The sequence below is a fragment of the Hymenobacter sp. BT18 genome (genome assembly GCF_012273015.1).
In the GTDB taxonomy this organism is placed as follows: Bacteria; Bacteroidota; Bacteroidia; order Cytophagales; family Hymenobacteraceae; genus Hymenobacter; species Hymenobacter lutimineralis.
Genome location: NZ_CP050954.1, coordinates 1,324,342 through 1,785,714 on the forward strand (window position 1 = coordinate 1,324,342; position 461,373 = coordinate 1,785,714).

Annotated in this window: 401 protein-coding genes, 1 tRNA gene, 1 pseudogene and 1 riboswitch (2 of these 404 cut by a window edge); of the genes and pseudogenes, 174 read left to right on the forward strand and 229 right to left on the reverse strand. The window is 58.9% G+C overall.

The window, feature by feature from the left end:
* On the forward strand, nt 1–335 hold the 3' portion of the coding sequence (locus tag HER32_RS05470; RefSeq protein ID WP_149071372.1) for an RDD family protein. Its footprint begins 100 nt before the window's first position; only the last 335 of its 435 coding nucleotides appear in the window; its start codon lies beyond the left edge, outside the window; it ends in the stop codon at nt 333–335.
* Between the two features lie 142 nt (nt 336–477).
* Nucleotides 478–1,197 carry an SDR family oxidoreductase gene (locus HER32_RS05475; protein ID WP_149071371.1) on the forward strand — a complete coding sequence of 240 codons (720 nt, stop codon included), beginning with the start codon at nt 478–480 and terminating at the stop codon, nt 1,195–1,197.
* 129 nt (nt 1,198–1,326) lie between these two features.
* Here the strand turns inward: HER32_RS05475 and HER32_RS05480 are convergent, their stop codons facing one another.
* Nucleotides 1,327–2,046, reverse strand: coding sequence for an RDD family protein (locus HER32_RS05480; RefSeq protein ID WP_168681092.1), 720 nt, complete (start codon nt 2,044–2,046; stop codon nt 1,327–1,329).
* A gap of 250 nt (nt 2,047–2,296) precedes the next feature.
* On the opposite strand from HER32_RS05480, the gene HER32_RS05485 reads away from it, so the two are divergent.
* The 10 genes from HER32_RS05485 (at nt 2,297) to HER32_RS05530 (ending at nt 16,990) form a co-directional block, all read left to right on the forward strand.
* A complete protein-coding gene (locus HER32_RS05485; protein WP_168681094.1) occupies nt 2,297–3,244 on the forward strand; it encodes a stage II sporulation protein M in 948 nt (315 codons plus the stop codon).
* Nucleotides 3,245–3,260: 16 nt separating this feature from the next.
* Entirely contained in the window at nt 3,261–4,181 is a 921-nt protein-coding gene (locus HER32_RS05490) for a hypothetical protein (protein ID WP_168681096.1), read from the forward strand.
* Nucleotides 4,182–4,193: 12 nt separating this feature from the next.
* Complete coding sequence (locus HER32_RS05495; protein ID WP_168681098.1) at nt 4,194–4,979, forward strand: DUF4129 domain-containing protein; 786 nt, start codon at nt 4,194–4,196, stop codon at nt 4,977–4,979.
* Nucleotides 4,980–4,990: 11 nt separating this feature from the next.
* Nucleotides 4,991–6,391: a DUF4350 domain-containing protein gene (locus HER32_RS05500; protein WP_168681100.1), complete on the forward strand. Its 1,401-nt coding sequence runs from the start codon at nt 4,991–4,993 to the stop codon at nt 6,389–6,391.
* 153 nt (nt 6,392–6,544) lie between these two features.
* Nucleotides 6,545–7,591 (forward strand): AAA family ATPase, encoded by a 1,047-nt coding sequence (locus HER32_RS05505; protein WP_232066396.1) that lies wholly within the window; start codon nt 6,545–6,547, stop codon nt 7,589–7,591.
* 54 nt (nt 7,592–7,645) lie between these two features.
* Nucleotides 7,646–9,010: a DUF58 domain-containing protein gene (locus HER32_RS05510; protein WP_168683223.1), complete on the forward strand. Its 1,365-nt coding sequence runs from the start codon at nt 7,646–7,648 to the stop codon at nt 9,008–9,010.
* 168 nt (nt 9,011–9,178) lie between these two features.
* Nucleotides 9,179–11,248, forward strand: coding sequence for a beta-N-acetylhexosaminidase (locus tag HER32_RS05515; RefSeq protein ID WP_168681102.1), 2,070 nt, complete (start codon nt 9,179–9,181; stop codon nt 11,246–11,248).
* Between the two features lie 579 nt (nt 11,249–11,827).
* Nucleotides 11,828–12,553, forward strand: a complete 726-nt coding sequence (locus HER32_RS05520) for a response regulator transcription factor (protein ID WP_168681104.1) — start codon at nt 11,828–11,830, stop codon at nt 12,551–12,553.
* A gap of 1,048 nt (nt 12,554–13,601) precedes the next feature.
* Nucleotides 13,602–14,759, forward strand: a complete 1,158-nt coding sequence (locus HER32_RS05525; RefSeq protein WP_168681106.1) for an HlyD family secretion protein — start codon at nt 13,602–13,604, stop codon at nt 14,757–14,759.
* Nucleotides 14,760–14,788: 29 nt separating this feature from the next.
* Nucleotides 14,789–16,990 carry a peptidase domain-containing ABC transporter gene (locus HER32_RS05530; RefSeq protein ID WP_168681108.1) on the forward strand — a complete coding sequence of 734 codons (2,202 nt, stop codon included), beginning with the start codon at nt 14,789–14,791 and terminating at the stop codon, nt 16,988–16,990.
* A gap of 166 nt (nt 16,991–17,156) precedes the next feature.
* Here the strand turns inward: HER32_RS05530 and HER32_RS05535 are convergent, their stop codons facing one another.
* From HER32_RS05535 to HER32_RS05620, 18 genes are all read right to left on the reverse strand, one after another.
* Nucleotides 17,157–20,840, reverse strand: coding sequence for a hypothetical protein (locus HER32_RS05535; RefSeq protein ID WP_168681110.1), 3,684 nt, complete (start codon nt 20,838–20,840; stop codon nt 17,157–17,159).
* 106 nt (nt 20,841–20,946) lie between these two features.
* The gene (locus HER32_RS05540; RefSeq protein WP_168681112.1) at nt 20,947–24,627 is read right to left on the reverse strand and encodes a sensor histidine kinase; all 3,681 of its coding nucleotides are present in this window, start codon (nt 24,625–24,627) and stop codon (nt 20,947–20,949) included.
* Between the two features lie 201 nt (nt 24,628–24,828).
* The gene (locus tag HER32_RS05545) at nt 24,829–25,029 is read right to left on the reverse strand and encodes a hypothetical protein (protein WP_232066397.1); all 201 of its coding nucleotides are present in this window, start codon (nt 25,027–25,029) and stop codon (nt 24,829–24,831) included.
* A 109-nt stretch (nt 25,030–25,138) separates the two neighbouring features.
* Nucleotides 25,139–25,696: a DUF420 domain-containing protein gene (locus HER32_RS05550; RefSeq protein WP_149071356.1), complete on the reverse strand. Its 558-nt coding sequence runs from the start codon at nt 25,694–25,696 to the stop codon at nt 25,139–25,141.
* Nucleotides 25,668–26,345 (reverse strand): SCO family protein, encoded by a 678-nt coding sequence (locus HER32_RS05555; protein WP_149071355.1) that lies wholly within the window; start codon nt 26,343–26,345, stop codon nt 25,668–25,670. Before HER32_RS05555 ends, HER32_RS05550 begins: the two co-directional genes overlap by 29 nt.
* Before the next feature lie 4 nt (nt 26,346–26,349).
* A complete protein-coding gene (locus HER32_RS05560; RefSeq protein ID WP_149071354.1) occupies nt 26,350–26,685 on the reverse strand; it encodes a cytochrome C oxidase subunit IV family protein in 336 nt (111 codons plus the stop codon).
* 110 nt (nt 26,686–26,795) lie between these two features.
* Nucleotides 26,796–27,566 carry a cytochrome c oxidase subunit 3 gene (locus tag HER32_RS05565; protein WP_149071353.1) on the reverse strand — a complete coding sequence of 257 codons (771 nt, stop codon included), beginning with the start codon at nt 27,564–27,566 and terminating at the stop codon, nt 26,796–26,798.
* 25 nt (nt 27,567–27,591) lie between these two features.
* Entirely contained in the window at nt 27,592–28,179 is a 588-nt protein-coding gene (locus tag HER32_RS05570) for a heme-copper oxidase subunit III (protein ID WP_149071352.1), read from the reverse strand.
* 94 nt (nt 28,180–28,273) lie between these two features.
* Nucleotides 28,274–29,125 (reverse strand): heme o synthase, encoded by an 852-nt coding sequence (gene cyoE / locus HER32_RS05575; protein WP_149071351.1) that lies wholly within the window; start codon nt 29,123–29,125, stop codon nt 28,274–28,276.
* Nucleotides 29,126–29,178: 53 nt separating this feature from the next.
* Entirely contained in the window at nt 29,179–30,303 is a 1,125-nt protein-coding gene (locus HER32_RS05580; RefSeq protein WP_232066398.1) for a COX15/CtaA family protein, read from the reverse strand.
* Nucleotides 30,304–30,408: 105 nt separating this feature from the next.
* Nucleotides 30,409–32,277 carry a cbb3-type cytochrome c oxidase subunit I gene (locus HER32_RS05585; protein ID WP_232066400.1) on the reverse strand — a complete coding sequence of 623 codons (1,869 nt, stop codon included), beginning with the start codon at nt 32,275–32,277 and terminating at the stop codon, nt 30,409–30,411.
* Nucleotides 32,278–32,301: 24 nt separating this feature from the next.
* Nucleotides 32,302–33,369 (reverse strand): cytochrome c oxidase subunit II, encoded by a 1,068-nt coding sequence (locus HER32_RS05590; protein WP_149071350.1) that lies wholly within the window; start codon nt 33,367–33,369, stop codon nt 32,302–32,304.
* 78 nt (nt 33,370–33,447) lie between these two features.
* On the reverse strand, nt 33,448–34,764 hold the full coding sequence (locus HER32_RS05595) for a quinol:cytochrome C oxidoreductase (protein WP_232066401.1): 1,317 nt from the start codon (nt 34,762–34,764) through the stop codon (nt 33,448–33,450).
* 3 nt (nt 34,765–34,767) lie between these two features.
* The gene (locus HER32_RS05600) at nt 34,768–35,520 is read right to left on the reverse strand and encodes a c-type cytochrome (RefSeq protein ID WP_168681114.1); all 753 of its coding nucleotides are present in this window, start codon (nt 35,518–35,520) and stop codon (nt 34,768–34,770) included.
* A complete protein-coding gene (locus HER32_RS05605) occupies nt 35,520–36,044 on the reverse strand; it encodes a DUF3341 domain-containing protein (protein ID WP_149071348.1) in 525 nt (174 codons plus the stop codon). The genes HER32_RS05600 and HER32_RS05605 overlap by 1 nt, the downstream gene beginning before the upstream one ends.
* A complete protein-coding gene (nrfD, locus tag HER32_RS05610) occupies nt 36,037–37,491 on the reverse strand; it encodes an NrfD/PsrC family molybdoenzyme membrane anchor subunit (protein ID WP_232066402.1) in 1,455 nt (484 codons plus the stop codon). The genes HER32_RS05605 and nrfD overlap by 8 nt, the downstream gene beginning before the upstream one ends.
* Before the next feature lie 78 nt (nt 37,492–37,569).
* Entirely contained in the window at nt 37,570–40,596 is a 3,027-nt protein-coding gene (locus HER32_RS05615; RefSeq protein ID WP_168681116.1) for a TAT-variant-translocated molybdopterin oxidoreductase, read from the reverse strand.
* Between the two features lie 147 nt (nt 40,597–40,743).
* Entirely contained in the window at nt 40,744–42,081 is a 1,338-nt protein-coding gene (locus HER32_RS05620; protein ID WP_168681118.1) for a cytochrome c3 family protein, read from the reverse strand.
* Nucleotides 42,082–42,462: 381 nt separating this feature from the next.
* On the opposite strand from HER32_RS05620, the gene rpsF reads away from it, so the two are divergent.
* From rpsF to HER32_RS05660, 8 genes are all read left to right on the forward strand, one after another.
* The gene (rpsF, locus tag HER32_RS05625; RefSeq protein WP_149071345.1) at nt 42,463–42,840 is read left to right on the forward strand and encodes a 30S ribosomal protein S6; all 378 of its coding nucleotides are present in this window, start codon (nt 42,463–42,465) and stop codon (nt 42,838–42,840) included.
* A gap of 4 nt (nt 42,841–42,844) precedes the next feature.
* Nucleotides 42,845–43,096, forward strand: coding sequence for a 30S ribosomal protein S18 (gene rpsR, locus HER32_RS05630; protein ID WP_149071344.1), 252 nt, complete (start codon nt 42,845–42,847; stop codon nt 43,094–43,096).
* Nucleotides 43,097–43,204: 108 nt separating this feature from the next.
* Nucleotides 43,205–43,648 (forward strand): 50S ribosomal protein L9, encoded by a 444-nt coding sequence (gene rplI, locus HER32_RS05635; RefSeq protein ID WP_149071343.1) that lies wholly within the window; start codon nt 43,205–43,207, stop codon nt 43,646–43,648.
* A gap of 258 nt (nt 43,649–43,906) precedes the next feature.
* A complete protein-coding gene (locus HER32_RS05640) occupies nt 43,907–46,291 on the forward strand; it encodes a GSCFA domain-containing protein (protein WP_168681120.1) in 2,385 nt (794 codons plus the stop codon).
* 73 nt (nt 46,292–46,364) lie between these two features.
* Nucleotides 46,365–48,398, forward strand: a complete 2,034-nt coding sequence (locus tag HER32_RS05645; RefSeq protein WP_168681122.1) for a thioredoxin domain-containing protein — start codon at nt 46,365–46,367, stop codon at nt 48,396–48,398.
* A 90-nt stretch (nt 48,399–48,488) separates the two neighbouring features.
* Nucleotides 48,489–51,032 carry a primosomal protein N' gene (gene priA, locus HER32_RS05650; protein ID WP_168681124.1) on the forward strand — a complete coding sequence of 848 codons (2,544 nt, stop codon included), beginning with the start codon at nt 48,489–48,491 and terminating at the stop codon, nt 51,030–51,032.
* 303 nt (nt 51,033–51,335) lie between these two features.
* On the forward strand, nt 51,336–51,908 hold the full coding sequence (locus tag HER32_RS20145) for a TM2 domain-containing protein (protein ID WP_197748876.1): 573 nt from the start codon (nt 51,336–51,338) through the stop codon (nt 51,906–51,908).
* A gap of 19 nt (nt 51,909–51,927) precedes the next feature.
* Nucleotides 51,928–52,218 (forward strand): DUF2752 domain-containing protein, encoded by a 291-nt coding sequence (locus HER32_RS05660; protein WP_149071339.1) that lies wholly within the window; start codon nt 51,928–51,930, stop codon nt 52,216–52,218.
* A gap of 268 nt (nt 52,219–52,486) precedes the next feature.
* Here HER32_RS05660 and HER32_RS20150 read toward each other — a convergent pair whose 3' ends face one another.
* Complete coding sequence (locus HER32_RS20150) at nt 52,487–53,059, reverse strand: hypothetical protein (protein WP_197748877.1); 573 nt, start codon at nt 53,057–53,059, stop codon at nt 52,487–52,489.
* A gap of 476 nt (nt 53,060–53,535) precedes the next feature.
* Here HER32_RS20150 and HER32_RS05670 point away from each other — a divergent pair, with 476 nt between their 5' ends.
* The 3 genes from HER32_RS05670 (at nt 53,536) to HER32_RS05680 (ending at nt 55,969) form a co-directional block, all read left to right on the forward strand.
* Nucleotides 53,536–54,306 (forward strand): class I SAM-dependent methyltransferase, encoded by a 771-nt coding sequence (locus tag HER32_RS05670; RefSeq protein WP_168681126.1) that lies wholly within the window; start codon nt 53,536–53,538, stop codon nt 54,304–54,306.
* A gap of 28 nt (nt 54,307–54,334) precedes the next feature.
* Nucleotides 54,335–55,558 carry an S-adenosylmethionine:tRNA ribosyltransferase-isomerase gene (locus tag HER32_RS05675; protein ID WP_168681128.1) on the forward strand — a complete coding sequence of 408 codons (1,224 nt, stop codon included), beginning with the start codon at nt 54,335–54,337 and terminating at the stop codon, nt 55,556–55,558.
* A gap of 78 nt (nt 55,559–55,636) precedes the next feature.
* Nucleotides 55,637–55,969, forward strand: a complete 333-nt coding sequence (locus HER32_RS05680; RefSeq protein ID WP_168681129.1) for a hypothetical protein — start codon at nt 55,637–55,639, stop codon at nt 55,967–55,969.
* A gap of 115 nt (nt 55,970–56,084) precedes the next feature.
* Here the strand turns inward: HER32_RS05680 and HER32_RS05685 are convergent, their stop codons facing one another.
* Together HER32_RS05685 and HER32_RS05690 are read right to left on the reverse strand one after the other, a co-directional pair.
* Nucleotides 56,085–58,652: a M14 family zinc carboxypeptidase gene (locus HER32_RS05685; RefSeq protein ID WP_232066403.1), complete on the reverse strand. Its 2,568-nt coding sequence runs from the start codon at nt 58,650–58,652 to the stop codon at nt 56,085–56,087.
* A gap of 162 nt (nt 58,653–58,814) precedes the next feature.
* A complete protein-coding gene (locus HER32_RS05690) occupies nt 58,815–59,072 on the reverse strand; it encodes a hypothetical protein (RefSeq protein WP_168681131.1) in 258 nt (85 codons plus the stop codon).
* A 168-nt stretch (nt 59,073–59,240) separates the two neighbouring features.
* Between HER32_RS05690 and HER32_RS05695 the strand changes: the two genes are divergently transcribed.
* Nucleotides 59,241–59,720, forward strand: a complete 480-nt coding sequence (locus HER32_RS05695; protein ID WP_168681133.1) for a hypothetical protein — start codon at nt 59,241–59,243, stop codon at nt 59,718–59,720.
* A gap of 99 nt (nt 59,721–59,819) precedes the next feature.
* Here the strand turns inward: HER32_RS05695 and HER32_RS05700 are convergent, their stop codons facing one another.
* Entirely contained in the window at nt 59,820–61,211 is a 1,392-nt protein-coding gene (locus HER32_RS05700; RefSeq protein WP_168681135.1) for a RagB/SusD family nutrient uptake outer membrane protein, read from the reverse strand.
* Between the two features lie 27 nt (nt 61,212–61,238).
* The gene (locus tag HER32_RS05705) at nt 61,239–64,280 is read right to left on the reverse strand and encodes a SusC/RagA family TonB-linked outer membrane protein (RefSeq protein WP_168681136.1); all 3,042 of its coding nucleotides are present in this window, start codon (nt 64,278–64,280) and stop codon (nt 61,239–61,241) included.
* A gap of 181 nt (nt 64,281–64,461) precedes the next feature.
* Here HER32_RS05705 and HER32_RS05710 point away from each other — a divergent pair, with 181 nt between their 5' ends.
* Entirely contained in the window at nt 64,462–65,646 is a 1,185-nt protein-coding gene (locus tag HER32_RS05710) for a ribonuclease D (RefSeq protein ID WP_168681138.1), read from the forward strand.
* A 164-nt stretch (nt 65,647–65,810) separates the two neighbouring features.
* Here HER32_RS05710 and aceA read toward each other — a convergent pair whose 3' ends face one another.
* Entirely contained in the window at nt 65,811–67,091 is a 1,281-nt protein-coding gene (aceA, locus tag HER32_RS05715) for an isocitrate lyase (protein WP_168681140.1), read from the reverse strand.
* A gap of 132 nt (nt 67,092–67,223) precedes the next feature.
* Entirely contained in the window at nt 67,224–68,855 is a 1,632-nt protein-coding gene (gene aceB / locus HER32_RS05720; protein ID WP_168681142.1) for a malate synthase A, read from the reverse strand.
* 206 nt (nt 68,856–69,061) lie between these two features.
* Here aceB and HER32_RS05725 point away from each other — a divergent pair, with 206 nt between their 5' ends.
* From HER32_RS05725 to HER32_RS05740, 4 genes are all read left to right on the forward strand, one after another.
* Nucleotides 69,062–70,546 (forward strand): helix-turn-helix domain-containing protein, encoded by a 1,485-nt coding sequence (locus HER32_RS05725; RefSeq protein ID WP_168681144.1) that lies wholly within the window; start codon nt 69,062–69,064, stop codon nt 70,544–70,546.
* A 136-nt stretch (nt 70,547–70,682) separates the two neighbouring features.
* Entirely contained in the window at nt 70,683–71,675 is a 993-nt protein-coding gene (gene mltG / locus HER32_RS05730) for an endolytic transglycosylase MltG (protein WP_168681146.1), read from the forward strand.
* A 95-nt stretch (nt 71,676–71,770) separates the two neighbouring features.
* Nucleotides 71,771–73,003 carry an OmpP1/FadL family transporter gene (locus tag HER32_RS05735; RefSeq protein ID WP_168681148.1) on the forward strand — a complete coding sequence of 411 codons (1,233 nt, stop codon included), beginning with the start codon at nt 71,771–71,773 and terminating at the stop codon, nt 73,001–73,003.
* 52 nt (nt 73,004–73,055) lie between these two features.
* Entirely contained in the window at nt 73,056–74,471 is a 1,416-nt protein-coding gene (locus HER32_RS05740; RefSeq protein ID WP_168681150.1) for a hypothetical protein, read from the forward strand.
* Nucleotides 74,472–74,535: 64 nt separating this feature from the next.
* On the opposite strand, the gene HER32_RS05745 is transcribed toward HER32_RS05740, so the two are convergent.
* Entirely contained in the window at nt 74,536–76,068 is a 1,533-nt protein-coding gene (locus HER32_RS05745; protein ID WP_168681152.1) for a hypothetical protein, read from the reverse strand.
* A gap of 56 nt (nt 76,069–76,124) precedes the next feature.
* Between HER32_RS05745 and dtd the strand changes: the two genes are divergently transcribed.
* Both dtd and HER32_RS05755 read left to right on the forward strand, forming a co-directional pair.
* Nucleotides 76,125–76,574 (forward strand): D-aminoacyl-tRNA deacylase, encoded by a 450-nt coding sequence (dtd, locus tag HER32_RS05750; RefSeq protein ID WP_149071322.1) that lies wholly within the window; start codon nt 76,125–76,127, stop codon nt 76,572–76,574.
* Between the two features lie 50 nt (nt 76,575–76,624).
* Nucleotides 76,625–76,951 (forward strand): nucleotide pyrophosphohydrolase, encoded by a 327-nt coding sequence (locus tag HER32_RS05755; RefSeq protein WP_149071321.1) that lies wholly within the window; start codon nt 76,625–76,627, stop codon nt 76,949–76,951.
* Between the two features lie 35 nt (nt 76,952–76,986).
* On the opposite strand, the gene HER32_RS05760 is transcribed toward HER32_RS05755, so the two are convergent.
* Nucleotides 76,987–77,718, reverse strand: coding sequence for a 2-phosphosulfolactate phosphatase (locus HER32_RS05760; RefSeq protein WP_149071320.1), 732 nt, complete (start codon nt 77,716–77,718; stop codon nt 76,987–76,989).
* Nucleotides 77,719–77,843: 125 nt separating this feature from the next.
* Nucleotides 77,844–78,950, reverse strand: coding sequence for a glycine cleavage system aminomethyltransferase GcvT (gcvT, locus tag HER32_RS05765; RefSeq protein WP_149071319.1), 1,107 nt, complete (start codon nt 78,948–78,950; stop codon nt 77,844–77,846).
* Nucleotides 78,951–79,129: 179 nt separating this feature from the next.
* Between gcvT and HER32_RS05770 the strand changes: the two genes are divergently transcribed.
* From HER32_RS05770 to HER32_RS05780, 3 genes are all read left to right on the forward strand, one after another.
* Nucleotides 79,130–79,495: a CZB domain-containing protein gene (locus HER32_RS05770; protein WP_168681155.1), complete on the forward strand. Its 366-nt coding sequence runs from the start codon at nt 79,130–79,132 to the stop codon at nt 79,493–79,495.
* A gap of 36 nt (nt 79,496–79,531) precedes the next feature.
* Nucleotides 79,532–81,064: a sensor histidine kinase gene (locus tag HER32_RS05775; RefSeq protein ID WP_149071317.1), complete on the forward strand. Its 1,533-nt coding sequence runs from the start codon at nt 79,532–79,534 to the stop codon at nt 81,062–81,064.
* Nucleotides 81,065–81,130: 66 nt separating this feature from the next.
* A complete protein-coding gene (locus HER32_RS05780) occupies nt 81,131–81,583 on the forward strand; it encodes a response regulator (protein WP_168681157.1) in 453 nt (150 codons plus the stop codon).
* A 44-nt stretch (nt 81,584–81,627) separates the two neighbouring features.
* On the opposite strand, the gene HER32_RS05785 is transcribed toward HER32_RS05780, so the two are convergent.
* Together HER32_RS05785 and HER32_RS05790 are read right to left on the reverse strand one after the other, a co-directional pair.
* Nucleotides 81,628–82,203 carry a ribonuclease HII gene (locus tag HER32_RS05785; RefSeq protein WP_168683229.1) on the reverse strand — a complete coding sequence of 192 codons (576 nt, stop codon included), beginning with the start codon at nt 82,201–82,203 and terminating at the stop codon, nt 81,628–81,630.
* 123 nt (nt 82,204–82,326) lie between these two features.
* Entirely contained in the window at nt 82,327–82,566 is a 240-nt protein-coding gene (locus HER32_RS05790; RefSeq protein WP_149071314.1) for a hypothetical protein, read from the reverse strand.
* 184 nt (nt 82,567–82,750) lie between these two features.
* Here HER32_RS05790 and HER32_RS05795 point away from each other — a divergent pair, with 184 nt between their 5' ends.
* From HER32_RS05795 to prfB, 8 genes are all read left to right on the forward strand, one after another.
* On the forward strand, nt 82,751–83,332 hold the full coding sequence (locus tag HER32_RS05795; protein ID WP_168681159.1) for an NUDIX domain-containing protein: 582 nt from the start codon (nt 82,751–82,753) through the stop codon (nt 83,330–83,332).
* An 80-nt stretch (nt 83,333–83,412) separates the two neighbouring features.
* Nucleotides 83,413–84,225, forward strand: coding sequence for a lysophospholipid acyltransferase family protein (locus HER32_RS05800; RefSeq protein WP_149071312.1), 813 nt, complete (start codon nt 83,413–83,415; stop codon nt 84,223–84,225).
* A 48-nt stretch (nt 84,226–84,273) separates the two neighbouring features.
* Nucleotides 84,274–84,561 (forward strand): Asp-tRNA(Asn)/Glu-tRNA(Gln) amidotransferase subunit GatC, encoded by a 288-nt coding sequence (gene gatC, locus HER32_RS05805; RefSeq protein ID WP_149071311.1) that lies wholly within the window; start codon nt 84,274–84,276, stop codon nt 84,559–84,561.
* A gap of 1 nt (nt 84,562) precedes the next feature.
* Nucleotides 84,563–87,586 (forward strand): tetratricopeptide repeat protein, encoded by a 3,024-nt coding sequence (locus HER32_RS05810; protein ID WP_168681161.1) that lies wholly within the window; start codon nt 84,563–84,565, stop codon nt 87,584–87,586.
* A gap of 11 nt (nt 87,587–87,597) precedes the next feature.
* Nucleotides 87,598–88,323, forward strand: a complete 726-nt coding sequence (locus HER32_RS05815; RefSeq protein ID WP_149071309.1) for an ABC transporter ATP-binding protein — start codon at nt 87,598–87,600, stop codon at nt 88,321–88,323.
* Nucleotides 88,324–88,378: 55 nt separating this feature from the next.
* Nucleotides 88,379–88,927 (forward strand): cob(I)yrinic acid a,c-diamide adenosyltransferase, encoded by a 549-nt coding sequence (locus tag HER32_RS05820; RefSeq protein WP_168681163.1) that lies wholly within the window; start codon nt 88,379–88,381, stop codon nt 88,925–88,927.
* A gap of 57 nt (nt 88,928–88,984) precedes the next feature.
* The gene (locus HER32_RS05825) at nt 88,985–90,049 is read left to right on the forward strand and encodes a branched-chain amino acid aminotransferase (RefSeq protein WP_168681165.1); all 1,065 of its coding nucleotides are present in this window, start codon (nt 88,985–88,987) and stop codon (nt 90,047–90,049) included.
* Nucleotides 90,050–90,154: 105 nt separating this feature from the next.
* Nucleotides 90,155–91,232, forward strand: a protein-coding gene (prfB, locus tag HER32_RS05830) for a peptide chain release factor 2 (protein ID WP_168681167.1) whose coding sequence is annotated in 2 segments (ribosomal slippage) — nt 90,155–90,214 and nt 90,216–91,232 — 1,077 coding nt in all. Because the reading frame shifts where the segments join, the coding sequence is not laid out codon by codon here.
* 221 nt (nt 91,233–91,453) lie between these two features.
* Here prfB and HER32_RS05835 read toward each other — a convergent pair.
* From HER32_RS05835 to lon, 12 genes and pseudogenes are all read right to left on the reverse strand, one after another.
* Nucleotides 91,454–92,617, reverse strand: a complete 1,164-nt coding sequence (locus HER32_RS05835) for a RagB/SusD family nutrient uptake outer membrane protein (protein WP_168681170.1) — start codon at nt 92,615–92,617, stop codon at nt 91,454–91,456.
* Nucleotides 92,618–92,863: 246 nt separating this feature from the next.
* Entirely contained in the window at nt 92,864–95,947 is a 3,084-nt protein-coding gene (locus tag HER32_RS05840) for a SusC/RagA family TonB-linked outer membrane protein (protein ID WP_232066404.1), read from the reverse strand.
* Between the two features lie 690 nt (nt 95,948–96,637).
* Nucleotides 96,638–96,823: a hypothetical protein gene (locus HER32_RS05845; RefSeq protein ID WP_168681172.1), complete on the reverse strand. Its 186-nt coding sequence runs from the start codon at nt 96,821–96,823 to the stop codon at nt 96,638–96,640.
* Nucleotides 96,824–96,928: 105 nt separating this feature from the next.
* Entirely contained in the window at nt 96,929–97,384 is a 456-nt protein-coding gene (locus HER32_RS05850; RefSeq protein WP_168681174.1) for a hypothetical protein, read from the reverse strand.
* Nucleotides 97,385–97,475: 91 nt separating this feature from the next.
* The gene (locus HER32_RS05855; RefSeq protein ID WP_168681176.1) at nt 97,476–98,135 is read right to left on the reverse strand and encodes an immunoglobulin-like domain-containing protein; all 660 of its coding nucleotides are present in this window, start codon (nt 98,133–98,135) and stop codon (nt 97,476–97,478) included.
* Between the two features lie 21 nt (nt 98,136–98,156).
* Entirely contained in the window at nt 98,157–99,614 is a 1,458-nt protein-coding gene (locus tag HER32_RS05860; protein WP_232066405.1) for a SusD/RagB family nutrient-binding outer membrane lipoprotein, read from the reverse strand.
* Between the two features lie 59 nt (nt 99,615–99,673).
* On the reverse strand, nt 99,674–102,820 hold the full coding sequence (locus HER32_RS05865) for a SusC/RagA family TonB-linked outer membrane protein (RefSeq protein ID WP_168681180.1): 3,147 nt from the start codon (nt 102,818–102,820) through the stop codon (nt 99,674–99,676).
* Nucleotides 102,821–104,166: 1,346 nt separating this feature from the next.
* Nucleotides 104,167–104,934: pseudogene (locus tag HER32_RS05875) on the reverse strand (IS5 family transposase); the annotation flags it as partial.
* Between the two features lie 2 nt (nt 104,935–104,936).
* Nucleotides 104,937–105,113, reverse strand: a complete 177-nt coding sequence (locus HER32_RS05880) for a hypothetical protein (protein ID WP_168681185.1) — start codon at nt 105,111–105,113, stop codon at nt 104,937–104,939.
* 563 nt (nt 105,114–105,676) lie between these two features.
* The gene (hslU, locus tag HER32_RS05885) at nt 105,677–107,086 is read right to left on the reverse strand and encodes an ATP-dependent protease ATPase subunit HslU (protein WP_168681187.1); all 1,410 of its coding nucleotides are present in this window, start codon (nt 107,084–107,086) and stop codon (nt 105,677–105,679) included.
* A 98-nt stretch (nt 107,087–107,184) separates the two neighbouring features.
* Complete coding sequence (gene porQ, locus HER32_RS05890; protein WP_168681189.1) at nt 107,185–108,252, reverse strand: type IX secretion system protein PorQ; 1,068 nt, start codon at nt 108,250–108,252, stop codon at nt 107,185–107,187.
* 147 nt (nt 108,253–108,399) lie between these two features.
* Nucleotides 108,400–110,904 (reverse strand): endopeptidase La, encoded by a 2,505-nt coding sequence (gene lon / locus HER32_RS05895; RefSeq protein ID WP_168681191.1) that lies wholly within the window; start codon nt 110,902–110,904, stop codon nt 108,400–108,402.
* Between the two features lie 258 nt (nt 110,905–111,162).
* On the opposite strand from lon, the gene HER32_RS05900 reads away from it, so the two are divergent.
* Nucleotides 111,163–113,166 carry an OmpA family protein gene (locus tag HER32_RS05900; protein ID WP_149071298.1) on the forward strand — a complete coding sequence of 668 codons (2,004 nt, stop codon included), beginning with the start codon at nt 111,163–111,165 and terminating at the stop codon, nt 113,164–113,166.
* Nucleotides 113,167–113,400: 234 nt separating this feature from the next.
* Here the strand turns inward: HER32_RS05900 and HER32_RS05905 are convergent, their stop codons facing one another.
* The 3 genes from HER32_RS05905 to HER32_RS05915 form a co-directional block, all read right to left on the reverse strand.
* Nucleotides 113,401–113,901, reverse strand: coding sequence for a DUF6702 family protein (locus tag HER32_RS05905; RefSeq protein ID WP_149071297.1), 501 nt, complete (start codon nt 113,899–113,901; stop codon nt 113,401–113,403).
* A gap of 132 nt (nt 113,902–114,033) precedes the next feature.
* A complete protein-coding gene (gene rseP / locus HER32_RS05910; protein WP_149071296.1) occupies nt 114,034–115,344 on the reverse strand; it encodes an RIP metalloprotease RseP in 1,311 nt (436 codons plus the stop codon).
* A 138-nt stretch (nt 115,345–115,482) separates the two neighbouring features.
* Nucleotides 115,483–116,649 carry a 1-deoxy-D-xylulose-5-phosphate reductoisomerase gene (locus HER32_RS05915; protein WP_168681193.1) on the reverse strand — a complete coding sequence of 389 codons (1,167 nt, stop codon included), beginning with the start codon at nt 116,647–116,649 and terminating at the stop codon, nt 115,483–115,485.
* A gap of 149 nt (nt 116,650–116,798) precedes the next feature.
* On the opposite strand from HER32_RS05915, the gene HER32_RS05920 reads away from it, so the two are divergent.
* On the forward strand, nt 116,799–117,290 hold the full coding sequence (locus tag HER32_RS05920) for a hypothetical protein (RefSeq protein ID WP_168681195.1): 492 nt from the start codon (nt 116,799–116,801) through the stop codon (nt 117,288–117,290).
* A 54-nt stretch (nt 117,291–117,344) separates the two neighbouring features.
* Here HER32_RS05920 and HER32_RS05925 read toward each other — a convergent pair whose 3' ends face one another.
* Genes HER32_RS05925 through HER32_RS05935 form a run of 3 tightly spaced genes read right to left on the reverse strand, consistent with a single transcriptional unit; the run spans nt 117,345 to nt 118,905 of the window.
* A complete protein-coding gene (locus tag HER32_RS05925; RefSeq protein WP_168681197.1) occupies nt 117,345–118,031 on the reverse strand; it encodes a hypothetical protein in 687 nt (228 codons plus the stop codon).
* 4 nt (nt 118,032–118,035) lie between these two features.
* On the reverse strand, nt 118,036–118,488 hold the full coding sequence (locus tag HER32_RS05930) for a 3-oxoacyl-ACP synthase (protein ID WP_168681199.1): 453 nt from the start codon (nt 118,486–118,488) through the stop codon (nt 118,036–118,038).
* A gap of 48 nt (nt 118,489–118,536) precedes the next feature.
* On the reverse strand, nt 118,537–118,905 hold the full coding sequence (locus HER32_RS05935) for a hypothetical protein (protein WP_168681201.1): 369 nt from the start codon (nt 118,903–118,905) through the stop codon (nt 118,537–118,539).
* Nucleotides 118,906–119,068: 163 nt separating this feature from the next.
* Between HER32_RS05935 and HER32_RS05940 the strand changes: the two genes are divergently transcribed.
* Nucleotides 119,069–121,243, forward strand: coding sequence for a response regulator (locus tag HER32_RS05940; protein WP_168681203.1), 2,175 nt, complete (start codon nt 119,069–119,071; stop codon nt 121,241–121,243).
* A gap of 16 nt (nt 121,244–121,259) precedes the next feature.
* Here HER32_RS05940 and HER32_RS05945 read toward each other — a convergent pair whose 3' ends face one another.
* Nucleotides 121,260–121,685: a LytR/AlgR family response regulator transcription factor gene (locus tag HER32_RS05945; RefSeq protein WP_168681205.1), complete on the reverse strand. Its 426-nt coding sequence runs from the start codon at nt 121,683–121,685 to the stop codon at nt 121,260–121,262.
* A 171-nt stretch (nt 121,686–121,856) separates the two neighbouring features.
* A complete protein-coding gene (locus tag HER32_RS05950) occupies nt 121,857–123,347 on the reverse strand; it encodes a GH3 auxin-responsive promoter family protein (RefSeq protein WP_168681207.1) in 1,491 nt (496 codons plus the stop codon).
* Nucleotides 123,348–123,520: 173 nt separating this feature from the next.
* Between HER32_RS05950 and HER32_RS05955 the strand changes: the two genes are divergently transcribed.
* Nucleotides 123,521–123,949, forward strand: a complete 429-nt coding sequence (locus HER32_RS05955; RefSeq protein WP_149071287.1) for an OsmC family peroxiredoxin — start codon at nt 123,521–123,523, stop codon at nt 123,947–123,949.
* 159 nt (nt 123,950–124,108) lie between these two features.
* Nucleotides 124,109–124,585, forward strand: a complete 477-nt coding sequence (locus HER32_RS05960; RefSeq protein WP_168681209.1) for a hypothetical protein — start codon at nt 124,109–124,111, stop codon at nt 124,583–124,585.
* 80 nt (nt 124,586–124,665) lie between these two features.
* Here HER32_RS05960 and dnaA read toward each other — a convergent pair whose 3' ends face one another.
* The 3 genes from dnaA to HER32_RS05975 form a co-directional block, all read right to left on the reverse strand.
* Entirely contained in the window at nt 124,666–126,156 is a 1,491-nt protein-coding gene (gene dnaA / locus HER32_RS05965) for a chromosomal replication initiator protein DnaA (protein ID WP_149071285.1), read from the reverse strand.
* 141 nt (nt 126,157–126,297) lie between these two features.
* On the reverse strand, nt 126,298–127,218 hold the full coding sequence (locus HER32_RS05970) for a bifunctional metallophosphatase/5'-nucleotidase (RefSeq protein ID WP_149071284.1): 921 nt from the start codon (nt 127,216–127,218) through the stop codon (nt 126,298–126,300).
* A gap of 157 nt (nt 127,219–127,375) precedes the next feature.
* A complete protein-coding gene (locus tag HER32_RS05975; protein ID WP_168681211.1) occupies nt 127,376–128,134 on the reverse strand; it encodes a 5'-nucleotidase C-terminal domain-containing protein in 759 nt (252 codons plus the stop codon).
* A 200-nt stretch (nt 128,135–128,334) separates the two neighbouring features.
* Here HER32_RS05975 and HER32_RS05980 point away from each other — a divergent pair, with 200 nt between their 5' ends.
* The 5 genes from HER32_RS05980 to HER32_RS06000 all read left to right on the forward strand — a co-directional run bounded on the left by HER32_RS05980 (nt 128,335) and on the right by HER32_RS06000 (nt 135,831).
* Entirely contained in the window at nt 128,335–130,143 is a 1,809-nt protein-coding gene (locus HER32_RS05980) for a methylmalonyl-CoA mutase family protein (protein WP_168681213.1), read from the forward strand.
* Nucleotides 130,144–130,314: 171 nt separating this feature from the next.
* The gene (gene scpA, locus HER32_RS05985) at nt 130,315–132,516 is read left to right on the forward strand and encodes a methylmalonyl-CoA mutase (RefSeq protein WP_168681215.1); all 2,202 of its coding nucleotides are present in this window, start codon (nt 130,315–130,317) and stop codon (nt 132,514–132,516) included.
* 27 nt (nt 132,517–132,543) lie between these two features.
* On the forward strand, nt 132,544–133,944 hold the full coding sequence (locus HER32_RS05990; protein ID WP_168681217.1) for a Fic family protein: 1,401 nt from the start codon (nt 132,544–132,546) through the stop codon (nt 133,942–133,944).
* 141 nt (nt 133,945–134,085) lie between these two features.
* Nucleotides 134,086–134,511, forward strand: coding sequence for a hypothetical protein (locus HER32_RS05995; protein ID WP_168681219.1), 426 nt, complete (start codon nt 134,086–134,088; stop codon nt 134,509–134,511).
* 177 nt (nt 134,512–134,688) lie between these two features.
* Complete coding sequence (locus HER32_RS06000) at nt 134,689–135,831, forward strand: acyltransferase family protein (RefSeq protein WP_168681221.1); 1,143 nt, start codon at nt 134,689–134,691, stop codon at nt 135,829–135,831.
* A gap of 167 nt (nt 135,832–135,998) precedes the next feature.
* Here HER32_RS06000 and nudK read toward each other — a convergent pair whose 3' ends face one another.
* A complete protein-coding gene (nudK, locus tag HER32_RS06005; protein ID WP_168681223.1) occupies nt 135,999–136,586 on the reverse strand; it encodes a GDP-mannose pyrophosphatase NudK in 588 nt (195 codons plus the stop codon).
* Nucleotides 136,587–136,757: 171 nt separating this feature from the next.
* Nucleotides 136,758–137,156 carry a DoxX family protein gene (locus HER32_RS06010; RefSeq protein ID WP_168681225.1) on the reverse strand — a complete coding sequence of 133 codons (399 nt, stop codon included), beginning with the start codon at nt 137,154–137,156 and terminating at the stop codon, nt 136,758–136,760.
* A gap of 241 nt (nt 137,157–137,397) precedes the next feature.
* On the opposite strand from HER32_RS06010, the gene HER32_RS06015 reads away from it, so the two are divergent.
* Nucleotides 137,398–138,576, forward strand: coding sequence for a P1 family peptidase (locus HER32_RS06015; RefSeq protein WP_168681227.1), 1,179 nt, complete (start codon nt 137,398–137,400; stop codon nt 138,574–138,576).
* 63 nt (nt 138,577–138,639) lie between these two features.
* Complete coding sequence (locus HER32_RS06020; protein ID WP_168681229.1) at nt 138,640–139,371, forward strand: metal-dependent hydrolase; 732 nt, start codon at nt 138,640–138,642, stop codon at nt 139,369–139,371.
* 62 nt (nt 139,372–139,433) lie between these two features.
* On the opposite strand, the gene HER32_RS06025 is transcribed toward HER32_RS06020, so the two are convergent.
* Complete coding sequence (locus tag HER32_RS06025; protein WP_149072925.1) at nt 139,434–139,922, reverse strand: ankyrin repeat domain-containing protein; 489 nt, start codon at nt 139,920–139,922, stop codon at nt 139,434–139,436.
* Nucleotides 139,923–140,330: 408 nt separating this feature from the next.
* Between HER32_RS06025 and HER32_RS06030 the strand changes: the two genes are divergently transcribed.
* Nucleotides 140,331–141,143, forward strand: a complete 813-nt coding sequence (locus tag HER32_RS06030; protein ID WP_168681231.1) for a M57 family metalloprotease — start codon at nt 140,331–140,333, stop codon at nt 141,141–141,143.
* Between the two features lie 84 nt (nt 141,144–141,227).
* Here the strand turns inward: HER32_RS06030 and HER32_RS06035 are convergent, their stop codons facing one another.
* The 3 genes from HER32_RS06035 to HER32_RS06045 all read right to left on the reverse strand — a co-directional run bounded on the left by HER32_RS06035 (nt 141,228) and on the right by HER32_RS06045 (nt 143,927).
* Nucleotides 141,228–142,142 (reverse strand): YitT family protein, encoded by a 915-nt coding sequence (locus tag HER32_RS06035; RefSeq protein WP_149072923.1) that lies wholly within the window; start codon nt 142,140–142,142, stop codon nt 141,228–141,230.
* A gap of 180 nt (nt 142,143–142,322) precedes the next feature.
* Nucleotides 142,323–142,682 (reverse strand): hypothetical protein, encoded by a 360-nt coding sequence (locus tag HER32_RS06040; RefSeq protein WP_168681233.1) that lies wholly within the window; start codon nt 142,680–142,682, stop codon nt 142,323–142,325.
* Nucleotides 142,683–142,772: 90 nt separating this feature from the next.
* The gene (locus HER32_RS06045) at nt 142,773–143,927 is read right to left on the reverse strand and encodes an NAD(P)/FAD-dependent oxidoreductase (RefSeq protein WP_168681235.1); all 1,155 of its coding nucleotides are present in this window, start codon (nt 143,925–143,927) and stop codon (nt 142,773–142,775) included.
* Nucleotides 143,928–144,161: 234 nt separating this feature from the next.
* On the opposite strand from HER32_RS06045, the gene HER32_RS06050 reads away from it, so the two are divergent.
* The 3 genes from HER32_RS06050 (at nt 144,162) to HER32_RS06060 (ending at nt 146,686) form a co-directional block, all read left to right on the forward strand.
* Entirely contained in the window at nt 144,162–144,896 is a 735-nt protein-coding gene (locus tag HER32_RS06050) for a murein L,D-transpeptidase family protein (RefSeq protein WP_197748878.1), read from the forward strand.
* A 55-nt stretch (nt 144,897–144,951) separates the two neighbouring features.
* Nucleotides 144,952–145,512 (forward strand): NUDIX hydrolase, encoded by a 561-nt coding sequence (locus tag HER32_RS06055; RefSeq protein WP_149072920.1) that lies wholly within the window; start codon nt 144,952–144,954, stop codon nt 145,510–145,512.
* Between the two features lie 88 nt (nt 145,513–145,600).
* Complete coding sequence (locus HER32_RS06060; protein WP_149072919.1) at nt 145,601–146,686, forward strand: WD40 repeat domain-containing protein; 1,086 nt, start codon at nt 145,601–145,603, stop codon at nt 146,684–146,686.
* Nucleotides 146,687–146,707: 21 nt separating this feature from the next.
* On the opposite strand, the gene HER32_RS06065 is transcribed toward HER32_RS06060, so the two are convergent.
* Nucleotides 146,708–148,111: a DUF5723 family protein gene (locus HER32_RS06065; RefSeq protein ID WP_168681237.1), complete on the reverse strand. Its 1,404-nt coding sequence runs from the start codon at nt 148,109–148,111 to the stop codon at nt 146,708–146,710.
* Nucleotides 148,112–148,218: 107 nt separating this feature from the next.
* Between HER32_RS06065 and meaB the strand changes: the two genes are divergently transcribed.
* A complete protein-coding gene (gene meaB / locus HER32_RS06070) occupies nt 148,219–149,193 on the forward strand; it encodes a methylmalonyl Co-A mutase-associated GTPase MeaB (protein ID WP_168681238.1) in 975 nt (324 codons plus the stop codon).
* Between the two features lie 56 nt (nt 149,194–149,249).
* Here meaB and HER32_RS06075 read toward each other — a convergent pair whose 3' ends face one another.
* From HER32_RS06075 to HER32_RS06105, 7 genes are all read right to left on the reverse strand, one after another.
* Complete coding sequence (locus HER32_RS06075; RefSeq protein ID WP_168681239.1) at nt 149,250–151,046, reverse strand: peptidase; 1,797 nt, start codon at nt 151,044–151,046, stop codon at nt 149,250–149,252.
* 78 nt (nt 151,047–151,124) lie between these two features.
* Nucleotides 151,125–153,659 carry a DUF5916 domain-containing protein gene (locus tag HER32_RS06080; protein WP_168681240.1) on the reverse strand — a complete coding sequence of 845 codons (2,535 nt, stop codon included), beginning with the start codon at nt 153,657–153,659 and terminating at the stop codon, nt 151,125–151,127.
* Nucleotides 153,660–153,838: 179 nt separating this feature from the next.
* The gene (locus HER32_RS06085; RefSeq protein ID WP_168681241.1) at nt 153,839–156,457 is read right to left on the reverse strand and encodes a M56 family metallopeptidase; all 2,619 of its coding nucleotides are present in this window, start codon (nt 156,455–156,457) and stop codon (nt 153,839–153,841) included.
* A complete protein-coding gene (locus HER32_RS06090; protein WP_149072913.1) occupies nt 156,454–156,852 on the reverse strand; it encodes a BlaI/MecI/CopY family transcriptional regulator in 399 nt (132 codons plus the stop codon). The genes HER32_RS06085 and HER32_RS06090 overlap by 4 nt, the downstream gene beginning before the upstream one ends.
* Before the next feature lie 158 nt (nt 156,853–157,010).
* Entirely contained in the window at nt 157,011–157,379 is a 369-nt protein-coding gene (gene folB / locus HER32_RS06095; protein ID WP_149072912.1) for a dihydroneopterin aldolase, read from the reverse strand.
* A 248-nt stretch (nt 157,380–157,627) separates the two neighbouring features.
* A complete protein-coding gene (locus HER32_RS06100; RefSeq protein ID WP_149072911.1) occupies nt 157,628–158,644 on the reverse strand; it encodes a DivIVA domain-containing protein in 1,017 nt (338 codons plus the stop codon).
* Between the two features lie 79 nt (nt 158,645–158,723).
* On the reverse strand, nt 158,724–159,665 hold the full coding sequence (locus HER32_RS06105) for a WD40 repeat domain-containing protein (RefSeq protein WP_168681242.1): 942 nt from the start codon (nt 159,663–159,665) through the stop codon (nt 158,724–158,726).
* 125 nt (nt 159,666–159,790) lie between these two features.
* On the opposite strand from HER32_RS06105, the gene HER32_RS06110 reads away from it, so the two are divergent.
* The gene (locus HER32_RS06110) at nt 159,791–160,459 is read left to right on the forward strand and encodes a 4'-phosphopantetheinyl transferase superfamily protein (protein ID WP_168681243.1); all 669 of its coding nucleotides are present in this window, start codon (nt 159,791–159,793) and stop codon (nt 160,457–160,459) included.
* A 10-nt stretch (nt 160,460–160,469) separates the two neighbouring features.
* A complete protein-coding gene (locus HER32_RS06115; RefSeq protein WP_168681244.1) occupies nt 160,470–161,078 on the forward strand; it encodes a redoxin domain-containing protein in 609 nt (202 codons plus the stop codon).
* Between the two features lie 109 nt (nt 161,079–161,187).
* Here the strand turns inward: HER32_RS06115 and HER32_RS06120 are convergent, their stop codons facing one another.
* Both HER32_RS06120 and HER32_RS06125 read right to left on the reverse strand, forming a co-directional pair.
* Nucleotides 161,188–162,069 carry a transglutaminase-like domain-containing protein gene (locus HER32_RS06120; RefSeq protein WP_168681245.1) on the reverse strand — a complete coding sequence of 294 codons (882 nt, stop codon included), beginning with the start codon at nt 162,067–162,069 and terminating at the stop codon, nt 161,188–161,190.
* A gap of 188 nt (nt 162,070–162,257) precedes the next feature.
* Nucleotides 162,258–162,710, reverse strand: a complete 453-nt coding sequence (locus HER32_RS06125; protein WP_168681246.1) for a GNAT family N-acetyltransferase — start codon at nt 162,708–162,710, stop codon at nt 162,258–162,260.
* Nucleotides 162,711–163,072: 362 nt separating this feature from the next.
* Between HER32_RS06125 and HER32_RS06130 the strand changes: the two genes are divergently transcribed.
* Nucleotides 163,073–163,480 carry a hypothetical protein gene (locus HER32_RS06130; RefSeq protein ID WP_168681247.1) on the forward strand — a complete coding sequence of 136 codons (408 nt, stop codon included), beginning with the start codon at nt 163,073–163,075 and terminating at the stop codon, nt 163,478–163,480.
* Between the two features lie 98 nt (nt 163,481–163,578).
* On the opposite strand, the gene HER32_RS06135 is transcribed toward HER32_RS06130, so the two are convergent.
* The 6 genes from HER32_RS06135 to HER32_RS06160 all read right to left on the reverse strand — a co-directional run bounded on the left by HER32_RS06135 (nt 163,579) and on the right by HER32_RS06160 (nt 169,262).
* A complete protein-coding gene (locus tag HER32_RS06135; RefSeq protein WP_168681248.1) occupies nt 163,579–164,439 on the reverse strand; it encodes a DUF5694 domain-containing protein in 861 nt (286 codons plus the stop codon).
* Nucleotides 164,440–164,576: 137 nt separating this feature from the next.
* Nucleotides 164,577–165,008 (reverse strand): DUF3592 domain-containing protein, encoded by a 432-nt coding sequence (locus tag HER32_RS06140; protein WP_168681249.1) that lies wholly within the window; start codon nt 165,006–165,008, stop codon nt 164,577–164,579.
* Nucleotides 165,009–165,043: 35 nt separating this feature from the next.
* Nucleotides 165,044–165,415 carry a hypothetical protein gene (locus HER32_RS06145; RefSeq protein ID WP_168681250.1) on the reverse strand — a complete coding sequence of 124 codons (372 nt, stop codon included), beginning with the start codon at nt 165,413–165,415 and terminating at the stop codon, nt 165,044–165,046.
* Nucleotides 165,416–165,616: 201 nt separating this feature from the next.
* A complete protein-coding gene (locus HER32_RS06150; protein ID WP_168681251.1) occupies nt 165,617–167,245 on the reverse strand; it encodes an acyl-CoA carboxylase subunit beta in 1,629 nt (542 codons plus the stop codon).
* A gap of 110 nt (nt 167,246–167,355) precedes the next feature.
* The gene (locus HER32_RS06155) at nt 167,356–168,381 is read right to left on the reverse strand and encodes an MlaD family protein (RefSeq protein ID WP_168681252.1); all 1,026 of its coding nucleotides are present in this window, start codon (nt 168,379–168,381) and stop codon (nt 167,356–167,358) included.
* Between the two features lie 71 nt (nt 168,382–168,452).
* Nucleotides 168,453–169,262: an N-acetylmuramoyl-L-alanine amidase gene (locus HER32_RS06160; RefSeq protein ID WP_373281631.1), complete on the reverse strand. Its 810-nt coding sequence runs from the start codon at nt 169,260–169,262 to the stop codon at nt 168,453–168,455.
* Nucleotides 169,263–169,337: 75 nt separating this feature from the next.
* Here HER32_RS06160 and HER32_RS06165 point away from each other — a divergent pair, with 75 nt between their 5' ends.
* The 8 genes from HER32_RS06165 (at nt 169,338) to rplS (ending at nt 177,626) form a co-directional block, all read left to right on the forward strand.
* The gene (locus HER32_RS06165; RefSeq protein ID WP_168681253.1) at nt 169,338–172,121 is read left to right on the forward strand and encodes a putative LPS assembly protein LptD; all 2,784 of its coding nucleotides are present in this window, start codon (nt 169,338–169,340) and stop codon (nt 172,119–172,121) included.
* 77 nt (nt 172,122–172,198) lie between these two features.
* The gene (gene panB / locus HER32_RS06170) at nt 172,199–173,014 is read left to right on the forward strand and encodes a 3-methyl-2-oxobutanoate hydroxymethyltransferase (protein ID WP_149072206.1); all 816 of its coding nucleotides are present in this window, start codon (nt 172,199–172,201) and stop codon (nt 173,012–173,014) included.
* 132 nt (nt 173,015–173,146) lie between these two features.
* On the forward strand, nt 173,147–173,854 hold the full coding sequence (locus HER32_RS06175; RefSeq protein ID WP_149072207.1) for an RluA family pseudouridine synthase: 708 nt from the start codon (nt 173,147–173,149) through the stop codon (nt 173,852–173,854).
* Between the two features lie 274 nt (nt 173,855–174,128).
* Entirely contained in the window at nt 174,129–174,884 is a 756-nt protein-coding gene (locus HER32_RS06180) for an acyl-CoA desaturase (protein WP_149072208.1), read from the forward strand.
* A 246-nt stretch (nt 174,885–175,130) separates the two neighbouring features.
* On the forward strand, nt 175,131–175,670 hold the full coding sequence (locus HER32_RS06185; protein ID WP_168681254.1) for a 30S ribosomal protein S16: 540 nt from the start codon (nt 175,131–175,133) through the stop codon (nt 175,668–175,670).
* Nucleotides 175,671–175,764: 94 nt separating this feature from the next.
* The gene (rimM, locus tag HER32_RS06190) at nt 175,765–176,352 is read left to right on the forward strand and encodes a ribosome maturation factor RimM (RefSeq protein ID WP_168681255.1); all 588 of its coding nucleotides are present in this window, start codon (nt 175,765–175,767) and stop codon (nt 176,350–176,352) included.
* Between the two features lie 30 nt (nt 176,353–176,382).
* Complete coding sequence (trmD, locus tag HER32_RS06195) at nt 176,383–177,060, forward strand: tRNA (guanosine(37)-N1)-methyltransferase TrmD (protein ID WP_168681256.1); 678 nt, start codon at nt 176,383–176,385, stop codon at nt 177,058–177,060.
* Nucleotides 177,061–177,245: 185 nt separating this feature from the next.
* Nucleotides 177,246–177,626, forward strand: a complete 381-nt coding sequence (gene rplS / locus HER32_RS06200) for a 50S ribosomal protein L19 (RefSeq protein WP_149072212.1) — start codon at nt 177,246–177,248, stop codon at nt 177,624–177,626.
* A 139-nt stretch (nt 177,627–177,765) separates the two neighbouring features.
* On the opposite strand, the gene HER32_RS06205 is transcribed toward rplS, so the two are convergent.
* The gene (locus tag HER32_RS06205; protein ID WP_168681257.1) at nt 177,766–178,134 is read right to left on the reverse strand and encodes a hypothetical protein; all 369 of its coding nucleotides are present in this window, start codon (nt 178,132–178,134) and stop codon (nt 177,766–177,768) included.
* 134 nt (nt 178,135–178,268) lie between these two features.
* Here HER32_RS06205 and HER32_RS06210 point away from each other — a divergent pair, with 134 nt between their 5' ends.
* Together HER32_RS06210 and HER32_RS06215 are read left to right on the forward strand one after the other, a co-directional pair.
* Nucleotides 178,269–181,256: a M1 family metallopeptidase gene (locus tag HER32_RS06210; protein WP_168681258.1), complete on the forward strand. Its 2,988-nt coding sequence runs from the start codon at nt 178,269–178,271 to the stop codon at nt 181,254–181,256.
* The gene (locus HER32_RS06215) at nt 181,237–181,845 is read left to right on the forward strand and encodes an inorganic diphosphatase (RefSeq protein ID WP_168681259.1); all 609 of its coding nucleotides are present in this window, start codon (nt 181,237–181,239) and stop codon (nt 181,843–181,845) included. The genes HER32_RS06210 and HER32_RS06215 overlap by 20 nt, the downstream gene beginning before the upstream one ends.
* Nucleotides 181,846–181,915: 70 nt before the next feature.
* On the opposite strand, the gene HER32_RS06220 is transcribed toward HER32_RS06215, so the two are convergent.
* Nucleotides 181,916–182,590, reverse strand: coding sequence for a hypothetical protein (locus tag HER32_RS06220; protein ID WP_168681260.1), 675 nt, complete (start codon nt 182,588–182,590; stop codon nt 181,916–181,918).
* A gap of 312 nt (nt 182,591–182,902) precedes the next feature.
* Between HER32_RS06220 and HER32_RS06225 the strand changes: the two genes are divergently transcribed.
* From HER32_RS06225 to HER32_RS06240, 4 genes are read left to right on the forward strand one after another with little or no spacing between them, the layout of a single operon-like run.
* Nucleotides 182,903–183,310: a 6-pyruvoyl trahydropterin synthase family protein gene (locus HER32_RS06225; protein ID WP_149072216.1), complete on the forward strand. Its 408-nt coding sequence runs from the start codon at nt 182,903–182,905 to the stop codon at nt 183,308–183,310.
* A complete protein-coding gene (folE, locus tag HER32_RS06230; protein ID WP_149072217.1) occupies nt 183,303–183,956 on the forward strand; it encodes a GTP cyclohydrolase I FolE in 654 nt (217 codons plus the stop codon). The genes HER32_RS06225 and folE overlap by 8 nt, the downstream gene beginning before the upstream one ends.
* Before the next feature lie 59 nt (nt 183,957–184,015).
* Nucleotides 184,016–184,954, forward strand: coding sequence for a TIGR01777 family oxidoreductase (locus tag HER32_RS06235; protein WP_168681261.1), 939 nt, complete (start codon nt 184,016–184,018; stop codon nt 184,952–184,954).
* Between the two features lie 11 nt (nt 184,955–184,965).
* The gene (locus tag HER32_RS06240; protein ID WP_168681262.1) at nt 184,966–186,177 is read left to right on the forward strand and encodes a hypothetical protein; all 1,212 of its coding nucleotides are present in this window, start codon (nt 184,966–184,968) and stop codon (nt 186,175–186,177) included.
* 1 nt (nt 186,178) lies between these two features.
* Here the strand turns inward: HER32_RS06240 and HER32_RS06245 are convergent, their stop codons facing one another.
* The 9 genes from HER32_RS06245 to HER32_RS06285 form a co-directional block, all read right to left on the reverse strand.
* Nucleotides 186,179–188,560 carry a transglycosylase domain-containing protein gene (locus tag HER32_RS06245; protein WP_232066407.1) on the reverse strand — a complete coding sequence of 794 codons (2,382 nt, stop codon included), beginning with the start codon at nt 188,558–188,560 and terminating at the stop codon, nt 186,179–186,181.
* Nucleotides 188,561–188,656: 96 nt separating this feature from the next.
* Nucleotides 188,657–189,040 (reverse strand): hypothetical protein, encoded by a 384-nt coding sequence (locus HER32_RS06250; RefSeq protein WP_168681263.1) that lies wholly within the window; start codon nt 189,038–189,040, stop codon nt 188,657–188,659.
* A gap of 69 nt (nt 189,041–189,109) precedes the next feature.
* Nucleotides 189,110–189,445 (reverse strand): hypothetical protein, encoded by a 336-nt coding sequence (locus HER32_RS06255; RefSeq protein ID WP_149072220.1) that lies wholly within the window; start codon nt 189,443–189,445, stop codon nt 189,110–189,112.
* Between the two features lie 39 nt (nt 189,446–189,484).
* Nucleotides 189,485–189,724 carry a hypothetical protein gene (locus HER32_RS06260; protein ID WP_168681264.1) on the reverse strand — a complete coding sequence of 80 codons (240 nt, stop codon included), beginning with the start codon at nt 189,722–189,724 and terminating at the stop codon, nt 189,485–189,487.
* 137 nt (nt 189,725–189,861) lie between these two features.
* Nucleotides 189,862–190,266 carry a hypothetical protein gene (locus tag HER32_RS06265; RefSeq protein ID WP_149072222.1) on the reverse strand — a complete coding sequence of 135 codons (405 nt, stop codon included), beginning with the start codon at nt 190,264–190,266 and terminating at the stop codon, nt 189,862–189,864.
* Nucleotides 190,267–190,296: 30 nt separating this feature from the next.
* The gene (locus HER32_RS06270; protein ID WP_168681265.1) at nt 190,297–190,521 is read right to left on the reverse strand and encodes a hypothetical protein; all 225 of its coding nucleotides are present in this window, start codon (nt 190,519–190,521) and stop codon (nt 190,297–190,299) included.
* 60 nt (nt 190,522–190,581) lie between these two features.
* A complete protein-coding gene (locus HER32_RS06275) occupies nt 190,582–192,186 on the reverse strand; it encodes a DUF4173 domain-containing protein (RefSeq protein ID WP_168681266.1) in 1,605 nt (534 codons plus the stop codon).
* Between the two features lie 65 nt (nt 192,187–192,251).
* The gene (locus tag HER32_RS06280; protein ID WP_149072225.1) at nt 192,252–192,551 is read right to left on the reverse strand and encodes a winged helix-turn-helix domain-containing protein; all 300 of its coding nucleotides are present in this window, start codon (nt 192,549–192,551) and stop codon (nt 192,252–192,254) included.
* A gap of 66 nt (nt 192,552–192,617) precedes the next feature.
* Entirely contained in the window at nt 192,618–193,256 is a 639-nt protein-coding gene (locus tag HER32_RS06285; protein ID WP_168681267.1) for a hypothetical protein, read from the reverse strand.
* A 229-nt stretch (nt 193,257–193,485) separates the two neighbouring features.
* Here HER32_RS06285 and HER32_RS06290 point away from each other — a divergent pair, with 229 nt between their 5' ends.
* The 3 genes from HER32_RS06290 (at nt 193,486) to HER32_RS06300 (ending at nt 195,888) form a co-directional block, all read left to right on the forward strand.
* Nucleotides 193,486–194,280 carry a class I SAM-dependent methyltransferase gene (locus HER32_RS06290; protein WP_149072227.1) on the forward strand — a complete coding sequence of 265 codons (795 nt, stop codon included), beginning with the start codon at nt 193,486–193,488 and terminating at the stop codon, nt 194,278–194,280.
* Nucleotides 194,281–194,336: 56 nt separating this feature from the next.
* The gene (locus HER32_RS06295; RefSeq protein ID WP_149072228.1) at nt 194,337–195,212 is read left to right on the forward strand and encodes a UbiA family prenyltransferase; all 876 of its coding nucleotides are present in this window, start codon (nt 194,337–194,339) and stop codon (nt 195,210–195,212) included.
* A gap of 70 nt (nt 195,213–195,282) precedes the next feature.
* A complete protein-coding gene (locus HER32_RS06300; protein WP_168681268.1) occupies nt 195,283–195,888 on the forward strand; it encodes a hypothetical protein in 606 nt (201 codons plus the stop codon).
* An 18-nt stretch (nt 195,889–195,906) separates the two neighbouring features.
* Here the strand turns inward: HER32_RS06300 and HER32_RS06305 are convergent, their stop codons facing one another.
* On the reverse strand, nt 195,907–196,566 hold the full coding sequence (locus HER32_RS06305; RefSeq protein ID WP_168681269.1) for a DsbA family protein: 660 nt from the start codon (nt 196,564–196,566) through the stop codon (nt 195,907–195,909).
* A gap of 383 nt (nt 196,567–196,949) precedes the next feature.
* On the opposite strand from HER32_RS06305, the gene HER32_RS06310 reads away from it, so the two are divergent.
* On the forward strand, nt 196,950–197,609 hold the full coding sequence (locus tag HER32_RS06310; RefSeq protein ID WP_168681270.1) for a hypothetical protein: 660 nt from the start codon (nt 196,950–196,952) through the stop codon (nt 197,607–197,609).
* Between the two features lie 79 nt (nt 197,610–197,688).
* Here the strand turns inward: HER32_RS06310 and rho are convergent, their stop codons facing one another.
* Nucleotides 197,689–199,728, reverse strand: coding sequence for a transcription termination factor Rho (gene rho, locus HER32_RS06315; RefSeq protein WP_168681271.1), 2,040 nt, complete (start codon nt 199,726–199,728; stop codon nt 197,689–197,691).
* Between the two features lie 423 nt (nt 199,729–200,151).
* Between rho and serS the strand changes: the two genes are divergently transcribed.
* On the forward strand, nt 200,152–201,426 hold the full coding sequence (serS, locus tag HER32_RS06320) for a serine--tRNA ligase (protein WP_149072233.1): 1,275 nt from the start codon (nt 200,152–200,154) through the stop codon (nt 201,424–201,426).
* Nucleotides 201,427–201,503: 77 nt separating this feature from the next.
* On the opposite strand, the gene HER32_RS06325 is transcribed toward serS, so the two are convergent.
* The 7 genes from HER32_RS06325 to HER32_RS06355 form a co-directional block, all read right to left on the reverse strand.
* On the reverse strand, nt 201,504–202,769 hold the full coding sequence (locus tag HER32_RS06325) for a hybrid sensor histidine kinase/response regulator (protein ID WP_168681272.1): 1,266 nt from the start codon (nt 202,767–202,769) through the stop codon (nt 201,504–201,506).
* A gap of 9 nt (nt 202,770–202,778) precedes the next feature.
* Entirely contained in the window at nt 202,779–203,198 is a 420-nt protein-coding gene (locus HER32_RS06330; RefSeq protein WP_197748879.1) for a response regulator, read from the reverse strand.
* Between the two features lie 24 nt (nt 203,199–203,222).
* The gene (locus HER32_RS06335) at nt 203,223–205,523 is read right to left on the reverse strand and encodes an ATP-binding protein (RefSeq protein ID WP_168681273.1); all 2,301 of its coding nucleotides are present in this window, start codon (nt 205,521–205,523) and stop codon (nt 203,223–203,225) included.
* On the reverse strand, nt 205,520–206,098 hold the full coding sequence (locus HER32_RS06340) for a biliverdin-producing heme oxygenase (protein ID WP_168681274.1): 579 nt from the start codon (nt 206,096–206,098) through the stop codon (nt 205,520–205,522). The genes HER32_RS06335 and HER32_RS06340 overlap by 4 nt, the downstream gene beginning before the upstream one ends.
* 196 nt (nt 206,099–206,294) lie before the next feature.
* Complete coding sequence (locus HER32_RS06345) at nt 206,295–206,747, reverse strand: OsmC family protein (protein ID WP_168681275.1); 453 nt, start codon at nt 206,745–206,747, stop codon at nt 206,295–206,297.
* Nucleotides 206,748–206,997: 250 nt separating this feature from the next.
* On the reverse strand, nt 206,998–208,005 hold the full coding sequence (locus HER32_RS06350; protein ID WP_168681276.1) for a glycosyltransferase family 9 protein: 1,008 nt from the start codon (nt 208,003–208,005) through the stop codon (nt 206,998–207,000).
* A 21-nt stretch (nt 208,006–208,026) separates the two neighbouring features.
* Nucleotides 208,027–209,802 carry a helix-hairpin-helix domain-containing protein gene (locus HER32_RS06355; RefSeq protein ID WP_232066409.1) on the reverse strand — a complete coding sequence of 592 codons (1,776 nt, stop codon included), beginning with the start codon at nt 209,800–209,802 and terminating at the stop codon, nt 208,027–208,029.
* Nucleotides 209,803–209,931: 129 nt separating this feature from the next.
* Between HER32_RS06355 and HER32_RS06360 the strand changes: the two genes are divergently transcribed.
* From HER32_RS06360 to HER32_RS06375, 4 genes are all read left to right on the forward strand, one after another.
* Nucleotides 209,932–210,330, forward strand: coding sequence for a hypothetical protein (locus HER32_RS06360; protein ID WP_149072241.1), 399 nt, complete (start codon nt 209,932–209,934; stop codon nt 210,328–210,330).
* Between the two features lie 528 nt (nt 210,331–210,858).
* A complete protein-coding gene (locus HER32_RS06365; RefSeq protein WP_168681277.1) occupies nt 210,859–211,266 on the forward strand; it encodes an EVE domain-containing protein in 408 nt (135 codons plus the stop codon).
* 587 nt (nt 211,267–211,853) lie between these two features.
* The gene (locus HER32_RS20400; protein ID WP_149072273.1) at nt 211,854–211,940 is read left to right on the forward strand and encodes a 4Fe-4S binding protein; all 87 of its coding nucleotides are present in this window, start codon (nt 211,854–211,856) and stop codon (nt 211,938–211,940) included.
* A 977-nt stretch (nt 211,941–212,917) separates the two neighbouring features.
* Nucleotides 212,918–213,481, forward strand: coding sequence for a DUF4252 domain-containing protein (locus tag HER32_RS06375; RefSeq protein WP_168681278.1), 564 nt, complete (start codon nt 212,918–212,920; stop codon nt 213,479–213,481).
* Nucleotides 213,482–213,851: 370 nt separating this feature from the next.
* Here the strand turns inward: HER32_RS06375 and HER32_RS20350 are convergent, their stop codons facing one another.
* From HER32_RS20350 to HER32_RS06390, 3 genes are all read right to left on the reverse strand, one after another.
* Entirely contained in the window at nt 213,852–215,333 is a 1,482-nt protein-coding gene (locus HER32_RS20350; RefSeq protein ID WP_168681279.1) for an OmpA family protein, read from the reverse strand.
* Nucleotides 215,334–215,630: 297 nt separating this feature from the next.
* Nucleotides 215,631–217,205 carry an OmpA family protein gene (locus tag HER32_RS20355; protein ID WP_168681280.1) on the reverse strand — a complete coding sequence of 525 codons (1,575 nt, stop codon included), beginning with the start codon at nt 217,203–217,205 and terminating at the stop codon, nt 215,631–215,633.
* A gap of 242 nt (nt 217,206–217,447) precedes the next feature.
* Nucleotides 217,448–218,746 carry an aminopeptidase P N-terminal domain-containing protein gene (locus HER32_RS06390; protein ID WP_149072246.1) on the reverse strand — a complete coding sequence of 433 codons (1,299 nt, stop codon included), beginning with the start codon at nt 218,744–218,746 and terminating at the stop codon, nt 217,448–217,450.
* 126 nt (nt 218,747–218,872) lie between these two features.
* Here HER32_RS06390 and HER32_RS06395 point away from each other — a divergent pair, with 126 nt between their 5' ends.
* The 7 genes from HER32_RS06395 (at nt 218,873) to HER32_RS06425 (ending at nt 228,866) form a co-directional block, all read left to right on the forward strand.
* Entirely contained in the window at nt 218,873–219,943 is a 1,071-nt protein-coding gene (locus tag HER32_RS06395) for a glycosyltransferase family 9 protein (RefSeq protein ID WP_168681281.1), read from the forward strand.
* A 211-nt stretch (nt 219,944–220,154) separates the two neighbouring features.
* The gene (locus HER32_RS06400; protein ID WP_168681282.1) at nt 220,155–221,387 is read left to right on the forward strand and encodes a M16 family metallopeptidase; all 1,233 of its coding nucleotides are present in this window, start codon (nt 220,155–220,157) and stop codon (nt 221,385–221,387) included.
* A 140-nt stretch (nt 221,388–221,527) separates the two neighbouring features.
* Nucleotides 221,528–221,974 carry a YDG/SRA domain-containing protein gene (locus tag HER32_RS06405; RefSeq protein WP_168681283.1) on the forward strand — a complete coding sequence of 149 codons (447 nt, stop codon included), beginning with the start codon at nt 221,528–221,530 and terminating at the stop codon, nt 221,972–221,974.
* Nucleotides 221,975–221,988: 14 nt separating this feature from the next.
* Nucleotides 221,989–222,633 (forward strand): O-methyltransferase, encoded by a 645-nt coding sequence (locus HER32_RS06410; RefSeq protein WP_168681284.1) that lies wholly within the window; start codon nt 221,989–221,991, stop codon nt 222,631–222,633.
* Between the two features lie 94 nt (nt 222,634–222,727).
* Nucleotides 222,728–225,664 carry a TonB-dependent receptor gene (locus HER32_RS06415; protein WP_168681285.1) on the forward strand — a complete coding sequence of 979 codons (2,937 nt, stop codon included), beginning with the start codon at nt 222,728–222,730 and terminating at the stop codon, nt 225,662–225,664.
* Nucleotides 225,665–225,826: 162 nt separating this feature from the next.
* Nucleotides 225,827–228,100 (forward strand): LysM peptidoglycan-binding domain-containing protein, encoded by a 2,274-nt coding sequence (locus HER32_RS06420; RefSeq protein WP_168681286.1) that lies wholly within the window; start codon nt 225,827–225,829, stop codon nt 228,098–228,100.
* Nucleotides 228,101–228,230: 130 nt separating this feature from the next.
* On the forward strand, nt 228,231–228,866 hold the full coding sequence (locus HER32_RS06425) for a LysM peptidoglycan-binding domain-containing protein (RefSeq protein ID WP_168681287.1): 636 nt from the start codon (nt 228,231–228,233) through the stop codon (nt 228,864–228,866).
* 88 nt (nt 228,867–228,954) lie between these two features.
* Here HER32_RS06425 and HER32_RS06430 read toward each other — a convergent pair whose 3' ends face one another.
* Entirely contained in the window at nt 228,955–229,146 is a 192-nt protein-coding gene (locus HER32_RS06430) for a PID-CTERM protein-sorting domain-containing protein (RefSeq protein ID WP_149072254.1), read from the reverse strand.
* A gap of 17 nt (nt 229,147–229,163) precedes the next feature.
* Entirely contained in the window at nt 229,164–232,031 is a 2,868-nt protein-coding gene (locus HER32_RS06435) for a LamG-like jellyroll fold domain-containing protein (RefSeq protein WP_168681288.1), read from the reverse strand.
* Nucleotides 232,032–232,322: 291 nt separating this feature from the next.
* Between HER32_RS06435 and dnaE the strand changes: the two genes are divergently transcribed.
* Nucleotides 232,323–236,009 (forward strand): DNA polymerase III subunit alpha, encoded by a 3,687-nt coding sequence (gene dnaE / locus HER32_RS06440; RefSeq protein ID WP_168681289.1) that lies wholly within the window; start codon nt 232,323–232,325, stop codon nt 236,007–236,009.
* Nucleotides 236,010–236,155: 146 nt separating this feature from the next.
* On the forward strand, nt 236,156–236,485 hold the full coding sequence (gene trxA / locus HER32_RS06445) for a thioredoxin (protein WP_135397675.1): 330 nt from the start codon (nt 236,156–236,158) through the stop codon (nt 236,483–236,485).
* Nucleotides 236,486–236,550: 65 nt separating this feature from the next.
* Here trxA and HER32_RS06450 read toward each other — a convergent pair whose 3' ends face one another.
* From HER32_RS06450 to HER32_RS06465, 4 genes are all read right to left on the reverse strand, one after another.
* Nucleotides 236,551–237,453, reverse strand: a complete 903-nt coding sequence (locus HER32_RS06450; protein WP_168681290.1) for an energy transducer TonB — start codon at nt 237,451–237,453, stop codon at nt 236,551–236,553.
* Nucleotides 237,454–237,857: 404 nt separating this feature from the next.
* The gene (locus HER32_RS06455; RefSeq protein ID WP_149072258.1) at nt 237,858–238,322 is read right to left on the reverse strand and encodes an Lrp/AsnC ligand binding domain-containing protein; all 465 of its coding nucleotides are present in this window, start codon (nt 238,320–238,322) and stop codon (nt 237,858–237,860) included.
* Between the two features lie 528 nt (nt 238,323–238,850).
* Nucleotides 238,851–239,978: an isoaspartyl peptidase/L-asparaginase family protein gene (locus HER32_RS06460; protein ID WP_168681291.1), complete on the reverse strand. Its 1,128-nt coding sequence runs from the start codon at nt 239,976–239,978 to the stop codon at nt 238,851–238,853.
* 102 nt (nt 239,979–240,080) lie between these two features.
* Entirely contained in the window at nt 240,081–242,267 is a 2,187-nt protein-coding gene (locus HER32_RS06465; RefSeq protein ID WP_168681292.1) for a protein-disulfide reductase DsbD family protein, read from the reverse strand.
* A 216-nt stretch (nt 242,268–242,483) separates the two neighbouring features.
* On the opposite strand from HER32_RS06465, the gene HER32_RS06470 reads away from it, so the two are divergent.
* Nucleotides 242,484–243,815, forward strand: coding sequence for a hemolysin family protein (locus HER32_RS06470; protein ID WP_149072261.1), 1,332 nt, complete (start codon nt 242,484–242,486; stop codon nt 243,813–243,815).
* Nucleotides 243,816–243,883: 68 nt separating this feature from the next.
* Here HER32_RS06470 and HER32_RS06475 read toward each other — a convergent pair whose 3' ends face one another.
* The 7 genes from HER32_RS06475 to HER32_RS06505 form a co-directional block, all read right to left on the reverse strand.
* Nucleotides 243,884–244,396 (reverse strand): gamma carbonic anhydrase family protein, encoded by a 513-nt coding sequence (locus HER32_RS06475; protein WP_168681293.1) that lies wholly within the window; start codon nt 244,394–244,396, stop codon nt 243,884–243,886.
* Nucleotides 244,397–244,509: 113 nt separating this feature from the next.
* Nucleotides 244,510–245,493, reverse strand: coding sequence for a radical SAM protein (locus HER32_RS06480; protein ID WP_168681294.1), 984 nt, complete (start codon nt 245,491–245,493; stop codon nt 244,510–244,512).
* A 254-nt stretch (nt 245,494–245,747) separates the two neighbouring features.
* Complete coding sequence (locus tag HER32_RS06485; RefSeq protein ID WP_168681295.1) at nt 245,748–246,506, reverse strand: endonuclease III domain-containing protein; 759 nt, start codon at nt 246,504–246,506, stop codon at nt 245,748–245,750.
* Between the two features lie 124 nt (nt 246,507–246,630).
* Nucleotides 246,631–247,338 carry an OmpA family protein gene (locus HER32_RS06490; protein WP_149072265.1) on the reverse strand — a complete coding sequence of 236 codons (708 nt, stop codon included), beginning with the start codon at nt 247,336–247,338 and terminating at the stop codon, nt 246,631–246,633.
* Nucleotides 247,339–247,632: 294 nt separating this feature from the next.
* Nucleotides 247,633–248,373 (reverse strand): OmpA family protein, encoded by a 741-nt coding sequence (locus HER32_RS06495; RefSeq protein ID WP_232066412.1) that lies wholly within the window; start codon nt 248,371–248,373, stop codon nt 247,633–247,635.
* Between the two features lie 251 nt (nt 248,374–248,624).
* Entirely contained in the window at nt 248,625–249,497 is an 873-nt protein-coding gene (gene accD, locus HER32_RS06500; protein ID WP_149072266.1) for an acetyl-CoA carboxylase, carboxyltransferase subunit beta, read from the reverse strand.
* Between the two features lie 163 nt (nt 249,498–249,660).
* The gene (locus tag HER32_RS06505; RefSeq protein WP_168681296.1) at nt 249,661–250,710 is read right to left on the reverse strand and encodes a class I fructose-bisphosphate aldolase; all 1,050 of its coding nucleotides are present in this window, start codon (nt 250,708–250,710) and stop codon (nt 249,661–249,663) included.
* 186 nt (nt 250,711–250,896) lie between these two features.
* Between HER32_RS06505 and HER32_RS06510 the strand changes: the two genes are divergently transcribed.
* Complete coding sequence (locus HER32_RS06510) at nt 250,897–251,910, forward strand: flagellar motor protein MotB (protein ID WP_232066413.1); 1,014 nt, start codon at nt 250,897–250,899, stop codon at nt 251,908–251,910.
* Nucleotides 251,911–252,012: 102 nt separating this feature from the next.
* Here HER32_RS06510 and HER32_RS06515 read toward each other — a convergent pair whose 3' ends face one another.
* Together HER32_RS06515 and HER32_RS06520 are read right to left on the reverse strand one after the other, a co-directional pair.
* A complete protein-coding gene (locus HER32_RS06515; protein ID WP_232066414.1) occupies nt 252,013–252,741 on the reverse strand; it encodes an SGNH/GDSL hydrolase family protein in 729 nt (242 codons plus the stop codon).
* Between the two features lie 95 nt (nt 252,742–252,836).
* The gene (locus tag HER32_RS06520) at nt 252,837–253,976 is read right to left on the reverse strand and encodes a cystathionine gamma-synthase (protein WP_149072268.1); all 1,140 of its coding nucleotides are present in this window, start codon (nt 253,974–253,976) and stop codon (nt 252,837–252,839) included.
* A gap of 228 nt (nt 253,977–254,204) precedes the next feature.
* Between HER32_RS06520 and HER32_RS06525 the strand changes: the two genes are divergently transcribed.
* From HER32_RS06525 to HER32_RS06540, 4 genes are all read left to right on the forward strand, one after another.
* Nucleotides 254,205–255,059, forward strand: a complete 855-nt coding sequence (locus HER32_RS06525) for a DUF2167 domain-containing protein (protein WP_168681297.1) — start codon at nt 254,205–254,207, stop codon at nt 255,057–255,059.
* Between the two features lie 109 nt (nt 255,060–255,168).
* On the forward strand, nt 255,169–255,894 hold the full coding sequence (locus tag HER32_RS06530; protein WP_168681298.1) for a TVP38/TMEM64 family protein: 726 nt from the start codon (nt 255,169–255,171) through the stop codon (nt 255,892–255,894).
* Nucleotides 255,895–256,020: 126 nt separating this feature from the next.
* Nucleotides 256,021–256,097: transfer RNA gene (locus HER32_RS06535), tRNA-Arg, on the forward strand.
* 119 nt (nt 256,098–256,216) lie between these two features.
* The gene (locus HER32_RS06540; protein WP_168681299.1) at nt 256,217–257,512 is read left to right on the forward strand and encodes a tyrosine-type recombinase/integrase; all 1,296 of its coding nucleotides are present in this window, start codon (nt 256,217–256,219) and stop codon (nt 257,510–257,512) included.
* 50 nt (nt 257,513–257,562) lie between these two features.
* Here HER32_RS06540 and HER32_RS06545 read toward each other — a convergent pair whose 3' ends face one another.
* Nucleotides 257,563–257,823 (reverse strand): hypothetical protein, encoded by a 261-nt coding sequence (locus HER32_RS06545; protein WP_168681300.1) that lies wholly within the window; start codon nt 257,821–257,823, stop codon nt 257,563–257,565.
* 167 nt (nt 257,824–257,990) lie between these two features.
* The gene (locus tag HER32_RS06550; protein ID WP_168681301.1) at nt 257,991–258,422 is read right to left on the reverse strand and encodes a hypothetical protein; all 432 of its coding nucleotides are present in this window, start codon (nt 258,420–258,422) and stop codon (nt 257,991–257,993) included.
* A 137-nt stretch (nt 258,423–258,559) separates the two neighbouring features.
* Between HER32_RS06550 and HER32_RS06555 the strand changes: the two genes are divergently transcribed.
* The gene (locus tag HER32_RS06555; protein WP_168681302.1) at nt 258,560–259,012 is read left to right on the forward strand and encodes a hypothetical protein; all 453 of its coding nucleotides are present in this window, start codon (nt 258,560–258,562) and stop codon (nt 259,010–259,012) included.
* A 29-nt stretch (nt 259,013–259,041) separates the two neighbouring features.
* On the opposite strand, the gene HER32_RS06560 is transcribed toward HER32_RS06555, so the two are convergent.
* The 50 genes from HER32_RS06560 to HER32_RS06805 form a co-directional block, all read right to left on the reverse strand.
* Nucleotides 259,042–259,626 carry a recombinase family protein gene (locus tag HER32_RS06560; protein ID WP_168681303.1) on the reverse strand — a complete coding sequence of 195 codons (585 nt, stop codon included), beginning with the start codon at nt 259,624–259,626 and terminating at the stop codon, nt 259,042–259,044.
* Nucleotides 259,623–260,378 (reverse strand): hypothetical protein, encoded by a 756-nt coding sequence (locus HER32_RS06565; RefSeq protein WP_168681304.1) that lies wholly within the window; start codon nt 260,376–260,378, stop codon nt 259,623–259,625. The genes HER32_RS06560 and HER32_RS06565 overlap by 4 nt, the downstream gene beginning before the upstream one ends.
* 72 nt (nt 260,379–260,450) lie before the next feature.
* Entirely contained in the window at nt 260,451–260,759 is a 309-nt protein-coding gene (locus HER32_RS06570) for a hypothetical protein (RefSeq protein ID WP_168681305.1), read from the reverse strand.
* A 112-nt stretch (nt 260,760–260,871) separates the two neighbouring features.
* On the reverse strand, nt 260,872–261,057 hold the full coding sequence (locus HER32_RS06575; protein ID WP_168681306.1) for a hypothetical protein: 186 nt from the start codon (nt 261,055–261,057) through the stop codon (nt 260,872–260,874).
* 497 nt (nt 261,058–261,554) lie between these two features.
* Nucleotides 261,555–264,707, reverse strand: a complete 3,153-nt coding sequence (locus HER32_RS06580) for a hypothetical protein (protein WP_168681307.1) — start codon at nt 264,705–264,707, stop codon at nt 261,555–261,557.
* 10 nt (nt 264,708–264,717) lie between these two features.
* Entirely contained in the window at nt 264,718–265,167 is a 450-nt protein-coding gene (locus HER32_RS06585; protein ID WP_168681308.1) for a hypothetical protein, read from the reverse strand.
* The gene (locus HER32_RS06590; protein ID WP_168681309.1) at nt 265,164–266,651 is read right to left on the reverse strand and encodes a hypothetical protein; all 1,488 of its coding nucleotides are present in this window, start codon (nt 266,649–266,651) and stop codon (nt 265,164–265,166) included. The genes HER32_RS06585 and HER32_RS06590 overlap by 4 nt, the downstream gene beginning before the upstream one ends.
* A complete protein-coding gene (locus tag HER32_RS06595; protein WP_168681310.1) occupies nt 266,648–268,831 on the reverse strand; it encodes a SprB repeat-containing protein in 2,184 nt (727 codons plus the stop codon). Before HER32_RS06595 ends, HER32_RS06590 begins: the two co-directional genes overlap by 4 nt.
* Nucleotides 268,832–269,368 (reverse strand): hypothetical protein, encoded by a 537-nt coding sequence (locus HER32_RS06600; RefSeq protein WP_168681311.1) that lies wholly within the window; start codon nt 269,366–269,368, stop codon nt 268,832–268,834.
* A 2-nt stretch (nt 269,369–269,370) separates the two neighbouring features.
* Nucleotides 269,371–270,165, reverse strand: coding sequence for a hypothetical protein (locus HER32_RS06605; RefSeq protein WP_168681312.1), 795 nt, complete (start codon nt 270,163–270,165; stop codon nt 269,371–269,373).
* Nucleotides 270,166–270,261: 96 nt separating this feature from the next.
* On the reverse strand, nt 270,262–270,495 hold the full coding sequence (locus tag HER32_RS06610; RefSeq protein WP_168681313.1) for a hypothetical protein: 234 nt from the start codon (nt 270,493–270,495) through the stop codon (nt 270,262–270,264).
* A gap of 1 nt (nt 270,496) precedes the next feature.
* Nucleotides 270,497–271,480, reverse strand: a complete 984-nt coding sequence (locus HER32_RS06615; RefSeq protein ID WP_168681314.1) for an amidoligase family protein — start codon at nt 271,478–271,480, stop codon at nt 270,497–270,499.
* Nucleotides 271,481–271,682: 202 nt separating this feature from the next.
* Nucleotides 271,683–271,964 carry a hypothetical protein gene (locus tag HER32_RS06620; protein WP_168681315.1) on the reverse strand — a complete coding sequence of 94 codons (282 nt, stop codon included), beginning with the start codon at nt 271,962–271,964 and terminating at the stop codon, nt 271,683–271,685.
* Nucleotides 271,965–271,966: 2 nt separating this feature from the next.
* Nucleotides 271,967–272,263, reverse strand: coding sequence for a hypothetical protein (locus tag HER32_RS06625; protein WP_168681316.1), 297 nt, complete (start codon nt 272,261–272,263; stop codon nt 271,967–271,969).
* A 354-nt stretch (nt 272,264–272,617) separates the two neighbouring features.
* On the reverse strand, nt 272,618–273,127 hold the full coding sequence (locus tag HER32_RS06630) for a DUF4468 domain-containing protein (protein ID WP_168681317.1): 510 nt from the start codon (nt 273,125–273,127) through the stop codon (nt 272,618–272,620).
* A gap of 90 nt (nt 273,128–273,217) precedes the next feature.
* Nucleotides 273,218–273,712, reverse strand: a complete 495-nt coding sequence (locus tag HER32_RS06635) for a hypothetical protein (protein WP_168681318.1) — start codon at nt 273,710–273,712, stop codon at nt 273,218–273,220.
* The gene (locus tag HER32_RS06640) at nt 273,709–273,930 is read right to left on the reverse strand and encodes a hypothetical protein (protein ID WP_168681319.1); all 222 of its coding nucleotides are present in this window, start codon (nt 273,928–273,930) and stop codon (nt 273,709–273,711) included. The genes HER32_RS06635 and HER32_RS06640 overlap by 4 nt, the downstream gene beginning before the upstream one ends.
* A gap of 33 nt (nt 273,931–273,963) precedes the next feature.
* Entirely contained in the window at nt 273,964–274,476 is a 513-nt protein-coding gene (locus HER32_RS06645; RefSeq protein ID WP_168681320.1) for a hypothetical protein, read from the reverse strand.
* Entirely contained in the window at nt 274,469–274,981 is a 513-nt protein-coding gene (locus HER32_RS06650) for a DUF5675 family protein (RefSeq protein WP_168681321.1), read from the reverse strand. Before HER32_RS06650 ends, HER32_RS06645 begins: the two co-directional genes overlap by 8 nt.
* 5 nt (nt 274,982–274,986) lie before the next feature.
* Entirely contained in the window at nt 274,987–275,550 is a 564-nt protein-coding gene (locus HER32_RS06655; RefSeq protein ID WP_168681322.1) for a bacteriophage holin, read from the reverse strand.
* The gene (locus HER32_RS06660; RefSeq protein ID WP_168681323.1) at nt 275,550–276,566 is read right to left on the reverse strand and encodes a DUF6712 family protein; all 1,017 of its coding nucleotides are present in this window, start codon (nt 276,564–276,566) and stop codon (nt 275,550–275,552) included. The genes HER32_RS06655 and HER32_RS06660 overlap by 1 nt, the downstream gene beginning before the upstream one ends.
* A gap of 3 nt (nt 276,567–276,569) precedes the next feature.
* Complete coding sequence (locus HER32_RS06665; RefSeq protein WP_168681324.1) at nt 276,570–277,961, reverse strand: hypothetical protein; 1,392 nt, start codon at nt 277,959–277,961, stop codon at nt 276,570–276,572.
* Nucleotides 277,961–278,296 (reverse strand): hypothetical protein, encoded by a 336-nt coding sequence (locus HER32_RS06670; protein ID WP_168681325.1) that lies wholly within the window; start codon nt 278,294–278,296, stop codon nt 277,961–277,963. The genes HER32_RS06665 and HER32_RS06670 overlap by 1 nt, the downstream gene beginning before the upstream one ends.
* Nucleotides 278,297–278,633: 337 nt before the next feature.
* Nucleotides 278,634–280,292: a hypothetical protein gene (locus HER32_RS06675; RefSeq protein WP_168681326.1), complete on the reverse strand. Its 1,659-nt coding sequence runs from the start codon at nt 280,290–280,292 to the stop codon at nt 278,634–278,636.
* Nucleotides 280,292–280,972, reverse strand: coding sequence for a hypothetical protein (locus HER32_RS06680; protein ID WP_168681327.1), 681 nt, complete (start codon nt 280,970–280,972; stop codon nt 280,292–280,294). The genes HER32_RS06675 and HER32_RS06680 overlap by 1 nt, the downstream gene beginning before the upstream one ends.
* Entirely contained in the window at nt 280,950–282,236 is a 1,287-nt protein-coding gene (locus tag HER32_RS06685; protein WP_168681328.1) for a DNA modification methylase, read from the reverse strand. Before HER32_RS06685 ends, HER32_RS06680 begins: the two co-directional genes overlap by 23 nt.
* Nucleotides 282,237–282,238: 2 nt before the next feature.
* Nucleotides 282,239–282,889 carry a hypothetical protein gene (locus HER32_RS06690; RefSeq protein WP_168681329.1) on the reverse strand — a complete coding sequence of 217 codons (651 nt, stop codon included), beginning with the start codon at nt 282,887–282,889 and terminating at the stop codon, nt 282,239–282,241.
* Nucleotides 282,890–282,975: 86 nt separating this feature from the next.
* Complete coding sequence (locus HER32_RS06695) at nt 282,976–283,188, reverse strand: hypothetical protein (protein ID WP_168681330.1); 213 nt, start codon at nt 283,186–283,188, stop codon at nt 282,976–282,978.
* A gap of 3 nt (nt 283,189–283,191) precedes the next feature.
* Complete coding sequence (locus HER32_RS06700; RefSeq protein ID WP_168681331.1) at nt 283,192–283,722, reverse strand: hypothetical protein; 531 nt, start codon at nt 283,720–283,722, stop codon at nt 283,192–283,194.
* A 51-nt stretch (nt 283,723–283,773) separates the two neighbouring features.
* Nucleotides 283,774–284,097, reverse strand: a complete 324-nt coding sequence (locus HER32_RS06705; RefSeq protein WP_168681332.1) for a hypothetical protein — start codon at nt 284,095–284,097, stop codon at nt 283,774–283,776.
* 93 nt (nt 284,098–284,190) lie between these two features.
* Nucleotides 284,191–285,189: a hypothetical protein gene (locus tag HER32_RS06710; protein ID WP_168681333.1), complete on the reverse strand. Its 999-nt coding sequence runs from the start codon at nt 285,187–285,189 to the stop codon at nt 284,191–284,193.
* A 65-nt stretch (nt 285,190–285,254) separates the two neighbouring features.
* Nucleotides 285,255–285,707, reverse strand: coding sequence for a hypothetical protein (locus HER32_RS06715; protein WP_168681334.1), 453 nt, complete (start codon nt 285,705–285,707; stop codon nt 285,255–285,257).
* Between the two features lie 31 nt (nt 285,708–285,738).
* Nucleotides 285,739–286,674: a S49 family peptidase gene (locus HER32_RS06720; protein WP_168681335.1), complete on the reverse strand. Its 936-nt coding sequence runs from the start codon at nt 286,672–286,674 to the stop codon at nt 285,739–285,741.
* A 112-nt stretch (nt 286,675–286,786) separates the two neighbouring features.
* Nucleotides 286,787–288,136, reverse strand: coding sequence for an SGNH/GDSL hydrolase family protein (locus HER32_RS06725; RefSeq protein ID WP_168681336.1), 1,350 nt, complete (start codon nt 288,134–288,136; stop codon nt 286,787–286,789).
* Nucleotides 288,136–288,963 carry a hypothetical protein gene (locus tag HER32_RS06730; protein WP_168681337.1) on the reverse strand — a complete coding sequence of 276 codons (828 nt, stop codon included), beginning with the start codon at nt 288,961–288,963 and terminating at the stop codon, nt 288,136–288,138. Before HER32_RS06730 ends, HER32_RS06725 begins: the two co-directional genes overlap by 1 nt.
* A gap of 11 nt (nt 288,964–288,974) precedes the next feature.
* Entirely contained in the window at nt 288,975–290,570 is a 1,596-nt protein-coding gene (locus HER32_RS06735; protein ID WP_168681338.1) for a fibronectin type III domain-containing protein, read from the reverse strand.
* Nucleotides 290,571–290,573: 3 nt separating this feature from the next.
* Entirely contained in the window at nt 290,574–291,455 is an 882-nt protein-coding gene (locus HER32_RS06740; protein WP_168681339.1) for a hypothetical protein, read from the reverse strand.
* A complete protein-coding gene (locus HER32_RS06745; RefSeq protein ID WP_168681340.1) occupies nt 291,455–292,129 on the reverse strand; it encodes a hypothetical protein in 675 nt (224 codons plus the stop codon). Before HER32_RS06745 ends, HER32_RS06740 begins: the two co-directional genes overlap by 1 nt.
* Nucleotides 292,119–292,763 (reverse strand): hypothetical protein, encoded by a 645-nt coding sequence (locus HER32_RS06750; protein ID WP_168681341.1) that lies wholly within the window; start codon nt 292,761–292,763, stop codon nt 292,119–292,121. The genes HER32_RS06745 and HER32_RS06750 overlap by 11 nt, the downstream gene beginning before the upstream one ends.
* A gap of 743 nt (nt 292,764–293,506) precedes the next feature.
* Complete coding sequence (gene dnaG, locus HER32_RS06755) at nt 293,507–297,037, reverse strand: DNA primase (protein WP_168681342.1); 3,531 nt, start codon at nt 297,035–297,037, stop codon at nt 293,507–293,509.
* 45 nt (nt 297,038–297,082) lie between these two features.
* Nucleotides 297,083–297,403 carry a hypothetical protein gene (locus tag HER32_RS06760; RefSeq protein WP_168681343.1) on the reverse strand — a complete coding sequence of 107 codons (321 nt, stop codon included), beginning with the start codon at nt 297,401–297,403 and terminating at the stop codon, nt 297,083–297,085.
* Nucleotides 297,403–298,431 (reverse strand): phosphoadenosine phosphosulfate reductase family protein, encoded by a 1,029-nt coding sequence (locus HER32_RS06765; protein ID WP_168681344.1) that lies wholly within the window; start codon nt 298,429–298,431, stop codon nt 297,403–297,405. The genes HER32_RS06760 and HER32_RS06765 overlap by 1 nt, the downstream gene beginning before the upstream one ends.
* On the reverse strand, nt 298,431–298,691 hold the full coding sequence (locus HER32_RS06770; protein ID WP_168681345.1) for a hypothetical protein: 261 nt from the start codon (nt 298,689–298,691) through the stop codon (nt 298,431–298,433). Before HER32_RS06770 ends, HER32_RS06765 begins: the two co-directional genes overlap by 1 nt.
* Nucleotides 298,692–298,819: 128 nt before the next feature.
* Nucleotides 298,820–298,996, reverse strand: a complete 177-nt coding sequence (locus tag HER32_RS06775; protein ID WP_168681346.1) for a hypothetical protein — start codon at nt 298,994–298,996, stop codon at nt 298,820–298,822.
* 11 nt (nt 298,997–299,007) lie between these two features.
* The gene (locus HER32_RS06780; protein WP_168681347.1) at nt 299,008–299,241 is read right to left on the reverse strand and encodes a hypothetical protein; all 234 of its coding nucleotides are present in this window, start codon (nt 299,239–299,241) and stop codon (nt 299,008–299,010) included.
* 3 nt (nt 299,242–299,244) lie between these two features.
* Nucleotides 299,245–299,460 (reverse strand): hypothetical protein, encoded by a 216-nt coding sequence (locus tag HER32_RS06785; protein WP_168681348.1) that lies wholly within the window; start codon nt 299,458–299,460, stop codon nt 299,245–299,247.
* 2 nt (nt 299,461–299,462) lie between these two features.
* Nucleotides 299,463–299,678 carry a hypothetical protein gene (locus tag HER32_RS06790; RefSeq protein WP_168681349.1) on the reverse strand — a complete coding sequence of 72 codons (216 nt, stop codon included), beginning with the start codon at nt 299,676–299,678 and terminating at the stop codon, nt 299,463–299,465.
* The gene (locus HER32_RS06795) at nt 299,675–300,007 is read right to left on the reverse strand and encodes a hypothetical protein (protein WP_168681350.1); all 333 of its coding nucleotides are present in this window, start codon (nt 300,005–300,007) and stop codon (nt 299,675–299,677) included. The genes HER32_RS06790 and HER32_RS06795 overlap by 4 nt, the downstream gene beginning before the upstream one ends.
* Nucleotides 300,008–300,036: 29 nt before the next feature.
* Nucleotides 300,037–300,261 carry a hypothetical protein gene (locus HER32_RS06800; protein ID WP_168681351.1) on the reverse strand — a complete coding sequence of 75 codons (225 nt, stop codon included), beginning with the start codon at nt 300,259–300,261 and terminating at the stop codon, nt 300,037–300,039.
* A gap of 190 nt (nt 300,262–300,451) precedes the next feature.
* Nucleotides 300,452–300,706, reverse strand: a complete 255-nt coding sequence (locus HER32_RS06805; RefSeq protein ID WP_168681352.1) for a hypothetical protein — start codon at nt 300,704–300,706, stop codon at nt 300,452–300,454.
* Between the two features lie 169 nt (nt 300,707–300,875).
* Between HER32_RS06805 and HER32_RS06810 the strand changes: the two genes are divergently transcribed.
* Nucleotides 300,876–301,226, forward strand: a complete 351-nt coding sequence (locus tag HER32_RS06810; RefSeq protein ID WP_168681353.1) for a hypothetical protein — start codon at nt 300,876–300,878, stop codon at nt 301,224–301,226.
* Nucleotides 301,226–301,462, forward strand: coding sequence for a hypothetical protein (locus tag HER32_RS06815; RefSeq protein ID WP_168681354.1), 237 nt, complete (start codon nt 301,226–301,228; stop codon nt 301,460–301,462). Before HER32_RS06810 ends, HER32_RS06815 begins: the two co-directional genes overlap by 1 nt.
* Before the next feature lie 114 nt (nt 301,463–301,576).
* Here the strand turns inward: HER32_RS06815 and HER32_RS06820 are convergent, their stop codons facing one another.
* From HER32_RS06820 to HER32_RS06840, 5 genes are all read right to left on the reverse strand, one after another.
* Complete coding sequence (locus HER32_RS06820; protein WP_168681355.1) at nt 301,577–302,077, reverse strand: GNAT family N-acetyltransferase; 501 nt, start codon at nt 302,075–302,077, stop codon at nt 301,577–301,579.
* An 8-nt stretch (nt 302,078–302,085) separates the two neighbouring features.
* On the reverse strand, nt 302,086–302,859 hold the full coding sequence (locus HER32_RS06825) for a metallophosphoesterase family protein (RefSeq protein WP_168681356.1): 774 nt from the start codon (nt 302,857–302,859) through the stop codon (nt 302,086–302,088).
* Between the two features lie 61 nt (nt 302,860–302,920).
* On the reverse strand, nt 302,921–303,382 hold the full coding sequence (locus tag HER32_RS06830) for a DUF6428 family protein (RefSeq protein WP_168681357.1): 462 nt from the start codon (nt 303,380–303,382) through the stop codon (nt 302,921–302,923).
* Between the two features lie 28 nt (nt 303,383–303,410).
* The gene (locus tag HER32_RS06835; RefSeq protein ID WP_149070843.1) at nt 303,411–303,761 is read right to left on the reverse strand and encodes an ArsR/SmtB family transcription factor; all 351 of its coding nucleotides are present in this window, start codon (nt 303,759–303,761) and stop codon (nt 303,411–303,413) included.
* A gap of 161 nt (nt 303,762–303,922) precedes the next feature.
* Nucleotides 303,923–304,318 carry a hypothetical protein gene (locus HER32_RS06840; protein ID WP_149070844.1) on the reverse strand — a complete coding sequence of 132 codons (396 nt, stop codon included), beginning with the start codon at nt 304,316–304,318 and terminating at the stop codon, nt 303,923–303,925.
* Nucleotides 304,319–304,559: 241 nt separating this feature from the next.
* Between HER32_RS06840 and HER32_RS06845 the strand changes: the two genes are divergently transcribed.
* Nucleotides 304,560–305,573, forward strand: coding sequence for an NAD(P)/FAD-dependent oxidoreductase (locus HER32_RS06845; RefSeq protein WP_149070845.1), 1,014 nt, complete (start codon nt 304,560–304,562; stop codon nt 305,571–305,573).
* 104 nt (nt 305,574–305,677) lie between these two features.
* On the forward strand, nt 305,678–306,004 hold the full coding sequence (locus HER32_RS06850; RefSeq protein WP_149070846.1) for a 2Fe-2S iron-sulfur cluster-binding protein: 327 nt from the start codon (nt 305,678–305,680) through the stop codon (nt 306,002–306,004).
* 145 nt (nt 306,005–306,149) lie between these two features.
* On the opposite strand, the gene HER32_RS06855 is transcribed toward HER32_RS06850, so the two are convergent.
* From HER32_RS06855 to HER32_RS06865, 3 genes are all read right to left on the reverse strand, one after another.
* Complete coding sequence (locus HER32_RS06855; RefSeq protein WP_168681358.1) at nt 306,150–306,617, reverse strand: hypothetical protein; 468 nt, start codon at nt 306,615–306,617, stop codon at nt 306,150–306,152.
* A 140-nt stretch (nt 306,618–306,757) separates the two neighbouring features.
* Complete coding sequence (locus tag HER32_RS06860; protein ID WP_168681359.1) at nt 306,758–312,994, reverse strand: alpha-2-macroglobulin family protein; 6,237 nt, start codon at nt 312,992–312,994, stop codon at nt 306,758–306,760.
* A gap of 215 nt (nt 312,995–313,209) precedes the next feature.
* Entirely contained in the window at nt 313,210–313,821 is a 612-nt protein-coding gene (locus tag HER32_RS06865; RefSeq protein WP_168681360.1) for a DinB family protein, read from the reverse strand.
* Nucleotides 313,822–314,108: 287 nt separating this feature from the next.
* Here HER32_RS06865 and HER32_RS06870 point away from each other — a divergent pair, with 287 nt between their 5' ends.
* Nucleotides 314,109–314,474 carry an Hpt domain-containing protein gene (locus tag HER32_RS06870; RefSeq protein WP_168681361.1) on the forward strand — a complete coding sequence of 122 codons (366 nt, stop codon included), beginning with the start codon at nt 314,109–314,111 and terminating at the stop codon, nt 314,472–314,474.
* Nucleotides 314,475–314,529: 55 nt separating this feature from the next.
* Nucleotides 314,530–315,249: a LytR/AlgR family response regulator transcription factor gene (locus HER32_RS06875; RefSeq protein ID WP_168681362.1), complete on the forward strand. Its 720-nt coding sequence runs from the start codon at nt 314,530–314,532 to the stop codon at nt 315,247–315,249.
* A gap of 23 nt (nt 315,250–315,272) precedes the next feature.
* Here the strand turns inward: HER32_RS06875 and HER32_RS06880 are convergent, their stop codons facing one another.
* Nucleotides 315,273–316,658 carry a hypothetical protein gene (locus HER32_RS06880; RefSeq protein ID WP_168681363.1) on the reverse strand — a complete coding sequence of 462 codons (1,386 nt, stop codon included), beginning with the start codon at nt 316,656–316,658 and terminating at the stop codon, nt 315,273–315,275.
* Nucleotides 316,659–317,369: 711 nt separating this feature from the next.
* On the opposite strand from HER32_RS06880, the gene HER32_RS06885 reads away from it, so the two are divergent.
* From HER32_RS06885 to HER32_RS06895, 3 genes are all read left to right on the forward strand, one after another.
* A complete protein-coding gene (locus tag HER32_RS06885; RefSeq protein WP_168681364.1) occupies nt 317,370–319,085 on the forward strand; it encodes an ABC transporter substrate-binding protein in 1,716 nt (571 codons plus the stop codon).
* 3 nt (nt 319,086–319,088) lie between these two features.
* Nucleotides 319,089–320,165 carry an ABC transporter permease gene (locus tag HER32_RS06890; RefSeq protein ID WP_149070855.1) on the forward strand — a complete coding sequence of 359 codons (1,077 nt, stop codon included), beginning with the start codon at nt 319,089–319,091 and terminating at the stop codon, nt 320,163–320,165.
* A gap of 151 nt (nt 320,166–320,316) precedes the next feature.
* Complete coding sequence (locus HER32_RS06895; protein ID WP_149070856.1) at nt 320,317–321,162, forward strand: ABC transporter permease; 846 nt, start codon at nt 320,317–320,319, stop codon at nt 321,160–321,162.
* A 546-nt stretch (nt 321,163–321,708) separates the two neighbouring features.
* Here the strand turns inward: HER32_RS06895 and HER32_RS06900 are convergent.
* The gene (locus tag HER32_RS06900; protein WP_168681365.1) at nt 321,709–323,757 is read right to left on the reverse strand and encodes an OmpA family protein; all 2,049 of its coding nucleotides are present in this window, start codon (nt 323,755–323,757) and stop codon (nt 321,709–321,711) included.
* Between the two features lie 13 nt (nt 323,758–323,770).
* A complete protein-coding gene (locus tag HER32_RS06905; protein WP_168681366.1) occupies nt 323,771–324,835 on the reverse strand; it encodes a tetratricopeptide repeat protein in 1,065 nt (354 codons plus the stop codon).
* Nucleotides 324,836–325,099: 264 nt separating this feature from the next.
* On the opposite strand from HER32_RS06905, the gene HER32_RS06910 reads away from it, so the two are divergent.
* Complete coding sequence (locus HER32_RS06910; protein WP_149070859.1) at nt 325,100–325,522, forward strand: BrxA/BrxB family bacilliredoxin; 423 nt, start codon at nt 325,100–325,102, stop codon at nt 325,520–325,522.
* Between the two features lie 91 nt (nt 325,523–325,613).
* Nucleotides 325,614–326,333, forward strand: a complete 720-nt coding sequence (locus HER32_RS06915) for a GNAT family N-acetyltransferase (RefSeq protein WP_168681367.1) — start codon at nt 325,614–325,616, stop codon at nt 326,331–326,333.
* Between the two features lie 86 nt (nt 326,334–326,419).
* Here the strand turns inward: HER32_RS06915 and recQ are convergent, their stop codons facing one another.
* The gene (gene recQ / locus HER32_RS06920; protein WP_168681368.1) at nt 326,420–328,621 is read right to left on the reverse strand and encodes a DNA helicase RecQ; all 2,202 of its coding nucleotides are present in this window, start codon (nt 328,619–328,621) and stop codon (nt 326,420–326,422) included.
* Between the two features lie 160 nt (nt 328,622–328,781).
* On the opposite strand from recQ, the gene HER32_RS06925 reads away from it, so the two are divergent.
* Together HER32_RS06925 and HER32_RS06930 are read left to right on the forward strand one after the other, a co-directional pair.
* Nucleotides 328,782–329,759 (forward strand): SIS domain-containing protein, encoded by a 978-nt coding sequence (locus HER32_RS06925; protein WP_168681369.1) that lies wholly within the window; start codon nt 328,782–328,784, stop codon nt 329,757–329,759.
* A 93-nt stretch (nt 329,760–329,852) separates the two neighbouring features.
* Nucleotides 329,853–330,938, forward strand: a complete 1,086-nt coding sequence (locus tag HER32_RS06930; protein WP_149070863.1) for a mannose-1-phosphate guanylyltransferase — start codon at nt 329,853–329,855, stop codon at nt 330,936–330,938.
* An 89-nt stretch (nt 330,939–331,027) separates the two neighbouring features.
* Here HER32_RS06930 and HER32_RS06935 read toward each other — a convergent pair whose 3' ends face one another.
* From HER32_RS06935 to HER32_RS06955, 5 genes are all read right to left on the reverse strand, one after another.
* The gene (locus tag HER32_RS06935; RefSeq protein ID WP_149070864.1) at nt 331,028–331,696 is read right to left on the reverse strand and encodes an outer membrane beta-barrel protein; all 669 of its coding nucleotides are present in this window, start codon (nt 331,694–331,696) and stop codon (nt 331,028–331,030) included.
* A 182-nt stretch (nt 331,697–331,878) separates the two neighbouring features.
* Nucleotides 331,879–332,847, reverse strand: coding sequence for a 23S rRNA (guanosine(2251)-2'-O)-methyltransferase RlmB (gene rlmB / locus HER32_RS06940; protein WP_149070865.1), 969 nt, complete (start codon nt 332,845–332,847; stop codon nt 331,879–331,881).
* A 214-nt stretch (nt 332,848–333,061) separates the two neighbouring features.
* Complete coding sequence (locus HER32_RS06945) at nt 333,062–336,055, reverse strand: DUF2723 domain-containing protein (RefSeq protein WP_168681370.1); 2,994 nt, start codon at nt 336,053–336,055, stop codon at nt 333,062–333,064.
* Between the two features lie 145 nt (nt 336,056–336,200).
* Nucleotides 336,201–336,815 (reverse strand): T9SS type A sorting domain-containing protein, encoded by a 615-nt coding sequence (locus HER32_RS06950; RefSeq protein WP_168681371.1) that lies wholly within the window; start codon nt 336,813–336,815, stop codon nt 336,201–336,203.
* Nucleotides 336,816–336,957: 142 nt separating this feature from the next.
* Nucleotides 336,958–337,746, reverse strand: a complete 789-nt coding sequence (locus tag HER32_RS06955; protein ID WP_168681372.1) for a biotin--[acetyl-CoA-carboxylase] ligase — start codon at nt 337,744–337,746, stop codon at nt 336,958–336,960.
* A 15-nt stretch (nt 337,747–337,761) separates the two neighbouring features.
* Between HER32_RS06955 and rsfS the strand changes: the two genes are divergently transcribed.
* The 6 genes from rsfS (at nt 337,762) to HER32_RS06985 (ending at nt 345,676) form a co-directional block, all read left to right on the forward strand.
* Nucleotides 337,762–338,148 carry a ribosome silencing factor gene (gene rsfS / locus HER32_RS06960; RefSeq protein WP_149070869.1) on the forward strand — a complete coding sequence of 129 codons (387 nt, stop codon included), beginning with the start codon at nt 337,762–337,764 and terminating at the stop codon, nt 338,146–338,148.
* A gap of 92 nt (nt 338,149–338,240) precedes the next feature.
* A complete protein-coding gene (ftsH, locus tag HER32_RS06965; RefSeq protein ID WP_168681373.1) occupies nt 338,241–340,355 on the forward strand; it encodes an ATP-dependent zinc metalloprotease FtsH in 2,115 nt (704 codons plus the stop codon).
* Between the two features lie 147 nt (nt 340,356–340,502).
* A complete protein-coding gene (locus HER32_RS06970) occupies nt 340,503–341,156 on the forward strand; it encodes a lactate utilization protein C (RefSeq protein ID WP_149070871.1) in 654 nt (217 codons plus the stop codon).
* On the forward strand, nt 341,131–341,913 hold the full coding sequence (locus tag HER32_RS06975; RefSeq protein WP_168681374.1) for a UDP-2,3-diacylglucosamine diphosphatase: 783 nt from the start codon (nt 341,131–341,133) through the stop codon (nt 341,911–341,913). Before HER32_RS06970 ends, HER32_RS06975 begins: the two co-directional genes overlap by 26 nt.
* Nucleotides 341,873–342,847, forward strand: a complete 975-nt coding sequence (locus tag HER32_RS06980) for a hypothetical protein (protein WP_168681375.1) — start codon at nt 341,873–341,875, stop codon at nt 342,845–342,847. Before HER32_RS06975 ends, HER32_RS06980 begins: the two co-directional genes overlap by 41 nt.
* A gap of 303 nt (nt 342,848–343,150) precedes the next feature.
* On the forward strand, nt 343,151–345,676 hold the full coding sequence (locus HER32_RS06985) for a S8 family peptidase (RefSeq protein WP_168681376.1): 2,526 nt from the start codon (nt 343,151–343,153) through the stop codon (nt 345,674–345,676).
* Between the two features lie 100 nt (nt 345,677–345,776).
* Here the strand turns inward: HER32_RS06985 and HER32_RS06990 are convergent, their stop codons facing one another.
* Together HER32_RS06990 and HER32_RS06995 are read right to left on the reverse strand one after the other, a co-directional pair.
* Nucleotides 345,777–346,502 carry a LytR/AlgR family response regulator transcription factor gene (locus HER32_RS06990; protein ID WP_168681377.1) on the reverse strand — a complete coding sequence of 242 codons (726 nt, stop codon included), beginning with the start codon at nt 346,500–346,502 and terminating at the stop codon, nt 345,777–345,779.
* Between the two features lie 92 nt (nt 346,503–346,594).
* The gene (locus tag HER32_RS06995; protein ID WP_168681378.1) at nt 346,595–347,638 is read right to left on the reverse strand and encodes a sensor histidine kinase; all 1,044 of its coding nucleotides are present in this window, start codon (nt 347,636–347,638) and stop codon (nt 346,595–346,597) included.
* Nucleotides 347,639–347,880: 242 nt separating this feature from the next.
* Here HER32_RS06995 and HER32_RS07000 point away from each other — a divergent pair, with 242 nt between their 5' ends.
* The gene (locus HER32_RS07000) at nt 347,881–350,295 is read left to right on the forward strand and encodes an outer membrane beta-barrel protein (RefSeq protein ID WP_168681379.1); all 2,415 of its coding nucleotides are present in this window, start codon (nt 347,881–347,883) and stop codon (nt 350,293–350,295) included.
* Nucleotides 350,296–350,338: 43 nt separating this feature from the next.
* Here HER32_RS07000 and HER32_RS07005 read toward each other — a convergent pair whose 3' ends face one another.
* Complete coding sequence (locus HER32_RS07005; protein WP_168681380.1) at nt 350,339–353,227, reverse strand: gliding motility-associated C-terminal domain-containing protein; 2,889 nt, start codon at nt 353,225–353,227, stop codon at nt 350,339–350,341.
* 993 nt (nt 353,228–354,220) lie between these two features.
* Here HER32_RS07005 and HER32_RS07010 point away from each other — a divergent pair.
* On the forward strand, nt 354,221–358,525 hold the full coding sequence (locus HER32_RS07010) for a T9SS type A sorting domain-containing protein (RefSeq protein ID WP_168681381.1): 4,305 nt from the start codon (nt 354,221–354,223) through the stop codon (nt 358,523–358,525).
* 355 nt (nt 358,526–358,880) lie between these two features.
* On the opposite strand, the gene HER32_RS07015 is transcribed toward HER32_RS07010, so the two are convergent.
* On the reverse strand, nt 358,881–359,678 hold the full coding sequence (locus tag HER32_RS07015) for a M57 family metalloprotease (protein WP_197748880.1): 798 nt from the start codon (nt 359,676–359,678) through the stop codon (nt 358,881–358,883).
* Between the two features lie 441 nt (nt 359,679–360,119).
* Between HER32_RS07015 and HER32_RS07020 the strand changes: the two genes are divergently transcribed.
* Nucleotides 360,120–361,469 (forward strand): stage 0 sporulation family protein, encoded by a 1,350-nt coding sequence (locus HER32_RS07020; protein ID WP_232066415.1) that lies wholly within the window; start codon nt 360,120–360,122, stop codon nt 361,467–361,469.
* A 5-nt stretch (nt 361,470–361,474) separates the two neighbouring features.
* The gene (locus HER32_RS07025; RefSeq protein ID WP_149070880.1) at nt 361,475–361,984 is read left to right on the forward strand and encodes a gliding motility lipoprotein GldH; all 510 of its coding nucleotides are present in this window, start codon (nt 361,475–361,477) and stop codon (nt 361,982–361,984) included.
* Nucleotides 361,985–362,116: 132 nt separating this feature from the next.
* On the opposite strand, the gene HER32_RS07030 is transcribed toward HER32_RS07025, so the two are convergent.
* The gene (locus tag HER32_RS07030) at nt 362,117–362,308 is read right to left on the reverse strand and encodes a cold-shock protein (RefSeq protein WP_149070881.1); all 192 of its coding nucleotides are present in this window, start codon (nt 362,306–362,308) and stop codon (nt 362,117–362,119) included.
* 360 nt (nt 362,309–362,668) lie between these two features.
* On the opposite strand from HER32_RS07030, the gene HER32_RS07035 reads away from it, so the two are divergent.
* A complete protein-coding gene (locus tag HER32_RS07035) occupies nt 362,669–364,099 on the forward strand; it encodes a hypothetical protein (RefSeq protein WP_168681383.1) in 1,431 nt (476 codons plus the stop codon).
* A gap of 117 nt (nt 364,100–364,216) precedes the next feature.
* Here HER32_RS07035 and HER32_RS07040 read toward each other — a convergent pair whose 3' ends face one another.
* The 4 genes from HER32_RS07040 to HER32_RS07055 all read right to left on the reverse strand — a co-directional run bounded on the left by HER32_RS07040 (nt 364,217) and on the right by HER32_RS07055 (nt 368,063).
* A complete protein-coding gene (locus HER32_RS07040) occupies nt 364,217–365,089 on the reverse strand; it encodes a hypothetical protein (RefSeq protein ID WP_168681384.1) in 873 nt (290 codons plus the stop codon).
* Nucleotides 365,090–365,268: 179 nt separating this feature from the next.
* A complete protein-coding gene (locus tag HER32_RS07045) occupies nt 365,269–366,282 on the reverse strand; it encodes a ComEA family DNA-binding protein (protein WP_168681385.1) in 1,014 nt (337 codons plus the stop codon).
* A gap of 191 nt (nt 366,283–366,473) precedes the next feature.
* Nucleotides 366,474–367,373 carry an SDR family oxidoreductase gene (locus HER32_RS07050; RefSeq protein WP_149070885.1) on the reverse strand — a complete coding sequence of 300 codons (900 nt, stop codon included), beginning with the start codon at nt 367,371–367,373 and terminating at the stop codon, nt 366,474–366,476.
* Nucleotides 367,374–367,424: 51 nt separating this feature from the next.
* Nucleotides 367,425–368,063: a peptidylprolyl isomerase gene (locus HER32_RS07055; protein ID WP_149070886.1), complete on the reverse strand. Its 639-nt coding sequence runs from the start codon at nt 368,061–368,063 to the stop codon at nt 367,425–367,427.
* A 138-nt stretch (nt 368,064–368,201) separates the two neighbouring features.
* Here HER32_RS07055 and HER32_RS07060 point away from each other — a divergent pair, with 138 nt between their 5' ends.
* Nucleotides 368,202–368,831 (forward strand): DUF2238 domain-containing protein, encoded by a 630-nt coding sequence (locus tag HER32_RS07060; RefSeq protein WP_168681386.1) that lies wholly within the window; start codon nt 368,202–368,204, stop codon nt 368,829–368,831.
* Between the two features lie 167 nt (nt 368,832–368,998).
* Here the strand turns inward: HER32_RS07060 and hemC are convergent, their stop codons facing one another.
* The 4 genes from hemC to HER32_RS07080 all read right to left on the reverse strand — a co-directional run bounded on the left by hemC (nt 368,999) and on the right by HER32_RS07080 (nt 373,037).
* Entirely contained in the window at nt 368,999–369,943 is a 945-nt protein-coding gene (hemC, locus tag HER32_RS07065) for a hydroxymethylbilane synthase (RefSeq protein WP_168681387.1), read from the reverse strand.
* 231 nt (nt 369,944–370,174) lie between these two features.
* Nucleotides 370,175–371,311 carry an ATP-binding protein gene (locus tag HER32_RS07070; RefSeq protein WP_168681388.1) on the reverse strand — a complete coding sequence of 379 codons (1,137 nt, stop codon included), beginning with the start codon at nt 371,309–371,311 and terminating at the stop codon, nt 370,175–370,177.
* Nucleotides 371,312–371,382: 71 nt separating this feature from the next.
* On the reverse strand, nt 371,383–372,621 hold the full coding sequence (locus HER32_RS07075) for a GlmU family protein (protein ID WP_168681389.1): 1,239 nt from the start codon (nt 372,619–372,621) through the stop codon (nt 371,383–371,385).
* Between the two features lie 170 nt (nt 372,622–372,791).
* On the reverse strand, nt 372,792–373,037 hold the full coding sequence (locus HER32_RS07080; protein WP_149070890.1) for a type B 50S ribosomal protein L31: 246 nt from the start codon (nt 373,035–373,037) through the stop codon (nt 372,792–372,794).
* A gap of 315 nt (nt 373,038–373,352) precedes the next feature.
* Between HER32_RS07080 and rdgB the strand changes: the two genes are divergently transcribed.
* From rdgB to HER32_RS07125, 9 genes are all read left to right on the forward strand, one after another.
* Nucleotides 373,353–373,946 (forward strand): RdgB/HAM1 family non-canonical purine NTP pyrophosphatase, encoded by a 594-nt coding sequence (gene rdgB, locus HER32_RS07085; RefSeq protein WP_168681390.1) that lies wholly within the window; start codon nt 373,353–373,355, stop codon nt 373,944–373,946.
* A 129-nt stretch (nt 373,947–374,075) separates the two neighbouring features.
* Nucleotides 374,076–374,702: a uridine kinase gene (locus HER32_RS07090; RefSeq protein ID WP_149070892.1), complete on the forward strand. Its 627-nt coding sequence runs from the start codon at nt 374,076–374,078 to the stop codon at nt 374,700–374,702.
* A 144-nt stretch (nt 374,703–374,846) separates the two neighbouring features.
* A complete protein-coding gene (locus tag HER32_RS07095; RefSeq protein ID WP_149070893.1) occupies nt 374,847–375,224 on the forward strand; it encodes a hypothetical protein in 378 nt (125 codons plus the stop codon).
* 107 nt (nt 375,225–375,331) lie between these two features.
* Nucleotides 375,332–378,313, forward strand: a complete 2,982-nt coding sequence (secDF, locus tag HER32_RS07100) for a protein translocase subunit SecDF (protein WP_168681391.1) — start codon at nt 375,332–375,334, stop codon at nt 378,311–378,313.
* A 172-nt stretch (nt 378,314–378,485) separates the two neighbouring features.
* Nucleotides 378,486–379,082, forward strand: a complete 597-nt coding sequence (locus HER32_RS07105) for an RNA polymerase sigma factor (RefSeq protein ID WP_232066416.1) — start codon at nt 378,486–378,488, stop codon at nt 379,080–379,082.
* A 925-nt stretch (nt 379,083–380,007) separates the two neighbouring features.
* Complete coding sequence (locus HER32_RS07110; protein ID WP_187632074.1) at nt 380,008–380,598, forward strand: outer membrane beta-barrel protein; 591 nt, start codon at nt 380,008–380,010, stop codon at nt 380,596–380,598.
* Nucleotides 380,599–380,640: 42 nt separating this feature from the next.
* Complete coding sequence (locus tag HER32_RS07115) at nt 380,641–381,006, forward strand: hypothetical protein (RefSeq protein ID WP_168681393.1); 366 nt, start codon at nt 380,641–380,643, stop codon at nt 381,004–381,006.
* Nucleotides 381,007–381,013: 7 nt separating this feature from the next.
* Entirely contained in the window at nt 381,014–381,571 is a 558-nt protein-coding gene (locus tag HER32_RS07120; RefSeq protein WP_168681394.1) for a YceI family protein, read from the forward strand.
* Between the two features lie 14 nt (nt 381,572–381,585).
* Nucleotides 381,586–382,476, forward strand: a complete 891-nt coding sequence (locus tag HER32_RS07125) for a DUF5777 family beta-barrel protein (protein ID WP_232066417.1) — start codon at nt 381,586–381,588, stop codon at nt 382,474–382,476.
* A gap of 103 nt (nt 382,477–382,579) precedes the next feature.
* Here the strand turns inward: HER32_RS07125 and HER32_RS07130 are convergent, their stop codons facing one another.
* On the reverse strand, nt 382,580–383,182 hold the full coding sequence (locus HER32_RS07130; RefSeq protein WP_168681395.1) for a NifU family protein: 603 nt from the start codon (nt 383,180–383,182) through the stop codon (nt 382,580–382,582).
* Between the two features lie 212 nt (nt 383,183–383,394).
* On the opposite strand from HER32_RS07130, the gene HER32_RS07135 reads away from it, so the two are divergent.
* Entirely contained in the window at nt 383,395–384,456 is a 1,062-nt protein-coding gene (locus HER32_RS07135) for an OmpA family protein (RefSeq protein WP_168681396.1), read from the forward strand.
* A 12-nt stretch (nt 384,457–384,468) separates the two neighbouring features.
* Here the strand turns inward: HER32_RS07135 and aroC are convergent, their stop codons facing one another.
* Together aroC and HER32_RS07145 are read right to left on the reverse strand one after the other, a co-directional pair.
* Nucleotides 384,469–385,548, reverse strand: coding sequence for a chorismate synthase (aroC, locus tag HER32_RS07140; RefSeq protein ID WP_168681397.1), 1,080 nt, complete (start codon nt 385,546–385,548; stop codon nt 384,469–384,471).
* 72 nt (nt 385,549–385,620) lie between these two features.
* Complete coding sequence (locus tag HER32_RS07145) at nt 385,621–387,114, reverse strand: BatD family protein (protein WP_168681398.1); 1,494 nt, start codon at nt 387,112–387,114, stop codon at nt 385,621–385,623.
* Between the two features lie 275 nt (nt 387,115–387,389).
* Between HER32_RS07145 and HER32_RS07150 the strand changes: the two genes are divergently transcribed.
* The 5 genes from HER32_RS07150 (at nt 387,390) to HER32_RS07170 (ending at nt 391,248) form a co-directional block, all read left to right on the forward strand.
* Nucleotides 387,390–388,100, forward strand: a complete 711-nt coding sequence (locus tag HER32_RS07150) for a ferritin-like domain-containing protein (RefSeq protein ID WP_168681399.1) — start codon at nt 387,390–387,392, stop codon at nt 388,098–388,100.
* Between the two features lie 29 nt (nt 388,101–388,129).
* Entirely contained in the window at nt 388,130–388,981 is an 852-nt protein-coding gene (locus tag HER32_RS07155) for a ferritin-like domain-containing protein (protein ID WP_168681400.1), read from the forward strand.
* Between the two features lie 222 nt (nt 388,982–389,203).
* Nucleotides 389,204–389,911, forward strand: coding sequence for a ferritin-like domain-containing protein (locus HER32_RS07160; RefSeq protein WP_168681401.1), 708 nt, complete (start codon nt 389,204–389,206; stop codon nt 389,909–389,911).
* A 16-nt stretch (nt 389,912–389,927) separates the two neighbouring features.
* On the forward strand, nt 389,928–390,830 hold the full coding sequence (locus HER32_RS07165; protein WP_168681402.1) for a ferritin-like domain-containing protein: 903 nt from the start codon (nt 389,928–389,930) through the stop codon (nt 390,828–390,830).
* Between the two features lie 223 nt (nt 390,831–391,053).
* On the forward strand, nt 391,054–391,248 hold the full coding sequence (locus HER32_RS07170; protein WP_149070906.1) for a hypothetical protein: 195 nt from the start codon (nt 391,054–391,056) through the stop codon (nt 391,246–391,248).
* On the opposite strand, the gene queG is transcribed toward HER32_RS07170, so the two are convergent.
* Together queG and ruvB are read right to left on the reverse strand one after the other, a co-directional pair.
* Entirely contained in the window at nt 391,245–392,210 is a 966-nt protein-coding gene (gene queG, locus HER32_RS07175) for a tRNA epoxyqueuosine(34) reductase QueG (protein WP_168681403.1), read from the reverse strand. The two genes, HER32_RS07170 and queG, sit on opposite strands and share 4 nt — an antisense overlap.
* 125 nt (nt 392,211–392,335) lie before the next feature.
* Nucleotides 392,336–393,385, reverse strand: a complete 1,050-nt coding sequence (gene ruvB / locus HER32_RS07180) for a Holliday junction branch migration DNA helicase RuvB (protein ID WP_149070908.1) — start codon at nt 393,383–393,385, stop codon at nt 392,336–392,338.
* A 183-nt stretch (nt 393,386–393,568) separates the two neighbouring features.
* On the opposite strand from ruvB, the gene HER32_RS07185 reads away from it, so the two are divergent.
* Entirely contained in the window at nt 393,569–394,531 is a 963-nt protein-coding gene (locus tag HER32_RS07185) for a hypothetical protein (protein WP_168681404.1), read from the forward strand.
* A 60-nt stretch (nt 394,532–394,591) separates the two neighbouring features.
* On the opposite strand, the gene HER32_RS07190 is transcribed toward HER32_RS07185, so the two are convergent.
* Entirely contained in the window at nt 394,592–394,936 is a 345-nt protein-coding gene (locus HER32_RS07190) for an HIRAN domain-containing protein (protein WP_168681405.1), read from the reverse strand.
* A 138-nt stretch (nt 394,937–395,074) separates the two neighbouring features.
* Here HER32_RS07190 and HER32_RS07195 point away from each other — a divergent pair, with 138 nt between their 5' ends.
* On the forward strand, nt 395,075–395,536 hold the full coding sequence (locus tag HER32_RS07195) for a DUF4268 domain-containing protein (RefSeq protein WP_149070911.1): 462 nt from the start codon (nt 395,075–395,077) through the stop codon (nt 395,534–395,536).
* A 244-nt stretch (nt 395,537–395,780) separates the two neighbouring features.
* Nucleotides 395,781–396,146: a hypothetical protein gene (locus tag HER32_RS07200; protein WP_149070912.1), complete on the forward strand. Its 366-nt coding sequence runs from the start codon at nt 395,781–395,783 to the stop codon at nt 396,144–396,146.
* 75 nt (nt 396,147–396,221) lie between these two features.
* Here HER32_RS07200 and HER32_RS07205 read toward each other — a convergent pair whose 3' ends face one another.
* Nucleotides 396,222–397,454, reverse strand: coding sequence for an acyl-CoA dehydrogenase family protein (locus HER32_RS07205; RefSeq protein ID WP_232066419.1), 1,233 nt, complete (start codon nt 397,452–397,454; stop codon nt 396,222–396,224).
* A gap of 177 nt (nt 397,455–397,631) precedes the next feature.
* Between HER32_RS07205 and HER32_RS07210 the strand changes: the two genes are divergently transcribed.
* Complete coding sequence (locus tag HER32_RS07210; protein ID WP_168681406.1) at nt 397,632–399,371, forward strand: APC family permease; 1,740 nt, start codon at nt 397,632–397,634, stop codon at nt 399,369–399,371.
* A 252-nt stretch (nt 399,372–399,623) separates the two neighbouring features.
* Here HER32_RS07210 and HER32_RS07215 read toward each other — a convergent pair whose 3' ends face one another.
* The gene (locus HER32_RS07215) at nt 399,624–402,089 is read right to left on the reverse strand and encodes a TonB-dependent receptor (RefSeq protein WP_168681407.1); all 2,466 of its coding nucleotides are present in this window, start codon (nt 402,087–402,089) and stop codon (nt 399,624–399,626) included.
* A 59-nt stretch (nt 402,090–402,148) separates the two neighbouring features.
* A riboswitch (TPP riboswitch) is annotated at nt 402,149–402,256 on the reverse strand.
* A 203-nt stretch (nt 402,257–402,459) separates the two neighbouring features.
* Here HER32_RS07215 and HER32_RS07220 point away from each other — a divergent pair.
* Nucleotides 402,460–402,705: a hypothetical protein gene (locus HER32_RS07220; RefSeq protein ID WP_149070915.1), complete on the forward strand. Its 246-nt coding sequence runs from the start codon at nt 402,460–402,462 to the stop codon at nt 402,703–402,705.
* A 102-nt stretch (nt 402,706–402,807) separates the two neighbouring features.
* On the opposite strand, the gene HER32_RS07225 is transcribed toward HER32_RS07220, so the two are convergent.
* The 4 genes from HER32_RS07225 to pnuC form a co-directional block, all read right to left on the reverse strand.
* Nucleotides 402,808–403,224: a GNAT family N-acetyltransferase gene (locus HER32_RS07225; protein WP_149070916.1), complete on the reverse strand. Its 417-nt coding sequence runs from the start codon at nt 403,222–403,224 to the stop codon at nt 402,808–402,810.
* A 20-nt stretch (nt 403,225–403,244) separates the two neighbouring features.
* Complete coding sequence (locus HER32_RS07230; RefSeq protein WP_168681408.1) at nt 403,245–404,117, reverse strand: aldose 1-epimerase family protein; 873 nt, start codon at nt 404,115–404,117, stop codon at nt 403,245–403,247.
* Nucleotides 404,118–404,132: 15 nt separating this feature from the next.
* On the reverse strand, nt 404,133–404,687 hold the full coding sequence (locus HER32_RS07235) for an AAA family ATPase (protein WP_168681409.1): 555 nt from the start codon (nt 404,685–404,687) through the stop codon (nt 404,133–404,135).
* Between the two features lie 77 nt (nt 404,688–404,764).
* A complete protein-coding gene (gene pnuC / locus HER32_RS07240) occupies nt 404,765–405,364 on the reverse strand; it encodes a nicotinamide riboside transporter PnuC (protein ID WP_168681410.1) in 600 nt (199 codons plus the stop codon).
* A gap of 141 nt (nt 405,365–405,505) precedes the next feature.
* Here pnuC and HER32_RS07245 point away from each other — a divergent pair, with 141 nt between their 5' ends.
* From HER32_RS07245 to HER32_RS07255, 3 genes are all read left to right on the forward strand, one after another.
* Nucleotides 405,506–405,829 (forward strand): rhodanese-like domain-containing protein, encoded by a 324-nt coding sequence (locus HER32_RS07245; protein ID WP_168681411.1) that lies wholly within the window; start codon nt 405,506–405,508, stop codon nt 405,827–405,829.
* 98 nt (nt 405,830–405,927) lie between these two features.
* Nucleotides 405,928–408,456 (forward strand): ATP-dependent helicase HrpB, encoded by a 2,529-nt coding sequence (gene hrpB / locus HER32_RS07250; protein ID WP_168681412.1) that lies wholly within the window; start codon nt 405,928–405,930, stop codon nt 408,454–408,456.
* 123 nt (nt 408,457–408,579) lie between these two features.
* The gene (locus tag HER32_RS07255) at nt 408,580–409,350 is read left to right on the forward strand and encodes a DUF2490 domain-containing protein (RefSeq protein ID WP_168681413.1); all 771 of its coding nucleotides are present in this window, start codon (nt 408,580–408,582) and stop codon (nt 409,348–409,350) included.
* 24 nt (nt 409,351–409,374) lie between these two features.
* On the opposite strand, the gene HER32_RS07260 is transcribed toward HER32_RS07255, so the two are convergent.
* Both HER32_RS07260 and HER32_RS07265 read right to left on the reverse strand, forming a co-directional pair.
* Nucleotides 409,375–410,214: an FRG domain-containing protein gene (locus HER32_RS07260; RefSeq protein WP_232066420.1), complete on the reverse strand. Its 840-nt coding sequence runs from the start codon at nt 410,212–410,214 to the stop codon at nt 409,375–409,377.
* Between the two features lie 228 nt (nt 410,215–410,442).
* Entirely contained in the window at nt 410,443–411,288 is an 846-nt protein-coding gene (locus tag HER32_RS07265; RefSeq protein ID WP_149070924.1) for an oxidoreductase, read from the reverse strand.
* A gap of 180 nt (nt 411,289–411,468) precedes the next feature.
* Here HER32_RS07265 and guaB point away from each other — a divergent pair, with 180 nt between their 5' ends.
* The 8 genes from guaB to HER32_RS07305 all read left to right on the forward strand — a co-directional run bounded on the left by guaB (nt 411,469) and on the right by HER32_RS07305 (nt 421,731).
* The gene (guaB, locus tag HER32_RS07270; protein ID WP_168681415.1) at nt 411,469–412,941 is read left to right on the forward strand and encodes an IMP dehydrogenase; all 1,473 of its coding nucleotides are present in this window, start codon (nt 411,469–411,471) and stop codon (nt 412,939–412,941) included.
* 272 nt (nt 412,942–413,213) lie between these two features.
* Entirely contained in the window at nt 413,214–415,223 is a 2,010-nt protein-coding gene (locus HER32_RS07275; protein WP_168681416.1) for a PP2C family protein-serine/threonine phosphatase, read from the forward strand.
* Between the two features lie 14 nt (nt 415,224–415,237).
* Nucleotides 415,238–415,567 (forward strand): STAS domain-containing protein, encoded by a 330-nt coding sequence (locus tag HER32_RS07280; RefSeq protein WP_149070927.1) that lies wholly within the window; start codon nt 415,238–415,240, stop codon nt 415,565–415,567.
* Between the two features lie 28 nt (nt 415,568–415,595).
* Nucleotides 415,596–416,006, forward strand: coding sequence for an ATP-binding protein (locus tag HER32_RS07285; RefSeq protein ID WP_168681417.1), 411 nt, complete (start codon nt 415,596–415,598; stop codon nt 416,004–416,006).
* A 159-nt stretch (nt 416,007–416,165) separates the two neighbouring features.
* Complete coding sequence (locus HER32_RS07290) at nt 416,166–418,457, forward strand: peptidylprolyl isomerase (RefSeq protein WP_168681418.1); 2,292 nt, start codon at nt 416,166–416,168, stop codon at nt 418,455–418,457.
* A gap of 293 nt (nt 418,458–418,750) precedes the next feature.
* Nucleotides 418,751–420,139, forward strand: a complete 1,389-nt coding sequence (locus HER32_RS07295; RefSeq protein WP_149070930.1) for a peptidylprolyl isomerase — start codon at nt 418,751–418,753, stop codon at nt 420,137–420,139.
* Nucleotides 420,140–420,259: 120 nt separating this feature from the next.
* Complete coding sequence (locus HER32_RS07300) at nt 420,260–421,225, forward strand: AAA family ATPase (protein WP_149070931.1); 966 nt, start codon at nt 420,260–420,262, stop codon at nt 421,223–421,225.
* Between the two features lie 65 nt (nt 421,226–421,290).
* Nucleotides 421,291–421,731, forward strand: a complete 441-nt coding sequence (locus tag HER32_RS07305; RefSeq protein WP_149070932.1) for a hypothetical protein — start codon at nt 421,291–421,293, stop codon at nt 421,729–421,731.
* Nucleotides 421,732–421,826: 95 nt separating this feature from the next.
* Here the strand turns inward: HER32_RS07305 and HER32_RS07310 are convergent, their stop codons facing one another.
* A complete protein-coding gene (locus tag HER32_RS07310; RefSeq protein ID WP_168681419.1) occupies nt 421,827–422,720 on the reverse strand; it encodes an SDR family NAD(P)-dependent oxidoreductase in 894 nt (297 codons plus the stop codon).
* Nucleotides 422,721–422,888: 168 nt separating this feature from the next.
* Between HER32_RS07310 and HER32_RS07315 the strand changes: the two genes are divergently transcribed.
* Entirely contained in the window at nt 422,889–423,485 is a 597-nt protein-coding gene (locus tag HER32_RS07315) for a GNAT family N-acetyltransferase (protein WP_149070934.1), read from the forward strand.
* On the opposite strand, the gene HER32_RS07320 is transcribed toward HER32_RS07315, so the two are convergent.
* Nucleotides 423,482–424,582: a hypothetical protein gene (locus tag HER32_RS07320; RefSeq protein ID WP_168681420.1), complete on the reverse strand. Its 1,101-nt coding sequence runs from the start codon at nt 424,580–424,582 to the stop codon at nt 423,482–423,484. The genes HER32_RS07315 and HER32_RS07320 overlap by 4 nt on opposite strands.
* Before the next feature lie 279 nt (nt 424,583–424,861).
* Between HER32_RS07320 and recA the strand changes: the two genes are divergently transcribed.
* The 5 genes from recA to HER32_RS07345 all read left to right on the forward strand — a co-directional run bounded on the left by recA (nt 424,862) and on the right by HER32_RS07345 (nt 429,837).
* Nucleotides 424,862–425,953: a recombinase RecA gene (recA, locus tag HER32_RS07325; protein ID WP_149070936.1), complete on the forward strand. Its 1,092-nt coding sequence runs from the start codon at nt 424,862–424,864 to the stop codon at nt 425,951–425,953.
* Between the two features lie 273 nt (nt 425,954–426,226).
* Nucleotides 426,227–427,051: a DUF3108 domain-containing protein gene (locus HER32_RS07330; protein ID WP_149070937.1), complete on the forward strand. Its 825-nt coding sequence runs from the start codon at nt 426,227–426,229 to the stop codon at nt 427,049–427,051.
* Nucleotides 427,052–427,190: 139 nt separating this feature from the next.
* Entirely contained in the window at nt 427,191–427,892 is a 702-nt protein-coding gene (locus HER32_RS07335; RefSeq protein WP_168681421.1) for a response regulator transcription factor, read from the forward strand.
* Nucleotides 427,893–427,991: 99 nt separating this feature from the next.
* Complete coding sequence (locus HER32_RS07340) at nt 427,992–429,086, forward strand: sensor histidine kinase (RefSeq protein WP_168681422.1); 1,095 nt, start codon at nt 427,992–427,994, stop codon at nt 429,084–429,086.
* A 37-nt stretch (nt 429,087–429,123) separates the two neighbouring features.
* Complete coding sequence (locus tag HER32_RS07345; RefSeq protein WP_168681423.1) at nt 429,124–429,837, forward strand: RluA family pseudouridine synthase; 714 nt, start codon at nt 429,124–429,126, stop codon at nt 429,835–429,837.
* A gap of 11 nt (nt 429,838–429,848) precedes the next feature.
* Here HER32_RS07345 and HER32_RS07350 read toward each other — a convergent pair whose 3' ends face one another.
* Nucleotides 429,849–431,291, reverse strand: a complete 1,443-nt coding sequence (locus HER32_RS07350; RefSeq protein WP_168681424.1) for a hypothetical protein — start codon at nt 431,289–431,291, stop codon at nt 429,849–429,851.
* 196 nt (nt 431,292–431,487) lie between these two features.
* On the opposite strand from HER32_RS07350, the gene rplM reads away from it, so the two are divergent.
* The 5 genes from rplM (at nt 431,488) to HER32_RS07375 (ending at nt 434,525) form a co-directional block, all read left to right on the forward strand.
* Nucleotides 431,488–431,940 carry a 50S ribosomal protein L13 gene (gene rplM / locus HER32_RS07355; protein WP_168681425.1) on the forward strand — a complete coding sequence of 151 codons (453 nt, stop codon included), beginning with the start codon at nt 431,488–431,490 and terminating at the stop codon, nt 431,938–431,940.
* A gap of 33 nt (nt 431,941–431,973) precedes the next feature.
* Nucleotides 431,974–432,360: a 30S ribosomal protein S9 gene (gene rpsI, locus HER32_RS07360; protein WP_149070943.1), complete on the forward strand. Its 387-nt coding sequence runs from the start codon at nt 431,974–431,976 to the stop codon at nt 432,358–432,360.
* A gap of 21 nt (nt 432,361–432,381) precedes the next feature.
* Nucleotides 432,382–433,149 carry a 30S ribosomal protein S2 gene (gene rpsB / locus HER32_RS07365; RefSeq protein WP_149070944.1) on the forward strand — a complete coding sequence of 256 codons (768 nt, stop codon included), beginning with the start codon at nt 432,382–432,384 and terminating at the stop codon, nt 433,147–433,149.
* Nucleotides 433,150–433,307: 158 nt separating this feature from the next.
* Nucleotides 433,308–434,144, forward strand: a complete 837-nt coding sequence (gene tsf, locus HER32_RS07370) for a translation elongation factor Ts (RefSeq protein WP_168681426.1) — start codon at nt 433,308–433,310, stop codon at nt 434,142–434,144.
* A 117-nt stretch (nt 434,145–434,261) separates the two neighbouring features.
* Nucleotides 434,262–434,525: a hypothetical protein gene (locus HER32_RS07375; protein ID WP_168681427.1), complete on the forward strand. Its 264-nt coding sequence runs from the start codon at nt 434,262–434,264 to the stop codon at nt 434,523–434,525.
* Between the two features lie 5 nt (nt 434,526–434,530).
* Here the strand turns inward: HER32_RS07375 and HER32_RS07380 are convergent, their stop codons facing one another.
* The 4 genes from HER32_RS07380 to HER32_RS07395 are packed head-to-tail and all read right to left on the reverse strand — an operon-like array spanning nt 434,531 to nt 437,705.
* Nucleotides 434,531–435,565 (reverse strand): DUF3089 domain-containing protein, encoded by a 1,035-nt coding sequence (locus HER32_RS07380; RefSeq protein WP_168681428.1) that lies wholly within the window; start codon nt 435,563–435,565, stop codon nt 434,531–434,533.
* Nucleotides 435,558–436,667: an SHOCT domain-containing protein gene (locus HER32_RS07385; protein ID WP_168681429.1), complete on the reverse strand. Its 1,110-nt coding sequence runs from the start codon at nt 436,665–436,667 to the stop codon at nt 435,558–435,560. The genes HER32_RS07380 and HER32_RS07385 overlap by 8 nt, the downstream gene beginning before the upstream one ends.
* A 14-nt stretch (nt 436,668–436,681) precedes the next feature.
* Nucleotides 436,682–437,407: a hypothetical protein gene (locus HER32_RS07390; protein WP_168681430.1), complete on the reverse strand. Its 726-nt coding sequence runs from the start codon at nt 437,405–437,407 to the stop codon at nt 436,682–436,684.
* A gap of 52 nt (nt 437,408–437,459) precedes the next feature.
* Nucleotides 437,460–437,705, reverse strand: a complete 246-nt coding sequence (locus tag HER32_RS07395; RefSeq protein WP_168681431.1) for a hypothetical protein — start codon at nt 437,703–437,705, stop codon at nt 437,460–437,462.
* A 138-nt stretch (nt 437,706–437,843) separates the two neighbouring features.
* Here HER32_RS07395 and HER32_RS07400 point away from each other — a divergent pair, with 138 nt between their 5' ends.
* Nucleotides 437,844–438,020 (forward strand): hypothetical protein, encoded by a 177-nt coding sequence (locus tag HER32_RS07400; protein ID WP_168681432.1) that lies wholly within the window; start codon nt 437,844–437,846, stop codon nt 438,018–438,020.
* An 89-nt stretch (nt 438,021–438,109) separates the two neighbouring features.
* Here the strand turns inward: HER32_RS07400 and HER32_RS07405 are convergent, their stop codons facing one another.
* Both HER32_RS07405 and HER32_RS07410 read right to left on the reverse strand, forming a co-directional pair.
* Nucleotides 438,110–439,132: a YeiH family protein gene (locus HER32_RS07405; RefSeq protein ID WP_232066421.1), complete on the reverse strand. Its 1,023-nt coding sequence runs from the start codon at nt 439,130–439,132 to the stop codon at nt 438,110–438,112.
* A gap of 92 nt (nt 439,133–439,224) precedes the next feature.
* Complete coding sequence (locus HER32_RS07410; RefSeq protein ID WP_168681433.1) at nt 439,225–440,139, reverse strand: LysR substrate-binding domain-containing protein; 915 nt, start codon at nt 440,137–440,139, stop codon at nt 439,225–439,227.
* A 109-nt stretch (nt 440,140–440,248) separates the two neighbouring features.
* On the opposite strand from HER32_RS07410, the gene HER32_RS07415 reads away from it, so the two are divergent.
* The 3 genes from HER32_RS07415 to HER32_RS07425 all read left to right on the forward strand — a co-directional run bounded on the left by HER32_RS07415 (nt 440,249) and on the right by HER32_RS07425 (nt 445,769).
* Complete coding sequence (locus HER32_RS07415) at nt 440,249–442,303, forward strand: prolyl oligopeptidase family serine peptidase (RefSeq protein WP_232066422.1); 2,055 nt, start codon at nt 440,249–440,251, stop codon at nt 442,301–442,303.
* A gap of 188 nt (nt 442,304–442,491) precedes the next feature.
* Entirely contained in the window at nt 442,492–443,046 is a 555-nt protein-coding gene (locus tag HER32_RS07420; RefSeq protein ID WP_149070954.1) for a DUF3575 domain-containing protein, read from the forward strand.
* Between the two features lie 167 nt (nt 443,047–443,213).
* On the forward strand, nt 443,214–445,769 hold the full coding sequence (locus HER32_RS07425; protein ID WP_168681434.1) for an alpha-amylase family glycosyl hydrolase: 2,556 nt from the start codon (nt 443,214–443,216) through the stop codon (nt 445,767–445,769).
* Between the two features lie 78 nt (nt 445,770–445,847).
* On the opposite strand, the gene HER32_RS07430 is transcribed toward HER32_RS07425, so the two are convergent.
* The 5 genes from HER32_RS07430 to HER32_RS07450 form a co-directional block, all read right to left on the reverse strand.
* Nucleotides 445,848–447,980, reverse strand: coding sequence for an FUSC family membrane protein (locus tag HER32_RS07430; protein ID WP_168681435.1), 2,133 nt, complete (start codon nt 447,978–447,980; stop codon nt 445,848–445,850).
* A gap of 86 nt (nt 447,981–448,066) precedes the next feature.
* Complete coding sequence (locus HER32_RS07435; RefSeq protein WP_168681436.1) at nt 448,067–448,432, reverse strand: hypothetical protein; 366 nt, start codon at nt 448,430–448,432, stop codon at nt 448,067–448,069.
* 309 nt (nt 448,433–448,741) lie between these two features.
* On the reverse strand, nt 448,742–449,710 hold the full coding sequence (locus HER32_RS07440; protein ID WP_149070958.1) for a bestrophin family protein: 969 nt from the start codon (nt 449,708–449,710) through the stop codon (nt 448,742–448,744).
* A 94-nt stretch (nt 449,711–449,804) separates the two neighbouring features.
* Entirely contained in the window at nt 449,805–451,634 is a 1,830-nt protein-coding gene (locus tag HER32_RS07445) for a MutS-related protein (protein ID WP_232066423.1), read from the reverse strand.
* Between the two features lie 78 nt (nt 451,635–451,712).
* A complete protein-coding gene (locus HER32_RS07450) occupies nt 451,713–452,147 on the reverse strand; it encodes a RidA family protein (RefSeq protein ID WP_168681437.1) in 435 nt (144 codons plus the stop codon).
* A gap of 114 nt (nt 452,148–452,261) precedes the next feature.
* On the opposite strand from HER32_RS07450, the gene HER32_RS07455 reads away from it, so the two are divergent.
* Both HER32_RS07455 and HER32_RS07460 read left to right on the forward strand, forming a co-directional pair.
* Nucleotides 452,262–453,083 (forward strand): energy transducer TonB, encoded by an 822-nt coding sequence (locus tag HER32_RS07455; protein ID WP_149070960.1) that lies wholly within the window; start codon nt 452,262–452,264, stop codon nt 453,081–453,083.
* 24 nt (nt 453,084–453,107) lie between these two features.
* Complete coding sequence (locus HER32_RS07460; protein ID WP_149070961.1) at nt 453,108–454,664, forward strand: DNA integrity scanning protein DisA nucleotide-binding domain protein; 1,557 nt, start codon at nt 453,108–453,110, stop codon at nt 454,662–454,664.
* A 21-nt stretch (nt 454,665–454,685) separates the two neighbouring features.
* Here the strand turns inward: HER32_RS07460 and HER32_RS07465 are convergent, their stop codons facing one another.
* The 5 genes from HER32_RS07465 to HER32_RS07485 form a co-directional block, all read right to left on the reverse strand.
* Nucleotides 454,686–455,771 (reverse strand): 3-oxoacyl-ACP synthase III family protein, encoded by a 1,086-nt coding sequence (locus HER32_RS07465; RefSeq protein ID WP_168681438.1) that lies wholly within the window; start codon nt 455,769–455,771, stop codon nt 454,686–454,688.
* Between the two features lie 166 nt (nt 455,772–455,937).
* Nucleotides 455,938–456,423 (reverse strand): PaaI family thioesterase, encoded by a 486-nt coding sequence (locus HER32_RS07470; protein WP_232066424.1) that lies wholly within the window; start codon nt 456,421–456,423, stop codon nt 455,938–455,940.
* A 105-nt stretch (nt 456,424–456,528) separates the two neighbouring features.
* Complete coding sequence (locus HER32_RS07475; RefSeq protein ID WP_168681439.1) at nt 456,529–458,520, reverse strand: DUF3857 domain-containing protein; 1,992 nt, start codon at nt 458,518–458,520, stop codon at nt 456,529–456,531.
* Between the two features lie 57 nt (nt 458,521–458,577).
* A complete protein-coding gene (locus HER32_RS07480; RefSeq protein ID WP_168681440.1) occupies nt 458,578–460,539 on the reverse strand; it encodes a DUF3857 domain-containing protein in 1,962 nt (653 codons plus the stop codon).
* On the reverse strand, nt 460,520–461,373 hold the 3' end of the coding sequence (locus HER32_RS07485; RefSeq protein WP_168681441.1) for a toxin-antitoxin system YwqK family antitoxin. It continues 2,467 nt past the right edge of the window; only the last 854 of its 3,321 coding nucleotides appear in the window; the start codon falls outside the window, past its right edge; the stop codon is at nt 460,520–460,522. The genes HER32_RS07480 and HER32_RS07485 overlap by 20 nt, the downstream gene beginning before the upstream one ends.

Below are 461,373 nucleotides of genomic sequence, written 5' to 3' on the forward strand. Positions count from 1 at the left end.
TGTTAGCTGCCCAGTTTGGCATCATCCTCGTGCTGGTAGGCAAGGAGTCCTGGTTAGATGACCTTGACAATCCCCTGCTGGATCGGTTGGTTACCGTCATTCTCTTGTTCTTTTACTACCTCTTCTTCGAAGCGCTGTTTGGGCGTACAGTTGGCAAGATGGTTACGGGCACTACCGTGGTAATGGAAGATGGCACCCGGCCTCCTTTCTCAGCTACGCTAAAGCGTACATTATGGCGCATTGTGCCTTTCGAACCGCTAAGCTTTTTGGGCTCAGCGCAGGGCTGGCACGATACCAAATCCGGTACTATGGTGGTGCGCATCCCGCGCAAATAGCAGCCTGCCAGGGGTAAGACAACTAAGAGCGCAGACTGGCTTCTCCAGCGGGCTTTTACCTAAACCAGTGACTTGGTTTGTGGGCCCCTTACTGGTTTTTAACTAAACTGCGGCTTCCAAACCTGACCTTACCAACCTCACCATGAAACGCGTCCTCATCACCGGAGCCAACCGCGGCCTGGGCCTGGAGCTGACCCGCCAGTACCTGGAGCGCGGCGACACCGTGTTTGCCGCCTGCCGTCAGCCCGCTTCCGCCACCGACCTGCACACCCTGCAAGGCGCCCATAGCGGGAGGCTCCATCTTATTGCGCTTGATGTTACGGACGAGGCCTCGATTGCGGCGGCCCGTAAAGCTGTGCGCACGGTTTCAGCCGGGCTGGATATTCTCATCAACAACGCGGGCATTTTGCCCGGCGCTGGCCCCGAAGACCCCGCTCCTCAGCGCCTGGGCCAGCTCACGGCCGATAATGCCCTGCAGGTGCTCCGCGTAAATGCCGTTGGCCCCCTACTGGTGGCTCAGGCCTTCCTCGATTTATTGAAGGCAGGCGACAAAGGCCGGATTGTGAGCTTGTCCTCGGGGCAGGGCTCCATCACCTGGAAAGCATCCGGCGAGCCATATCACTACTCAGCCAGCAAAGCTGCCCTCAACATGTACATGCGCGGCCTGGCCGCCGAAATCAGCCAGTATGGGTTGGTGTCGGTGCTGGTAGACCCCGGCTGGATCCGGACGGGCATGGGTGGCAACGCCGCCGGCCTCCCCCCCGCCGATTCGGCTCGGGGCATCATTCGCCTCACCGACCGCCTTTACATGGAAGAAAACGGCTCCTTCGTGACCTGGCAGAACCAGCCGGTGCCGTGGTAGCCCGCAACACCACTGGTAGTTTCTTTAGCTTGGGTTAAGGCGACAAAACCTCTGCAACGTACCTTCCTTCAACAGCAAGCCCCCGGCACCGCGTTGGTACCGGGGGCTTGCTGTTCATAAGCCGGTAAACTACGCCTGGGCCGCTAAGTGGGCGTGGTCGCGCAGAATAGTGCGCAGGAAAGCCTCATCGGGCAAGTCGGTTTGAATACCGGTGAGGGATTTTACTTTGTTGGCTACTTCGTTCAGCAACAGGTAATTTTCCCGCTCCAGGCCAGTATGCACCAGTTGCCGGATGGTGGCCACGTCGTGGTCGGCGAGCAGGCTGGCCTGGGGGAAGATGACCACGTAGCCGGGCTCGGTGAAGGTAGGCGCCAAGGCGCCGGCTCCCTGCCGGGGTTTGGTGCTGATAACGGACGTGCCGGCCGCTATGTCGCCCAGCCGCTGCCCGCGTCCGTTGGAAACAATGGTAATCACGGCAATAAGGCCACTGAATAAGCCGGTATCAATCAGGCGCAGCAGCCAGCGCAGCAGGTAGTCGCCAAACCGGGGCGGGGTGCCATCCAGCCGGATTACTTTGATGTGTCGGGCCTTTTTGCCCAGGCTTTGCCCGTTGAAAAACACTTCGCAGGCCAAATGGTAAAACACGAAGGGAATGCCCACGAGCAGGGCCACCATAACGGACAAAATCTGGTCCTGCACTCCCACCAGGGAAAAGAGCAGCACCCAGGCAAATAACCAGGCTATCAGGATCAGGTTGTCGATAATGGCGGCCAGGATCCGCTCGCCCACGCTAGCGACTTCGTATTCGACGGTTACGTTTTGGGTAGTCTGGATTCGTATGGTACTCATGAGCTGGTAACTGAGCCGCGGCGCCGGCCCGAGGAAATTAAGCGCCATAGGATGAAGGCCGGATCGGGAAAATTGCTAATCTTCGCGAAGTGCTGGCCTACCGCAAAATACGATACCGGCGTGGTTATTCAGCATAGTAGCGCACAGGGAAGCGGTAAGAAACACTTGGCCGCCTGCTCTTAGCTACCGGGCTTGTACTGCGTCAGCCTTTATTTTCTCGACTCCTCCATCTTTCTGCAGTATCCGGGTTATGCGTGAAGCGGTTTTTCTGCGACAGAACGAAGCCAAATGGCAGCAGTATGCCAACGTGCCCCCCGCGAGTCCCGATGATCTGGCGGCCCGCTTCGTGGAGCTAACCGATGATTTGGCCTACGCCCAGACGTTTTACCCCAACTCCCCCACGGCGCGCTACCTCAACGACCTGGCCGCCAAGCAGCACCAGGCCATCTATAAAAACAAAAGCGAATCGACGGGACGCTTTGCGAGCTTCTGGCGCACGGAGTTCCCGCTGCTGGTGGCCCGCCACCACACTACCCTGGCCTGGAGCCTGGTGCTGTTTCTCATCTTCACTGGCATCGGGGCCCTGTCGGCCGCCTACGACGAGTCGTTTGTGCGCGTGGTCCTGGGCGACGACTACGTAAACCGCACCCTGGCCAACATCGAACGGGGCGACCCGATGGCCGTGTACAAGGGCGACAGTGAAACGAGCATGTTCCTGGCCATTACCCTGAACAACATTTACGTGTCGCTGCTCACTTACGTGCTGGGGGTGCTGGGCGGCCTGGGCACGGTGTGGGCTCTGTTTCGGAATGGCGTTATGCTGGGCTCTTTTCAGTATTTCTTTTTCACCAAAGGGGTGTTGCTGCAGTCGGCGCTGACCATCTGGATACACGGCACGCTGGAAATTTCGGCTATTGTCTTGGCAGGTGGAGCGGGTTTGGTAATGGGACGCAGTCTGCTTTTTCCGGGGACCTATTCCCGGCAGGATTCTTTCCGCCAGGGCGCACGTGACGGCCTGAAGCTAGCCATTGGGCTGGTTCCCATTTTCATTGTGGCGGGCTTTCTGGAAAGCTTCGTCACGCGCCACACCGAAATGCCGCGGGCGCTGAGTTTGTTCATCATTGGCTCCTCCGCTGCTTTCATCGTGTGGTACTTCATTATTTATCCGCGCCAGCTCCAACGCCGGCAGGCCTCCTAACCTTGAATCATTTTGCATGCAGCCTACTTTTACCAAGGAAATTGAGTTCCGACAAGAGCGTGATTTTGGCGCCAAAGTCAACGCCACCTTTGCGTTTGTGGTGGCGCACGGCCGGCCGCTAGGCAAATGCATCCTGTACATCGTACTACCCGTGGCACTGCTGGCCGGCCTTGCCCAGGCTGTGGCGCAAAGTGAGCTGATCGGGGCGCTGGGGGCATCGTCCACCGCCGAGCGCGTCACCCAGCTTGAGCGCTACAGCACCATCAGCGGCGCCCAGTTTCTGGGGTTTATCGCCATGATGCTGGGCCATTGTGCACTGGCTGCCACCATTTATAGCTACGTACTGGTTCGGATAGCGCTGCCCGAGCACGAGCCGGTGACGCCGGCCCTGGTGTGGGAGCGGGTAAAGCCCTCCATTCTGCCCCTGCTGGGTTCGAGCATAGTGCTTGGCATTCTGAGCATGCTGGGTTTCCTGCTGTTCATCATCCCGGGCATCTACCTGGCCGTGGGCCTAAGTCTGGCTTGGGCGGTGCAGGTGCTGGAGAACCGGGGTATCGGCGAGCTGCTCAGCCGGAGCCTGATGTTGATTAAGGGTAAATGGTGGTCTACGTTTGGGCTGCTTCTGGTTATGTATTTTATTGTGGCTCTGCTCAGCCTTGTGCTTAAGATGCCGCAGTATCTGATATTGGCGGGCACTGCGTTGCATTGGAGCTGGGCTTCGTCGCCGGTGCTGGCGGGCGCTATGGCCTTGCTCAGTACCACGGCTAGCATGTTTCTGTCCACCTTTGTGCTGGTGGCCGTCATGTTTCAGTACTTCAACCTGGTGGAGCGCAAGGAAGGCGCCGGCCTATACACACTCGTCAACAGCATCGGCCAGGGGCCGGCGCCGGTGGTGCAAAATCACCAGCTACGCCCGGATGACGAAGGCGAATATTAAGTGGTGAGTGCCTTGCTAGTTCTCTCTGCGTTTGCACCTGCCGCCCGCCGCGCCATCTATTTGGTCCTCGTGGTTGTGGGCATTGGCCTGGCTTCCGGGGCTTCGGCGGACGCGGTGGCCTCTCCCGCTGCTGTTGCTCAACCGGCCCGCGCCTTAGGCCCATCCAAAGTGCAGTTTCGGCATCCCTCCAACAAAACCCTTCGGGAGTTCCGGACGCAGCGCGAATTCCGGTACGTAGAAGTGCGCAGTGAGCTTAGTGCCTGGGATATTTTCTGGATGCGTTTCTGGCGGTGGCTGGGCGAGTTGCTTTCTACGGACGCCGGCCGGCTAGTCTGGAAATACGGCATCTACACGCTGCTGGTCGTGGCCCTGATTTTTGTCGTGCTCAAGCTGTTGGACGTGGACGTCACGCGCGCCTTCGGCCGGGCCGCCCGCGTGGCCCCGCTGGCCTACGACGCCGACGTAGAAAACATTCACGCACTGAATTTCGCGGAGCAGATTGCCGCTGCCGAGGCCGCCGGGAACTACCGCCTGGCCGTGCGCCTGGGGTACCTGCACATTCTGAAGGACCTTACCGACCGGGGCCTGATTCGCTGGCAGCCCGAAAAAACCAACCACGACTACCTGTTTGAGTTGCCGGATGGGCCGCTGCCGGCCGCCTTCCAGGACCTCACGCGCCAGTTCGAGTACGTGTGGTACGGGGAGCACGAAGACCTTTCGGCTGAACAGTACGCCGCTACGCAAACCACTCGCCTGGCTTTTCAACGTCAGCTTTCCACTATCCGCCAGGCGGCCTGATGTTCCACGCCATGACAACATTTCGGTGGTATTTGGTAGGGCTGGCGGTGCTGTTTGGGCTTTACGTAGCCATTGACTACAACCGGCCCAAGCCCCTTGACTGGACCCCTACCTACCAGAACAAGGATAAGATTCCGTACGGAACGTACGTGCTGCACGCCGTGCTGCCGGATGTACTGGGTACTGCCAGCCGCGACATCCGCACGGTGCGCGTGCCCATCTACAACCAGATTGAGGGTGAAGACGAGCCGGACCCGAATACCGTAGAGGTTGACACCGACTCGGAGGACGAGCAATTGCCTACCGACTCCACCAGTCAGGATTCGGCGGCGACCAGCGCGGCGCCTGTCCCTGCTTTGGTTGATTCGGTGGATGTGGCCGATGCCGATTACGCCGCGGGGCTAGCCGAGGCTGGCTACGACAAGGCTACCTATCTATTCGTCAACGGGTCTTTCGAGCTCAGCCGCCTCGACTGCCGCTCCCTGCTGCGCCACGTGGCCCGCGGCAACGATGTATTCATTGCCGCCGAGCAGTTTGACCTGCACTTCGCCGATACGCTAGGCTTCACCACGGTATCGGCCCCAGGCAAACGGCGCAGAAAAGACGCTTCACTGGAAAGCTTAAAACTGGATTCCGTCCGGCTCCGCCTGACTGATAACGCCCTGGCCCACGCCGCCGGGGCCAGGGCCTTTGCGCTGCCAGCCCTAGGCAATTCCTACCGCATCGAGCTGGATAGTAGTGTGCAGGCTACTGCCTTAGCCGTAGACGCCAAGCAGCAGCCCGTGCTGGTGCGCCTGCCCCATGGCCGCGGCAACTTCTACCTTTGCTCTGTGCCCTTGGCCTTTACCAACTATTTTGTGCTGCGGCCTCGCACCGGCAATTTCTCTTTTGCCGCGCTTTCTTACCTGCCGGCCGGCCGCCCCACCTGGTGGGACGAGTACCAGAAGCAGGGCCGCGAGGGAGAACAGTCCCTGCTGCGCGTGCTGCTAGCCCATGATGCCTTGCGCTGGGCTACCTACCTTGCCTTATTTAGTGCGCTGCTGTTTATGCTGTTTGAAGCCAAACGGCGGCAGCGCGTCATTCCCATTCTGAAGCCCCTGCCCAATACCACGCTGCTTTTCACACGTACCGTAGCCGGCCTCTACCGCCAGGGCTCCAACCATCAGTTAATTGCCGAAAAGAAAATCGGGCTGTTTCTCGAGTACCTGCGCACCCGCTTTCACGAACCCAGCCTCGACTTGCAGGACGACGCTACCCGCGAGCGGCTGGTGCAGAAGTCGGGCGTTACCCGCGCTGAGTTGGACAGCCTGATCCGACGCATCAATTTTGCGCGCACCGCCCGTCAGCTTTCGGATACGGAACTGCTGGGCCTCAACAAAGCGCTAAACGACTTCCGAACTGCGGCCGGCTGAATTGCATTATTCTCAATAATAAGATTTATCTGTTTTTTCACTATTCCAATAACCAGTCCTACATACTTATAAACACCGATTTCTATTGAGTATATGTTTTTAAAGATTTAATTATTCCACTTGCCAAAACCAAGACTAGACTTCACCAAATAAATGGAAAATACTTCAGCTCCTCAGGATTCCTCTTCTCCCACCCTGGAAACGACCATCCCCTCAACTCCAGGTGCCGCCGATACCTTCGCCCCCCGCACCGACCTCAGCCAGCTGAGTAGGTACGCCGAGGCGATTCGCAGGGAGCTGGCGAAGGTGATTGTGGGCCAGCAGGCCCTGGCCGAACTACTGCTGACAGCTATTCTGGCAGACGGCCACGTCCTACTGGAAGGGGTACCAGGGGTGGCCAAAACCCTAACCGCCAAGCTGCTGGCCCGTACGCTGGCTGTACCTTTCAGCCGCCTCCAGTTCACGCCCGACCTAATGCCCTCCGATGTGCTGGGCACGGCCATTTTCCGGCCTGCGCAAGGCGACTTCGAATTCCGCCCGGGGCCTATTTTTGCCAGCGTAGTGCTTATCGACGAAATCAACCGCGCACCGGCCAAAACGCAGTCGGCGCTGTTTGAGGTGATGGAGGAGCGCCAGGTAACGCAGGATGGCACCCGCTACCCGGTGCCCGCGCCCTTTGTGGTGCTGGCTACGCAAAACCCCGTGGAGCAGGAAGGCACCTACCGCCTGCCCGAGGCCCAGCTCGACCGTTTCTTGTTTAAGCTCACGGTTGGCTACCCTACCGTGGAAGAAGAAGTAGCCATTCTGCAGGGCCACCACGCCGGCTTTGGCGGTACTCCCCTGCAGGCGGTTCAGGCCGTCATCACGGCGGAAGATTTGCGCCTGCTGCGGGAGCAGGTTCGTCGGCAGCACGTGGAGCCCAAGCTGCTGGAGTATATTGCCCGCCTCGTGGGCCAGACGCGCGCCCACAAAGGGCTGTACTTGGGTGCTTCGCCGCGCGCTTCCCTGGCTTTGCTGAACGGGGCCAAGGCCCTGGCCGCCCTGCGTGGCCGCGACTTCGTGACCCCAGAAGATGTGCAGTACCTGGCGCCCATGGTGCTGCGGCACCGCATTCAGCTCACGCCCGAGCGGGAAATGGAAGGGCAAACCGCCGATGACATTGTAAAGCAGATTCTGCAGCAGATCGAGGTACCTCGGTAAGTGTAAGCCGTCTTCTTGGCTTGGAATGCCCCTTCCCTACCTCCCACTCTGCTCATTGTTCCGGTGAAGTCTCTGTTTTTAACCCGCCGCTTCTTTCTGGCGGTGGCGGCCCTGATTATAGGATTGGTGGTGGCCTTTTTCCTGCCGGGCTGGTTGGTGCCGGTGCAGCTGGCCCTGGGGTTGCTGGCGGGCCTTGCCCTGCTGGACCTGGCCCTGCTTTACGCGCCCACCCGCACTGGTGCGGGCCAGGTGGAGGCGCGTCGGGTTTTGGGCAGCAAGCTGGCCAATGGCTCCGACAACGACATTCGCATCTACGTTGAAAACTACTACCGCTTTCCACTGAGTGCGGAAATCATCGACGAAATTCCGCATCAGTTTCAGCGGCGCGACGTGCTGTTTCGGGCTACGGTGAAAGGTGGCGAAACCCAGATAATTCATTATCAGCTGCGGCCATTAAAGCGCGGTGAGTACGAGTTTGGAGCCTTAAATGTGTTTGCAGCATCCCCACTTGGGCTAGTGCGGCGGCGGTTTCGGTTCGAGGCCGGCCGTATAGTGCCCGTCTATCCCTCCTTCCTGCAGATGCGGCAGTATGAGCTGCTGGCCATTCATAACCGACTTACGGAAGTGGGCGTGAAGCGCATCCGGCGGGTGGGCCAAAGCATGGAGTTTGAGCAAATCCGGCCGTACGTAGCCGGCGACGACCCGCGCAACATCAACTGGAAGGCCACGGCCCGCCGCACCACCACGCCCCAGGCCGCCGACGCCCTAGTGGTCAATCATTACCAGGATGAGCGCGCCCAGCAGGTGTTTTGTCTGATTGACAAGGGCCGGGTGATGCGCATGCCGTTCGAGGGGTTGAGCTTGCTGGATTATGCCATCAATGCCACCTTGGTCGTCAGCAACATTGCCCTGCTCAAGCACGATAAGGCCGGCCTGATTACGTTTTCGCACCAGCCGGGCGCGATGGTGCCGGCCGACCGGCGGGCTGGTACCCTCAGCCGGATTCTGGAAGTACTCTACCGTCAGAAAACAAAGTACCTGGAAACCGACTACGAGCGGCTGTACATCAGCGTCAAAAACAACGTCCGCCAGCGCAGCCTGCTTATTCTGTTTACCAATTTCGAAACGCTGAATGGCATGCAGCGGCAGCTTCCTTACCTGCGCCGCATGGCCAAAGACCATTTGCTCCTGGTCGTCTTCTTCGAGAACACGGAGCTGCGGGCTTTCCTCGACGCGCCCACCGCCTCCACCCAGGACGTGTACAACCAAACCATTGCGGAGAAATTCGCCCAGGAGAAGCGCCAGATTGTGCGCGAGCTGAACCGCTACGGTATCCATGCCCTGCTCACCGCCCCCCAGAACCTGACGGTGAACACCATCAATAAATACCTGGAGTTTAAGTCCCGGGGCTTGATTTAGCCGTCAGCTTCGGGGCAAGCTCGGTTCGGGTTCCAACGTACGTCCAGCTGCTGGATTTCACGCGTTCTGGCATTGTTATCGTAAGCACAGGGTTTGCAGGCTGACAAGTGGCGGCCTTGCGAAGGATTCGCGGTTTATCTTGCCGCTCCACCCACTGCTTCGTTGTGTATGATTCTGCGGTTTCCTTTTCTGCTCCTGTTGCTTGCGCTGCCGGCCCTGAGTGCCCGGGCGCAATCGGTAGCTCCCACGGCCACGCGCAACCTGTTGCCTGTTCCCACGGAAGTGCGCTGGGGCAAAAGCAGCCTGCCCTGGAAAGCCACCCTGCGGCCCCAGATGGAAGGCCCCGTTGATAGTATGGTGGCCGCGGCGGTGCTGCGCACCCTTAACCGCCTGCACCGCAACGGCGCTGCCGCCCCTCCCAATACGGCCTTGCCCCTGCAGATTCGCTACGGCCGCACCGGCCACGCCGAGGCCTTCGATGAAGAACGGTATAGCCTACGCGTGACGCCGATGGGGGTGACAATTGATGCTCCTACCACCCTCGGCGTGCTACGCGCCCTGGCCACGCTAGAGCAACTACCGGAGCCCCAGGGCCGCCACTCAGTTTTACCCGAGGTGGATATTACGGACCAGCCGCGCTTTCCGTGGCGGGGTTTGCTGATGGACGCGGCCCGGCACTTCATGCCGGTGGCCGTTATCAAGCGCAACCTGGACGCCATGGCTGCCGTGAAGCTGAATGTATTCCACTGGCACTTAGCCGACGATCAGGGTTTCCGCGTCGAGAGCAGCAAGCTGCCGAACCTGCATACTATTGGCGGGAGCGGCCAGTTTTACACCCAGGCGCAAGTGCGGGACGTGGTCCGCTACGCCCAGGCCCGGGGCATCAGGGTAATACCCGAGTTTGATGTACCGGGCCACGCTACTGCTTGGCTGGCGGCGTATCCGCAGCTGGCCTCCAACGACTCTATTTATGGGGTTTCGCCGCGCTGGGGCGTGCTGAACATTGCCATGGACCCTACCAAGGAGACTACGTACGCCCTGCTCGACACCCTGTTCGGAGAAATGACACCCCTCTTCCCCGACCCATACTTTCATATTGGCGGCGACGAGAACGACGGCCGGCAGTGGCGCCGCAACCCTACCATTGTGCAGTTCATGCGCGACCACAGCATGCTCAACGCCAAAGGCCAGCCCGACAAACACCAGCTGCAGACGTACTTCAACCGCCGGGTACTGAGCATGGTGCAGCGCTACGGGAAGAAGATGGTGGGCTGGGACGAAATTCTGGGTCCCGGCTTGCCCACCGATGCCGTCATTCAAAGCTGGCGGGGCAAGAAAGGCTTATACGATGCGGCCAAAGCCGGTCACCAGGCCCTGCTTTCCAATGGGTACTACATTGACTTGTATCTGACCGCAGCCAGCCACTACCTCCCCGACCCACTGCCCGCCGATGCTCCCCTGACCGAAGATGAGAAAAAGCGCATCCTCGGCGGCGAAGCCACCATGTGGGCCGAGTTTGCCGACAGCGTTATCGTCGATTCGCGCATCTGGCCCCGGGCCGCCGCCGTAGCGGAGCGACTGTGGTCGGCGCAGCGGGTGGCTGACGTGGCGGATATGTACCGTCGGCTACCGGCCGTTTCCCGGCAGCTGGAAACCCTGGGGCTGATGCACCGGCGGGCGCCCGAGCAGCTACTGCTGCAGCTGGCCGGCGGCCCCACCCAAATTGCACCCCTGCGCACCTTTGCGGAAGTGCTGGAGCCCGTGAAGGAGTACAAGCGGCACTTTCAGGGATTCAAGTACACCACGCAGACGCCCCTGAACCGCCTGGTAGATGCAGCGCCGGCAGAATCGGAAGTGGCGCGGCTGTTTTCCACACGGGTCGACAGTTTACTGGCCCTGCTGAAATCTGCCCGGGGCCAACTCCCCCGCACGCCTGCTGCGCGGCAGCTTGTCCAGCAGCTAAGCACCCAGCTGCGAACCTGGCAGCTGAATGACGTCCAGGTGCAGCCCATCTTGGCAGCAAACCCAACCCTGCGCGAATACACCGTGCTTTCCAGCCAGCTTAGCGCGGCTTCCACGCTGGGTCTGGCGCGTTTGGTTCAGCTGGAAAAAGGCGTAGCTCCCAGTCCCGAATGGTATGCTATAGCGGCCAAACAGCTAGAAGCGGCCAAGGCGCCAGCCGGGCAAGCCGAGCTGGCCGTGGTGCCGGCTTTGCGTCGGCTGGTGGGGGACCGGTAGGAACCTACTTCGCTTACTTCCTAGCGGCCCACCCGGCAGCGGCGTACAGCAGCACCGGGTGGGCTTAATTTTTGGATCGGCCCCTTGCATAGGCACTGCCAGACCAGCTCAGCTACAGAGTCGGGCGTTTAGTTTTTGGTGAGTAATGAATACCCTTTTCTACTACTAGCTACGCACCGGCAAGCACTGGCCTTTGGAATCTGGACTATATCTGGTAGTCATCAGATTCAGATCCTTACAAACAGTTGTTTACCTGCTGCTTATGTAACCTGTAGTGATTATTTAATAGCTCAATAAATGGAATTCATATAATCAACTTTCTATTTATTATAATTTTTTATAGTTTTTATCTACTATTCATGCAACTTGCCAGATGGGTATAGGCTCTTGTTTTAGCGCTTTCTCCCTTCCCGCGTTCTACTTCCCCGGCTTCACTACTGGCCGGGCCCACGCTCACTAGGCTAGTTCCCTGACAAAGGGTTTTCCAGCCTTTGCTCTGCTCTTTTCGCCCTATTGCACACCTCTCTGTCATGTTCATCTGCCCTTTCCCCACAACCACTGTTCACCCCCCTATCCCCCATGAAAAAAACCCGGATTGGCATTATTGAGGAACAAGCAGTAAGACAACCCAGCCTACAGTCACTGGTCCAGCATTCCGATAACATGGAAGTTATCTGCTCGGCCTCATCCGGAACCGACCTCCTTTCTCAGCTACAAACGGCCTCTCTCGCCAACCTCAGCTACTTTCACGCCCAGGAAAGCCCACTACCCCACCTCATCCTGTTTGGCCTGGACCGCCCCTGCCCCAACGAGCTGCAAGCCATTCGCACCATCCGGATTCTGTATCCCCAGATTCGCATAATCAGCATTGCCGTGCACATATCGGTGCAGCATACTATGGCTCTGCTGGCCGCCGGCGCGGGGGGATGCCTTCTGCGTGACGACTCGCCCCAGGAGCTACTGCACGTACTGCGCACAGCCGACAGCTATACGGGCATCTACGTCAGCCAGCGTATCTCGCAGCTGTTGTTGCAGGCAACTACCACGAACCCGATAACACACGGCCAAGCGGTTTCGACGGAGGAACAGCATCAGGTTCAGCAATTGAGTAGCCGGGAGCAACAGATTTTACACCTCGTTGCTGAAGGCAAAACAATGAAGCAAATAGCTGACGAATTATTTATCAGCCCAGCTACGGTGAATAACCACAAAGCTAATATTAGCGGCAAGCTTAACCTTTCCGGCAGAAATCAATTATTCAAGTTTGCTACTACTGTTCAGCATTTGCTCAAGAATTATAATTAACCATTCATATTATCTACTTCATATAAACAAATAACTATCGAAATTTCCGTACATTTTCAGCAATTCAAATCAATACGCACTGGCAGATTAGCCTTTATGCATACTACACATTAGTGTTTTTCAATCGAATAGTACAGGTTTCGGCTGCATATTCCCTATTAAGCATTTCAGTGGTTTTCACAACCTTTAGCAAAGGTAGTACTGCACTAGCTGTATCAGTGAAAATCAGTTAGACAACGAGAGCAGCACACAGCCCCAGCCCAAGGGATGGTGCCTAAGTCTGGGCGGCAACCAGCAGATAGTGGCTTAGTCGATGAGAAGGCGTGTTCAGTTGGCCTGAACACGCCTTCATTGTTTCTGGCTTCACTACTATGCTTCCCACAGGGCAACAGAGAGTCGTGTTTCGCCCCAAACGCACCTACTGCATCTAACTAAGTATAAATAGTATAAATCTACTATGCGTATTGAATACATCCTACCAACAACTGTGCCTCCGTACCATCTATTATTGTATTATAGGTAAACACCTAACCTACTATAATTATTACAGCAATACGCAAAATTTATTATTTATCAACAATGTTAATCATTAAAACAATTTAATATATAATACAAATTCAATGATAAACATACTGATGAAAAAATACACTATTTTTTAACATGAATAAAATTATATTAAAAATCTATTTTGAAAATCAAGTCTTCTTTTTAATTCCTAGACCTTCTGCATGGAAACACATACATTTTTTATTCATACTTCTGCCATCATCACAGGTGAAGATTCAACTGGTGTTGCTCTAGACTGTATACTGATGAATTGCTCCTCAGTTACTCCCAAATTGAAAATAGCATTTCCGATTTGGGCACCGAAGCGGCGCAAGTAAATTAATTATACGCTCCATACCATGGGTTTTCTACCATGGTATGGAAATAGTAGTAGGCAGCCCGCTCTGCTTAAGTAGTTGCTACGTGTGGCAGCCTCTCTCTTATTGACAGGAAGGGCCTTTTGCGGTCTTGTAAAACTGAAGCCTGACTTTCTTACTTGTTTATGTTGCATCCTACCAGCATCGTACCGGATACGATGGAAGCCTACCTGCCCCAGGTGTCGGTTCGTAGCCAGCTCATTTACAGCATTATTTTAACGTCCCTGCTGGTGCTGCTCTGTGCTTTGCCTATTGTGCACGTGGACGTATCGGTACAAAGCGCCGGAATTATTCGACCTGTAGGTGAGCGAAATGAAATCCGCCCCTTGGTAGCGGGCATTGTGGAGAAAATACGGGTACGCGAAAACCAGTCGGTGCAGGCCGGCGACACGCTGTTACAGCTCAAAACTGATGTCGTGGATACGCAGCTTCGCTCCCTGCGGCAGCAGATGGCCGAAAAAGATGCTTTTATTGCCGACATCAGCAAGCTAGTGCGGCTGCGCGAGACTACCGTCCTTCAGGCGCCGGCGCTTAGTTCGGCCCTATACGCCCAGCAGTATGCCCAGTTCCGCTTTCAGCAGCAGGACCGCTTGGCGCAGCGGCGCAAGCTGCAGAGCGAGCTGAACGTGAGCCGCACGCTGTACGCGGGGCGGGTTATCTCCCGCATCGAAAACCAGGACAAGGAATATGCTCTGCAGAAACTCCTAAACGAATCGAGGCTGCAGGTGGAGAACCAGCTAAGCCAGTGGCAGGCCGATCTGAACATGCACCGCGTGGCCCTAGCCGAGCTGCAAACCAAGGAAAAACAGGCGCTGCAGGAACGGCGGCTCTACACCCTGCTTGCGCCCGTACCCGGCGCCGTGCAGCAGCTAGCCGGCAAATATCCCGGCAGCTACGTGCAGGTCGGGGAGGCTCTGGGGCAAATCTCCCCCAACTCAGCGCTGATAGCGGAGTGCTACGTCACGCCCAAAGACATAGGCCAGCTGCGGCCCGGTATGAAGGCCCGCTTCCAGATTGACGCTTTCGACTACAACCAATGGGGCATGCTGGAAGGCAAAATTCTAGAGGTAGCGAAAGACTTTACCATGCTCAACGACCAGCCGGTGTTCAAAGTCACCTGCCAGCTTAACCAGGGGCACCTTTCCCTGCCCAATGGCTATCAGGGCCGCCTAAAAAAAGGCATGACGCTGCGGGGACGGTTTATGCTGGCCAAGCGCAGTCTGTGGCAGCTGCTCTACGATAAAGCGGATGACTGGATGAACCCTACCCAGTTCAACCGCTAGTTTCTCAGCCTGATCTTTCCGCCGTATTCATGAAAAAATCGACCCTCATCCGGCAGCGCGACATCACCGATTGCGGGGCCGCTTGCCTGGCTTCCGTAGCGGCGCACTATCACTTGCTGCTGCCAGTGGCGCGCATCCGCCAGTATGCCTCCACTGATCAAAAAGGCACCAACGTGCTGGGTATGATCAACGCGGCCGAAAAAATCGGCTTCCAGGCCAAAGGCGTAAAGGGCGGGCCCGACAGCTTGGAGAAAATCCCGAAGCCGGCCATTGCCCACGTGGTGGTGCAGGAGAAGCTGCACCACTACGTGGTCATCTACGCGGTGAGCCGCACCCACGTGACGGTGATGGACCCGGCCGACGGGCGGATGCACAAGCATACCCTGGAGGAGTTCACCAAGGAATGGAGCGGCGTACTTATGCTGCTACTGCCCGACACGTCCTTCAGGGCCGCCAACGAAAAAACGTCCTCCCTAAAGCGGTTCTGGCAGCTCATTCAGCCGCACCGGAGCGTGATGCTGCAAGCCCTGGTGGGCGCCGCTCTCTACACCATCCTGGGGCTTAGCATGTCCATCTATGTACAGAAAATAGTGGACAATGTGCTGGTAGAAGGCAACCACAACCTGCTAAACGTGATGAGCGTGGCCATGGTGGCCATCCTGCTGCTGCAATTGGTGGTAGGCACGGTTAAAAGCTTCTTCGTCCTGAAAACGGGGCAGCAGCTGGATGCTGGTCTGATTATGGGCTACTATAATCACCTGCTGCGCCTGCCCCAGACGTTCTTCGACACCATGCGCGTGGGGGAAATTATTTCGCGGGTAAACGACGCGGTGAAGATCCGGGCCTTTGTCAACGATGCAGCTATCAATGTGCTGGTAAACCTGTTCATCGTGGCCTTCTCTTTTGCCCTCATGTTCACTTATTACTGGAAGCTGGCGCTCATCATCATGACGATTATTCCACTCTACGCGGTGATTTATCTGATCATGAACCGCCTGAACCGCCGCTACCAGCGCCAGCTGATGGAAAGCGGCGCGGAACTGCAGTCGCAAATGGTGGAGTCGTTGGGGGCGATGAGCACGATCAAAGGCTTCGGCATGGAGGAGTTTGCCAGCGTGCGTACCGAAACACGCTTTGTGCAGCTCCTTCGCCTGGTTTACACCTCCGGCCGGCAGAGCATACTTGGAGGAGCCGCCTCGGAGTTCGTGTCGCAGGTTTTTAAGGTCATTCTGCTGTGGGTGGGCGCGTATTTTGTACTTGGCAACCAACTTACGCCCGGAGAGCTGCTGTCCTTTTACGCGTTAATTGGCTACTTCACGGGCCCGGCTACCAGCCTGATTGGCGCCAACAAAACGGTGCAGGATGCCCTGATTGCGGCCGACCGCCTGTTTGAAGTAATTGACTTAGAGCGCGAGTCACTGGAACACAAGACGGCGCTGACCAAAGAACTGGTGGGAGATATCCGGTTTTCCAACGTGGCTTTTAGCTACGGGACCCGCACAACGGTGTTTGAAAACCTGTCGCTGAGCATTCGCAAGGGTACCATCACGGGCATCGTAGGCGAAAGCGGCTCGGGCAAAACCACGCTGCTGGCGCTGCTGCAAGGCATCTACCCACTCAAGAGCGGTAGCATCGGCATCGGCGACCTGAACCTGCAGCACGTACACCCCGACAGCCTGCGCCGGGTGGTGAGCGTGGTGCCCCAGCAGGTGGATCTGTTCACGGGCAATATCATCGAAAACATAGCCGTGGGCGACTACTCCCCCGATATGGGCCGCCTCATCCGGATTTGCCAGCAGCTGGGTATGCTGGAGTTTATTGAGAAGCTGCCGGCCGGCTTTGGCACTCAGCTCGGGGAGCACGGCACCGGCCTCTCGGGCGGGCAGAAGCAACGTCTGGCTATTGCCCGCGCCCTCTACCGCGACCCGGAAATCCTAATTCTGGATGAAGCTACTTCGGCCCTGGATGGCAACTCTGAGCATTACGTGCAGCAGACTATTCAGCATCTGCGGGCGGCGGGCAAAACCGTAATTATCATCGCTCACCGGCTCAGCACCGTGATGGGTGCGGATAAGATTGTGGTATTGGCCGCCGGTAAACTGGTGGAAGAAGGCACCCACGCTGAGTTGATGCTGGCTGAGGGCCACTACCACCGGATGTGGCATCAGCTCCTGCCGCCCAGCCTGTACGCGGTGGCTCCCTCAGTTTCTTCTTCCCCAAGTCTCAACTAATTGGGCTGGAGCCTTCCGGACAGGTTGCTGCAGATACCAACTCCGAGCTCCTGGTACAACCAGCCAGGCATGGGCTCCCCCGTGCACCGGCTATGCTCCTAGTTACCCTGCTAGCGCATAGCCGGTGTTTTTTTCTGCACTACCCTGTGCAGGCGCCCCAGCTTGCCTAAAACAACACGGCTACCTGCATGCGGCCCGTGTGTACGGGACTCAAGCCGTTAGGCTTGCGCCCATCGTAGCTCAGCGTCAGGTTCAGGCCATTGCTGAGGCGCTGTTCCGCGTTTACATTCCAAGTGAGGTTGTTGCCGGGGCGCAAGGCATTCAGGATTTCCAGCCCTACCACGGAAGACAAATCCCCATCGAAGCCGACGCGCACCAGACGCGTAGCCGCCGTTACGGTGCGTTTCCCTACCTGGCTGACGCGGGTTTCCACCCCCAGCTCGTCGAATACGCCGCGGGCACCCTCATCGGGGCCGGCGAGGGTATTCTGCTTGCTGGTGTGCAGATAAACGCCCGTGAAGCGCAGCGTGTTGCTGGGCTGGTAGCTGATTTCGGGCGCAGCTTCGTACAGCAAAAGCCGAAAGTTACGGGGCGAGAGGTAGGTTGACTCGTTTTCGCGGATGGTGCGCGTGACCGTGAAGCGCCCCGTGAACGACTGGGCCAGGGTGCGCCGAACCAGCACGCTCTGGCTGGCCAGGTTGCGGATATCGGTACCCTGGGTGAGGAGCACTTTTTGCTGAGTTTGCTGCACGGTAACCTCGCCCCCAAAAATAGGATTGGACCGGTTGAAGTACAGCGTATTACGCAGCAGCTTATTCAGACTTAGCAGAAACAAGTCCTCGGTTTGAAAAGCGAAGGGGTTGAGGCGGGAACTGAGGCTCTTATCAGTAGTGCGCCGGTCGAGGCTGACGGTGGTGAGGGTGGAAAAGCGGGCGGCTACGCTGCGCCAGCCGGCTTGCTCCCGCCAACGGGCCGGGGCACTGGCCGTGAGGCGGTAGCTGAAGCGGTTGGAAAAAGCCAGAATGTAGTCATCGGTGGGCAGGAACACCTTGATGTGGGTGCGGAATTGTGCATCGGGAGTCTGGGCCTCAAAGAACTCTTCTTTGTCTTCGCGGCCGTTTTTGGGCTCGGCGTCGCCGCCGTAGTAGTGCGTACCCTGGCCGTTGGGTACGGGCAGAAAAGAATAATCCCGCTTCAGCTCCCGGTCCGAAGCCACGCTGTAGCTCAACTCCGAGCGCAGGGTATTCTGCAGCAGGGCCGCATTCCAGTCTATCTTGCCCAGCACGGTTTGTTGGCGGGCGCTGTCGCGGGCCGCCAGGTCGCGGTAGGTAGCCAGCACCGTGAGGTCCTGGGTTTTGCCCAGTCGGCTGCTGAAAGTCCCCTGCCAGGTTTGGGCCCGACCCCGGGTTTGCAGGCTGGTTAATTCACGGTTGGGGGTTTGGTCGCGCCGGTAGCTGTAGTCGAGCCGAAACTTGGTTTGAGCCGAGTCGCGACTTTGCAGAAACACGTTGTGCTCGTCGTAGTAGTTAGCCGAGGAAAGGGAGTCGCCGGAGGGCAGGGCCACCCGGTTCTTGTCGAAACGGTAGGCGTAGCCCGGGATAATGCGCCCCTGCGTGTAGCGGGCGGTGGCTTCGCCCCGGGCCCAGGTAGAGCGGCGCCGGCCGGCCTCCGAGTTCAGCAGAAACAGGGCCCCGCGTACTTCTACCTGCCCAAGCTGGCGGGCCCCTTCCAGCCAGTGCTGCACGCCGCTTACCTCCCCGGCCCGGAAACGGCGGCTTACCCGGTAGCTCAGCAGGTTGTTGGCATCCTTTAGGGCGCCCAGGGAAAAGTTGAAGATGTTGTCCTCGCGCGGAGTGCGCCGCGTGCCGTTGCCCAGCACGGTGCTGGTCGTGCTCCAGTTGCGGTCGAACTCAATATCCCGGTACCGGTCGATGGGGGCAAACAGGCGGCTGGTGTACTCGTAGTCGAGGGTGCTGCGCAGCTTGTAGCCTTGCAGAACAGGCAGCCGCAGGGGTTTATCTACCACCGCGTAGCCCACCCGAAACGCCCTGCCCTGGTCGCTCTGGGGCGAAAACCGATTCAAATCCAATTGGGAGGTAGCCACATCCACGAATACCGTGCTGGTCGAATCAAGCCGGTAGCTGGCGCTGCCCGCCAGCATCTGCTTCTGCAGGGGCGTGGGCAGAAGCCGGATGGGCTGGTAGCTGCCCTGGGGAATGCCGTTTACCGGGGCCACGTATTGAAACACGCGCCCGTTGGCATTCACGGCCGTGGGGCTCAGGATATAGTCACCTTGATTAGGGCCGATGTTGGTGAAGCGCACTGTGTAGACGCCGCGCGTGGAATCGGGCGGGTAGGTAAACACCGGCACCGGCTGGCCATTGGCGTCGATGATGACGTTGCGGTTGTACTGCACCTGCCGCCGGTCGTAGACGGCTGAGTCGGCACCGGGCGTGGTTGCCTGGCTGACGTTGTCGCCGGTGTTGCGCAGCAGCTCGCGCTGGGCCGGCGTCAGCTCCAGGTTGGGCGAGTTGTCGGGGTTGTCGGCCTCGCGGTAGTAGTTGGCGTGCACGCTCAGGCGGCTGGCCTGCTGGTAGTGGCTTACGTGGGTGAGGGAGCGGGCGTAGTTGAAGTCGGAATACTCGAAGTCGATACGGATGCGGGTATTGCGGGTAATCAGGTGCTGGGGCGAGAACGTGACTTCGGCTTGGTTGTAGTCGATGATGTAGTCGTTGTCAAAGCCCCGCGTCATCAGGCGCCCGTCCAGGTACACCCGTTCCGAGTTGGCCAGCACGATGATGAACTGCTCCCCATTGGGCCCGCGCAGGCGGTAAGGCCCCTGCACGTTCTCGATGGGCGTGATTTCGATGGAGGCAAACTTGCCCTTGGCTACCCCCGCCGCTACGGTGGTGGTAGCAAAGCGCCCTTTCCCCAGCACCGTGGTGGCCGTGGCACTGGTAGCTGGCGCGGCCTGGGCCGGAATGGTGCTGTTGCCCGAGTTGGTGAGGCCCACTCCTGCCCGCGCGGATGGGCGCCCAAAATTGGCTTCGATGGCGGCGCCCTGGATGTTCTTGTAGAAGCGCAGAAAGTAGTCGGGCTTGTTGCGAAGCACCACGTCGCCGGCCGTCAGGTTCCAGCGCGGGTGCGTTAGGGTCACGAAGATTCGGTCAAACTCCTGGAGCTGCTGGGTGTTGCCCTCCGGCTGAAACGGCACGCTTTGGTCGCTGATGGCCGCTGTGAGCTGAATTTGGTCGGTAAGCTGGCCTTCGAGCTGCAGGTTCAGGGCCGAGTTCACGAACACGTTCTGGGCGTTGCCGAAGGAAATTCCGCGCGCGAGGTTGCCCGTTTTGTTGATGCCGGGGGTAGCCAGGATTTGCTCTTTCACCGCAAAGTCTTCGTAGCCGAATGGCTTGCGCGGAAAGTTCACGCTGTCCATCAAACTAAGCGGCCGCCGGAAAACCGGCCCGGCCAGCCGCAGCGGCAGCACGCGGTAGCACACCAGGATGGAATCTTCGCCTCCGCCCGGCAGCTGAATATCCGGCTGGCCGGGCTCAAAGGCGGGCATACGCGTAGCCGCCCGCACGTAGCGGTAGCGGTTCGTGCGCGGGTCATAGGCCACCGCGCGGCCGTTTTCCGCCCCCACCGACGAAGGCACTACCGTGAGCGTGTCGCTGAGCTCAAAGAAGGTGGTATCGCGCGTGGCCGCCAGCCGCACCCACCGGCAGCGGCGCGACGAAGCCGGGCCGGCCTCCGCTGGCCGCTGCTGGGCCTGAGCCCCCGAAATAGCCACCCATCCGCACGCCAGCAGCAAACACAGGCGCAGGAATAGAGGCGAAATACGGCGGGTCATCCGGTAAAAATACAGGCCAATAGAAGTCTTTGCTGCACAACGCTAACCCGGCGGTATTTTGTGCCTTTATGCGCAGCATTGCGCCAAGTCACCCTCTGGCCCCGCGCTAGCCCGCCAGCGGCAGCTCGATGTAAAAGGTAGTGCCCTCCCCCTCCCGGGTTTCAAACCAGATGCTGCCGCCGGCGCTTTCGATACCCCGCCGGGCCACCGCCAGCCCAATGCCCGAGCCTTTTTCCTTGGTGGTGAAGTTGGGCACAAAGATTTTTTCCTGCACCTCGGCTGGAATTCCGGTGCCATTGTCCTCAATGGCAATGCGCACTTTGCCGGCGCCCACCCGTTCGATGCGCGCTTCCACCTCCGGCCGCTGGCCTTCCGGTACTGCTTGCAGCGCGTTGATCAGTAGATTATTGAACGTGCGCACCAGCAGGCTTTCATCGGCATACACGATGTAGCCATGCTCCTCGGCTTCGGGGGGCAGTTGTAGGCGCACCTGGCCATTGCCCTGGTGCAGCCCCACGCAACGGCGCAGCACGGCGGCCACATCCAGCCGCTCGGGGCGCATGGCGGGCAGATTAGTGAAGTTGCTGAACGAGGTGGCAATGTCAGTCAGCACATCAATCTGCGTGATGAGCGTCTGCGATACGCGGCCAATCAGCTCTGAGAGGTCGGCCCGGCCGTCCTGAATGGCCCGCTGCAGAAACTGCAGACTAAGCTTCATGGGCGTGAGCGGGTTTTTGATTTCGTGGGCCACCTGTCGGGCCATTTCGCGCCAGGCCGCTTCTTTTTCCTGGGCGGCCAGCTCCTGCTTGCTTTCTTCCAGCTTGCGCAGCATGGTGTTGTACTCGCGCACGAGCAGCCCAATCTCATCCGACGACTCGTAGGTGAGCATTTCATTTTGCCCCGTGAGCGTAGTGTGCTTGAGCTTTTCTGTAAGCAGCTTGAGCGGGGCGGTGAGGTAACGCGAGGCAATAAACGTCAGAATCAGGAACAGGATGAACATCACGGTGAAGATATTCAGGATGGTATCCACCAGCTCAATCAGCTTGGTATCCAGCTCTTTCTCGGAGTCGAAGAAGGGAATTCCCACGTAGCCCAATACTGCTCCGGCCCCGGGCGTGGCCGTGGCTACCCGCAACGGCAGGTATAAGGCATTAAACGAAAGCGTCCCGGCGCGTTCTGAGAGCAGAATTCGGGGTTGGCTGCGCTCGGCCAGCGCCTTCATGGCCTGCGGGTTCATGAGCGGACTTAGCAGGCCGCTCTCGAAGATGAGCGGCTGACTACTTACCAGCAGCTGGCCTTGGCTGTCGTACAGGTTGAGGTCGGTTTCGGTGAGACTGGCTACCGTGGTAGCCGTCTCGGCCAATTGCGTGCGGTTCACGGAGTCGGCCAGCAGGGCCCGGTTCTTCAGCAGATTATCCTGCACGGCTTTGCCACGGCGCTCATAAGTGCGCAGCAGGTCGCGCTTGTAAGAGGCCGTTACCTGGCTGGCCGTAGCCACGCTTACCACCAGCAGCGGAATCAGAATGCCCAGGTTCAGGAACAACTGAATCTTGGTGCTGAAGTTGGTGCGCAGCATGCGGGGGTATTTGCCCCGCACCACCATGTAGCCCACCACACACAAGAGCCAGAAGAAGGTGTGCAGCAGGAACAGAAACGAGAAGTTGGCCAGCCAGCTGCCAAAGGAGTACTTGGGCGTGGTTACTACCACTACCCGCTCCTGCGGGCCGCGTACGCCCAGGTGGTGCCGCCCCGCCACTACCAAGCCGGTCGTGTACAAGCGGGGGTCGTGGAGGGCTTGGTGCCGCAGGTTGTTGACGTAGTCAAAATCTCCCTCGCTGTACACTGGGCGGTCATGCTCAAAGCCGGCATAGCTCAACTCGGGACCAAGCCCAGGCTGGAAGAACTTTTCATCGACGAGCAACTCCGGCACCAGGCTATAGGTGGTGAGCTTTTTTAGGGCCAGCTCCAGCACAATGGTAGCCACCCCGCCCGACGCGGCCTGCACGGGCACAAATGTTACGTAGCGGCGGGAGCTGAACGTAGCGCCATCGTGTACCAAGTAGAGGTTTGACTGGTCGGTCTGCACGGCATTGCGCAGCAGGCGGCTTCGGGCGGCGGCTAAGGTTTCCACCCCGTTGGTCGCACCCGGCCGTTGCCCGGCCACATCAAAAAATAAGACGTTGGTTTCGTACTTATCGAAGTAGTCGCGCAAGTAGTACTTCTCAATCTTCTGCCGTACTACGTCCTGGTTGCCGAAGGGTCCCGTAATGCGCGCTTGGATAAATGGGTCAGCCGCCATTTGGCGCGTCCGCTCCGTGAGCAGAAATTCCCCCTGCAAGTCGTTGTCAACCAGGAGGTTGCTGGCCATCTTCTGCTTGTTCTGAATCAACTGCCGGTCGAAGTGCATGTACAGTGCCAGGGACCCAATGGCTGCACTTAGCCCTACCATCAGGAACACCAGCAGGTATAACTGGTAGGGCACCACCGCCGCCAGGGGCCGCAAGCCCGTGAGGCGCAGAATCAAAAAGAAAATAAGGGTGAGGCCCAGCAGAGTAATGTAGGGCATACTCAGCAACAGCCCCACCGGCGTAAATACCAGGGCACTGCCCGCCAGCAGCAGCACGGCTACCCCCTTAGTAGCGGGCCGGACAATAGCCACAAAGCACTGCGTCAGCAGATACAAGGCCAGCAGGTACCCGCCGGTATGCAGCACAATAGCCAGTAGCAGCAGCAGTTTGAAGGTAGATACCTGAATGCTCTGCGTGATATCGAGGTTGAGTTGGGAGTTGGTGAAGGTGCTGGCGTAAAACTGGTATAGCGTGATAAGCAATGCATAAAACGCCAGTACGGCCCCAGTGCCCACGGCCACGCGGGCGGCATCCCGGTGCAGGCGCCCAATGCGCCGCAGCACCCCGTACCGCCGAAACAGCCGCAGGCCATACACCGCCACGACCACCATCACCAAGGCGTTTAGCAACAAGTCGCCTAGCGAAGGGGAAATGGCCGAGGCGGCGTATACGCGCGGGTCGAACAAGGGCAACTCAATAAAGGAGAAAGGCAGCCCCCAGTACAGCAGCGCCGCCCGCAAAGCCACCAGGGGCAATACCACCGCCGCAGCCCCGCGCAAGCGTCTTTGCTGTGTAAACCAGCGCTGAGCCAGCAAAAGCCACCCCAGCAGGTACAGGACAATACCCAGCAGAAGCAGGCCCGCAGGCAGGAATTTGCCGGTTACGGGGTTGGCGTGCAGACTCTCCAGAGAAAACAAATACGTCCCCCTGGCCGAGTATATCCGCGGCAGAAGCCCGCTTGGATCGTTGGTTACGATGCGCAGGCTAAGGCCCCTGAACAGGGCCTGCGTAGCGCCCTCCCGCAGGTAGCGGTTGCTGATGCCATAGTATTTCTCCAGGGGCACGTAAGTTAGTAGCACGTAGGGGCCGGCCGGCTGGCGCAGGGCTAGATAGCGGCCAAACTTCATCTCTACTACCTTCTCCTGGAACGGCTGCAGCGCATTTTCTACCTCCGGCCGCATCATGTGGTCGGACCAGTAGCGCAGCTCCAGCTTTTCAAAAACGAAGGTCGGATAAGTCGCGCCCTGTAGCAACCGACTAAAGCTAGGCGGGTCTCGCTGCAGGTCGGCGGCCAGCTTAGCTCCCTCCTGCTCGGCGGTATGCTCGGCCGTGCGCACCAAGTTTTGCAGCTGCCGGGCCTCTGCCCGCAGCAGTACCGACGTGGCCAGCCCGTAGTGGTTGCTGATGTAGGCCGCCGCAAAGCAACCTGCAGCCAGCAAAAGCAGCAACCAGGGAAAAGTACGTTTGGGCAGCAAGGGCTAGAGAATACGAATGGAGCCCCGGCCCGGACGAGCCAGTAGGCTAATAGAAATGGGCTAGCATCAAAAATGCCGCCAATTGGCGGCATTTCCTACCGGGCAGGCCGGTGGCTAGTATCTAACTATGCTGGCTACGCAACCATACGCCTGCGGCCGCAAGGCTTAGCGCTGGGCCAGCTTCTTCTTTTTGTTGTTGCGGTACCACCAGAAGCCTACCGTGCCAATTAGCAGGTACGGAATGGTCATCAGGTACAGAATGCCTTTGTTCAGGCCAGAGGTATCATAGCCCTCCTTGTCCGTGCGGGAGGCTTCCACCTGGGTTTTGCACATGGTGCACTGGGCCTGTACCGAACGAGGAGCCACACTCCCAAGGCTCGTCAGCACTACCAGCCAAAAAACGAAAACTAGTACCTTTTTCATCTCTTTTCTAACACTCCCTGCGGAGTAAAGTTTCGCTAAAACGGCTTTTCTGCTAGGTGTAGTACGGTGAAATCATCAGGTACACAAGCACCCCCGTTACCGAGACGTACAACCACACGGGAAACGTCCAGCGGGCAATGCGCCGGTGCTTGGCAAACTGCTCGGTGAGGGCGTAGTACAGCGTGAACAGTACTAGGCCCACTGTAACGGCGGCCAGCACAATGTGCGTAAGCAGCACAAAGTAGTACACCCCGCGAATCAGGCCTTCCCCGCCAAACTTAGTAGAAGCTACCTGGGAGTGATAGGCCACGTAGGAAACCAGGAACAAGGAACCCAGCAGAAAAGCCAGGCCCATCATCAGCCGGTGGCGGGCGACATCCTTGCGCCGGATGAAGTAGTAGCCCACCACGAGGCAGACCGCGGTGAGCGAGTTCAGCCAGGCGTTTACCTTGGGCAGCATCTTCACTTCAAGACCCGGAATCCGAAAAATACCAGGGAAGAAATACAGTACGGCTACGGCCAAGGGAATGATGGCAGCCAAAGCACCCATCAGTATTTTGTACTTGGTAAAGCTGCCGGGGTTAACGGCGGGGTTCGTCGGTGAGGTCATACGAGTAAAGCATTACGCCAATTTCGGTGATGAGCCGCTCAATCTCCTTGGGGCTGCTGCCATCGTAGCGGCCCCGCACCTGGCCTGCCCGGTCTACCAGAAACAGCTGCTGGCTGTGCTGGAGCCCCGGAGCAACCCCTTGCGGCGCCGGTAAGCGAAACTCATCTGTTAGTAACCGATAAACCGCGGTTTTGTCACCCGTCAGGAACAGCCATTTTCCGCTGATGGCGCCATACTGCTCGGCATATTTTTCCAGAATAGCCGGGGTATCGTGGGCCGGGTCCAGCGTAACCGAGGTTAGCCGCACCCGGGGCTCGTGCCGGAACTTCTCCTGCACCCGCTGCAGCAGGCTGCTCACCTGCGGGCAGGCACCGGCGCAGGTAGTGTAAAAGAAGTTGACCACGTAAAGGCCCTTGGCGAAGTCCTGGCTACTCACGGGCCGGCCTGACTGCGACTGTACCGCAGGCCACACGATGCGGTGGAAAACAGTATCGCGCTGCCACTTCCCCCCTACCTGCGTCGAGTCGACGCGGTCGGGCAGGTAAGTTGGCAGCGCGTAACGGTTGGTTCCAAACGTTTTCAGGAAGAGAAACGCCAGCACCGGCACAAGCAGCATCAGGCCCAACAGGAGCGTTTGTTTGGGCCGCATGCGGTTAGCGGTTGAAAACGGCCTCGTTGATGTACGAGCCTTCCGTAATCAGGGCCACCAGCAGCCACACCAGCAGGGACATCGGAATCAGGATTGTCCAGATCAGGCCCTTAGTCTCATGCTTCAGGTGCATGAACTCCGCCACGATGAAGAAGGCCTTGAAAATGGTGAGGATAATGAAAATAGCGTTGCGGAGCGTGCCGGGGTCCATCAGAAATACGAACACGAATTCCAGCGCCGTAATGCCTACGAGCACGAAAAACGTTTTCCAGATCCAGCCGGTATTGGGCTTGGCAATTTCGGCAGGATTATGCGAGTCGAGGCCTACGTGATTAGCCATCTTGTTGAATGGTTGAGTGGTTAGAATTGCCAGCTGATTAATTGACTTACTGGTAGCAGGATTAGCCTTACGGCGGGCCCAACTACCAGCAGACCAGTAAGCAATTTACGTTATACGAGGTAGAAGAAGGTGAAGACGAACACCCACACCAAGTCTACAAAGTGCCAGTAAAGGCCAATTTTCTCCACCATTTCGTAGTGGCCGCGCTTCTCAAAGGTGCCGTTGGTGGTAGCAATGAAGGCCCACACCAGCAGGCAAACGCCCGAGAACACGTGCGTGCCGTGGAAACCAGTGATAAAGAAGAACAAGTCAGCAAACAGCACGGGGCCGTACTGGTTCATCGCCAGGTTAGCACCGTGGAAGATGGTGCCATCGGCCATGCGCGTACCCTCATCAGTGCCACCGATAAAGTGCGTCCATTCCCAGGCCTGGGAGCCCAGGAAAGTAGCCCCGAACAGAATCGTCCAAAGCAGCCACTTTTGCACATCATTCTTGTCCATGCGGTGGCCGGCTTCTACAGCCAATACCATCGTCACCGACGAGAAGATGAGAATCATCGTCATCAACGCTACGAAAGCCAGCGGCAGATCCATGCCGTGCAGGCCCGGGAAGGAGTTGAACACCTTATCAGGCACAGGCCAATACGCCGTGGAGAATTCAAAGGCTTTGCCCGAAGCAGCATCAAACGCCGCGTGGCGGTGACGGATCAGGCCGTAGGTGGTGAGGAAGGCAGCGAAGGTAAAGGCATCCGACAACAGGAAGAACCACATCATCAGCTTGCCGTAGCTTGCCTTGAATGGTTCATTGCCTCCGTCCCAAGGTCCGCTGCGGGGCGTGTCGAGCGTGGCAGCGTGCTGCGTTGCCGCTTGTGAAATGGCCATAGTGCGCGTAAAGAAGGTCGAAAAACTAGTGGTTCAAAAGTAGGAACAAATACAGGTACAACCAAAGCCCGCCCAGGAAGTGCCAGTAGATTGTGACGTTGCCGATGGACAGCATCTGACGCGAATGCACCTGATAGTTAAAGCTTTTCCGCAGCACTTTCAGCAGAAAAATCAGGCCCGTAATCAGGTGAAAAGCGTGCACGCCCATCAGCACATACAGGAAGGAGCCGGAGGGATTTGCATCAACGCCACCAAAGTGAATCTTGTTACGCACGAGTTCGGCCCATACCTGCCACTGCCCTACCAGGAAGGCCGTGCCCAGCACCAGCGTCAGCACTAAGCCCAGTTTTACCTGATTTAGCTCATCCTTGCGGGCCGCGAAGTAAGCCCACTGCACCGTGGCGCTGCTTAGCACAATCAGCACGGTATTGATGAGCATGCTGGCCGGCAGCTCAAATTCCAGCCAGTTGCCTTCTTCCCGGCGCACGATATAGGCGCTGGTGTAGGCAGCAAAAATCATGAAAATGCTGATAATCATCAGCCAGAGAACGAGCCGGGCCGGGTGCAGACCGGTGCCGGGTTCTTTGTCGGTTAAGGTTTCGGCAGGATGCATAAGGAGTTTTTTTTACGCGGTTTAAATCACCAGTTGCGTTGACTTCAGGCGGCCAAACCCAGTGGCTTCTGGCTGAAATAACAACACCAAAGCCTTAGATTTTGTCCATTACCAGGGCAATCTGCACGATGGGCAGGTACAGAAAAGAACCAAACATGATGCGCATTGCCGCCTTTTTGGTGCAGGTGCGCATCAGGTAAAATGTTTGCATCAGAAACAGCACGCCACAAACCGCGGCCACCATGGCGTAGGTAGTGCCCGTCATGCCAAAGTAGAGCGGCAATAGGCTCAGGGGAATCAGCACCAGCGTGTACGTCATGATCTGAATGGCCGTACGCATGTCCTTGCCACCCGGGGTGGGCAGCATCTTGAAGCCGGCTTTCTTGTAATCGTCGTCGAGCACCCAGGCTATGGCCCAGAAGTGCGGAAATTGCCACATAAACTGAATGCCAAACAGTACCCACCCTTCGATGCCCAGCACCCCGGTGGCCGCTACCCAGCCAATAAGCGGCGGCATGCCGCCCGGTATGGCCCCTACCGCTACGCAAATAGGAGAAATGGTCTTCAGCGGAGTGTAGATGAACCCGTAGAGGATCAGCGAAACCAGGGACAGTGCCGCGGCCAGGGGGTTAAAGAAGTACGTTAGCAGGCCCAGACCTAGGCCACCCACCAGCAGTACGAACACCCACGCTTCCGTTACCGACAACACGCCCAGCGGCAGCGGACGTTTAGCGGTGCGCTTCATCAGCCGGTCGAGGTCTATTTCGAAAATCTGGTTGATGGTATTTGCTGCGCCCGTAACCGCCAGCCCGCCTACCATCACCAGCAGCGCCCGGCTCCAGTTGAACTCCTGGGCGCCCAGCAGGTAGCCAATGGCGCTGGAAAACGCTACTGTCAGCGACAATCGAAACTTAAGCAGCTGAAAATACGCCCGGGCCTTCGTCATACGTGGTTATAACAACCCATCGGGGCAAATGCTTGCCAAACGGGGCCGCAAAGTTACGCAACAACGCCCGGACTAGCCTCTTGCCGCACCAACTTCGTAGCTCGGCGGTACGCCAGCCCCACCAGCACCTGTAATCCGAAGAGTACCGTAGCCAAAGTGAGGTGAATAGGCTGCACAGCGGCAGGTAGTGCCCAATAGGCTAGGGTAATCCCCGCCAGTATTTCCAGCCCCAGGACGCCGATAACGGCGACTGCCAAGGGCCGTAGCGCGCCAGTCGAGCCTACGTACAGGCGATACATCAGATACAGATTCAGCAGTAGCAGAATTGCCGAGTAAGAGCGGTGCACCCGAAAGGCTATGCCCAACTGTTCTACCCACTCGGCGCGGCCCAGATACTGCGCGGCGGCCGCAACCAAATCCACTTCCTCTCTTACTTGGGTACCGAGCACAATCTGGCCGAACGTGGCTCCAGCCGCAATCAGCAGCCCCCAGCCCAGGCCCGGGACAGAGTGCTCTACTACCCGGTTGCTATCCCGCTGGGAGCGGTCAACGGCGTACAGGAGCAGCGCTACAATGAGCAAGGCAAGGCCCATATGTATGGTCACCATAACGGGGAGCAAATTGGTAGATACCACCAGGGAGCCTAGCCATCCTTGCACGCCAGTAAGCAGAAAACAGGCAAATGCCAGCCAAAACACGGGCCTATCGTGGCGCCAGTAAGGCAGTGCCAACACTACCGTGAGAAAAATAAAAATTCCGATTAGCACACCGAGGAGTCGGTTCACGTACTCAATCCACGTTTTGGTGGGGTTGAAGTCTGTCTCAATATACTGCGTGGGATGCGCAAAGATTTCCCCAGCTACTTGCTTGAAACCCATACGCTCCAGCGTACGAGCCAGCCGCTGGTTTTTCGCCACCCGTTGGGCAGTATATATCTCCTTGTAATTGGCCGGTAGCTGGTTGATATGCGTTGGTGGTACCCAAGAGCCAAAGCACTTGGGCCAATCGGGGCAGCCCATGCCAGACCCCGTGCTTCGCACGACACCCCCTACCAGAATCAGCAGGTAGACGCTGACTACCGTCAGCAAACCAAAAAACCGGAAACGACGAACAAAAGCTGGAGTTTGCAGCATGACACGCAATACGCTGCTGCCCATCAGGACAGAATGAAAAAGCAAAAAGAAAGGGAAGCCTAGCCGAATAAACCGGAACCGGGCTCCCCTGCTGAGAAAGAAAGCGGGCCGCCGTAGATACAGCGGCCCGCTTTATGTTGGCCGGGTGGCCTACTCCATTTCTCGCTCGTAGGGCAGGTTAGATGACTGCGTTTGCGAGAAGGGCACGTTTTGCGGAATGAAATCCTCGGCGGCACCGGGCTTGCTGTAATCGTAAGGCCAGCGGTACACAGCGGGAATAGCCCCAGGCCAGTTGCCGTGACCCGGCTCGATGGGCGTGGTCCATTCCAGCGTGGTCGAGTTCCAGGGGTTCTGGCTAGCCCGACGGCCGCGGAAAATGCTGTAGAAGAAGTTGAAGATGAAGATGAACTGGGCAAAGAAGGCCAGAATAGCAGCCAACGAAATGAACTTGTTCAGGTCAGCAAACTGCGAGAACATGTCGAAGCCCGTCCAAGCGTAGTAACGGCGGGGGAAGCCGGCAATGCCTACGTAGTGCATCGGCAGGAACACCAGGTACACGCCGATAAAGGTCAGCCAGAAGTGTACGTAGCCCAGCTTCTCGTCCATCATGCGGCCGAACATCTTGGGGAACCAGTGGTAAACCCCAGCCCACAGGCCGAAGAACGCTGAGGAACCCATTACCAAGTGGAAGTGAGCTACCACGAAGTAGGTGTTGTGCATCTGGATATCTAAGGCAGCGTTGCCGAGGATAATACCCGTCAGACCACCCGAGATAAACAGCGACACAAAGCCAATGGAGAACAGCATGGCCGTAGTGAAGCGGATGTTACCGCGCCACAGCGTAGCCAGCCAGTTGAAGGTCTTCACGGCCGAAGGCACGGCAATAATCAGCGTCAGGAACATGAACACCGACCCCAGGAAGGGGTTCATCCCCGTCACGAACATGTGGTGAGCCCACACGATAAATGACAGCAACGAAATACCCAGCAGGGAACCAATCATAGCGCGGTAGCCGAAGATAGGCTTACGGGCGTTGGTGGCCAGGATTTCCGATACCATGCCCATAGCAGGCATAATTACGATGTACACCTCGGGGTGACCCAAGAACCAGAACAAGTGCTGGAACAGAACCGGCGAACCACCTACGTTGGGCAGCGCCTGCCCAGCAATGTAGATATCCGACAGGAAGAACGAGGTGCCGAACGAACGGTCAAAGATCAGCAGCAGCGCTGCCGAGAACAACACGGGGAATGAGAGCAGACCCAGGATAGCCGTCAGGAAAAACGCCCAGATGGTCAGCGGCAGCTTGCTCATGCTCATGCCACGGGTCCGCAGGTTGATGACCGTGGTGATGTAGTTTACACCGCCCAGCAGCTGCGACACGATGAACAGAGCCATCGATACCAGCCACAGCGTTTGGCCCATGCCCGAGCCAGGAATAGCCTGGGGCAGTGCCGAGAGTGGTGGGTAAATTGTCCAGCCGGCAGCGGCCGGCCCGGTTTCGATGAACAGGGAAATGAACATTACCACACTGGAGATAAAGAAGAACCAGTAGGAAAGCATGTTCATGAAACCCGAGGCCATGTCACGGGCCCCGATCTGCAACGGAATCAGGAAATTGGAGAACGTACCCGACAAACCAGCCGTCAGTACGAAGAACACCATGATGGTGCCGTGCATCGTTACCAGTGCCAGGTAGAACTCGGGGTTCAGCTTGCCAGCCTCAATCCACTTGCCGAGGAAGGGCGAAAGCCACTCAAACGTAGCCTCGGGCCAGCCCAGCTGCAAGCGGAACAAGCTCGACAGCGTACCGCCGAGGATAGCCCAGAAGATACCCGTAATCAGGAATTGCTTGGCAATAACCTTGTGGTCGGTGCTGAAAACGTATTTCTCCAGAAAGCTGAGCTCATGATGCTCGTGGTGGTCATCATGGTGCAGATGCTCGTCGTGCGCAATGCCAGGCTCGGTTGCCCCGATGCCCCCTTGCACGTTCGATTGGGTTGGAAGATTAGCAGCCATAGAAATGCGGGCGGTTAAAAGAGGTTACAGCGAAGCTTTGGCAGCGGGAACTACGGCCGCAGCGGCCGGCGCAGCTTCTGAAGTACCAAGAGGAGCTGCTTTTTGTTTGAAAGAAGCCAGCACATCCGGGTTCTGCGAAGAGAAAGACTGTTGCTTGGCATACCAAGCTTGGTAGTCGTCCGGCTCATCCACGATGATAGCCAGCTTCATAGCAAAGTGGCCGCGGCCGCAAATCTGATTGCAAGCCAATTCGTAGTTGAAAGCCGGGTTGCCGGTCTGAGCACGCATCTCATCCGTGGTCTTGGTAGGCGTAAACCAGAACTTGGTTGGCATACCGGGTACAGCATACATCTGCACGCGGAAGTGCGGCATGTAGACGGCGTGCAATACGTCGCGGGAGCGGATTTTCAGCAGTACGGGGTGGCCCTTGGGTACGTGAATTTCCCCAGCTACAAAGTCATCCAGGCCTTTCTGGTCACTCAGGTCAAACCCAAACTCATTAGTGGCATCAATCAACCGGTAGTTAACTACGCCCAGCGCCTGGTCGCGGCCGGGGTAGCGTACCAGCCAGTTGAACTGCTTACCCATGATTTCCAGTACAACGGAGTCCTTGGGAGCAGGCCCAGTGATGCGGCTCCACTCTTTCCAGCCCGCGAATACCAGACCGGCCATCACGATGGCGGGAATTACCGTCCAGATAACCTCAATCTTGTTGTTGTGGGGAAAGAAGAAAGCGCGGCGGCCATCCTGGTGCTGGTACTTGTAGGAATACACAAACAGGGCTATCTGCGTAATCACAAACACGATACCGATGATGATCATGGTCGTCCAGAACATCCGTTCCGTGGCATGACCGTGCACCGAGGCAATCGGGGGATTCATCTTGCTGTAGTTTTCGATAAACGACCACGCAAAGGCGGCGCCCCCGAACAACAGAAAGACCAGCATGAGAATGCCGTTGACGCGGTTGCTCATGCCGATTTCGCGCACGAAGCTACCCGAGAAGATGGAGGTGAGAATCTGGAGGCGGAACAGCAGGCCGAATACGACCAACAGCAACACCAGCACCAGAAGAATACCAAGAACTGTCATTGTGATGAAAGTTAAAGCTTGTAGATAGTAAGGAGTGGCTCGGAGAATAGGTTCCGGCCACTCCGCTTACTAACCAAATTAGGTGGTGTGGTGCAGGCTTTCGTCCATGAAGGGGTGGTTCACGGGTACCAGCGACGCCTGCGACAAGCGCTTCGTCATCAGAATCAGGAACAAGCCCAGGAACACCAGCGCCACGCCGATTTCAATAAGGTAACCGTTGTTCTCCTGTAATGTTGAGGGCATCAGCATCAGGTAGAAGTCAGACCAGTGCCCAATCAGGATAGCAATGCTCACAATCTTCATCATGATCATCTGACGCTTGGCATCCCGGGTCATTAGCACCAGGAAGGGGAAAACGAAGTTGATGACCAGGTTGAAGAAGAACAGCCAGGTATACTGACCATTAAAGCCGCCCAACCGCTGATTGAAGTAAATGGCTTCTTCGGGCAGGTTGGCGTACCAAATCAGCATGAACTGGGAGAACCATACGTAGGTCCAGAAAATGCTGAAGCCGAACATGAACTTGCCAAGGTCGTGCAGGTGGCTGGCTTGAACCCAGCGCAGATAGCCAGCTTGCTTGAGCAAGATGGTGGTCAGCGTAATGGCGGCAATACCCGATACCCACCATGAAGCGAATACATACCAGCCAAACATCGTAGAGAACCAGTGCACGTCAACCGACATAATCCAGTCCCAGGCCGCCATCGACGAGGTTACGGCGAACAGCACTAGGAACAGCGCCGATACATTGATGGTCCGGTGGAAGTACTCCGTTCCGCCGTTCAAGTCTTCTTCCAAAGACAGCTGGCGTAGTTTGTAAGTGAAGAATGCCCAGATGGCTACGTACAGCACCGTCCGGATCAGGTAAAACGGAATGTTCAGGAAGCCCGACTTGCCGGCAATGATTTCGTCGTAGTTGGCGTTGCCTTCGGTCATAATGCCGGGCATCGTCCAGTGGAAGATATCATGGTTGATAAGCCCCAGGCCGAAAATCACCAGCAACAGAATACCGCCGGGCAGTACCCAAGCGCCTAGTGCTTCCATGATGCGGCGCACGAGTACCGACCAGCCGGCGTAGGCCACCGATTGGATAGCCAAAAACACCGTGCCTACTACTGACACGCCGAGAAAGAACACATTGCTGTGCCACAGGCTCATGATCAGGCGCTTCAGCCAGATGGGGCTACCATGATGCTCAGCGGCTCCGTGAGCCGCAGCGGCGCCATGAGCGGCTTCAGCTCCTTCGTGGTGTCCACCGCCAAATACGGCCAGCAGCAGACCAGCAGCCAGCACCAGTACCCCGGCTACGATGATCCAAATAAACTTTTTACGGGCGCTCGGCGAAACCTCCAGGTATTCAGCCGTAACGCCGTCGTGATGCGTCAGAGTTGCCATAGGTTAGTTTGCCGTTCCGTTACGTGCTTTATCTCCACCTTGCCCGGGAGTTTCCGAGGCTTTGTCTGCTTGCGCTTCCTGTACCGGCGCCTGTAGTTGCGTATCGTTGGTCTGCGAAGAGTCGGCAATGGCTACACTAGCCGTCGAGGCACCGCGCGACTTCAATAGGTCAGCTACCCCGTCCGGGCCTTTGCCCAGTTGCAGGGCCCGCACGTACATGGCAATCTTCCAACGCTCCTCGGGGTTCACCTGCGAGCCGTGCGGCATCATGCGGTTACGGCCCCACTGAATCACGTGGTAGATGTGACCGTCGTTCATGGTCTTATAAGCGCCCGCCGAGTAGTTGGGTACCCCTTTGAACTTCACCCCTACCGGGCCTTGGCCGTCGCCCTGCTCACCGTGGCAATGCTGGCAATTCCGCAGGTAAAGCGTTTTGCCTTCTTCCAGGTTTTCTTTTGTGTAAGCGTAAGGGTTGCGCAGCACCTTTTCGGCGGTAGCCACGTCGTCCTTGCCAATGTGGTTGTAGTAGTCGGCTTTGCCGAGGGGCACTGTGCCCACCACTGGGGTGCGCTCATTGATGCCCATGGGGTTTACCGTGTTGGCATTCACTTGGCGCAACGGGTCGTACGGAATAGATTCGTACATCTCCGGAGCATATTCGATGCCGGGGTCGTCGGGGCGGTTGCAGGCGGTGGTGAACACCGATGCCAGCAGAACAGCCGACGCGTGCAGACTTAATTTCAGCGAATGCGTCATTAGAACTTGGACATTTCTTTTTCGTTCACCTCCGAAGCACCGTTGGCGCGCAGCAGCTGGGTTACGTTACCCAGATCCACACCTTCCTTCAGCTCAATAGCTACCACAAACTTGTCGTCGGTGGAGCGCACGTCCAGCACAGGAGTTTTCCAGCGTGGGTACAGCTTGCTGATGGCGTAGAAGGTAATAACCATGCCGTGGCAGCAGAAGAATACGGTCAGCTCAAAGGAAACCGGAATGAAGGCGGGCAGAGCAATGTGCGGCTTACCACCGATGATCATGGGCCAGTCAAACCCGAGGGTGTAGATCTGCAGCCAGAGCGCGAAGCACAAACCCGTCAGGCCATAGAAGAAGGCGGCGATGGGCAGGCGGGAACGTTCGATGCCGAGGGCATCATCCATACCGTGAATCGGGAACGGGGTAAAAACCTCATAGATTTTTACGCCCGCTTCCCGGACGTTTTCAACGGCGTGCAGCAGCACGTCTTCGTCGTCGAAGATGCCGAGGGCGAAGCGCTTAGTCATGCTTATCGTGGTTTACAGGAGCCGAAGCCGGAACCCCGTGGGTGGCAGGTTGATGAACAGCGTGGTGCGGGTCGTGCCCGGTATAGGTAGGACCATTATCCACCGTGTACTTGAGCACGGACTTGACCTCGGCCATGTTGATGACGGGGAAGAACTTGGCAAACAAGAGGAACAAGGTGAAGAACAGGCCCAGCGTGCCCACGTAGATGCCGATGTCAATCCAGCTCGGGGAGAACATGGCCCAGGAGGAGGGCAGGTAGTCGCGGTGCAGGGAGGTAACGATAATCACGAACCGCTCGAACCACATACCGATGTTGACGATGATGGACAGGATGAACGTGGCCGGGATGGAGTAGCGGATGCGCCGGATCCAGACCAGCTGCGGGGTAATCACGTTGCAGGTCATCATGCTCCAGTAGGCCCACCAGTAGGGGCCCGTGGCCCGGTTGATGAAGGCGTACTGCTCAAACTCCACCTGCGAGTACCAGGCAATGAAGAACTCGGTGATGTAGGCCACGCCCACGATCGAGCCGGTAATCATCATGATCTTGTTCATCAGGGCAATGTGCTCGAGGGTGATGTAATCCTCCAGCTTGAACACCACCCGGGTGATGAGCATCAGGGTGAGCACCATGGCAAAGCCCGAGAAGATAGCCCCGGCCACGAAGTAGGGCGGGAAAATGGTCGTGTGCCAGCCCGGTACAACCGAGGTAGCAAAGTCCATCGATACGATGGTGTGCACGGAGAGTACCAGCGGGGTCGAGACGCCGGCCAGGATCAGCGAGACGGTTTCGTAGCGCGACCAGTGCTTGGCCGAGCCTTTCCAGCCCATGCTCAGCAGCGAGTAGGCCACTTTGGCAATGGGGCCCTTGGCCCGGTCGCGGATGGTAGCAAAGTCCGGCACCAGGCCCGTGTACCAGAACACGAGCGACACGGTGAAGTAGGTGCTGATGGCAAACACGTCCCACAGCAGAGGCGAGTTGAAGTTAGCCCACAGAGAACCGAGTGTGTTTTGCAGCGGGAATACGTAGAAAGCCAACCACGGGCGGCCCATGTGCAATACCGGGAACATGGCCGCGCAGATTACGGCGAAGATGGTCATGGCCTCGGCGGCACGGTTGATGGAGGTGCGCCACTTCTGGCGGAAGAGCAGCAGCACAGCCGAGATAAGCGTGCCGGCGTGACCGATACCCACCCACCACACGAAGTTGGTGATGTCCCAGGCCCAGCCCACCGTTTTGTTCAGCCCCCACTCCCCGATGCCGTACCACAAGGTGCGATACACGGAGTAGAAGAAGATGCCGAGGAAAAAGAGTGCTACGGCCAGGGCAGCCATCCACCGAATATTCGGGGCGGCTTCTACCTGACGCGACACGTCTTGGGTGACGTCGTGGTACGTTTTCCCCCCGGTTACGAGCGGCTCCCGTACAGGCGATACGTGCTGCATATATTTAAGAGATTAGGGTGCTTGGGGACTCAGAGCACGAGCAGCTAAAGACGATTTAGCTGCTCGGCTCCATCATCATTACGCGTTGCGAACTTCTTCCGTGTTACGAATCTTGGTCAGGTACGTGATGTTGGGCTGCACGTTAATGGCATCCAGCACGTGGAAGGCCCGCTCGCCATCTTCGCGACGTAGCAGCTTCGAAATGCGGGTTTCCGGGTCGCGCATATCACCGAACACAATGGCTTGCGTGGGGCAAGACTGAGCACAGGCCGATACGATTTCACCATCCTGCGGGCGACGCTTCTGCTTTTTAGCTTCGAGCTTGCCGAGCTGAATACGCTGCACGCACATCGAGCACTTCTCCATCACCCCACGGGCCCGAACCGTCACATCCGGATTCAGCACCATGCGGCCGAGGTCGGTGAACATGTGGCCGTTTACGTTCTCAAACTTCTCGTTGCTGTAGTACGAGAACCAGTTGAAGCGACGCACCTTGTAGGGGCAGTTGTTGGCGCAATAGCGGGTACCTACGCAACGGTTGTAGGTCATCTGGTTGAGACCTTCCGTGCTGTGGGTAGTAGCCAGTACCGGGCACACCGTTTCGCAGGGAGCGTGGTTGCAGTGCTGGCACATCATGGGCTGGAAGATTACCGAGGGGTTCTCGGAGGGGTCTTCCATGGCCGCATACGTAGCCAGCTTGCCTTTTTCTTCGAAGTCCGACTTATGAGCATCGGAGCTGTAGTAGCGGTCAATGCGCATCCAGTGCATTTCGCGGCGGTTAATAACCTCCTGCTTGCCTACTACGGCCACGTTGTTTTCGGCCTGGCACCCAATCACGCATGAGCCGCAGCCAATGCACGAGTTTAGGTCGATGGCCATGCCCCAGTGGTGGTTCTTGTACTCGTAGTCCTGCCACAGCGACACTTTGCCGGGCATTACTTTGCCTTCCGGCGTAACCAGCTTTTCGTATTCGGTTACTTCTTTGGGGTCTTTCTGGTATTGCTTCAGCGTCGCTTCCTGCACCACCGGCTTGCGGTCCATGATGGTGTGGTGCGTCTGCGTCTGGGCAATGGGCGACGTAGCACCGGTTTTTTCCAGCGTTACGTTTGCGCTGTAAACCACGGCGCCTTCCCGTACCGTGGCGAAGGGCAGCACGTTGGCGCCTACTTTATCACCTACTTTGCCGGCCATTTCGCGGCCATAACCCAGGGCGATGCTCACGGTGCCATTGGCTTGGCCGGGCTGAATCAGGACGGGCAGCTCAATGGATTTGCCATTGGCCGATACTTTCACCACGTCATTCTGCTCCCAGCCTTTTTCTTTGGCCATAGCGCGCGGAACGGCTACGTAGTTGCCCCAGGTAGCTTTCGACACCGGGTCGGGCAGCTCCTGCAGCCAGGGGTTATTGGCTTCCGAGCCGTTGCCAATGCCTACCTTCTCGTAGATGTACAGCTCAGTGCCGGAGCCTTTGGGCGCAGCAGCAATAGCCGAAGCGGCAGCAGCGGCGCTCATGGCCGGGGTAATCTGTGCGGCCGGGGCGGGCAGTGCCGTACCTGTAGCTACACCGTCATGGACGGCTTTGTCCCAGGCTTTCTGGAAGTCACCGCCTAGCACACCTTGCCACTGGCCACGCAGGTAGTTGTAATACGACTGTGGGTTACCAGCCCAGGTCAGCAGTGAATCCTGCGCCTGACGCGTGGCAAACAGCGGCGAAATAGCAGGCTGCGACAAGCTCAGGAAGCCGCGCTTGGGCTCAAAGTCATTCCACGATTCCAACCAGTGGTGGTCGGGCACGGCGTACTGGCAGAGGGAGCCGGTTTCGTCGCGACGGTCGTTCAGCGAAATGGTCAGCCCTACTTTGGGCAGAGCAGCAGCCAGCTGAGCGCCTTTCGGGTGGTTGAAGACCGGGTTGGCGTGGTAGAAAATCACGGCGCCTACCCGACCAGCAATGATGTCGTTGACCAAGCGGTCCATGCGGGCATCGTCGCCCTGGCGTACGTAGGAAGGAGCGGCTACATCAACGGCGGCTGAACCCAGCGCGGTGTTGATGGCGGCTACCAGCGTCTGCACGGCCGGGTCGTTGGAACCCGATACCACGAGGCCACGGCTGCCAGCAGCCTTCAGCTCGTTGGCAGCTTTGGTTAGCTGTTCGTTTTTGTACGAAGCACCAGCACCGCCGCCTACTACGGCGTTGTAGAGGGCCAGGGCTGCGCCGCCCAGCTCGGATGGCTTCAGCGGCACGCGTACGTCGGCATTGGAGCCGGTCAGTGAAAGCGCGGTTTCGAACTGGAAGTGACGCGACATGGTGCGCTTCTCGCTCGATACTTTGCGGTTCTTGATGTACTGCGCGGCAAACTCAACCGGCGAAATCCAGGTACCCAGGAAATCAGCCGCGAGGCTCACGATAACATCGGCTTTGCTGAAGTCGTAAGCCGGCAGTACGCCGTTGTTGGCGCGCAGCAGGCTGGAGGCCGAGTTCACGTCGTACATCACGTGCTCCGTGCCGGGGTAGCGCGAAGTAAACTCCGCAATTACTTTCTTGGTGCTGGGGCTGATAATGGTCGGCGACACAATGGCAATCCGGCCGGCACCTGCCAGCTTGGAGCGGATTTCCTGATCGACGCGGTCCTTGTCAGCCTTCTGGCCTTTAATGGAGAAGTGCTGGAGACGGGCGCCATCGTAGAGGCTCAGCACGGCCGCCTGGGCCCGGGCCGAAAGACCACCGCGCGTGATGGGCGACTCCGGGTTGCCTTCCAGCTTGATCGGACGACCTTCGCGGGTTTTCACCAGCACGCTGTTGTAGTCCTGCCCCGTGAAGTAGGTAGAGGCGTAGAAGTTGGCAATACCTGGGTCAACCTCTTCCGGCTTGTTCAGGTAAGGAATGGCCTTTTTTACGGGCGTTTCGCAACTGGCGAGGGTGGCGGCGGCAATGCCGAAGCCCATCAGCTTGAGGAAGTCGCGGCGCGGGGCAACCGTGGCGTCGGAAGAGCCATAGGTTTCCTTCATCGGCAGGAAGTCCGCAAACTCCGTGAGTGCATTCTTCACGAACTCCGGTGAGTTCTCCAGTTCCTCAACTCCCTTCCAGTACTTAGGCGACTCTTGCATTTGTTTAGGGGACTTAGGGGCTTGAAGACGAAGGGCTGGCGTAGCAGTGCCCGGTTTCGTCCCCAAGTTCAAGGCTTGTATTAGAGACTTGCTTAGTGGGTTATAACCGGAAGCTCACGTTGAATGGTGAGCTTCCGGCTGGTTAACCTAGTAGTGGCACTTCGAGCATTCCGTGCCACCATTCGACGACACCGTGAAGGGCACTGCGCCGTTCGCCTTGTCGTGGAGTTGCACCAGCTTGTCGTAGTAACCGTTGCCTTTCGTGTTCAGAGGCGTTTCGCGGTGGCAGTTGATGCACCAGCCCATGGTCAGGGCCGAGTACTGGTATACTACCTCCATGTTCTGGATGGGGCCGTGGCAGGTCTGGCACTCCAGGCCGCCCACTTGCGTGTGCTGGGAGTGGTTGAAGTAGGCCAGGTCGGGCAGGTTGTGAATACGCACCCACTGAATGGGCTGGTTCTTCTGGATAGCCCGGTAGATTTTCTTGATTTCCGGCGACTCCGTTTTGATCTGCGAGTGGCAGTTCATACAGATGTTAGCTGAAGGGATGTTGGCCGACTTGCTCTTGTATACCGAGGTGTGGCAGTAGGCGCAGTTGATCTGGTGCTCACCGGCGTGCAGCTTGTGCGAGAAGGCAATGGGCTGGGTAGGCTGGTAGCCCTGCTGCAGACCCACGGCCATTACGCCCTGCACCGACTCGTACAACACGGCCAGCACGAAGATGCCCACGGCCAAACCGCGTACTACTTTCGACTTATACAGCTGCGTCCAGTCCGTGCGCTGCTCCAGCATTTCCACGTCGCGGCCATCGAGGTCCTTGCGGCCCCGCAGCACGTCCTTCATGATGTTGGCAATGATAACGAGCGTTACCACCAGTACAATCAGCACTACTACTAATACGATGAGCAGGATGTCGACATACTTGGCGGCGCCGGCTTCCGTGCCGGGGGCTGCCGTCTCGCCACCTTCGCCAGGCTTGGCGGCTCCAACCGGTGTTCCGGCTGCTACAGCGGGTTTAGCGCTTTCGGCGTCGAGGTAAGAAACAATCGAGGTGATTTCAGCATCCGAGAGCTGGAAGCTGGGCATCTGCTGCTTCTGGTACTCGTTGAAGATCTTCACCGCGTATTCGTCGCCGCTGGCAACTACTTTGCTGGAGTTCTTGATCCATGGAATCAGCCAGGCCAGGGAACGGCGCTTGGAAATGTCCCGTAGAGCCGGGCCCACCACTTTCTCGTTCACGGCGTGGCACTGGGCGCAGTTGCCTTTGAAAAGGGCGTCGCCGGCAGCAATGGCGGCAGCGTCGCCGGTGGTGGCCCCAGCGGCAGCAGCGGGGGCAGCGGCGGCCGTAGCGCCGGGCGCTACTCCTTCCTTGCTCACGTCCGGGGCAGCGCCCACGTCCTGTGCCGAGGCACGGTCAAGGGCGGCAAACGACAGAAAGAGAGCCAGTAAGAAGTGCGGAAGGGTACGAAGTCGGATGCTAGTCATAGCACAATTTGACGGGAAAAAAGAAACGCGGGGGTGCTTCAAGGCCACAAATGTAGGTCGGGAAACCCAGAGAACAAACCCGCCCAGGCTAATTTTCGCCTTCGCGGACTTGTGTAGAATGCTTCTAAAAAGGCCGGTTCCAACTCCTTAATATATGTTCTGCACTCCACCGCTTCCGTGCGCTGGCTCCCCCAGCCTATGCGCTCAGCTGCGCCTCCAGAAAACAACACCGTTGAGCTACCGTTGTTTGCCAGCTGATTCACACTGGCTTAGTCGGCCGAAGCTGGAAAAGAAATGTTGTGTTACCGGGTTCTTTCCAACTGAAAAAGCGTATCTTTGCCGCCTCATTCAGTTTTTTAATCACATTTTCACCCCGTCGTAATGGAAGTAAGAAATTACGAGACGGTCTTCATTTTGACTCCCGTGCTGAACGAGAGCCAGGTGCAAGAGACGGTCGAGAAGTTCACCCAGGTGCTTAAGGAAAATAGCGCCGACATCATTCACCAGGAAAACTGGGGCCTCAAGAAACTGGCCTACCCGATTCAGAAGAAATCGACCGGTTATTACTTTCTCGTGGAGTTCACTGGCTCCGGCAACATCGTTGACAAGCTGGAAACGGCTTTCCGTCGCGACGAGCGGGTTATCCGCTTTCTCACGACGGTGCTCGACAAGCACGCCGTGGCTTACAGCCAGCGCCGTCGCAACGGCGAAATGAACCAGCAGAAGGCTAAACAACAATCGGAAGCCGTAGCCCAATAAGTATATGAGCCTCGCCAACGAAAGAATCCACAAGCAAGAGCAGCGCGTGAAGTACTGCCGCTTCAAGAAAGCCGGTATTAAGTACGTGGACTACAAAGACCCGAACTTCCTGCTCAAGTTCGTCAACGAGCAGGGCCGCATTCTGCCCCGCCGCATCACCGGTACCAGCCTGAAGTTTCAGCGCAAAGTAGCTCAGGCCGTGGCCAAAGCCCGTCACCTGGCTTTGATGCCCTACGTAACCGACTCGCTGAAATAGTAAAATTAGTATTGAGTAGTTGGTATTGAGTAGTGAGACCAATGCGAAGTTTCTTCGCTCCGTTCTTACTCAGCACTTACTCCTCACTACTGAATACTAAATAAAGACATGGAAGTAATCCTGAAAGACGACGTAAAGGGTCTGGGCTACAAGAATGACCTGGTGACGGTGAAAGCCGGCTTCGGCCGCAACTACCTGTTGCCCCAGGGTCTGGCTGTGCTGGCTGACAAGACCAACAAGAAAATCGTAGCCGAAAACGTACGCCAGGCCGCTCACAAAGCGGAGAAGGTAAAGGCAGATGCCCAAGCCGTGGCCGACAAAATCGGGGACGTAGTAACTGACCTGCCCGCCAAGGTGGGAGAAAGCGGCCGCATCTTCGGCCGGGTAACCACCCTGCAACTTGCCGACGCCCTGAAAGCGAAAGGCATCGAGGTAGACCGCAAGCGTCTGTCGTTCGACCAGGAGCCTACGGCTGTTGGCGAATACACCGCTACGCTGGACCTGCACCGCGAGGTGAAGCACAAAGTACGCTTCAACGTAGTATCGGAATAGGTACTGCTTCTGCTTAGAAAAAGCCCGTCTGTTAAATCAGACGGGCTTTTTTCTTGTCCATTAGCGGGCTGTTTACGTACCCTTACCGGTTAGCGCGGCATTCAGTGGCTGCCTGTTACCTTTGCACTCTATCTACTGTAGTTTCTCCTGGCCTGGTAGCGTTTGCTCGGCTGGTTGTGGGTGCCGCCGCTTGGCAGGCGCCGCATAAGGAGCAAGCTGCCGGTGGCCCGCACCGCTTTTCGGGTTGATGTATCCCTGATGTTCCGTACCGAACTCCCCCTTATACCCCATCCGCAGCAGCTGCCGCCTTCCGCGCGGGTGCTCACGATAGGCTCCTGCTTTGCCGACTCTATTGGCCGCCGCCTCACCGACTACAAAGTTGGGGCCCTGGTGAATCCGTTCGGCACCGTGTTCAACCCAATTACGGCCTGCCAACTCCTGCGTGCCGCCGCAGGCGAGGATATGGACTGGCAGCAGCACCTCGTGGAAGCCCGGGGCCGTTGGCAGAGCTACGACCTGCACGCTTCCGTAGGTGCCGACAACCCGGTGGCGTTGCTTCAGCAGATCCAAGGAAAAATGCACGAGGCCGGGGCCTTCCTGGCTCAGGCCGATGTGGTCGTCCTCACGCTGGGCACGGCCTTCGTCTACCGGCTAAAGGAAACGCAGGAGTTGGTGAGCAACTGCCACAAGATGCCCGCCGAGGGGTTCGAGAAGGAGCTGCTGACGCCCGATGAGATTATCAACGCCGTAGCCGAAACCCACGCCTACCTGCGTCGCATCAACCCCAAGCTGCGCTTTGTGCTGACAGTGAGCCCCGTGCGTCATCTTAAGGATACCTTGCCGCTGAATGCTGTGAGCAAGTCGGTGCTGCGCGTGGCCTGCCATTACCTGAGCGAACTGCTGCCCGATGTGTCGTATTTCCCGGCATATGAGCTTTTGGTGGACGACTTGCGCGACTACCGCTTCTACGCGGCGGATATGCTGCACCCCTCGTCGGTGGCCGAGGACTATATCTGGGAGAAGTTCACGCGCACCTACTTCGATCAGGCCTTCGGTCGCTTCAAAAAAGAATGGGAAAGCATCCGGCAGGCGTTGGCACACCGGCCTTTGTATGCGGCTGCGCCCGAACACCGCCAGTTTCTGGAGCAAACCCTCGAACGGCTGGAGCGCATCAGCGCGCAGGCCAGCGTGCAGACTGAGCTGGCCGTTGTGCGGCAGCGCCTGGCCGAACTGCCCCTCCCCCCTGCTCCGATTCAATTAGACTTAGAGCCCGAAGACGACGAGGAGCGCATCGATATTGGGGAGGGAACCTCAACCAATGAAGCCAAGACGCCGGCCGCACCCGAATGGGTCCAAGCCAGCCGCCAGCCGCTTGCACCGGCGGAAATTTCCGAGCAGGAAGAGGAAGACGGGGAAGAAGAAGCTGAGCAAGTTGACACGCTAGCCGAAGCCGTAGATGCCGTGCTGGAATCGGAGCAGCCCTTGATGAAGAAAAAGCGTCGGAGCCGGGGTGGAGCCAAGCGCAACAAGAAAAAGCACGCCGCCCGCTTGGCCGCCGAAGCCCTTACGGCCGCGGCAAGCGTGGAGGCTGAGGCCCCGGCTGACCTAGCGCCAGTTGCCGTCGAGCCCGCCGCCGAGCTTACTCAGGCATTGCCGCCCGCGCCGCCCACCGTAATTATTGCGCAGGAAGACGCGCCCCTGCAAACCGCGCTGGAACGCCGCAAACGCAATTCCCGCCGTTCGAAAAACCGTAAGCCGGCCCTACCCGACACGCTCTCGGCAGCTGTAACAGGGTTGGAAGAAGCAGCTGCGGCACCCGTTCAACCCCAAACTGAGCCCACCTCTCCCCTGCTGACGTCGGCCCCGGTTGAGGAGCCGGCCGTGTTTGCGCCAAGCGCCGAAAACCAACCAACTGCGGAGCCTGCGTCGCCAGAAGCTGAATCGGAGGAAGCCGGCAGTCGTCGGGAAGGCCGCACCGGCCGCTCGGCCAGCGAACGGCGAGCCGCCGCAGTACGCAAACCACACCGTCCTGCCGCGCGCTTCAAGCCCTTATATGCCGCGGACAATACGCCGATAGAAGCAGGTGAAACCACTGTACCAGCGGAAGCGTCGGCTCCTGCAACGGAACTTCCGCCGGTAGCGCCGCAGATGCCCAGCCTGCCGGCGCCTACCGTGGCCCCAGTAGCAGCTTCAGCTGAAGCGCGACCAGCCGTGTTACCTGCGGCGCCTTTAATTCCGGATACGGTCAATACAGGTTCCTCCGGCACGTTGAGCGAAACCGGCGTAGCCACGCGCAAACCCCGCCCTAGCCGGGCCAAGCAGCCGGTGTTGGCCGCAGAAGTCGTCCCCGAAGCTACTCCGGTAGCACCGCCCGACCCGGTCGTGGAGCCAGCAGCTGCGGCCGCACCATTGGTTCCTAAGCCCAAGCGCCCACGCCCGAAAAAGGCTACGCCGGCCCCTGAAGCAGCCGCTGCACCAGCCCCAGAAAGCAAGCCAGCCCCGAAACGGCGGGCGAAGGCTCCAGCGGCTCAGCTAGACCAAGCCCCTGCGCCCGAAGCGCCGGCCCCTGCCGATGTTCCTGCAACTCCGGCGCCCAAGCGCACTCGCCCGCCTCGCCGCAAGCCCGCCGGGCCGGAAGCGTAACCTGATAAAACACCCCAAGACAAAACCCGGCCCCCTGCGGCCGGGTTTTGTCTTTCCCATCTTGCCTTCGCCCATGTCTTCGCCCGCATCCTCCCCTTCTAACCGCCTTCTGCAGGAAACCAGCCCCTACCTGCTCCAGCATGCCCACAACCCGGTAGACTGGTATCCGTGGGGCCCGGAGGCCCTGGCGCGGGCAGTAGAGGAGCAAAAGCCCATCCTGGTGAGTATAGGCTACGCGGCCTGCCACTGGTGCCACGTGATGGAGCGCGAGTCTTTCGAGAATCCGCGGATTGCCGCCTTGATGAACGAGTACTTCATCTGCGTTAAAGTCGACCGGGAAGAGCGCCCGGATGTAGATCAGGTATACATGGAGGCCCTGCAGGCTATGGGCCTAGCCGGGGGTTGGCCGCTGAACGTGTTCCTGACTTCGGCCGCCAAGCCGTTCTACGGAGGCACCTACTTTTCTCCGGGCAACTGGACGCAGCTGCTGACCAGCATTGGGCAGGCGTATCAAAACGCCGACCGGGAGCAGCTGGATGCCTCGGCTGAACAGTTTGCCCGCGCCCTGCAGGTAAGCTTCCTGGAGAAACACCACGTTCCGGTGGCGGCGCAGGGCGTTACGGACGAAGACTTCAAATTGCTGGTGTATAACCTAGCCGAAAAGTTCGACCGGGAGCAAGGCGGGCTGAACCGGGCGCCCAAGTTTCCGATGCCCAGCATCTGGCGCTTTCTTTTGCGCACCCAGCAGCTTAGTGGGAGCCACGCCGTGCGCGAGCAGGTGCTGCTTACCCTGCGCCACATGGCCTGGGGCGGCATCTACGATCAGGTAAGCGGGGGCTTTGCGCGCTATTCGGTGGACGAAGCCTGGCTGGCTCCACACTTCGAGAAAATGCTCTACGACAATGGACAGCTCGTCAGTCTCTACGCCGAAGCCTACCAGGCAACCGGCGAGGAGCTATTCCGGGAGGTTGTGTATGCAACTGTAGCCTTTATAGAAAGGGAGCTGATGAGCCCGGAAGGCGGTTTTTACTCGGCGCTGGATGCGGACAGCGAAGGGGAGGAAGGTCGTTACTACGTTTTCACGAAAGAAGAGCTGGTAGCGGCTCTGGGCGACGAAGAGCCCCTGGCCTCAGCGTACTACCAATGCACCGCTGCGGGCAACTGGGAACACGGCCGCAACATCCTGCACCGCCACCTCTCGGATGCCGACTTTGCCCAAGCACACGAGCTGGCCCCCGGCGTGGTGGCCGAGTTGGTGCAGAGCTGGCAGCAGAAGCTGCGGGCATATCGGGAACGGCGGCCCCGCCCGGCCCTGGATGACAAAGTACTCACCGGCTGGAACGCCCTGATGCTGCAAGGGATGCTCGATGCCTACCGGGCCTTTGCCGAGCCTACCTTCCTGGCGCTGGCACTTCGCAATGCCGAGTTCATCCAGGCCAACCTGCGGAACGGGCCTGCCCTGTGGCGAAGCTATAAAGAAGGCCGCGCCACCGTTCCTGGCTTTCTAGAAGACTATGCTCTGACGATTCAGGCATATATCAGCTTATACGAGGCCACGTTCGTGGAAGCCTGGCTGCACGAGGCTGAGGTCCTGACCACTTATGCCCTGGACAACTTCTTTGACCCCACCGAGGAGCAGTTCTTCTACACCGACGCCGCCAGTGAACCACTGATTGCCCGCCGCAAAGAGCTGTTCGACAACGTAATGCCCAGCTCCAACGCGGTGATGGCGCACAACCTGCACCGGCTGGGGCTGCTGCTGGCTCAGCCACGCTACACCGAGCTGGCCGCCGCTATGCTGCGCCGGGTGCAGACGCTGGTCGTGCAGGAGCCCCAGCACCTTGCGCACTGGGCCTCCCTTTACGCTTCCTTTCTCCGGCCCACCGCCGAAATTGCTATTGTAGGCCCCGAGGCGCAGGCTTTCCGCCAAGAGCTTTGCCGACACTACTTACCCAACGTGGTGCTGGCAGGTAGTACCGAGCCCAGTTCTTTGCCCCTGCTGCAAAACCGCACCGCCATCAAGGAGCAGACAACAGTGTACGTGTGCTTCAACAGCACCTGCCAGCTGCCAGTACATAGTGTGGCGGAGGCCCTGAAGCAACTGTAGCCGGCCGGCGGCCAACGAATTCCGCTTGAGCCTCTACTTGGCGCGGCCTCGTGTGTTATCTTTACCTTTCGCTTCCAGCCAGATTTTCCTTTGAGCCTCACGTTTGACTTTGTGCAGCCGCAGCCCGAGCCGGCCACCGACCGCGTCACGCTGTTTGCGGACGTGATTTTGCCGCTGCCGCTGCCCAAGCTGTATACCTACCGCGTGCCCTACGAGCTGAACGACCAGGTAGTGGTAGGCGGTCGGGTCATTGTGCAGTTTGGGGCCAAGAAAACGCTGAGCTGCATTGTGGCGGCCGTGCACGAAAATCCGCCTAAAGAGTATCAGGCCAAATACATCCTGGAGTTTATCGATGATGCCCCGGTGGTGACGCAGCCCCAGCTGAAGCTCTTCCGCTGGATGGCCGACTACTACCTGTGCACCCTGGGCGAAGTTATCAACGCGGCCCTACCCTCGGCCCTCAAGCTTAGTTCTGAGAGCCGGGTGCAGCTACACCCGGCCTTTGTGCGCGACGAAAACCCCTACCCGCTCAGCGAGCAGGAGGAAAAGATTGTGGAGGCCCTGAGCACTGGCGAAGAAGGCAAGAGCCTCACCTTCACGGAGGTGGGCGAAATCCTGGGCATCACGTCCTTTCACAAGGTCATCAAGTCCCTGATGCAGAAGGACGTGGTCTTTCTGTTCGAGCATTTGCAGGACAAGTACTCACCCAAGGTGGTGAAGAAGGTGCGGCTGGCGCATCATTACGTGGCCGAATCGGCGGTGGAAGGCTTATTTGCGCAACTGGCCTCCCGCTCCAAGCAGCTGGATGTGCTCATGCGCTACCTGCAGAAGGTGCCCGTGTACCAGAACGAGCACCTCAACCACCAAGGCATTGAAAAAGCTTACCTGACTTCTGCCCCGCACCTTTCGCCCTCAGCGGTGAACACGCTCATCAAAAACGGCATTCTCGAGCAGTTCGACGTGATTGTGTCACGCTTCCCGCTGGATGATGCCGCCGAGGCCAACATGCACTTCACCCTGAGCGAGGCCCAGACGACGGCCCGCGACGACGTGATGCAGCAGTTTCAGGAAAAGGACATTGTGCTGCTGCACGGTGTAACGGGCGCCGGCAAAACCGAAATCTACATCGACCTTATCCGGCAGGCGCTGGACGGGGGCGGGCAGGTGCTGTACCTGCTGCCCGAAATTGCCCTCACCGCCCAGATTGTGACCCGCCTGATGCGCGTGTTCGGCTCCCGCCTGGGCGTGTACCACTCCAAGTTTTCCGACAACGAGCGGGTGGAAGTGTGGAACGGGGTGCTGTCGGGGCGGTTCCAGGTAGTAGTAGGCGTCCGCTCCTCGGTATTTCTGCCCTTCGACAACCTGGCGCTGATTATCGTGGACGAGGAGCACGAGAGCAGCTACAAGCAGTACGACCCGGCTCCGCGCTACAATGCCCGCGAAGTGGCGCTGATGATGGCCAACTTCCAGGGTGCCCGCACGCTGCTGGGCTCGGCCACGCCCGCCGTGGAGACGTACTACCAGACGCGCACCGGGCGCTACGGGCTGGTCTCCCTTACCAAGCGCTTCGGGGAGGCCGGGCTGCCGGAAATTGAGCTGGTGGATACGCGCAAGAGCCGGGAAGCGAAGAAGATGCACAACCACTTCACGCCCGAACTCATGCTGGAGATGGAGCGGAAGCTGGGCGCTAAGGAGCAGATTATCCTGTTTCAGAATCGCCGCGGCTACTCCCCTTTCATCAACTGTCTCGACTGCGGCTGGATACCCAAGTGCCAGAACTGCGCCGTGAGCCTCAGCTACCACAAGCACGCCCACGAGCTGCGCTGCCACTACTGCGGCTACCACGACCGGCTACCCGTAGAGTGCCCGGCCTGCGGCTCCCGCAACCTCAAGCCGGTGGGCTTCGGCACCGAAAAAATTGAGGATGACCTCAAAATCATGCTGCCCGAGGCCAACGTGCAGCGCATGGACCTGGATACCACCCGCGCTAAAAACTCCTACCAGCAAATCATTGCCGACTTTGAAAAGCAGGTAACCAACGTGTTGGTGGGCACCCAGATGGTCACCAAGGGCCTGGACTTTGCCAATGTGAGCTTGGTGGGCATCATCAACGCCGACTCCATTATCCATTATCCGGATTTCCGGGCGCACGAGCGGGCCTTCCAGATGTTTGTGCAGGTAAGCGGGCGAGCCGGACGCAAGGGCAAAAAGGGGAAGGTCATCATCCAAACCGGCGACCCGCAGCAGGTAATTTTCGACAAGGTTATCCGCAACGACTACCTGGAGTTCTACGAGTACGAGATTCTGCAGCGGCGCGAGCATGGTTACCCGCCGTTTATGCGCATCATCCGGCTCACGGTAAAGCACATGGACCAGCATCTGGCCGAGCGGGCCGCTATTCTGCTCACCAACGAGCTGGTAGACCGCCTGGGCCGCGAGGCGGTGCTAGGCCCCGAGGCCCCTTATATCTTCCGAATTCGCAACTTCTTCCTGCAGGAAATCACCATCAAGCTCAGCCGCGAGCATACCGTGCTTAAGCAGGCCAAAGCCGATATTCTGGCCGCCATCAACGCCGTGAAAGACCAGAAGGACTACAAGCAGGCCCGCTTCGTGGCCGACGTAGACCCGATGTAGAGTAGGGAAGCACCCGTAGCAGCACGAAAGCCAGACCATACGCAGACCGCCCATTCCGGCAACAGCCGGAATGGGCGGTCTGCGTATGGTCTGTTGTCAGCAAAAAACCGGTGAAAGCAATCCTATATGAGCATTATACACTATCAATCAACTAATTATAATCCTGATAATGATAGCACAATTAAAAAATGATGCCTTAAACGATAAAAAAAGAAAAAAGGATTTAATATTGTTGGTGTAGGCGCGAAATAGCCATATTCATTGTACCCTATTTTCTTTTTTCTTTTCCCTTTTCCTCATTCTATGAAAAACTTTAACTCTCTGCTATCAGCCGCTTTGCTGATGCTTTCCCTGGCCTCGTGCAGCAAAGAAAGCTACACGTTCCGCGCTCCGGCCTCGTCGCACAACACGGCCAGTGCTGCTACCGTGCAGACTACCGACGTAGCCCAGGAAGCTACTCCGGCCTTCACAGCGTCTACGGCACCGGCAGCTGCAGCCCCAGCAGTAGCCCGCAAAGCCGCCCGTACGTACTCGGCTCAGGTACAGGCTGAAAAAGTTACTATGGCTACCACAGCGGCTCCCACTCGGGCCGAGGTGAAAGAAGCCAAAGCCACTATCAAAGCGCTGCACAAGGCCAGCAAGAAAGCCCACGCCGCCGCGCCGCTGGCCGAAGGCAAAAGCCAGGCGGTAGCCCTGATCCTCGTTCTCTTGGTTGGAGGCTTGGGCATTCACCGCTTCTACCTGGGCTATACCGGCATTGGCATTGCCCAGCTCCTCACGCTCGGCGGCTGTGGCATCTGGGCGCTGATTGACCTCATTCGCATCATTACCGGTGACCTGAAGCCGAAAGGTGGAGATTACGCGAAGAAACTTTAAGCGGCTTCGGGCGCTGCTCATGATTGTAGGCTCGGGCATCATCTGGCTTACGCTGCTGGTGCTGCCTGGATCTTTCTTCGACCACGGTCAGTCCGTTTGCCTAAGCCAGCTTTTGCTGCACCAGGCCTGCCCGGCTTGCGGTATCACCCGCGCCTGCATGCACGCCCTGCACCTTAACTGGCAGCAAGCTTGGCACTACAACCGGTTAGTGGTAATAGTGCTGCCACTGCTGGCCTGGCTATGGGGCCAGGAAGTGTGGGTGAATATGCAGCGGCTGGGCTGGGTTCCGCCCCCGCGGTCCGAAGAGTAATCAAGCCGCCGAAACCGTTTTACCACAAAGCCCCACCTGCAGTGCAGGCGGGGCTTTTTCGTGTAATACTTACTATGCCTGGGCTAAAGTCAGGACGCCGGTTCCCATTATCGCGGTGCAAGGTTCCAATGCGCCCAAGAAGGTTCGTTGCGCAGCTCATATGGCCGGTGGGGCCTGGTTTACGGTCACTCGCCGAAGTGCCCCGATGAATGCAAAAAACCCCGGCTACCTATGTGGTAACCGGGGTTTTCTGGTAAAGCAGGCCGCTCTATATTTCGTCGAGCAGGTAAAGTACGATCAGGATCAGACCAATCAGGGCCAGAATACCGCCCAGCAGCACGATGATGCCGGAGCCGATAGCACTGCCGAGGATCTGAACCACCAAACCCAGGACGAGCAGAATCACGCCCTGGCGCAGCTTGCCCTGCAGCTTGTTGGATTCGGAAACGTCGCTGTGCTTCTTCGTGAAGACTTTCGAAGCTACTTTGTCGGCGTTCTTCAGGGCTTTCTTCACCAGCATTTTCTGCATCAAGGAAGGCTTGGCGGAAGTAGACGCGGTGGCTTTCTTGGCAGCAGCGGGAGCAGCAACGGCGGGAGCAGTTTTAGCAGCCGGGGCCACAGCGGCTACTTCGGCAGCGGGAGCAGTGGCTACCGGAGCTTCTGCCACGGCCGAAGCCGGGGTAGCGGCGGGCTTCGTAACGGCTACCCGCTCCGTGCCGTGGTACGACGACGTTTTGGGCAGCATGGCGTACTCAGCGCGGTTACAGCTGCTCAGGCCAGCTGAGATAAGTACCGTCAGAGCCAGCAGGCTCTGCTTCCAGGAGAGAAGGTGTTGTTTCATAGGAACAAGAAAATGGTTAAAGGAAAAGAAACGTAAGGGTTGATATAGACGAGGCCGAACCGCGCAGGGAATTAGCCATACTAGCTATGTTTACTGCAATGATAACTAATAAAACTCCTCCTGCAACAGCCCAGCTACGCGGGAAAGCCCCCCGCCCGGTCTCTCCTACTCCGCACTTACCGCCCACTCCTACACGCAGCTATGCCCACGGTGAAGCTAAGTAAGCAGGAGCCGGTGGTGAATAGGATCCTGACAGTCAGCCCTGAAAAGCAACGCAGCCACAAGCCCGGTAATTTCTGTACCTATGGAAATCGTAAGGGTCTAATGTCGGCAATGGCCTTCCCCTTAATTTGCATACTACCCGCCGCTTTCCGGCCGTTCTTTCGGCTCCAGTGCTTCGCGCCAGCCCACAGCCCAGCTTCGTTCGAACGCTTCCGGCCAGTTGCGCGTTGCTAAAGCAGCTTTGTTTCCCCAGCATGCAGCGAACTTCATTTCCCATTTCTGTCAGCCCGGTTTTTTGCGCGCTGGCCTTCTCTTTTCTCTTTTCCTGCACCCAGCCCGTCCTGGAAACCCGCACCACGGCCAGCCGGGCCGGGCTGCCGGACAGCCTCGGCTACGAGCTGCGCCCGGCTCAGGACCCCAATGGCATCGGCAAATATTTTCAGGGCCGTCAGATTGCGCACGTAATGGGCCATGATGGAGCCGGCTGGCTGGAGAGAACCGACCGGGACAAGGAAGAAGGCACCGATATCCTGCTGCGGGAGCTGCGCCTCAAATCCACTGATGTAGTGGCCGATCTGGGCGCCGGCACCGGCTACTTCACATTTCGCATCAGCCCGCTCGTGCCGCGGGGCAAGGTACTGGCCGTGGATATTCAGCCCGAAATGGTGGCGGTATTGAAGGAGACCAAAGCCCGCCGGAAGGCAACAAACGTGCAGCCAATTCTGGGCACGGTGCAGAACCCGAATCTGCCGGCCAATAGCGTAGACTTGGTGCTGATTGTGGATGCCTACCACGAGTTCGACCACCCCCGGGAAATCATGCAGGCAGTACAAGCTGCGCTCCGACCAGGCGGGCGCATAGCCTTGGTAGAGTATCGCGCTGAGGACCCCAACGTCGCCATTAAGCGCATTCATAAGATGAGCGTGGCCCAGGCCCGCCGGGAGCTGGAAGCCATCGGCTTGGAGTACGTTGAAAATATCCAGTCGCTGCCGCAACAGCACCTGCTTATTTTCCGGAAGAAGTAGGCCAGCGCCTGCCTTACCTTTGCGGGGTATGAACACCGACCCGCGCCAACTTTCCATCCAAGACTTCACGTATCATCTGCCGGCCGAGCGCATTGCGCCCGAGCCCCTGCCCCAGCGCGACCAGTCCCGACTCCTGGTTTACCGCCAGGGCACCATTACCGACCAGGTATTCCGCCAGCTTCCCCAGGAGCTGCCCTCCGATGCGCTGCTTATCTTCAACGACACCAAAGTGGTACGCGCCCGGCTCTTTGCCCAAAAGCCCACGGGTGGCCTGGTGGAGCTTTTTTGCCTGGAGCCGGTAGCTCCCCATCGGGCCATTGAGCCGGCTATGCAGCAAACCGGCGCCTGCGTGTGGAAATGTCTGGTTGGTAACGGCAAGCGGTGGAAATCCGGCCCCGTCACCCTCTCTTTCACTACGGCCGACAACCAGCCGGCCACCCTCACGGCGCAGCGCGGCGAGGTAGCCGATGGCTACTCGTTGGTACACTTTAGCTGGGAGCCGGCTAGCCTACCTTTTGCCGAAGTACTGCGCGCGGCCGGGCACCTGCCCCTGCCCCCCTACCTCAACCGCACCGATACAGCCGTGGATGCTGTACGCTACCAGACGGTGTACGCCGCCCAGGAAGGCGCCGTAGCAGCGCCCACCGCCGGCCTACACTTCTCCGATGAGGTGCTGGCCGAGTTAACTGACCGGGGCATTGCCTCGGGGCGCGTCACGCTGCACGTAGGCGCGGGCACCTTCCAGCCGGTGAAGGCCGGGCACATGGCGGATCATGCCATGCACGGGGAGCCCATCAGCGTATCGGCGACCTTGCTGCGGCAGCTGCTGGCGCACCTGCCCCGGCCCGTGCTGGCCGTGGGCACTACCAGCCTCAGAACCCTGGAAAGCCTGTACTGGCTGGGAGCTGCCCTGCTGCAGGACCCGACGACGCCCTCGTGGCACGTGAGCCAATGGCAACCCTACGAGCAGACTACTGCCCCGTCTACCACCGAAGCTCTCGAAGCCCTTTTGCAGCACCTGCAGGCTACCGGAGCCGATATCCTGCACGCTACCACCCAGCTGCTCATTGCTCCCGGTTACCACTTCCGGGTAGCCAATGGGCTCATCACCAACTTTCATCAGCCGGAAAGCACATTACTTCTCCTGGTAGCCGCTTTGATTGGTCCGCGCTGGCGCGACGTGTACGACCACGCACTGGCGCACGACTACCGGTTTCTGAGCTACGGCGACAGTTCCTTACTGCTTCCCTAAGGTCTATTTAGCTGGTTTGGCTATCCAATTTGGGAATGGAGCGTATAGAGGGCCATTCATCTCCATTAGACCTTTCTCATGAAAAGGATAGTATTGCTGCTGGCCTTTGCAGCGTTTTCCGGCTCTGCCTTCGCTCAGGAGGAAATCAAAACCCAAACCCAGAATCCAGCTACGGGTGCCCAATCGTCGACTGAGGTAGATGTGCGGAGCAACGGCACAGTAAAAGTGGAATCAGAAAGCCGCACGGGCCGGACCAAGGCTGGCCAGAAGGCTTACAACACCGGCCAGGACGTGAAGCAGGCCGGCCGGAAAACGGGCCGGGTAGCTAAAAAAGGGGCTCAAAAAACCGGCAAAGGCCTTAAAAAGGCTGGCAAAGCTGTAAAAAACACCGCCAAAGACGTGGTTGACTAGAGAGCTTAGCGTATATAGTTTTTCCGCACTAGGGTTGCAAAAACGCCCCGCTGATTTGTATCAGCGGGGCGTTCTGCTTTTGATGACTTACTACTAAGATCCTAACCCCTCAAACCTACTGCCCTACGAAGAACACGGCATTGCCGAAGAGCAGTTTCCCGCCTTGCCAGAAAGCCCGGAACAGGGGGTTGTCGCCGAAGTATACTACCTGGCCCCGGCCCAAATCCTGGGCACCCAGCACCACTGTGTCGTTGAGCTTGCGCCGGGCGCGGTTACCGGCGAAACCGGCGGCGTAGTTGTTCTTCTTCAGCACGCCTACGTTCCAAGCGCCTTCGCCCAGGAAGCGGTAGTTAAGCGTATCCCGGATGAGAGCGTAGTAGCTGGGGCCGTAGCCGAATGCTAAGGGGTGGGTGTTGTCCAGCTGTACCTGGTACACGCTGCCTTGTACCAGCTCCTGAATCTGGTCCCGCTCGGCATCAGCATAGCGGCGCAGGGCGCGGTAGGGGTCGTTTTTGCGGCCAGCAGCCGTGCTGTCGGCGGGCTTGGTTTTGAGGGCAAAGTCCTTTTTGCCGGCGAAGAAGGCCGCTCCCCCTTCCAAGGCAATAACTTTTCCGCCGCTGCGCACCCAGCTTTTCAGGTTGTCCAGCTGCCGGTCGGAGAAGGCATCGGCGTAGTAGCCGTCGGGCATAATCAGCACATCGAACTTGGACAGGGGCACAGAATTCAGGTAATCGGTGCCCAGCACGGTGATGGGGTAGCCAATCTGCTGCTCGAAGAAGTGCCACACCTCGCCAAAAGCGGTGGGCGACACACCCTCCCCAGCCAATACTGCTACTTTGGGCATGTTCACGAACCGCACGTAGCCGGAGCCTAAGTCGGCACCGCTGGTGGCAAAGCCCGAGGTTACGGCCTGCACCACTACCCCGGAAGAATCGGCCTGGGCCTGCACGAGCTGATCGAAACGCTTGCCGAGGCCTTCGTTGCCGCTGCGCGTGATGACGAGGGTACCCGACTGGTACTGCTGCCCCGCGGCTTCAAAAGGTCGCTGAGCGACCCGCACTTTCACTTTCTGCTGCAGCAGGCGGCTCAGGAAGCGTACATCCTGCAGGTTGTTCCAACGGGCTACGTAGGCGTAGGGGGTACCAGTAGCGGCAGTACCTTTTACGGTCGTGGTCGTGGGGGCTGAGCCCGAGTTGTCGAGGCGCTGAGCCACGGCGTAGGCCTTCAAGCCGAAGGCGTAAGGCAGGGCCCAGGCCGTGATATCGTACGTGAGTGAGTCTTCCAGAGCGGGCTTGGGCTCAAACAGCACCTTTACCAGCGTCGATTTGGGCTGGTACATGCTTACCACTACGTCACGGGCTTCTACCTGCACGTTTTCCGTTTTGCCGCTCAGGTAGTTGAAGCCGCGCGTTTTCAGCCGCTTGGGGGCGTAGCCGTAGCGAATCTGCTGCCGATCGAGGTACTGGGTCAGCGCTTTCAGCTGACCTGGGTCGCCGGAGCCGGCTACCACAAACGACTTGTACTCGCCCTGGGGCTTGGTACGGCCCCGCTCAAAGAATTGCTGGAACTCCTTGAGCAGGTCGTCATGCTTTTCCGACGTGGCCTGGATGGTGGCCAGGCTGGTAGCGTGGTGGTGCGAAATGCGCTGGGTGAGCGTGAGCGTGTCGCCATCGGACTTGGCGAAGCTGAGGCCCGCCCGGCCCGAGCCACCCTGCTCATAGGTCATCCCAATGGCGCCGTTGAAGGTCGGGTACGTGTCGCCATAGCTGGGGTAAAACAGGTCGAAGGTTTCGCGGGTGAAGTACAGCCAGTTATTCTGGTCGAACACCTTGCGGTTGTAGTCGCCGATGACATTCTGCATGGTGCGCTGCCAGGGCGTCACGTCGGCGTGGAAGGGCTTAGCCGCGGGCGAGAAGTAGTACGGGGCATCGGGGCCCATTTCGTGGAAATCGGCGTGTACCTGGGGCAGCCACTGGTTGTAGAGCGTGAGGCGCTGGCGGCTTTCCTGCTGCGTCTGCCAGGCCCAGTCGCGGTTCAGGTCGAAGTAGTAGTGGTTGTAGCGGCCACCGGGCCAGGGCTCATGGTGTTCCCAGGCGTAGGGCGAGGCATTGGCTTGGCGGTTGCTCACGCGGTTGTACCACTGCACGTACCGCTCGCGCCCATCGGGGTTCACGCAGGGGTCCACCATGACCACGGTGTTTTGCAGCCACTGCTGGGTTTGCTGGTTCTGGGGGTTGGCCAGGTCGTAGAGCACCTGCATCACCGCCTCCGACGACACCGATTCGTTGCCGTGCACGTTGTAGCTTAGCCACACAATGCCGGGCTGCTGGCGCTGGATAGCGCCGGACTGGAGCCCGGCCAAGCGCAGGTTGTTCTGCCGGATGGCATCGAGCCGGCTCAGGTTATCCGGAGAGGCTATCTGCACTACTTCCAAAGGGCGGTGCTCATACGTCTCGCCGTAGGGCTGGACCTTCATGCGCCCCCCGGAGTGCTGCACCACGTGGTCGACGTAGCGAAGCAGCTCGGCGTGGGGGGTGAAACGGCTGCCCAGGGAGTAACCCAGAAATTGCTCGGGCGTGAGCAGGGCATTGGCGGGGGCTGATTGGGCGCTGACGTGGGTAGCCGCTGCCAACAGCAGCAAACATAGCCAGCCCCGGAGGGTACGGAAATAAGAATGGGACACGGAAAAAAGTTGACGCAGCCCGACGGCTGCATGGGCGAAAAGCTTACGAAGCCAAAGAAAGCCTAAAGTAGCAGTAGCCCCGTAATTTTTGCCCACTACGCCCGGAAATTAGGCGGAATCCTGTCCTATTTAATTGCTTTCCGGGCGTAGTAGACAAAAAGGTCAGCTTTTTGTGTCGGCCGGCAGTGCGGCCGGGGCTTTTTCGCGCACCTGATAGAGTACACTTTCGGCTACGCCCCGCCCAAACAGGCTCACGCCCGCATTCAGTACGCCCAGAGCCAGCGTGCCGGCCCCCACCCAGGTGGCGGTGGGCGCTTGTTGTTCCTTCAGGTTACTGGCCCACTGCACCAGGCAAGTACCTAAACCAATTACCATCAACCCGGCTGGCGCAAACGTCAGCCATTTCGTTTTGTGCGTCATTGCGGCAAACTACTTACGTGAGACAAAACCAGTAGAGCGGCCTGAAATCAGTCCGGCCTCGCTGGCAGTATCTTCAATCGTACCTTTGCAGCCCGAGGTTACACTACGCAGGCAGATTATGCTGCCTTGCGCGTGTTTTTGCCTTGTTTCGCTTCAAGAATCCTGCTTATGAGTGCTCCTGCCTTCGAAAAACTTTTGCGTGAGGCCTTTCCCCTTCCGGCTGAGGCCGCGCAATACCTCACCCCTACCGAGCACCAGGCCTACGCGGCCCTGGAAAAGGCATCGAAGCCGGAGCTGGCGTTTCGCTTCGAGCGGGTGCGGCTGGTAGTGGCCATGGCCCTCATCAAGCTGCTGGCCGACCTGGGCGACCACGAAGAAAGCCGCCGGGTGCTGGCCGTGCTGCACCGCGCCGCCCAGGCTGGCTCCATCAGCGAAATCGACAAAACCATTCACCGCGACGCCCAAGCCTTCGAGCAACTCTACACCAACCTCTACGTGAACGACGAGGGCGAACAGGTGCTGCAGCTGTTTGAGCGCACCCTGGACGCCGACTCCCGCGAAGCCATGGACGATGTGCTGTTTGATGCCCTGGTGCTCCTGCCCCAACTCGATTTTAGCCATTACGACGAAGAAGAGGACGAAGCCTGATCCTGGTTTTTCTTGCCCCGCTAATTCCTAATTTACGGGACATGAAAAAAGCCGCCCCAAAACTGGAGCGGCTTTTTTGCGCCTTGTTGGCAAGACGGCTTAGTTGTAGCCCGGGTTTTGCGGCAGCGCATTGCCCAGCTGGATTTCGTAATCCGGGATAGGCAGCACCCGGTTTGGAGCCGTAGACGGGTTGCCGCCCAGGGTACGGCCCGTACGGCGAAAGTCGTGGATTCGGAAGCCTTCGAAGGCCAGCTCCAGTTCCCGCTCACGGAGAACATCCGCTAGCGTTACCGTACCCAGAGTAGAAGCCCCGGCCCGCTCCCGGATCAGGTTGATATCCTCGCGGGCAGCTGGCTCATTGTTAGCCCGAATATTGGCCTCGGCCCGAATCAGGTACATTTCGGCCAGACGGATAATCGGGATATTCTGTCCTGGGTCGTTCCATTTAAAGGAACGGCGGCCGGCGCGCACAGCGTCACCAACGTAGAGCAGGCTTTCCCCGATGTTCTCCCCGGAAATACCACGCATGTCGCTGGTTTCGTACTGGGCAACGAATACCGAGGACACATTCACGTCGGCGCGGCCGCGGAAGCCCGTGGTTTTACCGGAATAGAACGTAGCCAGACCGTCGTTGGTAGCTCCAGCGTTGTTTTGGTCGTTTTGCTGCACCTCAAACAGGGCCTCAGCCGAGCCCTTGCTAGTGAAGATATCAAGCACTGAGGGGTTTAGGGAAGCACCACTGCTGGCAATGACTTCGTCGGCCAAGGCACCAGCTTCAGCATACTGACCTAGCTGCAGATGTACCCGCGCCAAGAGGGCTTTGGCGTCATACTTATCAAAGCGACCCTCTGCGTTGCTTTCAGGCAGCAAGTCTTCCGCAGCCTCCATATCGGCCAGAATCTGCGTGTATACTTCCTGCACGGAGTTGCGGCCTACTTTCGCCGAGGCTTCATCCAAGGAGTTGATACCCTTCAATTGCAGCGGCACGCCCAGTGGGCTGGTGATGTCGGGTTGCCCGTAGAGGCGCACTAGCTCAAAGTACAGCAAACCGCGCATCAGGCGCATCTCGCCCTCATACTGGGCGCGGGTGTCGGCATCGGTGATGGTGCCCAGACCGCCCAGAATCAGGTTGTTGATGTTGATGAGCCGGTAAGCCTCGCGCCAAGTACGCAATGCGTCGGTGTTGAAATTCTCAATGTCAGCCAAGGCTAGCTCACGGTAGCTTTGGAAGGTGCCTTGCCAGCCTACGTAGCCTTCCGCGGCTAGCAGGTCTGGAATGAGCACTAGGTTGGTACCGTAGAGCCCGGGCGTATAGAGGCGAGAATAAGCGCCAACCACTGCCGTGCCAATGCCCTCGGGTGTACCGAGCGCCAAACCCGCGTCAATCGACTGCTGGGGCTGAATATCCAACTGCTTTTCGCAGGAGGTGCTCAGCAGTCCTGCAGCCAACAGTAGCGCCACCGTAGCGGCGCGAAATGTATATTTTTTCATGTGTTGAGCTCTGAAAACGCCGTCTGATTAAAAACCAAGGTTTACCCCAACCAGCCAGGTTTTGGCCAGTGGCGGCGTGTAAAAGTCGTGTCCCACGAGGTAGTTGGGCAGGCCATTGAAGGAGCTGTTTACCTCAGGGTCGTAGCCATCGTAGTTCGTGATGGTGAGCAGGTTCTGCCCCGTCACGTAGATACGGGCGTTGGAGAGGCGGGCTTTGCCAGCCCACTCTTTGGGCAGGTTGTAAGCCACCGTCAGGTTTTTGAAGCGGAAGAACGAGCCATCCTGGATCCAGCGGGAAGAAGCACGGCCACCGTTACCCTCCAAGAAGCGAGCCTGAGGCACATTCGTCACATCACCGGGTTTCTGCCAACGCTTCAGCTGATCGACTGTCTGGTTATCAAAGTAGTCGCCGTTTACCGACTGGAAGAAACCAGCCGTGTTGTACACGTCGTTGCCGTAGGTGAACTGGTTGAGCAAGCTCACTTCAAATCCTTTGAAAGCAAAAGTATTCGTCAGACCACCCGTAAAGTCGGGGTTCGGGTCGCCCAGCTTGCGGCGCTCTGCATCACCCGGCTGGTTGGTTTTGCTGCCATCCGCCGTGTAATAAAGTGCGTCGCCGTTAGCAGGGTCAACGCCTGCGTACTCAATACCCCAGAACACGCCGATTGGTTCTCCCTCACGCACGTTGCTTAGGTTACGGGAACCCGTGGTCAGAATCTGACCGTTCAGGTCCGATACTTCGTTACGGTTGAAGGTAATGTTGAAGTTCGTGGTCCATTTAAAGGCGTTGTCGATGTTGCGCGTATTCAGCGAGAATTCAACACCACGGTTCCGTAATTTACCCAGGTTTCGTGTAATTACCTGGTAACCACCCGTGAAGGGTAGCTGGTCATTGAGCAACAGGTCGGTAGTGTTTTTCTGGTAAACATCCACTTCCCCCGTAATGCGGTCATTTGCGAAGCCGAACTCCAACCCTAAGTCCGCCTGAGCGGTGTTTTCCCAGGTCAGTTGGTCGTTACCCAGTACTACACCAGGAACGATGCCCGGCTCCGAGCCATATTGGCTGCCGCTATAAAGCGTACGCGAGTCAAAGTTGCCGATTTCGGCGTTACCAGTCAGACCATAGCTGGCGCGCAGCTTCAAAAAGCTCACTACACTGTTTTCCTGCAGGAAGCTTTCTTCGCTGATCACCCAGCCAGCCGAAGCGGCCGGAAATACGCCCCAACGCTCTTCGCGGCCGAAGCGCGAGGACTGGTCACCGCGTATGCTAGCCGAGAAGAGGTAGCGGTTGGCGAAGGCGTAGTTTACGCGGCTGAGCAGCGACAGGAAGGAGTATCCCGTGCCGGAAGAACCGCTACCCGAGGTAAAGCGGGCGGCCGAAGCCAAGCGGCGGAATTGGTCACTAGGAAAACCCCGGCCTTCTACTGCCGACTGCGACTGATCGTAGCGCTGGAAAGTGAAGCCAGCTAGTACGTCAAACGTATGGTCCTCGCCAATAGTCTGGGCCCAAGTAGCCGTATTGTTGGTAGTGTAGTTTACAGCCTGTACTTGGTTGCTGTAGCCATAGCCATCAGGTGCGCCATCGTTGGAGAGGCGGCTGTAGTACAGCTCTTCTCGCAAACTCAAGAAGTCGCCACCAAGTTCCGAGCGCAGAGTCAGGTTTTTGATCGGCTGGAAACTCAGCGTAGCCGTACCGATGGAGCGGTAGTTACCGGAGCGGTTGGTACCCGTGTTAAGGGAAACTAAGGCATTTTCGTACAATGTACCCCGGTTGAATCCCGTTGGATCGGTAGGATCGTAGGCAGCCTGCAGTGGAGGCAGGGCGTTCATCTGAATGGGGTTGGTGAAGGCGTTGTCGTCTGGCACCCGGTCGTTCACCGAGCGTACCAGCGACAGGTTCAGACCTACTTTCAGCTTATCCGAAACATTGTGGTCGAAGTTAGTGCGCAACGAACCCCGCCGATACTGGTTACCGATAATAATACCCGTCTGGTCGCTGTAGTTGCCGCTGATGTAGAAACGGGTTTTGGCGTCGCCTCCGCTGATGTTGGCATCATACTGGGAAACTTTGCCTTTGCGGAAAGCCAACTCATTCCACTTCGTATCGAGATTGGAGTTGTAGTCGATGCCACCAAAATCACTGAAGGCTCTTGCCAGGTAGTCAGGGTCTGAACCGTCGTTAGGGCCATACTCTGCATTAATAGCGGAGCCCGGAATGAGCGAAGCATTGGTAATAGCCTCCCCGAAGAACTCCTTATATTGGTCGCGGTTCAAGAATTCCCGGATGCGAGTGGCGCGGCTGGTACCCACGTAATAGCCTACGTTCACCTTCGATTCGCCCTGACGACCTTTCTTGGTAGTCACCAGAATTACCCCATTGGAAGCGCGCGAACCATAGATGGCGGAAGCGGCTGCATCTTTTAGGATGGTGATGCTTTCAATGTCGTTGGGATTCAGATCAGCTAGGGGGTTGAGAGGTTCGGAGCTAGCTAGGCCTACGTCCTGAGAGGTAACCGGAATACCATCGATTACATACAAAGGCTGGTTGGAAGCCGTGATAGACGATGAGCCACGCACGCGAATGGTCACGCCCTGGCCCAGCTTACCGGAGCCTTGGTTGATTTGTACACCCGGCGTGCGGCCCTGAATGGCCTGCTCGAAGCTAACAGTGGGCACGTTTTCCACGTCTTTGCTGCTCAGCTGGGTTACTGAGCCGGTCAGGTCTCTTTTGGCCTGGGTGCCGTAGCCCACTACTACTGCTTCGTTGAGCAGGGTTTCATTGGTTTGCAGGCGTACGTTGATGGTGCCACCCGTGACAGGCAGCGTTTGGGACACGAAGCCAATAGAGCTGAAGATCAGCGAGGCGCCTTCCTGCACGTTGAGGGTGAAGTTGCCGCCAGCATCGGTGCTGGTGCCATTGGTGGTGCCGCGCTCCAGCACGGTTACGCCCGGCAAGCCGGCACCGTCGCCGGCACCGGTTACGCGGCCGCTCACGGCGCGTGTCTGAGCCCAGGCAGAGATGCCCAGCAACAGGTACAGCACCAGGGAGAGGAGTACTTTCTGTTTCATGTGTGTGACCTCCCGGTCGGTTTGAGTGAGTGAAAAAGGCCCAAATGCACGCCCCGCAAATGGGCCTCATTTGGCAATACTAAGAAATTATGGCAGATTCCGGTTGAGCCTCCTCAAGATATTGGGTTGGCTAACTAATATTTGGTAGATGCTGAAGACTGTCAAATTCCACGTTCTTTGCGTGAAATTTCCTGTAATGCCGGCTATCCACTACCTCACCACTCCTGCAGCCATTGCGCAGGCCGCCACGGCCTTGCAGGCTCGCCCACGCATCGGCGTCGACCTTGAGTTTGACGATATGCGCTACCGCTACGGTCGCAACCTGGCCCTCATCCAAGTGTTTGACGGTGAAAATGTTTACCTCATCGACCCGCTGCCGCTTACCAATCCTGCTCAGGAGCTGGAGCCCCTGTGGGAAGTGCTCCGCAACCCAGCCGTGGAAAAGGTATTTCACAGCTGTAAGTCCGATATTCTGCTGCTGGATGAACTCTACGGGGTACACGTGCGGCCCATTACGGATACCAGTGTGCAGTACACGCTGCTGGCCGAATCGGAAAACAATATTTCTTTGGGTCGACTGATTCAGACCGAGCTGGGCCTTGAAGTCGACAAAGGCGAGCAGAAGTCGAACTGGCTGAAGCGCCCTCTCACGGAAGCCCAGAAGCTCTACGCCGCCAACGACGTGCTGTACCTGTTTGAGCTGACTGACCGGCTGGCGGCCCGCCTGGAAAGCCTGGGGCGCAGCCACTGGGCCGAAGAGGAAAACAAAGCGCTGGAGGATGTACGCTACACCCGCGACGAGCGGCCCTACCTGCGTATTGCGGGTAAGTACCGCATTTTGCCCGCCGAGCTGCCCCTGTTCCGCGACTTGTACATGCTGCGGGACACCATAGCCCGGCAGCTCGACCGTCCGCCATACATGGTGTTTGCCAACGACCGGCTGGCCGAGCTGGTGCGCGACACCCCTCGTAGCTTGAACGACTGGAAAAATGCCCGGGGCCTGCACCCCGAACTCCGCCGCTCCCCTTACCTGGAGCAGCTCACGGCCTTGTCGCCCGAGAACTTTGTGGCTACCCCCGAGCCGGCAGTCACCGCCGAGAACCGTCGGTTCCCATTCCGACGCCGCCTCACCGGCGAAAAAGCCGCCCAGGCCGATGCCCGGGAGCAGTGGCTCAACCAAGTGAAAACGCACATCACCCAGGACGTAAACAGCTACGTAGCCAACCTGGTGCTTTCTAACCGCCTGATTGGGGACATCGTGGAGCAAGGCGCCGACACGGTACTGCGCCCCTGGCAAAAGACCATCCTGCAGGAAACCGCGCAACGCCACGGGCTTGACTTCGGCGTAGTCGCTCAGCCGATGTAAACCACGGATTCCGGCGGATTTTTCGGATTTCGCGGATTTTGGGGACGATGCGCTTTATCCGCTTGTCATCCGGAACGCACAAAAAGAAGAAGCCCCGCACTATGCGAGGCTTCTTCTATTCAATAGCAGACGATTTAAGCGCATCGTCCGCCGGAGTCCGTGGTTTAGAACTGAGCAGCCTCCGTACTGCCTACCAGGGCCCCGGTGCTGGCTCGGCCCGCTGATACCACATTCTGAACCTCGTCGAAGTAGCCGGTACCCACGAAGGCCTGGTGCTTCACGGCCTTGAAGCCTTGCTTCTGCAGGGCAAACTCCCGCTCCTGCAGCTCCGAGTAGCCGGCCATTCCCCGGTCACGGTAGGCCGCGGCCAGCTCAAACATGCTCGTGTTGAGAGCATGGAAGCCTGCCAGGGTGATGAATTGGAACTTATAGCCCATGGCAGCCAATTCTTCGCGGAACGTTTCCATTTGCTTTCGGCTGAGCTTAGCGGCCCAGTTGAAAGAGGGCGAGCAGTTGTAGGCCAGCAGCTTACCAGGGAATTTGGCGTGAATACCCTCGGCGAACTGCCGGGCCTGCGCCAAATCGGGGTGGGAAGTTTCCATCCAGATCAGGTCAGCGTAGGGCGCGTAAGCCAGACCACGGGCAATACCCGCTTCTACGCCGCAGCGCACCCGGAAAAACCCTTCCGACGTGCGCTCAGCCTCCTGCAGGATAAAGGGCAGGTCGCGGCTGTCCACGTCAGAAGTAATCAGGTCGGCAGCATCGGCGTCGGTGCGGGCCACTACCAGCGTGGGTACGCCCATCACATCGGCGGCCAGGCGCGCTGCTACCAGCTTGTTGATGGCTTCCTGGGTAGGCACCAGCACTTTGCCGCCCAGGTGGCCGCACTTCTTGGCCGAGGAAAGCTGATCTTCGAAGTGCACGCCCGCCGCGCCGGCTTCAATCATCATTTTCATCAGCTCAAAGGCATTCAGATTGCCCCCAAAGCCCGCTTCGGCATCGGCCACGATGGGCACCATCCAGTGCACGCTGCCTTCCCCGGACACGCTCTGGATCTGGTCGGCGCGCAGCAGGGCATTGTTGATGCGGCGCACTACGCTCGGCACGCTGTCAGCAGGGTACAAGCTCTGATCGGGGTAAATCTGGCCGGCGCCGTTGGCATCGGCTGCCACCTGCCAGCCGCTCAGGTAAATGGCGTTGAGGCCCGCCTGGACTTCCTGCACGGCCTGGTTGCCGGTGAGGGCGCCCAAACCCGCTACGTACTGCTCCGTGTGCAGCAGGTTCCACAAACGCTCGGCCCCCTGCCGGGCCAAGGAGTACTCAATCTGCACGGAGCCGCGCAGACGCAGCACGTCCTCGGCGGTATAGGGCCGGACAATTCCTTGCCAGCGCGGGTTAGAAGCCCATTCCTGGTTAATAGCGGCAATGTGTTCCTGCTTGTTCATGGTACTGGGAATTAAGGTTGAGAAAAGGAAGACGAGAGAAAAAGGCGCCTGCAGCTGGGCAAAGCGCGGCCAGGCTACCGGCAGGTAGCATTTTTTAAATCGATAAGAAAGTGCGTTTCCTTCCGGGGCGGGCTAGGCCAGCTTATCGTAGGCGGGCACCGTCAGAAACTCGGTGAACCGGGGCGGGCTCACCAGCTGATCAAACAGCTGAGCGGCTTCCAGGTAGCGGCCGTTGGTATAGCGCGCCTCTCCTACCAGTTCCCGGATCTTGGCCAGCTGGCCCGGCACCAGGGAGCGGTACAGCTCCAACGTAACGGGCCGACCGTCCTGCAGGGTCGTGTTGGGGGTATGAATCCACTGCCACACCTGGGCGCGGCTGATTTCGGCCGTAGCCGCATCCTCCATCAAATGGTAGATGGGCACGCAGCCATTGCCCTGCAGCCAGGATTCAATGTATTGCACCGCCACGTCGATGTTCAGTTTCAGGCCTTCCTCCGTGATAGAGCCGGTAGGGGCCTGGAGCAGGTCGGCGGCCGTCACGCGCAAATCTTCGCGCTTATTGCTGATTTGGTTAGGGCCGGGCATCAGCTCATTGAACACGTCCAGGGCAACGGGTACCAGGCCGGGGTGTGCTACCCAGGTGCCGTCGTGGCCGTTACGGGCTTCCCGCACTTTGTCCAGCCGCACTTTTTCCAGGGCGGCCTCGTTGGCTTCGGGGTTGTTCTTGATAGGAATCTGGGCGGCCATGCCCCCAATGGCGTGCACGCCGCGGCGGTGGCATGTTTGTACCACCAGCTGCGAGTAGGCCGCCATAAACGGTACGGCCATCGTCACCTCCGCCCGGTTGGGCAGCCGGAATTCCGGCTGGCAGCCCAGGCGCTTAATGTAGCTGAAGATGTAGTCCCAGCGGCCACAGTTGAGACCCGCGCTGTGCTCACGCAGCTCATACAGGATTTCGTTGAGCTCAAAAGCCGCGGGCAGGGTCTCAATCAGCACTGTGGCTTTGATGGTGCACTTAGCCATTTTCATCGACCACTGCGCAAACCCGAACACATCATTCCACAGCCGGGCTTCTAAGTGGCTTTCCAGCTTGGGCAAGTAGTAGTACGGGCCACTGCCCCGGGCGCAGAGCTCGTGGGCGTTGTGAAAGAAGTAAAGCCCGAAGTCGAACAGGGCCGCGCTGATGGGCTCCCCATCTACCAGCACGTGCTTTTCCTCCAGGTGCCAGCCGCGGGGCCGCACCATCAGGGTGGCTACCCGCTCGTTCAGGCGATACTCCTTGGCGGGGGTAGACAAGGAAATAGTGCCGCGCACGGCATCCCGCAAATTCAGCTGCCCTTGCACCACGTTTTCCCAGGTGGGCGAGTTTGAGTCTTCGAAATCAGCCATGAACACCTTCGCACCCGAGTTCAGGGCGTTGATAATCATTTTGCGCTCCACGGGACCGGTTATTTCCACGCGGCGGTCCTGCAAATCGGCGGGTACGGGGGCTACTTCCCAGGACTTTTCCCGGATCAGCCGGGTCTCGGGCAGGAAATCGGGGAGCTTGCCGGCAGCGAATTCACGTTGACGCTCCTCGCGCCGGGCCAGCAAATGCTGCCGGGTTGGGTCGAAGCGGCGGTGCAGCTCGGCCACAAAAGCCAAAGCAGAGGGCGTAAGGATATCGGCAAACTCGACCGAATATGCCCCCAGCACTTTCACTCGTTCGGGGGTCCGGTAAGTAGGTGGGGCCGCTACGGGCTGCATTTGGGCAAAAAACGTCATGGGTATCTGGTTGAAAGGGTGAACCATGTTGATACCCAAACATACTTAAGCGAATTTTATTAATCAAGCGAATATTCGCTAAAAGATGATAATCGCCAAAAAGTGATACTTTTGTCCCATTCTCTGTTTGTTCAGAGTCCCAGAAAATTCGCTTTTCTTGCACCCTCGCTGCCTGGGGTCTGTTCCCCTCCCATTCCCCCTTACCTATGCTTAGTCACGGACAAGTTGTTCGCTTAATTTTTGGTCTTAAACTGCGGGAGCTGCGTCAGGAACGCGGATTTACGCCGGCGGAGCTAGCGCGTGCCTGTGACGTATCGGTGTCGTACCTCAACGAAATCGAAAAGGGCAAAAAGTACCCGAAGGCGGATAAGATACTGAGTATGAGCAAAGTGCTGGGAGTTTCCTACGACCAGCTCACGTCCCTTACACTTAGCCGCCGCCTGGAGCCTATTTCCGAGCTGCTGCAGTCGGATGTACTGAAGGAGTTTCCGCTGGAGATGTTCGGGCTGGAGCCCATCCGCATCGTGGAGTTGATTGCCGATGCGCCGGCCAAGATGAATGCCTTCATCAGCACCCTGTTCGAAATAGCGCGCAACTATGAACTACGCCAGGAGAACTTTTTTCTGGCCGCGCTTCGCTCCTACCAGGAAATGCACGACAACTACTTTGAGGAGTTGGAACAGGACGTGCACACCTTCGCGGTAGAACGCAACCTCACTACAGCGCCCCCTTTCGACACAGCGCAGCTGGAGAAAGTCTTGTGTGAGGAGTATGGCTACACCGTAGACCGGACCACCCTCGGCGACTATGACTCGCTGGGCCGGCTACGCTCCGTGTACCAGCCCAAGCTCAAGCGCCTGCTGCTGCGGCCGGGCCTCACGCGGGCACAGGAGTCCTTCGTGCTGGCCCGGGAAGTGGCCTTCAACTACCTTGGCATGAAGGAGCGGCCCTACGTGAATGCCAATTTCCCGGTACGCTCCTTTGATGAGGTACTCAACAACTTCAAGGCTTCCTACTTTGCCGGGGCCCTGCTGATGGAGGAAGACAACCTGGTGCGCGACCTGCAGCAGTTCTTTGCCGCCGACCATTGGAACCCCAACAGCCTGCTGGATTTGCTGACGAAGTATGGCGTTTCGCCGGAGATGTTCATGCAGCGCCTGACCAACCTACTGCCCCGTCATTTTGGTTTGCAGAGCTTGTTTTTCCTGCGGTTCGACCAGGCTAAGGCGAATGCCGGCTACCTGCTGACCAAGGAGCTGCACCTTTCCCGCCTGCACAACCCCCACGGCAACGAGCTGCACGAGCACTACTGCCGCCGCTGGATTTCCCTGCGCCTTATCCACGAAAGCCGCCAGCAAGCCTTACGGCAAGCCCCGGCCTTCAGCATTGGGGCCCAACGCTCTTTGTATCCCAACAGCGACGAGTACCTGTGCCTGACGCTGGCCCGGGCGGGCAGCGTGGTAGAACCGGCCGTGAGCGTGACGGTGGGGCTGCTCTGCGATGATACCCTGCGCCACAAGGTGCGCTTCCTCGAAGACCCGGCCATTCCGCAGAAGCGGGTAAACGAAACCTGTGAGCGGTGCCAGATTCCGGATTGCGAAGTGCGCTCGGCTCCGCCCGTGGAAATTGAGCGGAAGGCCCGCCAGCAAGCCCTGCGGGACGCCATTTCGAACCTCGTAAACGCCGGCTAGCCCCTTAGCCAATCCTGCTTAGCCCAGCATCCCTCCTATCTTTGGGGAATGTTGGGCTAATTGCTTTGGTGTGCGTAGTAACGGTTCCCGTCGGCTTGGGCGGAGTTTGTGGGTTGGGGCAGTAGTGGTGGCGGTAATGGCACTTCTGGCTACCGCGGGTGCCTGGTGGCTGCTGTGGCGCCCCAACGTGGCCGCTTCTCCGGAAGGTCCAGCCTATCTGTACATCCGCACGGGCAGCTCATTCAGTACGGTACTGGCTACCCTCAGGCAACAGGAGCTACTCCAGGACCTCCGCTCGTTTGAGTGGCTGGCCCGGCGGCGCGAGTACCCCGAGCGGGTGCGCCCGGGCCGCTACCTGCTCACACCGGGGCTGGGCAACCAGGCCTTGCTGGACATGCTGTTGGCTGGACGACAAGATACCGTGCATTTTGAGCTTCAGGCCTTCAAATACAAGCCTCAGCTGGCCCGCCAATTCTCCCGCCAGCTCGAAGCTGACTCTGCCAGCCTGCGCCGGCTGCTAAACGACAATGACTACCTGCAAAAGCGCTACCACCTGGACACCACCACGGTGCTGACGCTTTTCTTGCCTGGCTCTTACCACCTGCTCTGGACCACCTCGGCCGCAGCGCTGCTGGATACGGCCGCGCGCGTGCATGGCCGTTTCTGGACTCCGCGCCGCCGGGCCCAGGCCGATTCGCTGGGCCTCACGCCAACGGAGGTGCACGTACTGGCCAGCATCGTGCAGCGCGAAACGGCCAAGAAAGAGGATAAGCCCATCATTGCTGGGGTGTACCTAAACCGTCTGCGGCGGGGCATGCGCCTGCAGGCCGACCCTACCCTGTTGTGGGCTATTGGCAACTTTGGCGTCAAGCGCGTGCTTAATAAAGACAAGCTCGTGGACTCGCCTTATAATACCTACAAACACAAAGGCCTGCCGCCGGGGCCCATCACCTCCGCCAACCGCCAAAGCCTAGATGCAGTACTCAAGCCGGCGGCGCACCAGTACGTGTTTTTCTGCGCCCGGCCCGATGGTAGTGGCTATTCGGATTTTGCCGAAACCTACGCCGAGCATAAGCGCAACGCCCGCCGCTACCAGCAGCACCTGGATAGCCTGCGCATTATGCGCTAGTGTTCAGGGAAGAAAGTCGATAGTTGTGGTGCCAGCAACGAAAAGGACCCGGCGCAATCAACTACCTTTGTGCCATTGTCCGCAAATCCGTCTGCATGAGGCTTCCTTACATTTCCGCTTTCTTTTGCTTGCTTACCTCGGCTGCGGTAGCCGGGGGCTTCGAAACTGGTCCGCAAGGAGCCCGGCTGCTAGGGCTGGGCGGCGCCGCCACGGCGCTGGCCTACCATCCGGCAGCGGCATTTTACAATCCCGGGGCGCTGGGGATGCGCGACTCGCTCCTGCGCATTAGCGTAGGAGGCATGGCTCAGGCCCGCCGCACGTCGTTTCTCTCCACCAACACGCGCCGCAAAACTTTCCAGGACATGACGCCGGTGCCCTCGGGCTACCTATTTGCCTCGCGCTACCTGGGCAAGGGCATTTCGGCTGGGCTGAGCGTGACTACCCCCTTCGCATATGATACCAGCTGGCCGCTCTCCTGGGAGGGCCGTAGCGTAGTGCAGCAGTCCAGCCTCTATACCGTGCAGGTGCAGCCCACGGTGGCCTACGCCATCAGCGAGAACTTTGGCGTGGGGGCCGGAGCCGTGTTCACGCACGGCCGGGTACGGCAGCTGCGCGCGTTAGGCCAGTTTGGGGCTTTCAATGCCGATGCTGAATACAAGGGCAGTGCCAACGCCCTGGGCTTCAATGTGGGTATCTACGGTCGCTCTTCCGAGGATTTGTCGTTTGGCATTAGCTACCGCTCGGGCATGCGCCTCCAGGTGAAGGATGGCACCGCCACTTTCCGCAACGTACCGGAAACCGACGCTGGCCGCTTTACCAGCAGCAACCAGATGGAAACCGACGTGTACCTGCCCGGAACGCTGTCGGTTGGCCTGGCGAACCGGATAACGCCGAAGCTCAACCTGCTGTTTGACTTTACCCTGACCAACTGGACGAAGACGGACTCCGTCACCTTCCGGTTTGCCAACAGCCAGGCTGCCCGGGCCTCCCAGCCCCGGCGCTACGAAGACGCTATGGCCTTTAAAATAGGCGCCGAATACCAGCTCGACCCCAAAACTGCCCTACGGGTGGGCGTGCTTTACGACGAAAGCCCATTGCGGGATGAATATGTAGCTCCCGACCTCCCCGATGGGAATAAGCTGGCGGGCTCCCTGGGTTGCTCTTTTGCCATGGCGCCTAAGGTCAACCTGGACCTGGCTTACCAGTTTGGGGTGCTGGCCACGCGCACGGCCCGCGACAACCAGGCCCAGGAGCAGACGGCCAACATCATTGGCACTTACCGCACGTTTGTGCACACGGCCGCCGTGGGGCTGTCGTATTCGTTCTAAATTCCTGACGGCCAGCGCCTGCCTCCGGTAGGCGGGGCATTTTCTTTTGTCTGTGAAACGTTCTTCCCTTTCTTTTTCACGCCTGTTGCTGGCACCCGTGCTGGCCTTCAGCGCCTGTGTCCCCGATCAGACGGAGCCCACGCCCAGCGCTGGTTCGCTGGATATGAGCCGTTACGTGGCCGTAGGAGGTTTGTATTCTGCCGGCTTCAGCAATGGCGGCGTTACGTCCTTAAGTCAGCGCTACTCTTATCCCAACATGCTGGCGTATCAGTTCTCGCTGGCGCAGCCGGGCATCTCCTTCGTGCAGCCCCTGGTAGAGGGCACCGCGGGCACCGGCTACCTCAAGCTGCAGAGCATTTCGGCGCTGGGCGTTCCAGTTACGGAGCAAGTACCGGCGGCGCGCACTACCATTCGGGCCAAGTATGGTATTGCCAACAGCTGCGGTACTACCGATACCACCTACCTGTATAGCCGGGCGCAGGGACTGAGCCTGCCCAATAACCTCTCCGTGCCGGGTTTGCGGCTCACGCAGATTGCCACACCCGGCCTGGGCCTGGAAGCCAACGCCGCAACCGGCGCGCCCTTCAACAGCTACTTTGAGCGGCTACTGCCCGCCAGCGACTCGCGCTCCTACCTGCAGGCCGTAAGTGAGAGCAAGGCCACCTTCTTCACCGCCATGGTGGGCTTGGAAGATTTGCTGCCCTACGCGCTGAAAGGTGGTGAGTGCACCCAGCGGCCAACCACCACGAGTAATGACCTCATCATTGCGAATCTGAGCGTGCTGCTCGATGCCCTCACGGCCAACAACCGACCGGGTGCCGTAGCTACCATTCCCAGTCTGAAGACTCTGCCCTACTTCCAGTTGGGAGCAGGCGACAAAGTGCAAAACCGCGCCCGCACTGCTACCGGCAACAGCCAGATCGTAGTGTACATCATTTCTTCCCTAACCAACGAAGCCCGGCCCATTACGAATGATGATATTGTTTTGCCAGCGTACCTGGAGCTGGTAGGCCAACCGGTAACGTACACCAACCCCGACGGTACCCAGGAAACCCTGCTATATGGCATGGATGCGCGGGCGCCTATCGCGCGGGCGCAAGTGCTGGACGCAACCGAATTCGGCCGGGTAGATCCGATTATCGGCAGGGTAAACGCCGCGCTGAAAACCCTAACCGACCCCAAGACCGGCAAATACAAAGTGGCTTTGGTTGATGTCAATCAACTGTTTATCAACGTGAGCGGCGTAAGTGGCGCAGGCGGCGTGAGCGGGGGCGTCAACATCAACGGGGTGGAATACTCCGGCGACCCGGTGCGGGGCAACTTCTTTTCCCTGGACCTCTACTCCCTTACACCGCGTGGCAACGGATTGGTGGCGAATGAGTTTTTACGCCAGATCAACAGCTACTACCGGGCTAATTTGCCCCTGTTGGATGTGAACACCCTCCCGACTACTTCGCTGCCGGATTAGCTAAAAAATACATTCCAAATCAGTATCACAGTCCGGGCCGCTCTACATGGAGCGGCCTGTTCTGTTAGTTGGCAGGTGCAAGCTGCATGATGGTTAGCTGGGCTGGTGCGGAGGCCGCCTGCTGCTGCCGCGCCAGGGTTTCGGCATAAGTAGCGCCCGTAAACTCGGAATGCTCCAGAAACAGCAGCGGGGAAGTCAGCATAGGCTCCGGGAAAGTAGTCAGCTTTAAGTTGTTTTCCAGCCCGGTAAATTCATCCACGCCCGTAACCAGCCGGTAGCCATCCAGCAGCACGTAGGTAATGCCGGCGCGGCGGGCCTCCTGCAGCTGCGCCAGCGTATGCACGTTGTAGACCTCAATGCCGGCCGGGCGTGCAAACGGCGCCACGCCCATTCCCACGGTGCTGGCCACACGCTGCACCTTGTGCTGGCGCAGCCAAGCTACTACCTGAGGGTAGGACGTGGGCGCGTAGCGGTAGATTTCCTGGGGTAAGCGGTAAAGGTTCCAGCCGGCGGCAGCCAGCAGCAGGCCCACGAGGATGGAGCCGCTCTGCCGTAGGCTCACGCGTTGCAGCCCCTGCTGGAGGGCCAGCACCCCAAGCACGGTAAACAACCCTTCGGCAAAGAGCAAGCCCCGGGGTGCTTTCAATAGCAGCGACATGCCGGCCAGAAACAGTCCCGCCCAGATGCTCAGATACCCGGCCGGCGTCCAAGGCCGGGTACGCACCCAGCTTCCCCAGGCAAACACCGGCGTAGCCAGCACGCCAAGCCACAACAGCGGGGAGCCAAACTCCCAGAGATAACGCGGGTAGTAGCCCAGATCAAGCCGAAAATTGCCGCTGCGGTGGGCCGCGTTAGCCACGGACGGGAACAGGATACCCGCGTAGGCAGCCTCCCAACGATACACCGGTAAACCGGCCATCAGCCAGCCTACCAGCCCCAGGAGTACGTACGGAGCACCCAACACAGCGGCTACCCGCAGCAGGTTGCCGCGCTGCCAGAGCAGGCCGTCTCGCTGCAACCCCTCAAACACGGCCAGGATTGGCAGCACCAGCAGAAACCGGTACTGAAAAAGCAGGCCGACGGCCAGCCACAGCGCTGCCCGAAGCAGCGTTTGACGGCTGGGTTGACCTAAGCGCTGGTAATAGGCCTGGAGCAGTCCCACAAAAGCCAGCAGTCCGGCAGAGCTGATGGTGAAGTCACGGCCAGAAAAGGTAAGCAGCAACGAGGTGCCTACTACTAACGCCAACACAGCTACCACCACGGAGGGCAAGGCAGCTACCCGCCCCACAAAGGCCGCCAGCCAGCCCACCGCCGCCACCGCCAGCAGGGCATTTAGGTACAGAAATACGTGAAAATCGGGGTGCAGGGCCGCCACGGGAGCATAGAGCAGGAAGAAGCCCGGGCTGGCGTGGTGAAACAGGTGCTGCCAGTTGCCACCGGCTATTTCCTGCACAATCTGCCAGTTACGCACCGAGTCGTAGTCAGGAAAGGCGGCAACGGAGAGGCCGTGCAGGCGGACGGCAGCCAGCAGCGCCAGAGCCGGCAGCAGCCAGGGCCAGGTTTTCGGCCAGAATTTGTCGTTTTTCGCGGCGGGCATGCAGGTAAAATCAGCCCACGAAGTACGACAAAAACCCACTACTCTGCCGTTTCCCTATGCGCACAGTTATTCAGCGGGTAAGCCACGCCCAGGTTACGGTGGCCGGACAGCTCACCGGCCAGATTGGCCCCGGCCTGCTGGTGCTGGCCGGGTTCAGTCCCGACGACGATGCACAGGCCCTGGGCTGGATGGCCCGCAAGCTGGTGCAGCTGCGCATCTTCTCCGATGAGGAAGGCAAGATGAACCGGTCGGTCCAGGATATTGATGGGCAGATTCTGGTGGTAAGTCAGTTTACCTTGCTGGCCGACGCCCGCAAAGGCAACCGCCCCAGCTACATTGGGGCCGCGCCCCCGCCCGTGGCTATTCCGCTCTACGAGCAGTTTGTGCGGGAAGTAGCGCAACTGCTGGGTAAGCCCGTGCCCACCGGGGAGTTTGGCGCCGATATGCAGGTGGAGCTCCTCAACGACGGCCCCGTGACCATAGTGCTGGATTCGCCCACTGCGTAAGCCCCGCCTTCACCCCACTTCCCCTTTTTCCTTCTCCTTTCCCAGCTTTTATGACCATCGACGAAGCCCAGCAAACCGTTGACCAGTGGATTCAGACAACCGGCGTCCGGTACTTCAATGAGCTAACCAACATGGCTATGCTCACGGAAGAAGTAGGCGAAGTAGCCCGCATTATTGCCCGCCAGTACGGGGAGCAGTCCTTCAAAGCCTCGGACCGCGACAAGGTGCTGGCCGATGAGCTAGCCGACGTGCTCTTTGTGGTGATTTGCCTGGCAAACCAAACCGGCGTGAACCTCACCGACGCGCTTCAGCGCAACCTGGCCAAAAAAACTCAGCGGGATGCCGACCGGCACCAGCAAAATGAAAAGCTGCGCTAAGCGCGGGTAAGCAGCTGCGCAACGTTTGGCCGCCGCTAGTGCATTACCTCGTTCACCAGTCGGTCGGTGCGCCACAGGGGCAGTGTGTGCGGGTAGGCATCCAGCTGCAGGCAGAAGACAAAGTCCTTGTTGGCCTCCAGGGAGTTGAGGCGCCGTACGTGGGATGACTGGAGCAGGTAAGCCGGTAAATCGGCCTCGGCCCGCTCCCACAGGTGCAGGGCAGCCAGGGTGGCGTCGGAGCTAGTTACGTCGAAGCCGCTAGCGGCCAGCCGCGCGGCCAACGCCCCACCGAATACGGTATCCTCCAGGCAAAACTGGCCTTTCCAGCCGGCACACACAACCAGCACATCTTTCTGCTGGGCTTCGGCAAACTCCACCACGGCCTGCAGGTTCAGGAATGCGCCCACCACCACCGCATCGGCCGCCAGGGAGCGGCGCAGGGCGTGGGTGCCATTGGTAGTACTAATGGCCACGGCCCGGCCTTTCACTTCTACCACGCCATCGAGGTAGCCAAAGGGGGAATTGCCCAAATCGAATCCGGCGGCGGCGCGGCCATCCCGCTCGGCGGCGGTAAGGCAGCCGTGCTGCTCCCCCAGGGCCCGGCACTCAGCCAGCTCCGCTACCGGAAACACATGGGTAACGCCATTGGCCAGAGCCGTAACAATACTGGACGTAGCCCGCAGGATATCTACTACTACCACTACTTTGCCAGGCAGGTGGTACAGAGCCAGCAGCTCCGGGGAAAAACAAAGGTCGACTTGGGGCATCAGGTACTAACAGTAAGCGGCAGGATAGGCCGGCCGCGAAACGCATACGGGATGAGCGGGTTTTTAAACGAAATGCCAGCCGCCAGCCCAAAGCCGACAGCTGGCACTCTATCACAACTTGTCCGTTATTCTTCCGTGCCTTTCACGAAGGGCAGCTTGGTGATGGTAGCCGGCAGGTTTTTGCCGCGCACTTGCACAAACACTTTGCTGCCGGGCGCACTCAGCTCCGTGGCTACGTAGCCCAGCCCAATGCCTTTGCTCAAACTCGGCGACTGAGTGCCGCTGGTCACCTCGCCTACCTTCTCGCCGGCTTCGTTCACCAGGTCATAATGCGCGCGCGGAATGCCGGGGCCGTCCATAAGGAAGCCCACCAGCTTGCGCTGCACGCCCTGCTCCTTTTGTTGCTTGAGGGCAGCACTGTGCACAAAGTCTTTCGTGAACTTGGTAATCCAGCCCAGCCCGCCTTCCAGGGGTGAGGTCGTATCGTTGATGTCGTTGCCGTAGAGGCAGAAGCCCATTTCCAGGCGCAGGGTGTCGCGGGCGCCCAGGCCAATGGGCTTGAGGCCGTAGGGCTGGCCAGCTTCCAGAATCTTGCTCCAGATAGCGTGGGCCGATTCGTTGGGAATGTACAGCTCGAAGCCGCCCGCGCCGGTATAGCCCGTGGCGGAGATAATCACGTTAGGCTGGCCGGCAAACGTACCCTGCACGAAGGAGTAGTACGGAATGCTTTTCAAATCTACGTCGGTGAGGCTCTGGAGTGCGTCGGCAGCCTTGGGGCCCTGCACGGCAAACAAGCTCAGCTGGTCCGATACGTTTTCCATATCGGCCTTAAACTCCTGGTTGTACTGCTGAATCCAGCTCCAGTCCTTGTCGATGTTCGAGGCATTGACCACCAGCATATAGTCTTCGTCGGCGAGCTTATACACCAGTAAGTCGTCGACGATGCCGCCCTGCTCGTTGGGCAGGCAGGAATACTGGGCTTTGCCATCGGTAAGCTTGCTGGCGTCGTTGCTGGTCACGCGCTGAATCAGGGCCAGGGCCTGCGGGCCGCGCACCCGGAACTCACCCATGTGCGACACATCGAAAATGCCCACGGCGCGGCGCACAGTGTGGTGCTCTTCGAGGTCGGAGGAGTAACGAACGGGCATGTTGTAGCCGGCAAAGGGCACCATTTTGGCGCCTAGTTGCTGGTGCACGTCGTTGAGAGCAACGGTTTTGAGGTCTTCAGCCATGAGCAAACGGGTGGTTGGGTGGAAATAGTGGGGCCGTTACCGCAACAACTCGGCTCCGGCAACAACGCGGCGAAATTAGCCAAAACCCTTGGGCCATCCGCGCACCGGCCCGGAACCTTATCTTTGCCGAGGAGCTTAGTACTGTTTTGGCCTCTCTCCGCCAGCTCCCTGCCATATACATGCTCGACGAAATAAAACAAGACTTTGAAAGTGCTTTGGTTAAGCACGTACTCTTTAAATCCAAGCTCCGCTCCTTTCTGCACGGTACCAAAACCGAGGAAAGCCCCATCCGCGACCCGGAGGTTTGCAGCCTGGGCCAGTGGATCCGGGGCACGGCCCTCACCAGATATGCCCACCTGCCCGAAGCTCATGAGCTGGACCGGCAGCACCAGCTGGTGCACCGTGTGGCCAATGAGCTGATGGACCTGCACCTGGCTGGGCACACCGAGCAGGCCTTGGCCGGATTTCCCACTATTCAGCACATCAGTGACCAGATTACCGTGCTTCTACAAACCATGCAGCAAAAGCTACGTAACGGCGCCTAACCTCGACACGCAGGTCATCCTTGGGCACTTAGCGGCATGAAGCCTACCCTCGCAACCAAAGTCTTTGCCGGTTTCCTGGCAATTTTTCTTCTGTTTACGGCCGTAGTGGCGGTAAACTACCAGCTTTCCCGTAAGGTGCTGCGCAACCTGGAGCGCGTAGAACGCTCCCAGCGCGTAACGTCCGACGCTACCTCGCTGCTGCGCAATATTATTGACATGGAGTCGGGGTTTCGGGGCTTTATGCTCATCGGCAACGAAACGATGCTGGTGCCCTATTACCAGGGGGAGCGGGAGCTGCTCTCGCGCTTTTCCCATCTCAAGAGCACGTTGAACCCGGCCGGGCGCCAGTACGCCCGCCTCCAGCGCATTCAGCGCCTCTACCAGCAATGGTCGGCTTACTCGCACCTGCTGATTGCGGAAAAGCGCGACGCCACCCGGCGCATTCCCAACCAAAGCGGCCTGGAGGGCATGGAGCACCGGGGGCTGATGGAAACCCTTTCGGGCAAGGAGCTGACTGATGAAATTCGTACGATGTTCCGCAGCTTTGACCGCGCCGAGCTGGCCGACCGCGACGAGCTACGCGAAAAGCTGGCCGCCAGCATCCGCGAAACCCGGGTGCTTTCTATTGTCATTACGCTACTAGCTATTGTTCTGGGGTTGCTATGGGCCTATTACGTCACCCGGCTCTTTGCCCGCCGCATCGGCAACATGGTGGCCCTGGCTACGCGCCTGGCCGGGGGCGACTATAAAACCCGCATCGACGACACCGCCCACGATGAGCTGAGCGAACTGGCTACTTCCCTCAACGTTATGTCGAACACCATCGACACCACCGTAAGCCAGCTGGAAAACCGCAACCAGGAGCTGGACCAGTTTGCCTACGTGGTGTCGCACGACCTGAAAGCGCCCCTGCGCGGCATCGAAAGCGCCTCACGCTGGATAGAGGAAGATATGAACCAGGACCTACCCGAACACATCCGGGAGTTTCTGCAGCTGATGCGCACCCGCGTACACCGCATGGAAAACCTGATTACCGGCATTCTGGACCTGGCGCGGGTGGGCCGCACCCGGCACGTGCAGGAGCGGGTGAGTGTGCGGGAGCTGCTCAACGAAACAGTGGACATGCTGAGTTTGCCGCCGGGCTTCCGCATTGAGCTGCCACCTTACCTGCCCACGTTGTTTACTTCGCGGGTGGAGCTGCAGCAAGTGTTTAGCAACCTGCTCAGCAATGCCCTCAAGTACCACCACCAGCCAGAAAAAGGGTGGGTCCGCATCGGCTGCACCGAGCACCGCGCCCACTATACCTTCACCATCGCCGACAACGGCCCAGGCATAGCCGCCGAATACCACGAACGAATCTTCGTCATTTTCCAGACGCTCACCGAGCGCGACACGCTGGAAAGCACCGGCGTAGGCCTGGCCATTGTCAAGAAGATCGTGGAGCGACAGGGCGGCACCATTCTGGTAGAATCGGCGGAGGGCAAGGGGGCGCGCTTTATTTTCACCTGGCCCAAGGTCAGGGAGATACGCCCCGAGGCTACCCCAGCCCCCACCGTAGCAGTGGCCTAAAGTATCCGGTACCCGTATAGGTTTTGTTCCCCCTCAACTCAACGTGCTGTCTTAGCCGTTTTTTGTATGTCTGACTCTGCTTCTGAACCTAGTATCCTGCTCGTCGAGGACGACCAGATGGATATCATGAATGTGCAGCGCGAGCTACGCAAGCACAACATCGACGTTCCCCTGCACATTGCCCGCAATGGCCGGGACGCCCTGCAGCTGCTGCGCGGCGAAAACGGGCAGCCCCCAATCGCCAAGCCCAGCGTAGTGATGCTGGACATCAACATGCCCCGCATGAACGGCCTGGAGCTGCTGGAAGCCTTGCGCTCCGACCCAGATTTTGTGGGCCTGAACGTGTTTATCATGACGACCTCCGACCTGGAAAATGACCGGCTCAAAGCCCGCGACCTGGCCGTGAGCGGCTACATCATCAAGCCCCTGAACTTCGATAAATTCGGGGAAGGCGGCTCGACGGTGGATGGCTTCAGTTTGTTCTTGGATTTGCTGCAGCTCAAAGACAAGCCGCACTAGCCACTGTGGCGTGGCCAGCTAAAGTCCCTACTGCTTTTATGGGGCTACAGCAGCCGGAACCCCATTCGGTGATGCTTGGTTGGGCCCAGCGCGCGGATAGCCGCGCGGTGCTGCGCCGTGGGGTAACCCGCGTTCTGCTCCCACTGATATCCTGGATATTCTGCTGCTAGGGCGTGCATACGCTCGTCGCGGAAAGTCTTGGCCAGTACGGAGGCCGCGGCAATACTCTGGAACTTACCATCGCCCCCAATATGGCAGGTATGCGGCAGGGTGCTATGGCGCTTAAACCGGTTGCCATCCACAATCAGATGCGTGGGCTGTACGGCCAGCGCATCAACAGCGCGGTGCATGGCCAGGTAGCTGGCCTGGGCAATGTTCAGCTCGGCAATTTCCGCTAAGGAGGCTTCGGCCACGGCCCATGCCACGGCTTCCCGGCAGATTTGCTCCCGGGCCCGGTCACGCCGCCGGGCTGTCATCTGCTTGGAGTCGTTGAGGTAAGCGCAGGAAAAATCGGGCGGCAGGATCACGGCCGCCGCAAACACAGGACCGGCCAGACAGCCTCGCCCGGCTTCGTCGAGGCCGGCTTCCAAGGGCTGGCCAGAGAAAGAGGAAAGCAGCATCACGCCCGCAAAGGTAAGCACCAAGACAAGCCAAAAGGCCTCCCCGGCAGCAGTGGCAACCGGAGAGGCCTTTTGTATGCTGCTCAGGGGCAGCCAAATTTATTGTTACGAGGGCCGCGCCGCCTAATGACGCCCGGCCGTGCTGCCCGCTTCGTCGGGGCCCGACTCGCCGCGGCGGTGGCCCTGCTTGTCGCGCGGGCCTTCGTCGAGGGCTTCGTCTTCGTCGGTGGTGATGTATTCGTTGGTTACCGGGCCCAGGCCGCCGGTATGCTGTGCCAGCTCACTTTCGGCTTGGGCATGCTTTAAGTTGAAGAGCGGGTCGCCGACTTCGGTAGCCGCTGGTTTCTTGGGTTGGTTAGCCATATACACTAGAAAAGCGGCCGGAATGTGAACGGCCGGTCTGGTATGGTACGGCAGGTTCCGGGCCCAGGTTGAGGCACCGTAGATCCGGCCCGATACCCTATTATTGCAGCAGCGGCAGTAGCTTGCCCGTTGGCGCTGCACAAGCCGTTCTGCCGGTCTGGCGTTTACCTCCTGCTGTCTTGCTATGTCAACCTCCCCTGCTCCCGACGAAACGCACAACCCCTGGCAAGTGCTGGGCTCGGAAATAAAGTACCAGAACCCCTGGATCCGGGTGCGCGAAGACCAGGTCATCAACCCGGCCGGCAACCCGGGCATTTACGGAGTGGTTTCCATGAAAAACAAGGCCTTGGGCATTATCCCGGTTGATGCGGAAGGCAACACCTGGCTGGTGGGCCAGTACCGCTACGCCCTGAACGAGTACTGCTGGGAAATACCCATGGGCGGCGGGCCCGTGGAACTGGACATTCTGGAGTCGGCGCAGCGGGAGCTGCGCGAGGAAACCGGGCTGCTGGCGGCGCGCTGGACCAATATTGCCCGGCTGCACACCTCCAACTCCGTGACCGACGAGGAAGGCTTCGTGTTTTTGGCGGAGGAGCTTACCCCCGGCCCTACCGAACACGAAGAAACCGAGCAGTTACACCTCTGGAAGCTGCCGCTGCGCGAAGCGGTAGAAATGGCCATGAACAACCGCATTACCGATGCCATCAGCGTGGCCGGGCTACTCAAGGCCGAGCGGTATTTGCAGCAGCGCGCAGCGGCCGGTTAGAAACTAAGGCATCTTCCTTTATTCTTCATCCAAGGAGTTGTTATTCTGCATTCATTTGCCAACCTGCTACCTTTGCCCATATGCGTCAAGTGCTTCGTTATATCGGACACCGCCTGTACACCAGCTGGAGCACCTTCTGGTTTGTGCTGCCTTTTGCGGTAACGTACCCGGCCCAGCTACTCCTGAGTAAGAAGCCGCAGGGCCACCGCCACCTGCACCGCATCAACCGTCTCTGGTCCATCTTTTCCCTGGGCATGTGGGGTGTGCCGGTTCGGGTGCAGGGGCGCCAGCCTCGCCCCACCGATCCGCCCTGCGTATATGTAGCCAATCACAGCTCCTACATCGATATTCTGCTCCTGTTCAAGGCCATTCCCGGGTTCCTGAACATCATGGGCAAGAGTGCCCTGGCTGAGGTGCCCGTGTGGGGGCCAATCTTTGGGCGCACCTACATTACCGTTAATCGGGAAAGCGCCGTGAGCCGGGGCCGCTCCATGGTGTATGCGCGCCAAAGCCTGGCGCAGGGCCGTTCCATCGTTATCTTTCCGGAGGGTACTATTTCCCGCAAACCGGGAGAGGAAATGATGCCGTTCAAAGACGGGGCCTTTCAGCTGGCTATTGCCGCCGGGGTGCCCATTGTGCCCATTACCATGCCCCTGAACCACCGGTTTATGCCCGACGTGGCCGGTACGCTACGGGTGCGCTATTCGCCTTTACAGGTGGTCTTTCACGAGCCGATTTCGACGCAGGGCCTCACCCAGGCCGATGCCCCCCGCCTTCGTCAGCAGGCCTATGAGGCTATTGCCAGTGCTTTCCTGCCGGAAGCAGCTGGTATTCCGGCCCCTTCTTTCTGGCCCATTTTTGCCCACCGGGCATCTCAGCCAGCCAGCCAATAACCCGGCTGATTCGTTTCTTTGTATTTCACTCCTGCTGTTTCTTCTGTTTTGAGCACCGACCTGACCACCCTTCGCCAATTGGCCCACCTTGCCCGCCTGGAGTTTGACCCAGCCAAAGAGCAGCAAATGCTCGGCGACCTGAATAAAATTCTGGACTGGGTCGACCAGCTGCGGCAGCTCGACACAACGGATGTGGAGCCCCTCGTTCACCTGTCGCACGAAATCAACGTGCTGCGCCCCGATGAGGCCCACAACAGCATCAGCCACGCCGATGGGCTGCGCAATGCCCCGCGCAAGGACTCCGATTACTTCCGCGTGCCCAAAGTGCTGGAATAGCTTGCGCCCACCTTCTCTGAATGCTGCCTCCCAGCCAGCGCGCTTTCCCCTGCCGTTGGCCGCGCTGGTGCTGCTGCTGGTACTGATAGGCCTTGCCGCTGGCTGGCAATACGTAGCCGGGCCCGAGGCCACCCTCCCGCTAGTCACAGAAACTCAACTGGCCCCGGTACCACTGGAGCTAGCCCAGGTGCCGGTAGGTACGGCCCGCCTGCCGGTAGCGGTAAACGGGTACGCCCTCACCGAAACGTATACCGTAGGAGGGCCCCTTATCCGCCCGGAAGCGGCGGCGGCCCTAGCCTTGGTACTGGGAGTTTGCCTAGTCTATGCCCTAACGTTCATCAGCTTTCTGCCCCGACTTAGTTTCGCCATTGGCATGTCGGCGGTGATTTTCCTGCTGATGTCGCTGAACCTTGATGCATTGGGGGTTTTTAATGACACGAAGCAGTACTTCTTACTACTCACGCTGGTACTGCTCGTGGGCTCGGCCTACGGGTTTCACGCATTTTTCCCCCAGGTTTCCAGCCCCCTGCGCCTGCTGTGGTTTGGGCTACTAGTAAGCGGGCTTAGCGCCTTCCTGCTCGTAGCCGGGGCAGATCCGGCTCCACTGGCAGCCCTGCATATAGCAAGCTATGCCACCCAAAGCGGTACCGTAGCCATAGCGCTGTGGGTGCTGTGGGCTGGCATTGAAAACATTCGGCTGCTACTCTGGCTGAACACTCAGGCCGAAAATCCGCAAAGCCGTTTTGGTTTATGGCCTTTTCTGCTGGCCAGCGGCCTGTATCTGACCGTGCTGGCGTTGTACTACTTCTCCAATGGAGACGTGGAGTTGCTGCCCGGCCTCCGCCTCGACCCGTACCTGCTGTTGCTGTTGGCTACGGCCGTTGGCGCGGCGGCTATGGCTCAGCGTCAGGCCACGCTTCGGGCCTGGGTGCCAGCAAAGGCTACTCCTTATCTTCTGGGCGTACTTGCGGCCTACGCCGGTGCTACGCTGGCCTATGCCTTTGCTACCCAGAACGACCCCATCATTGAAGCGGGCCGGTATTTTACCGCCACCACTTTCCTGGTGCTGGGCGTAGCGTTTCTGCTCTACATACTAGTGAACTTTGCGCCGCTTATCCGTCAGAAGCTGCGGGTGTACCGGGTGGTATTTGAGCCCCGTCGGCTGCCTTTTTACGTGGTATACCTGTTAGGTATTGGCTGCATTGGGGCTATTCTGCTCCGTAATAGGCTTGATTTGTATTACCGGGCCCAAGCCGGCTATTACAACCAGTTAGGCGACCTTACACGCTGGCAAAGTGAGCAGCAGCCTGCCGCCGATGCCCTGGCTCTACTGGCCGAGCGGTACTACGCCGAAAGTGACTGGATGGACCGTTTTAACCACAAAGCCAGCCTGGGCCGGGCCGCCTTGTACCGCAGCCGCACGCAAAGGCAAAACGAAATCAACGCCCTGCGCCGGGCTCTTAGCCGGGCTCCCTCGGAAAAGATTTCCCTACGGCTGGCTTCCCTATTCAACACACCCGCCGACTTTTTTGAGCGCCAGCGCACCCTCTGGGCCGGGCTGCGGGCCACTCCCGGCAGCGTGCCTCTCGCCAGTGAACTGGCCCAGCTCTACACTCGCTCGGCCCTTACCGATTCGGTACAATACTACCAGCAGCAAGCCCTGAAGGAAGAGCCAAAGAACGAGGTTCTCCGCAGCAACCAACTGGCTTTCCTGGTGCAACAGCAGCGCTGGGCCGAAGCCCGGCCATACTTACAAGAGCCGGCAAAGTCCGAGGCCTTCCGCAGCAATCAGCAGCTGGTAGCCCTGGTGCACCGCACTCAGTCAGCCCCGGCCCCGGCCTCCACAGACACAGCGCTAACGCCGGGATCTTTTGCTTTGCTCTACCACTCGGCTTTACTGCGGGTCCGGAACCGGGATACCACCCTGCTTCCTACCCTGCGCCGCTTGCCGCGCTATACCACCAACGCCCCATACGCTGAGCAACTGCTGTTTCTGCAGGCCCTGACGCAGCAATACGGGGGACGCCCGGCATCGGCCCAGAACACGCTTATTCCGCTGGCTACAGCGCAAAGCCCGAGTGCTGCCTACTATCAGCAATTGCAGGGCCTATGGCTGCTGGAACAAGGAGCGGCTCCGGCAGCGGCAGCCCGCCTGAGCCAGGCGGCAGAGCTGGACCCCAGAACGGGCCAGCTTGCCCGGGCTTATGCCCTGGCATTGGCCAGCCAGCCCGACTCAGCCCGACAAGTTGCGGCCCGGGCAGTTGCCGACCCCACTGTAGCCTTGCAGGCCCGGCGGCTGCTTACCACTCTGCGCTACACCCCGGCGGCCGCTATGCTGGCCCCCGACTCCAGCAAGGTAGATTACCTCGTTCTGCTAGGCCGAAGCTTACCGGGCGTGGCGCGGGCGGCTATTGCCACCAGTGTCCGCCAGCCCGCTTTGCGGCGGCAGGCGGCCTATGCGCAGGCGGTAGCAGCTTGGGCACAGAGTCAGGTGGCCGAGGTTGAGGAACTCGTAGCGGCGGCCGCTCCCCCCGTGAGCACGCGTAGCGCTGAGGCCTCTGCCTGGAATGTTCTGCGGGGGCATGTACTGGCCCAGCAGCAGGATCTGACGGAGCTGCGCCGATTCCTGAGCCAGGCCTATTTCCAGGGACTCGATGTTGGATATGCAACCTATTTCCGCGCGCTGGTAGCGGCTGGACCCACTCAGGCCGATGCGCTGTATCAGCAGGTAATCCGGGAAGCGCCGTACGTAGAGCAAGGCTTACTGGCTGCGGCCCGGTTTTACCAGCAGCGCCGACAGCCCCTGGCGGCTTACCAGGCCCTGTTGCGCGGCATTGAATATAACCCGGAGTCGATACCGTTGTTGAAAGGCTATATCTTGGCGGCGTTTGCAGCCGGGTTGCCTGACTACGCTCAAGAGCCTTTACGCAAGCTCCGTACATTGCTTTCCCCTCAGGAATACGCTATCTTTCACAGCCAGCCTGGGGTTGTGCGTCCGGCTCCCCTCGCCCCCTCCTGGAACTAACTTCACCGGTTATGCTGCCTCCCGTTATTGAAACCACTGACATTTCGAAGGTCTACCAGATGGGAGCCGAGCGTATTCATGCACTGCGGTCGGTGTCCATCACCATCCAGCGCGGCGAGTACGTGGCTTTTATGGGCCCGTCGGGTTCCGGCAAGTCTACCCTGATGAACATTGTTGGCTGCCTCGATACTCCCAGTGGGGGCCAGTACATCCTGAACGGGAAAGACGTCAGCCACATGACGGACAACCAGCTGGCCGATGTACGTAACAAAGAAATCGGCTTCGTTTTCCAGACCTTCAACCTGCTGCCCCGGGCTACGTCCCTCGACAACGTAGCCCTGCCGCTGATTTATGCGGGCTACGGCAAAGCCGACCGGCAGGAGAAAGCCATGCAGGCCCTGCGCAGCGTGGGCCTCGACACGCGGGCCAAGCACCGCCCCAACGAGCTGTCGGGCGGGCAGCGCCAGCGCGTAGCCATTGCCCGCGCCTTGGTCAACGACCCCAGCATCATCCTAGCTGATGAGCCCACCGGCAACCTCGACACCAAGACGAGTCATGAAATCATGGACTTGTTTGAGGCCCTGTATGCCAAGGGCAACACCATCATCATGGTAACGCACGAAGAGGACATTGCGCACTATGCTCACCGCATTGTGCGGCTGCGCGACGGGTTGGTGGAGTCCGATCAGCCTAACCTCAATGTAACTACTCACCACCTTTCCTACACGGAGCAGTAGCCCCATGCGGCCCGGCAGTGTGCACCACTGACGACGGCACGCGGTCTTTTCCCCTATGAAAATTTACACCAAAACCGGTGACAAGGGCCTTACCTCACTTATTGGAGGCACCCGGGTTTCGAAAGCCAGCCTGCGCATAGAATGCTATGGCACGGTCGATGAGCTTAACTCCTACATCGGCCTGGTGCGCGACCAGCCCGTGAATGCCGCCCGCCGCGACCTGCTCAAAGAAGTGCAGGACCGCCTGTTCACCATCGGCGCTACGTTGGCCTCCGACCCCGAAAAGTCCCGGATGAAGGTACCCGATTTGCATGCTCAGGACGTAACCCTGCTGGAAGAGCAGATGGACCGCATGAACGAACAGCTACCCGAGCTGCGGGCCTTTATTCTTCCCGGTGGTCATCAGGCCGTATCGTTTGCGCACGTGGCCCGGTGCGTGTGCCGCCGCGCCGAGCGACTGGTAGTTGCCCTGCAGGAGGATGTACCCGTGGCCGAACTCGTGCCCATCTATTTGAACCGCCTCTCCGATTATCTGTTTGTGCTCAGCAGGCTGATGACGGTAGAACTCGGTGCCGAAGAGGTTACCTGGCAACCGCGCACCTGATTGCGGCCACCCGCCTTTCCCACCCCACTCTTTTTGCATACCCAGTTTCTGTTTCCTATGCTCGACACCCTATCGATTCGGACGCAGCGCACGACGGCCTCCCGCCTGTCGCAGCTCGACCCTGAACACATTGAGTTTGGTAAAATTTTCGCCGACCACATGCTGGTGGTCGATTATCGTGATGGGGAATGGCAGGAGCCACAGATCCTACCCTACGGCGAAATGACGGTTAGCCCGGCTAACTCGGCTTTGCACTACGGTCAGGCCATTTTCGAAGGCATGAAGGCCTACAAAAACGCGGAAGGCGAAATTGCGCTTTTCCGGCCGCTCGACAACCTGCACCGCCTCAACGCTTCGGCCGAGCGGATGTGCATGCCACACGTGCCCGAGGAGGTGTTTATGCAGGGCCTGGCGCAGCTCATCCGCCTCGATGCTGACTGGGTACCCAATGCCCCCGGCAGTGCCCTATACATCCGCCCATTCATGTTTGCCACCGATGGGTTTATCGGCGTACGGCCCTCGGAGAGCTACCGATTCGTCATCTTCACCTGCCCGGTGGGCCTTTACTACAACAAACCCCTGCGGGTGCGCTTCGAGCAGAAATATGTGCGCTCGGCGGAAGGCGGGGCCGGGTTTGCCAAGAATGCCGGCAACTACGGCGCGGCCATGTATCCCACCCGCCTGGCCCAGGAAGAAGGCTACAACCAACTGATCTGGACGGATGCTTCCGAGCACCAGTACGTAGAAGAGTCCGGCACGATGAACGCCATTTTCGTGCTGGATGGCCGCCTCGTAACGCCCGCGCTCAGCACCTCGATTCTCGATGGCATCACGCGGCGCAGCATCCTGCAGCTGGCCCGCGACTGGGGCATGCCAGTTGAAGAGCGCAAGGTCTCCATCTTTGAATTGCTGGAAGCACACCGCGCGGGCAAGCTGGAGGAAGCCTTTGGCGTAGGAACGGCCGCTACCATTGCCCCCATGGCCACTATCGGCTACCAGGGCGAGGACTTTGAGCTACCCGTTGCTGGCCCCGACGCTTTTTCCAAGCGTGCTTCAGCGGCTTTACACGCCATCAGAATCGGGGAAGCCCCCGATGAGCACCACTGGATGGTGCGCATCTAAGAAAAGCCATTGCTTGCCAGAAACGCCCGTTATCGGTCTGCTGCCGGTAGCGGGCGTTTGTCTATCGTTACTTTTGCTAGTCTCATCACTCACACATTTTACTCCATGACCTACGAACAGGTGAAGGAATTGAAGGGCCGCGCCGAGGCCCTGAGGAGGTATCTTTGACTACGATGCCCGAAAAGAACAAGTCATTGAAGCCGAAGCGCGAACCACAGCGCCCGATTTCTGGGATAATTCCAAAGCCGCAGAAGCCGCGCTAAAGGAAATCAAAGCCCTGAAAACCTGGACCGATGATTTTGAAACGGTGCAGCAGGCAATAGCTGATACGGAGGTGTTGTTTGACTTCTATAAAGAAGGCGACGTTACCGACGTCGAAATGCAGGCCGACTTCGACGCCACTCAGCGTAAAGTCGAGCAGCTAGAGTTCAAGCGCATGCTGTCGGATGAGGAAGATCAGCTTTCTGCCATCATCGAAATCAACCCCGGAGCCGGGGGGACCGAAAGCCAGGACTGGGCCGAAATGCTGATGCGCATGTACATCATGTGGGCCGAAAAGCACGGTTTCGGGGTACGCCAGATCAGCTACCAGCCCGGCGAAGGCGCTGGTATTAAGTCGGCCTCGCTCGAAATCGACGGAGACTTTGCCTATGGCTACCTTAAAAGCGAGATTGGCGTGCACCGGCTTGTGCGCATCTCCCCTTTCGACAGCAGTGGCCGCCGCCACACCTCGTTTGCCTCCGTGTTTGCCTATCCCGTGATTGATGATACCATCAACATCGAAATCAACCCGGCCGACATTTCCTGGGATACATTTCGGGCGGGTGGAGCCGGGGGCCAGAACGTAAACAAGGTGGAAACGGCCGTGCGGCTCACGCACGCTCCCTCGGGTATTATCATTGCCGTGCAGATTGAGCGTAGCCAACTCATGAACAAAGAGCACGCACTGCGGATGCTAAAATCGAGGCTCTACCAGATAGAAATGGACAAGCGCCACGCCGAACGCGACAAAGTAGAAGCCACCAAAAAGCGCATCGACTTCGGCTCTCAGATCCGAAACTACGTGTTGCACCCGTACAAGCTCATCAAGGACCTACGCACCGGTATTGAGCGCACCGACGTGCAAAACGTGCTGGACGGCGACCTGGATGAGTATATCAAGGGGTTTCTGATGCAGAGTTAAAGCAAACTCAAGTTGCTGACTATTCACCATCTTGAAAATTAGTCAAACAGCCGCAGTTATACCCTGCGTTACGCCTTACCAACAAGGAGAGCCGATAGACCCAGGTAACGTAAGTGGCACCACTATTACAAAAGGGAACTGATCGTCTCATTCTTTCTCTTCACATAATAAAAAAAGGCTACGCGAATTCGCGTAGCCTTTTTTACTGGTTTCCAATCAACTTAGGGGTTGATACGGTCCCAAGCTTTTTCAGCGGCTGGCTTCTCCATTTTGGTGAATAGCGCGTAAGGGCTGCTGCTGTAGGCCAGCGTCTGACCGGGCGAAACAACTGGCTTCAAACGGCCGGTACGGCGCAGGTCAATGAAGTAATGACCTTCGTAGAATAGTGAGTAACGACGCTGCTTCAGGATTTCATCCATGGCTTTCTCCACGGAGCTGAAGGTTCCTTCGGGTAAAGCAGCCAACCCGCCTGCTTTCGTGCGGATTACGTTGATATCTGCCAAGGCGCCTGCCAAATCGTTGGTATTAGCCTTCGCCTCTGCCGAAATCAGAATGAGCTCTTCATTACGAATAATGTCAAGCGGGCTGGTGTTTGTGGCAAACACCCGGGCTTCGTAGTTACCAGTGAGGCCGCCAGTTACCCGGGGAGTGGTACGCAGACCAACCTTCGCCAAACGGGCATCACCAGCTTCGGCCTCAGACACGAAATTATCCGGTACTACTACCACGTTGGAACCGTTGCCGTTTGGCACCTGGAAATAAGGATTGCCTTGGTCACCAGCAATTGCTGGGTTAAATGTGATTTTGGGCCCAAGTGTCAGCAGGGCAGCCGGATCATAGAAAGAGGCAGCCAAAGCCTCTTTTGCGCCAGCGTAGTCTCCCTGGTACAGAGCAACACGTGCGGCCAAAGCGCGGTTGAATTTTTTGAACGTAGCGGGCGTGTTGAAGCCAGCATAGCCAGCTGACAGCGAGAAGCCGAACGCATCCCCCCCCTTATCAAGCTCGCTGGCTCCCAGATCCAGAAGCCCTCGGATGTTGGTCAACGCTTCAGCCGGCGCAACAAACTTCCCAGGCTTCAACGGATTATCCAAATCAATCCGGATACCGTTGTCGCCTTGTAGGTTAAGCATGAGCAGTTTGGCCAATGCTTCGTAGGTGTGGGTATAGCCCGCAACTCCCTGCTTTTGCACGTCCGTCAGCGCTTGGCTGTTGTTGGCCGACTCACGATACACCTGTGCAGCGCGGCGGGTTTGAGCCAGCGGAACGTAATAAGCGTTGTAATAGGCTGCATCATCCAGCGTAGCACGGGTGCCCTGCAGCTCGCCATACCAGCGCGACTCCGTAGCCGCCAGTACCGTTACTTCCCGCCCGAAGGTGCCTACCACCCAGTTGTAAGGGGCGTTGGTAGTATGTACCGTGCGGAGCGAAGCCTCCAGGCCCACGGCCAAGGCGTCCAACTGGGGCTTGGTAGCATTATTGAGTACCGAGCCCAAACCCGGGTTATTGGGATCTTGCACCGCCTCTACGTCGAAGAAGCCGCAAGAGGAAGTGCTAAGCAAGGCGACCAAAGCTGCCGCTGTTAGCTTCCGATTTAAATATTGCATGAAACAGATTTTCTGAGATGAGAGGAATTAAAAATCGATGCCCAGGTGGAAGAAAATCCGGCGGGTGCTCGGATAACCGGCAACGTCTACTTGAGCAAAGTTAGCGGTAGAACCGAAGTTCGACACTTCAGGGTCATAGCCTCTGTACTTGGTCCAGGTAATCAGGTTGTTACCCGATACACCGATCCGAATATTCTGTACATAGTCCTTGAACAGGCTCGTACGTATGCTGGAGGGTACGGAGTAGTAAAGCGACGCCTCACGCAGACGCACATAGCCGGCATTCTGGATGAACTCCCGGGCGCTCAGGCCCTGACGGTACTGGCCTTTGGTAAGGGGGTTTCCTTCATCGTCAATCTCGCCACTTGATTCGCTCCAGTCTTCCGACGTACCACCCTCATCTTTCAGCAGGGTGCTCAGGTTGCTGTTGTAGCCATCTTTCTTCCAGTGGAAGAGGAAAGACAGTTCGAAGTTCTTGGCAATGGTCAAGGAGTTCAGGAAAGACATCTGGAAGGTAGGCTGAGCCTCCTCATAGCGCGTCAGACCGCTGAAGTTGGTGCTGTTCGGATCGTTAGGCGTACCATACCACCGCGAGGGCGACTCACCCAGCGTGAAGATGTTGCGGCCAAACGTAGCGCCGAAGCCCGAACCCGTGTTAAAGGAAGGCACCAGCAGAGGGGAGTCGTCGAGACGGGTTACTTCCGTGCGGTTAAACCAGAACTGCGTGGTGCTGGTCCAGTTGAAGAACTCATTCCGTACGGGGTTCGCGTTCAGAGCCAGTTCAAGGCCGCGGTTGCGCAGGTCACCAATGTTGTAAGCCCGAATAGACGTCACGCCTGTGGCAGGAGCCAGCGTATAGGTGTTGATCAGGTCAAACACTTCTTTGTTGTATACGGAAGCTTCCAGGCCAATGCGGTTTTCCAGGAAGCCCATGTCGATACCAGCTTCCAGTTCCGAAGCACGCTCCGGCTTAATATCCGGATTGCCCAGTAGCGTGGAAGGATACAAGCCGGGGCGGCCGCCCGTAGAAATTGCGGTGAGCGGGGAGTATAAACCATTGAAGAAAGCCGGTCCACCGGTTTCACCATAGGCTACGCGTAACTTCATCAGGTTTACCGGCTCCAAGCTCCAGAAACCAAACTTGGCAAGGTTAACGGCCAAAGAGGCCTTGGGGAATGCATAATACTTCTTAGGGTCACCATTCCGGTTTGATTTATCAAAGCGGATACCGGCCGTCGCAATGATTTGGTCGCGGAAGTTGGCCTCCTGCTGGGCTACAAAACCCAAGTCAGCTTCTTCGCTGATGAACGTCTCCTGCGATGTAACAGTTCCCCGGTTCGGAGTATAGGGCGGGCCAGGTGAGAGGTTCACACCCTGGTTGTAGGTCAGGTTCTGCTTTTGGCTGAGGCGAACGGTACCGACCTGCGAGGTGAGGTTTACGGCATCACCAACTTTCCAATCGTAAATCAGGAAGCCTTGCAGGTTGGAGTTGAAGAACTGATTTTTGGCCACACGAGCTGCGCCTGGCAGGGCTACTGCCCGCTGCGACTGCATGTCGGAAGGCAAAGCCAACAGTGCATCACTGCTGGAGAAGTCTACCCCACCCTGGGCAGCAAAGCGCAGGGAAGAGCCTTCTTTGTCGATCAGCCGCACAGTCAGGCTACCCGTCTGAACGTAGCGGTTCGTAGTTTCTTCGTTGATAGCACGCTCAACAACGGCCAGCGGGTTGTCGCCAGTATAAGCAGACTCCGGGAATTCTCCCGCTGCGTTCGGGTGCAATTCTGCATAGCTTGGGATGTAAGCCAGGTTGTAGCCTAGGGCAATACCACGGTTGTCGTTACCAGTGTAACCGCGACGGTTCTCGGAGTTGATATAGTTAGCGCTAACGCCCAAGTCAATCCGCTGACCGAGTTTGTGGTCAATGTTAGCCCGAATGGAGTGGCGCTCAAAGCCGGTACGCTTTACAATACCTTCTTCATTCGAAGTAGAACCCGATACAAAGAACTTCGTTTTTTCGTTGCCACCGGAAACACTCAAACCAGTATTACGCAGGAAAGCCGTGTTGCCATAGATTTCCTTCTCGTAGTCATAGATTTTACCGCTTGCCTGCGCGGCAGCCAGTAGCTCTTTCTCCCGGGCAGCACGTGCACCTGAGTAGAATAAGTCAATTTTATCAGCCGTCCAGTCTTCTTTACCCAGCAGGTTCCACGCTTTGGCAAATCCCAAATCCTGGTTGAAGCTTACGCGGGTTTTGCCGGCGGCACCGCGCTTAGTTTTGATGATAACTACACCCGCGTTAGCGCGAGTACCATAGATAGCGGCGGCGCTAGGGCCCTTCAGAATCTCAATAGACTCGATATCGTTCGGGTTCAAGTCAGAAAGACGGTTAATGCCGTTGTCCTGCGTAGTACGGCCGGCAACGCTCGAGGCACCGGAGAAGGCAGCTCCGCCAGCACCATTGCCTACCTCGGCATTGACGGCATAAACACCGTCGATAATGTACAGCGGCTGCGAGGAGCCGTTGATGGTAGAAATACCACGCAACTGTACCGAAATACCACCACCGGGGGCACCGCTGGTTTGGGCAATGTTTGCGCCTACTACTTTGCCACTCATAGCAGCATCCACAGTAACGGGGCGAGTGCTGCCCGTCAGTTCTTTCGCGGATATAGTCGTAATAGCGTTTGCCAAGTTTGAGCGCTTAACGCTCGTGGCCAGACCGGTAACGACAACCTCATCCAGTTGACGGGTATCTACCGACAGTCCTATGTCTACCGTCGTAGAGTTACCGATGGGACGCTCAACGGTGCGGTAACCGATAAAGCTGAACGTCAGCGTAGTAGCTGTAGCGGGCACCGCAGAAATGGTGTATGAACCATCGGAATTGGTGGAGGCCCCTACAGTGGTACCTTTCACTAGAACGGTCACGCCTGGTAATCCTTGACCATTCGCGACATCTGTAACCCGGCCCGATATGCTCCTTTCTTGAGCCACTGCGTGCTGCAACAGCGCAGTGAATAGCAAGAAGCTTAACAGTGAGAAAAGTTTTTTCATCAGGTAGTTGTTTGTTTTGTGAGTAAAAGGGGTGAGTGAAAGAATGTTGTCGACCAAACGTAAGGATTTTTTTGGTTAATTCTTATACTCGAGCTTAGAGGATATTATTATCTAACTTTTTCTTTTTTATTTACAATTTTCAGCAATAAGACGATATTTGACAAGTCTATCAAGTCATGTAAAAGCCGCTGTAATAGTAAGACAAGGCACACGTTATTAGATATATACACCCTTATTTAACCCTTCTTATTGAACCTACCTGTAAAATAAAGGACGGTAGCGAACAGCAAGTGATTAGTATCTTGGTTAATGCTTCAGACAACTCTCATGTGCAAAAAGTGTAGCAGGACATCCCTGCGCAAGAGAACGGCAGCCTGAAAGGCCAGTCCAAGTACCAATGCAGCGGCTGCCACTATCAAGCTGTCTTTACGCCCACCGCCGTGCACAAAGCGGCCCAGTACGCGTAGGTGAAAAAGCTGCTAGCCGAGCGTGTTTAGCAATGGGCCATTATGCGCCTGACTGGTGTCTCACGCCCCACGATCGTCAAGCTAGAAAAAAGCACAGCCCAAGCTTCGCCCTTCTGCGCCCACGAGCCGGCCCCGGATGTTGGAACTAGATGAGCTGTGCAAGGGCAAGCGCGGCGCATCGTGGCCTAGGTACTCGGCACGCGGGGTACGGTCACCGCCGCCTCTCGCAGGCCCTGCCGTTGGCTTACTATACGGGCACCTAATCAGACGGATGGGAGGCCTACCGCGGCGTGTTACCTGAGCCGAGCACACGCTCAGTATAAAAGGCAGCAGGCAGACCAGTATCGTGGAGGTTGTTGACGGCTGGCTGCGGCAAAAGTGTGCCGTGCTCGTGCGCAAAACCAGTTCGTTGAGTCGCTTCCTGCCCATGCACCGCATCCGCACTCAACTTGTCATTGATGAACATAATCGGCGCGTTGAGGAAATGGACTAATCACCTGCTATTTTACAACCACCATATAAAAGGGCGATGCAGTTGCATCGCCCTTTTATAAAGAATAAATAAAAACTGTTAAGGAGTGCTACCTGCTGGTTTCAGCACTACAGCCCGGCTACCTGAATAAGTACAAGCATCAGAGAAATCTCCCCCAATTTCGAAGGTAAATTTAAGACTATCCCCTACTACTGTCCCTGTACCAGACGCCGTCAGGTTATACTCTGCCGTAGCAGTTTCATAAACGAAGGGCGTAGAAGGCAGAGTAATAGTATTGCCACTTACCGTCGCTTTCAATGGCGGAGCAATTCCGTAGACATGAGCAATCCAAACTTTGCCTGGATCATCTGTTGTGTTATATACAGAAACTGTATAATCACTTACAGCACCAGCACAGTTTTCTGCACCTAAGTAATCACCAGCAACTGCCGACAGGATGGTAACTTCGTCGTCGTCATCCTCGCAGGATACCAGCGTAGTAGAAATGCCAGTTAGCAGTAAACTAGCTAGAAAGGCGTATTTGATTTTTTTCATGTGGAAAGTAAAGGAATGACTGTTTAGAAATTATCAACTAAAGCAAATACTGAGAGTAATTCGCTTTAGTTGAGAAGTTCCTCTACTGATTTTACTGCTTTACAAAAGTGCGTAAAGCGGTTCCAAAGCTTGGGTTGATTACAACGTACTTGTATCCCACGATTTTTCCGTCTGCGAGAGTAGTAGATACGTTTTGAAAAGATACCTCCCCAATGTTAGGAACATTTTGCGTGGGAAACACCAACTGGGTTGGTGAGACTTGAGCGAGATATGATGGTTGAATAAAAGCCGAAGGCGGCAATACTCCACCAAAATTACTGTTCCGGTAAATACCCGGACCAATTTTTGTGATAGTCACAGGCGCGCCGTTTGTGCGAGCATAGCTTCCGCTGATATCTTCGTTAGCTACTGCAGGATCAACTACAGCTACCAAGCGAGAAGTAGAAGCTGTAAATCCATCAGAATTTTGCCCCGTGTAAGTAATAGTGTAGACACCTAGTGTATTTGTATCTACAGTACCAGTAACCTTCGTTTCAACCGTCTGGTCTCCAATTTTGGTCACTGCCCCAGGATCATTGAATGCTTGCCCCTTGAATACACTCAAAATGGGAGCATCAGTAAGTGCTATGGTAGGGTAGGTAGTGACCCGAGAGACGATATAAGGAGAAGCCTCTTCCTTATCGCAACTAGCCAACATTATGGTGGCAGCTAAAACTGAGATGCCTAAAAAACGGCTCAGATGATTATTCATGTGTTTAAGGCTGAAGCTTAATTAATTTCTTTTATCCCACCAAACCGGTACTTCAGCGCGCACCAAACCAGGATAGTTCGGGTTTCGTTGCGACTCCGACAATGGATAGAGGAAACGGTTTGCGATTACTCCATCAGGCAAGATGCTGCTTATTGAAGGCTCAATAAAAGAAGGATAACCCGTGCGACGAAGTTCGCTCCAAATCTCAAACCCTTGGGTACCGCCGAGTGCAACCCATTTTTGGGTAATGATCCTATCAATTTTACTCTCAAGATCAGATGTGTTGTCATAATCAACCATTTCACCTTCTAAGAATGCATTTACTTCTGCTGCATCAGTTACTCCAGCCTTATTGAAAGAAGCCGTAATTGCTTGCTCATACAAAGACTTAGCTGTAGCACCAGTAGCCAGACCGCGTGCAGCGGCTTCAGCTTGTAAAAACAAGCTTTCTACACCACTCATCAGGATAACAGGGGCATTTTTTGCAAAAATTCCCCCAGTTTGGTAGTTAGGCCGAGAAAAAGACGTCAATGCCGTAGTTGGAGCACCAACTATGCCGGCTAAACCCTGCTGAATACCACGGTGTGGAGAATTAGGATTTGGTGTTGCACCAGGGTGCTGAAAAAGATAGTCGATGCGCGGGTCCTGAGTTTCTACCAGATAGTCAATGATGGTCTGGCTAGCAGCAATATTATTAGCTGTAGTACCCGTAACATCTGTTTGGTAAAGAGGGTTTGAGCGGCTAGTAGTTCCTTCGAACTGTACGGAAGCATCCTCATCAGCTTCGAGAAATTCTGCGCCACTAGCGTACAATGCACGGATACCTGCTTCTGAAACTTCTGGGCGCGCGTAAATCTGCCGTATGTAAACTCGCAGTTTTAGCGTATTTGCAAAGCGACGCCACTTCTCCATATCCCCTTGGAAAACAAGGTCTTCGTCATGAACAATTTCATTGTCATCATTGATTTGAGCAACTGCGTCGTCAATCAATTTGATAATACCATCGTAAACTACAGGTCCCTCATCAAACTTAGGGCTTGTATTACCTAAGCCTTTCAGAGCATCAGTGAATGGCACCTTATCGAAGCCATCAGTCAGTACTTGAAATGTATATGCTTGCATGATCCCTGCCATAGCAGCATAGTTTACACTATCGCCTTTGGCACGATCCTTCACATATTTAAAATCATTTAGTGCACCAGCATACAAAGTTTGCCAAGGACCATCGTAACCAGATTCAGTTATTTGGTACTTATCAAGATTTTTATATTGGTTAGCAACCAAAGATTGTGAGAAGTGCTGGGCCCAAAAATTACCAGCTACTTGGAATTGGTTACCCATAATGTACGCCACCGTACCTTGTCCTGAGGGCGTAACAATATCTACCCCTACTGATTTAGGGTAATTGGGGTTTTCGTTCACATCCAAGAAGTCTTCGCAAGCTGTTAAGGCTACAGAGCCAAGCAGCAAAGACGACATGATGATTTTATGCAATTTGCTCATATTGGAGATTTTACTTTTTGAACTACAAAGCTACCTTAGAAGGTAACCTTCAAGTTAGCACCGAAGCTCCGAGTGGAAGGTGAACCCGTAAAATCAAACCCCTGCACGTTGCCGTTGCCGAAGTTATTAGATTCAGGGTCAACGTACGTGTTTTCCTTGGCCGTCCACAAGTATAGGTTACGACCCGTTACGCCTAAGGAAAGCGAACCGAAAGGAGTCTTGTTTAGCCATTTAGTGGGAATGCTATATGACAAGCTAGCCTCACGGAACTTCACGTAAGAGGCGTCGATAATAGCAGTACCAGTCGGAGCCTGTCCCCAATAGTCATAAACAGCTACTGGAGTTGTATTGGGAGCGTAAGAACCATCACCTAGTTGAACTACGCTATTAGGTACAACGAAAGGTTGACGGTTATTATACAGCGTCAACGGGTCGGTTCCTACAAACCACTGGATGTCGCGCGTACGAGAGTACATTTCGCCGCCTTGCTTGGTGTCAAACACTAACGACAGGTTAGCGCCTTTGAAAGAGAAGCTGGTGTTCAGACCAGCCAAGAAGTCAGGGTTGATGTTGCCACGAACTACCTGTTGGGCCGAGTTGATTGGCAGACCAGTTGCTTCTGCAACGATAATTTTACCATCAGGTGCATACTCATAATAGGTTGCTTCCAAGTCACCGTAGGGACGACCTTTGGTAGCAGTTAAGCTAGTACCACCCAAACCACCAATGATGATCTTGTTTGTTCCTTCGAACAGATCAACAACTTCGTTTTTGTTTTTAGTGAAGTTAACTGACACATCCCAGGTGAAGTCACCAACTTTTACAGGAGTAGCTCCTAACAACAATTCTATACCACGGTTACGTAACTCACCAGCGTTAATCACCCGAGAAGTGAAACCTGAAGCAGATGAAATCGGAACGGAGAAAATCTGGTTGGTTGAACGAGCATCGTAATACGTTGCATCAAACGTCAGGCGGTTATTAAAGAATCGGAATTCCGTACCGAATTCGAGTGACTTGGTAATTTCCGGCTTCAAATTTGGATTTCCAATTTGGTTCCCAACTTGGAAAGCAGGGATGCCATTGAGCGGGAACTGCAGGTCTTGACCAGGGAAGCCATCACCAGGATTCGTCGTTGTGAAAACAGAAGCCGTTTGATAAGGAGCAGCATCGTTACCAGCCTGTGCATACGCGGCCCGTAACTTACCATAGTTAAAGAACGCGTTATCCTGCATCCCTAGGGCCTCTGTGAATACAAAACCTGCGTTAACGCCGGGGTAGAAGAAGGAATTATTGCCTGTTGGCAGTGTAGAAGACCAGTCATTACGACCAGTAACGCCCAAGAACAGATAGTCGCGGAAAGACAAATCAGCCGTAGCGTATACACCCATTAGACGGCGCAGGAACCGGCCACCGTTTTCAGTGAAGCTATATAGGCCGCGGTTGTTATCAAAAGACTGAAAGTCATTTGAAATTACGTTCGTTGTCTCAAAGCCAATTGGGTTCAAGCGGCGCTGGTTTACGTTGTGGCCTGCCAGAACGTTCAAGTTCAGATCAGGGGTCAGGTCCTTATTATAAGAAGCAACAAGATCAGAGTTCAATTCCTGATAAGCATATTGTGCTTCCGCATACCGGCCAGTGCTGGAAGCACCCGAGTTCTGGCCTACAGGCTGGCGACGACCAGAGAACTGCTGACGACGGTCACTGTAGACGTCGGTACCCAAACGGTAAGTAACCTTAAACCGATCAGAGATATCATAACCCAGCTGAAAGTTACCGAAGATACGGTCCACTTCATTGCGGTAGAAGTCTGTATCTAAGATCTGCCATGGGTTTGTGGTATAAGCTCCGTAATATCCATTCAGCGTGTTAAACTTGTTGTTTAGGTCTTTAAGTTCCAGCAAGTTAATATCACGCGGAGTCTGGATGATTTGGTCATATACAGAAGCACCTTGGCCTGTTACGGCTAAGTCACCACCCGAACGAGTGTAAGTCAGGTTAGCACTAGACGTAATCTTATTCGTAAGCTTTGATTCGCCGCTAACTTTTACAGAAGTACGTTGATACTGCGTCGTGGGCGTAATGCCCTTCTGATTGGTATTGGACAGCGAAAGCAGGTAATTAGATTTCTCATTACCGCCACCAACGGATATTGAGTTGGTGTAGGTTTTACCTGTATCAAAAAAGTCTTTTACGTTGTCAGGCTGCGCCACATATGGCTTCACACGCTGCTGACCATCAATAACTTGACCCCAGATCCGAACTTGACCATCGAAGCGAGGGCCCCAGCTCCAGTTTTCTCGGGTATCAGGTTGATTAACGCTTGTTCCTTGACCGAACTCATTCTGAAAGTCTGGGAGTTTGAGAATGTTTTCCAGCGTGTACGACGTAGTATACGTTACCTCTGCTTTCTTACCACGCTTAGCAGCACCACGACCTGACTTTGTCGTAATAACGATGGCACCGTTAGCAGCACGAGTGCCATAAAGTGCGGTAGCTGCTGGGCCTTTGAGAATGTTAACAGACTCCACATCGTCGGGGTTAACGTCGTTAGCACGGTTACCGGCATCAACACCGTTATTAAGATTATCCCCTGAACCGAAAGCATCATTGCTGATTGGGATACCATCTACTACGTACAATGGTTGGTTGTTACCTAACAGCGATTTGTTGCCACGAATAACAACACGCGTTGAGCTACCTACTCCACCTGAAGCGTTGGAGATTTGCACACCAGCTACTTTACCTTGTAATGAGTTAAGAACACTTCGGTCACGTCCCTGAGTAACCTGCTCAGCTGATATGGTAGTGGTTGAATAGCCTAGTGCCTTTTTCTCACGCTCAACGCCGAGAGCAGTTACTACTACTTCGTTCAACTGCTTAGTATCAACTTCAAGCGCAACGTCAATAGTAGAGCTATTGCCGATAACTCGCTCAATGTTACGATAGCCTACAAAGCTGAACTGCAATGTAGTAGCAGTACTTGGAATGCTTAAACTATATGTTCCATCAGAGTTAGTGGAAGCACCCACAGTGGTGCCTTTTACAAGTACCGTTACCCCCGGCAAGCCCTGATTATTTTCCCTGTCGGTGACCCGACCGGAAACTGTTCGCTCCTGACCAACGGCTTGCTGCAACAAGACCGTAAGGAATAGGAAGCTCAGTAATAAGAGTTTTTTCATTACAGAAAAGTGTGGTGAGTGAAAAGAAATCGGGCAAAAAAAGTAAAATTGATTGCTACAAGTATACATACAAAGTAGCGTTAAACAAGCCTGTAGCTTGGACAATCATTGGATATTGTCTTCGAGAGTATGTAAAATATAAACAAACTGAACAATAATGATTATATCTATATAACAGTTTTTTATTGGCAGAATGCCTTTAGTGTTAGGCTGACCAATGATATACTGTGTAATACATCAAGACTCTATAGCTTAGGGTAATTTAACTAAGCCGGACATTTTTCGGATGTGATTTTATGGTGGGTCTCGAAGTGATTAAGAGTATGTTTGTGAATTAGGTAAGAGACAAATAAGAGCGAGTTAGTAAGTTGCAGGGAGAGTTCTTAGGCTCCTTCCGACTTATGGTTGACGGCTATTAACCCCTTACTGACTCGTAATGTCAAGTCATTGAGTGCTGCTGCCCATGTAACGGCGCCGACGCTCGTGTTTGCGCCACGTGTTCCACGCGCTGCCCTACGTGTGTCGCACAGGCTGCTAGTAGCGTGCGCTGCCCCCACAGTTTCCGCCCTGGATGGCAGTCTAATATATACTTCTACCGCCGGCAACGTCTGGGCCTGTGGCAGCAACTGAGTACAATGGTCAACGCTTTGGATCGGGTCGCGCACGACCGCCAGCCTATCCCGGCGCTGGCTTGACTGGACAGTCAGAGTGTCAAGTTGGCCCGCGCATCTATAAACACCGCAGCTTGAATGCATACAAGCTTATCAACGGCCGCAAACGCCATATCATAGTCGATTCGGACGGCGTATTTGAGCCGCTCATGTGCACGCGGCCCACGGCATGACAGCACCGGCGCGCTGGCCCTGCTGCTATAGCGCCCCTAGCAGGCACGGCGCCTACAGCTGGTGCTCATCAATGCGACCTATCGCGGGCGCTTTGCCCAGCACCTCCTTGACTTGGGCCTGACGCAACAGATCAGTACTTGGCCGCCCACGCAATGTAACTTCGTGCCGATGGCGCGGCGCTGGGTCACCGAGCGCACCTTCGCTTGGCTGGCCTGCTTTCGCCGCATCGTAAGAGATTACGAATTCACTCCCACTAGCCATGTCGCCTAGTTACTGATTGCAAACCTTACCATGTGCCTCAATCGAATGTAAATCCCCAAACACGCTCTAAGTGATTGATAGCGGAGGGCGAAGTAGCAGCTTTGTAGTGAGCAATGTAGTGGCTGAGTTAAAGTCGTGCTTCCTGCGGATTGGAGAAGCTGCCGCCGTCGAGCATTTTGGCCTTGAGCCGGCTCCAGAAGGACTCGCCCTGCGCGGCCCTGTGCTAGAGAGTGTGGACAGTCAGCGCATCCAATCGAGGGCAGCCAGCAGATGCGCCAGGGCCAAAAAGGAGGAAGCGGTTTTCTCGTAGCGGGTAGCGAAACCGCGCGCTTCTTTGAGGCGGCCGAAGAACCGTTCGGCTTTGTTGCGGTCGGCGTACAGGTTGGGGTCGTGGTGGCGCGGGTGTTTGCGCAGGGTTCTGGCCGGAATGACCGGCGTGGCCCCGCACGCGGCCACGGCGGCCAGCACCGCGTTGGTGTCGTACGCCCGGTCGGCCACCACCGCGCCGGGCGCTTGGGGCAGGCAGGCCAGCAGCCCGGGCAGTTGCGTGCAATCGGCTTGCTGGCCGGGCGTGAGCACCAGGCGCAGGCAGTTGCCCAGCGCGTCCACGACGGCGTGCACCTTCGTGGACAAGCCGCCGCGGCTGCGGCCTAGCGCTTCCGTCGCGGCGTCGCTTTTTTTTGCCCGGCCGCTGCTTTGTGCGCCTTGACCGTGGTCGAATCCACCAGCACCCAGGCGTAGTCCGGTTCCTGTACGGCACCGAACAAGGCCTGCCACACGCCCGCTTTGGCCCAGCGGCGGAAGCGCCGCGCTACCGTGTTCCACGGCCCGAACCGCTCGGGCAGGTCGCGCCAACTGCAGCCCGTGCGCACGCGGTACACCACTGCGTTGACGAATTGCCGGTTGTCGCGGCCCGTGCCCCCACTGGTGCCCGGCTGGCCCAACGTGTGTGGTTCGACCAATTTCCATTCTCGCTCGGTTAACTCGTGGCGGCGCAACATGCCGCAAAGCTAGCCCCACTGTCCACACTCTCTAGGTGAGTCGGCCCGGCAGAGCGCTTTGTTGACCAAGTCTTCGGGCATCATTTCGCGCACGTCCCAGCTGACGGCCTTGCGTGAGTAGGCATCTTGATAGCTGCCCAGGTAGAGCCAGCTGCCCTGCTTGGACAAGCAGGTGATGTTCTTCACCCAGCTTGATTAGGGGCAGTGGGGCGTGCTCCCAAGCAGGTGCTAGTTGCCCACGCCGCTGCCGCTAGCCGTATTCATTGCTCGGGGCAACCTACAGCACCGCACACAGTTCCCGTACTGATACACCATGGCGGTGCCGCTCAATGAAGCGGTAGCGGCTCACAACATCTCGCGGTTAAGTCTGCGCCTATCGCAGGCAACTGACCAAGGCTATTTTTAGGATATCTCATTCATGCTGCACCCGCTGCAACTCGGCGCACAAGGTCCACATCTCGAGGTCGCGTGCCAGTTCTTCACTGCCTAACTCTACGGCCACCTAATGCGCTTGTCGGCGATAGAACCAGCTGCTCGCTGATGTCTAGTTGCCGCATAACGACCCGAGCAGAGTGGTTTTCGCTAGCCAGACGTAAGGCTTCGGCCTTCAATGCGTCATCTTACTTGCGTCGTTTATCCGGCTTGTTTACGTGTAGAGTTGTTGCCATGATAAAAGAAGATTACACTCGTATTCTGTCGTGCATCATCAGACCACCTTAGCTATTGCTGACAGAGACATTTGCTAATGATCACAAAATATACTGACTCAAATCCCGGTTACGGATCATGCCTTGTAGGCGTTCATCTACCAGCTCGCGGGTGATGAGAATCCGGGCGTTGGGACCAATCCGGTCGGGCACATCAAACAGAATGTCATTTAGAAGGCGGCTCATCACGGTGTGCAAGCGGCGGGCACCGATGTTTTCCACATCGGTATTCACATCGAAGGCTATTTCAGCCAGACGCTCCAGGGCACTATCGTCGAAGCTGAGGGCTACTTCCTCAGCTTGGAGCAGGGCTTCGTATTGCTTGGTCAGCGCATTCTTGGGGTCTTTGAGGATGCGGTAGAAGTCATCCTTGGTGAGGCTTTGCAGCTCTACCCGGATAGGAAAACGCCCTTGCAGCTCCGGAATCAGGTCACTGGGCTTGGCCACGTGAAAGGCCCCGGCCGCAATGAATAGAATGTGGTCAGTGTTTATGACGCCGTATTTGGTGCTGACGGCCGAGCCTTCCACGATGGGTAGCAGGTCGCGCTGCACGCCTTCCCGGCTCACGTCGGGCCCGCCCCCGCCCTTACCGCTACGGCTGGCTACCTTATCAATTTCATCGATGAAGATGATGCCCGCATTTTCGGCCAGGCGGATAGCCTCGTCTTTTACTTCGTCCATGTCGATGAGTTTGGCAGCCTCTTCATCGAGCAGAATTTTGCGCGCCTCGGCAATGGTGACTTTGCGCTTGCGCGTTTTCTTGGGCAGCATAGAGCCCAGCATATCCTGCAGGCCAGCCATGGAGGCTTCGTCGATGCCCGCGGGGCCGCCTACAACTCCCAAGCCAGCGGTGGCGTTCTGCTGCACCTGGATTTCGATTTTTCGGTCGTCCAACTCCCCCGCACGAATTTTCTCCCGGAACCGTTCCCGCGTCCGCTCATTCAGTTCCTGATCTGAGTCGGGCATTACGGTGGGGTCGGTGGGGTTGCCAAAGCCGGGGGTGCGGTTTAAGCCTATTCCACTTACCGGGGGAATCAGCGCATCCAGGATAACGTCTTCCACAGCCTGGGCAGCCTGGGATTTAACGGCTTCCTTGCGGCGCTGCTTCACCATGTTTACCGACTGCTCTACCAGGTCGCGCACCATGCTTTCCACATCGCGGCCCACGTAGCCTACTTCCGTGAACTTGGAAGCTTCTACTTTGGTGAAGGGCGCATCGGCAATGCTGGCCAAACGGCGGGCAATTTCGGTTTTGCCAACGCCCGTGGAGCCGATCATGAGGATATTGTTGGGCACAATTTCGCGCTGCATATCCAGCGGAGCGTGGAGTCGGCGCCAACGGTTGCGCAAGGCAATGGCGACATGGCGCTTGGCATCGTGCTGACCGATGATGTACTTATCGAGTTCGGCCACAATCTGGACCGGGGTAAGAAAACTAGTGGCGTCGAGCATATAAGGGCAGAGAAAAACAGTCGAAAGGAAGAGTGTGGGCAACACCTAAGGGTTGCCCGGCGCTCGGGGCAGCCTACGAAAAAAACAGCCCGGACGGACTAAAGAGCAGGGTCCTTTTGAAAAATGGACGCGAGGCTCCGGGAGATGGTAAAGTAGTTGCTGGCCCCGCTGGCGTGGTAGTAGGCCCGAGTGTAATCGAGCTGGAACTGGCTGAGGCGGAACGTGAGGCCAAAACTCAGCCCGGCACCGGCCGAGCTGTTATCCAGGCGAAGCTCACGGCGGCGCAGGTGGTTGTAGCCGATGCGCACGTTGAAATTCTTACTCAGAATCAGTTCTCCACCCACCACAAAGTGCCGCGCAATTTTGTCGCCCACTGACTTTTTAGGCTTTTTTTCCTCGTTGTTTTCATCCAGGGTACCGCGCTGGGTAGAGTCGAGGTATACAATATCGAACTGCTGCAGGTTGTGCGCGGTGATGGACATGCGCAGGGGCATGTGCTCGGGCTTGATGGAAGCTCCAATCTGCACATCCAAGGGCATAGGTTCCCGGTCGGAGCCGGTGTAAGGCTTGAACTGGTACCCCAGGTTCTTCACCACCAGTCCCACGGTAAAGTCCTTCTCCGGGTGTTTGAATAGCCCGCCGGCATCGAGCAAGGCCCCCAGCGCATGATTGCCAGCAATGCCCGACACGGCCAGCTTGGCCGTGCCCGCCATAGTAAACGGGCCCGTAGTGACGGACTTGGTAACGCCCAGGGCGTACTCATTCACTGAGAACTCGCCCAGTGGATTGCCGGCGGCGTCAAACTGGTCAAACCGACCGTAGTTCAAATACGTCAGACCAAAGCCCAGCCGCCCCAGCCGGTCGGAATTGTGCACGTAGGTGGCGGTGCTCTGCTTGATGTCCGACAGATAGTCGATGTACGTGAGGGAGAGGCGACCATCCATCTGCTCGTTCAGCAGGGCGGGGTTACCGTAGAGCATGGTCACATCCGCGTCGCGGGAGGACACGTTGGCACTGCCCAGCCCCGCCAGCTTGGCGCTGGGCGGCAGGGTCAGGAACGAGAAAGCGCGCTGCCCACCCAGCTGAGCCATAGCTGCCGGGCCGGTTAGCAGCAACCCCAGCAGCCCGCTGCCAAACCCTATCCAAATGCGTAGCGCGTGCCTCATCTACTTACTCTTAGCTGTTTGTTGTCAGTTGTTCGGCGCTGATTTGTAGCAGCCCGCAGCCTTCCGTTGTTGGTCTGCTGCTCACTTCCTACCGAAAGCTACCACTCCCTGCCGAACAACTGACAAATAACAACGAACAACAAACGCTTATTGTACTTCTACACTGGGCGCGGGCAGCGGTAGCGCCTCGTCGCGCACTATTAACTTCATAGGGTGCGCCACTTTCTCCGCCAGCAAGGCCACGCGCAGCACATCATCCACCCGGTCGGCGTAGTGGATGGTAAGGTCCTTGAGGTACTCCGCCGGAATTTCGTCGATGTCCTTGCGGTTTTTGTGGCAGAGGATAATGTCGCGCACCCCGGCGCGCTTGGCGGCCAGAATCTTTTCCTTGATACCGCCTACCGGCAGCACCTTGCCGCGCAGGGTAATTTCGCCCGTCATGGCCAGGTGGCTGCGGATTTTGCGCTGGGTGAACACCGACGCAATGCTGGTGAAGATGGCAATACCCGCGCTAGGACCATCCTTGGGCACGGCGCCCTCGGGGAAGTGAATGTGCAAGTCGTACTGGTCGAAGAGGCGGTAGTCGATATCCAGCTCCTCGGCCCGGCTGCGCAGGTAGCTGAGCGCCGTCACGGCCGATTCCTTCATCACGTCGCCGAGTTGCCCACTGAGAGTGAGTTTACCGCGTCCCCGGCTAAGCAGGCTTTCGATGAACAGGATGTCGCCACCCACTGAAGTCCAGGCTAGGCCTGTTACTACACCAGCCGTTTCGTTGTCCTGGTACTGGTCGCGGTCGAAAATGGCCGCGCCCAGAATGCGGGTAATGTCTTTGGGCTCCAGGGTAGCGGGGTAGGCTTCCTTCATGGCCTTGCTCTTGGCCACGTTGCGCACCACGCCGCCCAGTTTCCGCTCCAGGCTGCGCACCCCCGACTCGCGGGTGTAATCATCAATCACGCGCTGCAGGGCCGGCGTGCTGATGCTGACGTCCTTCAAACCCAGGCCGTGCTCGTGCAGGAGCTTGGGCCAGAGGTGCTTTTTGGCAATCTGGGTTTTCTCCTCCAAGGTATAGCCCGTCAGGTCGATGATTTCCATCCGGTCGCGCAGAGCGGGGTGAATGGTATCCAGGGAGTTAGCGGTGGCAATGAACAACACCTTGGAGAGGTCGTACTCGACTTCCAGGTAATTGTCGGTGAACGTGGCGTTCTGCTCAGGGTCGAGCACCTCCAAGAGTGCCGACTGCGGGTCACCGCGGAAGTCGGAAGCCAGCTTGTCGATTTCGTCGAGCACGATGACCGGATTGGAAACGCCAGCCTTCTTGATCTGGGAGATGATGCGGCCGGGCATAGCGCCCACGTAGGTTTTGCGATGCCCCCGGATTTCGGCCTCATCACGTACCCCACCCAGGCTCATGCGCACGTACTTGCGGCCCAGCGCTGCGGCTACCGAGCGGCCCAAGCTGGTTTTGCCCACGCCGGGCGGACCATACAGGCACAGAATGGGCGCTTTCAGGTCGTTCTTAAGCTTCAGCACCGCTAGGTACTCAATGATGCGCGCCTTCACCTTCTCCATGCCGTAGTGGTCCTGGTCGAGGATTTTCTGGGTGCGCTTGAGGTTGAAGTTATCTTTGGTGTACTCGGCCCAGGGCAGGTCCAGCAGAAACTCCACGTAGTTGAGGCTTACGGGGTACTCGGCGGCCTGCGGGTTGATGCGGCTGAGCTTGTCGATTTCCTTGGTGAAGTGCTTGGCTACGGCTTCCGACCATTGCTTGGTTTTGGCCCGCTGCCGCAGCTTTTCCACTTCTTGGTCGGGGCCGTCGAAGCCCAGCTCGTCCTGCAGCACCTTGATCTGCTGCCGCAGGAAGTAGTCCCGCTGCTGCTGGTCGATGTCGGTGTGTACCTTGGTTTGGATTTCGCGCTTGATTTCCAGAAGCTGAATTTCCTTTAGCATCAGCTCCAGGAGCTGGGTACCACGCTGCACCCCATCGGAGGTTTCCAGTAGCTGCTGCTTTACTCCCACCTCCACGTTGATGTTGGAAGAAAGGAAGTGCGTCAGGAACGACGGCGAGTCGATGTTGTCGACGGCCACCTGCGCTTCCTGGGGCACTTCGGGGTTGAGCTTCATCATCTTGGTAGCCGCATCCTTCAGCGACGCCACCAGCGCTTTTACTTCCTTGGTGCTTTTATTCGGAAACGAATCGGCCAGGTACTGTACCCGGGCCGTGAGGTAGGGCGTTTCCTGCAGCTGCTCTTCTATCTGAAACCGCGACTGGCCCTGAATGATGATGGTGGTGTTGCCATCAGGCAGCACCAGCAGTTTCAGGATCTTGGCCATGGTACCTACCTGATACAAATCCTGCAGGCTGGGGTCGTCGCTCTGCCCGTTTTTCTGGGCTACCACACCCACAATCTTATTTCCCCGGTACGCCTTGCGCACCAGCCGAATGCTTTTCTTGCGCGTGACGGTAACGGGCAGCACCACGCCGGGAAACAGTACCGTATTGCGCACCGGCAGCAGCGGCAGGGAGGCCGGCGCCTCATCAGCGGAAATTGGCTGATCGGCATCCGGAACGGTAATGGTAACTACTTCGGCCGGATCGGCGGCCGCCAGCAGTACGCGGGCGAAGGCAACAGGTGAGGAAGAATCGTGACTCATAGAGAAAGAAGTACCGCTGCGGTGTCAGATTGGCAGGAAGAAAACCATACCTACACCCGCAGCGAACGGAAGCTACTGAATATACCGGATTGACAACTGCTGTGCCACGGCTGCGCGTTGTCATTTTCCAGGGAAAAAATCTGGCAGGGCGGCCCGCAACCGATTGAGGCAGCGCCCACGTGAGAAACGTAGAAATTCTCCTATTTTTGAACCTACCAAGCTCCACTCAGAGCAGCGGTTCGCCGGTACAGTATTTTTATGTCTCGAATTATTGCTTTTGCGTGGCTACTGCTTACGTTGGTAAGCCTGGCGTTGGGGGCCAACGCCCAAGGAAACCTGCGGCAGCGCCCGCTAAAACCCCGGCAAGTGCGCCAGCTCCGGCTGCGTCCCGACGGCACTCCGGAGTTTCTGAACGTAAACCGCCTCCCCTACTTTTACAATAAGAAAGCCCTTAAAGCCATTCAGCAGGCTGAAAAGCGCCACAACTATGCCCAGGCTCGTACCCTGCTGGAGCAATACGTAGCCCAGTTTGGCATCGAGAATTTCTACCGCGACACCAACATGCTCTGGCGCCTGGGCCAGTTGTGCGAACGAGCCAACCAGGAAGAAAAAGCCAAGGCCTACTACCGCTTAGCCCTGAAGCACCACCGCCAGGACGTGCGCAAGGTCCAGCTGTACTATGACTCCCTGGAGCAGAAAGACACCGATTTGTACGTCCCGCTTAAGGAGTACTACGCCTTGGTGGAGTACCGGAAAAACATTGCCACCTTTCGCCCGCCCAAGGGCGTGTACACCAGCATGGGCTCGGCCGTGAACTCCGACGCACCGGATTATGGCCCTGCCATTACGGCCGATGCCGACCTGCTGATTTTCTCCTCCAAGCGCAAGGTGCGCGGGCTCTATAGCATCGTCGACGAAGACCTGTACCTGTCGCGGCGCGAGGGCGAATCCTGGACGGACGCCGAGCCCCTGCCCAAACCCATCAATTCCCAATACAACGAAGGCTCGGCCTGCCTGAGCAAGGATGGCAAAACCCTGTACTTTGCCCGCTGCGAGTGCCTGGAGTGCAACGGCAACTGCGACCTGTATGTGGCCAAGCTAGGGGCTAATGGCGAATGGAGCGTACCGAAAAGCCTAGGCGCACAGGTCAACTCCAAAGCCTGGGACTCCCAGCCCACCCTTTCACCCGGGGAGGACACCCTGTATTTCGCCTCCGACCGGCTCGGGGGCTTTGGCATGTCGGATATCTGGTTTACCCACAAGCTGAAAAACGGAGAATGGTCGGCGGCCCAGAACATGGGCCCCATTGTAAACACCCGCGAAAGTGAGGTAAGTCCGTTTTACCACCCGCTCTACCACGTCCTGTACTTCAGCTCGCGGGGGCAGCTGCTCAATTTCGGCGACTTCGATATTTACAAAACCTACCGGGTACGGGGCCGCTGGCAGGAGCCCAAAAACATCGGCCCCTTGGTCAATGGCAAAGGCTCGGAGTATTACTTCACCATCGACGGGGACTCCAAAAACCTGTACTACGCCCGCTCCGAAGAAAAAACCCTCAAAAACCTCGACCTCTACTCCTTCCCGCTGCCCATGGAAGCCCAGCCCCTGGCCACCACGCACGTAGAAGGCACGCTGCTGGATTCCGTATCCAGCAAGCCGCTCAACGGGATTGTGAGTGTTATCGACACGGATAATGGCATTGAAGTCGCCAGCAAATACCTCCGGGATGACGGCTCGTTTGACTTCGACCTGATTGAAGGCTCCCACTACGTGCTGCTCATTCAGAGCCCCGACTTTTTTAGCGTGGAAAAGCAGCTGGAGCTGAAAGGCGACACCGTGATGAAGCTCATGACGAACTCCATCGACTACGGGCTGCCCCTGATTTTTAAGAACATTGAGTTCGACCAGGACAAAGCCAGCATCCGGGCCAGTATGCATCCCGTGCTGGACCGCATTGCCCTGTTCATGGTTGACCACCCCGACTTCCGCCTCAGCATAGAAGGGCATACCGACTCGCGGGGCAACCCCGAGTTCAACGAAAAACTTTCCCAGGACCGGGCCGAGGCCATCCGGCGCTACATCGAGCAGAAAGGGAAGCTCAAGCCCAACCGTATCGATAGTATGGGCTACGGCAGTACCAAGCCCCTCAAGGATGAAGTAACTGAGGAAGATGCCCGCACCAACCGCCGCGTAGAGTTCCGGATTATTAAGCCCGAAGGTGCTGGCGGCGCGAAGGATGCCGGGGCCGGCTCCGGGTGGTAATGGCTCTGGCCTCACCCCCGGCCCCTCTCCCGTGGAGAGGGGAGCCAGCCGCGCTGCCCTGCCCATGCGGCTTCTTCGGCTAGCGCCTCCGAAGTCGCTACCACAAATAAAATTGTTTGTATGCGACAACGCCTCGGCTTATCAGCCGAGGCGTTGTTTCGTTTGAGGTCGGCTAGCCCCCCTCTCCCGTGGAGAGGGGTCGAGGGTGAGGCCATCGGGGCCGGGGTGAGGCCATTACCAGCTGAGCGTCTTACTTTCCTCTCCGCCGCGAAACAAAGTGCTTTGTTTTTGCCCACCAGCTTCCAGATTCACAATGTTCATCTGGTCGTCGAATTCTGCCAGCAGCAGCTGGTGGTGCAGCACCAGGCTACGCACTGGCTGGGCCGGCAGCTTGATGGTGACGTAAAGCCAGTGGGCATCACCTTCGCGCTGCATGCCCAGGTAGGTGAGCGGTAACGTTTCGCCGGGCTTGGTGCCGAAGTGCAACGTACGCTTGAGGTAAGCCGCCGTCAGCGGGTTGGTTTGGGCCGCGGGCATATCCGCCAGGCTGATGGACCGGGGCTGACCGGCGGACAGCGCCTTCTCGAAGTCATCGGTAAAGACTTTCAGAGCAATTTCCAGCTGCTGCTTTTGCACGTTGTAGCGCACGTCCATCAGGCTGGTATGGTAGGCGTGGGCAAAAGCGGCCATGCTGCACAAGAGCAAGCCGAAGAGGAATAGCAGAGGACGACGCATATACTCAAGAAACGTAAAAACTCCCCGCCGGAACTGCTCACTCCGTGGGGCCTGGCTGAACGGCTGCCGTTCAACAATCAGACCACGGAACGAAGTTTCAGTTGCCGCGGGGAGTTTTATAAAGACGCAGTCTTAAAACAAAGACTTAATCAGGTCGTTGAAAATCACAAACACCATCAAACTCAGAATCATGGCCATGCCCACCTTTTGGGCATTCTCCAGAAACTTATCCGACGGCTTGCGGCCCGAAATCATTTCGTAGGTCAGGAACATCACGTGGCCGCCATCCAGGGCCGGAATAGGCAACAGGTTCATGAAGGCCAGCACCATGGAGAGCATGCCCGTCAGGGTCCAGAACTTCAGCCAGTCGAAGGTGGCGCCGTACTGCTGGGCAATGGCCATGGGGCCACCCAACGACTTGCGGGCCGAAGCCTCCCCGCGGAAGATCTTACCAAAAGCCTTTATCTGGGTGGTGATAATGCCAAACGCCTGTTTGGTACCCGCCGGCACCGACTCGACCAAGCTATACTTGCGCGTGGCGTACTGCAGCAGAGACTTGGGCCGGAAGCCTACTTTCCCGTCTTCATCTACGTTTACTTTCAGCGCCACCGTCTGACCACCGCGCTCCACCAGCAACGGGGTTTCTTTGCCGGCGTTGTCCTTCAGGGCCTGCTGTAGCTCCGGGAAGAACTGAATAGGCTTACCAGCTACCTGGGCTATCCGGTCGCCGGCTTTCAGGCCGGCCTTGGAAGCCGGCTGCCCGGGCACCACTTCGGCTACCACAAACGGGTCGAGCGGGGCCACGAACAAGGACTGATCCTGGTCGGAGAGGCGGTCCATGAAGTTATTGGGCACCGGCACGTCAATCAGCTGGTTGCCGCGCTCCACAGTGTAGTAGCTGCCCGAGCCCAGCACCACCTCGGGGCTGTACACGTCGTTGAACTCGGTGAACGGGCGGCCGTTGATTTTTACAATCTTGTCGCCGGTGCGGAAGCCGATTTCCTGGCCCAACTTGTTGGGCACAATGCCATAGCGCACCTCGGAGGCGGGCAGGTAGCTTTCCCCGTAGAGGTAGGTGATAAACGTAAAAATCAGAATGCCCGTGAGCACGTTCACGATGATGCCGCCGAGCATCACAATAAGGCGCTGCCAGGCGGGCTTGGCGCGAAACTCGTAGGGCTTCGGCTCTTCTTTCAGGGCTTCGGTGTCGAGCGACTCGTCCACCATGCCCGTGATTTTTACGAAGCCGCCCAGGGGAATAGCGCCCAGCATATACTCGGTTTCGCCAATCTGTTTCCCAAAAATCTTGGGCGGAAAGCCAATGGAGAATTTCTCCACCCGCATTCCAAACCATTTGGCCGTCAGCATGTGCCCGAGTTCGTGCACGCCTACCAAAATCGTCAGCCCCAAAATGAGCTGGCCGGCCATTACCAAAATATCCATTCAGTTGTGTGTTGTCAGTTAGGTAGTGTCTTGTTGGCAGTTGTGGTTGCCAGCCAGGCGGTTTTAATGGTACAGTTGGCGTTGCCAGGGCAGAAAGTCTTCAGCGAAGCTTAGCCATTTTCCGCCCGCCGTGCGCAGCTAAAACCGAACCAGTTCCTGGGCGACGCGCCGCGTTTCGGCGTCGGTTTGCACGTAGTCGTCCAGCGTAGGAGCAGCAAGGTACGAAACCCGCGCGAGGCTCGATTCCACCACTTCCGACATTTCCAGAAACCCGATCTTATCCTGCAGGAAAGCGGCTACGGCCACTTCGTTGGCGGCATTGAGCACGCAGGGGGCGTTGCCCGCCTGCCGCATGGCCTCAAACGCCAGGGCCAGGTTGCGGAACGTGCTGGTATCGGCCGGCTCGAAAGTCAGCTGGGGGAAATCCAGGAAGCGGAAGCGCGGGAAGCTGTTGGGCAGGCGCTGCGGGTAGCCCAATGCGTACTGGATGGGCAGCTTCATATCGGGCAGGCCCAGCTGGGCTTTCAGGGAGCCATCCTCAAACTGCACCAGGGAGTGAATGATGCTCTGCGGATGCACTACTACCTCAATCTGGTCGTTGCGCAGCCCAAACAGCCATTTCGCCTCTATTACCTCCAGCCCCTTGTTCATCAGCGAAGCGGAGTCAATGGTGATTTTGGCGCCCATATCCCAATTAGGATGCTTGAGAGCTTGGGCCTTCGTGACCTGGGCCAGCGCAGCCCGGTCGCGCCCCCGGAAGGGCCCACCCGAAGCCGTCAGCACAATTTTCTCAATGGGATTTTGCTCCTCCCCTACCAGGCACTGGAAAATGGCCGAGTGCTCGGAGTCGACGGGCAGGAGCTGCACGCCGTGTTGCTTTACCAGCTCCGTAATCAGCTGTCCGGCCACCACCAGGGTTTCTTTGTTGGCCAGGGCTATGTTTTTGCCGGCCTGAATGGCGCGCACCGTGGGCAGCAGCCCGGCGTAGCCCACCATAGCCGTCAGCACCACGTCGGCGTCGGAGCGGCCGGCTACCTCGGCCAGCGCAGCGGCGCCCGTCAGCACTTCGGTTTCGGGCTGGGAGGCCAAGGCGGCCTGCACCGCCGGATATTTCCGCTCATCCCCGATAACTACGGCCGCGGGCCGGAACTCGCGCGCTTGAGCAACGAGCAGCTCGGCATTGGACTGCGCCGACAAGGCCGTGACGGTGAAGCGGCCGGGCTGGGCCCGGAGCACCTCCAGGGCCTGCGTGCCAATGGAACCAGTAGACCCAAGCAGGGTAACGCGTTTGGGAGAGAAAGACATGGGAATTCGGAAAAAGACGCGGGGCGCGAAGAGGCAAAAGTACGGGGAAGTTTCCCGCACTGCCACCGCTGGCCGGATTTGGCCCCCGGGCATACAAGGCGGGTGGCCCTACAAGCCGTACTTTTGCCTCTGCCGCATCCCCTATCCCTATGAGTAGCCCTGCTTCCGAATCCCAGCTTTCCGCCTTCGATAAAGCCCGCAATGGCCTCTGGCTTAGTTTGCAAAAGCACCTTGAGACGGTATATGCCGCCGAAAAAAGCTTCCGCGTCGCCGTGCCGCGCACCGACGAACTGCCTTTTTCGGCAGCCCAGATAGAGCCCCAGCTGCTGTTTGAGTACCAGCAGCAACGCGCCCTGTTGCGCGACCTGTACCTGGACGAAACCACTCAGCTCGACAGCTTGGTGAAAGCCGTGCGCCAGAAAAGCTACCAGGAAGACGAGAAAAAGCTGCTCTGGCTGATGATCTTGGGCTACATGGACCTGGCCCACACGGTCTTTGCCCTGCTGGATACGCACCGTCCCAGCCGCCAGGAACCTGATGAAGAACTGACCGATACCACGGCCCGCTTCGAGCGGATTCGCAATTTCATCCGCCTCAACATCCGGGGCATTGCCGGGCTGCTGCCCAAGCTGGGCGGGTGAGGAGTTCGGTTTTCGTTGCTCGTTGTCAGATTTGAAACGAGCAAAGAAAACCGGCTATTTCTGCAATGACTCAGTCTTGGTTCGCTGATAAGTGCGCTGGCTTGCCTGCCGGAATTTGTCGTGCGCTACCGTGAAGAACGTCACGATAGAGTCGATTTCGGTGGTAACGGATACGCTATCCTCTGCTCCCACTGCAGTCTGTAGCGTAGTGATCTGGAATAGGGCTGGCGTTGCAAACTGCCCGTAGGCTTCCGAAATTCCTCCTCCATCGGCCGCGAAATGCGCCACCACCTGCTGCCCGACAAGCTGATGGTTGGTATTGTACACCAAGCGGAGCAATTGGAATAAATACTCGCCGTCGTCGTGAAGCACCGTTATTTCCTGGCGGGCGGGCGTGTTTTCCTGCAGGGAGTAGAAATAGTAGGGTGCCTGCAGCTGCTCGGTGGCGGGGCGGGGCCGGAGTTGCAGGTAGCGCCCCTCCTGGGCGGGCGTAAGCTTGCGTAGCTTTTCGGTCCCCAGATTAAATCCACCGTCTTCCCCGGTGCGGTAAACGACGCGAAACGTATCCAGCCGGGGCACGGTAAACCACGCTGGATCCAGAAAATCATCGGGTTGAACGCGCACAACGGCCAGGGCGGCAGCCCCTGAGTCGGCGGAAGCAGCCGCGGCCTTCTCTTCTGGCTGCTCCGTTTGCGTGCAGGCCAGACACACGGCTGCCAGGGCGTAGCTTAATTTCTGCATCGGCCTACTGGATACTTAAAATAGTAACTGGTTTACCATTGAAGCTCACCTGCCCGCCGGCCCGCTGCCCCGCCAGCGCCAGGGCTACCGGCGCCGAAGCCGACACGGCAAAGTACTCCTGCTCATCCACTACCAGCTTGCCCGCGCTGATACCCACGTAAAAGTGTCCCAGGCTGGTATGTACCAGCGCGCCGGGCCGCACCGTGTCGCAGGGCAGCTCGGGGTTGATGCGCTGCAGCTCGCCCAGCAGCTGGCGGGCCTGCTGCAACTGCACAGCATTCCGGTCCCGCTCGTTCTGGGCCATGGCGCGGCCGGTTTCGTACTTGTCGCCGGCGCTGCTCTTGGTTTCGGAGTTGGCCGATTCCTGTGCCGCCTGAATGGCCGCTTGGCAGGCGTCGATGCGCTCCTGCACATAGACCAGGCAGAGATGGTGAAGGTGGGGCTTTGAAGATATCATATAGAAAATTCAGGCGCTGACCTCATAATCAGCTATGCAGCCATTGCGCTATGGCAAACGGCGCTTCATGATAAAGGAATAGAAAGGGGCTCCTCCACCATATTGGTTCATTCCATGAATTGCGGCCGAACCATTCACCAACTCAAACCCCTGCGCATTGAGCTTTTCTACTTCCGCTAACACGGGTGCTAGATCATAGCGTATCTCGTTCTTATCCTTTTGGTACTCCCGTTCGACGCTCGGCTTGGAGCCAACAGTTACACTCAGATAGTTATTCCTACCAGACTGGAATACACTGATTACCGCGTACTCCTCGGTGCGCCCTGCAGCACTCAGCTGCTTCTGGTCTACAAAAGAAAATAAACCGAAGGCAAATGACAGACTTACCAAGGCTACTACTAGGTTCTTTTTCATCATGGGGCAAGTAATAAATGAATGTTTAGGTTCTGGCTTATGGGTTAGGTAGTAGGTATATCGTGTCGCTATGTTCACTGAGCTTTCCTGCCCTTATCCCCTTTCCCTCCGCTAACATTTCAGCCGCCGCCGCTCAAGTTGCAGCAAATTATCTTATCCTTACGCTATGCCCGCCCCCGATTTCCTGGCTCTCCAGCTGCTCTCCCAAAGCCCCCACCCTATTCTGCGTCTCTCGGCCGACGGCAAGGTGCAGTACGCCAATCCGGCGGCGGAAAAGCTCCTGCTGTTGGTCCCTAAACAGCAAGTGCAGCACTGGGCAATCTTACCGGCAGGCACAGCCCCCGATGTGTTGCTGCCTGGGCAAACGTACCAGGTGATGGTGGTAGCCGACGAAGCCGCCCGCACCCTCTACTTCACCCCCACGGCCACCCAACAGCTGACGGAGCAGCGCGCTTTTTTCGAAACTATCTTCCACCACTTACCCACGGGCGTGGCCATCTTCGACGCCCAACACCGGTTTCAGTACGTGAACCCGGCTTCCATTCGCAGCCCGGAAGTGCGGGAGTGGATTATCGGCAAAGACAACTTTGAGTACTGCCTTTACCGCAACCGCCCCACGGCTATGGCCGAAGAGCGGGCCCGGCAGTTTGAGCGCGCCGTGCAAACCCGGGCCGAGGCTACCTGGGAGGAAACCATGCAGAGCCCCAATGGACCGCGGCACTGGCTGCGCATCTACCACCCGGTATTTGGGGCCGATGGAGAGCTGCGCATGATTGTGGGCTCCAGCGCCGATATCACGGACCGCTACCTGGCCGAGCAGGAAACGCAACGCGCCAAGCAGGCGGCCGAAGCCGCCGTGCGGGCCCGGGAAACGTTTCTGGCAAATATGAGCCACGAAATCCGGACGCCCCTGAACGGGGTGCTGGGCATGACGGGCCTGCTGGCGCGCACGGAGCTTAGCCCCCAGCAGCAGGAGTACGTGAGCATCATCCGCAACTCGGGCACGCACTTGCTTTCGGTCCTGAACGACGTGCTGGACGTAGCCAAGATTACGTCCGGCAAGCTGGAGCTGGAGCACATTCCCTTCGACCTGAGCAGCGTCATCCGCATGGCCACCCAAACACAGGTGTTTCGGGCCACGGAGAAGGGCATTGGGTTTGTGCTGGAGCCGCTGGACTTGCCCGCCCTGCCCGTCCTTGGCGACCCGCACCGCCTCAGCCAAGTGCTGCTCAATCTGCTCAGCAATGCCATCAAGTTTACCCAGCAGGGGGAAGTCCGCCTGCTGGCTCGGTGCCAGGCTGAAACCCCGGAGGCCCTGACCGTTCATTTTCGGGTGAGCGACACGGGCATTGGCGTGCCCGCGGCCAAGCAGGAAGCCATATTTGCCAGCTTCTCGCAGGCCTACGCCGATACTACCCGCAATTTTGGGGGCACCGGGCTGGGCCTTACCATCTGCAGCAACCTGGTGGAGCAGCTGGGGGGCAACCTGGTGCTGTGCAGCGTGCCGGGTGAAGGCAGTACGTTCAGCTTCACGCTATCTTTCCCCAAAGCCGCTACCGATGTGGGCGCAAGGGAGCCGTCGGCGGCCCTGGTCAGCGCGGAGCAGGTACGGGGCTGGCGGGTGCTGCTGGTAGAAGACCACGACGTGAACCGGCTGTTGGCCCAACTGGTGCTGGAGCAATATGGCGTGCAGGTAGATGCGGCCGTCAGCGGGGCGGCGGCTCTCACGCTGTTTGAGCAGCGGCACTACCAGTGCATTCTGATGGATATTCAGATGCCCGACATGAGCGGCCTCGATGTGACGGCCGCCATGCGTCGGCACCCGGAGGTGGCCCGGGCCCGCACGCCCATCATTGCCTTCACGGCCAACGCCTTCCGGGCTGATACCGAAAAATACCTGGCGGCTGGCATGGACGACTGCGTAGCCAAGCCCTTCGACGAGGCAGAGCTGCTGCGCAAGATGCTGGCCCTGCACCAGAAAGCAACCAGCCCCAGTCTTTTCGATTTGGAGCAGCTGCGGCAGATGGCCCACGGCAGCCCTACCTTTGTGGCCCGGATTCTGGATGCCTTCCTGCAACAAACGCCCGCGGTGCTTACCCAGCTGCAGGCCGCCGCCGCCCAGTCCGATTGGTTCGTCGTGAGCCGCTGCACGCATAAGCTCAAGCCTTCCCTGAAGCTGCTGCAAAGCGCCGCTCTGCTTAATACTATTGCGGTGGTGGAAGATGCCGCAGCGGCGCCCGAGCAACGGTTTACGGCCGTACAGGAGCTTTCTTCCCAGCTGCCTACTCTATTGGGACAAGTACAGGCCCACGTGCACACAACTGCCGCTTCGCCTAAATAACTTTTAGCAGGTCACCTTAGCAGAGTGGCTCGCCCGACGCCGCGTGCAGGCGCTCGGCCACGCGCTGCAGGGCCTGCAGGAACCGCTCGTACGTGAAAGGCTTCACCAAGTAGTCGGCTACGCGGAGCTCAAAGGCTTCCCAAGCGAAGTTCTCGTGGGCCGTCGTCAGGATAACCTGGGGCGGGGCGGGCAGCAGGCGCAGCATATCCAGCCCACTTAGCTCGGGCATCTCCACGTCCAGGAATAAAATATCTACCCGCGGCCCGGCACTAAAAAAGTCCAGCCCCTGCATACTGCCCGTGAGCGTAGCCACAAGCTGCAACGACCCATCCAGCTGGATATAATGCGCCAGTGTCAGGCAATTGATTTCATCATCATCCAGAATAGCACAGGTTAGCCCTTGCACAGATGGAACCAAGCCGGATAAATCAGCAGCACTCATAGAAAACTAACAGAAAAGCAAATGAATCGTGCCACTGGCTCCCTCCTACGAGGCCGCGCCGGGACCAGCGTAGGCAAGCAAAGTACACATTGAACGACAGGAATGAAATTCCTGACAGGTCAGGATACGTTTTCTACCGGCCGTACTCTACCGCCAACTCTTCCCCAGCAATTACCCAAGCAGGCCTTCTGCCAGCTGCCGGTCGTTGCTCAGGCGGGGCACTTTGTTTTGGCCGCCCAGCTTGCCCTGGCTTTTCATGTAGCGCTGAAATGCGCCGGCCGGCAGCGGCGTGAGCAGCAGGGGGGCGAGAATGTTACCAGAAAGCAGGTCGTCGTAGTACACGTTGCGCTGGCGCAGGCCAGCATCCAGGGCTTCGGCAAACCCGGCGAGGTTGTGGGGTGGGCGAGCAAACTCAATCAGCCACTCGTGGCGGGAAGGCACGGCGGGGTCGTCGCTCACGCGGGGTGCCACCGTAAACTCCACAACTTCGGCCTCGGGATATTGGCCCATGGCCTCGCGCAGGGTTTGCTCTACTTCCTCGCCAATGACATGCTCCCCGAAAGCTGACAGAAAGTGCTTGATGCGCCCCGTCACGACCACCCGAAACGGGTATTTCTGGGTGAAGCGCACGGTGTCGCCGAGGGAGTAGCCCCAGAGGCCGGCGTTGCTGCTGAGCACCACCGCATATTGCTGGTCCAGCTCTACCTCTGCAATGGTCAGGCGCGGCGGGTTGGGCTCGAAAAACCGCTCGGCAGGAATGAACTCGTAGAAAATACCGGCATCCAGCAATAGCAGCAGGCCGGGGTTGCCGGGCTCATCCTGAAATGCCAGAAAGCCCTCCGACGCCGGGAACAACTCAATGCTGTCTACCGGCCGGCCAATGGTTTCAAACAGCTTTTTGCGGTAGGGCTCGAAGTTGACGCCCCCGTACACAAACAAGTCAAACTGCGGAAACACTTCCCCCACCGGCCGGCCCGTGCGCTGCACGATCCGGTCGAAGTACATCTGCACCCAGGGCGGAATCCCTGAGATGAGCGTCATGGGCTGGCCCAGGGTTTCGTCTACTATCCGTTCCAGCTTGGTTTCCCAGTCTTCGATGATGTTGGTCTGGTAGCTGGGCAGCTGGTTGCGGCGCAGGTAGGCCGGCACGTGGTGGTTGGCAATGCCCGAGAGCCGGCCCGTGTGAATACCGCCCACGGCTTCCAGTTCCGGGGAGCCCGACAGGAAGATCAGCTTGCCATCCAGAAAGCGGCTTTTGCCGGTGCGGTGCACGTAGTGCAGCAGCGCGTCGCGGGCTCCGTCGATGTGGTTAGGAATGCTGTCCTTGGTAATGGGAATGTACTTGGCCCCGGAGGTGGTGCCGCTGGTTTTGGCCAGGTACAGCGGCTTGCCCGGCCAGAGCACGTTGGCCTCGCCGGTCTTCAGGCGCTCAAAATAGGGTTTCAGGCCTTCGTAGTCGCGCACGGGCACGCGGGCGGCCAGATCCTGGGCCGTGCGGGCGGCGCCAAGGTCATGGTCGCGGCCGAAGCTGGTGCGGGCGCCTTGGCGCAGCAGTTCCTGGAGTACCCGCTGCTGGGTGCCCACGGGGTCCTGCTGCCAGCGGGCATACTGGCGGGCAACGTACGCGGCCAGCGGCCGGCTCAGAACGGATTTGATACCCATGCGGGGAAGTGAGTGAATGGGAAATGAGTAAATGAATGAAAATCCACCCATCAGCTCAGCGCTACCAGTTTCGGTCAAAAATAGGACTTCGTGCTTTGAAAAAGCTTAATGACTTATCTTTTCAGGGTCGGAGGACGTACGTCACTCAACTATTCACCCACACATTTACTCCCATGATCAACCAACGTGGCAAGGCCGTCTGGAACGGCGACATCAAAGGCAGCGGCGAAATTTCCACCCAAAGCGGCACCGTGCAGGCGCCCTACTCGGTGGGCGCGCGGTTTGAAGGTCAGAAAGGCACCAATCCCGAAGAACTGATTGGGGCGGCCCACGCCGGCTGCTATACCATGTTCTTGACCAGCATCCTGACCAAAGACGGCAAGCAGGTGCAGCAGATCCGCACTGAGTCGAAGGTGACGCTGGATACCTCGGGCGACGTACCGAAAATCGTGAAGATTTCCCTGACGACGGAAGGTGAAGTAGCGGGCCTCTCGCAGGAAGAGTTTCAGCAGTACGCCGAGAAGGCCAAGGAAAACTGCCCCATTTCGCAGGTACTGAAAGCCGTACCGGAAATGGAGCTAGCGTCGGCCACGTTGAAATAAGGAGGAAGTCAGTTGTTGCCCTTTTGCCATACCGCGCCAAGCTGAGGCGGCCTTGCTTACTTTGCCAACCGCAGCCTGTGAGTTGCCTTAGCTTGGCACTCGGCGGTGCACAACCAACAACTGCTTACTTTTGCGGCTTCTCTTTTCCTCAAGCTACGTATGCCTCCAGCCTCTACCCGTTTTCGACTTCAGCCCGCCAACACACAGCGCATTCCTTTCTGGGGGCAGCTCTTCATTGGGCTCATCTGGCTGGGCTACGTGCTGGCCCTGATTTTCTCGGGCGAGGGCAGCAGCGACTTTCACTTCCTGCACTACGTATTTCTGGTGTTTAGTCTGGTGTATCTGGGCTACGTGCTGGTGCACAACGCGCCCATTTTTGGCACGCAGAGCTACCTGGAATTCACCCCAGCTTACATCGTGCATAAGAATGGCCTTTTCCGGCCCAAGCAGGCCTTTGCGGCCGAAACCATTGCCGCCATTGAGCTGCTGCCCCGCCAGCTACGCCTCAAGCTGAAAGACGGCACCAGCTTCCCCTTAAGCCTGCGCGAGATACGCGGCGCCAAGCGCAAGCGTCTGGTTATCGACAAAGCCCGCACGTTTGCGGCCCAGCACCAGATTCCCGTGCGGGAAGCGTAGCTCCCTGTTAACGTATGTAAAAAAGAAGGCCGCCCAGGTAACAGGCGGCCTTTACTTTATGTGCTTGAATAAGGAGCAAGCTATTTCGTAAACTTCTTGCGCAGCTCCTGCACCTGGCTCCGAAACTGCTTATCGGAGTCAATCAAGTCCGAAACAGTCTGCACGGAGTGGATGACGGTGCTATGGTCGCGGCCGCCGAAGTGGTAGCCAATGCTTTTGAGGGAGTGGTTGGTGTGTTCCTTGGCAAAGTACATAGCCACCTGCCGGGCCGTTACCACCTCTTTCTTGCGGGTTTTGGCCTTCAGCAAATCCACCGAAATACTGAAGAACTCCGCCACGGTTTTCTGAATAAAGTCCAGGTTTACCTCCGCCTCTACATCCTCAATGATGTGACGTAGGGCCTGCTTGGCCATTTCCAGGTCGATTTCGCGGCGGTTCAGGGAGCTTTGTGCAATGAGCGAAATCAGCACGCCTTCCAGCTCCCGCACGTTGGTATCCACGGAGTAGGCCAGGTACTCCACCACCTGCGGCGGGATGTCAATGCCATCCTGCTGCATCTTGTTCTGGATGATGGCCATGCGCGTCTCAAAGTCGGGGCTTTGTAGGTCGGCCGTGAGGCCCCACTTAAAGCGCGACAGGAGCCGGTCCTCCAGACCCACCAGGTCGCGGGGCGGCCGGTCCGAGGTCATCACAATCTGCTTCCCAGCTTGGTGCAGGTGGTTGAAGATGTGAAAGAACATTTCCTGCGTCTTGTCCTTGCCCGAGAGGAACTGCACGTCGTCCAGAATCAGGATATCAACCAACAGGTAAAAGTTGGCAAAGTCCTGCACGGCATTGGCGCGCAGGCTCTCGATAAACTGGTTCGTAAACTTCTCCGCCGACACGTACAGCACGAACTTGTCGGTGTTCGAGGCCTTGATGTGGTTGCCGATGGCCTGCACCAAGTGGGTTTTGCCCAGGCCCACGCCCCCGTAAATCATCAGGGGGTTGAAGCTGGTAGTACCCGGCTTGTTGGCCACGGCCAGACCAGCCGAACGCGCCAAACGGTTGCAGTCCCCCTCAATGTAATTCTCGAAGGAATACGAGTTATTGAGCTGTGACTGCAGGTAGTTGCGGTCGATGACCTTAGACGCCTCGAAGGGGTTGCGCAGCTGGGCCGGTGCCACCGGTGCCGCCGCGGCAGCGGCCACGTTGCGGGCCGAAGCCGTAAGGGCACCGGCCGCCAGAGAGGCTGCTGGGGTAGATGCCGCCGACGGCGCCGCCATTTTCCGCGCCGTGGGGATATTCACGGTGCGGGGCTTGTTCTGGCTATTGCCTTGGTCTACCACAATGGAGTACTCCAGCCGCCCTTCCGGGCCCAGCTCCTGGTAGATGCCGCGCTTAAGCTCCTCCACGTAATGCTCTTCCAGCCATTCGTAGAAAAACTGGCTGGGCACCTGAATGACCAGCACATTATCGTGCAGGGCTACCGGCACAATGGGTTCAAACCACGTGCGGAAGCTCTGCTCCCCAATGCTGCTCCTGATGACGCGAAGACAGTTGGCCCATACGATACGGCAATCCTTCAACATCAATGAAAATCAGGCAAATGCGTGGTTGCGAGGGCAAAAAGGGAGAGGCAGAGCAAAGCTCACGAATGAGCCTTTTTTTTAGAGGGAGACAAAAATGTGGAAAAGTCCGGAGACAAAAAAACCCATTTCTGCTTGCGAATGTCAGGCTGTATGCACGGGTAGCACCGCCGCCTGCGCTACGCCCGGCCGGCGCGTGCCCCGCTCGAACACATAATCGATACGGCCCAGGTTGATGCCCGACCACCCTACCTGGTTTATCAGGGTCTGGTGCCCGTTGGGGCCCTTTACCACGTCCGGCTTTTCCAGGAACGTGTGTGTGTGCCCACCTAGTATCAGGTCGATGCCGGGGGCGCCGGCCGCCAATTTAAAATCGTCGATTTTCTCGTCTTCGTATTTATAGCCCAAGTGCGAGAGGCAAATTACCATGTCGCACTTCTCAGCCCCGCGCAGCTTGGCTACCATGTCGCGGGCCGTAGCAATGGGGTCGAGGTACTTGGTAGCGCCATAGTTGCGGTCGGCCACCAGGCCGGCCAGCTTGATGCCTACCCCAAATACCCCAATGCGGTGCCCGGCTTTCTCAAATACTTTATATGGCTGAAAGCGGCCGGCCAGCAGGGTTTCCGAGAAGTCGTAGTTGGCCGACAGAAACGGAAACGCGGCGTTGGGCAGCTGCTTCTGCAAGCCTTCCAGCCCGTTGTCGAAGTCGTGGTTGCCGAGGGTGCTGGCGTCGTAGCGCATCTGCGACATGAGCTTATACTCCAGCTCACCCCCAAAGAAGTTGAAGTAGGGCGTGCCCTGCCAGATGTCGCCGGAGTCGAGCAACAGCACGTGGGGCTCCTGCCGGCGCACCTGCTCGATGAGGGCAGCGCGGCGGGCCATGCCGCCCATGCCCGCCCACTGGGCGGCGTTATCGGGAAATGGCTCAATGCGGGAGTGCATGTCGTTGGTATGCAGAATCACCAGCTTCGCGGCATCGGCCGCGGCAGCGGGTAGGCTCAAACCCAACAACCCCAAACTGGCCGCACCCAGCGTGCTATGTTTCAGAAATTCGCGACGGTCCATCTGGTTTAATGTGGAGAATGTGGGGAATGTGCTGCGCTTCGCTAATGTGAAAAATATGAGGAATGTGAGGAATATGGGATGGAGAAGCATTTCTAATTAGCACATCAGCACATTCCCCACATTTTCCACATTCCCCACATTAGCGAAGCGCTGCACCTTAGAGTTTCACTCGGCCTTCTACTTTGGCTTCTACTGGCTTGCCGGCTTTGGTAAGCTCTTGGATGTGCTCACTGATAGCGGTACGCAGCAGTACGCCGGTTTTGCGTGGGGGCAGGGCCCGGAAAAACGTCATCTGGTCGCCGCCGCCGGCCAGATAGTCGCTGATGGCAATGGTGTAGGTGCGGCTGGCATCAAAAGGCTTCCCGCCGATGAGGATGTTGGTGGCTTTGCCCTCGGCCGTGGCCGTGTACACCGCCCCCGACAAGGCCATTTTCACCCGGGCAGCGTAGTCGAACATCTGCTGGACCACGGCGCCGGGGGCGTCCAGCACCACCAGCTCGTTTTCAAACGGCATCAACTCAAATACCGAGCCCACCGTGACCGGACCAGCCGGCAAGGGTGCCCGCAGGCCCCCGTTGCTCATCACGCCCAGGTCGATGGGCTGCCCCAGTTCCCGCGAGGCCCGGGTGCGTTGTAGGTCCGACACGAAGTTGGCCAGCGGCGACTCGCCGGGGTTTTTCGTAATAGCAGCCGGCGCATTGCCCAGCACGGCGCTCATGGTTTCCTCTACCTTTTGATGATAAGGCGCAATGGTGGCTTCGGCCTTGGGGTCGGCGGAAAGCTGCTTGCTCACGGGCTGGGCCGTGACGGGTGCTAGCTGGGCTGTGGCCTGATAGAAAGGGCGCTGGCAGCCGGCAGTCAGGCTGATACAGGCCAGCGCTGCCCCAAATAAAAAGCCAGAAAAGCTAGAATTCATGCGAGATACACGTTGTAAAGAGGGCAAAGATACACAGCCGCGCGTACCCAAGCAGCCAAGAGGTTTATGATTCACCACCAGGGAAGCTTCCTTTTCCAGGAATAGCCAGGCCCTTGGCGTAAGCCCAAAACGCTGCATAAGCCTGCGCCGATATCTAGGCCAATCCGGTATCTTTAGCCCGTTTTCCACCCGCTTTTGCTATGTCCGACACGCCGCGCCCAGGGTCTGTTTCCTTTGCCGAGTTTGCCCCGCTCACCACCGAGCAGTGGCAGCAGCGCCTCACCCGCGACCTGAAAGGCGCCGACCTGGCCGATCTGCGCTGGCACACCCCCGAGGGGTTGGTGCTGGAGCCCTTTTACCACCGCGAGGCCCTGGCCTCCCTTGGCACGGTGCCTGCTCCGCAGGTCCCCGCCCTGCCCGGCCGCTGGCGCAACGTGCCTACCCTGGTCGTACCCGCCCACGACAACGGCCACGCCGCCATCGACCATGCCGCCCAGGCCCTGCAGCGCGGGGCCGATGGTATCCACTTCGATATCACCGCCCCGGCTTTGTTTGATGTGGGCTATCTGGCGGCTACCCTACCCACTTCTTCCGCTTACCTGGCCTACACCGTGTGCCAGCAGCCCGACGAGTTTCTGCAGCGCCTGCTGGAAGCAGTACCACCCCACACCCTGCGCGGCTTTCTGCGCTACGCGCCCGGCCAAGGCAGCTCGCCCGACGACTATGCCCTGCAGGTGGAGGCCCAGCGCCGCTGCCTGGAGCTGGCCCGCACCTGCCCCGATTTTTTGCCTTTAGGCATCAACGGCAACTTTTTTGGCAACCGGGGTGCCACGGCCGTGCAGGAAGTGGCCTACATCCTGAACACCGCTGTAGCCTTCCTCGACAACCTGCCCACCCCCGAGGGTGGTATCGACGCCACGACGGTGGCGGCCGCCCTGCACGTGCACGTGAGCGTGGGCACCAGCTACTTCCTGCAGATAGCCAAGCTGCGCGCTTTGCGCCGGTTGTGGGCTACGCTGCTGCACGCCTTTGGCGTACCGACCGAAGTAGCTGGCCACCTGCACATTCACGCTACTACCTCCTCGTGGGTGCAAACCACCCTGGACCCGCACACCAACCTGCTGCGCGTGACCACAGAGGCCATGAGTGCCGTGCTGGGCGGGGCCGATTCGGTGTCCGTCACGCCCTTCGACAGCCTCTACGCCGAGCCCAATGAGTTTTCGAGCCGCATAGCGCGCAACGTGCCCATCATTTTGCGCGAAGAAGCCTACCTCGACCGGGTAGCCGACCCCGCCGCCGGCTCCTATTTCCTCGAAACCCTCACCGACCAGCTGGCCCAGGAGGCCTGGGCACTGTTCCAGGAAATGGAAGCCGCGGGGGGCATTTTGTCGGGCCGGGGCCGGATGATGGAGGCTATCCGCCAGAAGACCATGGAGCAGTTCCAGCGCATTGCCAGCGGCGAGCAGGTAATAGTGGGCACCAACCGCTTCCAGAACGCCCAGGAGCAGTTCAGCTTCGATGCCAAGAAACTGCTGCGCAGCCGCTCCTTTGATAGCACGCGGGCCGCCTATCCTTCGGAAGTACTGCGCCTGGCCACGGCCATGCACTTTGTGCGCAAGGAGCAGAAAAAGAAAAAGGCCGCCGTGGTGCTGCTCGGCACCGACACTATTCAGCTGATCTACGACTCCTTCGTGCGGCTGCTGCCCCCGGCCGAGCGCCCCGCGCTGGCCGAGGCCCCGCCGACGGGCGCTTTGTCCATCCTGTTTTCTTCGGCCGAGGAAGCCACGCTCATGTCGGCTACCAACGAGCAGTTCCGGCGCTTCTCGGAGTTTATTCTGCAGGAGCCCCAGGACGACCCCGAGGAAATGCTGGCCGACCACGACGCGCCTGTCCTGCTCTCCGCCGACCTGGCCACCATGCGCGAGGCGTTGCGCGTGTTCGGCTTCCAGGAGTTCACCCTCCACGGCCACACCACCGACGACGTGCTGGCCCGTTTGCAGGGACGGTAAAAACCACCTGTCATCCTGAACGCAGTGAAGGACCTTCTGACGTTGGCTGGCAACCGGCCAACATCTGTCGTTCTTCGGAGATAAGGTTCTTCGTTCTCGCTTGATGCGCGACATGCTCAGGATGACAAACGATTAGACAGCCTGTACCCGTTACGCCCCGCCCCCTACCCCATGAAACCCGACTTCTCCACCATAGCCTACGATGCCGCGCCGCTGGCGGCTCCGCTGGCCCAGCCCGCTACCTCCTCCACCCCCGAGGGCATCGAGCTGAAAGCGTATTACACCGCCGAAGACATAGCCACGCTCGACCACCTGGGGTTTGGGGCGGGGCAGGCGCCCTTTCTGCGCGGGCCTTACTCCTCCATGTATGTGCAGAACCCCTGGACGGTGCGCCAGTACGCGGGCTTTAGCACGGCCGAGGCCAGCAACGCGTTCTACCGCCGCAACCTCGCGGGCGGGCAGAAGGGCCTGAGTGTGGCCTTCGACCTGGCCACGCACCGGGGCTACGACTCCGACCACCCGCGCGTGCAGGGCGACGTGGGCAAGGCCGGCGTGGCCATCGACTCGGTGGAGGACATGAAGATCTTGTTCGACCAGATTCCGCTGGACCAGATGTCGGTGTCGATGACCATGAACGGGGCGGTGCTGCCCATTATGGCCTTCTACATTGTGGCGGCCGAGGAGCAGGGCGTGAGCCCCGAAAAGCTGGCGGGCACCATTCAGAATGACATTCTGAAGGAGTTCATGGTGCGCAACACCTACATCTATCCGCCCGCGCCCAGCATGCGCATCATTGCCGATATCTTCAGCTACACGGCGCGGCTGATGCCCAAGTTCAACTCCATCAGCATCTCGGGCTACCACATGCAGGAAGCCGGGGCCACCGCCGACCTGGAGCTGGCCTATACCCTGGCCGACGGTGTGGAGTACGTGCGTGCCGGCCTCGCAGCGGGCATGACCATCGACCAGTTTGCGCCCCGCCTGTCGTTTTTCTGGGCCATTGGCATGAACCACTTCATGGAAATTGCCAAGATGCGCGCCGGCCGTTTGCTTTGGGCCAAGCTCATGAAAGGCCTCGGGGCCGAGAACCCCAAGAGCTTGGCCTTGCGCACCCACTGCCAGACCTCGGGCTACTCCCTCACCGAGCAGGACCCCTTCAACAACGTCACGCGCACTTGCGTGGAGGCCCTGGCCGCGGCCCTGGGTGGCACCCAGAGCCTGCACACCAACGCCCTCGACGAGGCCATTGCCCTGCCCACCGACTTCTCGGCCCGCATTGCCCGCAACACCCAGCTCTACCTCCAGCACGAAACCGACATTACCCGCGTGGTAGACCCCTGGGGCGGCTCCTACTACGTGGAGCGCCTCACCCACGAGCTGGCCGACAAAGCCTGGGCCCTCATCCAGGAAGTGGAAGAGCTGGGCGGCATGGCCAAGGCCATTGAAACCGGCCTGCCCAAGCTGCGCATCGAGGAGGCTGCCGCCCGCAAGCAAGCCCGCATCGACTCGGGCAAGGAGGTGATTGTGGGCGTAAACCGCTACCGCCTCACCGAGGAGGAGCAGGCCCGCGAAGCCCAAATCGAAATCCTCGACATCGACAACGCCGCCGTGCGCGAGTCGCAGATTGCCCGCCTCAATAAGTTGAAAGCCGAGCGCGACAACGCCGCCGTGCAGCAAGCCCTACAGGCCCTGACCGACGCGGCCAGAGAGGTTTCGGGTTCTGAGTCTGGGGTTTCGGGTACGGACGTTCAGCTCGAAACTAGCAACCAGAAATCCGAAACCCGAAACCTCCTGGCGTTGGCCGTGCAGGCTGCCCGCCTGCGCGCGACGCTGGGCGAAATCTCCGATGCCCTGGAGGCCGTGTATGGCCGCCACCAGGCCACCATCCGCACTGTGTCGGGCGTGTACTCCCAGGAAATGGACTACGACCAGGAATTTGCCAAGGCCCGCCAGCTGGCCGATGCGTTCAGCCAGAAAGAAGGCCGCCGCCCCCGCATGATGGTGGCCAAAATGGGCCAGGACGGCCACGACCGGGGCGCGAAAGTCATTGCCACTTCCTTCGCCGACGTGGGCTTCGACGTGGACATTGCCCCCCTGTTCCAGACGCCCGAGGAAGTAGCCCGCCAGGCCGCCGAAAACGACGTGCACGTGGTGGGGGTATCCTCGCTGGCTGCCGGCCACAAAACCCTGGTGCCCCAGCTCATCGAAGAGCTGGCTAAATTGGACCGGGCCGATATCCTCGTCATTGCCGGGGGCGTAATCCCGGCCCAGGACTACCAGTTCCTCTACGACGCCGGCGTGACCGGCATCTACGGCCCCGGCACCGTCATTGCCGTAGCCGCCCAGGAGATTCTGCGGAAGCTGGGGGAGTAGCAAGCCATCAACAGCAAGCATAAGAAGATGTCGTTGTTCTTAGAAGTAGATCGGCTGAAGGCAGAGTTGGATGTGTTGCGTCCGCTTTCGCCTGAGCAGGAAGCGCGTGTTCTGCAAAAGTTTCGGCTGGAGTGGAATTACAATTCCAACGCCATTGAAGGTAACTCCCTGACGCTGGGGGAGACCCGCTCCCTGCTGCTGCACGGCCTCACTGCATCGGGCAAACCCATGCGTGACCATCTCGACATCAAAGGTCACAACGAGGCCGTGCTGGCGCTGGAAGAATTCGTGCGGAGCGAGTATCCCCTAACCGAGCAGTTCATCCGCGAGATGCATCAGGTGCTGCTGGGGGAAGCCTACCGGGTGAGTGCTCAAACGGCCGACGGCCAGCCCACCAGCAAACTCATTCAGCCCGGCCAGTACAAAACCAGCCCCAACAACGTGCTGACCAAGACGGGTGAAATGTTCTACTTCGCTACGGTGGAAGAAACCCAGGCGAAGATGACCGACCTCGTAACCTGGTACCGCGAGGAAGAAGCCACGCCTACGCTGCATCCCGTAGCCCTGGCCGCTGAGTTTCACTACCGCTTCGTCCGTATTCATCCCTTCGACGACGGCAACGGCCGCATGTCGCGCCTGCTGATGAACCTGATTCTGTTGCGCCACGGCTACCCCATGACGGTCATCAAAAACGATGACCGCAACCGCTACTTAGCTGCCCTCTCCGCCGCCGATGCCGACGAACCTGAGCCCTTTCTGCGCTTCATTATCGAAAACGTAGAGGCCAGTCTACGGCTGATGATTCGCGCCGCCAAAGGCGAATCCATTGACGAGCCGGATGACTTGGACAAGAAGTTGGCGCTACTGAAGAAGCAGGTACTGAGCCGGAGCGAGTTTGACGAAATTACATGGAATGTAAAAACGCAAGCAAAATTATTCGATGATTATATCCGCTTCTGGCTTACAGACTTTGTAGCAGAAATGACTCGGTTTAATGATTTATTTCAAAAATCTGAATTGAGCTTTCATGCAAGGTTTGATAACACAGTTAATGTTGCTCAATCACCGCCTGCCGCAATAGACACCAATACTGCTCTTAAGGCAGCTGATGCCCGGTTTAATAGTCTAGACCCACTGGATTTAATGAGTCAGGCTATGCTTTTATTTCGCTGGGAAACTTTTAGAGGCTTAGCAGAAACTTTTGACCAAACTGTTAATCTCTGTTTCGTATTCACAGAACGACGCTTCAACCTATTATTTGCTGTTTATGAAAGCCAACATGGCGGCCAATCACAATCAGTCATTGAAGCTGACTATAAAACCAGTTACGACCTCGTCCGAATTCACGAAATCAACCATCAACTCGCCACCAAAGTCTATGAATTCATTGCCTCTAAAGTGACCGAAGCCGACTCCGCCCCTAGTTAAATCTCCCTCCCGGCCCGCCCTCCCAGCGGGCCGCTGCGGCTACTCGAAGCACTCGGCCAAAGCAAGGGCGTGAGCCTTACCTTTGAGTGCGTGAGCCGCCGTTAGGTACCTCCGCCACCCAAACGCTCATTGCCCCTTTGCATGCGCATCGACGACATCGACCAGGAAGACGCGGATATTGACTACTTCGCCACCGATGCGGCGGGGCACGTGCTGCACGTGGCTTCGGGCGGGGGCGTGTTGCCCGAGTCGGTAGCCGCTTCCCAGGAAGACTTGCTACTGCTGCATCAGTATTTTCTCACCCTGCCCGAACGCGGGGAAGCCAAAGCCGTGGAGCCTGGGTTGCAGGGCAACGGACCAGTGCGCTACGCCCGGCGCGGGCTGTTCTCCTTCAACAAAGTGCGCCTGCACGAGCGAGACGATGCGCAGTATTACATAGTAGCCCGGCCCACCCGGCCCCTCACCGTGGCCGAGCTGCCGCCGCCGCTGGCGGAGCTGCTGCTCCGCACCCGCCTGCCCAGCAACGTAGGCAGCCTTGCTATGCTCGATATAACGGCTATTTCCTGACTTTGCTCCCGGCATGCTCCCTAGTGGGCCGACGTTGTCTCCGGGGCTTTATCTTCGAAGCGGAGAGTAGCACAGCCTTGAGGGTACGCGGGCATGGGCAGAAGGGCGGTTCTTTTGACGTCGGAAAACAGTCCGAACGGTGCTGGTTCGGCACGGAGCCGCCGCCTACATTCGCGTATGCAGACACAACTACTGGCCGAACCTGCCGCCCCGGCGTTGAGCACCAAGCCGCACTACGCTATTCTGGACGGGCTGCGGGGCGTGGCGGCCCTCACGGTGGTGGCCTTTCACCTGTTTGAGGCCCACGCCACCAGCCACCTCGACCAGCGCATCAACCACGGCTACCTGGCCGTGGATTTCTTTTTCCTGCTTTCGGGCTTCGTCATCGGCTACGCCTACGACGACCGGTGGGAGCACATGACGCTCCGGGAGTTCGTGAAAATCCGGCTGATTCGGTTGCAGCCGCTGGTGGTGCTGGGCATGGTGGTGGGGGCCGCGCTGTACTACTTCCAGGATTCGCCGCTGTGGCCCGGCATCAGTACGGTGCCCGGCTGGCTCGTGCTGGTGGTGATGCTCATTGGCTGCACGCTGCTGCCCGTGCCGCTGTCGATGGATATCCGGGGTTGGCACGAGATGCACCCGCTCAACGGGCCGGGCTGGTCGCTGTTCTACGAGTACGTGGCTAATCTGCTGTACGCCCTGGGCGCGCGCAAGCTTTCCAACGCGGCCCTGGCCGTGCTGGTCGCTCTCACGGGGGCCGCCCTTATCCACTTCGCCGTTACGAGTGCTACCGGCGACGTTATCGGGGGCTGGTCCCTGGATGCCGAGCAGCTGCGCGTGGGCTTCACGCGCATGCTGTTTCCGTTTTTTGGCGGGCTGCTGCTGTGCCGCGTAGCGCGCCTGGGCCGGGTCCGGAATGCCTTCGGGTGGTGCAGCCTCCTGCTCTTGCTGGTGCTGGCTTTCCCGCGCGTGGGTGGCCCCGACCACCTCTGGCAAAATGGCCTCTACGACTCACTTAGCATCATCCTGGTGTTCCCACTGATTGTGTGGCTGGGCGCCAGTGGGCAGGTTACAGGCCAAATATCGGCCCGCGTGTGCAAGTTCTTCGGCGACATTTCCTACCCGCTCTACATCACCCACTACCCCTTCATCTACACCTACACCGGCTGGGTGAGCACGCACAAGCCCAGCTGGCAGCAGGCTCTGCCCGTGGCTTTGCTCACTTTTGTAGCGGCCGTAGCCCTGGCCTACGCCGCCCTCAAACTCTACGACGAGCCGGTGCGGCGCTGGCTGCGCGGGCGGTTTCTGGCTGCCCGCTAAGGCTATGAGCGTGTTAGAAAATTGTCATGCTGAGCTTATTGAAGCATCTCTATTGCTTCGTCTGAATACCAGTGCAACGAAGCGGTAGAGATGCTTCGACAAGCTCAGCATGACAATTCCTAAACTGAGGTTTCGAAGGGATACCGGACGGCTTGGGCATGGCTAGCTTACCCCAGCAGGTTGTTCAGCTGAGCATATTGCAGCAGCAGAATGGTTTTGGCGTCTTTGATGGCGCCGGTCTGCACCATCTGCAGGGCTTCGGTGAAGGGCAGTTCCAGCACTTCTATGCTTTCCTGCTCGTGCTCCACCCCGCCTCCGGCGTGTACCCGCAGCTCCTCGGCGTACTCGGCCACGAAGAAGTAAAGGATTTCCGTGACCGAGCCTGGCGACATGTAGGCCTCCAGCACTTTGGTGACGTTACGCACCCGGTAGCCGGTTTCCTCTTCGGTTTCGCGCCGGATGCAGTCTTCCGGGTTGTCCTGGTCGAGCAAACCGGCGCAGGCTTCAATCAGCATGCCGGAGGCATTGCCATTGAGGTAGGTGGGCATCCGAAACTGCCGGGTCAGCACCACCGCTTGCTTTTCGCGACTATAGAGCAAAATCACGGCACCGTTGCCCCGGTCGTAGGCCTCCCGGCTTTGGGTGCTCCACTCCCCGTTGGGCTGCCGGATGTCGAAGGTGATTTTGCGGAGGGTATACCAGTTGTCAGACAGGACTTCCGTTTGCTTGATGTGAACCTCGGGGTTGGAAAGCATAGCCAGGAGTTAAGGCTCAAAGGTAGATGGCTGCTCATCCGAAGCAAGCAGCCAACGCCTCACACAATCATGTACCCGGCCGCGCGAGCACGCCGGGGCGCCGGGGCAGAAAAAAGCCAGCCGATACGCCTGGCAGAGGCGGGCCGGTTTGAAACGTAACGAACCTACTCCTTATCTGGCGGAAGCGTTGCGGTGGCGCAACGAATCGAGGCTCCACGGGCCGGAGCCCTGAAAGAAGATATAGAGAAACACAAAGCAGAAGAGTACCGCTGCCTCCCCTTGGTTGAGCAAGGGCAAGGCGCCCTGCGACGCGTGGGCCTTGAAGTAAGCCACGGCCATCTGCCCGCTGGCCAAGAAGGCGGCAGCCCGGGTAAACAAGCCAAAAGCCACCAGCACCCCACCCACTAGCTCCACGATGCCAGCCACGCCCATAAGCGAGGCCAGTTCTACGGGCGGCTGGTCGCCGGGGAAGCCCAGCAGCTTCTGGCTGCCGTGGAAGGCGAAGAGCAAGCCTACCACAATGCGGAGCAGGGCATAGATGTAGGGAGCGTAGCGGCTGAGGGTACTCATAGCAGAAGACGGTTGATGGATAAGGTAAGACCAAGGCTGGGCTGTCACCGACGCCCGGCTATTCTTAACGCGGCCGTTAGCACCGGGGTTGGGAATCGGCCGCCCGGCTTTGGCACGTGGCTCAGGCTGAGAAAAGTGGCTATCCGAAAAGCTTCAGGCAACGGATACCAGCAGTAGGCTGGTCATGGAAGGCAACAAGCAGAAGTAGCTACCAGGGCTATTTCTCTAGCTTGCCTACACTATGAAATTTCTTCTTCCCCTGTTGCTGGCAGGTCTCGCCGCGTCTCCCAACCACTTTTCAGCTGATGCTCCCTCAGCCAAGCCCCGGGCGCGCGACCTGGGCATCCCCTTTGAAGGTAAGCCAGGAGCCAACAACGCCATTACGGATGTACCAGGCGTGCAGGTAGGCTACAAAACGCTTATTCGCGGCAAAGGCACCCTGAAGTCGGGTAAAGGCCCGGTGCGAACGGGTGTGACAGTGATTATGCCCAAAGGCCGCACCAACACGCCCGTGCCAGCTGCTTGGTTTAGCTTGAACGGGGACGGTGAAATGACGGGTTTGCCCTACGTGGAGGACTACGGCACCCTGGCGGGCCCCATTGGCATTACCAACACCAACAGCGTGGGCGTGGTACGCGACGCTATTGGGGCCTGGAGCATCAAGCAGTTTGCAACCAACGGACCCTTCGATTTTTCCTTTGGCTTGCCCGTAGTGGCCGAAACGTTTGATGGCATGCTCAATGACATAAACGGCCTGCACGTGACCAAACAGGATGTGTGGGATGCCATAGACGATGCCAAGACGGGGCCAGTGGCCGAAGGCAACGTGGGGGGCGGAACAGGCATGGGGCTGTTTCTCTTCAAGGGCGGCAACGGCACAGCTTCGCGCCAGGTTACCGTCGACACGGCCCACTACGTGGTGGGGGCATTTGTCCAGGCAAACTTCGGCGGCCGCCAAGATCTGCAGGTGGCCGGAGTGCCCGTAGGTCGGGAAATCAAGGACCTGATGCCCATCATCACCACTAAACCAAAGGATGGGTCTATTATCGTGGTGGTGGCCACCAATGCGCCCCTGCTACCCTCCCAGCTTAAGCAGCTGGCTAAGCGCGTCACTATTGGAGTAGCACGCACCGGTGGGCTGGGCCGCAACAGCTCCGGCGACCTATTCCTGGCCTTCAGCACGCAGAGCCCCGTTACCAACGAGAAAGGCACACTGGAAACGTGGCGCTCAGTGCCGAAAGAACGCCTCGATGCGCTGTATCAGGCTACGGCTCAGGCCACCGAAGAAGCTATTATCAACGCTCTGGTAGCCGCCGAAACCATGGAAGGCATCAATGGTAACACCATTTACGGCTTGCCGGCCAACCGCCTGCAGGAAGTGATGCGCAAGTACAACCGCTTGGTAGAGCCTGCTAAATAGCCTGCGTAACAAAGCAAGGTCAAGTTATAGGCTTACTTGCAGCATTATTCTGACTTGCCGCCCATGTCTACTACCCGTCTGCAGCTGCTGGGCCACGCCAGCTTCCGCATCACCACGCCCGAGGACTACATCATCTTGCTGGACCCCTGGCTAACCAGCAACCCCTATGTACCTGACCACCTGCGCCAACCCGAGCGGGCCGATCTGGTGCTCCTCACCCACGGCCACGACGACCACTTCGACCCTGAGCTGCCCGCCTTGTTGGGGCGTACCGGGGCCCGGGTAGTGGCACCGGCACCCGTGCGCTTTCACCTGAACGAGCAAGGCGTGCCCACCGGCCAGTGCGAGGCTATGAACGTAGGCGGGAGCATAGACGTGCTGAACCTGCGCCTGACCATGACGGTGGCACATCACGCCGCCCACGTGGATATGCCGGATGGCGCCACCGGTTTTGCGCACGAAGGTGTAGGGTTTGTGCTGCGCTTCTCCGATGGCACCGTATTGTACCTGGCCGGCGACACAGCCCTATTTGGCGACATGCGCCTGCTGGCTGAGCTCTACCAGCCCACTGTAGCAGTGCTGCCTATCGGCGACCGGTATACCATGGGTCCGCGGGAAGCCGCCTACGCCGCGCAGCTTCTGAACGTGCACCACGTGGTGCCTTTTCACTATGGTACCTTCCCTTCGTTGTTGGGTACGCCCGAGCAGTTGCGGGCGCAGCTCTCCCCTGCTGTAGCCGTCACGGTACATGCCCTCGAAGCCGGAGAAGAGCTTGTACTTAGTGGGCTACGCTGAGTTTCTCAGTCCGGCTTCCTAGCTGAGTGGGCTTCAAGAGCGGGGCCCACCCAGCCGGGTGTTTACTCCGGCAGCACCTTCAGGGCTTCTTCGTTGCCTTGCTGTAAAGCCAGGTCACGGGCGGAAAGGCCACGTACGTCGCGCACAGCCGTATCGGCGCCGGCTTGCAGCAGCAGGGGCAGCATGTTGTGGCGGCCAAACAAGGTGGCGAACATCAGGGCGGTACCGCCGTTGCCATTCTGCAGGTTGACATCGGCGCCGTACTCAATAAGCAGCTGCGCTACTTCGGGGTAGCCTTTGAAAGACACCCCCATAAGCGCCGTATTCCCGGCCATATCCTGCACGTTGGGGTCGGCCCCGGCGGCCAGCAGGGCCCGGGTGGCCGCCACATGGCCGTCGTAGGCTGCTACGATAAGCGGCGTGAAGCCTTTGCCATTCTGCAGGTTGACATCCAGCTGCGACGCTGTCAGCAGGTCCTGCAGGTCGGCAACGCTACCCCGGCGGGCAGCATCGAATAGTAAATCTTCGGGGCGGTCAGAAGTAAAAGACATGGCTGAACTTGAAAATAAGAAGCGCAAAGCTGCTACTAAACCCATAAACGTCCAGGGAAAGATAGTAGCATAATTAGGGCGTTTTTCTGTCGCGCGTTTCGAGGCCACCAGTAGTACTGATCTTAGGCTTAGTCCGCGGAGCGACCGGAATTGACGTGGGGCACGCTGCAGCAAAAGCCGTTAGTTATGAGGGGATTGCGAACGGTTGTTAGGCAGAAAATTGGATAACTCCGGTCCTCCTTTTATAGAACGATAAAAATATTGACCTGAACAATTTTAAGAGCTAAATGTTCATCTGAGCTTCATAATTACCTCGTACAAGATTTGGGCGTTTTGCAATTTCTTCAAAAACGAAGCTAGATTTGGGCACTCTTCACAACCATCACCCCAAAAAACTTTCTTTTTTTCATGAAAAACGCAAAACTCTTAGTAGCCGCTCTGTTGATGGCCGGCACCGCGCTGTTCTCGAGCTGCAGCAAGCAGGAAGAAGTGACCAAGAACGATGCGCCCAGCGAAGAAACCCTGTCGCAGATCCGGGCTCTGGGCTTCAGCACCCACGACGTGAAGCGCGATGGTGACGCTTACGTGGTAGAAGGCGACATTCGCCTTACTTCCGCTGACCTCAAGAATTCTTATGCGAATGGCAAATTGCTGCGGGTAGGTAGCGAGGAGCAGTACCGCACCACTAACCTGGTAAGTGTGGGTTCTACTACCCGCACCATTTACGTGGCTGTTAGCTCTACGCTACCTTCGGCCTACGTTACGGCTACCGACGAAGCCATTCGCCGCTATAACGCTGAAGGCCTGCGCCTACGCTTCCAGCGCGTTTCTTCAGGCTACAACATCCTGCTCACCAAAGCCCCCAGCGGTTCCTCTTACCTGGCTTCGGCCGGCTTCCCCACTTCAACTGGCAATCCTCACAACCAAGTGTTGGTGAACTCCACCTACCTGGGTTCTAACCCCGGCACCAACTACCTGGCTACCATTCTGGCCCATGAAATTGGCCACTGCATTGGCTTCCGCCACACCGACTACATGAACCGCGCTTATAGCTGCGGCGGTGCTTACACCAACGAAGGGGCCAGCACCGTGGGCGCTATTCTGATTCCTGGCACGCCTTCCTCGGCCGACCCCAACTCCTGGATGCTGGCTTGCGTGGGCACGGGTGTGAACCGCCCCTTCAACACCAACGACCGCACCGCACTCAACTACCTCTACTAGTAGCTGCGTCATCCGTCATCACCCCACAAAAAGCCCCGCCATCCTCCTGGCGGGGCTTTTCTTATGCGGCACTAGTGCTTGGGGCTAGTGCAGCGGGCGTTTTTTTACCAGACCGCCCTTGGTTTCCCGTACGCTGCTCATCACCACAAAGGCCTGCGGGTCCAGCTTGTCGATTTCTTCCGTAAGACGGGCTACTTCCAGGCGGGTAACAACCGTGAAGATGATGTCCATGCTTTGGAGCTGGTCGCCGCGGGTGCCGTAGCCGCGCTTGCCCACGTAGAGGGTAGCGCCCCGGCCCAGGGTTTCCGTCACCATGCGGCGGATGTCCTCGCTGCGCTGGGAAATGATGGTTACGCCGGTGTATTCCTCAATGCCTTCAATGATGAAGTCGATGGTTTTGGCGGCCGATAAGTAAGCCAGAATCGAATACAGTGCCGTATCGATGGACAGCAGCAGGGCCGCCACGCCAAAGATGAGGATGTTGATGACCAGAATAATGTCGCCAACGGACAGGGGCGTTTTGCGGCTGATGTACACGGCCAGGATTTCGGTGCCATCCAGCACGGCCCCACCCCGCATGGCCAGCCCAATACCGGCCCCCAGAAAAAAGCCCCCAAACACGGCAATGAGCAGCTTATCCTTGGCAATGACGGGAAAGGAAATAACCAGCAGCACCAGGGCCAGCCCCACAATAGCCAGGAAGGTGCGCAGCGCAAACGCCCTGCCCAGCTGGAAATAGCCCAGGATGATGAACGGAATGTTGATGATGACAATCAGCAATGACAATGAAATGCCGGTCAGTTGATTGGTCAGCAGCGAAATACCCGTAACCCCGCCATCGATAAACTCATTGGGTAGCAAAAACCCCTTGAGGCCAATGGCGGCGGAAAATATGCCCGCCACTACCAGGGCAACCTGCACGCTCTGGCGGCGCACCCAGCGGCGGCCTTCGTGGATGGCATCGAAGGCGTCCTGGGTTTCCTGGTCGAAAGTGGCCATAATGGGTGAGTCAACGTGAAGTCGGCGGGCCTTTTTTTCCCGCAGGTGTTTAATAAGAAGTTGCTGGAGCAGCATGGGCGTTGATTTTCGATTAAATAAAAGCCGCCTGCTGATTGCAGCGTACGGCCGCCTCGCGGCCGATTGGCGGCGAAACACACAAAATCATCCGAAAACCTGCTGCTATGGAGCGTTGGGAAAAATGCTGGTCCGCAGCCGTTGCCGTTGCCCATTCAGGTCAGCCGCCAGACCTCGGGCACGAGCCGTACCGATACGCAGCTGCCAGCCCTTTGCGCCGGCCCGTGGCCCTTCCCCACTGTGCACCCACCACGGGCTGCTGAAGCCGGAGGTGTGGTCATCGGCCGAGGCCAGGAAGGTGTGATGCGCCACGACGACCAGCTGCCACTGCTTGGGCGCGGAGCCCGGCGTCTTCAGCCAGTACTGACTTTCCGGCGCCGACGCCGCGCTGCACGCTGTCTGAGGCCAGCTACTTAGCAGCAGGCCCAGCAGCAGGCGTAACAGAACAACGGAAAAGGCAAGCATACAGGAAGGCAGGAGCGGCAGGCAAAGATGCTGCTTGTCTATGGGAAACGCGGAGCCTATCAGAAAGTTGGGCCGGCGACTTTTCTCCGGTTAGCCAATCAGCCGAATCAGCCAGTGCTGAAATGGCCGCCGCTGGGCCACCCAGAAACCCAACCGCAGCAGAGCGGGCCAGGCAGCCAGCAACTGCATCAGACGGTAGCTGCGCTGCAGGCGCCGCCCCAGCCGCTGGTGCACGGCCCGCTCGTAGTTCTGCAGGTAAGCTAGGCTGAAATTCTGCTGCTGAAAGCACCGGATGGCCTGCTCGGCAGCCAGAATTCCGCTGATGACGGCTTTATCGATGCCGTGTCCCTGCAGCGGGTCAATAAGGGAGGCTGCGTCGCCGGCCAGCAGGCAGCGGGGCCCGGCCAGCGGCAGCTTGCGGCCCGCCAGCGGCAAGCCAAAGCCCGTAACCTCCGTGAGCGGCTGGGCCGCCGCAAACCGAGGTGCCAGCTGCGGATGTTCCCGCAGCAGCTGCCGGAGCGCCTGCTTCATGTCTACGCGGCGGGCGGCCACCTGTGCCGAGAGCAGCCCAAACCCGACGTTGTACACCCCGCCTCCTACCGGAAATACCCAGCAGTAGCCGGCCGGGTAGTCGCGCAGGAAATAAAACTCACTGGTATGCGCATCGGTGCCGACCAAACCGATATAGTAGGCCCGCACGGCCGCACAGTGGTAGTTGCGGTCGAGCGGGCGGGGCAGCACTTTGCGCACAGCTACCGAGTTAGCCCCGTCGCAGGCCAGCAGCAGTTGAGCAGTGAGCGGGGGCTGGCTGGCATCAGCACTGAGCAGCTGCACACCTTGCTCACTGGTGTGCACATCCCGCACCGCGTAGCCTTCCAAAATGGTGGTAACGGTGTGGCGCCGCACCAGCTGCAGCAGCTGGTCGTCAAACTGCTGCCGGGGGCTGTTGAAGGTGGGTTTCTTCCATTGAATCAGCAGCTCCTGGCCTGCGGGCCCAAACAACCGGCTGGCGGCAGCCGACGCCTGAGGCTGCACGGTCCGCAACTCCTGGTACCAGGCTTCGGAAAGCCGGCGAATGGCCGTGAGCGTAGGCCCCGGAATGGCGTCGCCGCATACTTTGTCGCGGGGGAAGCAGGCTTTGTCTACCAGGGCCACACGCAAGCCGTGCCCGTGCAGAGCCAGGGCCGCTGCCGTACCCGCGGGCCCAGCGCCCAGAATCAGGATGTCGTACGTATAGTTGGGCAAGGACACGCGGTAGAAAGCACAGCGCCCAAAGGTAGGCGTTGCCGCCGCTTTTGCAGCAGCATATGGCTCCGCCAGCGCAATGGCACGTGGTCTATTCAACCGTCAGCTCAGCAGAAGCTAAATGCACAGCTTTTTCTATATAGGCCTCATACGATTAGCAGTCTGACGGGCGTTGGCAACTGCAGGAGCTTGCGTGAACGGCCCGGGGCGGGGTTCAGCGGCTCAGCTACAGCTATGCGCTTATTGATTGTATTGGCCGGCGCGCTGCTGGCTATGTGCGGGCAGCCGCAATGGTCGTTTCGGGAAGACCAGCTGCGCTTTCCGCGCGTGCGCACAGCCTATGCCAACCACCTCCCAGCGGTACACGCGCTGTTTACGCGGGCGGGCATCAACCCGGAGGAGCCTGAGCTATTTCTGCGGGCCATCAAAACCCGGCAGCAGCTGGAAGTCTGGGGGCGCACCCAGGGCCAGGGCACCTACCACCTGCTGCGCTCCTATCCTATTGCCGCGGCCTCAGGCACGCTGGGCCCCAAGCGGCGGGAAGGCGACCTGCAGGTTCCCGAAGGCTTTTATTATATCGACCGGTTTAACCCCAACAGCAATTTTCACCTGTCGCTGGGTTTGAACTACCCCAATGCCGCCGACCGCCAGCGCAGCGACGCCCTGCACCCGGGTGGGGACATTTTTATTCATGGCTCCAATGTGACCATCGGCTGCGTGCCCATCACCGACACGTGGATAGAAGAACTTTACGTGCTGCTGGTGGAGGCGCGCAGCGGCGGCCAGGAGCAGATTCCGGTACACATATTCCCCTTCGACCTAACCACGGCCAACTTGGCGGCGCGAACGAAAAGCCCCCACTACTCCTTCTGGCAGGAGCTCAGCCCGGGTTACCGCTTCTTCGAGCAGCGTCGCGTTCTGCCCGCAGTTAGCGTGACGGCGCAGGGGGCCTACGCCGTGGTGCAGTAGCCTGGAGCGCAGCAAGGCTTGGCAGTAAGCCCCGGAATTGCCGTAGTTTGCGGCTATGGCTGCCCCTCGTTCCCTTGATGATTTTCCGATTCCGGCTAACCTGCGCGAATCGGCCGTGCTGGTCCCTGTGTTTCGCGACGACGCCGGCGAGCTGCAAGTAGTGATGGTGCGGCGGGCCGATTTTGGCGTGCATGGCGGCCAGCTGGCTTTCCCCGGCGGCAAGCCCGAGCCCGCAGATGCCGACCTGCAAGCCACCGCCCTCCGTGAGGCGCAAGAAGAAGTAAGCCTGGCCCCTGCCAACGTCGATATTCTTGCCTTGCTGCCTACGGTGGTTGTTCCTTCCGGCTTCCGGATAACTCCTTTCCTGGGTCGTATCCGTCGGCCCGACGTGTGGCAGTGGCAGGCCGCGGAAATTGACGAAGTGCTGGAAATTCCGCTGCGCCATTTGGCTGATGCAGCTAACCACACGGAGGAAACCTGGCAGCTGGCGGGCTGGCCCGATGCCCGCCGGGTTCCTTTTTACCGGGTGGGCAACAACTACCCGCTCTGGGGCGCCAGCTACCGCATCCTGCAGCCACTAGTGCCGCGCCTGCTGGCTGGAGAGTGGGGCGTGTAGTGGCCGCAGCGGCCAATAGTTTGGCACGAAATTGCGTTTTGAAGAAAACAGCCGCTACAGGAGTTCTATTCCACTCGGCCTTTTACCTATGAAACGACTGTTTTTTCTGTTTGCCATCCTCTGCCTGCCCCTGGTGGAAATATTGGCCCAGGTCAACCAAAGCCTTTGGTACTTTGGCAATCAGGCCGGCCTTAGCTTTGCTTCGGGCCAGCCAGTGCCGCTCACCGACGGCAAGATGAACACCTACGAAGGCTGCGCCGTAGCCACCAATGCGCAAGGGCAGCTGCTGTTTTATACCAACGGCGTAAACGTCTGGAACCGGGAGCACCGCCTCATGCCCAACGGCCGCCGGCTGATGGGCGACGCCAGCAGCGCCCAAAGCGCCCTGATTGTGCCCGACCCCGGCAGCGCCAATGTGTTCTACATTTTCACCACGGACTTGCAAGGGCACGGCAACGGGCTGCGGTACTCGGTAGTTGACCTTACCCGCGACAATGGCCTGGGCGACGTACCCCGCGCCAACCTGCTGCTGATTACGCCCGTGGCCGAAAAGCTGGCCGCCGTACCGCACCGCAACGGCCGCGACGTATGGGTGGTGGCGCACCGCTGGAACTCCAATGCTTTCGTGTCCTACCTTGTTACGGCCGAGGGCGTAGATGCCACGCCCCACCTGAGCAACGTGGGCAGCATGTATGCTGGGCCGGGCCGCAACGCCATTGGCTGCCTGAAATTCTCCCCCGACGGCACCCAGCTGGCTACGGCTATCTGGCGGGAGACCAACAAGTTTGAGGTATTCAGCTTCGACCGCACGACGGGCCTGGTGAGCAACCCGCGCCAGTTTGGCCCCTATGAGGAAGCCTACGGGGTAGAGTTTTCCCCCGATGGCAGCAAGCTGTATGGCACCAGCAACGGAGCCGGCGGCGGCAACGCGCAAATCTGGCAGTTTGATCTGCGCACGGGGGATGCCAAGGCCATTGGTAAATCGGCCAACCGTAAAGTAGGCTCCATGCTGCTGGGCCCCGATGGCCGCATCTATGTAGCGCGCGAAGACAACCCTTTCCTGGGCGTTATCCAGAACCCCAATGCCAGCGGGGAGGCCTGCCAGTACGTGGACGATGGCGTTAACCTGGCCGGGCGTCGGAGCCGGCTCGGGCTGCCCAACTTTATCCGCTAGCACCCTGCTCCGGCAGCAGGCCTACTGCACTTTCCCCAAGCGAAACCGCAGGAAGCCCGCCGCTCCCGACACGTAAGGATTATCTTTTGAGACAAACCCCGTCACGTCGCGGGTGCTGATGCCGGCCTCGTAGATGGGCGTGGTAAGCGTAATGCCCAGCGGGATGCCGAAACCGTAGCCGGCTCCACCATTTACCCCGCTGCTCAGGCGCAGCCAGTGCCAGGGCTTGTAGTCGAGGGCCGCGCCCACGAAGGTATTGGGCAAGCTACCCGCTACCTGGTTTAGCGGCGTGGATACTTCCACGCCTGCTTCCAGGTTTTCGCTTACCCGCAGTCCGGCGCCTACGCGCAGCTTGCCGGGCAAGCTGGTTTGCAGCTGCTGGCCTGCCTCATACACAAACAGGCTGTCGGTGCCGGCGGCGAAGATGCGGGCGGCTTCCGTGAAAAAGTCGTAGCTGTCGACGCCGTTGGAGCTGAGCTGCTTGATTTTTTGGTCCTGGGCCGTGAGCAGGTTGCCTTCCCACTTCATCCGGCCAATATCCGTTACGGCTATTCCCACGCGCAGCAGCTTGCCGGCTTCAATGGCCACGCCGAAATCGAAGCCGTAGCCCTTGCCCACCGGCTGCAGCCCATTGGCCCGCTCGCGGAGGTTAAAGCCTGGTTGGGTAGCTACTTTTCCGTAATCAACGTCGAACAAGGGCGAAAGCGCCGAATACGACGAGGCTTTGCCATCGGCAACCTGCACGTCCAGCACGCCCACGCCCTGAATGTAGCGGTAACCCACCCCGCCGGAAACCCGAAACTTGGGCAAATCCACCAGCTGCCGCCCAAAGGCCACGTTGTACTCGTTGTACCAGGCCAGCTGAATCTTCGTGCCATCCAGCACTTCCGAGACCAGCGGCGCCGTGGCCGGATCGAAGTTCTGAAAAACCGGGGCTTCGCGACCCAGGAACATAATCTCGGCGGCGTTCTTATTCAGCCCGACGTGGGAGCTCACCCGCTGCCGGTTGCTGATGGCCAGCGTCCCGAACAGCGGCAGGTTCAGCGACACGGCGACCGTCGTAGCGTCGGCGTTCAGGTTCAGGGCATTATCGGAGGTAAAATCCCGGGACAGGCTCTGCTTTTCGGCCTGCGTAAGTTCCCGGCCCGAGGCATCCAAGAAACGTCGAATGGTAGCTTTGGTGAGGGACTGGGAGCCCACGCCAAACCCAAATTCCCCAACCGTAAAAGCAATTTTGGGGCTTCCCACCCGGGAAAGGTTGGCTGGGTTTACACCAATGGCCTGATAATCGGTGGCGAAAGTGACGCCCAGACCGCCGCGCCCTACTTGGCCAAAATTGCTGAAATCGGACTGCGCCAAGGCTGCTGAGGGCAATGCCAGACTGAGCGCCACGGCGCTCCAGAGACGAGTAGAGGACCGAACCATATAGGGAATACGTAACGTAGGCAGTAGCTTGCGCGGCCCCAGCTTGGTGGCGGGTTAGAACCTGCCGCTGGCGCAAGCTACCGTTTCCGCCTCATAGTTGCTTTGTCTTGGCTAAACGCTTTTCCGCTTCCGAATACGCCGACGGCATCCTGGCCGGCAACCGCCTCATTCTGAGCCGGGCTATTACGCTGGTGGAAAGCACCCTCGCCTCCGACCAGCAGCTTGCCCAACAGGTACTCGACCAGGTACTACCCCACGCGGGCCGAGCCGTGCGGCTGGGCATTACGGGCGTACCCGGCGTAGGAAAAAGCACGTTTATTGAAGCGCTGGGGCTGCACCTGGTAGCAAAGGGCCACCGCCTCGCGGTACTGGCCGTGGACCCCAGCTCGCCCCGCAGCGGGGGCAGCATCCTGGGCGACAAGACGCGGATGCAGCAGCTTTCCATGCATACCCAGGCCTACATTCGTCCTTCACCGGCAGGCCGTTCCCTGGGCGGCGTCACGCGGAGCACCCGCGAGGCCCTGCTGCTCTGCGAAGCAGCCGGGCACGACGTCATCTTCGTGGAAACGGTGGGTGTCGGCCAGAGTGAAACCGCCGTTCACGGCATGGTCGATTTTTTTCTGCTGCTGATGCTGGCCGGGGCCGGCGACGAGCTGCAGGGCGTGAAGCGCGGCATCATGGAAATGGCCGACGCCGTCACCATCACCAAAGCCGATGGTCCCAACGAAGTCGCCGCCCGCCGCGCGCGCCGGGAGTACCAGAATGCCCTCCACCTGTTTCCGCTGGGCGCTTCGGGCTGGAGCCCGGACGTCACCACGTGCTCGGCCCTCACCGGCCAAGGCATTCCCGAGGTATGGAGCGTGGTGGAAGACTACGTGCGCCACACCCAGCAGAACGGCTATTTCCAGCAGCGGCGCCAGGAGCAAAACCTGCACTGGCTTCAGGAAACCATCCGCCAGGGCCTGGAAGAGCAGTTCTACGCCCGGCCGTCCGTGCAGGCCCAACTAGCTGCCGTGCGGCAGCTAGTGCTTAGTGGCCAGCGCTCCGCCTTTGCCGCCGCCGCCGATTTGCTGAAGCTCTAAGTCATTTCCCTATGGGCACAAATAAAAAAGGCGCCTGCTTGGGGCGCCTTTTTTATTTATAAGTTCTTCTGCCAGACTTGGCGCAAGGCCAGCTGCTCGGGCGTAGCCTGGGGGTCGAGGCTGAAGTTGTAGCGCTTGATTTCGTCGCGCTCAATGGTGCGGCAGCGAATCTTCTTTTCCGCGCCCTCGTGCCGGACGGTCAGCTCTACCTCCTCACCGGGCTTGCCACTCTGCATGGCCGTCAGGGTTTGGCGAATGGTTTCCGGGGCAATAACGGCGCCGTTGAAGGCCACGAACTGGTCGCCCTTGCTCACGCCACAGGCCTGCAGGGTGGAACTCACCTCCGAAAACACCAGACCCGCCGGCTGCATGGCGTAGCCGTTGGTGCCCAGGGAGGCGAGCTTTCGGCCCGTGCGCAAGCTGGCATCGTAGCGGATGCCCACCTTCTGGTAGTAGGCCTGCAACGGCAGGGGCTCGGCATTTTCTACGTAGCGCGTGAAGAAGTCCCGAATCTCGGGGTAGGTGAGCTTGGTGAAGTCGTCGAAAAAGGCTTGCTCGCTTACGGGCTTGCTGGGGCCGTACTTTTTGGCCAGCTCCAGCAGCACGTCGCGCAGCCCCCGCTTGCCCCCCGACAGCTCCAGCAGCCGCAGGTCCAGCAAAGCCGCCGTCATGGCCCCGCGCTGGTAGATGTTGCCGTACTGCTGCTGCCCCTCATCGGTAAAGGAGTTCAGGCCCAGCTTTTTCAGAGAATAGGTGGTGTCGGCACGCAGGTGGTCGTAGGCCACTTTATCGTGCAGGGTGTTCAGGTAATTGTCGAGCGTAGTGAGGCCACCGCGCAGTTGCATCATGTGCGCGGCCCATTCCGTGGTGCCCTCATAAAGCCACAAGTGCTGGGAACCGGTAGGCTTTACAAAGTTGAAGTGCTCAATGATTTCGGAGTGGATGTTGAGCGGCGTCACGATGTGAAAGAACTCGTGGGCGGCCATATCGGTAATCTGCTGGGCGTATTCGGGCGTGAGCGGCTGCTCCTTCAACGTGTACTCCGAGCTGTAAGAATGCTCCCAGGCGCCCTGGCTTTGGTCTTCAAAGTGGTACAGGAAGGCGTAGCGCTTCACGGGCAGCTGCACCAGAAAGCTCTGGGCGGCGCCCAGCATCTTTTGCATGTCGGCCAGCAGCGGGCCCGCCTTGATCTGGTCGGTTTTGGAGTAGCAGTACAGCGCTACCTCGGCATCGCCCAGCTTGGTGGTGGCTTCCGTGAGCCGGCCCAGCAGAATGGGTGAGTCCACGGCCTGGTCGTAGTCCTTGGCGTGGTAGTAGCCCTGGGCGTCGGGCGTGAGGGCCGAGCCGGCTTTCCAGCCGCTGGGGTAGTTGATTTTCAGGCGCAGTGGCGCGTTTTGCAGGCCCTGAGGGTAGCCCAGAATGGTTTGGCCATTAAGTAAGGCGTGGTCCTGCTCCAGGGAGGAGCCGCACATGCGGTAGATGGCATGCTCTTTTACCGGCGTATCCCAGGTTTCGGCAATGGTGTAGCGGATTTCACGGGTTTTGCCGGGGTCGGCCAGCTGCCATTGGTTGGTGGAAATCTGCTTGGCCTCTACGGGCTTGCCCGCCTTGTCGAAGGCCTCAAACTTGCGCACGAAGCGGCCCATGTCCATTACCTGGTAGGTGCCAGGCGCGGTGGAGGCAAACTGATAAATGCCCTGGTCTTTCTTGAGCTTGGGCAGCTGCAGAGTTACTTGGAACTCGTCGGTGGAGCGGGCCGGGTCAATGCTGACGGTGTACGTCAGCTCGGAGGAAGCCAGAGCGGAGCTAAGCGGCAGTAAAGCCAGCAGGGCGCCGGATACTAAGGTTTTCATGAAAAACGAACGGGGTGGAAGAAACGAAAAAGCGCCCCGGCACGAGGTGGCCGGGGCGCGAAGGTACAGGGGAAGAAATCAGGCCCGGCGCTTGCGCAGCGTCAGGTAATCGAGAAAATACAGAACCTTCACCGACAGCGAGTTGCTATGAGGCGTGTTGATTGTGCGGCTCAGGTTGTCGAAGTAAAGGGGCGTCGATTCTTCGGCCAGCAGCTCATTGGACAGGGCATTCTTCCAGACCACGTTCACCTGGGAGCCGGGCGCAAACCACCAGGAGAAGTTGGCGTCCACGTTGAAAGCATTAAAGGCATTATCACGGTTGCGGCGGTAGTCTACCTTCAGTTCCTGCCCCTGGGGGCGCAGCACCGTAAAGTCGTAGTAGTGCACGCTGCTGGTGTAATGGCGCGTGCGGATGTTAAACGACATGCGGTTGTTAAACGTGTACGTGCCCGTTATCGTGTTCACGTACGTCATCACGCGTCGCCGCCCCAGCAGGATTTGGCCGGCCGCGGCCAACGGGCCATCCTGGAACTGGTCGGGGTCGAGGCCGCCATTCACGTAGCCTACCTGGTTGGGACGGGTGTTCCACTCGAAGTTGTAGCGAAAGGACAGCTGGTTGCTTACCCGGTACCGGGGGCTTAGGCTGACGCCATACCCCGTGCGCCGCGGCCGGATGCCATCCCGCTGAAACCACCGCCCGGCGGTTGATAAGTCAAACGCCAGCTTTTTGCGGTAGTCCGTGGAGATAAAGCCGTTGCCGCCGACGTTGGCCGGAAACCGCACGTAGTACGTGCCAATTTCGGTGCGGGGCTCAAAGTAGTCGTGGGCCTGCGCCGTGTAGTCGCCATTGAAGCCCACGGTGATAAAGCTCTTGGTAAACGTGGTATTGCCCCCGAAGTAGGCTCCGGCGCTGGTGTAGGCCGTGGGCCGGTACAGCAGCCGGTGCTCCAGCACCAGGTAGCTATAGGCGTTGTTTACTTTCCAGAATGGCTTGAAGCGGTTGAAATTGAGCTCCGCCACCTGCGAAATGGAGTTGTTGCTGAACAGGATGCCCAGGTCGTTGGGGTTATAGCCGTTGGATTCGATACCCTGGCTCAGGCGCCAGGTAAAGCCCCCGCTGATTTTGCCCACTCCCAACAGGTACTTATACCCATCCTGGTCGCCTACCTCGGTATCGGAGTTGAAGTACTGCCCGCGCCGCCGCGAGTACACCACCTGCCCATCCACGGCGTAGGAGTTTTTCTTGTTGGCCAGGCGAAACAGGCCGCCCGTCACGTTGGCGTCGTAGGTGCTACCCTGGCGCGTCACGTTGGTGTTGATCAGCGACACATACGAGTTGTTTTTCAGACTCTGGTCCAGCACGAAAATGTTGTAGTTGGCCAGAGGCTGTGTCAGAATGCGGCGCTGCTCGCCCTGCTCATCTTCGGCCGTGGCATACATGTTTGCCGCTACGGCGTTGAAGAGGCCCACGCCCAGCCCCTTGCTGGTGCGCCCCGATATCTTGGTGGCATTCAGCAGCCGGCTTTCCCCGGGGTTTTGCACCAACCGTTCCCCCGGCTTCAATTGCCCTTCGGCGTCGTAAAAGCCCATAGGCTGAGCTCCCACGCGGCGGGAGTAAAACAGGTTGCCTTTGTTGAACAGCTCCGTGCCTTCGGTAAAGAACTGGCGGTTCTCGTTGTACTGCACTTCAAACGGCGTCAGGTTTAGCACCCGGTTGTCGCTCACGGTCTGTCCAAAGTCCGGCACCAGTGTAGCATCCAGCGTAAAGCTTTCGTTGATGCCCCACTTCACATCGGCTCCTCCATTGACGCTCGTGCTGGTGTTGCGCACGCCCTGCTGTTTGTAGGGATAGTGGTTGACATAGGTAGAAATGTAGGGCGTAAACGAAAGCCGCAGCGGAGCTTTGATGTCGCGGATGCCCACCAACTCGCCCCATTGGTTCAGGAAGCCGTTGACCTCGGGCTTCACCTCGCTCCAGAAAAACCCTTGCCGCAGAATCTGGCGGTTGCGCATGAAGTTCAGCCCCCACACCTGCTCCTGCTGGGTGCTGAAGCGAATGGCGGAATAAGGAATGCGCAGCTCGGCCACCCAGTCGGTGCCGCGCAAGGCCGTCCGGCTTTCCCACACGGCATTCCAGTTAAAGTCTTCTCCTCCTGCAGGAGAATAGCGGGCATCCATCTGCACGCCGGAGGGTGTCACAAAGAAGCCGTAGCCATTAAGCTTGTCGTGGTAGGTATCCAGGAAAATGCCGAAGAAGTCGGTGTTGCCGATATCGTCGCGGGCGCCCAACTCCCGGGGTATTGAGTCCAGTGAGACATCATGCATGATAGCTCCCACGTAGAGGGCCGCATCATCATAGAGGATGCGTACTTCTGTGGGGTGCTTCTCGTGGGGGCCGGGGTTAGGCCTATTCTGAATAAAGTCGGTGGCAACGGGTGCCTGCTGCCAGACGGCCTCATCCAGTAAGGCATCCAGCTTAGGCGCTGCCGTGGTGATGCGGACGGCTTGTAGCTGCCGTACGGCCGCCGGAGCCGGCGAAGCAGCAGTTTGGGCCAGGGCGCTGCTGAGCATACAGCTCAGCCCAGCCAGCAACAGAAGGCCTGCACGTAACATTGAATAGAAAAATAGAGGTGAAAACCGATAGAAAGCCGGAAAGAAAAGCCAGGACCAAGGACCGCCGGCAGAAAAGCTGTGCTGCCATAGATGGGGACTGCGGGCCAACCGTTGCCTGCCGCCGGGCAATGGGCATAAAAAAACCGGCGCCTGATTGTGACGCCGGCTTTTTACATCCATTACTCACTCACTGAAATCTGGACGGTTTGTTTGCGCTTCTGCCCGGGCGTGGGTTCCGGCACATCAAGCAGGCGGCGGTACTTGCGGGCCATGGCCGCCGATTGGGCTTTCCCGTTCACGGTCAGACCGTCGTCGTTGAGCTGAAACTGAAAGCTCTTTTCCGTGGCTCCGAGCAGGCCATCCTTGCGCAGCTCCGCCCGAATCTCGTCGGAATCCATGTGCGGCGGGGCAGGTGGGGCGGGCGGCGCCGGGGCAGCATGGTGCGGAGGTGCCGGTGGCGCTGGTGCCACAGCCAGATGCGGGGCCCGCGGAGCGCGAGGAGGCTGCGGAGGCCGGGGTACCGTACCCGAGTAATTAATATTGGTGCTGGAGTTGCGCGTCACTACAAACGAGCCCGTATTGAGCTTACGGCCAGTTTTTTCGGCAAAGAGGCGGAGGTACTTGTCGCGCAGGGCCGCCGACTGCTTTTTGCCGTTCACGGTCATCTCGCGGGCATTCAAGCCAAGCTGGTAGTGGTTCAGGTTCTTGATTAGCCCGTCACGGAGCAGCTGCTGGGTCAGGGCACTTTCAAATTTGCGGTCTTCCCGGTTCCGGACAGCATCCGCCCGGCGCAGCGCTTCGTCGTGGCGGCGCATTTCCTCGTCCTGGCGCTGCAGGGCGCGGTCGTGGTCCAGCATTTCCCGGTCAAAGTCCCGCATTTCCCGGTCGTGCTCCCGCATGGCTTCATCGTGCAGGCGCATGGCTTCGTCCATTTGGCGCTGCTCCTGGTCGCTCAGGCCTTCGTGCCGGGCTTCGTCCAGTTCTTCCTGCTGTTCCCGTAGCCGCTCCTGGCGCTCCTGCAGCCGTTCCTGAGCTTCTTCAATCCGGTCCCGCTCTTCCTGGGTCTCGGCTTCCCGGTAGGCTTGGTCGAGTTTGCGCTCTGCCAGTCGTAAGGCCTCGCGGGTTTGCTCCTGCCAGTCGGCACCCGCGCCGTTGCTGTTTTCCCAGTTAAAGCTGAACGTATGGCCCGAGCCGTTTTGGAGGCGAGAGAGTTGGCGGAGCTTCACCATATCCTTTTTGCTGGGCCCCGGCATCGGGAAACGCTGCGGGGTGCCGTTATCAAACTGGAAGTTGAAGTCCGGGTTGCCCTGATTACGGAATACGTAGCCATTGGGCGCCACCCGGATAACCTCCGTGGTGGTCTTGCCTTTCTTGCCGGCTTTCGAGGCAGTTTCTACCGGCTGGCCATTCACCATCAGGTTGGTTACGCGGCCTTTCTTGTCCTTTTCGATTACCACCGTGTTGGCCCCCCGACCGGGCATCATCCCCGGAGCGGGGGCATCAACGATGACAACCTGCTCATTGGCTCGGCCGCGCTTGGTCTTTTGGCGAGACTTTGGATCATCCTCCTGCAGCTCATCTACCTCAACCTGGGCGGGCACCTTCGCTACCTGGGGCGCTAATTCAGATACCACCTGCTGTTTGGTCGTATCATCGGCCATAAATGAGGCCGGCAACAACGTACCGAGGGGGTTTTGGGGATGAGCCAGTGGACGCGGGTCGGCCAGGGCCACGGCCGTGCTCAGAAGCATAAAGCCTCCCAGCACCACGCAGGCTGCCATAAACCCTTCGGTAAAGGTGGGCGCGGTGCGGCCCTGCACCAAGCGACGGACCCGGCTCAGCAGCGTGCCCCGGCTCCCTACGGCGGCCATGGCCAGCTGCGGAGTCAGGCGGGGCGCAAGGTTGAGCTCGGCCAGGGCCGTGAGGGCCCGGGCCAGCGTCAGCGGGTTGCCACCCACGAGGGCCGTGGCCGTATCGTCGCAGCAGTTTTCGCGCTCTACGCGCAGCGTCGCCGTCACAAACCACACGGCGGGATGGTAGAAAAACAGGATTTCGGCTACCGACTGCACCAGGTTCATGAGGTAGTCGCGGCGGGCTACGTGGGCCAGCTCATGCGCCAGAATAGCCTCCAGATAGGTTTGGCTAAGCCCCGTAACCGTGCCGAGCGGCAGCAGAATCACGGGCCGCAAGTGGCCTACCACCATGGGGACGCGCACCAGCGCCGATTCCAGCAAGGCCACCGGCCGCTGCAGATTGGCCTTTTCAGCCAAGGTACCCAAGCGGCGCTGCCACTCCAGGCCCAGGGGCTGCACGCGGTAGTGGCGCAAGCGCTGCACGTAGGCAAGGCCCCCCAGCAAGCGGAGCGTCATGGCCAGCAGCCCGAGCAGCCAGGCCGTCACGAGCACGGGCAGGTTCTGATCAAAATACTGCTGCCAGGTGGCAATCTTGCCAACGGGCTCCACAGCTGCTGTAGGTGTAGCGGTAGATGCGGCCTCCTGCGTGGGTTGCCAAGCAGCCAGCCGGATATCAGCAGTATCTGCCGGCAGTTGCAGGGTTGAAGGTACTTCCGTGAGGGCAGCGTAGTAGTAACGCGCGAAGGTGACGGTAGCCAGCAGCAGCATGGTACCCAGGGCCAGACCGGCTACGCGGTAGCGCACGGCGGCGCTGTGCTTGCGCAAGAGCAGCAGCAGCCCGCCTAAGGCCAGGGCTACTACTGCCCCCTGCCACAAGGAGTGGACGAGCGTCCAGCCCAATGCCCGAACCAGCGCGGGCGACAACGTTTGTTCAAGCCAGTTCATTGGGCAGGGTCGTTTTGGTTTTCGATTTCGTCCAGGAGCGTGCGGATCTGGTCCAGCTCTTCGCGGGAAGTGTTGCGGTTGCCGAGGGCCTGCATCACCAGCTTCAGGGCCGAGCCGCCAAACGTGGCATCCACAAACCGGTCGAGCAGCAGGCCTTGCGTTTCTTCCTGGCGCACGGCCGGGCGGTACACGTGGGTCTTGCTCTCATCGTCGCGGTGTACCAGTCCTTTGTCCAGCATCAGCTGGAGCAGCTTGAGGGTGGTGGTGTAGCCTATCTCCCGCTTTTCGCTGAGGTAGTCATTAACAAAACGAACGGTGCTGGGACCGTGCTGCCACAGCACCTGCAGAATTTCCAGCTCCGACTCCGTAGGCTTGGGGGGCGGGGATTTGCTCATAGCTCAGAAAGGTTAGTCATACGAATCAGTTCGTACTTCAAACATATACGAAGCATATCGTAGAAGCAAATTTATTCTACGATTTATTTCGTACAATATTTCAGCCGTCTGAAATCAGCTGTATATCACAGCTTTGTTTGATGACCCGAAATCCTGCGCTACCGTTGCCCGCCCCGCTTCCGCACCAGCGTAATCTGGGCCCGGTGACAGATACCGCCCAGGGGTGGGTTGAACTTGGCCACCTTCACTTTCACGGAGCGGATGTGGGGAAACTCCTCCATCACCCGATCAATAACGCGGTAACCCAGGTGCTCCAGCAAGCGGGCCGGGGCCAGCATTTCCTCCCGCACTACCCGGTACAGCACTTCGTAGTTGACGGTTTGCTGCAGGTTGTCGGAGGCCCCCGCCGCGTGTAAATCCGTGCGGATGTAGAGGTCAACCCCGTACTTATTCCCGATTTTCTGCTCCTCGTCGTAGTAGCCGTGGAATGCGAAAAACTCCATGCCTTCCAGTGCAATCTGCCCCATGCGGTAAGTGAGTAACTAAATGAAGTAGTGAAATCAATGGTGAGCGGGCAGCAAGCTCCGAAACAAATTCCGGATAGCTGGGCCAAGCGTTGAATTCGCCTCCTACTGCACCCGCTGTACAACAAAAAAGCTGCCCCACGGGAGCAGCTTTTCAGGCTTATATAAATCGTCCAGTGGCGCTGGCGTCGAGCTAATTTTGCGGCATCGATTTACCCACTGCTCGACTTCGGCCTGGCATTAGTGGCACGCTATATTTCGTCGAAGAAAGATTTCTCAGCCTCTGCTTTCTGCATGCCGGGGTGCGTAGCGGGCGAAGGCTGCGTGATTTCCGGGTGGCCGGGGCCTACGGGCTGAATATCGGGGGCAATGGGTTCTACGCGGGGCTCCACCGGGTTGGGCACGGTAGCGGGACCGGGCTCATGAATGCGCGAAGGATCTACGCGGCCCGGGTTTTCGTCGGGCGTGCGGTTGGGCTGAATGTCGGGGCCAGGCGTTTGGGCCGGGGCGCCAGGGTCGGGCTGCTGGCCGGGCTTGGGGTTATAAGCTCCGGGCTGCGGACCAATGGGCGCCCGCTCAGCAGCGGAGGTGGCTCCAACAGCCGGTGCGCTGGGTCGGGCACCGTTTACGGCCGCGGCCGATGAGGTAGCAGAAGTATGTACAAGCATGGCAGAGTCGGCTTCAGGTGAAGGTTCAGGTTTATTCACCTTTACGCTGGCCGCCCGGGAAAGGATAGCCGCCATGGAGGATTTCGGCCGGTTACGGCTTTTCTCCACCTTGTCCAGGGCATCGGTAGCCAAGTGCTGCAGGTCGCGCACGAGGCCTTCGAGCACACCTTCCAGCCGCTGGTGCTCCTGCCCCAGCAGATTTACTTCCGTCTGCATCTCGGCAATGGTTTTTTCGGCCTGCTTGTAGGCATCGTCTACCACCGAGCGGGCTTTCTGGCGGGCATCGGCCAGCAGCTGCTCGGCCTTGAGCTGGGCTTCGCGCACGCGCAGCTCGGCGTCGCGCTGGGCTTGCTCGGTGATGCTGTTGCCGGTGTCTTCCGCCGTTTTCAGGGTGCGGTAGAGCGAGGACTCCACTTCGCGCATCTTCTGTACTTCCTGGGTGGCATGTTCCAGCTTCAGGCGCAGCTCCCGATTTTCGTCGCCCATTCGCTCCCACTGCTGGGAGAGGGTATTGAGAAAAGCTTGCACTTCGTCCTTATCGAGGCCCCGAAAGGCCTTTTCAAAGGTTTTTTGCCGGATATCGAGGGCAGAAATTTTCATAATTCAGGGGAATGAGCAAAGGAAAGGGTGGCGCCGGTCAGGCAGCCGGCGCAAGGCAGGAAACAGCAGCTGCCACGGCTTATTGCTCGTTGCTCAGGGTTAATTGCCACACAACCAAACTCCGGTCGTCGCTACACGAAACTAGCCGATTTTGCCGGCCCGACCAAAACAACTTGTTTACGGAAGTGCCGTGCCCGGCGTACCGGGCGCGGTCTACCACCCGCAGCAGCCGCAACGAGTCGGCATCCCACAGCTTGATGGATTTATCCATGCTGCAGGTAGCCAGCAGCTGCCCGTCGGGGCTGAAGGCGAGGTGGTTGATGGCAAACAGGTGGGCCACAATACTGCTTTCTTCCTTGTAACCGGCCGCCACGTCCCAGCGGCGCAGGTGCGCGTCGCGGCCGGCCGTGAGCAGAAAGCGCCCATCGGGCGAATAAGCCGCAGTAAACACCGAGTTGGTAGCCGCGGCCAGCGTGTGCCGTACGGTGAGCGTATGGGCATCAAGCACGTACACCTGCGTATCGGAGGAGCCAATGGCCAGCTCGTTCCGCTCTTCATGCAGGGCAAGGCAGCGCAGGCTTTTATCGGTGAGGGGTACCAGGTGCAGCAAGCGCAGGTCGTGGGCGTGCAGCACCGCCAGAGTGCCGTTGCCCAGCGCCACGTACACCCGCTCCCGGGACGCAGAGTACAGAATATCGAAAATGGCAGCCGGGGGCAGGGCCGTGGCGTGTACCAGCTGGCGGGCCGTCAGGTCAATAGCCTGCAGGCCCTGAAAGTTGTGGCCGATCAGCAGCCACTGCCGCTCGGGCACATGGCGCAGGGCGTACACCGAATTCTCTACCCGGGCCACCAGCTCCCCGTCCTGCGTCGGGTCATCCACGTTCCAGCTCACCACAAAGCCGTCGGTGCCGGCGGAGTATACCACTGCTTCGCCAACGGCCCCGCTCAGGGCGTACACGCAGTCACGGTGGCCGCTGAGCGTGGCCAGTTTCTGCACCTGCGGACGAACAAGAGAAGCCATAGCGTACTATAAAATCGGCTGCAAAGTACGGCGGATTTTGCGGGGCAAAATTCTTTACCCAGGCCTAGCAACAGAATGTGCGCCGGAAACCCGACTTTCGCTTACTGATCTACCTTGCCCGCCGCATGCCGCTTTCCTCCGTTCTGCCCCTCACCGACAACGCCCTGCTGGGCTTGTGGAATTTGACGGAATCGGCTGCGGACTTAGCTTCCTTCCTACCCTACGCCAACTGGTACGCGGCCCACTGCCCCACCGGCCGCAATGAGGCCCGCACGCAGCAATGGCTGGCGGGGCGGGCCCTGGCCCATGTGCTGCTGGCCCACCTGCCGGAGCAAGCCGCCGGCCCCCTGGAAAATGACGCCAACGGGCGGCCTTTTTTCCGGGAAAACCCGGAACTGGCGGTGTCGTTGTCGCACTCCGGGGCCTGGGTAGCGGCGGTGGTGAGCCGCCAGGGCCGGGTTGGCACAGATGTTGAACTAGTACGGCCCAAAGCCCGCATGCTGGCGCCCCGGTTTCTTTCAGCTAACGAGTTGCTGGATGCCGGGGATGAAGCCCTGAAATACAGCTTGTACTGGAGCGCGAAAGAAACCTTGTACAAGCTGCACAGTTACCGGGCCCTGGTGTTTAAAGAGCAGATTCTGCTTGACCCGTTTCGGCTGCGGGAGGCCGGTGCCATGACGGGGCACCTGCTCCTACCAAACTCCCGCAGCCAGCACCAGGTACATTACCGCTGCCTGTCGGCGTCCTACGTCCTCACTTACTGCCTCGATGCACCTACTTCTTCCCTTGCCTAATTTCCTTGTCATGAAGCTTCGCCGAATTTCTATCCTGGTTGCCAGCGCCTTACTGCTGGGTACGCTGGCCGTTGGCGTAGCCTGTGCTCAGGGGCCCGCCACGGTCACGGACTTCACCCTAAAGAATGCGGCCAACGCCGATGTGAAGTTGAGCTCCTACGCCGGCAGCAAGGCCGTAGTGGTGGTATTTATTTCGCAGAACTGCCCGTTTTCCCGCTTGTACCAGGACCGGCTGAGTGCTTTGGCCAGCACCTACGGGAGCCAAGGCGTCCAGTTTCTGTTTATTGACACGCCCATCAACCTGGAAGCCAGCGCCGCTACGGAGGCCGACAAGCTCAAAATCAAGACTGATGGGGTGAATAGCCTCACCTATCTGCGCGACGACGCGGCCCAGGTAAGCACGCTGCTGGGGGCCAGCAAAACGCCCGAAGCCGTCGTGCTACAGCCCACCGGCAATGGCTTTGCCGTGCGCTACCACGGCGCCATCGACGACAACCCCCAGGTGGAGGCCTACGTGAAGCAGCGCTATGTTCAGCAGGTGCTCGACAACCTGCTGGCGGGCCGGGCTGCTGGTGTAGCTTCCCAGCGGGCCGCGGGCTGCCTGATCAAAAAGAAGTAACCATTTAGCTTATCTACCTGCCACCACTGCAAAGCCCCAACCGTCTACCGACGACTGGGGCTTTGCATGTTCGGTGCCTACTAGGACATGAGGGGGCCGGCTTAGGGAGCTAGTCCTCCGTCTCGTCGTTAGCGGCTTCGGGCGCAGTTTCCGGAGCGTCGAGCAGGATGGACAGCAGCTGGGTCACCTCGGCCGACTTGGCTGGCTCCTGAATTTTCTCGAAGCTTACCGCCAGGTTACGCAGGGCCCGGCGCACAATATCCAGGTGCGAGCAGGGCTCTAGGAACATAGGGTTGGGCGTCAGGTTTAGCTGGGCTATGTAGTGCTCAATGTCGGTGCGGGAGAGGATGAGGCCGCGGTTGTAACAGTTGATGTAGAAGGGCTCCACATTGGGATTGGTGGGCCGGAACATGAGCACAAACAGATTTGGCAGATTCACCCCGTACACCGGCCAGCCCAGGCGCTGAGCCACCAGCAGATAAATTACGCACAGCGTAAGCGGGTTGCCGCGGCGCGTTTCGAGCACGCGCTGGAGCATGGAGTTGGCCGGGGAGTGGAAGTTCTGGGTATTGGCCGCAAACTTGTGCGTTTTGAAAAGTACGTGGTTGAGCGTCTGCACCTGGTCGGCGGGGTGCATGGCCGGGCGGGTGAGCGTCCACACCTCAAAGCGCAGCTGCTCAATGGAGCGGTTCAGGGCTTGCAGGTCGGCATCGGGGTACTGGTAGGAGTTCAACAGCCACATGCCCTCCAGCAGGTTTTCGCCACCCGAGTCGCGCCACACGCGCAGGCGCTGCTGCAGCCCGTCGAACTGCAGGTGGTGAATCAGGTTCTCCAGGCGCTGCTGCTGGTCCGGGTTTAGGGTTTCTTCCCATGACTCTTCCAGAAACGGAATAATGCTTTCCCCCAGGGTCTGAATTTTTTCCTGAATCTGGGGGGCAATTTCCGGGTCGTCGAGCAGGGAAATAAGGGCTTTAATTTCTTTGTTCGTCAAGGGAGGCAGCGTAGAGTCAGAAGAGCGGAAAGCCTAGAAAATAGCACAGGAAGCACAAAGTAACGCAACGAAGGCAGGTTTTCCCCACCGCCGCTGAGAACTAACGCCCATTCGGGGGTAGATTGTTCACTTCCTTTACCAGCCGCCACGTGAGCAGCGGCCTGACGCCTGACCAGCTAATTTACTTCTTACCGCAGCGCTTTGTGCAGACACACGCTGTTTTCGACCCCGGCATACTGGCCGTAGTTAGGAATGCGCGCGTACTGGCTTTTCTCGTAGAGGCGGATGGCTTCGGGCTGCTTTTTCCCGGTTTCCAGCACGCAAGCGGTGTAGCCTAGGTCCTGGGCCCACTGCTCTAACTCCCGCAAAACAGTGCCTGCCACCCCTCGCCCCCGAAACTCGGGGCGCACAAACATGCGCTTTACTTCGGCAGTGGTTTCGTCGTACTTCTTGATGGCCCCGCACCCCACTGGCTGATCGTCCCAGTACGCTACCACGGCGTGCTGAATCAGATCAATCTTATTAAACTGAGCGTAGAAGGCGTGCTCGGCCCCGTCACGGATGGCCAGGTCCTGGTCCAGCAGCGCCACGAGCTCCTGAAAATCGGCATCGGCCGAAGTGGTCTTGCGTAAAGTCAGCATACCTCAAGATACGCGCCGGCGCACTACCAACCAAGGCGCACCCGGTTGAGGACGCGGTTAACAAGTAGACTGAAGACGTCAATTGTGATTTCATAAACGGTGCAACTAATTAAAGCAGCCCGAACCCCGTTACTACTTTGCCAAGGCCGTTCAGAGAGACAGGTATTATGCTCTCCTTAGCGCAGCCGGACGGTTTTCGGGAATTGCGCACTGGGTGCTGCTAGGCAAACAACATTTTTGCATTTTGCAAATATTTTATACTGATTATTTAATTAACACGTATTGACCAATTATATTTGGTCCTCCTTTGGTGCAAGTTCAAAAACCTGCACTAGGTATTTCTTCCTCTGAAACTTCTCCATATGTCTACTTCTGCTATTTCCCGTTTTGTTGCCGGTTTGCTGCTGATCAGCGGCTTCGTCGTTTCTTCCGCCGCCGCTTCCGAGCCTTCAAACCCCGTAGAATCGGCCAGCCTTACCCGGCTGTCAGCCGCCGAAATCAGTGGCCGGGCCATGCACCTGACGGCATATTTCACGCAGGTTCTTGACCTGAAGGCTGGCCAGAAACGGGCCGTGTACCGGGCTACCGTGCAGCGCCTCGCCCACCTGAACCAGCTAAAGCGTACGCCCGAAAACGACGAGAACGTGAACCGGGAATATTTCTCTGAGCTGAGCCAGGTGCTGACCGCCGGTCAGTATTCGGCCTTTACCTGGATGTGGACTGGAATGCAGCCCGTACTGCCCGCCTCCGCCCTTTCGCAGCGTCAGTAGCCAGCACTACTAGCTAAATTACAAACAGCAGGGGGCCGGATAGAATTGCTATCCGGCCCCCTGCTGTTTGGGTGCGTCTACCAGTACCCGGTTTAGAGCTACTTTCTGCCCAGGTACTTCTTCGACTCCACCACCCGAAACGCCGGGTCGCTGGCAAAGATGCTCTGCATAGAGCCAATGTGGGCCGCCCCAAACAGCGCCAGCACCCGCCGGGGCTTGGTTTGCAGGGCCTGCACTACAATGTTGGAGTAGATTTTATAGTCGCGGTTCTTGAATACCGAAATCAGCTCTGCCCCAATGTATTTTGGGTTGATGAAAGCCGTATCGACCTGGGCATCGGGCTTGGTGAAGCGGCCATTTACCACCCGAGCCGGCGTCACGTACCGCAATCGGTACACCAGATTATAGAGCTCCGGCTGGTTGATGGCCACTTCGTAGTCATAGAGCGAAATGGCCCCCTGCTGGAGCTTGGTGCGCAGGCCGCCGGAGGCTTTGCTCAATTCCTGCTGGGCTTGCTGGTATAGCTCAATGTTCTGGCCGGTGCGCAAAATCCCCTGCGACGTGCCGCCAGGAGCATTGGCGCAGTAAATCCGGGAAAGACCAAGCTGCTTGCCCAGCCGGAAAGCCACCTGAAATATCTCACTGCGCCCCCCAGGCAGCGTGGCCAGATTCAGCTTGTCCTGACGGTACAGGGCGTAGAGGCTGTCGATTTCGCCTTGCTCCTCGGGCAGACTTTCCACGACCAGCATATCGGGCTTGTAGCGGGCCAACGCCGCCGTGAAGCGCCCGATATGCTGCTGGCCCTGGGCAGTCAGCACATCAGTAGTTGGGTAATCTTTGCTGTAGATCTGGTTGAGGTGGTCGGAGCCCACAATCATCACGTCGGTAGGCGCTGACTGGGCTAGAGAGGCGGTGGCACTGCCGAAAGCCAGCAGCAGGAATAGTAAACGGCGTTTCATAGAAGAATAGAGAAGGTTGCCCTAGGGAGGCAGCAGCGCCAGGAAACGTTGCACCCCGGCCGATTATCCTTACCCTGATACTAACGCACTGGCAGTACAGGTTTGCAGGAATAAGCAGTGGCAACTTCGTGGGGATCTTAGCCTAGAGAGGTAAAAAACTGCTCCGCCCACATGTAGCCACCGCTGAAAATAATCAGTGCTAAAGCCAAGAGGAACAAAAAGGGGCTGGCACCAAAAGCCTCAAAAAACGTGAGGACTTTGGCCTGCCGTGGATCAGCTGGATTATACACTACACGCGCTTGGTCCCCAATTTTCCAGGAAATGGGTGCACTGTTGAAGTAATTATCATAGATAAAGGATTGCCCCGCAGGGGTTCTAAAAACGAAAACTGGTTTGTACGTTTCGTGCCCATCACTCTCAACTGTATCTATTCTGAACACAGTAGCCACAGCACTACGGCCACTTTTGAGAAAATCTACTTGCTTTATAATCTTGTTCACTGCATAGATCAGCAACATTATACCGACCAGAAAGGCCAGCATAAATGCCAGGTATTCCTTGTCTTTCATAGGTATCAGAGGCAGTTGATCGATGCTACAACCGATTACTCATCGGTTGCTGCATCTAGGAGCCTTACAAGACGGGGCTGCCCGCTTTTATCTACCGCAATTTCTCCTTCCCAGCCGATATCAGAATCTGGGATACTCATCCAAGCGTGGAAAATAAATTCCTCCTTCCTGTACCCTTGGTACGTTATGCTGTGCCAGCTGTAAGCAGCTACTTCCTCTGGTGAGCCAAGTAGTTCTTTAGTAAGCGTAGTGGTAAACAAGGGTTGACTATTATGCCACGCTTGGAGTTTTGTTTCATAGTTGTGCCCTGCAATTAAGAATTTACCCTTGTCATCCTGCACTGTATCCAGCACAGCATTATCATTCAGGCTCTTCGTTACCCAGCTCAGTCGATAAGTAGCAGGCACATGTACTACCGTGTCGGCGCTGTGCGTGACTGTATCTGCAGGCCAATATTCCGTTCGCATCCTAAGCGTGCTACCATCAGCACTTGCTACCGACTGTGACGAAACGGAGGGACCATCACAGCTTACACCAAGCCAGCCCAAGATTAGCAAACCCAATCTTGAGAGCAGAAGGCAATTCGACATACCACTTTTCTTTAATAACTACACCTGAATAACTCCCACATTATACGCCTTCTCAATGGGTGCGTGGTTGGCCGCTGCAATGCCTTCGGAAATTAATTTGCGGGTTTCCAGCGGGTCAATCACGGCATCGACCCAGAGGCGGGCCGCGGCGTAGTAGGGCGAGAGTTGCTCCTCGTAGCGGGCTTTGATACGGTCGAGCAGCTCCTTTTCGGCTTCGGGGGTAATGACTTCGCCTTTGGCTTTGAGGCTAGCCACCTGAATTTGCAAAAGCGTATTGGCCGCCGCCGCACCGCTCATCACCGCCAGTTGGGCCGTGGGCCAGGCCACAATAAGGCGCGGGTCGTAGGCTTTGCCGCACATGGCGTAGTTGCCGGCCCCGTAGGAGTTGCCTACCACCACCGTGAACTTAGGCACCACCGAGTTGCTCATGGCATTCACCATCTTGGCCCCGTCCTTGATGATGCCGCCCTGCTCGCTTTGGCTGCCCACCATAAAGCCCGATACATCGTGCAGGAACACCAGCGGGATACGCTTCTGGTTGCAGTTCATGATGAAGCGCGCGGCCTTGTCGGCGGAGTCGGAGTAGATAACGCCACCCATCTGCATGCCGGTTTTCTTGCTCTTCACAATCTTGCGCTGGTTGGCCACGATGCCCACGGCCCAGCCATCAATGCGCGCCAGCCCGCAGATGAGTGTCTGGCCGTAAAGGTCCTTATAGGGCTCAAACTCCGAGTTATCGACCAGGCGGTTGATGATGTCCATCATATCGTAGGGCTTCACCCGGTCGGCAGGCAGCAGGCCGTAGATTTCCTTTTCCGCCAGCTTGGGGGCCGCGGGCTCCTTACGGCTGAAGCCGGCCGTGGGCTGGGCACCCAGCTTGTCGAAGATGTTGCGGATGTGGTCCAAGCACTCTTCGTCGGTTTCGAACTTGTAGTCCGTTACGCCCGAAACTTCCGAGTGCATGCTCGCGCCGCCCAAGGCTTCGTTGTCGATGGTTTCGCCAATGGCTGATTTCACTAGGTAGGAACCCGCCAGGAATACCGAGCCCGTGCCGTTCACAATCATAGCCTCGTCGCTCATGATGGGCAGGTAGGCGCCGCCGGCCACGCAGGGGCCCATGATGGCCGAAATCTGCACGATGCCCATGCTGCTCATCACCGCGTTGTTGCGGAAGATACGGCCGAAGTGCTCCTTGTCGGGAAAGATTTCGTCCTGCATGGGCAGGTACACCCCCGCCGAGTCGACGAGGTAGATAATGGGCAGCTTGTTTTCGATGCTGATTTCCTGGGCCCGCAGGTTCTTCTTGGCCGTGATAGGAAACCAGGCCCCGGCTTTTACGGTGGCGTCGTTGGCTACTACCACGCACTGCCGGCCCTGCACGTAGCCGATGACGACTACCACGCCGCCGCTGGGACAGCCTCCCTCCTCTTTGTACATGCCCTCCCCCGCGAAAGCGCCGATTTCCACCTGGTTGGCGCCTTTGTCGAGCAGGTAGTCTATCCGTTCCCGGGCGGTCAGCTTGCCTTTGGCTTTATGGGCTTCAATGCGCTTCTCGCCGCCGCCGAGGGCTACTTTCTTCAGGCGCTGGCTGAGCTGAAACGTGAGTTGCTTGAGTTGGTCTTCGTTTTTGTTGAACTCGAGGTCCATGGGGTGGGAACAGGTTGGGTGGGATGGGAGGGCAATAAAAAATCCGCCCCAGCGGGGCGGATTCAAAGGTAAGAGAAATGCTGTGCTGGATTTCCAGCCGTTGCCACTGGTTACTGTCCATTGGGCGTAACCACTGCCTCAGTGGTAGGAGAAGTCACCACTTTCGTTTTCTTTTCCACTTCGCCGCTGGGCTTCGTGGTGGTTTCGGTTTTGGTTTTCTTCCCGCCGCCAAACACAGAGAAATGCACGTAGCGCTTGGGATTGGCCTGCAAGTCCTGAATTAAGGCATTGGAGCTGGCGGCCGTAGCATTGAGGTTGTTGTAGAGCAGCGTGTCGCTGATAAGCTTGCCCAAGGAGCCTTTTTGGTCGGTGAGCGAGTGGTTGAGCGTGGTCATGGTGCTCTGCGCCTCGCTCATCGTGGCGTTGAGCTTGCGCATGGCCGGGCCCACCGGCGCGTTTTTTAGCGAATCGCTCAGCACGCTGAAGTTGCTGGCAATGTTGTCCAGCTTGCGCTGCGTTACCGACAGGTCGGCCGTGAGGCGGGCCATGTTGGAGGTAATCTGATTGATGTTGCGCTGGTTCATCAGCAGCAGGTTCTTCAGCGCTTCTGTGGTACCCTGGGCGTTGAGCAAAGTAGCCTGCAGGCTCAAGCGGGCATCCTTGTTCAGGAAGGAGTTTACTTTAATCAGGGTTGAATCGACGGTGCCCAATACGGGCAGGGCCCGGGCCTGGAAAGCATCGGTAATGCTGGCCGGGTGGTAGGAAAGTATGGTTTCGCCCCCGTCAAACTGCTTGGTATTCTTGCCCAGCTTCAGCGTCACGGTTTTGGAGCCCAGAATGCTGCCCCCCAGTACCGCCACCGTGGAGTCGCCCACCACAATGTCTTTGCCCAGCTCCAGGGTTACCCGCACCTGATTGCCTTCTTCGGGCAGCAACTCTAGTTCCTTGACCTGTCCCACCGGAATACCGTTCAGAATTACCTGCCCGCCCGGCGTGAGGCCATCTACACTGTCGTACTTGGTATAATAGGTGCGGTTCGACGACAAGACATTGCTGCCTTTCAGAAACCGAAATCCGACGAATAACCCTACCAAGGCCACAATGGCCAGCAGGGCGACTTTAATTTCTTTCGACACGATGAAGCTAGATTGGAACGTGGGCAAGCAAAAAAATGCAAACAACTAACGGGACGGCCCGGACTCCAACGCTAGTCGGCGGTAGAGTCGCCTTCGAGCTCACGCTTGTATTCTTTGAAGGCACGATAAATACCTGAGGCCATATACGATTGTCCGGCTTTATCGTTGAGGTACCGCTCATCGGCCCGATTGGTCAGGAACCCGGCCTCAATCAGGACGGAAGGCATGGCCGTTTTCCAGAGCACCAGAAAGCCTGCCTGCTTCACGCCCCGGCTGGGGCGGTTCACTGTAGTGCGGAACTGCTGATCAACCTTCTGCGCAAACCGGATGCTATTAACCATGTACGCGCTTTGGAAGAGCGAAAATAAAATATGACTCTGGGGAGAATGTGGGTCAAAGCCGTTGTAACGCTCTTTATAGTTGTCTTCCTGCAGAATTACGGCGTTTTCCCGCTTGGCTACACCTAAGTTGGCATCGGTCTTGTGCGGGCCCATGGTCCATACCTCTGTACCGTGCGCCACTGAGGGGCCCGCGTTGCAGTGAATACTGATAAATAGGTCGGCATCGTGGCGGTTGGCAATACCTGCCCGGTCGGCTAGCTCTACAAAGACATTCGTTTTGCGCGTATACACCACTTTCACATCGGGCATGTTCTGCTCAATCAGGCGGCCCAGCTCCAGAATCAGCTTCAGCGCAATATCGGCTTCCCGTGCCGTGGCCCCGGCGCAGCCGCGGTCTTTGCCGCCGTGGCCAGCGTCGAGCACCACGGTGCGCAGCCGGTATTTGTATACCGGTACCGCGGCCGGAACCGAAGCAGAGGGGGCTGAAAAGCTGGAAAGCAGCAGTAGGACGGCTGTTCCGAAAGCGACAATATTCCGCACGGAGTTCGTTAGTTGGGGTAGCAAGGCGCTACCTTTGCGCACTGCCACAAAATAAACGATAAAAACTACGTGGCCTTGTCTGCGCTGTCTTCTACCCGCTACCTTTTTCACCTGGCATACCACAGGGCCCCGGGCCTGGCGCTCCTGCTTGGGCTGTGGCTTAGCTTGGGCGGAGCGGCGCTGGCTCAGCAGCGCCCCCTCCCAAAACCCGTGCCGCGCTTGGCCGTCGACACCACCCGAACGGGCACGGGCGACTCCCTGCGCGTGGCCGCTGCCCCCCAGGGCGACATCAAAACGACTATCACCTACTCAGCTACCGACTCCATCCGGTTCGACGTGGCCAGCCGCGTGGCCTACCTCTACGACAAGGCCAAGATCAACTACGACGACCTGTCGCTGAACGCGGCGCGCATTGCTATCGACTACAATAAGAACATTCTAACGGCGGAGGGTGCGCCAGATACCACGGGACGGGTGCGCGACAAACCCGTGTTCAAAAACGGGGGCGAAACCTACCAGGCCGGCCGAATTGCCTATAATTTTAAAACCCGCAAAGGCAAAATCGCCGAAGCCGTTACCCAGCAGGGGGATGGGTACATCCACGCCGAAACCATCAAGCGCCAGGCTACCGGCGAAATTTACGGACGCAACGGGGTGTATACTACCTGCAATCTGGAACACCCGCACTTTTTCATCAATGCGAACAAGATGAAGGTGATTCCCGGGGAGCAGGTCGTTAGCGGGCCGTTCAACCTGGTAATCGGCGACATTCCTACCCCGCTGGGGTTTCTGTTCGGGTACTTTCCCACGCCCAGCAACAAGAAGCGCGCTTCCGGGCTGATTATTCCTTCTTTTGGGCAAACCAATGACCGGGGTTTCTTCCTGCGCAACGGCGGCTACTACTGGGCCGCCAGTGAGTACGTGGGTGTGCGCCTGACGGGCGAAATCTACTCGGGTGCCGGCAGCGACTTTGGGGGCTGGGGCACCCAGGCCGATATTCAGTACCGTAAGCGCTACCGCTACAGCGGGTCCATGAACCTAGCGTTCAACCAGCGGCCGGCCAATGAAATTCTGCCCGACGAAGACGTAACCGTCGATCAGCCCTACATCAAGCCCAAGTCGCCGCGCACCTTCTGGGTAAACTGGAGCCACGCGCCCCAGGCCCGGCCCGGGGGCGGACAGTTCAGTGCCTCCGTTAACCTAGGCAGCCAGGACTACAACCGGCTGAACGCTTTCGATACGGAACGTTACCTCACGTCTTCGTTTCAGTCGAACGTCAGCTACTCCAAGCAGATTCGGAACTCTCCGATCAACTACTCCCTGAACCTGGCCCAAAGCCAGAACACCGGTACCGGCGAGATGAACCTTACCCTGCCCGATTTTACCGTGGGTGTGGCCCGCCAGTATCCCTACGAGTGGCTGGGCCTGCCTCAGGACGGCAAGCTCAGCACTATTTACGAGCAGATTGCCATCGGCTACACGCTCAACGGCCAGAACCGCCTGAGCAACGTGCAGCCGGCCCGCCAGCTGAACGGCCTCCCGCTCATTGGGGGCACCAGCGAAGCACGCCGCATTCCCATTAGCTTAGACAACCTGGGCGACCTGCTGCGCAACACCCAGTCGGGCCTGCAGAACGTATTCAATATTTCGTTGGGCAGCTACACCTTGCTGAAGCACCTGAGCTTTACGCCCAACGTATCCTATAGCTCCAGCATGTACAACAAGCGGTTAGACTACCGCTACGTCGAAGCCGCGCAGGCCGTGCGCATCGACACGCTGCGGGGCTTCAACTACGCGCACACCTACCAAGGCAGCGCTTCGCTGAGCACGAACTTCTACGGGCTGCTTCCCATAAAGGGCAAGCGTGTGGAGGCTATCCGCCATAAGGTAAACCCTTCCCTCAGCTACAGCTATTCCCCCGATTTCAGCCGGTCTACCTGGCTGTATCAGACGGTGCCGCTGCCCAACCTCACGGACGCCAGCGGCCGGCTGGTGGGCGAGCAGGTTTTTTCCTTGTACAATAATTTCCCCTATGCCCCGTCCGGCGGCCGGCGGGCCAGCCTGCTGTCTTTCTCCCTGAATAACCAGGTAGAAATGAAGGTGCGCTCCAAAACCGATACGACCGGCACCACCCCCTTCGAAAAGGTAAGCCTGATTGACAACCTCAGCCTCAATGGCTCCTACAACCTAGCCGCTGAGACGCTGCAGCTTTCCCCGATCAGCGCCTCGTTTAACACGCAGATTGCGCGCAAGCTCAACTTCCTGATGTCGGCGAGCTTTAACGCCTACCAGCGCGACAGCACCGGCCGCCTCATCAATGAATACCTGCTGAAGCAAAGCAAGCCCCGTCTGGCGCGGCTTGAGTCGGGCAACTTGTCGATGACCTACCAGTTTAATCCGCAGCGGAAGCCCGGGGCTAAAAATACCCAGGTTGCGCCCACCAACAATCCGGCCCTGGGCACCCCCGACCCCGTGAATCCCTACGAGGACTACGTGGATTTTTCCATTCCCTGGACATTGAACGCCTCGTTTGCGGCCGCTTATAGCAACCAGGCGCCGGCACTGCCCCGCGCGGGCCAAACCCGGCCGTCTTCCTTTACCTCCGTTGCGCTGAACCTGAATGGGGAAATCAAGATTACCGACAAGCTGCGCGTGGGCTACAGCAGCGGCTACGACTTCCGGAATCAGAAAATCACGTACACCTCGCTCGACTTTTACCGGGACCTGCACTGCTGGGCCATCAGTGGCAACTGGATTCCGTTTGGCCCCCGCCAGGGCTACAACTTTACCATTGCGGCCAAGTCGGCCCTGCTCCAGGACCTGAAGCTGACGCGCAACCGCTCCTTCTACAACCGCTAATGCCTCGGAAATTGGGGGAATTTGCTCAGCTTTGAGAATTATTTCCCCGGCCTTCCACTCGCCCTCCTCCGTTTTCCATGTCGCAGCACAAAGAGGTTAAGCTCATCACCACCCACCAGCTCCTGGCTATGAAGCGGCGGGGGGAGAAAATTTCGATGCTCACGGCCTACGATTTTTCCATGGCCACCATTCTGGACGGCGCCGGCATTGATGTGCTGCTGGTAGGCGACTCGGCCTCCAACGTCATGGCCGGCCACGAAACCACGCTGCCTATCACCCTGGACCAGATGATTTACCATGCCTCTTCGGTGGTGCGGGCTGTGAAGCGGGCCCTGGTGGTGGTGGATATGCCTTTCGGCTCCTATCAGGGCAACTCCTCGGAAGCGCTGCGCTCGGCTATCCGCATCATGAAGGAGTCGGGGGGGCACGCCATCAAGCTGGAAGGCGGCGCGGAAATTCGCGAGTCCATCAGCCGCATTCTCACGGCAGGCATCCCGGTGATGGGTCACCTGGGCCTCACGCCCCAGAGCATTTACAAATTTGGTACCTACACCGTGCGGGCCAAAGAGGAAGCGGAAGCGCAGAAGCTGCTGGAAGACGCCCAGCTCCTGCAGGAACTGGGGTGCTTTGCTCTGGTGCTCGAAAAGATTCCCTCCGCCCTGGCCAAGCAGGTGGCCGAGCAGCTTACTATTCCCGTTATCGGCATTGGGGCGGGCCCCGACGTAGACGGGCAAGTGCTGGTGGTGCACGATATGCTGGGCATCACCAAAGAGTTTAAGCCGCGCTTTCTGCGGCGCTACGCCGACCTCGGCGACCTGATGCACGACGCCGTTGCGCGCTACATCAACGACGTCAAGACCCACGACTTCCCCAGCGCGGAAGAAGCTTACTAGTTTAATTAATAATGAGTAATTAATAATTAATAAATAAGCGCGTCGTCGGGTGTCTTTTCTGCTTTACCAGGCGGCAAGAGGCGTTTCTGACCAGTTCTTAATTATTAATTCTTAATTATTAATTCCTGTAAAGTGAACCGTCCGAATTTGTGGTCGGAGCAGAAGGAAATTCTGTTCGAAGACAACCACCTGCTCATCATCAACAAGCCCGCGGGGCTGCTCGTTCAGGGCGACGCTACCGGGGATGAGCCCCTCTCCGCCAAGGCGGAAGAATACCTGCGCTTTAAATACAAAAAGCCCGGCGCGGCCTTTATCGGGGTGGCCCACCGCCTCGACCGGCCCGTGAGCGGCGTGGTAGCCCTGGCCAAAACCAGCAAGGCCCTGAGCCGCCTGAATGAGCTGTTTCGCGACAACAAAGTGCACAAAACCTACTGGGCCCTGACGGGTAAGCGCCCGGAGCCGGAAACCGGCCACCTCACCCACTGGTTGGTGAAAGACCCTATTCGCAACACTACCAAGGCCTATACCGAGCGTCATTCCCAAGGCCTGAAAGCCGACCTGGATTACACCGTACTCGGGCAGGCCGGCAACCGGTGGCTGGTGCAGGTAAATCCTATTACCGGCCGCCCGCACCAGATTCGGGTGCAGCTGAGCACCGGACTGGGAACCCCTATTGTGGGCGACGTGAAGTATGGCTTCCTGGCCCCATTGCCCGACGTCAGCATAGCCCTGCACGCCCGCCAGCTGGAGTTTCAGCACCCCGTAACAAAGGAGGCCATGTGCTTTGTGGCCCCCCTGCCCGACATGCCTCACTGGGAAGCCGCGCAGGCTTATTACTAGCCTGTGCGCTTCGGCCACCAGCGGGCCCAAGCGGCGGCGGCTCTGCCGTTGAGCTGCTTTTTGTCTTCTGCTGTTTTGAGGCAGCCAATGCACCGCCGGTTTCCCACTGCGGTTGCACTTGAATAAGATTATGACCTTTTCGGCACTTTTATTGAAGGGGCCTTGGCAAGGCCATAGTTTTGCAGTGCGCTATTGAACGAAAGCCCCGCAGCATAGCTTATGCGGGGCAGCAGCTTGCCTTGTCCTTGCCTTCGCACACCTCATTTGCCGGCTCATGCCAATACTCATCTTTTTCGTTGCTCACTATTATCTGTCGCTGTTCACGCAGACGTTCTACCTGCACCGGTACGCAGCGCACAAAATGTTCACGATGAACAAGTTCTGGGAGAAGTTCTTCTTCCTGTTCACGTACATCTGCCAGGGCTCTTCCTTCCTGTCGCCGCGGGCGTATGCGCTGCTGCACCGCATGCACCACGCTTACTCTGATACGGAGCTGGACCCTCACTCTCCCCTGTATTCGTCGAATGCGTTTTCCATGATGTGGAAGACCAAGAACATCTACAACGCCGTCCTGAACCGGGACTACGCTGCGGCCGAGCGTTTTGAGGGCGACTACCCCGAGTGGCAGGCCATCGAGGACTTTGGCGACAAGTGGTATTCCCGCATTGGCTGGGGCACGCTCTACGTGCTGTTTTACATTCAGTTTGCCACGGCCTGGTGGCAGTACCTGCTCCTGCCCATCCACTTCCTGATGGGCCCCATCCACGGCGCTATCGTGAACTGGGGCGGCCACAAATACGGCTACCAGAACTTCGACAACCACGACCACTCCAAGAACACCCTCGCGCTGGACTTCCTGGCTTTCGGAGAGTTGTTCCAGAACAACCACCACAAGCTGCCCATGCGCGTCAACTTCGGCGTGAAGTGGTGGGAGTTTGACCCCACGTACATGTTCATCTGGACCCTCGATAAAGTGGGCGTGGTGAAAGTAAAGCGCAAGTGGCAGGAGCCCGTCAACATGGCGGCATAGCCGACTTACGCAAGGTGAAATTATAAAGCTTCGTTTCACACGAAAAGGCCCTTCTGCCTCGCGGAAGGGCCTTTTCTGTATCTGGGTTCTAGCGGTAAGCGCCGTTTATATGGTCACAATGTACTACGACCGGGCATCTTATTCTCCGATTCACAACTTCACCTTTCACAACTGCCCCTTTTCCCTTACCTTTGCACCTCATTTTCAACCAGACGCACGGGATGCGTCGCTTAACCAAACCGGTTTATGGCAGTTAAAATCCGCCTCGCCCGTCGTGGCCGCAAGAAGGCCGCACAGTTCGACATCGTTGTTGCTGACTCCCGCTCGCCCCGCGACGGCCGCTTCATCGAAAAAATCGGCACCTACGACCCCAACACGAACCCTGCTTCCATCAACTTCGATGGGGATAAGGCTTTCGATTGGATTATGAAAGGTGCCCAGCCGACCGATACGGTTCGTGCTATGCTTTCTTACCGCGGCGTGCTGTACCGCAAGCACCTGCAGCTGGGGGTAATCAAAGGCGCTATTTCGCAGGATGTAGCTGACCAGCGCTTCACCGACTGGAAAGAGCAGAAAGACGCCAAAATCGAAGGCAAGCGTACCACCCTGGGTACTGCCAAGGACGAAGCCCGCAAGGAGCGTCTGGCCGCTGAAACCAAGGTAAAAGAAGCACGCGCTGAGGCGCTGCGGGCCAAGCAGGCTGCTGCACTGGCGGCTAGCGCTCCGTCGGCTGAAGCCACCGAAGCTGAGGCTCCCGCTGAAACCACCGAGGAAGCCGGCGCTTAATTTTTCTGGCAACTCGTAAGAGGTGATGAGAAGCTAAACGGGTTGCCGTTTCTGTTTCTCATCACCTCTTTTCGTTTCCTTCCTTATTTCTGCCATGAGCATTACTCCCAATGACTGCTACGAGCTGGGCTCGGTGGTAAAGCCCCACGGCCTGAAAGGCTTCGTCGTTGCTGCGCTTGATGTCGACGACCTGCAAGCGTATCGTAAGGTGAAATCGGTGCTGCTGGAGCTGCCCGGTACCCCCGGCAAGCTCACGGCCTTTGCCATTGAAAAGCTTACCCCGCAGTCAGAGGCCCGGGCGCTGGTCAAGTTCAAGGGCATCGACCGCATCGAGGACGCGGAGCCGCTGCGCAACGCCAAGCTTTGGCGCCCCCTGGCCGAGCTGCCAGCGCTGGCGCAGGACCAGTTCTACTTCCACGACGTCATTGGCTTCACGGTGGTAGACGAGGCGCTGGGCCAGCTGGGCACGGTAGAAACATTCTATGAGCTGCCTCAGCAGGATGTACTGGCTATGCAGTACCAGGGCCAGGAAGTGCTTATCCCGGTAGCCGATGAGCTGATTTCCCACGCCGATATGGATGCCCGCACCCTGCACGTAAAACTGCCGGATGGCCTGCTGGAAGTGTACCTGACGCCGCCCTCCCGGGAGCGGGACGAACCGGACGAATTTGTAGAACCCTAATGCGGCCTGCTGCGCCTTACCTGTCTTCTCATGCGGATTGATATTGTTACCTGCCAACCCGAGCTGCTGGAAAGCCCCTTTGCCTTTTCCATTGTGAAGCGTGCCCAGGAAAAAGGCCTCGTGACGATTTATCTGCATCAGCTGCGCGACTTTGCCATCAACAAGCACGGGCAGATTGATGACTATGTGTTTGGTGGCGGCGCTGGCATGGTGTTGCGCGTGGAGCCTATTGCCGCCTGCTTCGATGCCCTGCTAGCCCAGCGGAAGTACGACGCGGTTATCTACATGACCCCTGACGGCCAGACGCTGCGTCAGCCCCAAGCCAACCGGTTTTCCCTGGCCGAAAACCTGCTCATTCTCTGCGGGCACTATAAGGGAATCGATGAGCGGATCCGCCAGGCCTACATTACCCACGAAGTCAGCATTGGCGACTACGTGCTGAGCGGGGGCGAGCTGGGTGCGGCCGTGCTCGTAGATACCGTGGTGCGGCTACTGCCCGGGGTGCTGGGCAACGAGGAATCCGCCCTAAGCGACTCATTCCAGGATAACCTGCTGGCTCCGCCCGTGTATACCCGCCCCGCCGAGTGGCGCGGACAGGCAGTTCCCGAAATCCTGCTTTCGGGCAATACGCCCAAAATTGAGGCGTGGCGCCACGACCAAGCTGTGGAGCGCACCCGCCTGCGCCGCCCTGACTTGCTGGATGGCTGACAGGCTGCACCGTGGCAGCAGGCGACCTTACAACGCGAAGCTGCCTAACCATTTAACTGTTAATCCATTCAACAATCAAGCAATTCGCCTGCGCGTCTTGCAATCCTCAAAACAGAGCGCTATATTTGCGCCTCCTTAATAGAACCTACTTCGGCGGCGCGGCCGTCTTTTACAGTTTTCCAGCCATGAGCGTACTTCTCGACTTCATCAATTCTGAATCCCAGGAGCGCCGCGCCAGCTTCCCCAAGTTTGCTGCCGGTGACACCATCAACGTGCACGTAAAAATCCGCGAGGGCAACAAGGAGCGTATCCAGCAGTTCCAGGGCGTGGTTATCCAGCGCAAGAACTCCAACTCGAACGGCGAAACTTTCACGGTGCGCAAGATTTCGAACCAGATTGGTACGGAGCGTATTTTCCCCCTGCTGTCGCCCAACATCGACAAGATTGAGCTGATCCGTCGTGGTAAAGTACGTCGTGCTCGTCTGTTCTACCTGCGTGGTCTGTCGGGCAAAGCTGCTCGTATCAAAGAGAAGCGCATGAACGTGGTAGAGAAAGTTACGGCTTAATCCCACGGGCCTTGTCCCTATGTTTCAACGACCAGTTCCTACTCAGGGGCTGGTCGTTGTCGTTTAAGTTGGCTGCTTGCCCAGCAAAAGGCCCGGCTTCCTTACGCAGGAAGCCGGGCCTTTATCGTACCTATTAAGACTACTTTACCTGAGCTGCCGTGGACGTAAGGGCCTCGCCCAGCTTGGTAATCCGCTCAGCGGTGTTGGGATTTTCGGAGAAGATGGCCGCTTTGGTCGTGTTTTCGCCCAAGCGTGCCAACAGCGTCCCGACCACGTCTTTATCGAACCCACCGCTGTTGAAGTGGGCTTTCAATTCCTGCAGGTCAATGACTAATTGATGTAGCTCCGGGTTGTTGGCATCCTTCAGGTCTTCAATCCAACGCTGCAGGTGATTATCGAGGCCGGCTTTCTCGGATTCTTCCTGCAGATCGAGACCCAGCAGTTTGATGGCGCCGTCGAGGTGGTTCTGGTGTTGGGTATCGTCTTTGGGCAATTTGTGAAAAGACATAGGCGGAAAGGATACACCGCTAAAGGCGGTAGTGAAGGATGAGCCTGTGCAAACGGCTTGGCTCCCGCAAAGGTTGTCCGTCACATTTCCGGCGCGGAAACGTACTTTCGTACTCCCCTTTCTTGTATTCTGGTATGAAAAAATTTCTGGCGGGCTGCTGGCTGGCACTTATTCCCCTGGCAGCCACTGCCCAAACTACCCCTACCCCTTCTGCCACCTGGCAGCAGCAGGTTAATTACTCTATCGACGTAACGCTTGATGATGTACGCCACGAGCTGACTGGTCGGGAGGAGCTGCTATACACCAACAACTCCCCCGAAACGCTGCCCTTCATCTGGTTTCACCTGTGGCCCAACGCCTACCGCGACAACACCACGGCCTTTGCCAAGCAGCAGCTGCGCAACGGCGACCGGAAGTTTCAGTTTGCTCCGCCCGCCGACCGCGGGTTCATCGACCAGCTGGATTTCAAAGTAAACGGCGAAGCCGCCCGCCTGGAGTACGACTCCCAGAATCCGGATGTGGCGAAGCTGGTGTTGCCGCAGCCGCTAGCTCCCGGGGCCAGCATTACCATCACCACCCCTTTTCACGTGAAGCTGCCCGCGTCCTTCTCCCGGCTGGGGCACGTGGGGCAGTCGTACCAGATTACGCAGTGGTACCCCAAGCCCGCCGTACTCGACCAGCGCGGCTGGCACCCCATGCCGTACCTGAACATAGGTGAGTTCTACTCTGAGTTTGGGTCGTTTGATGTGCGCATTACCCTGCCGGCCAATTACGTGGTGGGCGCTACCGGGCAGCTCCAAAACCCCGAGGAGCAGCAGCGCCTGGAGCAGCTGGCCGCCACCACGGCCGCCAAGAAGGACAGCAAGGACTTCGGCAGCGACTTATCGTTCCCGGCCTCGGCTCCCGAAACCAAAACCCTGCGCTACGTGCAGGACCAGGTGCATGACTTTGCCTGGTTTGCCGATAAGCGCTTTAATGTGCTGAAAAGCGGCGTCACGCTGCCTTCGGGCCGACAGGTATCGTCCTGGGTGCTGTTTACTAACAAGAATGCTACTCGCTGGATTGAAGGGCTCCAGCACCTGAACGACGCCCTGACGTATTACTCCAAGTGGGTGGGCGAATATCCCTATCCTTCCGCCACGGCCGTAGACGGGGCCTTGAGCGCCGGCTCTGGCATGGAGTACCCCATGGTGACGGTAACCGAGCCTTCCGCTATTTCGCACGAGGTGGGCCACAACTGGTTTTACGGCATTCTGGCCTCCAACGAGCGGGACTATGCCTGGATGGACGAGGGCCTAAACTCCTACGTTGATAACCGGATAGCGGCCCTCAACAACTCGCCCGGCTCTATGCAAACCGGGGTGCTTTCGCGCATCAAGCCGCTGATGGCAAAATTCAATATGGACGGCCTATCGGCGTATGCGCTGGAGCAGGCCACGTACCAGACGCAGGCTTCCCGCGGCCTTGACCAGCCCGTGAACGGAGTTTCTTCGGCGGCTTCGGGCATGCTCAATTACCCGTTTATCGTTTACAGCAAAACGGCGGCGCTGTTCAACTACCTGGAGAATTACCTGGGCCAGGAGAAGTTTGACGCGGCCATGCACGCGTACTTCGAGCGGTGGAAGTTTCGCCATCCGTATCCTGGGGACCTGCAGGCTTCTTTCGAGGAAAGCACTGGCCAGAAGCTGGGGTGGTTTTTTCAGGATATGCTGAGCAAGCGGGTGCGCTACGACGCTACCATTGAAGATATCCAGGTTTCGGATACGGTGAAAGTACTGGTACGCAACGACTCTCCGGCCCCGTTCGCGGTGCCGGTTTCTACCCTCGATGCCCAGGGCAAAGTCTTGGAGACGCTCTGGTCGCCCGTGCTGGGTATTACGGAGGAGGACGAATCTGCCCAGCTCAATTTCCGGCGCGAAGGCGTACAGGCGGTAACCGTAGATGCCAACTACGTCACCACCGAATTCAGCCGCCGCGACGACCGCACCAAAACCAGCGGGAGCTTCCGTCGCGTCGAGCCTTTCCGCTTTCAGGGTGGGTTGGCACCCATTCAGCGCTGGGATCGGGCAATTGTCAACTTCACCCCGGTGATTGGGGCCAATACCTCCGATAAGTTCATGCTGGGGGCCGCTTTCTACAGCAGCCCGCTGGTACTGCAGCGCCTCACCTACGTGGTGATGCCCATGTACAGCTTCAACCAAAAGGAGGTAAACGGTATTGCTCAGCTCAACGTGAACGTGCTGCCTGATAAGTATGCCCGCCGGATTGTGACGGGCGTGCTGGTGCAGCGCTTCGAGCGCTACCGGAAAGTAGAGCCCAGCATCACGTTCGACCTGCCTTTCTCGGCATACGACGCCCCGCAACACTCTCTGAAGCTGGCTTCAGCATCAATTAAGGACGAAGACCTAGACCAGACCAGCAGCATTCAAACGCTGGAGTACCGGGTGCACGGCGGCAATGCCCTGCAGCGTTGGACGGGCTACGTAGAGTTCAACCAGCTGACGCCCAAGCCGGGCTTGGTTATCAGCAATGCCGAGGCCCGACTGCTACGGGCAGCGGGCACCTTCCAGCGCTACTATTCCGCCAAGAAGAGTGTTTCGGTTCGCCTATTTGGGGGCCGTTTCCTGTCTAATGTGGGCACCTCCTCCGAATCCCAGCCGTACGTGCTGGGCCTGAGCGGTAGCCCCGACTACCGGCGCCAAACCGCCTTCCTGGACCGTCAGCAGATTTCTCCGGCCCTGGCCGCCCAGCGCCACCAGACCGACGACCGCGATGGTGCCTTTAAAGCCTACCTGCCGGTAGCCAGCACCAAATGGCTGAGCACCCTGAACGTACAGGGAGATTTGCCCATCACCAGCCTGAAAGTATTTGCCGACTTCGGCGCTACCAGCAACAAAGTACTGCTCGAAAGTGGCAAGCAGCGCCGCCTTTTCTACGATGCGGGCTTGGTGGTGCCCATCATTCCCGGAGGTATCTTCCAGTTCTACGTACCCGTGGCTGGCTCGCAGTTCGGCAACGGGTTGCCCGGCAGCCGCAAGGAGTTTACCGACAACCTGCGCTTTGTCTTCCACCTCGACAAGCTCAACCCTTTCCGCTTGCTGGATGAGCACCTGGCGCAGTAGTAACCGCTCTGCACTGAATTGGGCGTTGCTGGCCCTGCTTACGGGCGGGGCCAGCAGCTGCTCTACCGATTATAGTACACTGCCTACGTATTCGGCGGAGCGCAAGCTGTTGCAGGTAGTGGTAGAAGTACCGGCTGGCACCAATCATCTGCAGCACTACAACCCGGCTACTAGGCAATTTGAGGCCGTGCGGCGCGCGGGCCTCGACCAAGTCGTGGAGTTCCTGCCTTCTCCGGGCAACCAAGGCTTCATTCCCAGTACGCTTGCCGCCGAGCAGCAAACACCGCTACCGGCCCTGGTGCTGGCCGAAGCCCAACCCGCCGGCACCGTGGTGGAAGTACAAGCCCTGGGGCTGCTTACCCTCGATGATGGGGGCCAGCTCCGGCAGGTTGTACTGGCCACGCCAGCCCGGCCCAGCCAGCAGATCCTACCCGGCATCAGCACCTGGCAGGGCCTCATCAATAAGTATCCTGGCGTACGCACGGTACTAAGTCAGTGGTACCAGCACCAGGGCCGGCCCGGCGAAATCCGGATAGTGAGCTGGAAGGATGAGCGGGCCGCGGCCCAGGCTATTCAACAGGCCCGATAACCATTCAGGCAAGACGCAAAAAAGCCCCGCTGGATGTTCCAGCGGGGCTTTTTTGTGGAAGTAGGAACAACTACTCAATCTTGTTCATGCGCTCCTTCACAGCTTCGAGGGCCACGCGCATGTTCACAATGTCGGCGCGGGCAGCTTCCTGCTCTTTCAGGTTCATGTCAATCTGGTTGTTGTACTGCTGCAGTTCAGCGGCGTTCTGCACCAACTGCTGCTGAATTTCGATTTTCTTGGCTTTGTTTTTCTCGATGTCTTTCTTGATGGCATCAGCCTTCTGAATTACCGTCATGTGGTTGTTCTGCGAAGCAACCAGGGCTTTTTCAGCTTCAGCTACCTGCAGGGCCAGGTCTTCGCGGTAGAGCATGCGGGCGAAGTCTTTCAGGTACGTTTCGCTGGCTTTCCACTGTACCGGCGTAGCATCCTTGCTCAGGTAAGCATTGCCCAAGTCAATAGACCACCATACGGAGGTACCGGTAGGCGTAGCATCAACCTTGCTGATGATGCGAATAGGGGTCTTGGAAATAGACTCAACAACCACACCATCCATGGTGTAGACGCCTTTATCGGCTTTCACTTTGCCGATTTTTTCGGTAATCCATTTCAGCCAAGAATCGTCTACCCGCTTGCTGTCAAGCTGGATAGTAACGCGCTGGCCCTTACGCGGAATACCTTTGATAGCCATGTCGGTTTCGTCCACTGGCGACTTCTGCGCGTAGCCAGTCACCGTCAGAACGAACATCAACAGCAGGGTTAGGAGTACGCCTGGTTTCATAGAAGTGAAAGTGGTTGAATGTTAAGGAAATGCAATAGGAGGTGAAGCAAACGGCCCAATGACTGAAAACCGACTCACCAAATTTAACTAGCTCCAACCCAAAAACCGTGCGCTAACAAACGTTTTTTTTGGCCCGCCCCCGCTTTTGTTATATAATCACAATAGCATATTAAGGAAGTCCAACAAAAACCCTATTATCAGGGCTTTGGCAGCAATATTTAGGCTAGCGAATAGCCTCCCGTTGAAACCTTCTGTCAGAATCCCGGTTAATCGGGCCATATGAAGGTTACGATTTGCCGCAAAGAACACTTCAACGCCGCCCACCGCCTGTACAACCCGGCTTGGTCGGACGCTGAGAATGCCGAGGCCTTTGGCCCCTGCGCCAACGCCAACTACCACGGGCACAACTACGAGCTGGTCGTGCGCCTGACGGGCAGTATTGACCCCGATACGGGCTACGTGTACGACATGAAACGGCTGAGTACGCTCATTAAACGGGAGATTCTGGATACCTTTGACCACCGGAACCTGAATTTGGACACCGAAGACTTTCGGCAGCTGAACCCGACCGCCGAGAACATGGCGGTTGTCATCTGGAATCGGCTCCGCCCCCACCTGGCCCCCACTCTGGCGTTAGCGGTGACGCTCTACGAAACGGAGCGAAATTTTGTAGAATACCATGGATAACCCCGCGTCCGGCTCTGCCGATTTGCTTCTTCCTGCCGACCTGCGTACGCCCCTGCGTCCGGATGCCTTTGCTTTATCTGACGAGGAGAAAATTGCGGCCATGGAGCCGCACTTCCACGCCATTATGGAGTTGCTGGGCCTCGACCTGACCGACGACAGTCTGAGCGGCACGCCGCGCCGGGTGGCCAAAATGTATGTACAGGAGTGGTTTCGGGGCCTCGACCCGCGCCACGAACCCGCCGTCAAGCTGTTCGAAAACCGCTACCAGTACCACAACATGCTCATCGAAAAGGACATTACGCTCTTTTCGTGCTGCGAGCACCACTTCGTACCCATCATTGGGAAGGCGCACGTAGCCTACCTGCCGGGCGAGCATGTGGTGGGCCTATCGAAGCTAAACCGGGTGGTGCAGTACTATGCCCGCCGCCCCCAGGTGCAGGAGCGGCTTACGCGCCAGATTGCCGAGCAACTCAAGCACAGCCTGCAGACGGAAGACGTGGCCGTCCTCATCGAAGCCGACCATCTGTGTGTGATGAGCCGGGGTGTAAACGACACGAGCAGCAGCACCATTACGGCTGAGTATAGCGGCCGTTTTGCCGATGACCAGCAGTACCGAACCGAGTTTCTGCGCCTGATTGGCCGGTAGCCCGGGCATGCCGGTTTTTGGTTGTAGTTTGCGCGCCCATTTCCCCTCTCTTTTCGCTCATGGCTACCAACGTGCAGGAAACCGCCCGTAAAGTATTGATTGCCGGGGGTACCGGCCTGATTGGCACCCGCCTCAGCGAGATGCTGATTGACGCCGGCTACGATGTAGCGCATGTGAGCCGCCAGTCGGGGCCTACGCACTACCGCCGCTTCCGCTGGGACTTACGCTCCCAAACCATTGATGAAGCGGCCGTGCCTTATGCCGATTACGTCATTAACCTAGCGGGCTCCAGCGTCTCGGAAGGCAAGTGGACCGAGGAGCGCAAGCGCGAAATACTGGATAGCCGCCTGGGGGGCACCAACTTGCTGGTGCGGGAGCTGCGGGAGCGGCAGCACCACGTGCGGGCCTTTCTGTCGGTATCGGCCATTGGCATCTACGGCGACGCCGGCGACAAGCTGGTAACGGAGGAAACGCCTCCTGCTCCCGCCGGCGACTTTCTGGCGGATGTATCGCGGCGCTGGGAAGCGGCGGCCCTGGCAGCCCAGGAGCAGGGCGTACGAACCGTTGTGCCGCGGGTGGGCATTGTCCTCAGCCCCGAAGGCGGGGCCTTGGTGCCCCTGGCCCGGACTATTAAAATGATGGCCGGAGCACCGCTGGGCTCGGGCCGGCAGTATATGTCCTGGATTCACCTTGACGACTTATGCCGCCTGCTGATGCAGATGCTGGAGCAGCCCCAGTGGCAGGGGGTGTATAATGCCGTAGCGCCTAATCCCGTCACCAACCAGACCTTCACCGAAACCCTAGCCGAAGTACTGCACCGCCCCCTGGTGTTGCCTAAGGTACCGGAGTTCGGCCTGAAGCTGATGATGGGTGAAATGAGCGAAATCGTGCTATCCTCCCAGCGGGTAAGCGCCGAAAAGGTGTTGCGGGCGGGCTTCGTATTTGAATACCCGCAGCTGAAGCCGGCCCTGGAATCGTTCTACGGCGAAGAGCTGTAAGCCCCAGGTATATGCGGAGGCTAGGCCAGGCCGTGCTGGTTTGTCTGCTGCTGGGTATCGGTTACCTCAACACCCGACTGTATTACCGCCCCCACGTTACATATACGGCAGCCGGCCCCGTAAACGAGGATGTGCTCCACCAGTTGCGGTTCCTGAAAGTGCAGATGCACGCGGGAGCCGCCGAGGAAATGCAGGAAATCTACCCGGAAGGCTATGTGTACCTGCACGCCCTTTACAGCCTTACCTGGATAGAACTGGTGAAGCACTTGGCTCCCACCAACTTAGTGTACCGGGAAGGCCGCAGGGAAAGCGCCTGGTCGCTCAAAGCCATAGATTCGTCCGTGGGCCGGCAAGTATTCGACTCCGAATTACCCTTGCCTTACGGCGCTTTTTATCAGGGGTGGCACACCTATATTCTGGGCCGATATCTGGCCATGCAACCCGTGGCCCAACGGTCGGGCCCGGACGTGGCCCGCTTTCGCCGCCAGTGTGCTCAGATTGCGCAGGTGCTTAAGGAAAGTCCTTATCCTGAATCTTACCGAGGAGCCGCCTGGCCCGCCGATGGCTTGCTCTGCGTAGCCTCCCTGGCTTGGCACGACCGTATTCTTCCTGGGCGCTACCGCCCGGTTATCAGGCAGTGGCTGCAGGCGGCCGAAACCCGGCTTGATTCTCTGGGCCTGATTCCGCACCAGGTGCAGCCGCACTCCGGGCGCGTACTGGAGGCGGCCCGTGGCTCTTCTCAAAGCCAGCTGCTTAATTTTCTGCTGGAGGTTGACTCCGTGTATGCCCGCCAGCATTTCACGCGCTACAAAGCCTATTTTCTTACCAAGCGTTTTGGCCTGCCGGGAATACGCGAAGCAGCAAATGAAGCAGCCGAGGTAGCCGACATTGACTCGGGGCCGGTGATTCTCGGAATTGGCGGGGCGGCTTCTATCGTTGGGCGGCGCACTATGCAGCGGTATGGTGATACCACCACGGCGGTGGGGCTGCGCAACAGTATCGAGGCGTTTGGCTTACCGTTCCAACGCCATGGTCAAAAGAGTTACCTCTTTGGCCAGCTCCCCATTGCGGATGCCTTCATTGCCTGGGGCAACGTGCTGGAAAGCCGCCAGGAAATTGCGGGCGCTACTGGTTGGCGCGCTGGGTTTCAGCTGCTTTCTGGCTTACTCGCCGGGCTGTTATTCTGGGGTATCCGTTGGTTGCGGCCTCGCCCCGTGGACTAGCTTACGGCCGCAGACTATCCGGCACCGGGGCAGCTCCGCTGTTGAGCTGCTCCAGGAGGTTATCCATGGCAATAGTGTCCACGGGCGCGGCCCGGCGTGGGCGGGGCTCCTCGGTGTAGCACACGTACTTTTTGCTGATTTTAACGATAGGCTTCGGAAACGGCCCCATGGTAATATCCAGGTCCTTGTCTTGGTAGAGCTTCTCCATATACGTGCCGAAGATGGGCAGCGCCATGCGGCCGCCTTCGCCCTGCTGGGTGCGGAAGAAGTGGATGCTACGGTCTTCACCCCCTACCCACACGCCTGTTACCAGGTCCTTGGTGACGCCCATGTACCAGCCGTCGGAGTAGTTAGAAGTGGTACCGGTTTTGCCGCCGATCTGGTTGTCTTTCTTCCACAGCTCATACTCCCACAGCGCCTGCGAGGTACCGCCGGGCTCATCCATCCCGCCGCGCAGCATGTAGAGCATCAGCCAGGCCGTTTCCGGCGAAATCACGCGCTTTTGTTGAGGGTCGAATTGCTTGATGACGTTGCCGTTGCGGTCTTCGATGCGGGTGATGAACATGGGCTCGGTGCGGAAGCCCTGGTTGACGAAAGTGCCGTAGGCATTCACCATCTCGTACACGCTTACATCCCCGGCCGAACCCAGCCCGATGCTGGGCACGGGCAGCAGCTTGCTTTTGATGCCCACTTTGTGCGCGTACTTGGCCACGTTCTCCCAGCCTACCAACTCTGTGAGCTGGGCCGTTACGGAGTTTACGGAGCGGGCCATGGCGTGGCGCAAGGTCATGTTGATGCCAGTGTACTCCCGGGTCACGTTGTCGGGCTTCCACTCCATGGGCTTACCATCTTCCACGTAGTTGATGGTGACACGCTGGTCCCGGATCCGGTCACAGGGGGTGTAGCCATTGTCGATGGCGGTGAGGTAGACGAAAGGCTTGAAGGTGGAGCCGGCCTGCCGCTTGCCCTGCTTTACGTGGTCGTACTTGAAGAACTTGTAGTCGAGGCCGCCCACCCAGGCTTTCACCTGGCCCGTGAAGGGGTCCATGGTCATCATGCCGGCGTGCAGGAAGTGCTTGTAGTACGCCAGCGAATCGAGCGGCGACATGACAAGCGTGGTATCCCCGTCGCCCTTCCAGGTAAACACCTTGATGGGGCGTTTGCGGTGCAGGGCGGAGTCTACCAGATCGGGGCGGCCGGGGTAGCGCGCTACCAATTCCTTGTAGGCGTCGGCGCGCTTCATCTGCGTCTCGATGAAGTTGGGGATTTCGTTGCCGTCTTCGTCCACCCAGGGATTGGAGTCGCGGTTGCGCCAAAAGTTGTCGAAGGAGCGTTGCAGCACTTTCATGCGCTTGTGCACGGCTTCTTCGGCGTGGGCCTGCATACGCGAGTCGATGGTGAGGTACACCTTCAGTCCGTCGCGGTACAGGTCGTAGCCATTCTTCTTGCACCAGTCGTTCACAAACTGACTAACGGCGCCCCGGAAATACGTTTCGGGCCCATCGACGTGCTTTTCTACCTGGTATTGCAGTGCAATGGGCCGGGCTTGCAGCAGCTGTACGCTGTCCTTGGAAAGAAAGCCGGCCTGATGCATACGCTCCAGTACCAGGTTGCGGCGGCGTTTGGCCGCTTCGGGGTGAAAGCGGGCGTTGTAGGTGGTGGGGGCATTCACCGCTCCTATCAGCATAGCCGCCTGCTCGGGTTGCAGGCCCGCCGGCGTGGTGCTGAAAAACGTTTTGGCGGCTACCTTGATGCCGTAGGATTGGGAGCCGTAGTCGACGGTGTTGAGGTAGAGCCGCAGAATTTCTTCTTTGGTATAACGGCGCTCCAGCTCCACGGCCGTCAGCCACTCCTTAGTTTTGTTGATGACGGTGCTCAGGACAGGCACGTGCCCCAGGAGCCCGGTATTGCCCGCCCGCCGGATTTTGTAGAGGTTTTTGGCCAGCTGCTGCGTGATAGTAGAGCCGCCCCCACCCTTGCTGCCCGTAAGCACCCCCGATACGGCCCGGGCAATGGCCTTGGGGTCGATGCCGGCGTGGTCGTAGAAGCGTACGTCTTCGGTGGCTACCAGGGCCTTCACCAGCCAGGGCGACATTTCACTTAAGGGTACGGGGGCGCGGTTTTCGCGGAAATACCGGCCAATCATTACCCCGTCGGAAGTGTATACTTCTGAAGGCTGCTCTACTTTGGGATTTTCCAGCTCTTCCAGGCTCGGCGACTTCCCAAACAAAAACAGGAAGTTGATGCTCACCAGAATGGGATACAGCAGAAATACGCCCAGGCCGACCACAAAAAAGCCCCAGATAAAGCGCGTCAGAATGTTGGGCCAGCGCCGGCCAGCGCCGGTGGGGGTAGTAGCTTTTGACGAGGTACGTGCGGGCATGCAAAGCAGATTAAGCAGCAGCCACGCCAGCTGGCGGCTACAGGAAACGCAAATATACCAGTTAGGGCCAGCCCAGCGGCACAGCCCGCCGGCAAATCAGTTGGTACGCTCGCGCAGGCGGCTGCCCCAGGTGGCCAATACCAACAATAAGCCCTTACCGGTATCCAGCACGAGGTTATCGAGCCGCCCGTAGCCCAAGTACAGCCCCAGGCCAATGCCCACCCACCACAGACCCAGCACATAGCCCAGCGGGGCATAGCCAGGGTGGCGTTTCCACGTCCAGTACAAAGCCAGGCCACAAACCAAGGTAACCAACAGCAGCAGCCAAGCCATAGCAAAGGCCATGAACCGCGTATCGGAAGTGGGCGCTACTCCGAACTTGGTAAGCACCAGATCAGGAAGCAAGAACCCTGCAAAGGTGAGGGCAGCTTCCAGCAGCAAGGAAAAGACGAGCAAGAGCAATAACGCTTTTCGAGCCATCGGGTGGAAGGTTGGGCAGTAAGCGTTTGTAAGAAAAGGAAAAATCCTTGCTTACCCCAGGCCCCGCTTCTACTGCCACCAAACCCAGGCCAGACATCCCAGCAAAGCCAGCAGGGTGGCCATGGCCGTGCTTACCACTACCACCGCATAGGCCAGCCAACGCCAGCCCCTATGCGCAATACTTCCCGCTATCCGCCAGAGCCACCAGGCACCCAGTACAGGCAAGGCCACCAGGCACACTTTGGCCACCATCCGCGCCACGGGCACTGCCGCGGGCGTATGCAACCATAGCTCTTCACTCAGCCCGGTGCTGACCATAGCCAAAACCAAGGCTGCCAGCACCCACCACAGCGGGGCAGGCACCAGCCGCAGGGCCCGGTTAGCTATTTCTGGCAGACGACTCATGGCAGCGTGGCGCTTGGAACAAAGAAAAACTGGCTGACCTTAAAGCTGCGCGGCCCAAGCCTCCCCCGCCGGTGACCACAGCACGAACAAGCCAAACGCCAGCCCCAGCAGAAACAGCAGCAAGGCACTTACGCCCGGCACTACGGTGGTCAGCAGGCGGATGCGGTAGTCGGGCTGGGAGGCAGTGGTTTCCTGCCAGGACAGCAGCATAGCCAGCGCGGCAATACTCCCCATAGCCATCAGTAGGGCCAGCAGGGTTAGAAATAGTTGCAATAGCATGGAGAAGGGCGGGAAGTGTGAGGTTGCACAGCCTGAAGAGCCGTACAGGGACTATACATACTTAAAAACCCGCCAGGCAGATTTCCCTTCTCTGGCGACAGCTCATACCTAACGGCCGCTCCCGGGGCAGCTTGCCGCTACAGGGTCAGCAAGGGCTGGCCATCCAGCGCGAAAAGCAGGTAAAAAGCCAGGCAGAGTAACCAGGGAAGGAAGGTGAACAGGTGAAACAGCCCACAAAGCATCAGCACCCCAAGATGCTTTAGCTCCAGGCTGGCGGGCCGCGTCGTCAGGTTGGCTCCCAATGGCCGGGTAGCTCCCAGAAACACCGCCAGATTTGCCAGTGGCACCCCCAGCAGCGCCCCTGGCCACCACACCCAGACCGCATTTTGAGTTGCGGTTGGCCACAGGTCTGGCAGCATCCACCACACCCAGAGCACGGCGCCGGCTGCCACCAGCACGCTCAGGGCCCGGCCCGCCGACGGCAGAGCCAGTGGGCGGGGCTGATACCCCGACTTTAAAGCGTCTATTTGCAAAGGTTTCATGGCCGAAAGCTGACTTAGTAGCTGGCCAGCTTACTGCCCCCTTCCGGCGACCAAAGCACCAACAGGAAAAACATCAGGCCCAGTATATAGAAGCAGCAGCACACTGCTGAGTGGTACTACCCCCGTCAGCAGGCGCTGACGGCGGGAACCAGGGTCGGCGGCCCGCTCCTGCCAGGTGAGCAGCGTAGCCAGGGCCACAATGTCGCCGGCGCACACGAGCAGGCCTACCAGCGTAAGGGCAAATTGGAGGAACATGGAAGGAGGAGTTGCAGAAGTAAATAGAGCTGACGGAAAAGTTCAGGCTATGATTAGCCACTACAGCGCCTGATAAGCCTGCCAATCGGCCCAGGTGTAGCTGGGCCAGTGGCGTTGCTGCTGTTGCGCCCTAAACTGCCGGAGGCGCTTGTGCAGGCGCGTACGGGCATCAGCCTCACTCAGGAACTGGTGCGTGCCGTCGTAGATTTCGTGCTGGAGCTGGTGCTGGCCTAGCTCCCCCTCGTGCGCAACCAGCGTAGGCAGCACCCGGTCGGGCATGGCCAGCAGAAAGCCATAGTCCACGTTGCGCAGCGCCGGGCGCAGGTTGTAGCGCGCTATCCATACCTCCCAGTTGCCGGCCGCCAGCAGCAGCAGTGCGGCGTAGGCCGCCAGGCTATTGAGGCGCACCAGGGAGAAAGCCGAGCGGCGCTGCCAGATCTTCAGCAGCAAGGTGCCGAGCCCAAACAGTACCAGCAGCAGGAAAAAGCACACGCCCAGCCGCTTGTAGGCTAGTCCCGTGTACAGGATATAGTAGTAGTTGCGCAGCCCCACCGAAACGGCCAGCACGGCATTTTGCAGCACCCACACCGTGGCCAGCACCCGCAGCAGCGGCAAACCGGGCCGGTAGAAATTGAGGTTGCGGCGAAAAAACCACAACAGAATGCTCATAGCCACCAGAATGCTGAAAATAAGTACGTAAGTACCCTCATGCACGAATTGCGTGAGGTCGAAGCCCGGTTCCCGCACAAATCCAAACCAGATCCAGTTCACGTCAATGATATTGACGACCAGCAGCAGCACATTCACGAGCCCCAGCAGGCCTGCCGCTACCAGAAACTCCTTGCGCAGGTCGAGGCTACCACGCTCCTGCCGCCGAAAATCGGGCCGGCGCACACTGAAAGACGCCACTTGGTCGCGCTTGCGCTGCACAAACTCCCCGAAGCGCGACTCCCGATCCGCGAAATAGTGCACGGGCACGAAAAGCAGCACCGCCGCCGTGAGAGCCAGCCCCGCCACGAAAAAGAGCACATGAGCCAACGAAAAACGGCTAAATAACGCCACCAGCCACTCGCTCAGCGCATACAGGGCCCGCTCCGACAGGGCTTCGTACTGGGGGTTGGCTACCACGAAGAGTACGTGGAACAGGAATAGGGTTATAAGAGGCACTACCAGGAGCCGGGCATAAAACCAGAAGCGCCCAAGCTGCCCACTCACATTGGTGGGCATCCGCACCAGCGTGGGCAAAGCCATAAGCACATGCGCCGCGTTGGCCAGGGCCGTCAGCAGGGCATTGCTCACCAGCCGCAAGTGGGGCTGATTTAAGTAGCCAAGCCAGCCTGCTAAGGAAACCCAGCAGGCCAAAATGGCTGCCCCCGAGCCATACCAGGCCACCAGCCCGGCGCTGCCCAAAGTGCCCAGCAACAATAGCCAGGCATACCCCGAGCGCCACTGCGGGGCGTAGTGCGGCCGTCCGGCCGCCGTGGCCAGCACCACAACCACAGTGTAGAGCAACATATTGAGGCCGGCCCGCTCCTGCCAGAACAGCAAATCAAATAGCAGGGCCCCAACCGGCAGAGCCAGCTTTTGCAGGGTTGTCAGCACCAGTTTTGATGGGGCAGCTTCGTTGGGAGTAGCCGCGGGATTAAGCAAGGACGTAGGGTACATAAGCAACCGTGTCGGGTTTAGATATTAAAAGTACTTTGTATTACAAAGTTTAAAGACAAAAAAATTTAGCTGCCGCTACGCAACAGCTTTTCCAGGGCTAGCAGATGCGCCTGAAACGCCTCTTTCCCTTCCGCAGACGCGGCGTAAGTGGTATTCGGCTTTTTACCCACAAACTGCTTGCTGACGGCTACATAGCCGGCCTTCTCCAGGGCTGCCACGTGGCTGGCCAGGTTACCATCAGTCAAGTCGAGAGCTTCTTTCAGCTCCGTGAAGCTCACAACTTCATTCGCCATGAGCACGGCCATGACGCCCAGCCGTACGCGGTGGTCGAAAGCCTTATTGAGCGTGTGAATGAGGTGTTTCAAGGAGTTGATATTCGGGGCTGTAACAGCGCCCTATGAAATAGAAAAGGAAGGTGTGATGCGGCGGACTTACCGCTCGTAGCGTGAGTACATCAGCAAGCCGTAGCCAATATGCCCCAGCCCAAAACCGAGGGCAAACATAAGCAGGCCGGCGCCAGGCAGCGCAATGGTCACCAGGCCCAGCACTATTTGAGTGAGCCCCAACCAGCGGATTTCGTCCAGGGTATACTTGCTGGCATTGAGCAACGCCAGGCCGTAGAACACCAACAGCCCAGGTACTACCAGGCTGGTAGCGCCCTGCCAGTACAAGGCCAGGCAAAATACCCCACCCGCCACCAAAGGTATAGCCAGGCTCAGCGCCAGGCGCTGCGCCAGGGCCCCCCAAAGCTGTTGCCCGGCCGCCCGCGCCCGCCGAATGGTGAAGAAACAGGCTACCACCAGCGCGGCTACCACCATGCCGCCAGCCAGTAGTACTAGGAACGGCAACAGGCGCAGCCGCTCCGAGGCCGTACTCTCCAGCAGGTGCAGAAAGCCCCCCGGGCCGTACTCCCCGCGCAGATACCAGTGCCCGATGCCCGCCCCAGCCAACGCCACGAGCCCCGCTCCCACGCCCGATAACCCGCTCAACGAAATAAAGCGGGAGGAGCGCTCCATAATGGTGCGTATTTCCGTGAGCTGGGCCAGCGGGTCGACAGTAGGCTTCATCATAAATAAAAGTACTTTGTCTTACAAAGCAAGAGGTAATTCTTGAAAATTCCAACCTTTCCCGGATTTTCTCCCTAATGGACGGCCGGTGCAAAGGCTGTAACGGGGAAAGCAAGCCAATAACGCAATATTCCCGTCCGGTTTCCTTCTCTTTTCTCAATCCTGCTCTTACCGGATGTACGTATACTCGCCCGCTCAGCCGCACTGCTGATGCCGATTTTCAGTTTTTTCGATGCGCATTCGCCTGCAACTATTTGAATTTGAGGATCTGGCTTGGTTTCCGGTCGTCGTGCGGGCCGGCATGATGGACTATCTGCGCTTCATGATTACGCATTTGCACACCTACCGTCCCATCGTTCCGCTGTTGGCCGAAGGCATGCGCCGCACCCAGCAAACCCAGGTGCTGGAGCTGTGCGCCGGGGCAGGTGGCGGCGCCGAGGACGTGCTGGCCGCCCTGCACGCGGCTGGTATGCCGGCCGCCCGCATCCAGCTCACCGACTTATACCCGCAGTCGGCCGCCTGGACGCATGTGCGTACCCAAACCCAGGGTGCCATCAGCTTCGAGCCACAAGCCGTTGATGCGCTACAGGTGCCGGCTGACCTGGAAGGGTTCCGGGCAGTGTTTTCGGCTTTTCACCACTTCCCCCCTTCTGCCGCCGAAGCGTTGCTGCGCAACGCAGTGGAGGCGGGCCGCGGCATTGGCGTATTCGAGGGCGCAGCCAAGCACTGGCTGGAACTGGTGCTGGCCTGCACAGTGCTGCCGCTAGCCCAGCTGTGCATCACGCCGTTTATCCGACCTTTTCGCCTTAGCCGCCTGGTTTTTACTTACCTGCTGCCGCTTATCCCGCTGTGTACTATCTGGGATGGGTGCGTTTCGATCCTCCGGATGTACCCACCCGAGGACCTGCTGGCCCTGGCCCATCGGGCCGACCCCACCGGACGCTACCAATGGCAGGCGGGCAAGGTGCGCCACCGCTGGGGGCCCCGGGTAACCTACCTGATAGGCTGGCCGCAGTCTGTGGCGTAAGCCGTAGCTTGCCGGAGGTTTTTCCGCTTAGGTAGATTCGTTTGTCAGCTAGTCCCATGTCCGTTGCTGCTTACCGCCGTGCGCTGCCGCTGCTGCGTATTCCGTTTTCCGTGTACCTGATGCCGGTGTACTGGTTTGGGCTAAGCGCCCTGCGGGAGCCATTCAGCGTGGGGCGGGCGTTGGCCGTGTTCCTCCTCATCCATGGGCTGGTATACCCGGCCTCCAACGGATACAACTCCTACTACGACCGTGACGAGGGCAGCATTGGTGGGCTGAAACATCCGCCCAAAGTGTCGCAGGAGCTCATTCACCTCGTCTGGCTATTCGATGCGGCCGCCGTTGCCGGGGCCTTCTGGCTGCGGTGGGAGTTTGGCGTATTGGTGGTGGTGTACCTGCTGGTTTCGAAGGCGTATAGCTACGAGGGCATCCGCCTGAAAAAATACCCGCTCCTGAGCACGGGGGTGGTTATTCTTTTTCAGGGGGCTTTTACTTTCTGGATGACGCAGGTAGGCGTAGGGGCTACTTCCCAGGCGCTGTTCGAGCCGACTAATTGCCTGCTGGCACTGGTCAGCAGCATCTTTCTCTGCGGCTCTTACCCGCTCACCCAGGTGTACCAGCACGCCGAAGATGCCCGGCGTGGCGACTACACGCTCAGTCTGCGGCTGGGTATCCGGGGCACTTTTGTATTTGCAGGGGTGAGTTTACTGCTGGGGGCGGCTTTGCTGGCGGTGGTGTACTGGTGGCGGGCCGAGCTCCTGCACCTGCTGCTGTTTGTTGTTGCTACCGGCCCGGTAGTAGCCCTGTTCAGTCGTTGGGCTTACCAGGTGTGGGCCTCCCCCGAAGCCGCCGACTTCGAGCATACCATGCAGATGAACCAGGTGTCGTCGCTGTGCATGAGTGCGGCCTTTATTGCTATTCTGTTGTGGCCTTAGAGTCGTGCCTGTAGCTAACCCCTCAGCCGTTGTTGCGTACGCTGTCCAGGTTAAGTTCACTTTACTTGCGATGCGCACTCTTCTTCTCGTACTGCCCACGCTCCTGCTGGCAGCCTGCTCGGGCCCCGCTTCCGAGCAAACGTCCTCAACCACGAGCCCGAACCCGACCGAACCCCTGGATACTACCCGGGCCCCGAGCATATCGGCCCAGGCCGACACGCTGAAAGTTGTGCGCCACCGGCACGACTTTTCTTCCCCGGGCCACCCAGACCTGTTCATGCTCGCCCTCCGCGGCACCGACCTGACCACGGGCGAAGCCACTTTCACCATCACGGCCGCCGACGGCACGACCATCTTTCGCGAAGTGCTGCAAGCGGCCGATCTGGAAGCCTCGCTAGTGTATAGCATGACGGGGCCCACCGCTTCCAAGGCTGAACGGGAAGCTTTTATCCGAAAAAGAATGGACGAGTTTTTCGCGGATAAACAGTTCGGGAAGCCTGCGGCAGCAGCCACGGAAGCCGCCCCAGCCGACACTGACCAGGCTGCCTGGGAAGACCTGCGCAAGCGTCCGGATGCCGTGTACTTCCGCTACCTGGTAGGCAAGGAAGAGCAGCGCCGCATAGCCTGGTCGCCGCTGCGCAAGCAGGTTGTGCGCTTGCCCAGCACGGGCGGTTAAGCAAGGCTCGTGGCGGGCCTACTCCGCGGCTTGCGCCAGGGCTTGCTGGATACCGTCGAGGAGGGTGGCATAGGGTTGGTAGCCCCGCGCCAGCACGTAGCCCTGGGAGCCTACCCGCAGGATGCACATGGGAAAGCCCTGCACCCCCAGGCGAGCTACGGCTGCAAACTCCTGCTGCACGGCCTGCCGGCTGGTGGGCAGCTCCCACCGAAGCAAAAACTCTGGCCAGCTTACGCCCAGCTTCGTGACCAGGGGCTCATAGGTGTTGAGTAGATTTAGGTCCTGCCCATCTTGAAACAAGGCTTCCTGCACGGCATGTGCAAAATTCACGGCCTGCTCCCGCTCATCCAGCTGCCGAAAAACCGCCAGTGCGCGGCTGGGCGGCTCCGAATCCTGCACCTGCTGGCCCTGCTCCCCCACAGCTTGAAAAGCTTCCCCGAACGAGGCACCCGTTACCTGGCTTACCTGCTGCATAGCCTGGCTTATGTAGGGCCATGCGCTGCCAATGGGGCCCACATCCTCGCCGGTTATCATTCCGCCGCTGAGAATGGTTACGTGCAGCTGCCCGGCCAGCGTGCCCTGAATCTGCTGCACCACGGGCGTCATGCCATAGCACCAGCCGCAGAGGGGGTCGAAGAGGTAAAGAAGCTCGGGTAAATCAGGGGTGGACGAAGGCATAAGAACTGCGAAAAGAAAGAAGCGCTTGATTTCGGGATAACCAGCAGCAAAGATACTCGGGCCACCTGAAGCTAGCGGGAAGCTCAGCTATAGAACTTCTTATAGTTCTATAGCACTCTTTTCATACAAAAACAGTTGAGGGACCAAGCCGGATCCGGCTTTTCCCGCCCAGCCAAAAATGCGGGATCAGGTATACGTTTGCCAATTCTTCGCGTTGAAGGCAGAGCAACACCTTCAATTTCCCTTCCTATTCGTTTCTTTTCTACATAGTGTCTATGTCACAAGCAACTTTGGGAACGTCCCAATCACCTGCCATTGGCAAGCGGCCGAAGCGTTTGCGTTGGCTGATGGCAGGCGTCGCGTTCCTGGTTTTGTTACTGCTCTTGCTTCGCTTTTATAACGTTGAGAAAAAGGTAACCCAAGAGGACCAGCGGTACATTAGCTTCCTGCTGAAAGACACGCCTGTAACCCGCGCCGATGCCATGAGTTACGAGCAGCAATTGGCTTTTCTGCACGCGGCCCAGGTGTCCATCCTCTCCCACTCTACTACCGGCATCCCTATCCCCTACAATCAGGCCCGGGAGCCGAAGAACCTATTTTTGCTGAACTCCGGCATCTGCTACGACCGAAGCCGGGTGTTGGAGAAAATCTTTATGAACGCCGGTTTTACTACCCGGCATGTGGCGTTGTACGCCCAGGACCCGGGTGCCTCGGCTCTCGAAAAAATTCCGTTGCTGGAGGTGGCCAGTCACGCTACCACCGAAGTATTGACCAAGCGCGGCTGGCTGGTGGTTGACTCCAACAACCCCTGGCTGGCGGTGGACGGGCAGCGGCAGCCGTACTCCCTGGCCAGCATGAACGCGGTATTTGAGCAGAACCGCCAGATTCGCTGGCAGCACCCCCCGGCCGCGGGCTACGAAATATTCTACTCGCGGCCCAGCACCTTCATCTACGGACTGTATTCCCGCCACGGCCGGTTCTATCCGCCCTACACCCCTGGCATTCCTGATTATAACTTACGAGAGCTGCTGTACAATTTTTAATACTCCGCCAGCTTCCCTTAAGCACAAAGACCCGCACCTGAATTGGTGCGGGTCTTTGTGCTTAAGGGAAGCTAGGTTTTTAGCCGTTCATGGAAATCAGGAATTCCTCGTTGTCGCGGGTGCCTTTCATGCGGTCTTTTAGGAACTCCATAGCTTCGGAGGCCGTCATATCCGACATGAATTTGCGCAGCACCCAGATGCGGTTCAGTTCATCCTTGCTCATGAGCAGGTCTTCGCGGCGGGTACCCGATGCGGGCACATCGATGGCCGGGAAAATGCGCTTGTTGGCCAGCTTGCGGTCCAGCTGCAGTTCCATGTTGCCAGTACCCTTGAACTCTTCAAAGATTACCTCGTCCATTTTGGAGCCGGTATCAATCAGGGCCGTGGCAATAATGGTGAGCGAGCCGCCGTCTTCCACGTTGCGGGCCGCGCCAAAAAAGCGCTTGGGCTTGTGCAAGGCATTGGCATCGACACCACCGGAGAGAATCTTGCCGGAGGCGGGCTGCACGGTGTTGTAGGCGCGAGCCAGGCGGGTAATGGAGTCGAGCAGAATCACCACATCGTGGCCGCATTCCACTAGCCGCTTAGCCTTATCGAGGGCAATGCTGGCAATTTTCACGTGGCGGTCAGCCGTTTCGTCGAAGGTAGAGCTGAGCACTTCAGCTTTCACCGAGCGGGCCATGTCGGTTACCTCTTCCGGGCGCTCATCAATGAGCAGAATCATGAGGTACACCTCGGGGTGGTTTTCGCTGATGGCGTTGGCTATTTCCTGCAGCAGCACGGTTTTACCCGTCTTGGGCTGGGCCACAATAAGGCCGCGCTGCCCTTTGCCGATGGGGGCAAAAAGGTCCAGAATGCGGGTACTCATCTGGGTGGGCTTGGTCGAGAGCTTCAGGCGTTCCTCAGCAAACAAAGGCGTGAGGCTGCTGAATGGCACCCGGTCCCGAGCCTCCTCAATGGAGCGGCCATTGATGGTTTCTACGCTTACCAAGGCGTAGTATTTTTCGCCTTCCCGGGGCGGCCGGATGGTGCACTTCACCGTGTCGCCGGCCTTCAGGTTGTACTGCTTGGTTTGTTGCGGGGCCACGTAGATGTCATCGGGCGAGGCTAGGTAGTTGTAGAAAGGGCTGCGCAGAAAGCCGTAGCCGCCATCGGGCATCATTTCCAGCGTGCCTTCGCCAGGGATGATAATATCAAGTTCGGGGCGGGCACGCTGCGCGGGCACCTCCTGGGCAGGGCGCTGCTGGCGTTCCTCACGGCGTTCTTCCCGGCGTTGCTGGTCACGGGCAAACCGCTCTTCGCGGCGTTGGTCCCGGTCGCGCACGGGTCGGTTGGGGTCGCGCTGCTCGGTCCGCTCACCCCGCTCCCGGGGGGCATCGCGCGGCACGTCCCGGCCTTCGCGGGGGGCTTCCGGGCGGGGTACCTCTGGGCGGGGCTCCCGCGGCCGGTCGCTGCGGTATTCCCGCACTTCCCGCCCATCGCGGCCGGGAATAAAAATGATGGGGGCCGGCGGGGTTGGGGCGGCCGGGGCCACGGGGGCCTCCGTAACGGCCGGGGCCGCCACGGCCTCGGGGGCAGCCACTGCGGCCGGAGCTACGGGCTGGGCTACCTCGGCGGGTACGGCTGCCGTTGGCACTTCGGGAAGAACCGGTTCGGTGGGCGCGGGGGCAGCTTCCGCTACGGGTGCGGGCGCAGCGGCGCGGCCGTTACTGCGCGCGGGTTGGTCGTTGCCGGCACGGGTACGGCGCTCGGGGCGCTGGTATACTTTAATGGGACGGGCAGGGCCTTCAGCAGCTTCGGCTGCTGCCTCGGGGCCTGGAGCAGCTTCGGGGCGCGCAGCGGCTACGGGCTCGGGGGCCGGTGCCGCTGCGGCTACTGGTGCTGGCTCGGGGGCTACCGCTACCGCAGCGGGAGCCGCTACCACCTCGGGCGCGGCTGCTTTCCGGCTGGGCGCCTTTTTCTGGGGCAGCTTTTCGGTAGGCGTTACGGCTTGCTGATCAAGAATCTTATAAATCAGATCCTGCTTACTGAGCTTTTTAAAGTTGCCTACCTGTAGCTGTTCAGCCACTTCTTTCAACTCCGAAAGTAGGCGGTCCTTTAATTCGTCAATAGTGTACATACAAAAAAGGAAGAGGGAAAACGCGCGGTGCTAAGCCGCCAACAGCGCAATGCAGACCTATCCGGGCACCATGTGCAACGCCTGCGGCGCGCATCTCAGCAGAAAGTCGAAGCGAAAAAACGGGGTGGTAAGGGGAAGGTGCTGGAAGAATAATCGGGCCCTGGGCGAAGAATAAACTGTTCCGCAGGCCCCGCGTCAGCAGCTGGCTTAGTAACGCAATGTTAGCGTAATACACCCAAACCGCCAAATCATCTGCCAGATTTCCCGGGCTATGCGGCTTACGCAGAAACTGCGACCAAGGATGCAAACTATGGCCCTGGCTTGGCGGGGGCGGGGCAAATTGCGGCAAATAGCCCGGGGCTGCTGCATCTGCAAAATCATTACTCTACTTTTGCCGTATTCCATTCTGCCTTTTCTGCCGCTATGCTGCAAGTATCCGTTCTGCGAGAGCAAACCGAGGCCGTGTTGGCCGGCCTCGCCAAAAAACACTACAAAACCGCCGAGGCCGATGTGCAGGCCATTTTGGCCCTCGACCTGCGCCGCAAGGAGCTGCAAACCTCCCACGACCAGGCCCAGGCCGAAGCCAACAAGCTGGCGCGGCAGATCGGCGACCTGATGAAAGCGGGCAGCAAGGCCGAAGCTGACACCCTGAAGCTGCGCACCGCCGAGTTGAAGCAGCAAACCAAGGCCCACGCCGAGGAGCTGGTAGACGTGGAAAAAGAACAGCAGCAGCTGTTGTACAAGCTTCCCAACCTGCCCCACAGCAGCGTACCCCAGGGCCGCTCGGCCGACGATAACGAAGTGGTGCGCGAGGTAGGCAATAAGCCCACGCTGGCTGCCGGCGCCAAGCCACACTGGGAGCTGATTGAACAGTACGACATCATTGACTTTGCCTTGGGCAACAAGATTGCCGGCGCCGGCTTTCCGGTGTACAAGGGGCAAGGCGCACGTCTGCAGCGCGCTCTGATTAACTTTTTTCTGGATGAGGCGCGCCAGGCGGGTTACGTGGAGATTCAACCTCCGGTCCTGGTAAACGAGGCCTCCGGGTATGGCACCGGCCAGCTTCCCGACAAGGAAGGCCAGATGTACCACGACGCCCAGGATAACCTGTACTTGATTCCGACGGCGGAGGTACCCATCACCAACCTCTACCGCGACGAAATTGTGGCGCTGGAGGCCCTGCCCATCCGCAATGCCGGGTATACGCCCTGCTTTCGCCGGGAGGCCGGCTCCTGGGGTGCCCACGTGCGAGGCCTCAACCGCCTGCACCAGTTCGACAAAGTGGAAATCGTGCAGATTGCCCACCCCGACCACAGCTACGCGCAGCTGGAAGAAATGCTGAGCCACATCGAGGGCTTGTTGCAAAAGCTGGAACTCCCCTACCGCGTGCTGCGCCTATGCGGCGGCGACATGGGCTTCACGTCCGCCCTTACCTACGACCTGGAAGTGTGGAGTGCCGCCCAACAGCGTTGGCTGGAGGTGTCTTCGTGCTCTAATTTTGAAAGCTATCAGGCTAACCGGCTTAAGCTGCGCTACCGCCCCGAGAATGGCAAAACGCAGCTCCTGCACACGCTCAATGGCTCGGCCCTGGCACTCCCCCGCATTGTGGCGGCGCTGCTGGAAAACAACCAGCAAGCCGATGGCATAGCCCTGCCCGCCGTATTGCATAGCTACTGCGGGTTCAGCAAGATCGGCTAGCCCGCCGGCACCATAAAGAGCCGAAAAAGAGTGGGCCCGATGCCATGGCATCGGGCCCACTCTTTTTCTTGTTTAGCTTACTGCCCCCCCGGCGCCCGCAGGTACAACCGGAAAGTGGTGCCGGCGCCGTCCTGGCTTTCCACTTCAATGCGCCCTCCTTCCCCGTGCACCAAGCGGTTTACCAGGAAAAGGCCCACGCCGGTGCCTTCGCCCGCCTGCGGATGAAAGCGGCGGAAAAGCTGGAAAAGCTCTGCTCCGTACCGCTCCAGGTTTAGCCCGAGGCCATTGTCCTGTACTTCCAGCACAGGCTGGCCTTGCACTAGCAGACTGCGCACCTCGATCAGGGGGGCGCGGTTGGGGTCCCGGTATTTAATGGAGTTGGTAAGCAGGTTTAGCAGAATGGTGCGCAGGTTGCTGCGCACGTACTCCACCGCCGGCAAGGCCGTAAAGTTGGTTTGAACGGTGGCTTCGGCGGCTACAATTTGGGGGAGCAGTGTTTGCACAATATCGGCTACCATCTCGGCAATGTCCACCATTTCAGGGGGCTGCTCACCGGGGAGCTGCTCTACCTGCACCACGTGGGCGAGGTCGGTGATAGTGGACGAGAGGGACTGCAACGATTCATCGACCAGTTGCAGCAGATGCGCTTCCTCCGGGTCGTGAAAAGTGGCGGTACGCCTTAGTTCTTCAAAAAGTCCCCGCAGGTTATGAATCGGCTGCCGCAGGTCGTGGGAGGCGGCGTACACGAAGTTGTCCAGGTCGGCGTTGGTACGCGCCAGCCGCTGGTTGATGGTATCCAGTTCCTGATTGTGCGACTTTTCCTGGTGGTGCGCAGTGGTAAGTTGTTCGTTTTTTTCGGCCAGTTCCCGCCGGATTTCGGTTAGCTCGGCCAGGGAGTCGCGCAGCTGCTGGTTTACGCCCTGCAGTTCGGCGTGGTAGCGCGCCTCGTATTGCCGCCACTCATTTTTCTCAATGGCGTGCTTCACGGTCTTCAGCAGCAGCTCCTGGTCGAACTGCTGCTTCACCAGGTAGTCTAGGGCACCTTCGTTGAGGGCACGCACGGCCAGCGTTTCGCTGCCCCCACCCGTAATCATGATAATGCACATGGTTTCGGCCGGGAAAAACTGCTTGATGCCCACCAGCACCTCCAGCCCGGTGGTATCGGGCAGGTTGTAATCCAGCAGCACGCAGTCGGGCCGGAGGGTCCGGTACTGGCGGATGGCATCTTCCCCCGATGAGGACTCGTGTATTTCTACGCTCTCGTACCCGGTTTGCTTGGTGAGGTAGCGCTTATACAGCATCCGGTCCTGCTCATTGTCATCAACAAGTAAGATCTTTTTCACAGCTTCCAATTAGGCCGCAGGCAGCTCCGAGGACTGGAGCCAGTACCGAATAATAAGTTGGACTTTTTCCTCCAAGCTGGCAAAATCAATGGGCTTGGTGAGGTAGCTGTTGGCTCCCAGGCGGTAGCAGTCTTCTACGTCTTTGGTGTTGGAGGAAGTGCTGAAGATGATAACCGGGATGGAGTGCAGGTAGGGGTCCTGCTTTACCACGTCCAGCACCGTGCGCCCGTCAGTCCCGGGCAGGTTCAGGTCGAGCAGGATGATGGCCGGCATGGCCTGGGGCCAGGCGGAGAGCTTACCGCGCCCCTGCAGGTATTCCAGGGCCTGGTCGCCGTCTTCGCAGCGCAGGACCGGATTCTGAAGCGCATACTTACGAAAGACCCTGCCCAGTGCCGTAAAATCTTCGGTACTGTCTTCAACTACCAACACGGGTCTAAGAGGAACGGAAACCACCTACAGAGTTTTTGAAAGCGAAAAATAAAACGTAGTGCCTTTGCCTACAACGGAATCGACCCACAATTCGCCGTGGTGTTTTTCAACCATTTTTTTGACGATGGCGAGTCCGGCTCCGGTTCCGCCGCCGAATTTATCCGGGGCGTGCAACCGTTTAAAGAGCTTAAAGATACTATCGTAATGTCGAGCTTCTATCCCGATACCATTGTCGCGCACATAAAATACGGCAAACTCCTCCGGGTTGACGGGGCCGCGCGGGCTGCTGATACCGGCCGGGGCCTGCCCAATAACGATTTGCCTTTCGGGCTTATTGTTATAGCGCATAGCATTCGTAATCAGATTATTGAATACTTCCCGAATGCGCACCGGATCTACGAATAAGGTGGGCAGAGGCCCACGTACCGACACGGTGGCCTGGTTTTGCTCGAGGCGCGGATGCAGCAGGTCTACCACGTCGGCCACTACCTCATTCATATCAGTTTCCGTGACGGCCAGCTCCATGCGGCCTACCCGGGAAAGCTGCAGCAAGGACTCAATCAGGGCCTCCATGCGCTGGCTTAGCCGTACGAGGGTTTGTAGCTTGCTTACCCCCTCGGCATCCAGCTGGCTGGCATAGTCTTCCAGCAAAAACAAGGAGTAGTTATGAATTCCCCGCAGCGGCTCTTTCAAATCGTGCGAGGCCACGTAAGCAAACGAGTCCAGCTCATCGTTGCTGCGCTCCAGCTCGGCGTTCAGGCGGCTGAGCATGGACGCCCGGCTTTGCAGCTCGTTGAAGATTTTCACCCGGATATCGGAGATGTGCAGGCGAATTTCCTTGGCCGCCTCAATTTCGATGGACTTCCAGGGCGCGGCCGTACTATCCACCGTTTGTTTCCAGGCCTCAAACGACTGCCGGGGCGACAGATGCACTTCACCATCGCGCATCACCTCGACCTTTTGCTGGTGGCCTGCCCAGGTTACGCTTTGCACAAGCTCGGGCCGGAACCAAAAGATGCAATTGCCCGGCTCCTTAGCTAGGGAAATAGCCAGGATGCCGCTGGCCACAGCCCGGATAGCCACCCCGGCTGGGTTATGCCGCACGTAGCAATTGGTGTGAAAAACGTCCTCGCGCACGTGCTGCTGAAACCAGCTCAGCAGCTCCTCAATCTGCGGCTTGGTGGGCGTATTGCCGAGGGTAATGGTTTCTCCCTCAAAGCAAATAGCTGCCCCGCCACAGTCCATCACATCCAGCAGGGTGGGCGCCTGCTTGTAGAGGCCATCAATAAAGTTGGCCTGGCTGGTCATTTTGTTAAACAAACGCAGCCGGTTTTCGCGGATGCGCTGTTGATATTCCCGGTCGTCGTGCTGCTCCTTGTTTTTTAGCAGAGCCGAAAACGTTTTGCCCACAAACAAGCTCAGGTCGCGCAGCTCGTAGCTTACCAGCCGGGGCGAATAGTGGTGCCCCATGATGAGGCCCCAGAGCTTGCCCTCCTGAATAATCGAAATGGACATGCTGGCTCCCACGCCCATATTCTGCAGGTATTCAATATGGATGGGCGACACGCTGCGCAGCACGGCGTACGTCATATCCGGGGGGCGCCCACTGGTGGGGTTGCGCACGGGCACCAGCGGCGCCGGCGCATAGTTCACATCCGGGATAAAGCGCAGCCAGTTTTTCAGGTACATCAGCCGGGCCTGCTTGGGAATGTCGGTAGCGGGGTAATGCAAGCCCAGAAAGGGCTCCAGATCCGCGCGCTTTGATTCTGCAATAACTTCTCCACTCTCGTCCTCCGCAAACCGGTACAGCATGATGCGGTCGAACCCCGTAATCTGGCGTACCTGCTCCACGGCATGCTGGCAGAAGTCCAGCACCGTTTCCGATTCCAGCATCAGACCCAGGGTGGTGTTCAAGGTAGGCAGATCGAGGGAGCTGGCGGCCGTATCGGCCACGGGCTCAAACTCGGCCCATATCAGGTCGTCGTGCCGGTGCAAAATGAGCTTGTAGAAGGGCTGCCCGGCAACGGCATCCAGGCGTACACCCATCAGCTTGGGAATCTCGACCAATGCCGGCCAGAGGGCCTCCACCTGCGCCAGGTGCTCGGGGCCCAGCAACCGGTCGAGCATGCCGCCCAGCAGCTGATCAGGTGCCAGTCCTACCATGCTGCCGGTATTGGCGCTGGCGTGCACAATCTGGTGGGTTTCTTCGTCGAGGCACAACAGGAAGCCGAAGGGCTGCACCGAACCCGGAATATGAATTGGCTCCCGGTCACAATTGGTAAGGGTGATTTGCGCCCCTACCAGGCTTTCGTCCGTGTAGTTCATGGTTGTTTCAGCCAGGCTTCTAGTAGTTTAAATGTTTGCGCCGCCGATGTCACCAGCTGTTCCTGGTCGACGTGGGCTGCCTCCTGGGTGAGCAGGCGGCAAAAGGTTTTCCAGCGGGGGCCCGTCAGCTCACCGTAACCGCGGAAGTAGCGCTGCAGCGGAATGCCGGCCTGGGCCAGTTGGCGCGTAATCACCTGCCCGCCGAGGGTAGAGCCCTCCATCACGTACATAGCGCCCAGTAGCTCGGCGCGCGTGCTGAGGGGGGGCATCAGTGGACATAAAGCCGGGGGCAATGGTCCTTCGGGCAGGCTGGCCAGATCAGCCAGAATAAGCGGGGAGCGGCTACGCTGGGGCAGCTCCCACTCTGCCGAAAAAGCGAGTCCCTGGCGCCGGAGCTGAGCCTCGTACGGCACTAAAAAGCCGTAGATTTTGCGCAGAAAATGCGCCGTAGCGGCCACCGAAACCTGTCCGGCCCCCAGCTCCCGGTTAAAGGTATTCTGTTCCAGCGCATCGTGGTATGGTCGGGTTTGCTGCCGCAAACGCGTTAAAATATCGAGGTTCTGAGAAGGCAACATGCAAAAGATAAAGGGCGCAGCCGGGCAGATAGCAACCGTGATTTTTCGGAAAGGCACGCCTCCTGCGTGCGCCTGTAGCTATTCTGTCCGCGCTTTCATTCCTGAAAAGGCTGAAAAGATGATTAATGGTTCATGGCGTAGCTGGCGTCACCGCTTACTTAACCAAAAACCACTAAAGGATAGGCCAGAGCCGGGATTAGGTGAGCAGCTCGGTCACTACCCGTAAGGAGCCGCTGGTCAGAGTTTTCTGCACCGGGCATTTCTCGGAGATGAGGTGCAGACGTTTTCGCTGCTCTTCCGACAAAGGCCCCAGCAAGCGCAGCTCTTTCTGTACTTCTTCCAGCATTTCTCCGGGCAGCTCGCACTTCTCGCAATCGAGTCGATGCACCCGGCGGTGGTGCAAGCGCACTTCAATGCCTTCCAGCGGCCAGTTTTTCTGACTGGCGTATAGCCGCAGGGTAATGGCCGTGCACGCCCCCAGGGCCGAAAGCAACAAATCGTAGGGAGTGGGGCCCCGGTCATTCCCGCCTACGGAGGCGGGCTCATCCACCAAATAGGTGTGGCGGCCGGCGTAGATTTCGGCAGCCAAGTCGGCTGGCCCTACTTTCACGAGCACGGCATGGGTTACGGAAGGCTCAGAACTTGACATGAAGCAGCGTTGTGAGGCAGAAGTAGTTGGAGCGGCGAATGGTAGCCTTTGTGTGGGTAAGCACGCAACGCTGGTCACCGCGTGGCGGCAGCGTCCTGAAGGTGGCGGTAAGCCTGTTTCCTGGAGTAACAAGACAATGGTTTGCCACTCGAGAAAGACACCATGGGTATCCTGTACTCAAATCCTCGAAAAATAGATACACAAGCTCGACTATTCTTGCGCTTGATATTTGGCCGGTTGGCAGCAGGCGTTAATACTTTAGGGGTGTTTCGCGTAGCGCCTCCGCAGCAGGACCGAAATCAATTGCCCGCATACACGTAAAGTGGCCCTGCGGGCACTTAGCATAGCCTATTTTGGAGCAGGGCCTACAGGGTAAGCCTTTCACTTCCAGCACCGTAAATTCCGTTTGATAAGGATACATGCCAAACTCCGGCACGGTGTTGCCCCACACGCTGATGATTTTCTTACGAAACGCGGCGGCAATGTGCATCAGGCCCGTATCGTGGCTGATGACGGCCCGCGCCTGCCGCACCAAGGAGGCCGACTGATTGAGGTTCAACTTTCCGCAAACGTTAAATACTGACGGCCCGGCAGTTCCGGCTTCGGCGGGGCTTAGCGCCTGCACAACCAACTCGCCGGTGGGAGCGTCTTCCGGGCCACCCAGCAGCACAATGGGCTGCCGAAGCATTCCGCACAGCTCGATAATGCGCTCCGTGGGTAGGCGTTTGGTGGCGTGCTGGGCACCAATGGCAAAGGCTACGTACCCGGCCTGAAACGCGGCGGGCAGGGCAACAGGCACGGCTACCTCGTCCTGAGGCGGGATAAAATAGTCCAGCCCTTGCCCATCGTTGCGCACACCCAGGGGGGCTGCCGCCGCCAGGTACCGCTCCACAATGTGCACCGGGGGCATGGTATCCACTTTCAGGTTCACCAGCAGCCACTTGCGCCCATTCAGCTTATCAAACGATGCTGACTTCACACCGAGCTGTAGCTTGATCAGGGCCGACCGCAGATTATGGTGCAGGTCCACGACAAAATCAAAGTGCTCGGCCCGCAGCTCAGCCACCAGCTCCCGGAGCGAGCCGTGCAGGCAGTGGACTTTGTCGATGTAGGGGTTGGGCTCCAGAAAACTCCGGAAGGCTGGCTTGGTGGCGTAGTGCACCTGGGCGCCAGGTACCTGCTGCTTTAGCGCGCGCACCACGGGCGTAGTGAGCACAATATCACCGATAGAGGAAAAGCGCAGTACAAGAATTTTCATGACAGCCCGGCTCCGGCGTGGTTAGCTGAAAAGCGAATCTTTGAACTCCAGCGGCGGTTTGATGCCTGCTTTCCGCTGGGCAAAATAAGCAGCTACTTCCTCCGCAGGCTTGGCATTGAATGTCATAGCCTTGGTCAGTCCCCCTTTGCGCCCCATGAGCACGCCGTAGCGCATGTCGGCGTAGCCATTGGTGTGGTGGGCATCGGGGTTGATGCTGAGCTGTACGCCCTGGGCCAGCGCATAGCGTACCCAACGCCAGTCGAGGTCGAGGCGCCAGGGGTTGGCGTTGATTTCGATGATGACGTTATGCTGGGCGCAGGCATCAATCACGGCCTTATGGTTGAGCGGATACCCTTCGCGGCGCAGCAGCAGGCGGCCGGTAGGGTGGCCCAGCATGGTGGTATACGGGTTTTCAATGGCCCGCAGAATGCGCGCCGTGGCTTTGCGCTCGTCCATCTTCAGGTTGGAATGCACCGAGGCCACTACAAAATCGAAGGTTTCGAGCACCGTGGCTGAATAGTCCAGAGACCCGTCGCCGAGAATATCAGCTTCTATTCCCTTGAAGATCCGGAAGGGTGCCAGCTCTTGGTTCAGCTGGTCGATTTCGCGTTGCTGCTGGCGCACCCGCTCCGGGGAAAGGCCATTGGCGTAGTGAGCGGCCTGGGAATGGTCGCAGATGCCGAGGTACTCGTAGCCCTGGTCGCGCAGGAACGTGGCCATTTCGCGCAGGCTATGGCTACCATCGGAGTAGGTGCTGTGGTTGTGCAGGGAGCCGCGCAGGTCGGTATCCTGCAGCAGCTCGGGCAGCTTATGGGCATGCGCCAGTTCCAGCTCGCCCAGACCTTCGCGCAGCTCGGGCTCCACGTACTGCAGGCCAGCCCGCTGATAAAGCTCCGGCTCCGAGGTAAACCGCTCCCGCTTGAGCCACTGCCGAAGCGTAGCGGGCTGCCCGGGCTTAGCCTCGGGCAAGGCTTCGGACAAGTGAGCTTCCGCCGCCGAGTGCAGCAGCAGCTGGTTGGCGAAGTCGGCTGGGGCCGTAAAGATCAGCTCCACTTTCACACCCGACGCGGCAGCGCTGCCGCGCCACGCAAAAGGCCCGCTGCGCTGCGGCTCGGCCATCAGATCCTGTAGCTTCCCCAGCGCAGTATGCACCGCGGCCGGTTGGGTAGTAGCTACCACCAGCTGCACCGTTTCTACGATTTCCAACCGCCGGCGGACTTCCCCCGTTACGGCTACCTGCTCCACGCCCGGCACCTTGCGCAGGTGCTCGGCTAAGCCTTCTGCCAGCTCTTCGGCCTGAGGATACAGCAGCTTGCCCTGGCTTTGGTTGGTAAACTCCAGCGCCGCCAGAATGGCGTCCTGGGTTTTCTTGCCGAAGCCCTTCAGCTTGCTTACCTCGTCCCTCTCCGCGGCCTCGCGCAGCTGCTCCGGGCCCTCAATTCCCAGCTCCTTCCACAGGCTGCGGATCTTTTTGGGCCCGATGCCTTTCACCTTCAGCAGCTCGACAATACCGGGCGGGGTGCTGTTGAGCAGGCGCGTCAGCTCCTCGAAGCTGCCGGTGTCGAGCATTTCCGCCACCTTGGCCGCCGCGGTTTTGCTTAGGCCGGTGCGGTCGGGCAGGCCCGTGCGCTCCAACTCGGCTACGGGCACGCTCAGTTGCTCCAGGGCATTGGCCGTACCTTCGTAGGCCCGGATCTTGAAGGGGTTTTCCTCGTGCAGCTCCAGCAGCTGAGCGGCGAGGCGAAAGGCACGAATAAGGGCTCGGTTGTCCAAGGCAGTAGCAGGGGTTGGGGGCACGCGCCAGCAAAGGTACGGGCCAAAGTTGTAGATTGCCGGGCAGAACGGCCCGATTCCTTACCGGTAAGACGAACCCGCGGCGGCGAAGTTGCCGTTGTCCTGTTTCCCCGATTTCTCTTCCCCCTGCGTATGCGTTTTTCTCTTCTGCTTGCCTGCCTGAGCCTGGTGCTGATGGCCAGTACCTGCACCAGCTCCGACCCCCGGCGCGGCAACAGCCGCCTGCTCTTGCTGGAGCGCACCTGGCTGCACGCCCACGAAGAAGACCAAGGCGACCTTCGCGTGTACCGGCCCAACACGTATGCCTTCCCGCCTTCCCGGGGTCGTACCGGGTTTGCCTTTGAGCACAATGGCCTGTTCACGCAGTATGACATTGCCCCTACCGATGGCCTGGAGGGGCACCGCGGCCAGTGGAAAGCTCTAACCGAAAACCAGCTCAGCATTACCCTCGACGACCACAGTGAGCCCGACTACCAGCTGGAAATAGTGACCCTGGAACCCGACCTGCTGAAAGTCCGGCGCACCCAGTAAGGCAACAAGCAGTCTTTCCGGCGAGCTGATTGCTCTGCTCATCTGTGGAAACGCTACGGCAGTGCGTTGGTTCGCTAACCACCGCCTTCGGGCCGCTGCCCTCAAACAGAATTTTTGCCTGCGCCCGAATTATTTTAGCGCACCCATGCAGGTATAATTATCTCATTATCAGAATAAAGTAAATACACCCCCGGTTTTTTTGCTTTTACCCCAAGATTTTTTTTCACCGGCTTGCAACCTCCCGGCCTTTTCCTCCCTCCTACTTACTGAATGCCCGCAACTCGGGCCCAGCGAAGAACCCAATGTCGGTTTGCCGGTCGCGGCAAAACACACTTGATTTTGGGAATTGAGGAGTTTGGGAAACCCTTCCGGGAGTGCCGGGGTGGTGGCTCCACGGTAGGCGGTTGATTTGTAGCCAGGCCGAAGTAAGAGAGGAGGTCGAAATTCTTTTTCGACCTTTCGACCTGGTTCGCCAAATCAAACCATTCTTCCCAAACTCCTCAGTTCCATATTTCGCTACTTCCCCTCATGCAGTACTGGTTAGTAAAATCGGAGCCCGCGGCCTACTCGTGGGCTGATTTCGTTCGTGATGGCCACACCGACTGGACCGGGGTTCGAAACTTTCAGGCCCGCAACTACCTGCAGCAGATGCAGCCCGGCGACTTAGTGCTGTACTATCACAGCGTTACGAGCAAAGAAGTGGTGGGCGTAGCCGAAGTAGCGGCTGCCGCCGCCCCCGATGCTACCGCCGAACCCGCCAGCGGCTGGGTGGCCGTAGCCCTGCAGCCGCGGCAGCCCCTGCCCCGCCCCGTTTCCCTGGCACAAATAAAACAAGACAGCCGCCTCACCCAAATCGGCCTGCTTCGTCAGTCTCGCTTGTCGGTTATGCCCCTGCGCGCCGCTGAGTTTGACACCATTCTGGAGCTGGGCAGCTAGCTTACGGCGTCTTACATGGGGCCACCAGCCCCGGGCAATGCAAGGATTTGCGCCGTTCATGCCGTATATTGGGTAGAGCAACCTAACCCCCCTTTTTATGCGGCATTTCTTCCTACTGGGCTGGTTTTGGCTGATCGGCTGCTGCGGCGCCTGGGCCCAGGTGCCGCAGCAGCCCGCCCGGTTTGAGCTAGCGCTGGAGCCCAGCAACAGTGATATTCAGGTGCTGCCGCTGCCCGATAGCAGCGTGATTCTCCTCGTGCAGGAAGAATCCTACAATATGAAGCCGGACAAGCTCTACTTCCAGAAGCTGGACGCCGGGCTGCAGCTTGAGTGGCAACGGCCTTTCACGGTGGAACGGGACTACGAACTGGTGCGCACCTGCTCGGAAAGCAACCAGGTATACGCCTTGTATCAGTCAGTCTACCGGCCTACGCACCTGCTGGCCGTGCACCTGGACGGCCGCACGGGACTGATAAAAACCAGCTCCTTCGATACGCGCATCTCCCGCGACATCTTCGAGCTGAAGGCGCTGGGGGGCCGGCTCTTCGTCACGGTACTGGTGGACCAGCATCTGACCATCCTGCACCTTGACCTGGGTACCCAGCAAATGCGGTTTCTGCCGTCGGTGTATGAGCAGTTGCCCGCTCAATTTACGTTTCTGGCCGATTCCGTGACGAAGCGTGCTGCCTTCGTGCTTACCCAAACCAACGGCATGAAGTCCCGGCTGCAGCTGAAACAGCTTTCCCAGGATGGTATGCTGCTGCGCACCGAGTTTATTCAGGCCGAAAGCGAAAGAAACCTGATTACGGCTCAGCTCAGTCCCGGCGACAGTACTACGCGGCTGGTAGCGGGCACGTACACGCTGCGCGACCCGCGCTACTCCCAGGGCTTATTTGCGGCCGACCTCAATGCGGGTACTACCCCGGGCGGAGGGCGCAAGTCCATGCGCTTCTACGATTTTCTGAGTCTGAAGCACTTCTTCGACTTTATGAAGCCCAACCGCGAAGCCCGAATCCGGGAGAAGGGGGCGCGCCGCCGGGCTGCCGGTATGCCCATGCGCCTGCACTACCGCCTGCTCATGCACGACATGCTGCCTACCCGGGAAGGCTATGTGGTGACGGCGGAGGTATATTATCCCCGCTACCGGTATTCTTCCTTCGGCGGACCTATGACGAACAGCTACCGCCAGTTTGATGGCTACCGGACCACCCACGCCATTGTCTGCGGCTTCGACCGGCAAGGCAATTTACTCTGGGACAACACCTTTGTCCTTCAAAATGTCGAGACCTTCGAAATTCAGGAAACCGTGAGCCTGCGCCCTCTTGCGGATGGGCGCCTGGTGCTGGCTTACCTGGACGAGGAAGCTATTCGCTACAAGATTGTAGACCGCACGACGCCTTCCCCCAACGACCTGACGGTGCCGTTGCGCACTACCCTGGCCGATAAAAAGGAAAAGCCCTCCTATACCTCTCAGGAAGCGCTGGTAGAATGGACCAGGGGTAAGTTTCTGGCCTATGGCTACCAGCACGTGCGCACCGAAAAGGGCCCGGCCCGGGACGTATTTTTTCTCAACTCCATTGTTTTTGACTAGGTAGTGGCTGGCCGTAAACCGGCAAAAGGCGTATGTTGACGAAAACATTCTCTTTTTGCTATGCACAACCGTTTCCTTTTTCTCCTGCTTGCTACGGGCCTGCTGTGGATGGCTGGCTGCCGGGCCGCCGGACCCGAGCAACCCGCCCGTACCGTGGCCGAGTTCTTCCGCAAGTATGAAAGCCGCTCGGGTTTTAAAGCCCAGACAATTGAAGCCAACTTCGCCACCCGGCTCTTGCTAGGCCAGTTAGGCCGCATAGGGGGTGATAATGAAACCACCCAGGCCGTGGCCGCCTTGCGCAGCGTGCGGGTACTCACCTTCACCCCTACTTCCGGCGGCGCCCGCAACCTGGTTGCCCGCGGCCTGACGCAGGAAGTAGATGGCTTGCTGCAAAATGAGCGGTACGAGCCGCTGCCCATAACCAGCAACGCCGATGCCACCACGCAATTTAAGTTCTCGGCGCGCCGCCAGAATGGCCGGGTACAGGAGGTAGTGGGCACCAGTCAGGTAAACGGCGTCCCCGATTCATTTGTGCTCATGGCCATTTCTGGCAACTTCACCGAAAGCCAGCTACAGCAGCTGCTCAAGTTTTTGCCCGGCGCGGTAGATCAGTTACCCAAATAATAGCACCGCCGCACCCACGCTTGTGCCCCGCCCGTAAATTGGCGGGGCTTTTTTTGCTACCAGCTTGGCAGGCTTCAGCGTGTAGGAGCAGCCCCCCACCATCCCCGAACATTGCCGCTGTTACCAGCGCGTACCGTGCGTGGGGCAGCGGTAATACCCTCCTCCTGCTCAAGCAATGCCATACCCACGCCGCGCCAACAGGGAGTGGGGTCAGTCAGCCAAAAGATTGGCCTGTTTTATTGACCTTCCGCTTATTGGGGCAAGACAATCAACAGATGGTTTATCTTGTTCTTTGGCCGCTGTCCACTGGGCATAGCCAACAAAAAAGGCGAACCAGAGCGGTTCGCCTTTTTTGTTGGGGCCGGGCAGCTTAGGGCTGCGGCTGACTTGGGATATAGAACTCGAACTTGAACTCGACGCGGCGGTTTTTGGCCATACCCGAAGCCGAGCCATTGGCAGCTGCCGGCCGCGACTCACCAAAACCTTGCGTGACTACGCGGGCCGGATCTATGTTCTTACCGGTGAAGTAGCGCTTGGCCGATTCGGCGCGGCGCTCCGAGAGGCGCTGGTTGTACTCGTCGGTCCCGCGGCTGTCGGCGTGGCCCGAGATGCGCACGGCGTACTCGGGGTGGTCTTTCAGCACCTGCACCATTTTATCGAGCGTGCCATAAGAGGTGCGCTTAATCACAGTGCTGTTGGTTTCGAAGCGCACGGGCTGCTCAAGGCGGCGGATGCTCTCCGGAATTTCGGGGCAACCCAGCGAGTCTACTTTAGCACCGGCGGGCGTGCCGGGGCAGCGGTCTACGCTGTCGGGGATACCGTCGCCGTCCTTATCGAGGTTGAGGGGGCAGCCGGTGGCGTCTACCTGGGTGCCAGCGGGGGTGTCGGGGCACTTATCGTCCTGGTCGCGCACACCGTCGTTGTCGGCATCGGGGCAGCCGCGGAGGGCCGCTTTCCCAGCTTGGTCGGGGCAGTCATCTTCGGAGTCACGCACGCCATCGTTGTCGCGGTCGGGGCAGCCTTCGAGGGCTTTGGAGCCGGCTTCGGTGGGGCACTTATCTTGGTAGTCGGGTACGCCGTCCTTGTCGCCATCCAGGGGGCAGCCTTTCTCGTCCACGGCTACACCGGCGGGCGTGTTGGGGCACTGGTCTTTGCGGTCGGGCACGCCGTCGTTATCGGTGTCTTTGGCTTTGCCGAACGCAATGGTAATACCAGCCGTGTGCTGCAGGAACCGGTCGTCCCACTTGTTGTCGTCGCGGGCAGGGTCGCCGTCGAGGTTGGCATTCAGCGGAATATGCTGGCCCGTCTGCACGAACAAGCCCACCGCGTCGGAAACGCGGAAGTTGATACCAGCAGCCCCAAACAGGTCAAAGTAGCTTTTGTCGCTGTCGGTGTTCAGGCTGGCGCCATTGCGGTTGATGGTGCCTTCGCGGCTGGTGTACGTGAGGCCTGGAGCAGCCAGCAGGTAGGGCTGAATAACGGCATCTTCTTTCAGGGCCCAGCCATTGTTCAGCTTCAGCTTCAGGCCCAGGTTCACGTTCACCACGTTGGTGGCGAAGCTGCTCCCAAAGTAAGGGCTGCTCAGGGGGCTGGTAAATTTCTTGAACTCTACGTAGTTGCCGCTCAGCAGCACATCGAGGCCGGGCGACAAGTAACGGTTGATGGAGATACCCGGGCCGTACTTGTTGCCGCCCCACTGCCAGAAGTCAGAGCCAAAGTTGCCTTTGTACTGGAAGGCGTTGCCGGTGAGGCTGATGGCCGTTTTGCGGTCAGCCGTCTGGGCTGCACCCTCTGGCGCAGTGGCCAGCAGAGCAGCTCCGGACAGCAGAGCAGAAGCTAGAATCTTTCTCATTGTGAGAAGGTTAGGTGGAACAGATGCGTGTACAGCAGACAGCGGAAAAATGCCTGAAGACAGGTTTTTTACTAGCTGCCTATACTGACACCCGACCATAAAGTTGTTGGAAAAAGATTTGCGGCCGACTACGCTCCCCCGCAGCCAGGCGCTGCTACCAGTACTTATTATCTGATAATCACTATATTATAACCATACCATAGCTCGACTTTTTTTACAGTAGCCCATTTAGCAACAAAAGCGTAGCCCGCCAGAGGCAGACTACGCTTTTGCTGTTTTAACGGCGGTACCAGCCGGTTAGCGGCGCTTGGGAGCCGCTTTCTTCACAGGGGCTTTTTTCACCGGCGCTGCTTTCACGGGTGCGGGCGGAATTGCCGGAGCTGGTCCATACTTGGTTTCGGCCGGATTCGGGTCGCCGGGCAGGTACACATCAAACTCAACGCGACGGTTAACGGCCCGGCCGGCTTCGGTGGCATTGTCGGCAATGGGCTTGGACTCGCCGTAGCCGTGCGACACGATCCGCTCGGCGGGAATGCCCTTGCTGAGCATATAAGTGCGGGCCGAAGCCGCGCGCTCATCCGACAGGCGTAGGTTATAGTTGTCGTCGCCCTTATTGTCGGCGTGGGCCGAAATGCCGAGGCTGTAGTCGGGGTAGGCGTTCAGAATCTGCACCAGGCCGTCGAGGGTGGGGAAGGAAATAGGCTTGAGGGTAGCCTTGTTGAAGTCGAACTGGATGAACTTAGTAGCTTCCTGGAGCTTCTTCTTTTCTTCTACCTTCATCTCGGGGCAGCCTTTGTTGGAGGCAGGGCCGGGGCGGTTGGGGCAGCGGTCCTGGTAGTCGGGCACACCGTCACCATCTTTGTCGAGGGGGCAGCCGTTGGCATCCACCGCTACACCGGCGGGGGTATCGGGGCACTTGTCGCTGGCATCGGTTACGCCGTCGTTATCGGCGTCGGGGCAACCGCGCAGCTCTGCTTTGCCAGGCGTATCGGGGCAGGCGTCGTCGCCGTCGCGCACACCGTCACTGTCGCGGTCGGGGCAGCCTTCGAGGGCCGCCAAGCCGGCTTCGGTGGGACACTTATCCTGGTAGTCGGGCACACCGTCCTTATCACCATCCAGGGGGCAGCCGGTGGCATCCACGGCTACGCCCTGGGGCGTATTGGGACATTTGTCCTTGCGGTCGGCCACGCCGTCGCCATCGGCATCCTTCATCTTCCCAAAGGCTACCGTGAGGCCCACCGTATGCTCCAGGAACCGGTCGTCGAAGGCGTTGTCGTCGCGGGTTGGGTCGCCGTCGAGGTTGGCTTTAAGGGGAATGTGCTGGCCGGTCTGCACGAACAAGCCCACGCCATCGGCCAGACGGAAGTTAATACCAGCGGCCCCAAATACGTCGAAGTAGCTTTTGTCCTCGGCCAGGTCCAGCGTCTGGCCGTTGCGGTTGAAGGTCCCTTCGCGGCTGGTATACGTCCAACCGGGAGCGGCCAGCAGGTAGGGCTGAATGAACGCGTCTTCCTTAAAGGCCCAGCCGTTGTTGAGCTTGAGCTTCAACGCCAGGTTCACATTCACGATGTTGGTGGCAAAGTTGCTGCCGTAGAAGGGCGCCCCCGCATCGGTTGACTTCTTGATTTCGACGTAGCCGCCGCGCAGGCCCAGGTCGAGGCCGGGCGAGAGGTAGCGGTTAAAGGAAATGCCCGGGCCGTAGTTGTTGGAACTCCAGTCCCAGAAGCCGGAACCATAGTTGCCCTTGTACTCGTAGGCGCTGCCGAAAAGGCTGATGGCGGTTTTTTTATCAGCAGTCTGGGCCTGAGCCGGCGGCGTGGCCGCCAGCGGAATCAAGCCCAGCGCCAGGCAGGTGGTAAGCAGGTGTTTCATGGATAGACAGAAAAGTAGTGGTGGAGCCCCGCACCCAGCCCTTGAACTGTAGCTGGCAGTACTTGCCGTCTGCTATACCTTTCCCATTCGCCTAAGGTTGTAGTATACCTTTTTTTAATTGAAATAAACTCAGCCTAAACAACTAGAAAGCAAGGTTATTCATTGCCCTGGCACTCGCGCACAAAAAACCGCCACCCAGCTTCTGCAGCTGAGTGGCGGAGAAATTATGCGTTGCCCGTCCGTTAGTTCCGGCCTTGCCGCATCAGACGCTCAATATCGTCGGCTTCCAGCGGGATATGCTTCATCAGGTCGTCGTTGCCGGTTTTGGTGATGAGGATGTCGTTTTCGAGGCGGATACCCAGGCCTTCCTCGCGGATGTAGATGCCCGGCTCGCAGGTGTACACCATGCCCGGCTCAAACACGCGGTACTTGGCGCCCACGTCGTGCACGTCGAGGCCGAGGTAGTGGCTGGTGCCGTGCATGAAGTACTTTTTGTAGAGCGGGGCGGCGGGGTCCTGGTTGCGCACATCACTCTCGTTGAGCAAGTCCAGCTTGATGAGTTCCTGCTCCATGGTGCGGCCCACGGCGGCGTGGTAATCCTCGATGTTGTTGCCGGCTACCAGCTGCGAGGTAGCAAACTTCATCACCCGCAGCACAGCCTCATACACGGCCCGCTGACGCTTGGTAAACTGGCCATTGACGGGGATGGAGCGCGACAAGTCGGCGGCGTAGTTGGCAAACTCGGCCCCAAAGTCCAGGAGCAGCACGTCGCCGTCGCGGCACTCCCGGTCATTGCTCACGTAGTGCAGGATGCAGGCATTGGCCCCAGAGGCAATGATGCTGCCGTAAGCCGGCCCGCGCGAGGCATTGCGCAGAAACTCGTGGTAGATTTCGGCCTCAATTTCGTACTCCATCACTCCGGGCTGCACAAAGCCCAACAAGCGGCGGAAGGCTTTGTCGGTGATGTCGCAGGCGCGGCGCATGAGGCGGATTTCCTCCTCGCTCTTAATGGCCCGCAGGTGGTGCAGGATAGGCGCCGCCCGGCGGTACTGATGCAGGGGGTACGCCTCGCGCAGCCACTTGCCCAGCCGGGCGTCGCGGGTTTCTACCTCCACCACCGCGCGGATGTGCTCATTGGTGTTGAGGTACACGTTTTCGGCCTCGTTCATGAGGGCCGGCAATACCGTTTTGAACTGCTCCAGCCACATGATGGTGCGCACCCCCGACTGCTGGCGGGCCTGCTCTTTCGTCAGCTTATAGCCTTCCCATACCAGAATGTGCTCCGATGTTTCCTTCAGGAACAGAATTTCGCGGTACTGGGGCAGCACGGCATCGGGGAAAATCACCAGTATGCTTTCTTCCTGATCTACCCCGGAGAGGTAAAACAGGTCGTTGTTCTGGCGGAAGGGCATGGTGCCGTCGGCGTTGGTCGGCATCACATCGTTGGAGTGGAAGATGGCCAGGGAAGCGGCGGGCAGCTGCTCGGTAAAGCGGCGGCGGTTTTCACTGAAAAGCTGCGGATCGATGGAGCCGTAACGCATAGGAAGCGGAAAAAGAAAGGTAGGATGACGCGGCGGGAAGGCGCGGGGCGCAAGTTAGGGGAATGACGCGCATCCGCGCCCAGCGTTGCCTACCTTTGTGGGCTCCTTTCGCGTGTTTTTCTGCTCATGCCTGCTGCTTCCGCCCGCGCCGTTCTGCTGATTCAAACTGCCTTCATTGGCGACGTTATCCTGGCCACGGCGCTGCTGGAGTACCTGCACCAGACCCAGCCCGGTACGCCCGTGGATTTTCTGGTGCGCAAGGGCAACGAAAGCCTGCTGCTGGGCCACCCGCACGTGCGCCGGGTGCTGGTGTGGGATAAAAAGCAAGACAAGTACCGGGGCCTCTGGCGCCTGCTGCAGCAAATCCGGCAGGCGCACTATGGCCGCGTGGTTACGCTGCAGCGGTTTGCCTCCACGGGCTTCCTCACGGCTTTTTCCGGGGCGCCCGAGCGGGTGGGCTTCCACAAAAATCCTTTTGCCTGGGGCTTCACCCGCGCCGTGCCCCACGTTATTGGCGACGGGCGCCACGAGGTAGCCCGCAACCTGGCGCTGCTTTATCATGAGGAATCAGGAATGAGAAATGATGAGAACTCCTCGTTCCTCATTCCTGGTTCCTCCTTGACGCGCCCCCGCCTCTACCCTACCGACACGGATGAATCGGCCGCAGCTCTAGCGGCGGCGCGCGCCGAAGGCAGGCCATACATCTGCGTGGCCCCTACTTCGGTGTGGTTTACCAAGCAGTTTCCGGAGGAGCAGTGGCTGAAGCTGCTGGCGGCGCTGCCGGCGCAGTACACGGTGTTTCTGCTGGGTGGCCCGCCCGATGCCGCGGCCTGCGCGCAGCTGCTGGCCCGCAGCGCACGGCCCCACGTGGTGAATCTCGCGGGGCAGCTTTCCCTGGTAGCTTCGGCCGCGCTGATGCGGGGGGCCGTGCTCAACTACGTCAACGACTCGGCCCCCATGCACCTGTGCTCGGCCGTGGATGCGCCCACCTGCGCCGTGTACTGCTCCACGGTGCCGGCTTTTGGGTTTGGGCCGCTCAGCTCGTTTGCCCGCGTGGTCGAGGTGCCGCACGTGCTGGAGTGCCGGCCCTGCGGCCTGCACGGGTACAAAGCCTGCCCCCTCGGCCATTTCCGCTGTGCCCACGATATTCAGACCCAGCAGCTGCTGGCCGTGCTGGCGGAAGCGGAGCGGCAATGAGGATAATGGGCGAATGAGGTATGAGCAAGTGTATGTCAATGCTTCAACAGCTTACCTTCATTCACCCATGGCCCTCTTGCCCCTCCGGCTGCGTACTTTTGTAGATTCCTGAAACCCAGAAGCCCGGCTGGCCGGTTATACTGGGCCGGGGCGGGGACTGGTGCCTGAAACCACGTCCCCAAGACCCTAAGACCCCAAGACCCTTCCAAGAATGTCTGAATACGACCTGTACGAGCTGCCCAACGGCATCCGGGTTCTGCATAAACAAGTACTGCACACCAAAATTGCGCATTGTGGCTTCCTGCTGGACATTGGCTCCCGCGACGAGAAACCCGCCCAGCAGGGCCTGGCGCACTTCTGGGAGCACATGGCCTTCAAAGGCACCGAGAAGCGCAAAAGCTTTCATATCCTGAACCGCCTCGAAACCGTAGGTGGGGAGCTGAACGCCTACACCACCAAGGAGAAAATCTGCTTTTACGCCTCCCTGCTCAGCACCCACTTCGAGCGGGCGTTTGAGCTGCTCACGGATCTGACGTTTCACTCCGTATTCCCGGAAAAGGAAATCGAGAAGGAGCGCGGCGTGATTCTGGAGGAAATGTCCATGTACGTGGATGCTCCCGAAGACGCCATCATCGACGACTTCGACGCGGTGGTGTTTGGCAACCATTCGCTGGGCCACAATATTCTGGGCACGCGGGAAAGCGTGAGCAGCTTCCAGCAGCCCGATTTTCGGCAGTTTCTGCAGGAAAACGTGCGCACCGACCGGTTGGTGTTCAGCTCCGTGAGCAACCTGCCTTTCAAGGAAGTAAAGCGCCTGGCCGATAAGTATCTGGCCCCGCTGCCACCTAAGCTGGGTGAGCGACCCCGGATTCCGTTTGCGGGCTACCAGCCCCTGTCGCGCATCGAGCACAAATCCATTACCCAGGCCCACTGCCTGATTGGGGGCGCGGCCTACGCCATCGAGGACGAGCGGCGGATTCCGTTTTTCCTGCTCAACAACCTGCTGGGCGGCCCCGGCATGAACTCCCGCCTGAACCTGGCCGTGCGCGAGAAATACGGCCTGGTGTACACCATCGACTCTACCTACTCGCCCTACACCGATACGGGCTTGTTCGGCATCTACTTCGGCACGGAGAAAAAGCAGGTGAACCGTACCATCTCGCTGGTGCAAAAGGAGCTCAAGCTGCTGCGCGACAAAACGCTGGGCACCTCGCAGCTGCATGTAGCCAAGGAGCAGCTGATGGGCCAGCTGGCTATGGCCGAGGAAAGCAACGGCGGCCTGATGCAGCTGCTGGCCAAGAGCACCCTCGACCTGGACCGGGTGGAGCCGCTCACCGAAATCTTCGAGCGGATCAAGCGCATCACGGCCCCGGAGTTGCAGGGCATTGCCCAGGATTTGCTGCGCGAAGACAACCTGAGCGTGCTGCAGTACCTGCCGGAGTAGCGGCAACGCAATGGTTGAGCGAGTTTACCCTCTTTCAGATGCACCAGTCAGTGTAGCTAGCTAGCTAGCTAGCTAGCTAGCTAGCTGCTGTTCCTTTAGTATCATCCGCCCTCTAGCCGCCCAGCTAGCAACTGCTACGTATGCCAATCTTCGGGCACATCAGCTACTACCGCCCCGGTGACGTTCTTCCATCCCGGTTGGCGCTAAGCCAAGCGGGCTTGCACCGGCCTACGCGGGCCGGCATCAGCGGTAGCGCAGCCGAAGGTGCTGACTCCATTGTGTTGGCCGATCAGTACGAAGACGATGTGGTAGCCGAAACTTATTTGCTCTACGCCGGGCACGGTGGACGCGACCCAAAAACTGGCCGTCAAATCACCGACCAAGAACTAAACTCCCGTAACCTAGCCTTATATCGAAGCTCGGAAACAGGTCAGCCGGTGCGTGTTTTCCGAAAGGTAGAAACTGAATCTGGAACTGGCTACCGCTACGAAGGTCTTTTTCGGGTAAATGGTGCTTGGTGCGAGGCTGGGAAATCGGGCTTTCGGGTCTGGAAGTTCCGGCTGGTACCTTTGCCGCCCGACGCCTAATCTAACCTCCCTGCATGTACTCCGCCGACGACGCCCAGCTTTACGCCGACCGCCACACTTCCCCGGAAAGCCCCCTGCTGGCCCGCCTCAACCGCGAAACCCATGTGCAGCTCCTGCACGCCCGCATGCTCTCGGGCCACGCGCAGGGTCGGCTGCTGAGCATGCTCAGCCACATGGTGCGCCCCCGCCGCGTGCTGGAGCTGGGCACGTTCACGGGCTACTCGGCCCTGTGCCTGGCCGAAGGGCTGGCGGAAGCTGGCGAGCTGCACACCATAGAGCAGAACCCCGAGCTGGAAAGCCGCATCCGCCGCTACGTGGCCGAAGCGGGCTTGACCGGCAATATTCACCTCCACATCGGCGACGCCCGCCGCATCGTGCCCGAGCTGGCCGAAACCTGGGACCTAGTGTTTATCGACGCTGACAAAATCAACAACGACACTTACTATGAGCTGGTGCTGCCCCAGGTGCGCCCCGGCGGCTTTCTGCTGATTGACAATGTGCTGTGGGGCGGCAAAGTGCTGGACGGCTACCCCGTGAAACCATCCGACAAGGACACCCAGGCGGTGCGGGCCTTCAACGCCAAAGTGCAGGCCGACGAGCGGGTAGAGAACGTGCTGCTGCCCCTGCGCGACGGATTGCTGCTGGTGCGCAAGCGGTAGGGCAACCCAGAAAATAACCGTGCTTTTTCGGGTACTCGTTAAACGTCTGGGCTTGGGTTGCGTCTATGGTCTTATGTGACCTTTTCAAGACGTAATGCAAAAAGCTCTTTTCCTCGGTATTTTTCTGTTTTTCGCTACGCTCTCCAGTCTGCTGGCCCAGACCACTACCGTGCGCGGGCGTGTACTGGACGGTAAAGACCAGTCGCCGCTGATTGGGGCCAACGTAGTACTCACTCGCCAGCCCGGCCCCCAGAAGCTAGGCACGGCTGTAGATACCGAAGGCAACTTCTCTATTACGGATGTACCCGCCGGCACCTACCAGCTTACTATTTCCTTTTTGGGCTACCAGAATGTGGAGCGCACCGTAGAAGTCACCGATCAGCCCCTGGAGGTGGGTGCTGTACCGCTGCAAGCCGGTGGAGTGCAACTCAAAGGGGTGGAGGTAACGGGACGCGCCCCCGCCGCCGTGCAGAAAGGCGACACGGCCCAGTACGACTCCCGGGCCTTTAAAACCAACCCCGACGCCAACGCCCAGGACCTGATTACCAAGATGCCCGGCGTGACGGTAGATGCCAACGGCAAGGTGCAGGCCCAGGGCGAGCAGGTGCAGCGCGTGCTGGTAGATGGCAAGGAGTTTTTTGGCAACGACCCCGATGCGGTGCTTAAGAATATTCCGGCCGAAATCATCGACAAGATACAGGTGTACGACCGGGCATCGGACCAGAGTCAGTTCACGGGTTTCGACGACGGCAACCAGCAGAAAACCATCAACATTGTTACGAAGCCTTCTTTCCGCAACGGGCAGTTTGGGCGGGTGGTAGCCGGCTATGGCCCCGATCAGGATGGGGGCAAGTACCGCCTCAACGGCAACGTAAACTCCTTTAAGAACAAGCGGCGCCTGTCGGTGCTGGGCCTCTCCAACAACATCAATGAGCAGAACTTCGGCACTGAGGATTTGCTGGGCGTGGTGGGCAACTCGCGCCAGGGCGGCGGGGGCCGCGGGGGCCGGGGTGGTGGGCCCGGTGGCAACGGCGGGGGCCAGGGCGGAGGCGGCAACAACGCCGGGGACTTCCTGGTAAACCAGAACAACGGCATTTCGCGGACGCACGCCCTGGGGCTGAACTACTCCAACACCATCGGCACCAAAACCGACGTACAGGGCAGCTACTTCTTTAACCTCTCCGACAACACCCTGCAGAGCACCACGGCCCGCACCTACACGGCCGATGACCTGCGTTACAATGAAGACTCGCGGGGCAGCAGCCGCAACATCAACAACCGGCTCAACCTGCGCATCGAACACAAATTCGACTCGCTGAACTCCCTGCTTTGGCGCCCTACCCTTTCGGTGCAGCGCAACACCAGCAGCAGCACCCTGGCCGGGGAGCTGTTCAAAGACTTTACCGAACAAAGCGCGCCCGACAGCACCCAGAGCACCAACAACAGCGCCTACCGGGCTGCTCAAACGGGCATCAACTTCAGCAACAACCTGCTGTACCGCCACCGTTTTGCCAAGCGCGGCCGCACGTTTTCCCTAGGCCTGAACCTGGGCTATAACCGCCGGAATGGCAGCAATTATCTCACCAGCAGCAATATTGACTACACCTCCGACCCAGCAGCGGAAAGCCTCACAGATCAATACTCCCGGCTCCGACAGAACGGATGGAGCTGGCGCGCCGATGCGAACTACACCGAGCCTTTGAGCCCACTTAGCCAGCTGCAGTTCAGCGCCACCACCTCATTGGCGCCCAACGACTCGGATAAGCGCACCTACAACTTCGACGCCACGACCGGCCAGTACACAACCGTTAATACCGACCTGAGCAACGTGTTTACTAGCCGCTACATGACGCAAAGCGGCGGCCTTAGCTACCGGTTCAACAACAAGGAGTTTCAGTGGTCGGTGGGGGCCGACGTGCAGTATGCCACCTTGCGCAACGAGCAGGATTTCCCACGGGAGGCGCGCATCAGCCGCAACTTCCTGAATGTGCTGCCCAATGCCACGCTGCGCTATAACTTTTCTAAGCAGCAAAACCTGCGCCTGACGTACCGCATGCGCACCAATAACCCCAACATCAACCAGCTGCAGGAAGTGGTGAACAACGCCAACCCACTACAGATTACCATTGGCAACGCAGCCCTGGAGCAGGAGTTTCAACACAACGCCTTCCTGCGCTACTCGGCCGCGCAGCCCGAGAAATCCAGCTCTTTCTTTGCTTTGCTGGGCGGCTCCTACACGGATAACTATATTACCAACTCCACCCGCATCGTGCGGGAGCCCACCAGCATTGGGGGCGTGGTAATACCAGCCGGAGGGCAGATTACGCAGCCCATCAACCTGAACCAGCAGTACTCCCTGCGCTCGGCCCTTACCTACGGCTTTCCGCTCACGCTGCTCAAATCGAACCTGAACCTGAACGCCTCGGCCACCTACCTGCAAACCCCCGGCTTAGTGAATGAGCAGCTGAACTACAACCGCACTCCGGCCTTCGGCTTCGGGGCCGCGCTCAGCAGCAACATCAGCCCCGAGCTGGACTTCACCTTGTCGTCGAACTCTACCCAGACCTACGTGCGCAACTCCCTGGGCACGCAAATCAACAGCCGCTACTTCCGGCAGAACACCACCCTGCGCTTCAGCTGGATTATGGCCAAAGGCATTACCTTGAAGTCGGACGTGAACCATGTGTCCTACTCGGGCTTGTCGGCGGGGTTCAACCAAAACTTTGTGCTCTGGAATGCCAGCTTAGGCAAAAAACTGTTTGCCAAGCAGCAAGGCGAGCTGCAGCTGTATGCCTTTGACCTGCTGGGGCAGAACAACAGCATCCAGCGCAACATTTTGCCCGCATACACCGAGGATGTGCGCACCAACATTCTGCAGCGCTACCTGATGCTGGTGTTTACCTACAACCTGCGCAGCTTTGGTGGGGCAGGCAACGCCCCGGGCCCCGACCAGGACCGCCCCCGCCGGGACGGGACACCCGGCAGCTTCCCCGGCGGGGGCCGCCCCGACGGGCCGGGCGGGCCGCGGTAGTGCAATTTCCTGATTGGCATAATGCCCCTGCACTGGTTTTCTGGCCAATGCAGGGGCGTTTTTTTCCTGTTTTGGGCTGAAGCCCCCGGAATTTTTCCCCTACTTTGTAAGCTAAGAAGCGCGGCGGCCCGTCGGCGGCGGCCCTTTTTCTACTGCTTACTTATGAAACGACTCGTACTTTTCCTGCTCTGCTGCCTGCCCTTGCTGGTCCGGGCCCAGAGCATTACGGTACCCAAAGAGCTGCCCTTTGCCGGGCTGAAGCTCACCTTTTCGGATGGGGGCCGCACGGCCGTGCAGCAGAAAGTAGATGCCCTCCGGCGGCACAACGCTTCCTTCCTGGCGCGCGTAGCCCTGGCCGACGCCTACTTCCCCATCATCGACCGGGTACTGCAGGAGAAAGGCGTACCCCTGGATTTCCACTTTCTGGCTATTCAGGAAAGCGGCCTGCAGGGCGACGCCCAGAGCATTCACGATGCCGTAGGCTATTGGCAGTTTAAGCGCGAGGCAGCCCAGGATTACGGGCTGGTAATGAACGACGTGGTTGATGAGCGCAAGCACATTACGGCCGCTACCCGAGCGGCGGCCCAATACCTGACGCGCAGCAACCAGCAGTACCGCAACTGGCTGAATGCCTTGCTCACCTACAACCTGGGAGCATCCGGAGCCAAACCTTACACCCTGCCCACCGATGCCGGGGCTACGGCCATGGAAATTACGGAGCAGACCCACCCGTACATTCTCACTTTTCTGGCGCACAAGCTAGCGTACGAGCCGGCCTGCGGGCAAAACCCCAAGCCCGCCCTGCTACTGCAGGAGTTTCCGGCGGCACCCGGCCAGGCCCTGCCCGCCGTGGCCGCCACGCTGCACACCAGCCCCGAGGAGCTGGCCCGGCACAACCGCTGGCTGCTGGCAGGCACTACGGTGCCCACGGACCGGCCCTATACCCTGGTAGTTCCCATCACCGATGCGCTGCAGCTGACGGCCTTGGCCGCCCAGCAGAAGGACGCCGCTACGGCCCTGGTACACGCCCCCAAGCCCGACCCCGAGCAAGTAGAGTTTGTGCGGGTAAACGGCCTGCGCGCCTTGGTGGCCCTGCCCGGCGACACCAAAGAAACCTTGGCCAAGCGGGCGGGCCTGAAGGTGCGCAAGCTCATGCAGTACAACGACCTGTTTGCCTTCGACAACATCGTGCCCGGCCAGGCGTACTTTGTGCAGAAGAAACGCGACAAAGCCGACGTGGAGTACCACGTAGCCCAGCCCGGAGAAAGCGTCACGACGGTGTCGCAGAAATACGGCTTGCGCGCCAAGGCCATCTGGCACAAGAACCGCATGGCCCGCAACGAAGAATTAAAGCCCGGCCGCCTGCTGTGGCTGCAGCATACCCGCCCCCGCGAAGTGGCCGTGGAGTATCTGCCCGTAAACAACCCGGCGGCGCTGGCAGCCTTCGAGCGGCCCCATGGCGCCGCAACTCCTGCGCCCAAACCTGCGCCTAAGGGTGCGCCCAAACCGACCGCCAGCTCCGCCCCCAGCAAAAGCCGCCCGGCCGAAGCCGACGTGTATACGGGCCGTACGGCTGCGGGCCAGCGCGTCATCGACGACAATGAGAATGCCGAGGAAGAAGACAGCGTGCAGCGGAAAAAAGGAATAGGCAGCTTGCTGAAAAAGCCCCCCACTGCCACTGCGGCCACCCAACCCACCGAAACTGTCGCTCCGGCCGCCTCCGGGGACACGGCTGCTACCGCTGCTGCCCCCAAGGAAGCTGCGCCCGCGCCGAAGACTTTGTACACCGGCCGGCCGGCGGCACCGGCTCAGCTGCCTCCGGCAGCGCCCGTCGCCGACGAGCCCAGCCAGCCGGCGCCTACAGTGGCGGCCTCACCAACGCCGGCCGCTCCCGCTGCTTCCGCCCAACCCGCCGTGCCTGCCCCCACCCAACCAGCGCCAGCCGCTGCGACTCCGTCGGTTGCGCCGGCCGCAGCAGCGGCGGTTCCCCCGGCGGCGCCCGAAACCGCACTTACGCCCACGCCTGCCCCTGCTCCGGCCACCCCGGCTGCTCCCGTCACGGTTGAGCCAGTTCCTGCTAACGGCGTACACGTGGTTCAGCCTAAGGAAACCCTCTATGGCGTAGCCCGTCGTTATAATCTGCGTCCTGCCGACCTGATTGCCTGGAACAGCCTGCCCGCCAATCCTTCGTTGCGAATTGGCCAATCCTTGCGGGTCACGGCCCCGGCCGAAGTAGCCCCGACCTCGGCTGTCTCTACTCCGCCAGCAGCTGCGCCCGAAGCTGCGCCCATCAAGCATACGGTAGCTGCCAAGGAATCCATGTACGGCATTGCCCGCAAGTACGGCGTGACGGTTCAGCAGGTGCAGGAATGGAATAGCAAGCCTGATACGAGCGTGAAGCTCGGGGAAGTCCTGGTCATTAAAGCAGCTAAATAATTAGGTCTTAGGCACCTTTATCTGGCAGATTTAACCTTACCCAATGCGTTTTTTCTTTCGATTCCTACTGCTGCTTGGCCTGCTTCCTTATGCAAGCCTAGCCCAAGCGCAGGTCCAGGCGCAAGCTACCTTGCCTGCCTCCCCTCCCCCATTGGCCGAGGACTCCGTCCGGGCTATGTCGGCCTTGGTGCAAGCCAGCGTCAGGCAGCTGCGCAGCATCTACTGGGAGCCTAACGACGCCCGTTCCGTACAGCTGATTGAGGCAGCCCTGAAAGACATTCCGGCCTTCAACCAGCGCCTTAGTGCCTATACTACCAGCCTCCCCCGCGAGCAGCAGCAGCAACTGGCCCAGCGGCTGCGCCAACAGCCCTGGCAGGTAGAGCTACAGACCTTGCTGCGTAGCCCTCAATACCGCAATTTCGATGCTCGGGCGGCCAAAAACCCCGCCCTGAAGGCCGCCGCCGCGCGGTTGCAGGCTGCTTCTTTCTTTGGCCCCACGCATGCGGCCCCGGCTCCGGCGGTAGCGGCGGCTACCCCTACGCCAGCCCCGGCCGCGCCGGTTCCTGTGAAGTCAGCTCCAGCCGCCGTGCCAGAAGTTTCGAAACCGACAACGGCCCGGCTCCAGCACACCGTGCAAAAGGGCGAAACGCTGTTCAGCATTGCCCGGCGGTACGGCGTAAAGCCCAAGCAGATCCAGGAATGGAATGCCAAAGCCGATAACGGCGTAAAAATCGGGGAAGTCTTGGCAGTAGAGCCGGCCCGCTAGCCCGGAGCCTTCTTCTCTAGGTAGTATTAAAAGCAAACAGCCTTTCTCCGCGGAGAAAGGCTGTTTGGCTTAGCATAGAACCGGCATATTAGCGAGCCGGGCGGCGCAGGTGTCGAATACCTACCGCAGCCCCGGCCGCCAGCAGCAGGCTTACGCCCCCATCAATGGGAACTGTGGTTGGGTTATCGGGTTGTGGGCCTCCTTCGGGTGGGGAGCCTTGGGCGAAAAGGGGCTGTGCCGCCAGCAGGGTCAGCACGAGCAAGAGCCAGCGAAAATGCATGTCTGAGAAAAAGCTTGTTAGCGAATAACTAGTTTATGGGCCAACACCCCGCCTGCGGTGTGCAATTGGGCCGTGTAAACGCCGGCGGGCAACTGTGGCAGCGCCAGTGTCTGGCGTACACTTCCCTGGGGTGCCGTCAGCGTTTGCGTATGTACCACCTGCCCCAGGCTGTTGAGTAGTTGGAAGCTCAACGCTCCGGACGGCAGGCCATAGGCTTCCAGCGTCACCGCCTCGCCCGTTGTTGGGTTGGGATACAGCATCAATGAGCCAACGGCTGCAGTTGGCCGGGTAGCCAGGGGTGCCTGCACGCCCAGGTGCAGCACAAAGCGCTGGGCCGTGGTACCCTGGGGCAGCTCCACCGTGAGGGCACCCTGACGAAGGTTGTGCCAGTAGCCAGCCTGCTTGTCTTCCAGCCACAGGCCTTCCGTCGCCGCAAAATTTTCGAGTTGCAGGGGCCGCAGCGTGTAGCGTCCCGCCGCCGGCACCTGAATAGCCATGGTCAGCTGCTGGGGTTGAGAATCGGCGGGTAAGCCCTGCACGGCCAGTAGCTCGGTTGCACTACGCATCTGATACAAGGACGGGCCGCTGGGCTGCAGCTTAAAGGCGTCGTACTTTCCGTCGAATGCGGCGGTAGCGCCCTCCTGACGGTACGTGTAGAAGACATCCGCCGGTTCGGCATCAGCGGGAGCATCGGCGGGCGCCAGCGCCAGGGCCAGCAAGGGGCGCGTTTCGGCTCGGCGCTGCAGAACGTTTGGCTGGAGCGTGGTTTCGCGGTGGATGTTGCGCAAAGGCAAGGTGGGCGTACCGGCATTGGCCCGCACGAAAAAGCTCTGTCCCATGCTGATGAGATGGGCCCGCGACGCCCCTACTCCATTCACGTAAGCCACGTAGCGCCCCGTGTACTTGCCCGTAGACTGATAGAGGTACGCCGCCGCGTCGATACCGGCAGGCAGCGTCACCAGGTCCCAGTTCAGGGGTGAAGGATAGGGGTTGCCAACCAGGTTCCAGCCCTGGCCAGTAATACCACGCGTCAGGGGCACGTCATAGTTGCCATTGTGCAGGGGGCCAACGAAGGTGAGCACCCCAGGCGTGGTATGCACGGTGTAGCCTTGGCCGGCCGTCATCTGGTCCGTGGCGGCCGCCGGGGAAGCCCACCCCGCGCTGAAGCTACTGGCGGCCCCGCCCGTCAGGCGGGTTTCATCGTAGGCAAACACCGTCGGGTATGGCTTCACCGCACCAGGGTTGGCGGCCACGTTATAGGCGGGGTTGAGCACGGGTGCCGTTCCGCCCGCTACTTGCAGGCTGCTGAACGGCGCTCCGCTTACTGGGGAACTCAGGTGGCGGTACCCCACCGAAGGATTGACGCTGCCATCAATGTAGCGCTGCACCCGCACCGGCCCCACAACGCCGCCGGTACCATTGTTGTACACCGATGCCGTCCCGTCCGCATTCGACTTTAAGGTCAACTGATGGCCATTCGTATTCAGCACGCCGCCGAGCGTGAGCAGGCCACGCACTTCGGTGGTGGCCGCCAGCCGGGCCCCGGCTCCATTAATGCTCAGGTTCAAAAAGCTCAGCGGGGAGTCACTTTCAATGTCGTCCAGCGTGGCCCCGGCTATGCTCACGATTCCCTGCTGGTGGTTGAAGGTACCGTGGTTGACGAACTTGCCTCCCACGGTAAAAACGGTATTGGGCGTGCCGCTAAATGTGAAGGTAGCCCCCACCCCAATGGTGATGTTGCGGACTCCATTGGTGCTGCCCTTATACTCGGGGCTGAATGGAGTGCCGGCCGGAATAACCACGTCGTACCCAAACTCGGGCACCGTGCCGCAGCGCCAGTTGGCCGGGTCGCGCCAGTCGCTCGACACAATGCCGGTCCACACGTTGGAGCCGTCCCCGCTGATGTTGACATCTGCCTGGGCATCGGCGTGCAGGCCGGTTACGGCATCGGTTACGCGTACTGTGTACGTGGTTGTCTGCTCGGGCAGGGCTTTCACGACCGGGCCGTCAGTCAGGTTCAGCCCGGCGCTTGGCGACCAGCTGTAGCGCAGGGCCGGCGCCACGGGCGCCTCCGACTGTACCCAGGTGGGCTTAGTTGAGCCTAAGCCAAGTTGGGCATACAACGCCGCCGAGGTGCTGTTGCCCAGGGTCTCGCCGCTGCCTTCATCTGCGTGATAGTAGGCCACCAGCCCGGCCGCTGCCGGGGACACCACCTGGCCGTAGTATTTCGTGAGGTCTGCCTCAGAGCGCGCTATGTTCCACACGCGTATTTCGTCGGCTTGGCCTTTCAGGAATTCGCCGTAGCCCGGCTGCGTGCCTACACTCAGCGGATTGCTGTTGGTGGCAATGGTGCCCGTCTGGGCCTGGTCGAGGCGCTTCACCCCATCAATGAACAGCTTTACGCGCTGCCCGTCGTAGGTGGCGGCCAGGTGGTGCCACGCGCCCCGGTACTGGCTGTAAGGCACCGAGAAAATGCGCCAGGCCCCGTTCAGGTGCAGGTAGAAAACCAGGTCGCTCCAATTGTTATCGGTGCGCGGGAAGATGTAGCCGGTGTTCTGGCTGAACGACGACTTGCACACCACGTTCTGCACGTTGTAAGCGGTAGACGCAGAGGCGTTCAGCCAGGCCTCAATGGTAATGGCCGAGCTGATATCCAGCGCCGCATCGTGCGCAACCCTGGCAAAGTCATCCGTCCCATCAAACTGCAGGGCAGAACCAGCGGAGAAATTGGCGACGGAAGCAGTAGCCGTCAGCGTGGCCTGCCGGTTGTCGCAGAGCACGACGGAGGTAGGCGACACACTTACCTGCGGCCCCGTTTGGGCCAGCGCCACCAAGGGTCCTAGCAACAGGACGCTTGCCAGCGGTACTCGTAAGCTTGTTTTCATAGAAGAGGTAAAAGGGCGTTTTGTGCCGCGCTGCTGGTAGCAGAATTCGGCGGCACAAAAATGCGCCGGCCCCAGGCAGCCCTTATACCCACTTTGGGTGGTAGCCTCGCGCTGCCTGCTCACATGAGTATGTGAACTCTAAGCCGGGAAAGGCCGCTTTCCGGTTTTCGGGAGGCAGCGCCCTACTGGTGATACGCCAAAATCCCTTGCCGCGCAACCTTTCCCGGCCACCAATTCGTGGGTAACTTTACCTGATGCTTGGGCCCACTCACGGGCCGGAGCGTGTTGCCCATGCCCGTTTTCTCGCACCTGCACTGCCACACTCAATATTCCCTGCTCGATGGTCAGGCCAGCATATCGGCTTTGATGAAAAAGGCCCAGGCTGATGGAATGCCCGCCGTAGCCCTCACCGACCACGGCAACATGTTCGGGGCGTTCAACTTTGTAGCGGAGGCCAATAAGTACAATGTGAAGCCCATTGTCGGCTGCGAGTTCTATTTGGTGGAAGACCGGCACAAGAAAAGCTTTAGCCGGGAAAAGGGCGAGCGGGACGTGCGCCACCACCAGCTGCTACTCGCCAAAGACCAGGCCGGCTACCAGAACCTGGCCAAGCTCTGCTCCATGAGCTTTATCGAGGGTGTGTACTCCAAGTATCCGCGTATCGACAAGGAACTGCTGCTGCAATACCACGAGGGCCTGATTGCCACGTCCTGCTGCATTGGGGCGGAAATTCCGCAGGCCCTGCTCTGGAAGTCGGAGGAGGAAGCCGAGGAGCTGCTGAAGTGGTGGCTCGATGTATTCGGCGAGGATTACTACCTGGAGATTCAGCGCCACGGCCTAAAGAACATCGACAACACGGGTAAAAGCCAGGAGGACCTCAACCAGGTGCTGCTGCGCTGGGCCCAGAAATACAACATCAAGGTTATCTGCACCAACGACTCCCACTACGTGGAGCAGACCGACTTTGCCCCCCACGATATTCTGCTGTGCGTGAACACCGGCGAGGAGCACAGCATCCCCGTGGGCGACTTCCAGACGAAGTACTTCCGGCTGATGTCCCAGGACAACAAGGTGCTCTACGACCACCTCGATAACCTGCGCCCCCTGGCTGCCTCCGACGACCAGGTACGCCGCCAACTCATGCGCATCGATGAGGAAGCGCAGATGCCCAAGCCCCGGGCCCGCTTTGGTTTCCCCAACGACCAGTTCTACTTCAAGAACCAGGAGGAGATGAACCGCCTGTTCCGGGACGTGCCGGAAAGCGTGGATAACACCAATGAGATTGTGGACAAGATTACCCCGCCCAAGCTGCAGCGGGATATTCTGCTTCCCAACTTCCCCCTCCCGCCCGAGCACCCCACCGCCGATGCTTTTCTGCGCCACCTGACGTACAAAGGCGCCTTTGAAGGCCCTAAGCGGCGCTACGCTGAGCGCACCCCGGAGATTGAGGAGCGCCTCGACTACGAGTTGCGCGTGATTGAAACCATGGGGTTTGCCGGCTACTTTCTCATCACCCAGGACTTCATCAACCACGGCCGCAACATCGGGGTGGCCGTAGGACCCGGCCGGGGCTCGGCGGCGGGCTCGGCAGTAGCCTACTGCATCGGCATCACCAACATCGACCCGATCAAGTACTCCCTGCTGTTTGAGCGTTTCCTGAACCCGGAGCGCGTATCCATGCCCGATATCGACATTGACTTTGACGACGTAAACCGCCAGAAAGTCATCGACTACGTGGTAGATAAATACGGCAAAACGCAGGTTGCCCAGATTATCACCTTCGGTACCATGGCCGCCAAGTCCAGCATCAAGGACGTGGCCCGGGCTATGGATTTGCCCCTGCCCCAGGCCAACGACCTGGTGAAAATGGTGCCCGACCAAGTGGGCACTACCCTGACCAAGGCCTTTGCCGAAAACCAGGAGCTGGACATGATCCGGCGCGACGAGGCCCCCGACAACCTGCGCGGGCAGATTCTGCGCCTGGCTACCCAGCTCGAAGGCTCGGTGCGCAACACGGGCATTCACGCCGCCGGCGTCATCATTGCCCCCGACGACATCACCAAGTACATTCCCGTCTCCACCTCCAAGGACTCGGACCTGCTCGTGACGCAGTTCGACGGCAAGGTGATTGAGAGTGCCGGGATGCTGAAGATGGACTTCCTGGGCCTGAAAACCCTGACCATCATCGTGGATGCTATCAACCTGATCGAGCAAAACCACGGCGTCAAAATCGACATCGACGAAATTCCGATTGACGACCCCAAGACCTACGAGCTGTACCAGCGCGGCGACACCATCGGCACGTTCCAGTTCGAGTCGGAAGGCATGCGCATGTACCTCAAGGACCTAAAGCCCACCAACATTGAGGACCTAATTGCCATGAACGCCCTGTACCGGCCGGGACCTATGCAGTTCATTCCCAACTTCATCAACCGCAAGCACGGCCGCGAGCCGGTGGAATACCCGCACGAGCTGCTGGAGCCCATCCTGAACTACTCCCAGGGCATCATGGTGTACCAGGAGCAGATTATGCAGGCCGCTCAGATCTTGGCCGGCTACTCCCTGGGCGGCGCCGATTTGCTGCGCCGCGCTATGGGGAAAAAGGACATGAAGAAGATGGCCCAGGAACGGGAGAAGTTTGTGGAAGGCGCCAAGAAGCTGCACAACATCCCCGCCAAGAAGGCTTCGGAGGTATTCGACGTGATGGAGAAGTTCGCGGCCTACGGCTTCAACCGCTCCCACTCGGCTGCCTATTCCGTGGTGGCTTACCAGACCGGCTACCTCAAGGCCAACTACCCCGCCGAGTACATGGCTGCGGTGCTCACCAACAACATGGGCGACATCAAGAAGGTGACCTTCTTCATTGAGGAAGCCCGTAAGCAGGGCGTGCCCGTACTGGGACCCGACGTGAACGAATCCATCCTGAAGTTCAACGTGAACAAGCAGGGGCAAATTCGTTTTGGCATGGCCGCGGTAAAGGGTGCCGGCGAAGCGGCCATCGAGAATATCGTGCAGGAGCGTATGAAAAAGGGTCCCTTCACCGACATCTTCGACTTCTCCAAGCGCGTGAACCTGCGGGCCGTCAACAAGAAAACCTTTGAAAGTCTGGCCTTATCGGGGGCCTTCGATTCATTTGAACGCTACCACCGGCGGCAGTTCCTCGAAGCTCCGAGCGGCGACCAGAACCTGATTGAAAAGGCCGTGCGCATGGGCCAGCAGTACCAGGCTGAGCAGGAATCGGCGCAGCAAAGCCTGTTTGGTGGTGGAGCCTTCGGCGCCGTGGCCATGCCCCTGCCCAAGGTGTCCGACATGGAGCCCTGGCCCGCTACCGAGCAGCTGCGCCGCGAAAAAGAAGTGGTGGGCTTCTACCTTTCCGGCCACCCGCTCGACGACTTCAAGCTGGAAATCGACTCCTACTGCACCTGCGGGCTGGACAAGGTGGAGAGCTACAAAAACCGCGAAGTGACGGTGGCCGGGCTGATTACGAACGTGCTGTTCAAGACCACCAAGACGGGGCAGCCTTTCGTATCCTTCACGGTAGAAGACTATGAATCGTCCCTGAACTTGGCCCTCTTCCGCGACGACTATACCCGTTTCAGCAGTATTATCAACCCCCGCAACTACGACAAGGAGCAAGTGCCGCCCATGTACATCCGGGGCAAATACGCCCAGCGCTTCCGCGACTCCGACCAGTTCGAGTTCAAGATCCTGACCATGGAGCCCTTGTTTAACGTGGCCGAAAAGCTGGCCAACGGCGTGCGGGTGCAGCTGGATCTACGCACCATCACCGAGCCCTTCATGGACCGCTTCATGGAAGCCGTAGAAGGCTGTGTGGGCTCCAAGAAACTAGAAATAAAATTCGCCGAGCCCCACGAGCACATGACGGTAGATATGTATTCCCGCCGCTACCGCATCGAGCCGAAGGAGTTTATCCGCCGCATGCGGGAAATGGAAATCGAGGCCTGTCAGCTTATTTAGGTTTAGGAAGTCAATCGACACTACCTGCCAAACTGGCCGAATGAACTTTCCGGCGCGCTCCTTGTTTGAAGCGCAATCTGCTACCTTGCAGCCTTTGCTGCGTAAGAAGCACTTTACGTTGTCATCACCACAAACCCCCTACTCTTATGGGACATAAAGCCATCGAAATTACCGATGCGAACTTCGACCAGATCATCAACTCCGATAAACCCGTACTCGTGGACTTCTGGGCCGAGTGGTGCGGCCCGTGCCGCATGGTAGGTCCGGTGGTAGAAGAGCTGGCCGGTGAATACGAAGGCAAAGCCATTATCGGCAAAGTCGACGTTGACTCCAACCCGCAAACTTCCGCCAAGTTCGGTATCCGTAGCATTCCTACGCTGCTGGTATTCAAGAACGGCCAGATTGTAGACAAGCAAGTGGGCGCTGTACCCAAGCACGTACTGGCTCAAAAGCTCGACGCGCAGGTAACCGCCTAAGCTCGCGAGCAAAGAAAAAGCCCCGGCATCATCTTGATGCCGGGGCTTTTTCTTTGCTCGCGAGCTTAATAGAGCTGCCCCGGAAAGTCAACGCGTGCTTCCGAAGGCGGTGTGCGAGAGGCCTTGCCATTGCCGAACAGCGAGAAGTTTGGCGCAAAGGAAATAGGCACGGTGTACGTCACGGCTGTGGGCACGTTGTATTCCCGACCCGGCTGAAACTGTGGCAAGCTTTCCACTACCCGGCGGGCTTCATTATCGGCCTCTGGTGCCAAGCCGCGCACGACCCGAACCTGACCGATGCGACCATCTTCGCCTACGGTGTACGACACGTATACCTTCCCGCTGATGCCTTTACGGCGCGTATCTCGCGGGTATTGGGTGGTGCGGCTGATAAAATCGAGCAAAGCCTGCTCGCCTCCTGGGAATTCCGGCATTTGTCGCCGCTGCAGCTTGCCCACGTAGGGGCTACCATCGGGGTTGAAGAAAGCCAGGGCTGGGCCCTTGGCCCGGCTCAGGAGTTCAATGGCACTGAGCTGGCCGGTATCGTAGTAATAGCGCCACTCGCCTACCGGTCGGCCATACAGATAGCGGCCTTCGGAGCGCTTCTGCCCATTGCGGTGCACCGTTACCCAGCGGCCGGTGCGCTGCCCGCCTTCAAACTGTCCCCGCTCCCGCACTTTTCCATTCTCGTACCAAGCTACGTACACTCCCTCGGGCTCATCATCTTCGAAGTGCACTTGGCTGGCCTTAGTACCGTTGGGATGATACCAGGTAAATAGTCCAGAGCGCCACACCGGGTCGATGCTGGTAAAAAAACCTTTTAACAACAATGTACCATTGAGCGCATGTTCCCGAATGGTATATCCAGTTTCCGTCTTACGGTCAATAATCCTGTAATGCGTGGCACTGTCGGGCACTACTTCTTCGCCTTGCTCATTCAGGTAAATGGCCGGCATGCTTTGGCTCATTCCTTTCCAAGACCAACACAATAACCCAAGGAGTAGTAGGAGTGCTTTCATAGGATGCCTGCTGGAATCGTGGACGTTAAATATACAAAACTAGCATACGTAACCTACCGGTTCAGGTCGCAAAATTATTACTTTCCTCGGGCAATGCTTCCCACCCCGGGCAAAACCAAAGTCGAGGGCAACGCCAGCGTCCGATTTTGACCAGCCCCGTTTTATTCAATTCTTGCCACGCAGTCACAGAATCGGCAAGACACTTATAAATGTTATAATAATTATACTGTATATCCAGCATTACGGGTGGTATCTACCTTCATCCACTGGCCCCTCCGGTTACAAAAACAGCCCAGCTACGCCACAAACGGCTATAGGCTGGGCTGCAACAGGTGCGGCTGATGTGCTGAGGTCTAAATCAGTTGAATGGGCCGGTTAAGCGTCTCCTCCAGGGAGATAAGCGTTTCGGTGCGCTCAATGCCCTCAATCAGTTGAATCTTGTCGTGCAATACCTCCCGCAGGTGGTTGGTGTCGCGGCAGATGATGCGGGCAAACAGGCTATAGTTGCCGGTGGTGTAGTAGATGCTCAGGATTTCCGGAATAGCCTTAAGCTGCTCGGCTACGCTGTTGTAAACGGAGCTTTTGTTGAGGTAAATACCCAGGAAAGCATTGATATCGTAGCCTAGCTGGGCATAATCGATGTTGAGCGTAGCGCCCCGTACAATGCCTAGCTCCTCCATCCGGGCCATGCGCACGTGCACGGTGCCCCCGGAAACATGGACTTTACGGGCAATTTCGGTGTAGGGCATCTTGGCGTCATCAATGAGTAGGGCCAAGATCTTCCGATCGGTGTCATCAAGTTCGTAATTGCGGGCCATTTTCAAAAACTATGATTAGTGTTTTTTCAAACAAATGAACGAAATATTAAAAAGAATGTAAATTTTCAGCAAATAGCCTACAATTATTTTACAATAAGGGATTCGTTTTTACCTTTGTCATAATCCAACGCAGACGGCGGGGACATATTGTAGAATGATGAAACTGGCAGACATGCCCTCCTCTCTCGGGGGTGGAGATTCGGGAAAAACTGGTCCGGCGGCCGGCTAACTACTCCGTGGAGGTTCGAATCCTTCTTCTACAGCTTTTAAATGGGGAATCGTGAGTGGGGAAAAAACAAGGACGTATCTGGGTGGGTGCGTCCTTTATCAGGAGGCTGCATCTGGGTGGGTGCAGCCTTTCTTTTTTACCCTATCCCAGCCCCAGATTATTGGGCGGGACGCGTATCGTCCCGGGAAAAATCGCGCAAAGGTCTGTTTTTCTCGGCTAAACTCCATCTTACCTCAAAAGAAAAGCCTCCTCTGCTTGCCAGCAGAGGAGGCTTTTTACTAGCCTATCGTTGCATTCAGCTACTTATAAATTGAAATCTGGGATTTGCCGTCGGCTTTGATATAGCCGCGGTACATGCCTTCGGAGTTGAAAGGCATAGCCACGTTGCCCGCCCGGTCCAGGGCAATCAGGCCCCCGTCCCCACCCAGCTGGCCTACTTTATCGATAGTCGCCTGAGCGGCCTGCTGCACGGGTATGCGCTGGTATTCCACGCGGGCCGCCACGTCGCGCGCCACGGTAGCGCGGATAAAGAACTCCCCCCAGCCCGTACAGGAAACAGCGCAGGACCCGTTGTCGGCGTAGGTGCCGGCTCCAATGATAGGGGCATCTCCAATCCGGCCGTAGCGCTTGTTGGTCATGCCGCCCGTACTGGTGGCCGCCGCTAAGTTGCCGTACTGGTCGAGGGCTACCGCGCCTACGGTCCCATACTTCTTACCTTCGGTGAAGATATTCTCGGTGGCCCCGGTTGGCTTGCTCTTCTTACCGTTCTTCATCTTCACCTTCGTTTTCTTGGGCAATGCTTCCGGCTTGGTAGGAGCATTCAGCACATCGGGGGTGCCGGCGCTTTTTTCCTGCTGCAGGGCGTTTTGCAGCTGCTGGTAGCGGGCCTCGGTGTAGAAGTAATCGGGCTTCACTATTTCCAGGCCTTTTTCCCGAGCAAACTGCTCGGCTCCTGCGCCTACCATCATCACGTGCTCCGACTTCTCCATCACGGCGCGGGCGGCACTGATGGGGTTGCGCACGGTGGTGACGCCCGCTACGGCTCCGGCTTTCAGCGTGCTGCCCTCCATAATGGCGGCGTCCAGCTCGTTGCGGCCGTCGTGGGTGAATACGGCACCTTTGCCCGCATTGAACAACGGCGAGTCTTCCATTACCCGCACGGTGGCCTCCACGGCATCGAGGGAAGTACCTCCTTTTTTCAGGATAGCATAACCCGCCTGCAAGGCCTTTTCCAAGGCTTCCTGGTAGGCTTTTTCCTTTTCAGGCGTCATCAGCGCGCGGGTGATGGTGCCGGCCCCACCGTGAATGACGAGCGTAATTCGGCTGGCATCTACGGCCGGAGCTGCCGCCGAGCCAGTGGCCACCTGCGCCAGCAGCGGCGTACCGCTCAGGAGTATGGCCAGCAAGAAAGAAGAAAGCTTTTTCATAGAAAGGGTTGGAAAAGGGTGGTTCATCAAGAAACAACCCACTTACTAGCCAGAGGCTAGCAAGCGGGTTGCGCAAGGTAAGCGAGTTGTCCGCATTCTGCTTTACCGCGTGGCCACGGGCTGAGCCTGGCGGCGGTACTGGGCCAGGCCGGCATCCAGGAACTGGAGAAACCGGGCAGCATCCGGCTCATAGGCTACGGGTTGGGCCAGCACGTGCGCCTGGTCGACCGGGGCGTTGGGGTCGAGCAGCACGTAGTACGGCTGGGCATTCACGTTGAAGCCCGTGAGCTGCAAGTCGGCGTTTTTCTTACCCAGTGTGGTTTTTTGCTTGTTGTCGTGGCGTGAGACGTACCACTCAGCCTGAGGCAGCTCCGTTTTATCGTCTACGTACAGGGCCACTACCACAAAGTCTTCCTGCAGGCGTTTCAGCACTTGTGGGTCGCGCCACACGGTAGCTTCCATTTTGCGGCAGTTGACGCATGCGTGACCGGTAAAATCAATGAACAGTGGCTTACCCGCCGCCCGGGCGCAGCGCTTGGCCTGCTCCAGATCGAAGTACCCGGACAGGCCGTGGGGCAGCTCCAGGAAGTCGGCGTGGCGCGGAGTCTCACACTGGCTGTTGACGGCGGCCAGCGCGGGTGCGGCCGGGACGGCGGCGGCCAGGGTGAAATCGTGGCGGCTCTGGGGCGGCAGGTAGCCCGCCAACAAGGGCAAGGGGGCGCCAAACAAGCCCGGCACCAGATAGGTCATGAAGCTAAAGGCCAGCACCGCCATCATCAGCCGGCCGACGCTTAGGTGGGGCAGGTCGGAATCGTGGGAGAGCTTAAAGCGGCCCAGCAGGTAGAGCCCCAGCAAGCCCGACAGAGCAATCCAGAGCACTAGGTAGATGTCGCGCGAGAGCAGGTTCCAGTGGTAAGCCAGATCAGCCATGCTCAGGAACTTCAGCGCCAGCATCAGCTCCACGAAGCCCAGCACCACTTTCACCGTATTGAGCCAGCCCCCCGAGCGGGGCAGGTTTTTCAGCCAGGCCGGGAAGATGGCAAACAGCGTGAAGGGCAAGGCAAAGGCCAGCGAAAAGCCCAACATGCCCACCACGGGCGTTATTCTTTCGCCCTGCGCGGCCAGGCTCAGAATGGTAGCTACGATGGGCCCCGTGCAGGAAAACGATACCACCACCAAGGTGAGGGCCATAAAGAAAATGCCACCCCAGCCACCTTTGTCGGCCTGCGCGTCAATTTTATTGACCATGCCGTGGGGTAACGTGATTTCAAATAGCCCCAAGAACGACAGGCCGAACACCACGAACACCACGAAGAAGATGAGGTTGGGCAACCAATGCGTGCTGATGAGGTTGAGGCCATCGGCTCCGGCCAGCACCGTCACGAGCAAGCCTACCACCACATAAATAAAGATGATGGACAAGCCGTAGACTACCGCTTTCAGGATGCCCTGCCGCCGCGTGCCGCCGCCACTCGTGAAAAAGGACACCGTCATCGGAATCAGCGGAAACACGCAGGGCGTCACCAGCGCCAACAGCCCCGACACGAAGGCCGCCAGGGCGAAACTCCACAAGCCAGCCGCTGACATAGTGCCGGTGGCCGGAGCCGCCACTGCAGCCTGTACGGTTGGGCTTTCGGCCACCCCGGAATCGGGGGGTACTGTACCTGAAGTGGCCGCCAAAGTAGGAGCCGTGGTATCGGCGGATAGAGCCGGGGCCGCTGCTACGGTGGCTGGCGTAGCCGGAGTGGCCGTTGTAGCCGGAGGAGCGGCCGGCGTAGTGGCAGGAGCTACCGCTGCCTGGCCCGTAACCTCAACAGGACCAAAGCTCAGGCTTTGCTCGCCGGGAATGCAGCGCCCATCCACGTCAGTGCAGGTCTGAAACTCCGTCTCGGCTTTGATGGTAAGGGTACCGGGCTGGAGTAGGCGGATGCGCTGGCGGATCTGGCCGGTGCCTTCAAAGTACGTAACGTCGCCCTTGAACACGTCGTCGTACTTCTTTTTGCTGCCAATGGATTTGGGCTTACCTACGAGCTCGTAGGCCGGGCTTTTGGCGAAGGTGAAGGTGAACACCGTAGGTCCCAGATCCGGGTCGAAGTCCGTGGCGTAAAGATGCCATTTATCATCAATGCGGGCATTCACAATCAGGTCCAGCTCCTCTCCTACCAGGGCCGTAGGCTTGCTGATGGTGGCGGAAAGCTTGGAAGGGATGAGGATCTGTGCCGGGGCAGCATTGGCCAGCAAGACCAGCAGCAGAAGCGGTGAGAGCAAAAATTTAACAACAGCAGACATACAGCGAAAGCAAAAGCAGCGCACCAATGGGGTGCGTACCTAAACAAAGGTCAGCAAGAAGTAGCACAATTTTTTAGGCGAGGTTGCAGGTCGTAGTGCCCCTTTTTGCCGAACCACGGCCCCAATCCCGCGCCGGGGCCCAACCGCTTGCCTATATTCTCGTACTTTTGTGCTACATATGGATACTGAGCCGCGTGAGCCACAGTGTCCGAACCTATGGCCTTAAACATCTTACTTACCGTTCTGCTCGTGTTGCTGAACGGCTTTTTTGTGGCAGCGGAGTTTGCTTTCGTAAAAGTCCGCATCTCTCAGATTGACATCAAGGCCCAGGGCGGCAACCGGCTGGCCAAGCTCGTGCAGAACATGCTGCACGACCTGAACTACTACTTATCGGCCACGCAGCTCGGCATTACGCTGGCTTCGCTGGCGCTGGGTTGGATTGGGGAAAGCGTGGTGGCCGAGGTGGTTATGGCCATTCTGCACCAGTTCAACATCACGCTGGAGCCAAACACGGTACACCAGATTTCGTTGGTTACTTCCTTCTCTATCATCACGGTGCTGCACATCGTGCTGGGCGAGCAGGCGCCAAAAGTGCTGGCTATTCAGAAGCCCGAAAACGTGAGCCTGGCTATTGCCATACCGCTGCGGGCATTTGCCTTCGTCATGTTTCCGCTCATTTGGTTGCTCGACCGGCTTTCCAACATCGTAGCGGGCTTTTTTGGCGGCCAGGCCACCCACGGCTCCGATGCGCACTCCGCCGATGAGCTGCGCCTGCTGCTGGACCAAAGCAAGCAGAGCGGCGAAATTCAGGACTCGGAGCACGAGCTGATCGAGAATGTCTTCGAGTTCAACGACCGGATGGTGAAGCAAATCATGGTGCCGCGCACCAAGATTTCGGCCATCGACGTGAACACGCCCCAGGATGGCATTCTGGAGATGGTGTACAACGAAGGATTTTCGCGCATTCCCGTGTATGAGGGCAACATCGATAATATTATTGGGGTGCTCTACGTGAAGGATTTGCTGCAAATCATCCGGCGCAACGAGGCCATTGAGCTGGCCAAAATCATGCGGCCGGCCTACTTCGTGCCCGAAACCAAAAAAATCAACCGGCTGCTGCGGCAGTTTCAGCGCAAGCACACCCACATGGCCATTGTCTCCGACGAGTTTGGCGGGGTCTCGGGCATTGTCACCATCGAAGACATCATGGAAGAGCTGGTGGGCGAAATCCAGGATGAGTACGACAACGAAATACCGGCGGTGGAGAAAATTTCGCCCACCGAGTTTCGGGTAAACTCCGCCACGGCCATTTCCGACGTCAACGAATACCTGCCGTATCCGCTGCCCGAGGGTGAAGACTACGAAACCGTAGGCGGCTTGCTCAACCTGATTTACGGCAACATCCCGGAAGTGGGCGACGTGGCCGTGCTCGACAACTACGAGTTCCGGGTGCTGCAACGCTCCCGCCGCGCCGTGGAGCTGGTGCAGCTCCGCGTCACTTCCGCCGATGAGCGGGAAAGCGGATTCGAGGAAACCTTGGAGGGCTAACCTCTCCCCAGACTCAACGAAAAAGCCCGGCTGGATTCAGCCGGGCTTTTTCGTTGAGTCTGTTCTAGTTACTGCAGCCAGCTGGCGTAGCGTACGTAGTTATCGGCGGTGCGGGCCAGGCCGGCGCGCTGCTCCTCCGTCACGGGCTTAATCTTGCGCGCCGGTACCCCGGCATACAGGTAACCCGCCTCGCAGCGGGTATTCTCCAGCACCACTGCCCCCGCCGCAATAATGCAGCCCGTGCCTACCACGGCGTGGTCCATCACAATGGCGCCCATGCCAATCAGCACATCGTCCTCCACCGTGCAGCCGTGCACAATGGCCCGGTGCCCAATGCTGACGCGGGCCCCAATGGTGGTAGCGGCCTGTTGGTAGGTACAGTGGATGATGGCGCCGTCCTGCACGTTGGTTTTGTCGCCGATGCGGATGCTGTTCACGTCCCCGCGGATGACGGCAGTAAACCACACCGTGCAGCCCTGCCCGAGCACCACGTCGCCGATGATGGTGGCATTATCGGCCAGAAAACACTCGGGGCCAAACTGGGGTAAGATGCCGTGGACGGGCAGGATGAGAGCAGGCATGCAGGGAATAGGGGAATGTGCTAATGTGGAATGAATGTGGAAAATGTGCTAAATACTGTTCTTGCGAAGAAGCGCAAGGAAGCAATACCCTTGTTTCGTAGCTCACCTTTACCTCAGCGCGCCAGCATCCGTTTCCAGGTGCCTTTTTCCCAGTTGTACTTGAGGGTGCTGGGTAAGGCCTGCCAGAAGTACTTACTGGTTTCTACGGCAAAGCTGGGCTGCATGTAGCAGTTGATGGTGCAACCTTCGCACTGGGGCAGGCGGCCTTCCAGGGCGGCCAGCTGCTGCACTTCCGCCGAGTGATACAGCTCGCGCAACCGGCCCTCAATGGGAAACTTCCGCTCGCCGAGGTGGTAACAGGGCAGCACCAGCTCGTTGCTGGGCGAAATGACGAGGGTAGTGCTGGCGGCCCGGCAAACAGGGGCGGCTACGTGGTTGCCCCCGTCGCGGCGCAGCTGAATGAAGGCCTCGTTCAGGTACACGCCCTTGCGCCGGCCAAAGTCCGTGAGGTAGTCCAACTCCTCGGACGTGAGTTGCTCCCCGGTGGCCACGCTGTTGTACTCAAACGCCGGGTTCAGAATCAACATCAGCTTATTGGGCTGGGTAATTTCCTGGTAGACCTTTTCCAGATCTTTAATATTCTCCCGGAACACGGTGAACAGGATGTCGGGCCGCTCGCCCAGTTCCCGCGCCACCCGGATACTTTCCAGCACAAAATCATAGCAGGCTACGCCACGGCCTTTGTCGTGCACTTCCTTTTCCGAGGCATCCAGGGAGAAGTGTAGCATATCTACCTTGCCGCGTAGCTTCTCGGCGTATTTGGGATAAAGCAGGCAGTTGGTGGTGAGCGTGGTGATAAAGCCCATATCGTGCGCCAGCCCCACAAACTCGTGGATCTGGCGGTGCAGCAGCGGCTCCCCCCCCGTGAAATCCACCACCGAAACACCCAGCGCTTTCAGGTCGCGGAGGTTCCGGGCTACGTCTTCCAGCTGGATGTAAGGCGAAGGTTTCTCCCAGATGTCGCAGAACGAGCAGCGTGCGTTACACCGGTACGTGACGTAATAATTGCACAGAACCGGATGACGAACCAGACGCATAGACCCCAGATGTAGTTGGACCGCAGATCAAAACGGATGTAAAAACGGATAGCGCAGCTACTACTCGCCTTGGAGACCAGGGGCTGATAGTACGGCTACGCGAAATTTCCGCCGCCATCTTCCGGTAAAGATACCACCGACGGCACGCTTTATAGCCGCTTGGTGTGTTAAACCATTCACTATTCACCCATCCACACCCGTTTTATCCGTCCCTTATCCGTTACATCCGCTTTTTACATCTGTTTCATCGGCGGTCAGTGGAGCTTCTCGCCTTGCCACTGCAGGGGCGTAGCAGCCAGTGCAGCGGCATCCGCCGGACCATAGTGCTCTAGATAGTAGTTGCAGAAGCCTTTCAGCGGGCAGCGGGGGCAATCGGGCTTGGCAAAAAAGCAGATGTGCTGGCCCAGCCAGTAGTTGTGCTTGTGGAAGTTTAGCAGCACGTCCGCTTCCTTGGGCAATAGTTCAAGCAACACGTGGTGGGCTTTTTCCGTGGATACTTTCGGCCCAATCATGCCTACACGCTGGGCTACGCGGTGCACGTGCGTATCCACGGGCAGCACGGGCTTTTGAAAGTTGAAGAGCAACACCAACGAAGCCGTTTTCAGCCCAATACCGGGCATGTCGGTCAGCCACGCCAAGCCTTGTTCTACGGGCCAGTCAGCCAGGAAATCTAGCGTAAAAGCCCCTTGCTCCGCCTTGATGCGGCGCAGAATTTCCTGGATGCGCGGAGCCTGCGTATCGGGCCAGCGGGTGGTGCGAATGGCGTGGGCCAGCTCGGCCGTGGGGGCCTGCAGCACGCCTTCCCAGTCGCCAAAGGTTTCCAGCATTCGGTCGTAGGCCAGTTCCTCGTCGCGGTGGGTGGTGCGGTGCGACAACACGGTACTGATGAGCTCCCGCATGGGCGTGCGCCGCGGAGTCGCATCAAGCAGGCCGTAAAAGTCGTTGAGCAGTAAGTGGTCCTGCCAGGCTTTTTCGGCGGGCGTGGCAGTGTACGTGACGGACGAGGTAGACATGCTGGGTTGTACCCCCGCGCCACGAGGCAGGTTACGCTGGCCTTTCTTAAACGCATAAAAAAATCCGGTGGCGCCACGGAGGCACCACCGGATTTTGGGAGAAATTCACGGGAAAGGATACCGACTAAATGTCGCCGCGCTCCGCTGCCTTTTTCAGCTTTTCGTTGGCATAGATGGCAATTTCGACGCGGCGGTTAGCTTGCCGTCCTTCCAGCGTGGAGTTGTCGGCAATGGGCTGGCGGGAGCCGTAGCCATTTACCGTGAAGCGGGCGGCATCTACCCCCTGCTGCTGGGTATAGTTCGCCACCGACTGAGCCCGACGAATGGAAAGCGGGTTGTTGATGGCGTCGTTGCCGCTGATATCCGTGTGGCCTTCTACTAGCACATTGGTGTCGCCGTACTTGATGAGAGTTTTGGCCAGCTCGTCAATATTCTGCTGGGCCGTAGCCGTCAGCTCTGAGGAGTTTTTGGCGAAGAGGATACCAGAGTTGAAGGTAATTTTGATGCCTTCGCCCACGCGCTCAACGGTGGCGCCGGCCATTTCTCTACGGAGCTCTTCGGCCTGCTTATCCATGCGGCGCCCAATGAGGGCTCCACCAGCGCCACCCACGGCGGCCCCGATGATGGCACCCTTGGCAGTGCCTTTTTTACCACCAATGACGCGGCCCAGCACGGCCCCACCGGCGGCCCCGCCCAAGCCGCCAATTACGGCGCCTTTCGCGGTTTTACTCCACGGCTTTTTGGTAGTGGTCTGAGCTTGCGATGAAACGGTGCCTGTGAGCAGCATCAGCAAAGCCAGCAGCAGAGCAAAAGGAGAACGGTGCGTTTTCATGGGAAGAGAGTTAGGGGAGAAAAGACAATGTGAGAAGATACAGAAGGGGCGGGCCGGATCGGTTGCTCATGATTTGGGGAGCTACCAGCGCCTGCTGCGGAAGTGTTTGCAACCACCTTGCCAGAAATATTTTTCCGGATATCGTTTCCAGAAAACACGCTCTTACAGCCTATACAGAAGCATTTTCAAGGTTTGAACTACCACCTTATAATCGAGGAGTTTCCACGTCACCCCATAAAAAAAGCCGCCTGATCAGGCGGCTTTTTTATGGGGTCATAAGTAACGGAAGAGAAATTAGAGCTTGCCTTGCTCGGCAGCCTTCTTCATCTTCTCGTTGGCGTAAATAGCTACTTCTACGCGGCGGTTAGCTTGTTTGCCTTCCACCGTGGTGTTATCGGCTACAGGCTGCGAAGAGCCATAGCCTTTCGTGGATACGCGGGCTGCGTCTACACCTTGCGTGATGGTGTAGTTGGCTACCGACTGGGCGCGGCGCTCCGACAGCGGCTGGTTGATGGCATCGGAACCCGAGTTGTCGGTGTGGCCTTCGACCAGCACGTTGGTATCGGGGTACTTCTTCAGGACTTCGGCCATTTTCTGAATTTCCGTCATCGAAGCTGCGCGCAGGTCGCTCTTGTTGGTGTCAAACAGAATGCCCGAGTCGAAGGTGATTTTGATGCCTTCGCCCACGCGCTCCACTTTGGCATTCGCCATGTCGCGCTGCAGCTCTTCGGCCTGCTTGTCCATTTTGCGGCCAATCACAGCACCCGTAGCACCACCCACGGTAGCCCCGATGATAGCACCAGCGGCCGTACCATTTTTGCCACCAATGACGCGGCCCAGTACACCACCGGCTACGGCGCCAGCGCCAGCGCCAATGATACCGCCTTTAGCCGTTTTGCTCATGCCGGTTTTACGGGCCCCCGAGCCATTGCCTTCGGGCAGGCTGCCGTCGCTGGCCGGTTTAGAAGATGCGCATGAGCCGAGGAACATTACCATGGCCATGAACAAGGAGAGAATCGAGTTACGTGAGTTCATTTGCATGAAACTTGGTGAAAGAGAAAAAAGGGAAACGGGAAATTCGGGAGTTTGGTGTGCTTACTGGTTTCAGCGGAAAAATGTTCGACAAACATAGCAAACGGCCTATACACCGCAGCCTGATGCCGCCATAGTTATGGCAGAAACCCGAAAAAGCCCTTCAGATGCGCCGTATACGCACCTGAAGGGCCCCTAATCAAAAAGCTCGCCGTTTTTTTGTCCGGCAGCTGTCAACTTATCTTTGGGCTTGGTTACTTGGCTTCAACCACCTCACGGGCAACCGGTTGCACCATCTGCAACAAATCGGTCAGCTGCTGCTTGAGCTCCTTGCGGTCAACAATGAAATCGAGGAAGCCGTGCTCCAACACGAACTCGGCGCTTTGGAAGCCTTTGGGCAGGTCCTTGCCAATGGTTTCTTTGATGACGCGTGGGCCGGCAAAGCCAATCAGCGCGCCTGGCTCCGAGATGTTGAAGTCGCCCAGCATGGCGAAAGAAGCCGTGACGCCGCCCGTGGTGGGGTCGGTGAGCAGGGAGATGAAGGGGACGCCGGCTTCGGAGAGCAGGGCCAGCTTGGCCGAGGTCTTGGCCATCTGCATCAGGGAGTAGCCGGCTTCCATCATGCGCGCCCCCCCCGATTTGCTGATCATCAGAAATGGTACGCGGTGCTGACGGGCATAGTCAATGGCGCGGGCAATCTTCTCCCCTACCACGGAGCCCATGGAGCCCCCAATAAATTTGAAATCCATGCAAGCCACTACCAGATCCTGGCCGTTCATCAGGCCATAAGCGGTACGCACAGCATCCTTGAGGCCCGTGGCGCGCTGGGTAGCGGCTATGCGCTGCGGATAGGCTTTGGTATCCACGAAATGCAGCGGGTCGCCGGAAGTTAGCTGCTCATCGAGCTCCGTGAACTGGTTGTTATCGAACAGGACCTCGAAATACTCGGCAGAGTTGATCCGGTCGTGGTAGTTGCACTTGGCGCAGGTATAAATTAGGCGCTTGTGCTCGGCCATGGTGGCTACCGTTTTACACTCGGGGCATTTGTACCACAGGCCATCCGGGGTTTCCTTTTTCTGGTCGGTGGGGGTAACGATGCCTTTTTCTACGCGCTTAAACCAAGACATGGAAATTTGCTGGGAAGTAGGTACTGGAAGCAGAGAATCGGATGGGTCCATACGTCGGAACCTCGGCCGATAGTGACAAAGGTAGCATCCAAATTACGCAAAAGCGGGAAGCCATTGCTGACTTCCCGCAGGTATTGTTTCAGGATTAATGCCGATTTGCCGCTTAGGCCAGCGTAATCGACTGATCGAGGTACACGTCCTGGATGGCGTGGAGCAGCTCTACTCCTTCGGCAAAAGGGCGCTGGAAGGCCTTGCGGCCCGAAATCAGGCCCTGGCCCCCGGCGCGCTTGTTGATGATGGCGGTGCGCACGGCTTCGTCGCGGTCGGTGGCACCTTTGCTTTCGCCCCCGGAGTTGATCAGGCCGATTCGGCCCATGTAGCAGTTGGCTACCTGGTAGCGCGTCAGGTCAATGGGGTTATCGGCCGCCAGGGTTTCGTACATGGCCTTGTGCGTCTTGCCAAACTTAATGGCCGCGAAGCCGCCGTTGTTTTCAGGTAGCTTCTGCTTAATGATGTCCGCCCCAATGGTTACGCCCAGGTGGTTGGCCTGGCCGGTGAGGTCGGCAGAAACGTGGTAGTCCTTGTCGGCCGTTTTGAAGGCGTTGTTGCGGGTATAGCACCACAGCACCGTGGCCATGCCCAGCTCGTGGGCCCGCGCAAACGCGGCCGCTACTTCCTGCAGCTGCCGCCCCGACTCCTCGGAGCCGAAATAGATAGTAGCGCCTACTGCCGTAGCGCCCAGGTTCCAGGCTTCCTGCACCGAGCCGAACATAATCTGGTCGAACTTATTAGGGTAAGTCAGCAGCTCGTTGTGGTTGATTTTTACCAAGAACGGAATCTTGTGGGCGTACTTGCGGGCTACGGCCCCAAACGTGCCGAACGTGGTAGCCACCGCATTGCAGCCGCCTTCCAGCGCCAGCTTGATGATGTTCTCGGGGTCGAAGTACATGGGGTTGGGCCCGAAGGAAGCGCCAGCGGTGTGCTCAATGCCTTGGTCGACGGGCAAAATGCTCATGTAGCCGGTGCCGGCCAGACGGCCGGTATTATACAGCTGACCGAGGCTGCGCAGCACTTGGGGCGGGCGGCTGGAGCCTACAAAAGAACGGTCGATAAAATCGGGGCCGGGCACATGCAGCTGGCTCTGCGGAATGGTGGTACACGTGTGCTGAAGCAGGGCTTCAATTTCGGCGCTGTGGGGAGCTACGGCAGCCATGGGTGGGAAAGGTAAAGGGTGGATAATTGGGTGAAAAACTTGGCTCAAAGATAGTAGCGAATTTTCACTGGCACAGCTCCCAACTTGGCCGATTGCGCCAACCCGGTGTAAGTAGCTACCTTGGCAATCATTCCGTGGCCTGTTCCAGGAGCCACCTACTTACAGCACTCACCTCACGCTCTCGTTGTGAAAAACACTTCCTCTGCCCTTCTCCTACTCGGCGCGCTGGCTTCGGCTGCTTTCTTGCCGGGCTGCGTAGCCTCCAAAAAATACGACGACCTCCGCGCCCGGCAGGCAGCCACGGAGCAGTCGTTGGCCACGGCCGAGCGGCAGCAGCGCGAGGCCGTGACGGAACTCAAAAAATCGACGGATGTTCTGAATGAGCTGAAGCTGCAGAACCGCCGCCTGGCCGAAGACTCCGCTCAAACCGGCAATGCCCTGCGCCGTACCCGCCAGCTCTACACCCAGCTCACCGATTCATACGATAAGCTGCTGAAGAACTCGGACCGCGCCCTGGCCAACAAAGCCGACGACTACAACAAAGTAGCCCGCGACCTAGCCCGCCGCGAAGCCGAGCTGGGCGAGTTGGAAACTACGCTCAACCGCAGCAAAGCCGATATCGACAAGCTCAACGCTGACCTAAAAGTGCGGGAAGCACGTCTGGCGGAGCTCCAGCAGGCCCTGGCCGACAAAGACAAAGCCGTAAACGACTTGAAAGCCAAGGTCAGCAACGCCTTGCTTTCCTTTAAAGCCAGCGACCTGCAGGTGAAGATGAAGGACGGCAAAGTATACGTGTCCCTCTCCGAGCAGCTGCTGTTCAAGTCCGGCTCCACCAAGGTGGACCCCAAGGGCCAGGAGGCGCTGAAGAAGCTGGCCACCGTGCTCCAGGAGCAGAAAGATGTGAACGTGGTAGTAGAAGGCCACACCGATAACGTACCGATTCTGAAAGGCACCGCGGGCATGCAGGACAACTGGGACCTGAGCGTGCTACGGGCCACGGAAATAGCCCGCCTCCTCTCTACCAATGGGGTGGCGCCGGAGCGCGTCACGGCCTCAGGCCGCGCGCAGTACGTGCCCGTATCAGCCAACGACACTCCCGCCAACAAGGCCATGAACCGGCGGACGGAAATCATTCTCACACCCAAGCTTGATGAGCTGTTCCAGATCCTGGACTCCAACTCTTCCGCCGGCAATAAATAAGGCAGCGCAGTAAACAAGAAGCCCCGCTTGGTTTAGGCACCAAGCGGGGCTTTGTGTGTCAGGAACTGAAATTCTGGTCAGACGAGTAGTAGAGCGCCCCCCCTATTTCAGCAAATTATGCACCGTGGGTAAAGCTTGCTGGGCCCAGAGGGCCATCTGCTTACCCGAGTAGTGAAGCCCATCGTTGGTAAACTGGCTCATGTCCCCGGCGGCGCTGCGGGTAAGCGGAGTAATGTCGACATAAGCTACACCGGCCTGCTGGCACTCTTCTTTCGCCACGGCATTGAACTGGTCTATTTCGCCGGAAATCTTGTCTTGGTCGCGGCCCCTGGCAAAAGGCGAGCGGCCCCAGTCGGGAATGGACAGCACCACTACGCGGCCGGGGCGCCCACCGGCAAACGTCACGGCCGTTTGCAGCAGCTGCCGAAACTCGGTGCGGTAGGCGGCCAGCGGCAGGCCGCGGTATTGGTTGTTTACCCCAATTAATAAGGACACGAGGCCATAGGTCTTCTGCACATTGGCGGCCCGAATGGCCTGCTGCAGCTCGGCGGTAGTCCAGCCGGTGCGGGCAATGATGTCGGGGGTGAGCAGGTTCAGGCCTTGCGCTTGGGCCTGCCGGGAAAGTTGCACGCCCCAACGGTCTTCGGCCGCCGCACCTTCCCCGATGGTGTAGGAGTCGCCGAGGGCAAGGTACTCGATGCCCGGCTGCCCCGGTCCTGGCAGGGGCGTGGTGGCCGGGCCACCCGTTGGGGCGGGCGCTACGGGTGCAGAGGTGCAGCCAAAGGCGAGCAGCAGCAACAGCCCAAACAGGAAACGCATCGGTTTGCTCATGGAAGAAGAAAGCATAGACTTCTATACGCCAGAAAGGGCCGGCCTAGATTGGCCAGCCCTTTCGCTTAACTCTATCGAGCACCAGATAGTGCCGCTTACCCGATTGCCTGGGCCAAGTCCTCAATCAAGTCCTCGGCATCTTCAATGCCTACGCTCAGCCGGATCAGGGAGTCGGAAAGGCCCGCTTTGCGGCGTTCCTCGGCCGGAATGCTGGCGTGCGTCATGGTAGCTGGGTGGCCCGAGAGGCTTTCTACCCCGCCCAGGCTTTCGGCCAGGGAAAACAGCTGAAACTTCTCCAGGGTAGCAACGGCATCTTCTTTCCGGTCGCCTTTCAGCACAAAGGAAATCATGCCGCCGAAGTCGCGCATCTGCCGCGCCGCCACCTCGTGGTTGGGATGATCCTGGAAACCGGGCCAGAACACTTTCTCCACTTTGGGGTGGGCCTTGAGGTACTCGGCTACTTTGCGGCCATTTTCGCAGTGGCGCTGCATGCGCACGTGCAGGGTTTTCAGGCCGCGCAGCACCAGGAAGCAGTCCTGGGGGCCGGGCGTGCCCCCGCAGGCGTTCTGGTAAAAGCTCAGGCGCTGGTGCAGCTCGTCGTCGTTCACCACCACGGCGCCCATTACGGTGTCGGAGTGGCCGGCCATGTACTTGGTGAGCGAGTACATCACCATATCGGCGCCCAGCTCCAGCGGGGTTTGCAGGTAAGGCGTGGAGAAGGTGTTATCAACTACCAGCAGGGCCCCAGCCTTTTTGGCTACGGCCGAGGCCGCCGCAATGTCGATAACGTTCAGCAGCGGATTGGTGGGGGTTTCCACCCAAATCAGCTTGGTGCGTTCCGTCACGGCGGCTTCCACGGCCGTCATGTCGTGCATGGGCACGAAGTGGAATTTGATGCCGTAGGCCGCATATACTTTGGTAAACAGCCGGTAAGAGCCGCCGTACAGGTCGTTGGTGCTGATGACCTCGTCGCCGGGCTGCAGCAGCTTCACGATGCAGTCGATGGCGGCCATGCCCGAGGCGAATGCCAGGCCATGCTTACCGTTGTCGAGGGCAGCCAAAGCATCCTGGAGCTGGCTGCGCGTAGGGTTGTGGGTGCGGGAGTACTCGAAGCCTTTGTGGTCGCCGGGGGAGCGTTGCACGTAGGTCGAGGTCTGGTAAATCGGCGTCATAATGGCCCCGGTTTCGGGGTCGGGATGCACACCGGCGTGAATGGCTTTGGTTCCGAATTTCATAAGGTGGGGACTGGGGTTCGGCGGAATCTGAGGAATACTGCCACAAAGGTAGGAGGGTTTAGGCAGAGGTGCCGGGGCCGGAAAACGGCAGGAACCGAGGCCGCTATTTTCCCCAGGAAATAAGCAGGTTGCCTTTGGAATATAGGCCTCAGCTACGGTATCTTGCCCGGTTATACCTATTCACACGTTACCTATTACTGCTTGAAAAGACTTCTACTTCTTGCTACAATGGTAGGCCTGCAACTAACTACTGCGGCCGCTCCCGCTCCTGCCGATTCCGTTGACCGTGAAAAAGCCTACGTCGATTCGGTGCATGCCACCCTGCACTACCAGACCGGGCATATCGTTCTGCCCGATAACTTAGGTACGCTTGATGTTCCCAAGGGCTTCCGCTTTCTTGACGCCGAGCAAAGCAACTACGTGCTGACCAAGCTCTGGGGCAACCCCGAAGGCGGCTCCCTCGGCATGCTGCTGCCCGACGACCGGGGCCCTTTGTCGGACAACAACTGGGCTTTCGATATTGAGTACGACCCCTCGGGCTACGTGGAGGACGACGATGCCGCCGACATCGACTACGACGACCTGCTCAAGGAAATGCAGGATGACACGGAAGCCGACAACGACGAGCGGGAAAAGGCGGGCTTCGGGCGCGTGCTGCTCATTGGCTGGGCCGCCAAGCCCTTCTACGACCCGAAGCTCAACGTGCTGCACTGGGCCAAGGAGCTGCGCTTCAGCGGCACTTCCGAAACCACCCTCAACTATAACGTGCGCCTGTTGGGCCGCAAGGGGGTGCTCAACCTGAACGCTATTGGCAGCATGCATCAGCTGCCCGAAATCCGCCGTACTATTCCGAGCATCATCAAAAGCGTAGCGTTTGCCAAAGGCCAGCAGTACGCCGATTTCAACCCGAGTATCGACGAAGTAGCCGCCTACGGTATTGGAGGCCTAGTTGCGGGCAAAGTGCTGGCGAAAGTGGGTGCTTTGGCCTTGTTTGCCAAGTTCTGGAAGGTGATTCTGGCTTTGGTAGCGGGTGGCTGGACGGCTATCCGTCGGTTCTTTGGCAGCAAGACCGCCGACGAATAGGCGGCCACCGCCAAGCAAGAGGCCGTAACCGCGCAGCTTTTTGCCTCGTTCTTTCGTTCTACCTTCGGGCCGGCTGTTTCCAGCCGGCCCGTTTGTATTTACGCTGCCTATGGCATTCCTGAAAGAGCTTTTTCACCAGAACAAATCCACGCTGGCCTTGCTGGTGCTGTTGGCCGTGATGCCCCTGATCGGCGACAGCGCCCTGGCCTGGGTGCTGCATCACAACCGCGAGTTGCTGGTCCACCCCACTGCCTGGCAGATGCTGCTCTACTTTATTGTAGTAGCCATAGCCATGACGCTGGCCCTCACGCACACCACCGTGGTGGTACTCATCACCGCCTTCTACTTCGACTGGGCCGGCTTCCCTGGCATGCTGCTCACCTACATGCTGGCCGCCCTGTTCGGACACATGCTGGCTACTTCTCTCGATAAAGGCAAGCTCATTCGGCTGCTGGAGAGCTTTCCCAAGGCCCACGCCGTTATGCACGAGCTACGTGGCGACAGTTGGCGCCTAGTGTTGCTTACCCGCCTGTCGCCGGTCCTGCCCTTTGCGCTTATCACCTTTATTCTGGCGGTGGTAGGTGTGCCGCGTCGGCAGTTTCTTACGGCTTCGGTTGTAGGTATGCTGCCCCGCACCGTCTTTTTCTACTGGCTGGGTACAAAAGCCCAGGACGTTTTGCTGCTGATTCAGGACCCGGAGACGGGCACGGCCGGGAAAGTACTGGTGGCCTTGCTGCTGGCCGTATCCGCCTTTGGGCTTTACTACCTGTTTACCCGGGCCCTGAAGCGCGTGCTGAAAAAGGGCGCGGAAAACGACCTGCAAAATGACAGCTGAAATTCAGCATCTTGCAGTCTTTTTACAAAAAAAGCAGCCAAAAAGCCGCTCCATGCTTGCATAGCCCAGACTTACCCTGCTATCTTTGCACAACCAAAACGGAAAAACGTTTCCGGTCTGGCACTTGGTTGCATAGCTCAATTGGATAGAGCATCTGACTACGAATCAGAAGGTTTAAGGTTCGACTCCTTATGCGACCACCAGAACTGACCTAAACACGGTCAGCAACACGAAAAACCGCTTCTGCGGCCTGGAAACAGGCTGCGGAAGCGGCTTTTTTGCTTTACCCACTTCCCTAATAGTTCCCTAAGCAAATTTCAGCATGAGCTATTCAGCACAGATTCGCATCAAAACGGACTACTTGCTGCTGGGAAAACCCAGCCCGGTTAGGAAGGATGGCACCGCAGCCCTCTACCTGCAAGTCCTGATCGACGGGTCAGCCAAAAAAATACCCCTCGATATCAGCTGGCACCCGGATCTGTTCGATGAAGCCGCCTGCAAGTGCCTCCACTCCCCTGCTGCGGCACTGGCCCTGCACCGGGAAGAGTCCCAGGCCGAGGCCAACACCCTCATTTGCCAGCAAATGAAGAGTGACGCCTACCAGGTCTTTACCGACCTGCACCTGCGCCGGCAGCCCATCACGATGGAATCTTTCTTGAAGAACTTCCGCAGTGGGTTCAGCAAGGACTGCCTGGTGAAGTATTACACCGCCAAGCTCGAGGCCCGGAGAGCCAGCCACGAAATCACCGAGGAGAGCTGGAAAAGCCAACGGTCATCGCTCCGGAAGCTGATGGCCTTCAGCGCCCGGCAGCCATTCTCCACGATGGCTGAGCGGGGCTTTGCCAAGAAGTACGACACCTACCTCCAGCGCCTGGGCCACGCCGCCACCACGCGCTGGGGCTTCCATAAGGATGTAAAAACCTACTTGAACCTGGCCCGGAAGGAGGATAATATCTGGTTCCCGGATCCTTACGTCAACTTCGTCAATAGCCAGCCCGAGAAAGGCAACTGGGAGGCGCTGCTGAAGCGTGACTTGCAGCTGCTGGATGCCTACTACCACGTGCTCGAGCCAGGCACCTCACGCCGGCAGGTGCTGCGGCGCTGGCTGTTCGCGCTGGCCAGTTGCGGAATGCGCATCAGCGACCAGCAGCGCATCCAGGAGGATTGGCGCATGTTCGATGTCCTGAGCTTCATCCCCTTCAAAAACCGCAAGAAGGGCAAGAAGATCATGGTTAAGCTCAGCCGGCGCAGCCAGGAGCTATGGGATGATGCCGTGCGCGAGAAGGACTCGCCCAGCCCCTACGTCTTCACGCGCATGAGTGGGCAGAAGGCCAACGCCCACCTGCACGCCATCGAGCAGGAACTGGAGCTGTCGCAGCCCATCCACAACCACATAGCTCGGCACACATTCGCCACGCAGTACCTGGACGAAGGCGGTCGGGTCGACGTACTCCAGAAGATGATGGGCCACTCGAACGTAGGTGTGACCATGAAGTATGTGCGTACCACGCCCCAGGCGCATGAGCAGGCGGCGCAGCTCGTCGACAATATGTTCGGCCCTCGCTCTGGCCCGCCTGACGAAGAGCAGCCCCGGCGCGTTAGGCCGGCCAAATGGTAAAAGAAAAACCCGGCTCATCACCGGGTTTTTTTGTGAGTATAGAATATCCTTTACTTCGATTTCAGCGCGCATTCGTTCAAAAACTCAGTCACTGCTCTCCAGTCGTCAATCTCTGCGGCATCCAGCTCAGGGCGAGTTTTCAGGAACTCAAAAAAGACCTTCGCTGTAGTCTGCTGCACATGACCGATATCCTCCGATAACCGCAGGAATCTATCAAATGCGAGCAGCAGTTCAGTTGAAAGCCGAGTCGGGCCCAGGGCCTCGAACTTGAATGTGGGGGTTTGCTCAGGTGGCGATAGTAGGGCAGTCATAGGGATACAGTAAAATGGGAGGTGATGCCCTTACTCGGGCCGTGACTGAACGACGAACGGGAACGATTTGAGATGCGCACTTTACTCACAGACTGACTCTAAAACGAAAAAGGTCAGCATATGATACTAACCTTTTTCGTGTATTGCTAAAAATATTCGCAATCGTGTCAATAACGATATGTGAATGAGCGAGATATAGTTTTCGTGTTTATGGGCACTCGCCCAGTAAAATACTTACTGCGCACGATGGCCCACTGCCTTGTTGGAGGGTAAACTACCCCAAGACGAACGGCCTTTTCCTGGCGGAAAATCTCACCTTTTATAAGCGGTACCATTTCGCTGAAGGGGAAATCAGGCTGTGGGCCACGCAGCCATGCTTGATCCGGAGCACTCAGGGTCAGATGCTCAGCAATTCGCGCCTGAATGCCCAGTGAGGCCCAATTCATGAACTCATGCTCGAAAACCGGATCGTAGCGTACGACGTGTACAGGCTGAACAGGCCGAACAGGCGGATAGCTCACGTCAACATGACAATAGGCGCGGTGGGCGCTGGCCAGCAGGGCAGCCGAGCTGATGGCAAGGACAAAGAGGGTTTTCATGCGCGTGGCGTTTGAGTGAGAAATGAGATAAAGGACTCAAAGCTCACCCGGGTCGCCACCGAGAAAAAGGACAGAAAATTAGGATTCGCTAGTCCATACTTTTTGGGTACTTTTCTTCGAAATCTTAACGACCCATTATGAAGAGAGAAAATCTAGCGAAGGCATTAGCCGACATCGTTCACCACCAGAAAAACGTCCAGCATGCCAAAGACACCCTGGCCCACTTTGACAAGAGTGAAGGAACCCCAAGATCTGATCCTGATGGCTTCCTAATGGAGGGTGAAATTGAGAGAATTAAAGTTTATGAAACCCACTTAAATGCGCTAGAAGTCAGTGTAAAGGGAGCAGAAGAAAGACTACAGAATGCGATAAATACTTTACTAAGCCAGCTGCCTAAAACAGTTCAAGACGCTTTAAAAGAGCGAGGCCAAGTGATTACAGCAGGTTGGGTGGATGAGGGTGTTCAGACGAAAAGATATGGCCCCACGGCTATGTACTATAAAAAAGGAGAGCTCATTATAGAGCCATACACTGAGTACTTTGCTTTTAAAGACCGCATAAAGAATATGCGGCTAGAAGGAGACATATAGAAAAAGGCCCTGTGTGAACAGGGCCTTTTTTATTCAGTTTTTACATACTTGGCCACTGTGCTGGGTGAGAGTTCCAGTGTTTTCCCAATAGCTCGATCAGAAGCGCCAGTAGCCTTTAAGCGCTTCACCTGCTCCACGAGGGCGATATCGACTGTGGGGCGACCATGGTTCTTGCCCTTCTCGCGGGCCTTAGCAATTCCCGCCTTCGTTCGTTCGCCTAGGCGCACCCGCTCCTGCTTGGCAATAGCCGCGAGGATACCAATAATGGCGTCCTTAAAAATGCCCGTGCTATCCAAGTACTGTTCGGTGTAGGAAAGGAACTGGACGCCGGCGGCCGAGAGCTTCTGCAAGTAGTTCAGTGTCTCGACGACACCTTCCCGGCTGAAACGGTCGAGGGCCCAGAACACCACCACGTCGAAGCGCCGCTGGTGGGCATCCTGAAACAGACGCTTGAACTCTACTCGGTCAGCTTTCCCTCCCGACTCCTGGTCGCAGTACTCCTTGTAAACCGTGTACCCCTTCCGCTCAGCAAAGGCCCGCAGCTCGCGCAGTTGATTTTCATTGTCCTGGCCTTTATCGCGGGTACTAACGCGGGCATAGATGGCTGCTTTCATGATTGTAGGGGAAACTTATCTATCAAATTCTTATAGACGAAATACTCTTCGCTATAATCTCCTTCATGGGTTGCCCAGATATCGTTGATAAATGTTGGAAAAGACCACCGGGAGGGTGCTCCCGGAACATACGCAACCCTTGGTATTCTAAAAAACATGATATGCTGAGCAGTACTAAGGGATTGATAAAATGTAAATGAGTTCTGGCGAAGTGGCTTTTTGTGTAATGTTTTTAAATAATACATATATCTGTTTATAGCCTCTCCATATGCCACGGCTTGGTTATAAGTTGGAAAGTGACCTTGGTGTGTAACAATATTCCTGAAGTATATAGGGTCATTGTCCTTAACATATAATCTCAGACCATGCTCTTTCAGGTATTTGTTGTCGAAAAACAGTGGCAGCTTTCCAAAAATGCCATAATAGAGCATCCAGAATGCTCCTAGTTGACGCTCAGACTGTTTTTCAAGCCTTTTCCATATTTCTTGAAAATCCTCATCCTTATAATTATTTCCAGAATAGAGCATGAGTGCCACCATGTAGTACTCGTAAAATCTCTCTAGGGAAGCAGAGAAGTTAAATACCGCTTCACGGTAATACCCTTCAGATATTGCTTGCAATCCAGCCTCAAAGAGAATGTCATACTTGGGGTTAGTTATATATATCTTACTCTCGTGCCCACTTGAGCATGTGAATTCATATAGAGCAGACTCTTGCATCTCTACCCCTACCTTCTGAATCTTTCCATCCACGGGAGCGCAATGGAAGCACTCGATATATAGCTTCATCAATTCACCTTTTGCGTTTCACTCAAACGAGCGTAATTATTCAGTGACTCCAATTCCGAAGAACATAAAATACTGCATCACTAGGGTTAACACTAGCCAGCAGGCGTATTGCATCAGCATCAGCGCGTCGGCCACGACGCCGACGCGGGTGGTGCGGTCCAGGCGCCGCGTGTGCCACACGTATGAGCCGACAATGCTTAGCAGCACCCACGCCCAGCTTAGCCGGCTAATGACTACTAATACTGAGTAATAGACATGGTACGGGTTGCGCACCGGCAGGCCCAGCCGCCCAGCCAAGTAGTCCCTGTAGAATTCAAAATCACTAGCAAAAAATAGGATGAGCAATCCGCAGACGGTGACTAACCCGATAAGCAGCGACCGAAGCACTGGCATAAGCTGAAACATTCTGTGAACACATTTACTACCGGCACCCGGCCCAGCCAACAGCCAGCCTGGCTTAGAACATCATCGGCTCATGATTTGGATCGGGTGGCTCCGGCATAAAATACCAGATGTAGAGTGCCAGCAGTAGCAGCAGGGCGTAGAGCAGCCACATCAGGATTTCGGATACGGTGCCCGCCACCGTCTTGCGATCTAGGTGCCGCGTGTGCCACACGTACGAGCCGACAATGCTGAGTGCCACCCACGCCAAAGCTATCTGGTGGAGGACCACTTCACCGTTGTAATCCAGATTCTTTGGTAGGCCAAGTAACCCACCCACATGGCGGCTATAAAATCCGACCCCGGCGACCCAGTATAGACTCACGGTTACCACGATGGTAACGACCCCTATGAGCAACGAGCGGATGAGCGGTCCGAATAAGAATGAAGGCATGCAAATGGTATTATCAATTTAAGTAATCCTTTGAATAAAAAATCTCCTCCTTGGCTGATCGCTCCGAACGCCGCTGGTAGTTCACAAAAACGGAGGGATAGTCAAATGATGGTTTAAACAAGATACAGCTTTTCATATAAGCCCTGAGAAGAAGCGCACAGTCGAACACTGTTTAGCCCAGTGAATACTGTCCGGAATCCGTCCAGAAAACGAGCGTTTCTTGGACACTTTGAGCACCCCACAAAACAGCCCCGAAAACGCGGTTTTTCGGGGCTGTTTTTTACACCGTTTTTTGGACACTCTTTTTAGCTGACCGACGACTCCTGCCGTACCTTCTTCACATCGTCGACACCATCGGTCACTTCGCGCAGATCCTGCACCACCTTCAGCTTGCTCTGCCACTGCTCCACGCCGGCCAGCCGACCATTGAGCTCCTGCATCACCTCGACCAGCTGGCCGAGCACGGCCGCCGACTCGCTGGTGGTACCGATGCCTCCAGCTGGTACCTGGCTTCCTCCGTCCGTGGTAGCGCCGCCATCAGCGTAGCCCCGGAGCCGGCGCTGCTCCAGCCAGCCCTCGACCTGCATTACCTGCGGATCCTCCCGGAGCCACTTGGGAATGACGTACTCTTCCTCATGCACTACGCCGGCCACCGCGAAACCGGTGTCGTCGACCATCTTGCCTGAGTTGTTAACTCGAATACCCGACATCTCCAGCAGGGAGCCCCAAGGAGACACAGCTAAACTGCCAGCACTCATCCCACCGCCGGTGGCGCCCCCACTGGCGAACTTCTGGTTTTGCACCTGGTTGATGGCAATGGCCGTGCGGCCGGCAGCAATACCCGTCTGCACTGCTGCCAGCACGGCACCAGCACCAGGGAACAGTGCATTGATCGTGGCATTGGCATTATAGTTCTTCCAGATGCCCTGCACTTCCTGAACGCCATCCAGCACAATCTTGGCGCTGGTGAATGCCTTGATCATGTCGGCATTCTTCTTCCGGGCTTGCTCATCCTGGCCCAGGTAGCTGATCGTGGTAGCCAGCACCTCGCCGGCCACCTGCAGTCCCAACTGCGCGAACTGCCGCTTGGCTTCCTCCCGCTTTTTGGTATCGGCCACTACTTCCTTGTTGTGGTCTTTCTCCAGCTTCAGCAACTCCCGGAAGGTTTTGCGGTAGGTCTCGGATTCCTTACCGAAATACATCTCCTCCAGCGCCAGCTTGGCCTCCAGCGAGGCGTGCCGCTGATCGTAGAGTGCTTGATCCCGCTGGGCCTCGGTCAACAGCATGTCCTCAAACTTCGCCTGGATTTCAGCTTCCCGGATAACTTCGGCGGCGTCCTCATCAGCCAGGCGCCGCTCCAGTTCATCCTTCTTCCGCTTCGCATCCTCCTCGGCACCCTTCTCCCACAAATCCTGCAACAGCCGGTCGCGACCAGCTACGATTTCCGCCACCTGGGCTGTGTAATCCAGCTCATTTCCGGTGAGGGCCCGCACCTTGCGGTCGGCATCGAGCATAATCTTGGCCCGCTCCCGCTCGGTTTTGTCGCTCATGGCTAGTATCCGGGCGTCCTCGATCTGCTCCTCCTGCTTTACCCACAGCTTGGCAGCATCGATACGGGCCTGGGCCGCCTTTGCCAGTGCCGCCTGACGCTTCCGTTCCAACGCTTCTCGCTTCCGCTCTGCAGCTGCCGCTTCCTTTTCCAATTTTGCGGCTGCCGCCTCGGCCATGCTGTTGTCCTCCTCGCCAGTGCTGGCCGCTGCGCCCCCACCCTCGCTCGATGCGCTGGACGCTGCCGACCTGGTGCGTGTGATGCGCCGGCCCTTGCCATCCTCATAGCCCTGCATAAAGGCCTCGCCGGCCCGCAGGCCGTTATCGAGGGCCGCATCCTTCATGGAGCTGAGCATGCTGATCATGCCCTTTTTAATCTTCTCCGGATCCAGCGTAAAAACGCCGGTGAGGAAGTCGCCCAGCCCACCCAGGTATTGGATGGCCGCGTCCTTCAGCCCCTTGAAAATGCTGATAAAGTACGCCGACAGCCCCCCGAGGGCGCCGCGGAGCACCTCACTCTTATTATAGATGGTGATGAACCCATCGGCCAGCGCACTACAAATGCTCACCAGGGTGCGGATGGGAAACAGCAGCAAGGTAAACACCACGCGCAGTGCTTCAGCCGCCATGCCGGCAGTATCCGTCTTCTCATCCACCAGGCCGAGGCCGCGGGCAATGTCGACCAGCTCGTCGACTAATTTGCCCGACTCCGTCCAGAGCGAAACGAAGATGTCACGCACCGGCTGCGACTTTTCCCACACCCGGCCCAGCCACTCCACCGTGCGGTTCAGGCCATCCGTCACGAACTCGCCGATGGTTTCCTTGGTATCAGCCATCTGCATGCTCAGCGTACCCATGGCCCCGGCGGCCTCGCGGGCCTTGGTGGCCGAGCCCCCGAACTCCTTGTTTAGCTCCGCGAGGATGATGCGCTGCGCGCCAGCCGTGTCGCCGGTGGCCACGAGTCGCTCAATCATCGTTTTCTGCTCGGCCGAGAACGAGACGCCCACCCGGCTCAGGGCCGTGATGCCCTTGATCGGGTCGTTCAACGCCTTGCCGAGCTGAATGCTGGCGCCCTTCATGTCGGCCGGGCCGTCGCCGCCCATCTTGGTGGCCAGATCCTGGATAGCCGGCAAGGCTTCCTGAAATACGCCATCCTTGATGTTGGTGAAGGTCAGCAGCAGCGAGGCCGCGGCCTTGGTGTCGTCGTCGTCGATGAGCGTCACGTCCATCCGGGCGCTGGCCAGGTCCTCGATCTGCTTCTTCGTGACGCCGGCAGCTTGTCCCGTCGACTCCAGTGTCGCTTCGAGCTGGGCGCCGGCCTGCGCGGCGCCGGCGAAGTCGTCCTTGGCTTCCTTCAGAAAGTTGAAGGCCGTGCCTGCCAGCTCCAGTAGCCCACCGCCGGTGAGAAAGCCCAGGGCATTGCTCATGGCGTTTTTGAAAAACCCGCCCGTTGCAGCCGTTTCGCCCATCTCCCGCTTCACGGCATCAATGCGTTGTTGCAGCAACTGGTAGTCGCGCAGCATCCGCTCACGCGCTGGATCATCAGCTGATAGTTCGTGCAGCTGCCGCTCCAGCAAGCCGGCCGACGCCTTCATTTCGCTGAATGAGGCGGTGACCTTCTTGCCGTTCAGGATAACCTGCTCGTTTGCCTTGTTCAGCCGCTCGGTTTCTTCGCGCACCTCCTCCGCCGACTTGACGTAGGTGCGCATTTCCGTAGCCGTTTCCCGGATCCGGTCACGCAGCCGGGCATGGTCGTTGATCAACTGGGCGCGGCGAGGGTCGTCAGTGGCCATCTTTGCCAACTGATTGTTCATGATGGCCGCAGCGGCCCCCATTTCCTTCAGCGTGGCGTTTGCCTGCTGCCCTTTGAGAATTATCTCAACTTCTCTGGTTTCTTTTTCGGTAGCCATTGGGCTTCACTTATAAGTTAATTTCCACGTTGCCGGCCGGCACCGCATCAAGGGCAGCCGAGAGCACCACCCGGCCCTTTAGGTCACTCATCAGCTCAGAAAGCCGATGCATCTGGTAGGCTACTTCCTTCGAATACCACCGGCGTGCCTTGCGCTGGTAGCGTTTGAGCTGGCCTCGGCCGTTGCGAATCCGGTCATAGCCGTCGTCGCGCTTGGTGATACCGGCGCCCATGCCCCGCCCCACGCCCATGTCGATGAACTTGCCATACAGGGCGTAGCTCAGGCGCAGCTTCAGCTCATCGCCGCCGGCGGCCCCGATAACCTGGGTTTTGAAGGAGGAGAGCAGCGCGCCGGTGTTGATGATTTTTAGCTGCCGGATGTTGGCCTGGAACTGCTCGACCGTGATGGCCAGCCAGCTGGTGGCGAGTTGCAACTCGCTCTGGGTGTTTAGCTCATTCATACAGCAGAAGCAGGTAGCTGCCGATAAGTGAATGCGGCCGTTTCCAGCCGCCGACGTGGGTGCAACTCCAGCGAGACCTTTTCCCACAGGCATAGCTGGCCAGCGACCAGTTCCTTGCGTGTTGGCTCCAGCGTGCGCAGGTCGGCTATGTAGAACTCTACCTTCCTATCCAGGCGCGGGGCCGAGTCCAGGAAGGCCAACCAGGCCTGATAGCGTTGCGCGTAGAGCGTGTTATTCCAGTGCAGGCCCAGGGTGCCGACCGGAGTGCCTTCCCAGTTAACCGTACCACTGCTGGCCAGCGGGTACAAGCTCCCGTCACTGGCGGGCTGCAGCCCGTAGTCACTGAGCAGGCGCAGGCCGCAGCGCGACTCGTCGCCCAACCCCAGCGCCGGGGAGCCGCCTTTGGCCTGCACCGCCGGCGTGAGCACCCGGCGGGCCGTGTCGAGCGTGTCCAGGCCTTCCTCCATCAGCAACGTGCCGGCCTTCGGGCTCAGCGCCTGCTGGCCGGCGCCCACGACGAGCTGGGCCCAGCTTGTGTCGCGGGTTTTTGTTAGCTCATCGTCTTGCTCCAACTCCATCTGAAGCGTAAAGCCGCCTCGCTCTGCTGGCCGGCTGCGTGCTGGCCCTGCCCGACGTACCAGGTAGCGCGCATCGGCCAGCACATCGGCCAGTCGGTGCACGCGCACCACCCGGCGCATCGAATCAAACGTGTAGCCCAGCGCCAGGTAGCTCTGAATACTTACCAGCAACTCGCCGATGGTCATGTTGGGTACATGACGCTGTAGCAGGAAGGACTCCGCTGCACTTACCAGCCCGCCCACGTCGACATCAGCAGCCCGATCAGAATACACGACCAGAGCGCCGGCTTCAGCCGCATCCAGCCACTCGCCTTCCAGCGCATATCCTACCGTGGCCAGCACCCGGCGCAGCAGCGGTACCAGGCGCGGGAAAGGCACAATGCAGTAAGTGTTTTGGCCCGCGTTGGTCAGGTACTGCCCGCCGTGGAAGTAGTTGAGCCAGCCCCCGAAGGCCGAGTTAACATCAGCGTAGAAACGCGGATTGCGTACCATGGGCAAGGCGTAGTCGGCCGCATCATACGTCAGAGCCAGTGGAATTTCGCCCAGATCCAGCTCCGCCAGCTTCTTGCCCTTCACGCGGGCTTGCAGGTCGCCGGCATCAAAGACAACCTTCACCTGCGCTTCCTGCTTTTGCTCGTCGAATTCCTCAAACACCATCGTGCCCACCTTCCACAGCAGCCCACCAACGTAGCATTGGATGGGCTCAGTGGCTAGTCCCAGGCCTGCTAGCAGGCGCATGAGTGGGTGATTGAGCTTCACCCGGTTGCCTGGCGTGAGTGGCAAGGTGAACGGGTACGTTGTGGTGCCCGGCACGCTGTCGGACTGAAAAAGCGGGTTGTTGATTTCTACGCTGATGGATCCGTCGCCCAGATCCAGCCAGCCATTTTCGTGCAGTAGTCCTATCATGGCAGTTGGGGGCTATAATCATCGCTCACCCGGGTCGGCAGCACGCCCACGGCTGTCACCGGCAGCAGCGGGGTAAACTGCCGCTGGCGTGGCAGGTAGAACTCCAGTTCCAGGACGCCGCGGGCCTTACCGTCGACCAGCAGCTGCACGGTCTTGGGCTTGCACACGACTGGCATCCATCGGCCACCATGCAGGAACAGGATCCGGCGCGAGAGCAGCATCTCCTGCAAGTGCAGGCGGTCGGCCGCCGGCAGCAGACCTGTATCGAATTTTAGCATCGGGCGCAGTTCCCGGTCGAGCACGGCCACGTCGCCCTGCAGCGGGTCGTAGTCCGCTGCTAGGCCCAGCTGCGCCTCCTCGCCCGAAACCTCCACCTCGTACTGCAACTCCCCAGTGATGGCCAGCGTGTTCATGCCGCCCAGCGAGTTCTGGTAGAGCATGTACCGGCGCGGGTGCTCCGGGGGCCGGCGGTCAACCAGATAGTCGCGGAACTCAGTCAGCGTTACGGGATCATCGCCATCGGGCTCCGTGCTCAGCCACACCGTCCACTTGGTGAGCCGGCGCGTGGCCTCGTCCTGCAAGCCAAGTGCCTGCGCCCCCACCGGCACGCAGTACACCTCGTGGCGCTTCCAGTCGGTAGCCGTGAAGACGGTGCGCTCCTCGAAGTGGCCGTCATCGAAGTGCACAAGCACGCGCAGCTGCACATTATCGAGCTCACGCGGTACCAGGGCATAAAGAAACTCGGGCTGTTCGAGCGTGACCAGGCGCGGGTTGGGTTGCCATGTCAGGAAGGGCGCCAGCGCGCCGACCTGGTAGGAGTTAAACCAGGTGCGCGTGCGGGCCTCGTAAAAGTCGAGCCCGCCCAGCAGCACCGTGTGCTCCTGCAGCGTGGTGATGTCGCCAGTGGCCGGCGAATCACCATATCGCTCAGCATACTGCAAGTAAAACCGGCGAAACAGGGCACTGGCCCGCTCGAAGGCCGCGAGGCCCACGGCCGGCACGTGCGCGCTCAGGTAGGGATCGAGCAGCTCCTGCACCTGAAACGTGGTGCGGCCCTGGGCGGCTGGCTGCTCCAGCTCCCCGCCCACCAGGGCAAACTCCCCCGCTTCATCTTGCAGCCACACCTGGCAGATGAAGGACAAGTTGGGCTTGATGGCTGGGTTGGCCCGGTACACGTCGCCGGCATCGAGCGGCAGGGTGATGGGGTTGCGCGAGAAAAAAAGCTGGCTGACCTGCACGCGCACCTCAATGGTCGTTTCGCAGCCCAGCGCGTCCGTAATTTTCACGCTGTAGAGGCCCGCGGCCAAGCCCGAGCGGCTGGCCAGCGTCGAGCCATCGGGCCAGAGGTAGGTATAAGGGCCGACGCCGCCCGTGGCCGTGAGCGTCACGTCGGTGCCAGTGGCGGCAATGAGCACCTGCACCCTCGTGTTCTGGCCCAGTGTCACGCGCATCCGCGTCTCGCCGGTGAAGTTGGTGGTCAGCGCGCCCCACTCGGTGTTTTCGAAGATGATGCCGGCCGCATCGTTGTCCTGTACCAGCAGCTCGTACTCGCCAGCAGGCAAGTTGGTGCGCTCCAGCTGCGTGATGCCATCGTTCCAAATGGGGGCATAAGGAGGCACCCCGCCGGTGATGGTAGGGTGCAACGAGCCCGTCACGCCCCCGAAGCACAAGCACTTGACCTGCTCGATGGTGATGGTCGGCGGGTCGATGTTGGTGATGGTGTAGCTGGAAAATTTCCAGGCATCACTCCAGTACGTGGTGTGGAACGTGGCGGCCGAGAAGTTCAGATCGGCCCCATGGCGCGTGTTTTTGATGCGCACGTAACTCTGACACCGCTCGGCAGAGTTGCCCCCGGCCTGGTTGTAGCTGGTTTGCACCTCTCCCACCAAGCCGGCGTACCCCAGCTGCGTATGCACCGCCAGCAGCGCGTCCTTCAGGCTGTTGGCAGTGGCTTGGAGGCGGGCAAGCCAGTCGCTGACAGTAGGAAAGTCTTTTCCGGGGCTGACCAGGAAGTTGTAGCCGTCGGCCGTGGGGCCGGCCTGCGCAGCATCGGACACCGGGCGCAGGCGCACGACCAGCCCCCTGATAGTCAGCTCCCAATAGTCCTGCGAGTTATAGGGCGCGCCAGTGATGAAGGTTTCGGCCGTGTAGGCCAGGCGTAATTCTGCGAAACGGGCCATTTAGTTGAAGGCTGAGGGGTTGTAGGTAAAGCCAGCATTAGCCGGCGCTGTCCACTCGATGTCGAAGCGCACTCCATACCAGGTGCCATCGGCCAGGGGGCCGACCACGTCGGAGCTGATGTCGCTCACTTGCCAGCGGATCTTGCCCTGGTCTTCGTACTGCTTCAGCACGGCGGCAATGATTTCCTCCCCGGTTTGCTCGGTCTCGTCGATGATGGATTCCACCCCATCGGCGTCCTGCGCGCTGCTGGCCTGCTGCAAAATGTAGAAGGCGCCATGCCGGCGGCGCGTGCGGTTGTCCCCGCCATTGTCGCCGTAGAGCGTTTGGCAGGATTCGAGCACCATCACTTGCTCCCCAGCGCCAGGCCGCAGGCGCGTGCCCAGCAGGTTGCTCATCTCGTGCAAGTCCATCACCCGCTGGTAGGGGTCGATGCTGATAATCACGCGGGCAAAACGGGGCGTTTGCGACGCATGACGGATTTTCTTGTGACTGCCCGCAAGGCCGCGGAACAGGGCTACATACTCAGAGTGGCGCATGGCTACTTGATTGATTTGCGTTTTTCATAATCCTCAGCCGCGTCATGCAGCTCCGCCATGAGCAGGCGCAGGGGCTGGCCGGACGTCTGCTGTACCGTGCCGAACGCGCCACCGGAGAGCTTGCGCAGCACCCGGCCCCAGTCCGGTGCCTGCCGTTTCTGCTCCTTGGCATCTTCTTCACCGGCATCGAACACGGCCGGGAACTCCGCCTGGAGCTGTGCACGGCAGCCGCGGTACCAGGCCAGGATGGCGGCCTTCTCAGGCCGGCTGATCCGGCGCAGTATCGAGGCCCGGTGGGGCAGCAAGTGCTCGTTGAATGGCTCCCGCACGTCGCCTCCGTACGTGTGATGGAGCGTGCGCACGCCCCGCAGGCGCGGCCGATAGAGCACTGCCAGGAACTTGTCCAGGTACTGCGCATCCTGGTGCTGGTGATAGAGCACGAAGAAGGTGTCGGCGAAAATGAACTCGCCGAAGGTCAGGTTGCGGAAGTGGCTGCGCGGGCCATGGTAATCTGGCAGCAGCCAGTGCGGCCGCACGGTGGGCAGCAGCTGCTCGGTCAGATGGTGCTCCTCCGAAAACAGAAAGTCAGTAAGGGGCAGCAGCTGGCTGAGCACCACTTCGCCCTGGACCGCCAGCCGAGGCAGGGCGAATCCACTGAGCAGGCTGAGCAGGCGCAGGCGCTGGCCGGGCCGCTTCGCCACCAGCTCAGGCAGCACCCGAAGCAGTTGCCGGCGCGTGAGTTCATTCCACGTCGAGGGCACCTGGTGCTTGTCGCGGCCGAGTTGTAGGGTTTCCATGCCCCGAAATTGCCAGCGGCTGCCTCGGGTAAAAAGGACACAAAAAAGCCCCAACGCAGGTTGCGCCGGGGCTGCTTTCCCGCAGTTGCGGGGTGGTTATACTGGGGTAAGAAAGCCGCCCGCTTTGAGGTCGGCAATGAAGTTAGCAACGGAGTCGGTGCGAACAACTGACCCGTTCTGCATCTTGGCGCGGGCCGCTAAGCCTTCCATGAAGTCCTCGATGCTGACGCTAGGTATCCACTGCTGCGCGTCCTCGCGCAGGGCCTGGACTAAGCCTAAATCGGAGGCGGCCGTTATCGGGCCGCCTCCGAGTATGTTGAAGGTTGGCATGTTAGCGGGTTTGTAGGGCCGTGGCGCGGCGGGTGAAGTAGGTGGCAATGTCTCGCTGGTTAAAGGTAGTAAATTCTGCTACGGGCAGGTTTGGGGTAACCAAGCGGGCCTTGGAGTAGTCAACCAAGTTGGCCAGGAATTTTACCCAAAAGCTGATTTTTTCGAAGTTGGTGGTACCGCTGTGCTGGCGAAATTCAATAGTGCCCTGGCGGGTGAAGCTCTGCAGGTTCACCTTGTGGTAGCGGTCGTTGCCGTTGGCGGCTACGCTTAGCTCCTGGGTGGTCGTGGCCGCTAGTATCTGGCGCTCGGCCTCCAGCATCGTGCGGCTACGCTGAAGGCTGCGGCAGTAGCGGTTGGCCGAGCCGCGGCGGTTGGAGGGCATTACCCGGTCGATGCTGCTTTCCAGTACCAGGTAGTTGCGAACCAGCTGGCGCATGGCCTCGATGTTCAAGTCCTGGGCGCCCAGGTGTACATGCAGGCCGCAGGAGGCGTTTACCTGCGCGCCGCAGTGGTTGAGGGCGCGGCAGGCGCGGGCCAAGTCCTCCAGCCCTTCGTAGCCGCGCAGTACAGGGCTTACTAGTTCAAAGGCGTGGGCGCCGCTTACGCTGGCGTCCGATACGATTTTCCAGTAGTTGCGGGTGGTGTGGTTGTAGCCTTCGCCGTAGGCTTCGAGGCCTTGGGCGCGTAGCTCAGCCAACAGGGCCTCGCGGGTTACGCCGTAGGCTTCGATTTCTACGCCGAAGGTGCGGGTGAAGGCGCCGGGTGTGAAGGGGGCCAAGGCGGCTACCGTAGCGGTGCGGGTGGGCGTAGCCAAGGCGCGGGTTGCGCCGGCGGCTACCCAGGCGGCGTAGACGTTCTGGGCGAAGCCGTAGCCTACTCCCATCATCGTGGCTACTTCGCGGCGGCTCAGGCCGAGGCCGAAGAGCTGCTGCATTTTCCAGGTTTTGGTAGTTCCGGTCGAGGCGATGATTTGGGCGGCGGTCATTATCGTAAGGCGTTAGTTACGTGCGTTTTAGTATGACAAACAACGCATCGTTTATCGCCTGGATCAAGTTAAAAGACTTGTTTTTGAGTGCGTTAGCGAAGATTCCATGCACCGTTAACTTATCAACTGGCACGGTGCAATTGAGCAAGAAAAAGCCCCGGCTGGTGGGCCGGGGCTTTGCAATAGGGAGTAGAAAAACAGGTTACAATTCGGGGTCGACGGCCCGCAGCCGTTGCTCCAGCGCAGCAATTACCTCCACCAGCTGGTATTCGAACTTGCTGAGCGGGGTCAAAGGATAGAGATTATAAGCCGCGAGTATCTCGGTCACCTCCACATCATCGACGAAAATCGGCTCAACGAGTGGCTGACGAGGAGGCTGCGCTTCTTCTTCGGCGCTGGAGGATTGCTCATCCTCTTCCTCGTCGGGTTTCTGGCCGAAGCCAATCGGGGGCTTCGGCTTCTTGTCTTTCTGGTTCTTTGCCATCGTTAAGCAGCTGCATGAAGTGTGTAGGTGCTCAAATTCGACAGCCCGTTGACCAGTAAAAAGTACAAGGATTCCTCGCCACCAGTGGGTTGCGAAGTCTGGGTCTGCTCAGCGTAGGCCTGCTCAACGGCCCGCAGCACGTCGGCTGGTGAGTGGCACATGAGCATCACCCGGAGTTCGACCAGGGTGTGAGGGGTAATCATGAGCGAGGTGGCCATGCTGGCCAGGAGCTCTTCTCGCTCGATTACGGGCGCAGTGTGAAGCTGCGCGAAAGGGATGGAGTTGGATTGTTTTAGCATGGTACTCGGGCAATAAAAAACACGGCGTCGGCCGAAGAGAGGTGCTAAAACAATCCAGTGGATTTTTTTTGGGGCCTTCGCAGGTACCCCCCTCTCTCCGGCCTTAGCCGTGATGTCAGAAATGTCAGGAAATGAAAACGCCACTCGAAAAACCCCGACTAGGTTTAGAGTGGCAGTCTCCCACTGGGTTGTTTTAGCGTTTCAAAGGAACGGCCCGCCTGCATAGGATGCAAGCGGGCCGTTCACTTTTTTTTGGCGCAGCACAGCTTGGAGCTGCACCCTCGATCAAAAGGGACGGGGGCCTTACAGCTTCCCGCTCCGTCTGTGCTGGCGAACAAAGATATAGTGCAACTGCTAGAAACCAGCCCGAGGGTCGGTATTCATTGCTTTTCGAAGAGAGGCTTCCGTGCTACGGATATTCTGCTCTATTGAGGCCAGGTAGCGGGCCTTTACACGGTCAACAGCAACGGACTCCACAGCCGTGCTGGCCGCAATTGACTCACCGTTTATTTCGAAGCTGGTAGCCTTAAGCCTATACTTTCCGTCCTTAACATCTATCACGAATGTATAAGCGACGTTCTCAAACTTCCCCACATCAGACTGCCTTACATAAGGCAGAATACCCTTCCCAATCACTGTCCCCGATTCCGCATCAGCAAGCTCCAGCACGGCCTTGCTGGACACATAATTAAGAGCAGCCCAGCGGCGGGCACGGTCATAGAGAGCCTGCTTCGTGGCTCCAGTCACAGGCACAACTGCAGTTAATGTATAGAGCCCATCCTCCTTTTGCCACGTTGGCGCGTCCTGGGCCTGAGCTGCGGCGCCGATGCAAAGCAGCAGCGCAATAAATAGCGTCTTGAGCATGATAATAGCTAAAGTGAAACGGCACACTAGATAAGCAAAAAGGCCCCCAAACGGGGGCCTTTAGACACTACTGTCCGGGAATCAGGACAACTATTTTACCAGCAGCCAAGCCCACGTCGCGAGGTAAACTACGCCGCCGGCAACGGCCAGCGCCAGGCGCGCCGGGCCGGGCAAGTCTACCACGGCCGTCGTCGTTTTGCTCTGGTAGCCGAAGCGGTACTCCTGCCAGGCATAATGGAAGGAAAGCGAGTCGACCACATGCAGCGCCACCGGGTTGGTGGTGCGCAGGGCCCTGGCCCACTTCAGCCACAAGCGGCAGAAATTATACACCTCGTCGTGTACCAGCGGGAAGCACAGCGCAGCGGCTACCAACTCGCCGGCCAGCGGCACGAGCAGCATCTGCTGCTCGCTGATCAGGAAGCCATACGTCGCGCTGGCCAGCGCCAAGAAGAACACGACAACGCGCTGGTAGGTGTAGTCCTTGTGCTCGTTCCGAATGAAGCACTCGGCCCGGTTGCCGTCGTAAATCATGGCCTCGATGTCGCCGGCCAGCGCCGCATAGAGCAGCAGCAGGATCGTAATCACCGGCGGGCCTCCCGGTTTTCCTGGCTGAAGTACGTGCCCAGCACGTTCACGGCCTGCACGGCAAGGCTGATGCCGAACACGTACTTGCCATTCTCGGTGTAGCCCAGCAGCAGACCCACGCCGCTCACGACGATGACTGCGCTCAGGGCGAAGAAGAGGAACTGGTCGCGGCGGCTGCCTATCAGCTGCTGGCGGAAGGTTTGTTTTTGTCTGGGCATGATGATAAAAATGAAAGTGAGGAAAATGGCTGGTTAGCTGGACTTGCGTCGGCGCAGGTAGAAGAAGCCGAGCACCAGGAACACCACGACTATCACCACGCCGCCAATGGCAAGCTGCTGGCCCGTGATGCCGTTGTTGGTGGACTGATTGGGCTTCTGGCCTTCCTTGTGCTTGGCTTTCTTGCCGGCTTGGTTGCGGTGGTCGGACTGATCCTTGGCCCGGGTTTTCACCTTGCTCTGATCCTTCTCCTTGGTTTTAACCTTAGAGTTGTCCACGATTTTAGTCTTCACCTGCACGCGCTCAGGCACGGCGCCGACGTTGCCCAGCGCCCGGGTCTGCGCGGCTAACCAGGCCTGTTGCTGCGGGGCGGTGGCGCCAGCTGGTGCTGGTACCAGGTACGCTGGCAGCGCGGCCACCCGCTCCAGCGAGTCGAGGTTAACCGGGCGGGGCGCGGTGGTGGTGACTTCCTTGCCGGCCACGCAGCCGGCGAACAGGAGCAGGAAGGCATACTGCATCCAGGATTTGGGGGCGGGGAGCTTACGCATTGCGGTATTCGATGAATTGGCCGCCAGCACGCACGGCCTGGATGATTTCCTTGTACAGCTTCACATACTGGCGGCGCGAGTTGAGCACGCCCATCTGGCCATACACTTGGCCGTGCTTTTCGCCCACGACATAGCAGCCATCGGTGTCGTCGTCGGTGTTGCCCCAGTGCAGCAGGATCAGGCGCTTTTCCAGCGGGCCCTTCACCCAAATCAGGTCGTGCGGCTTGTAATGCACCTTGGTGGCGGAAGGGAGCTGCAAGTATTCCTCGCGGCTGATCAGGTTCACGCCATCCTTCGTCCAGAAGTACTTGCTGAAGTTGGGGCTCGGGCGTAGGCCCAGCGGATAGATGCCCAGGGGCACGCAGGTCTCGCCGTAGACTTCCTTGCCAGGGGCTCGGGCTTCGTCCTCGACGCCGGCGCAGTAGTCCTTATCGCGCACGAAGAGGCGCGACAGCGTCCAGTCGGCCGCGCTGGGCGCCCGACGAACGGAAAGCAGGTTGCTCATAAAACTTAGGAAATGGTGGCAGGGGTTGGCTCGGGCGCCGGCGCAGGCGGCTCGGCATCAGCGGCGGCGGCTTCGGTGGCGGTGGCCTTCAGCTCACGCATGCCTGCGTCCGGATCCTCAGCGAAGAGGGCCAGTCGTTTGAGCAGGGCCTTGGGAATAAGTGTTGGCTCGATGGCGGCCAGGTTCTCCAATAGGCTCAGGGCTTCGCGGGCCATCATCACCGAGTAGACGAAGGTGTCGAACCACTTGAAAATCACGTTCTGCTCACCATGCACCGTGAAGTGCGTCATGATGTGGGAGAGCACCAGCATGGCCAGGTAGATAATGACCTTCAGGAAAATCCGGGAGAAGGCCCGGCTGCTCACGTTGCGCTGGCGCCAGCTGCGGAGCAGGCCGGTGCCGGTGTCGACCATGATCAGCGTGAAGAGGAAGCCCAGGAACTGCCAGTCGTCGAACAGGTACTGCCGGACGAGCAGGGCCAGCGGCGATAAGGCCAGGCCCGTCAGGAAAGCATCCAGCGTGCGCGCACTCGTCAGCAGGATAACAGCGGGGTGAAAGAAGGCGCGCATTAGAAGAACTTGAAAATGCGGGTGGTAGAGGAATTGACGGGCACCACCGGCGTGTCGGGGGCCGTGTAGCGGGACGAGGCGAAATAGGTCGGGAAGCTCGTGGTCGAGGCCTGGCGGTTGAGGTAGTCCTCCAGCCGACGCAGGTAACGATGTCCATCGTCCAGGGCGCCGCGGGTCTTAAGCAGCATCAGTTGGTCGAGCGAGGCGTCGGCCTCCTTCGCGTTGCTGTCATCGATGCGGGCCACCTTCAGCTCGATGCCGTCCGGGGCGATGCGCAGGCCCAGTTCGGGCACAGCCTTGGCGAAGCTCAGGTTGGCTAGGGCCGGGTGGACGTAGCTGCGCAGCAGGTTTTCGTTTTCCGAGGTGAGCGTGCGCGTCCGGATCTGCTCCCGGAGTTCCGAAAGGAAGGCGGGGCTCAGCACGGCCGAGAGCTCGAAGTCTTCCAGCCGCCGGCGCACGGGCGCCAAGGCCTCGTACACCACCCGGGACGAGCTGATGTCGACGTGCTCCTGAAATTCAGCGGTGCAGGTAAACAGGCCGCGGCGGTGCAGCTCACTGGCCGGGCTTGCCAGCCAGGGGGCCAGCTCCGGGGCCTCGCGGTTGTCTTCCAGCCACTGCACCAGCACGTCCAGGTCGCTGTTGCCCCGCCAAATGAGGGCCTTTTGCAGTGCCTTCACCTGCCACGGAAAGGCGGTTTTCTGCGTCTCAGTAGCAACGAAGTGGATGCCGGTGCTGTCTACAGTCACCTGGTGTTCTTCCACTGAGCCGGCCGTCGCCAAGCGAGCAAGTGGCGCCTGCACCAAGGCCAGCAGCTCCGAGGCCAGAGATTCCTGGTCGCCGGTGGTGTTGTACTGGTCTACCAGCCACTGGTAAAGCTCCTTGCCCAGCAGCCGGCGAATGACCAACTGCTCGACTTGAATTAGCTGCAACTGGATGGCATCCGGAATGGGCTGCGTGGAGTTGATGTTAACCTTGACGTAGCAATTCAGCTCGTCGACTGTTTTCAGGAGTGCCATTTTTTACGCAGTAGGAGCCTCAGCGGGCTGTTGAGCGGGCGGGGCGACTTCGCTGGATTGGTCCAGCGTACCCACCTGCATGTTGAGAAAGCGGAATTCGATGTCCTCGCCCCAGCCGTTGTAGTCGCGCACCAGGTAGAGTGGCTCCAGAATCAGGTGCTGGAGGAAGTAGTGCGTAGCCACGAACACGTTAAAGGCCACGCGCTTGTCGGAGCCCGAGCCGGCGCCCATGCCCTTGCCAGGCGAAATACCAGGCAGCGTGGGGTCCACCTGCAGGGCGGTGTAGTGGTGGGAGCTGGCCTCCTGCGAGTCCTCTACCAGCAGGCCGCTTTTGATTTTGTCATCGATGGCCGTGACTTTGAACACCGAAATCATGCTGCCCGGGTTGGCCGGGTCGGGCATGGTCACCGTCATGATGGACTTTCCGGCGCCGCTGGTGCCGGCCATGGTCGCTTCGAAGGCAGCCAGCTCCTCGCTGATAATTTGCTTCCGGTCGCCCTCCTTCTTCTGGTCCCAGTCCGGGTATTTCCAGCTCCAGTAGCGGATATCGGCCTCGATCAGGTACTTAATCGTGAGCTGGTTGGCCAGCAGGTTTTTCTTGAACTCGGGAATGGCCAGGGCTACGTCGAGCCAGCCGGACTTGCGCAGGCTGTTCCAGGCCACCAGCTGGTAGAGCGACTGGCCGGGGCTGGGCACCGATAAGGGATAGATGTACTTGAAGCCATCCGTGCGGGCCCGCAGCGCTTCCACCGGGTCGGTGTAGGGGTCCAGCACCGGCACCGAGGTGGTGTAGGCGTCGCCGGGCTTGGCCCCTTCCGCCCACATGGCGCTGATGTGCATCTTCTCCGGGCCCTTGCCGGGTTTCGGTACCGAGTAGCGGCAGTACACCGCATCCTGGGTGTTGACGCTGGTAATCCTGCTTCGGTCACGCGAGAGAATAACCTCAGCAAAGCCGTTGGCCCAGTACACCAGGTTCTGCAGGCCCTCGAAACCGTAACGCGGGATGTTGCTTTTGCGGAAGAAGGTCTCGATTTCGGGCACACGTACCCGCTCAAATACCTCCTGCCCGTTCTTATCGTAGCCCGTAACCCGCCCATAGACGATGCCCTGCCCGTAAATGGCCCGCTGTTTCCAGTCCAGCACCGGCGCGATGATGGTGGACTTGCTGATTTCCTTCAGCACGTTCTGCGGAAACAGGTTGTCGTCGCCCCAGGGCGCCACGTCCTGCGCGCTATACTTCGTGGTGGGCGTCGTGGATGCCACGCCGTCCTGCTGGCCGGGCTTGCCGCCACCGGCCCCGGTGCTGGCACCCATGGCCCCGTTCAGGCGGTAGAAGTTGCCCGAGCCGGGCGAGTAGGCCAGGTTACCAGCCGAGGTAAATACAATCTGTGACATTAGATTATGACTTTTCGCCCCTGCACCTCCACGAGCAGGTAGATGTGAATTTTCACCAGCTGGCCGGTGGCGGTATCCTCCAGATTGCGTGTCGCGTGGCGGTAATGGGCTGGTGGCCGGCGCTGAGGCGGCGTGCCTGCTTCGCTGGAAGGCACCGGCACGAGCTTCGCCCGCGCTGGCTTTTTGCTGGCCAGGCGCACGGCCGGGAGGGTGCGGAACTCGCCGCCGGTTTTGCGGCGTCGGTCGTAGGTGACGAAGCGCACCGGCACCGGCACCGGCGAACCTTCAAGCAGTTCCAGCGCCTCGCGTAGTCGGATTGGAGCGGGTGTTTCCATGCCCCGAAATACCTGCTTAGCCGAGGCAGAAAAAAGGACACAAAACGCCCGCCAAAGCCCCAAAAACCCACAAAATCCCAATCTCACAGCCTAATGCGTTTGCGTCGCGTGGCGGGCGTTTTTGGGCTGTTCTGGCGTTTTATAGTCTCACTAGTCTAGCGTTGTGCCCCGGCTTGCTCTGTCGCGTTTTGGCAGTTGCCGAGGGCTGCCTCGGGGATATCTGCTGGGCGCACCACGTTTCCGCGTTTCCCACTTTCCACGTTTCCATCATCGGCAAACAAAAAGCCCCGACCGTGAGGGTCGGGGCTTCGCACTGGGCGACATCGATGTCGGGCAGTTACAAGACGATCAGGCTACTGAAGTCCACAGTGCCTCCTACTACCTCCGTGCCGATGCTGAGCATGTGCAGGTCGACGTTGTCGGTGAAGTGGGTGGCATGGTGCGCTGGGAAGTTGGGGTTCTTCTCGCTGGCCTTAACCTTCATGATGCGCCCCTTGCGGTCCTGGCTCACGGGCGCGAAAAGCATAGCCTGCACCACATCCTTGCAGTTGGTCTTATTGAAGCGCAGGCGTAGGCGCTTCGGATCCTTCTCCCCTAGTAGCTCCTGGCCCAGCAGATAGCGCATAGGGTGCCCAGGCATACGACCCAACCCATAACGCCGGATACGCCAGCCCTTAGCCTGGAATGCGCGCATGAGCTGCTCATTGAGGGTAAACTCACTGTCTGGCCGACGCGCATCGCCATACTCCTCATCAGCTAAGAACTCGATCTGCTTATTCAGATGGAGCTCATAGTAGGCGCAGAACTGATCCACTAGGTCACGAATAAAGCCTGGATGCTTTACATAGAGTCCCTTCAGGAAGCGGTACTCGCCCTTATCCAGGTGAGGCTGCCCTACCACCATGGTGGTAATGGTAGCCCCCCAGTCCACCGATACGCGCAGGGGCTGATTGGTGCGGCAGTCGCTATCCATCAGGCTATTCTGCTTACCTAGCTTCTTCAGGTTGAAGCCCAGACCCTGCACGTAATCATCGTCATCCGCATCAACTACATGGCGGGCCTGATTGAGCTGCGGATAGAAGCCCCCCTCGACCGTGGTGGGCCGCCGGTTCATAATCTCGATCATGAACGTGAAGTCGGTCATGAATCGGCGCTGGTCGACCAGGTACTGGAGGCCCAGGTTCTTGATGTTATCGAAGGCGTTGGCCTCCGAGTAGAACGTGCCCTTGGTAGCCGCTGAGGGGAAATAGCGGATATCCTTCAGCAGCTTCACCACCTCCGTCGACCAGATATGCAGGCGCTCCTCGTCGCTTTGGGCGTCGATGAAGCGCACCTGGGCATCAATCAGCTCATTCTGCCGTTTTACCAGGTCAATGCCCTCATTTTCGTAGTACTGCGACTTATCCAGCAGCCAGCGGCCATTATCGCCCCAGGGCATCGACGAAAACAGGAAAACGCCGTGGTGCTTCGGGTTTTTGCCGAAATACTGCCCATTTCCCCGGTTGGTGGCTGATAAGTCAGCATCGAGCTTCTGCTTATCGAAAAGCAGGGCCTCGTCGCCAAGAAAGCCATCCACGTTCAGACCACGCGAGGCCGAACCACCGGCATCGAGCGAAACCAGGTGGAAACCGGTGCCATTCTTGAAAATGATGAAGTGGTCATAGCTCAACGGCCCCTGCAGCGGCCGATCCCAGCGCAGGGCCGGTGGTGGGCGCCGGCCGACGTAGAAGTCCCGATCCAGCTTGTAGCCCAGCGCCTCCAGCCCGGCAATGGTCGAGGGCAAGGTGCGCGTGAGCACCTGCTTGTAGGTCGAGCCCACAATCACCCAGCAGCTGCGGGGCATGGTCTGCACGATTTCGTGCATATCCCAGGCAATGATGGTCGACTTGCCTGCACCACGCCCCCAGAGGCTGACGCCCTCCTTCTTGCCCTTGGCCGTGATGTAACGCAGCTGCGGCTGGTTAAACTGCAGTTTTACCTTGTCGACGATAACCACTAGCTGGCCCCTCCTTCCTTCCGCTCCTGAAGCATCACTTGCATCTCCTCAGCACCGAAGTATTGCTGCTGCACGGCTTCCTGGATCAATTCGAAGTCCGCATCCTGAATATCCTGCGCGTTGCTCAGGTCGAAGGTCTTGGTTTTGCCGCCGGCCAGCGTCAGGTTAATGACGTAGCTGGTGCTGCCACCACCGGCAGCCACCTCATCCTGGCCCGAGTCGGCCCGGAGCAGGCCGGCCACGTTGGCTTCGAACTTCATAGCAGCCAAGGCCGCCCGCATATCCGGGGGCCGCTGCGTGAGGGCCAATTGCAGAATCTTACGGGCAAACTCCAGCAGGATGGCCTTGCGGCCCTCCTTGCGCACCTTCTTCAGGTCGCCCATCAGGTTCTGCGCATCGGCCAGGCGCCGGTAGCACGTCGCGCGACTGAGCCCGCCAAACTGCTTGCTGAGCAGTGGCCACGCCTGGTCGAAGGTATGGTAGTTGCTCAGCAGCGCGTAGGCGGACTCAATCTGCTGGTTAATGAGCTGGTCGGCCGGCGAGAGGCGGTTCAATGCCCCCTTGTCGCCATTCGCTTCGGCAATGCTGGCCGCGTAAATACGCTCCACGGCCGTGGACTTGTGAAGCTCCAGCTGGTCGGCCGCCGGCTGCAGGTCTTTAGGCAGCGTCGGCGTTGACATACTCGTCTAGTTGGGCATCGGTGAGCTCCTCCCCGTTGCGGGTGATAGTAAAGCGACGCTGGTTGTCGCGCATAAACTTGATGTAGCGACGCACATGCACGTCGACGTAGCGCGGATCCAGCTCGATGCTGTGGCAGCTGCGCTGCAACTTCTCGCAGGCAATGAGCAGCGACCCGGAGCCGCCGAAGAAGTCGCCCACGATATCATCCTCCCGGGTGGAGCACTCCAGCAAGTACTCCAGTATCTCCAGCGGCTTCATGGTCGGGTGCTCGGCATTGCGGGAAGGCCGGTCGAAGTTGAGCACCGTCGTCTGCTTGCGGTCGGAGTACCAGGGGTGCGCGGCGCCCTCCTTCCAACCATACAGAATGGGCTCATGCTGCCAGTGGAAGTCCTGCCGGCCCATCACGAACGACTGCTTTACCCACACCAGGCACTGGCTCAGCTTCAGGCCAGCATCGATAAAGGCCCGGCGGAAGTTGGCCCCCTCCGAGTCAGCGTGGAACACATACAGGGGCGCACCGGGCGCCATAAATGCGTAAGCGTTGCTGTAGAAGTCGTAGAGGAACTGGTAGAACGAGGCATCATCCATGTCGTCGTTCTCAATCTTCAGCGCATCCTTCGTTTTGCCCTCATACTTGACGTTGTAGGGTGGGTCGGTAATCGTGGCTTGCAGCAACTTGCCGCGCAGCAGCCGCTCCACCACATCCGCTTCCGTCGACGAGCCACACACCAAGCGGTGCTCCAAGCCTCGGCCAATGCTCTCGAAGGTGTACTCATCACCCAGCACCGATATCGGTACCGCCGGCGGCGCCGGATCAAACTCCTCCTCCTCGGCCGGCGGCAAGGTGATGGCCGTCAGGTCAGCCAGCTGGGCCAGCGCCGATGCATCCAGGATGCCATCCAAGTTCAGGTGGCTGAAGTTATCGAGCAGGCTCTGGTAGTCCCACTGGCCAGCACCGACGTTGCTGGTGATGTTGTACTCATCCAGCTCCTCTTTCGTGAGCTGACGATTGGGCACGCGCACGTCGATGAGTTCGTCACCGCGGCCGATATCCACGAGCACGGCCAGGCGCTGGTGGCCAGCCAGCACGACGTTATCGAGGTTGATGGCCGGAATCTCGGCCAAGTTGAACTTCAGGATGCTCCGGGTGAGGCGCTCCCGGCCTTCTTCGGTCAGGGTGCGCGGGTTGTAGCTCAGCGGCACCAGGTCACGCACACGGCGCTGCTGGGTGCTCCACTGCAGGGGAATCAGTTCTTCACTCACGACTAAGAATTTTTAAGGTTGATTTCGAGGGTTTGGATGTCGGCCTCCACTTGGGCCAGTTGGTCAGCCTTCTGTGGCTGCTTCCGGAGCTTGCTGCGCTGGCTGCGCAGGTTGTCGAGGCGCTGGCGCATCTCGCCCGCGTCGGTCAGCTCACCGGCCGGCACTTTGCCCGGCAGGCGGCCATGCTCCAGCACGTGCGCTTCCGCCTCGAGCAGCTGCGTCACCTGGTCGGTAAGGGCCACGATGCGGGCCACCATGGTGTAGCGGTCTTTGCGCGCCAACCGAGGGGCCGTGAGCTGCGCATGGAGGCGGCTTCGCTCATCGCGGGCTACGCGCAACTCGTCACGCACCTTCGCCAGCGCCGGCGAGGCAGAATGGTCGACAGCAGGCGTTGCGGCTTTGGGCGCCGGATCCGGGGCCACAACGGGCGCAGGCACCAATGCGCGGGTAACCGGGCCAACGGCGGCCGACGTGGGCTCTGTGGCCACGATTTGGCGCAACTCGCGCACGAGTACTTGCCGGCTGTAGCTCGTCTCGCCCAAGGTGAAGAGGTGCTTGTACGCCTGGCTGGTACCAGCCGCAGCATACAGGGCCACACCATCGGCAAAATCCTGCGCAGAAGACAGCCAGGAGACGATTTTCGAGAGTTCCATGCTTCGAAATTGCCAGGTACTGCCTCGGGGAAAAAGGACGAAAAAAGCCCCGACCACTGGCCGGGGCTTTCCTCTTGTCGTGTTGCTTATGCCTGGGGCTTCTTCCTGCTGGGCCGCTTTTTCTTCAGCACCAGGTAGGTGAATCGGCTGTCCTGCACCAACTCATCGGCCTGCTCCAGCGTGAGCTGGGTCAGGTCGATGTTGCGGCCCAGGCGCTGCGAGATGACGAGCGTAGGGACGATGGTGCAGCTGTACTTCTCCGCTACCTCGGGCCGCAGTTGGTTTGGGGTCGTAGCCATTGCTTAGACAGCCGGCTTCATCGTGATGTCGCCCTGGTACAGGAACAGGCCGGTGGCATACGCCTCGCCTTTCACCGTAAACCCACGACGACCAGAATCTAGCTTAGCCGAGCTGTAGTCAGCCGACAACTCGCAGGGCAGGCCTTCGGTGCCCACCTGCAGGTAGCCACCATCCGGATCCGGCACCAGCATGATCAGGCCGATGTTCTTCACCTTGTTGGCGAATTCCAGAGCCTCAGCCTTGTTGCCTGGGTGGAAGCCTTCGAAGTTAATCTTCAGGCCGCGGCCATCACGCTCCCCTACCACAGCGGCTTTCAGCTCGTTCGAGGCCAAGGTGATGTACACCTTCACAAAGCCTTTGCCAGCAGCAAAAACGTGGTCGGCCACGATGACGGCAGTAGAGCCAGCAGCGCCAGCCACTTTGGGGGCCTTGGCAATGGTGGTGAAGTCCTCCTCGGCCGCAATAAGCACGTAGCCAAGCAAGCCAGGCGTGTTATCGGCCCCATTCGGGCCTTTCAAATCAAACAGATCCATCTGCGTTAAATTTAGAATGTTACTGGATCGGGTTTCGGTCAGGGACTGGGGCTACTCGGCAGCCGGCTTCTCCGCCTTCTGCACCAGCACCAGCAAGCCGCTCTCGGCCTCGATGAGGGCTTTCACCACCTCGGGCTTGCCGGCCAGCTCCTCGGCCTTCACCAGCTTGCCATCGAAGGTGAACTGATTGGCCAGCACGCTGTACTGCTTGCGGTTGTGGGTCACCACAGGCCGCTTGGTCTCAGCCGAGGCCTCAGCGGCCTGCAGCTGCTCAGCCTGCTCCTCGATGATTTGTTTGTTGGCGGCCAGCTCGGCCTCCAGTTGAGCGATGCGCGCCTCGGGCGTGAGGGTGGCGGTTTGGGTATTTTCTGCCATGACGGGGCTAAATTTTGCTTCTTGAAAACGGCTTAACTCTTTCTCTTCCATAACCAAGGGCCTCCCCGCTCACGCAGGGAGGCCGTTCGTCGATTAGGTGGTCGACACGTCCTGGTCGTTGGTGAACACCGCCTCCAGGAGTGGGAAGCCCACACCCTTGTAGAAGTCGGTGAAGATGGCCACCTGCCGCTTGGCGCTTTCGATGCGCACGGTGCGGGTGTTGGCCGTCTTCTTGGTCAGGCGCTTGCGGTTGGCCGCCGGCGTGGCCCAGATCTTGGCCGAGCTGCCCATGGAGGGCAGGCCCACCACCGAGTGGTTGGTAAACTCGATCGGAATGCGCACCAGCTCGGAGCCGTTGCCGGCGATGATCGGCTTAGCACCCGTGAAGTTGTTGTCGCTGCCGTACTTCTTCTGGCGACCCTTGGCGTAGCGCCGGGCCAGGGTGGTGTTCATGCACACCTCCATAGCAATGCCCTGATAGCGTACCGAGAAGCCCTCCACGAAGGCCTCCACGTAGTCGCAGAACTGCACGCTGTCGGTGGGGATGGCGCCGAGCACCAGCGGGGTGATTTTACCGGCGGCAATGGCGCGGTTGATGATGATGCGAATACCGTCCATGCCGGTACCGGCGGCACCAGGCGTGCCGCCGGTGGGGGCCACGAACTTGCCGAAGTAGATTTCATTCAGCTCGTAGTCCTCATCCATCTGGTTGAAGACGTGCTGCTCTACCAGGTAGCGCACGAAGGGCCACTGGGCGCGGTCCAGGTTGTTGTCGGCCAGGAAGCCGAGCCACGAGGCCTCCAGCTGGTCGGGCGTCTCTTCCAGGTCGACCTTGAAGGGCGTCTGGGTAAGCAGAATCGGCGTGGCCGTGGTGGTGCCCAGGGGCGTCCAGCCTTTCTGGAAGGGCTGCAGAATGCGGCTCAGCTGCGTCTGCGCCATCTGGTACGACGTGTCGTCGGTGGGCAGCAGGCCGAACAGCGCCTCCGTCTGCGAGGAGATGTAGGGGCGGCTGATCAGGCGCGCCAGGTTCTGGCCCCCATCGCGGTAATAGTTGCCGTATTCGGTCAGGATGTCGGCGATTTGGATTGACATGAGTGTGTAGGCAAAAAGTGAAAGAAGGGGCCATAACGGCCGGATTTACGTGGGTTTAGGGGGCCTTAGCCGAAGATGGGGTGGCCGGCTAGCGCTTGGTTGTGGGGCAGCGAGTCGATGGCTTTCTGGTGCTCGTCAGCGGCAGCCTCGTCCACGTCACTCTTGCCATTTTCCTTGCCAGGGTTGGTGTGCTCCGCACCCGGTTTGCCACCGAGTTCCGTCACTTTGGCGTTGGCTGCGGTAAGGTCTTTCTGCAGCTGCGCCGACGTGGCTTCAGCCGTTTCCCGAGCCTTCTGCTCATTGGCAAGGGCCGTTTCAGCGGCGTCCACGCGGCCAGCCTTCTGCTCCAGCTCGTTGAAAGCGGCGCTGGTGATGAGGGCGGCGCCCGTCACGCCAGCTTCTTGCAACTCGGAATTAGCTGCCTCAGCCTCTTCGGCCGAAACAGTTTCCTTCCCGACGAGGGCCATCATGGCTACCCCGAATACAGCGGCAGTAGCGGGTCTTTGAAAAAGTTTCATAGGATATGTGGGGTGAAAAATGAAGTCAGGGTTAGGCAGCACGTTTTACTTGCACCAGGCGCACGCACTCGCCCAGGGCCTCTTCGAAGGTGCCGATGCCGTCAATCAGGCCGATTTCCCCGGCCCAGGTAGCGTAGCCGGTTTTGCCGGCCGAAGCGCCGGACTTTTCGAAGGCTTTGAGGTCGAGGCGGCCAGCGCGGTTGGCCTTAACGGCGCCCAGGAAGCCGGCAGCAATGGCCGTCAGGTTGGCCTGAACAGGTTTGTAGTCGCCCTTTTTGGCCGCGGCGAAGTCGGCATTCTTCTGCGTGCTCTGCTCGGCGTACACCTCGTGAAACACCACGCCCATCTTCTCGAAGTAGGGCTGCAGGTCGGGCCAGCTGGCCATCACGCCGATGGAGCCGATGGTGCAGGTCTCGTGCGTGACGAGGATGGTGTCGGCTGCGGAGCCAATCCAGTAGGCGGCTGAGCACATCAGCCCATCCTCACAGAGGGCCACGACGGGTTTGCCGGCAGCCTGACAGGCCTTCACGCCGTCGACGACACTCTGAGTGCCGAACACTTGCCCACCAGGGGAGTCGACGCGCATCAGCACCGAATGGATGTCAGTATCCTTGGCGGCCCGCTGCAGGTCGCTGGCCAGCGTCATCAGCCCGCGGGGGCCACACTCCTGGTCGGCTTTCATCAGTGGGCCCGTCACGCCCATCACGCGCACATTCACCACATCGGGCTGGCCACCCGGGGTGGCGCTGGCCGTCGTCGGACGGGCTCCATAGGCGACGATGCCGCCGGCCAGTGAGGTGACGACGAAGTCTTGGGGTGCTGCTGCAGCGCGCAGTTCAGCGAAGTTTTCTCCCGAGGGCTGCGCGGTGCCACGCAGCAGGCCGGCCAGCAAAGGCATGTAGGACTGCGCGTGCTCCAGGGAGATCAGCCAGGGGGAAGCAAAAAGCCGGGAGGCGAATGCAAGCATCGTTTCAGGGTTGAAGTGATGCAAAACTGTCTGCCTTAGCCCCCGCGAAAAAGGACAAGAAAAAGCCCCATCCTGGACCAGGATGGGGCTGTATAATCAGAGTGCGGTTCGCTTACTCGTATAGCTCAATGGTTTCCACGTACCCGTTCGGGCTGGCGGCCGTGATGTAATACTCCAGCGTCTTTTCTTCCCCATTACTGGTAGGGTCATAGTAGTCCAGTATGAGGAAGGCGCTGTTGTTATTACTGGGACGGGCCAGCTGGGCTACGACGAAGCCATCCGGGTTGGATGCCGTTTTGATGCGGGCCTCGTAAGTGCCCTCAGTCACGCCCACCAGGTGCGGGAAACGGATGCCCTTCGTGGTGAACTTGATGGTTGCTTTCCTGCCCACGGCGCTGGTATAACGGTAGCGCAGGTCGCCAACGGCCGTCCAGTAGTTGCCCTCGTACACAATACGCGGGTCGTAGTAGCGTACTACTTCCAGCGCCTGCTGGGCCCCTGACCAGTTGGCGTTGTTGCTCGTCCACTCGCTGGGCGCTGCGCCGTTCTTATCCTTGAAGCGCACGCAGAACTGCCCGGCCAGCATCTTGTAGGGCGTGGTGATGTTGAGCGTGCCACCCGTCCAATCCTCCACCACGTAGCCGTAGTTCAGGCTAACCTGCACATCGGCCACGGTATAGCCAGCGGGCAGGTTCGTGATAGTCAGGGTGCGGTTAGCGGCATCCTGGGTAACGATAGGCTTGGCCGGCATAGGCCGCACGACGTTGGCCAGCGCCACCACAGCTTCCCCAATCCGCATACCTGCCGCCGTTTTGCCCGCATCCGAGTAGTGGATCTGGTCAGCTGCGAAATACTGTACACGGTCGGCATCAGCTGCTCCAACCTCGGTGGGATACAGGTCCAGCATCCGGGCTGCCCCCATAGCCTGCCAGTTGTCCAGTACATGCGTGCGGAAAGCGAAGTAGGTCGGGTTGGTTGGGTTGGTCGAGTACTGTTTCAGGCCCGGGATGCCAAGTACGACCAGATAGCCTTTCTTATTCGCCTGCCCAATGAAATCGGTGAGGTTGGCCACCAGCTGGTCTTTGGTCAGGCCCGGCAGGTCATTGGTGCCGAACTGGATGTAGATGATGTTGCGCGACACCGTGGGGTCGTAGCTCTGCTCCAGGATGTTGCGCCACCACTTCTTCGTGCCAGCTGTGGTGTTGCCAGCATAAGAGAGCACCCGCACAGCCGAGTACGTCGAGGCGCTGACGCCCTGCAGGTAGGTGCTCAGGGGCAAGCCGTCGTAGCTGGCCAGCGAGTCGCCATACCTGATGGTGTTCACTTTGCCCACACTGGCGGGCGTGACCGGCTGGACCGGCGCGTTCAGGTCGGTATAGACGCCTTCTGCGCTGATACCGAAGATTCGGCCGCGCGTTTTGAACGCGCGGCCGAGTACAGCAACGGAAATTGCGTTAGCCATTATTCCCAGATTGTGATAGAGTTGCTGGAAATCGACGCAATGGAGCCGGAAGGGCCACCGGATTTGTACACCTCGAACGTTTTTACCGAGGTTGTATTCGGGTGAACTTCAAACAACACCTGCCCTTGGACGGTGGAGGTAACCACTGCTGCAATTACCCCATCGACTACGAAGGTGTACTGGGCTCCTACATAGTTAGGATCCTGAGTGAACCGGATGCCTTTTTTGAAAGAAACCACAGCCTTGGCGTACTGGCCATTGTTCGGGCTAATGGCCGTCGTGTACCAGAAGTTGCCCGAGCCTTTGGGCCAGGCGGTGCCGGGGAACGTGATCAGCGGCGAGTTGTAGGCCAGGGTCGTAGGCGTACCGTTTTCCGAGGCTACAACTGGCACCCCGTATTTGCGGAAGTCCCAGCGCAAGATACCGTTGTGGCGCACAAAGCTCAGGACGACTTCATAGCCCGTAGCCAAGCCATTAATATCCCAGTCCACCGGCTTATTGCCTGGCACGGTGATGGTATAGCCGCCGGCTCCGGCAATGGTGACCACCAACCAGCCTATTTCGCCATCGTTGACGTTCTGCACATCGAGCGTCGTGTTGGAGTTAATCGTCCAGGAAGCCCGCCAGCCTTGCGAACGGTCCCAGACCGTCGTAGCGGCATGAGACAGCACGAGGCCGGTCGCACTTACCTCCGAAGGCTCGACGTACGTCGCTGCGGCAGTGAGCTTGGCGGCCTGCTGCGAGAGGTTGTTGCAATAGGCCGTTAGGCCTGGGTCGTTAATGGCTTTCGGCACATGGGTGAAAGCGGGAATAGCGGGAGCTGCCATGATGAAAAGGATTAGAAGATGTCGCGGAAATACTCGGTGAACAGGTCGCTGGTGTTGGTTGTGGCCGGCTTGGTGCGGGCGTCGGTCGTTGCATATTCGCTATCCTGATAGCCGGCGGCCTGCGACTTCACCCGGTAGTAATAGCGCGTGTCGGCTGTCAGCCCGGCGTCTATGATGGTCGTTTCGGGGCCGGTGTAGGCTACCACAAACCCGGAGAAGTTGCTGTTGATGCTACGCTCCAGCACGTAGGTAACGCCTGACTCGGGCGCATTCAGGGGCAGCAGCCAGCTCATCTGGTTTTCTGTGCTGCTGATGCCCTGGCCGAAGAAGTCACTGGTCGCATCCAGCTTTGGCGTGCTGGTTGGGCGGGTAATGATAGCGGAGGCCGTGCCGCTGCCCACGGCGTTCTTAGCCGTTACCGTAAACTCGTACACCTTGCTGGGTGTGAGTCCGGTCACAGCGACGCTGGTATTGGTGTTTACCCCATCGGCAAACAATGCCCAGGTCGCATCTCCCTGCAGGCGGTAGCGCACCTCATAGTCGGTGATGGGTGAGCCCCCATCTGCCGGCGGTGACCAAACCAGATCCATGGTGGTGGTCGTGGGCGTGGCAATAATGCCACTAACCTGCCCAGGCACCGTGTTGGCGCCCGTAACGGTGAAACTCACCGAGGCGCTCAGCTCCGAGGCCAGGCCCTCATTGTCGGTGGCTATGGCCGTGAGCTGGCGCGTGCCCGTCACAGAAGGGGTAATCACCACCGAGAAGTTCGGGCCGTTGCTGGCCACGCCGCGGCTCACACCATCCAGGAAGAATTCCACGGTGGCCACCGTGCCATCGGGGTCGGTAGCAGTTGCGGAGAGCGTGATGCTGTTGCCCGCGGCCACGCTAGGGGCCGAAGTACTGAGCGCGGTTACCGAGGGCGCCAGGTTGGCGGCCGTCACCGTCACCTGCTGGCTGGCCGAGAGCGTGGCGTTGCCGGAGTTATCCGTGGCCCGGGCCTGCACGGCGAAAGTGCCGACTTCGGTGGGCGCCCATTCGACGATGTATGGGGCATTTACATCCGTACCTACGCTGGCGCCATTCACCAGCAGCTCCGTCGCATTTACCAAGCCATCGGAGTCCGTAGCCGTGATGGTGGCCGTGATGGTCTCCCCTACCCGGACGCTGGCGCTGCTCAGCACGAAGGAAACGGACGGGGCGCTGTTGGCAGCTGGAGTAGTTCCCCGGTTCTGCAGAAGCCAGATATTGTAGCTGTGCTGATCTGAAAAGGCCGGGTGCGAGCCGTATGTATTGGCCGCTATCAGGGTAAAGGCATTGCCCACTGGCTCCCAGTGCGCAAGCTGCGTGCCCCACTCGGGCAAGGTGGCGGCCGTCACACCATCGGCTTTCTTGCACTCGGCCAGGGCCCGGAGCTTGAGCAGGCGCCCCGACAAGCCCGGCGCCTGCTGCTCACTCACTTCCTTGGTCAGGAAACGCGGCTTGCCTTCGTAGCGGTTGTTGGGTGCCAGCAGCTCGGCCAGGCTGTGCGCCCGGTAATCTGCGTCGTGGTTTTCATCCACGCCCATGTTGCGCGGGCTGGTCCAGATAGGAGAACCTTGAACAGACATAAATTAGGCTGTTTTCTTGACCGTCACGGTCAGTTTATAATTGGTAGCCGTGAAGTCGGCATTGTTCTGCCACAGGCCATAATCCTGGTCAGGATAAACCGCGAAAGGCAGCGTGCGGGCCTCTTCCGAGAAAGTGCCCAGGATCTGCCCGTTGTCCGGGTCTTTGATGCTGGTGATGGTAAAGCCCGCCGGCACGGCGATGCTCATGCGCTGGCCGGCGGCCGTGAAGGTCATCTCCACGTCGACGGTGCCGTTCAGCGCGGCCGCACGCGCCAGGCTACGGCTGGTGAAGGCGGAAACCGTCGCGGCATTGGCGCCGGCGGCAGCAGCGCCCCACATGAGCGGGAAGACATAGCTGGTGCTTACCTCCTTCTCGATATCCGGATCATCGGCTTGGTCGGAATCGGCAAACCACACCTGCAGGGTATAAGTATCCGCCAACGTGCCCGTATCCTGGTAGCTGAAGGAGTTGGTTTCAGGGGCCTGCCAGGGCTGCCCGTTCTTCAGCAGCTGGCGCAGGCCCACCGGGTTGTCATTGACCGTAATCGCCCCGCTGATGGTGTAGCTGGCCTGCTTGCCTGCCTCGAAAGTGCTGGCGCCGCTGAAGCTGAGGCTGGCCACTGTGAGCTTGGTGCCATAGAACACGGCCTGGATCCACGCGCCCACGTCGTCGGTGTTGGGATTGAAACCGATGCTGGTGTTATTGGTCTTGATAGGCGCTTTGATGGCCGCATTGATGGCGCTGCCCCCATCCGGATCCGGCAGGGAGTCGGCAACGTCCTGGGCAAACTCCTGCATCGTCTCCTCGATGATGGCCAGGGTGTTATTGGGCTGAAACTTGAGCAGCCACTTCTGGGCCAACTGGGACGGGGTGAGCTTAGCCATTACTGAATGGTGTAAATAAAGCGGAAACCAGAGTTGAGCACCAGCGTGCGGCCAGGAGGTACCAGGGCCAGCAACTTGCCCTTATTGTCGCGCAGCTCCACCGAGCCGCCGGTGCCCTGCTGCAGCTGCACGGCGTACTCAAGGCCACGGCCACTCACCGTCCAGGAGCCCAGGTAGGGACGCACGCGGCGCAGCGTCTCGCCTGAGAGCGTCCAGTCGTAGTTGTTGCGGTTAGGGAATTCAGCCCCGGTGTCGAGCACATCTTTCCAGCTAAGCGGCTGCTCGGGCGTGCCCACCAGCCAGACGTAGCCGTTCCGGTCACGGTAGAGCACCACCAGCTTCTCCCCATCGAGCAGCTCCAGGCCTGCGGCCAGGCCCTCGGTGTTCCGGGCCAGCGTGCCGGTGAGCTGCTGCTTGAACTGCCCCTGGTGCCGGCCACCCTCCGTGGGCGTTTGCTTATGGCGCACGGTGTGGCGCACCGACACCAGCTGGTACCACACGGCGCCAGTAGCCATGGAGAGGGAGTTGGTAACCAGTAGTGGCCCCACGTCGCTGAGCTGCGTGAGCACGTTGCGGGCTGGCGTATACCACAAAGCCTCTATACCACCGTGGTTGGCGGCTGGCTCCTGCGCCAAGTTGCGCGGCTCTAAAAAGAAGGGTAGGCTATCCGGCATGATGCTGTCGAATGAAGTCAACAAGCCCGCCGGCGTTCATCGTAAGTTCCTGACGCACAACGAGGTGCTGAGCAACGCGAGACAAATCAGCCGTTTTCTGGGACAAATCAGCCGTTTTGCGAGACAAATCAGCCGTTTTCTGGGACATTTTAACTACCGATTTCGGCTGTTTCGGGGCTCTTTTTTTCAACTCCTTCAGATGCACGTTGCGCTGGACCGCCTTGCGTAGGGTTTCGAACGGCACATCCTCTTCGCGCAGGTCGTAGGCGCCCATGAAGTCGAGGATGATCTGGCGAATAGTGATGCGGTTATTCAGGAACTGGCGCACCCACAGGTATAGCTCTTCCTTCATCAGCTCGTCGACAAAGTCGTTGAACTGGAAGATGGTGTAGTTGGTCAGCTCCTTCAGGCCGTACTGGTGGGCCGGGAAGTTGCGCATGTCGATTTGAAGCACCTGGGTGCAATCTTCCCGACTACCAGCATGATGCAACTTGCCCTTGACCTGGCGGCGGAGCAGGTGATACATCATCTTCCCGAATCGATCTGAGTTGCTCAGCACATACTCGCCGGAACCCAGGTGGACGTTCAGATACTTCCGAACGTGCGGTTTTAGCGGAAAATCTAGATTCTTCACAGGCTGAGCGGCTTTAGGGAAGTAAACTTAGGGGAGTGGGCAGGCAGGGCAAAGGACGTCTGAGGCGGTGCCGGATCAGGCATCGAGCGGGTAAAGGTTATCGTCACAGGTCTGGGAAAACTGATATTTATAAGACTGGAACAATATAGCTATTCCAGTTGGCAGAATAGACACTTTTGTCCAGTCAGCGGTTCATTATCTTAATCCGGATTGGACTGCATAAAAAGGGGACACCTCATCGCATAATGATATCGGTGCGGGTAGAGCAGGCAGATAGTGCCCAAAATGGGGCGTGTGCGATGTAAGTGGTCGGCGTGTTTTGCGAATGGGCTGTTACCCCTCTAAAACGGGGGTTTCATTTTCCCACTTTCCACCTTTTTATAAATCAGCCATTTAGCTTTCCACACCCCCGAGGAAATACCGGGGAAACGGGGAAACACGAGGGGATTTCCACCGTTTTCAGCGGCTACGTTTCCCCCTCTTCAAACACGTTTCCCCTTCTTTCCACATTTTTCCCCGACTTTCCCACATCATTTATAGACATATTCAAACAATACTGATTGATAGAGTATTTATTTACAATGTTTTAACAATTGAACTTATTGTATCTGGTGGAAAAGGAATTGTAAACCTGTTTCATATAGTCTCGCTGAAACGTGTTGTTTCTGTAAGTGCTCTAAGCAGGCACAAAAAAAGGGCAGCCAGTGGCTGCCCTTTTTCAATCTTCCCATTTCCCAGAATCCTTAGAATGGCTGATCAATTCTGATCGTATCCATCTTCTCACTGAATGTCAGCGACCAGGTGCGCTTCGGATGCTCTGTGTACCGCATCAGCTCCTTCACGAACTGGTCTCTGCTTATGTGCGGCTTCACGTTGCTATTGAACTGGCGCAGCAGCGTATCGATGTGCTGCACCTGGTCAACGGACTGGTCGTCGATAAACTTGCGCACCAGCTCCTCGCTATTGTCGCTGGTGAGCGGGGTGACCCTCATCATGCTGCGGCTAGGGTCGTCGGTACCGGACTGCGTGGCCAGGTCGACGCTGGTATCGAACTCAATACCCTGCTCCAGCATCATGTCGTAGTTGAATACCATGGCCGACGTGGAGTTCGGCACCTCGGAGAAGCGCACGCCCTTCTTCCGGTCTTCCAAGAAGAAGCGGTGCTTTTCGAGGTAGCCGCGCACGGTAGCGGCCGAAAGCGGCGTAATGCCCATGCGGGTAGCTGCGGCGAGGTACATCCCCTGTACCTGGCCCACGCGCAGGAATAGCTTGGTGATACCGTCGCCCTCCTTCTGAATTTTGAAGTGGTGGCCGTCGCGCACCTCGCGGCCGATGATGGCCGTGAGCACCTGGAAGTACTGCTCCACGTCGTCGCTGGTAGCCTGAATCTGCGTCTGCAGCTGGATCCGATCCAGCAGGATGCTGCGGGCCTCCTCGTAGGTGAAGGGCATCTTAACGCCGGCGTCCTGTAGAATCTGGATAGGCGTCAGGATGGAGCTGGTGTTAAGCACGGCCCGGTCATCGGGAGCATGATCCATGCGGGCAGAAGCCAGGTCCCGGATTTCCCGGTTCACGGCTGGTTCCCGCCGGCGGTACTCCTTCATCTGGTCGCGGTACTGAAGCATCTCGCAGGTGACCGACGTGGTGTAGCCATCCAGCTGCAGCTGGCGTAGCTCCGAGAAGGCTTCCCGGTCGCCACGCTGCTTTTCCTGCTCCGAGTACTCGCAGATAATGCAGCGCGAAAGCAGGGCCGGGTCTTTCGTGGGCAAGTCCTGGCCGCACAGGATGGCGCCCGAGCGAGGCTTGTAGTTCTTGGTCTCGTTGCCTCCAGTGGCCCGGCCTGTCATTTTACCCGAGCCATCGGCAATACCCTTCAGCATCCCGATAACGTGGGTGGGCAGGGTGTTTTTGTACTCGTTCAGCCAGATCAGACCGTTCTGCACGCTGGCCATGTAGCGCCGCACGCCGGTGGCGGTGCTGCCGCCCTCGATGTTGATACCATCCTCCGGGAAGCGGCCAAACATGGCGGCTAACGACTCGGCTGCTTTGGATTTACCAGCACCCCTGGGGCCGAACTTATTCAGGATCGGGAAGTAGTTGCCGTTGGCCTTGAAAATGATGTCGCGGTATAGGCTGGCCAGGTAGAAGCAGATCATCACGATGCCGTTCTGGCCATAGGCTTTGATGATTAGCTTGCTCCAGTCCTCGAAGCTCAGGCCCTTCTTTTCGAAGTGCATGAAGAGCCGCTCATTCTCGTAATCGTCGTCGTCGTCATCGGTGAGCTTCAGCGTCGACGCAAAGGGCAGGTAATGGAAGGAGAGCAGATCCACCTCGCCGTCGTTGATCATCTTCTCGATGCCGGCGGCGCCGTACTCGTCGAGCAGGTGCTGGCCACTCTTCAGCACCACCTTGGCGCCGGCCAGCTCCACCTGACTTTCGGGATGCAGCTGCTTCAACTCCTCGATGCTGGCCACCGGCCGGCGCAGGGTCACGATGCCGTACATATCGGCCTTAATGAACTGGCCGCGGAAGAGCAGGCCGTTTGCCCAGGTAGTGAAGTCGCCCGTAGGGTTGTAGCCCATATAGCGCGGCTGGGTCGCCTCGGGCACGCCATGGAACTTCTGAATCTTGATTTTATTCAGGTGCTCCTCGTTGCCCTCAAAGATGAAGTTGCCCATGCGCGCCACCATCTTGCGGAAGGTGGCCACCGAGGTAAAGTCGTCGGTGCTGATAGCCGTCGTCCGGGCCTTGTAGAACATGTTGCGAAACTTGCACACGTACTTTGGCTCGTCCTGGCTGAGCACGAAGTAGAGCACGTCCATGGTGAAGGTGCAAATCCGGATCTGCTTGCCCTTACCCTCGTAGGTGTAGTAGCAGTCGTCCTTCTCGAAAAAGCCGAAATCGAAGTATTTGAGGCGTTCATTGTCCTCCATGCTGGCCAGCGCCTTCTTATCCAGCCCGTCCTGGCCGCGCTTCACCAGCTTGTACCCGCGCTTAAAATCGGGCCATACGCCGGCCACGTCGTCGTAGTACACGCCGCGCAGGGTATCGTCCTGAATCAGCTCCAGGGCCTCGCCCATGCGGCGAATAGCGGCAGCTTTATCGTGGCCACCGAGGGCCGCATCCCGTTCGCAGTCCGTCAGCAGTGGCCCGCGCAGGTAGTCTTTGGTGGTGCCCACCCACTTCTCGATGTCGGCCGGCGTGTGCAGCTTGCGCTTCAGCATGTCGTCCGGATCCAGGCCCTCGGCCGGCAGCAGCGCCTCCACCCGGAAGCCGCTGGCCAGCAGCAGCTTCGCGTTCTTGTGCAGGGCCTTCATGCCGGCGGGGTCGTTGTCCGGAATGATGACCACGCGGTCGGTGTACTGCTTCAGCAGCTTAATCTGGTTTTCGGTGAGGGCGGTGCCGCAGGGCGCCACGGTGTTCAGCAGCTCCTTCTGGTGGCATTGCACCACGTCGACGTTGCCTTCTACCAGGTAGGCGAATTTGGCCTTCCGGATAGCGTCAGCGGCAATATGCAGGCCGTAGAGGTTGTCACCCTTCACCCATACCGTGTCGGGGCTGTTAACGTACTTTCCGGGCTTGTACGCCGCGTCGGCCGCGGGCTCCTTGATCAGCCGCCCAGTGAAGGCAACAACGCGCCCACGAGCATCGCAGATGGGGAACATCACCCGGTCTTGGAAGAAGTCGAAGTACTGCGCGCTGCGGCCCTCCTTCTCGACCTTGCGCACCAGGCCTGCGCGCTCCAGCACGTCGGCGTCGAAGCCGTTGCGGATGGCATCCTGGTAGAAAGCATCGCGACGGTCTTCGGCGTGGCCTAGCTGGAATAAGTCCCGAGCAGGCTGCTGAATCTTCCGGGTCTCGGCCCAGCGGTCGGGCATCTTGTTGCCAGCGTAGTAGGCGGCAGCGTAGGCCAGCGCGATGCGCACCGACTCACGCTCACGCTGCTTCTGCTCGGCTTCAGCCGCGGCCTCGGGCGTCTGCTCGATGTACTCCACCACGACGGAGTGGTCGGAGGCAATTTCCTTCACCGCTTCGATGAAGGAGAGGTTCTTGAACTTCATCACGAAGCCAATGCCGTCGCCGGCAGCGCCGCAGCCGAAGCATTTAAAGATGTTTTTCGCTGGTGAAACAGAGAAGGAAGGCGTGCTTTCGTCGTGGAAGGGGCAGCACGCCTCGTGTTTGTGGCCGCGCGACTTCAGCTTGACGTAGCGTGAAACAACCGCTAAAACGTCAACCTGGCGTACCTGGTCTATGGTGGACTCTGAGAGGAGCATAGGGGAAAATCAGAAGGGAAGGCGGGATAGGAAGCAGGCGGGGGGCTATTCAGCGACTGGCTGGGAGAAGTCCAGCTGGCCCGTTGTGTAGCGGTATTCTTTGCCGTAGCGGCGGTTCTGGGTGTGCTGAGGGCGGTCGTAGTTCAGGTGGCAGCGCTGGCACAGGGCAGCCAGGTTGCCGAAGCGGTTATTGCGCCGGTCGCGGTCTAGGTGGGCCACCGTGAGAATGACCTTGGAGCCCGTAGCCGGATGCGGTTGGTGGTTCTCAGCTAAGCACCACTCGCAGCGGTTACCAGCCCGGTGGTACCTAATCAGGCGACTGATCAGGCTCCACTTGGGGTGATAATTCTTGTAGTCGATGGGCATCAGATTGGCCCTCCATTTTCAGCAAAAGCTCCCATCGGCAACTTCCACTGGCCTTCTGGCAGAATGATGGGCTCGTACCATGTCTCCGATAGTGCGGCCCGGACGTCCTCGTCTTTCACCGGAAAGGGAGTGCCTTTGTCGGCCAGCGCAGTCAGGCTGATGTTGCGCTTGATGGTGCGGCCGAATCGCTCCTCGTAGTCTACCAGCCGCTGAAACCGGTCTGGGGCAATTAGACGCCAGGTGGCGAATTGATCGGCCCCGTTGAAAATGCAGCCAGCGCAGGAGCACCGAGACCAACCGAGGCGGTAGCTGGGGTGCGGGTTAATGCGCCACCGCTCCATAATGGCCCATACATCGGCCTCACTCCACTGATGAACCGGGCGCCAGCGGTCAATATGGCGGCGCAGGCCGGGGCTAGTGCGGGCGTCAGAGTCATCAACCTGGAACCGAGGATAGCGCGCACGGCCGGGGCTTTCCTGTGCACGCTCACCACAGAGGAATAGTGTGCGGGAATGATTGAAACGCTGCTGATTGCGCAGGGCTGTGCGGGCATTATCAATCTTCAGGTAACCTGAGCACCACCTTACCGAGAGCGAGGCAGCAATTTGAGGGAAGGCCAGCCGGGTGCTTTCCTTGCCTCCAGTGCCACCCGTGGTAATAATCAGGACGGAGCCATCTGGCTGCGGGGCTTCGAAGCTAATGGGTGCTGTGCGACTATTTTCGCGCAGCATCTCCCCTTCGAAGCCTCCGTTTTTCCAGGTGTAGTACAAGGGTACACCCAGGGCGTGCGCGAATGCCAGGCAGTAGGCGTTGGTGCAGGGCCAGTCCATGAGCGTGGAGTCCAGCCCATCAACCTTGTGATGCCACAGCTCAATGCGGTTCAGATCAGCCCCGCATTCCAGCAGATGTAGCACGCAGGCAACACTATCCTTGCCACCGCTAAAGGCCACAATGATGCGCTTATAGCCACCCAGGTAGACCGGGCACTGAGGCGTATCCAGGAAGTCAAGTTGGGTGATGAGGTTCATTAGTAGCGTAAATCAGTCCAGCAGATCAGCTGGCCGGTGAAAGGGAGGCCGTGGTTGTTGTCGAACCATTCTTGCAGTTCGTAGAAGTCGCCGAAACCATCACGTCGGGCCAGCTCCTGGCACTCTAGTGGCGTCAGCTCACGACCATCAAGGAGCATTACTGTCCGGTACTTCCACCCGCCCGGCCCCTGAAAGGCAATTCTCTTAATACCCACCTCCTGCACCACCTTAGCCGTGGCGTCCTCCCGAATCTTAGTCATGTCGTGCCGGCGCACGTTTCGGTAGAATTGGATGGGCCTTCCTACTTTCCATCGGTTGCCCTTGCGGATGGTATGGGGCTTCGTCCCTTCTGCTACAGAAGAGACGAAGCGTTCTTGGAAGCCGAGAATCATTTATCGTTAGCCGTAGCAGCGCCGGCCTTCAAAGAGGCGCGTTGATTGTCAATTATTTCGAGCAGCGCCGGTACACAATCAGCTAAGTCAGCAACGTCTGTGAAGTCCAGGAATTGGTGTATTGCAATAGAGCGGGCCTTAGCCTCCATCTCATTCAATTCTTTGATATCCATTTCAAGAAGGGCTAAAAAGTGGGCGCTACGCCTCGCAGCAGCAGCGTGATTCTGATAAGGCCCACGGTGGGCCGGCCGCAAACGCCGGCCCATCCGGGGTAATTGGTACCGAGGCGCCGCTGCCGTTCATCATCCAGCTGGCAGATGTGGCGGAGCTGGCGACCGAGCTTCTGAAGGTGCTCGGTGTCTTGGGTTTCAAATCCGAGCCGGATGTTGTCCCAGAGGTCGGTGGTGCTCTGGTTCATGGCTCAATCTTCCACGGTCTTATCATTCTTCAGCAACTCCTTGATGCGCCGGTCACGGGCTGCTTTGCTGGGGAAATTGGATTCGAGCTGGTACCACTCGCGGCGCAGGCCCTGCTTGGCTTTGATGAAGTAGTTATACCCGAAGCCTTGCTGATTTTCACCAGCGCGAATAATGGTGAAGCCTGATTTCAGAAGCTTATGCTGATCGGATGTATGCATAGCTAAGTGGTTTTGACTTTAGCAGTCGGTGCAGGCGTTTCCCGGTCTTGGCTGGGGGCGAGCTTCTTGACGCAGGCCTGGCAGGTGAGCAGCACGGCCATGCTCACGATGGTGAGCCACTGGCACCAATTCTCATTCCGCGTCCAGGTAGCGATAAAGCGCGTCTTCTCCTGGCGGTATTTGGCAATCTGGCGGTTGCGCGTTGGCTGCTTCCTCATGCTGCCTGCCCTCCTTTCGCGGCATCACGAGCCTCAATTTCCGCGAGGCGCCGCGCAACAATGGTTTCGGGCGTGATGATCGGCAGGATGTTCTCATCCTGCAGCTGCTGCTCAATTTCCGCCCACAACTGCGCTACTTCAGCCAGCCGAAGCTGTCCTAAGAGGGCGCGTTTTGAGTTGAGGGTTTCGCGCAGCTCCTGCTGGTCGCGCCGTATCTGAGCCATCTCCTCGGGAGTGGCGTGGTCGGTGACCAGCTCAATGCTGGCCAGCTCTCCCCGCAGGTGCTCTATGTCGCCTGCGAGGCGGATTTTTGGATCCTTCGTGCTCATTGATCGATTTGCAGTTGAAGGGTGAATGATTAAAAAAGGCTCGGGGTGAGCAGGCTATTCATGTCCTGCTGCTTGGCTGCTATTTGCTGCTGCTTAGCGGTGATGGCATCTCGGTAGCGTTGGATGGTGGAGGGCCGCAGTCGGTTGGCAATAGCATCCTCCAGCGTCGCCTCCACCACCTTCAGCTCCGTCTCCAGGGTGGCCTTATCTTCCCGGAGGGCCCGCATTTTCTCGGAAATGATGTCCGTACTCATGCTGCTAGTGCTTGGAAGGATTGCAGGTGGCTGGTGCACGTCTCCAGCTCAGCCTCCAATTCTTGTTTGTGAAATCGGTAGTAGGTCTCGTGCCCTTGTTCGATGAGCGCTAGGTGCTGCTCTTCCAGCGCCGCGAGGCGGGCTCTTAGCCCTTCCTCCCACTGCTCCAGTTCGGATCGGAATAGCATCTTCATGCTGCTACCTCCTCGACTTCTTCCTGCAGCAATTGAATCGCTGCCTTCTGCTGGCCAGTCATCATCGACAGCCAATCCTTCAGCAGTTCTACCTCAAGCACCGACATCTCCTTGCGGCTGTCGTTGTTCATGATCTGGATGAAGCGGTGCATCGTCATGCCCCCCAGCTTCTCCAGCAGCTCTTGGGTGGGCTTCATGGCGGAAATGCCGTACTGGAGCAGAATTTCCCGAAGCCTGTTTTTGACTTTCATAAAGAAATTGTTGGGTTGAAGGTGAATTACTGGCCTATCTTTTGTGAGATGGCCCGCTAACTCATACGAGATAACTAGACAAAAGTGTCTAGTTAAACGGACAAAACAAAATTATATGGTCAAAACTGTACTGAATAGCAGACACATTACTGCACATTTTTGTGCGGTTATGCATAGAGGCGAAATCGTTAAGAAGGTGATTGACGAGAGCGGCTACACGGTCTCGTGGCTGGCAGGTAAAATCAACCGCGCTCGGTCTCAGCTATATGTGGACTTTCAGAACCCGCTGCTCTCCATCGACGTCATCCTGAGCATCGGCAAAGCCATCAAGCACGACTTCTCGAAGGAGTTTCGGGAAATACCCTTCAACCCCATCGCAGCACAGGAAAACGCCCCTGGCTACTCTACTGCGTACCAGCAGTGCCGCGACGAGCTGGTCGAGGCCCAGCGCAAGCTGATCCAGGCCATGAATGAGCTGGAAGAATACCGTAGAACATTTGGCTCCCTGCCTACTAGCTAATGACCACAACCACTCCCACCACCTTCGCTGCGGCCCTCGCGGCCAACGCCCTGTACTTTGTCGACGAGGACGGGCATAAAGTAGAAGGAGCCGGCCACGAGTTACTCGCAGTCGGCTCCCCTGTGTGGGCCCATGTAAAAAATGCTGGAGAGTGGTTCGTCGAGCCGCTGGCCCAGGTGCGCGACATCCTAGCGCCGCGTTATGCCCGCGTTTTTGAGGACTTCATTTCCCTGTAATTTCCCTAAGTGGGGCTAATAGGCTGATATTCAGTGTCGACAACACATCCTTATGCGACCACAAAAAAGGCCTCTAGCATTGCGCTAGAGGCCTTTTTTATTTTCAGGCTCTGGTTATTCTACACCTACCGTGGTGCTGCGGCGCTCCAGCAGCGCCGTGTTGCGCCACACCCCACGCATCTGCCCAATTCGCTCCCGCTGCCCGATCAGCCGAAAGCCGGCGGCCTGGTGCAGGCGGATGCTGGGCTCGTTTTCCGGAAATATCCCTGCCTGCAGCGTCCAGATGCCGTTGTGTTCTGACTCTGTAACCAAGGCCTGCAGAAGCTGGCGGCCTACCCCTTTACCCTGAGCGGCGGTGGCAATATACACGCTCACTTCGGCCACGCCCGCATACACGCAACGGCCCGAAACCGGCGTTAGGGCCGCCCAGCCCAGCACCTCGTCCTCGGCGCCAAGGGCGACCAAACGGCTGTGCTGATGGTGAGCGGCGTCCCAGGCCTCCCAACTGGGGGCCTCCGTTTGAAAGGTGGCATTCCCAGTGGCAATGCCTTGCTCATAGATAGCGCGTACCGCGGGCCAGTGCGCGGCAGTGAGAGGAAGCAGACGAATATTCATAGCGAAATTTAATAAGCCCGGCGCAACATATCGGCGTAGGCATTGGGTAACGAACTTTCCTCTACCGCCTGAGCTGCTTGCTCTACGTCGTAAGGGACGCGCACCAGCGTGCTGCGCAGGCCATCGGGCTGGCCGAGGTCGGTCGTCTCGTCGAGGTGAAGCAGCAGGTAAGCCGCCTGCGGATTGCCATCCTTGGGTTTGCCTACCGAGCCGATGTTGAGGGCGTGGCGGTAGCGGGTCTTGCCTGCATGCTCGTAGGCCAGGGCCCGGTGAAAGGGCTTGTGCGTATGGCCAAAGAGAAGCACATCGGCACGGGCATCGGCCAGCACCCGCAGCAAGCTTTCCTCGGGCCGGTCTTCAAACAGGTATTCGTTGATGCGGCGCGGGGAGCCGTGCACCATCAGCAAACTTAGCGTGCAGGGTTCCTCGGCAAACTCCAGGCGCAGGTGCTTGGGCAGGTAGCGCAAGTAGCGGCGTTCGGCTTCGCCCACGGTGGCATTGGTGAAGGCTATGCTCTGGGCGCCCAGCTGCTGGTCTTCCTCCGTTTTGTAGGCGCACCCACATTCACCGCTCCCCAGTCCAATTCCCTGGTCATAGTTGCCCGCTATGGTGGGAATGCCGCGCCGCCTGATTTCGGCAATTACTTCGTTGGGCCAGGGGGCGTAGCCCACCAAATCACCCAGACAGAAGATCATATCGGGTTGCCGCTGGTCGATATCGGCTAACACCGCTTGCAGGGCCGGCAGATTGCCGTGCACATCGGAGAAAAAAGCAATAGTCATGCTGCAGAAAAGTAGATGGTAGCCCAGGCTGGGGCCGGGTGAGCAGCCCCAACGCTTGATTTTAGCAGCAACCGCCCCCGGGCGAGCAGCCGGCGCCTTGCAGCTGGGGCAGGCTGAGCAGCTGATGGCTGGGAATACCGCAGGCATCCTGGGCCAGGCAGGCAGTTTGCTTGAGCGTCAGGACAAAATCCGTCCCATCGAAGTCGAGCCCAAACTTGCCGATGGTTTGCTGCTGGTATTCCACTTCAATGTCGAGGTCCTGCCGGCCCAGAATTTTCTCCGACAAGGCCAGAATGTGCAGGAATTTCTGAGGCGCCAGCCGGTGGTCGTAGTCACCGGCTTCCCAGAGCTGGAAGTTGGCTACCGTTTCCTGCCGCTCTACTCCGCCGCAGTCGATAAAATGCTTGCTTACCAAGCCTACTTCCGTCACGTGGAAGTGGTCGGGCAGGTAGGTGCCATCCGGCAGGCGGAACCGTACGGCCTGCAGCCCGGCCAGGGACGTTTTCATTTCTGAGATTTTCATGGTCAACGCATTTAAGGAGAAAAGGAAACTAACAGGAACTCTTACCCGCAGGTCCGCAGCCAGGACTGGCCACCGCTGCCTGGAAAAACATGGCAAACTGCTGCTGGACCTGGCGCAGCAGTTCGTAGTTCAGACAGTAACACACCGTCAGGCCGTCAATTTCGCCCCGGATCAGGCCCAGGGCTTTCAGCTCCTGCAGGTGTTGCGACACGGTGGTGCGGCTCAGGGGCAGTTCGGCGGCTATGTCGCCGGAGATGCAGGTTTGCTTGGAAGCCAGCAGCTGCACAATGGCTATGCGGGCAGGATGCGCCAGTGCTTTGGCGGCCCGGGCCAAGTTCTGCTGCTGCGGGGTGAACTCGGAAGTTTTGGCGTAAGTCATCGGCAGGAAGAAAACTATGTCGTAAATATACGACATAGTATGACGCATGTTTACGCCATAGCCAATTATTTTTTTCAAAGCCGATGACGTGCGCCTTAAACTAAGCAAGTGCCCACACTGGCAGCCCGCCTAGCGGGCCGCTCCATTAAAGGAGCAAAGGCTTACACGTCGCGCAGCCACGCCATGGCCAGCGCGGCCTGCTCAAACGGAAAAATAACGGGCCGCTCCAGGCCCAGCAGCTGCAACCGGGCCGAAAGCTCATTAAAGTACTCCGGCGGGGCTACCCAGGCTATGGCCTCTATCCCGGCTTCTGCCGCGCGCGGCAGAAACTCCTTTTCCACCCAAGCAGCTGCTCCCTGCCAGGGCGTGGTGAGCAGGGAATTATCGTTTAGCAGCTTACGCAGTCCCAAGCGCTTGGCGTGGGTGAGCACGAAGTTGGCCCCGGTCACAACGGTTTTCTGGGTTTGCTCCCCCCGCCACTGGTTGTACAGCCAGCCGTTTTCCTCGTCGTAATAAATCGTGATGTACGGGGTTTGCTCCAGGGTCGGTAAGTTCATGCTATTCCCAACGGTGTTCTTACGCCCGGCAAGCCAGACAATTTTAACCAACTGCTTTCGGGTCGGGCCAGTGGGCGGCACACGGCCCCGAGGCCTTCTACACTACCAAATGTAGAAGAAATAGCACAATACAGCGCTGTACCCTGTACCTTTGCGGCCGTTTAATACGCCCTGCCAACGTTTTAGTAGGTTTGCGTGTTTAACGCCTGCGGAACTCCTCGCACTGCCAATTGCTGACTGTATGAATTCCATTTCCACCGATATCTGCATCATCGGCGCCGGGCCGGTAGGACTATTTGCCGTGTTCGAAGCCGGATTGCTGAAACTGCGGTGCCACGTTGTCGACGCGCTGCCCCAGGTGGGTGGCCAGCTCTCGGAAATCTATCCGAAGAAGCCTATTTATGATATTCCGGGCTTCCCGGAAGTACTGGCCGGCGACCTGGTGCGCAACCTCATGCGCCAGATTGAGCCCTTCCACCCCACGTTTACCCTGGGCGAACGGGTGGAGCGCTACGCCAAGCTGGATGATGGCTCATTTCAGCTCTTCACCTCCGATGGCACCGAAATTTTGTGCAAGACCATCTGCATTGCCGGTGGCCTAGGCTCGTTTGAGCCGCGCAAGCCGGCCATTGAGGACCTCGAAAAGTTTGAAGGCGGCCGCGGCGTGCACTACATGGTGCGCGACCCAGAAACGTTCCGCGACCAGCGCCTTGTCATTGCCGGCGGCGGCGACTCGGCGCTTGACTGGACCATCTTCCTGGCCGAGGTAGCCAAGGAAGTAACGTTAGTCCACCGGGGAACCACGTTCCGCGGAGCCGCCGACTCGGCCGAGAAGGTGCAGAAGCTACACGAAGCCGGCAAGGTGCGCCTGGTGCTGAGCAGCAACGTGACGCACGTGCACGGTACCGATAAGCTGGAAGCCGTGACCATCACCGCCAACTCGGGAGCCACCGAATCTGTTGCCCTCGACCACTTCATTCCCCTGTTTGGCCTCACGCCGAAGCTCGGCCCTATTGGCGAGTGGGGACTCGACCTGGCCGATGATGCCGTCAAAGTGAATACCTTGGACTACTCTACGTCTGAGCCCGGGGTGTTTGCCATTGGCGACATCAACACCTACCCCGGCAAGCTCAAGCTAATCCTGTGCGGTTTCCACGAAGCGGCGCTTATGGCGCAGGGCGCGTTCAAATACATCAATCCCGACAAAAAGTACGTACTCAAGTACACCACCGTGAACGGGGTACCTACGCTGTAGCAAGACCTGAGACTAGAAGACATGAGAAGTGAGATGGCCGACTTAGTGCAAAGCTGATACCTGTCTCACTTCTCATATCTTACTGTCTCACTTCCAAACCTAATATGACCGACGAAGTACGTGTGTATGTGGAAGAGGCGCCAAGTCAGCGCCGCGAAGTAATAGCCCCCACCGATATGGGCCTGAGCCTGATGGAAATCCTGAAAGCCGATGGCTATGATATTCAGGCCACGTGCGGCGGCATGGCCCTTTGCGGCACCTGCCACGTGGAGGTGCTGGCGGGCCCCGAGCTACCCGAGCCCAGCGACGATGAGCTGGCCATGCTGGAAAGCCTGCCCGTCATGACGCAGGGGAGCCGTCTTTCCTGCCAGATTCGGATCAACGAGCGGATGGACGGCCTCGTCGTGCGCCTGATGCCCCAAAACGCGTAATACGCTACCCGTTAGCTTGCCTCTGCTACCGGGTTGACTGAGAGGCATTAGCCCATAAAAAAGACGCTATCCGTGCTGGGCAGCGTCTTTTTTATGGGCTGAGAAGTGGGTAAGCGCAGCTTAGCCGGCCTTTACAACGGCAGCTCTAGCGACGCCGCCGCGCAGCAGTCTTTTTCTTGGTCACGCTTTTTTTGCGACTGGCCTTGCGGCTGGCCGCCGAACGGTGCCGGCTGCGGGTGTAGTGGCGACGGGGTGCGGCGGCAGCAGCGGGGGAAGCAGCCGTTTCGGCAGGTTTCTCGGTGGCCATGGCAGAGGCAGAGGCTTCCAGGGCCGGAGTGGTGGCCACGTGCTGGGCCGTAGTGCCGGCCGGTGCTACCGCGGCGGCTTCGGGCTTGGGCGCAGCAGGCTGCATCTTGCGGCGCACGGGCATCAGGAAGTCCCGCTCTACCCGCTCCTGGGCTGTTAGCTTTTCTTCACCCGGCAAGGCCGGGCGCACGGGTACGGCCACTTTTCCGGCCGTATCGGGGGTGGAAGAGGCCGGCTTTTTCTGGCCTTGAGCCAGCGCTCCGGCCCCACTCAGCAGCAGCCCTACACACAGTAATACGATACGCATCAGCTACTTTCTTCGGTTGATGGGAGGGCAAAAGTACCAGATCCTGAACCGAATACCAAGCCACACCCCAATCCGCAGGCTGCAAAGGGCCTTTTCAGCCCTCTGCGCTGCGATATTGAAAGTAAAAATGCAATTTCCCTTTACTTCCCTGAAAGCTCCCCAATCTGCACCCGCGTACCCGCCGAGTGCGTGGTAAACTCCGGCGCGTAGAGGCACTGCAGCTGCGAGAGGCCTCCCGAAAAATCACCACTCTGGGCGGCGCGCAGGCGGTATTCGAAGGTGTGGGTGCCTTTGGGGAAGAAGCCGATGAAGAAGTTGGTGGCCGCGTCGCGGGGGCTTTCGTAGTAGCCCAGCCCACCCTGGTAGCGGTAGCCCGAGCTCTGGCTGATCAACTCCAGGCCGGCGGCCCGCTGGTCTTTCAAGTGCACGTATTCCAGGTCGCGGTCGGCGCGCAGCACGAGGCGCACCACCAGCACGTCGCCCACCCGTAGGGGTGCAGCGGCCGTAAGCCGTTCGAGCACCGGACCGCCAGTGGTGCGCTGCTCCCGAAACAGTTGGCGCTCCAAACTCAGGGCCGTAGTGGCGGGCGTGATTTTATCGAACTGCTCGAAGTACTGCCAGTAGAGCGCGCCCCAGGCCACCCCAGCATCGGTCTTCTGCACCGAAACCTTGCCCTGGGCTGGCTTCACCTCGGCCGCCGACCACGTGGTTTTGAAGTAGCCGGTGCCGGTTTGCTGGGCCGTGGGTTTTACCAGCTCCCCTCCTACCCGCACTTGCAGGGGCTGGGTGGGCTGCAGCCAGTCGGAGCCGCGCAGCATCAGGGCGTAGCAGGCGTCGGCGGTGGCGCGGGTGCTTTCCCAGTGCTGGGTTTGCTTTTGCTTGAGCAGCCAGAGCTTCATTTCATCCACGGCTTTCTGGTCGTCCTGCACTTCATCAAAGGCCTCAATGAGCGTGGCCTGGGTTTCGGTGGGAGCTTCGCGCCAGTAGTAGCCACCGCGCACTTCCTTCCAGTACATACCCAGCTCCGGCGAGTGCAGGGCATTTTCGCGCAGCCCCGTGAGCACGTCGCGCACGGCACTGGGCGCCGCTTTCGTACGGTGCAAAGCCAAAGCCAGCTGGGCCTGGAGGTAGCGCGTCTGGGCAGGCCAATAAGTGACGGCTTGTTGCTGGTAGTAAGCCTGCGCTGGTTGCGCCGATTTTGCTACGGTCTGCTTGAGCCAAAAGCTACGGGCATACAGTGCCTGAATCTGAATGTCGCCTATGTGGTCTTTCTTCAGGTCTACTTTCGGCTGTTTGCGCAGCTCGGTATAGTCGCGCTGCAGCTGCTCGTCGAGGTAGCGCAGGGCGTTTTGCAGGATAGGGCGGGCCTGCTCGTCCTGGCTGGCATCGAAGGCGCCCAGCTTCTGCAGCTTGCCAAAACCCGCCACGATAAGCTGAGTGATGTACCGGTCGTCGGGCATCTTCTCAAACCAGGGAAAGGCACCGTTGGGCTGCTGCATCTTGGCCAGCTTGAGGAGGGCGCGGGCAGTTTCGGCACGTAGGCGGGGCTCATCGAGCAGCTCGGCCAGGCGGCGCATCCGCTCGGTGTCGTTCTGAGCGTCGCGCACCCAGGGGGTTTCCTGCAGCAACAGGGCCTTTAGCTCCTGGTTTTGCTCCAGCTTGCTGGTGAGGGCCCTGGAATCAGCCGACCCGTCGCCGGCCTGGGCGGCGCGCTTCCACTCGGCCAGCACCGGCTGTAGCCTGGGGTTCTGCTGCAGAATACGGGCGGCCAGTAAGTTGGCGTAGAGGCGGCTGAATACCTGCTCGGAGCACTCGTAAGGGTACTCCATCAAGTAAGGCAGGGCCTGCACGGCGTACCAGGCGGGGTTGGGGGTCATTTCCAGCGTGAGCGAGTAGTTGCGCCGCGTGCCCGACGTGGTGCTCGTCAGCTTTTTCAGCTCAAACTCCCGCGTAGCCGGGCCCACGATGGGCAGCGGCAGGCTTTCGGTGATGAGGATGCGGTTGGGCAGCACCGGCAGGGTGTTTTCCTCGCCGTCGGAAACAGTTTGTAGTTGCTTGTTTCCGATTGCGCGTTTCTGGTCTTTGACTTCTTTGCGGGACTTTTTATCCGCTCTTCCTTCTTCCTTCTTCCTACTCAGCTCTGCAGAGGCCACTACGCGGTAGGTAATGGCTTCGAGGGGCACCTGACCTTCGGCAGTTTCAGGGATACGCAGGCTCCAGCTCACGGCCGTGCTTTGGTTAGCCGCCAGCTTAAACTGCTGTTGCGCCGCGCCTTGCAGCACCTTGCTTTCGATGGGCTGCTGGGTGCGGGCGTCGAAGAGGAAGAGCTGGGTAGTACCGCTCAGGGGCTGGGCCGTGAGGTTGCTGAGCTTGGCCGAGAAGCGCAACTGGTCGCCTTCCCGGAAAAAGCGCGGGGCGTTAGCCGTTACTTGCAGGGACTTTTGCGTCACCAGGTCGCGGCGAAGCAGGCCGGTGTGCAGCTGCTGGTCGTGGGCCAGGGCTAGCAGCTGCCAGCGCGTTACGGCTTCGGGCATCTGGAATTCCAGCACCGTTTCGCCCTGGGCGTTGGTGCGCAGCGCGGGCAGCCAGAAAGCCGTTTCCCGGAAGTTCTTACGCGCCTGCACGCCGGAGAGGTCGGGCTGAGCGGGCTTGGGCGATTGGGCGCTGCCGGGAGCGGCTGTTTCAACGGCCTCACTCATAACTTTGTCGGCACCAGCCTGAGCATCCATAGCCACCATCGGGGCTGGAGCTGCCATTGCCGCTTCGCCTCGGGCCATCGATTTACGTTGTACCGCTACTCCGGCAAAACGCCTGTTGACTGCATATACGATGTCATTCTTACTTGAATATCCCCACAGATTTATTTCAGGATAAACCAATTCAACAATATCCACGCTGCCTTCCTGGTAGAAAAGCACATTAGATTCTTCCGTTCTAAATTGCCCGTTCCAGCCCAGTAAGGCCGGATGATATGGTTTCGGGAAATCCAGATCCGCAAAACCGTGCGGCCGGAAGGTATCCAGAGACTGGTCGTAGAGCGTGGCCAGCAGTTCGGCGTTGGCGGGCTTGCCGCCAGCGTTGTGGATGGTGACGCGCCAGGTTTCTTTCTGGCCGGGCTGGAGCTTGTCGCGGAAGGTGGCAATGCTCAGGCGCAGTGGCGCGGGCGGCGTGGCCACCTGCACCACGGCGTTGTGCAGGTACAGGCGGTTGTCGCGCACCTGGGTGGTATGGACGTAGAGTTGCGTTTCACCTAAGGTGGCGGGCACGGGTACGCTTACCAGGCGCTGCTCGTTGGCATTCAGCGTCAGCCACTCGCGGCGCAGGGGCTGGCCGGCGGCTTCCACTTCCACCAGCACCCGGGCGCCGGCTTCACTGCTGCCTACCAGGAACTGAGCCGTTTGGCCGGGGACCACGCTGTCCTGCAGGGCCACAAACCAATCGGGGGTGGGCACAGGCAGCTCGTTGGCCGAGGGAGTGTAGAGCGTGAAGCGCTGCTCGGTTTTAGTGGGTTGCTCGGCCGAGGTGGCGGTGGCTTCGAGCAGGTAGCGGCCAGTCTGCTGCTTGGCCAAGGCGGCGGCCAGCTCCGGCAGCAGGGGCGTGGTGTTGGTATCGAAATCCTGGGTAAAGACTTCCGTGCGGGCCCAGGTGCTGTCGTTGTCTTCGTGCCCATAGGCATCCAGCGGGAAGCGGCGCTTGAACTCCTCCCGGCTCAGAGCTTCGCGCTCGGGCCGCTCCCAGGCGCGGGGACGGAAGGCGCGGGCGGGCGGCGTGAGGCGGTAAAGGCGCAGCTGCCCCTTCGCAGGGCGGGCTTCACCGGTGGCGTTGGTGCTCAATAGCCGCAGGGCCGGCAACTTGTCACGGTTCAGGAGCTCGGGCACTTGCAACTGCAGCGTGAGGGCCGCGTTGCCTAGGCTGATGGTTTGCTGGCCAGTCCGGGTTTCGCCGGCAGCATCGGTTACGTCGGCCGACACTTCAAACACGTAGCCGGGGCCCCAGCCGCCGCGCTTGTTGGCACCTGCCTCGCTCTGCGCGGTAAAGTTGATGGTAAATCCGCCCGCCGAATCGGTTTGGGTAGTGCCATTGCTGATTTCCACTTCCGACCGGCCACCGGGGCCCGGGTAACCCATCCGGCCGCCATAGGGGCGGTACAAGGGCCACACGGTGCGGCGCACCACGCGGTAGCGCACGGTAGCGCCATCAACGGGCTGCCCGGCGTAGGCCGTAGCCTGGCCGCGTACCGCTACGGGCTGGCCCAGCACTGGCGTACCCTTCACCGGCTCAAACGTGACCTGGAAGGTGGGCCGCTTGTAGTCTTCCACCGCGAAGCCTATGCTGCCGTTATCGGTCTGCAAACTCATTTCCCCGTTCAGCAAGCCCGTAGGCAGTACCACGGAGCCGTGAAAGGAGCCAAAATCAGAAGAGGTGAACGGCAGCGTCTGCACGGTCTGACCATTTACGTCCACCAGCCGCACCGACACGGGCTGCCCGGTGAGCAGGCGGGATTTACCGGCTAGGGTTTCCGTCAGGATGCCTTTGAAATAGAGCGTCTGGCCGGGGCGGTAAATGGCGCGGTCAGTATACAGAAAGGTGCGGCGCTGGAGTTGCTCCTGGTCGGGAATATAACGCGGGCCGTAGTAACCGCCTTCCTCCATCAGCAGCGAGTCGACGCCTTTGGTCAGCAGCAGTGCCCGTAGCTGGGTATTCTCACCGGTAACCATTCCCATAGCTACCTGGGCCTGCCCCTCGGCATCAGTGGTGGTAATGTTACCCCGGCGCTGCTGGTAGTTGCGGCTGGGCTGGTCGTAATATTGAAAGAAGGGCAACACGCTGGCGCCGACCTGAGGCTGACCGCTCTGCCGGTGCAGCACCAGCACCTGCGGTCCAGGCTGCGTGGCGGAGTTGCGGCGCACCAAGCTCAGTTCACTTACGTGCAGCTCGCCATAGGCAGTGGTAACGTTGTCGCGGGTTTTAACCGGGTTATCGGCAGCTGTGCTAAGCACAAGCAGGTAATGCCCCAGCGGCAGCGCCGGACCGGCTTGCTGCACGCTATGCGAGGTATAATCGACGGGGCCAGCAACTGGCAGCGCCCAAGCGGCGGCGGGCTTGGCGGCCAGCACCCGGGCGTAGCGCTCCTCCCAGGTAAGCGGCTTGCGGTAAGCCTGCTCCAGCTGGCGCAGGGCCTGGGCGCTGCTGACGCGGTAAGCCTTGGCGTACAACTGCGTGGCATTGCGCACTTGCAGCTTCAGCAGCCAGGGTTGGTTGGGTAGCACCACATCTTCCGAAGTGAAGGCTATGGCTACGGCCTCAATGCGCTGACGCAAGGCCCGGGCCCGCTGCGCCCCGCGAGATTTGGGGAAGCGCTTTTCGGCTACCAGGGCTATTTCTCTGGCTTTGGCAGGGTGCCGGGCTTCCAGGTTTTCGGCCTGCTCGGCCAGAAATTCCGTGCTGATGGGCAGGGCCTGGTACGTGTCGGCGGCGCGGGCCAGGGCCCGTTGGTACACCGAGTCTTTGCTGGCCAGCACGGAATGCTGCTGCACGAAGCGCAGGCGTTTTAAATCTACATCGGCCAGGGCAGCTGGGTTCTGCGCGTCCTGCAGCCGGAAAGCGGTGAGCTGCTGCAGCACCTGCAGGGCGTGAAACTGGCCGTTGAGCGAATCGGCTGTGGGCGCGGTGAGCTTGAGCTGGGCAAACTCCCTGGCTGGCGCGTATAGATTCGTTGCTTTCAGCTCGAACTGTACCGCGGGGTGCGTCACGTAGAACTCGTCGTTTTGCAGGCCCTCTACGGCGCGGTGGGCCAGCAGGTCGTAGAGCGTGGGGCGCAGGCTGCGGCCTTCGGCACTGCCACCCTGCACAGCATAACCTAACCGGGCTAACGGCAACTGCTGCTGGCGGATGGGCTCCTCCTGCACCGAGGCACGGTAGTGGCGCACCACGGCACTGCCGAGGCGGGCGGCATCCCAGGTGCGGATGTCCTGGGCGCTGGTATCGGCTGGAGGGGCATCTTCAGTAGCGCCACTGGTGCGGTCGTAGAGCTGGTAGCGGTGCTCCTGGTAGTAGGTAGCGTAGAGCTGGCCCAAAAGGCTGTGCAAGATGGGCCGGGCGGGGAACTGGGCGGTTTTGAGGTCGGCTTCCAGCAAGGCAATGCCTTTTACATCAGACTCTTCCTCCTTAGCTTCCAGCAGGCGCAACTTGTAAAGCAGGGCACGCAGGTACTCGGGCGCGTCCTGACGCTGGCGGGCCGCGCGGTACAGCTCATCAACTATTTTGGCCGCCGACGCTGTCTGGTTTTTTTTCAGCAGGGCATCTACCTGCTGCCATTTTTTAGGGTCGGGGCCGGCAGGTGGCGTAGGGGCCGAGGAGCCAGTGGAGAACAGCATAAGCAAGACAAAGCAGGCAAGCAGAACAGGACGCATAAGCCAGTAACGCGGGACGCATATGGTTGAGTACTGGCATAGATGCACGGATCCGGCCAAAAGCACATGCACGAAGAAAAAAATGCACAAAAAAGTAATCTGACCGCTCCACGCCGAATAGCAAAACGCCCGCTCCCTGAAGTGAGGAAGTGGGCGTTTTGCTATTCAGTTTCGAAGCGCTACTCAGTTTCGAAGGTGGCGGGCTTAGTGGAACCAGCGGCGGGTTTGTTGTCCAGCACTTGCTCCGCCTGCAGTAGATGGCGCTCCAAGTGCAGCACCAAGGCCTCCAGCTGATCGGTGAGGCGCAGACGCAACAGGGGAATAACGGGGTTGGGAATACGCACCCGGTTGGCATTCACCTCTCGGGCTACGGCAATAATGCGCAGCAGCTCATCGAGCTGGCGACCAAAAACTTCTACGACCGTGCGTGGCAGACGGGACCCGCTCGGGGCGTACTGCTGAGGTGCTTTCAAGGGCTTCTCACTGGCTGGTGTGCGCATAGCGTCCACCAGCTTACGGCCGAAATAACCATGCTTCACTAGCTCGGCGGGGCGGCTACCCTGCTGCCGGGCCAGGCGCACGCGGCGCATCATATCCGGCAGGTAGTGCCCCCCCATAATATTGAGGTGTTCCAGGCACTGACCTACGCTCCACTTGCCGGGTCCGGGCCGGCGGTTTAGCTCCTGCACATCCAGCGGCCGAAAGCGCGCATTGGTTATTTCCTGCGCCTGGCGGACGCTTTGTTCCAGCTGGTCGAGGAATTCGGTGGTGCGGGTGGGCGAGGCAGACATAATAACAGACCAATAGCAGTGGCAGCGGGCCAAGGTACGCGAAGCGGCGCGTTTAGCCAACCTTTTCGGCCGCGTGGCTGTCAGTGGCCGCCTCTACCAGCGGCTTCGCCCCCCGCAATACGCATTCGATTTGCCGGTATATACGGCTACGGCATGGTAGCGGACCACTTTTATGCGTACTTGCCAGGCACCTAACCCCCACGTAGAGCTCAACGTTAAAATCAGATACCCTACGGCTGCTTACCACCGCTGCCAGGCCCCGATAACCAGCCTACTCTCCTTGCTTTATGCCTACCTCCCCCCCGCCCGATGCATTAATTCCCGACTGGAGCCTTCTGGAAGAACTGGCGGGCAGCAACACAGGATTCATCCGGCGGATACTCGAAACCTTCCTGCAACAGGCCCCTGCGCACTACCAGGCTTTCCGGGCCGCCGCCCGGGCCGCCGATTTTCCGCAGCTGGCCCGCGAAGCGCACAGACTGCGCGGACAGTTGGCTTATTTTGGCCTGGCAAACCTTGTCAGCCAACTGGAACAGCTGGAAGCCGCCGCCAAAACCGCAGACCCCGGGGCGTTGCCTGCAACCGAGCACATTGCCCACCAGCTGCTGCTGGTCTTGCCCCTGGTAGAGGCACGCTGCCAACGACTACCTTAAATCCGGAAGTCCCGCTCACCCCGTACCTTGCAGCCTCTCTTCAGTTCTGCCCCGTATGCCCTCTTCCCCCGCTCCCATGCGCTGCCTTATCGTCGACGACGACCCGTTAGCGGTACAGATTGTTGGCAACTGCATCACCAATACACCCTTCCTGACGGCCGTGGGCCATTACCATAGTGCTGTAGAGGCGGCCGAGCACCTGCGCACTTCCCCCGTCGATTTGCTTTTTCTGGACGTGGAGATGCCGCTGATGTCGGGCTTAGAGCTGCTGGGCACTTTTCCCAATCCTCCCCTGGTGGTACTCATCACCTCCAGTAAGGAGTATGCCGTGGCCGCCTTCGAGTTTTCAGTGGTCGATTACCTGGTGAAGCCCATCAGCTATGCCCGGTTTCTGAAGGCCGCGCAAAAAGCCCTCGACCAGTTTTCCAGCACTGGCACTGAGGCCGAACCAGCCCCCGACTCGGCGGATTTCACCTTTGTGAAGGTAGATAACAAGCTGGTGAAAGTGCTGTTTGATGAAGTCCGCTACGTGGAGGCCCTGGGCGACTACGTGCACATCGTCACGGGCCAGAGTAAGCTCATTGTGTACAGCACCATGCGGGCCGTGGAGGAGAAGTTTCCGCCGGCTTTGTTTGTGCGCGTGCACCGCTCGTTCATCGTGGGGCTGAAGTGGATTCAGGCCATTGAAGACAATGCCATTATCATCGACCAAAAGTCCATTCCCATTGGGCAGACATACCTGCGGGATGTAACGCAGCGCTTGAATAAGTTCTAGGCCAGGTTGTTTGGGGGCGGCTTTTAGCTCTGTTCTGGCTGCATCAGCTGCAGAGCCAGCTGCCACATGTTCTCGTAGGGAATGATTTCGGTACCGGCAAAGGCCTCACCAGGCATGGGCGTCTGCGCCAGCTTAGCGAGTAGCGGCTGCCCTTTACGCCGACACACCACCACATCGAAGTTTTCTGTGACCGTGAGCTGCAGCAACCGGAAAAACAGCCGGCTGCGCAGGGCCGCCGCCTCCCGCAGGTGGGTACCGGCATATTTGCGCAAGCCTTCGAGGCGGGAAAGCAGTTCCTCCAGGTTGCGCTGCTTGAGGTAGTACATGAACTGCAGAATGAGAATGGCCACGTTCAGGCCCTGCTTATCGCGGCTGTATTCGGGAAGCACGTGCATCAGCTGGGCAAAATGCAGGTTGCGCACCGGTAGGTTTTCCGGCGCCACAAAGTTCAGGTAAGCGCGGTATAGCTCCCACCGCTGCTGGGCAGCCGTGCGCAGCTTGCTAAAAAACGGATTGTCGAGGGCCATCTTTAGCAGCTCGGCGGCCTTGCGGTACTCGCCGGCATGCATAGCCAGCAGCAGGTAGTGCTCCATGAACACAAACCAGTTGCCCGACGACCGGTGGAAGGCACTGAGATACTGCGCCGCCAGGCGGAGCCCTTCCTGCAAGCGCCGCGCCTGCAAGTGAGCAAACACGCTGTAGAACATATTGTAGCGCCGGTCAAAGCGCTTGGCGTTCAGCTTACCCGCTTCCCAAAGCGTTTCCGATTCACTGGTCGTCCGGATGATGCCTTCGTAGTCCCCAATCAACTCCTGCTGCATCAGACGCAGCTTGTACAGATGGTCGTACACCCGAAAGGTGGCAGCTCGCTGGTACAAAGCCTCCGTTTGCTGCACAAACTCCGGCAGCTTGGTGAGCAGTTGCTGCCGGATACGTACCTGGTCGGAGAGCATCATCTTGGCTTCCCAGAAAATGCGGCTGGCTTCCTGCTCAATCTGCAGGAGGTTTTCAGCCTGCGCCAGCTGCTTTATAACCCGTCGGTAATGGCCTACCTGCCGCTGTTCAGCATATATCTGGCGCAAGCCCAGCAGGCTAGTTACCTCATGCTGGGTGAATTCGCCTTCGGAGGCCAGCCGCTGGCACCGGCGGTACAACTTCTCCGATACTACATACTCCCCTTCTCGCAGTAGCACCCCGGCCTGGTAAAGTAAATCCAGGCACTCCTGTTCATAGCGGCGGTATACCGGGTGGCGGGCATCGGTGTAATCCAGAAAAAATAAGTGACTAAATAGCTTGAGCTGCACCCGCGACTTGAGCTTGCGCAGCGCGGTCTGGCTAACAGCGCTGGTACTGCCGTAAAGCTCCCGGGCTGCCTGCAGCGTGGTTATATTGTCGCGGGTCTGCAACAACTGTAACAACTGCAGCTCTTTACTCTGACCTGGTTTCTGGGTAAAATCCAGTAACGGTGTTACTTTTAAGCGCCGATTGGTAACAATGCGGGCAATAGACGTCAATTCCTTCATCCAACTTCTCTGCCTAAGTACGTTTCCAGTTTCAGTGAGGCGTGCATGCCTGCCAGAATGGGCCGTTAATGTCTAAGAGAAACGCGCTACATGCTACCTAAACTCCCCGGTTTTTTGACCTCCGGATGTCACAAACCTAGCATGAATTTCACAAAGATTCACATTTTACATCGAGTATTATTAGGCTTAAATCAATTAAACCAGATTTGCCTAGCAAAAGAATGCAATTTCTATGAATCAAAGTTATAGTCCTCAATTATAGGTTTTCTTCCTTTACTGACGTATTTTTTTAGAGGAAATTCGGATCAAATCTTCAATCACTCTCAAAACTGCGTCCGACATGTTAGAACTTATTGCCCTCGCTCTGTTGCAGCTAGCTACCTTCTTCACGAATCCTAGTGCAACCACTACGGCGCCTAAGCCAACTAACACGCTCAATACCGGTGGAGGTAGCTGGGGCGAAGGTCAAGCAACTGAAACCGGTGGTGGCAGTTGGGGTGAAGGCCAGGTGAAAAAGCCATAATCCTGGCACTGCGCCTGCGCCATTCCAAATCTTGGGTATCTTGCCCGCAGCCGGCTAAATCCGGCCCCATCGGCATGTTCGGATTATGGTTTCGCACGGCGTTGCTTCTTGTGCTGTTGGCGTCCTGCCAGGCACCGTCCCCTCCTACGGCCCAGGTACGCATTCGTTGGGCGCGCGACCCGGAGTCGCTGCATCCGCACACGCTGGCGAATGCCATGGCCCTTCAGGCCGTTAACCTCACGTATCAAAGCCTGCTGGCAGTTGATGCTGTACACCAGCGGTTTGTTCCTTTATTAGCCGACTCATTGCCCGCTGTGCGGCGCAACGAGTCGGCTTCTTTTTTCACCTACCGGATTCGTTCGTCCGCTACCTGGGATGATGGGCAGCCCATTCTGGCCAGCGACGTAGCCTTTACGCTCCGAGCTATGCGCTGCCCCGGCCTGCCCAATGAGCGCATGCAGGCGCAGTACGGGTTTATCCAGGATATTTACATTTCCCCGAAGGATGCGCGCCGCTTCACCCTGGTATGTGCCCCCTACGCCCCGGACTACGTAACGCTGTCGGGCGACTTTGCTATTCTGCCGGAACACCTGCTCGACTCAGGCCGTATTCTGCGCCGCATTCCGCTGGCCCGCCTGGATTCGGCGGCGACCCGCCAGCCCGCAGTAGCGGCCGTAATTGGCCGCCTTGCCGCAGCAGGCCTCGAACGCTCCCCCGGCCGGTACGGTAGCGGCCCCTACCGACTGGTTGACTGGAAGCCAGGCCAGCAGCTGACACTGGAGCGCAAGCGCGCTTGGTGGGCCGATCCACTGCAGCGCACGGTTCCTCAACTGTTAGCCCGCCCGCAGCGCATCAGCTTTCAGATTATTCCGGACCAGACGACGGCGCTGCTCGCCCTCCGTCGTAATGAGGTAGATGTTTACGCAGGAATTCCACCAGCCGATTTTGCGCGGCTTCAGTACTCCGCCTCTGATACAGCCCGCCTGGGCCTCTACACCCCCGATTCTTACGAAATGATTGTGGCGGGCTACAACACCCGGAAGCCTACCTTCAGTAACGCCCTTGTTCGCCAGGCCATCAGCCATCTTATCAACGTGCCCGGCATCCTCAAGGGCGCCGTGCACAACCTGGGCTATGCCAGTGTAGGCATGATCAGCCCACATCAACTCCTTTTCTATAACGATAGTCTGCAGGCCGATACTTTTGACCCCGCCGCTGCAACAGCCCTGTTACGCCGAGCGGGCTGGCGCCAAACGGCCGACGGCAAGTGGCAGAACCCCGCGTACGCAGTATCCCCCCTGGCTTTCACCATCAGCTACCGGGCCGGAAACGCTGCGTATGAGTTCATTGCCCTGCAGCTTCGGACCGCGGCCGCCCGCATTGGTATTACAGTGCAGCTACAGCCTGTAGAAAGCTCCCTGCTTACGCAGCAACTGCAGACCGGAAACTTCGATTTGTACCTGCGCTCAATCGTTGGCAACCCGTTTGCCCACAACTTCATCCCTCTGCTGCACTCCCGTAGTACCGGCGAAGCGGGCGGCAATTACACTGGTTTTGGCTCTCCCGCTACTGATCGGCTACTGGAGCGACTGGCGGCGGCCGAGGATACGGCCACCAAGCGCACATTGCTCCGCCACTTTCAACGCATCATTCAACGGGAACGGCCTCTGCGGGTGTTGTACTTCACTCGCAACCCCATTGCCATAACCAAGCGCTTTACCAACCTGGGGCTATCGAGCCTGTCGCCGGGGTATGAGGTAACGGGGTTTGTGGAGCAACCAAGGCCCTAGCCCATGGCAAGGAGGATTTTGTATGGGGTGCTCAGGCCCTTGTTCTGGCTTTGGCTGCTGGTCTCGGTTATCTTCCTGCTAACTCGGCTGGCCGCGCCCACCCCAACAGAGCAACTGGGACACCCTACTACAGCTTCGGTAGCCTCCCCGGAAAAGCTCCGGGCGGCCCAATGGGCCCTGCGTCACCGGCTGGGGCTGGACCTGCCCTTGTTTTACTATTCTGTGCAGCCCCACCCGCGCTATGGCAGTTGGATTCCCTCGGCCCAGTGGCATGGTAGTGGTAACCAGTACCACCAGTGGCTACGACAGCTGGCAGCCGGCAGCTTGGGCAACTCCTACCGCGACGGCCGCCCGGTGACTACAGTGCTGCTGGATACAGTACCCAATACCTTATTGCTCACCTTGCCGGCTGCCATTGGCACGATTGGTTTTTCCTTATGGGCGGGGCTTTGCCTGACGGGCCGTCGCTGGTGGCAGCGCTGGGTGTTGGGTTTGTGCGTAGGCCTAGATGCAGTTCCGCTTTTTCTAGTGGCCACCACGCTGGTGCTGGTACTTGCCAATCCTGATGCGCTTAACCTCTTTCCTGCCTACGGAGCACCTGAGGCCTTATTTGAGACGCCCGGGCTCTGGACCAGAGCCACTCACTATATGTATTACTTCTTCCTTCCTATTAGTAGTCTGTTGGTGGTGACGGTGCCCGGATTTATCCTGCAGCTCACGGCGGCCCTGAATCGGGAGGTAACCATGCAGTACACTATCACCGCTCGTGCCAAAGGCCTAAGCAGTGAGCAGGTATTGCGGCAACATCTGCTCCGTAACGCCCTGCTGCCGTTTATCACTTTGCTTACCGACCTGCTTCCGGCCCTGCTGGCCGGGGCCGTAGTAGTAGAGGTCATTTTTGCGCTACCAGGCATGGGACGGTTGTTGGCAGAGGCCGCTGCCACCCGCGACCATCCCATACTGTTGGGTGGTGTGCTGCTCATAGCCATGGCCCGGCTGCTCTCTTATTGGTTGGCCGATGGACTCTATGGTTGGGCCGACCCCCGATTACGCAGCACCAGCACGCCCGCTCATGCCTAAACAACCTTGGTATTGGTGGGTAGCCCTGGGTTGGTTGGGAATACTTCTCCTACTCTCACTGAGCGCCCCATTCTTTCCACTCCCCTATCAACCGGGGCAAACGGATGTTTACGCTATTATCAGTCCACCCGGGGCATCACCCGGGCACGAGTTGGGTACCGATGCTCTCGGCCGTGACGTACTGACCGAGCTGCTCTTTGGCGCCCGCACCCTCCTGCAAGTGAGCCTGCCCGCTACCTTGTTGCTCACGGTAGTGGCAACGCTACTTGGAACGAGTGCGGGCTATTGGGGCAACAACCGGTGGTACTTGCCGCGGGCTACGGGCGTAGCAGCCCTGTACGGGCTTGTCATTTGCCTACTATATCTGCCCTTGACCGGCCAAGAGGAAAAAGTTGTGCTGCCGTGGGGGCTCTGGCTGCTGCTGATGCCGTTACTGAAGCTTCTGGTGGGAAAAACGCGTTGGGGGCAAGTCAGGAAGCCGGCCCCACTCGACACTTGGATACTTACCTTGGCGGCTTTGCTCAGCTCGGTTCCCAGGCTTATTCTGCTGGTGGGCCTAGCGGCGGTGCTGCCTTTGTCCCCGGTTTCGGCAGTGCTGGTGCTGGGCCTTCTGTTCTGGCCCGGCATGATGCGGCTGATACGGGCCGAAATGCGCCGCATACGCGCCTTGCCCTATATTGAGGCCGCGCAGGCTCTGGGGCTTACAGAGCCGCAAATCCTGGTTCGGCACGCAGCTCCAGCCCTGAAAGGCCTAGTCCTCTCTTCTTTTCTGCTTTATCTGGCCCTGGTTATTGCGCTGGAAACTACGCTGTCGTTTTTGGGTATTGGCCTACCAGCTGAGCACGCCAGCTGGGGCCACTTGCTGGCCGCTGCCCGCCTGGCGCCGGAAGCATGGTGGGTAGTGCTTTTCCCAGGCGGGTGCCTGCTGCTCACACTTCTCAGCATCCGCGTGTTGGCTGGCAGTCAAAAAAATAAGGCCGGTAGCCACTTAAAATAATTGACCGAACGTCACAAAACGGCTGATTTGATCCAACAAAACACGCAGCAAACCTCTTATTGGCAGCACTTAAAGCATAGTCCAAAGCCGTTTTCACGGTATAATCTTATGCTTATCTATGTCACAAATACAGCCAATACTTCCTTTCCAACTCTTTAACGCACCCCTATACTTGCATAGTAATTCGGCAGTAACCAATTGCTACCCACACATTCTTCTTGGCTTTTGCGGCCTTGCTCTTTCAGCTGCTGAAGCAGTAGGCCTCAAAAAAGAAGAATAACCCCGGCGGTAGCAAAGCCCCCTCGAAACGCGAGGCGGCCGGTTTCCAGCCGATATCCGCTGCCCCCTCCTGGCAGTGGATGAAAGATGAAGTTTAACGGGTGGGTTTTTATAAACTACCCGATTATTGTTGCAATAGGTGTGTAGAAAAACCGTTGGCTATGCCTGCGGTTTTTTTGCGTTTAGCCCAACCGCAAAACGCTAACGCCGCTCCTCACTTTATAGTGAACGAGCGGCGTTGACGCTTGGCAGGCCGGAAAGAAGGGATTATTTTTCCAACACCTTAAATTCGGTGCGGCGGTTTTGCTGCCGTCCTTCTTTGGTGGTGTTGGAAGCCACTGGCTGGGTAAGCCCGTAGCCCGCGAAGGTGAGGCGACCTTTGTCGATGCCCTTGGTGATAAGGTAATCGACCACCACCCGGGCGCGGTTTTCGGAGAGCTTCTGGTTGTAGGCTGGGTTGCCCACATTGTCGGTGTGGCCGGAAATTTCGATGCGCAGCTTGGGCGTTTCGTTGAGCAGGGCAACCAGGCGCTCCAGCTCGGCGGTGCTCTCCTTACGCAGCGTCGATTTGTCGGTGTCGAAGAAGATGTTGTTCAGCACCACCTTCACGCCCACGTTCAGCTTCTTGAGGGCTACATCCTTCACCACTTCCGAATAAGCAGCGCCGGCCGGCAAATCAAAGTTTTCGGAGTGAAACAGGTAGCCTTCCTGCCGCACCACAATCCCGTAGTTGATGCCTGACGGCAAGGATACCAGGTAGCGGCCCGACTGTGAGTTGGAGCGGAACGAGGCAATGGTCTGACTTTTCTGGTTGTCTACCACGTCGATGGTGGCTTCCAGCGGCTGCTTGCTTTCGGCGTCGGTAACTACCCCTTTTAGGATAGTTACCTGAGTGGTTGCTACAGGTACGGCGGCGGCCAGCACGGTTTCTTTTACGGGAGCTACGCGCGAGGCCAGCAGCTGGTCTTCGTTGCTGAGTACGGGCGGCTTTTCGGGCCCCAGGAAGGTAATCTGGTAAATATCCTTGCTACCCTGTCCATCGTCGCGGTAGGAAGAGTAGTAGCCGTGGCGGCCCGAGGCGGAAATCACGAAGAAAACGTCATCGTCGGGTGTGTTGATGGGCCAGCCCAGGTTTTCGGGCTTGCTCCACTTGCCATTTTCGTATACCGATTTAAAGATGTCGTAGCCGCCCATGGAGTTGTGACCCTCCGAGGAGAAGTACATGGTTTTACCATCGGGGTGCATGAACACGCCTTCCTCTCCGTAGGGCGTATTGATGACCGGACCCAGGTTTACGGCCTTGCCTTTACCTTCCAGCTCTATCTTATAAATGTCGCGGCTGCCAAGGCCGCCCTCGGGCTGGTCGCTCACGTAGTACAGCATGCGCCCGTCGGGCGAGTAGGAAGCCGACGATTCGTGGGCGTTGGTGTTCACGCGCTTGCCCAGCGTCTGGGGCTTGCTCCACTTGTTGCCGCGCAGGTCGCACTCGTTCAGGTCGCCGCCGTTGTTTTCTACGTAGATCAACATGCGCTGCCCATCCGGGGCCAAGCCTACGGTGGCATCGTGGCCTTCCGTATTTACCGGATCGGCCAATGCCTTGGCCGGCCCCCATTCTTTACCGTTCCGCGTAGCCTGGTAGATATCCTCGAAAAACCCACCCGACTCTGGGTCGGTTTGCCCACCCGTGGAGTTGTCGCGCCTGGAGGTGAAGAGAATAACCGACTCGTCGGCGGAAATAACCGGTCCGTAATCCGGAAATGGGGAGTTCACGCCGGGCCCGACGTTATCAATGAATACGCGGGTTGGCTTTTTCATCAGGGCTAAGCCCGACTCGCACTCGGTGATATGCTTGCGAATTTCCTGTTGCTGGGCCAGGGCATTTTTAGCGCCGGCAGGCGGGGTAGCCTTCTTATACTCGGCAATGGCTTCCTGCCAGCGGGCATTCAGGTGCAGCCCGCGGCCGAGCAGGTAATGCATCCGCGGATCTACCTGCTCATCCAGCTCGAAGGCTTTCTGCAGATACGTCAGGCTACGCGGCCGAAACCCGGAGTTCAGGTAGCAGTCCCCGATTTTAAGGTTGAGTTGGGCATTATTGGGGTTGAACTTCTGGGCTTCGAGGTAGTAAGGCAGCGCCCGTTCGTACTTGGGCGGATCGGCGAAATACCACTCGTCCCCGGTCTTAATAGCCTTCTGAGCCGCTTTCAGGCCCTCCTTATCGTTGCCGAATCGGTCTTTGCTAAACTCCACGCTTTGGGCCGAAGCCGAAACCGCCAGCAGCAGCGTCAGGGCCAGCGCGGCCAGTCGAGTAAACTTCATTGCGTTTTTCACCTTAGTCGCAGGCAGCATTAGCGTAGGCAGATCCATTTTCCAGTCCCAGCTCGGCGGCTTTGCGCCAGTCCTGGCACGCACCATCGGCGTCGCGGAGCATTTCGCGGGCGTGGCCGCGGTTGAGGTAAGCCTCGGCATACTGGGCATTCAGGCGAATGGCCTGGCTAGCATCGTCGGCGGCTTTTTTGTACTCCTCCAGTTTTAGGTGGGCGGCCGCGCGGTTGTTGTAGGCAAAGGCGTAGCCGGCGTTCAGGGTAATAGCCTGCGAGAAATCAGCCACTGCTCCTTTGTAATCCCCGGCATCAAACCGGGCGCTGCCGCGGTTGTTGAACGCTACGGGGTTGTCCGTCACCTTATTCAGATAGGCCGAGAAGTCGGCTAGGGCGCCTTTCAGGTCGCCGGCCCGGCGCTTGGCACTGGCCCGGTTCAGCAGGGCCGGCAGTAGTTCCGGCTGCAGCTTCAGGGCCTGGTCGTAGTCCTGCACGGCGGCGGCGTAGTTGCCCAACTGACGCTGAGCACTGCCCCGGTCGTGGTAGGCATAGGCGTAGGCAGGGTCGGCTTTCACGGCGGCGGAGAAATCGGCTAAGGCCTCTTTGAAGTTGCCTTTCTCGAACCGCAGGTCGCCGCGGTAGTACCAGGCAGGGGCATAGTCGGCTTTCAGCTCCGTAGCTTTGGTATAGTCCTGCTCAGCGGCATCGGCCTGGCTCAGGGCCTGCCGGGCCTGGCCCCGGCCAAAGTACGCCGTAAAGCTTTCGGGCTCCAGCTTAATGGCCTGATCGTAGTCCTGCACGGCCTGGTCGTACTCCTTCAGCTCGTAGCGGGTAGCGGCCCGGTTGTAGAAGGCCTTGGAAAAGTCGGGACGGGTAGCCAGGGCCCGGTCAAAGTCCTGGATAGCGGCCCGGTAGCTTTTCTGGTTGAACTTGGCAATGCCGCTGTTGTAGAGCTTTTCGGCCAACTGCGCCGGGGGCAGCGTAGTGGCCCGCACGGTATCTACCTGCGCCTGCACGGGCCGTGCCAGCACACCCGCCAGCATTAGGGCCGCCGTAACGGTAAACGTTGTTTTCATACTTCGGTGGAGGAATGGCCCAGGTGGTGCCACCCGGTATAAATGTACTTTGCTTTCCGAATACTCCCAACCCAATCAGGATTCTTTCCCAACAATTGAAATTTAGCAAGCCAAGCGGCCACCACATGGGCGGGCGTGGCCTTTTAGCTGGTTTCAGCCATCCGCTGAAACCTTTCGAGTGGGCTGGCACTTATTGTTTGCGTAATTTTACTGGCCGATCTTTTCAGCTTCTGCTTTTCTTCTTTTTTGCATTTCCCTACAAGTATGGCAACGTACCCCGAATACATGGTGGCTCCCATCCGGCAAGACCTGGTGGAAGCCGGTTTTGAACAATTGATGACGCCCGAGGAAGTGGACGAAGCCTTGCTGCCCACTACCGGCACGGTACTGGTTGCCGTGAACTCGGTTTGCGGCTGCGCGGCGGCCAAAGCCCGCCCCGCCCTCAAGCTGGCCCTGGCCAGCACCGACAAAAAGCCCGCAAAGCTGGTAACCGTGTTTGCCGGAATGGAAACCGAGGCCGTGGCCAAGGCACGTGAGCACATGCTCCCCTACCCTCCTTCCTCGCCCAGCATTGCGCTGTTCAAAGACGGCGAGCTGGTGCACATGATTGAGCGTTACCACATCGAAGGCAACGACATGATGCGCATCGTGGACAACCTGCAGGGCGCCTTCGCGGAGTACTGCTAAGCAAGCCCAGGCTTCCCAAAGAGCCGAAAACGCCGCTGGCTATTTGCCGGCGGCGTTTTTATGTTTACTGCCCTCACGCTGCCTTCTTGCTATGCACCCTCACATCGAACCCCTGGCCTGGGACACGAAATTCCTCGGCATGGCCGTTGGCCGCCTGCACGGCAGCGCCATCGGCGCAGCAACGTTGCGTGCAGCAATCCACGAAGCCCGAGGTGCAGGATGGGCGCTACTCTACTGGTCTGTAGCCGCCACCGATGCCGTTTCCCAGGCCGCAGCCCAGGACAGCCAGCTACCTATTGCCGACCACCGGGTAACATATACCTTGGCAGTGCCCCCAGCCGGAGCCGACAGCTTACCCGCGCAGGTTGCCCCTACCACTGTTCTATCCGCACCGCTGCTGGCTCTGGCCTTCCAGAGCGGCCATTTTTCCCGCTTTCGTACTGACCACCGCTTTGCCCCAGAGGTTTTTGAGCGGCTTTATACCCACTGGATCCGCCAATCGGTGCGCGGGGAGCTGGCCCGGGAAGTGCTGGTTTTCCGTGCGTCGCCCACGGCACCCGAGGTGGGCCTGCTTACGCTGCGCCCCGAGGCCGATGCGGTAACCATTGGCTTACTGGCGGTGGATGAGCGGGCCCGCAAACAGGGAATTGGGGGGGCGCTGCTCCAGGTAGCCCAACAGCGGGTACGGGCCTGGGGCTTCCAGCGCCTGACGGCCGTTACCCAGCGCAACAACCTGGCTGCATGTCAGTTCTACGAAAACGCCGGATTCCAGCCTAGCCAGGAAGAGTACCTGTACCATCTTTGGCTCTAAGCCAAAAGCCTTATCGTGTTTCGCTCAAAAGACAAACAGCCCGGATACCAGGTGGTATTCGGGCCGCTTGCGGTAAAACAGGGAGGCTAGTTGGCTACCTCGCTCAGGAACTTGATGCGCATCAGGCGCAGGTCTTCTTCCGTGTATTCATCATCACCGAGCTCCTTCAGAGCCACGGCAATGTTATCGGTGCTGGCCGACATGAAGTAATCGTAGATTTCTCCCTGCCGCTCCTCATCCAGTACGGAGTCGATATAATAGTCGAGGTTGAGCTTGGTGCCGGCGTAGCAGATATGCTCAATTTCCTCCATCAGCTCCCGCATGTCGATGCCCTTGGAGGAAGCAATTTCCTCCAGGTCCATCTTCTTGTCGATCTGCTGGATGATGTAAATCTTGATTTTCGACTTGTTGACAGCTGATTTTACCACCACGTCGGCGGCCGTCATAATGTCGTTTTCTTCGACGTACTTTTTGATCAGGTCCAGGAACGGGCCACCGAATTTCTGGGCCTTGCCCTGTCCTACACCCGATACGTGGGCTAGGTCTTCCATCTTCACGGGGAAGGTGGTAGCCATTTCCTTGAGTGAAGGGTCCTGGAACAGCACATAGGGCGGCAGGCCTTTCTGATGTGCTAGCTTTTTGCGCAAAGCCTTCAGCATGTCGAAGAGGGCGGCATCATGGCCGGCGGCCTGCTGAACTTCTTCCTGCTCGGCCTGCTCCTGCATTTCCTCCTCGTAGTTATGATCCTTCGAGAGCTTGAAGCTGTAAGGAGCCACCAGAAATTCTTCGCCTTTGGGGCAGATGCGCACCACACCGAAGTTCTCAATGTCCTTGCCGAGCAAGCCCGCAATCATGCACTGGCGCAGCACCGAGTGCCAAAAGGCCACATCGTGGTCGTTTCCGGCCCCGTAAATCGGTAGCTTGTTGTGGCCGTAGCTTTCGATGTGGGGGTTGGTCAGGCCCGTGAGTACGCTGGTCAGGTGCTCGATGCCAAAGCGCTGCTCGGTTTGCACCACGGCCTGCAGGGCCAGCTTCACAAATTCCTTGCCCTCGAACTTCTCGCGTGGGTGCCGGCAGTTGTCGCAAAAGCCGCAGTCCTTCTCAAACGTTTCGCCGAAGTAGTGCAGCAGCTGCTTGCGGCGGCAAACCGCGGAATCGGCATAGTTAGCCATTTCCTGCAGCAGCAGCTTGCTGTTGTCGCGCTCCGTCACGGGCTTGTCCTTGTTGAACTTCTCCAGCTTCACGATGTCGTCGTAGCTGTAGAACATCAGGCAGTCCCCTTCCAGACCGTCGCGGCCGCCACGACCGGTTTCCTGGTAGTAGCCCTCAATGCTTTTGGGCGTGTCGTAGTGAATCACGAAGCGCACGTCAGGCTTATCGATGCCCATGCCAAAGGCGATAGTAGCCACCACTACATCGCAGTCCTCATTCAGGAAAGCATCCTGGTTAGCCATGCGCACCTGCGGGTCGAGGCCGGCGTGGTAGGGCAGAGCGCGCACGTCGTTCACGCGCAGCAGCTCGGCTATTTCCTCTACTTTCTTGCGGGAAAGACAGTATACAATGCCGGCCTGCCCTTTGCGCTGCTTCACGTACTGAATCAGCTGCTTTTTGGTCTGGTGCTTAGGCCGTACTTCGTAGTAGAGGTTGGTTCGGTTGAAGGAGGTCTTAAACACGGAGGCCTCGTCCATCTGCAGGTTTTTCTGGATGTCCAGCTGCACTTTAGGCGTGGCCGTGGCCGTAAGGGCTATGATAGGCACATCTACGCCGAGCCCGTCGATGATGCTGCGGATTTTGCGGTACTCAGGCCGGAAGTCGTGCCCCCACTCCGAGATGCAGTGCGCCTCATCGATGGCGACAAAAGAGATAGTAGCCTTCTGTAGAAACTCAATGGTTTCGTCTTTGGTCAGACTCTCGGGCGCTACGTACAGCAGCCGCACATCTCCGCTGATAACGTCCCGCTTCACCTTGTTCATCTCCGTCTTCGACAAGGTCGAGTTCAGGAACGCCGCGTTCACGCCAAAGGCGTTGAGCTGGTCTACCTGGTTTTTCATCAGGGCAATCAGCGGCGAAATCACAATGGCCGTGCCAGGCAGCACCAGCGCAGGCAGCTGATAGCAAAGGCTCTTGCCGGCACCGGTAGGCATAATCACGAAGGTGTTGTGGCCCTCAATGACGTTCTGGATAATGGCTTCCTGGGTACCGCGAAACTGGCCGTACCCGAAAACTTCCTTTAACTTGCCCTTCAGATCAGCAGCCGGCTGAGCGGCGGCTTGTTTAACGGCTGGCATGGACTTCCTCACTTCTCGGTTGGGGGATGCAGATGAGACTAACAACGAGGTTGTTTTCTCAATCTAGACAATTTTACGGTAGGGAGAAAGAGGATGAAGAATTAAGACAAACGCCGCTGTTTTCTGGCCCCTTCCCTCGCTACTTGATATCAAATTTAGATTGAAACCGCACAACGATACCAACTCCCTGGCAAAAAAAGTGCTTCTCGAAGAAGCCGATGCCATCCGTGGTGTAGCCGCTGCCCTCGACCAGCGCCCCGATTTCGCCAACTGCGTAGCCGCCATCCTCGCCCTGCAGGGACGCGTGGTGGTGACGGGCATTGGCAAAAGCGCCCACATTGCCAGCAAAATAGTGGCTACGCTGAACTCTACGGGCACTCCGGCCCTGTTTATGCACGCCGCCGACGCTATTCACGGCGACCTGGGCATGATCCTGCCCGAGGACTTTGTGATCTGCATCAGCAAGAGCGGCGACACGCCCGAAATAAAAGTGTTGGTGCCTCTGCTCAAGCGCAAAGGCACTGCCCTGGCCGCCTTGGTCAGCAATGCCGACTCCTACCTGGGCAAGCAGGCCGACTACGTGCTGCACGCCCCGGTAGAGCGCGAGGCCTGCCCGCACAACCTGGCCCCAACCACGTCTACCACCGCTGCGCTGGCCCTAGGCGACGCGCTGGCCGTGTGTTTGCTCGAAAGCCGCGACTTTACTTCCCAGGACTTTGCCCGCTTGCACCCGGGCGGTACGCTGGGCAAAAAGCTTTACCTGAAAGTGGGCGACCTGAGCCGCAACAACGAAAAGCCCCGTGTGAGCCTCGACGCGCCCCTCAAGGAAATCATCCTCGAAATATCGGGTAAGCGACTGGGGGCCACCGCTGTGCTCGACCCCGGAACCGACGCGTTGTGCGGCATCATCACCGACGGCGACCTGCGCCGCATGCTCACCAACTTCGCGCACCTCGACGACGTGCGGGCTCAGGATATTATGACCCAAGCGCCCGTAACGGTGGAAACCGACGATTTTGCAGCTGAGGCGCTTACGCGGATGCAGTTGCGCAATATTACCCAGCTGGTAGTGCTGGAGCATGGTCGGTTCAGCGGCTTTATTCACCTGCACGATTTGCTGCGCGAGGGATTGGTATAAGCTGCTATCCGGCCTCAGCGGACGCCGGAAAACCGTACCTTTCCCGGCACTTCGTTTTCCCACCCGGCGCGGGTTCCTGCGTCGTCAGCTTCTATGAACCCACACACCTACCTCGTCGTTATGGCGGGCGGCATTGGCAGCCGCTTCTGGCCGTTCAGCCGCACCCAGCATCCCAAGCAGTTTCACGATGTGCTGGGCGTAGGCCGCTCCATGCTCCAACTCACTATCGACCGTTTTCGGGGCATTTGCCCCGTGGAGAACATTCTGGTAGTCACCAACCGCGACTATACTTCCCTGGTGCAGCAGCACCTGCCGGAGTTGGCCGCCGACCAGATTCTGGGCGAGCCTATCGGCCGCAATACGGCGCCTTGCATTGCCTACGCCAGCTACCGCATTGCCCAGCGCGACCCGAACGCCGTCATCATCGTAACCCCGGCCGACCATGCGGTCTTCCACGAAGACGTGTTTCAGCGGGTTATCCGCCAAGCGGCTGAAGCAGCGCGGGAGCATAACATTCTTATTACGCTTGGAATTCAGCCCTCCCGCGCCGACACGGGCTACGGGTATATTCAGTTCCTGGACGAAGATGCTTCGTCGCTTGGTCCGCTGAAGAAGGTGAAAACCTTCACGGAAAAGCCCAATCCGGAGCTGGCGCAGATGTTTCTCGACAGCGGGGACTTTCTCTGGAACTCGGGTCTTTTTGTGTGGCGGGCCGAGGTGATTCTGCACGCGTTCCATCAGTACCTCAGCGACATTGCCGAAGTATTTGATGAAGGCCAAGACGTGCTGGGCACCCCGCAGGAGGAGGAGTTCATTGCTCAGGCTTATACCCGCTGCCGCAACATCAGCATCGACTACGGGGTGATGGAGAAGGCCGATAACGTGTACGTGCTGCCCGCCGACTTTGGCTGGAGCGACCTGGGCACCTGGGACTCCCTGCACCGCATGGGCCACCACGACGCGGAAAACAACGTGGTGGACGGCAACGCCCTCCTCTACGATACCAAGGAGTGCGTTATCAAAACGCCCTCCGAACGGCTGGTGGTGGTGCAGGGTCTCGAAGGCTACATCGTGGCCGAGTACGACAATGTGCTGCTCATCTGCAAGCGCACGGAAGAGCAGCGCGTAAAAGACTTTGTGGCCGATGTAAAATCGAAAAAGGGAACGGGGTATAACTAGCCATTTCCCTGCCGGCAACAAAGAAAAAAGAAGCCCGCTACACCAGGTAGCGGGCTTCTTTTTTACGAGCTATTCAGCACTGAAGGACGTCAGAAGGAAATAATAGCATTTACACGCACAGCCGGGGCTTGCTGAGTAGTGCGCGTAGTGTATTGCTGCGACGTGCCCAGGTTGCGGTCCGAGTTGTTGACGGTGTTGGGCGCCCGCAATACATCGTAGTACACTTCCGGATTAAGAGAAAACTGCTTCCACGTGCGCACCTTAAAGCCAATGCCAGTGCTGTTGCCGAATCCGTTGGATTTCACCGTCACGTCCGTGTCTTGGCAGCCGCAAAGGCCGCCGGTGTAGTTGCCTTCAGAAACAAATCTGCGGTAGTAAAAGTCGCTGAATACGTACAGCCACGGGGCCTTGGCAATGGGAGCATACTGCACGCCAAGGCGCAGGCGCAGGTCACGGGCAGTAGAGCTACCTACGGGGCAGTCGTTGCAGTTATTTACTTCCTGGGTTTTGTCCGAGCCAGTGGTGTAGCTAATGCCCGAACGCAATCCGAGACGCCCCAGGTTATAACGAAAAACGGCTCCGGAGGCCCACTGCGCCTTATTGTTGAGTTGGCTGCTCGCGTAGTTGTACGTCTGCTTGGCGAAAGGTGAATAATTCAGCAGTTCGACCCCGGCTTCGAAGCGCCGTGGCTGGTCCTGGGCACTGGCCGCGAAGCTTAGGGCAGTAAGCAACGCGAAGGGCAACGTAAATTTTAGCATAGATACATAAGCCTACAGGGTAGTTTACTGTAAACTATGCAGAGGAGCCGGACTTGCGGCCGCAAGTTGCAGTCCGCTTAAAAAACAACAGCCATGTCCGGCATTTCCTCAACCAGCCCGCTAAAAAGCAGCAAGCCCGCGGAAAGCGTTTTCCGCGGGCTTGTTAAAACATATTGGCCGAACTATTGGCCACTTTTCAAACGCTGACGGAGCACTTCGTAGAGCATAATGCCGCTGGCTACCGACACGTTGAGGGAGCTGATTTGGCCCGCCATGGGAATGCGCAGCTTGTGGTCGGCCAGCTTGAGGTACTCGGGGCTGATGCCGTCTTCCTCACTGCCCATAAGCACGGCCAGCGGCCCGCTCATATCCACCGTTTGCGCTTCGAGGCTGGCATCGGCCTTTTCGGTGCAGGCCACCACCTGCACACCCGATTCGCGCAGGAAGGTGAGCGTTTCCTTCAGGTTGGGCTCCCGGCACACCGGAATCAGGTTGAGGGCGCCGGCGGAGGTTTTCAGTGCGTCGCCGTTGATTTGGGCGGCTCCGCGGCTGGGCACCACAATGGCGTGTACGCCCATACACTCGGCATTGCGGGCAATAGAGCCGAAGTTGCGCACATCGGTGATGCGGTCCAGCACGAGCAGCAGCGGTGTTTTGCCCTCCTCATACAAGCCCGCCAGGATGCTATCCAGCGGCTGGTACTCAATGGGCGACACGAAGGCTACGGCGCCCTGGTGGTTTTTGCGCGTCAGGTCGTTGAGCTTCTCCAGCGGCACCAGGGACACGGGCACGTTGGCCTCCTTGGCTAGCTCCGTAATTTCCTGGGTGATACTGTTTTTGGTACCGCGCAGCAGATAGATTTTCTCCAGCGTGCGGTGAGCGTGCAAGGCCTCCAGAATAGGCCGCAGCCCAAATAGCATATCGATGCCGCGGTCGGCGGCCGGGCGGTGCGGGTAGCGGGGCTTATACTCTCCCCGGCCTTCCCCTCTATTGTCGCTGCGGCTATTGTCCCGGCTTTCACCCCGGTTATCATTCCGGTCATCGAAACGACCTTCGGCACGGCGGTTGTCGGGGCGGGGCACCGGGCGGTTATCGGCGTCGTAAAAAGGGCGGCTCTTCGGCTGGCGAGGACGGTCGTTGCGGTTTTCCATAGCTCCACGGCGGCGGTTCTGCGGCAAAGGCCGGGCGCCCCGATTCATGTTAAAGTAGAAGGCAAAGGTACGGCGTTTACCCGGTAACCTTTTGCAGGCTGGGTCCACTGGCCCCAGAAAGCTGGTCAGCCAGTAAAACTGGATGTTGCCCAAACGCCACCGGCCCCGCTTTGCAAGGCAAAACGGGGCCGGTGAGAAACAAGGGTTTTAAAATTTACTGCTGGGCTGGCATGTACTGCTGCATGAGGCCAAATGCCTTGGCTGCCCGCGTCTGGTCACCCACCCCATCGGCAGCCCGCGCCACACTCTGCAGGGTAATCAGGTTCTGCTGAATATCCTGGTCGTGCAGAGCCGGGTTGTGGGCCGTGTAATACGCCAACGCCAGCTGGGCGCGGTTCGTGAGCAAGTCCATAATCTGGTTGGCCCGCACCGTTTCGCCACCTTTTACCAGAGCAGGCACCAGTTGGGGCGTGTAAAAGTCGTAGGGAATGGCTGCATCAGGTATTCGGGTGAGGCACTGCACGGCTACCTCCTTGGCTTTAGCTACGTTGCCGGCCGCCAGGTAGCTATTGGCTAGGCGCGCAAACTTATCGTGGTAGTTCGCCGGGAAGCGCTGGCTGTTTTCATCGTAGTATACCGCTGGGTTATCCAGGTTGCGGTACGCAAACTTTTTCAGCAGGATGTTCTCCATCTGCTCCTTCACGATGTAGCCGTCGTCGCCGCTGCGGGGGTTGTAGTTCGGGTCGCGGGCGGGCAGAATACGGTAGGCCATGCCCTCCAGCTGGAAGTACGGCTCCAGGCCCATGTAGTCCTGGGAGTTGACAGTAGTACCAAAGTATACCGGGCGCTGCCAGTTGTTGGAAGCCAGAATATCCAGGATAGCCAGGTTTTTCTTTTCAATGGCGCCCTTGCCCATATTCCACTCCATGCGGTCCACAAGTTGACTGCGCCGCTCCGGAGCAATGATGCCCATTTTCTGCACCGCGGCCGTATCGATGGGCAGGAAGAATTTGCTGGTGGGGAACGAAAGCAGCATGGGGCCGCCTTCGCCGTAGCTAACCTGCAGCAAGGGGCTGTTTTGCTTTACCAGCGAAATAAACTCCCGCAGGTTTACTTCCTTCACCGCCGGATTTTCCACGTACGGCAGGTAGTCGTTGGTACCTTCTACGTACTGGGAGTGCTCCAAGGAAATCGGCAGCGGGGCCGACTTATACGACTGCCGCTTCATCTGGTCGATGTACCAGTCGGTGTTCATGTAGCTGAGCACGGCCACACGTACGTCGGTGCGGTAGCCTTCCACTTCCTGGGCATACCAGAGCGGGAAGGTGTCATTGTCGCCGTTGGTAAACAGAATGGCGTTCGGCGCGCAGCTGTCGAGCATGTTCTTGGCCGAATCGACGGAGATGTAGCGGTTGGACCGGTTATGGTCGTCCCAGCCCTGCGCCACCATGATGCCGGGAATCAGCAAGCCTACCAGCGTAGCTACGCCAGCCCGCAGCCCATCGGCCTTGAGGATGGTGCGCAGACCCTCGGCCAGGGCCATTACGCCCAGCCCAATCCAGATAGAGAAAGCAAAGAAGGCGCCCGTGAAGGTGTAATCCCGCTCGCGGGGCTCGATGGGTGGCTGGTTGAGATAAAACACAATGGCCAGGCCCGTGAACACAAACAGCAGGCCCACGATAAAGGCATTTTTGCCGTCGCGCCGGGTGTGGAAGAACAAGCCAACTAGGCCCAGGATGAGCGGCAGCGCAAGGAAGTTGTTGTAGGCGTTGCTCTCGGCCACGCGTTCGGGCAGGCCATTCTTGCTGCTGAACGGCGTGACTACGCCGGCCTGCTGCATGTCGCCCTTGCGGCCGACAAAGTTCCACAGGAAATAACGCCAGAACATGTGCCCAAACTGGTAGCGCACCATAAACGACAGGTTCTGGCCCATCGTCGGCTTCACATCCTCGCGGATATCTACCCACTTTTTGTACTGGTACAGGTGCTCGGGCGAGGCGCTGTAGAGGCGCGGCAGCAGCATCTTGTCCTCGGGCGCATACTCGTACTCCGTGCGCGGAGCGGCCTCGGCATACTGGTCGCCCTTGCGCACGTAGCGCTTAGCTCCTTCCTTCGACGCTATGGGCCGGGCATTAAATTGGGGCCCGTAGAGCAGGGGCCGGTCGCCGTACTGCTCGCGCTTAAGGTAGCTCACAAACGAGAGTACATCCTCGGGGTTGTTCTCGTTGATGGTGGGGTGGTAGGAGCTACGGATGGGGACAATCAGGTAGGAAGAGTACCCAATCAGAATAAACACAAACGACAGCAGCGCCGTGTTCAGCAGGCGGTTGCCGGTGCGGGCCGCGTAGCGGAAGCCCAGCCAGATGAGGGTGAGAAACAGCAGCAGGAAAATGATGATGCCCCAGTTAAACGGCAGCCCTACGCTATTGACGAAGAACACTTCAAACCCACCAGCCAGGGAAGGCAGGCCGGGGATAATACCTACCAGAATAACACCCACAATTACGCTGCTGATAACCAGCGTGAGGAAGCTACCCAACAGCGTGGGGGTGGCGTTTTTGCGGAAGTAGTAAATAAAGCCCAGGGCCGGAATAGCCAGCAGGTTGAGTAAGTGTACCCCAATCGACAGGCCAATGGCGTAGGCAATCAGAATCAGCCATTTGTCGGAATCGGGCTCATCGGCGCGGTTTTCCCACTTCAGCATCAGCCAAACTACTACGGCCGTGCACACCGCCGACATAGCATATACCTCGGCCTCTACGGCGTTGAACCAGAACGAGTCGGAAAAGGCAAACGCCAGCGCCCCGACTACGCCGCTGCCCAGAATCTGGATGGTTTGCCCGCTGGTGGGCTCCACAGCCCGGCCATCGGCTAGGCGAGCCTGGCCCACGACTATTTTCTTGGCCAGCATGGTGATAATCCAGAACAGGAACAGCACCGTGAAGGAAGAGCTAAGCGCCGACAGAGCGTTGATCAGGATGGGCACTTTGGTGGCATCGCCAAACGAAAGCAAGGACAACAGGCGGCCCAGCAGCAGGAACGTGGGAGCCCCCGGAGGGTGCGGTACCAGGAGTTTGTAAGAGCAGGCTATAAATTCGCCGCAGTCCCAGTAGCTGGCGGTAGGCTCTAGCGTGAGCAGATAGGTGAGGGTGGCCACGGCAAACACCAGCCAGCCCACCAAGTTATTCAGGCTTTTGTAACGACGCATTCCTTACTTGTTCAGAGAAGAGCCAAAAGTAGGCAATAAATCCGGCCGCGCCGCACCCGTGGCGGGCAGCCAGCCGCGGTACAGATGCAAAAAAAGCAGCCGGGGTTGCCGGCTGCTTTCAGGAAATAAAGTATCAGGCAAGGCCTCAGTTCTGCAGTATCAGCCGCTTTGAGCCGACTACCTTATCGTTCTGCAGGATGCTGCACATGTACATGCCCGCGGGCAGATCGGAGAGGTTAAGCGGCTGGCCGGCGGCGGTAAGGTCGGCCCGGAGCGGTACTACCCGCACCTCCCGGCCAATAATGTTGGTGATGCGCAACTTGTAGTCCTGACCTTGCTTCTGGTCCAGGGTGAGCAACACCATACCCCGCGAAGGGTTGGGGTACAGCTGCAGGGAAGCTGCAGCGGGCTGGGTGCGCGCAACCGGCGTGATGGTGTTGACCGTGATGCTGCCGAACATACCCGCGCCCGGCCCGCCGTGGAACGTGCAGTGGTAACCGTAAACGCCAGCGGTGGGAAAACTCAATGTTTTCGTACGCGCATTGGTGTTCATCGCAAACTGCTCAAACGCCCCGTTGTCGGAAGCCGTGGGGTGCGTGCCCGATTCCCACTGAAACGTCACCTCGTCGCCGGGGTTGATGGTGAGAAACTGAGGCGAATAGGCGAAATCCTTCACAATGACGGTAAAGGAAGCGGCCGCCGCCACGAGCTGCTGCCCCAGCAAGAGGGCGACCAGGCATACACGCGTAAAGAGTTTCATAGCTAGGGGAAAAAGAGTGAAAGAGAACATCGGCTGCTGCTAAGACAAGCACCGTGCCTGTTTTGCGAGTGGCCGCTACGTCTTTCTACTCGGCTAGAGCGGGCCAAAGGTTGCCTGTCTACCGCAAAATTCTCTGGGCACGTCAGCAGTAGCGGATTTCCTGCAGCCCAAACGTGTGCAATTCACCATTAATTTCTACGGCCAGCTTGCCGTCGGGCTCCACGCCTACTATCTGGCCCAGAACGCGGCGGCCCCGCACCTCGTAGGCTTGTAGCTCGCGGTAGCGGTAGAGCACCCGCAGGTATTGCTGCCGCTGCGTGGCAACATTGCCGGCCCGCAGCTGCAGGTAGCGCCGCTCCAGCGCTTCCAGCAGCCGCTCCACCAAGGCCGGCAGGGCATAGCTGCGCCCCGTCAGCACACTCAGGGAGGTAGCGGTGGGCACGGCAAACTGCGTTTGATTGATATTTATTCCGATGCCAACGATGCTGGATTGAATTCCGGCGCTATTTAAGGTGTTCTCAATAAGAATTCCACCCAGTTTTTGGTTATGGTAATACAAGTCGTTAGGCCATTTCAGCCGCAGAGCCGGTCCGTCACTCAGCAGGGCAGCTGCCCAATCGTACACGCCGAGTGCAACGGCCATACTGAGCTGAAACTGATCGGCGGCGGGTAGGAACGTGGGCTTCCAGACAACGGAAAGCGTCAGATTTTCCCCGGGGGCGGCTTCCCATTCGTTGCCGCGCTGGCCCCGGCCGGCGGTCTGTTTGTCGGTCAGCACTACGCAGCCTTCCGTGGCGCGGCTTTTGAGAAGCAAATTGTGCGCCTCCGTGTTTGTAGAGGCACATTCGGTCAGCCAAATCACTTGCTGACCCGTGAAGAGGGTTTTGGGGTGTAGTGCCTCCACCTGATTTTCGTACTTTGTGATATTCAAACCTAATAATACCCCATGAAAAGTACGCTGGTTCGGCAGGATTCGGACAGATTGGCAGATGTTGTAGTACGCGGCATGCAGGAAAAAAAGGCTTCCGACATTGTAGTGCTCGACCTGAAAGAACTTAAAAATGCCGTAGCAGATTATTTTGTTATCTGCTCGGCTTCCTCCGATACGCAGATTGAAGCCATTGCCCGCTCCATCGAAGAAGAGGTAGAGAAACTCACCGGCCAGAACCCCTGGCAAACGGAAGGCCGTACCAACCGCGAGTGGGTGCTGCTGGACTATGTGGACGTTGTTGTGCACGTTTTCCTGCGTGACCGGCGCCAGTTCTACGCGCTGGAAGAGCTTTGGGGTGATGCCGAAATCACCTACGTGGAGGAAGAAACAGCCGCCCGGTAAGGTAAACGGCCGGCTGATACGTCTGCCGCCCAAGAAAGGCGGGTACTGCCGAGTACCTCCAGATTTTTTGTCTTAGACTACGCTTTGTATTCATGTCTGATAAGACCCCGCAAAAAAAGAAAAAACCCATGCTGCCTACCCCGTCGCCTAAGCCGGGCATGCAGCTGTGGATGCTGCTTGGCCTGGTCGTGTTCGTGCTGGGAATGGTGTACTTCACCCGCAGCAACGCCACCCTCGACACCACTCAGCAAAAGTTTGAAACCTGGCTGGCGCAGGGCGATGTAAGCCGCGTGACGCTGGTAAACGACCGTACGGTAGAGGTAATGCTCAAGCCCTCGGCGCTGCGCAAGCCCGAGCACGCCGAGAAGCTGGGCCGTCGGGGAATGCTGGCCCTGGAAGCCGGTCCCCAGTACGCCTTCCGCGTGATTGACGGCAAAACCTTTAAGGAAGACTACGATAAGCTTCAGGCCCAGATTCCGCGCGAGCAGCAAGTCGGGCTGGAAGTAGACACACGTCAGGGCTATGGTGAGTTTATCAGCACCTGGGGCTTCATGATTCTGCTGATGGTGGGCTTCTGGTTCCTGATGCGCCGCATGAGCGGTGGCGGCGGGCCCGGCGGTCAGATCTTCAACATCGGCAAGTCGCGCGCGGCCCTGTTTGAAGGGGGCGACAAAGTTAAAATCACCTTTAAAGATGTAGCTGGGCTGGAAGAAGCCAAGGAGGAAATCCAGGAAATCGTGGAGTTCCTGAAAAACCCTTCCAAGTTCACCATCCTCGGCGGTAAAATCCCCAAAGGCGCCCTGCTGGTAGGCCCTCCCGGCACGGGCAAGACCCTGCTGGCCAAGGCAGTAGCTGGCGAAGCCGACGTACCCTTCTTCTCACTCTCGGGCTCCGACTTCGTGGAAATGTTCGTGGGCGTGGGGGCAGCGCGGGTACGTGACCTGTTCAAGCAAGCCAAAGCCAAGGCGCCCTGCATTATCTTCATCGACGAAATCGACGCCATTGGCCGCAGCCGCAGCCGGGGTAACGTACCCGGCGGCAACGACGAGCGGGAAAACACCCTGAACTCGCTGCTGGTAGAAATGGACGGCTTTGGCACCGACTCTGGCGTTATCATCCTGGCCGCTACCAACCGCCCCGATACCCTCGACTCGGCCCTGCTCCGTCCCGGCCGCTTCGACCGGCAGATCAGCATTGACAAACCCGACATCAACGGGCGCACCGAGATTTTCCAGGTGCACCTCAAGCCCATTACCCTGGGCCCCGATGTGGAAGCTAAGAAGCTGGCTGCCATGACGCCGGGTTTTGCCGGGGCTGAAATTGCCAACGTCTGCAACGAAGCCGCCCTTATTGCCGCCCGCCGCGACAAGAAGATGGTGACCATGCAGGACTTCACCGATGCCGTGGACCGCGTTATTGGGGGCTTGGAAAAGAAAAACAAGATTATCAGCCCCGACGAAAAGCGCATTGTGGCCTACCACGAAGCCGGCCACGCTATTGCTGGCTGGTTCCTGGAGCACGCCGATCCGCTGGTAAAGGTGAGCATTGTGCCCCGGGGCGTAGCAGCGCTGGGCTACGCGCAGTACTTGCCGCGGGAGCAGTTCCTCTACAACACCGAGCAGCTTACCGATGAAATGTGCATGACGCTGGGTGGCCGCGCGGCCGAGGAGCTGGTCTTCGGTAAGATTTCCACGGGCGCCTTGTCTGATCTGGAGCGCATCACCAAAATGGCGTACAGCATCGTGACGATGTACGGCATGAACAGCAAGCTGGGCAATATCTCCTTCTATGATTCTAAGGGGCAGAACGAGTATGGCTTCTCGAAGCCGTATTCGGAAGCTACCTCGCAGATGATTGACGAAGAAGTACGCACCATTATCTCCGACGCCTACGTCCGGACCAAGGAACTGCTGACGGAGCGTCGGCACGAACTGGAGGTGGTAGCCAAAGAGCTGCTGGAAAAGGAGGTGCTGCTGCAGGATGATCTGGAACGACTAGTGGGCAAGCGTCCCTATGGCGGCCAGACCAGCTACCAGGCGCATATGGCCGGCACCGACCGGAGCGAAACCCTCAGCGAGTTGAAAAACGAACACCCGGTGGCCCTGGGCAACGACTTACCCGAGCTGAACCTGCCAGGAGTTGACGATAAACCCGAGCAGTCTAATGGCTCGGGCATCGCCAGCGGCTCGGCAGCTACACCCGTGTAAGCAGCCATTTTGCCGAAAAAAGCCAGCCTGATTTAGCAGGCTGGCTTTTTTGTGCTTTGCCTGGCCGATATGCTCCTCCAGTATGCTCGCAGCTTCGCCCGGCTCATACCATGCTTCTGTCGGGCATCATCTATCTTTGAGCAACGTATGCCGGACTCTTCTCGCGACTTAATCCTGCGGCGCATCCGCACTGCTTTGCAAAAGCCGGCCCCCCAGCCGGCTGCTCCCGATTTTAGTGCCCCGCTTCACCCAGTGCCCGCCGACGACTTGGCCATTGCCTTTGCCGAGAGCTTCCGGCGGGTGGGCGGCGCCTTCTATTATTGCGAGTCAATAGAGCATTTCTACAACCAGCTATTCCTTTACAAGAAAGAGCATAAGCTGGAGTATCTGTACGTATGGGAGCCTGAGTTGAAGAAGCTCCTGCACGCCGGTGACATCGTTTTTCAGGGAGACGAGGCCGGCTTTATTGCGCATGCGGCGGCTAGCCTCACCACCTGCGAGGCTCTGGTAGCCCGCACGGGCAGCGTATTAGTCAGTAGCGCCACGGGCAGTGGGCGCCGGCTTAGTATTTACCCCGAACGGCATCTCGTGCTGGCCCGCACGTCGCAAGTGGTAGCCGATATTGCCGACGCCCTGCAGGTGCTACAGTCGCCTATGGGCGACAAGCTACCCTCCATGTTTTCCCTGACCACCGGCCCCAGCCGCACGGCCGACATCGAAAAAACCCTGGTTCTGGGCGCCCACGGCCCGCGGGCCATAGCCCTGTTTTTGCTGGATGACACTCCCTCCCCGTCTGCCTGACCTGGCCCTTACGCCGGGGCGTCGGGTGTACTTTGCTTCCGACTTTCACTTGGGTGCCCCCACGGCTGCCCACTCCCTGGAGCGGGAGCGGAAAATTGTGCGCTGGCTCGACCAAGCCGCCCAGGATGCCGCGGCTATCTACCTGCTCGGGGATATTTTCGACTTCTGGTTTGAATACCGGCACGCCATTCCGCGGGGCTTCATCCGCCTGCAAGGCAAGCTGGCCGAACTCACGGACGCCGGTTTGCCCCTCACCTTCTTTACCGGCAACCACGATATGTGGATGTTCGACTACTTTACGCAGGAGCTGGGCATTCCCATTTTGCGGCAGCCGGTAAGCCAGCTGATTGGGCAGCGGGAATTTCACATTGGCCACGGCGACGGCCTCGGTCCCGGCGACCATACCTATAAAGTGCTTAAGCGTCTTTTTGCTTCCCCCGTAGCCCAATGGCTGTTTGCGCGCCTGCACCCCAACCTGGGCATTGGCATAGCCAACCGCTGGAGCAAGCACAGCCGTCTGCAGAACGGGGCGGCCGATGAGCAGTATTTTGGGGAAGATGAATGGCTGCTTGTCTATTGTAGGGAGCTGGAAAAGCGCCACCACCACGACTACTATATTTTTGGGCACCGCCACCTGCCCCTGGATGTGGAGGTGCTGTCCCAGAGCCGGTACCTGAACCTCGGCGAGTGGGTCAATTATTGCTCGTATGCCGTATATGATGGGAACGACTTGGCTTTGCAGTATTTCGAACGGTAGGTCCGTCGGCAACCGGGTGGCGCAACGCCATTCCAGCGTTGCGCGGGCAGCAGCCTGGGCAGCTTTCCTGTTCGTTGCGCTGCTTGGCACCGGGCTGCGGGCCAAGGCGCAGCCTACCGTTCCGGCGGCCGCCTCAGTTGCCCCGGCCGCACGCGTAGCCGCACCCGCTTCCCCGGTTGCTGCGCCAGCGGCTCCCTGGTCGTTGGTGCGCACCATTGCCCTGCCCAACCCCGGGGCCGCGTCCCTCGACCGGCGGGGTACGCTCTACGTGGCCGACGCCCAAAATAACCTGCATCAATACACTCCCGACGGGCAGCCGCTCACCACGTACTCGGCCCCGCTGCCGGGCCACGTAGCCCAGCTGGAAGCCTGGAACCTGACCAAGCTGCTGGCCTTTTACGACGACCGGCAGGAAGTGCTGCTCCTGGACCGTTTCCTGGCCCCGCTTACCCAGGTCCGCCTGGCCGACTACCTGGATGGGCTGATCCGGGTGGCTACGCTGGCTCCCGACGACAAATTGTGGCTGCTCAACGAATCGGACCTGACGCTGCGCCAGTTTGACTCCGGGGCGCAACGGCTAGTGGCCAGCACCCCGCTCGATCTGCTGGTAGGCCGCTCCCGCCCCGATTTCCGCTTTCTGCGTCAGTACCAAAACAACCTGTATCTGGTTGACTATAGCAGCGGCATCTACGTGTTCGACAACCTGGGCACGTACCGCAAAAAGCTGCCTTTTGCGGGACTAAACCAGGTTGGCTTCCGGGGCGACGAGCTGTATTTCCTGCGCGACGGGGCACTGCATTTCTTCCACCTCTACACGCTCACGGAGCGCACAGTGGCCTTGCCCGCCGAGGCCGGGGCCAGCCGCCTGATTCTGCTGGGTGAGCAGTACGCCTACTTATTTACGGCCGCCGGTATTGCGGTGTACCAGCTTTAACAGCCACTTTTCCCGCCATTGCCAAGAAGACGCGGCCACTGATTTCCGCCCCAGCTGCCCCGAAAAAGTATAGGCCCGTCCACCCGACGGGCCTTTTTCGTCCCTGAGTCCATCCTGTGGCCTGCTGCAAGGTCTGCCCCTTGCAGGCTGGTTTCCGTATCTTGAGCTCCTCTCTACCCACAGCCTTTCTCACCACCCCTTTCAACTCGCATAATGCGCGTTCTTTTCCTGAGTTTTGCTTCCCTCGCACTTTTCGTGGTTCCCCGGTTGGGCTTAGCGCAAAAGTCAACCAGCACCAGCCGCTTGGCTCCCCCCCTCCTGCGGGCCAGCGCTGCCTCAGCGCGGGAGGTGCGCGTGCAGGTCACCAGTGGTCCCGACTTCCGGCGCTGGCTGCAACAACAAATGCCAAATGCCCACGCAGTAGCCAGTATAAACCAGCCCGCGCTGCTTACCGTGAGCAATCTGCCGGCGGCCGGCCTGCGGAAGCTAGCTGCCTGCCCTTGGGTACGTTTCGTGGATCAGCCCAACCGGCGCGCCCACGAGGAAACCAGCGTTGCCTCTGCCGACCTCACCCTGAACACGCTAGCGGCCGTCTGGCACGCATTTCCGGACCTTACGGGGGATGGGCTTACGGTTTCGGTAAAGGAGCAGGCTTTCGACACCACCGACCTTGATCTGCGGGGCCGGGCAGTGCCCTTTTCTCTGGATGGACGCAACATTACGTCCCACGCTACCGAAATGGCCACCTTCATTGCCGGGGCCGGGAACACGGGGCCGCTGGGCCGGGGCACGGCCTCCCACGCCCGCATCGCATCTTCCGATTTTGCCAACCTGCTACCCGACGATGCGGCCGTTTTGCAGGCGCAAGGGGTATCGGTGCAAAATCATTCCTATGGCGTAGCTATTGAAAATTATTATGGCGTAGAAGCCGTAGCTTACGACGAGCAGGCCCAGCAGCTGCCGTCGTTGCTGCACGTATTTTCCTCGGGCAACAGCGGCGACCAAACCAGCCCCGAGGGTCCCTACGCCGGCTTAGCGGGCGTAGCCAATCTTACCGGCCAGCTCAAGCAGTCGAAGAACACCCTCAGCGTGGGCGCTACCAATGCCATCAAAGAGCTTACGCCCCGTAGTTCACGCGGGCCAGCTTACGATGGGCGCCTGAAACCCGAGCTGGTAGCCTACGGCGCCGGCGGCTCGTCCGATGCTGCGGCCCTGGTATCGGGGGCGGCCCTGCTGGTTCAGGACGCTTACCGCGCCCAGCACGCGGGTGCGCTGCCGTCCTCAGCCCTGGTAAAGGCCGCTTTGCTGAATGCCACCGACGATATAGGTTCGGCCGGGCCTGATTTTGCCACGGGCTTTGGCGAACTGGATGCGCTGGGGGCCGTGCAAACCATAGCCGAGCGGCGCCTTTTGGAAGGCAGCGTAGCCAACCTCACACAGCGCACTTTTACCTTGACGGTGCCCGCGGGTGCCCAGGAGCTGAAACTTACCCTTGCCTGGAACGACCCCGCCGCAGCCGCTAATGCCAGCCAGGCTTTGGTGAATGACTTAGACATCGAGCTGGTAGCGGTGGGCTCGGGCCAGCGGTGGCGCCCCTGGGTGCTCAGCACCACGCCCCGCCTCGATTCTCTGGCGCTACCGGCCCGGCGTGGGGCCGACCACCTGAATAATGTAGAGCAAATTACCGTGGCTGTGCCGGCACCGGGCCAGTACCAAGTCGTAGTGAAAGGATATGCAGTAACCAGCGGCAGCCAGCCCTTTTACGTGGCCTACGAAACTACAGCCCAGGGCCTACATTGGACATGGCCGGTAGCAGGCAGCGTAGTGGAAGCCGTTCAGCCCAACTATGTGCGCTGGCAATGGCTTGGGCCTGCGGCTATGGCTACGCTGCAGTTTCGGTTTGCAAATGATACCCAATGGCAAACCGTGGCTACCAACGTGCCCGTGCAGGCCGGCTATTACGCCTGGGCACCACCCGACACCGCCGCCACCGTGCAGCTCCGGCTTCAGCTGAATGGCACTGGGGGCGAGGAGTCCGCGTCGTTTATCATTAGCCCCGACCCTAAGCTGCGCACCGTATACTACTGTTCGCCGCAGGCCTTGCTGGCCTGGCGTGCCGTACCGGGCGCCGAGCAGTACCAGCTCTACACCTTACGCGGCCGCTACCTGGAGCCCCTGCGCACCACCTCCGATACCACCCTGCGCATAGCCGACAACGAGGGCGCTGCTCCTTACTACGCGGTAGCGCCATTGGTGCAGGGGCAGCCGGGCTACCGCAGCCTTACCCTCAACTATCAGCAAGGAACCAGCTGCTACATTGTGAGCTTTCTACCCCGGCAGGTAGTAGATGCCACGCTCCGATTTGATGTGCAGCTGGCCAGCACCTATCAGTTGGTATCCGCTACGCTGGAGCGGCAGGACGCCACCGGCTACGTAGCCCTGCAAACTGTTAGTCCGGTTACGGCTACCTCCCTGCAATTTGCCGATGCGGCGCCAACCCAGGGTAGCAGTCTTTACCGAATCCGCTTGGTTACCGCTACCGGCGCCACCTTCTACAGCCAGGCTGAGCGCGTGTATTATCTGCCGGACCAGGACGTAGCCGTTTTCCCCAACCCCATTCAGTCCGGCCAGGCTCTTCGGGTAGCGGTGACCGGGGCCCCTGTTCTGCAGCTTCGGCTGTTCGACAACCTGGGCCGCATGCGCCGGGAGCTGACGACCGATGGCGTCATCAATGAGCTGGGCACGCAGGGCCTGAAACCGGGCAGCTACCTGCTACGCGTTGAGGCCAACGACGGCCGCCGGTGGACGCGCCACGTCATGGTGTATTAGGCCGTGCCGGGGTGGCCGCTCATCGGGCGCCAACGGCATGGGCTACGGAAAAGTACATGGCAAGTACCCTAATGGTCGTGGCCCTGCTCTGCCGTGGGCCTCAGGCCTCGCGAATGAGCCGGTACAGCTGCTCACGGTAGGTGTCGCTGACGGGAATTTCCTTGTCGTGCAGGTAAATCGTGTTGCCATCAACCATGCGAATCTTGTCGAGCGACACAATAAAAGACTTGTGCACCCGCAGAAACGGCGGTTGGGGCAAGGTTTCGGCCAATTCCCGCAAGGTTTGGTAGGTGACGATGCGCTGCCCGGGCAGGTGGATAGACACGTAATTGCTCAAGCCTTCGATGTAGAGGATATCGGCGTAGTTCACCCGCAGAAACTTATTCTTGCTCTCCCCCTTCACAAACATATGGCCGGCAGACGCCGCTACAGGGGCTACCGCTGGGGCTGGCGCAGGCAAGAGCTGAGACAGGGGCCCCTGCGCTAGCACTTTCTGGGCGGCTTTCACAAACCGCTCGAAGGAAATAGGCTTTAGTAAGTAGTCCACCACATCGTTTTCGTAGCCTTCAAGCGCGTACTCGGGATAGGCCGTCGTCAGCACCACTTTGCAGCGGTTGCCAGCCAGCTTAAGAAATTGCAGGCCGGTGAGCTTGGGCATCTGAATATCGAGAAATACCAGATCAACCTGTCCCTGCTGCACCAGCGTCAGGGCCTCAATGGGGTTGGTGGTGGTACCCACCAGCCTGAGAAAGGGTAGTTGACCGATGTAATCGGCCAGGATAGCCAAAGCGGGGGCTTCATCATCAACGGCAAGGCAGCGAATCATAGGCGGGCAGGGAAAGTCGCGTGACGTCTTCTCGGGGCGGGGAATGGAACTGACCGGTGGCAAGAATCAGCCGTAAAGATGCTGGACTTATCTTACCCGGGCCCGTCCCCACTTGCCAGGCGCAGGGATGCGGTGTAGCGGTCCTCGGTGGCAGCCAAGTCCAGCCCGTGTCGGCCCGGGTAGAGCAGTTCCAGCCGCCGCCGCAGGTTGGGCAGGCCAATGCCGGTGGTATGGTCTTTATGGTTGCCGCTACGCTGATTGTCGACTTGAAACTGCACCTGCCCGCCCCCGATACGCAGGTGAATGTGCACGGGCGTGTTGGGGTCGTCCAGTACCCCGTGCTTGATGGCATTTTCCACGAGGGGAATAAGCAGCAATGGGGCTACGCGGCAACCGGCGGGCTCACCCGTTACGCTCAGGTGCACGTGGAAGTGGTTGGGAAAACGCAGCCGGTACAAATCCAGGTAATTGTGCAGGTACTCGATTTCCTGTTCTAATCTAACCTGACCATCGGGGCTTTCGTGCAGCATGTAGCGCATCAGCTCCGAGAGCTTCAGAATAGCCTCGGCCACGGGCTTGGCCACGGGGTAGGCCAGGCTGAAAAGCATGTTGAGCGTGTTGTAGAGGAAGTGCGGATTAATCTGAGTTTTGAGGAAGGCCACTTCCGCAGCCCGCTTTTCTTCGCGCAGCTGACGGTTTTCCTGCTCGCGCCGAAAAGCAGCCTGTGCGGCCCATATGGCCGCGCTGATGACAATTACCGGGCTGGCAAAGTACACGTTATCAATAATATAATACCCGGCCCTGTAAGCAAATGCACCTTCCAGGCCGTAGTTGCGAAACCCCAGCAGGGCCGGAAAGAGTACCTCCTCCAGCGTGGCCCGCATACCAATAAAAAGCGCCACTACTCCCCCCAAAGCGGCTACCAGCCGGCCCGTGTGGCCCGCCCGCAGAAACCGGGGGTACACCACCAGGTAGCATAAGTAGAACTCCACTACCCGGATGAAAACAAAGGAGGCCGTGAGCCAGAGGCCGCTCCGTAGTGGGGACCCAGCGCGCTCCAGCAATTTGCCGACTACTTCGTAGCTGGAGTAAGCCAGCCAGCCAAGTATGTGCCAGCGGAGAGCATAGCTTTTCATGGTAGGGTGAGAATAGCGAGGTGAAGGCAGCAAGCCGTACTGCCGGGGTTACTGGGTTAAAACTAGCGCCTTCTTCGAGGGCCCGCCCCTTTTTTATGCGAATGACCGATTTTGGAATGCCAAGGCGAAAAAACATCCTCGGCAGGCGCTGGCAGCTGATTTTGGGGCGTTGAAATAATGTTTTTTACCCTGAAAATCAGGCGAAGCACCTTCGGCCATCCTTCAGCCAACGCCTGTCTTCGATGCCTTCTTTTGCCCGCTACCGCCGCATTTGCCTACTCCTGTTCCTGACCTTGCTACTTGCGCAGCAGGCTGCCGCCCAGTCCACCGTTGCGGGTACTGTGCTGGATACCGCGGGCCAGCCCCTGCCCTTTGCGACGACCGTGCTGCTACGGCTGCCCGATTCCACCCTCATCAATTCCCAGCCTACCACGGAGCAGGGCAGCTACGCGTTCAGTGGAGTGAAGCCAGGAAGCTACTGCGTGCAGGCGCTGCTGCTGGGCTACACCCGCCGCCGCGTTGCTTTCCTGGTTGATAAACCAGTGGTTGCGGTGCCCCCGCTGCGCCTGGCTTCCGCCGCTACGGCTCTCGGTGAGGTAGCCGTAACCGGTACTCCCCCTTTGCTGGAGCAGCATGCCGACCGCACCGTGGTGAACGTGGCCCGTCTGAATACGGCCGGCGAAACGGCCCTTGAACTACTCAAGAAAGCGCCCGGCGTGACCCTCGACAAAGATGATAACGTGCTCTACCGGGGCAGCGGCGGGGTTACCGTGCTCCTCGACGGCAAACTCACGTACCTGAGTGGGGCAGCCCTGAGCTCTTATTTGAAGTCCCTGCCTGCCTCCGCCATCAGCCAGATTGAGCTGATGCCCAACCCGCCCGCCTCGCTGGATGCCGCCGGTACGGCCGGCGTGCTCAACATTAAACTGCGCCGCAGCCAGCTCGCCGGCCTGAGTGGTACCTCCACGGTGGGGGCCGGCTATGGCCGGTACGAAAAAACCTGGGGCGGCACCAACCTAAGCTACAACGCGGGCAAGACGCGCCTGTTTGTCCGTCTCGATGGGGGCCGCTACAATTCCTTTAACTACTTGACGATGCGGCGCACCATCCGGGACAGCCTCTTTCACCAACAAAACCGATGGCGCCCGCTCACCTACACGGGCACTTTTGCAGCCGGAGCCGACGTAGCCCTGACGCCCCGGCAGAGCCTGGGCCTACAGCTGCGTGGCAGCACCGACCAGACCACTGCCCTGAGCACCAGCACCTCGGTAGCTACGGACCTGGCAGGGACACCTGGGAGCCGCCGACAGATGACCAACCCCAAACAAAGTACGCTCTCCAATCAGGCCCTGAACGTGTCTTACCGCTTTGCCTTCGATAGTACCGGCCGGGAGCTGAGCGCGGACGCGGACTACGTGCGCTACGCTAGCGCCAACGACCAACGCTTCAATAACATGATCCTTACCACGGGCAGCGGGCAGTGGAGCCCGGCCGAGCAGCTGCGCAGTGCCGCCGCCTCGGAGACTACCATTCGGGCCGCCAAAATCGACTATACGCATCCCGTGGCCGGTACCAAGTGGCGGGCCGAAACGGGTGCGAAAACCAGTTGGGTAACCTCCCGTAGCGCCATCGGGTTTGAGCAACTCCAGGACGGCAGCTGGCAGCCCGATGCTCTGCGCACCAATCAGTTTCGGTACGATGAGCACATCAGCGCCGGTTATTTCAGTCTCAACACCAGCTACCGTCGCCTGGAGCTGAAAGCAGGTCTGCGCGGAGAACTCACCCAAACCAGTGGCTACTCGGCTACTACCACCCAACGGGTGCGCCGCCGTTACTTTCAACTGTTTCCCAGCGCCTTCGCCAGCTACCAAATTGGCGCCCACGACCAGGTGAGTGCCTCTGTGAGTCGGCGCATCAGCCGCCCCAACTATCAAAGCCTGAACCCTTTCCTGAATTATACCGACTTCTACACAGCCCAGCGCGGCAACCCTTTTCTGGCGCCCTCCCTCTCACAGTCGCTGGCCCTCAACTATCTGCATAAGAACTTCCAGCTACTGAGCCTGAGCTATTTGCACGAAACCAACTCCGTCAATCAGGTGGTAACCCAAGATGATAATACCAATGTTTCGACCAGCACTCCCCAGAACCTGGCGCAAACTACTACCCTAACTCTCAGCTCGGGCGGCCACACCGCTATTACCCAATGGTGGGGAGCAGATAACGAGCTGAGTGGCAGCTATAGCCGGGTGAGCACGCCGGTGGAAGGCCGCCCCCTGCGCCTGGCTCGCTATAGCTGGGCCCTAAGCTCCACGCACACGTTCAGCCTCCCCCGCAGCTACAAACTCACGGTGAGCGGCGACTACAACTCCCCTGCCGTGATGGGGCTGTTTTATACACGGGCCAATGGTCAGCTCAGTCTGGCCCTGAAAAAGCAGTTTCGGGCGGAGCGCGGCACGCTCAGCCTCCGCGCCAGCGACATACTCAATACCAGTCGTTTTCGCAGCACGTTGCGCTATAACAACGTAAACCAGACCTGGAACAACCAGTGGGAAAGCCGCCGCTTGTCCTTGGTGTGGACCTGTAAAATCGGGAGTGGCAAAACCCAAACCCGCCATGCCGCTGCCTCGGCCGACGAGGAAGGCCGGGTAGGCCACTAGCGTCTCCTGCACCATACGGCCCGGCAAAAGCAGGCGCCCGCCCTTAGTGCGCAATAGTTACGTAGCCCTTATACTGGCGCTGGTTGGTGTAGCGGATCAGGTAGAAGTACACCCCAGCCGGCAGGCCTCCCCCATCCCAGCGGAAGCTGCGGCTGCCCGATTCGTACACCGGCTTGCCCCAGCGGTTGAAGATCTGAATACCGGCAAAGCGCTGGGCGCAGTAGTCGGGCGGCAGGGTCGGCAGCTCAAAGAAGTCGTTACGGCCGTCCTGGTTGGGAGTGAAGATGTTCGGGGGCGTAAACGCCGTTTCGTCGGGGTTGGCCACGGCAAAGCGCACGGTCTGCTCCCGGGGCTGGGGGCGGCAGGCGCCTTCCTGCAGGGCAAACACCACGGCGTACTCCCTTCCCAGCGGCAGGGTGCAGGCCGGCGTCCAGCGGAAACTGCCCGTGGCCTGTCCCCCGGCGGAGCGGGCCGTAAACTGCATGCCGGCGGCCGCCAGGTCGAAGCCTACGCCCCGGGCCGTGAGTGTGAGCGGGTTGCCCTCCGCATCCTGGCCCGTCACGGGTGCTTCCAGAGTGCTACCCGGCAGCAGGGTAATCGGTGCGGCCGCCGTAAACAGCGTAGAAGCCAGCGCCGGGGGCGTATTGGGGTCGTCTATCTGCAGGGTCACCACTTGTTCGTCCGTGCCCGGCACACCGCAGGGCAGGTCGGTGGCCGTGAAGGTAAAGGCGTAGCTGGTCTGGCCCGGCGCGGGGCAGGGCACCTGCCAGCGAAAGTGGCCGCCCAACCGCTGCGCGCCCGGCTCCAGCGTAAGCTGTGCCCCCACCGCGGCGGCGTCGAAGCCATTGCCCACCATGCCCAGCTCCAGCGGTTGGTTTTCCGGGTCGGTAGCCAGCAAGTCGAACGCCACTACCTCCCCTACCCGAACGCGCACGGGGGCTATGGTACTGGCCGTGGTCGTTAGCACCGGGGGCTCATTGCGGCGCTCTATCTGAATGGGAATCGTCAGGCTCGTTGCCTGGGTGCTGTCGCAGGCGCGCGAGGAAGCCGTGAAGGTGAATGTGTAGAGCGACTGGTCGATGGATGGGCAAGGCACCAGCCAGGTAAAGACCCCGTCACTGGTGCCCGGGCCGGTTTCCTGCGTGAGCGTGGCCCCCACGGCTACGGGCGAAAACCCCTGGCCGGTCATCGTGAGCGTCACGGCGTCCTGGTCGGCATCGGTACCGGCCAGGGTAAAGCGCAGTACCTGGTCGGGGCGTACCACCAGCGGGCGGGTGGCCCCGGCCGTGGTGGTGAGTTGGGGTGGGACATTCGTGTCGTCAATTTCCACCACGACCACCAGCGTGTCGGCCTGCACCCGGTCGCAGGGTTTGGCGGCTCCAATGAACCGAAATGCGTACCGCGTTTCTCCGGCCACGGGGCAGGGCACGCGCCAGCGGAAGCGCCCGCGCACCTCTTCTCCTACGGGGGTGGTTTCCAGTTCCGCGCCCAGGGCCAGGGCATCAAAGTTCACCCCCTGCAGGGTCAGCGTCAGCGGGTCCTGGTCTGCGTCGCGGGCAAACACGTCGAAGCTTACCAGGTCCCCGGGCTTGGCGCGCTGGGGACTAGCGGCCGTGGTACGCACTGCGGGTACTTCGTTGGGGGGGGCCGTGGCCATAAAGGCCACCCGCACCGTATCACGGCGCGGCAAGCTGCAGCCGTTGTCGGCGACTACCACATCCAGCAAAAACACCTTGCCCCCTGTATCAATGCAGTTGGCAAAGCACAGCTCGGAGGCCAGGGTATCGGGGGCGCCGGCGGTGCGCACGGTGCCTTGGGTAAGTGAGAGGGTGGGCAGCGGCCCCCGGAAGTTAACCGGCTGCAGAGACAACGTCAGCTGGGAAGCGGCGTCGGGGTCGGTAAAGCGCAGGGGCAGGCAACGATCCGGGCCGGGCACCAGCCGGAGCGTATCGCGGCCGGGCACGTAGGCCCGCGTTTGGTTGGGCAGCCAGGCGGTGAGCGAAGGCGTCTGGTTGGGCGGGCAGTTGAGCACTTTCAGCTGAAAGTCGCGCTGCACCTCGCCCAGCTTCACGCCCTGCCGGTACTCCAAGCATTTGATGCTGAACACGAACAGTCCCAACCGGGACGGGCGCACCTGCAATTGCCCGGTGCGACGGTCGATGATCAGGGCCGGGGAGCCCAGAATCTGGGCGGCTGTGCTGTAACCCGGTAGCCAGCGGATAGGCTGGTAGGGCGCCGCCGAGGGCACATCGGGCTTGGGGTCGATGGCGTCTGAACGGCCATTCAGCGGCGTAGCCAGCTCGTAGACCAGGGAGTCCCCGTCGGCATCTTCGCCCCCGAAGTTGAAGTAGAACAACTCCCCCTTGCAGGCATAATCGCTCAGGGGTGGAAAAATGCGGGGCGTGGAGTTGCGTAGCACTTGCCCATTCCGCACCACGGGCGGAAATTCCAGGTAGAATACCTGGGCGGCATCAGCGGGACTTTCAATGTTATTGATGGTGCCGTTGCGGCAGCAGCGCTCCACGGCCGCGTAGTAGCCCCGGGCGTCGGCGTAGGTAGCCGCCGGCAGGTCGACTAACAGCGTGTACACCAGCTTACGCGTCCGGAGGGAGGGTGACTCACACTCGGGGTTGGTGTAGGCCACAAAGGCGTCGCTGGCTAAGGGCAGGCTCACGGCCTGCAACAGTTGGTGGGTGCTCTTGGCAAACAAGCCCACTGTCAGATTCTGGTCCAGGGCTCCGGCGCTGCCATTGATATCGTCGAAGTACAGGTTCAGCGTCAGACGGTAGGTGTCGCCGCTCTGGTGCTGCAGCTCCAGTTCCCCACCCACAATGTGTGTGGCCCGGGCCGGGCCGGCCAGCAGCAGAAGTAGCAGTACGCAGCTGGCTTTCAGGCAGCAGAAAAGTCGACCAGAGAATAGCGGTAGAGGCATAGCACACGGAAAGGACCCCGGAGCTTTGCGGACACCTGAGCAGAATGAATACTAGGTAAGCGCACCTGCACCTTGAAATGGGGCGCGGCCCGCACCACAGGGCCAATGACTACTGACTTTGGGGAAGCTCCGCGGGGCCCATCGGGCATCAGCAGGAAACGCAATTTATAGTCGACTGTCCGTAAGTATGCTTCTGCGGCCGCTGCTGGCACATGGCCTTGCTGAAACTGCCAAACAACCCGAGCTTGTAGTGTACCCGGAGTTCATTGCTGCACCAGACCGCTGATCGTAAACAGACGCATTTCCTGCTGTGTATACCCGTTATCGGCTTACCTGCTGGTAGCTACTGCGGATGCCCAGCCCGGGTGGCAACTCAGCTGAAGCTCGAAGGTAAAAGTTTTGGCCTAAAAGTAAGGCGGCAACCAGCCAGGCCAGCGCCAGGGGTGATACCAGCTTAAGCAACCAAGCTCCACCTGCCTAGTGAGCAGTTGGAACACCCTATTACTAGGCGCGCCCCAGCTACAAAGCTAGACCAGCGGCGGGTGACGTTAGCCGGGCGAGGTGTCTTTATATAATAATATATGGTTAAAATATAAATAATCAACTCATTACAATTGGATATAAAAGTAAAAGAAAATAACCTTACTATGTTTACACCCCGATAGGCCAAGCTTTATTCCTATTAATCTATTGGCGTTCAGATTACTAGTTTATACCCCTCATTCTGCCTGCCTGGGCTCCATGACATACTTGTAGGGCTGATTTAGTGGGGATGACAATTCCTTGTACATACTTGTCCAAGCGCGCTTGCACTCATAGCTACCCAGTGGTTGCCTTACTGACCTACCTGTTTCGCTGATTTTCAAATTTTTTCGCACATCTCTCTACATGAAAACAACCTTACGGTCTTCCTTACCCGTTTTCCGGAGCCAAGGCTTGTCCGCTACGCTAAGCTCGTCACGAGCGGGGCACCTGGGACGCTGGCTTCTGGCTTTGCTTCTGCTCATTAGCTCCTTCACGGCGCAGGCGCAGACCCTTAACAGCACGGTTGCCGTGTCCGACAACACCCCGGACCCTGGGCAGACAGTTACATACACGCTTACCGTAGTAGCCAATTCGAACACGGCCCAGGGCACGAACGTGATTGGCACCGTAACGCTGGGCGGCACGGGCGCAAGCCAAGTCAGCCTCGCCAACATCACAGTAGGCAGTATTTCCAATAGCGGAACCTACACCGCTAGCACAGGGGTGGTCCGGTTTGAGCTGGGTAGGCTCAACGGCAGCTCCGCTGGCCGCACAGCCACACGCACGTTCACCGTCACGTTTGCTACCCCGCTTACCGCCGGGGCCCAGTTGCTAGCTACCGCCAGCGCATCGCTCAGCGGTGCCACCACCGGCACGCAGGGCACCGTTACGGCTACCGTAGCCAACGTGGCGCCGGTGGCGGCCGTCAAGGCTTACTCCATGGTGAACACGGATGCCCGCACCCTGGTTGCCCTGTCCGCCACTGATGCAAACGGCGCGGCCACTGTTAGCGGGTATACCTTCACTGTGCCCAGCACAACCCTGGGCTCCTTTTACCTGGCAAGCACCGGGGGCACAGCTTTAGCTACGGGCTCCAGAAGCTTAAGCGCAAGTGAAGGCGCCAGCCTTTATTTCCAGCCCAGCGGTACGGGTGTCGGCACGGTAAGCACCACCTACCAGGCAACGGATGGCACCAATACCTCGGGGGCCGTAGCCCACTCCATTGCCGTAACGGGTACTGATATAGCCACTACCACTGGAAGTACGCCCGCTGCGGGCGCTACGGTAGCCGCAAGCACCGGCAGCCTCTCGTTTACGGCCACCACTACTACCACCAATGCCTCAGCCGCCAGAGGCGTGGTGCAGCGCATTGTGCTCACCAACATTGCCGCTGGCACGCCCCAGTCGGCTTTCACTACCAGCTCTACCACACCTTCGGCGGCCGTAGCTTATAGCCAGACGGGCACTACGGCCACGTTTACGTTTACCCTTCCCGGTACGCTGGCCGGTAGCGGAGGCGCTACTACCGCTACGGTTACGTTTCCGGCCTCCCTTAGCGTACCCACCGCCACTACCGTGGCAGGAACCACCACCGGTACCGCCGACAATGACACTGGCACCACCGGAAACAATGCCGGGGGCAGCCGCTCTATTACCATCGACCAGGCGCCCGTAGCGGTGGCCAAGACCACTAGCTTGCTTAGCAACGCGGCGCGCACTCAACTCCAGGCCTTCTCGGCCACTGACGTGAACGGGGCAGCCACCATCACGGGCTATGCCATAACACTGCCAGCCACCAATAGCTATGGGGCTTTTTACCGCACTGCCTCGGGTGGCCTGCCCGTATCAGGCTTACAAACGTTTACTGCAGCCGAAGCCAATACGCTTTACTTCGAGCCCAACGGCACGGGTGCGAGCGGCACCTTGGCCCTGACCTACACGGCCACCGACGGCAGCAATACCTCGGCTACGGCCAGCTACACAGTCACGATTACGCCCGCACCCGTCACGCTCAGCGGCCGGGTGTTTGAAGACGTAAATTACGGCGGTGGCAGCGGCGTAGATTACGCCACCGCCAATGCCAGTGCCGCTGCCTCAGGGTTTCCCCTCACCGAAACCGGCACTGGCGCTACCGACCGGATTGGCCGGGGCGGAGCCCGCGTAGAGCTCTACAATGCCGACGGCTCCTTCAACCAGGCTACGACCACCTCGACGGCCGGCGTTAGCGGTGCCACTACCAGCGGCCGCTATAGCTTCACCAACTTGGTGGCCAACACTACCTACTCTGTCCGGGTCGTTACCGGCACCGTCACCTCCGTACGCGGAGGCAGTGGCCTGGTAGGCGTGCCTACCTACGTGGGAGCCGGCCCTACCGCCCCTGAGCGCGTGGGCGGCACCAACCCGGCCCTGGCCGACGCGGGCAATAACACGGGAAATCTGAGCGCGTTGGCCAATGCGCAGGTGCTGTACCAGTTCGCCACCGGAAATGCGGGCAGTACCACCACCGGCGTAGACTTTGGCTTCAACTTCGATGTGATAGTTAATACCAACAACACGGGCTACGGTTCCTTGCGGCAGTTTATAACCAATGCCGTAGCCCTGGCAAATACCAACCTCGATCAACGCCCTTTCAACAACTATGGCACGCCCACCGGAACCGACTTTGCAGCCGGTGACGAAACGTCCATTTTTATGATTCCCGGCGGCACGGAGCGGCCGGGCTTGCGGAGCGGTCTGGCTACGCAGCTGCGCGACGCGGCCGGTACACTCACTTCCAGCGGGAACCGTCGGGCGCTGCTCACCCTCACCGCCGTTTTGCCCACGCTGAGCACTACCAACACGATTATCGACGGCACTACGCAGACCACACTGCTGGATTCCAACACCGGCCAGATTGGTACTGGCGGGACGGTTGGGCGCGAAGCTAAGCCGCTGCGCAAAGTAGATGCCCCCGAAGTGGAAATCGTGCAGACCGCCTCTGTCGCTACGTTTGTGGTAACGGCCAGCAACACCACCCTGCGCGGCTTTGCCGTGCACGGCGGCACGCAAAACGTAGAAACAAGCGGCGCCGCGGTAACCAACTTCGTTGCCGATGGGATTCTGGTGGGCATCAACGCCTACACCCTGGCCGCACCAGCTGCCAACCCCACCACTTCGAATGGCCTCTACCTGATGAACATTTCGGGGATCATCAAAAACAGCATCGTTGCCTACGTGGGCAACTCAGGCCTTAAGCAGTCTAACGGCAAAAACATTAGCGGGAGCGGCTATACCATCACGCAAAACGAGTTTGTGGAAAACGGCCGTACCACGGCCGGCGGTGATGCCATGAGCTTCGGCGACGTGGCAGCCGTTGGCGACGCAGCGCCCTTGCTGATTGAAGAAAACCTGATTCGCCTCTCTAATAGCAGCGGTATTCAGTTTGAGATTGGCAGCATAGCCAATAACATTATTCGGAATAACACCATCTCTGAAAACGGGGAGGGTGGGCTTTCCTCCTCCCGGCTCGAAGGCTCCGGTATTCACTACCTGGCGCGCAATGCCAGTGTGTTGAGCGATAATTCTGACCTGATCGAACAAAACATCATTGTCAGCAACCAGTCGTCCGGCGTGGTGCTCAATGTCGGCCAGCGCAACGTCCGGATTTCGCAGAATGCCATTTACGACAACGGCAGCCGAACGGACGCCGGCGCCAAAGGGCTGATCAGCATTGATTACACGGCCGGCAACCGCTTTGTAGGCAACAATGGCAACGGCGGGGCTGATTATGGCCAGGGCGACGGCGTAACTCCGAACGACGGCCGGGTGAATTGGCTGAATGGCGCCCCTTACGCCAACCAGCCCAACTCCGGCATGGACTACCCGGTTATTACGAGCATTGCAAAAACGTCTGCGGGCAAGCTGCAGATAACGGGTTACGTAGGGTCGGCGCCGGGCCAATCGATTTTTGGCGGGGCCACCATTGAGATTTTCAGCGCCAACGACGTCGATGCGAATCAGAACGGGCCTACAGTAGTAGGCGGCAGTGATAATGTTGCGCACGGGGAAGCACAAACCTACATCGGCACTATTACTGCCGCGGCCGATGGCACCTTCAACGTTACCCTGGATGAGGTTGAAGCCACCATTAACGTAGGGGACAACATTACGGCTACGGCTTACCTGCCCACTTATGGCACCTCGGAGGCCGGGGTAAACCAGGTGAGCACATTCGTTATTGTACTCCCCGTTGAACTGACGGCATTCACCGCGAAAAGCACGGGAACCCAGGCGGAGCTGACGTGGAAAACGGCTATTGAGCGAGACAATGACCGCTTCGAGGTGGAGCGCAGCCTCGATGGGCGCCAATTCGTTCAGATTGGCCAAGTAAAAGGCCACGGCTCCACGAGCAGCGCGCATACCTACACGTATACCGACCTACGCATCGGTCAGCAGACCAGCCTGGCTTATTACCGGCTTAAGCAGGTGGATACAGATGGCACTACGCGTTACTCCCAAGTAGCCACCGTGAGCTTTGCTGCTCCCGCCACCCCCGGCCTCACGCTGCACCCCAACCCGGCCACCGCCCATAGCACCCTCAACCTAAGCAAACTACCCGCTGGTAACTACCAGGTCACCATTACCGATATGCTTGGCCGGGTAGTCCGGACCCACGTGGCATCTTCCCAGGAACCCCTGCGGCTGGATATAAACAGCTTACAAGCCGGCACCTACAACGTGCTGATTCAAGGCAAACAAATTCGCCTGACCAGCAAGCTTGTGAAGCTAAACTGAGCAGGATGAACACAAAAAAGGCTCTTCCCCTTACAGGAAGAGCCTTTTTTTATGCCGTCAGGCTACGTGGCCCTACTGAAAGAGCCGAGCCAGCAGCCCGGACTTGGCCAGCCTAACGGGAGCGGCACAGTAGCTTGCCGGTTACCATCCACCACGAGTCGGGTTTCCCGGCAACCATTCTGTTTCCGGATCTGGAGCCCACTGCCGGAAAGCGGCCGAGGCAAGGGTAGTCTGCTGTCTTAGGCCGGCAGCCCCTTGCTCCTGGGTGCTATGTGAAGAACAAGCCTGTTTCCAGCCCCTAACAAAAAAGGCGCCGACCTCACGGTCAACGCCCTTTTTGTTAAGCTATCCGGTATTAGTACAGGTAGTTAAGTGCCGTCTTGTCGTTGGCGTTGAAGTAGCGGTTTTGGCCGCTGCCAATGCAGGCCAGCATCCAGGAGTTTGGATCAGCGGCCGAGGGCGTGCCGGGAATCAGGATAGCGCCCACGGTGCTGGCTCCTTCGTTGGAGGTAGAGCCACCGCAGCTATAGGAGCGGTCCATGTAGTCGGTGTGGCGGAAGCCGATGCAGTGGCCAATTTCGTGGGCAATAATAGTAGCCGCGTAATTCAGGTTAGGGTTCGTCCCAATGGCGCGGGTATTTACATTCACCTGGTTGTAGGGAGCACCGGCTGCCGTGGGGAAGCCAGCCGAAGCCAGGTAGCTGCCGTTAGCAGTCGTGAGTACGATGTTACCGCCCGAGGCCACGCGCGAGAACGTCAACGAGAGGTTTTCGGCATTGTAGCGGCGCACTACTTCATCCACCACGGCGGCGTAGGAAGAAGGCATTTTGTTGGAAAGGCTGATCGTGATGTTGCGCGGAGCGGCTACCAAGTTAGTGGTGCGGTACTGCTCCTCCCCGCCTACGCGCAGCAGTTTGCCATTGCTGTAAGCAGCGGCCAGGTCGCGGTCAGTCAGGCGAATGTCTCCTTCTACGATGTATGCGTCGCCATCGCGCTGCACGTTAGCCGTGCTGAAACCCAAAGCCTGGATTTTAGCCAGTGACTCCGGCGTAACCTGGTCTTTAGCAATTTCAGTTTTCTCGGCGCAGGAGGCAAGCAGAGAACCGGCCAGGGCGAGCATACCCAGCTTAGAGGAGAAAGAAGAAAACTTCATAAGAATGTGGGGGTGGTGTGAAAGAAATGAATTGAAAAGAGTGCTGAAAATCTATGACTTTTTTGTCGAATTCGAAATTAAAACTAAATTAATTTCGAATAAGTGCAATATTATGTACGTTTTTCAAGATCAACTTTCTTCCCGATACTGATGTGGTATTGACTACCTTGTTCCTTCTCTGGAGCAGTGCGCAGGCGGTTTCTGCTGAACCTCGGTGGGCTGCCTGGGTATTAAGAGGCATTTCCAGTGCGCCTACCGAAATGCGTATCTTTGTTTGAAACCGATTTTCAACAGCTAAGGCTGTTTCACTATATATAGTTCCAAGCTGTGGCTTGTACTTCTTGTTCCTCTGGTGGAAGTTGCTCGACAACTTCGCCGGGCTGTGGCTCCAAAGGGAGCTGTAGCTCCGGTGGCTGCACCCGCCTCAATGTATTCGACTGGTTGCAGGACCTCGACCTGCCCAGTGATTTCAAAGGATTTGACCTCGTCGAAATTCGCTTCAAAGGCGGACGTAAAGAGTTTTTCCGTAACGAGCAGTATCTGCCCCTTGTCACCGGCGACGCCGTGGTGGTGGAGGCGGCTGGCAATGGCTGGCACCTCGGGCATGTTTCCCTGAAAGGAGAACTGGTACGCCTGCAGATGCGGAAGAAAAAAGTCCCCACCGACTCTAAAGAAATCCGCCCGATTCTGCGCGTAGCTACGCCCCAGGATGTAGAGCGCTGGGAAGCCGTGCGTGACCTAGAAACCGGTACCATGTTCCGGGCCCGCTCGGTGGTGGAGGAATTGCGCCTGAAAATGAAGCTCTCGGACGTAGAGTACCAGGCTGACCGCAGCCGCGCCACCTTTTTCTACTCCGCCGACGACCGGGTTGACTTTCGCGACCTGATTAAGCGCCTGGCTGAGGAGTTTCGGGTGCGGGTAGAAATGCGCCAGATTTCCCTGCGCCACGAGGCTGGCCGCCTGGGAGGCATTGGCTCCTGCGGCCGGGAACTGTGCTGCTCAACCTGGCTGACGGAGTTTAAGAGTGTGAGCACCACGGCAGCCCGCTACCAGAACCTGAGCCTCAACCCGGCCAAGCTCTCCGGGCAGTGTGGCCGCCTCAAATGCTGCCTGAACTATGAGCTGGACACTTACCTCGTCGCGCTAAAGGATATTCCGCAGGTGCAGCGCCCGCTCCAAACGGAGAAGGGCGACGCTTTCCTGCAGAAGACGGATATCTTCAAAAAGAAGATGTGGTTTGCGCTGCGCGGGGATAATAACTGGGTGGTGCTGCCGACCGAGCGGGTACGCGAAATTCAGGAGATGAACAAGCGCGGAGAAAAGCCGGAGTCCTTACTCCCGCCGATGCGCGAGGAAGAGCGGCAGCCGGAGGTATCGGCCATTGTGGAAGGCAACCTCGACCGCCTCGACGACAAGATAAAAGCGGGCAAGCGGAACAAGCGCAAGAAAAAGAAAGAAAAAGACCCCGTAGCCGCGGCAGTTCCCCGCGAAGCAGCCAGTGCCCCAGCTGCTGGCGCTGAGGCGCCCGCTACTTCTTCTGCTTCCTCCGGCCGCAGTGCCGCCGATGGTCGCCCACGCGGCGCCGCCGCCAAGCCCGCCAACCGGCGTCATCGGCCACCCCGCCCCAGCGGCGAGGGCCCGGCCCGCCCAGAAGGCCGGGGGCCGGAACGCCCCGCAGGCCCATCGGGGGAAGGTGGTAGTGGCGAAGCACGGCCCAACTCGGGCCGGGGCGGGCGCCGCGGAGGGCGCCGCGGTGGCAGTGGTAGTGGTTCAACGCCTGCTCAAGCCTAATGCCGATGATCCTGCAACTTTCTTCCCCGTGGCGGTGGGTGGCTATGCTGGCTGTAGTACTGCTGGCCTCCTGCGACTCCTCGGAGCTCTACGAGCAAAACATCGACCTGAAAGACGCCAGTGGCCAGCCCTACGTGTGGGCCGTGCAGGAGAAGCCCAGCTTCACCTTCACTATTACGGATACCACTCAGCTGTACGATGTGTATTTCAACATTCGGAATGCCGCCGACTATGGCTACTACAACTTGTATGTAAAGCACACGCTCACGGCCCCCGATGGCCGCCGGGTATCTACGTTGCTGCACGAGATGAAGCTGATGGATGCCAAAACCGGCGAACCGCTGGGCAATGGCTCGGGCGACATTTTCGACCACCGGATACTGGCCTTGCCCCAGCAGCGTTTCCACCAGCCCGGCGAGTACCGCCTGACGCTGGAGCAGTACATGCGCCAGGATGCGCTGGCGGGAATTATGGCAGTAGGAGTACGCGTAGCCCGTCACGAAGCTGCCCCTTAAAAGCACTACCTGGTTTTCAGAAAAATCCCCTTTCCGATAGTCGGGAAGGGGATTTTTTTTTCTACTTCAGCCCAACAGAAAGCCTGCTTTGCACGGGTACAAAGCAGGCTTCCGGTACTTGGTAAAGGCTGGTTATATCCGCTCTACTTTCACTGCGTTCAGACCCTTTTTGCCGTCGATGACGTCGAAGGAAACCCGGTCATTTTCCCGGATTTCGTGTACCAGACCAGTCTGATGCACAAAGATTTCCTGTGCTTGCTCGTCTTCGATGATGAATCCATAGCCTTTTGATTCATTAAAAAACTTGACTTTGCCCGTTTTCATAATGGGGTACTTGGTTGTGGTAAAGTGAACAAGGAGGACAGATTTAGGCGGTAAATCTACAGGTTATTCTCTGTTTAGTTCTATAAAAAACATGCGCAAGGACGAGCTATTTTAAGCTTGCTGGCTTTGGGCTGCACAGTCAAAAGCTGCCTATGCATGCAGCGGGGCCAAGATGTTACACTCGAGTTAGCGGGCCGTTTTATGGCCAGCGCCTTGGTTTAGTGCGTATAAGTTGGGCGTTGCATCTTTCTTTTCATTCCCCAACCACCCACCACTATGGATAACGAGCAAAAGAATCAGACCAACCCTTCCGGCTCTGCCTCAGCAAACCAAGCACCAAATGGAACACCCGCTTCCGGGATGAATACTTCCACTACCAACAGCCCTACGTCGAGCCAGTCTCTCGCTTCTTCGGAAATGAGCGCCGGACGTGGCGGGCTGGGCAACTCGGAGCAGAGCCAGCAAGCCAATAAAGAAGTAAACCCCTCGGCGCTGAAATCGGATAGCGCCAAGGAATCCAGTAGCTCATCTACTAAGAGCCCGGCAGCCACCTCCGGCTCAGCTAAAAAGACAACGGCTTCGTCGGCTTCTTCAACGGAGGCTAAGAGCTCTGGGACGCAGAAAGCAGGTACCCAGAAAAACCAGCCCAGCGGCCAGTCTGATCAGCACAGCCAACAAGCAAACTACGGCGGCAACTTTGGCAATAGCATGGAACCCAGCTACCAGGACCGTGACCGGAACGAGAACATGACCAGCGGGGCCAGCCGGGGCGAGTTTGGTGCCCACGGCGGTAGCAACACCCAGGGCGGCTACGGCAACCAGTACCGCAACAACGACTATAACCAGCACGACAACCGGGGTGGATACTACGGTAGCAACCAGCCCGCCGGCGGCTATAGTGAGCATCAGAATTCCTACCGCGACTATGACGGGCGCGGCAACTACGGTAGCCAGGACCAAATGCGCGGCAGCCAGGGCGGCTACGGCGCCCAGAACAACTGGGGCGACGAGGCCCGGGCCAACTCGCGTGGGAACTTCGGCTCCCAGGACCGCAATTACCAAGACGATCAGCGGCGCGGGGGTGGCTCGATGTATAACCGGGACAACCAAGGCGGTTACGGCCAGCACGACAATCGGCATTACTCTGATCAACAACGCTGGAACGACAGCCGCTACCAGAACGATAGCCGCTACCAGAACGACAACGGTTCCCCCCAGGGCCGCGACCGGGGCTACAGCGACGACTACGGCTCTTCCTCCATGGGAGGCTATGACTCCTACGGCCGCTCAGGCCAGAGCCAGGGTTATCAGCAAAACCGGGGTAATTTCGGTGGCGAATCACGCAACCAAGACAGCAATTACCAGCCTTCGCAACGCGGACATGGCCAGCGCGGTGGCATGAACAGCCAGCAAGACTATGGTCAGCAGGGCGGCTATTACCGGCAGGAGTCGAACCGCTACGACGGGCAGGGCGGCTTTGGGGGCTACAACCGCTCCGAGGACGACCGGTACGATTCACGCAGTGGCTATAATCAGGGCTCGGGGAATTATGGGGGCAACGCGCGGGAAGGCTTCGGCTCCCGGGGCGGCTCGTATAATGATGAGTACTCTTCGGGCAACCAGGGCATGCGCGGCGGCTCCCCTTCCCGCGGCAACTACAACCAGCAGGAGCAGAACATGAACTACGGCTCGGAACGGCGCAACCAGTATCGGAACCACCAAGATGACGCGCCCGACTACGGCTCGGCCCCGCGCCGCAACCGTGGCCGCGACGATGACGACCAGTACTAAGCGTTCCTGCTTTTAGCAACTCATAAGAAAAGCCTCTGCTACCATAGCAGAGGCTTTTTCTTTGGATATGCAGCTTTAAACGGTCCGTAGCCCCCGAAAAGTGGTGAGTAGGACGGGTTAGCGCAAACTGGCCCGGTACAACCGTCCCTTTTCATTGCTGACCACGAAGTCGTGCTGATTCACGAAAACCAGCCCTTCGGCCTGTCCGGTTTTGGTAAGTGGCAGACAGCTCTTTGGGCCGTCGAAGAGCTTACGGCCGGGCTGACGCTCCAGTAAATACGCATGTCCATAGCCAAGCAGAGCCACCAGCTGACCATCGGGACTGATATCAGCGGCCGTAATCCAGGTATTGATGCGAATACTATCCACCAGCACCGCAACATGGTTTCCGGGGCGGGCGGGCACTTTGTAGTACTTCACCCAGCCCCCTTTGCCCCGATTCTTGGTAAACAGGTGCAGGGAGTCATCGGCGTAGAAAAAAGCTTCGCAGTCGAAGTTGCGGGCAGCTTTGCGCGGAGGAAACGTGCGCTGATCGGGGTAATGAAAGGCAATGGTATCTACTTGCTTTAGCGCCGGCTCTTGGAGCCGGTAAATCCGCAGGTCGCGGCGTTTATTGCCATTGTTGCCAAAGTCCCCGATGAAGAGGTACCCATGCTGCCGATCTTGGGCCAGATCCTCCCAATCGATGTTGTTGGCATCAGGGACGCGGTGTTTTGTGAGCAGGTCGCCCTGCAGGGTCACTTTATACAGCAATGAGGTGTTGCCGCCGTCCCCGTGGGTCCACAGGTCGCCGTGGTCGTTGGCCAGCGCCAGCCCCGAGCTTTCGACCACGTCTTCCCGCCGCATGTGGCCTACCTGTTCTACCTTATACGCTTCGTTGATTTTCTCAAAGCTCCCGCGGTCAGTGTTGCTGGTACAACCGCACAACATGGCGTGCAGAAAGAAAGCCAGGGGAGCTAGCCGGTCGCGTAGTAGAAGAAGTGCATTCATGCCTGTAAATTAGAACTGGGAGCCAGCCACCAAGGTCAGCTCGCTGCTGCCTTACGCAGCCCAGCAAATTTTGTCGCCTAAAAATGCGTGGGACAAAATTATGCACCGGCTCAGCGTCGACTGCTGCCCTTCATCTTGCCTTCCTACGAAGCAACCATCCTGTCATTTCAACTGGCTTACTAAGGCATCTTAAAATCCAGGTAAGGTCGTAGCTTTTCCAGGGTAGCGGCCTCCAGAATGCGGATCTGGCGTAGGTCGTCGGCCTGCTGGAAGGGCCCGTGCTGCGCCCGGTACGAGACAAGCACGCGGGCCAGCCGCGCACCCACGTAGGGGTGGGCTTTCAGCTCTTCAAAGCTCGCCTGATTGATGGCCAGCCGCTCGGGCACGTATCCTGCCCGCACAAAGGAATACTTGTGCAAGCTGTCTACCAGATCGGGAGCAAAGCTAAATACCTCCGTAAGCTGACTGGACTGCACAAAGCCCCCCAGCCGCTCGCGGTACGCAACCAGCCGGAGCGCCGTTTTCTGCCCAATGCCGCGAATCTGCTGCAGTTGGGCCGTGTCGGCGGTGTTGAGGTCGAAGGGCAGCAGGTGCGTGGGCTTTCGCTTGAAGTGCTTACCCGACGCTTGGTGGCCCGCAAATCCACCCGCAGGCTGACTAGCTTTTTCTTTGCTGCCCCACTCTGGCTTCACCCGGGCCGGCAACTCCTCAGGGAGCATGATGTAGGGTGCCAGCCTGGCGTAGAGGGCAGGCTCCAGACCGTAGGCTTTCTGCACCTGCACCTTGGCCCGAAATCCGCCGATGGCCGCGCCGTAGCGTACCAGCCGCGCGGCTACATAGTGCGGAACGCCCCGCGCCTCCCAGTCGGTAGCCGACAGGGTATTGGGGTTGAAGGGGGCCAACGCTACCTGGGGTACTGCTGCCCTCCTGCCGTAGACCGGGCGGGTGCGCGCATACCGGGCTGGATATTGCCGGGCAGGTGCCCGGTTAGCCTGCAGCTCCGCGGCAAACTTCTCGAGCTGGTGCTGATCGGGAGCGGGGTTGTACTCGGGTAGGGCCTTAAGCAGTAGGGAGGGTGCCAGGAGAATCAGCCCTAGCAGCAAGAGCAACAAGACAAAGCCATTCGTTTCGACGCGAGAAAACCGAAACTGGCGATGCGCCAGCAGATAGGCAGATAAAAGGAGGCGCTTCATGGGCACACCAAGCCAAATAATGATTCAAACGAACAGGAAATAGCGCGCCGCCCGACTGGTGTGCAGGTCGTTGGGCATAGTAGATAGAGCAAATACAATATAAGTACTGCCGCTGAATAAGCAAAAACCGGGGCACCCGCCGACGCGCGGCCCCCCCCGCCAAGCAGTAGTGAAGTTGTGTGGGTGGCCAGCTAGCCTGCCTGCTGGGCAACCAGAGCCATGCCTTGTTCCAGACTGTGGGGCGCATAGCCTAACTCCCGTTGCGCTTTATCAATAATAAAACCCGTCCGTAACGGGCGTTTCGCAGGCTGGGAAAAGGTGCTGGCATCAACCCGGCTAATAAGGCGACTATCCAGCTGAAAGAAATCAGCTACGCGCAGGGCCATTTGAAATGGGGTAAGCACCTCCTGGCCACTGACGTGGTAAATGCCTGAGGCATTGTACAGGGCTGCCAGCCAGCAGCCCTGGGCCAGGTCCTCGGCCAGAGTGGGCGTCCGGAGCTGATCATCCACTACCTGAATAGGCTGCTGGGCTCGCAGAGAGTCGCGCACCCAAAGCACAAGGTTGGTACGGCCGTACTCGTGGGCTACTCCATATACCAGCACAGTGCGTACAATGGCCCATGGCCCGCGGCTACGCTGCACGGCCTGCTCGGCAGCCAGCTTGCTTTTACCGTAGAAATTTACGGGCGCCGGCACTGCTTCTTCGGTAAGCGGCCCCTCCTTGCCATCAAAAATAAAATCGGTGCTGACGTGGACCAGATGTACCTGCTGCCGCTCGCACACGGCAACCAGGTTTTCCACGGCCGTTACATTTTGCTTCCAGCAGTCCGCCTGGTTTAGCTCGCACTCATCCACATTGGTCATGGCGGCCGTGTGAATCAGGTGGGTGGGCTGCTCCTGCATTAGCACCTGCTCTACCTGGGTCTGATCGGTCACGTCCAGTTGCACGAATCGTACGGCCGGATACAGCTTTGCGAGCTTGTTGGCCCCGCGCGAGGTAGCAATCAGTTCCACTCCTTCCTCCGCGTGTAGCCGCGCTATCAGTTTTTGGCCTAGCAAGCCATTGGAGCCGGTTATTAGTACGCGCATAAGGAGGAATTAAGCGGTGCGCAAAGGGAAAAGGCAGCGTGAGCAGACTCGCTAGTATTGATAGCCGTAGAGCTCCGTAATTTTTTTCTTTTTCAGCTTTTCCACTTTCACCGTCATTTTCACGTCGGAAGTGGGCCGGTCGCGGGCATCGCGGGGCTGTTGGGCTATTTTATCCACAACCGCCAGCCCACTGATTACTTGGCCAAACACGGTGTAACTGCCATCAAGCTGGGGCGTACCGCCGGGGTTTTGCACAATATAAAACTGCGAACCGCTGCTGGCCCGCTGGGGGTTCACGTAGTCGCCTTGCCGGGCGGCGGCCAGGGCGCCCTGCTTGTGGCGTAGCTGGGGGATAATTTCCGCCGGAATGGTTTTCTCATTGGCGGGCCCTAGTCCATCGTTACCGGGGTCAGCGTCTTTGGTGTTGGGGTCACCGCCCTGCACCATAAAGCCCGGAATAACCCGGTGGAAGGTGGTCCCGTTGTAAAACCCGGCTTTGGCCAGCTTCAAAAAGTTGGCTTTGTGCTGGGGCGTGAGCTCCGAAAGCACCAGCCGGATGTCGCCCAGATTGGTGCTGATGGTCACTACTTCATCTTTTTTGCTGGGGCGCGGCTTTTTGGCGGCCCAAAGCCCTTGGCTGCTCAGGAGAAAAGCCAGCAATAGCAACGCGAGCCGAGAGAATATCTGCATACTTGTACGGTCTATGAATGCCTCAAACTTACGGGCTTTCTACGGAGGCATTCATAGGTCAGCACTGCTAAGTCACCAAATTCAGCGCTAACCTGGCAAGTTGCGTATGTAGCGCCGTTACGCTTTTCCCGTTCCCCTATGCCTGATTCTACGCTCTCCGCGGCTACCCCTGCTCCTCACTGGTTTCCCAAGCTGCTGCTGGCGCTCTACCTGATCGAGTTTAGCGTGTTGGCTATCAACCCCGCCGACCGCGGCACCTGGTGGGCCGAGAACCTGCCCATTCTGCTCATCGTTGGCGCGTTGGTGGTGCTGTATCTCCGAGGAATCCGGTTTTCCAACACGGCCTACCTGCTGATGAGCGTGCTGATTTTCATGCACACCGTCGGCGGCCACTATACCTTCGAGAAAGTACCCTTTGACTGGTTTAACAACCTGTTTGGGTTTAAGCGCAACATGTACGACCGGGTGGCACACTTTTCCGTGGGCTTTTACGCCTTCCCGATTATTGAACTCACGGACCGCTTCGGCACCATTCGTAGGCGCTTTATCAGCTACCTGTTTCCCCTCTGTGTTATCGGAACCGTTGCCATGGCCTACGAGCTGATTGAGTGGGTTTACGCCGAAGTAGCGGGTGGCAGTGCCGGCGCGGCCTTCCTCGGCAGCCAGGGTGATATCTGGGACGCCCAGAAAGATATGCTGGCCGATACCAGCGGCGCGGTGGTGGCGTTGCTTATTTATGCGCTGAGCAGCAGAAAGAATAACCGGTAAGCGAGTGAACTAAGCGAAACCGAGCCAATTTGTCCGAAGAAGTCAAACCCGTTACCTAAGTATAAAGCCCTTAGTCGTTGTGTACGACTAAGGGCTTTTCCTATTAGCTGGCTCTGCACGTTAGCGAGGCCTGCTTCGTGGCCTCGCTTTCGGCCTGGCTCTAACGGCTACATGTTTTCGTCGCGCACGCGGCGGATGTCGTCCAGTATTTCCCGGCCGCCGCGCGCCAGCACACTTTCGGCTACCCGCACCCCCAACTCCTCCGCCCCGGCTACCGGTGCTGACTGGGTTTCTTCAATAAACTGCTGCCCATCGAGGCTGATGAGGCCCCCGTGCAATGTCACCTCGCGGCCATCGGCGGAAAGCGTAGCCAGCGCGAAAGAAGGGATGCTGCACCCACCTTCCATGGTGCGCAGAAAAGCGCGTTCGGCCGTCAGGCACACGTGCGTGGCCGCGTGATCCAGCACCCGGCGCAACTCGGCCTTTAAAGCGGGGTCCAGACTGCGGGCACACTCAATGGCCACGCTGCCCTGGCCCGTAGCCGGGATATACTGCGTTTCAGGTAACACATGGCGAATAAGCTGGTCGTATTCCATCCGGTGTACGCCGGCATACGCCAGTACCAGGGCATGATACTGACCTCCTTCCAGCTTGCGCAGGCGCGTCTGAAGGTTGCCGCGGGCTTCGGCGGTGGTGGCGTGGGGCAGGAAGCGGCGCAGCATGGCCTTGCGGCGGGTGCTGCTGGTTCCGAGCACCAAGTCGGGCCGCTGTAGATCGAGCGCGGGGTCGAAGCTCACGATAACGTCATTGACCTTTTCGCGCTCCATAAAAGCCAGCAACTCCAGATCGGCTGGAATGGTGCTCTGCACATCCTTGGCGCTGTGCACGGCAATGGTGGTATGCCCAGTGCGCAGGCTCTCTTCCAACTCCTCGGTAAAAACCCCCTTCGCCCCGATTTTATCGAGGGAGCGGTCCAGTACGACGTCGCCCTTGGTGGTGATGATGACGATTTCCGGTACGAACCCAGCCGCCGACAGACAATCTGCCACGTGATGCGCCTGCCACAGCGCAAGCTTACTGCCTCGGGTACCGATACGAATGGTGGTTTGCACAGCAGAACGAACTAGTTGGGATTATGCCGGCCGGCGCATTTCTTTGCGGCCGCCGGCTACTTCCGACAAAGATACGCCCTGTCGGCTGGCTTCCCGGCTATAGACTTTTTAGCACGTACTATAGCAAATTAGCAACGTGTATTTTTCTCCCATAGAGGCCATTTGAGCCCTTTTTTGAGCACGGCTCTGCGCTCAACACAGGGTTGCGCTGGGCTGTCTTCCGCTAAAAAATCAGGCTTGACGCAGCAGCTCGGCCAGGCGCAGGGAGGTATCCACGAACACCATGCGCGGGTTAGCATTACGCTCCACGTGGTAGTGAGCATCGTTGAGCTGCTGGGTGAGCGGCCCGGCGTTGCGGGGCGTTACAAAGCGGCTGAAGCCCTGCACGAACGGCTGCTCGGCGGTGGGCAGGTGCGGCACCAGCTGAGGGTCGAGGCCGAAGAGCAGGACCTTGCGCAGGGCAGTGAGGGCGTAGTGCAGAAACTCCTTCTGGTTTTCGCGGCCCAGCTTCTGGAACTCGTCACTCTTCTCCAGCATCTCGCTCACTTTGTTGCCGTAGCAGGTGCGCATCCAGGCCGCAAACAAGGTAAAATAGTCGTGGTCATCAGTGGCAGTGCTTTGGGCCGCCAGGGCCCGGCCAATGTTGCCCTCGGCCAGCAACGCCAGCTGACGCGCTTTGGCTTCCGGCACTTTCTGCTCGTCGCGCAGCCAGTGGGTAAGCTCCTCCTCGGCGAGGGCGCGCACCACCACGGGCTGCACCCGGCTAATGATGGTAGGCAACAGCTGCTCGGGCGCGTAGCTTACCAGCAGGAACACCGTAGCTGGTGGCGGCTCTTCCAGCAGCTTGAGCACGGCATTGGCGGCGGCCGAATGCATCAGCTCGGGCAGCCAGATAACAACAATTTTGAACTGCGCCTCAAACGCCTTAAGCGAAACCAGGCGCAGCAGCTGCAGGCTTTCCTCTTTGGATATGCTGCCCTGCTTATTGTCGGCCCCGATGGCCTGCATCCAGTCGTTGAGGCCCTGGTAGGGGTTTTCGAGGACGAAGGCCCGCCACTCGGCCGCAAACTTGCTGCTGACGGCATCCTTGGCTACGGCCTTCGTCGTCGTGACGGGCACGATGAAGTTGAGGTCAGGATGAACCAGCTTATCAATTTTCTGGCAGCTGGAACACTGCCCGCAGGAATCGTCGGCCGCTTCAGCCCGGTTTTCACAGTTCAGGAATGCCGCGTAGGCCAGGGCCAGGGTGAGGGCGGCGGAGCCCTCAGCGCCCCGAAACAGCTGGGCATGGGCCACATGGTTGCGGCGCACACTCTGGCGCAGCACCTGCTTCACTGCCTGCTGACCAGGAATATCCGAAAAGCGCATGGGTTACGTTGTTGTCAGGTTGTGAGCAAGCTAAGGCTTTTGGGCCGCTGATCTTCCTGCCGTCGTCTACTTTAAAGCTCCACGCCACGCTCGGCCGCCGCCGGCCCAGAACGCTCCCACACCCGGTCTTTCACCGTGAGTTCGTATACATGGCGCAGCAAGTCCTGTTCCGTTTGGTCGAACTCCAATTGGCGGCGCGCCATCACCCGCTCGGCTACTTCGGCCGCTTTTGGCAGCTTAAAGGTTTCGAAGCCGGCGGCCCCGCCCCAACTGAAGCTTGGAATGAAGGTGCGCGGAAAACCGGCCCCGAACACGTTGGCGGCCACGCCCACCACTGTACCGGTGTTGAACATGGTATTGATGCCGCACTTGCTGTGGTCGCCCATCATAAGCCCGCAAAACTGCTGCCCGGTGTTGACGAACCGCCCGGCTGCGTGGCTCCAGATTTTGACGGGCGCGTAGTTGTTCTTGAGGTTGGAGGTATTCGTATCGGCGCCCAGGTTGCACCACTCCCCTATCACGGAGTTGCCCAGGTACCCATCGTGGCCTTTGTTGGAGTAGCCCAGGATAATGCTGTTGCCAACCTCCCCCCCAACCTTGGAAAACGGGCCTACGGTGTTGTCGCCGCGCATTTTGGCGCCAGCATTGATATGGCTACCCTCACAAAGGGCCAGCGGCCCGCTGATGATGGCCCCCTCGTGCACCTGGGAGTTTTTCCCGAGGTAAATAGGGCCATTCTCGGCGTTTAGAATAGCCGCCCGAATTTTCACGCCCGGCTCAATAAAGACGTTTTCCGGCGCATACACAATGGTGTGCGCGTCGCCCACCGGCTCCGACTGCCGGCCACGGGTAAGCAGGGCAAAGTCCCGGCGAATTTCGGCCCCGTTGTAGAGGAAAAGATGCCAGGGCTGCCGGATAACGGTTACCGGCTCGGCTACCTCCCGGGTGCGTTGAAATCCTTCCTGAATCAGCTCGGCTACCTGAGTAGCATCGGCCAGATGGGCTGCAACCAACAGCTCTTCGCAGAACAGTGCCTCGCCCGGCTGCAGGGCCAGTACCTGCTCGGCCAGCAGCTCATCGGCACACACGGCGCCGTTGATAACCAGCGCGGGTCCCTGCGTATCGCCGGCGGGAAACTTAGCCTGCAGGTACGGCTCGGTGAGGTAGCCTACCTGCGCTGCGCCCAGGCGGCGCTGCCATTTTTCGGCCAGCGTGAGAATGCCGCAGCGCAGGGCCGCCACCGGCCGCGTGAAGGTAAACGGAAGCAAATGCGGCCGGATGGCCGGATCGTCGAAAAGCAGAACGTGCATTGGGGAAAGCGTTTCGCTGGTAGCCGGCAGCCAGCAGCATCACAAAGGCAAGGGGAATGAGTGGGGACTCGGGGTCAAATTTGGCAAATAAAAAACTCCCTCCGATGGTCGGAGGGAGTCTCGTATCAAACCCAGAGCCTGCAGCGAGTAGCCACAAGCTCCACACAGGCTTACTTCTTCTGGTAGCGGTTGCGGAATTTTTCCACGCGGCCAGCCGTGTCGATAAACACGTTTTTGCCGGTGTAGAAGGGGTGCGACGCCGAGCTAACTTCCACCTTGATAACGGGGTAGGTTTTGCCGTCTTCCATCGTAACCGTCTCGTTCGAGGTCATCGTCGAACGGGTAATGAATTTGAAGTCGCTTGAAGTGTCCTGAAACACCACTTCACGATACTGGGGGTGGATGTCTTTTTTCATGGTCGGGGTTCCCGTTAAAACCTTGTCTGCCTGCCGATTTTGCGGAAGGGAGTGCAAAGGTACAGTGTAACGTCATAATTCAAAAGCCTTTGCCGGCTTTTTCCTTTTTTCGTGCTTTTTCCGCCTGTCAGCCCACGCCCTCAGCCCTTTAGGCCCTGGGCCGCTGCCGGGCAGCTACTGCAAGCACCGGGACGGTGCGCCCTCCCTGCAGTAGCCGGCCCGGCCCATTCTGCGGGCGTTGGGTGGCCGTTCCCCGGTTTTTTCGTTGGTTTACGATTCTTCCCTTCTGGTTTTCTCCTCTACCATATTCCGCCCGTGCGCCTCTGCTTTGCCTCCAACAATGCCCACAAGCTTGCCGAAATCCGCCCTCTGCTGCCCGCTGGCCTAGAGCTGCTGAGCCTCGAAGCCATTGGTTGCCACGAGGAACTCCCCGAAACCCGTGATACGCTCGAAGGAAATGCCCTGCAGAAGGCCGAGTACGTGTGGGAGCATTACGGCGTGGCCTGCTTTGCCGATGACACCGGCCTGGAGGTAGAGGCCCTGCACGGGGCACCCGGCGTATACTCGGCCCGCTACGCCGGTCCCCAGCGCCTGGCCGCCGACAACGTGCAGAAACTGCTCCAGGAGCTGCACGACCAAGCTAACCGGGCGGCGCGCTTCCGCACCGTGGTAGCCTTGGTAGGCCTCACGCCGGAACCCCAGCTGTTTGCAGGCGAAGTACGCGGGCTGATTACGGAAGAGCCAAAGGGGAACGGTGGCTTTGGCTACGACCCCGTGTTTCAGCCCACTGAGGGCAACGGGCAGACCTTCGCGGAAATGGAACTGGCCGCCAAAAACCACATCAGCCACCGCGGCCGGGCCGTTGCGCAGTTGGTTTCGTACCTGCAGACGGAGTGGTCGGCGGCGTAAGCCTCCGCTAGTGCCCACCGGCAAGCTCCTGCCGTAGCCGAGGAAAGTTTAAGCCGGGGGCACCCGTTGAGCTGCCGATGTATTACTTTTGCAGGGTTGGCCCCACTGCAACGGGCAACATCCCACCCCATGCAAAAACCTTTTCTGGTCGGTATTACGGGCGGTAGCGCCTCCGGCAAAACCACTTTCCTGCGCCGCCTGCTGGCCTCATTCCCGGAGCAGGATATTTGTCTGATTTCGCAGGACAACTACTACCACCCGCGCGAAACCCAGCAGGTAGACGGCAACGGCGTCACGAACTTCGACCTGCCCAGCAGCATCGACTCGGCGGCCTATGCCAACGATGTGCTGCGCATCAGCCAGGGTTTGGAGGTACGGCGGCCGGAGTATACTTTCAACAACCCCAATGCCCCAGTTAAAGAGTTGGTCTTCAAGCCGGCACCCATTGTCGTAGTCGAGGGCATTTTTGTGTTCTACTTTGAAGAGGTGGCCCGGCTGCTCGATTTAAAGGTGTACATCGATGCCCGGGAGCACGTGAAGGTGCTGCGCCGCATTGTGCGCGACCGGGACGAGCGGGGGTACGACCTGGAAGATGTGCTCTACCGCTACACCAACCACGTAGCGCCTACCTACGAGAAATACATCAAGCCTTTCAAGCAGGATGCGGACCTGATTATTCCCAACAACCACCATTTCGACCGGGGTTTGGAAGTACTGGTGTCGTTCCTGAAAAGCAAAATAGCCGTTGGGGCCTAATAAAGCCGCCCCGCAAACCCGCTTGCACTGCCGCCTCCCCCAAGAGGCGGCAGTGCTGCTTTTCAGGCCAGCTGGTTAGCCAAAGCAGGCAGGTTGTTTTTCCTGCCCGCTGGTTTTGGTTATATTTGCACTTCGTATTTCGCAATGACGCTGACTCTCAACCCGTTTCTTACTCGCTTGCGGCTGGTGCTGCTCCAACTTACCCTGCTGTGGGTATTGGGGCTGAACCACCAGGCCGTGGCTATGTACCGGGTTGTGGCTGCGGCCCCCGGTCATGCTACCCGGGTAGGAGCCGCCCCCAAGGGAGCTGTTGTCAAGCAGAAAGTAACCCTGGAAGCCACGGCTCCGCTGGGCGTGTGGCTGGCCCCCGCCACTGAGGCATGGCTGCCGCCCGTGCCGGTGCTGCCGGGCTGGCCCCTGCCCACGCGGGCCTCGATTGTTGGAGCACCGCGCCCCTGCGCCGTGCCCGATGCCTTCCGCACGCGCCTGCTGGGCGCCTCGGTGTCGCCCCACGCCCCCTAAATGACAATAATTAATGAGCAATGAAGAAGGAAGAATTGCCAGTGCGCAGTCTTCCTTCTTCATTGCTCATTCTTGCTTGCTCATTCTTCATTGCCATTTCTTTCTACATGCGTAATAAAAACCTCATTATCATCCTCACGGTCATTGTTACCGCGTTGTGTGCCTACTTCCTCACGCTCACGTTCATCTCGCGGGGCGTGCAGCAAAAGGCCGTCAACTACGCCACCCGCAACGGCCGCGTAGATCAGAACCTGCGCCAGCACTACCTCGACTCGGTGTGGCGCGCGCCCGTGTTTGGCCCCCTCACCTACCGCGACGTGCGGGAGAAGGAGCTCGGCCTGGGCCTCGACCTGAAAGGCGGCATGCACGTGACCCTGGAAATTTCGCCGGTCGAAATCGTGCGGGCCATGGCCAATAACTCCAAGGACCCCAAGTTTCTGCAGGCTATGCAGAAAGCCCAGGAGCTACAGAAAACCAACCCCACTACCCAGTTCACGGCCCTGTTTGCTCAGAGCTTCCGCGAAGTGGCCCCCGGCGACAAGCTGGCCCGCATCTTTGCCAACACGACCAACAAAAGCCGCGGCCTGACTTACAACTCGACCAACGAGCAGGTAATTGCCGCCATCGACAAGGAAGAGGAAGAAGCCATTGACCGCTCCTTCAACATCCTGCGTACCCGCGTCGACAAATTTGGCGTGAACCAGCCCACCATCCAGCGTGTGAAAGGCACCGGCCGTATTCAGATCGAGCTGCCCGGCGTAGACAACCCCGAGCGCGTGCGCAAGCTGTTGCAAGGCCAGGCCAAGCTGGAGTTCTGGGAAGTATGGCGTACCGATGAGTTTGCTCCTTACTTCAACCAGTTAAACGAAGTACTGACGGCCCAGGAAGCCGCTGGCAAAGCTACTGGCACTGCCGCCGCTACTACCGATACCGCTGCCACGGCCACCGCTACCGGCGACTCTACCTCCTTGGCCAGTCAGCTCGCCAAGAAAAATGCTACGGCCAAAACCGACTCAGCCAACCCTGCCCAGAGCAGCCAGCTGGCCCGCCTGTTTACGATGCCCGGTGGCCTGGGTGCCAACCTGCGCGACACGGCCCGCGTGAATGCCCTGCTGCGCAGCCAGGAAGTACGTGCTGTATTGCCCCCGAACCTGACGCTGCTGTGGGACGTGAAGCCCACCACCATCGACGGCCAGGAATATCTACAGCTGAATGCCATCCGCAAAACCCGCGAAGGCGTGGCCCCCATGGGTGGCGACGTGGTATCGGATGCCCGCCAGGATTATGACCAGGGCGGCCGCCCCGAGGTATCGATGCAGATGAACCCGGCGGGTGCCCGCAAGTGGCAGCGCCTCACGGCCAGCAACATTGGCCGCCAGGTAGCCATTGTGCTCGACGACTATGTGTACTCGGCGCCGGTGGTGCAGTCGGAAATTGCCGGCGGCAACTCCAGCATCTCGGGCAACTTCAGCATTGAGGAAGCGCAGGATTTGGCCAACGTACTGAAGGCTGGTAAGCTACCTGCTCCTACCCGCATTGTGGAAGAAGCCGTAGTTGGTCCTTCGCTTGGTCAGGAAGCCATTAACCAGGGCCTGTACTCTACGCTGGCTGGCTTGGTTATCATCATGATTTTCATGGCTGTGTACTACGGCCGTGCCGGTCTGGTGGCTGATGCTTCGCTGCTTTTCAACATGTTCCTGGTAATGGGCGTGCTGGCGCAGTTTGGTACGGCCCTCACGCTGCCCGGCATTGCTGGTCTGCTGCTGGTTATTGCCGCTTCCGTAGATGCCAACGTACTGATCTTCGAGCGTATCCGGGAAGAACTCAACCACGGACTGCAGCTTAAAGATGCCATTAACAAGGGCTATGCCCGTGCTTTCTCAGCTATTTTTGACTCCAACGTCACCACGCTGATTATTGCCGTTATTCTAGGCTTCTTCGGTACCGGTCCGGTGCAGAACTTCGCCATTACTCTCGGCATTGGCGTGTTTACCTCCTTCCTGTCGGCCGTGTACGTGTCGCGTCTCATCATCGAGTTCCTGACCAAAGACAAAGAGACCAGCAAGATTCAGTTCTCGACGGCGCTGTCGCGCAACCTGTTCCAGAACCTGAACTTCGACATCGTAGGTAAGCGCAAGCTGGCCTACATCGGCTCCACCATTTTCATCGTTATCGGCTTTGTACTGATGGCCGTACAGGGTGGCCCCAACCTGGGCGTTGACTTCCGCGGGGGCCGCTCCTACGTGGTCGATTTCAGCAAGAACGTGGCCGCCGATGAAGTACGCACGGCCCTGCTCGAAAATTTTAGCGGCGCGGGCACGGAAGTAAAAACCTACGGTGCCAACAACCGCCTGCGCATCACCACGGGTTACCTGGCCGATGACGAAAGCCTGGTTGCCGATCAGAAAGTGCGCACGGCCCTCGACCAGGGTCTGCAGAAGTTCAGCGCGGCCGCGCCGGAAGTGAAGAGCACCTCGAAAGTGGGGGCCACCATTGCCGACGACATCAAGAAGACCTCGGTGCTGAGCCTGGGTCTGACGCTGCTGGGCATCTTCGTGTACGTGTTGCTGCGCTTCGAGAAGTGGCAGTACTCCATGGCCGCCGTAATTGCCCTGTTCCACGATGCCCTGCTGGTTATTGCCGCCTATCCCATTGCCCGTCTGTTCGGCCTGAACTACGAAATGGACCAGATTTTCGTGGCGGCGGTGCTGACCATTATCGGCTTCTCCATGAACGATACGGTGGTTATCTACGACCGAATCCGGGAATACCTGCGCGAGAACAAGCACCTCACCTTCGCTCAGGTGGCCAACCCAGCCCTGAACAGCACGTTCTCCCGCACCATGATTACGTTTACCACGGTGTTCCTGGTAGTGGCGGTGCTGTTCTTCTTCGGCGGTGAAACCCTGCGTTCCTTCTCCTTCGCTATGATGATTGGGATGGTGTTCGGTACGTACTCGTCGCTGTTCATTGCTACGCCCATCATCCTCGATACCTACGGCCGCAAGGAGTCCCGCGAGCGGGGTATGGACCACACCACCAGCATTACCGATGCTGATGCACCCAAGCTGAACACGACGCACGCGTAAGCGACCCTCAGCGTACTAACTTTGAAAAGCCCGACCTGCAGGTCGGGCTTTTTTTATGATCTAGTGCACAGGCAGTCAACTTGTTTGCTAGCTTTCAATAACTTTTCTGCCTTGGCAGGCAACCCAACCGGGGCTTGTATCCGAGTTAGCTACAAACCGACAACCTCGCGCCGTGCCGCCCCAGCCCGAACATGATTCCGCCCTGCTATTGGCCTTGCTGGCTGGCTGCCGGCGTATGGATCGGGAGTGCCAGCGGCGCGTGTACGTGCTGTACTACAGCTACGCCCTGAGCGTGTGTTTGCGCTACGCCCGCAACCGCGAGGAGGCCCTGGAAGTAGTCAACGACGGGTTCATGAAAGTGTACCGGGACGTCACGCGCTTCGACCCGGCCCGCCAGGAAATCAACTCTTCCTTTCGGGCGTGGCTGCGCAAAGTCATGGTGCATACGGCCATCGACCACTACCGCGCCCAGGCCCGGCACCAGATGCAGGAACTGCCGGATCATGCTTACGGCCAGGCCGACGACAGCGCCGGTGCCCTGGATACACTGGCATATGAAGAGCTGATTGCTTTGATTCAGCGGCTTTCCCCCGCCTACCGCACCGTATTCAACCTGTACGTACTGGATGGTTTCACGCATGAGGAAATTGCGCAGCAGCTGGGCATATCGATAGGGGCGTCGAAGTCCAACCTCTCAAAAGCACGGGGCCACTTAAAGGAAATGCTAAAAAAAATTAACCACCATGCCTACGCCGAATCTGTCAGATGAGGAGCTAGATGCTCTGTTTCGGCGCGCTACCGAGGCCTACCCCGAAGAGGATGGCTCGGCCGCGTGGCAGGGCATGGAGCATCAACTCAATACCCTGGCCCGGCATCGGGCCGCTTACCAGCAAGTGCTGCGGTGGTTTGCCGCAGAAATTGCCACCATAGCCGTGCTGCTGCTGGTGTGGTTTACTTATCATCCCCTGTCTGGTAAAGCTTCTGCCTCAACAGTTGCTCGAATTTCAGCCACGCCCCTTGTACCAACTGGCCCTGCTGCTACTTCAGGGGCTGACACTGCTCCTTCTGTCCCCCTCCGCCAAGCTAAGCCGACTGAGCAAAGCCCATTGGCTCCCACAGCTGGCTCCACACTGGCCTCGAATGAACCGGCAACCCAAACGGCTCCGCGCGGCGTAGCGCTAACTACAATACTGCCGCGCCCCAGACAACGGCGCACCTTCCTGCCGCTTCTGCCTTCACCTCACCGCTCAAGGCTTGTGCAGCACACATCTGCAGCAGATTTCGAGGATGTTGAGGCGACAAGCGCAAAAAGCCGTAGTAGCGCCGGTCTACTTGCCGTGGCCGTGAGCCATCCGACTTCCCCACCTCCCCAACCCTCCTCAACAGTAGAGTCCTCGACTGCTACGGCTTCTTCTCCACTCCCGGCCCCGGCTATATCCAGCCCCAGCCTTGCTAGTGCCGCTAGGCATACAGCCAGCGTTGATCAGCCAACTACTGAGCCTACTCCAACTATCAGTGTTGCCCCTGCAGAGTTTGCCCCCACCATAATTTCAGCAGACTCTGTTTCTCAAGAAGCCAAAGCGCCTGTCAACTCACTGGCCCTTGCCGATACCCCTCCAGCCCTACCGGATTCTGCTCATGCGCCCGAGCCCAAGCGCAAGGCAACGCCGCCGGCCTACCGGTTTGGCTTGCTGGTGCAGTACGCGCCCGAGGTAAGCACCGTGCGCTTTTCACCCATTAGCAAAGCCGGCAGCAACGTGGGCGGCCAGGTAGAATACTTCTTCACCAACCGCCTCAGCGTGAATGTGGGCGTGCTGCGGGCCATGAAACGCTACCAGGCCCGCGGCACCGACTACCACGCCCGCCCGGCTTACCTGCCTTCCTCTATAGACATTGATGAGGTAGACGCTGACTGCCGCATGGTGGACATTCCACTGAACGTGCGCTATGCCCTGCGGGTACAACCGAAATACCAGCTGTTTGCCAGCGCGGGGCTGTCGTCGCTGCTGATGCGGGACGAGCGGTACGTATACTATTATGACTACTACAACCGGCCGGTGCAACGCGAATGGCGGGTGCAAAAAGGCAGCAACCACTGGCTGAGCGTGGTGAATCTGTCGGTGGGCTACGAGCGGCAGGTAGCGGCGCGCTGGGGGCTACGGGCCGAGCCTTTCGTGAAAATCCCGCTGGGCGGCGTGGGGGCTGGCCAGGTGCGCCTGAGCAGTGCGGGCGTGTTTTTCGGGGCGCAATACCGCCTGCTGAGAGCCGCAGCTCTACCGCACTAGCCCCTCCCCCGCGCTTTTCTTTCTTCTATTTACTTACTCATCATGAAACTGCGCTTCCCGCCGTATTGGCTTGGGCTAGGCTTGCTGTTGCCTGCCTGCGCCTACGAAAATGCTGAAGAACTGCTGCCGCAGCCCACCTGCGACGTATCGGCGGTGACTTACAGCCGGACCATTCAGCCTTTGTTGCAACAGCGCTGCTATCCCTGCCACGGCGGAGGAGAGGCAGAAGGCAATGTGGTGCTCGACAACCTGGCCGCCGTGCAGCACCACGCGGAGCACGGCGCCCTGCTGGGCGTGCTCACCCCCGGCTCGGGCTACCCGGCCATGCCCAAAAGTGGCTTCGCCCTGAGTACCTGTGAAGTGGCGGCCATCCGGGCCTGGGTAGAGGCAGGTACCCCCAACAATTGAGTTTCCCATGAAAACGTGCTGGCTTTTTCTCTGCCTCCTGCTCGGCCCCATATGCAGTGCTTTTGCCCAAGGCAAATACCTCACGCGCACCGGGCGCATTACCTTCTTTTCCTCCTCTCCGCTTGAAGACATTGAAGCCCGCAACGAGCAGGTGGCTGCCATCCTGGATCTGCAAACCGGCCAGGTGGCCTTCACCGCTCCCATGCGCGCCTTCGTGTTTCCGAATAGCCTGATGCAGGAGCACTTCAACGAAAACTACGTGGAGTCGGAGAAGTACCCGCGGGCCACCTTCGCGGGCAAGCTGCTGAACTGGCCGGCAGCCGAACCCCTGACATCCGGGAGTGCCCGCAACGTAATGGTGGAGGGCGACCTGACCATTCACGGGGTGAAGCGGCGCGTGAAGGTGCCCGGCACCCTGGAGCTACGCGGCAGTACCCTAGTCGTGAATGCCAAGTTTGCGGTAGCCCCCGCCGATTATAACATTGAAATTCCGCTGCTGGTGCGCGAGCATATTGCCAAATCAGTGGCCGTGACCGTGGCCCTCACTTGCCCTTCTCAACCCTAACACCACCGCTGGCTATGCTTTTTCGGCTACCCTCTGCTTTGCGCTTTATTGTCTGTCTGAGCTTGCTGCTGGCTGGGGCAGTCCCGGCCGTGGCTCAGGACAGCCTGCTCAACCAACTTACCACCCAAGACAGTCTTCGTACTCCGGAGCCCGTAGTCGCTACGTTTAAGGGCACCCGCGTCAGCAATGGGCACTCCATCGAAACCCCGGGCCAGGGTGTGCTGCTCTTTCTTATCTCGCACCGCTTCGGCACGCTCAACAGCGGCGCGTATAACTTCTTTGGGCTCGATCAGGCTACCATCCGCCTGGGCCTGGAATACGGCCTGAACGACCGGCTGGCCGTAGGCGTGGGGCGCAGCTCCCTGGAAAAAACCTACGACGGGTTTGTGAAATACCGCCTGCTCCGCCAGCAGCCCACTCACATGCCGGTGTCCGTTACTTTGTTCGGCAGTACAGCCCTCACCACGCTACGCTTTGGCAACGAGCGGCCTTTCCGGTCACGCCTGACGTATACGTATCAAGCATTGGTGGCCCGGAAATTCAGTCCTGGCCTTTCCCTGCAGCTGATGCCCACGCTGGTGCACCGCAACTTCGTGGCCACGGAGCGTGACAACAACGACGTGCTGGCCCTGGGCATTGCGGGCCGCCAGAAGCTCAGCAAGCGCGTGGCCCTTACCCTGGAGTATTACTACCTGCTGCCCGGCCCCACCGCCGACGACTTCCGCAACTCCCTGGCCGTGGGGTTTGATATAGAAACCGGGGGCCACGTCTTCCAACTCCACTTTACCAACTCTCAGGGCATGATTGAGAAATTCTTCGTGCCCCAAACGCAAGGTAACTTCTGGGACGGTGACATCTACTTTGGCTTCAACGTGTCGCGCGCCTTTGGTGTCAAGCACAAGTAGTACTGACAGAATTCGTCAGCGGCAGAGCAACTCCAAGGCCTTAAAAACCAAAAAGCCCGATTCGCAGGAACCGGGCTTTCTGGTTCTAGTTAAAAGCAAGTAGTTACACCGTAATACCTTCGGCTACTACTTCCGTTACTTCGGGCACCATGCGCTTGAGCAGGTTTTCGATGCCTGATTTCAGCGTAACAGTGGCCGAGGGGCAGCCCGAGCAGGAGCCCTGTAGGTTTACGGTTACGATGCCGGCGTTGTAGCTCTTGAAGGTGATGTTGCCCCCATCCTGCTCCACGGCGGGGCGCACGTAGTTGTCGAGCAGGTCGATGATTTTCTGGCTGGTTTGCTGGTCCTGCTCCGAGGCGTTGCCGGTAGCGGCAGCCGTTTGGGCGGCTTTCTGCTCAGCAGCGGGGTCCACGGTGAAGATGGACCCGCCCGCCTCCACGTACGACTTCAGGAACGTGCGAATTTCCGGAATCAGCTGCGCCCACTGGTGCTCGGTGGTTTTGGTGACGGTTACGAAGTTCTGGGCAATGAACACCCGGCCCACGTAATCAAAGTTGAACAGTTCCTGGGCCAGCGGCGAATTGGCGGCGGCCTCCAGGTTGGGGTAATCCACGCTCACGCCATCGGTGAGCAGCTGCTGGTTCAGCACGAACTTCATGCTCTCCGGGTTGGGCGAAGCTTCGGCGTAGATGGAAATGGTAGACATATTCGGTCAAAACAAAATGACGGAGAAAGCAAAAACTTCAAGGGCAGCCGGCCGCTTAGCCTGGGCTGACGCCCTCACAACAGCGCGAGCCCCCGATAGGTTACAAAGGTAGCAGAATGCGGCCAGCCCGGAGATGAAAATACGGGCTGGTGGGTATGGCCCAGTCAGAGACACGCGGATAGTTTTGTCAGCTCACCTTCGGACCGCTTTTTATGCTTTTTCGCTTCGCTCTGCTTCTGGTCTGCACCCTATTTACCAGCGTAGCCTCGGCCCAGACCTTGGTCCCGCGTCTGATTCTGGAAGAAGACTTTCAGGACAACCACCGCAACTGGCCTACGGGCCTCATCAACAACGCCGAGTATAAAGTAAAGCGCGGGGAGTATGTGGCCAAAGCACGCGGCAACGAAAACAATACCAGCGTGGCCCTGCTGTTTATCCCGGAGCTGGAAAAAAGCCAGAACTTCATCATTGAGGCCGAGCTGAGCACCACCTCGGCGGGCTGCCTGGCCTGGGGTTCCGGCAGCCGCGACAACATGCGCCTGTTCGGTACCATGAGCGAGCATCGGTTTGCCGTGTGCGGCTGGCGCGGAGGAAAATTCTTTTCCACCAACGGCGACAATGCCTATTCGGCCGCCGTGGGTCGTCAAACCAGTTGGCACACCATGCGGATAGAGTGCCGCGGCCCGCAGGTGCAGTACTTCGTGAACGGGACGCGGGTTTGGGAGCAGCAGCTCACGCGGATGCTGGGCCACGGCCTAGGGCTGGAAACCAACCTGGGCGCCGAAGCCAGCCTGCGCCACCTGCGCGTCTGGCTGCTGGAACCGGAGCCAGAGCCCGTCGCAATACCCGTCACGCCGGAACCCAAACCAGCTCCGGTAGCTGCTGCCGAAGCCACCGACGCAGCCGCAGCCCTGGCCACTCCCCTGCGTGCGGGGCAGCGGCTGGCCCTTCGCAACGTATTTTTTGTGCAGGGAAAACCCGAGTTGCTGGGTACTTCCAAACCCGAGCTGGCGCGCTTGGCCAAAGCCCTCAACGACCAACCCGCGCTGCGCATCCGGCTCGAAGGCCATACCGACAACCAGGGGCCCGAGGAGAAAAATCAGTTACTAAGCGAGCAGCGGGCTCAGGCCATTCAGGCCTTTCTGGTGAAATACGGGGTGGCCGCCACCCGACTGGAAACCACGGGCTACGGCTCCTCCCGCCCGGTAGCGGCCAACGACACCGAAACCAACCGCCGGCGCAACCGGCGGGTGGAGTTCGTGATTCTGGATTAGCCCTGGAGTGAGCTACACCCGGTTGGCGCGGGCGCGCAGTAGCATATCGGCCAGCACCAGGTTGGCCATGGCATCCACGATGGGCACGGCGCGGGGCAGTACGCAGGGGTCGTGGCGGCCCTTGCCGGCCAGAGCAATGGCTTCGCCCTGGTCGTTGATGGTGGCCTGACTTTGCAGAATGGTCGCCACGGGCTTGAAGGCCACGCGGAAGTAAATATCCTGCCCGTTGCTGATGCCGCCCTGAATGCCGCCCGAGTGGTTGGTGCGCGTGCGCACCTGGCCGGCCTCGTCGGTGTAGAAGGCGTCGTTGTGCTCCGAGCCAAACAGCAGCGTGCCCTCGAAGCCCGAACCGTACTCGAAGCCCTTCACGGCGTTGATGCTCAGCATGGCTTTGCCTAGCTCGGCGTGCAGCTTGTCGAACACTGGCTCGCCCAGGCCGGCCGGCACCCCGCGCACCACGCCCGTTACTACGCCTCCCACAGTGTCGTGCCGGTCGCGGGTCTGGCGAATGAGGTCGGCCATGCGCTCAGCCGTTTCGGGATGGGGGCAGCGGACCATATTCGAGTCGATAAGACTCAGATCCAACTCCTCGTAGCCTACGGGCACCTTCACGCCCCCTACCTGCGACACGTAGCTTTGCACCTGAATGCCGTGCTGGCGCAGGAAGGCTGCAGCTACGGCACCGGCGGCTACGCGGGCCGCCGTTTCCCGGGCCGAGCTGCGCCCGCCCCCGCGGTAGTCGCGGCGGCCGTACTTCTGGTCGTAGGTATAGTCGGCGTGGGAGGGGCGATAGGCGTGCTGGATGTGGGTGTAGTCGTGGCTGCGCTGGTCCTGGTTGCGAATAAGCAAACTCAGCGGCGTGCCGGTAGTATAGCCCTCAAACCAGCCCGCTAGCACTTCTACTTGGTCGGCTTCCTGGCGCGGGGTAGTTAGCTCGCTCTGGCCGGGCCGCCGCCGGTCCAGCGCCGTTTGAATTTCCTGCCCCTCCAGCGCTAAGCCCGCCGGGCAGCCATCTACGATAACCCCGATGCCGGGTCCGTGTGATTCTCCAAAGGTGGTGATGCGGAATAGCCGCCCAAACGTGTTACTCATTCCCCAAGGGCCTGGCTGGCCACTTCATTAAAATTAACCTGGCCACTAGCAGCCTGAGCCGCAAGCTACGGCTTACGCGCCGGTATTGCCACGCCACCAACCAAAAGCCGCCAGCAACAACAGTCCGGCCAGCAGGTAATTGGCGTAGCGCCGCACCTCATCGGGCGTCTTGAGAGGCAGCAGCTGGTTGTCGGCGCTTTCCAGCCGGCTCTGGTAGTAGGGGTCGGTGGTGCGGGTGCTGATGGCGGGGGCCTGCGCGGCGCCCAGGACCTTCACCTTCAGGCTAGCGCGCAGCACCTGGTAGTTTTGGGTGGCGGGGTCAAACACGGGCACCGCAAACAGGCTGTCCAGAGCCAGCACCCCGGGCTGCCGGGGCACAATGCGGTAGCGGAAGGTTTTGTATCCCCCTACCCGCCCGTTGGCGCGCGTTACCTCCTGGTGGACTTCGGGTCCGAAGATTTCTGCCCCTGCCTGCTCCGTAGGGGCCACCGGATTCACGGCGGCCAGGTTTCCCTCGCCCTCTATGCGCAGTGTATACGTGAAAGCCTGCCCCGTGCGGAACCGACTGCGGTCCACGGACTCCAGCAAGCGGTAAGAGCCTACCACGGCCTGGTCGCGCAGCGGGTGCGGCGGCAGGGGCTTGACCGCCACCGTGCGCGGCAGGGAAATATACGTTTTCAGGCCCGTCATGCGGTTATCGAGGGTCGGATCGGGCTTCTTGGGCAATTTGTACTTAATCATCTGCAGATCTACGGCCGGCCATTCCAGCGCACGGGGCGTGAGCGGGTAATAAACGGCTTCGTAGAGGTGGTAACGCAAGTAGGGCTTGCCACCCACAGTGGTATTCTCAGGCAACACCTCCTGCTCGTCGGAGGGCTCAACCCACACGGCCGGTTGTTGCAACCGCCGCAGAATGCGGGGCAGCTGCCGGTTGTAATCATAAAAATCGAGCAAGCCCTGGTCGGCGGGCGTTAGGTAGAAGTACAGCCCTACGTGTACCGGCTCACCCACGTACACGCTGGTTTTATCGGGCACCACGGCCAGAAAGGCGTTATCCTGGGGTTCCACAAACTCCTGCGGTTTCTGCTTGCCGAAAAGCTGATCTAACAGCCCCACGCCGGGTGGAGCACTGGGGGTGGCCACTGCCTGCTGAGGAAGTACTTTCAGAGTAGCTCCCCCGGAGCGCACCTGCTGGCCGTTTACGCTTATGGTAAAGGCTGGCAGCACGTACTCACCTTCCTTGTAGGCGGCATAGCGCTGGGTAATGGTCAGCTGGGTGGAAGACTTCCCGCCCACAATGCGGGTTGTGGTGGTGCTGGACTTGCCGCTTTTTTTGAACCCCTCAATGTCCGGAAAAGCCGAATAGCGCGCTAACGGGGCGCCTTCCAGCTGAAAAGCCAGGGTGAAATACTCATTCAGCGGGAAGCTGGTTGGCCCCAACACCAGCCGCACCTGGCCCGTGGCAGTGGCTGGGGCAGCCGGAGCAGCGGGTACCTGTGCCTTGGCGGCCGGAAGCAGGCCCGAAAAGAAGCTGAGCAGTAGCACCCAGCGAAAAAAAAAGTGCATGTGCGAAAAAAACTTAGCCAGCTCCTAAAACTACGTAAAAAGCTGCTTTTCTGCGGAAAAGCCCAACGTGAGCCAGCGTAACCATGCATCAAATAAGTTATATCAAATCCGGTATTTACAAAAAATTAGGGACTGCGCAATCTATAGTTCAGCTAAGCCCGTATGTGAGTTCAGATTCAGGTTTTACTGGGTTTTTCGCCGCTCCTTCCCCGTTTTGGGCCAGGCTGGCGGGGTATTGCCCACCTTTTCTATTCCTCACCCATTCTAATTTTTCCATGTCCAACTTCCTCAAAAAAGAAGGCGAAGAAGCGGAGCTGACTACCCCGCTGCACGCGCCCATCAAGCGCCGCTCGTTCTTCATGTATGCCGGTGCAACGGCCGGGGCCACGGCCCTACTACTTTCCGGCTGCGACGATGATGACGACGAAACCCCGGCCGCAGGCACGGTGAGCCTTGGCTCGGGTGATATAGGGGTGTTGAACTATGCGTACGCCCTGGAGCAGCTGGAAGCCGCTTTCTACGCACAGGTAATTGCCACGCCTTATGCCAGCATGCCGGCCGACGAAATGACCGCCCTGACGGCCATTGCCAAGCATGAAGCAATTCACCGCGACTTTTTCAAGGCCGCCATCCCGGCTGCCTCGCGCATTCCGGCCCTCAACCCCGATTTCTCGTCCATCAACTTCTCTAGCCGCGACGCAGTGCTGGGAGCAGCCAAGACGTTTGAGGACCTGGGCGTAGCCGCCTACAACGGCGCTGGCAGCCTGCTCAAAAGCCCCGACTACCTCTTGCTGGCCGGCAAAATTGTGTCGGTGGAAGCCCGCCACGCGGCCTACGTCCGCGACCTGCTGGACAACGGCTCGTTTGCCGGCAGCGACGTGGTAAATGCCAACGGCCTTGATCAGGCCCTGCCCGTAGCCACGGTACTGGCAGCGGCCCAGAAGTACATTAAAGAAACCATTAACGGCGACAACGTAGGTAAGTAGCCTTCTTCCAACCTCAATTTCCTCTTGATATGAATCTGTTCAATATAATCTCGGAGCTGGAGAAGGTGGACCCTGAAATCATGGACCGTCTCTCCCACCGCCGCAGCGCGCTTTCAGCGCTAGGCTCGCTGGGTAAGAAAATGGCCTTGGCCGCTGCTCCCATTGCCATCGGGTCAGCCTTTAACAAGGCCGTCGGCCAGAACACGCTCAACACCGCCAACGAGGTTCTTAACTATGCCCTGTTGCTGGAGTACCTGGAAGAAGACTTTTATGCGCAGGCCCTGGCAGCCCCTACCCTGGCTGCCAACCTTACCAGCGGCTCAGCGGCCCGTGGGGCCATTCAAACCATCAAGAACCACGAGACGGCCCACGTGAACCTGCTGAAAGCCGCGCTGGGTACCAACGCCAACCCGCGCCCGGCCAGCTTCGACTTCGGCAACGCCTTCCTCACGTATCCTACCTTCCTCACGTTTGCGCAGGCGTTTGAAGACACGGGGGTACGCGCCTACAAAGGCCAGGCTACCAAAATCCAGTCGGCCAACCAGCCGGCTATTCTCCAAACGGCTCTGCAGATTCACTCGGTAGAGGCCCGGCACGCGGCCCACATTCGCTACATGCGTCGGGGTGCCGCCGCCGGGGGGCAATCCAACATCATGCCCTGGGTTGTTGGCAAAGAGGCCAATGGGGCCCCCGATGCCGTGTATGGAGCCGGTAACCCTGCCGCTACTTTCCCGGCTGAGGACAACATCACCCAGGCTACTCTCACGCTGACCACCGGGCTCGGGGCTACCTACACGGCCGCTGATGTCAGCGCCGCCTTCGACGAAGGCTTGGACAACACCACGGTAACCACCATTGCCCGGTCTGTAGTAACCTTCTAGCGCTCCGCTGATTTTCTGATTGCCGAAAGGCGCCTCCTGTACCAGGAGGCGCCTTTTGTTGTATAGCCCGGCCGGCATTTCCGGCTCACGCCCGCTCCCGGACCGGTGCAACGCCAGGGCAACGTTTGGGCTCCTGTAGTTGGGGTATCCGAGTTTATCGGGCTACCTTTGTTTGGTGACTTCCGCTTCGGGGTTGCTGGTTGCGCATTGTGTTTGTTGCGAATGTCTGATTCCGTAGTTACTAAATTTCTTACCCGGTCCCTGCACCGTCGTTCCTTCTTCCGAATTGGTGGCGCAGTGGCGGCGGCCACCACTCTCACGCTGGCTGGTTGCGGCGACGACCCCGTGGCTCCGACGGGCAGCTCAGTGCTGAGCTTGGGCCAGGCCGATGCCGGTCTTCTAAACTATATCTACGTGCTGGAACAGCTGGAAGCGGCTTTCTACCAGCAGGTGCTGGCCGCCGCTCCCGCCGACATGAGCACGGAAGACAAAGATTTGCTCACTCAGATCTACCAACACGAGGTAGTGCACCGGGAATTGCTGCTGCAGGCTCTGTCGGTGGCCGGCGCGGGGGTACTCAGCAACTTGGAGTTCACCTTTGCTTCGCTTTCCCTTTCGTCCCGCTCGGGGGTGCTTACGGCGGCCCGCATGTTTGAGGACCTGATTGTAGCGGCTTACAATGGCGCGGCCCCCCTGTTTGCCGACGGCACTTACCTGCTGCTGCTGGGTAAAATAGTATCGGTAGAAGCCCGTCACGCGGCCCTTATGCACGACTTGCTACAGCCCGGCTCGTTTGCTGATAACAGCGTAGTGGAGGCATCCGGCACGTTTGCCGGACTCGAGCGCACCCTCACGGTTGCCGAGGTTATCACGGAGCTTAATAAATACCTGGTCATCAAAGTGTCGGCCGACAATCTGCCCACTGCCTGATTCAGCGTTCTGTCCTATGAATTTTCTTCAGCTTCTTGCCGATCTGGCGCAGGCCAATCCGGCGGTATATACACAGGCTAGTCAGCGCCGCACGATGTTGCGGCAGCTAAGCCAGCTGGGCGGCCGGGTGGCGGCTACGGCCCTGCCGCTGCTGGCCGTTTCAACTTCCACTGCCAAGGCTGGCACCCGCGAGAATCTCCTGGATGTGCTGCAGCTGGCCCTTACGCTGGAATACCTCGAAAGCGACTTTTACCGCACTGCCCTGGGCAAGCTGGCTCGCCCCGATGGTAGTCTGGTTTCGGCCGACTTTGTCCCGGCCAGCCTGCGTGCCGATCTGGAAACCCTTCAGCTGCACGAAGACCAGCACGTGGCCTTTCTGCAGGCAGCCCTCGAAAACTCGGGCGTAGTGGTGCCGGCCCGGCCTCGCTTCGATTTTACTGGCAGCCGCAATGGCGCCCAAGCAGCTCTGTTCCCCGACGTTTTCACCAACTTCGATACCTTCCTGCAGGTAGCGCAGACCCTGGAAGATGCCGGCGTGCGGGCCTATAAAGGTCAAGCTGGCTTCCTTATCAACGACAACGCCTTGCTGGAAGCCGCTTTCCGCATTCACTCCGTAGAAGCGCGCCATGCTTCCCACATCCGCCGCCTGCGGCGTCTGCGCCAGACTGGTGCGGCGGAGCCCATCCGTAACTGGGTAGGCCCCGGTCTAAGCGGTAGCCCGGCCGCGCCGGCCTCCGATGCCGCTTACGTTGGCGAAGACGCTCTTACGCAGGCCCTGCCTAATTCGGCAACCGTTCAGCTGGAAGAGTTGCGGATTGGTTCTGACCGGGACCGGGCGCTACGCTCGGCGCAGGAGGCATTTGATGAGCCGCTAACCACCGCTCAGAGCACCGCATTGGCTAATATTTTCATCTATTAGGCTGCTTATTCAGCCTTTTCACGCAAAATCCCCCCTGTCAGCATCTTGCAGTTGCTGGCAGGGGGGATTTTCTTACGGCGGAGCTTGCATTATCTCCCAGATATCTTGTATATTTCACTACCAAGCCAAATTCAGTGACCCTGGTAAGCTAGCCTTTTTTGATGGCTCGCGTATACGTCGCCTGTCCTCTTTTCCAACTCCGCAACCCTAAGCGCTGAACACCATGCTGGAGTACGCCAAAACTATTTTAGTAAAAGTTAGCTTCGACAAAATTCTGTTTGAAAAAGAGCTGCGTAAAGCGTTACGTATGCTAGTGCCCGATGAACTTCGGGAGTTGCGCGCCTGGTGCTACCAGCAGTTTGCCCGGGTGTACCGCACCATTCTCAACCGCGTGTTTGGCCAAGCAGCCACCGCCTAAGTACCTTTTTCTTCCGGGTATATAAATGGCGCAGCTTCCGTTACGAAGCGGATGTTGCGCTGCAACCCTGCATACCCCGTACGCTTCACTGCCGACTGCCGAAACAGCTCGGAGAAAAGCTCGTGGGTAATTTCCTGCCAGTCGCCGCGCGTGAGGTCTTTGAGGGCGGGGTGAGCCGTGAACTGGAGCTCCTGGTGCGGCCGCGAAAAGCGGTTCCAGGGGCACACATCCTGGCAAATGTCGCAGCCGAATACCCAGTTGCCGAACTGCCCGTTCACTTCCCTTGGAATCTGGTCTTTCAGCTCAATAGTGAAGTAGCTGATGCACTTGCTGCCGTCGACCACGTAAGGCTCGGTAATGGCTTGGGTAGGGCAGGCATCCACGCACTTGGTACAGGTACCGCAGTAATCTTTGATAGGACCGTCGTAGTCCAGCTCTACGTCCACGATGAGTTCGGCAATGAAGTAGAACGAGCCCACGCCGGGCGTAATCAGGTTGGCGTTTTTGCCTACCCAGCCCAGCCCGCTCTTCTTGGCCCAGGCCTTATCCAGCACCGGCGCCGAGTCCACGAAGCACCGGCCGCCTACCTCCCCTATTTCCTCCTGCATGTCCTGCAGCAGCGTCTTCAGCTTGTCTTTGATGACAAAGTGGTAGTCGCGGCCGTAGGCGTATTTGCTGACTTTGAGCGTATCGTTGGGCTGCTGCTCTTCCTGGGGCGGGTAGTAGTTCAGGAGGAGGGAAATGACCGATTTGGCGCCATCTACAAGCAGGCGTGGATCGAGGCGCTTATCGAAGTGGTTGGCCATGTAGGCCATCTGCCCGTGCATGTTGCGATTCAGCCAGTTTTCGAGGCGCGGGGCTTCTTCCTCCAGAAACCCGGCCTGGGAAATGCCGCAGTACATAAAGCCCAGCTCCGCCGCCCGGCGTTTGATGAAAGCAGTGTAATGGGCGGTGGGCAGCATAGAGGTCGAATTGGCGAACTACAAAAATACGTCATCCTGAGCGGAGCGAAGGACCTTCTTACAGTAGAACAAATTGTTGCTACGTAAGAAGGTCCTTCGCTTCGCTCAGGATGACAGCGTTTTACTTAGCTAAACAGCTCCCCCGTAGTGCCGCTGTTGCCGCGCAGGTGCTGGGGCATGAGGCGGCCCAGGTGCTGGTAGGCGTGCTCGGTGGCTTCACGGCCCCGGCTGGTGCGCTTGATGTAGCCTTCCTGAATCAGGAACGGCTCGTACACTTCCTCGATGGTTTCGGCTTCCTCGCCGCAGGCTGTGGCAATGGTGCTCAGGCCTACTGGTCCACCCTTAAACTTGTCGATGATGGTGCTCAGGATGCGCTTGTCCATGTCGTCGAGGCCGCGGGCGTCCACATCCAGCGCCGAAAGGGCAAACTGGGAAATATCCTGGGTGATGGTGCCGGTGCCTTTGATCTGGGCGAAGTCGCGGGTGCGGCGCAGCAGGTTGTTGGCAATACGCGGGGTACCGCGTGAGCGGCGGGCAATTTCGAAGGCCGCATCCTCGTGAATGGGTGTGCCCAGGATTTCAGCCGAGCGTTTCACAATGCTGGTCAGCAACGGGGCGTCGTAGTACTCCAGACGGGCCGAAATACCGAAGCGCGCCCGCAGCGGCGAGGTGAGCATACCGGAGCGCGTGGTGGCCCCAATCAGCGTAAAGGGCGACAGGGAAATCTGCACGGAGCGGGCGTTGGGGCCCGAGTCGAGCATGATGTCGATGCGGTAGTCCTCCATAGCCGAGTAGAGGTATTCCTCCACCACGGGGTTCAGACGGTGAATTTCATCGATGAACAGCACGTCGTGCGGCTCCAGGTTGGTGAGCAGGCCTGCCAAGTCAGAAGGCTTGTCGAGCACCGGGCCGGAGGTCATCTTGATACCCGCCTGCAGCTCGTTGGCAATGATGTGCGAGAGGGTGGTTTTGCCCAGGCCGGGCGGGCCGTGCAGCAGCACGTGGTCGAGGGCCTCGCCGCGCTGCCGGGCAGCTCCCACAAATACTTTCAGGTTTTCCACCACCTTGTCCTGCCCCGCGAAATCAGAGAAGCTGAGCGGGCGGAGGGCCTTGTCGATGTCTTTATCGGTGGCATCCATGTGGGCATTGCCGCCGGTGAGGTATTGTTCGCGCATGTGCAAAAGAAGCGGAAAGTTGAGTAGCAAGGTAACACTGCGGCGGCAGGATTTGTCCCCAAGACGCACAATTTTATTAGCAAATCCCGGCAGAACACTGCCGTTTTTACTAAATAAATTGGCAACCATCGGAGGTTAGGCATTCTGGGCCGACTATGTACCTTGCGCTCCAAACCCTTGCCTATGTCTGCTGCCTCTGCTTCCTGGCTTGATGCCCTGCCAGCCGATTTCTACGATCAGCTGGCCCACTGCCTGAGTCTGCATGGCATGGCCTGCGCTGAACTCTTAAGTCAACCCGCTGCTCAGCCCCTTATTGCGCTTAGCGGGCTTGGCCTGGATACCGTTCAGCAGCTCAACCAGATTCAAACGCACGAGGCCTTGCTTACAGCCCTGCGCACGACGCCCCTGCAGCTCTACCACCTGCTCTTGCTGGGGCGCCTTACCCTCGATACCAATTTAGCTACGCCCGTACTTGCATACGTGCAGCGCCAGATGAGCATTACGCCCGAGCAGCTGGTGCAATTGCGTACCTACTGTCTGGAGCTGAGCGGCGCCTTTCTCTCTACCTTAGAGGAGCACCTGCCTGCTCCGGCCGGTTCTGCCTCGCTGGGACTCCACCGCCTGCGCGTGGAAGAAGCTTTTGAGGAACTACTGGCGGGGCAGCAAGCACAGCTGCCCGCAGCCAACCTGCGGCTGGCGGAACCCCAGTTGCAGATGCTGCGGTTGGCTTTGCTGCTGGTACATAGCCTGCCCCAGGCCGCCGACCACCCCTTCCTGCGCGCCGTGGGCAAACTTCCGCAGCTTACCAGCGCGGCCCTGGAACCCCTGATTGAGCGGCTGAGCGGCATCCGGGCCCAGGAGCAGCTGCAGCTCACCATGCCGGAGCTGGTGCAGCTCTATCAGGGCATGCAGGTCTGCGGGATGGTGTTTGTGTCGGATGTGATGAGCCGCATTGGCCTGGAAGACGCCTTTCCCATGATTTCGGTTGAGGAGGGCGCGGCATCGGAGCCCTCCCCGGCCAGTCACCGGCAGGCGGTGGGCGAAATGGTGAGCGGCTTCACGCGCTGGGTGCAGCAAACCTTCCCCGACGACGCCGACATTGCGCAGGCCCGCCGGGAAGTGCTGGCCCTGGCCGATTACCTGTAAGAACGCAGGCAGTTAAAGAGTATTATCCTGCACTCTGCTCAGGATGATACTCTTTATTTCTTAGTGAGCTGGGAGGAGCACTTCTATTTCCAGGTGCAGCCAGTCGTCTTCCCAGGCTTTGTGCGTCAGGCGGGCCGTCAGCGGAAAGCCGGCGTCGAGCAGGCGGGCCACAGTTTCGTTACGGCCTTCGGGCAGGTAGCCCAGCCAGAAGGCGTCGGGGCCGGCGGTGAGCACCCGCACGGCCCAGTCGTCGAAGGTGCTGTCGGACTCCCGCTCCACGGCCAGGGCCTGACCGGGCTGGAGCTGGGGCTCAAACTCGCGCAGGCCGGCGCGGTGGGTAGTGCCAGCTACGAGACATTCCAGTAAAACCAACTCCCGGCCGGTGGGGGAAACAGCAATAGCCATAGGGCGACAAGATGTGGATGAGGCCGTAAGTATAACACCAACGCCCTCAGTGCGCCAGGGCTGACCCTTGGAATTTACCGGAATTCAGGTGCCGCGCCGTCGGACGCACGATCCGCAGGCTATACTTTTGCCGCCACTATGTACAGCAAAACCGAAGTAACCCAGCTCCGCCAAGCCTTCTGGACCACCTTTGGCCAGTATATGCAGCCCGTGCCCGGTGCCGAGGGCGAGCGGGTGAACTGGGTGAACTACAAAACCGGCCTCAAGCACGTGTACTTCCGCCTGCACGCCGACGGCCGCCACGCCACCATTGGCATCGACATCACCCACCCCGACGCCGGCCTGCGGGAGTTGTTCTATGCCCAGTTTCAGGAAGTGCGGCTGCTGCTGGAAGAAGCCACCGGCGAGGCCTGGACCTGGGAACCCGAAGCCGTGAATGAAAGCGGCCAGCCCGTGGCCCGCATCTACCAGGAGCTGCGCCCTATGAACCTATTCAGCCGCGACGACTGGCCCCGGTTGATTTCCTTTTTCAAGCCCCGCATTATGGCGCTGGATGCCTTCTGGAGCACGGGACAGTACGCGTTTGATGAGCTGCGGTGAAAGCAATGATCCTACCCACTACCATTGGCTAGTAGCCGCCAAGCTGGCAACCAATACGTGGCACGGCCAGCAGCACTTGTGTCTCCTTTCCTGTTAGGTTGAGAACTGGCTGCTGGAGGTGACGCGGTAAGCCCGATAAGGGCGCTTTGGCGCTGTTAGGGTACGGCTGCCGCCATAGCAATCAGGCGGCTTGCAGGTTTTTGCTTATGTTGTTTGCCTCAATCTATTTCTTCCTTCCCTTATCATGAAAAAACGTTTTCTCGCCGCCGCCTTATTGCTGAGTGCCACGGTTTCCTGGGCCTTTTATCCGAAGCCCGCCGCGTCAACGGGGTACATGATGGTTACCGGCGTGGGGCGCACCGCGGGCCTGGGCTCCTTCAACGCCAGCCTGACGGTCACGTCTGAATCGGGCGAACAAACCACTGAAGCACTGGACAGTAAAATGGTTAGCCCCAAGAATGTAGCGGAGGGGTTTCTGGCGCTGCATCAGCTGGAATTGCGCAAATTAAACCAGTTGGCGGCCGAGGGATGGAGCGTAATCGGCGTGACGCAGAACAATAGTTATCAGGGAGTCATCAATGAAACCACTTATCTACTCCGGAAGCTGTAAGTACACCTGTAGCAGCCAACAAAAAGCCCCGCTGACGAGTGTGTCAGCGGGGCTTTTCAAGCAAAACTTATCAGCTTACTTAAACGCCTGAATACCGGTGATGTCGGCGCCGGTGATGAGCAGATGGATGTCGTGGGTGCCTTCATAGGTGATGACGGACTCTAGGTTCATCATGTGGCGCATGATGGGGTACTCGCCCGTGATGCCCATGCCGCCGTGAATCTGGCGGGCTTCGCGGGCTACGTGCAAGGCCATGTCCACCGAGTTGCGCTTAGCCATCGAAATCTGGGCCGAAGTGGCTTTGCCGGCATTTTTGAGCATACCGAGGCGCCACACCATCAGCTGAGCCTTGGTGATTTCGGTAATCATTTCGGCCAGCTTTTTCTGCTGCAGCTGGAAGCTAGCAATGGGCTTGCCGAACTGCTCACGCTCTAACGAGTATTTCAGCGCCGACTCGTAGCAGTCGATAGCCACGCCGATGGCGCCCCAGGCAATACCGTAGCGGGCCGAGTCGAGGCAGCCGAGCGGGCCTTTGAGGCCTTCCACGTTGGGCAGCAGGTTTTCCTTGGGCACCTTCACGTTGTCGAACACCAGCTCGCCGGTGATGCTGGCGCGCAGGCTCCACTTGTTGTGGATTTCGGGGGCGGTGAAGCCTTCCATGCCGCGCTCCACGATAACCCCGCGGATACGGCCGGCTTCATCCTTGGCCCATACCACGGCCACCTGGCTTTCGGGGGAGTTGGAAATCCAGAGCTTGGCACCATTCAGCAGATAATAGTCGCCCATATCCTTGATGGTGGTGACCATGCCGCCGGGGTTCGAGCCGTGGTCGGGCTCGGTGAGGCCGAAGCAGCCCAGCCACTCGCCGGAGGCCAGCTTGGGCAGGTACTTGCGGCGCTGCTCCTCGGAGCCGTACTGGTAGATGGGGAACATCACCAGGGAGCCTTGCACCGAGGCCGTAGAGCGCATGCCGGAGTCGCCGCGCTCAATTTCCTGCATGATGAGGCCGTAGCTGATGTAGTCGAGGCCGCCCCCGCCGTACTCCGTGGGAATAGTGGGCCCGAACGCGCCGACGTCGCCAAACTTGCGCACGATTTCGGAGGGGAAATGCGCCTGCTGGGCCCACTTCTCGATGTTGGGCGAAATTTCCTTTTTCACGAAGTCGCGGATGCTCTGGCGGATGAGCTTGTGCTCTTCCGTGAGCAGGTCGTCGATGTCGTAGTAATCGGTGAAGCCTGCGGCGTTTAGGGAGCCTTTGTTGCGTTGCACCTGGGCCTTGGGGGAAAGAACGTCGGTTTCCGAAGACATAGTAAATGGGTGGGTGGGAATCGGGGCCAAAGATAGGAGTTTCAACCTGCTGAACAGCCTGGGGACGTGGTTGGTTGCGAAGCGTGGCAGCCCCCGCCAGGAAATTTCTCTGCCGCTTATGCAATTTTACCGTACTGGCTATATTCCACCTCTCCTTCCCTTCCCGACCACCCAATTATGAGTCACGAAAAAAAGCTGAACGAGCTGGAAGCCACCGCCATCTGCGGCAACGACATTTCGTCTTCCTGCCTGTACGTATCAGCCCTGGCCATTGCCTACGCCGGGCAGTACGCCTGGATTGCCCTGCTCATCGTAGGCGCCGTCCTGTTTCTGTTCCGCAAAATCTACGGCGAAGTGGTGGGCGCCCTGCCCCTGAATGGCGGCGCCTACAATGTGCTACTGAATACCACCAGCAAGCGTAACGCGGCCCTGGCGGCTTGCCTGACCATCCTCTCGTACATGGCTACAGCCGTTATTTCGGCTTCCGAGGCCATGCACTACCTGCATACACTCTGGCACGGGCTGCCCATCATTGGGGCCACGCTGGGGCTGTTGGGGCTATTTCTGGTGCTCACCATCCTGGGCATTTCGGAGTCGGCGAAGGTGGCGGTGGGCATTTTCCTGGTGCATCTGGCTTCGCTCACCATCCTGGTAGCCTGCGCTGTTTGGTACTTGGCTACGCACGGCGTTGACAACCTCACGCTCAACTTCCAGCTCCCGGTGAAGGGCGGCAGCATTCTGGGGGCCCTCTTTTTCGGGTTCAGCGCGGCCATGCTGGGCATCTCCGGGTTCGAGAGTTCGGCCAACTTTGTGGAGGAGCAGGCACCGGGTGTTTTTCAGAAAACGCTCCGCAACATGTGGGTGGTCGTCAGCTTTTTCAACCCCGTTATTGCCTTTCTAGCCATAGCCGTGCTGCCCATGGTGGAAGTTGGGGAACACACGGAAACACTGCTTTCGCACCTGGGCAACACCACCGGCGGCCGCTGGTTGGGCATCCTGATTTCCATTGATGCCGTGGCCGTGCTGAGTGGAGCCGTGCTTACCTCGTTTGTGGGGGTGAGCGGGCTGATGAAGCGCATGACCCTGGACCGGATTCTGCCGCAGTTCTTTTTGAAAGAGAATAAGGCTGGAAGCAACTACCTTATTCTCATCGTCTTTTTCGTGCTCTGCGTGTCGGTGCTGCTGATTACCAACGGGCAGCTGGGGCCGCTGTCGGGCGTGTATACCATTTCGTTTTTGTCGGTTATGGCCTTCTTCGCCCTGGGCAACTTTCTGCTCAAGAGCAAGCGGCCCAAGCTGCCGCGCCCGGTGTACGCGGGCATCCTCACCGTTACGCTGGCGCTGCTGGGCATTCTGGTGGCGTTATACGGCAACATCAAAATTCACCCCGACTACCTGATTGTGTTCCTGCAGTACTTCCTGCCGGCCATGCTGGTGGTGTATGTGATGCTGAACCGCACGGCCATTCTTAACCTCATTCTGGCGGCGGCCAACTCCTTTGCTACCCATTCGCCCCGCGTTTCGCGCCTGAGTCGCCTGAAAGTGCTGCACCTACTGCGGGAGCTGCACAAGCAGGAGTTCGTGTTCTTTACGAAGGGCGACAACGTGTCGAACCTCAACAAAGTCATGGCCTACGTGGTAGAAAACGAGTTTACCACCCGCCTGAAAATTGTGACGCTGCTCAAACCTGGCGAGCAGTATTCCCCAGAGCTTCTCACCGATATTCGCGTGCTGGACCGCGCCTACGAGCAAATTGAAGTAGACTTTGTAACGATGGAAGGCCAGTTTGGCCCTGAGCTCATCGACCAGCTTTCCAAGGAATGGGGCATTCCCAAGAACTTCATGTTCATCGGCTCCCCCGGCAACCAGTTTCCCTACCACGTTTCCGAGCTGGGCGGCGTGCGCCTGATTATCTGAACCTCGGATTCGGGCGGATTTTTCGGATTCCGCGGATTTTGTGGACCATTCTCCCTACTTGGTTTCTCATTCTGAACGGAGCGAAGGACCTTATCAGGCTGCAATAAATCGTGCCGATGTAATAAGGTCCTTCGCTCCGTTCAGAATGACAGACAATAAAAATGCCTCGCACAGTGCGAGGCATTTTTATTGTCTAAAGACTGCGCCATTCACAAAACCGCGAAATCCGAAAAATCTGCCCGAATCCGTGGTTTAGAATTTCACCCCCACGGAGGCCAGGAAGTTACGGGTAGCCTGGGGGTAGTAGTAGTTGAAGGTAAGCTGCTGGCCCTCGGCATCGGGGTAGCCATAAGTATAGCCGTTGGCCACGTACTCGCGGTTCAGGAGGTTACTGACCAGCAGACCCAGCTCCAGCTCCCGCATGAAGGCCGGCCGTAGGATGTAGCGCAGGCGCAGGTCCAGCACCTGGTAAGCGGCAATGGCTTTGTTGGCGCTGGCCGTGTTGTCGAGAAACTGACGGCTCACGGTTTTGTAGAGCAAGGCGGCCCGCAGGTTTTTCACGGGCATCACCTCCAGCGTGTGCGCCGATACTACGGCCGGCGAGTAGGAAATGGTGGTATTACGGCCTACCTCAGCTACTACGGGGTTGTAGTCCTTGTCGTAGGTAACGGCCCGGTAGTTCTGGATACGGTTACGACTGAGCGTGAGCGTGCTGCTCAGGTTCAGCCAAGTCAGCGGCTGGTAAGCGCCCGTCAGCTCCACGCCGGCGCGGTAGCTGCGCGGGGCGTTGGTGCGCAGCGGAGTACCCACATCATTGAGCTGGCCGGTGTTCACCAGCTGGTTGCGGTAGCGCATGTAAAAGCCATTGACCTCGGCGCGCAGGGCTCGGCCGTTTACGGTGCGGTTCAGGCGGTAGCCGCCCTCCATATCGTGTAGCTCTTCGGCCTTGGGTCCGGCGTCGTTCAGGGGCCGGTCGGTGAAGTCGGAGCGCACGGGTTCCCGGTGGGCCACGGCGTAGCTGGCATAGAGCGTTTGCACGTCCGTCAGCTGCCAGGTCAGGCCCGCTTTAGGGTTGAAGAAGGTGTACTCAGCTTTGGCAGAAACGGGCACCTGCTTGTCTTCGATGCCCCCGAGACGGTAATCGATGCGGCGCACCTGCACGTCGCCATAGAAGCTCAGGCGGTCTAGGGCCTGCCAGATGGCGCGGGCGTAGGCATTGTAGTCGGTTTTGGTGGCGTCGTTGAAGTAGGACCGGTGGCCGATGCTGCCGCTGGAGGCATAGCGTGCCCAGATAACTTCGCCGTAATGGTCGTTCAGGAAGCGGTTCCAGCCCCCGCCCAGTGTAGCCTGCACCTTGCCGGCGGCGGGCTGGTAGTTGAGCGAGAAGATGCCCCCGTAGAAATAGTTATCCAGCCACTTGCGGTCCACCAGATCCGTGCGCTTGATGGTTTCCGTGCCCACCACCACATCCGGTAGGTTGTAGTCGGCCAGCTTGCGGTTGAGGCGCAGGCTCTCGTAGTAGCCGAAGCCGCGGGTTAGGTGCAGGGCAGTGGCCACGTTCCAGTTGGGGCTCAGAACCTGGGTGAGGTGAAGCTGGTAGTGGTTTTGCTGGTAGTTGTCGGTTTGGTTGTCGTAGGTGTAGTAGGCGTAGCGGCGGCCTTCGCGCAGGGCGCGGGCGGCGTCCTCGGGGCTCAGCTCGTAGTTATCCACGTACTGCTGCAGGCCGGCGGCGTTGCGGGTGAGGGCCGGTTCGGGCACCCCATTCCAGGCTTGGTAGGTTTTCTCGCGCCCCGAGAAAGTAATGAACTTCAGCAAGGTGCTTTTGCCCTGGTAGCCGGCGGCCAGGTAGTAGGATTTCAGATCGGAAGCCCCGCGCACCATGTAGCCATCCGAAGAAATGCGCGACAAGCGCCCATCTATCGTAAAGCCTGGCCCCAGGCGCCCGGTGCCAAACTGCACGGTGTTTTTCCAGGTGTTGTAGGACCCGAAGGAGTTCTGGCTTTCGGCGTAGGCCTGCTGCCGGCTTTCCAGCGTGCTGAGGTTGAGTGAGGCTCCGAAAGCCGCGCTGCCGTTCTGGCTGGTGCCTACCCCGCGCTGCACCTGCAACGACGACGTAGAGGAAGCCAGATCCGGCAAATTCACGAAGAAGGCCCCGTGGCTTTCTGCGTCGTTCAAGGGCACGCCGTTCACCGTCACGTTGATGCCCTCGATGCCTGTGCCCCGCACCCGAATACCGGTATATCCCACGCCGTTGCCCGCATCGGAATTCACCACTACGGAGGGCGTCTGATCCAGCAAATAGGGAATATCCTGGCCGAAGTTGCGCTTCTCCAAATCCTCCTTGCTCAGGTTAGTATAGGCCGTGGCCGTGCGCTCGTTGGCACGGGAGGCCGTTACTAGGGCCTCACCGGTGAGTACCCCGCCCGGTTGCAGCAGCAGGCGCAGCTGTTGGGAGGCGGCCTGTCCTTCCAGCCGCTGCACCAGGGGTTCGTAGCCGATAAAGGTGATACGCAGCTCGTGGGAGCCGGCGGCTACGGCCGGCAGGGCAAACGTGCCATCGGTAGCCGCCGCTATGGGCGTTCCATCCAGCAGCACGGTAGCACCGGGCAACGCCGTACCGGTGCGGGCATCGGTGATGGTGCCGGACACAGGCCCCTGCGCCCATGCCGTGAAAGGCAGCGCCAGCAGGGCCGCCCCGGAAACCAAGAAATTTTTCAATGAAATGGGTACTAAAAAGTGGAACGGACCCGGTACCAGGGGTCGGCACCTTAGGTTTTTCGTTCGCGGATCGTTTGTTCCCTTCGCCGGCATTACCCGGGCAGGTTCAATGGGTATGATCTCAGCCTCTACGCCACTCCCGACGCGGGGCACCCCTAAACAGTTTGTGCCGCAAAGCTAGGCCCTAATCCCACGCAGTGCAAGCCAGTCAGCAGTATGAGGCGTATTTACCTGGAAATCAGGATAGCTGCCCTAACAAAACTACCTGTAAAATCTTTCTACCGAGGCACAACCAGGCTGGCCGCCAACTCGTTAGAGTACTCTACTTCTGCCGCCCGCGCGCGTGTTGCTTCTTACGCTCCCCCCCGTCATGATTAGCACCATTTACACGCTTCTTGTTCTAGCTATTCTAGCTTATTTCGTGGTAATGCCGCGCCGGCGCTACCACCGCCCCCCCTCCACCGACGGCGACGACGAAGGTGGCGAACCACTAGGGGACGGCCTGCCCGATCTGGACCTGCCCCCCGGCATCACGCGCCCCATCAACGACTGGGAGCCGGAGTACAACCGCCGGCCTCGCGTACCCGTGGGCCCGCGGGAGCCAGTACTCACCTAGCCTGCTGACTTTAGTTAACGACGGGGGCCGACCGTTGCTTTTCCGCATCTGGAAAAAGCAACGGTCGGCCCCCGCTTAGTTAGGCTAATAGCTGTGTGTAGGCTACAGGTTGCAGCCCATACGCAGGTAGGGCATAGTGCCACGGTACGTGATACCGCTCTCGGCTTCCAGCCCAAACGCCCGGTAAAAGGCACGGTTTTCGGCGCGGGCGTCGCACCAGATGCGCTTGGCTCCTTGCTGGCGGGCCACGTTGAACACATGGCGGAGCAGCTTCGAGCCAATGCCTTTACGCTGCTTGTCGGGGCGGGTAGCAAACTTGCGGAAGCGGGCCGTTTCGCCCTCGGCAAAGAGGGAAATGACGGAAACCAACTGAGCGCCTTCGAAGGCTCCAAAATGCTGGCCTTCGTGGTCGTTTAGCAGGCGCACGTAGTTGAGCGACTCCTGGGGCCAGAGCACCTGATGACGCAGGGTATAGGTATCGGCGGCAGCAATAGGGCGGATTTGAATTTCAGCGGACATGTGCGTAGCCTCCTGGAGGCTTATTCAAGGGTGATGCTATAGGATGTAGCGTACTCCTGTTCAGGAGCAAGGGTGAGGATTCCTTTTTTATCGACCAGCTCGCCGGGCGGGCCCACGAGGCTGGCTACGCCGTGCCAGGGCTCTATGCACACGAAAGGTGCCCCGGGCTCTTTGGTCCAAAGACCCAGGAAGGGGAACCCCTCGAAGCGCATACGCACAGCACGGCCGCTCCGCTGGCTGCGCAGCGTGAGGTGAGTGAAATCGAAGTTTTGGAGGACCAGCGCATCCCGGCTGAACAGCTCGTAGCTGAGGGGCAGCTCCGTAGCCTGATGCAGTACCGGCTCGGTTTCGCCCGTAAGCAGCCCCCCACGCAATAAGTGTCGGCTAAAGGACACGGGCTGATCGAAGACGAAAGCATAGTCCTCAAACACCTCACCGGGCAGCAAGGGGCAGCGGAAGGCCGGGTGCGCGCCGATGCTGAACAGCAGCTCCTCGGTGCCAGGGTTGTGCACTTCCCAGCCTACGGTGAGCATGGGGCCAGCCAGCCGGTAGCTGATCAGCAGCTGAAAGGCAAACGGATACTGTTGCCGGGTAGCGGCCGTGTCGCGCAGCTCCAGCACCAGCTCAGCCGGCGTGTGGCGCACCAGCGTAAAGTCCAGGTCGCGGGCGAAGCCGTGCTGAGACAAGGTGTAGGTACGGCCCGCGTGCTGGTACTGATTCTCGGGGAGGCGGCCCACGATGGGAAACAACACCGGCGCATGGCGTGCCCATACTGAGGGCTCAGCGGGCCAGATGTATTCTAGGTTACCAAAATCTTTGCGGACGAAGCTGCTCAGCTCGGCGCCCCGAATCTGCACGGTGGCCCGTGCCTGCTCGTTTTCCAGTACGTACATAGCCGGGGGTAAAAATCAGTGGGTACGGGTGGCGGGCCCAGACGTTGCCTCGGACGAAGCCGCCAGCAGCTCATCAACCAGAAAACAGGCCTGCTCCAACCGCCGCTCCGGGGGGCCGCTGATATCGGCGAAGGGTGAAAGGCCTTCTTCCAGCTCCCGGCGGTAGAGGTCGTGGAAGTGCTGGCGCAGATTGGGATGCTCCCGCAGCGGATCCGGGTACCAGGGCAGGTCCACGTCCAGCAGCAGCACTAGGTCGTATTGGCGGCGCTGCATTTCCACCAGAATCCACTCGGGGCAGTAGCCGAACGCATGCTCGCTCCATACTTTAATCACGAGCAGATCCGTATCGCAGAAAACTACCCGGTTGGCCTGAGCAGCCGCCAGGTCCTCCGTAGCCATTTGCCCGCGGGCAATAATTTCCAGATCAGCCAACGTATAGTGTGGGCCCTTGCGCGTCAGGTATTCGCGGGCATACTCAGGCGCCCACACGGTACCGTAGTGCTCAGCCAGTTGCTGGCTAAGAGTGGTTTTGCCCGTTGACTCGGGGCCGGTCAGAGAGATGCGCAGCATTCTTTCGTTAACTGAAGAATGAGGAGAGAGGAATGAGGAATGAAGAGTTGAACTAGGGGCGGCTAGCTCACAACTGATTATGCATGCTTCATGGCGCCCACTTCGCTCTTCATCGATTTCCGCCATTCCAGGTAGCCATACACGGCCAGGCCCAGGTACAGGGCATAGAGGGCACTGGTAGGATATAGCTGCTTATACCACAGAATGGGCACGTAAATAACATCCACCACAATCCAGAGCCACCAGTTTTCCAGGCGCTTGCGCATCAGCAGGTATTGGGCTGCCAGGCTGCCGGCGGTGGTAAAACTGTCCCAGTGCGGCAAAGCAGCATCGGTATGCTTCTGCAGATAATAGCCAAAGCCCAGGGTGAAAGCCCCCACAAACGCGGCGCACACCACCCACTCTACGCCTCGCGTGCGCGACACAACCAGGGCGGTTTTGCTGCGGCCGCCGTAAAGCCATTCGTACCAGCCATACAGGCTCAGCACAATAAACATGGTTTGCAGGAGCGAATCGGAGTAGAGCTGGGCACGGTAGTACACCACGATGTAGAGGGCGCAGCTGAAGATGGCCACGGGGAAGTTCCACAACGACTCGCGCGCGGCCAGCCAAACGCAGGCAAAGCCCGTGAGCACGGCCAGCCATTCCAGCGGGCTGTTGCCCAGGGCAGCAGTCAAAAATTCAGTGAGCGAGTGTAGCAAAGCGGAACGATGAGCAGGAAGCGCAACCGGCTACGGCCAACGGCTCGGTCAAAGCTAACGAGCAAAGCGGTATTTTTGCGGATAGAGCTGCTTTTTTCCTGCTTCTGCCTTGCTTTCATGCTCCCTGAACTCACCCCCGAAGACCTGCACCGCCGCCTGCAACGCGGCGAAACCCTGCAGCTGATTGATGTGCGCCAGCCGGAAGAGTTCGAGTACTGCCACATTGCCGGCAGCCAGCTCATCCCCCTGGGCGACCTGCCGCGCCGGGCCGAGGAAATAGACCCGGAGGTACCCGCTGTGCTCATCTGTCACCACGGTGTGCGCTCCATGCAGGCCCTGGCCTACCTGCAGCACCGCCACGAACTCACCAACCTGCTGAACCTACGCGGCGGCATTCATGCCTGGAGCACGCAGGTAGACGCGTCGGTAGCTATTTATTAGACTCCCGTTTTTTAGCCCGCAGCAGCCGCTGCAGGATACGCGGAAGGTGTAGTGCCGTTCAACGCAAGCCGCAAGATAAAACGTACTGAACCGACCCCATGCGCCTACCCGACCTGCCCATCCAGGAAGCCCTACCCGAGCTGCTGGCCACACTGTCCACCCACAACACGGCCGTGCTGCAGGCGCCGCCGGGGGCTGGCAAAACCACGCTGGTGCCGCTGGCGCTGTTGGAAGCCGCCTGGCGCCAGGATGGTCGCATCATTGTACTGGAGCCTCGCCGGCTGGCCGCCCGGGCCGCCGCCACGCGCATGGCTCAGCTGCTGGGGGAGCCGGTAGGCCATACCGTAGGCTACCGCATGCGTCTCGAAAGCAAAGTATCCAAGCACACGCGCATTGAGGTAGTAACAGAGGTACTGCTCACGCGCCAGCTCCAGGACGACCCTTCGCTGGAAGGCGTGGCGGCAGTGCTGTTCGATGAGTTTCATGAGCGCAGCCTCCAGGCCGACTTAGGGCTGGCCCTGGCCCTGGACGCTCAGAGCGTGCTGCGGCCCGACCTGCGCCTCCTGGTGATGTCGGCTACGCTGGATGCCGACCGGCTGGGACAGTGGCTGCAGGCACCGGTGGTGCGCAGTGAAGGACGGATGTTCCCCGTCGAAACCCATTACCTAAGTCCGCAACGCGCCGCCACGGCTTCCCGCCGCCCCCACGAAAAGCTGCAGGACCTTACCCCCGCCATTATCCGCGAAGCCCTGCACCAGCACCCTACCGGCGACGTGCTGGTGTTTCTGCCCGGCCTGGCCGACCAGCGCCGCGTAGCCGAAAAGCTGGCTACGCTGCCCGCTTCCATCGACGTACATACCCTCCACGGTGAGCTGCCCGCCGAACAGCAGGACGCTGCCTTGCGCCCTGCTCCCGCCGGTCGGCGCAAAGTGGTGCTGGCCACCAGCATTGCCGAAACCAGCCTCACCATTGAGGGGGTGCGGATTGTGGTGGATGGCGGTTACGCCCGCGTCCCGCGGTTTGAGCTGCGCTCGGGGCTTACGACCCTCGGCACCGAGCCCGTGAGTCAGGCCGCCGCCGACCAGCGCCGGGGCCGCGCCGGCCGCCTGGGCCCGGGCATCTGCTACCGCCTCTGGACGGAAGCCGAGTTCCGGGACCTGCCCCACCACCTCGCCCCCGAAATACTCACCGCCGACCTCAGCTCCCTGGCCCTGGAGCTAGCCCTGTGGGGCACCCGTGACGCCAGCACCCTGCACTGGCTTGACGCGCCCCCTACCCCGGCCCTGGCCCAGGCCCGCGACCTGCTCGTGCGCCTGCAGGCTCTCACCCCCGATGGGCTACCCACGGCGCACGGCCGGGCCTTGGCCGGTCTGGGGCTAGCACCGCGGCTCGCCCATCTGGTAGTAAGCGGGCAAGCTCTGGGCCACGGGGCCACGGCCTGCGCCCTGGCTGCCCTGCTCACCGAACGTGATATTCTGCGGCCCGCCGACGGCTCCTTTGGCCCCCCCGACCTGCGGCTGCGGCTCGTAGCCCTGGCAACTGGACGGGCACCTTTGCCTGGGCTGCTGCCCGATGCAGCCGCGGTAAGAAGAGTGCGGGAAGCCGCCTCCGCCCTACGCAACCGGGTGCACGCCAAAGGCGAAATTGAGCCGGATGTAGCCGGTTTGCTGGCTGCCCTGGCTTACCCCGACCGCCTGGCCCAGCGCGAAACACCTGAGCGGGTACGGCTTGTGACCGGGCAGCGGGCTACGCTCCCGGCAGAATACTTTGGTGGGCAGGATGTTTTTTTTGCGGTTGCTTCCCTGGAAGGCGTTGCGGCCCAGCCAAGGGCTGGCCTGGCTGCTCCCCTCACCCGCGCGGAGCTGGAGGAGCACTTTGCCAACCAACTGGAAACCCGGGACGAGGTGCGCTGGGAGGAAGCCACGGGGCGCGTTACGGCCCGCCGTCTGCGCCGCCTGGGTGCCCTGATCCTTTCCGATGTCAACCTTTCCAACCCCGACCCGGCGGCTATAACGGCGGCCCTTCTGGAAGGGCTGCGGGCCAATGGCATAGCCCGGCTTCCCTGGTCGGAAGCGGCTACTGAGCTTCGGGAGCGGCTGGGCTTTCTGCACCGGCTCCAGCCGGAAAGCTGGCCGGCGGTATCCGATGAAGCGTTGCTGGAGGAGCTGGAAGAGTGGCTGGGACCTTACCTGACTACCGTGAAGTCGTTGGCGGAGCTCAGCCGGGTAGACTTTGGGGAGGCGCTGCTGAGCCGGCTGCCCGGGGGCTGGAGTCAGCGTCAGGAGTTGGACCGCCTTGCGCCTGTGCACCTTGAGGTACCCACCGGCTCCCGCATCCGCCTCAACTACGCCGACCCCGCCGCGCCCGTGCTGGCCGTACGGCTCCAGGAGGTGTTTGGCCTGCTCGACACGCCCACCGTGGGCGGGGGGCGTGTGCCGCTCACCCTGCATTTACTTTCGCCCGGTTACCGCCCCGCCCAGGTTACGCGGGACCTGCGCAGCTTTTGGACCAGCAGCTACTTTGAGGTGCGCAAAGAGCTGCGCGGGCGCTACCCCAAGCACTACTGGCCCGAAAATCCCTTAGACGCCCAGGCCATCCGGGGCACAAAAAAGCAGAATGGCCTCTGAGGTTGAGTAAGGGCCAATGTTATCATTTCAGTAACAGGGCAAAACATAACATTGCGGCTGGTAACAATTCCGTAATATGGGGTAACAGTTTGATAACACGCCCCTATTACGCACGTCTACCCCATGCTTCGTTTGCTATGTATCCTGAGCCTGGCCTGGGGGCTGCTGCCGTGTGCGGGGCTGGCCCAGGGGACCAGCAACACTGCCACGCCGGCCGGGGGTATTAACACCGGGCGCCAGATGTGGAGCCAGCTGGCTACGGAAGCACGCCTGACGGAACAGTGGGGTGCTTTCACCGAAATTCAGCTTCGGCACAGCAATGCCAGCCGGTTGCCGCGGCAGAATATATTGCGGGCTGGGCTGGCGTTTTACCCGGCTTCGTGCCTGCAGTTGTCGGCGGGCTATTCCTATGGGCAGTTCTACCGGGCCGCTTCTTCTGCGGAGGCGACCTTGCTGCCGGAGCACCGCATGTACCAGCAAGTGCTGCTGCGCGACTACAGCAGCTCCGTGCGCATGCAGCACCGCTACCGCATGGAGCAGCGCTGGATGCACCACCCCGAAGGCCCTCAGTACGGCTATGGCAGCCGGGCCCGCTACCAGCTGCGGCTGGAACGCTCCCTGCGCCGCAACCCCAAGCTGGAGCCCGGCACGCCCTACGTCGCCGCTTCCGACGAGCTGTTCTTCAACCTGGGCCGAAGCGCCCGGCAGCGGTTTCTGGCCCAGAACCGCGCCTATCTGGCCCTGGGTTATCAGGCCGCCCGCTATACAGCGCTGGAAATCGGCTACCTCTACCAGGTGGGCCAGTTGGATGAGTACCCCGAAACCGAACGGAACCACACCTTGCAGCTAGCCTTGAACTTCACTCCTGACTTTCGCAATCAGCCAACCAAGTGAGAGTTGCTGAGGAAGCGAAAGACTCTACCCTGCTAATGTATCGTCGCCGGCAAGGTTCTGGCGTTGCGACAAGGTAGGCGTGTAGTGGCGGTGCAGCCAGCGGCTGAGGCCGCCCAGCCCCGGAAACAGCACCCGCTCGGTAATACCTGCTTGGTCAAGTTTGTCGCGGACTTCCCACTTGAGGCGGGCCGGAATGATGATGCGAAAAAACAGCTCGGGGTGCTCCTCCAGCCACTCGTGTAGCGTGGCCGAGGCCGAGTTCATCAGCGAAAACAAAGCGTACTGGTGTACAATGCGCGCATCGAGGGAAGGGGGCTCCAGAAACAGCAGAAACGGCTCCTGCTGGAGCAGTTCCAGGTCGCGCAGGTTGGTGCAGAGTGGCTCCAGCAGTTCGGGCGTAAACACATTGGAGCCTTCCGTGTGCAGGGCTGCCCGCAGCCCGGCCGGCAAAGACTCCGAGGCCTTTACATAGTTGATGGCCCAGATGACGCCGTCCTGGTCGTAGGCGTCGAGGTCGTCGGTGGCAAAGTGCAGGGCCACGTAGGGCGAGTACGTCCAGTCGAGCAGGCGCGTGGGCAAGCCGTGGTGCTGGGCCAGGGCCAGCCAGTTCCACACCGAAGTACCCGGCTGGCCAAAGTCGCGGGCATACTTGCGGAAGTTGCGCAGCAGGTGGTTTTCCAACTGCCCGTATTCGCCACCCAGGCGCTGCAGGCTGGTGGTAAGGGACCAGTCGCTGGAACGCAGGCCCCGGTACACAAACGGGGAACGGTAGCGCCCGATGCGCCCGTCCCAGGTGTCGCGGAACAGGGCTTGCTGCAAATCAGCCCAGGAGTTTACTACGAGGTCATTGAGCGTGGGAAGCACGGCAGATGGAGTTAGGCAGGCAAGATACGTGCTGACGTATAGCGGCGGCGGGGGCAGCAGGTTATTGTGGAGCAGCGTATTTTTGCGCCGCTGGGGGTAGCTTCCAAAATGGCCTGCTGAGCGGAGCGGAGCATGACGGCCCATGATGTTCGTAAGGCCAGCCCTGCACCACGTAAAAAGCCCCGCAGCGTACAGCCACGGGGCTTTTCTCACGAACGGCAAGAAAGGTTACTCCCCAGCCGGGTAATCGGCCGAGTCGCCCAGATCGGCAACGCTTTCCAGTTCTTTTATCAGCCCCGCAAATTTGTCGCGGGCCCCTTTCACGGCAGCTTTACCCAGGGGCAAGTGCAAAGGTGGATTTTCCTGGCGCACCAAGTCGAACATGATGCGGGCGGCGCGCTGCGGGTCGCCGGGCTGGCGGCCGCTGTAGCCCTGGATGCCTTTCAGGTTTTCGCCCACGGTGGGGCGGTAGTCTTCAATGGCCGTATCAACATACGTAGCCGAAGAGCCGGCCCACTCCGTGCGGAAACCGCTGGGCTCAATGTTGGTGACCTTGATGCCGAGCGGGGCTACCTGCTGGGCCAGGCTTTCCCCAATGGCTTCGAGGGCAAACTTGCTGGCGTTGTACACGCCCACGCCGGGAAACGTTTTGAGGCCGCCAATGCTGGTGATGTTGAGCACGTGCCCGCTACGCCGCTCCCGCAGGTGGGGCAGCACGGCCCGCAGCACCCGCAGCGGCCCAAAAACGTTCACGTCGAACTGGCGCTGCACTTCGGCCTCGTCGATTTCCTCGATGCTGCCCAGGGAGCCGTAGCCGGCGTTGTTGACGATTACATCGAGGTGGCCGAAAAACTGAATAGCCTCCTGCACGGCCTGCTGTACCTGCTGCTCGTTTACCACGTCGACCACGAAGCCACGGGCGCGGGCGCTGTCTTTTTGGGAGAATTCTTCGGCCTGAGCCGGCTGGCGAAAGGTAGCGGCCACGGAGTCGCCTTGGCTAAGGCAGTATTCAGCCAGCTCTTTACCAAAACCGGTGCTGACGCCGGTAATAAACCAGATTTTAGGAGTTGCCATATCGTAGGTTGAAATGAAGAAACAAAGCCGACCGGATAACCGACGGTTGGGCGCTTTAACCACTAAAAGGTCCTGCTGGTTTTGCTTCGGCGGGTATTTCGCCACTATTACATAACACGGAACTCAAATATTCGCCGTAGCTTTGTCCGGCAATAAGTAGCACCTAACCTTCTTGTTGCCATGGCTGATTACGCTGCCAAAATTGCCTTCGAGGCGCTTACCTACGACGACGTCCTGCTGCTGCCCGGTTACTCGGAAACGCTGCCCCGTGACGCCGACCCCAGCTCCCAGCTCACCCGCAACATTCAGCTCAAGCTCCCGTTCGTCTCGGCTGCCATGGACACCGTGACCGAAGCCGACATGGCCATTGCCATGGCGCAGGAAGGCGGTATTGGCATCATTCACAAAAATATGAGCATCAAGGCCCAGGCCGAGTTAGTGCGCCGCGTGAAACGCTCCGAGAGCGGCATGATTCTCGACCCCTTCACCCTGCAGGAAACCGCCACCCTGGCCGACGCTAAAAAGCTGATGCGCCACCACAACATCGGCGGCATTCCGATTGTAGACGAGCAGCGGCGCCTGAAAGGCATCCTCACCAACCGCGACCTGCGCTTCGAGAAGGATATGGCCCGCTCCGTAACGGAGGTGATGACGGCGGCTCCACTGGTGACGGCCAAAGCCGGCACCGAGCTGGCCGACGCTGAAGATATCCTGCAGGATTCGAAAGTAGAGAAGCTGCCCGTCATCGACGCGGATGGCCGTCTCGTGGGCCTCATTACCTACAAGGATATTCGCAAGCGCCGCCGCACGCCCAACGCCTGCAAAGACGAGCTGGGCCGCCTGCGCGTAGGAGCCGCCGTGGGCGTCACGCCCGATTTGCTGGACCGCATTGCGGCCCTGGTTGAGGCCGGCGTGGACGTGGTGAGCGTGGATACCGCCCACGGCCATAGCAAAGGCGTGCTCGACGCGGTGCGCAATATCAAGCAGCAGTTTCCCAAGCTCGAAGTTATTGCCGGCAACGTGGCCACCGCCGAAGGCGCCCGCGCCCTGGCCGACGCCGGCGCCGACGCCGTGAAGGTGGGCGTAGGTCCCGGCTCCATCTGCACTACCCGCATCATTGCCGGCATAGGCGTACCCCAGCTCTCGGCCGTGCTCGAAGCGGCCCGGGGCCTCGAAGGCACCGGCGTACCCCTCATTGCCGATGGCGGCATTAAATACTCCGGCGACGTGGTGAAGGCCCTGGCCGCCGGCGCCGGCACCATCATGATTGGCTCCTTGCTGGCCGGCACCGAGGAAGCCCCCGGCGAAGTCACCCTGTTCGAAGGCCGCAAGTACAAGAGCTACCGCGGGATGGGCTCGGTAGAAGCCATGGAAGAAGGCTCCAAGGACCGCTATTTCCAGGATGCCGAAGACGACGTGAAAAAGCTGGTGCCCGAGGGCATTGTGGGCCGCGTACCCTACAAAGGCATGGCCTCTGAAGTGTTGTACCAACTGGCCGGCGGCCTGCGGGCCGGCATGGGCTACTGCGGCGCGGCCACCATTGCTGACCTGCAAAAAGCCCGGTTTGTGCGCATCACGGGAGCTGGCCTGCGCGAGTCGCACCCCCACGATGTGCAGATTACCCGCGAAGCGCCCAACTATAGCAGCCGCTAACCACCGGTGCCGGCGCCCCGGCACTCGGCCAAAGAGGCAGCCCGCACCCTGGGCTGCCTCTTTATTTTTTCATCCGGGAACCTCTTCGCCCCGAACAGGATTTGATAGCGGCCTCAAGCAAAAAACCGGCTACTGTTTTATCTTGCTCCCTCGTTCCCCGCTACTTCTATCAGCGGGCTGGCCTTCCACACGTTTTCATGCAGCAATTTCTACGCATAATTAAACAAGCGGCACTTCCCTTGGCCATCGGCAGCTGGTTGTTGCTCTTGTTTATGATGCTGATGCGCACCGGTGGCATCCCTAAAATTGCGACGTTGCCCAACTGGGCTTTACTGGTAGCGCAGGGCGTGTTTGCCGGAGCCGTATTCCTATACCGTCGTTACCAGCCCGACCCCCTGCGCGGCACCGACTTTGTGGGGCTGCTGCGCCGCCTGGTGCTGGGACCAGGCTTGCTGGCCACCATCTGCGTAGCTCTGCATCTGGTTCAACGGCTTACCAGTGCCCAGCCTTCCAACCCGGCCTTCTTTACCATCGTCTATGCTCTCAACCTGGGCTTGTTTATCGTGTTTCTGGCGTACACGTGCTACACCTGGCGGGCCCTCGTCCTGTTCCGGGCCCCCTACCTGGTGCACAAGCAATGGGGCTGGTTTGAACTGATCCTGGGCATTACTCTGCTGCTGAGGCTGCTGAACATCAACGTACCAACCATGCTGGCGGGTATTGTGGTGGGGGGCGTGGCAGCTTTCGGGGTGTACCTGAGCACCCACCAGCGCTGGGTGGCGTACCTTAACCGCCGGCAGAAGTTCGTCGTTATTTCTCTGCAGCTGGGCCTGCTGGCCTCGCTGGGCATTTTCTGCTTGTATTTCCTGCGCATTCAGTTCGACCCGCTGCTGGTGGCTCCCGCCCCGCAACACGCCTTTCTGCTGCTCACAGTTTTCTTCGCGGCCTTTTACGCCCTGATGGGCATCTTGGTCACCTTGTTCAACCTGCCCACGGCGGGCGTATTTGAGCAGAAGCGGGAAGAGATGCTCAATATGCAGCGCATGACCCAGGACATCCAGCGCGGACAAACCGAGGAGCAGGTGTACCAAACGCTGCTGGACGCAGCCGTGCAAACCCTGGGCGCCGACGCGGCGTGGCTGCGCATTGATGACTCGCCGGACTACAGCGGGCAGCTCTACAACTTGGAGATGCACCAAGCGGAAGCCGTCCGGGGCCTCTTGGATTCGTATAGCCTCAGCGAAATAGATTACCTCAACAATGATTTGGGAAGCAGCGGCGGCTTTCAGCAACTGGCTCTGCCCTACAACTCCCTGCTGATGATGCCGCTTCGTTCCCAGAAGCAGCAGCACGGGGCGCTGTTCCTGTTTCGGGAGCAGCGCCAGGGCTTTGAGCGCGACAACCTGAGCATTCTGCAAACCTTCGTCAGCCAGACCATGCTGAGCGTGGAGAACCTGCAGCTCACCCAGGCCGCCATTCAGAACGAACGGTACAAGGAAGAGCTAAAGCTGGCCAGCTCGGTACAGGACAGCCTGATTCCGAAAACGCTGCCTACCGACAACTGGTTTGAAATCAGCTCCCACGCCCAGGCTGCCCGGGAAGTAGGCGGCGACTTTTACGACTTTTTGCATTTGCCCGGCCGCCGCCTGGCTATTCTGATTGGCGACGTATCGGGTAAAGGCGTGACGGCGGCCTTTCACATGGCCCAGATGAAAGGCATCTTTCACGCGCTGATGCAGGAAAACCCGCTGGCGAAAGACGACAAGGACCGGTTCCCGCTGCCCAGCAAGTTTATGGCTATGGCCAACCGCGCGCTGGTGCACTGCCTGGAGTCGTCCTCCTTTATCACGGCCTCCCTCTACATCGTCGATTACGAAAACGGGGGCTTTGTATTTGCCCGCGCCGGCCACTGCCACACGCTGTACTACCACTCGCTCAAGGAAGAGGTGTCGTACTTCCGTTCCACTGGGCTGGGGCTGGGCATCATCCGCACGGATGGATACGAGAAGCACATCAAAAATCAGTTCTACGACTACAACCCCGGCGACGTCATGGTTATCTACACCGACGGCATCGTGGAAGCCCGCGACGGGAACAAGGAGGAGTATGGCGAAGACCGGCTTCTGGCCATGCTCGAGAAAACGTATTATCTGGAGGCTGATCAAATCAAGCAAGCCATTCTCGACGACCTCAACGCCTTCAGCTACGGCCAGCCTATTCATGATGACCAGACCCTGCTGGTTATTAAGTTCAAAACCGCTCAACCTGGCAGTTCAGCTTAACGTAAGCATGTGTTATGAAAATCACTCAGACCCCTTCCGATACTACGCTCACGCTTGTGCTTGATGGTGAGTTGGATGCCAGTTCGTCGGTGTTGCTCGACACGGAGCTTTCCAACCCGACGGTGCTACAATACCAGAAAGTCCTCATCGACTGCCAGCGCCTGAACTACATTTCTTCCGCCGGTTTAGGCGTCTTTATCTCCCACCTGCAGCGTTTTCAGGATGCCGGCGTAAAGCTTGTGTTCTTCAACATGCAGGAGAAAGTCCATAATGTATTTGAGATTCTGGGGCTGGACAGCCTAATGACGATTGTACCATCCCAAACCGAGGCGGCAGCCCTCTGATTTTGTTTATTCGGTTGCTACGTAGGATATGAAGAACGCCATCCGCATCAGTTGCGAACGAAGCAACCTGAAGGTAGTGCGCGACTTCGTGTCCGGCTACCTCGTCGGGCTTGGCCAGAATGAGCTACGCATCAACCAAATTGTGCTGGCCGTGGATGAAATAGTGGCCAACATCGTTATCCACGCCAACGCCGAAGACGCCAGCAAGCACCTGGATGTGCGTCTGAAAGTGGCTGATGGCCTTTTTGAAATAGAGCTGCGCGACCAAGGCTCGGCGTATTCTCCGGCTTCGTATCAGGAGCCCAACATGCCCGAGTACATTCAGCAGGGCCGCAAGGGTGGTATGGGCATGGCTCTGGTCAACCGCCTGATGGACCGGGTGGAGTTTTCACAGCATAAGAGCTACAACATTTGCCGCCTCTACAAGCAGTTGAGCTGAACCGGGCACGGCTGGTTTCTGTTAAGCACCCTGCCCCGGCGGGGTGCTCTTGTTTTGGCCCTGCTGACCAAAAAAATCCGTAAAATTGCGTCCGTTGGCAAACTCCGCAGTGGTTAAGTCCCTGCTTTAGCCAACGTTATGAGCCTTCTTCCCCCCTGTATGCGCAAACGCATTCTTTTTGCCGGAGCCGCCGCCATGCTGCTAGCCGGATGCCAGACTTCCAAACCGACTACCGCCGCCAAGCAGCCCGTGCTGGAAACCCTCGGCAACCATGAGGTCCCGGTTTCTGAATTTGCTTACGTCTATCGCAAGAACAACGCCGCAACGCCCGAAGCGGGCACCCGTGCCAGCGTACAGGAATACCTGGACCTCTACACCAACTTTCGCTTGAAGGTGCTGGAAGCCGAAGCCCGGGGCCTCGACACTACCCAGGCATTTCAGCGCGAGTTGGAAGGCTACAAGCAGCAGCTGGCGCAGCCCTACCTCACCGAGAAAAGTGTGACCGACAAGCTGGTGCGGGAAGCCTATGAGCGCATGAGCAAGGAAATCAACGCGGCGCACATCTTGGTGCGCGTGGCCCCCGACGCTGACCCCAAAGACACGCTGGCCGCTTACCAGAAACTCCAAGCCTTGCGCCAGCGCGTAACCAGCGGCGAAGACTTCTACAAAGTAGCGGCCGAAGCCTCCGAAGACCCTTCGGCTAGGGAGAATGGCGGCCGCCTGGGCTACTTCACGGCTATGCAAATGGTGTATCCGTTCGAGTCGGCGGCGTTTAAGACGCCGGCCGGGCAGGTTTCGCAGCCGGTGCGCACGCGCTTTGGCTACCACATTATCAAGGTAAATGAAGTGCGGCCCGCCCAGGGCGAAATCAAGGTGGCTCACCTCATGATTCGCGCCACGCCGAACATGCCCGCCGCCGACTCGGTGACGGCCAAGAAGAAAATAGACGAGCTGTATAGCCGCCTGAAAAAGGGGGAGAACTGGGAAAAGCTCGTGGGCCAGTTTTCCGAAGATGTAGGCTCGGCCGCCAATGGCGGGGAATTACCGCCCTTCAGTACCGGCCGCATGATTCCGTCATTTGAAGAAGCTGCCTACCGCCTTCAGAAGCCCGGCGACCTGTCGGCCCCGGTGCAAACGCCCTACGGCTGGCACGTTATAAAGCTCATTGGCAAGCAGCAGCTGCCCACTTTCGAGGAAATGGAGCCTACGCTGAAAAGCAAAGTGGCCAAAGACTCCCGCTCGGAGCTAAACCGCGAAGCCTTCCTCAAGCGCATCCGCACCGAAAATCAGTTCACGGAAAACAAAGCCGCCCTGGACTATGCCTTCAGCAAGGCTGATACGTCTTTGACCAACGGCCGCTTCAAGTACGTAGCGGCCGCCGCTCCTGCCAAGGCCCAGAAAGGCAAAGCATCTGACGAAACGGCCCTGTTTACCATCAAAGGCAAGGAGTACCCCACCAAGGACTTCCTGACGTATGTGCAGCAAAACCAGCGCGCCCGCCCCGGGGCCGATGCGCGCCACACCATGCAGCTGCTCTACGACCAGTATGTAAACCAGACGCTGACGGACTATGAGAAGTCGAACCTGGAAACCAAGTACGAGGATTACCGCATGCTGGTGAAAGAATACCGGGACGGGATTCTACTGTTCCAGCTGATGGACGAGAAAGTATGGTCGAAAGCGGTGGAAGACACCGCCGGCCTGCAGAAGTTTTTCACGGCCAACCAAGCTAATTACCAATGGGCACCGCGCGTGCAGGCTACTGTTATCAGCGCGGCCTCACCCCAGCTACTCACCCAAGCCCAGAAACTGCTGGCCACTGGTCAGTACCCCGTAAAGCGTCTGGCTCCGGCCAGCGTAGCATTCAAAGCCAACAGTGCTGACTTCACCAAAGCTGGTCAGGATGCGCTGGACCGCTTGGCCGCCAGCCTCGCCAACGACACCGCGCTGACGGTGCGCGTAACGGGCCAGATCAAGCGCGGCGAAACGGCCGCGCTGGCCAAGCGCCGCGCTACCCGCGTAGCCGATTACCTGAAGAGCAAGCAGGTAGCGGCCACGCAAATTGCTACTACAACCAATGCCAAAGCAGCCGCCAGCACGGCGCTACTTACGGTGACTACCTCTGCCGTGACTGGTCTGGAGGAAGCCCTGAACGAACAAAATCCGCTGGCAGTGAAGGTGGAGCAACGTCCTTATCAGAAGGGTGACAGCAAAGTGGTGGATGCCTTGCCCCAGCAGAAAGGCACCTATAACACTCAGCAGGACGGCCGCTATTACTTCGTGCGCATCGAGGAAGTGCTGCCCGCCGGTCCCAAAAGCTTGTCCGACGCCCGGGGCCAGGCCACGGCCGACTACCAGAACTACCTGGAAAAAGAGTGGATTGCCGAGTTGCGCCAGAAGTACCCCGTGAGCATCAACCAAACAGAAGTTGATAAGCTCATCACGAAATAAGGGAGTTCGTTCTTCGTCACGGATAGCCTCAAGTAAGTATTACGGGGCAAGAAACGAAAACGAAAAAGCCCTAATGAAAACCAGAAAGACGCCTCAGCCAGCTTGGTTGGGGCGTTTTTGTTGGCTTCGGGTGCAACGTTCCGGCCTGCTTGCAGCCTCTTTGCATTGTCCAGTTGGGGCTTTTTGCCGGAGAACGTAATTATGACGAAATTTACGGGCGGCTTTGGGCGTTTCCAGAGCAGTGAGCCGGCCCCGGCTGTTTGCCGTCCTCGGCTTTTCTTTAGTTGATTCTCATGACTGATTTTTTGCGTACCACGGCTCGCGTGGCACTGTTGGCCGCCGGGCTGGTAGCGGGTGCAGCTGGCAGCACGTTTGCCCAGTTGGGCGTAGGCCGTCCGGTAGCCCGCCAGATTGTGGATGGCATCATTGTGAAGGTAGACAACCAGATAGTGCTGCGCTCCGACGTGGAGTTTGCCTACCTGCAGGAACAGGCCCGGGCCGAGGGCAAAGCCCTGCCGCCCGACCTGAAATGCCAGATTCTGCAAGGCATAGTGCTCAATAAGCTCCTGCTGGCCAAGGCCGAAACCGACTCGGTAGTGGTAGAAGACAGCCGCGTCCGCGACGAGCTTGACCGCCGCATGAACTACTTCATCCAGCAGATTGGCTCCGAGAAAAAGCTGGAAGAATACTACAACAAGCCCGTCCGGCAACTAAAGGAAGAGCTGCGCACTCAGGTACGGGAGCAGCTCATCACGCAGAAAATGCAGGACGAAATTTCGGGTAAGGTGACGGTGACGCCCCGGGAGGTACGCCAGTTCTTTGGCCGCATGCCCAAGGATTCTCTCCCCTACTACTCCACGGAAGTAGAAATTGGGCAGATTGTGAAGCTGGCCAAAACCAACTCCAAGGCCAAGCAGGAAACCATGGCCAAGCTGAACGATATTCGGGCGCGCATTGTGGGCGGCGAGGACTTCGCCACCCTGGCCAAGCAGTATTCCGAAGACCCCGGCTCAGCCAAGGAAGGAGGCTACTTGGGCTTCTTTAAGCGGAAAGAGCTGGTGCCCGAGTACGAAGCTGCGGCGTTGCGGCTGGAGCCCGGCGGCATTTCGCCGGTGGTCGAGTCGCAGTTCGGCTTTCACGTTATTCAGCTCATCGAGCGCAAAGGCGACAGTTACTCTACCCGCCATATTCTCCTCAAGCCCGCCGCTGCCACGGCCGACGTAAGCGAAGCTGGTCAGGAGCTGGCCAAGCTGCGCAACCGCATCCTGGGCGACAGTATTTCCTTTGCCAAGGCAGCCAAGGACTTCTCCGATGATAAATTCACGGGAGCCAGCGGCGGCCTGCTTCAGAACCGCCAGGATGGTGGCTCCTTCCTGCCCCTGGATAAGCTCGACCCGGCTATCTTCTTTACCATCGACACCATGAAGGTGGGCAGCATTACGCCGCCCCTGCCCTATCGCACCGACGACGGCAAGGACGCCGTGCGCATCATCTGGCTGAAGTCCAACACGCCGCCTCACCAGGCCAACCTCAAGGACGACTACCAGAAAATTGCCCAGGCCGCCCTCAACGAAAAGAAAAACAAGGCGCTGGACGACTGGTTTCTTAGAAACCGGGGCTCCGTATTCATTGAAGTAGACCCGGAGTATACCGGCTGCAAACTGCTGGACGCCGTAAACTAGCATTCTTCGTTCGTCGGGCGTTAGTTGGGAGCTGTGCAGGCGCATGGCGGACAACTAATGCCCGACGTTCTGCGTCCTTGAAGGCCATCTTACCGGCACCTCATCCTTAACTCTATTTGCATGCGCACTTTTGCCTCCGATAAAGAAGCCGCCGACGCCCTGGCCGACTCCTACCGCACGCTTCGCCAGGAAATCGGCAAGGTCATTATCGGGCAGGATGATGTGGTGCGGCTGGTGCTCACGGCGGTGTTTTCGCAGGGCCACTGCCTGCTGGTAGGTGTGCCGGGCTTGGCTAAAACCCTGCTCATCCAAACCATTGCCGACTCACTGGACCTCTCCTTCAACCGAATCCAGTTTACCCCGGATTTGATGCCCTCCGACATTGTGGGCTCGGAAACGATGAACCAGCAACGGGACTTTCACTTTGTAAAAGGGCCGGTTTTTGCCAACATCGTGCTAGCCGACGAAATCAATCGGACGCCGCCCAAAACCCAGGCAGCCCTATTGGAAAGCATGCAGGAATACGCCGTTACGGTGGCGGGGCAGCGCTATCCGCTGGAGCGGCCTTTCTTCGTGCTGGCGACGCAAAACCCCATCGAGCAGGAAGGCACCTACCCGCTGCCGGAAGCCCAGCTGGACCGCTTCATGTTCAACATCGAGCTGGGCTACCCCAGCTATGAGGCGGAGCTGCAAATTGTGAAGAACACGACGTCCGATAGAAAAGCTACCGTAAGCAAAATTCTGCACGCCTCCGAAATCCAGGCCTATCAGCAGCTGGTACGCCGCGTGCCCGTCGCCGACAATGTGGTGGAGTACGCCGTGGGCTTGGTTCATAAAACGCGTCCGGGTACGGCGCGGGCGGGGGGCCGAGCCTCGCAGCTACTGGAATGGGGCGCTGGGCCGCGCGCCTCGCAGCACCTCATTGTGGGCGCCAAATGCAATGCCCTGCTCAATGGCAAGTACTCGCCCGATATTGAGGATGTGCGGGCCGTGGCCCTGCCTATTCTCCGGCACCGGTTGGTTCGTAACTTTAAGGCCGAAGCCGAGGGCATCACCGTGGAGCAAATCGTGCAGGAGCTGCTGTAGCTTTGCGCTCATCTTGTGTCGACGCGTCTTACCTCGGCCCAACTATTCTCCCATCAACTCTCCTTATGGAAGCTTCTGCTTACTACGCGCAGTTTCAGCGCAACCTCGACATCATTCTGGATGCGCTGCAAGCGGGCCTGGACCTGCGCACTACGGCACTAGAAGTTTCGCTACCGCTGGAAATCTACGTGCTTTGCGAAGTGCTCAACCAGGGCGGCGGTCAGTTCCGGCTCAGCACCGATGGCCTGGCCCGGGTAGCGGAGTTTCAGCAGCAGTACCAGCAACAAGAATCGGCTACGGAGGCCATTATGCGCCGCCTGCTGGAAGATAAAAAGGCCATGATGCGTACCCCGGAAGGCCGCGTACTCACCAAGGAAATGCTGATTCGCCGCCTGGAGTTTTTCAACGAAGCCGCGCGGCAGGTAAACGTGATGCGGACGCAAAGCTCACTGGGCAGCCCGGCCCAGAATCGTTCAGGAGTTGGTGTAGCCAAGTTCCAGAAATAGCACCGGCCGATTTGCTGCCAGACAAATACAAAAGGCCACCCCGGCAGGGGTGGCCTTTTGTATGCTAACTAGTATATGGTGGAGCGGGTGGCTGCCTAACGGGTAACCATGGTTCCTGCATTCTGGGGACGAATATCGGTGTGCCCGTCTTTGGCGTGCTGCACATTCAGCGTCGATTCCGGCTCCTTTTTTAAGGCGCTGGGCACTTCTTCGCCAGGCAGGCTCTTGGAGGATGTTACACCCCCATCCACAAAATACGTGGCGCCGGTTACGTAGCTTGCCTCGTCGGAAGCCAGGAACAGGTACACGTTGGCAACTTCCTCGGGCGTGCCGCGTCGGCCCAGGGGCACGCCGTTCACCGTATTTTTCTCCATTTTGCTGTCCATGGGGCCGGTTTCCTTGTGCGTCCAAGCCGTATCAATTGGGCCGGGGCCCACGCAGTTTACGCGCACGCCATGCTTGGCTTGCTCTACCGCCAGCCCGCGGGAGAACGTCATGACCCAAGCCTTGGTGCCCCCGTATGGGGTAATCATGGGGGAACCCATCTGCCCTGCCTCAGAACCGGCTGAGATAATGTTGCCCCGCGTTTTCTGCAGCTCCGGCAGCGCCGCTCGGCTCATCATAAACACGGTGTAGATGTTGTTCTTCACCATGTACTCAAAGGCCTCCACCGGGTACTGGTCCAGCTCCGCCGTGGCCGGAAACACGCCAGCGTTGTTGACTAGGATATCCAGCTTGCCGTAGCGGCGCACCGCTTCCTGCACGCAGGCTTCAGCCGTAGCCTGATGCGAAACATCGCCGGTGAAGGCCGTGGCGGTTCCGCCAGCCTGCAGAATTTCCTCTACTACGTCGCGTATGGGGTCTTCGGCCAAGCCGGCTACTACCACGGCGGCTCCTTCGCGGGCGAATCGTTTGGCAATGGCCTCGCCAATGCCCGAGCCAGCTCCCGTTACAATAGCTACTTTGCCTTGCAGTCTTCCAGTTGTCATATCAGTAGGGTTGGCAGCCAGTGTGGCTGCGTGAAAGTGGGCGCTGAGCTGCGTCAAGCGCCGTCCACTCCTTGCTAACGGTTGAGGCGGGTAGTGGTTTCTTTCGGCTGAGTGCAAAACTTTGGCTGGGCTACCGCGGTACTGTAGTTTCCGAATTCCAGGAAGGATATGTCTAGCCAGTTGCATTTCAGGTCGGTTTCGCCCGTAGTTCCGCTGCATACGGCACGCCTGCTGCTGCGCCCCTACCATCTGGCCGATGCCCCAGTTTTCTTTGCGGTATTGGAAGCTGATCATCAGCGCCTCCAGCCGGCTTTCCCGGCCCGGGTGGCGGCGGTGCGCACCCTGGCCGATGCCGAACGTGTGCTGGAAACCTTCGGCCACGACTGGCGCACCCGCCGGCTGTACGTATTAGGTATTTGGGAGCAAGCCGCCGGGCGCTACCTAGGCGACATCAGCCTGAAGCCTAATTGGTCGGCGCCCGTTACGCTGGAAATAGGCTACTACCTGGCGGCCGAAGCCGAAGGAAACGGCTATGCCCGCGAAGCCCTGCAAGCGGCCGTGCAGTTTGGGTTTAGCCTGAGCGAGGAAGTAGCACGCCTGCTTATCCGGTGCCGCGCCGACAACCCACGCAGCTGCGCCGTAGCGCAAGCCGCCGGCTTCAAACAGCTTCCCGCCCGCCCCCGGCCGTGGCCTCTACGCGCCTTGCACCCGGAGGAAATTCTTTACTTCACCCTGAAGCGGGAAGACCGGCAAGCAGCCCTTTAATCAGCGGCATGTTTGAGCGTGGTGAGCAGGAAGCTTTGGTTGAAGTTCAGGTACAGGGCGAAGGAAAAGTCGAACAGGCCGTTGTTCAGGTCGTAGAGCGGCTCGAAGCGCGTGGTAAGCGTGAGGTGCCCGGGCAGTTGATAATCCTTGAGAAAACGGAGAATGAGCAGCTGCCGCTCCCGCTCGGTATAGCTCACATCCACCGGCGACGACGACACGGACTGGTACAGCCGCCCGCCCAAGGGCGACACGTAGCCGCGGCCGTGCCAGTACGCCAGCTGCACATTGTTGAGCCGGGTATCAACGCCGGCATTCAGATACAGGCCCGTGCCGTCACGGAAAGGCAATTCTTCGGTAAAGGAGTAGTCGTTGAAATACGTTAGGTACCCATCGAAATGCACCGCGGAAACAAAATCAGATGCCAGGGCGCGACGGACTCGCAAGCCGGAGGCTACGTTGAATAGCGTCTGCAGGGGTTTATCAATGGTATCAATCTGCCCTCCCCGGTGGGTAGCCGTAAACTGGAACGGCAGCTTCACCAGCCAGCCAGCAGAGTCGCCCGCCACTCGATGTTCCGTAGAAAGCCCACCGGCCACTTCTTCCTGAAAATTGCTGAACCGGTACTGCTGGCGCTGCCAGTTCACCCAAGCGTCCACGCTGCTGCGCGGGGTCTGCAGCTGGTACTGCAGGCCTTCTTCCAGCCGGTTGGTGATAACGCGCTCAAAGTCGAACAGGGGCTCAATATAGCCGTGGTGCAGGTGTCCTTCCAGGTTGCCGAAGAGAAGCGTATGCGGACCCTGCCGGTACTTAAGCGTAAAGAGTGGTCGTACTTGCTTGAACCGGGGTGTGCCATAGTCCTTCCACAGAAATATTCCCGCTTCCAGGCGCAGATTAGCCGTAGGGAAGTACACAAAGCGCGGGGCCAGTTGGGCACCGAAATATGTCAGGCCCGGATCAATCTTGTTGAAATACTCGTTGTCCTTGTTAAATAAAAACCCTTGCACGTCCAGCCGCACCTGTCGTTCGTAGGCCGCGCCCAGGGGTAAGCGGTATTGAAAGGCACGGTTATCCAGCTGAGCAGCGGCGGGCAGAGACAAAAAAAACAATGATGCCAGCACGAAGCTCAGGCGCCCCAGCCAGCCTTGTTGCTGACAGTCAGCTGCTAACTTTACCAAAAATTTTAGCATTGAAAAATTACCCCAGACTCAACGAATTTTTTTAGCATTGCGGGCACAAAATATAGTCCGCTGACGTTACCAATAGCCGGCCCGAAACGCCCCTGCTAGCCTCGGCTTAAAACCCGCTTAGCGGTTGCAGGACCGGCCCAAAACGCCTACATTCACCAAACCTAAGCATTTCCCTTTAACCCATTCCCAATGGCTGCAACTACTGACAAAGCCGTCGCCCAGAACCCGCAGGCTGAAAAGCTGAAAGCCCTCCAGCTTACGATGGACAAGCTGGACAAAGCCTACGGCAAAGGCACGGTTATGAAGCTGAGCGACAATAAAGTGATGGACGTCGAAGTCATCAGCACTGGCTCGCTTGGCCTCGATATTGCCCTCGGCGTGGGTGGCCTGCCCAAAGGCCGCGTCGTGGAAATCTATGGCCCCGAATCTTCGGGTAAAACCACTCTTACGATGCACTGCATTGCCGAAGCCCAGAAAAAGGGCGGCATCGCAGCCTTCATCGACGCCGAACACGCTTTTGACCCGGCTTACGCCCAGAAGCTCGGCATCGACACCGAAAACCTCCTCATCTCCCAGCCCGATAATGGCGAGCAGGCCCTGGAAATTGCCGACCAGCTGATTTCCTCGGGTGCCATCGATATTATTGTTATTGACTCCGTAGCCGCGCTGGTGCCAAAAGGCGAACTGGAAGGCGACATGGGCGACTCGAAAGTGGGCCTACACGCCCGCTTGATGAGCCAGGCCCTGCGGAAGCTTACCGGTACCATCAACAAAACCGGCTGCTGCTGCATTTTCATCAACCAGCTGCGCGAAAAAATCGGCGTTATGTTCGGCTCGCCCGAAACCACGACCGGTGGTAACGCCCTGAAATTCTACGCTTCGGTTCGTCTCGACATTCGTCGGATTGGCCAGATCAAGGAAGACAAGGACAACGTAACCGGCAACCGCACTAAAGTGAAAGTGGTGAAGAACAAGGTAGCCCCACCTTTCAAGGTTATTGAGTTTGATATTCTGTACGGCCAGGGCATTTCCAAAGTAGGAGAAATCCTGGACCTGGGCGTAGATATGGGCATCATCGCCAAGTCGGGCTCCTGGTTCTCTTACGAGGGCAACCGTCTGGGGCAGGGCCGTGAAGGCGTGAAAACCATTCTGCTCGACAACCCGGAGCTGGCCGATAAAATTGAAGCTCAGATTCGCGCTATGGTGAAAGGCGAACCGGAAGCTGCGTTGGCAGCCATTCCCGAAGACCGCACCGTGGACGAAGACGATGACGAAGCATAACCTTTAGCGGCTATGCGCTAAGTAAAAACCTCGTTGGCTAAGCCGACGAGGTTTTTTTATTATTGGCTTTTGAGCCGCAGATTGCGTAATTTGGAACAAGCCACCATCTACCCTTAATGCAATTTCGTACCTGATGGCCCAAAGAGGAAAGTCAAACCCCACAACTGGTTTTTCGTTCGATGGTTGGAGCGGTTAATTCCGCCTCGGCTGGTCCCATCTATTTTGCTGGCACTGCATTTGAATAGCGCCAGCCATTGCCAACACGTTTTCCTTATGCACCGCCGCTGGTTTTACTTTACTCCCTTCGTTGCCCTGCTTGCCTTTGCCTTGCTTAGTGCCCGGCCGCAGGCTACCCCCCGCGCTATAGCCAATACCAGCTTCGCCAAGGGCGAGACGATGTACTATAAGGTTCATTATGGCCTCGTGAATGCCGCTGAAGCGACCATTGAGCTATCTGACGATTTACACCGCGTAAACGAGCGGCCTTGCTATAAGGCTACCGTCACAGGCCGTACCACGGGCTCGTTCGACTTTTTCCTGCGCATCCGCGACACATGGCGGTCCTACATTGATACGACCAGCATTCTGCCGCAGAAGTTTTTCCGCAACATTGAGGAAGGCAACTACCGCAAAAAAGAAACCGTGGATTTCGACCACGAGCGGGATATGGCCATTGTAGAGTCGCGCAAAAGAGACCGGGAACCCAAGCACGGCACTTACAAAGTGCCCGACAACATCCAGGACCTGGTCAGCGGCTTTTACTTTCTGCGCACCATCAACTACGACCAGCGCCGCATAGGCGAAGTCATCCGCGTTAAAGGCTTTTTCGACGATGAGGTTTTTGACATGGACGTGACTTACCGGGGCCGCGAAACGGTATCCACCAAGGCAGGTAGCATTCGGGCCATTAAGCTGGTGCCCAAAATGCCCAAGAATAAGCTATTCAGCGGCGAGAATGCCGTAACCGTATACCTTTCCGATGACCGGAATAAGATTCCGGTTCTCATGCAGGCCGAGCTGTTTGTAGGTGCCGTGAAGGTGGATATGTACAAATACCAGGGGCTGAAAAACAAGCTAAGCCTCGTTGCCAAGAACTAACGCCATAGCGGCTCCTGAACAAGGAGCCGCTTTTTTTGTACTCGTCAGCGTCAGGTAACGAAAAGGTAACACAGGCCACGGGCTTGGCTTCGGTACTTTTGTCTTTGCGTATTCTGTTTTACTTAAAACTGCCCACCCTGTGCAAGCTGCTGCCCCTACCAATGCCTACCGGATTCTGGTTGTTGATGACGATGCAGATATCGTAGAGCTCTTGGAATACAACCTTCGCAAAGAAGGCTACGAGGTAGCCAGCGCCCCGGACGGCCGCAAGGCCCTGGAAGTAGCGCCGCAGTTCAACCCCGACATTATTCTGCTGGACGTGATGATGCCCCACCTGGATGGCATTGCAGCCTGCCGTCAGCTGCGGGAGCTACCCAAGTTCAAGGACACGTACATCATTTTCCTGACCGCTCGGGCCGAGGAGTTTTCTGAGGTAGCGGCATTCGAAGCTGGCGCCGACGATTTTATTGCCAAGCCCATTAAGCCCCGGGCTTTGCTCAGCCGACTTGCCGCCTTTGTGCGCCGCGACAAAGACCCGCAGCAGCAGCAATCCGAGACCATCGAAATAAATGGCCTGACCATTGACCGGACTGGCTTTGCCGTGTATCAGGAAGGACGTAAGATTTCCTTGCCTAAAAAGGAATTTGAGTTGCTTGCCTTCCTGGCAGCCACGCCCTACAAGGTATTTGGCCGCGACGAGCTACTACAAAACATCTGGGGTAATGACGTATTTGTGCTGGCCCGAACTGTGGATGTGCACGTGCGGAAAGTGCGTGAGAAAGTAGGTGAGCACCACATTCAAACCATCAAAGGCGTGGGCTATAAGTTCAACGTGGACTAATTAATTTGCTGCCTGCAAAAGCGAAAATGGCTGGTTGGGCTGTCAGATTCTGGCGGAGCAGCCAGCCATTTTCGCTTGCCCGCTTCTCTTCGCTGCCCTATGCGTTTTACCTTGTCTTCCCGCGCCATTGCCATCCTGCTGGCCCTACTGGTAGCCAGTGTATTGACCACCTTTGCCTGGATTGGACCTACTTTGTCATTTCGCGAGGCCTGTCTGGGCGCAGGCATCACGGTGGCTGCTTGCTTTCTGCTGGTGTATCTGTCGTTTGAGGCGCTGATTTTTCGGGAAGTCAACAACATCTACGCCGGGCTGGAGCACGTGAAGCGCAAGGAATTCCGACGCTTGTCCAACAAGTTCCTGTTCCGGCCGGAGCCGCTCAAGCGCATCCGCGACGAAATCCTGGACATGGCCGTGCGTAAGCAGGAGGAAATTGACGAGCTTAAACGCCTGCAGGTATTGCGTCGCGAGTTTTTGGCCGATGTGTCACACGAGCTCAAAACGCCTATTTTCGCCGCCCAGGGCTTTGTACACACCATCCTCGACGACGATGAGATGGACGAGCTGACCCGCCGGAAGTTCCTGCGCAAAGCTGCCGACAGCCTCGATGCCCTGGATGCCCTGGTTCAGGACCTGGTCACGATTTCGCAGCTGGAAAAGGGCGTGGTGCGCATGCGGCGGCAGCGCTTCGACGTGGCCCAACTCATTCAGGACATATTTGAGCAACTAGAATTGAAGGCCAAGCAGCGCCGCGTGCATCTCCATTTAGAGCCCGCTACGCTACCCGCTAACGGTATGTGGGTGCTGGCCGACCGCAACCGCATCCGGCAGGTACTTATTAATTTGATTGATAACGCTATTAAGTATGGGCGCGAAGATGGCCACGTGACAGTTACCCTGCACCAGGCACCTAAGAATGTCCGGATTGAGGTGCACGACGACGGCAGCGGCATTGCGAAAGAGCACCAGAGCCGCATTTTTGAACGCTTCTACCGCATCGATAAAAGCCGCTCGCGCGACTCGGGTGGTTCCGGCCTGGGGCTGGCCATCAGCAAGCACATCGTGGAAGCCCATAAGTCCACCATTAAGGTGCGCAGCGAAAGCGGGCAGGGCACTACCCTCGAGTTCAAGCTGCCCAAACCCAAACAAGATGTAGCAGTTGAGGCGCCAGCAGCCGCGGTGCCCCTTCCAGGGTAATGCTTTAGGCCGGTTGCCGTACCTTTGTACTTCCTGTATGAAGCTACCTACTTTCTCCGACCTGATTCTGTTCGAAGACGAAGATTACGTCGTCATCAACAAACCTCCTTTTCTAGCCACCCTCGATGAGCGGTTTGGCGGCGCGCCCAACATCCTGCGCCTGGCCCGCGAGCAGTACGACGACATCCAGGCCTGCCACCGGCTGGATAAGGAAACCAGCGGAGCTCTGGCCCTGGCCAAAAACCCGGAGGCCTACCGCCACCTCGCCATGCAGTTTGAAAACCGCGAGGTGAAGAAAGTATACCACGCCGTAGCCTGGGGCGTGCACGACTACGACGGCCTACGCGTAGAGCGCAGCATCGAAACGACCACCAAAGGCAAAGCGCGGCTGGCCTACAAAGGCAAGCCCGCTGTAACGCTGGTGCGCACCCTGGAAGCCTTTGCCCGGCACACGCTGCTGGAGTGCCAGCCTATTACGGGCCGCATGCACCAGATCCGGCTGCACCTGGCCTATCTGCAGGCCCCCATTGTGGGTGACGGCATGTACGGCGGCGACGATTTTTATCTGTCGTCCTTGAAGAAAAATTTTAACGTGAAGCAGGGCGAGGAAGAGCAACCCTTCATTAAGCGCTTCGCCCTGCACGCCGCCAACCTCACCTTTGCGCGGCTCCATGGGGAAACCATTACCATTGAAGCCCCCTACCCCAAGGATTTCCGGGTGCTGGTGGATAACCTGCGCCAGTACAGCTAAGGCAAGCAACCTTAAAGCTTGCGGAAAACAGCCATCCGCACCGAGTCTGTACTGGGCTTGTGGCGAACCCGCGGCATGGAACCGTACCAGAGTTGCTGGTAGGCCGGGTTGCCGCGTAGCGAGTCCAGCGGGACACCCATTTCTACCACTGCGTACCATTCATCCCAAAAGATGAGGGTGCCCGCCGGCAGCGGCTGATGGTCCCGGATGGCTTGAATGTAGCTATGCTTAGCTCCGAAAGGGTTGATATTTAGCGGAATGACAAAGTAAGGATGCGCTGAGGCGTAGTGGGGAGCTGGTGGCTGCTTGGAAGCCCAGCGCACAGCCTCATCGGCCAAGATCTGGTCGGAGGCGCGGGCAAAGTCGCGCTGCCACCGAAACGCGGCGCGGGCTCCGCAAAACAGAAATCCTACCACGGCCACAGCTACGCCCACCCGGATGCGGCGGCGGACCACTTCGCTCTGGCTTAGCTGGCTTACCAGCAGCAGACCGCGCAGGGCAACCAGGGCAATCAGCGGCACTACTCCGCACAGCACCCGCGTAAGCCCAAAGGAAGCAAAGATTCCCAGCGCCCAGAATAGCGTGTGCGCCCCAATAAAGACGACGATGCTGCCGTATACCAGCAGCAGTTCGGCCAGGAACCCCTCCCGCTGCCGCAGGCGTGGCTGCATCCACTCCCAGATCATGCGTAGGCCCCCCAGCCAGAAGAGGACGTAGAGTACCCAACCTACGGTATTTGGCAGGCTGATAATGAAATGCCAGGGTGTGCCGCTGCCGTAGTTGGGGTTGCGCAGCGGATACGCATTGTGGGTGAAGGCCCAGAAAAAATCGTGGTACTCGAAGATGCCAGCAATGCCATACACCACAAACCCCAACCCCAGCCACGGTAAGGCCCGCCACTGCCGGCTCAAGAGTAGATACAGCCCATACACCCCAATCAGCAGGTAGCCCTCAGAGCGCGCAAACGGTAGAAAGGACAGCACCACGGCGCCCCAGCTGGCCCGGCCCAGAATAGCCAGCGCTACGGCCGCCATCAGAATGGTGCTGAACAAGGGCTCCGTAAGGCCGGAGAACTGAATGCGGAAATAATCGGGAGAAGCGTAGCAGAAGAGAATAGCCAGCCAGGGCCAGGGCAGCGCCAGCCGCCGGGCGGCTAGGTAAGCCAGCCACGCCGCGGCAGCCACCAGCAGGCATTGCAGCGCCATCACGCCGCGCAGTCCCAGCTGCGCCGGCACGGCCATCAGCTGCACGACCAGCGGCTTCGACCAGGAGTCCAGAAAGTTGTGCGGAGTTTCAAAGGCATAGCGGGCGTAGAGGTAATGATTGATACTATCACCCGAGTCGTAGGTACCCTGGGTGAGGCTCGCCACAACCAAGGAAAGTACCAACAGCCCCAGCAGCAGCCAGAAAGGCCGCCGGTTTTCGGCCGCTACCCGCACAGAATCAGAAAACATAGAAAGCAGAATTTACGGGAGCGAAAGTACTACGGCCACCGGGCGCTTTCCTACCGCGGCAGCTAACCGCAACACTTTCAGGCATAAATAGTGGGTATTGGTTTGGATTTAAGGCGAAAGGCGGTAACTTTGTGTCCGTTTTTCCCGAACCCATGGCGGGTTCTATCTCATTTCCAAACGCTTACCTTCCTTCCCAATGGATCATCTGAGCTTCAAGACGGTATCCGTCAACAAAGCCAACGCCGATAAGGCCTGGGTGGTGGTTGATGCCAGTGTTGCGCCGCTGGGCCGTCTGGCTAGCCAGATTGCCAACATGCTGCGTGGCAAGCACAAGCCTTCCTTCACGCCCAACTCGGATTGCGGCGACAACGTCATTGTTATTAACGCCGACAAGCTGCGCGTTACGGGCAAGAAGTTGACCGACAAAATCTACATCACGCACTCGGGCTACCCCGGCGGACAGAAGCGCATCAACCTGCGCGACAAGAAAGCCAAAAACTCGGCCAGCGTGATTGAGCACGCCGTGAAAGGCATGCTGCAGAGTAACAAGCTGGGCGCTGCCCAGTTCCGCAACCTGTACGTGTACAAAGGTGCTGAGCACCCCCACCAGGCCCAGCAGCCCCAGGCTGTTGAACTCACTAACCTCTAAGCCGAATTCGGCGTCTCTTTAATTCTTCACTTAATGGAAATCTCCAACACCTCTGGTAGAAGAAAAACCTCGGTGGCCCGCATCTACATGCAGGCCGGGCAAGGGAATATCACTATCAACGGCCGGGAAATGAAAGCCTACTTTGGCAATGAACTCCTGGAAAACATCGTGAACCAGCCTTTGGCGACGGTTGAGCAGCTCAACCAGTACGACATCAAGGTGAACGTGCGCGGTGGTGGCATCTCGGCCCAGGCCGAAGCCATCCGTCTGGCCATCTCGAAAGCCCTCGTAGGCGACAACGCAGAGGCTCGTCCTGCTTTGAAGAAAGAAGGCTTCCTGACCCGCGACCCGCGCATGGTGGAACGCAAGAAATTCGGCAAGCGCAAGGCTCGTCGTTCGTTCCAGTTCTCGAAACGCTAATCTTCCAGAGGAACCCCTATCATGGCTCAGACCACCACGTATAAAGAACTGCTGGACGCCGGTGCCCACTTTGGTCACCTGACGCGTAAGTGGGACCCAAAAATGGCGCCGTACATCTTCATGGAGAAGAACGGCATCCACATCATTGACCTGAACAAAACCCTCGTTTCGCTCGAGCAGGCCGCCAACGCTATCCGCAACATCGCCAAGAGCGGTCGGAAGGTAATGTTTGTCGCCACCAAGAAGCAGGCGCAGGAGATTGTTTCGGACGAGGCTAAGCGCCTGAAAATGCCTTTCGTTACGGACCGTTGGCTGGGTGGCATGCTCACCAACTTCGCTACCGTACGCAAGTCGCTGAAGAAAATGAGCACCATCGACAAGATGGTGAAGGAAAACACGGCCTATGCAGCCCTTGCCAAGCGCGAGAAGCTGATGATGAGCCGCGAGCGGGAGAAGCTGGAGCGCGTACTCGGTGGCATTGCCGACCTGAGCCGCCTGCCCGCTGCCCTGTTCGTGGTAGACGTGAAGCGTGAGCACATTGCCGTGAAAGAAGCCCAGAAGCTGGGTATCCCGGTGTTTGCTATCTGCGACACGAACTCGAACCCCGAGCAAGTACAGTTCCCTATTCCGGCCAACGACGACGCCTCGAAGTCTATCCAGCTCATCGTGAGCGTGATGGGTAAGGCCATCGAAGAAGGTCTGTCGGAGCGGAAAGTCGACAAGGAAGATGCCGACAAGAAGCAGGCCGAAGAAGAAGGCATCCAGGAAAAACAGGCTGCCGACGAATAAGCTCTTTTCGTAGAAGCAAGAACTGAGAAGTTAGAGGTTAGAGTTTCGGGGAGTTAATTCACTTTTCAGACTCTGCCTCTAGCTTCTTCTTGCTTTTAATAGCCTGTTTGCTTTTTCCTTTAAGTTCTAAGCTCTCAACTCTAAGTTCTAACAATACAATGGCAGCAATTACCGCCGCAGACGTAAACAAGCTCCGCACGATGACCGGCGCGGGCATGATGGATTGCAAAAAAGCCCTGACCGAAGCCGATGGCGACTTCGAAGCTGCTCGCGACATTCTGCGTAAGCAGGGTCAGAAAATTGCTGACAAGCGCGCCGAAAACGAAACGTCAGAAGGCTTTGTAGCCGTGAGCGTAAGCGAAGATGGCACCAACGGCAAGCTGGTAGCTCTGGCCTGCGAAACGGAGTCGGTTGCGAAAGTGGCTGATTTCCGCAACCTGGTGCAGCGCGCTCTGGACACTGCTGTGCGCACCAACGCCGCTACCAAGGAAGAGTTGCTGGCTGCTAAGCAAGATGACGGCCTGAGCCTGCAGGAGCACATCACCGACCTGATGGGCAAAATCGGCGAGAAGCTGGACCTGACCTATGCTACCCTGACGGCTGAGAAAGTAGCTTCCTACATTCACTCCGATAGCAAGAAGGGTGTACTCGTAGGCCTGAAGAACGTAGGTGGTGCCGACACCGCCGCCGTTGGCCGCGACGTGGCGATGCAGATCGTAGCTATGAAGCCCGTAGCCGTTGACAAAGATGGAGTAGATGCTTCCATCACGGAGCGCGAAATTGAAATCGGCAAAGAGCAGGCGCGAGCCGAAGGCAAGCCTGAGGCTATGCTGGAGAAAATTGCCCAAGGCAAGCTCAACAAGTTCTACAAGGAAAATACCTTGCTGAACCAGGAGTTCGTGAAAGATAACTCCCTAACCATTGCTCAGCTGCTCGACAAAACGTCGAAAGGCATGACGGTGTCGGACTTCAAGCGCGTGGCTATTGGTGCCTAAGCTTTTGGTTTATTCCTAAGAAAAGCCCCGCTGGCATTGTGCCGGCGGGGCTTTTTCTATTTTTAATGGATGGATGAAAGCCGCGAGATTTTATTTCGCGAGCTACTGTACTGGGGAATGGCTGACATCAAGCTGGCTACCGCGTCGCAAGGATTGTCACTGAATCCTTGGAAAATCAGGCAACGCCGTCAACACGTGAAGTTTGTGTATGAAGTAGCCCTGTGGCTACACAACCTAGCGTTGTTTTCAGCACTTGATTTTGAGCGGTTCGATGAAGAACGATTCTGGGACGACTATAGGCAGTTCCAGCGCAAATATCCTCCGGAGAAGTATCCAGCTATGTTCAACCAGACAGTAGAAAAGCTTTTAGCTGAGCAATAACCTTGTTACTTCCTCCCCTCCCACGCTTGCACCCGTGCTACGGCATTGCGGCGCACACTCTGGTAGAACATGCCGTAGTCGACGATGTGGAAGGAGTGGCGCAGCTCGGCGTGGCCAGGGAGCAGAAAGCGCACGTAGCCGCCGGGCTTGGGCGGATGTACCCACAGAATACCATCGTGGATTTTAGCATCTACAGCGGCCGTATCGAGGCGGTCGAAGCCGTAGGGCACGCTGCCCCGGTTGAGGGAAGCAGGGGCCGCAGCGGTATCCGTAGTCCAGGTAAGCGGGTTGACGACGGCCGAACCCACGTAGGGCGGGTACTCCTTGCCCCAGGAAGCGGCATTCCAGCTCACGTAGCAGCCAGTAGCCAACGAATCGGGGCAGGGCTGCAGGGTCTGGTATTCCTTGGGGTTCACAGAGAATCCCACCAGGTAAGCCGCTACCAGCTGACGGCGCAGTTTGGGGTCGTTATCGAAAAACTCTTTCAGCAGGCGCCGGGCGTGGAAACTGCCCTGGCTATGGCCCGCCAGGATGATGGGACGTCCCTGGTTGTAGTTTGCCAGATAGTACTGAAAGGCTTTTTTTACGTCCTGGTACGCCAGCTCCTGGGCGTTGCGGGCGTTGGCCGTACTGTCGAAAAACGAGAACAGGGCCGCCTGCCGATACCGGGGCGCGTAGATGCGGCCGGCCGCATTGAACACACTAGCCTGGGTGCGGATGCTGAACTGGTCGGTAAACTTATTGAGGACCTTATCGGCCAGGTCGCCGTTCCAGCTTTTAGGTTGGATAAGCGTGGTGAGGTGCAGAAAAAACACGTCGGCCGGGGCCGTGGCCTGCTGGTCGCGGAAAGCGGTGTGGGCCGGATGAGCATCGGCCGAGTCGCGCATGGTGGGCAGGGCGGCCCAGCTTCCGGGCCGGCTGTAGTCGGGTGCGGCGGGCACGGTAGCCGTGAAGGTTTGCTTGGGCCGTATAACGTTGATGCTGCAGCCAGCCAGCACTGCTGCCAGCAGTAAGCTCAGCCCCGCTCCCCTCTTACTCACTGAATACATTTTCCAACAGCCGCTCCTGACGCAGGTAAGTAATCTTGAAGTTCTTATCGAGGCGCACGCGCACCTGCGCCGTGGTTTGCTGGTGCTGCTGCTTGGACTGCCGGAAGGCCCGGCTTTTCTCGCGGTAAGTAATCATGCGGGAGCCATCCTCGGTTACGGGCCCTACCTGCAGGCTACCGGGCTCGATGGTAGTTTCGGCCTCCGTGAATTCGGGGAAGTGCGATTTTGCTAGCTCTTCGTTGATAGCGGCGGGCGTGGTGTTCTGTTGGGTGTAGAACCGCTCAACCTGCGGGGCAAAGTGGGTAGCCGCGTCGAAGGGGGCGGCTTTCAGGTCTTCGTAGTAAGCCGTTAGAGCACTCTGCACCTGACTCCGAGCGGCGTTGTCGTCGGCTGAGGCGGGAGCGGCGGCGGGTGTCGTTTCAGTAGCGGCGGGAGCAGGTGCGGAGGCGGCTGAATCGACGGGAGCAGCCGGAGGCAGTACTGGGGCTACGCGCACGGTTTCCGGCGCGGCAGCAGGGTCCAATACGATCTGCTCGGTCTGCGGACCTTCTTCGGGCTGTACAGCCAGGGAATCAGCGGCCGTCATGGTGGTGCTGCTCAGCCGCTCGGAGTCCCGGTTGCCAATGGCCAGATAGGCTATCAGTCCCAGCAACGCCACGATGCCGCCGATAATCAAGATCAGCATGAGTGGATTGCGCGGGGCGGGCGCGGGTTCTTCGTACACTACTTCGGCTGGTTCGGGAGGCGGAGGGCTGGCCAGGAAGTCAGGCTGCCGGGAAGGCGACTCGTCGGGCCGGCCAATTTCCGTGGGGTGGGTGAAAAACTCGGCCGGTGTGGCGCGCACGGGCGGCACTTCAGCCACGGGTGGAACTGGAGTGGGCGGGCTTTCCACGTAAGTGGGCAGGCCGGGGTCTTCAATGGGGCCGGGCACGACGTGCTCCTCATGCGGTGCCGCCGCTGGGGGGGTGGTTTGCGCTTCGCTGAACAGCAGCTTGCGCTTTAGCGTGTCGAATTCCTGGGGGGTGATAGTGCCCGCATCCAGCCATTCCTTGAGCTGGCGCAGGGTATCGAGCGGCGAAGAGTCCTGGGGCATAAAGCGGGGCGCGGTTATTTACGGTCGAGGGCGGAAAGACGGTCTTTACGGCGCTGCAGCTGGGCTTTGCGCACTTCCAGCAGGCGGGCGTTTTCGATGAGCTTCACCGAGTCCTGCCGGGCTTTCAGCGTGTTTTCAACGTTCTGCTTTTTCAGGGCTTCGATGCGGGCCAGGTTGCTGGCGGTGTTGGCCTGCATGTTTTTGATGTCCTTATTCAGGTCTTCTTTTTCCTTTTCACTGTCTTTGAGGTGCTTTTCGGCTTGCTCAATCTGCTCCTTGTAGGCTTTAAGGCGGGCCGCCGTGGCAAACGACTGCACCATGTTGCGCAGGGCCGCATACTCAGAGGCCGTGTTATCGGGGTGGAGAAACGTATCCGGCCCCAGGGCCGCCCACACCGACAGCTCAGTGGTCGAATCCGTGGGGGACGTGACGTTGGAATAGAGGTCCAGCAGCTTGCCCGACACGCTCGACACCTGGGTTTGCTTGGCCTCCATCACGTCTTTTTTGCCCACGCCCAGCACGCCCCCGCCTTTCAGCTTGATGTTGTAGGTATCCTTCAGCCAGCTCTGCCAGAAGTCCCGCGTCCACTGCGCGGTGCCGTCTACCTGCACTTTCACGGCTTCCCGCTCCTTTTTCTCAAACTTGACGGTGCCAGGCCGCACCTCATACAGCTGCGCGGTGGCGGAGCGGCTCCAGCTCAGGCTCAGGAGCAGCAAACACAAAAAACCAAGGTGTTTCATAGAACAAGTCGAAGGAAAAAAACCGGAAGAAGGCAAGTTGCGCAGGGTGCTATCAAAGTCCTTGCCGGTCGAAAGCGGCCTGCAAGTCCTCGCGCATAAGGGCAAACCGCTGGACGGCGGCCTCGATAAATTCGTCGTCGAGCAGGGCATACACATCGGCTTCGCTGGTTATGTCCAGCTCGCTCACCTTGTAGGTTTGCTCCAGGGCTCCTTTTTCCAGCTTAATCAGGTATTTCCCATTCCAGGAGAACAGCGTGATTTTGGCGTGGGGATGGGGAATATCGGCAAGCTGGCGCATGGGCTGGAATCTGAACTACGAGGTGCGAAGATAACCACCTGGGCGCAACCGCGGCTACCTCCACCATAACACCGTTGCTGCCGCTGCGTACAGTTCCCTAGCCCTGCGGGGACTATTGTTCACGTAACCACTACGCACATGCCACAAGGAGATAAATCGGCGTACACCGACAAGCAGAAGCGGCAGGCCGAACACATTGAAGAAAGCTACGAAAAGCGCGGCGTCTCGGAAGAAGAAGCCGAAAAGCGCGCCTGGGCTACCGTCAACAAGCAAGATGGCGGCGGCAAGAAGAGCGGGTCGGGCCGGAAAAACTAAGCCCCCCGCTCCCCCTTGATTAAATGCAGAAGGGCCCTACTTCTTTTAGTAGGGCCCTTCTTTGTGTTTTACTCGAAGGCAATAACCGGCTACACTGACTGCAGAATCACCCAGAGGGAAACGCCGGAAACGACCACCCAAAGCAATACCCCTTGCACCAAAGGCCGCACCCCCACGGAGCGCAGCACCCCGGCCGACAAGCCAGCCCCGATCAGGAACAGCGTGAGCGTGAGGCCCAGCTTGGCAACCAGCACGGCCACCGGCGCCAGCCCTTGCAAAGCCGGCACGTAGGTATTAAGCAGCATGGCCCCGACAAAGCCCAGAATAAACCAAGGCAGCTTTACCTGCGCGCCGGGCGTTTTGAACAGCAGGGCGGTACCCAGCGCCACGGGGATTATCCAGAGGGCGCGGGCCAGCTTCACGGTAGTGGCAATGCGCAGGGCCTCGTCGCCGTACTGGCTGGCGGCGCCTACTACTGAACTGGTATCGTGGATGGCAATGGCAGCCCACAAGCCAAACTGATGCTGGCTGAGGCCGAGGGTGTGTCCAATAGCCGGGAAAAGAAACAGCGCTACCGCGTTCAGCATAAACACCGTGCCCAGCGCCACCGACATCTGCCCTTCTTCGGCCCGCATTACGGGGCCTACCGCGGCAATGGCGCTACCCCCGCAGATAGCCGTGCCGCTGGCAATGAGGTGGGCCGTGCGCCGGTCGATGCCCAGCCACCGGCCAACCAGCCACCCCAGCAGCAAGGTGCCGAAGATGGATGCCGCGGAAAAGACGAAGCCTTCGCGCCCGGCTTGCAGGGCCTGTTGGGCATTGAGGCCAAAGCCCAGCCCGATAACCGACCACTGCAGCAACGGCGCTGTAAACCGTTTGCTCTGGGCTGCGAAGGGGTTTCCGACCAGAAGGGCTACCATAAGTCCTAGTGCCAACGCCAGTGGTGGAGAGCCCCAGGGCGAAAGGCAGACGCCTATGGCCAAGCCAAACACCACTTGCTGCCCCGTAACCGTAACCCGCGCCTCCCACAGCGGCCGCTGCATGCTAACGTGCAGCTGGCTAAGCATAGCCGAGAGCAGATGACGGGTAGATAGATGGGCTTTGGCCGGCATAAGCAAGGGGAGTTTGTTCCCACAAACCTACGGCAACCCATCACTCCACGATAATCAAAAATGATTATCACCCATTACCTGAAGTTATATCCTTACCCCTCTCCAACCGGTACCGTCAGCGTGGTAGTAGCATAGCGGAGAAAACGCTGTGCTTGCGTGGACAGCGGCTGCCCCTGCACCCATACCGACTCAAACCGCCGGGTGAGCCGTACTCCGGCAATAGGCACTACCTCCAGCAGGCCGGCCCGGAACTCCTTGCTCAACGCCCGTTGCGATACAAACCCCAGGCAGTCGGGGGCGGCTTCCAGGTAGGACTTGATGGCTTCGGTGTTGTCCAGGTAGAAAGCCACGGTAAAGTCCGTGAGCTTTATTCCTTGCTCGCGCAGGGCAAACTCCAGCACTTCTAGCGTGCCCGAGCCCCGCTCCCGCAGCACCAACGGGTGAGTCAGCAGATCAGTAAGGGCAACAGGTTTTGTGGGCGGACCGGCGGGCGTAGCGCGGCGCACAGGTAGTAGCTCGTCTTCCAGCAACAGCTCATAGTGCAGGTCGCGGGTGTGCGCTTGCCCCTCCACGAAGGCCAAATCGAGGTGGCCATGCAACAGGGCCTCGGCAATCTGCTCGGAGTTACCGTTCAGCAGGGTTAGCTGCACGTGCGGGTAGCGGCGCTGGAAGCCCGGCAGAATGGGCGGCAGCACGTACTGAGCCAGCGTAGTACTGGCCCCGAGCCGCAACCGGCCGGCAGCTTCGTCGTGCAGGGCATAAAGCTGGTCGGTGAGCTGCTGGTGGAGGGATTCTACTTCATCGGCATGGCGCAACAGGATGCGGCCAGCATCGGTGAGGGTAACGCGCCCGGCCCGCCGCTCAAACAGGCGCTGCCCGTAGCTGCGCTCCAGCTCACGAATGTGCTTGGTAACGGCAGGCTGGCTGATGTACAACTCCTGCGCAGCCTTGGTAAAATTGAGCGACCGGGCAACGGTCTGAAAAACGCGCAAACGGAAATCGGGCATGGCTGCAAGGTAAGTGCCGGCCGGCTATGTTGCGCCGCCAAAAACCGGACTGCTTATGCCACGTGCATTCTTTTTCTACCTTTCCGGCCCATCCATTCTGTTCTCTATCATGAATAAGCTTTTCCTGACGGCGCTGTCCTTGCTGCCCGTTGCCAGCTTAGCCCAACCGACGCGCTACACCCCCGAACTCCTGTGGAAGCTGGGCCGCCTGGGCGAAATGCAGGTCTCGCCCGACAACAAAACGGTGGCGTATACCGTGACGCGCTACTCCCTGGCCGACAACAAAGGCAACACTGATATCTGGGTAGTACCCGTAGCCGGGGGCGCCACCCGGCAGCTGACGGCCACGCCTACCTCAGAAAGCACCCTCAACTGGCGACCTGACGGCAAGCTCACGTTCCTTTCCGCGGAAAGCGGCACCGACCAGCTGTACGTGATAAACGCCGATGGCTCCGGCAAGCAGCTGCTCAGCCAGTTTGGGGAAGAAAGCGTCAGCAACCTGAAGTACGCGCCCACCGGCAAGTTCATGCTGTATACCCAGGACGTGAAGACTGGCCAGACCGTGCAGGAGCTGTTCCCGGATCTGCCCAAGGCCGACGCCAGGCTCATTGATGACTTAAATTACCGCCACTGGAACGTATGGGATGACCAGAAAGCCTCCCACGTATTCTTTCAGCCCGTAGGAGACGACGGCAAACCCACCGGCTACGGCAAGGACGTCATGGCCGGCGAGAAATTCGACTCCCCCCTTCAACCCCTGGGCGGAGCCGAGCAGCTCACGTTCTCCCCCGACGGTTACCGCCTGGCCTACACCTCGCGTAAACTCACGGGCAAGGCTGAGGCCGAAAGCACCAATTCCGATATCTACCTCTACGATATCCGCACAGGCCAAACCCAGAATCTGAGTGCGGGCCTAGGCGGCTACGACACCGAACCCGTCTTCTCCCCGGATGGCTCCCGGCTGGCGTGGCTGAGCATGGCAACGCCGGGCTTCGAGGCCGACCGCAACGGCATTCGGATCTACGACTTCAAGACCAAGAAGCACGAGGATATTACGGCGGGCTCGGAGCTGTCGGCGGCCAACGTGCGCTGGAGCCCCGACGGCAAAACGCTGTACTTTGTGAGTGTGCTGGAAGGTACCGAGCAGCTATTTGCCGTGGCCAGCAAGGGCGGCAAGGTAAAGCAGCTCACCAAGGGCGCCCAGAACTACAACGCCTTTGAGCTGGCCGGCAACGCCGTGGCCATTGCTAATAAAACCACTCAGGCCCAGCCCGCCGACCTGGTGCGCATCGACCTCAAAACCGGGCGCGAAACGGCTCTTACCCACATCAACGAGCAGGAGCTGGCGGGCGTAAAAACCGGTAAAACGGAAGCCCGCTGGGTGAAAACCACCGACGGCAAGCAAATGCAGGTCTACGTCATCTACCCACCCGATTTCGACCCCGCGAAAAAGTATCCGACGCTGCTGTACTGCCAGGGCGGCCCCCAGAGCCCTATCACGCAAAGCTTCTCTTACCGCTGGAACTTCCAGCTGATGGCGGCCAATGGCTACATTGTGGTGGCGCCCAACCGCCGCGGTTTGCCGGGCTTCGGCACGGAGTGGAACAACAGCATCTCCGGAGACTGGGGCGGGCAGCCCATCCGCGACTACCTTTCCGCCATTGATGCCGTGAGTGCCGAGCCCTACGTGGATAAGGCGCGGCTGGGCTGCGTGGGTGCCAGCTACGGGGGCTACTCCGTGTATTTCCTGGCAGGTAAGCACGAAGGCCGCTTCAAGACCTTTATTGCGCATTGCGGCCTCTACAACCTCACCAGCTGGTACCCCTCCACGGAAGAAATGTTTTTCGCCAAGCAGGACATTGGGGCCGCACCTTGGGAAACACCCCTCCACAAAAGCTACACGGACTTTAACCCGCAACAGTTTGCCAAAAACTGGGACACGCCTCTATTAGTCATCCACGGCGGTAAGGACTTTCGGGTGCCCGAGGGGCAAGGCATGGAAGCCTTTGGTACGGCGCAGTTGCGCGGTATTCCCAGCCGCTTCCTGTATTTCCCTAACGAAGGTCACTGGATCAGCAAGCCCCAGAACTCCGTGCTTTGGAACCGCGTGTTTTTCGAGTGGCTAGCCCGCACGCTCCGGCCCGAGGTACCGGCGGCGAAGTAAGCTAATCCGTAGCTGTACTATCCTCCCCCTGTTATAGCTTGCTACTGAGCTTGCTAACCGAAAAAAGTTAGCTAGTATCCGTAACATATTCATGTGATAAGCCTTGGGACAGACAAAAACTGTGCATAACGTTGTACCGACAAAAAGGTTTAAAGTTTTTTTCTCCCCTATCTGTATCCTTGTCTTCCATGAAGAAAGTACTACTGAGCCTGGCCGTGTTGCTGGGCGCAGCCTCTGCGGCATCGGCTCAGAGCAATGCAATTAAAGTCAATCTGTTCAGCCCCCTCGTCAAAACTGGCTCGTTCTTCTACGAGCGCAAAGTAAGTGACACGCAGTCGGCCCAGCTCGGCTTCTTCTTTACTTCCTATTCGCCCGGCGACACCAAATTCTCGGGCTTTGGCCTGACGCCGGAGTATCGTTTCTACCTGTCGGGCGAGGCCCTGGATGGCTTCTACGTAGGGCCGTACCTGCGCTACCAGAGCTTCTCGCTCACCAACACCTACGAGGATAACACGGGTAATAAGGAAGAAGACAAAGCAACCCTGAGCACGTTTGGCGGCGGTATTGCCGTAGGCCGTCAGTGGGCCTTCAAAAAGCGTATCACCCTGGACCCCTTCCTGGGTCTGGGCTACAACGCCGGCTCACTGGATGTAGAATCGGGCGAGGAGGATGACTTCGACGTGAACAGCGCCTTCGACGGCTTTGGTCTGCGCGTGGGTCTTACCTTGGGCGTGGCTTTCTAGCCATCAACTACTTTCGTGAAAAAGCCCCGCTGGGATTTCAGCGGGGCTTTTTTGCGTCTTCACTGGTTCAGCTTGAGTCATTACCTATCCGGTTCTTTTCAGGCGCTGTAACAGCCGGCACGCCCGGCTGTCGTATCTTGTTTGTCCCTTTGCCTTCTTACCTGCTTATGAAACACCTGTTACTCCTCCTGGCCCTGGCCGGAACTGCCCTGTCGACCCAGGCTGCTCAGCTCACCTTCCGGGTGGATATGAGCCAGCAAACCGTAGCGGCCGCCGGCGTGCACGTGGCTGGCACCTTCCAGTCGAAGGCCGGCTACGGTGCCGACTGGAACCCGGGTACCACCGCCCTCACCGACCCCGATGGGGATAAGGTGTACGAAGTGACAGTGGAAGTGCCCGCCGGAACTTACCGGTACAAGTTTATCAATGGCGCCGGCTGGGATGGGGCCGAGCCCGTGCCCGCCAGCTGCGGCCAAGATGATGGCGGCGGCAACCTCAACCGCCAGGTCACCATCGGTACCTCCGCCCTGCGCCTGCCGGCCATTGCCTTTAACGGTTGCGCTACCCTACTGAGCTTTTCCGTAAACATGAAGGGCCAGACCGTGGCGCCTGGGGGCGTGCACGTGGCGGGTAACTTTCAGACGTTGGCCGGATACGGCGCCGATTGGGACCCGGCTACCACGGCGCTGCAGGATGATAACGGAGACGGAATCTACGAGGTAACCGTGGCCCTGCCGGCTTCTGGTCGGTTCGAGTACAAGTTCATCAATGGCACCAGCTGGACCGGAGTGGAGGCCGTACCCGCGGCCTGTGGCACTGGCTCCGACCTGAACCGCACCGTCGACGCAACGGCTGAGGTGAATACCACGGGCACGCTGTGCTTTAGCTCCTGCGAAGCCTGCGGCAGCACGCCCACGCAGTACACCACGCATTGGTGGAATGATGCCGTGTTCTACGAAGTCTTTGTGCGCAGCTTCTACGACAGCAACGGCGACGGCAAGGGCGACTTCAAAGGCCTTACCGCCAAACTCGACTACCTCAACGACGGCAACCCCAACACCACTTCCGACCTGGGCATTACGGGCATCTGGCTGATGCCCATGATGGAGTCGCCGAGCTACCACGGCTATGATGTGACCAACTACAAAGCCACCGAGCCCGACTACGGGACCATGGCCGAGTTTGAGGAGTTCCTGGCCGCCGCCCACGCCCGCGGCATCAAGGTTATCATCGACCTGGTGCTGAACCACTCCTCCCGGGAGCATCCGTGGTTTACGCAGGCCGCCGCCAGCGCCACCAGCCCCTACCGCGACTGGTACCGGTGGTCGGCCACTAACCCCGGCTACCAGGGCCCGTGGGGCCAGACGGTGTGGCACCCCCGCAACAGCGCCTACTACTACGGCTTATTCTGGGACGGCATGCCCGATCTGAACTGGAGCAACGCAGAACTGAAAACGGCCATGTGGGATGCGTCGCGCTTCTGGCTCAACAAAGGCGTGGATGGCTACCGCCTTGATGCCGTAAAGTACCTCGACGAAGATGGCCAGCAGATGGAAGACACGCCCGAAACGTTTGGCCTGCTCGAGGAGTTTCATGATGTGGTCAAAGAAGCCAACCCCGACGCCTTTACGGTGGGCGAGGCATGGTCGAGCACCCGGGCGGTGGTACCGTATGTGGTAAACGACCGGCTGGACGCCTGCTTTGAGTTTGACTTGTCCTCGGCCATCCTCAATGGCCTGAATACGGGCAGCGCCGCAACGCTGAAAACCCAGCTGCAGCTCATCGACCAAAGCTACCCCAAGCTGCAGTACGCCACCTTCCTTTCCAACCACGACCAGGAACGGGTGCTTGAAACGCTGCGCGGGGATATGCCCCGCATGAAGCAGGCCGCAGCCCTTTACCTCACCATGCCGGGCGTGCCCTTTCTGTACTACGGCGAAGAGGTAGGCATGCTGGGCACCGGGGTCGACGAAAACAAGCGCAAGCCCATGCAATGGACGGCGGGCAGCAACGGCGGTTTTACCACGGGCAGCCCCTGGCGCGGCCTGAACAGCAACTACGCCCAGTACAACGTAGCCACCATGCAGGCTGATGCCACCTCCCTGCTCAGCCACTACAAGCAACTTATTGGCTTGCGCAACACGCACGAAACGCTGCGCAAAGGCTACATTCTACCCACAACCACCTCCGCTACCAGCCTGCTGGGCTACGCGCGGGTGTATGAGCAGGAAGCAGTACTGGTGCTGGCCAACCTTGGCAGCACCGCCTTAGCTAAGCCCAAGGTTTCCATGGCGGTTTCCTCCCTGCCTGCGGGCACGTACGCCGTTACCGACCTGTACTCCGGGCAGGCTGCCGGCAGCGTCACGCTCGATGCCCAGGGTGGTTTTGCGGATTGGTCAGCCAGCCTGGCTTCGTTGGGCGCCAATCAAACCTGGATTCTGCGTATTGCCGCCCAAACTACGACGGGCACGAAAGGGCAAAGCAAGTCAGTAGCCCTGCACCTGTACCCAAACCCGGCCGCCGCCACGGTGCAGCTGGAAGTTGCTGCCGGTACGCAGCATCAGTTGCAGGTATATGACCTCAGCGGCCGCCATGTGCTCACTACCACCTTTACGGGTCGGCAACATGTCCTCGACACCCGCGCCTGGAGTAATGGCACCTATTTTTTGCGGGTAACCTCTGGCAAACAAGTAGCTGTGCAGCGACTGGTAGTAGCCCACTAAACGCCAGGCCAACGTTCTTTAAACCGAACAAGCGCTACTTCCCATGCGGGAGTAGCGCTTATTTTTTCGTTAGGCCACTTAAGCCAAAACAGCTTCCGTCACCTTGCCAATATCACTGCTCACCTTCCGGATGAACTCCAGCTGCTCCTGCAACTGACTGTCGGGGCTGGTGGTAGTGGCCCCAGGCAGCGGGGTGGGTTCGGCCGGGGTACGGTCAGGCTCGGTGGGGTCGAGGCGGCGCAGGCTGCGGTGCACGGCCTGCTGCGCCTGGCGCACGGAGCGCAAACTAGCAGCGGAGAGCAGTGGCCGGGTTTCGCCAGTAAAAATGGCCGAGGTGATGGATGCCACGTTGGACGACAGAATGTGGTTCAGCACCACAAACTCGTGCACTTCCGTAGGCCGGTGCTGCTTGCCGTTCGGCTCCGACATCATGCGCTGAAAGGCGGCGGCGAGGTTAGCCGAGCTGACGTACACCTCCTTTCGGGCCAGTTTATACTCAACAATGGCTACGGGGGCGCCCACCAAACTCTCGGCCAGAGTATGCAGGTAATGCCCATTGGCCCGCAGAACGGATTTCATGTAGTCGTGCAACTGGTCTGACTCCCAGCGAGGGAAAAGCAGGTAGCTGGCCAAAAAGGCAATCAGGCAGCCGACGACTGTATCCAGCACCCGCTCTTCTACTACCTGCAGGTAAGGCAGCCCCACAAAGCTGAAAAGAATCAGCACCAGGGGCGTCATGAAGGTGACGGCCACAATGTAGTTGCTGCGCGTGAAGCTGAAAGCCACCAGCATACAGCCTGCCAGCAGGGCAATCAGCACGAGCTTATCGGATATCAGCCACAGCAGCAGGGCGCCAAAAACGCCGCCCACGAGCGTGCCCAGCACGCGCTGCACATTGCGCTGCTTGGTGAGGCTGAAGGCGGGCTTGAGCATGTAGGTAATGGTCATCAGAATCCAGTAGCTATGATGACCGGGGAGAACCAGCTTAGCTACCACAAAGCCCACCAGGCAGGCCAGCATCATGCGAATAGCGTGGCGAAATACCCCGGAGTTGAGCGTAAGCTGGTCGCGGAGCTGCTCCAGGTCGAAGCTCTGGTGCGCCACAAAGCGGCCGAACTCCAGCTCGCGCCGGGCCGGAGCCGGCGCATTGGCATCGAAATAGGCCAGAATATCCTGCAGGCGCTGGGTGAGGTTGCGCAGGTTCACCAGGATTTTCTTCAGCACCAGGGTATTGCCCACCTGCCCGGTGGCCTCCAGCGCATCAATGCGGCTTTTGAGCTGCTCCAAGGCCGGGGTGAGCGGAGCTTTGGCGGTATAGCCGTGGTTGGCCTGGATAGCAAACCCGATGCTTTCCAGCTCGGCGGCCAGCTGCTCCACTATGCCGGCAATAGTATCCAGCACGCCCGTCGCTTCAAACCGTTGGTGCAGGGCGGCATAGTCGTAGTACGTGGCCGTGATGTGCTCATAGAGGTCCACCACATCCACGAACGTGAGCACCAGCCGGCGCCCCGTCCCCGTCGACTCTTTCATCATCTGGCGGGTTTTGAACAGCAGCTCACGCACGGCATCCTGCTTTTCATTTACCGTCACCTGCTGAGCTACGAGGCGGCGGTAGTCCTGGTCCAGGCTGGTACCCGTGCGGTAGAATTCCGCTTTCAGCCGCAGAAAATCGGCCACGGCCCTGATGCATTCCCCCAAGGCCTGCTGGGCGGGCCGGTAGGGCCGAACGGTGTACGTGAGCAGACTTACGACCAGGTACCAGGCCCCGCCCAGCGTGACCAAGCCAGCATATTCCAGCAGTTGGGGTAGGGTAAGCTGCCGGTCCATCATCAGAATAAGCAGCAGCAGTCCGGCCGTACCTACCGAGGCAGCGCGGTTGCCATACACCAGAAACAGCGTAAAAACGAAGCTCAGCACGCCTACCTCCAGGCCCAGCAGCCACAGATGGGGCGCGGCCAGGCCGGTGAGCAGGGCAACCAGGGGCAGCAAGCCCAAGCCCACCAGCATGCCATTACGCTTATGCACCACCGGGCCGGGGCTATCAATAATGCTGATGCACAAGGCGCCCAACGAGAGCGTCAGCCCTGCCTCCAACTGCCCCCACCAGCCCATCCAGAGCCCCGGCACCAGCACCGAAAGGGTGGTGCGCAGACCATCGGAAAAATCCTGACTGGAAAAAAAGTAACGAACCGAGCGGGTAGAAGCAAGCATAGAAGGTGGTGGTCAGTTCTTCGTTGTCAGTTGTGAGTCGTTGGTTCCTTAACAACGAACAACTAACAACGAACAACTGACAACTACTACGAGGCCTGCCGCTGCACCGCCTGCTGCTGGCAGTAGTGCTCGGCATCCAGCAGCGTATCGACGATGGGTGGGTGCAGCACTGGGACCAATGCCTCCAGCTCGAGTCGTGCTTCCGGGCACAGGTGGCATAGCACCAGGCTCATACCATGCTTTTGCAGCTTTTGGTAGTAAAAGGTAAGCAGCTCGGCTGCATCCGGCGGCAGGTGGGTGAGGTGGCTGCAGTCTATCCAAACACTGGACTTGCCGCTGCGGGCGGCCCGGCGCAGCGCCCAGTCCAGCGCGCCATCGTGGGGGGCAGCTGGCACTTCATCGGCGAGAATCAGCAAATAGCTTTCCGGGAGAATTTCGCGGTAAACTTCCATGTGGGTGGGATATGAGAGGAGGCAGGGACGGCGCGCAGCGGGGGCAGCAGCACCATAGAGCGGCAGGTAGTTCTCCGTCGAAACGGCATAGTTGAAAGGCGGCGCAGGCAGGCAAACCCGCAGCCCCTATCCTTCTGGCATTCTTGTTCTTGCGTACAAGCCAAGCAACTAATGCCCAGAACAAGCAGAAGCGGTGCGCGCTTATACGAAAGCCTGCCTGGGATGGTGACAGGGTTGATATACTTTTTATCCTACCTCAAGGTCTTAACCCTATTCCCCAAGGGAAGCATTGCCTGCTCCCCGCTGTGCTTAGTACAGGATGTCGTTTATGGGCTCCAGCTTGGCGGGAATGGTAGTTTCGCCCAGCATTTCGCGTAGGTCTATTTCAATACTGCGGCACAGGGCTGTCATAGGTACGTCGTTCATCTGGTTTTCAAACGGATTTTCACTGGTATGGCCTACCACCTCAATGGTATTGAATACCCAGGAAACCAGTACGGCGAAGGGCACCGTCAGCCAGATATGGTCGGGGCCCATGCGGGCAAATTCCCCAATTAGCCCCAGGGGCAGCAGCGCGGAAAACAGCCAGACAAATACGTAGCTGAAAAACGCATACTGGCGGGGAAAGGGCGTGTTCTTGATTCGCTCACAGCCGCCTTGCAAGGTGTAAAGCTGTTCCAGGGTATCCATCATGGCCACATGCTGGAAGTCGTTGAGCAAGCCGCGCTTTTCCCGCAGAATGCGCAAATCGGCGGCCTGCGCGCGCAGCAGGTGAGCCGACGGGTTCTGGAAGCGGCGAATCCGCTCCGACTCCTCCGGCTGCAGGAAGGGTGCTACCTGCTCATCCCAGAGCTCGGGCTGGCGGCGCAGCTGCAGGCGCAGGGCATTGCACCAGGCCAGGTGGCGGTACACCAGACAGCGGTGGCGGTCGGTGAGCTCGGCGGCACTGGCTGCCGGGGCGTCCACGTTGGGCGCATCCACCACGGAGGTCACAAATTCCAGCGCCTGAATGGCCCAGGTGCGGCTGGCATTCACGATGCCGCCCCAAATCTGCCGCCCTTCCCAGAATCGGTCGTAGGAGCCGTTGTTTTTAAAGCCGATGTAGAAGGATACGGCAATGCCCAGGGTGGCAACGGGCTGCCACGGAATAGCCAGCGAGTGGAAGTTCAACGGCCCGTAGATGATGCATACCAGCAGGGAGTAGGCCGTAAAGATCAACAGCGTTTGCCAGGCCCCCTTCCAGATAAGGCGCCAGCGCAGGTTATTGCGGATATACACAGAAAAGAAATGAATGAGTGCGGAGGCTGTACGTACGCAGCTGAACAGTGGTTAGCTGCGTACGCTTAACCACTGTTCAGCTTCCTGCCTGTACCTACACCTCGATGCCCATCAGGCGCATCAGCTGGCTGGCGTTGAAGGAGGCGCACACACCGGGTGTGAGCCGGTAGTCGAACAGCAGCTGCTCAGCCTCAAAAGTGCTGTTGAAGCTGTAGTTGGTCACAAACCCGGGTAGTTCGTCGGCCAGGGTGCCTAGCTCCAGGTCGTGGGTGCTGATGAGGCCGCTGGCCGGCAGGCGGTGCAGCTGGTGGATGAGGGCCCGGGCCCCACGGTGCCGGTCCCGCGAGTTGGTGCCCTTCAGGATTTCGTCGAGCAGGAAAAACACGGGCTGGCCGGCCTGGGTGAGCTCCAGCAGCAGCCGCAGCCGTTTCAGCTCAGCGTAGAAGGAGGAAGTACTTTCGGCCAGGTTATCCTGGGTGCGCATGGCCGTGTACACCTGAGCCGGGCTTACGCGTAGCTGACGGGCGCAGGCAGCCGCCCCGGCCAGGGCCAGCACCATGTTCAGCCCTACCGTGCGCAGAAACGTGGTTTTCCCCGACATATTCGAGCCCGTCACCACGCCCGTACGGCCCGCTCCCACCGTGCTGAATGTGTTGGTAATGCGCTGCTGCGTGAAAATCAGCGGATGCCCCAGGTCCTCCGCCGTAAACTCCAGGGCCTCGGAGCTTATTTCCGGCACTACGTAGGTTGGGTTTGCCAACTGAAAGGCCGCCAGGCTTACCAAGGCTTCGGTTTCGGCTACTGCATCGAGCACTGCTCCTAGCCGGCTGCCCAAGCGGCGTTTCCAGCCCTCCAGGCGCCACATCCAGAAAAAGTCCCAGAAGAGCAGGTTGTTGGCAAAAAACGCGGCTAAGGTGCTCTGCCGCATGGAAAAATACTCCACAATGATGGCGAGCTGCCCAACCTGCCGGGAAGCGGGCTGCCCGGCATCGGCCAGCAGCACTTGGCGCAGCTCCTGCAGGCGGGGTGAGCTTACGTCCCTAGTTTCGAGGAGTACCAGCTGGTCGCGGTAGGCACGCAGCACATCGTGCATTTGCTCACTGTGGTCGAAATAGGCATCACGCGCGCCACGGTAGCGGTGGTTGATGGCACCCATCAGCAGCAGGAACGGCGCTACTACCAGAAACGGCTGCCCGCTCAGCCACAGGCCCACGCTGGCCAGCGCTAGGGGCGGCAGCACAAACAGCAATGCTTTCAGCCAAACCTTGTCGGCAAAAAAATCCACCTCCAGCAGCCAGGCGGTAAAGCGGTGCGGGTTTTCGGCTTGGTAGGGGAAATGCCGGGCCCGGGCCTGCCACTCGTGTTGCCAGGCAGCATCGGGGGCTAGTTCGGCGGCGGCCTGCTGCCGGGCTATTATGGTGGCGGGAGCAGCAGCCTGCTGCAGCCAGTTGGCCAACCGGTTCTGGCCCAGGCGTGAGGTAGCTCTACTCAACAGCTGAAAAACCGACTGTGGACCAAACACGTCCAGATCAGCCGTGTAGGGGTGGCCTGGGTCGGCGTAGCGCTGCCCACCCTCAAGCTGGGTGAGCTTGCCGGCCAGGCGGTCCAGCTCTTCCTGGTTTATCCGCCCCAACAGCTGGTAGTGGGTCCGCTGGTAGCCCAGGCGGCTGTGCCAGCGCAGCACCAGCACAAATACCAGGTAGGCCGCCAGCAGCACCCCAAACCCGGCCAGCCACTGATAGTCTTTGAGAAGCACATAGGTCCCCAGCGCCCCGGCCACGAAAACCGCTACCCGCAGCCAGGCTACGGCTTGGTGCCGACTGGCATAATGCTGCTCCTGGCGGGCATGCTCCGGTAAATTCGCCGCAAACAGCTCGGCGGGGCTTACAGACAGGGAACGGAAGGCGGAGGTTTCGAGGGGCACGGCAGCAGAGTTCGGGGAAAGGGCGAAGGTACGCGCCGTTTGCTTCCGGCCTTCCTTACCATTGTCGTGGGGCCAGGGCTAGCCAGCCACGGCGGCTATGCATTTGAGCTCAATGGCAATGGGGGTGGGCAGGCAGTTTACCTCCACGGTGGTACGGCAGGGCTGGCTGCTGGCGAAGTACTCGGCGTAGAGGCGGTTGTACGTGGCGAAGTCGTCGCGCATGTTGGTCAGAAACACGGTTACGTCTACCAGGTCTTCCCAGCGCGCCCCGGCTTCTTCGAGGATGTAGCGCACATTCTGGAACACGGCGTGGCACTGGCTTTCGAAGTCGTAGCGCAGAATTCGGCCCTGCTCATCCAGCTCCACGCCGGGTACGGCCTGCTGGCCGCGCTGGCGCGGCCCCACCCCCGACAGAAAAAGCAGGTTGCCCACCCGGCGCGCATGCGGGTACAACCCTACCGGCTCGGGGGCCCGGCCGGAGTGGTGGGCCGTGGAAGTTTCCTCAGTTTTCATAAGGTCAAATCTATCGAAATTCGACTCTTTGCGTAGCGCCTGAACCCAAGGCCGGGGTTGCGCCGTTGAGGAAGCAACATTGCCCACGCCTTTTTCAGCTTTATCGTTCTCGTTATGAAACAGTTGCTTGTATTCTTCACCTTACTGATGAGCCTGCTCGGTGCCGGAACAACTTCGGTTCAGGCGCAGAAGAAGTTGAAATATCCCAAACCCGACGAAGATAAAATCTACGAAGCCGCGGCCCAGCCCGCCACGCCCGTAGGGGGGATGGAGGCGTTTGCGCAATACCTGGCCGACAAGCAGAACTACCCTACGGCGGCTTTGCAGCGCGGCACCCAGGGCACGGTGGTGGTTACGTTTGTCATTGAAAAGTCAGGGGCGGTTTCCCACGTGGAGCCCCAGCAGCCCCTCGACCCCGACCTCGACCAGGAAGCCGTGCGCGTTATCAAGGAAGGCCCGAAGTGGACGCCCGCCCTGAACCGGGGCGAGAAAGTGCGGATGCGCATGAACATTCCCATCACCTTCCAGATTCCAGCCGACCAGGCGGCTTCTCCCGCTTCCCCAGCCACAACGGCCGTGTCAGCGGCTCCGGCCTTACCCCCAACTCCGGCCGCTACCACTACGCCCACCGTCATCAAGCCCGACCAGCCCGCCCGCCCGGCAGGGGGCACCGACGCTTTTTTTGCCTGGATTCAGCAAAACCTGAAATATCCGGCCCAGGCCAAGCAGCGAAAGGTAGAAGGTCGGGTTATTGTGGAGTTCATCATTCAAAAAGACGGCTCCCTGACCGATATCAAGCCGGTGAAGCGCCTGGGTTCCGGCTGTGACGAAGAAGCCGTACGCCTGATTCAGTCGGCTCCGAAATGGCTGCCGGCCACTTATCAGGGACAACCGATAAAGCAAAAGATGGTGCTGCCGGTTGTATTTCAATTGTAGTTTCTCTGCCTCGTTTCCTGCTGCATGCTGGCTCCTCTCCCCTTACTTAGTGCCCCGCCCGTTCAACCCCTTTTGCCCGAGCCGGCGGTAGGCCCCCTGGCCATGTGGCCCCACCAGGCCCGCTTCCGGCAGGCAGCCCAGCAAAGCGCGCAAAGCATTTTCGATGCCCTCGACGATGAGCTCAACCCCACGGTGTTGCTGCTGGGCATTCCGGCCACGCCCGAGGGCGCAGGTGGCCCCCTCATTCGCCTGGAGCCCGACGGGGCCCTGCTGCACAGTGAGCGGTTTATGGCCGTGCGCGAGCGGGGCCGGGCCTTGCAGCAACAGGAGCCCTGGCCTTTTCAGGGCTACGAGGTGGTATCCGAGTGGTTTGAGCAGTGGCGGCAGGAGGCCGTGGCCCTGCGCCGGGCCGTGCAGGAGGTATTCGACGCCGATACCTCCGCGGCCAAGCGGGTAAGCTTCGTGGGCCTGCCGGTGCTGGTGCACAACCACTTCGTGCTCACAGTGCTACAGCTCAACACCAAGGTACTGCGTCGCTACGCTTCCCTGGAGCCCCTGCGCTTTTACACCGATGGCCGCCCCTTGGCTACCTCGCTGCTGCAGTCAGTGGTGATGCGCTTTCACGAGGAATGCTGGAAGGCCCTGAACGAAACGGAGCCGGGTCTGAGCCTCTTCATGCGGCCGCGCGACACGGAGGAGGTTATCCGGGCGGCCGGGCGGCTGTTTATGGATACGCCCGCTCAGGACCTGGGTCTTGACCCGACCGACGCCAAGCTGTTTGCCACCTGCACCACCATTTCCTCCCTGCGCTACGAAGGCGCCGAGGGCGTAGGCAAGCTGCTGTTGGCCCGCCGCCACCATCCCAACCTGGAAGAGGTATTTGCCCTCACCTGCCCTACCCCGCTCACCGACTACCGTGCCGTGCGCAAGCTCCTGGAAATGACCACGCCCGACGTGAGCCTGCTGGCCGACGGGGAGAATGTGTATGCCCTGGGCCGCATCGTGGGCCATTACGATGCCGCCCGCGAAGACTTGTTTATCATCAACTTCGTGAAGCACTACATCTGGGAGTTTCAGCACGACGGGCAGGTGCTTATGCGCGCCAACTATGGCCAGCCCAGCCTGCCGCGCACCCGCCTGAACCGCACCCACTTCCGCCGCGACCTGCGCCGCACCTTTAACCTCACCGACAGCACCAAAGTAGAGCGCCTCTGGGATGTGGTGCTGGAAGCCAGCCGCCAGAAGCATGGTACCCTACTCGTCATTACCACCGAAGCCCTGGCCGAAGCCGACCGCCTCAAGCTGCAGTGCACACTGATTGAGCCCGTGCCGCTTACGCCCCTCATCACCCGCCTCATCACCGCCATCGACGGGGCCGTACTCCTCGACCCCGACGGCTACTGCTATTCCATCGGCGTCATTCTCGATGGTAAAGCCACTGGTCGCGGAACCAGCACTCGTGGGGCCCGCTACAACTCCGCTATTCGCTACGTAGAAAGCTCCCCCTACCCTTGCCTGGCCGTGGTGGTCAGCGAAGATGGCCTGGTAGACGTTATTACTAAGGAGAGTCTCGGGGATTAGGAACTAACCGGGCGGCGTGGTCTACTGCGCCACCCGGTACACCACGGCATTGATGTTCATGCCCGCTCCCACGGAGGCAAAGACGATGAGTGAGCCGGGCGTAATTGTCTGCTCGGGAAGCTCGCCACGCAGCAGCAGGTCCAGCAGCGTGGGCAGCGTGGCCACGGAGGAGTTGCCCAGCCAGGAAATGGTCATGGGCATCACGCCAGCCGGAATTTCACTCAGGTTATAGAGGCTATACAAACGCTTCAGGATGGCGTCGTCCATCTTGCCATTGGCCTGATGGATGAGCACCTTGCTTACCTCGGTGAGGGGTACGCCGGCTTTTTCCAGACACGCTTTAATAGCCTGTGGCACCGTCTTCAGCGCGTACTCGTAGAGCTTGCGGCCATCCATTTTCAGGAACAGATCGGCGGCGGGGTAGTCGGGGTTGCAGGAGCTACCCATGCGCAGCAGGTGCGCAAACTGGTCGGTATCGGAGCGGGTGCCGTGTGCCAGAATACCAACGGGCTCGGCGCTTTCACGCGCTTCCAGGATGATGGCCCCGGCCCCATCGGCGTAGAGCATGCTGTCCCGGTCATGGGGGTCGCACACCCGCGAAAGGGTTTCGGTGCCGATAACCATAATCCGGCGGGCGTCGCCGGAGCGCAGGTAGTAATCGGCCTGAATAACGCCCTGCAGCCAGCCCGGGCAGCCGAAAGGCAGGTCGTAGGCCACAGTATACGGGTTTTTGATACCCAGTTTGGCCTTGATGCGGGCGGCCAGGGTAGGCACCATATCCGTGCGCTTGTTACCCTCGGCGACGTCCCCAAAGTTGTGCGCCACGATGATGTAGTCGAGCGTTTCCCCATCAATACCGGAATTGGCCAGGGTGGCCTGCGCGGCCAGGAACCCAATATCCGAGGCGGTTTGATCGGCCGTTACGTACCGCCGCTCCCGTATCTCGGTTATCTGCTCAAACTTCTCGGTGATTTCGGGTCCCGGCTTATTCAAGCGGCTGCCGCTGGCATCGAAGAATTCGGTAGCAGCAAAGTGCGCGTTGCTAATGATACGGGTGGGCAAATAACTCCCCGTGGCCGTGATAACGGAATACAGTTTCGTGCTCATTGCGCGTGCGCTGTGACGTGGTTCTTCAGAGGTAGCAAACTCAGGAGCCGCTGGTGTATTTGGGCTAATAATCCGGGTTCAGTTAGCCCCGCCTGCTGCATGGGGCTGCTACCGTAGCGGCGCAAGGTCGTGAAATAAACCACTAGCTCAACAAGAATTTGGGGCCTCAGGCTTTTTTTGCCCGGAACGACCACGTGATGCGAAAGGTGGCTACCACATCCCCGGCTTCGTCGGTGCCCATGCTGGTGCATACCACCGTGCGCCCCTCCCCCGTTTCGCGGCTCTCGGCAATGGCCTCGGCAATGCGGGCGCCATCGGGGCTGCGAAACGAAATAAGACCCACCGCTTTCTTGCTGAACTCGGCTTCCAGCCCTACCACCAGCATCGATACCGGCCCGGCAGCGGCCTGAATATGCTGCATGGCCAGCACGCCGCTGGCCATTTCGGCCGCCATGCTCAGGCAAGCAAAATAAATGCTGCGAAATGGATTTTTGGTGAGGTATTTAAATGGGACGGTCACCGTGGCTTCTTCGGCCGTGAGGCTGGTTACGCGCAGGCCGGCCAGATAGGCCATGGGCAGACTGCGCAGCATGAAGAGGCGCAGCTTGGTGGGGTTCAGAATATTCTGGCGGAAGGCAGCGGCTTTATCCATAGAGCAGCAAAGTACAAAAAGTTCGGCATGCCGAGTATATTCTCCCGAAAGACAACGCGCCCCGGGGTAACCCGGGGCGCGCTTTTGTTGTCTTAAAACGAGGTTTTAGCTTTTTTTCTCCAGCACCAACACCACTTTGTTGAAGTTGGCGGCCGCGTTGATGACGCTGCGGTAGGCTTCAAAGTCCTTCTTGGGCCAGCGGATCTGGTCGTACACTTCGTCGATGGTGACGGTTATCTTCTGGCCCTGCTGCTGGTAGCCGGAGCGGAAGTAATACACGGGCGCTTTGGCATCGGGGCCGGCCTGCACGTTGGCAGTCAGATCCTGCAGGTTGCGCACCTGGTAGCCCGCCGGCAGCTCAAAGCTGATCACGCGGTGGTAGCTGCGGTTAAACTCGTTTTCCACGTCAAACTGCCGCTCCTCGGTTTGGTAAAGCTCCGACTGCGGCCCGATCAGCTCCCCGATATGGAACAGGTAGCGCGGACCTGCCCGGTCCAGCAGCGCCCCCGACTCTACGGTGGCATCCACGATAAACGGCTTGGTGAGGGGGCTCAGTCCGGCTTCTCCGTTGGTTACTTTCAGCGCCTTAAAGGTGGCATCCTTCACGTTGGCCTTCACCAGCTCCTGCATGGCTTCGGTGCGCTTGTCCTCGGGAATGAAAGAGTAGTAGGGCTGAATGGCCTGGGCATTGTACCCACCAAATACCTGCCGGATATCTATCGTAGTTTTATCCAGGGCCGGCGCAAACTGCACTTTTACGTCGAGGTCGTTGCTGCTTTGCGCGGCGGTAAGCGTGGGAATGGGCCGCACCTTGCCCACCGCCGACTCAGTACTGCCCAGCTTCACGGTGCGGATAAACAGCCCCTGGTTGGCCGTCCACTCGGCCGGAATCATGCCGTAGCGGTAGTCGGGGCGGCCGGGTGCCAGCCACTGCTTGGTGGCGGGGAAGTAGAAAACCGCGTTGTCGAGGTAGTTCCAGGTGTCGAAGGTTTCATCAAACACGGCCTGGTCGCGGCCGGTGGTAAAGCCCAGCTCGTGCTCTACGCCCAGCCGGTTGAATAAGGCCGCAAACAGCTTGGTGAAGACACTTTCGGAGGCATTGCGGGTGGAAATAGCCTGCGTCAGGTTGGTGTCGGCGCCCGGGTCGAGGTTGAAGTTGCTTTTCACGTAGTGCTCCGCCGCCTGCACCTTGGCTTCGGGCGTGGCGCCCGCGGACACATTGATTTGCTTCAGCAGCTTATCTACGGCCTTATTCTCGTCCTTCGACAGCGTGTAAATGTTCTGGTGCAGGTACTGGCTGGCATCCGTCCAGGTGAAGAGGCGGGTGTTGCCCCGGGCCTGGTTGTAGGCCAGCTTATACTCCACGCGCATCTGCTCGGCCGTAACGTTGGCAAAGGCTTCTTCGCGGGCGGGGGCCACCTGCGCCAGGTGCAGCCGCGTAATGCGCTTGCCCTGCACCACGGTGTCGCGGTCGGCTTTGGGGCCGTGGTAGATGCGCACGTCGAAGCGCAGGGCCTCAGGGCTGATCAGCTCGAAGGTTACATCCCGCGCGGGCGTTTCACTCTGCAGGTAGTCGCGGCCGTAGAGACGCAGGGGGCGGGAGCGGGTATAGAGGTATTCGATTTCGCTGCCTTTCTCCACGCCTTCCACCGCAAAAATCTTGTAGCGCCGGTCCCCGTCGTCGTCCTTTAGCTCCTTAATGTTGCTTTGGTTGACTTCCACAATCTCGCCGCGGGGGCTGATGGTGCGGGCCTTAATCGAGAGCAGCTGCCCGCCATCCTGCACGGGAATGTAGATTTTGTTGAACCGCTCAATGGCATCGGCGGAGTTTACCCGCACAATGCGGTGCTCGGTGCTGTACACCTGCAGGTTCTTCTCGCCCTCATCAAACAGGTACTCGTGGGCCGTAAAATCGCGCACCACCACGGCGGGCAGTTGGGCATCGGCGGCGGAAATGGGCAGGCGGGCCCGCTTGGCCTGCCAGGAATAAGCCGCGTGGCGTAGGTTAGCGGGGGTGTTTTGCGCCAGGACCACAGGAGCCAGGAGCAGGCAGATAGCCAACGCAGCCAAATGCCGCGCCACAGAAATCGACTTCATTTGCAATAGGTAGGTAAAGAAGAAAGCAAGTAATGCACAAGAGAAGAGCAGAAGCCCTTACGCCTTTTTGCGCTTTAGAATAACCACGTCGCGGTAGGCAGCCGTGAGCTTTTCCACCACGGCATTCCACTGCCCAAACTGGTTGGGCTGGAGCAACAGGTAGTTCACGTACACGTCCTTGCTCTGCACGATTTTGTTGCCCTGCCGTTCGTACCGGATGTTGAAGCCCAGGACCGGGTCTTTGCTCTCGGCATTGGCAGGCAAGTACTCCACGTCGTAGCCGGCCGGAATTTCGAATTCGGTGCGGGTGTGGTCGGTGTGGTTGTATTCGTTGTAGCGGGGCAAACGGCGCTTGGCGGGGTCTATCCGGTCGTTGGCGTAGGGCTGCTCAAGGTTCAGGTTCACGTAGATTTCGTCGTCGAGCTTCTGCACGTAGTCCTGCACGTGGTACTCGTAGTCGATGGTAAGAGGCTGGTCGCGCTCCTCACGGTTGTGCACGGCGTACTTATCCACGAAGAACTTGTTGTTGCCGCGCTCCAGCAGCCGTTTCAGGTACTTGGGTTCGGTGGTTTGGTCGAGGCCATCCAGGGCATACGACTGCCGGATTTTGGGGTAGCCCGCCATGGAAAGCTGGCCTTTGCCGCGCAGCCCGGTGCCGTCCAATGTCACCGTCGATACGTCGGCCACGTGGTTCAGCTCTTTTTCGATGACGGGCACGTTCACCACTTTGTAGTTCTTGCCATCCAGGGCCAGCAGGGCTTCTTTGCCCTGAATCATGGACGAAGGCAGGCCAAACGGCGTGTGCTGCCCGGTGGCGTCCAGAAAAATGTACTGGCCTGGCTTGGCCTCGTAGGTGGCAATCATGTGGTTGTCGACGCCGGGCGTGGCTACCTCGGAGTAGCGGTAGGGCAGGTCGCGGGTGCCAATCCAAGTGAGGTAGGACTTCACCCCAGCCAGCTTCAGCATCTCGTGGGTGAGGTTGGCCATGTCTTTACAGTCGCCGTAGCGGCGGCCGTACACCAGCCCGGCGGCGTGGGGCACAAACCCGCGCAAACCGTTTTCGAAGGCAATGTAGCGCACATTGTCCTGCACCCAGTAGAACACCCGGCGCACCCGCTCCTCCTCGGTTTTGGCTCCCACCACCAGCGAGTCCACCGTTTTTTTCAGGGCCGGGGTTTCGAGCTTGTCCATGCGACTCACAAAGCTGGAGTACAGGGAAAACAGCTCCGGCACACCCGAGAGCAGCTTGCGCGGCTGCCCGGCCACGGGGGCTTCTTCGATATAGTACATCAGGTGAGGGCGGTAGTAGCCGCCTTCGGGCGCATCATCGTCGCGGGGGGGCGTGGGCAGGTTTTCGGCTACCCAGCGGTACACCACCGTGCCGCCCTTTTCCTGCTTCGTGAACTGCACATTGGCCTGCTCGGTGTGGAAGGGCTTGGCATCAATCTTCACGCCCTTGGGCGCCGTTATCGTCAGCTCGGCGTGGCGCACGGGCACGTAGGAGCCGAAGAAGAAGGGCTGCAGAAACCGCGAATCGGGGTGGCGCACGGTGTAGTCCGACACGGTACGCACACCGGGCGCTACTTGCGGGAAGCTGAACGTGGTAACGCGGCTGTCATCGTAGAAAATGCCGGACTGAACTTCAAACTTCGATTTGAAGTCCGTCACTTTCACCGCTTTGTAGTCGCGGCCATTGGGCACGAGGGTGCGGGCTTCCACCTTTTGCAGGCGGTTGAAGTGGGAGCTGTACACCCGGTCGTCGGCGTACATAGCCGACTGAGGCTGCAGGTGCAGCATATCGTAGTGGTGGCGGGCCAGCACCTGCACCGAGTCGCCCACAATTTCCACCGTCAGGTCCTGGCGGTAGTCGAGGTACACGGCTTTTTCACCGGGGTACTGCTGCTGGGCCTGGGCGAGCTGCTGGGCTGCCTGCTGAGCCGACGCCGGCAAAGCCAGCGCCAGGGTGAAAAAGCCGAGCAGGCAAGCTACCCACCGGCGGTTATTTCGTGCCGTATACATAGGTATTCCAATAGAATTCGGTCTTCAATGGTTTCCCATTGACATCATAATATACAGTAGGTCCGGCTTTTTCGCCAGCGCGGTAGGTCTCTTCCCGCTCCAGCGTGCCATTGGGCCGATAATATTTGCAGCGGCCGTGCAGTTCGTTGTGGAGGTAGTACTCTTCCTCCAGCTTTTTGCCATCGGGGTAGTACGTAGTCAGCAGGCCGGCAAGGCTGCCCTGGCGCGTGAAAGAGCGCCGATACACCTGCCCGGAGCTGTAGTATAGGGTGCGCGTTCCATCCAGCATGCCGGCGCGGTACACTTCCTCGGCGGCCGGGCGGCCGTTGGCGAACTGACTGCGCAAGGCAAACTCCGGCCCGGCGGGCACGGGCTGCACAGCACCCTCGGGCTTACCTTCTCCCCCTACCTGGGCTCGAAACTGCATTAGTTCCCCGTGCTCATATACGCGTTCCAGCACCAGCTCACCTAGCAGGTTATACTGACGGACGGAGCCATGCAGCTCGCCGCCCTGGTAGGTGTACAACACATCAGGTTGGCCGTTCTCGGCGTAGTAGGCCCACTCCCCTTCTTCGTCGCCCTGGTGGTAGGTGCCTTTGAAGCGGAGTTGCCCGGTGGCGTAGTAGGCTACCCATTCGCCCTCGCGGCGCCCGTTTACAAAGCGCCCCTCGCTGGCCACTTTGCCATTGGGATGATAGGTGCGGGAAATACCCGCGGGGCTGTTGCGCTGGTAGCCGGTGGTGGCGGAGGTCTTGCCATCGGGGCTGAACCAGGTGTTGGTGCCCTGCCGCTCGTAGCAGATGAGCTGCACGTTCAGGCGGGTTTTGCCCCCGG

Excerpts from the sequence above, each read along its gene's own strand:
- folB (WP_149072912.1), bottom strand. The coding sequence starts at position 157,379 with ATGGGGCAGATTGCACTGGAAGGCATGGAGTTTTTCGCATTCCACGGC.
- HER32_RS06140 (WP_168681249.1), bottom strand. The coding sequence starts at position 165,008 with ATGAAAGACAAGGAATACCTGGCATTTATGCTGGCCTTTCTGGTCGGT.
- HER32_RS07290 (WP_168681418.1), top strand. The coding sequence starts at position 416,166 with ATGCGCAAACGCATTCTTTTTGCCGGAGCCGCCGCCATGCTGCTAGCC.
- HER32_RS06110 (WP_168681243.1), top strand. The coding sequence starts at position 159,791 with ATGCCGCTTTCCTCCGTTCTGCCCCTCACCGACAACGCCCTGCTGGGC.
- HER32_RS06765 (WP_168681344.1), bottom strand. The coding sequence starts at position 298,431 with ATGAACCTCATCACCCAACTTGACTTCCTGGATACGCCTCAGTGCCCG.
- HER32_RS06335 (WP_168681273.1), bottom strand. The coding sequence starts at position 205,523 with ATGAACTACACGGACGAAAGCCTGGTAGGGGCGCAAATCACCCTTACC.
- HER32_RS06525 (WP_168681297.1), top strand. The coding sequence starts at position 254,205 with ATGGTAGGCCTGCAACTAACTACTGCGGCCGCTCCCGCTCCTGCCGAT.
- HER32_RS06135 (WP_168681248.1), bottom strand. The coding sequence starts at position 164,439 with ATGAAACGCCGTTTACTATTCCTGCTGCTGGCTTTCGGCAGTGCCACC.
- HER32_RS05585 (WP_232066400.1), bottom strand. The coding sequence starts at position 32,277 with ATGGCTGCTAATCTTCCAACCCAATCGAACGTGCAAGGGGGCATCGGG.
- HER32_RS05905 (WP_149071297.1), bottom strand. The coding sequence starts at position 113,901 with ATGCGTCGTCCTCTGCTATTCCTCTTCGGCTTGCTCTTGTGCAGCATG.
- HER32_RS06915 (WP_168681367.1), top strand. The coding sequence starts at position 325,614 with ATGCACCCTCACATCGAACCCCTGGCCTGGGACACGAAATTCCTCGGC.
- HER32_RS05530 (WP_168681108.1), top strand. The coding sequence starts at position 14,789 with ATGAAAAAATCGACCCTCATCCGGCAGCGCGACATCACCGATTGCGGG.
- HER32_RS06035 (WP_149072923.1), bottom strand. The coding sequence starts at position 142,142 with ATGGCCACTTTCGACCAGGAAACCCAGGACGCCTTCGATGCCATCCAC.
- HER32_RS07095 (WP_149070893.1), top strand. The coding sequence starts at position 374,847 with ATGACGCTGACTCTCAACCCGTTTCTTACTCGCTTGCGGCTGGTGCTG.
- HER32_RS05825 (WP_168681165.1), top strand. The coding sequence starts at position 88,985 with ATGCTCGACACCCTATCGATTCGGACGCAGCGCACGACGGCCTCCCGC.
- HER32_RS05660 (WP_149071339.1), top strand. The coding sequence starts at position 51,928 with ATGATTGTAGGCTCGGGCATCATCTGGCTTACGCTGCTGGTGCTGCCT.
- HER32_RS05815 (WP_149071309.1), top strand. The coding sequence starts at position 87,598 with ATGCTGCCTCCCGTTATTGAAACCACTGACATTTCGAAGGTCTACCAG.
- porQ (WP_168681189.1), bottom strand. The coding sequence starts at position 108,252 with ATGAGGCACGCGCTACGCATTTGGATAGGGTTTGGCAGCGGGCTGCTG.
- HER32_RS05755 (WP_149071321.1), top strand. The coding sequence starts at position 76,625 with ATGACCATCGACGAAGCCCAGCAAACCGTTGACCAGTGGATTCAGACA.
- HER32_RS06830 (WP_168681357.1), bottom strand. The coding sequence starts at position 303,382 with ATGAAAATCTCAGAAATGAAAACGTCCCTGGCCGGGCTGCAGGCCGTA.
- HER32_RS06375 (WP_168681278.1), top strand. The coding sequence starts at position 212,918 with ATGCACAACCGTTTCCTTTTTCTCCTGCTTGCTACGGGCCTGCTGTGG.
- HER32_RS06295 (WP_149072228.1), top strand. The coding sequence starts at position 194,337 with ATGTCCGTTGCTGCTTACCGCCGTGCGCTGCCGCTGCTGCGTATTCCG.
- HER32_RS05950 (WP_168681207.1), bottom strand. The coding sequence starts at position 123,347 with ATGGGTATCAAATCCGTTCTGAGCCGGCCGCTGGCCGCGTACGTTGCC.
- HER32_RS06910 (WP_149070859.1), top strand. The coding sequence starts at position 325,100 with ATGGCAACGTACCCCGAATACATGGTGGCTCCCATCCGGCAAGACCTG.
- rpsI (WP_149070943.1), top strand. The coding sequence starts at position 431,974 with ATGGAAATCTCCAACACCTCTGGTAGAAGAAAAACCTCGGTGGCCCGC.
- HER32_RS05925 (WP_168681197.1), bottom strand. The coding sequence starts at position 118,031 with ATGCAGAAATTAAGCTACGCCCTGGCAGCCGTGTGTCTGGCCTGCACG.
- HER32_RS06285 (WP_168681267.1), bottom strand. The coding sequence starts at position 193,256 with ATGATGAAGCCTACTGTCGACCCGCTGGCCCAGCTCACGGAAATACGC.
- dnaE (WP_168681289.1), top strand. The coding sequence starts at position 232,323 with ATGCCCGTTTTCTCGCACCTGCACTGCCACACTCAATATTCCCTGCTC.
- HER32_RS06435 (WP_168681288.1), bottom strand. The coding sequence starts at position 232,031 with ATGAAAACAAGCTTACGAGTACCGCTGGCAAGCGTCCTGTTGCTAGGA.
- HER32_RS05595 (WP_232066401.1), bottom strand. The coding sequence starts at position 34,764 with ATGGCAACTCTGACGCATCACGACGGCGTTACGGCTGAATACCTGGAG.
- HER32_RS06340 (WP_168681274.1), bottom strand. The coding sequence starts at position 206,098 with ATGTTGCCTTCTCAGAACCTCGATATTTTAACGCGTTTGCGGCAGCAA.
- HER32_RS06480 (WP_168681294.1), bottom strand. The coding sequence starts at position 245,493 with ATGCGTCTGGTTCGTCATCCGGTTCTGTGCAATTATTACGTCACGTAC.
- HER32_RS06720 (WP_168681335.1), bottom strand. The coding sequence starts at position 286,674 with ATGCTTGCATTCGCCTCCCGGCTTTTTGCTTCCCCCTGGCTGATCTCC.
- HER32_RS07045 (WP_168681385.1), bottom strand. The coding sequence starts at position 366,282 with ATGAAGCGCCTCCTTTTATCTGCCTATCTGCTGGCGCATCGCCAGTTT.
- HER32_RS07340 (WP_168681422.1), top strand. The coding sequence starts at position 427,992 with ATGCGTTTTACCTTGTCTTCCCGCGCCATTGCCATCCTGCTGGCCCTA.
- HER32_RS06930 (WP_149070863.1), top strand. The coding sequence starts at position 329,853 with ATGAACCCACACACCTACCTCGTCGTTATGGCGGGCGGCATTGGCAGC.
- HER32_RS07170 (WP_149070906.1), top strand. The coding sequence starts at position 391,054 with ATGCTGGAGTACGCCAAAACTATTTTAGTAAAAGTTAGCTTCGACAAA.
- HER32_RS07350 (WP_168681424.1), bottom strand. The coding sequence starts at position 431,291 with ATGTTTTCTGATTCTGTGCGGGTAGCGGCCGAAAACCGGCGGCCTTTC.
- HER32_RS05745 (WP_168681152.1), bottom strand. The coding sequence starts at position 76,068 with ATGCCCGCCGCGAAAAACGACAAATTCTGGCCGAAAACCTGGCCCTGG.
- HER32_RS06255 (WP_149072220.1), bottom strand. The coding sequence starts at position 189,445 with ATGAGTCGTCTGCCAGAAATAGCTAACCGGGCCCTGCGGCTGGTGCCT.
- HER32_RS06645 (WP_168681320.1), bottom strand. The coding sequence starts at position 274,476 with ATGCGTAAGCTCCCCGCCCCCAAATCCTGGATGCAGTATGCCTTCCTG.
- HER32_RS05480 (WP_168681092.1), bottom strand. The coding sequence starts at position 2,046 with ATGAGTACCATACGAATCCAGACTACCCAAAACGTAACCGTCGAATAC.
- HER32_RS06100 (WP_149072911.1), bottom strand. The coding sequence starts at position 158,644 with ATGAAAATTTCTGCCCTCGATATCCGGCAAAAAACCTTTGAAAAGGCC.
- HER32_RS06080 (WP_168681240.1), bottom strand. The coding sequence starts at position 153,659 with ATGTTACGTGCAGGCCTTCTGTTGCTGGCTGGGCTGAGCTGTATGCTC.
- HER32_RS06015 (WP_168681227.1), top strand. The coding sequence starts at position 137,398 with ATGAAATTTCTTCTTCCCCTGTTGCTGGCAGGTCTCGCCGCGTCTCCC.
- cyoE (WP_149071351.1), bottom strand. The coding sequence starts at position 29,125 with ATGACGAAGGCCCGGGCGTATTTTCAGCTGCTTAAGTTTCGATTGTCG.
- HER32_RS06605 (WP_168681312.1), bottom strand. The coding sequence starts at position 270,165 with ATGGAAACCCTACAACTCGGCCGCGACAAGCACCAGGTGCCCTCGACG.
- HER32_RS20350 (WP_168681279.1), bottom strand. The coding sequence starts at position 215,333 with ATGAGAAAGATTCTAGCTTCTGCTCTGCTGTCCGGAGCTGCTCTGCTG.
- HER32_RS07050 (WP_149070885.1), bottom strand. The coding sequence starts at position 367,373 with ATGCGCGTACTAATAACCGGCTCCAATGGCTTGCTAGGCCAAAAACTG.
- HER32_RS06465 (WP_168681292.1), bottom strand. The coding sequence starts at position 242,267 with ATGTCTGCTGTTGTTAAATTTTTGCTCTCACCGCTTCTGCTGCTGGTC.
- HER32_RS07120 (WP_168681394.1), top strand. The coding sequence starts at position 381,014 with ATGAAAACGTGCTGGCTTTTTCTCTGCCTCCTGCTCGGCCCCATATGC.
- HER32_RS07200 (WP_149070912.1), top strand. The coding sequence starts at position 395,781 with ATGAAAAAACGTTTTCTCGCCGCCGCCTTATTGCTGAGTGCCACGGTT.
- HER32_RS06625 (WP_168681316.1), bottom strand. The coding sequence starts at position 272,263 with ATGCTAAAACAATCCAACTCCATCCCTTTCGCGCAGCTTCACACTGCG.
- HER32_RS06810 (WP_168681353.1), top strand. The coding sequence starts at position 300,876 with ATGCATAGAGGCGAAATCGTTAAGAAGGTGATTGACGAGAGCGGCTAC.
- HER32_RS06245 (WP_232066407.1), bottom strand. The coding sequence starts at position 188,560 with ATGCCCGCACGTACCTCGTCAAAAGCTACTACCCCCACCGGCGCTGGC.
- HER32_RS06695 (WP_168681330.1), bottom strand. The coding sequence starts at position 283,188 with ATGGCTACGACCCCAAACCAACTGCGGCCCGAGGTAGCGGAGAAGTAC.
- HER32_RS06630 (WP_168681317.1), bottom strand. The coding sequence starts at position 273,127 with ATGCTCAAGACGCTATTTATTGCGCTGCTGCTTTGCATCGGCGCCGCA.
- HER32_RS20145 (WP_197748876.1), top strand. The coding sequence starts at position 51,336 with ATGAAAAACTTTAACTCTCTGCTATCAGCCGCTTTGCTGATGCTTTCC.
- HER32_RS06640 (WP_168681319.1), bottom strand. The coding sequence starts at position 273,930 with ATGCCCAGACAAAAACAAACCTTCCGCCAGCAGCTGATAGGCAGCCGC.
- rpsB (WP_149070944.1), top strand. The coding sequence starts at position 432,382 with ATGGCTCAGACCACCACGTATAAAGAACTGCTGGACGCCGGTGCCCAC.
- HER32_RS06885 (WP_168681364.1), top strand. The coding sequence starts at position 317,370 with ATGTTCGGATTATGGTTTCGCACGGCGTTGCTTCTTGTGCTGTTGGCG.
- HER32_RS07460 (WP_149070961.1), top strand. The coding sequence starts at position 453,108 with ATGCTGGCTCCTCTCCCCTTACTTAGTGCCCCGCCCGTTCAACCCCTT.
- HER32_RS05565 (WP_149071353.1), bottom strand. The coding sequence starts at position 27,566 with ATGGCCATTTCACAAGCGGCAACGCAGCACGCTGCCACGCTCGACACG.
- HER32_RS06785 (WP_168681348.1), bottom strand. The coding sequence starts at position 299,460 with ATGCATACATCCGATCAGCATAAGCTTCTGAAATCAGGCTTCACCATT.
- HER32_RS05845 (WP_168681172.1), bottom strand. The coding sequence starts at position 96,823 with ATGTTCATCAATGACAAGTTGAGTGCGGATGCGGTGCATGGGCAGGAA.
- HER32_RS06815 (WP_168681354.1), top strand. The coding sequence starts at position 301,226 with ATGACCACAACCACTCCCACCACCTTCGCTGCGGCCCTCGCGGCCAAC.
- HER32_RS05515 (WP_168681102.1), top strand. The coding sequence starts at position 9,179 with ATGATTCTGCGGTTTCCTTTTCTGCTCCTGTTGCTTGCGCTGCCGGCC.
- HER32_RS07470 (WP_232066424.1), bottom strand. The coding sequence starts at position 456,423 with ATGGATAAAGCCGCTGCCTTCCGCCAGAATATTCTGAACCCCACCAAG.
- HER32_RS05920 (WP_168681195.1), top strand. The coding sequence starts at position 116,799 with ATGAGTAGCCCTGCTTCCGAATCCCAGCTTTCCGCCTTCGATAAAGCC.
- HER32_RS06540 (WP_168681299.1), top strand. The coding sequence starts at position 256,217 with ATGAGCTATTCAGCACAGATTCGCATCAAAACGGACTACTTGCTGCTG.
- HER32_RS06865 (WP_168681360.1), bottom strand. The coding sequence starts at position 313,821 with ATGTCTGCCTCGCCCACCCGCACCACCGAATTCCTCGACCAGCTGGAA.
- HER32_RS06690 (WP_168681329.1), bottom strand. The coding sequence starts at position 282,889 with ATGGAACTCTCGAAAATCGTCTCCTGGCTGTCTTCTGCGCAGGATTTT.
- HER32_RS07035 (WP_168681383.1), top strand. The coding sequence starts at position 362,669 with ATGAATACTTCCACTACCAACAGCCCTACGTCGAGCCAGTCTCTCGCT.
- HER32_RS07165 (WP_168681402.1), top strand. The coding sequence starts at position 389,928 with ATGAATTTTCTTCAGCTTCTTGCCGATCTGGCGCAGGCCAATCCGGCG.
- HER32_RS06240 (WP_168681262.1), top strand. The coding sequence starts at position 184,966 with ATGCGGAGGCTAGGCCAGGCCGTGCTGGTTTGTCTGCTGCTGGGTATC.
- HER32_RS05860 (WP_232066405.1), bottom strand. The coding sequence starts at position 99,614 with ATGTCGTCTTTGCTGCTTGGCTCTGTAGCCTTAACAGCTTGCGAAGAC.
- HER32_RS06040 (WP_168681233.1), bottom strand. The coding sequence starts at position 142,682 with ATGCTTGCCTTTTCCGTTGTTCTGTTACGCCTGCTGCTGGGCCTGCTG.
- rpsF (WP_149071345.1), top strand. The coding sequence starts at position 42,463 with ATGGAAGTAAGAAATTACGAGACGGTCTTCATTTTGACTCCCGTGCTG.
- HER32_RS07055 (WP_149070886.1), bottom strand. The coding sequence starts at position 368,063 with ATGCAGATATTCTCTCGGCTCGCGTTGCTATTGCTGGCTTTTCTCCTG.
- HER32_RS07210 (WP_168681406.1), top strand. The coding sequence starts at position 397,632 with ATGAGTCACGAAAAAAAGCTGAACGAGCTGGAAGCCACCGCCATCTGC.
- HER32_RS06710 (WP_168681333.1), bottom strand. The coding sequence starts at position 285,189 with ATGTCAATCCAAATCGCCGACATCCTGACCGAATACGGCAACTATTAC.
- HER32_RS06715 (WP_168681334.1), bottom strand. The coding sequence starts at position 285,707 with ATGAAACTTTTTCAAAGACCCGCTACTGCCGCTGTATTCGGGGTAGCC.
- HER32_RS05775 (WP_149071317.1), top strand. The coding sequence starts at position 79,532 with ATGAAGCCTACCCTCGCAACCAAAGTCTTTGCCGGTTTCCTGGCAATT.
- HER32_RS07060 (WP_168681386.1), top strand. The coding sequence starts at position 368,202 with ATGCCTGATTCTACGCTCTCCGCGGCTACCCCTGCTCCTCACTGGTTT.
- dnaG (WP_168681342.1), bottom strand. The coding sequence starts at position 297,037 with ATGCTCCTCTCAGAGTCCACCATAGACCAGGTACGCCAGGTTGACGTT.
- HER32_RS06205 (WP_168681257.1), bottom strand. The coding sequence starts at position 178,134 with ATGTCTTTTCACAAATTGCCCAAAGACGATACCCAACACCAGAACCAC.
- HER32_RS06795 (WP_168681350.1), bottom strand. The coding sequence starts at position 300,007 with ATGAGCACGAAGGATCCAAAAATCCGCCTCGCAGGCGACATAGAGCAC.
- dtd (WP_149071322.1), top strand. The coding sequence starts at position 76,125 with ATGCGCACAGTTATTCAGCGGGTAAGCCACGCCCAGGTTACGGTGGCC.
- HER32_RS05935 (WP_168681201.1), bottom strand. The coding sequence starts at position 118,905 with ATGATGAAAAAGAACCTAGTAGTAGCCTTGGTAAGTCTGTCATTTGCC.
- HER32_RS05790 (WP_149071314.1), bottom strand. The coding sequence starts at position 82,566 with ATGGCTAACCAACCCAAGAAACCAGCGGCTACCGAAGTCGGCGACCCG.
- HER32_RS06800 (WP_168681351.1), bottom strand. The coding sequence starts at position 300,261 with ATGAGTACGGACATCATTTCCGAGAAAATGCGGGCCCTCCGGGAAGAT.
- HER32_RS05705 (WP_168681136.1), bottom strand. The coding sequence starts at position 64,280 with ATGAAACAGAAAGTACTCCTCTCCCTGGTGCTGTACCTGTTGCTGGGC.
- HER32_RS07425 (WP_168681434.1), top strand. The coding sequence starts at position 443,214 with ATGAAACACCTGTTACTCCTCCTGGCCCTGGCCGGAACTGCCCTGTCG.
- HER32_RS06420 (WP_168681286.1), top strand. The coding sequence starts at position 225,827 with ATGAAACGACTCGTACTTTTCCTGCTCTGCTGCCTGCCCTTGCTGGTC.
- HER32_RS07385 (WP_168681429.1), bottom strand. The coding sequence starts at position 436,667 with ATGCCCCAGGACTCTTCGCCGCTCGATACCCTGCGCCAGCTCAAGGAA.
- HER32_RS06115 (WP_168681244.1), top strand. The coding sequence starts at position 160,470 with ATGAAGCTTCGCCGAATTTCTATCCTGGTTGCCAGCGCCTTACTGCTG.
- HER32_RS07255 (WP_168681413.1), top strand. The coding sequence starts at position 408,580 with ATGCTTCGTTTGCTATGTATCCTGAGCCTGGCCTGGGGGCTGCTGCCG.
- HER32_RS06545 (WP_168681300.1), bottom strand. The coding sequence starts at position 257,823 with ATGACTGCCCTACTATCGCCACCTGAGCAAACCCCCACATTCAAGTTC.
- lon (WP_168681191.1), bottom strand. The coding sequence starts at position 110,904 with ATGAGTCACGATTCTTCCTCACCTGTTGCCTTCGCCCGCGTACTGCTG.
- HER32_RS06020 (WP_168681229.1), top strand. The coding sequence starts at position 138,640 with ATGTCTACTACCCGTCTGCAGCTGCTGGGCCACGCCAGCTTCCGCATC.
- HER32_RS07230 (WP_168681408.1), bottom strand. The coding sequence starts at position 404,117 with ATGTACGTACTGGAAAACGAGCAGGCACGGGCCACCGTGCAGATTCGG.
- HER32_RS05535 (WP_168681110.1), bottom strand. The coding sequence starts at position 20,840 with ATGACCCGCCGTATTTCGCCTCTATTCCTGCGCCTGTGTTTGCTGCTG.
- HER32_RS06180 (WP_149072208.1), top strand. The coding sequence starts at position 174,129 with ATGCCAATACTCATCTTTTTCGTTGCTCACTATTATCTGTCGCTGTTC.
- HER32_RS06410 (WP_168681284.1), top strand. The coding sequence starts at position 221,989 with ATGTACTCCGCCGACGACGCCCAGCTTTACGCCGACCGCCACACTTCC.
- HER32_RS05980 (WP_168681213.1), top strand. The coding sequence starts at position 128,335 with ATGTCCGACACGCCGCGCCCAGGGTCTGTTTCCTTTGCCGAGTTTGCC.
- HER32_RS06400 (WP_168681282.1), top strand. The coding sequence starts at position 220,155 with ATGTCTGAATACGACCTGTACGAGCTGCCCAACGGCATCCGGGTTCTG.
- serS (WP_149072233.1), top strand. The coding sequence starts at position 200,152 with ATGCTGCAAGTATCCGTTCTGCGAGAGCAAACCGAGGCCGTGTTGGCC.
- HER32_RS06130 (WP_168681247.1), top strand. The coding sequence starts at position 163,073 with ATGTCTACTTCTGCTATTTCCCGTTTTGTTGCCGGTTTGCTGCTGATC.
- HER32_RS05645 (WP_168681122.1), top strand. The coding sequence starts at position 46,365 with ATGTCTTCGCCCGCATCCTCCCCTTCTAACCGCCTTCTGCAGGAAACC.
- HER32_RS06030 (WP_168681231.1), top strand. The coding sequence starts at position 140,331 with ATGAAAAACGCAAAACTCTTAGTAGCCGCTCTGTTGATGGCCGGCACC.
- rpsR (WP_149071344.1), top strand. The coding sequence starts at position 42,845 with ATGAGCCTCGCCAACGAAAGAATCCACAAGCAAGAGCAGCGCGTGAAG.
- HER32_RS06050 (WP_197748878.1), top strand. The coding sequence starts at position 144,162 with ATGCGCTTATTGATTGTATTGGCCGGCGCGCTGCTGGCTATGTGCGGG.
- HER32_RS06210 (WP_168681258.1), top strand. The coding sequence starts at position 178,269 with ATGAAAAAATTTCTGGCGGGCTGCTGGCTGGCACTTATTCCCCTGGCA.
- HER32_RS06300 (WP_168681268.1), top strand. The coding sequence starts at position 195,283 with ATGCGCACTCTTCTTCTCGTACTGCCCACGCTCCTGCTGGCAGCCTGC.
- HER32_RS06485 (WP_168681295.1), bottom strand. The coding sequence starts at position 246,506 with ATGTCTACCTCGTCCGTCACGTACACTGCCACGCCCGCCGAAAAAGCC.
- HER32_RS05690 (WP_168681131.1), bottom strand. The coding sequence starts at position 59,072 with ATGACGCACAAAACGAAATGGCTGACGTTTGCGCCAGCCGGGTTGATG.
- rseP (WP_149071296.1), bottom strand. The coding sequence starts at position 115,344 with ATGGATATTTTGGTAATGGCCGGCCAGCTCATTTTGGGGCTGACGATT.
- aceB (WP_168681142.1), bottom strand. The coding sequence starts at position 68,855 with ATGACGTTTTTTGCCCAAATGCAGCCCGTAGCGGCCCCACCTACTTAC.
- HER32_RS05700 (WP_168681135.1), bottom strand. The coding sequence starts at position 61,211 with ATGAAAAAATATACATTTCGCGCCGCTACGGTGGCGCTACTGTTGGCT.
- HER32_RS07015 (WP_197748880.1), bottom strand. The coding sequence starts at position 359,678 with ATGAAGTTTTCTTCTTTCTCCTCTAAGCTGGGTATGCTCGCCCTGGCC.
- HER32_RS06055 (WP_149072920.1), top strand. The coding sequence starts at position 144,952 with ATGGCTGCCCCTCGTTCCCTTGATGATTTTCCGATTCCGGCTAACCTG.
- HER32_RS06215 (WP_168681259.1), top strand. The coding sequence starts at position 181,237 with ATGAGCACCTGGCGCAGTAGTAACCGCTCTGCACTGAATTGGGCGTTG.
- HER32_RS05760 (WP_149071320.1), bottom strand. The coding sequence starts at position 77,718 with ATGCCCCAAGTCGACCTTTGTTTTTCCCCGGAGCTGCTGGCTCTGTAC.
- HER32_RS07465 (WP_168681438.1), bottom strand. The coding sequence starts at position 455,771 with ATGAGCACGAAACTGTATTCCGTTATCACGGCCACGGGGAGTTATTTG.
- HER32_RS07160 (WP_168681401.1), top strand. The coding sequence starts at position 389,204 with ATGTCTGATTCCGTAGTTACTAAATTTCTTACCCGGTCCCTGCACCGT.
- queG (WP_168681403.1), bottom strand. The coding sequence starts at position 392,210 with ATGCTGCCCACCGCCCATTACACTGCTTTCATCAAACGCCGGGCGGCG.
- HER32_RS06000 (WP_168681221.1), top strand. The coding sequence starts at position 134,689 with ATGCAGACACAACTACTGGCCGAACCTGCCGCCCCGGCGTTGAGCACC.
- HER32_RS06995 (WP_168681378.1), bottom strand. The coding sequence starts at position 347,638 with ATGAAAAGCTATGCTCTCCGCTGGCACATACTTGGCTGGCTGGCTTAC.
- HER32_RS05795 (WP_168681159.1), top strand. The coding sequence starts at position 82,751 with ATGTCAACCTCCCCTGCTCCCGACGAAACGCACAACCCCTGGCAAGTG.
- HER32_RS07000 (WP_168681379.1), top strand. The coding sequence starts at position 347,881 with ATGCCTTCTTTTGCCCGCTACCGCCGCATTTGCCTACTCCTGTTCCTG.
- trmD (WP_168681256.1), top strand. The coding sequence starts at position 176,383 with ATGCGGATTGATATTGTTACCTGCCAACCCGAGCTGCTGGAAAGCCCC.
- HER32_RS05900 (WP_149071298.1), top strand. The coding sequence starts at position 111,163 with ATGTCTCGAATTATTGCTTTTGCGTGGCTACTGCTTACGTTGGTAAGC.
- HER32_RS05945 (WP_168681205.1), bottom strand. The coding sequence starts at position 121,685 with ATGAGTGCTGCTGATTTATCCGGCTTGGTTCCATCTGTGCAAGGGCTA.
- HER32_RS07455 (WP_149070960.1), top strand. The coding sequence starts at position 452,262 with ATGAAACAGTTGCTTGTATTCTTCACCTTACTGATGAGCCTGCTCGGT.
- HER32_RS06105 (WP_168681242.1), bottom strand. The coding sequence starts at position 159,665 with ATGGCTTCTCTTGTTCGTCCGCAGGTGCAGAAACTGGCCACGCTCAGC.
- HER32_RS07075 (WP_168681389.1), bottom strand. The coding sequence starts at position 372,621 with ATGCACGTTCTGCTTTTCGACGATCCGGCCATCCGGCCGCATTTGCTT.
- HER32_RS05770 (WP_168681155.1), top strand. The coding sequence starts at position 79,130 with ATGCTCGACGAAATAAAACAAGACTTTGAAAGTGCTTTGGTTAAGCAC.
- HER32_RS07145 (WP_168681398.1), bottom strand. The coding sequence starts at position 387,114 with ATGCACTTTTTTTTTCGCTGGGTGCTACTGCTCAGCTTCTTTTCGGGC.
- HER32_RS07420 (WP_149070954.1), top strand. The coding sequence starts at position 442,492 with ATGAAGAAAGTACTACTGAGCCTGGCCGTGTTGCTGGGCGCAGCCTCT.
- HER32_RS07285 (WP_168681417.1), top strand. The coding sequence starts at position 415,596 with ATGAAGAACGCCATCCGCATCAGTTGCGAACGAAGCAACCTGAAGGTA.
- HER32_RS06705 (WP_168681332.1), bottom strand. The coding sequence starts at position 284,097 with ATGGCAGAAAATACCCAAACCGCCACCCTCACGCCCGAGGCGCGCATC.
- HER32_RS07415 (WP_232066422.1), top strand. The coding sequence starts at position 440,249 with ATGAATAAGCTTTTCCTGACGGCGCTGTCCTTGCTGCCCGTTGCCAGC.
- HER32_RS05865 (WP_168681180.1), bottom strand. The coding sequence starts at position 102,820 with ATGAAAAAACTCTTATTACTGAGCTTCCTATTCCTTACGGTCTTGTTG.
- HER32_RS06365 (WP_168681277.1), top strand. The coding sequence starts at position 210,859 with ATGCAGTACTGGTTAGTAAAATCGGAGCCCGCGGCCTACTCGTGGGCT.
- HER32_RS07305 (WP_149070932.1), top strand. The coding sequence starts at position 421,291 with ATGGAAGCTTCTGCTTACTACGCGCAGTTTCAGCGCAACCTCGACATC.
- HER32_RS06620 (WP_168681315.1), bottom strand. The coding sequence starts at position 271,964 with ATGGCAAAGAACCAGAAAGACAAGAAGCCGAAGCCCCCGATTGGCTTC.
- aroC (WP_168681397.1), bottom strand. The coding sequence starts at position 385,548 with ATGAGTAACACGTTTGGGCGGCTATTCCGCATCACCACCTTTGGAGAA.
- HER32_RS05550 (WP_149071356.1), bottom strand. The coding sequence starts at position 25,696 with ATGACCTCACCGACGAACCCCGCCGTTAACCCCGGCAGCTTTACCAAG.
- HER32_RS06090 (WP_149072913.1), bottom strand. The coding sequence starts at position 156,852 with ATGAGCAAATCCCCGCCCCCCAAGCCTACGGAGTCGGAGCTGGAAATT.
- HER32_RS06530 (WP_168681298.1), top strand. The coding sequence starts at position 255,169 with ATGGCATTCCTGAAAGAGCTTTTTCACCAGAACAAATCCACGCTGGCC.
- HER32_RS06250 (WP_168681263.1), bottom strand. The coding sequence starts at position 189,040 with ATGGCTCGAAAAGCGTTATTGCTCTTGCTCGTCTTTTCCTTGCTGCTG.
- HER32_RS05725 (WP_168681144.1), top strand. The coding sequence starts at position 69,062 with ATGCTTAGTCACGGACAAGTTGTTCGCTTAATTTTTGGTCTTAAACTG.
- HER32_RS06270 (WP_168681265.1), bottom strand. The coding sequence starts at position 190,521 with ATGTTCCTCCAATTTGCCCTTACGCTGGTAGGCCTGCTCGTGTGCGCC.
- HER32_RS06975 (WP_168681374.1), top strand. The coding sequence starts at position 341,131 with ATGACACTCCCTCCCCGTCTGCCTGACCTGGCCCTTACGCCGGGGCGT.
- HER32_RS07135 (WP_168681396.1), top strand. The coding sequence starts at position 383,395 with ATGCTTTTTCGCTTCGCTCTGCTTCTGGTCTGCACCCTATTTACCAGC.
- HER32_RS05475 (WP_149071371.1), top strand. The coding sequence starts at position 478 with ATGAAACGCGTCCTCATCACCGGAGCCAACCGCGGCCTGGGCCTGGAG.
- HER32_RS07245 (WP_168681411.1), top strand. The coding sequence starts at position 405,506 with ATGCTCCCTGAACTCACCCCCGAAGACCTGCACCGCCGCCTGCAACGC.
- HER32_RS06850 (WP_149070846.1), top strand. The coding sequence starts at position 305,678 with ATGACCGACGAAGTACGTGTGTATGTGGAAGAGGCGCCAAGTCAGCGC.
- HER32_RS07030 (WP_149070881.1), bottom strand. The coding sequence starts at position 362,308 with ATGAAAACGGGCAAAGTCAAGTTTTTTAATGAATCAAAAGGCTATGGA.
- HER32_RS05995 (WP_168681219.1), top strand. The coding sequence starts at position 134,086 with ATGCGCATCGACGACATCGACCAGGAAGACGCGGATATTGACTACTTC.
- mltG (WP_168681146.1), top strand. The coding sequence starts at position 70,683 with ATGGCACTTCTGGCTACCGCGGGTGCCTGGTGGCTGCTGTGGCGCCCC.
- HER32_RS06220 (WP_168681260.1), bottom strand. The coding sequence starts at position 182,590 with ATGTTCGTTCTGACGGTGACTGGCTACGCGCAGAAGTCGCCAGTGGAC.
- HER32_RS06585 (WP_168681308.1), bottom strand. The coding sequence starts at position 265,167 with ATGAATGAGCTAAACACCCAGAGCGAGTTGCAACTCGCCACCAGCTGG.
- HER32_RS06745 (WP_168681340.1), bottom strand. The coding sequence starts at position 292,129 with ATGCCGGATAGCCTACCCTTCTTTTTAGAGCCGCGCAACTTGGCGCAG.
- HER32_RS07080 (WP_149070890.1), bottom strand. The coding sequence starts at position 373,037 with ATGAAAAAAGACATCCACCCCCAGTATCGTGAAGTGGTGTTTCAGGAC.
- HER32_RS06305 (WP_168681269.1), bottom strand. The coding sequence starts at position 196,566 with ATGCCTTCGTCCACCCCTGATTTACCCGAGCTTCTTTACCTCTTCGAC.
- HER32_RS07115 (WP_168681393.1), top strand. The coding sequence starts at position 380,641 with ATGAAACTGCGCTTCCCGCCGTATTGGCTTGGGCTAGGCTTGCTGTTG.
- recQ (WP_168681368.1), bottom strand. The coding sequence starts at position 328,621 with ATGCCAGCCGTTAAACAAGCCGCCGCTCAGCCGGCTGCTGATCTGAAG.
- HER32_RS06980 (WP_168681375.1), top strand. The coding sequence starts at position 341,873 with ATGATGGGAACGACTTGGCTTTGCAGTATTTCGAACGGTAGGTCCGTC.
- hrpB (WP_168681412.1), top strand. The coding sequence starts at position 405,928 with ATGCGCCTACCCGACCTGCCCATCCAGGAAGCCCTACCCGAGCTGCTG.
- HER32_RS05600 (WP_168681114.1), bottom strand. The coding sequence starts at position 35,520 with ATGACGCATTCGCTGAAATTAAGTCTGCACGCGTCGGCTGTTCTGCTG.
- rimM (WP_168681255.1), top strand. The coding sequence starts at position 175,765 with ATGAGCATTACTCCCAATGACTGCTACGAGCTGGGCTCGGTGGTAAAG.
- HER32_RS07125 (WP_232066417.1), top strand. The coding sequence starts at position 381,586 with ATGCTTTTTCGGCTACCCTCTGCTTTGCGCTTTATTGTCTGTCTGAGC.
- HER32_RS05505 (WP_232066396.1), top strand. The coding sequence starts at position 6,545 with ATGGAAAATACTTCAGCTCCTCAGGATTCCTCTTCTCCCACCCTGGAA.
- HER32_RS06495 (WP_232066412.1), bottom strand. The coding sequence starts at position 248,373 with ATGAACTCACGTAACTCGATTCTCTCCTTGTTCATGGCCATGGTAATG.
- guaB (WP_168681415.1), top strand. The coding sequence starts at position 411,469 with ATGGCTGATTACGCTGCCAAAATTGCCTTCGAGGCGCTTACCTACGAC.
- HER32_RS06555 (WP_168681302.1), top strand. The coding sequence starts at position 258,560 with ATGAAGAGAGAAAATCTAGCGAAGGCATTAGCCGACATCGTTCACCAC.
- HER32_RS07070 (WP_168681388.1), bottom strand. The coding sequence starts at position 371,311 with ATGCGCTTTTCGGATATTCCTGGTCAGCAGGCAGTGAAGCAGGTGCTG.
- HER32_RS07090 (WP_149070892.1), top strand. The coding sequence starts at position 374,076 with ATGCAAAAACCTTTTCTGGTCGGTATTACGGGCGGTAGCGCCTCCGGC.
- HER32_RS06475 (WP_168681293.1), bottom strand. The coding sequence starts at position 244,396 with ATGCCTGCTCTCATCCTGCCCGTCCACGGCATCTTACCCCAGTTTGGC.
- HER32_RS07295 (WP_149070930.1), top strand. The coding sequence starts at position 418,751 with ATGACTGATTTTTTGCGTACCACGGCTCGCGTGGCACTGTTGGCCGCC.
- HER32_RS05570 (WP_149071352.1), bottom strand. The coding sequence starts at position 28,179 with ATGCATCCTGCCGAAACCTTAACCGACAAAGAACCCGGCACCGGTCTG.
- HER32_RS06405 (WP_168681283.1), top strand. The coding sequence starts at position 221,528 with ATGCCAATCTTCGGGCACATCAGCTACTACCGCCCCGGTGACGTTCTT.
- HER32_RS05785 (WP_168683229.1), bottom strand. The coding sequence starts at position 82,203 with ATGCTGCTTTCCTCTTTCTCTGGCCAGCCCTTGGAAGCCGGCCTCGAC.
- HER32_RS05970 (WP_149071284.1), bottom strand. The coding sequence starts at position 127,218 with ATGGACCGTCGCGAATTTCTGAAACATAGCACGCTGGGTGCGGCCAGT.
- HER32_RS06580 (WP_168681307.1), bottom strand. The coding sequence starts at position 264,707 with ATGGCTACCGAAAAAGAAACCAGAGAAGTTGAGATAATTCTCAAAGGG.
- HER32_RS05820 (WP_168681163.1), top strand. The coding sequence starts at position 88,379 with ATGAAAATTTACACCAAAACCGGTGACAAGGGCCTTACCTCACTTATT.
- HER32_RS05590 (WP_149071350.1), bottom strand. The coding sequence starts at position 33,369 with ATGACAGTTCTTGGTATTCTTCTGGTGCTGGTGTTGCTGTTGGTCGTA.
- HER32_RS07040 (WP_168681384.1), bottom strand. The coding sequence starts at position 365,089 with ATGAATGCACTTCTTCTACTACGCGACCGGCTAGCTCCCCTGGCTTTC.
- HER32_RS06470 (WP_149072261.1), top strand. The coding sequence starts at position 242,484 with ATGGCCTTAAACATCTTACTTACCGTTCTGCTCGTGTTGCTGAACGGC.
- HER32_RS07280 (WP_149070927.1), top strand. The coding sequence starts at position 415,238 with ATGAAAATCACTCAGACCCCTTCCGATACTACGCTCACGCTTGTGCTT.
- rplS (WP_149072212.1), top strand. The coding sequence starts at position 177,246 with ATGAGCGTACTTCTCGACTTCATCAATTCTGAATCCCAGGAGCGCCGC.
- HER32_RS05560 (WP_149071354.1), bottom strand. The coding sequence starts at position 26,685 with ATGGCTAATCACGTAGGCCTCGACTCGCATAATCCTGCCGAAATTGCC.
- HER32_RS05675 (WP_168681128.1), top strand. The coding sequence starts at position 54,335 with ATGAACACCGACCCGCGCCAACTTTCCATCCAAGACTTCACGTATCAT.
- HER32_RS07275 (WP_168681416.1), top strand. The coding sequence starts at position 413,214 with ATGATGCTGATGCGCACCGGTGGCATCCCTAAAATTGCGACGTTGCCC.
- HER32_RS06860 (WP_168681359.1), bottom strand. The coding sequence starts at position 312,994 with ATGCTGTTCTCCACTGGCTCCTCGGCCCCTACGCCACCTGCCGGCCCC.
- HER32_RS06345 (WP_168681275.1), bottom strand. The coding sequence starts at position 206,747 with ATGTCAAGTTCTGAGCCTTCCGTAACCCATGCCGTGCTCGTGAAAGTA.
- HER32_RS06595 (WP_168681310.1), bottom strand. The coding sequence starts at position 268,831 with ATGGCCCGTTTCGCAGAATTACGCCTGGCCTACACGGCCGAAACCTTC.
- HER32_RS06725 (WP_168681336.1), bottom strand. The coding sequence starts at position 288,136 with ATGGCTAACGCAATTTCCGTTGCTGTACTCGGCCGCGCGTTCAAAACG.
- HER32_RS06085 (WP_168681241.1), bottom strand. The coding sequence starts at position 156,457 with ATGAACTGGCTTGAACAAACGTTGTCGCCCGCGCTGGTTCGGGCATTG.
- HER32_RS06610 (WP_168681313.1), bottom strand. The coding sequence starts at position 270,495 with ATGCCAACCTTCAACATACTCGGAGGCGGCCCGATAACGGCCGCCTCC.
- HER32_RS05800 (WP_149071312.1), top strand. The coding sequence starts at position 83,413 with ATGCGTCAAGTGCTTCGTTATATCGGACACCGCCTGTACACCAGCTGG.
- HER32_RS06660 (WP_168681323.1), bottom strand. The coding sequence starts at position 276,566 with ATGGCACTCCTGAAAACAGTCGACGAGCTGAATTGCTACGTCAAGGTT.
- tsf (WP_168681426.1), top strand. The coding sequence starts at position 433,308 with ATGGCAGCAATTACCGCCGCAGACGTAAACAAGCTCCGCACGATGACC.
- HER32_RS06770 (WP_168681345.1), bottom strand. The coding sequence starts at position 298,691 with ATGACTAAGATTCGGGAGGACGCCACGGCTAAGGTGGTGCAGGAGGTG.
- HER32_RS07005 (WP_168681380.1), bottom strand. The coding sequence starts at position 353,227 with ATGCCTCTACCGCTATTCTCTGGTCGACTTTTCTGCTGCCTGAAAGCC.
- HER32_RS05930 (WP_168681199.1), bottom strand. The coding sequence starts at position 118,488 with ATGATATCTTCAAAGCCCCACCTTCACCATCTCTGCCTGGTCTATGTG.
- HER32_RS05490 (WP_168681096.1), top strand. The coding sequence starts at position 3,261 with ATGCAGCCTACTTTTACCAAGGAAATTGAGTTCCGACAAGAGCGTGAT.
- HER32_RS05525 (WP_168681106.1), top strand. The coding sequence starts at position 13,602 with ATGTTGCATCCTACCAGCATCGTACCGGATACGATGGAAGCCTACCTG.
- panB (WP_149072206.1), top strand. The coding sequence starts at position 172,199 with ATGTCGCAGCACAAAGAGGTTAAGCTCATCACCACCCACCAGCTCCTG.
- HER32_RS07155 (WP_168681400.1), top strand. The coding sequence starts at position 388,130 with ATGAATCTGTTCAATATAATCTCGGAGCTGGAGAAGGTGGACCCTGAA.
- HER32_RS07265 (WP_149070924.1), bottom strand. The coding sequence starts at position 411,288 with ATGGCAACTCCTAAAATCTGGTTTATTACCGGCGTCAGCACCGGTTTT.
- HER32_RS06390 (WP_149072246.1), bottom strand. The coding sequence starts at position 218,746 with ATGCGTTACGGCTCCATCGATCCGCAGCTTTTCAGTGAAAACCGCCGC.
- HER32_RS07475 (WP_168681439.1), bottom strand. The coding sequence starts at position 458,520 with ATGAAGTCGATTTCTGTGGCGCGGCATTTGGCTGCGTTGGCTATCTGC.
- HER32_RS06855 (WP_168681358.1), bottom strand. The coding sequence starts at position 306,617 with ATGCGTATCGTATTACTGTGTGTAGGGCTGCTGCTGAGTGGGGCCGGA.
- HER32_RS07375 (WP_168681427.1), top strand. The coding sequence starts at position 434,262 with ATGGCTGACATCAAGCTGGCTACCGCGTCGCAAGGATTGTCACTGAAT.
- HER32_RS05855 (WP_168681176.1), bottom strand. The coding sequence starts at position 98,135 with ATGAATAATCATCTGAGCCGTTTTTTAGGCATCTCAGTTTTAGCTGCC.
- HER32_RS07400 (WP_168681432.1), top strand. The coding sequence starts at position 437,844 with ATGCCACAAGGAGATAAATCGGCGTACACCGACAAGCAGAAGCGGCAG.
- HER32_RS20355 (WP_168681280.1), bottom strand. The coding sequence starts at position 217,205 with ATGAAACACCTGCTTACCACCTGCCTGGCGCTGGGCTTGATTCCGCTG.
- HER32_RS07025 (WP_149070880.1), top strand. The coding sequence starts at position 361,475 with ATGATCCTGCAACTTTCTTCCCCGTGGCGGTGGGTGGCTATGCTGGCT.
- HER32_RS07315 (WP_149070934.1), top strand. The coding sequence starts at position 422,889 with ATGTCTAGCCAGTTGCATTTCAGGTCGGTTTCGCCCGTAGTTCCGCTG.
- HER32_RS06590 (WP_168681309.1), bottom strand. The coding sequence starts at position 266,651 with ATGATAGGACTACTGCACGAAAATGGCTGGCTGGATCTGGGCGACGGA.
- HER32_RS06650 (WP_168681321.1), bottom strand. The coding sequence starts at position 274,981 with ATGAGCAACCTGCTTTCCGTTCGTCGGGCGCCCAGCGCGGCCGACTGG.
- HER32_RS05915 (WP_168681193.1), bottom strand. The coding sequence starts at position 116,649 with ATGTCTTTCTCTCCCAAACGCGTTACCCTGCTTGGGTCTACTGGTTCC.
- HER32_RS06600 (WP_168681311.1), bottom strand. The coding sequence starts at position 269,368 with ATGCGCCACTCTGAGTATGTAGCCCTGTTCCGCGGCCTTGCGGGCAGT.
- rlmB (WP_149070865.1), bottom strand. The coding sequence starts at position 332,847 with ATGGAAAACCGCAACGACCGTCCTCGCCAGCCGAAGAGCCGCCCTTTT.
- HER32_RS05670 (WP_168681126.1), top strand. The coding sequence starts at position 53,536 with ATGCAGCGAACTTCATTTCCCATTTCTGTCAGCCCGGTTTTTTGCGCG.
- HER32_RS06360 (WP_149072241.1), top strand. The coding sequence starts at position 209,932 with ATGCGTTTTTCTCTTCTGCTTGCCTGCCTGAGCCTGGTGCTGATGGCC.
- HER32_RS07405 (WP_232066421.1), bottom strand. The coding sequence starts at position 439,132 with ATGCCGGCCAAAGCCCATCTATCTACCCGTCATCTGCTCTCGGCTATG.
- HER32_RS06670 (WP_168681325.1), bottom strand. The coding sequence starts at position 278,296 with ATGGAAACACCCGCTCCAATCCGACTACGCGAGGCGCTGGAACTGCTT.
- HER32_RS06820 (WP_168681355.1), bottom strand. The coding sequence starts at position 302,077 with ATGAATATTCGTCTGCTTCCTCTCACTGCCGCGCACTGGCCCGCGGTA.
- HER32_RS06805 (WP_168681352.1), bottom strand. The coding sequence starts at position 300,706 with ATGAAAGTCAAAAACAGGCTTCGGGAAATTCTGCTCCAGTACGGCATT.
- HER32_RS06875 (WP_168681362.1), top strand. The coding sequence starts at position 314,530 with ATGCCCTCTTCCCCCGCTCCCATGCGCTGCCTTATCGTCGACGACGAC.
- gcvT (WP_149071319.1), bottom strand. The coding sequence starts at position 78,950 with ATGGCTGAAGACCTCAAAACCGTTGCTCTCAACGACGTGCACCAGCAA.
- HER32_RS06505 (WP_168681296.1), bottom strand. The coding sequence starts at position 250,710 with ATGGCTGCCGTAGCTCCCCACAGCGCCGAAATTGAAGCCCTGCTTCAG.
- HER32_RS06010 (WP_168681225.1), bottom strand. The coding sequence starts at position 137,156 with ATGAGTACCCTCAGCCGCTACGCTCCCTACATCTATGCCCTGCTCCGC.
- HER32_RS05940 (WP_168681203.1), top strand. The coding sequence starts at position 119,069 with ATGCCCGCCCCCGATTTCCTGGCTCTCCAGCTGCTCTCCCAAAGCCCC.
- HER32_RS06680 (WP_168681327.1), bottom strand. The coding sequence starts at position 280,972 with ATGTCAACGCCGACGCTGCCTAAAGACCTGCAGCCGGCGGCCGACCAG.
- HER32_RS07235 (WP_168681409.1), bottom strand. The coding sequence starts at position 404,687 with ATGCTGCGCATCTCTCTGACCGGCCCCGAGTCAACGGGCAAAACCACT.
- HER32_RS06760 (WP_168681343.1), bottom strand. The coding sequence starts at position 297,403 with ATGCCCATCGACTACAAGAATTATCACCCCAAGTGGAGCCTGATCAGT.
- HER32_RS06450 (WP_168681290.1), bottom strand. The coding sequence starts at position 237,453 with ATGAGCCAAAGCATGCCGGCCATTTACCTGAATGAGCAAGGCGAAGAA.
- HER32_RS07300 (WP_149070931.1), top strand. The coding sequence starts at position 420,260 with ATGCGCACTTTTGCCTCCGATAAAGAAGCCGCCGACGCCCTGGCCGAC.
- HER32_RS05620 (WP_168681118.1), bottom strand. The coding sequence starts at position 42,081 with ATGACTAGCATCCGACTTCGTACCCTTCCGCACTTCTTACTGGCTCTC.
- HER32_RS06825 (WP_168681356.1), bottom strand. The coding sequence starts at position 302,859 with ATGACTATTGCTTTTTTCTCCGATGTGCACGGCAATCTGCCGGCCCTG.
- HER32_RS07225 (WP_149070916.1), bottom strand. The coding sequence starts at position 403,224 with ATGTCCGCTGAAATTCAAATCCGCCCTATTGCTGCCGCCGATACCTAT.
- HER32_RS06455 (WP_149072258.1), bottom strand. The coding sequence starts at position 238,322 with ATGGCCCGCAATTACGAACTTGATGACACCGATCGGAAGATCTTGGCC.
- HER32_RS05555 (WP_149071355.1), bottom strand. The coding sequence starts at position 26,345 with ATGCGGCCCAAACAAACGCTCCTGTTGGGCCTGATGCTGCTTGTGCCG.
- dnaA (WP_149071285.1), bottom strand. The coding sequence starts at position 126,156 with ATGTTGAAGGATTGCCGTATCGTATGGGCCAACTGTCTTCGCGTCATC.
- HER32_RS07190 (WP_168681405.1), bottom strand. The coding sequence starts at position 394,936 with ATGGCTATTGCTGTTTCCCCCACCGGCCGGGAGTTGGTTTTACTGGAA.
- HER32_RS05735 (WP_168681148.1), top strand. The coding sequence starts at position 71,771 with ATGAGGCTTCCTTACATTTCCGCTTTCTTTTGCTTGCTTACCTCGGCT.
- HER32_RS06735 (WP_168681338.1), bottom strand. The coding sequence starts at position 290,570 with ATGTCTGTTCAAGGTTCTCCTATCTGGACCAGCCCGCGCAACATGGGC.
- recA (WP_149070936.1), top strand. The coding sequence starts at position 424,862 with ATGGCTGCAACTACTGACAAAGCCGTCGCCCAGAACCCGCAGGCTGAA.
- HER32_RS06075 (WP_168681239.1), bottom strand. The coding sequence starts at position 151,046 with ATGAAAACCTTAGTATCCGGCGCCCTGCTGGCTTTACTGCCGCTTAGC.
- nudK (WP_168681223.1), bottom strand. The coding sequence starts at position 136,586 with ATGCTTTCCAACCCCGAGGTTCACATCAAGCAAACGGAAGTCCTGTCT.
- HER32_RS06185 (WP_168681254.1), top strand. The coding sequence starts at position 175,131 with ATGGCAGTTAAAATCCGCCTCGCCCGTCGTGGCCGCAAGAAGGCCGCA.
- HER32_RS07430 (WP_168681435.1), bottom strand. The coding sequence starts at position 447,980 with ATGCTTGCTTCTACCCGCTCGGTTCGTTACTTTTTTTCCAGTCAGGAT.
- HER32_RS06970 (WP_149070871.1), top strand. The coding sequence starts at position 340,503 with ATGCCGGACTCTTCTCGCGACTTAATCCTGCGGCGCATCCGCACTGCT.
- HER32_RS05695 (WP_168681133.1), top strand. The coding sequence starts at position 59,241 with ATGAGTGCTCCTGCCTTCGAAAAACTTTTGCGTGAGGCCTTTCCCCTT.
- HER32_RS07310 (WP_168681419.1), bottom strand. The coding sequence starts at position 422,720 with ATGACAACTGGAAGACTGCAAGGCAAAGTAGCTATTGTAACGGGAGCT.
- HER32_RS07185 (WP_168681404.1), top strand. The coding sequence starts at position 393,569 with ATGTCTGCTGCCTCTGCTTCCTGGCTTGATGCCCTGCCAGCCGATTTC.
- HER32_RS05680 (WP_168681129.1), top strand. The coding sequence starts at position 55,637 with ATGAAAAGGATAGTATTGCTGCTGGCCTTTGCAGCGTTTTCCGGCTCT.
- hslU (WP_168681187.1), bottom strand. The coding sequence starts at position 107,086 with ATGCTCGACGCCACTAGTTTTCTTACCCCGGTCCAGATTGTGGCCGAA.
- HER32_RS06780 (WP_168681347.1), bottom strand. The coding sequence starts at position 299,241 with ATGAACCAGAGCACCACCGACCTCTGGGACAACATCCGGCTCGGATTT.
- HER32_RS06890 (WP_149070855.1), top strand. The coding sequence starts at position 319,089 with ATGGCAAGGAGGATTTTGTATGGGGTGCTCAGGCCCTTGTTCTGGCTT.
- HER32_RS06870 (WP_168681361.1), top strand. The coding sequence starts at position 314,109 with ATGCCTACCTCCCCCCCGCCCGATGCATTAATTCCCGACTGGAGCCTT.
- HER32_RS06025 (WP_149072925.1), bottom strand. The coding sequence starts at position 139,922 with ATGTCTTTTACTTCTGACCGCCCCGAAGATTTACTATTCGATGCTGCC.
- rsfS (WP_149070869.1), top strand. The coding sequence starts at position 337,762 with ATGAAAAGTACGCTGGTTCGGCAGGATTCGGACAGATTGGCAGATGTT.
- HER32_RS07395 (WP_168681431.1), bottom strand. The coding sequence starts at position 437,705 with ATGCGCCAGCTTGCCGATATTCCCCATCCCCACGCCAAAATCACGCTG.
- HER32_RS06550 (WP_168681301.1), bottom strand. The coding sequence starts at position 258,422 with ATGAAAACCCTCTTTGTCCTTGCCATCAGCTCGGCTGCCCTGCTGGCC.
- HER32_RS07205 (WP_232066419.1), bottom strand. The coding sequence starts at position 397,454 with ATGTCTTCGGAAACCGACGTTCTTTCCCCCAAGGCCCAGGTGCAACGC.
- HER32_RS06615 (WP_168681314.1), bottom strand. The coding sequence starts at position 271,480 with ATGACCGCCGCCCAAATCATCGCCTCGACCGGAACTACCAAAACCTGG.
- HER32_RS06665 (WP_168681324.1), bottom strand. The coding sequence starts at position 277,961 with ATGTCACAGATTGTATTTACCTCGGCTGGTAACCTGGCCTACTCGCCC.
- HER32_RS06560 (WP_168681303.1), bottom strand. The coding sequence starts at position 259,626 with ATGAAAGCAGCCATCTATGCCCGCGTTAGTACCCGCGATAAAGGCCAG.
- scpA (WP_168681215.1), top strand. The coding sequence starts at position 130,315 with ATGAAACCCGACTTCTCCACCATAGCCTACGATGCCGCGCCGCTGGCG.
- ftsH (WP_168681373.1), top strand. The coding sequence starts at position 338,241 with ATGTCTGATAAGACCCCGCAAAAAAAGAAAAAACCCATGCTGCCTACC.
- HER32_RS07435 (WP_168681436.1), bottom strand. The coding sequence starts at position 448,432 with ATGGAAGTTTACCGCGAAATTCTCCCGGAAAGCTATTTGCTGATTCTC.
- HER32_RS07330 (WP_149070937.1), top strand. The coding sequence starts at position 426,227 with ATGCACCGCCGCTGGTTTTACTTTACTCCCTTCGTTGCCCTGCTTGCC.
- HER32_RS07410 (WP_168681433.1), bottom strand. The coding sequence starts at position 440,139 with ATGCCCGATTTCCGTTTGCGCGTTTTTCAGACCGTTGCCCGGTCGCTC.
- HER32_RS20150 (WP_197748877.1), bottom strand. The coding sequence starts at position 53,059 with ATGAAACAACACCTTCTCTCCTGGAAGCAGAGCCTGCTGGCTCTGACG.
- HER32_RS06430 (WP_149072254.1), bottom strand. The coding sequence starts at position 229,146 with ATGCATTTTCGCTGGCTCTTGCTCGTGCTGACCCTGCTGGCGGCACAG.
- rplM (WP_168681425.1), top strand. The coding sequence starts at position 431,488 with ATGGATCATCTGAGCTTCAAGACGGTATCCGTCAACAAAGCCAACGCC.
- HER32_RS06415 (WP_168681285.1), top strand. The coding sequence starts at position 222,728 with ATGCAAAAAGCTCTTTTCCTCGGTATTTTTCTGTTTTTCGCTACGCTC.
- HER32_RS06950 (WP_168681371.1), bottom strand. The coding sequence starts at position 336,815 with ATGAAACTCTTTACGCGTGTATGCCTGGTCGCCCTCTTGCTGGGGCAG.
- HER32_RS06945 (WP_168681370.1), bottom strand. The coding sequence starts at position 336,055 with ATGCGTCGTTACAAAAGCCTGAATAACTTGGTGGGCTGGCTGGTGTTT.
- HER32_RS05605 (WP_149071348.1), bottom strand. The coding sequence starts at position 36,044 with ATGACTAAGCGCTTCGCCCTCGGCATCTTCGACGACGAAGACGTGCTG.
- HER32_RS05975 (WP_168681211.1), bottom strand. The coding sequence starts at position 128,134 with ATGAATTCTAGCTTTTCTGGCTTTTTATTTGGGGCAGCGCTGGCCTGT.
- HER32_RS06290 (WP_149072227.1), top strand. The coding sequence starts at position 193,486 with ATGCGCATTCGCCTGCAACTATTTGAATTTGAGGATCTGGCTTGGTTT.
- HER32_RS07130 (WP_168681395.1), bottom strand. The coding sequence starts at position 383,182 with ATGTCTACCATTTCCATCTACGCCGAAGCTTCGCCCAACCCGGAGAGC.
- HER32_RS06990 (WP_168681377.1), bottom strand. The coding sequence starts at position 346,502 with ATGATTCGCTGCCTTGCCGTTGATGATGAAGCCCCCGCTTTGGCTATC.
- HER32_RS07220 (WP_149070915.1), top strand. The coding sequence starts at position 402,460 with ATGATTAGCACCATTTACACGCTTCTTGTTCTAGCTATTCTAGCTTAT.
- HER32_RS05990 (WP_168681217.1), top strand. The coding sequence starts at position 132,544 with ATGTCGTTGTTCTTAGAAGTAGATCGGCTGAAGGCAGAGTTGGATGTG.
- HER32_RS07450 (WP_168681437.1), bottom strand. The coding sequence starts at position 452,147 with ATGAAAACTGAGGAAACTTCCACGGCCCACCACTCCGGCCGGGCCCCC.
- HER32_RS06260 (WP_168681264.1), bottom strand. The coding sequence starts at position 189,724 with ATGCTATTGCAACTATTTCTAACCCTGCTGGCCCTACTGATGGCTATG.
- HER32_RS06235 (WP_168681261.1), top strand. The coding sequence starts at position 184,016 with ATGGCTACCAACGTGCAGGAAACCGCCCGTAAAGTATTGATTGCCGGG.
- HER32_RS05960 (WP_168681209.1), top strand. The coding sequence starts at position 124,109 with ATGCCTCCAGCCTCTACCCGTTTTCGACTTCAGCCCGCCAACACACAG.
- HER32_RS06935 (WP_149070864.1), bottom strand. The coding sequence starts at position 331,696 with ATGCTAAAATTTACGTTGCCCTTCGCGTTGCTTACTGCCCTAAGCTTC.
- HER32_RS05520 (WP_168681104.1), top strand. The coding sequence starts at position 11,828 with ATGAAAAAAACCCGGATTGGCATTATTGAGGAACAAGCAGTAAGACAA.
- folE (WP_149072217.1), top strand. The coding sequence starts at position 183,303 with ATGGATAACCCCGCGTCCGGCTCTGCCGATTTGCTTCTTCCTGCCGAC.
- HER32_RS06395 (WP_168681281.1), top strand. The coding sequence starts at position 218,873 with ATGCCTGCTGCTTCCGCCCGCGCCGTTCTGCTGATTCAAACTGCCTTC.
- HER32_RS07150 (WP_168681399.1), top strand. The coding sequence starts at position 387,390 with ATGTCCAACTTCCTCAAAAAAGAAGGCGAAGAAGCGGAGCTGACTACC.
- HER32_RS06060 (WP_149072919.1), top strand. The coding sequence starts at position 145,601 with ATGAAACGACTGTTTTTTCTGTTTGCCATCCTCTGCCTGCCCCTGGTG.
- HER32_RS06520 (WP_149072268.1), bottom strand. The coding sequence starts at position 253,976 with ATGAAATTCGGAACCAAAGCCATTCACGCCGGTGTGCATCCCGACCCC.
- HER32_RS06490 (WP_149072265.1), bottom strand. The coding sequence starts at position 247,338 with ATGAAAACGCACCGTTCTCCTTTTGCTCTGCTGCTGGCTTTGCTGATG.
- accD (WP_149072266.1), bottom strand. The coding sequence starts at position 249,497 with ATGTCTTGGTTTAAGCGCGTAGAAAAAGGCATCGTTACCCCCACCGAC.
- HER32_RS06790 (WP_168681349.1), bottom strand. The coding sequence starts at position 299,678 with ATGAGGAAGCAGCCAACGCGCAACCGCCAGATTGCCAAATACCGCCAG.
- HER32_RS05500 (WP_168681100.1), top strand. The coding sequence starts at position 4,991 with ATGACAACATTTCGGTGGTATTTGGTAGGGCTGGCGGTGCTGTTTGGG.
- HER32_RS06225 (WP_149072216.1), top strand. The coding sequence starts at position 182,903 with ATGAAGGTTACGATTTGCCGCAAAGAACACTTCAACGCCGCCCACCGC.
- ruvB (WP_149070908.1), bottom strand. The coding sequence starts at position 393,385 with ATGCGCGAACAATACCTCACCGGCGGCAATGCCCACATGGATGCCACC.
- HER32_RS06460 (WP_168681291.1), bottom strand. The coding sequence starts at position 239,978 with ATGAAAAAGCTTTCTTCTTTCTTGCTGGCCATACTCCTGAGCGGTACG.
- HER32_RS06265 (WP_149072222.1), bottom strand. The coding sequence starts at position 190,266 with ATGAAACCTTTGCAAATAGACGCTTTAAAGTCGGGGTATCAGCCCCGC.
- aceA (WP_168681140.1), bottom strand. The coding sequence starts at position 67,091 with ATGAACAAGCAGGAACACATTGCCGCTATTAACCAGGAATGGGCTTCT.
- HER32_RS07480 (WP_168681440.1), bottom strand. The coding sequence starts at position 460,539 with ATGTATACGGCACGAAATAACCGCCGGTGGGTAGCTTGCCTGCTCGGC.
- HER32_RS05615 (WP_168681116.1), bottom strand. The coding sequence starts at position 40,596 with ATGCAAGAGTCGCCTAAGTACTGGAAGGGAGTTGAGGAACTGGAGAAC.
- HER32_RS05485 (WP_168681094.1), top strand. The coding sequence starts at position 2,297 with ATGCGTGAAGCGGTTTTTCTGCGACAGAACGAAGCCAAATGGCAGCAG.
- secDF (WP_168681391.1), top strand. The coding sequence starts at position 375,332 with ATGCGTAATAAAAACCTCATTATCATCCTCACGGTCATTGTTACCGCG.
- HER32_RS06835 (WP_149070843.1), bottom strand. The coding sequence starts at position 303,761 with ATGACTTACGCCAAAACTTCCGAGTTCACCCCGCAGCAGCAGAACTTG.
- HER32_RS05780 (WP_168681157.1), top strand. The coding sequence starts at position 81,131 with ATGTCTGACTCTGCTTCTGAACCTAGTATCCTGCTCGTCGAGGACGAC.
- HER32_RS06350 (WP_168681276.1), bottom strand. The coding sequence starts at position 208,005 with ATGAAAATTCTTGTACTGCGCTTTTCCTCTATCGGTGATATTGTGCTC.
- nrfD (WP_232066402.1), bottom strand. The coding sequence starts at position 37,491 with ATGCAGCACGTATCGCCTGTACGGGAGCCGCTCGTAACCGGGGGGAAA.
- HER32_RS06515 (WP_232066414.1), bottom strand. The coding sequence starts at position 252,741 with ATGAGCAAACCGATGCGTTTCCTGTTTGGGCTGTTGCTGCTGCTCGCC.
- rplI (WP_149071343.1), top strand. The coding sequence starts at position 43,205 with ATGGAAGTAATCCTGAAAGACGACGTAAAGGGTCTGGGCTACAAGAAT.
- HER32_RS05850 (WP_168681174.1), bottom strand. The coding sequence starts at position 97,384 with ATGAAAAAAATCAAATACGCCTTTCTAGCTAGTTTACTGCTAACTGGC.
- HER32_RS06730 (WP_168681337.1), bottom strand. The coding sequence starts at position 288,963 with ATGGCAGCTCCCGCTATTCCCGCTTTCACCCATGTGCCGAAAGCCATT.
- HER32_RS06775 (WP_168681346.1), bottom strand. The coding sequence starts at position 298,996 with ATGGATATCAAAGAATTGAATGAGATGGAGGCTAAGGCCCGCTCTATT.
- HER32_RS06655 (WP_168681322.1), bottom strand. The coding sequence starts at position 275,550 with ATGCGCGCCTTCTTTCACCCCGCTGTTATCCTGCTGACGAGTGCGCGC.
- HER32_RS06150 (WP_168681251.1), bottom strand. The coding sequence starts at position 167,245 with ATGGACCTCGAGTTCAACAAAAACGAAGACCAACTCAAGCAACTCACG.
- rho (WP_168681271.1), bottom strand. The coding sequence starts at position 199,728 with ATGTACACTATTGACGAATTAAAGGACCGCCTACTTTCGGAGTTGAAA.
- trxA (WP_135397675.1), top strand. The coding sequence starts at position 236,156 with ATGGGACATAAAGCCATCGAAATTACCGATGCGAACTTCGACCAGATC.
- HER32_RS06740 (WP_168681339.1), bottom strand. The coding sequence starts at position 291,455 with ATGGCTAAGCTCACCCCGTCCCAGTTGGCCCAGAAGTGGCTGCTCAAG.
- HER32_RS05640 (WP_168681120.1), top strand. The coding sequence starts at position 43,907 with ATGTTCCGTACCGAACTCCCCCTTATACCCCATCCGCAGCAGCTGCCG.
- HER32_RS06905 (WP_168681366.1), bottom strand. The coding sequence starts at position 324,835 with ATGAAAACAACGTTTACCGTTACGGCGGCCCTAATGCTGGCGGGTGTG.
- HER32_RS06845 (WP_149070845.1), top strand. The coding sequence starts at position 304,560 with ATGAATTCCATTTCCACCGATATCTGCATCATCGGCGCCGGGCCGGTA.
- HER32_RS07390 (WP_168681430.1), bottom strand. The coding sequence starts at position 437,407 with ATGAAACACCTTGGTTTTTTGTGTTTGCTGCTCCTGAGCCTGAGCTGG.
- HER32_RS05955 (WP_149071287.1), top strand. The coding sequence starts at position 123,521 with ATGATCAACCAACGTGGCAAGGCCGTCTGGAACGGCGACATCAAAGGC.
- HER32_RS06700 (WP_168681331.1), bottom strand. The coding sequence starts at position 283,722 with ATGGATCTGTTTGATTTGAAAGGCCCGAATGGGGCCGATAACACGCCT.
- HER32_RS06900 (WP_168681365.1), bottom strand. The coding sequence starts at position 323,757 with ATGAAGTTTACTCGACTGGCCGCGCTGGCCCTGACGCTGCTGCTGGCG.
- HER32_RS06125 (WP_168681246.1), bottom strand. The coding sequence starts at position 162,710 with ATGCTGACTTTACGCAAGACCACTTCGGCCGATGCCGATTTTCAGGAG.
- HER32_RS06840 (WP_149070844.1), bottom strand. The coding sequence starts at position 304,318 with ATGAACTTACCGACCCTGGAGCAAACCCCGTACATCACGATTTATTAC.
- HER32_RS07345 (WP_168681423.1), top strand. The coding sequence starts at position 429,124 with ATGAAGCTACCTACTTTCTCCGACCTGATTCTGTTCGAAGACGAAGAT.
- HER32_RS06065 (WP_168681237.1), bottom strand. The coding sequence starts at position 148,111 with ATGGTTCGGTCCTCTACTCGTCTCTGGAGCGCCGTGGCGCTCAGTCTG.
- HER32_RS06275 (WP_168681266.1), bottom strand. The coding sequence starts at position 192,186 with ATGTACCCTACGTCCTTGCTTAATCCCGCGGCTACTCCCAACGAAGCT.
- HER32_RS07195 (WP_149070911.1), top strand. The coding sequence starts at position 395,075 with ATGTACAGCAAAACCGAAGTAACCCAGCTCCGCCAAGCCTTCTGGACC.